Raw genomic sequence first — 453989 nt, 5'->3', positions numbered from 1 at the left:
GGCCGATGCGGTGGCGCAAGCGCCCCAAAGTGCCGATGCGCTCAATTCCGATTGCTGGTTCCGCGGGTTGTGGAACGTTGGACTGGAGGATGCGCTGGACGTGTGCACGCGCTCTATCGAGCGTGCGAGCAACGCTGCCGCCGCGCTGGATAGCCGGGCGCTGATCCGCTTCCGCCAGGGTGACTACGAAGGCGCGATTGCCGATCTGGACGGGGCGCTGGCGATATCGCCCGGCCTTTCCGAATCGCACTACCTGCGCGCCATGGCCAAGATGCACGCGGATGTTGATGGAGCCCAGGAAGACCTGACCATCGCCCTTCGCATGGCGCCGCACCTGGAGGCATTCTATACCCGGCACGGGATAACCGCGCCGCAATAGGGATCAGATCAGCCCCTTGGCGCGCATGGAAACGTGCCCCTCGCGCCCCACGATCACGTGGTCGTGCACTGTCAGTCCCAGCGGTCTGCCCGCATCGGCAATACGCCGGGTGATCTGGATATCGGCCCGGCTCGGCTCCGGATTGCCGCTGGGGTGGTTGTGCACCAGGATCATGGCCGATGCGCCCAGGTCGAGCCCGCGCTTGATGACCTCGCGCGGATGGATCGCCGCCTCATCCACCGTGCCATCGCCAAAGTGGTGGTCCAGCAGCAGGCGGTTGCGCGCATTGAGATAGAGCACGCGCACGCGTTCCGTGGTCAGGTGCGCCATGTCGATGGCGAGGTAATCCAGCAGTGCCTGCCAGCTTCCCAGCACAGGCGTATCCTGCACCTGGCTACGCGCCATGCGCCGGGCCACCAGTGCGGCGATCTTGATCTGGCCGACACTGGCGTCGCTCACCCCCTTCACCTGTTTCAGGGCGGCAGCTTCTGCGTTCAGCACGCCTGCAAGGGTGCCAAAACGTGCGAGCAATGCCTTTGCCTGCGGCTTGGTATCGCCCCGCGCAAGCGCGCCGAACAGCAGGTATTCCAGCACCTCATAGTCGGCCAGCGCCTCCGCACCGCCGCCCAGCAATCGCTCCCGCAACCGGGCGCGATGGCCCGCGGCAGATGATTTTGCTGAATTTTGAATATCCTGCGACACGAAAGGCTTTCACTCCCTTACGCGGTGCATTGCCTTTGTCGCCGCTCTCGCGCAAGTGTGGCGGTGCAATGTCGCAGCCCCCGCAAGAGACCGGAAACGATCGCCCACGGGGGCGCAAGCGGCGCGCCTTGCGGGCGGGTTTCCGCGTGACGATCGTCACCTTGCTGGTCGCCGCAGTGCTGGGTTGGTTGCAGCGCGAGGAAATCGCCGACGATTTCATTGCCGATACGTTTGCCGACCAGGGCGTGCCCGCCATCTACGACATCGTGCAAATCTCCCCGCGCAAGCAGGTGTTCGCCAATATCGTGATCGGCGATCCCGAACTGCCGGACCTGACTGTTGAGCGCGTCGAGGTGCTGATCACCCCCAGGCTGGGATTGCCGGACATCACCGAAGTCCGCCTGATCCGTCCGCGCCTGTTCGGCACTTTGCAGAATGGGCGGGTGAGTTTCGGGGCGCTTGACCCGTTCATTTATGGCGGCGAGGACGGTCCTTTCGAATTTCCCAGCTTGCGTCTGGCAATCGACGACGGGCGTGCCCTGCTGGACAGCGAATATGGCCGGGTCGGGCTGAAACTTTCGGGCAGCGGCCATCTGCGGGGCGGTTTCACTGGTGAACTGGCGGCGGTAGCGCCCTCGCTCGCCTCGGGCGACTGTGCGGCGCAGGACGTGACGCTCTATGGACGGGTGGCAATCGATGCCGAACGGCCCGTGCTGCGCGGTCCCTTGCGCATTGCTGCGCTGGATTGCGAGAGTAGCGGGCTGGAACTGCGCGATGCCAGCGTGAACTTGAACCTGAAAGCCGAACGCAACCTTGTCGACTTCGCCAGCGATATAGCTTTCGATGTCGATTCGGTCGCCCTTGCCGATATTCGCGCGGGCCTTCGCGGTGACGGTCGCTTCATCTGGCGCGATGGCGACCTTAACGTTCGCTACGATCTTGCCGCCGTCGATGCCGACACGCCTTTCGCTGCCTTCGGCGACCTGGCTGTCGAAGGCAGGGTGAGGGCGCTGGAAAACTTCGGCCAGCTCGAAGTGGAAGGCGAAATCGCAGGCGAAGACGTTCGCATGGGGCCCGATATCGATGGCGCCATAGCCGCCGCTGCCGAGGCGACCGGCGGAACCTTGCTCCAGCCCTTGCTCAATCGCATCGGCCTGAACCTGGCGCGGGATCTGCGCGGCAGCCAGTTGCAAGCCAGCTTTACCGCGCGGCAGCGCGATGGGCGATCCACCATCTCCATACCGGAGGCTCGCCTGCGCGGCGGCAGTGGTGAAACCCTGCTCGCGCTTTCACGCGGGCAAGTGGACATGGGGGAGGGCGGACTGCCGCTCTTTTCGGGCAATTTCCAGACAGGCGGAGCGGGACTGCCCCGTATCTCGGGACGCATGGAGCAAACGCCCGGCGGCGCGCTGGAACTGCGCATGGCAATGCGGGAATACACGGCGGGCAACGCATCCCTTGCCCTGTCCGACGTGCGCCTGTTGCAAGGGCGCGGCGGAGAGATTGCCGTGAATGGCCGCGCCTACGCCGACGGAGCTATACCGGGCGGCATGGTATCCGGGCTCGAGCTACCGCTTGATGCCATCATGGCAGCCAATGGCAGCTTCAGCATGTGGCGCGGCTGCCGCGACGTGCGGTTCGACCGGCTGACGATTGCCAACCTTCAACTCGGGCGCGAATCGCTGACGCTGTGCCCGCCCTCCGGCAAGCCGATCCTGCGCTATGGCACCGGCGGTCTGCAATTTGCCGCGGGCGCCAACGCGCTCGATCTGACAGGACGACTGGCCGAAACACCAATCTCCGTGCGCTCGGGTCCGGTTGGTGTTGCCTGGCCAGGCACCCTTGCGGCGAGCGATCTCGACATCCGTCTCGGTCCGGCGGACAGTGGGCAGCGCTTTACCATCACCGATCTTCGCGCAAACCTCTCCGCAGACACCATCGTCGGTGCTTTCCAGGGGGCCGACGTGTTCCTCGCCTCCGTGCCGCTCGATATATTCGACGCTGCGGGCAGCTGGCGCTATGACGACAATCGCCTGACGATAACCGATGCCGCGCTGCGGGTTGAGGACCGTCAGGAGAACAACCGGTTCGAGCCGCTGATCGCCCGCGATGCCAGCCTTTGGCTGTTCGACAACCGTATCACCGCCGATGCCATATTGCGCGAGCCGGTGCTGGACCGCGAAATCACGCAGGTGCAAATCGTCCACGATCTGGCGACCGGCACCGGCCATGCGGATCTGAACGTCGACAACCTCGTGTTCGACGATTCGCTGCAGCCTGCTCCTACCTACAGCCAATGTCTGGAGGAGGCAGGCACGCAGCAGCGCCCGCGTGGCCTCACCTGCCTGGCGCTGGGCGTTGTTAGCGACGTACAGGGCAGTGTCCGGGGCACCGGCAGGATCGACTGGAACGCGGACGCCGTTACCTCCAGCGGAAGTTTCACCACCGACGGTATCGATCTCGCGGCGGCATTCGGCCCGGTTTATGGCGCGCGAGGTACGATCCGGTTCACCGACCTGCTCGCCCTCACGACGGCGCCGAACCAGCGCATCACCATCGACCGGGTCAATCCCGGGATCGAAGTCTACGACGGCGTCGTCACATTCCAGCTGAGCAACGGGGAACTTCTGCAGCTGCAGGGCGGTACCTGGCCGTTCATGGGCGGAACGCTGACGATGCGCCCGGTCGATATCCGCTTCGGGGTGGAGGAAGTGCGCAGCTACGTGCTGGTGATAGAGGGGCTGGAAGCCTCGCAATTCGTGCAGCAGATGGAACTGGGCAACCTTGCCGCCACCGGCGTGTTCGACGGGGTGGTGCCGATCATCTTCGACGAAAACGGTAACGGCAGGCTGGAAAATGGCGTGCTGACATCGCGCCCGCCGGGCGGGAACGTCGCCTATATCGGCGAACTAACCTACGAAGATATGGGGTTCTTCGCCAATTACGCCTTCAGCGCACTGCGCGATCTCAGTTATGATGAGATGCAGATCCTGATGGACGGTCCGCTTACCGGCGAACTGGTGACGCGGGTGCGATTCGAGGGCATCGGGCAGGGCGAGACCGCGAAGAGCAACCTGATCACCCGTGCCATCGACGACCTGCCCATCGAACTGCGCATCAATATCCGCGCTCCGTTCTACCAACTGATTACGTCGCTGCGCAGCCTCTACGATCCGTCGGCCGTGCGCGATCCCCGTAGCCTTGGCCTGATCAACGACGATGGCGTGCGACTGCAGGAATCGGTGGACCAGCAAGCCGTAGACGAACGTGATGCCGCCGAAGCCGCGGAAGACGAGCGTCGCCTGCGCGAAGCTCTCGAAAACGATGAAACCGATATTCAGCCCCAGGAAAGCGAGCCTGTGCCATGACCATGCCGAAATTGACGAATTCCGACTGTGCTGTGCATAGTCCCTCCATGAAAGGGGCAGGGCACAGGCTGGTCGCAGTGGTGGCGATGGCGGCAACGATCTCGCTCGGTGGGTGCATCACGTTGGAAGCACCTGACGAGCCGATCGTGATCGAACTGAACATCAACATTACGCAGGAAGTGATCTACCGCCTGGCAGACGATGCCGAGCAGACAATAGAAGACAATTCCTCGATCTTCTGATCGGGGCATCCCGCAGGGAGCGACGAAAATGATGATTGGGAAGACACTCTTGAAGATCGCCGGGGCAACCGCGATGCTGGGCATGCTCGCGTCCCCCGCCGCCGCGCAGCGCGACCCGGCCTACCAGGCGGCCCGCGAAAGCGGCCAGGTTGGCGAGAAGATGGACGGCTATCTCGGTATCGTGGGCGCTGCCTCGCCTGCCTTGCAGGCCATGGTCAACGACATCAACAATCGCCGCCGCGCGGTTTATGCCGAGCAGGCGCAGGCGAACAACGCCACGCTGGAGGAATATGCCTTTACCGCGGGCTGCCTCGCCATCTCGCGTACCTCGCCCGGCGAAATGTACCAGGCGCCCGACGGCACGTGGCAGCAGCGCGGAAACGGTCCGCCCCGGCGTGATCCGCGCTGCCCCTGACACCTTCGAGACTCTGAATGGGGCCTATTGTGCCAGCACCAGCGCAGGCTCCAGCACGCGCACGATCGCGCGCTGCAATGCTACTCCGGGTTCGGTGAGAGCCAGTCCAAGCATAGCAATTTCGAATGACAGCGCGACCGCCAGGCCGATCTTGTAGGTACGGTGCACCTTGCCGGTGATGGCCTTGTCTCCGACAGCAGCCGCGACGATGAACAGGTTGGTGGCAAGGATCCCGAGCACCGTAACGGTGTCGGAAAATCCGAAGTTCACCATGAAGATGCGGAAGATCGCAGCGCCGCTGCCGGTAGCGGCCGCAATTACGATCAGCCGGCGATGCTCCGAAGGCCTGTTCCGCCGCAGCAAAGCCAGCACGTAATAGGCGCCGAACAGCAAGAGGCCCGAAAGTATCGCAAGGCTGAAGCTTGCCCAGAAAGGCTCGCTGCCGCCGAGACCTGCGCGCATCCGCACGCCCAGCACCAGCATGCCCGAACCAACCATCACGATGACAAGCGCGATGCTTGCATAGCCCAGCAACCGATGGAGTTTCATCGAACGGGCCATCGCCAGCGAAGCCTGTACGAAAAGCAGTGCGTACCACGCGAGGAAGCTGACCCCGTGAACATGGACGGCCAGCGACAATTCTTGTGCCGGACCTGCTGCAATCCAGGGGCCGATATAGGTGTAGAAGAAACCCCAATAGACGCAGCCCGAGATAAATACCGCCAGTGCGAAATGGAGCCATCGCTCTCTGGCAATTCTGGTCATGCGTGCTTCCCCCAAAGCCTGGTCGATATGCTATCACTCTATGAGAGAGGAGCAAGACGCACTGTTGGCCAGTGAAGCATGGGGCGCCGCTTCCTCGCCGCGACCATGCTGCAATCGCGAAGATATCGGCAAAACCGACCCCTCCACCGGTTGACTCGACCATACCCCCCCATCTAAGGGGGCGGCGCCCTCGGCGGGTAGCGCGTTGCGCGTGTCATTTCCTTCACCTACAGGAGGCGGCATGAGTGACGACAAACCTGCACGGGAACCCAACGGCGAAGATGCGCGGATCGATGCGCTCGAAGGGCGGTTGAAAGCCGCACGCGAGCGAGAAGAGAAGCGCAACGCGCCGCAGGTCAAAGGCTCCGATGCCAGCTACAGGGCTGGTAACAAGGTGCTGGCAGACCTGTTAGGTGGGATTCTCGGTGGAGCGGTCGTCGGTTATGCCATCGGATGGCTTACCGACACCAATCCCTGGGCTCTGTTGATCGGCCTTTTCCTCGGGATCGTGGTCGCCTTCAGGAACATCATCCGGTCTTCCAGCCAGCCGCCTTCGGGCGACTGAACGGACTAGAAACGCAAGGGTTTACAGAGACGTGGCAGCCGAAACCGCCAAGGTTGATCCGATGCACCAGTTCACCATCGAGCCGCTGCTCGGTGCGAACATGGATGTGGCCGGATTCAATATCGCCTTCACGAATTCCGCCTTGTGGATGCTGATCACGGCCGTCGTGCTGTGGGTCTTCATGCTGGGCGGCATGAAGCGCGAGCTGGTGCCCGGTCGCTGGCAGATGACGGTGGAAACCTTCACCGGCTTCATCGACGACATGCTGGAAGCCAACGTCGGCAAGGAAGGGCGCAAGTACGTGCCCTATATCTTCAGCCTCTTCATGTTCATCCTGTTCGCGAACCTTCTCGGCCTGCTCCCGCTGGGTATCGTGGGTCTGCACCCGTTCACCTTCACCAGCCACTTCACCGTCACAGGCGTGCTGGCGATCCTTTCCTTCTCGATCGTGCTGATCGTGGGTTTCTGGAAGCATGGCTTCCACTTCTTCAGCCTGTTCGTGCCCCACGGCACGCCGCTGCCGATGATCCCGATCATCTTCCCGATCGAGCTTATCTCGTTCCTCGTGCGCCCCTTCAGCCTCGGCCTGCGACTGTTCGTCGCCATGATGGCCGGTCACGTGCTGCTGGAAGTGCTGTCCAGCTTCGTGATCGACGGCTGGAACGCCGGCGCCGGTTTCGGGCTTCTGGTTGGTGTTCCCAGCTTCCTGCTGATGATCGGCATCTGCGCGCTGGAACTTCTGGTTGCCGCAATCCAGGCATACGTTTTTGCACTTCTCTCGTCGCTCTACATCAACGACGCCGAGAACCTGCACTAATCTCGCAATCACTCTAAGTAACGAATTCTCTTGAAAGGATAATCTCATGGATATGGAAGCTGCCAAGCTGATCGGTGCCGGTCTTGCTGCAATCGGTGCCGGTATGGCCGCCATCGGTGTGGGTAACGTGTTCGGTTCGTTCCTCGAATCCGCCCTGCGCAACCCCGGTGCCGCTGACGGCCAGCAGGGTCGCCTGTTCATCGGCTTCGCCGCTGCCGAACTTCTCGGCCTGCTGGCGTTCGTCGTGGCGATGATCCTGATCTTCGTCGCCTGATCGACTTCGATCATCGGCTGGCCGGGTGTAGTTGCGCCCGGCTGGCCTGTAATTTGTAATCTCGCGCAGATAGGCGGAATCCGTCCATGCCCCAGATAGCCCAATTGGCCGAAACCTATGCCAGCCAGATCTTCTGGCTGCTGGTGATCTTCGGCTTCGTCTATTTCGTCGTCGGCCGCGGCATGGTGCCCAAGGTGATGGACACCGTGGGCCTGCGCGACAAGCAGATTGCCGACGATCTTTCCGCTGCCCAGGCAGCCCGCGATGCGGCGGACGAGGCCGAGGAAGCCTGGCGCAAGCGTGAGAACGCCAACCGCGAGGCAGCGCAGGCGCTGGTGAGCAAAGCCAAGGGCAAGGCCCAGGTTTCAACCGAAGGCAAGCTGGCCGAAGTGCAAGCTCGCATCGATGCTCAGCTGGCCGACGCCGAAGCCCGTATCGAGGAAAGCCGTGCAGCGGCTGCGGCGGAGATCGAAAGCGTTGCGGCAGAGGCTGCGCAGGACATCACCGCTCGCCTTGCCAACGTGACCGTGACCGAGACTGAAGCCCGCTCGGCAGTGCAGAAGGCGATGGCCCATGGGTAATGCGACCACTATCCCTGAGACGACCGAGCAGATGCCCGAAGTTTTCTCCACGCAAGAGGCGATGATCGAGGTTTCGGACGAACACGGCGCTGCGACCCATGCCGAGCCCGAACTGCTGGGTCTGGTACCCTTTCAGTGGGTCTCGATCGCGATGGCCGTGCTGCTGCTGATCGCCTTTGCCGGCGCCAAGGTGCACAAGTCGATCACCGGCGGTCTGGACGCCAAGATCAAGGCCATTCGCGACAATCTGGATGAAGCCAAGCAGCTTCGCGCCGAAGCCGAGGGCCTGCGCGAGAAATACGCCGCCAAGATCGCTGGTGCCGAGAAGGACGCTGAAGCCATGCTCGACAATGCCCGCCGCGAGGCCGACGGCATTGTCGCAAAGGCCGAGGAAGACACCGCCGCGATGATCGCACGCCGCGAACGCATGGCGCAGGACAAGATCGCTGCCGCAGAACGGCAGGCCCTTGCTGACCTGCGTGCCAAGGCCGCCGACGCCTCCACCGCAGCTTCCGCGCAGCTGATCCGCGCCAAGCATAACGCCGCTGCCGACAAGGCGCTGGCCGACGAGGTAATCGCGGGGCTCTGAGCCTGCGCAAGTCAACCGACAGCTACAGAATAAGAAAACGCCGCGCCTTCACGGGTTGCGGCGTTTTTACGTTCAGCGTCTTCTCAACGCCTCACGTTCGCACCGATCAATGAAACTGGCCTTAGCGCGTTGGTAATCGTCGCGCGTCACCGCTTCGCCAGTGACAATCGCGCTCTTCAGCGCTGCGTATTGCGCCGCAGTCGATGGGTCTGTGCGTAACAGGTCGCGAAAGGCCAAGTGGCGCGTGATGTGCGGCGAACCCTCCTGGTAGCCATGCAGGTGATGCGTGCTTTCTCCACCGGTGCCCCGCTTCACGAAGTACTGCCGCCCCGCGATGCCGTATTCGCCGCGTGCTTCGTAGCCGAGCCTGGCCAATGTCGGCGCGCGCTTTTCTATCGCTTCGGGACTGCGAAAAACGAACAGCATGTCGATCAGCGGTTTGGCAAGCAGGCCGGGTACGCTGGTACTGCCGATGTGATGAATTGCCAGCAGTGCCTCGCCAAGGGCGCCTCGAACCAGGCACGCTTCCCGTTCGAACTGCAACTTCCACTCTGCGTCATAGGGAAGAAGAGTGACGGCGCCGGTCAAAAGTTGTCTTTCGCCTCTCGCAAGGTGGCAAACGTCTCGTGCGGGGCGTCACCACCCCACCGTGCCTGCATGTCCGGATCGTCGGCGCGCAGGAAGGGATTGGTCTTCAACTCGCGCGCGAGCGGGAAAGGAACGGTGGGTTTGTCTGCCGCCCGCTTCTCGTCAATCTCCCTCGCATAATCCTTCAATGCCTTGTTCTCCGGATCGGCATGCAGGGCGAACTTCGCATTGGCCTGCGTGTATTCGTGCGCGCAGTAAAGGGTCGTGTCGCTCGGCAGTCGCCTGATGCGCGAGAGGCTGTCCCAGAACTGCGGAGCCGTGCCTTCGAACATGCGGCCGCAGCCCAGCGCGAACACGCTGTCACCCACGAAGGCCATGCCGCTGTCAGGCAGGTGATAGGCGATGTGACCCATGGTGTGACCGCTTACGTCGATCACCCAGGCGCTGTGCTCGCCCAGTTTCACGAAATCTCCGTCGCGCACGGTACGGTCGACAGCCGGGATTTTCTCAGCATCGACCAAGGGAGCGATCACGGTGCACCCCGTGGCCGCCTTGATCGCCTCGTTCCCTCCGGCGTGGTCCGGATGCCAGTGGGTGTTCCAGATCTGCGTAATGGTCCAGCCCATGGCTTTCGCCTCGCGCAGGTACGCCTCGCCATCGGGCGTATCGATGCAGGCGGTCTCTCCGCTGACAGGATCGTGCAGCAGGAAGCCGTAGTTGTCGGACAGGCAGGGGAACTGGTGAACCTTGAGCATGGGCGCCATTCTACACGACCACCAGATGTAGGAAAGGCCCGCCCAGATCGCTCCGGACGGGCCTTTTCCAAATTCCCTCGCAGGGAACGAAGAGCTTAGTCGTTCTTCTTCAGGGCTTCGCCCAGGATGTCGCCCAGCGAGGCGCCGGAGTCGGCGGAGCCGAACTGTGCCACGGCTTCCTTCTCTTCGGCGATCTGGTAGGCCTTGATCGAGAAGTTCGGCTTCTTCGAACGGTCGAAGCCGGTGACCATGGCATCCACCTTCTGGCCGGTCTGGAAACGGTCGGGACGCTGTTCGTCACGGTCGCGGCCCAGGTCCGAACGCTTGATGAAGCCGGTTGCGCCGTCGTCGCCAACCTGAACTTCGAGGCCGCCATCGCGGACTTCCAGCACGGTAACGGTGACGACTTCGCCGCGACGCAGCGAACCAGCGCCAGCAGCGCCTTCAGCCGAGGGAGCACCCTTTTCAAGCTGCTTCATGCCGAGGCTGATGCGTTCCTTGTCGACGTCGACATCGAGAACCACGGCTTCGACTTCCTCGCCCTTGCGGTGCAGGGCCAGCGCGTCTTCACCCGAGATGCCCCAGGCGATGTCGGACATGTGAACCATGCCGTCCACGTCGCCGGGCAGGCCGATGAACAGGCCGAACTCGGTAGCGTTCTTGACTTCGCCCTGGACGGTGGAGCCGACCGGGAACTTCTCTGCGAAGTCGTCCCACGGGTTCGACTGGGCCTGCTTGAGGCCGAGCGAAATGCGACGCTTCTCGGAATCCACTTCCAGCACCATGACTTCCACTTCCTGCGAGGTGGAGACGATCTTGCCGGGGTGCACGTTCTTCTTGGTCCAGGACATTTCGGAAACGTGGACCAGGCCTTCGATGCCAGGCTCCAGTTCCACGAACGCACCGTATTCGGTGATGTTGGTGACCTGGCCGGTAACCTTCGCGCCCACCGGGTACTTGGCGCCGACGCCTTCCCAGGGATCGCTTTCCAGCTGCTTCATGCCCAGCGAGATGCGCTGCGTATCGGCATTGATGCGGATGATCTGCACGGTCACGGTCTGGCCGATCTCGATCACTTCGCTGGGGTGATTGACGCGCTTGTAGCTCATGTCGGTCACGTGCAGCAGGCCGTCGATACCGCCCAGGTCCACGAAGGCACCGTAGTCGGTGATGTTCTTCACCACGCCATCGGTGATTTCGCCTTCGGCCAGCTTGTCGATCAGTTCGCTGCGCTGTTCCGCGCGGGTTTCTTCCAGCACGGCACGGCGCGAGACGACGATGTTGCCGCGGCGACGGTCCATCTTCAGGATCTGGAAGGGCTGCGGCACGTCCATCAGCGGGGTCACGTCACGCACGGGGCGGATGTCGACCTGGCTGCCGGGCAGGAAGGCCACGGCGCCGTCGAGGTCGACGGTGAAGCCGCCCTTCACACGGCCGAAGATACGGCCTTCCACGCGCTTGCCTTCGCCGAACTCGCTTTCCAGCTTGTCCCAGGCAGCTTCGCGGCGGGCGCGGTCGCGGCTCAGCATGGCTTCGCCGTCGGCATTTTCGACGCGGTCGACGAAGACTTCGACTTCGCTGCCGACGCTCAGGCCGTGCTCGCCATCGACGCGGCTGAATTCCTTGAGGTTGACGCGGCCTTCGCTCTTCAGACCAACGTCGATAACGGCCATGCCGTTTTCGATTGCGGTAACGGTGCCCTTGACGACGCGGCCTTCGAAGCCGCCCTCGGCGCCGCCGAGCTGTTCATCAAGGAGAGCCGCGAAATCGTCGCGGCTGGGATTGGCAGATGTTGCCATGTTTCTAAGTTCCTACTTCACGTTTTTTCCGGCCACCCGGTTGATCCGGGGGTCTTGTCTCCGCGCCTCGCGGGATTGCGAGAGGCGGGCAAAAGGGCCGAACTGCCCATGCGGCCGGATGCCGACACGGGCGCTCTTCGAATGGCATGAGAGCGGGCGTGAAATGCAGCAGGCAAAGGCGTCGTTGCGCCCCGGTGGAAAGCCGACCATGCTGGTTTGCACGCTCGCGGACATGTGATCCGTCCGTCGAACGAGCGGGCGCCTATGCGAAAATGCGCAGTTTGGCAAGGTTAAAGCGACTCCGCGAGGGGGCAGGGAAGCGCTAACCTGGAACACCTGGAACACTGTTCTGAAGGGGAAAACCTTACCGGCCATCCCGGCCAATCCATTCCCTGCATATCGCCAGTCGGTTTGCGTGGGTCGTCATACCCATTTTGTGCCGTTTGAAATCCGGTGTAGGGAAGGGGGATGACACCCGACAATTCCCTCGCCCGGCAACTCGCGAAATACCGCGATTATCACCATGACCATCGCAATGTGCTGACGCACGTGGTGGGCATTCCGCTGATCGTCTTGTCGATCATGACGCTGCTTGCCCGGCCCGCGGTGGAAATCGCCGTATCGGGATGGGCGGACATTACCCTGACGCCGGCGATCCTCCTCTCTGCCCTGGCTGCCGTGTTCTACCTGCGCCTGAACCTTGCCATCGGCGCGTTGATGGCGCTGTTGCTCGCGGTTTTCGTCGCCGTGGGCCATGCCGTCGCCTGGATGTCGCAGGCTGCATGGCTGGGCGGAGGCATCGGGCTGTTCGTCGTGGGGTGGATATTCCAGTTGGTGGGTCATAAGTTCGAAGGGCGCAAACCGGCCTTCGTAGACGATCTGCGCAGCTTCCTTGTCGGCCCGCTGTTCCTGGTGGTGGAGGGGCTTTTCGCGCTGGGCCTGATGAGCGACCTGCGACGCGAGGTCGAAGGCTAGAGCCGCGACAATTGCCGGTCATGCAGGGGCGAGAGGGCCAGTAGGGCCAGAGCCGCGCCGATCAGGCACATCAGCATGTCCCACTGCGTATCCCACGGGTCGCCCTGCGTACCCAGAAACTCCTCCGCGCCCTGGCCCAGCGCCATGGCGGCACCGAATTCGATCAGTTCGTAACTGGCGCTGACGGCAAGGCAGCATGCCAGCAGCAAGACGGTCAGCAGCAATCCGGGACGCAGCACGGATAGACGCAGCAACATCTCGCGAAACACGATGGCGGGCACGAAGCCCTGCATGAGATGGCCGAACCGGTCATACGGATTGCGCGCGAGACCCAGCCATTCCTGCACTTCGAAACCGATGGGCACGCGGGCATAGGTGTAGGCGCCGCCCAGCATCAGCACGATGCCGTGAAGGCCGGTCAGCACCAGTGCCAGCGGCGTTAGCGGGAATGCCTTTCGCGTCAGCCACAGGACCGGCAAGGCGATCAGGACTGGCGCCACCTCCATCAGCCATGTCGCGCGGTCGAAAGGGGCCCAGCCGGACCATGCCAGCATCACCGCCCAGATTGCCGACAGCAAGGCCAGGGCGCGCGTGTAGTTCAAGGGCAGGGCTTCTGCCCGGTCGCTTCCAGCACTGCATCGATTGCAGCGGCAATGCTGGCGTCCTTGTCCAGCGCGGTGGTGTCGAGCACGAAGGCGTCGTCCGGCACGACGAGCGGAGCCGTTGCGCGGGTGCGGTCGCGCTCGTCGCGGCGGCGCAGGTCGTCCTCGATCTCCAGCAGGGTGTGGCTCTCGCCCCGGTCGCGCATTTCCTGCCAGCGCCGCTGCGCGCGCGCTTCCACGCTGGCGGTGACGAACAGCTTCACATCGGCATTTGGCGCAATGACCGTGCCGATATCGCGACCGTCCAGCACTGCGCCGCCGGGCTGGCCGGCAAAGGCCTGCTGCCGTTCCAGCAAAGCCTTGCGCACGCCGGGATGGACCGAGACACGGCTGGCCAGACCACCGGTCGCCTCGCTGCGCAGTTCGGGGTGGCCCAGCAATTCGTCGGCGAAGCGCGTCGCAGCCAGCGCCTCTGCCGGATCGTCCGGATCACCATCGTAGAGCGAGACCTGATAACCCACGGCGCGATAAAGCAGGCCGGTATCGAGATGCGGCAGACCGAAATGCCGTGCCAGCGCCTTCGCAATGGTGCCCTTGCCGGAAGCAGTGGGTCCGTCGACCGCGATGATCATGCCTCACGCGCTCCTTCTTCGGTGCGCCTGCGTCCGCGCAGTGCCTTGGTCAGGCCCCAGATGGCGATGGCGGCCCAGAACCCTTCAAGGATCAGGCTGGGCCAGTTGGTGTGCACCAGCAGCGACGTAAAAAGCAGCGCCGCGCCGATAAGGTTCGTGCCGTGGAGCAGCCACGGGTTCGGCTTGTCGACCGCCGTCAGGTAGAAGTAGGCGCCGATGATACAGGCAGTGCCGATGAAGCCGATGAAGGCGAATATGTCGAGATCCGGACCCATGCGAAGTTCAGATCACTCGTAGCTTGCGAAGATGGACAGGCCCGCATCGCCGAACGCGATCACCTGATAGGGCTGCGTGCGGTCACCCATCTCCATGCCGGGTGAACCGACGGGCATTCCCGGCACGGCAAGACCGCGCACACCCTCGGGCCGCTCTGCCAGCAGGCGTTCGATATCGGCGGCGGGCACGTGGCCCTCGATCACGTAGACATCGACGATCATGGTGTGACAGGAGCGAAGCCGGGCGGGCACGCCGTGTTCGTCCTTCACTGCCAGCATGTCGGTGCTCTGGGTTACGGCGACCTCGGTATCCATGCCTTCGCGAACGTGGTCGGCCCAGTGGTCGCAGCAGCCGCAGTTCGGGTCCTTGAACATCGTATACGTTGCGGCCTGGGCAGCGCCGGAGCAGGCAGCCAGCGCGAGCAGCGCAGGTGCCACGAAGCGGCGGAAGGATCGGGTGGTCATGAGCTGTAGTCTCCGGTTCGGCACAGCCTAGCTGGTGCCTGACGCCGAGGCCAGCAAGGTCTCGAATGTGGGAAAGCTGGTGGCGATGGGCGCGGTGTCGTCCACCGTCACGCCATTGTGGCTGGCGAGCCCTGCCACCGCCATGGCCATGGCGATGCGGTGGTCGAGGTGCGTCGTGACCTCTGCGTCTTCGGGCGTGCCGGGCAGCGGATCGCCACCGGTGCCGTGAATGACAAGGCCATCCTCGCGCTCTTCCACCCGCGCGCCCGCCAGCGTCAGGGCCTCGGCCATGGCGGTGATGCGGTCGGATTCCTTGACGCGCAGTTCTTCAAGGCCGGTGGTGGTGGTCGTGCCCTGCGCGAACGAGGCGGCGACGAACAGTACGGGAAATTCGTCCACCATGGCTGGCACGACGGCAGGGTCCACCTCTACGCCGCTCAGCGCCGAATGCCGCACGCGCAGGTCCGCCACCGGCTCCCCGCCGATTTCGCGCCGATCCAGTTCCTCGATGTTACCGCCCATGTCGCGCAGCACGTCGAACAGCGCGGCGCGGGTCGGATTGAGGCCCACGTTCTCGATCACGAGGTCGCTGCCCGGCACCAGCAGCGCCGCCACGACGAAGAAGGCGGCAGAGGACGGATCGCCGGGCACGACGATACCCTGCGGCTTCAGTTCGGCTTCGCCCTGAATGGCAATCACCCGCTCCCCGTTCTCCTCGCTCACCTCCAGCGAGGCGCCGAAACCGCGCAGCATCCGCTCGGAATGGTCGCGGGTGGGCACCGGCTCGATCACCGTGGTGGTCCCGGCGGTGTTCAGGCCAGCGAGCAGCACGGCGCTTTTCACCTGCGCTGAGGCCACAGGAAGGCGATAGGTGATCGGCACCGCCGGAGAGATGCCGCGCAGCATCAGCGGCAGGCGCCCACCGGGACTTGCCTCGAACGAGGCGCCCATTTGCGAGAGCGGCTCGATCACGCGGCCCATCGGGCGTTTCGACAGGCTGGCATCACCAGTGAACATCGCGGTGATCGGGTGGCTGGCGACCAGCCCCATCAGCAGCCGCGTGCTGGTGCCCGAATTGCCCATGTCCAGCGCCTGCTGCGGTTGCAGCAGCGAACCGACACCCACGCCGTTGATCCGCCAGGTGCCATCCTCGCCGCGCTCCACCTGGGCGCCCATTGCCCGCATGGCGGCGGCGGTGGCCAGCACATCCTCGCCTTCCAACAGGCCCGTGACCCGCGTCTCGCCCACGGCCAGCGCGCCCAGCATGATGGAGCGGTGGCTGATCGATTTGTCGCCCGGCACGCGGATACGACCGGTCAGCGGGCCGGGCCTCTCGAAACGTTTGGGGGAGGGCGGGTTGGAATGACTCAAGGGACTGCCTATCTGATCGTCTAACGGCGCGGTGCTTTGACAGCGGCATGGCCCTATGGCAAGGCGCGCCCGCTCGCGATTCCGGGTCAACTCTGAAACGCAACAAACGCTATTTACCCGGTTCACCCGATCATGGGCGGGCCGGATGAGACAAGGATATACTTATGGCGAAGGCAGAATGGGGCACCAAGCGCACCTGCCCCAAATGCGGTGAACGCTTCTATGACCTGGGCAAGGAAGACCCGGTTACCTGCATCGAATGCGGCAACGAGTGGACGCCCGAACCGGTGCTGAAGACGAAGCAGCCGATCCCGTTCGAGGAAGAGAAGAAGGACGAGAAGAAGGAAGCCGATTCGGATCTGGCCGATGACGATCTGGATATCGACGTCGATGACGACGACGATTCGCCCGATAACGATGTCGACCTTGGCGGCGACGACGATCTGGGCGTCCAGACGGCGGACGACGAGAAGGAAGACGATAGTTGATTTTCCTAGCCCCGCTCGCCGTTAAAGGGGAGCGGGGCTAGAAAAAACCCTTGCGAAAGGAATACTCCTCTCATAAAGGGCCACCTCCCGACGCCGATGGGGTTCCACTGGCAGAGGGAAACGGCATCTGATACAGATCCGGACATCGATGGAACGGGGCCTTAGCTCAGCTGGGAGAGCGCAACACTGGCAGTGTTGAGGTCAGCGGTTCGATCCCGCTAGGCTCCACCATCGAAGCAATTACAAACCGCCCGGCTCCGGTCTGGTGGTAAGACATAACGGGCCGCCATTCACGTTTTGGGGCTCACGCTGGCCGACGAGTTTTCGTCCGCCGGCGTTTTTCGCGTTTGGGAGTATCCCAGGAAAAGTGGGCTTCATTTTTCCGGTTCGGGATGCGACCTGACAATCAGGCGGGCTTCCGCCGCAATGGAGTTGAAGTAGCGCATGTTCGATACGCTGTCCGATCGCCTGAACAATGTCTTCGACCGCCTACGCGGTCGCGGGGCGCTGGGCGAGAAGGATGTGCGCGATGCCATGCGCGAGGTGCGCATCGCACTGCTCGAAGCCGACGTGGCGCTGCCAGTTGCGCGCGATTTCATTGCCCGTGTCACCGAACGTGCCATCGGCCAGGAAGTCCTGAAGTCGGTCACCCCCGGCCAGCAGGTCATCAAGATCGTCAACGACGAGCTGATCACCATGCTCGGCGGCGAGGACGCGAACGCGGGCGAAGCATCGCCCATCAATCTCGACGTTCGTCCGCCCGCCGTGGTGATGATGGTCGGCCTGCAGGGCTCCGGTAAAACCACCAGCACTGCCAAGATCGCGAAGCTGCTGAAGGAAAAGCAGGGCAAGAAGGCCATGATGGCCTCGCTCGACGTCAATCGTCCTGCCGCGCAGGAACAGCTGGCCGTGCTGGGCGAACAGGCCGGTGTCGCCACCTTGCCGATCGTGCCCGGCCAGCAGCCGGTGGATATCGCCAAGCGCGCGCTGGAAAGCGCGAAGCTGCAGAACGTCGATGTCTTGCTGCTCGATACTGCGGGTCGCCTGCATGTCGACGAAGCCCTGATGGCCGAAATGAAGGCCGTCGCCAGCGTTTCCACCCCTGCCGAAGTGCTGCTGGTGGTGGATGCGCTGACCGGTCAGGACGCGGTCAACGTTGCGCAGAGCTTTACCGACGAAGTCCCTCTCACTGGCGTGGTGCTGACCCGCATGGATGGCGACGCGCGCGGCGGTGCGGCGCTTTCGATGCGCGCTGTCACGGGCAAGCCGATCAAGTTTGCCGGTACCGGCGAGAAGCTTGACGCGATCGAGCGGTTCCACCCCTCGCGCGTCGCCGACCGCATCCTCGGCATGGGCGACGTTGTCAGCCTGGTCGAGAAGGCCGCCGAGAGCATCAAGGCGGAAGAGGCCGAGGAACTCGCCAACCGCATGATGAAGGGCAAGTTCGACCTGAACGACCTTCGCAAGCAGTTGCAGCAGATGCAGAACATGGGCGGCCTCGGCATGCTGGCGGGCATGATGCCGGGTATGAAGAAGGCGAAGGCCGCGATGGCCAATGCCGACATGGACGACAAGGTTCTGGTGCACATGGATGCCATCATCGGCTCCATGACCGCCAAGGAACGTGCGAACCCGGCGCTGCTGAACGCCAAGCGCAAGAAGCGCGTGGCGGCGGGCAGCGGTACCTCGGTGCAGGAGGTCAACAAGATCCTCAAGATGCATCAGGAGATGGGCCGCGCCATGAAGCAGATCCGCAAGATGGGCGGGCTGAAGGGCCTTGCCGCGATGTTCGGTGGCGGCGGAATTGGCGGCGGTTCGCCCAGCGGTGCGCCGGGCCTTCCCGGCGGCGGAATGCCCGGATTACCCGGCGGGCAACTGCCCCCCGAAATGCAGGATTTTCTCAAGAAGAAATAAGTTTATCCAAAGATTTGGACTGGAAAGGTAAGTTACAATGGCAATTTCACTTCGTCTCGCCCGTGGCGGCGCCAAGAAGCGTCCGTACTACCGCATCGTGGCTGCTGACAGCCGCCGTGCGCGTGACGGCAAGTACCTGGAGCAGCTGGGCACCTACAACCCGATGCTGCCCAAGGATTCCGAAGATCGCGTGAAGCTGATCGAGGACCGCGTGCGTTACTGGCTGAGCGTCGGCGCCCAGCCGAGCGACCGCGTGCACCGTTTCCTCGATGCTGCCGGCATCCTGGAGCGTGCTCCGAAGAACAACCCCAAGAAGGGCGAGCCCGGCGAAGCTGCCAAGGAACGCGCCGAGGAAAAGGCCACCAAGGCTGCTGAAGCCGAAGAAGCCAAGAAGGCCGCCGAAGAAGAAGCCAAGGCTGCTGCCGAAGCTCCGGCTGAGGAAGAAGCACCCGCTGAAGAAGCTGCCGCCGATGAAGGTGCTGCTGCCGAAGCTGCGGATACCGCTGAAGAAGCCAAGGAAGATGCTCCCGCAGAGGAAGCTGCCGAAGAGAAGTCGGAAGGCTGATCTTGGCCGGTTCCAAGCCCGTCACGCTTGCTGCTGTCATCGGCGCGCACGGCGTGACGGGCGAGGTCCGCCTGAAACTGTTTGGCGAAGGGTTCGCCTCGCTGAAAGGGCACAAGTCCTTCAACGACGGTGCCCTGACGCTGACCAAGGTTCGCGACGACAACAAGGGCGGCGCCATCGCCCGCTTCGCCGAAGTCGAGAACCGTACCGCCGCAGAGAAACTGCGCGGCACCCCGCTCACCGTTCCGCGCGAAACCCTTCCCGCGCTGGAAGAGGGTGAGTACTACCATACCGACCTGATCGGCCTGAACGCCGTATCGACCAGCGGAGAAGCGCTGGGCGAAGTGATCGACGTACAGAATTTCGGCGCAGGCGACGTGGTGGAAATCCGCCGGCCCGGTGAAGACGGCAAGGCCGGCAAGACTTTCATGGTCCCCATGCGCGTAGAGGCCGTGCCCGGCTGGGACGATGCGACCCTCACCGTCACCGACGCGTTCGCTGATCAATAAGCCACTGGAAATCTCTCGGCCTTGCGGCAAGCGTCTTGCTTCGCTAACACACCTGGCGGGACGCAAGTTTGAGGATAGAACACCATGTGGCTCTTGTGGGTATTGCTCACCATTTTCCTGATCGCGGGCATGTCCGGCGGTCTTGCCTTGGGGATGCACCTGCTGTTTCCGCGCATGGCAGAACGGGCGCGCATTATCTGGGCTGCCGGCATTGCCACTTTCTTGCCGATGAGCCTCGCCTTCGGCGGGTTCTTCCTCGAGGCAGAGGTCGCGGACGATGAATTCCTGCTCAGCGTGGTGGCGCTCGTGCTGCTTACTCTCGTGATCCTTTCCGTCTGCTGCCTGCCGCCCGCCTGGTGGGCCACCACCCGGCTGGGGCGTGGCAAGGACGAGGCTCCGCAATTGGGGAACGACGAGCCGGAACTCATCGAGGGCTAATCGGGAACTCTTCCGCCTGCGGATGTTGAGTCCTGCATGAGGAAAATCTTTGCCAGCACCGCTGCCATCGTCCCCATGATTGTCCTGGCCGCCTGCTCTGGTGGCGGGGGCGAGGCACCCACACCATCGCAAGGCTCCGATCCCGCCGCCACGCGTCCCGCTGGCCAGCCCGGCTTCGTTGCGCTGGAGGGGCGATTGGAAGAAGGCACGGAATGCATGGTGCTGGTGACGCCCGATGGGGAGCGCTGGTCCATATCGGGCGAAGCCGAAAACGTGAGCGTTGGCGATTACGTGGAGCTCGTTGGCGAACAGGCGGATGCCAGCTTCTGCATGGAAGGGGAGGGCACGATCATCCCCGAAAGCATCGCCCCGATGCAGCCCCCGGCCCGCGACCGCGATCCCGCACGCGCGGGAGGCGTTGCACTTAACCGCGACTACGTCACCGGCAGCTGGGCGGCGAAGGGTGTAGACGCCGACTGCGACCGTCCCGATTTCCAGATCACCTCCAGCCCCGGCGAAACACTGGTGATCGAAGCCAGCGTGAACGGCACGCCCGAGACGGGCCGCGTCGTGCTGGGCAACTATCCTGTCATCGACTGGGACGATCCGCTGCCGGACATGCCTCTGGAAAGCCGGGGCCCGGATTCCCTGGCCGTGCTGCGTCCCGCCACCGATGCGCGCTATGACCCAGTGGATGTTGGAGGTGCAACAATCGAAGGCGACGGAGTGGAATTCGTAAAATGTGCCTGATAATCTCGGGCCATGGATGCACTCACATCGCAGAAGGTTGAGCACGACGCGCTGCGGGCGCGGCTGTTCACCTATTCGATAGGACCGGATACCGCCGTCCTTTCCTTCCGCGATCGCCTGGCGAGGGAAAACCGCTGGTCGCCCGCTTACGCAAAACGCGTGATCCGCGAATACTACCGCTTCTGCTTTCTCGCCATGACGGCAGGGCACGAAGTCACCCCGTCGGACCAGGTGGACCAGACATGGCACCTGCATCTCACCTACACGCGCGATTACTGGCAACGCTTCTGCCCCGATGTGCTGGGCGCGCCGCTACATCACGGGCCCACGGCCGGCGGGCAGGCCGAGCGGGCGCGTTACTATGATCAGTATGCCGAGACGCTGAAAAGCTACCAGGAGGCTTTTGGCGAAGCGCCGCCGCCCGATATCTGGTCACCCGCGGCGGACCGGTTCGGGGAGCATCCGCGGGCCTTCCGTGTCTTTCCATCGCAGGTTATATTCCTGAAAGATGTGGTTGGTATCGTCAGCCTGACGGCATTGATCGCAGTGGTTCTGGGTATTGGCGTGGCATTAGGCGTCGCATGGGAAGGGTAGGCGCGTGGAGATTGGCTTTTCCAGTTACAGCGGGGCGGACTTCCTGCTGTTCTATGGCCTGCTGATTGTTGCAGCGGTGTTTGCGGGATTGTGGATCCCGGCATTCCTGCGTCCCGACGGCAAGCTTGCCAAGGTCGAGGATCCGGAACTTCTCGCCTTTCTTGCCGGTGGCCAGCCGCGTTTTGCCGAAAGTGTCGTGGCCGCGCTGTTCGGCAGGCGCGATCTGCGCGTGGAGAAGAAGCGGATCATCAAATCCGTTCATGCGCAAGGTCAGATCCGCGCCGAGCAGGCCCTGCTGCGCGTTGTGGGTGACATCAGCTGGAATGCCGCAAAAAGCAGCCTCGATGGCCACGCCGAAGCTGCCGAGAGGTCGCTGGTACACAAGGGCCTGCTGATACCGCCGAACGAGCGGTTGGCCTTCCGCCTCATACCAACGCTGCCCTATGCTTTCCTGCTCCTGCTGGGCATATTCCGCTGGCAGGCTGGCTCTGCGGAGGGGGAGCCCGGGGGCTACCTCACGATGATGATGATCCTTGTCGCGGTGCTGGGCATCATCAGGATGGCAAAGTTCAATCCGCGCACCCGGGCTGGAGAGGACGTGCTTTCGCGCGCGCAGGGCGATGCCCAGCGCCTCCGCAGCGCCACGACCCCAGGCGAGACTGGGCTGGCCGTCAGCCTGTTCGGCACCGGGATCCTGGTGGGAACACCCTACGCCCCGCTTCATGCCATGCGGCAGCAGAACTCCGGCGCTGGTGCCGATGGCGGTGGCTCTGATGGAGGAGGCGACGGCGGCTGCGGCGGTGGAGGCTGCGGCGGCTGCGGGGGTTAAGTCCCGCTAGGCACGGGGCATCAATCGAATTGCGCGCCGGTGCTTTCCTGCCTAACGCTGGCCCCATGACCTCCCAGTTTCTGATATTCCTTGCCGTCGTGCTGGTGCCGTTTCCCATTGGGTACGTGCTCGCCCACCATCATCCCGAAAGCCGCAGCCTGAAGAACGCCGCCATAGCTGCGCTGCCCGTTAGCCTGCCGTGCTTCGCCTATGCGCTGTGGATCACCTTCACGCAGGACATGAGCTGTACCACCGAGCCTTGCGAGAACATGGCCCCCCTCTGGGCGATGGCGTTCTACGTTATCGGTGTGCTGACCGCTGTTACAGGCTTCGGCGTGGGCCTGCTGGGCGACGCCTATGCGCGCAACCGGGCGAAGAACCGCTCGGAATGACCTTCGCCGCCACGGTCCTCACGCTTTACCCGGAGATGTTTCCCGGTCCGCTTGGCCTGTCGCTGGCGGGGCGGGCGATGGAGCGGGGCGACTGGTCGTGCGAGACCGTGCAGATCCGCGACTTCGCCACCGACAAGCATCGCACGGTGGACGATACGCCCGCAGGGGGCGGGGCGGGCATGGTGCTGAAGCCCGATGTGCTCGCGAGTGCGCTCGATAGCGTGGCGGACAGCCGACCGGTCCTCGCCATGACGCCGCGCGGCAAGCCGATCAATCAGGCGCGCATCCGCGAGATTGCGGCAGGGCCGGGTGTCACCTTCATCTGTGGCCGGTTCGAGGGGTTCGACGAGCGTTTTTTCGAGGCGCGACCGCAGATCGAGCAGGTGAGCCTTGCCGACATCGTGCTTTCGGGCGGAGAACCTGCCGCGCTGGCCATACTCGACGCTTGCATTCGCCTGCTTCCCGGCGTAATGGGCGCGGCTTCTAGCGGGCACGAGGAATCGTTCGAGGACGGTTTGCTCGAATACCCGCAGTACACCCGACCTGCTGAATGGGAAGGGCGCACGATCCCTGAAGTGCTGCGATCGGGGGATCATGCGAAGATAGCCGCGTGGAGGAAAGCCCGCGCGGAAGACGATACACGGTTACGCAGGCCGGATTTATGGGAGCGCCATAGTGGCACTCCGGTCCAGCCTGCCTCTGGCGAGCAGCATGAAAACTGTAAAGGAACGACCAATGGGTCTGATCCAGGAACTTGAGGCCGAAGCAATCCAGGGCCTCACCGATGGCAAGGAGATCCCCGATTTCCGCGCCGGTGATACGGTTCGCGTCGGTGTGCGCGTTGTCGAAGGCCAGCGCACGCGTGTGCAGAACTTCGAAGGCGTCGTGATCGCGCGCTCGAACCGCTCCATCAATTCGAATTTCACCGTTCGCAAGATCAGCTTCGGCGAAGGCGTGGAACGCGTGTTCCCGCTGTACTCGCCCAACATCGACAGCATCACCGTGGTTCGCCGCGGCATCGTGCGTCGTGCGAAGCTGTATTACCTGCGCGGCCGCACCGGCAAGCGCGCTCGTATCGCCGAACGTCGCGAGAACCAGCCGAAGTAAGCTTCGCGCTGATCCGGAACAAACAAAGGGCGGCCTGCGAATGGCCGCCCTTTTCGTTTGCGCGCGGCCTGCGGGCGTGAGAGAGTTGGCAATGTTCGCTGCGCTGCGCCTCTCCATGCTCGCAATAATGCTGGCCCTCGTCGCCAGCCCATCCGGCGCCACGCTGCTCGTTCCGAAGGTCGACGGTCTCGTGATGGAGTTTCCGCCGGAGCAGCAGCAACGGCGCACCATGCCCGACGGCACGGAATATTTCGGCTTGTCCGGCACCATCCGCAACGACAGCGCACAGGAAGTGGTCGTGCCCGACCTGTTGATCGTGCTGAGAGACGAGCAGGAGCGCACTGTTTACGAAGCGATCATCTCCCCGCCACGGCGCCGGATCGAGGCCGGAGCGAGCATCACGGTGTCGCAGGGGTTTGCCGATGTTCCGGCAAGCGCCCGCTATGTCGAGATCGGGTGGGTCAGTTGAGTGTATCGCTAAACGACAAGGGGCGGCTTCTCAGAAGGTGAACGTCGGCCCTTTATCGTGTGTGGCGACATCCCGAAGTTAAGCACAGCGCACCGGCGCGCGGAGTTTGACGGGCGAAAGCGAAACGCGCTTTATCCTGCCAAAAGATGAACAGGAATGGGCATGTGAAAGAAGGCAAGCTGGGCTTCGCCGCGGTTTGGGCCATCGCCGTTGGCGGCATGGTGGGCGGCGGCATATTTTCGACGCTGGGGGTCGTCATCTCCTCTGCCGGGAAGTGGGCCGCGCTCAGTTTCGTGCTGGGCGGTCTGGTGGCATATGCGACCGGCCACAGCCTTGCCGCGCTGACGGTGGAGAAGGACGAGCCGGGCGGCATCTACAGCTTCCTGCGCGATGCAGGTGCAGGCAAGGTGGCGAGAGTGTCGGCGTGGGTGCTGTTGCTTGGCTACGTGCTCACCTGCGCGGTCTATGCCTACACCTTCGGCGCCTACGTGGGCAACGCGCTTGGCGGACCTGCGTGGTTGCCACAGGCGATGGCTGCGTTGGCGATCATAGTAATGGCAGCGCTCAACCTGCGCGGGGCAGGACAGGCGGCAGGCGTGGAAATCGCCATTGTCGTCGCCAAGCTGGTGATCCTTGCGGGGCTTGCCGCGTTCGGCCTGTCACAGTTCGACGAAGCAAAGCTTGCCATCGATACCTCCCCCGGCCTGATGGGCGTGATCGTGGGGGCGGCTAGCGTATTCATGGCTTACGAAGGCTTCGAATTGCTCGCTTACGACTATGACGAGATGGAGGACCGCAAGGCCCTGATGGGGCGGATCATGCCATGGGCGATTGGCAGCGCCGCGCTGATATATGTGCTGGTGGCGCTGGCCGTTCCGATGCTGACTGGCACACAGGCGGTGATCGAGGATGGCGAGATCGCGCTTGCCAATGCAGGGCAGGCGGCGCTGGGCACGCCCGGCTTGCTGCTGGTGACGCTGGCGGCCGCGCTCTCCACCGGATCCGCCATCAACGCGACATTGTTCTCCTCCGCCCGGCTGGCGCGCGAAGTGGCCGAGGACGGCGATCTGCCGCAGCGCTTTGCCAAGCGCAATGCGGGGGGATCGCCCGCGCTCGCCGTGACCGTGATCGCCGCGCTGGCCCTGCTGCTGGCGCTGGTGGGCGGGCTGGACGGGCTGGTGAGCGGCGCCAGCCTCGTCTTCCTGCTGGTGTTCGCCACCCTGAACGCGATGGCCTGGCGCGAGGGCGTGGGGCGCAAGTGGATTACCGCGCCCGGCATGGTTGGCGGGTTTGCGGCGTTCTTCGTGCTCGCCGCACACCTCCTCGGTCTGGTTTAGCGAGCAGCGCCTGAAAGCCGGTATCGGCTGAAACCGCAATTACGGTTGCATGCGCGAAAAGGAACGCTAGCTAGCGCGCGACTGTTATTGGAGTGAGATGAGATGGGTTATCGGGTTGCCGTAGTCGGAGCGACGGGAAATGTCGGGCGCGAGATGCTCGCCATTCTGGCCGAGCGCGAGTTTCCGATGGACGAGGTGGCGGCTGTCGCCTCCTCGCGTTCTACCGGCAGCGAGATTGAGCTGGGCGACACCGGCAAGATGCTGAAGTGCAAGAATATCGAGCATTTCGACTTCACCGGCTGGGACATCGCCCTGTTCGCATGCGGCAGCGGACCGACCAAGGAATATGCGCCCAAGGCCGCGGCTGCGGGCTGCGTGGTGATCGACAATTCCAGCCTGTTCCGCATGGACCCGGACGTGCCGCTGATCGTGCCCGAAGTGAACCCAGACGCCATCGACGGCTACAAGAAGAAGAACATCATCGCCAACCCCAACTGCTCCACGGCGCAGCTGGTGGTGGCGCTGAAGCCGCTGCACGATGCCGCCAAGATAAAGCGCGTGGTCGTCTCCACCTACCAGTCGGTTTCCGGCGCCGGCAAGCAGGGCATGGACGAGCTGTTCGAACAGAGCCGCGCCATCTTCGTTGGCGACCAGGTGGAGCCGCGCAAGTTCACCAAGCAGATCGCCTTCAACGTCATCCCGCACATCGACGTGTTCATGGATGACGGTTCCACCAAGGAGGAGTGGAAGATGGTGGTCGAAACCAAGAAGATTCTCGACCCCAAGGTGAAGATTGCCGCCACCTGCGTGCGCGTTCCGGTTTTCGTGGGCCACTCCGAAGCGGTCAGCATCGAGTTCGAGAACGAGATTTCGGCCACCGAAGCCCAGGATATCCTGCGCGAGGCGCCGGGCATCATGCTGGTCGACAAGCGCGAGGACGGTGGATACGTGACCCCGGTGGAAGCTGCCGGCGACAGCGCCACCTACATCAGCCGCGTGCGCGAGGATTCGACTGTCGACAACGGCCTGATCCTGTGGTGCGTCAGCGACAATTTGCGTAAGGGTGCGGCATTGAACGCCGTGCAGATCGCCGAGCTTCTCGGTCGTCGGCACCTGAAGAAGGGATAATTCCGATGCCCCAAGGTCGCCTGTCCATTGCCCTGATAGCCCTGCCTTTCATGCTCGCTGCCTGCGGCGGAGATGCGCCGGGGGAAGACGGGCAGGGCACCACTGCCGAGGATGCAGAACTGGCGGAAGCCATGGCGAATGCCATGCTGGACCTGCAGGGCACCGGCATCGTGATCCCCGCACAGTCCGGGTTCGAGGAACTGGCCGTGCCGTTCGGATCAGCCCGCGCGCCGACAGAGGCGACGCTGGGCAACGTCGTGGGCCGGGCGATCGACGAAAGCGCCGAGCCTGACGACTGCGGCCTTACCTTCACTCGCTACGAAGGGCTGAACCTAACCTTCCGCGACGGCCAGTTCGTGGGTTATTACGCGGAAAGCCCCTATGTGCCGGAAACCACGCGCGGCGAAATGCTGGCAGACGCGAACATTTCGATGGTCGAAGAGAGCACCTTGGGCGAGGAATTCGTGATCGGTGCGGGCGAGGGGCCGGATATCGCGGGCCTGTTCAGCGGCGAGGGTGACGATGCCACCGTCCGCGCGCTGTGGGCGGGCGAGAACTGCATCGCGCGTTAGGTGCCGCGCGGTTTTCTGAGCAGCAGCACGAGCGGCACGCTGGCCAGGCACAGCAGCGCCATTATCCGGAAATCGTCGAGATAGGCCATCATGGCCGCTTGCCGGGTCACCTCTCCATTGACCACCGCAAGAGCAGCATCACCATATTGCTGATAGCGATCGAGCGAGGACGGATCGACGAGGTGGCCCATTTCCGGCGTGATATGCTCGGCCAGTTCCGCGTGGTGGCGCTGGGTGTTGTTGCTCGCCAGCGTGATGACCGCCGAAATGCCCAGCGATGATCCGACAGAGCGCGAAAGGTTCAGCAGGCTGGCCCCGTCCGTGCGAAGGTGCGGCTCCAGCGTCTGGAACGCGATGGAGTTGAGCGGGATGAAGACAAACCCGATACCCAGGCCTTGCAGGAAGCCCGTGTAGATGAAGTGAAAGCGATCCACGTCGAGCGACCATCCGGCCATCAGGTAAAGTGACCAAGCGGCGGTCAGGAACCCCAGGGCGACGAGCCATCTTCCATCGACGCCCCGCCGCAGCAACTGTGCGGAAAGTTGCATCGTCACCAGCACACCGACCCCGCGCGGCATCAGCACAAGCCCGGTATCGATGACGTCGTACGAGAACAGGCTTTGCAGCATCGGCGGCAGCAGCGCGAGCGTGGCGAACATGGTTGCACCCACGATTAACAGGAAGATCACCGATACAACGAAATTGATATCGGCAAACAGGTGCCGGTCGAACAGCGGGTTGCGCGCGGTGGTGAAATGAATCGCCGCGATCCACACGCAGCTGCCGAAAATCACGGCATAGATCCAGGTCTCCACCGCGCTGAACCAGTCGAGCATGTTCCCGCGATCCAGCAGCAGTTGCAGCGCGGCCAGTGCCAGCCCGATCATCGCGAACCCGAACAGATCGAAGCGGCGATGCCGCAACGGGCGGGAGGGCAGTTCGACCAGAAGGATCGCCAGGCACACGATGCCGATGGGTACGTTGACGAAGAAGACCCAGCGCCAGTCCAGCATTTCGGTAAGGTAGCCGCCCAGCACCGGGCCGATGATCGGGCCGATGATCACTCCCATGCCCCACAGCGCGATGATCTGAGGCTGGCGGCTGGGCCGGGTCGTGTCGAGCAGGTTGCTCTGGCTGAGCGGAGCGATGAAGGCGCCGCCAACGCCCTGCAGCGCACGGAACAGGACCATTTCGGTGAGATTCTGCGCCAGTCCGCAAAGGATCGAAGCAATTACGAACAGCGACACCGAGAGCACGAACAGGCGCCGTGAACCGATCTGGTCTGCCAGCCAGCCGGTGATCGGCATCGCCACGGCACTGGCGATAATGTAACTCGTCAACACCCAGCTGATGGTATCGGGCGTCGCGCCCAGCGTGGCCTGCATGTGCGGGATGGCGACATTGGCGATGGTAACGTCAAGGACCTGCATCAGCGATGCAGTCATGACCCCGATGATCAGCAGGGCGTGATTGCGGACCGGCAGCTGGGCCACGTCCTCGGCCGGCGTCGCAGCGGAGGCGGAGCGCCCGGCGCTGGCGGCGTCCGGTTCCTGGCCCGCTGCGCTTGCCACCGGCTTACTTGCCTTCGTCTGTGAAGACGGTGACTTCCGTGGAAAGCCCTGCGATGAGATCGCGCGGCGCCTCTTCGTCAAGCGCGATGCGCACCGGCACGCGCTGCGTCACCTTTACCCAGTTGCCGGTGGCATTTTGCGCCGGCAGGATCGAGAATTCGGAACCGGTACCCGCGCCGATGAAAGCCACGTGACCGCGCACGACCATGTCGGGGTAGGCATCGAAACGCACCTCCGCCCGCTGGCCGGGGCGCATTTCCGCAAGCTCGGTTTCCTTGAAGTTCGCCTCCACATATGTGCTGTCAACCTGCACCAGCGTCAGCACCGGCAGGTTGGGCAGGACCTGGCCCCCCATCTGCAAACGCTCCGCCTGGGCCACGCGACCGGCGGATGGAGCGTGCACTTCCGTGCGGCGCAGGTTCAACCGGGCATTCTCGCGGCGCACCTCTGCGGCTGCGACCTGCGGATTCTGGCCCGGCAACGCAGAGCCATGGGCCAATCGTGCCCTCGCTTCCGCCTGCCGCGCCTGCGCCTGGTGCAGTTGTTCCTCGGCCTGCGCGACCGCGTGCTGGGCAGCATCGTAATCGGCGCGCGTGGTGAAACCGCGGTCCCACAGCGCCTGCTGCCGTTCCAGCTTGCTGCGTGCGAATGCGATATCCTCTCGCGCGGCGGCGATATCGACACCCGTCAGGGCACTGTCGTTTTCCAGGGAAGTGACATTGGCCTGAGCACCCGCGATCGCGGCGTCGGCTTCGGACAGTTGCAGGCGGTAGGGTTCCGGATCGAGACGGAACAGCAGTTCCCCGGGCTCGACACGATCACCCTCTGCCACCATCACGTCCACGATGCGTCCGCCCACTTCCGCACTGATAGCGACCATGTCCTGCTTCACATAGGCATTGTCGGTCGATACCTTTCCCTGCAGGCTCAGCCAGTAGAAGATGCCGCCCGCCACCAGTGCAATAGGCACGATGGCCATGAGCAGCACACGCCCCCAGCGGCGACGCCGAGGGGTCTTGCCCTGGTCTTGCACGGGAATTTCTTGGTCGTTCGGGTCGGAAATAGAGGGATCGGCTTGCGCCATCGGCATTCACTCACGTGGGTTCGACGCGTCACATAGGTCGATGCGTTTTGTATCGCAACGGGTTTTGCGGGTCTTGCGCAAAGGCGCGGCCCCTGTCAGGCGAGCCATATGAATGTGACGACCGATATCATGACCGCCGCCGATGGCACGAGGATTGCGCTCAAACGCATGGGGCCTGCCGCCGGAGGGAACCGCACCGTGCTGATGCTGCACGGCCTGTTTTCCAGCGCTCAGATGAACTGGGTGAAATTCGGCCACGCCGCCCTGTTGGCGGAGCATGGTTTCGAATGCATCATGCCCGACTGGCGGGTGCACGGCGACAGCGAAGGCCCGACTGACCCCGCGCTGTATTCGCCCGGCGTGCTGGTGCGCGATGCGTTGCAGATCGTGGAGGTGCTGGGACTGGACGACTACGACCTCGTCGGCTTCTCGCTGGGCGCTCGCACGGCTGCCAGCGCAGTAATCGCAGGGCTTTCGCCGCGCCGGCTAGTGCTGGGCGGCATGGGCATAGAGGGACTGTCGAACTGGCAGGAACGCAGCGCCTTCTTCGTCGACATGATCGACCGGTTCGATAGCATCGAGCGCGGCGATCCTGCTTTCATGGCCAAGAGCTTTATGAAAGGGCAGGGCATCGACCCCGTCGCCGCCCGCCTGCTGCTGACGCAGGGCGTGGAAGATATCGCGATGGACGACCTGGCGAAGATCACCATGCCCACGCTGGTGCTGATCGGCGATGATGACCGTGACAACGGCTCTCCCGAGAAACTGCGCGATGCGCTGCCCGATGCGACGCTGGCCGTCGTGCCCGGCAACCACATGGGTTCGGTCACCAAGAAGGACATGGGCCGCGCCATTTTGGAATTCCTTTCCTGAGCCCCCCTCCAAGCCGGGCTCGCAAACCCGATCTCGCAAACTGGTAATTCTCGCGTCGCGCGCTAGGCTGATTGCCTTGCCTTTGGAGAGAACGCGATGAGAACCGCGACAGTTGCCGCAGCCCTGCTGCTGTCATCGGGGTGCAGTGCCACGTCCGATGCCGAGATTCCCGGCCCGGTGATGTTCGAGTACAGCAGCCAGGGCACACTGTTCGTTGCCAACAAGCGCGGGGCCAGCGTCTCGCGCATCGACCTTGCCAATGGCGAGGAGCTGCAGCGGGTGGACACCTGCGAGAACCCGCACGAGCTTTCGATTTCGCCCGACGGGGAGCGATTGGTCGTCGCCTGCTATTCGGGCCATTCGGCAGAAGTCTACTCCACGGCGGACCTTGCGCCCGTCGAAGTCCTCGACCTTGGCGAAGGGGCCCGTGCGCATGTCGCCCTGTGGCTGGCGAATGACCGCGTGCTGGCAGGGGCGGAGGGGCGCGGCTCCATCGTGCAACTGCTCGATGTCGGCGGGCGGTTGATGGGCACGTTCGAGCATGACAGCGGTGAATACGGCCCGCACCTGCTTGTCGTGGACGTCGCGGCCAACCGGGCCTGGGGCACTTTGATACCGTCAGGCGAAGTCGTTCTGTGGGATATAACGCCCGGCGCGATCCGCGAACTGGCCCGCGCCCGCATCGGCAATGCGATAGAGGCGATTGCCCTTGCGCCGGATGCCAGCAGCCTGTGGGTCTCCTCCAACGAGGACAATATGGCTTATCGTCTCGATCCGACGACGCTGGAGGTGAAAGCCGAAGTGCCGACTGGCGAGGTACCCATTCGCCTTGCCATGCACCCGTCAGGCGATTTCGTCGTCAGCAGCAACTTCGGCAGCGGTGATCTTACCGTGATCGACACGGCCACGAACGAAGTCGTGCGTACCATTCCCGTCTCTGGCAGCAGCGACGCAGTGCAGGTGACGCTGGTGTTCAGTGAGGACGGGGGACGCCTCTACGCGGCCGAAACCGCGACGGACACGATTGCGGAAATCGACTTCGCCAGCGGCGAAGTGCTGCGCCGCCTGCCCACCGGACCGGGCGGAGACGGGCTGGCGGTGCTGGATTGACGGCAGGATTGACGGCAAGCGAGGGCAAGCGCGTCCTGCTGTTCGGGGCGAGCGGCACGATAGGTCGCGCCGTTGCCCGCGCGCTGCTTGCCGATGGGCACGTCGTCACCTCTTTCCTGCGCCATGAACGGGCCGCTGACGCGGAAACGGGCGAATTGGTGCAGGCGGGGGTGGCGTGCCGTTTCGGCGAAGTCACCGATCCCGCCTCCATCATGCGCGATGCCTTTGCCGGGGAGCCTTTCGACGCGGTGATTTCCTGCCTCGCCTCGCGCAGCGGCGTGCCAGCGGATGCGAAGGCGATCGATTACCAGGCCAATTTCGACATTCTGAAAACGGCAATGGCGAACGTCGTGCCGCACATGGTCCTGCTCTCCGCCATATGCGTGCAGAAGCCCAGGCTGGCGTTCCAGCACGCCAAGCTGGCGTTCGAGAAGGAATTGCAGGCGTCGGGCGTGACCTGGACGATCATCCGCCCCACGGCCTTCTTCAAGTCGCTTTCGGGGCAGGTCGACAGGGTCATGCGCGGCAAGCCGTTCATGCTGTTCGGCGACGGGGAGCTGACCCGCTGCAAGCCCATCAGCGACGCCGACCTTGCCCGCTACATCGTTTCGGCCCTGTCCGACCCCGGCAAGCGTGATCGTATCCTGCCTATCGGAGGACCGGGACCGGCGATCACGCCGCGTGAACAAGGTGAGATGCTGTTCCGCCTGGCCGGGAAGGAGGCGCGTTTCCGTCACGTTTCCGTCGCGTCGATGGATCGCATTATCGCGCTGCTCGATAGCGCTGCGCGGTTCTCGAAACGCGCATCGGAGAAGGCGGAGTATGCCCGGATAGGCCGCTACTACGCGACCGAATCGATGCTGGTGCTAAATCCGGCAACGGGTGAGTACGACGCCGAGGCCACGCCCGAATTCGGCGAGGACACCCTGGAAGAGCACTATCGGAGACTGATCCTGGAACGCGGAGACTGCTGACAAAGAAAAAGGGCGCCGCCATCGCTGGCAGCGCCCCTTGTTCTGTCAGACCGGAAGGCCTCAGGCGTTCTCGTCGCCTTCTTCGGCTTCTTCAGCCTGCGCGTCTTCGGCGAGGACTTCGGCACCTTCTTCGGCGCTGGGCAGGTCGCCCAGTTCGCGGTCGGGGTCGAGTTCTTCCTGGAAGCCTTCACCGGCAATTGCCTTGGCTTCGTCTTCGGCAGCCTGCTTGAGGATGTCGACGCCTTGGCTCTGCAGTTCGGCTTCGTCTTCGGAGCGGGCCACGTTCGCCTTGATCGTCACTTCGACTTCGGCGTGCAGCGCGATGGTCACGTCGAACATGCCGATGGTCTTGATCGGCGCGCCCATGATGACCTGCTTCTTGTCGATGTCGTGACCCTTGGCCACGAGACCGGCAGCAACGTCACGCACGTTGACGGAGCCATAGAGCTGGCCAGCGTTGGACGCGGCGCGGATCAGGACGATCTCGGTGCCTTCGACCTTTTCGCCCTGCTTTTCGGCTTCGGTACGCTTTTCGGCGTTCTCGGCTTCCAGGCGTTCCCGGTTGGCTTCGAAGACCTTCTTGTTCGCATCGTTGGCGCGAAGGGCCTTCTTCTGCGGCAGCAGGAAGTTGCGGGCATAGCCGTCCTTCACGGAGACGATGTCACCGATCTGGCCGAGATTGCCGATGCGTTCGAGGAGGATGATATCCATGATGTATGCTCCTCTTACTTAACGATGTAGGGCAGCAGGCCCAGGTGACGGGCGCGCTTGATGGCCTTGGCCAGCTCACGCTGCTTCTTGGCAGAAACGGCGGTGATGCGGCTGGGCACGATCTTGCCACGCTCGGACATGAAACCCTGCAGCAGGCGCACGTCCTTGTAATCGATTGCGGGGGCGTCCTTGGCCGCGAACGGGCAGGACTTGCGACGACGGTAGAACGGACGGGCCATCAGTTACGCTCCTCACGGTCGGAACGGCGCTTCTTGTCGCGGTCGTTCTTGCGCATCATGACAGACGGGCCGTCTTCATGCTCTTCCACGGCGATCGTCAGCCAGCGGATCACATCTTCGTTGATGCGGTTCTGGCGCTCGAGCTCGGCCACCAGAGAGCCGGGGCCCTCGATGTTGAGCATCACGAAATGCGCCTTGCGGTTGCGGTCGATCTTGTATGCGAGGGACTTCAGGCCCCAGGTCTCGGTCTTCACGACCTTGCCGCCCTGCGCTTCCACGATTTCCGTGGCGCTGGCAGCAAGCGCATCAACCTGAGCCTGGCTCAAGTCCTGACGCGCGAGGAAAACATGCTCATACTGAGCCATGCGTGCTTCCTTTCACTTCATGCCGATCGCTGACATTGGCACGGCGAATTCCGTACGCGTCCCTCCGGCTTTCTTCGATTTTCCGCGTAAAGGCACTCTTGCCCGTGATACTGCGGAAGGCGCGCACATAGCGGGACTGGCGCAGAATGCAAGCGTGGATACAGGGTTGCGGCAGGCAGATCGGGGGTTAAGGAACGGGGATGGAAATGAAATGGGCCCTTGCCATAGTTGGCGCTGTAGCTGCGTTCGCATTGTTTTCGAACGTGTTCGAAAGGAACACCGATAACGGCGTCTCTTCCAGCTTGAGTTTTGCCTTGTCCGACATGAAGCAGGCCGACCGCGACGAATGGCGCGCTCTGATCGAAACTTGCGAGTCCGCGCCGGACGACGATCAGCATTTCCAGTACTTCGGCTCGTCAACGCGAGACTTCTATTTCAACGGTAGCGAACGCCTGCTCTGCCAGTTCTCGGACGACGATCCGGTCAATGCCTATCTCGCCTTCTCGGAACTCCCGCGCACGCACAGGCTTGTAGTGGCATCCCGTGGGAATCAAACGCAGTGGACGTTCGGACCCATTCCAGCACAGGAGCGTAACTGATGCCCGGTGGCCTTGTAGCCCTGCTTGACGACGTATCGATCATCGCCCGCACCGCCTCTGCCAGTGTGGACGACATTGCCGCTGCCGCGGGACGCGCAGGGTCCAAGACAGCAGGCGTGGTGATCGACGATGCGGCGGTGACGCCCAGCTACGTCACCGGCCTGTCGCCAGCGCGCGAACTGCCGATCATCTGGAAAATCACCAAGGGCAGCTTGTTCAACAAGCTGGTTATCCTGTTGCCGGGCGCGCTGCTGCTCAGCGAATTCCTGCCGCAGGCGATCGTGTTCATCCTGATGCTCGGCGGTTCCTACCTCTCGTACGAAGGCGCGGAGAAGGTTATCGAGAAGCTGGGCGGTGCGAAGCACGGCAAGACAGTGGACGACACAATCGAAGATCCCGCCGCGTTCGAGAAACAGCGGGTTGCCGGTGCCATACGTACCGACCTGATCCTGTCTGCGGAAATCATGGCGATCACACTGAACGAAGTTGCCGCCGAAGATCTGATTACCCGCGCCGGAGTGCTGGCCATCGTCGGCGTGGCGGTTACGGTCGGCGTCTATGGCGTGGTCGGCATGATCGTGAAGATGGACGATGTCGGTCTCCACCTTGCCAAGGAAGGCGCGACCAGCGCCGGGCGCAAGTTCGGCGAGCTGCTGGTGCGCGCCATGCCCCACCTGCTGACCTTGCTTTCCTTCGTCGGCACGATTGCCATGCTGTGGGTCGGCGGCGGGATCATCCTGCACGGGCTGGCAGAAATCGGCATTTCCGGGCCTGAGCACTGGGTCGAAGGGATCGAGCACGGCGTGTCCGCTATCGCCGGTGGCCTGTTCGGCTGGCTTACCTTTGCCGGGCTTTCAGCCGTGACCGGACTGGTGCTGGGAGCGGTAATCGTCTTTGTGCTGCACAAGGTGCTGGGCATCGGCGGCGGGGCCGAAGCGCACTAGGCGATCAGGCCGCACTGCGCCGCAGCTGACGCTCGTCCTGTAACCAGGCTTCCTGCGTGGGCCAGTTGCGCCCGTCCTCGGCCTCCACGCGGCCGTCGGGGTGGATGATGACCCACCCGTCCTCGTCCACTGCGCGCGGATCCAGCACCAGGGGCGTCAGGTGCCTGTCCTGCATAACCTGCCAGCCGATCACGGTACACTTCACCAGATCGACCTGATTGTCATCGAAGTAGGCGTGGACCATGTAGGTGCCGGGTGCCGCATCCAGCATGCCGACGCCGCTTTGGCGATAATTCTTCTGCATTTTCAGGCCCGTGCTCTTCGTTCGATTGGTTGCGAAACAGGGACCATGCCCTACAATCGTTGCAAAAGACTTAGTCGGGCTGCGGGGTGTGCAAGAGGTTCGTCCCGCAATATCCGCACGTTCGCCTGGGCCGGGATGGGCGGAACATGAAAATGCTGAAGCCTGACCCGTACTCGGGCTCGTTCACTGGATGCAGGCAATGCTGGCACTTGGGAAATTTGCTGGCCAGAACGCCGACAACGATAACCAACCCGAAGGCGATCGCACGGCCAACTTCGGGAGTTACGGGCAGCGGAAGCGGTTCGATGAAGGACCATAGCAGCACGGCAAAGGTGGCCGTGAGCAGCAATGATGTGATCCACGACTTGGCGTAAGTACTCACAGACGCTTGAGCAGGCCCTGCGCGAATGTGGTCAGCGTGTCGTCGCGTGCGCCCATCACTGCCACGCGGTCACCCGGCCGTGCCAATTCAACGATGCGATCACCGCAGTCCTCGCGCGTTGCGATGTATTCTGCGTTCCCACCTGCCTCGTTGATCAGCGTGACGATCCGCTCACTGCCCTCGCTGCGATCCACCGTGCCGCCGAAATAGACTGGCTCGCACATGATCGCGATATCGTCCGGCCCAAGTTCCTCGGCGAAGGTCTCCGCAAGTTCGGTGCCCATTTGCCGAAGAGGGCCGTATCCGTGGGGCTGAAAGAAGGCGATGACGCGCCCTTCCTGCGCCTTCAGCGTGCGAAGGGTAGCTCGCGCCTTTTCCGGGTTATGACCAAAATCGTCGATCACGGTCACGCCGCTCTCGCTCGTGCCGATGACGTCGAAACGGCGCGCGAGGCCACTGAACTTGGTAAGCGCGATTGCCGCGTCGTGCACGGAAATGCCAACCGCCACGGCTGCCGCGATGGCCGCGAGGGCATTTTGGAGATTGTGCCGCCCGGGCATGGGTAGGCGCAACGAATGCCCCACGTCCTCGCGCCGGTCGACAAGGATGGCTTCCGTCTGCGTCTCGCTTTCCTGGATCGTGCCCGGTTCGATCCCCAGCGTGGCCTCCCGGTTGTCGATGGCGAAGGAGAGGACATTCTTGCACTTGCGCGCAAGGAATTCGGCGTCGTCGTCATCCAGATTGACCACGGCCTTGTCGGCCCGGCGCAGGAAGTCGCCGAACAGGTGTCGCAGTTCCTCCATGCTCTTGTGGTCGAGGCTGATGTTCAGCAGCACGGCAACGGTGGGATTGTAGAGGGCAATGGACCCATCGCTCTCGTCCACCTCGCTGACAAAAACATCGCTGCGGCCGACAACTGCGCTGGCGAACGGATTATCCGGTGCCGTGAAGTTCTTCATCACCGCGCCGTTCATGATGGTGGGTGACCGGCCGGTATGTTCCAGAATCCATCCCAGCATGGCGGTGGTGGTGGACTTGCCACTGGTACCGCCCACAGCGAGCGATACCGGCGCTGCGTTGAACAGCTTCGACAGCAGTTCGGCACGGGTCAGGCGCGGGCAGCCCAGGGATCGCGCGCGGATAACCTCGGGCACGGTATCCTCTATCGCGGCGCTGGCCACCAGCACCTGCTCTCCGCTTGTCAGTCCGCTGCCGTCCTGCGGAAAGAGCCTGAAGCCCTGGCGTTCCAGCCAGGCGAACTTCTCCGGCGTGCGCCCTTGGTCGTGGCTGCGATCCGATCCGCCGACTTCGGCGCCAAGGCCTTTGACGATCTGCGCAAGGGGCAGCATGCCCGATCCGCCAATACCGCAGAAGAAATAGGACGGGGGAGGGGAATGCTCGTTCATTGGCCCACTCCTAGACAGGTTGCCGGGGGTAGCGAAAGTGCGTTTTATGAAATGCTGCGGAAATGCCATGAATGCGCGCTGCGGAAGGGGTGACGCGCGTTTCCAGTCAGGCTAGGCGAAGAGGATGACCACGCGCATAACCTGTGTCTGTCCGGGCAAGCCGATCCGCCGGGCGAGGGCCGAGGCCGTACAGGCGCTGGCAGCAGCGGAGTTTCCGCACGTCGCCCTCAATTTCGCCGAACAGTGCTTTGAAGAACAGGGGCATTTCGCGGGTGACGATGCGCAGCGGCTCGACGCCTTCCTGGCCGCTGCCAACGATCCCGACATCGATGCCGTGTGGTTCGCCATGGGCGGCTATGGCGCGGGGCGCATCGCGGCACCTGCCATGGCCGGACTGACGCAGGCAGCGCGTGAGAAGACTTACCTCGGCTATTCCGATGCGGGCACATTGCTGGCGGCGCTTTACCGTGCCGGTATCGGCAAGCCGGTACACGGCCCGCTCGCGGGAGACATCCGCCGCGAGGGCGGGGAAGATGCCGTGCGCCGCGTGCTCCGCTACCTTTCCGGCGAAACCGTGCCACTGGAGGCCGGGCTGGACGAACGGCCTGTGGCCGCCTTCAATCTGATGACGCTGGCAATGCTGTGCGGCACCGAACTGATGCCCGACCTCACCGGCCACGTCGTGCTGGTGGAGGAAGTGGCCGAGCATCTTTATGCGGTGGACCGGCTGTTCTTCCACATCACCCAGCATCTTCGCGGCGTGGCAGGCCTGCGCTTGGGACGCATCAGCGACGTGCCGGAAAACGACCGTGATTTCGGCATGACCGAGGTGCAGATCGCGCAATACTGGTGCGAGCGAACGGGCATTCCCTACCTGGGCCGCGCCGATATCGGTCACGATGCGGCAAACGCTATCGTGCCCTTCGGTGTTGCGCGAAGCGCCGCCGGGGCATAGGCCCGCGCGCAAGAAAGGAATTAACATGATTGCATTCGTTTTCCCCGGCCAGGGGAGCCAGAAGATCGGCATGGGCGTAGAGCTTGCCGAGGCCAGCAGTGTCGCGCGCGAGGTATTCCAGGAGGTCGACGACGCGCTGAACCAGAAACTGGCGCGCCTGATGGCCGAGGGGCCCGAATCCGAACTGACCATGACTGCCAACGCGCAGCCCGCCATCATGGCCAACGCCATCGCGGTCGCGCGCGTGCTGGAAGACGGGGGTTTCTCGCTGACGGAAAAGGGCGACTGCGTTGCCGGGCATTCGCTGGGCGAATATTCGGCGCTGGCTTCGGTCGGGGCCTTTACCCTGTCCGACACCGCCCGGCTGCTGCGTACCCGCGGCATCGCCATGCAGGATGCCGTTCCCATCGGCCTTGGCGCAATGTGCGCGCTGCTGGGGGCGGATCTCGAGAAAGCGCAGGCTTTGGCGGAGGCTGCTGCCGAGGGGCAGGTATGCGAAGTCGCCAATGACAACGATCCCACGCAGGTTGTCCTTTCCGGCCACATGCAAGCGATCGACCGCGCCGTGGAACTGGCCAAGGAACACGGCATCAAGCGCGCCGTGAAGCTCCCGGTTTCTGCGCCCTTCCATTGCTCGCTGATGCAACCTGCCGCCCAGCGCATGAAGTTTGCGCTGAAGGATACGCCGCCCACGGCATTCCGCCTGCCGCTTTACGCCAACGTGACCGCAGCCGAAGTGACCGATGCCGCTACCGAGAAGGACCTGCTGGTGGAACAGATCACCGGCCGCGTGCGCTGGCGCGAAAGCGTACTGGCCATGGAAGCGGCCGGCGTCACCCATTTCATCGAACTGGGCGGCAAGGTGCTGGGCCCGATGATCCGCAAGATCGCGCCCGACGTCACGGTCACCAGTGTGGTGAGCATGGAAGATATCGAAGCATTGGCAAAGGAAGTCTGACGATGTTCGACCTCAAGGGAATGACCGCTCTCGTGACCGGTGCCAGCGGTGGCATCGGTTCTGCCATCGCCTACGCACTGGCGCGCCAGGGTGCGCGCCTCGCACTGTCCGGTTCGAATGGTGACAAGTTGCGCGCGTTCCGCGAGCAGCTGAACACCGAGGTTCCCCACCACGACAACGACGGGCACGTGGAGATCACCTGCAACCTGTCGAATGCCACGCAGGTGGAAGAGCTCGTGCCCGCTGCTCTCGATACGCTGGGCAAGGTCGATATCCTGGTGAACAATGCTGGCATCACCCGCGACAATCTGGCCATGCGAATGAAGGACGAAGAGTGGGACGAGGTGATCAGGATCAACCTTGAATCCACCTTCCGCCTGATGCGCGCCAGCGCCCGCCCGATGATGAAGGCCCGCTTTGGCCGGATCGTCAACATTACCAGCGTGGTAGGAGCAACGGGCAATCCGGGGCAGATGAACTATTGCGCGGCAAAGGCCGGTGTCGTGGGTATGAGCCGCAGCCTGGCGCAGGAACTGGCGACCCGCGGCATCACCGTAAACTGCGTTGCGCCCGGCTTCATCCGGTCAGCCATGACCGACGCGCTGGACGACAAGCAGAAGGACGCGATCAACGGCCGCATCCCGATGGCCAAGATGGGCGAGGGCGACGATATCGGCGCTGCCGTGGCTTACCTCGCTTCGAAGGAAGCGGGCTACGTGACGGGACAGGTGCTGCACGTGAACGGCGGCATGGCGATGCTGGGGTAGTTTTCCCCAAGGAATCCGCCATGGCGCCCGCGAATCCTTGCCCGAGCCTATGCCTGCGCTAAGGATGAACGAGCAATTTTACCGGCGCAGCCATGCGAATCCGGGCTTGTCCCGGCCACGCAGCGTCAGAGTTTGAGGAAAGATCTGCGATGAAGGCCACCATCGAACGCGCGAAGCTGCTGCGTTGTCTCTCTCACGTGCAGTCCGTGGTGGAGCGGCGGAACACCATCCCCATCCTCTCGAACGTTCTGATCGAGGCGGACGAGGGCGGCCATGTGAAGGTTATGGCGACCGACCTCGACTTGCAGGTGATCGAGAGCCTGGAAGCAAACAGCGTTTCCAGCGGGGGCGCGATTACCGTTTCGGCGCACCTGCTGTTCGATATTGCGCGCAAGCTGCCCGATGGCAGCGAAGTCTCGCTCGAAACCGCGGAAAACCGCATGACGGTGAAGGCCGGGCGCAGCCGTTTCTCGCTGCCAACCCTGCCGCGCGACGATTTTCCGGTGATCGTGGAAGGCGACCTGCCGACCAGTTTCGAAATGCCGGCAGCCACGCTGGCCGAACTGATCGACCGCACGCGCTTCGCTATCTCCACCGAGGAGACGCGGTACTATCTCAACGGCATTTTCTTCCACGTCGCGGACGAGGATGGTGGCGTCCTCAAGGCTGCGGCTACCGATGGCCACCGCCTGGCGCGCTATACCCTGTCGCGTCCTGCCGGTGCCGAAGGCATGCCCGACGTCATCGTGCCGCGAAAGGCCGTGGGCGAACTGCGCAAGCTGCTGGAGGAGGCCATGGAGGGTAACGTCCAGGTCGATCTCAGCCCGTCGAAGATCCGCTTTACCCTGGGCGGGGAGGGCGGGGTCGTCCTCACCAGCAAGCTGATCGACGGCACGTTCCCGGACTATTCCCGCGTCATTCCAACGGGTAACGACAAGCTGCTGAAAGTCGATCCCAAGTCGCTTTTCGCTGGCGTCGACCGCGTGGCCACCATCGCGACAGAGAAGACCCGCGCAGTGAAAATGGGGCTGGAGGGCGACAAGGTCACTCTCAGCGTCACCAGCCCGGACAACGGCAATGCGACCGAGGAAGTTCCCGGCCAGTATGGCTCCGACGTCATGGAAATCGGCTTCAACGCCGGTTACCTGAAGGACATCCTCCACCAGATCGACAGCGACACCGTGGAAATGCACTTCGCCGATGCCGGAGCCCCGACGCTGATCCGCAAGGACGAAGGCAGCCCCGCGCTATATGTGCTGATGCCGATGCGAGTGTAGTTTAGGGGGTGGCGCTTGGCGCGGCGCCGGCTTGTCTAGTCGGCCGCCCTTATCATCGCATCAATATCGATAAACTTCTCGCGCGGGGATCCCTCGCGGGCGGCCTTGGCTTCGGCCTCTTCGATCTTCTTCCAGTCGCGGAATGTAACCACGTCGAGGCCCTTCTCGGCGGCGAAAGCGTCGAACCCCTCACGCCCCCTCTTCTCCCCGCGCCCCAGGGTGCCGGCGGCAATGTCTTCGGCGATGTGATCGACAATGCCAAAGCCGTCAGGCTTGTTGGTACCGATCGTGCCTGACGGGCCGCGTCTGGCCCATCCCACGCAATAGAGGCCGGGAAGTATGCGGCCATCGTCGTTGGCGAACCGGCCCTGACGCTCGTCGAACGGAACGCCCGGAATGGGCGCCGTGCGATAGCCGATACAACTGACGACAAGGTCGGCGGGAATGCGTTCGATCTCGCCTGTCCCGACGGCGCGGCCCTTTACCAGTTCGGTGCGCTCCACTTCTATGGCTTCGACCTTGCCATCACCCAGGAAGGCGCGGGGCTGGGCGAAAAAGGCGAACTCCACGGCAATGCGCTTTTCCGCGCGGATATGCTCGGGCGTGGCGGCGAATTCGCGCAGCACGGCGACGGACTTGCGCAGGCCGGGTTCCAGGATGGCATCCTCCGCTTCTGCGGGCAGGTCGCCCCGGTCGACGTGCGCCGCCGCGTGCTCGAGGCTGGCCAGTTCGCCCAGTTCCTTTGGCGTCATCATTATCTGGTGAGCGCCGCGCCTGCCCAGCAGGATCACCCGCTCTATGGTGCTGGCGCCCAGCGCCTCCAAAGCGTGGCCCACAATGTCGGACCCGTCGAACTCGCCGTCCTTCTTCGAGAGCATGCGCGCCACATCCAGCGCCACGTTGCCCATGCCGATCACGACGGCGGTGCTGCCGGAAAGATCGGGGTCGAGGCCGGCGAACTGCGGGTGTCCATTGTACCAACCGACAAACGCCGCGCTGCCGAAGCAGTTGTCCAGATATTCACCGGGGATGCCAAGATCGCGATCCTGCGGGGCACCTGTCGCGAGCACGACGGCGTCGTACAGTTCCTGCAACTGCGCGACGGAAATGTCCGAACCGACGGCGACATTGCCCACGAAGCGAACGTTTTGCGTCAGCGCGGTCTTCTCGTAACGGCGCGAGACGCCTTTTATGGACTGGTGATCGGGCGCAACGCCGCTGCGGATCAGTCCGTAGGGAACCGGCAACCGGTCGAAGATGTCGACTTTGACATCGTCGCCGAACCGTTTCTGCGCGGCTTCCGCCGTATAGTAACCCGCTGGGCCGGAACCTATTATCGCAATATGCCGCATTTCGCGGTTCTCCCGAACGAACAGAGTGTGTGATCCGAAACTTAGCGAATTAACCGCATCCGGCAATGCAGCTCTACGGCTCATGCCCGGTGAAACTGCTGCCTGTACGGTTGTTGCCATTAACCGTTCTTCAAAGGGCTTTCTGGCATGCGACTGAAATGGACCGTTCCGCCGGCAACGCCTTAAAGAGGATCAAGCGCACCGCTGCCACCGAGCGCCAGCGTGGCGGAAGTCCTGTGCGCCTCGAGATGGTCCCCCAGAAAACGGCAGAGGACCTGGTCAACGAACAGCCTGCTATGGCCACGGAAAATGACCGTCGCAGCAAGGACAGGCGTAAGCGGGGCCGCGGCACGCCAAGCCTGCCGCCTCAGCATGTGCTGTCGGCGCGGCAGTTGTTCCCGCGTACCATGCCGTTCCTGCCGCTGACGATCTTCCTGTGCGCGGCCAGTTGCACCTTCGTCGCCACCGCGCCGATCCCGTTGGCGTCGGCACTGGCCTTTGTCGCCTCGATCGTCATCCTGCTCCTGGGGCGCTTCGTTTACGACGCGGTGATTGCCCGGGAAATGGCGTCCCAGATTGCCGGTCTCTTCGCCGCGGCTTTTCTGCCTCTGCTGCTGGTCGGGATCGGTTTGACCGTGTGGGGTGCGGAACGAACCCTGCCGGGCATCTACATCGGATCCAGCGCCGCGGCGATCTTCGCCATTTCCGCGATTTACATGCGGCGGCATCCGATGACGATCGCCGGTGCGCAAATCGCGCTTTATGGCCCGATGTTCTTCAACAACAGCATCGAGCACGGCCTGTTCGGCCTCGTACTGGCTATCACGCTGGGCCTGATCCTCAGCCGCCAGGAAATGGTCGACCAGGCCCAACTGGAAGAAAACCGTGCGGCGCAGGAGAGGATCAACACCCGCGCACAGGATATCCTCACCGATTACGAGCAGACGGGGCAGGGCTGGTTCTGGGAAACCGACCGCCGATCGCTGCTGACTTACGTTTCCCCGCCGGTCGCGGAAGCGCTTCGCTTGAAACCGCACAAGCTGATCGGGCAACCGCTTACCCGCCTCTTCGACCTCGCCGATACGGGCGAGGAGGGTGAGCGGACGCTGATGTTCCATCTGTCCGCCAGGTCCGCCTTTTCAGAGCTTTCGGTGCGCGCGGCGATTGTGGACGAGGAACGCTGGTGGTCGGTTTCCGGCAGGCCGCTGTACGATCATTTCGACAACTTCATCGGCTTCCGTGGATCGGGCACGGACCTGACCGAGCGCAAGCGCAGCCAGGAAAACGCCACCCGGCTGGCTCGTTACGACTCGCTCACCGGCCTCGCCAACCGCTTCACCATGAGCCAGTCGTTGGAAAAGATCCTGTCGGCACCGCAGGCTTCCAACCGCAGCTGCTCGGTCTTCCTGCTCGATCTGGATCGGTTCAAGCAGGTCAACGACACCATGGGGCATCCTGCCGGTGACGTGTTGCTGAAACAGGTATCGACCCGTCTGCAGCGTACCGTGGGCAAGATGGGGCAGGTCGGTCGCCTGGGGGGCGATGAATTCAAGGTCATCGTTCCCGGGCGCGTGGAGCGCGACAAACTGGCCGAGCTGGGCCGCGAAATCATCAATTCGCTGTCGCAGCCCTACACCATCGAGGGACAGCGCGTGGTAATCGGCGCATCCGTCGGCATCGCCATCGCGCCCGACGATGGCGAGAGCAGCGACGATATCATCCGTAACGCCGATCTCGCCCTTTACGCGGCGAAGGATGGCGGACGTGGCCGCTATCATTTCTACTCCGAAGATCTGCATGCGGACGCCGAGGCGCGCTCGCAGATGGAGGAAGACCTGCGCGACGCCCTGGCCAAGGGCCAGCTCGAGATGTTCTACCAGCCGGTGGTATCCACCAGCACGGAGAACATCACCGGGTTCGAGGCCCTGATGCGCTGGCATCATCCGGTGAAAGGCTGGATCTCGCCGCACCGGTTCATCGAGTCGGCTGAAGATACCGGCATGATCCAGCAACTGGGGGAATGGGCACTGCGCCAGGCGTGCGAGCAACTGGCCGAGTGGCCGGGTGAAATCCGCATGGCCGTGAATGTCTCGCCGCTGCAATTTGCCAATCCGCAGCTGCCCAGCATCGTCGCCAACGCAATCGCCAGCGCCGGTATCAAGCCTTCACAGCTCGAACTGGAAATAACCGAGACGGTATTCCTGCAGGACAGCGCCGCGACCGATGCCATGTTTGCCGCCCTCAAGAACCTTGGCGTGCGCCTTGCTCTCGACGATTTCGGAACCGGCTATTCGTCGCTCGGCTACCTGAAAAAAGCTCCTTTCGACAAGATCAAGATCGACAAGAGCTTCGTGCGCGGCATTACCGAGGCAGGCAGCCGCAATGCCGCCATTATCGCGTCGATCACCAGCCTTGCGCATTCGCTGGGCATGGAAACCACCGCCGAAGGCGTGGAGACCATGGACGAACTCGATCTGGTGCGCGTGCACGGATGCAGCCACGTGCAGGGCTTCATCTACGAACGGCCGCTGGATGCCCAGCAGGCGAGCGAGCGGCTTGCCTCGGGGCTTGCTGCCGTGGCTCGTGGACCGCGTTGCAGCCGGGCACCGCGCCAGACGATGCTGCGCAAGGTTGTGCTGGATCACAACGGGCATCTCTACAACGGCACCATCCGCAACATCTCGACCACGGGCGCGATGATCGAAGGTCTCTGGAGCGTGCCGGTTGGGACTCTGTTCAAGGTGCAGCTGTCGCAATCCTATGCGGTAACCTGCACCACCCGCTGGAGTGAGGACGATCGCATGGGCGTGGAATTCGCCAACGCTCTGGAACGTGATCCGTCAGGGCGCATCGCGGCAATCCAGGCGGCGGCGCCTGCGCCGATCAGGAAGATTGTAATAGGGGAGTCTGTCTGAATCTGCATCGAGTAGAGCACTGTCGGACAAACGAAAAGGTAACGCATGGGTGTACGAGGCATTTGGAAAGGGTTTGGCGGCAACGAAGCCGAACCCGTCCGCGTGCCCGACGCAGAAGCCGCGGCATCCCGCACTGCAATGGTCAGCAAGGGCGAGCGGCTTGAGATATTCGACAGTTTCGAGAACAGCGACCTTGCCTGGTTCTGGGCTACCGACGCGCAGGGAAGGGTGCGCTATTTATCTCAGAAGGCGATGGACCAGTTCGATCCGTGCCGCCCCGTAATTGGTGAACCGCTGGCGAACCTTCTCCAGACCGCCCGCGAGGACGATGACCAGAGCGAAGCCAAGCCGATTTCCTACCTGTTGAGCGCCCATTCCAGCTTCACGGAACTTGTGGTGTGCCTGAAAAAGGAAGCAAGCAGCGGCAATTGCCACAAGTGGTGGCAACTTACCGGCCGGCCGCAATTCGACGATCGCAACGATTTTACCGGTTATCGGGGCATCGTGAAGGATATCACCGCATCGTACGAGGAGAAGCGCAAGACCAGCCGCATGGCCGAATTCGATGCGTTGACGGGCCTCTCCAATCGTCACCGCATGGCCCAACGACTGACGACAGCGCTCATCGCCTACAAGATCGAGAAGCGCAGCTGCGCGCTCATTATGCTCGATCTGGACAGGTTCAAGCAGGTTAACGATACACTCGGCCACCCCGCAGGCGACGAGTTGCTGCGACAGGTTTCTCAACGGCTACAGCGAGTGGCCCCCGCGGGTGCTGAAATCGGCAGGCTTGGCGGTGACGAGTTTCAGCTGATCGTCCCGGATCTGGATGATCGCGGCAAACTGGGCGATGCAGCGAACCGCATGATCCAGATGATCTCGCAGCCCTATTCCATCGAGGGCAGTCGCGCCATCATCGGCACCTCGGTGGGTATCGCGGTTGCGCCATACGACGGGGTGGAGTCCGCCGAATTGGTCAAGGCCGCAGACCTGGCGCTTTACGCGGCCAAGGGCGGTGGGCGCGGGCAGTTCCGTTTCTATTCCAACGATTTGAAGGAAACGGCAGAAGACCGCCGCGAGATCGAGGAAGAGCTTCGCGATGCGATGGCGCGTGAACAGCTTGCGATGCACTACCAGCCGCAGGTCGATGCAAGAAATCACATGGTGCGCGGTTTCGAGGCACTGCTGCGCTGGAATCACCCGGAACACGGGCCGATCTCTCCAACAATATTCATTCCCGTAGCAGAGGACTCCGGCCTGATAGACGGGCTGGGTGCGTGGGCCTTGCAGCAGGCCTGCCGCGATGCTGCCGAATGGCCCGGCAACTTCCCGGTTTCCGTGAACGTATCGGCGCGCCAGTTTCTGGCTGAAGACCTTCCCGATATCGTCGACAGGGCCTTGCGCGATTCGGGCCTTCCTCCCTCACGGCTGGAACTGGAAATAACCGAGAGCGTCTTCATGGGCGATATCGGCAACGCGGCGATCATGTTCGAAAAGCTCGCCAAGCTTGGCGTAAAGCTGGCGCTCGACGATTTCGGCACCGGCTATTCCTCGCTGTCCTATTTGCGCAAGGCGCCCTTCAACAAACTGAAGATCGATCAGAGCTTCGTGCGCGGTTGCGCGCAGGACGGCGACAAGGGCAACGCCATCATCCATGCGATTGCCGATCTGGCCAAGGCGATGGACATGGTCACCACCGCCGAAGGCGTGGAAGCCATGGACGAACTGGAGACCATCGCCAGGCTGGAAGTGGACTATGTTCAGGGGTTCATCTTCTCGCGCGCGGTGCCGCAGTCCGAAGTGCTGGAGAAGCTGGCCTCCGGTGAATTGCGCTACGAGCCATCCGGGCCTGCGAAGTTCCGGTCGGAGCGGCGCACGCTGTTCCGCCGTATCGGTGTCGTGCACGAGGATCATCACTACGTCGCCATGCTGCGCGACCTGTCTCGCACCGGTGCGCGCATAGAGGGGCTGCTGGACGTACCCATCGGCACCGAACTGGTGCTTGACCTTGGCGAGGGACAGATAGTGGTGGGCAAGGTTCGCCGATCGCAGGACGCGACCCAGGGAATCGAATTCGAGACAGCCCTGGTTTCGGACGGGGCAGGGGGGCTGTGCACGCGCCACCGTGTCTCGCCCTACATGCTCGCCGCCATTGGTGCGCCGCTGCAGGCCCTGCGCGGGGGAAATCACCTGGCAGCCGTGGCTGGCGGAAGAAGCACGCCGGGCACGCGGCCACGCTTCATGCAAGTGGATGTGGGCGGCGGGGCGTCGCGGGCGGGATAGTGAACCCCCGCATATTCCGGCTGACAGTCTTGCAGTGCAAGGCTAAAGGCGCGGCATGACCGAACTGTCGCATATCCGAAATTTCTCGATCATCGCCCATATCGACCATGGCAAGTCCACGCTGGCGGATCGCCTGATCCAGCATTGCGGCGGCCTGACCGAGCGCGAGATGAGCGAGCAAGTCCTTGATAACATGGACATCGAGCGCGAGCGCGGCATCACCATCAAGGCCCAGACCGTGCGCCTCAGCTACACCGCGAAGGATGGCGAGACCTACGAGCTCAACCTGATGGACACGCCGGGCCACGTCGACTTCGCCTACGAAGTGTCGCGCTCGCTGGCGGCCTGCGAGGGCGCGCTGCTGGTGGTGGACGCGGCGCAGGGCGTGGAAGCGCAGACGCTCGCCAACGTCTACCAGTCGATCGAGCATGACCACGAGATCGTGCCCGTCATCAACAAGATCGACCTGCCCGCCGCCGAACCCGACAAGGTAAAGGCCGAGATCGAGGATATCATCGGCCTCGACGCCAGCGACGCGGTGCTGACCAGCGCCAAGTCCGGCATCGGGATCGAGGACGTGCTGGAAGCCCTCGTCAAGCGCATCCCCGCCCCCACGGGCGACCGCGACGCGCCGCTGAAGGCCATGCTGGTCGACTCATGGTACGACCCCTACCTCGGCGTCGTCATCCTGGTGCGCGTGATGGACGGCGTCATCAAGAAGGGCCTCGAGGTCAAGTTCATGCAAGGGGGCACCCAGCACCTGATCGACCGCGTCGGCTGCTTCAAGCCCAAGCGCACCGACCTGCCGGAGATCGGGCCGGGCGAAATCGGCTTCATCACCGCGCAGATCAAGGAAGTCGAACAGGCCCGCGTGGGTGACACCATCACCACGGTGAAGAACGGCTCTCCCACCGCGCTGAAGGGCTACAAGGAAGTGCAGCCGGTGGTGTTCTGCGGCCTGTTCCCGGTGGACGCGGCGGATTTCGAGAAGCTTCGCGATTCCATCGGCAAGCTGCGCCTCAACGATGCCTCCTTCTCCTACGAGATGGAATCGAGCGCCGCGCTGGGCTTCGGCTTCCGCGCCGGCTTCCTTGGCCTGCTGCACCTGGAAATCATCCAGGAACGCCTCAGCCGCGAATACGACCTCGACCTCATCACCACCGCGCCCAGCGTGGTCTACCGCGTGCACCTGGGCCACACGAAGAACGAGGACGCCAAGGTCATCGACATTCACAACCCCGCCGACTGGCCGGACGTGAACCGCATCGACATGATCGAGGAACCGTGGATCAAGGCGGTGATCTACACGCCCGACGAATACCTCGGCTCCATCCTCAAGCTGTGCCAGGACCGGCGCGGCATCCAGACCGACCTGACCTACGTCGGCGGGCGCGCGCAGGTGAGCTACGAATTGCCGCTGAACGAAGTGGTGTTCGACTTCTACGACCGCCTGAAAAGCATCAGCCGCGGCTATGCCAGCTTCGATTACGAGCAGATCGGCCTTCGCGAAGGCGACCTGGTGAAGATGAACATCATGGTGAATAACGAGCCGGTCGACGCGCTATCGCTGATCGTCCACCGCTCCGTTGCCGAGGAACGCGGCCGCGGCATGTGCGAGCGGCTGAAAGACCTGATCCCGCGCCACCTGTTCAAGATCCCGATCCAGGCCGCCATCGGCGGCAAGATCATCGCCCGCGAAACCATCGCCGCCCTGCGCAAGGACGTGACCGCCAAATGCTACGGCGGCGACATTACGCGCAAGAAGAAGCTGCTGGAAAAACAGAAGAAGGGGAAGGCCCGGATGCGCGAGTATGGCAATGTGAGCATCCCGCAGGAGGCGTTTATCGCGGCGCTGCGGATGGGGGAGGAGTAGCCTAGAGGTTGAGTTGCGCATCCTGCATTAATTCAGGATCATCTAAATTTTGACTTATTGTCTTTGTTACAAGGTCCTCACCTCTAGCGTCGGGGGCAGATTCGGGTAATTTAACCTCGGCCGCTTTTCGCTTTATCGCGCCCCAAGTGTTTGTGAGATGATGTCGATCTTGTAAGCGCCCCTTTTTAATCGCTAAATCGATCCGGTCCGAAATCCCTTTTATGCATTCTTGCGATATTAATCCATTAACCATCTCACATCGTAGCCAGAACATTGCAGAGTTCACGATAAGGTCATTGGATCTATGTTGACGAGCAGTCTTTGCGGCCGCCTCGTAAGCTTCCCGACCTGTCAAAAAGTCACCGCGCGCAAATGCATAGAAACCCTCTGCAGCTTGAACAAATGCTCGTGAAGCCCCTTGTGGTGTTTCGCGTCTCAACTTGATCAAGACATCATGAGCAGCGTTCAATTCGCCAGCCTCGACTAACAGCAAGAGAGCAGCATTCAGTACATGCCAACTCTCGTTGAATATCTTAGCGGCCCTTCGAGCAAAGCTTATCGAACGCTGATCGGGGCCGGTATGAACTGCGAGCAAGTTTAAATATCGAATGATCGCGTCTTGACTGAAGGGCTGATCCTCCACCCAAAGTTCTGCGAACCCAGCCGCGGCTTGAAAATCATTTGCTGCAAGCGCCAGCTTTAGTTTAGCTTCGTATGCTTCGGACGAAGGTTTGCTTTCCGGAAAGCGGTCCAAAAATTCTCTGGAGCTATGGTTGCTAAGCCATATTGCTTGCGCAAAGCCGTTTTCTGTACTCTTGGGAAGCGCTTGGCGAACCAGCTTAAAGATCTTTCGCTCAGTGACCCCATGCGCCTTTTCCAAAGTTGCAATAGCCATTGCTAACTCAGTAGAGTCGCGCGTTACCGAACCATCCTTCAACTGGTGAACTAACTTCCGGTTGTGAAACCGGCTCGTTGTTTGCAATGCGTTAGATGTCGCAACTTCCGCGCTTTGGATCCAAGGGTCGAATCTTATTCGGTCTGACCTTCGAAGAATACCTAGGCCGGTCTTCAGATCTGAAATTATATGGTAGAATTTTAACGTCGAACGAAGAATTACGCGATTTTCAGGGGCAAGGGAGCGGGCGATGTCGAGTTGCTCTTCCGCTTTCTCGAAATGGCCGCATATCGTATAAAGTCGGGCAAGTTCTAAATACGCGAGCGCGTCCCTCGGGTATTCAGAGATACGTCGTTTTTGGACTGCGATGGTTTTCCAAACGTAGTTTTTGTCGGTTTCCCTATACGCTATTGACCTCCTGAGTTCTAAGGTGTCATTCGCGGGCTCATGAGCAGACTCGATAGCAAATCGAAGTCGTGGCGGTATTTCATCCGCATGCTTTTCAAAGATTGAGTTAGCTAATCGCAGGAGATTGCTATCACCGGTGATTAGATAGGTGTCGAAGATATCTGATGCGGCTTCCAGCGAACCTTCTTGGCACCAGATCGATATCTGATCTGTGAAATCCTCAGTTCGATGCAAAGGTGCTACGTCTTTGAAGCGACCCAATGAAGCTAGGTCTCGCTTTTCGATGGCGACAATTGGCCGCCATCGCGGGATCACATTTCGATCTTGCTCCTCTTGATCAAGCACGCGAAGTCACAATCACCTTCGTCCTAAGCAGGTCCATTTTGGAAATAATGCGTTGGAGACCATATTTCGAGAGGGTAACGTTAGAATCTTTGAGGTCCCCTCTGAGGCAATAATCGGGTTCACACAGATGCATTATCACCGTTCTCACATCATCCAGAGCAAACCTAAACTTATCTAGCCATTCCTCTGGCAGGTCATCGTAAAATTCGGTGAGGACCGTGTCTTGGGCGGAACGCCAATAAGGTAATACCCCTTCATAGCTATCATACCATCCCCCACCCGGAATTGCCGGACGAAAGCAGGGGTCCAATCTCGAGATGACCTCAGGAGTAAGCTGCCGTTTCGTAATCAGGAAATGCATGATGCTTCCGAGATTGTAGAGATCGCCGGCTTTCGATTTTACGTACCTGTCGAGGTCCAAAGATGTGTTCTGATTGTGGTAGAGTTGTTCTGGAGGGGCAAAACGGCGATCGCCCGCGCACAGTAGTCGATCATGCGAGACTGGAAATTCTGGCGAAGAAGCGCGACCAAGGTCGGCGACTTTTTCAGTCTCCTCAAATATGAGTGTGTTCCCGGGCTTCAAATCGTTGTGATAAACATCAATCCCGTGGATTTGGGCCATTGCCACAGCAATGTTATGTATCGCGGAAATTACCCAGATAAGATCGTTGCCCTCTTTGACTTTGACGATCTTCCGCAAATCACTTTTTGCAAGTTCGAATATGATGTAAAAAACATATTCGCGCGTCCCTTGGTATTCCAAAGAAGCTGTTCCGGAATCGAGGGCGGTTACTACCTTATCAAGCCTATTGCCCCTACAACGATCAAGTATGGTTCGCTCGAACTCGTGCCCACTTGCCATCTCGCGAAGGGCTTTGATCGGGTCATCTTTGTCGAACGCCATGCTAAGGTCAGAGGCCTTCATGAAGCCTTCGAGTCCGTCTTCGCGTATCACCCTGTAGCCGACTGAAAACTGCCCGGGAGTCCAGTCCGCTTCCATCTTTAGTCTCTCAACGACCGTCCACTTTTGACCACTTCGGTCGCCGTGCAGCTCTATCCCATCGAGTTCTTTTGCAATGCCCATGATTTTGTTTCGTATGAATTGGGACGAGCATCAAGGATTCTTAATCTCTTTTGCACGACTTATGGCAGCCTCGCTCGGGGGTGCTCTTACCCCCTCCGGCCACAAGTCCCACCGCCCTTGCGCCTTCAAGAACCCTCGGTGCACCCGGATCTGACCGGGCCGCTCACGCTCCGCCATCGGCGTGCTCCTCCGGGTCGATGATCTCCCAGCCGTCGTCTGGTTCATCCCGCGCGGGGCGGTCCAGCCAGGCCTGCATTTCGGGGGAGGGCGTGGCGCGGGCGGTCCATTCGGCTTCGTCCTCGTCCACGCCATCGGGAGCGGGGGCGGGGGTGTTGTCCCACCAGAACGGCTGGTCCGCGTCGCGGCGGGCGGCTTCCTCGTAGGCTTCCTTCAGGCGGCGGGTTTCGGGGCTCAGCAGCGTGTCCTTGCGGGTGCGCATCGCGTCGATCTTCGCGTTGAGGGAGGCGAGCACCTCGGCCTTCTCGCGCTTGCCGGTGGCGAGGCGTTCGCGCTCCCATTCCTTGCGCCATTCCTTCTTCATCTGCGCCAGGCGGTGCTTGTCGAGCGCGTTCATGCCCTTCGCGCCATCGGCGGCAAAGCGCCTGGGGGCGCGGTTCCTCAGCATGAACATCAGCAGCCTGTCATTATAGACCGTGCGGGTGCCCACCAGCTTGCCATAGGAATAGACGGGCACTTCCACGCCGTTCAGCGCGCGCTCCATCGCCACGTCCTCGATCCGCTGCATGCCGATATCCAGCGCGGCCTCCCACGCCTTGCGGAACTCCTGCGCCTGCGGGTGGCGGCGCAGCAGGTAGGCGCCTTCGGGCGCGCGGTTCACGCGGCGCGCGGCGGCGGCGACGCTGCCGGTTTCGGCCAGCGCCTCTATGAAGGCGCGCTGGACTTCGGGCTTCCAGCCGTTGGAACGGTCCATCTTGCGCGGGACGGGGGTGAAGGCGGGCAGGGTCGTCTTGTTGGCCATGCGCGCGCCTGTGCGGGGCTCGCGCGGCTGTAGGAAAGCCCCGGGTCAGTCCAGTGCGAGCTAGTCCTGCGCGGCGGCGTACTGTTCCTCGATGTGGCCGTACATGGCGAACACCTCGGCACGCAGTTCCTGGAACGCGCCGACAAGGGCCATCGCGATCAGCGAGATGATAAGGCCGTATTCGATCCCGGTCGCGCCGGTCTCGTCCGTGCAAAGGGCCTTGGGCAAGGTCATGGTTCAGTCTCCGATACGTAACGCGGCGGTCCCCACTGCCACGCCTGCAGGATGGGCATGCGGGGTTAGCGCGGGCCTGCGGAACGGGGTTGCCGAACGTCGTTACCTGCGGGTTAATACCGTTCAGCCGCCGGTGCCCAGAATTGTCTCATAAATGTCACACGAAAAGCTATCGTGTGAAACCTGTTCACAGGGTGATTGTATGGCGCGGCGCAATCGTGTTTGAGGCGAGATCAGGAAGGAAGAAATCGGACAACTGCGACCGATCCGGCAGCAAATCCGGGCAGTCGAGGTGGTTTGCCTTCCACTGAATTCTCCCTCTTACCAGGAGCAATCGAATGACTACCATTAACAAGAAGGCCTCGCTGCTTGCGGGCACCGTGATCTTCGGATCGCTGCTCGCGACCCCGGCGTTCGCCCAGGAAGACCCGACCCTGCAGTCGGCTGCGGCCGAGCAGGACACGATCATCGTTACCGGCTCGCGCATTCAGCGCCGCGACACCGATACGGCCGCTCCGGTTGCCGTCGTGGACAGCGAAGAATTCCAGCTGAGCGGCGCGGTCAACGTCGAAAACGTTGTCAACACGCTGCCGCAGGTTGTTCCGGGTATCACGTCTTTCTCGAACAACCCCGGTAACGGCACCGCCTCGCTGAACCTGCGTGGCCTTGGCGCGAACCGCACCATGCTGCTGGTCAACGGCCGCCGCTGGATGTTCTACGATACCAACCAGGTTACCGACCTCAACACGATCCCGCAGTTCCTGCTGGAATCCGTCGACGTCGTGACCGGCGGTGCTTCGGCCGTGTACGGTTCGGACGCTCTTGCCGGCGTCGTGAACTTCCGCCTGAAGGAACTCGACGGTGTGGAACTTGGCGGTCAGTACGCCATCACCGACCGCGGCGATGGTGACCGCTGGCAGGTCCACGCTGCCGTTGGTTCCGATTTCGCCGACGGCCGCGGCAACGTCACCGTTTTCGGTGAATACTACAACCGCGAATCGATCTTCCAGGGCGAGCGCGAGTTCTCCGAGTTCAACCTCGGCGGCGATCCGCTGGTCCAGGGCGGTTCGTCCTTCGTTCCGGAAAGCCGCCTTGCCTACCAGGGCAACGCACCGACCGCCGCACGTGCGGGTACGGCGTTCGGAGCAAATGCTGCCGGTACGCTGGGCAACGGCTTCTTCGGTTCGCCGGGCGATATCCGCCGCTACGACGGTGCCACGGACTTCTACAACTTTGCTCCGGTGAACTACCTGCAGCTTCCGCAGGAACGTTACCTGCTTGGCGGTTACGGCAGCTTCGAAGTTGTCCCGGCGCTCGAGATCTACGGCGAAGTGACCTACGTCAACAACCGCGTGGACTCCGAACTGGCTCCGACGCCGGTGCAGCTGAACAACGTTGCCCTGCCGTACGAAGACCTGCTGGCCGCCGGTTTCATCAACCAGGCCACGCGTGACCAGTTTGCCCAGCTCGACGCTGCGGAAACCGGCGCACAGGCGAACGACGATACCGTCCTCGTCCAGTTCAACCGTCGTCTGCTCGAAGGTGGCAACCGCGCCAACCTCGACGAGCGCAACGCTTTCCGCGTTCTGGGCGGCCTGCGCGGCGACATCACCGATTACCTGCAGTACGATGCGTACTACATGTATTCGCGTACGCGTAACGCCAACATCCAGCAGGGTAACGCATCGCTTTCGCGCCTGCGTGCCGGCCTCGAGGGCACTGGTGACATCCTCATCAACCCCTACGGCCTGAACACGCTGACCCCGGAGATGGCCGATTCGTTCATCATCCAGGCACAGAACGGCGATATCTCCGACCTGCAGGTGGCCTCGGCCGCCATCTCCGGTACCTTTGGCGACTTCGCCCTGGGTGTCGCAGAGCCGGTCGGCTTCGCATTCGGTGGTGAATACCGTGAAGTGAACTCGCGCTTCATCCCTGACGAGTTCCTCGCTTCGGGTGACGTCGCTGGCTTCAACGCCGGTGAACCGACCGAAGGCGGTTACAACGTGAACGAGGTCTTCGCCGAGCTCAACATTCCGTTCGAAACCGAAAGCGGCATGCGCTTCGACCTGTCCGGTGCGGCCCGTTACTCCGACTACTCGCTCGAAGCGGTAGGCGGCGTGTGGACCTACGCTGGCGGTATCGAGTTCTCGCCGATCCCCGACATCACCTTCCGTGGTCAGTACCAGCGTGCGGTGCGTGCACCGAACGTCGGCGAACTGTTCCAGGGTTCGGCTGTCGGCTTCCCCGGCGTGGCTGACCCCTGCGCGGGTAACGGTACACCGGCTGGTGGCCCGACCCCGACTGGTGCTCTGCTGGCGTTCTGTCAGGAAGCTGGCGTTCCGCTTGGCAACATCGGTATCGTTCCCGGCAGCGGCAACGGTCTGAACCCGGTCATCCAGCCGGATCCGCAGATCCAGGGCCTGTTCGGCGGTAACCCGAACCTGTTCGAAGAAACGTCTGACAGCTATACCTTCGGTATCGTTCTGCAGCCGACCTTCGTTCCGGGTCTGACGATCACTGCCGACTATTTCGACATCACGATCGACGATGCGATCATCACCGTGCCTCCGCAGACGGCTATCGACCTCTGCTTCACCGAGGTTCAGGATTTCACTGATCCGCGGTGTGCCGGCTTCGTCAACACCCGTGATGCGAACGGTGCCTTCACTCGTGACAACCCGCCGCAGTTCGGCGTCGCGAACGTTGCCCGTCTCGAAACCAGCGGTATCGACCTTCAGATCAGCTACGGCATGGATCTCGGTTTCTCGCTGCTTGGCAACGGTGGTTCGGACCTGAACTTCTCGTTCCTGGGCACCTGGACCGAATCCAACGCACTGGCACCTGACCAGAGCGATCCCAGCAATGTGATCGAGTGCGCCGGTGAATTCGGCCTCGAGTGCGGTGAACCGCAGGCTGCGTTCAAGTGGACGGCCCGTACCAGCTATGTCGACGGTCCGCTGACCTTCTCGACCCGCTGGCGTCACCTTGCAGCCGTCAACGACGACGATCCGACCTTCGACTACCTCGTGGAGCGGATCGCGGCTTACGATCTCATCGACCTTACCCTGTCGTATGATTTCAACGAGACGCTGACGCTGACCGTGGGTGTGAACAACCTGTTCGACACCCTGCCGACCTCGCCGGTGTTCGATGCCAACGGCGTCGTGACCAACGACACGAACACCCTTCTCCTGGGTGACCGTAACAACGGTGAGCAGGCCAACACCTATCCGTCGACCTACGACGTGCTGGGTCGCGACTTCTTCGCTTCGTTCCTGGTTCGCTTCTAAGCGTCCACCGAGCGAATATTCGCCAGACAAAGGGGCGGGGGGTCTTCGGACCTCCCGCCCTTTTGTTATCTGGTGATGATGAGAACGCCCGCGCTTTATCCGGCGGCGGGGTTCAGGCCTTGCGGAAGGTCCGGAAGTCGGCAAACGGCGCAGCCGATATGCCGTCCAGCAACTGGCGATCTTCGACCAGTTCCAGTCCTGCGTCAGCCATGGCCGTAATGATCGGCGCGCCATCCCCAGCGGCTGTGGCCGCAGCTTCGAGCGAGGCGATGCGCCCCAGTTCGTTCTCGGCCTGCGCCTCTATCTCTGTCAGGATTGCCTTCACGTTCGCAGGGCTGTCCTGCCGCCCGTGATGCAGGGTCTGGCGGATAGCTTCGGCGATCTCCCACGCGGCCGAGGCAGGGCCGTGCAGGGCAGCGCCTTTCTCCGGTGCCTCGATCACTTGCCGGGGCAGGGCGGCGATCCCCGCGCTGCGCAGGCCCAGGCTGCCACGCGCCGCTTTCAGCAGTTGCTGATCCTCCAAGGCCCACGCGATCTGCGCACGCCGCTTTCGGTTGTGGGCGACGATGGGACCATCCAGCCGGTGCGTCATCAACGCGGCCATGCCCCCCGGTTTCAGCACGCGCGCAACCTCCACGGCGGCGCTCGGCAGGTCCCCGTATTCGAAGGCGAACTGGCTGGTGACGGCGGCGAAACGCCCGTCCGGCAGCGGCAGGTCTTCCATCATGACCCCGCCGCGCACCTTTGCGCCGCGCGGCGGATCGGGGAGGGCGCCCGCCCGGTCTATGCCGAGCAGCTTCAGGTCTCGTCTCGCCCTAAGGAGATGGGCCATCACGTGCCCGTCGCCGGTGCCAAGATCCAGGATACGCGCACCCTTGGGCAAAGTTCGCGCGAAGTCTTTCCACACGCGTTCCCGCTGGCGTTCGATGCGGTTCCAGCTCTCCGGCATGCCGCGCCCCGCGTCGGTGCGCGCAGCCTTGGTGCCCTTACGGCGCTCCCGTTCCCAGAACGTATCCCACGCCTGGTTTATATCCCCGTTGCCCATCCTCCATTCATCGCAGGCTGAACGTCGAATGCAACCGTCATCCGGCGGCTTTGGCTGAAGGGAACGGTGCCATGGTAAAGCGTGCTGGGGAACAGCGCGAGGTGCCCTTCGCGCGGGCGCAGGGTGTAAAGCGGGTCGAGGTCGAGACCGAGATCGGGGGGCGGGCGGTCCAGCTCCAGCCAGCCCGCTTTCGTGTCGTCCGCATCGTTCATCGGCGGCAGGACAAGATAGAGGGCGGAAGAAAGAATACCCTGCGGGTGGACATGCGGCGCGTGATAGTCCCCCCCGCCCGAAAGGCGCACCGACCACGATCCCTTGATCGCCCAGGGGTTATCGCGATGCCGCAGCAGAGGATGGCTCTCGTCTGCCGGTGGCAGTCCCTCGCGATAGCGTTCCAGCGTCGCCTCTATCGCCTGGCCCAAGGCGATGATGGCGGGCTCTGTCCGGTCGAACAGGCGTCCGCGCGTCTGCGTGCCGCCGCGCAGCGACTGGCCGAGCGGGAAGGGGCTGTTCTCGTGGATTTGCTCCAGGACGGCGATGGCCGGGGGCAGGACCTTGTCCGCATCCTCCAGCTCCATCAGCCGCACCAGCCCTTCCTGGCCGTGCAGCCAGTGCGCGCGTTCGTTCCCGGTCAGGCGCCAGACGAAATCGCGACCGGCCCAGGCGGAAATGCTGCCCGGATTGTGCGCGATCGCCTTTGCCAGCGCTTCTTCCGCGCGATCAAGCTCGCCCTGGCGCAGGGCATGGCGCCCCTCGTGCACCCAGCGTTCCTCGGTATCGTCGGAAAGCGACGCGAACAGCGCCTCTGCCGCTGCATTCTCCCCCGCGGCCCCGGCGTAGAATGCCTCCACCAGCGCAAGCCGCGCGGCATCGGGAAACGTGCGGCGGGCCTGCCGGATCACTTCCAATGCCTTGCCCGGTTCGCCCAGTCCGTAATACTGGTGCGCCCACTCGGTGAAGATGGCCGTATCGCCCGGTGCTTTTTTCGCCGCCTCGCCGTAGTGAGAGGCGAAGTCAGGCTCGGCTGCCGCCAGCCGCAACTGCGCCAGGAATTTCAGCGCAGCCTGCCAGCGCGGAATACGGTCGACCAGCATCTGCGCCAGCTCGCGCGCCTCTTCCACGCGGCCTTCCGCATCGAGCGCCTGGGCCTTGCCCAGCCATGCTTCCGGATCGCTCTGCAATACCGCCAGCGCCCGGTCGAACCGCGCCGCTGCGCCCGTCTCGCCGCGTTCCAGCGCCACGGCGGCGCGCCCGTGCAGCGCCTTGGGCCGTGCAGGTTCGATGGCCAGCGCCTTGTCGTAATACTCGGCTGAAAGCGCCATCTTGCCTGCGCCCCGCGCCGCGTTGCCGCGCGTGGACCAGTAATGCGCGTGCGACCGTGCCTGCCGCTCGATCTTCGCGAGCACGTCCAGCGCTTCCTCGTTGCGCCCCGCGGCGCTCAGCGCGATGGCGTGGTCGATGGCCCAGTCGAAATTGGCGGGCACCAACGCGCTCGCCTTGCCGAAATGCTCGGCCGCACCTGCCGGATCGCCCGATTGCAGACGCAGGCTGGCGGAATAGTGCCATAGCTGCCCGTCCTTCGGGTGCGCCGCAGTGCCCTGCGCGAGGGTCGCGAGTGCCGAGACACGGTCGCCCCGCTGCGCCGCCGCCATGGCCTGTGCGGCATAGTCCTGCGCGGAAAGGCCGATCATCACCGGTCGCGCAGCCATCCGCTGATGGCATAGCGCCCGCGCGGCGCGTAGGGCGGCACATAGGTTACCGCGTGCGCTTGGGGGACCTTGAACAGGTTCAGCGTGTTGAAGCGCGGCATGAAGCCGGTCTCGATATTGCCCTCGTCATCATAGAACACCAGGTAGCCGCCCCAGTCGGGATGCCAGTCATCGATGGTCAGGTTCAGCACATAGGCAATGCGCCATCCCTCGGCCACGTGGCTGTCGATGTGCCTGCCAAGGAAGTGGTTGGGGCCAAAGCAGCTGGCGTGGCCATCGGCCTTGGCCAGGTCCGCCATGCCGGTGATGTCGCGCATCAGGCCGAGGAAATCGGGCGCGTTCAGGTATTCCAGCAGCAATTCGTGTGGGCCGCCCGGGGCCCAGCCTTTCTGCAACCCCTCGACGAGAGAATAGCGGTGCGAACGGAAGGCGTAGTCGCCTGCTGCGGCGGCACGGTCCGTCGCCTTGACCAGTTCCACCACCTCTCGGCTGGTGTCCGGATCGCGCAGGTCGCGCCCGCGCCACGACCGCGGCTGCGCGTCGGCGCCCGCCTGGATGGCGACGCCCCATTCGGTGCCTGACACCATGATCTCGCGCAGTTCGCGGGCGGTTTCGTCCGTCAGGATGTTCTCCACCTGCAGGCGGGTGTCGGCGGCGAAACGCTGCGCCAGTCCGGCGCGGTCGAGATCGGGATTGAGTTCGAAAAGGGCCTTTGCCATGCCTGCAGGCTATAGGAATGCCTGCGGGATTAGGCCAGCCCCGGCACGCCGGATCCGGCCAAAAGAAGACCCGCCGGGCGGCCTCCCTGAAGAGCCGCAGCGGCGGGTCAGACCGATACCTGTTATCTGCGCCGGCTGGCTGTCGCCACCGGCAGGCCGTGTCCGCCGCGCATCTTACCCTGCGCTAGAGAGACGGCCCGGTACCGTTTGCGGGAAGTCTCAGCCGCGCTGCTGCGCTTCGGCGCGGAGGGCGATTTCCTGGTCGAAGTTCAAGATGGTCTCGCGATAGCAGCGGCGTGCTTCGGAACTGGGCAGTGCCGCGCCCGATGTGCGGCGATCGATGCCGCAGACTTCCTCCGCAGCACGGTGCAGGCGGCGTTCGAGAGCGGCCTGGCCCGCCTGGGTGGACAGATCGAGATCGCTGTAGCGCACTGCAACCGACTCGGCTTCGGCGGCGCTGACGGGGGCGGCCAGCACGGCGCTGGCAGCGAGAGCGGCGGCCAGGCCGGTCTTGATGGAAATGGTCTTCATGGTCTTCCTCCTCTTTCCTCTGTTGCTCCGGCCCGCTTTTCGTTGGGGGGATGGGCCGGAGCGGTGACTGTGATCTAGGCAAAGGAGCGGCGCACATCATGCAATGCTCGACCGGAACAGGGCTGGAATCGACGGAATTCCAACAGTCCCGACAACTGCGTGACTGCAACCGACGAACGTCGATTTCCTTGCACGTGCAACAATGCTTCGTGACGAGAGGGCGCTTCGCAAGCATCGCAAAGGCACGCCACGCGAAAGCGGGAAGGGAAGAGAAAGCGGCAAAGCCTTGCGCACTTCACTTGGCGTTCAGCGCGAGGCTAGTTATAGGCGAGCCATGACTGTGAAGCTTTCCATCCGTAGCGCGCTGCTGGGCGCCGCCTGTGCAACGATGCTGACCGGCTGCGGCGGCGGCCCGGATACGGGCGCGACCGACCTTGCCTATGTCGCACGCGACGTCGAATCGCTCTACACCGCGGCCCGTTCACGGCTTGAGCGCGGCGACCTGAAACTGGCCGCCGGCCTGTTCGACGAGGTGGAACGCCAGCACCCCTATTCGCCATGGGCCCGCCGGGCGCAGCTGATGAGCGCGTTTTCCTATTACGCGGCGCGCGATTATACCAAGGCCATCCAGTCGGCCTCACGCTTCCTGTCGATCCACCCCGGCAACCGCGATGCGCCCTATGCCTATTACCTGATCGCCATGAGCTATTACGAGCAGATCAGCGATATCGAGCGCGACCAGGCGATTACCGAACGCGCGTTGCAGGCCATGAACGAAATCGTCCGTCGTTTTCCCGAAAGCGCCTATGCCGACGATGCGCGCCTGAAGATCGACCTGCTGAACGATCACCTTGCGGGTAAGGAAATGGAAATCGGCCGGTTCTACCAGCGCACCGGCCAGTGGCTGGCCTCGCAGCTGCGTTTCCAGAACGTGGTGGAAGATTACCAGACCACCAGCCACACGCCCGAGGCGCTGTACCGCCTGACCGAGTCCAGCCTGGCGCTGGGCATTCCCGAAGAGGCGCAGCGGTATTCCGCGGTGCTGGGGGCCAACTATCCCGGCAACGAGTGGTATGAAAAGGCGTTCGAGCTGATGCAGGAGCACGCGCCCGCGCGCGTCGGCGGCTGATCGGCAGGCCTTTCAGGTGCCGTAGCGGCGGTCCATATCGCCCTGTTCGCGGCGATTGAGTTCCAGCAGGTCACGCATTTCCGGCAGGTGCAACGGGCAGCACAGGCGTACACCGGCCAGCCCGTCGTGCGCCCAGCGGATCGTGCCTTCGATTTCCAGATCGGTGCTGGTGACGATCGTGACACTGTCGCCCACCTCATAGGTGCTGCGTCCCAGGTTGCTGATACGCGCCCCCTGCTGCGACAGTTCGATCAGCAGTCCGGATGCGGCCTTGCGCCCGTCGCGCCGCAGCCTGACCGGCAGTCGGGTGGCGTAACGCCTGTATGCCCTGATCGTGAGCACGGACATCCGTGTCGCCCCTCCTGAATTGCCAAGACCCTGAAATTACCAAGCCAGTGTGACCGGAACTGGTTAAGAAAACGTCGCCGTCCACCCTTTTGGGGTGTCCCGGTCGTTGCGCTGATGCTGGCGTGGCCGTAAAGCCTGACGGCCTATGCTCACCGCGCTTTCTATCCGGAACATCGTGCTGATCGACGCGCTCGACCTGTCATTCGGGCCGGGGCTTGGCGTGCTGACGGGCGAAACCGGGGCGGGCAAGTCGATCCTGCTGGATGCGTTGGGCCTGGTGCTGGGCAACCGTGCCGACACCGCGCTGGTTCGCGCTGGAGAGGACCAGGCGAGCGTTACCGCGACATTCGAATTCGGCACGCTGCCGGCGCTCCTGCAAGATGCGCTGGAGGAAGCGGAAGTGGAGATCGAGCCGGGCGAACCGCTGATCATCCGCCGCCGCCTGAAGGCCGATGGCGGGTCCAAGGCCTTCGTCAACGACCAGCCCGTAGGCGTGGCCCTGCTGCGCACGCTGGCGGGCGCGCTGGTGGAACTGCACGGCCAGCACGACGACCGCGGGCTGGTAAACCCGCGCGGCCACCGCATGCTGCTGGATCGCTATGCCGATGCGGATGTGGCGGGCGTGGCTGCCGCATGGGAAGACTGGCGCAAGGCGCGCAGCAAGCTGGCTGCCGAGCGAGAAGCGATCGAACAGGCCAGGGCCGACCAGGACCTGTTGCTGGCGCACCTTTCCGAACTCACCAATATCGAACCGCAGGAGGGGGAGGAGGAGACGCTCGCCAATTCGCGCACCGACATGCAGAAGGGCGAAAAGCTGGCGGGCGACCTGGAAGACCTGCGCACGGTCTGGGACGGATCCGATTCCCCGCTCGCCGCCCTGCGCGTGGCAGCGCGCAAGCTGGACCGGATTGCGCCCGAACATCCCCTGCTGGCAGAGGCGCTGGCCGCGCTCGACCGCGCCGTGATCGAGGCGGGAGAGGCGGAAGAGAAATTGCAGGCGGCGGGCGAGGCCCTGCAGCACGACCCGCTGGAACTGGACCGTATCGAGCAGCGCCTGTTCGAACTGCGCGCACTGGCCCGCAAACACAATTGCCAGGTGGACGACCTGCCCGAGGTAATGCGCGGCCTGCGCGCCAAGCTGGACGCCATCGAACAGGGCGATGCCGACCTCGCCGACCTGGAAAAGGCGGAACGCACTGCGCACGAAGTCTATCGTGCGCGGGCAGAGGCGCTTCACGGCACGCGCGTGGGCGCTGCCATGCAACTGGACGAGGCCGTTGCCGCCGAGTTGGCGCCGCTCAAGCTCGATTCCGCCCGTTTCAAGACGGCAGTTGCCGAGCAGCCCGAGGAGAAGTGGAGCGCGCACGGCATGGACTCGGTCGAATTCCTGATCGCCACCAATCCGGGCGCGGACTTTGCCCCGCTGGGCAAGATCGCATCAGGCGGCGAACTTTCCCGCTTCATCCTGGCGCTGAAAGTGGCGCTGGCGGAGCAGGGCGGCGCGGCGACGGTGATCTTCGACGAGATCGACCGCGGCGTGGGCGGGGCGGTGGCATCTGCCATCGGCGAACGGCTAGCGCGGCTTGCCAATGGCAACAAGGGTGAGGGTGGGCAGTTGCTGGCCGTGACGCACTCACCCCAGGTCGCCGCGCGTGGGCGCACGCATTACATGATCGCCAAGTCGAACGAGGGCACGGTAACAAAGACCTCGGTCGCGCTGCTGGACGCTGAAGGGCGGCAGGAGGAAATCGCCCGCATGCTTTCCGGTGCGGAAGTCACCGACGAAGCGCGGGCCCAGGCAGACAGGTTGCTGGAGGGCGCTTAGTGCGCACAAGCGCGTTGAGGGCTTGAAAACACAGGCCAGTCGGCGGATGAGGCGTCATGCGTATCATTCCCCTTACCCTGTCGCTGCTCCTGCTCTCGGCCTGCGTGACCGAAGCGGGGGAGACCGTCGCCAACCCCGATCCGCTGCCCGCGCTTGCCTTGCAGCAGGATAATCCGCGCCTTGCCCTGCTGGAACACATGCTGGCCGGATATTTCGAATCCGATGTCATCAACCGGCCCACGGTCTGCGCCGCGTGGTATGGCGATGACGGTCAGCTTGGCGGGCCTTCCGCTGGGGAGGAGACCGCGCTGATCGCCCGTTTCCCGCAGCTTGCCCCCATGGCGCGGTGCACGAACACCGCGCAGGGCTGGCAGGATAGCGAAACCGGGGAAGCCGCGATGGTCTTCACGATCCACGAATTCGCCTGTGCCAGCGATACGAGTTGCAGCGCCTGGGGCGGCTATCGCTCGAACGGCGGAAATTCGATGAGCTACCTCTACAACGGCGAGTGGGATGGCGCGCGCTGGCAGTTCACCCGCGACATGAGGATCATTGCCGAGTGAGCGAGACCATTTCCGAAGCCGAAGCCGCGAACGAACTGATGCGGCTGGCCAGGCAGATCGCGCATCACAACCGGCTCTACCACGCGGAGGACGATCCGGAGATTTCCGACGCCGAGTACGACGCGCTGGTACGGCGCAATGCCGAACTGGAAGAGCAGTTTCCGCACCTTGTCCGTGAGGATTCGCCCAGCAAAGCGGTGGGCCACGAAATTGCCGCATCGCCCCTGTCCAAGGTGAGTCACGAGGTTCGCATGATGAGCCTCGACAACGCCTTTTCCGACGAGGAGGTGGAGGACTTCGTTGCCCGCGTGCGGCGGTTCCTGTCGCTGGGAGAAGACGAGCCCGTTGCCTTCACGGCGGAGGACAAGATCGACGGGCTTTCCTGCTCGCTGCGTTACGAGAGCGGCAAGCTGGTGCTGGCCGCCACACGCGGCGATGGGCAGGTGGGCGAGAACGTTACGCCGAACGTCGCCCACATCGCCGATATTCCCCAGCAGCTTGTCGGTGACAAGGTGCCCGACGTGTTCGAGGTGCGCGGCGAAGTTTACATGGCGAAACAGGATTTTGCTGCGCTCAATGCTGCGCAGGAAGAGGCGGGCGAAAAGCTATTCGCCAACCCCCGCAATGCCGCCGCCGGGTCGCTGCGGCAGAAGGACGCCAGCGTCACCGCCCGCCGCCCCTTGCGCTTCTGGGCGCACGGCTGGGGCGCGGCCAGCCACGTTCCCGGCGATACCCAGCTCGAAGTGATGCGGCAGATCGAGAGGTGGGGGCTGCCCATTTCTCCCGACCTGAAATTGTGCAGTGATGTGAAGGCTATGCTGCACCATTATCGCAGCATTTCCGAAGGGCGTGTTGGCCTGCCTTACGAGATCGACGGCGTTGTCTACAAGGTCGACCGGCTCGACTGGCAGAAGCGGCTCGGCTTCGTGGCGAAGGCGCCGCGCTGGGCGCTGGCGCACAAGTTCCCTGCCGAGCAGGCCGAGACGACGCTGGAGTCCATCGACATCCAGGTTGGCCGCACGGGCAAGCTGACTCCGGTCGGGCGACTGGCCCCGGTGCTGGTGGGCGGGGTGACCGTCACCAATGTGACCTTGCACAACCGTGACGAGATCGAGCGGCTTGGCGTGCGTCCGGGCGACCGCGTGGTGATCCAGCGCGCGGGCGATGTCATCCCGCAGGTGGTGGAGAACCTGACCCGCGACGCGGAGCGGCCTGCCTTCCACTTTCCCGCCGAGTGCCCCGTGTGCGGTTCCGAAGCGGTGAGCGAGGAAGGCGAGGTCGACGTGCGCTGCACCGGTGGCCTCATCTGCAAGGCGCAGCAGTACGAGCGGCTGAAGCACTTCGTCAGCCGCGCCGCGCTGGATATCGAGGGGATGGGCGAGAAGACCATCGCCGAATTCATGGAGCGCGGCTGGCTGGACAACGGCCCTGCCGACATCTTCCGCCTGCACCGCAAGCGCGACGAGATCCTGGCGCTGGAAGGCTGGAAGGAGAAGTCGGTCGACAACCTCATCGCCAGCATCGAGGCCAAGCGCGAGCCCGATGCCGCGCGCCTGCTGTTCGGCCTCGGCATTCGCCACGTCGGGGCGGTGACGGCGCGCGACCTGATGAAGAACTTCCACGAACTGCCGGCCCTGCGGGAAACGGCGCAGCACGCGCGGGCGGGCGACGAGGAGGCGGCGGCCTCGCTCACGAGCATCGACGGCATTGGCGGGGCCGTGGTGGAAGCGCTGGGCGACTTCTTCCACGAGGAGCACAACCGCACCGTGTGGGACGACCTGCTCTCCGAAGTCTCCCCGCCGCGATACGAGGTGGAAACGCTGGACAGCCCCGTCGCGGGCAAGACCGTGGTGTTCACCGGCAAGCTGGAGACCATGAGCCGCGACGAAGCCAAGGCGCAGGCCGAGCGCCTGGGGGCCAAGGCCAGCGGATCGGTCAGCGCCAAGACCGACCTGCTTGTGGCAGGTCCGGGCGCGGGATCGAAGCTGAAGAAGGCCGCCGAACTGGGGATCGAGGTGATCGACGAAGCAGGCTGGGCCGAAATCGTGGCGGCGGCGGGCTAGCCTAGTCGTTCGGCATCAGGTGGATTTCGCGCACGCATGACGTGTCGCGCTGTCCGAGGGCGAAGACGACGGCATCGGCGATGTCGCGCGGTTGCAGCTTGGTTGGCTTGGCCTCGTCGAAGAAGGCTGTGTCCACCATGCCGGGCGTGATGACGGTGCAGCGACCGCCCCATTCGCGCATCTCCTCCGCCAGGTTGCCGGCGAAGCCTTGCACGAACCACTTGGTAGCGCTGTAGATGGAACCCTGCATGTGGTCGCGCCCGGCCTTGGACCCGGTGACGACGAACGTCCCCTTGGTCTTGCGCAGGTGCGGAATGGCGGCGTGGGCGGTGTAGAGCACGGCGAGGATGTTGAGATGGATCATGTCGTGCCATTCTTCCGGGTCGCCTTTTTCCACGCCGGGATTGTCCACGCCCTTTCCGGCGTTGGCGAAAACCGCATCCAGCCCGCCAAAATGATCGACCGCCTTCGCAATCGCCGCGTTCAGCGCATCGCGATCGGTGACGTCGCACGGCAGTGCCAGCGCGGCATCGCCGATATCGCCTGCCAGCGTGTTCAGCTTGTCTTCGGAACGGGCCAGCAGGGCCACGTTCCAGCCGTTTTCGGCGGCAGCGCGGGCGGTTGCCTCGCCGATCCCGCTGGAGGCGCCGGTGATGAGCAGGGTCTTGGTCATGGAAACTTCTCTTGCATCGTAGGGATGATGCAAGGGTAATGGCCGGCGGGGCGGGGAGGTTCCTGCCAGCTCGGCGTCAGGTCAGCCCGGCGTTCCGCCTGGATTGTCGATGTTACCCCTGCCCAGATCGCGCAGGTCGAAATGGGTGCGGATATGATCCAACACCGCGGGATAGAGCGGGTTGTTGAAGCGGATGCCGGCATAGGGCCGGTCCTGCCAGCGCACCGTGGCATCTACCGGTCCGACGGGGCCGATCTTGATGGTAACCCCCAGATCGGGCGAGAGAAAGCCCATGCGATCCAGGATACGGCAGCCGCGTTCCGACAGGTCCACGATCGTCACCTCGCGCTTGCCGGTTCCGGTGCGCAGCGTGCCCATGATGGAAATATCATGCCGCTCGACACTGCGTTCGCCCATGCAATTGCCCCATCTCGTGCTGTGTATCGCGAAAGTAACCATACAGGATATGCTGCACTGCGACAATGCAAGTTTGCCCAGGTGTTACTGCGCTAATAACCCTGATGTTTAACCATGATCGGGCGGCTTAATCGGGCGGGGCAGGCTCCGGTATCCATTCCATCACCCCGCCGGCAAACGGGGTCCACAGTCCCATTTCGATGCCCGCTTCGGCCAGCGTGTTACCGACCCATGTGTTGCAGGTGTTGGCGAGTGAGTAGCTGCCCTTCGCCTCGTAATAGGCATCGTCGACGTAAGTGCCGGTCAGGACCGGGCGGTCCTCTCCCTCGGCAACTTCGGGCAGCGCGCGTTCGATGGCGGCGACGAGGCGCGCGTACTGCGCCTGTGTGATGGTAACCGGGCGATGGTTCGGGCTGGGGGCGGGGCGCACGTAATGGCTTACCCGCATCAGCGCATCGCCGCCTGTCGTCGCAATGCGCAGCGCGGTACTGGCTTTCAGGTCGCCCCAGGTCGGCACGTTCAGGAAGACCTCGCGCTCGCCCCAGCCAAGTGAAAGGTGCGTCGGATATCGACCGTAGGCATCGCGCCGCGCAGCGCTGGGCAAGCTCTCGCGCCAGTCTTTCGTCGCGGTGACGATGGGCACGATGATGCCGGTGTGGGTACCGTTGGTCTCCACCATGATCTGAACCGTTTCCGACGTTTCCCCCGTCGCTGCGACCGTTTCGTGGCGGGGGATCGAACTGCCGATCCAGGCTGCCAGCGGATAGCCGACGGCCAGCGCTACCAGCACGGCCAGTATCGCCAGCCCCGCGCGCAGCAGGCGGCGAACCACTGGCGATCGCGTTACCTCAGAAACCGACGCCGCAGCCACAGGATGCTCCAGTCGCCATTGACGATGCGCCGGTGCACGCGAAAACCGGCCTTGAGATAAGCGGCCCGCACCGTTCTTTCCTGCCTTTCCAGCAGCCCCGCCAGCAGCACGCTGCCGCGCGGCGAGACAGCATCCGCGAAATCGTGCGCCATCGCGATCAGCGGTCCGGCCAGGATGTTCGCGATCAGCAGGTCGTAAGGCGCGCGCGCCTGCAACGAGGGATCGTCCATGCCATCGGCGATAACCATGGCCAGTTCGCCGCGCTCCGTGCCCAGCGGAATGTCATTCATGTCGCAGTTGCCGATCACCGCGGGCTCGCACACCGGATCGATATCGCTGGCAACGGCATGGGCCAGCGGCCACAGGTCCATGGCGGCAAAGGCCAGCAGGCCGGTACCGGTGCCGATATCCGCCACGCTTCGCGGCGTGAGACCCTGGCGCTTCATGATGTCGAGCATTTCCAGGCAGCCCGCCGTGGTTTCGTGTTGACCGGTGCCAAAGGCCTGCGCGGCAGGAATCACGAATTCGGTCAGCGAGGGGTCGCCCAGCGGCTTGTGATCGGGGGTGCGTACGCGGAACCGACCGGCACGGATCGGGTTCACGCCCTTCTGGCTTTCGCTCACCCAGTCGGTGTCCGGCAGCTTTTCCGCCAGGATCGGCGGCACGGGCTCGTCGAAAAGCTCGTGCAGGGCGGCACGCTCGGCATCGTTCGGCTCACCGGGAGTATAGGCCTCCAACCGCCACACCTCGGGCTGCTTGGGATCGACCTCGTAGGCGGTAAGGACGATATTCTCGTCCCAACCGATGATTTCTTCGCGCCTGTCCAGCGCTTCCTCGACTCGCTCTTTCGTAGCAAGGGCGGATAGCTTCCAGCTCATTGCGTCCCCTCTCGGGCCAGCCGATCATCCAGCCTTGCCCCCCTGTCGGCGGCATAACTGGCGCAATTCGCGCCACTTTGCCAGTCGCTTGCCAGCAATTTGTCACGCATGCCGCTGGCCGAGGGGTGGGGGGTGAGCAGGATGTCGCAGTCCAGGGCGGCCAGGCGGGCCAGTCCATCGCGATAGGCCTGCACGTATTCGGCATGGTCGGAAAACCTGTAATTGTCGGCGCTGACGGCGGAAAGGCTGTCGGCATAGACGATGGTCTTGCACTCGCCCGCCTCGCAGCTTTCCCACTGCCATGTCAGCGCGCCCGGCGTGTGGCCGGGAGTGGCAATCGGCATGAAGCGCAGGCCGGCGATCTCCACCGCCTGTCCAGGCGTTACCGCGGATACGGCCCGGCCTGGAACCGGGGTCATCGGATCGTGCATGCCGTATTGCGGATCGTTCGCTGCGGCCATGCCGGTTTCCAGCACCGGCAGCGCCTGCGGGGATGTAAGAATGCGCGCGCCGCTGTTCTGGTGCACCCACCACAGGCCGCCGACATGATCGAAGTGTTCGTGGCTGGTCAGCACGGCGCGCAGGTTTTCCGGCTGGAAGCCAAGCGTGCGAATGTTGCTCAGCACCACGCGTGCGCCGTTGCGGGTGCCGCTGTCGATCAGCACGTGGCCTGCCGGTCCTGCAATCAGTATCGCGGATATGCCGCAGGTGCCGACGTGGTAGGTGTCTCCGTAAACGTGGAACGGGCGGGCGCGCTTGTCCCAGTCGTCCCAGTCGGTGCAGTCCTGCGCCCATGCCGTGCCGCTGTCCGCACCGGCGCGGGCGGCATCGAGCGTGGCCATGCTGGCGGAAGGGACAGGCGGCTGCGGGGCGACGCAGGCGGCCAGCAACAGGCTCGCCAGCGCGGCGGCCCATTTACCGCACATAACTGGCGCCGTTGGCATCGATTACCGCGCCGGTCATGCTGGGTGGCGCGTCGAGGCTGCAGAACACGGCGATGTCTGCAATCTCCTCCGGCTCTGCCACGCGGCCCAGCGGGATATCGGCCAGCAGTCCTTCGCCCCCGCGACTGTCGAGGTAGTCGCCTGCCATCGATGTGTCGGTGAACCCCGGCGTGATGGCGAAGGAAAGGATGCCTTCGGCGGCATAGCCGCGCGCGATGGTCTTGTGCATGGCCACCATGCCGCCCTTGGCCGCGGCATAATGCCAGTGCGCGGGCGAGTCCCCGCGATAGGCAGCGCGGCTGGCGATATGGACGATGCGCCCGCCGCAGCCGCGATCCTGCCAGTGGCGCACGGCAAAGCGGCTGAGCTGCGCTGCGGCAGTCAGGTTGATGCGCAGCGTATCCTCCCACCGGTCCAGCCATTCGATGTCGCTGGCGTGCAGCGGGATCTGCTCGAACAGGCCGGCATTGTTGACAAGCACGTCGATACGGCCATCCAGCCGGTCCAGCGCCTCTTCCCACAGCATCTGCGGGGCAGGGGGATCGGCGAAGTCCGCGGCGATCGTGCGCGAATCGATTTCGCGGGTGGCGTGTCCCATGACGTTGCAGCCCCGCTCCGCCAGCTGGTCTGCAATCGCCTGTCCGATACCTCGGCTGCTGCCGGTGACGAGAATGTTGGTCATGGATCAGGGTCATAGCGGGGGGAACCCTGCGGGGAAAGTCCGCGCGAGCGCGCCGTCGGCGTTGGGACCGATATCGGGAGAAATCTGCCCGATATGGCCGAAGGGCCGCTTGTCACGCGCGCCACAATCGCTAGAGGGAGGGCACGAACTTTGGGCTCTAACTCACGCAATGGGACGCTAAATGGCCAACCGCCCGCTATCACCGCACCTGCAAATCTGGAAATGGGGACCGCACATGGCGGTATCCATCCTGCACCGCGTATCGGGGGATGGCATGGCCATCGTCGGGCTGGGCGTGCTGCTGTGGTGGCTGGGGGCGCTGGCTGGCGGGCCGGAAGCTTACGAGACGTTCCACACCCATGCCTCCGCCTGGTATGGCAAGGTGGTGCTGATCGGCCTGACCTGGGCCTTCTTCACCCACATGTGCTCTGGCCTGCGCCACTTCGTGCTGGACCTTGGCGCGGGCTACGAACTGGATACCAACCGCACCTGGTCGGTCATTTCGATGGTCGGCGGCGTCGTGCTGACGGCGGTCTTCTGGGCCCTGATCCTGCTGGCTTGATAGGGACGAAACACCATGGGTAACGGAACTTCCATCGGCCGCGTGCGCGGCCTCGGCGCAGCCCACCAGGGTCCGCATCACTGGCTGATGCAGCGCTTCACCGCGGTCGGTAACCTCGTGACGGTGCTGTTCCTCGGCGTGTCGCTGGCGTTACTGGGCGACTATTCGTACGCCAGCGTTGCGGGCTGGCTGTCCGCCCCGCTGCCTGCCTTCATGGTGGCGCTGCTGGTGGTGTCCACCTTCTGGCACGCGCGGCTGGGCTTGCAGGTCCTTATCGAGGATTACCTGCACGAATCCGGCACAAAGTTCGCCGCCATTCTCGCCTTGAACATCGCCAGCTTTGCAGGCGCCGCATTCGGCCTGTTCTGCATCGCTCGCCTCGCCTTCTCCGCAGGAGCTGCCTGACATGGCACATAAAGCCACCTTCGAAATCAACGGCAAAGCCTACCCGATCATCGACCACACCTATGACGTGGTCGTGGTGGGCGCGGGCGGCTCGGGCCTGCGCGCGACCATGGGCGCGGCAGAAGCGGGCCTGAAGACGGCCAACATTTCCAAGGTCTTCCCCACCCGTTCGCACACGGTGGCAGCGCAGGGCGGCATCGCCGCTTCGCTGGGCAACAATACGCCCGATCACTGGCAGTGGCACATGTACGACACCGTGAAGGGTGCCGACTGGCTGGGCGACCAGGACGCCATCGAATACCTTGCACGCGAAGCCCCGCAGGCGGTTTACGAGCTGGAGCACGCGGGCGTGCCGTTCAGCCGTAACGAGGACGGCACGATCTACCAGCGCCCCTTTGGCGGGCACATGCAGAACATGGGCGAAGGCCCGCCGGTGCAGCGCACCTGCGCCGCGGCTGACCGCACCGGCCACGCCATGCTGCACGCGCTCTACCAGCAGAGCCTGAAGTATAGCGCAGATTTCTATATCGAATACTTCGCCATCGACCTGATCATGAAGGACGGCGCCTGCGTCGGCGTGCTCGCCATGTGCCTGGACGATGGTTCGATCCACCGTTTCCGCAGCCACGGCGTGGTGCTGGCAACGGGCGGCTATGGCCGCTGTTACTTCACCGCCACCAGCGCCCACACCTGCACGGGTGACGGCGGCGGCATGGTGCTGCGCGCCGGCCTGCCATTGCAGGACATGGAATTCGTGCAGTTCCACCCCACCGGCATCTACGGCGCGGGCGTGCTGATTACAGAGGGCGCACGCGGGGAGGGCGGCTACCTCACCAATTCCGAGGGCGAGCGGTTCATGGAACGCTATGCCCCCAGTGCGAAGGACCTCGCCAGCCGCGATGTCGTATCGCGCTCGATGGCGCTGGAAATGCGCGAAGGGCGCGGCGTGGGGCCGGACAAGGATCACATTCACCTGCACCTCGATCACATCGATCCCAAGGTGCTGGCCGAACGCCTTCCCGGCATCACCGAAAGCGGCAAGATCTTTGCCGGCGTCGACCTGACGCGCCAGCCGCTGCCGGTCACCCCGACGGTGCATTACAACATGGGCGGCATCCCCTGTAACTACCACGGCGAAGTCGTGACCATTGGCGCAGACGGCAATCCCGATACCGTGGTGCCCGGCCTGTTCGCCGTGGGCGAGGCGGCCTGCGTTTCGGTGCACGGGGCGAACCGCCTGGGTTCGAACTCGCTGATCGACCTCGTGGTGTTCGGCCGCGCGACCGGCTTCCGCCTGAAGGAACTGATCACGCCGGGCCAGAGCCACGACGAACTCGCACCCGACAGCGCCGATTTCGCGCTTGGCCGTCTCGACCACTTCCGCCACGCCGATGGCGGATCGCCCACCGCAGCGGTGCGTGCCGAGATGCAGAAGACGATGCAGAAGCACGCCGCCGTGTTCCGCGACAGCGAGCTGATGGCAGCGGGCGTCAAGTCGCTGGCCGAGACCAACAAGCGCATGCAGGACATCAAGGTCAGCGACCGCTCGCTGATCTGGAACAGCGATCTGATCGAGACGCTGGAACTCGACAACCTGATGGCGCAGGCCGTGGTGACGATGTCCAGCGCGGAAAACCGCAAGGAAAGCCGCGGCGCTCACGCGCACGAGGATTTCCCCGATCGCAACGATGCCGAGTGGATGAAGCACACCGCAGCTTGGTTCGAAGGCTGGGGCGGCAAGGGCGGTGACGTGAAGATCGACTACCGCCCGGTCCACGAATACACGCTGACCGACGACATCAAGTACATCGAGCCGAAGAAACGGGTGTATTGATGGACAACCGCCGCCTTCGCCGCTTCGTCCGCGAAGAGTTGGCGGAGGCTGGCCGGTTGGAACGCGAAGGACGGGTGAACGATGCGTTCGCTCGGCTGGAGCGGGCGCATATCCTCAGCCAGTATTCTACCCGCGATCATGTGGCGGTGCATGTGGCGATGCTGTGCTGGGCATGGCGGCAAGGTAGCGGGCGCGAAATGTTCGGACAGGTCGTTCGCATTATCGGTGCAGCTACCAAGACCGCGGTCGGCTGGATTCCCGAAGGCAACACGGGCGGTGCCGAGGTCAGCCCATTTCGCCCGATGCCGGTGCCGGATGATCTGGCGGCGATTATTGCTCGATCGCGGGACTGACTGCGCACTTGCCGACAGCCGGGGCTCGGCTAACCTTCACGGATGTCTTCTCGAATCGCCAGCGGGCTGCTTGTCGGCTCCGCCATCGCCCTTTCTGCCCCCGCACACGCGCAGATCACCCCTGCCGAACAGGTGATGATCCAGAGCGTGGAAGCGAGTTTCGAGAACGATGTCGCCCTTCTCGAAGCCATAACCAACGTCAATTCCGGCACCTACAACCATGACGGCGTGCGCGAAGTCGGGCAGATGCTCATGCCCGAATTCGAGGCGCTGGGCTTCGATGTGGAGTGGATCGACCAGAGCCATGTCGACCGCGCCGGACACCTCTTTGCGCGCCGCGAGGGGGATCCGGATAGCACCCGCATCCTGATGATCGGCCATATTGACACCGTGTTCGAACCGGACTCGCCATTCCAGCAATTCGTCCGCGACGGGGACACTGCCACCGGGCCGGGGGTGGTCGATGACAAGGGCGGTATCGTCGTGATCCTTTCCTCCCTGCGCGCCATGCAGGCGGCGGGCACGCTTGACGGTGCCAACATCGTCGTCGCGCTGACGGGGGACGAGGAGGATGCGGGCGATCCGATCGCACAATCGCGTCAGCACCTGATCGAGGCGGGCCAGTGGGCCGACGTGGCGCTGGGGTTCGAGGGGCTCTCGGTGGTGGATGGGCGCGACATGGGCGTGGTCGCGCGGCGTTCGTCGAACAGCTGGACGCTGACGACCACGGGCCGCACCGGCCATTCCTCGCGCGTGTTCAGCGAAGGGTCGGGATACGGCGCGATTTACGAGATGGCGCGCATCCTCGATGGCTTCCGCACGCAGTTGCCGGAAGAGAACCTGACCTACAATGTGGGTTTCATGGCCGGCGGCACCCCCGCCGCGCTGGGGGATGACAACCTCTCGGCCGCGGGCAGCGGCAAGACCAACATCATCCCCTCCGACGCCGTGGCGCGCGGCGATCTGCGTACCTTGACCCAGGAACAGACCGATCGCGCGGTTGCCGCGATGCAGGCCATTGTCGATGCCAACCTGCCCGGCACCGATGCGACGATAGAGTTCGAGTTCAGTTACCCGCCGATGTCGCCGACCGAGGGAAGCAGCGCGCTGCTGGCCCGGCTGAACGCGATCAACGCGGACATGGGGCTGGGTGAAATGGGCATCTATCCGCCCGCCCTGCGCGGGGCCGCCGATATCAGCTTCGTCGCGCCCTATGCCGACGGGCTGGCGGGCATGGGCCCGGATGGATCGGGCAGCCATGCGGTGGGCGAGAGCGCGGACCTGCGCAGTTTCACGCGGCAGGCGCAGCGGGCCGCGATCCTGATGAGCAGGCTGGCGGCAGAAACCCCGGCGCGGGACTGAACCCTATTCGGCTTGCGCGCTTTCGGTAACGACGCGCGCTTCCACGATTTCCACCGGCTCTGCCAGCATCTGGCCCTTCATCCAGCCTTCGCCCTTGTCCGGATCGACCGGCGCGGCATGGATCGCTTCCACTACGTCCATCCCGTCGATGACGTAGCCGAACACGGCATAGCCGTTGCGCCAAACAGGGTCATCGGCATCTGGCTTGGCGTCCAGGCCGGTCTGGTCGCCCAGCATGATCGAGAAGTCGCCGTTGGCAGTGCCCGGCTCCCCCATCGCCATCGATAACGCGCCGCGCGTGTGGCTCAGGCCGGTCAGCGTCGTTGGCTCGTGCTCGATGCCCGGCAGCACCCTGTCGGGTTCCCACTGCGTACCGCCCTGGATCAGGCCGTTGGGCTGGTCTCCCCAGTCGAGCGGCATCGCGCGGTAGAACACCGTGCCGTCGAAGCGGTCCTCCTCCACGTAGCGCAGGAAATTGCCCGCTGTGATTGGCGCGCGCTCTGTCTCCAGCGCGATCACGATGTCGCCCATGGTGGTTTCCAGCACCACGTTCGTGGTTTCGTACTGCGGCTCTGGCGGCGTTTCAGGCGCGTCCTGGGCAGACAGCGGCGCGGCGAGCAAGGCGAGGGCAACGGCGAATCGTTTCAGCATGCCGGGCACCCTGCAACGCCATGCGTGCGGCGGCAACAGACGAGCCCTCGCGGGCGCGCGCGAGTTCACCAGACATTCAGTTCGTCGCTACCAGAGAACGGTTCACCGCAATTATCGGATGGAGACGAAGCGATGAGACGTGAACGAAGCCCCGGAACGAAACTGATGCTGGCGGGCCTTGCCGCAGCGGTGCTGATCGTGCCGCTGCTGATGGTCTATGCGCTGGTGTACGACCGGGAGAACCGGTCCGAGCAGGCGCAGGCGCAGATCGCGCAGGGGTGGGGCGGTCCGCAGACCGTCACCGGTCCGCTGCTGGTCATCCCCTACCTCACCCAGGTCGTGCAGGCAGAGACGGTGGACGGCGTTGTACGCGAACGGCGGCAGCAAGTGCGGCGTGAGCTGTTCGTTTCCCCGCAGCGTCAGACCATCGCCACCCGGCTCGATCCCGATCGCAAGGGCTACGCCATCTATCAGAGCGTCGTCTATTCCGGCGCGTTGGAGGGCACGGCTCGCTATGCCCTCACCAGCGAGCTGGACCGGTTCGATATAACGCAGGAGGACCTGCTGTTTGACGAGGCCGAACTGCGCTTCGGCATTTCCGACACGCGCGGCCTGTCGGACGGTGCCAGCGTTTCCGCCGACGGCGAATCGCTGGACCTGCGCCCGGGCAATGGCCCGGCGGCCACCGGCGGATCGGGCTTCTCCGCGCCGGTTTCCGGCTGGGACGGTGAAGGCGCGCTGGATGCCAGCTGGAGCTATGGCCTGCGTGGCACGCGCGCTATCTCGCTGGTCCCGCGTGGCGGCGATACCGAGTGGCGGGTTACCTCGCCATGGCCGCATCCCAGCTTCACCGGCGGCTACCTGCCCGAACCATCGCAGTCCGAAACGGGAGAGGATGGCTTTACCGCGGTCTATCCCGGCATCACCAACCTGGCGCTGGGTCAGGGCCTGCTCGCCGTGACGGACCAGCCCGCCAGCCCCGCACCGGGCCAGTTTGGGGAGGCGGAAGCCAGCGCCGATCGCCCCGCCACAATCGGCCTGGTCGAGCCGGTCGATCTTTACAGCCAGGTGGACCGCGCGGTGAAGTACGGCTTCCTGTTCATCGGCTTCACCTTTGCCGCGCTGCTGATGTTCGACATCGTGGGCGGCGCCCGCGTGGCGACGGCGGAATACCTGCTGACAGGTGCGGGATTGGTGCTGTTCTTCGTGATGTTGTTGGCCTTTGCCGAGGTGATCGGCTTCGCGCTCGCCTACCTGGTGGCGGCAACCGCCATCATAGGACTGCTGACCGCTTACAGCGCGGCAATTCTGGGCACGTGGAAACGGGCAGGCTTCATCGGCGCAATGCTGGCCGGGCTCTACAGCGTGCTCTACGTGCTGCTGAACGAGGAGACCTACTCACTGGTAATCGGATCGCTGCTGCTGTTCGCTGCGCTGGCGGGCGTGATGTTCGCCACCCGCAAGGTCGACTGGTCCGCCGTGGGCCGGAATGAAGAAGACGCGCTCGCTTAGATCGCGGTCCGGGTAAACCGGGCGAAGGGCCGGGTCAGATCACTTCGGCGATCAGGCCCAGGTCCTTCGCCTCTTCGCAGCCGATATACCAGTTCTCCGGCGCGCGGTCGCGAACGTCCTCGAACGAAACGTTGCTGCCTTCCACGATGTCGCGGAAACCGGCTTCCTCGATTTCGATGGAATGTTCGATCTCGTTCAGCGCGCCTTTCAGTTGGTCGATACAGCTTTTCAGCGGGCCGGAGAGGTTGATCGTCTTGGCGATCTGCCGCTCGTGGATCAGCAGGCTGGAATCCTTGGTCATGAAACGATGGCTGACGGGGAACCCGGCCATGAAGGTCGCTCCGGCGGAATAGACCGCCGACTTGCCGAGGAAATAGATCTCGCGGCCCGGTTCGCGCAACAGGCGCACGTCGTCGGCCATGGTGCGGGCGACTTCCGGGTTACCGCCCAGCGTGGTGATGGCGACGACAAGCGGACCTTCCTTTGGCGCATTGGCCAGCTGGTCGCGAAATTCGGCGTACATCGCCTCGTCGACGCTGCCGATCAGGCGGAGCTGCGGGCTGGTGAGGACGGTCTTGCGCTTGCTTTCATCATTCATGCCCTTGCAACTGGCGCGGGGCAGGGGTGTTCCAGTCAGCGACTGCGCAAGTTGTCGCGCGAAAGCTCTGCCGGGCAGGTCTTGCCCATCAGTTTCATGGCGCGCTGGATTTCATCGGAGAGGATCGTGACCGCACGCTCCACGCCTTCCTCGCCCGCAGCGGCCAGCGCATAAAGGTAAAGCCGCCCGCCGCTCGCCGCCTTCGCGCCCATGCTCAGCGCCTTCACCACGTGGTTGCCCCGCGTCACGCCGCCGTCTAGGATCACTTCGACCCGGTCCCCCACGGCATCGACAATTTCGGCGAGCTGGTCGAACGGGGCGCGGCCGCCATCCATTTGCCGCCCGCCGTGGTTCGAGACCATGATGGCATCCACGCCCATGTCCGCCGCGCGCCGCGCATCGCCAACAGACATGATGCCCTTCAGGCAGAACATTCCGCCCCAGTCATTGCGCAGCCGCTCCGCCGCCTGCCAGTTGAGGCCGGGGTCGAGCATGGTGTTGAAATAGTCCTGTATCGAGATCGCCTTGCCGCTGCCCGCTTCCACGTAGGTGGAGAGGTTGGGCAGGTCGAACTTCTCGCGAAACAGGAAGTTCAGCGCCCATTTCGGGTGCCGGGCATAGCTGAGCACATTGGCCGGCGTGAAGCGGGGCGGGGTGGTGAAGCCGGTGCGCTTGCAGCGTTCGCGGTTGCCCGAAACGATGGTGTCCACCGTCAGCGCGATGGCATCGAACTTCGCCGCCTTTGCCCGCTCCACCAGTGCCGCGTTCAGGCCGCGATCCTTGTGGTAGTAGTATTGCAGCATCTTGGGGCCGCGCCAGCGCTCGCCCACTTCCTCTATACTGACGGTGGAGAGGCTGGAGATGCCGAACCAGAGCCCGTGCCGTTCGGCGACGGCGGCCACCGCGCGCTCCCCCTGCCAGTGAAAGATGCGCTGCAACGCCGTGGGGCTGAGCATCAGCGGCAGCGCAGTTTCGCGGCCCATGATCGTGGTGGCAAGGTCCAGCCTGTCCGCGCCCACCAGCACGTCCGGCACCAGGTCCACATCGGCAAATGCAGCGGTGTTACGCCGCCGCGTGGCCTCGTCATCGGCAGCGCCGTCGATGTAGTTGAAAACGGGAAAGGGCAGCCGCCGCCGCGCCAGTTCGCGAAAGTCCGCGATCTTGTGGCAATCGGAAAGCCGTCGCACGCGGTAATCGTCACGGTCTTTCACGAAATCTTCCCCATACCCGCGAGTGTGGCCCCGGCCAGCAGCCAGCCCTGCCATGGCCGGGATAGGCAGGCAATAGGACATGGCCGGGCCGGCGGCGGGGAAACGCGGGGCCACACCTTGCATTCACAGGCCATTCAGATTACAGGTGTAATCGTAGTGGCTACAAACGTAGTCGATCGCTTGAATCGTTCGGGGAGGACGAACATGACGACCAGAGTCGAAGACCAGCAGGGCGAAGCCGGCGGCGAGCGCATCAGCGACGCCGAACACGCGGTGATGGAAGCCCTGTGGAAACACAGCCCGCAGACCGCCGCCGAAGTGTGCGAGACCGTGTGCAAGGATCGCGGATGGTCCATGCCCACGGTCAAAACGCTGCTGTCCCGCCTTGTCCAGAAAGGCGCGCTGGCTACCCAGCCAGACGGTCGCCGTTTCCTCTATACGCCGCTGATAGCCCGTTCCGCCTACGTCGGCGGCGAATCGCGGCGGCTGGTCGATCGCCTGTTCGGTGGGCGTGCCGCGCCCCTGCTGGCGCACCTGGCGCAGGAGGAAGCGCTGAGCCAGGATGACATCGCCGAGATCGAACGGCTCCTGCGGGAGATGAAGAAATGACCGATCTTCTCGAGATGGGCTGGGCCGACTGGATGGTCGACACCTTCATTTACACCAGCCTGCTGATCGCGCTGGTCCTGCTGCTGCGCCGCCCGGTCTCGCGCTGGTGCGGTCCGCAGGTGGCCTATGCCCTGTGGGCGCTGCCTTTTCTGCGCTTCATCATGCCGCCGATCATTCTGCCTGCATGGATGGCCCCCGCAGAACCGGAAGCCGTCGCTGAGAGCGCCGCGCAGCCACTGATGGTGATCATTTCCGATCCGGCGCAGGCTGCTACCTCCACCCAGTCCGCCGCCACTGCACCGATGGTGGGCATCGCCGTTGCCGACCTGCTGCTGCCCTTGTGGATCGGCGGCGCGCTAATCTTCATCGGCTGGCGCGTGCGCGAATACGTGCTGATGCGCCGCGAACTGCTGGCGCAGGCGCGCCCGGTGGGCGATGCGGGCAAGGTGCGTCTGGTGGAAACGCCGGCGGTCTCCAGCCCGGTCGCCTTCGGTATTGCCGACAAGGTGGTGGCCCTGCCTCCTGCCTTCATGGCGCATTACGACATACAGGCCCGCGACATGGCCATCGCGCACGAGCTTGCGCACCATCGCGGCTACGATCTCGTTGCCAACATCGCGGCGCAGCCGCTGTTGGCCTTGCACTGGTTCAATCCGCTCGCCTGGTGGGGCTGGCGAGCGATGCGCAGGGACCAGGAGGCAGCATGCGATGCGCGCGTTGTCGCTGGCCGTGCGCGGTCCGAACGGGCGGCCTATGCCCAGGTGATTGCCGGTTTCGCGACCGGCGACCATCACCTGGCCCTGGCTGCTCCCATGGCTTGTCCGGTGCTTGGCGAGAAATCGATCATCCACCGATTGAGGAGCCTCACCATGTCCGAAATATCGTCCGGCCGTCGCCGCCTTGGCATCGCCGCCATCACCACCACCGCGCTGGCCCTGCCGCTGACGGCATCGATCAGCTACGCCGCCAGCGAAATGCCGCAGCCGCCCGCACCGCCAGAGGCGCCGCTGCCGCCGGAAGCACCGCTTCCCCCGCAGCCGCCGCTTCCGCCGCAGGCTCCCGATGCGCCCGAAGCGCCGTCTGTCGAGCATATGGATTCCGGCGAACATGTGATCGTACATATCGACGAAGATACCGGCGAACGCCGCGTGATCCGCCATCGCATCACTCGCAACGGCGATCCCGCATCCGAGGCCGAGTTCGAAGCGCAGATGGTAGCGCTGGAGCGCGAACTGGAAGCGCGCGGCGAGGAGATCGAGGCGCTCGTCGAACGCAGCCAGGACCGCGCCCGCCATGCGCGGGACCGGGCGGAACTGGCCCGCGAACGCAGCGAACACGCCCGCGCGCTGGCACTCGAGCTTGGCGAGGGCATCGATTGCGAAGGGGCAGAGGGCCGCCGCGTGATCGAACGTGAGCTAGCCGACGGTCGGAAAGCGACGATCGTGTGCGATACCAGCAGTTACGAACGCATGGCCAACAGCAGTGCCAAAGCCGGGCTGGAAGCTGCCATCATAGGCATTCGCGCAGGCCTTAGCGCCATTCGCGGCAATCCGGATATTCCCGCCGCCGACCGGGCCGAAGCCGAGCGCGGAATGCGCGAGGCCATCGAGGAAATCGAGCGCGAACTGCGCGATCTGCGCACCGAGGTAAGCCACAGCGGCGACGCATCCGCCGTGGCGCTGCGCTGGCAGGGCCGGATGGTCTCACCGGTGCAGGTGCGCGTGGAGCCGGCGTCGATCTCCTACGAAACCGACGAGGAATGCGACGAGGATCGACTGGACACCGTGCGGCTGACCAGCGCCTGAACGCTGATTAATCGACCGGCTGAACGACGGGGCGCGAGACATATTGCGTCCCGTCTTCGCCAACCGTGATCGTGAAATCGGGTTCCTCCGCCCGCGCAGCGTCAGCCTGCATTGCGGCCAGCATTTCCGATGGCATCGGGCGCGCCGGATAGGGGCAGCCGCGCGCTTCGCCCAGTCCCTTCAGGTAGGCGCGGCGCATCAGCCCGGCGGCAATTGCCTGGCGAAACTGGTATTCGTGCGCATTGGCGCCCGAAATCTCACGGATGATACCGCGAAAGGGGATGAACATGCCCACGGCCCGCTGCGCCACGCCGGTCACGGTCAGGCGGCGTTCTTCCTCGGTTTCCGTGTCGGCATCGTCGCCCAGCACCGCGTCGAGGTCGGCAATGCCGGTGCGGATGTTCTCGCAATCACCCAGCCCCTCGTTGGCGTAGGGGTTCTCGCGCGACCACAGCAGGATCGGCGGGATGGGGTCGCGCGTCAGGTTGAGGTCCGACAGCGGAGTCATGGCGACATCCATCGCGTCGGGATTGCGATCCGTCACGTCGTCTTGCGCCATGGCCGGGGCGGCGAGGGCAAGGATGGGCAGGGCAAGGATGGGCGGGGCGAGGAATCGTGCGACCGTTTTCATGTGTTGTTACGCCTGTAGATAAGCTGCATCGCAGCGGTTGTCGTCGGCGCTTTCCATACCGAGGCGCAAGGCTTCCATGCGCTGGCGGCTGGTGCCGTGGGTGAAGTTTTCGCTTGAGACGCGCCCGCTTGTCAGCGTGTCGTCGCCAATGGCTGCGGCGGCGTTCATGCCTTCCTCGAAATCGCCGCTCTCGATCAGGTTGCGGTTCCGGCCCGCCCAGACGCCTGCATAGCAATCGGCGTGCAGTTCCATGCGCACCTGCAGCTGGTTCTGTGCGCGGGGGTTCTGCGACTGGAGGCTGCGGATCTTGTCGGAAATGCCGGTGATGGTCTGCACGTGGTGGGCATATTCGTGCGCCACGACATAAAGCCGCGCGAAATCGCCGCCGTCGCCCGCCATCTGCGCCAGCTGGTCGTAGAAGCCGACGTCGATGTACATCGTCTCGTCCGCCGGGCAGTAGAACGGCCCCATGCCGACCGAGGCCGCGCCACAATCGGTGTTGAACTGCTGCGCCGTTGCAAAGCGCAGCGTAGGCTCGCGAAACTCTTCAGCAAAGCCTGCCTCTGCAAAGCGCTGCTGCCAGGTTTCGTTGAGCGAGGTGAGGGCGGCGCAGCTTTCCTGCGCATATTCGTTCGACGTACAGATCGCCTGCTCGTCTTCTCCCTGCGGTGCGGTCTGTTGCTGCTGGCCCTGCTGCATGCCTTCCACCGTCCCGGCGGTCTGCATCGGGTCTAGCCCGAACACGAAATAGCCCAGCGCGGCGATGATGATGGTGCCGCAACCCAGTCCCCCGGCCTTGCCCATGCCACCGCGACCGCCAGTGGTGCCGACCTTGATCTTGCTGGTATCGAAGGGATTGAGTCTCATGCTGCGGTTGCTCCCCGAATATCTCAATTATGGCTGGACCATAGCCGCCACATGGCTACGACCCTAGCGCGAAAACGAATTACATGGAGACTTCAATGTTCCTCGAAGGAAAGCGTGCCCTCGTCACCGGTTCTACCTCGGGTATCGGCCTCGCCATCGCTCGCGCCCTGCATGCCGAAGGGGCGCAGATCGTGCTGAACGGCTTTGGCGACGAAGCCGAGATCGCCAGGCTGTGCGAGGAACTGGGCGCGACGCATTCGGGCGCGGACCTGACAGACGTCGCCGCCATCGAGCAGATGATGGCGGATGCGGGCGGCATCGATATCCTGGTGAACAATGCAGGCATGCAGCACGTTGCCCCGGTGGATGAATTCCCGGTCGACAAGTGGAACACGATCATCGCGTTGAACCTCTCCGCCGCCTTCCACACCTGCCGCCTTGCGGTGCCGCACATGAAGAAGGCAGGCTGGGGCCGCATCATCAACACCGCGAGCGCGCACTCGACCACGGCCAGCCCCTACAAGGCGGCCTACGTCGCCGCGAAACACGGCATTGCGGGGCTGACCAAGACCGTGGCGCTGGAACTGGCGGAGCAGAACATCACCGCCAACTGCATCAGCCCTGGCTACGTCTGGACCCCGCTGGTGGAAAGCCAGATCCCCGACACGATGAAAAGCCGCGGCATGACGCGCGAGCAGGTGATAAACGACGTGCTGCTGGAACGCCAGCCGACCAAGAAATTCGCCCAGCCCGAGGACGTGGGCGCACTGGCCGTGTTCCTGTGCCGCGACGTGGCGCAGAACATGACCGGCGCGAATTACGAGATCGATGGTGGGTGGACGGCGCAGTAGTGCGCGGACCGGGCAACCGCAAAGCTAACGTAACGCTAGGAATCTTCCTGTTTGGAACTGCCGCTCTCTTTGCTGGAACGCTCTGGCTACGCACCACAGGCCCAGCCGAGGCTGAGCGAGCTTCGGTCATTTCGCTGAGAAATTCGCCTGGTTCAGAGGGTCAGAGTGCTGTTGTCGTAGTCGAGACAGACAACGGCGAAACGAGAAGCTTCAAGGCGCCTCGGCGGCTGCTGGTGCGCTGTGAGGTTGGTGACGATATCGAACTTGTTCGTCGCCGTTTCGCCACGGAAATTGGGCCGCGCGGCTGCTCGTTCCGAGAATAGACCCCCGCCCCCTACCAAACGCCACACGGTGCGCTTACGTCGGCCGCCACGAATTACCGAGACTCAGAACCAGCCCGAGGACGTAGGCGCGCTCGCCGCGTTCCTGTGCCGCGACGTGGCGCAGAACATCACCGGCGCGAATTACGAGATCGATGGGGGGGTTGGACGGCGCAGTAGGGGAAGTCTAATCAATTAGCAGCTTGCGGTCGTTCGGGGGACAGTCAATATGGTTGTCGATGCGTTTTAGTTGGATAATCTCGATTGCCTCTTTGATGTCGCTGAATGCTTGCGCTGATAAGTCTAGTCAGGGTTATCAATATTCGAACGATGATCCACAAGTTCAGTTCGCCTTACGTGATGCGAAAGAGAACTATCCTGAATATTTCAATATCCTGGAGGAGACATCCTCAACAGAACACTTCCGCGCAAGGGTCGTGTATGGCAAGGATGTTGAATGCGTAGCGTTTGAGAACAATTCGTCGGTCCTCATTCATATCGACTTGCCGCTGTACTGCTTCCGCAAGGGTTCTGAAGAACTTGTTCGAAAACTTTGAGTGAGCGCCCGCTGGGATGACGGTAGGGAGTGGCTGGTCGATCCGCTTTTCCCACTCCACCCCCTACCAAATGCCAGACGGTGCGTTTACATGGGCCGCCACGAATCACCCGAGACACAGAAGTGGCATCCCCAATGGAAATCCGCACCGGCCTTACTTTCGATGACGTGCTGCTACAGCCGGCCGAAAGCAACATCCTCCCCTCGCAGGCCAGCACCAAGACGCAGCTGACGAAGGAAATCGGGCTCAACATCCCGATCATCTCGTCCGCGATGGACACGGTGACGGAAGCCGAGATGGCCATCGTGCTGGCGCAGCTGGGCGGGCTGGGCGTGCTCCACCGCAATCTGACGATCGACGAGCAGTGCGATGCGGTGCGCCGGGTGAAGCGTTTCGAAAGCGGCATGGTGGTGAACCCCATCACCATCACGCCCGATGCGACGCTGGGCGATGCGCAAACGCTGATGGACAAGCACCGGATCAGCGGCATCCCGGTGGTTGCGCCCGATGGCAAGCTGGTGGGCATCCTCACCAACCGCGACGTGCGCTTCGCCGACAACCCCGGCCAGCCGGTGAAGGAATTGATGACGAGCGAGAACCTCGCCACCGTCAGCGAACAGGTCACCCAGCAGGAAGCGCGCAAGATCCTGCACCAGCGCCGCATCGAGAAGCTGCTGGTGGTGGACGACAACTATCACTGCGTCGGCCTGATTACCGTCAAGGATATCGAGAAAGCCGTGCTGCACCCCGATGCCACCAAGGATACCGGCGGCCGCCTGCGCGTGGCTGCGGCGACGACCGTGGGCGACAAGGGGTTCGAGCGGACCGAGGCGCTGGTGGATGCCGAGTGCGACGTCATCATCATCGACACCGCCCACGGCCACAACAAGGCCGTTGGCGAAGCGGTGGACCGGGTGAAGAAGCTCTCCAACTCGGTGCAGGTGATCGCGGGCAACATCGCCACGGCAGAGGCGGCGAAGGCGCTGATCGGCGCGGGCGCGGATGCGGTGAAGGTGGGTATCGGCCCCGGCTCCATCTGCACCACGCGCATTGTCGCCGGTGTCGGCGTGCCGCAGCTTACCGCCATCATGGATGCCGCGGGCGCGGCGGGCGATGTGCCGGTAATTGCCGATGGGGGCCTGCGCACCAGCGGCGATGCGGCCAAGGCACTGGCAGCGGGCGCGAGCACGGTGATGGTCGGCAGCCTGCTGGCCGGCACGGAGGAGGCTCCGGGCGAGACCTTCCTTTACCAGGGCCGCAGCTACAAGGCCTATCGCGGCATGGGCAGCGTCAGCGCCATGGCGCGCGGCAGTGCGGACCGCTATTTCCAGCAGGACATCAAGGATCAGATGAAGCTGGTGCCCGAAGGCATCGAGGGACAGGTTCCCTACAAGGGCCCGGCGCGCGACATCATCCACCAGCTGGTAGGCGGCATCAAGGCGGCGATGGGTTACACCGGCAGCGCCACGATCAAGGACCTGCAGAAGAACGCCGAGTTCGTGCGTATCACCAATGCGGGCTTGAGCGAAAGCCACGTGCACGACGTAAGCATCACGCGAGAGGCACCGAACTACCCGACGCGGTGAGGTGTCAGGCGGGCAGGTTTCCTACCGTTGCCGTCGGGCCTAGCTTGCCCGGCATGACACATCTTCTCGTCCCGACCGCACCGTTTTGCGCAAAGGTCACAAGTCCAACACGCAATTCTCTCGCAAGCGCTTGTCTTGCAAGGGAAAAGAAGCTGATTCACGTTTTTCAAATGGGGGCGGTATGCGTTCCAGGATGGTAAGCCAATGACCCCTTCGGCCCGTATTCAGGCAGCGATCGAGATCCTCGACCAGGTGATTGCCGCCGCGCGCGACAATGGCCCCCCGGCAGACCGGCTGGTGGCCGACTGGTTCAGGGGCCATCGCTTCGCCGGTTCGAAGGACAAGCGCGCCATCCGCGAGCACGTGTATGACGCGATCCGCGCCTGCGGTCCGATGCCTGCCACGGGTCGACGCGCCATGCTGGGACTGGTGGAAGAGCAGCCCGAACTGCGCGCCCTGTTCACCGGCGAAGGCTACGGCCCGCCGGCAATCGGCAGGAACGAGAAACCAGCCGAGGGCGGCATTGCTCCCGAATGGCTGGAGAACCGCCTGATCGCCTCGGGCGTGGGGCAGGACGAGGCGGAGGCGCTGCTGTCGCGCGCGCCGCTCGACATGCGGATCAACCGGCTGAAGGTTGCAGCAGGCGTGCCCGACCTGCCGGAGGAGGGCGAGACGCTCGCCTTGCCGGGGGCCGTCCGGTTCCCTTCGGGCACGCAGGTGAATGCGTGGGAAGCTTACGACACCGGCGTGATCGAGGTGCAGGACCTCGGCAGCCAGCTCGCGTGCTCTGCCGTGGGCGCGCAGCCGGGAGAGACAGTGATAGACCTGTGCGCGGGGGCAGGGGGCAAGACCCTCGCGCTCGCTGCCGCGATGAGCAACGAGGGGACGCTGGTCGCTGCCGATACGGACCGCCGACGCCTGTCGCAGATGGCCCCCCGCGCCGAACGCGCCGGGGCACAGATCGCGCGCGAAGTGCTGCTCGACCCCGGCAAGGAGCTGGATGCCCTGCAGGAATGGCTGGGCGAGGCGGACCGGGTGCTGGTGGATGCCCCATGCTCGGGCACCGGCACCTGGCGGCGCAATCCGGAGGCGCGCTGGCGTCTGTCCGAGGCCGAGTTGGGGCGCCTCACCGCCCTGCAGGCGCGACTGCTGGAGGTTGCCGCGCAGCTGGTGAAGCCGGGCGGCAGCCTGACCTATGTCACCTGTTCGCTGCTGGACGAGGAAGGGGCAGGGCAGGTCGATGCTTTCCTGAAAGCCAATCCTGGCTGGCGGGCGGACCTGCCGGACCTGCCGCTGGGAACGCCGCGCGGCGCCGGAACGCGCCTCTCCCCGGCGCGCGACGGGACCGACGGATTTTTCATCGCACGTATAACTAAGGCGTGATAACGGGGGCCATGGACGCAAAAACACATTCTTACCCGTCCATGCTCAAGGAGTACGCCATGCGTTTCGCACCCGTAGCCGCCGCCCTGTCTCTCGTGCTCGCCCTGCAGGCCAGCATAGGACAAGCCGGAGACTACCAGGCCGATCCACGGGCAGAGGCGCTGGTGGCACAGGGCCAGACGGCGCTGGAAATGGGCGAGACGCAGACCGCCATCGACGCGTTCGAGGCGGCGCTGGCGGTCGATCCCGGCTATACCGATGTCTATCTGGCGCTGGCCGGTGCCGCGCGTGTCGAGGGCTTGCAGGGCAAGGCGATCCACTTCTACCGCGAAGCGCAGGAGCGCGATCCGGAAAACCTGGCCGCCATCACCGGCGAGGGTGAGGCCCTGGTGGAAAAAGGCGCGCTCAGCGCCGCGCGCGAGAACCTGTCACGGCTCGAAACCCTGTGCGGTGAAACCTGTGTGGAGACCGTGCAACTGGCCGCCGCTATTGATCGTGGCCCGCCCGTAATGACTGCCGAAGCGATTTCCGTGGAAGACGACGTCGCGCAGAACTGAGCGGCGTCGTGCCTACAGGTGCGGCTTGAAGCCGGTCACCACGGTCTCGTAAACTCCGCGCTTGAACGGCACGATCAGCTCCGGCAGCAGGTCCGGATCGACCCATTTCCATTCGCAGAACTCGGGGTGCTTGAAAGCCTCGAGATCGATGTCGCTATCCTCGCCGGTGAAGCGCACCAGGTACCACGCCTGGCGCTGCCCCTTGTACTTGCCGCCCCATAGCTTGCCGTGCAGTTCTGGCGGCAGGTCGTAATAGAGCTCTTCCTCCAGCCGGTGGACGATCTGCAGGTGGCGGGTGGTGACGCCCGTCTCCTCGCCAAGTTCACGGAACATGGCTTCGTCCAGGTCCTCGCCATCGTCGACGCCGCCCTGCGGCATCTGCCACCAGTCGCCTTCCTTGTTGTCGATCCGCTTGCCGACAAAGGCCTCACCACGGGAATTGATCATCATGGTGCCCACGCACGGGCGGTATTGCAGCTTGTCCGGTCTGGTCATGGCGAACGATCTAGGATGGTGGAGAGGGGAATGCCAGCTATTGCCGCCGAAACAGAAAAACTTGATTGTCTTGGCAGCGGTAGGAACCTAGGTCGCCCGCATACGCTGGGGCCACAAGCCTCGACGCGGCAGGAAGAACATACAATGGCAACACAGACGGCTGAAGCACAGCCCGACACTCAGGTTCAGGACTCGATGGTTGTCCGTTTCGCTGGCGACAGCGGCGACGGGATGCAACTGACGGGCGGACAGTTCACCCTGTCCACCGCGCTGGCGGGCAACGACCTGGCGACTTTCCCCGATTTCCCCGCCGAAATCCGCGCGCCGCAAGGCACGCTGTTCGGCGTGTCAGCGTTCCAGATCAATTTCGGCAGCCGCCAGATCAACACCGCTGGCGACGCGCCCGATGTGCTGGTGGCGATGAACCCCGCGGCGCTGAAGGTGAACCTTGCTTCGTTGAAGCCGGGCGGACTCATCATCGCGGACAGCGGCGCCTTCACGAAGCGAAACCTGGAAAAGGCGCATTACGACGCAAACCCGCTGGAAGATGGCAGCCTCGCCAAGTTCGACCTGCTGGCTTTCGACATTTCGGAGCGCACGATCGAGGCGGTGAAGCCCTTCGGCCTCGGCAACAAGGACGCGCTCAGGTCCAAGAACATGTGGACGCTGGGCCTTGCCCTGTGGATGTTCGATCGTCCGCGAGAGCCGCTGCACGAGTGGCTGAAGGACAAGTTCAAGAAAAAGCCCGATATTGCCGATGCGAACATCGCCGCGCTCGATGCTGGCCATGCCTATGGCGAGACGGCGGAGCTTTCCGGTCCGCTGAAGCAGGTGCACATGCCAGCACGTCCGGTGGAGCCGGGCCTCTACCGCACCATCACCGGTGCGGAGAGCGTATCGCTCGGTCTCGTCGCCGGCGCACAGCTGGCAGAGCTGCCGATGTTCTTCGGCGGTTACCCGATTACCCCGGCATCGGCGATCCTGCACCACCTCGCGCGGCTCAAGGAGTTCGACGTCACCACCTTCCAGGCGGAAGACGAGATTGCCGCGATCTGCGCCGCCATCGGCGCAAGCTACGCCGGGCAGCTGGGTGTCACCAGTTCATCCGGCCCCGGCATTGCCCTGAAGACCGAGGCCATGGGCCTTGGTATCATGGTGGAACTGCCGCTGGTGATCGTGAACAGCCAGCGTGGCGGCCCCTCCACTGGTCTGCCGACGAAGACCGAGCAGAGCGATCTCTACCAGGCCGTCTACGGTCGCAACGGCGATGCGCCTCTGCCGGTAATCGCCGCGCGCAGCCCGGCCGATGCTTTCGATGTCGCGATCGAGGCCTGCCGCATCGCCACGCAGTACATGACACCCGTCATGCTGCTGACCGATGGCTACATCGCCAATGCCGCCGAGCCGTGGAAAGTGCCCGATCCCAGCGCCTACGAGCCGTTCCCCGCGACCTTCCTGGAAGGCCTGCCCGAGGGCGAGGAATTCCTTCCCTACAAGCGCGATGCCAAGGGCGCACGCCCGTGGGTGAAGCCCGGCACGCCCGGCCTGATGCACCGGGTGGGTGGTATCGAGAAGCACGAGACCACCGGCAATATCGACTATTCCCCCGCCAACCACCAGCGCATGACCGAACTGCGCCGCGACAAGATTGCGGGCATCGACGTGCCCGATCAGGAAGTGTCGTGGGGCGAAGACACCGGTGATCTGGTCGTCGTGGGCTGGGGCAGCACCTATGGCCCGATCAAGCAGGCCGTGAACCGCTGGATCGAGAAGGGCGCGAAAGTCTCCCACGTCCATGTGCGCCACATCTGGCCGCTGCCGAAGAACCTTGGCGAGTTGCTTTCCGGCTTCAAGCACGTGCTGATGCCGGAAATGAACACCGGCCAGTTCAAGACCCTGCTGCGCGACCAGTACCTGATCGACGCGGAAAGCCTGACCAAGACAAGCGGCCAGCCGTTCCAGATCGCCGAACTGGAAGAAGCTATCGGACGCTGCCTCGACGAGAAATGTGGCGGCCGCATCCGCACCAATGACGACCAGCTTCCCAACCCCGTGGGAGTCGAGCAATGAACGAAATGAGCAAGATCGAAACCACGCTGAAGGACTGGGAAACCGACCAGGAAGTGCGCTGGTGCCCGGGCTGCGGGGACTATGCCATCCTCAAGGCCGTGCAGCGCACGCTGCCGCAGCTCGGCGCCGATCCGAAGAACACCGTGTTCGTGTCCGGCATCGGCTGCTCCAGCCGCTTTCCCTATTACATGGAAAGCTATGGTTTCCACACCATCCATGGCCGCGCCCCGGCCTTTGCCACTGGCATCAAGCTGGCCAATCCCGACCTCGACGTGTGGCTGGTGACCGGTGACGGCGACGGCCTGTCCATCGGCGGCAATCACATGATGCACGTGCTGCGCCGCAACGTGAACATGCAGATCATGCTGTTCAACAACGAGATTTATGGTCTCACCAAGGGCCAGTACTCGCCCACCAGTCGCGAGCACACGCGCACGCCGTCGACCCCGCTGGGTTCTGTCGATCACCCCGCCAACCCTTGCGCCTTTGCGCTGGGCAGCGGTGCCCGCTTCGTTGGACGCGGGATCGATGTGTCCAAGAACCTGCCCGACGTGCTGACTGCGGCCCATGCTCACCAGGGCGCGGCCTTCATCGAGATCTTCCAGAACTGCATCGTTTACAACAAGGACGTGTTCGACGACTTCGCGAAGCCGAAAGGCGCAGAACAGCAGCAGCTCTGGCTGGCGCACGGCGAGCCGATGTTGTTCGGCAGCGAGAAGACGGGCGGCGTAAAGGGGCTGAGGCTCAACACCCAGGCCTTCGCCTTCGAGGTGGTCGACGTGGCCGATGGCGACTGGCAGGCTGCCGGTGTGCAGGTGCACGATGCCACCAACAGGATGATCGCGCATATGCTGGTGGAATTGCCTTTCGGCGAATTTCCCATGCCGCTGGGCGTGATCTACGACGATCCGGCACCGACTTACGAAGCAGCCGTCCATGCCGAGAAGGAGCGCGCGAGCGCGGGCAAGGATACCAGCCTGGCGCACCTGCTGGCCAAGGGGCAGACGTGGACTGTGAGCGGCACCGCCTCCGATCCCGTGTAGTCCACGTACTTGTTCAATCCAGAATCTGCGCCTAAGGCAATCTTTTGCGGGAACCGCTAATCGCGCCATACGTTCCGGCAAGTCATTGTTATAGATAAAATTATGAGGTGCGGGGGTGATGCTAATGGCAGCTCCTTCAGAGCTGGTCCATGGGGGGCGCAGCATATATCGTTCGTTCGTGGTGCAGGTGCTTGCCTGCATTATGTTCGGCACGGTGCTGCCGCCGTTCCTCTATTTTGAAGCGAACCTGTCCGCTTTCAGGAATCCGACATTCCAGAACAGTGTCATCGCTTCCATCATCGCGCTGGTGGCGGGGATATTCTTCGCCAGGCGCGTAAACATCTACCCCGGCGTAAAGCAGCTTGGCGCGGTTTTGCCGACCTTCATTGCCAGTTTTGGCGCGGTGGCGCTCGGCATCCTCGCCTTCCGTTTCGACTATTCCAACCAGGTGCTGCTGCTCAACTTCATTGCCTGCGTCGCGGTGTATATCGGCGTCATGAGCATGGCGACGAAGGCGGACCGGTCTATCTTCTACGCCGTTCCTGGCGGACGCATCCGGCGATTGTCGAACGTCGGCCTGATCGTGCAGCCGCTCAGTGTCCCGACATTGCCAGCGCACGAAGGCGCGATCATCGTGGCAGACCTCCATGCCGAGCTCGATGACGACTGGGAGCGCCTGCTGGCCACTGCCGCGCTAGAAGGCGTGCCGGTCTTCCATTTCAAGCAGGTTTACGAGGCCGCCACGGGCAAGGTCTGGGTTGAACACCTCTCGGAGAACAGCTTCGGATCGCTGCTGCCCAACATGAGCTTCATGGGACTGAAGCGACTGTTCGATATTGTTCTGGTGCTGGTGCTGCTGCCGCTGCTGATTGTGCCGCTGGCCATCGTGGCGCTGCTGGTAAAGCTGGATTCGCCGGGGCCGGTGCTGTTCCGGCAACAGCGGGTGGGCTTTCGCGGTCGTCCCTTCGCAGTCTGCAAGTTCCGTACGATGCGTTGCGAAAGATTGTCGGAAGACATGAAAGAGCGCCGCGCCAAGGCGATGACTGGCGAGAACGATCCGCGCATCACCCGGCTGGGGGCTTTCCTGCGCCGCACACGGATCGACGAATTGCCGCAGATGCTCAACATCCTGCTCGGCCACATGAGCTGGATCGGTCCCCGGCCCGAAGCGCTGGACCTGGGCACCTGGTACCAGAAGGAAATCCCCTTCTACGACTATCGCCATATTGTCCGGCCCGGCATTACTGGCTGGGCGCAGGTCAACCAGGGCCATGTTACGGAACTGGTCGATATTGATCGCAAGCTGCAGTACGACTTCTATTACATCAAGAACTTCTCGTACTGGCTCGATTTCCTGATCCTGATGCGCACCGTGCAAGTGGTATTTACGGGCCACGGCGCGAAATAGCGCCGCCAGTTACTCCCGCAACGTCAGTAAACATGCCGCCTGCGCCGCACGTCGAGCGCGATCAGTAGTGCGCTCAGTAACACCGCCATTCCTGCCGCGATGCCGATCAGCAAGCGCCAGTCCGGCACGACCGGCCTCACGGGTGGCACGGCACTGGCGATAACCCTGGCGGTGGTCGCAAAATCCCCGCTGGCCGATGTGGCGAGGCGAGCCAGCAGCAGGCTGTAGAGTTCGCGCTTTTCCAGCACGTCCTTCTGTACGTCGGTCAGGCCGAGTCCGGCGGTGCCGCGGGAGGCGACCTCGTATCCCAGCGCCTCCAGTTGGGCGCGCAGGTCCGATTCCTGTATGCGCAGCTGCGCGGCTTCCGCAGCACGATCTTCCGCCTGGCGAATGGCCTCGCGCGATAGAGTGGCGTCGATGACGTCGATCCGCTCGCGCAGGTCCAGGGCGGCGGGATAGTCGGCGCGGAATTGCGCAGTGATACGGCTGTATTCCTCCTCGAGGTCTTCCCGGCTGTCGCGCAACTGCTTGATGGTCGGATCGCTGCTGTCCACTTCCCCGCTGGCGATGGCGGCTTCCACGCCGTCGAGCCGGGCGCGAACCTGCGCCAGCTGCGACTGCAGGGCATCGCGGGTCTGCGCTGTCAGTGCGTCATCCCCGCTCACCAGGTCCGCTTCCTCGGTGGGGAGGGCAACGATATCCGCCTCCGACATGCCATCGGCCAGACTGCGCTCGGCTGTTTCCAGCTCGGCGCGGATCTCCTCCACCAGAGCCTCCAGCCTCGCCCGTTCGTCGCTGGCGGCACCGGCCAGCCGCTCCGCATCGGCGGGGATGAACGCAGTGGCCAGTGCGTTGACGATGTCGGCGGCCAGCGCCGGATTGGCGGAGCGATAGGTGATGCTGGCAAAGTTGCTGTCATCGTCGATCTGCGTGCCGGTATTCTTCAGCACGATGGCCGCCGCCCGAACGCGCCGCTCGCCTATGTCCATTGTGCTATCGTCCAAGGCCGGATGGGCGGCAAGGAAGCGGGGGTCCTCCAGCAGGTCCAGTTCGGCAACCGCCTGCGCCGCCACCGCGCTGGAGCGTGCCGTCGTGATCCGCTCTGCCGGTACGGGAATACGGGCATCGTCCGCCAGGCCGGCAGGGGTGATCAGTTCCACCTCGGCATTCGCCTCGTAGAGCTCCTGCGTGCCGAACCCGATTGCTGCGGCGATGGCACCTGCAACGAGGAAAATTCCCGCTATCGGCAGTACCAGGCGCAGCCACACCGATCGCGTGCGCGCCCGGCGCGGCGCGGTGGAAAGATAGTCCGCCTCGTCGTAAGTGCCCGTCATGCCGCCTGACTAGCCGCAAGGCGGCTGGCGATAAAGCGCTTGTTGGGGCTAGTGCTTTGACGGGCGTGCAGTAAGACTGGCGGGCGATGGACAATCTCACCCACTCGCTTACCGGCGCGCTGATCGGGCAGGCGGGTCTCAAGAAAAAGACCGGCCTTGCGATGCCCGCGCTCATCATCGGCGCGAACCTGCCCGATGTCGATGCAGCCTGCTTTTTCTGGCTGGACGGCGTGGAACCTCTCGCTTTTCGCCGGGGAATCACCCACGGGCCGATTGCGCTGATCCTGTTGCCGCTGGTGCTGGCGCTACTGCTGTGGGGCTGGGACCGGTGGCAAGCGTCGCGGGGCCGAAGGCCCGATGCGCGCCTGCCGGTGCATTTTGGGTGGCTCTACGGCGTCGCCCTGATCGGCTGCCTCTCGCACCCTGCGCTCGACTGGTTGAACGTCTACGGTATCCGCCTGCTGGAGCCGTTTTCCAGCCGTTGGTTCTATGGCGACGTGCTGTTCATCATCGACGTGTGGCTGTGGGCGATCATGATCGGCGGGGTGTGGCTGTCGCGGCGGCGGGAGAAGCGCGGACAGGACTGGCGCGCGGCGGCGCGCATGGCGCTGATCCTGTGCGGCATCTACTTGCTGGCGAACTTCGCCATTTCGCGGGCCGACAGCATGGCGAACACCTCTTTTGCCGAGACGATTTCCTCGCCCCCGCCACTGGCGTTCTGGCAGCGCGAAAGCATCGGCGTGAGCGGCAGCGGGAGTTTCTTCGTCGATGGCGAAAAGGTCGGCAATACGCCGCTTTCCGCCTGCGATCTGGAAGCGGCCAAGGCGCAGAGCGAGCAGGTGGCGGCGTTCCTGTTCTGGAGCCGCGCGCCGGTCATCACCCGGCAGGACGATGGCTCCTACCTGCTTGGCGATGCGCGTTATTACGGCGTGGAGGAAGGAAGCTTCAGCGTGACCCTGCCCGATGGTCTGTGTTCGGAACCTGCGGGAAGTTGATACCGTTGCCCGCCTGAAGGGGAACACGAATTGTCCGAACCACAGATAGTCTGGCTGCGCCGCGACCTGCGGCTGTGCGACCATGCCGCATTCACCGCCGCCGCGCAGGCGGGGCCGGTGATCCCGGTGTACATTCTCGACGACGAAACGCCCGGAGAGCGCAAGCTGGGCGGTGCCAGCCGCTGGTGGCTGCACCACGCGCTCGAAGCGCTGGAGAAAGACCTTGGTCGTCATTCCTCCAAGCTGATCCTGCGGCGCGGCAGCGTGTGCGACGTGCTGCCCGCGCTAGCGGAGGAAACAGGGGCGACAACCGTCCACGCCATGCGCCATTACGAGCCGTGGTGGCGCCGCGCGCAGGGCAAGCTGAAGGACAAGCTCGACCTGCAATTGCACGACGGCAATTACCTGATGCCGCCCGGCAGCGTTACCACGGGATCGGGCAGCCCGTACAAGATATTCACGCCGTTCAAGGATTCGATGTTCGCGGCGATCCACGGGTTCGAGGTGCTTCCCGAACCGAGCCTGTCCGCTCCCGATAGCTGGCCAGAAAGCGACACCCTGGCCGATCTGGACCTGTTGCCGACAAAACCCGACTGGGCTGGCGGCATGCGCGAGTTCTGGCACGGCCAGCACGGCACCAGCGCGGCGATGGACCGGTTCGAGCAGTTCCTGGATGTCAGCAAGGACTACACCGACGATCGCAACCTGCCGGGCGAAGATGCGACCAGCCGGATGTCTCCGCACCTGCATCACGGCGAGGTGTCGCCGCGCATGTTGTGGGACGCCATGAGCCCCTACACCAGCGACGGCGCGCATACGTTCCGGTCCGAGCTGATCTGGCGCGACTTTGCGCAGAACCTGATTTGCCAGTTCCCCAACTACGCGGAAGAGCCCTACCGCGACGGGTACGACGACAATTTCTGGCGTAATCCGAATCGCGGGCACCTGATCGAGGAGGAGCTGGAAGCCTGGCAGATGGGCCGCACCGGCTATCCGATCGTGGATGCGGGTATGCGCCAGCTCTGGGCCACCGGGTGGATGCACAACCGGGTGCGCATGATCACCGCCAGCTTCCTCGTCAAACACCTGCTGATTGACTGGCGGCACGGCGAGAAATGGTTCTGGGATACGCTGGTGGACGCCGACTACGGCAGCAACGGCACCAACTGGCAGTGGGTCAGCGGCACGGGCGTGGACAGCAACATGTTCGTGCGCATCATGGCCCCGCTCAGCCAGAGCGAGAAGTTCAACGCGGGCGAATATATCCGGGAATGGGTACCCGAGCTGGCGGACCTTGCCGACGAGGACATCCATGACCCGTCGGAAAAGCGCCGTCCGAAAGACTATCCGGCCAAGCTGATCGGGCACAAGGAAGCGCGCGAACGGGCACTGGAAACCTACCGCGCCATGAAGGACTGAACATTGCGGTAAACACGGCTTGAGAAGCGGGCGGACCCTCGTCATAAGGCGCGGCCATGAAAGCGGGTCACGCACGCGGAGAGGGGTTGCTGGAGAGCGGGCAGAGGTTCGGGCGCATGCCGGGCCTCGCCGCGCGACTGTTCGCGCCTGCCGTTTCCCGCATTGTCGAAAAGATCGACGCAGGGCTGGCCAGCGGGGCGATCCATGCGACCTTGCCCGACGGCACGAAATGCACGCTGGGTGGCAACGCGCCCGGCTTCGAATGCGATGTAACGCTGCACGACTGGCGCGCCCTGCTGCGGCTGGCGACGGGCGGTTCGGTCGGCTGGTACCAGGCATGGGAAGCAGGCGAGTGGTCCAGCCCCGATCCGGTGCCGCTGTTCGCGCTGTTCATGGCGAACGCCGTGACGCTGGGCGATGCCGCGCGGGCAAAGGGGCCATGGCGGCTGGCGGCCCGCGCGATGCACGCGCTGAAGCGCAACACGCGCTCGGGCGCGGAAAAGAACATCCACGCGCATTACGATCTCGGCAACGATTTCTACGCCTGCTGGCTGGACCCGACGATGACCTATTCCAGCGGCAAGTGGTTTGCGGAGGAAGGCGGGCTGGAGGCTTCGCAGCGGCGCAAGTGGCAAGCGCTTTCCAAGCGCATCGGCAAGGCCGACAGTGTGCTGGAAATCGGCTGCGGCTGGGGTTCTCTCGCCGGGCACCTGGCAGGGGAGGGGCGCGACGTGACCGCCATTTCGCTGTCCGACAGCCAGCTGGAATGGGCGCGCGAACACAACGTCGGGCCGGATTACCGCAAGTGCGACTATCGCGACATGACAGGACAGTTCGATGCCATCGTCAGTGTCGAGATGGTGGAAGCGCTGGGCCGCGAATACTGGCCTACTTTCATGGACTGCGTGGCGCGCAACCTGAGACCGGGCGGGCGCGCGGCGATCCAGTACATCTCCATCGCCGATCCGATTTACGATTCCTACGCCGCCAGCGCCGACTTCATACAGGCCTACGTCTTCCCCGGCGGCATGTTGATCCGCACCAGCGAGTTCCGCCGCCTGGCACTGGAGCGCGGCCTGCGGTGGAGCGACCAGCGCGACTTCGGCCAGGACTATGCAGAGACGCTGAAAAGCTGGCGGCAGCGGTTCGACGCGGCCCATGCGCAGGGCCGCCTGCCCGATGATTTCGACAAGCGTTTCAGGGACCTGTGGCGCTATTACCTGATGTATTGCGAAGGTGGATTCCGCGGTGGCGGCATCGACGTGCATCAGGTCACGCTGGTGAAGGACGCATGATGAAAAAGTGGATTGTCGGCATTCTCGCGCTGCTGGTTGTGGCAGGCGGCGCGTTCTGGTTCTCGCTGGACAAGGACCAGCGCGGCGTGCTCGCCAACATGCCTACCGACCGCGACGTGCTGTTCTGGCCCGAGGACACGCGCAACGCCGCTTTCCGCGCGCTGGATGCTTTCCCCGCCCTGGCAGAGGCCCGCGTGATCGAGGCAGGAGAAGCAACCCATCCGTTGCACGAGGGCGAGGCGCTGGACCTCCCCGGCTTCGACATGGATGCCTTCATGCAGGGCCAGAACGCTGCGGCCGTGGTGGTCGTGCACGATGGAAAGGTCGTGCTGGAACGATATGGCCTGGACTTCAGCGCCGATGGCAAGTGGACCAGCTTCTCGGTCGCCAAGAGCTTCACCTCGACGCTGGTGGGCGCGGCTCTGGCCGACGGGTATATCGACAGTCTAGAGGATCCCGTCAGCAAGTACCTGCCCGACATGCGCGGCTCTGCCTACGACGATGTGACCATCCGCCAGCTCCTCACCATGAGCAGCGGCGTGAAGTGGAGCGAGGACTATTCCGATCCGCAAAGCGATGTCGCCGTTTTCGCCGAGCACGAATCGAGCGAAGAAGGTGTCGATTCGTTGGTCGACTACATGCGCCGGCTGCCGCGCGAAGTGGAGCCGGGCACGCGCTGGCAGTACAACACCGGGGAAACCAACCTCATCGGCGTACTGGTGCGGGAAGCGACGGGCAAGAACCTGGCCGATTACCTTTCCGAGAAGGTCTGGAAGCCTTTCGGCATGGAGCAGGATGCCACCTGGCTGCTCTCCAATTCCGGCAGCGAGATTTCGGGCTGCTGCATCCAGGCCAGCACACGCGATTTCGCCCGCTTCGGCCTTTTCGCCATGGGCGGCGGCATGGCAGGCGGAGAGCGCGTGGTGCCCGAAGGGTGGTTCGCGGAAGCCACGACGCCAGCCTTCGAAACCGGACGTTTCGGACGCGGTTATGCCTACCAGTGGTGGACCTATCCGGGCGGTGCTTACGCCGCGAGCGGCCTGTTCGGGCAGGGTATCTTCATCGACCCCGCACGCAACCTCGTCATCGCCACCAATTCCAACTGGCGGCAATCCACCGGTAACGACGGGGCAGGGGAGGAGCGCAACCGCTTCTACGAAGCCGTGCAGGCCGCCGTCGACGCTCGCCGGGGCGCAGAGGGCGAACGCGTGGGCGCGCCCGCCGAACCCATGGTGGGCGGCGCGGACTGAACGTCCCCACGGTAAACGATGCGGCAACGATATTTTTACGCGGGCGCGCTAGGCCTCGCGCGTGGATAAACTGTCTCCCGAACCTCTTGTCGGCGCGCATGGTGTGGCGCCTGTCCTGCTCGTGATCGGCACCCGACCGGAAGCGATCAAGATGTTGCCCGTGGTGCGCGCACTGCGGCAGGTGCCCGAAGTCGACCTGAAAGTGGTCACCACTGGACAGCATCGGCAGATGCTGGACCAGGTTTTCGCCGTATTCGGCGAAACGGCCGATATCGATCTTGACCTGATGACGCCGGGCCAGACCCTGTCGGATATCACCGCCCGCGTGATGCGTGAGATGGACGCGCTGATTGCCGAGCATCAGCCGGGCCTCATGCTGGTCCACGGGGATACCACGAGCGCGATGGCGGCGGGCCTCGCCGCCTTTTACGCCAAGGTTCCGGTGGGTCACGTCGAGGCGGGGTTGCGCAGCCATGACATCATGCGGCCATGGCCCGAGGAATATAACCGTGTCTCCATCGACGCCGTAGCGCAGTTGCTGTGGGCACCGACTGAAGGCGCGGCGCAGAACCTGCGCGACGAGCGCCCTACGGAGCGGCATATCGAAGTCACCGGTAACACCGGCATCGATGCGCTGCTGCATGTCGCAGGGCGGTTGACCGGCGAAGAACTTGCTTCGCTGCCCGTCACGCTCGACCCGGCAAAAAAGTTGGTCCTCGTCACCGGCCACCGGCGCGAAAGTTTCGGCGATGGCTTTGCCCGCATCTGCGATGCGCTGTCCGCCATTGCCGCGCGCGGCGATGCGCAGATCGTCTATCCCGTCCACCTCAACCCGCAGGTGAAGGATGTGGTGGAAGCGCGGCTATGCAATTGCGCAGACGTGCACCTGATCCCACCGGTCGACTACGTGCAGATGGTGGCGCTGATGAAAGCCGCACACCTCGTACTCACCGACAGCGGCGGCATCCAGGAAGAGGCGCCGGCGCTGGGCAAGCCAGTGCTGGTGATGCGCGACGTTACCGAGCGCCCCGAAGCCATTGAAACAGGTGTTGCCAGTCTGGTCGGCACCGATGTGGGTGCCATTACCCAGGCAGTCGGACGCCTGCTCGATGACGAAATCTACTACGCCAGCCGCGCCCGCGCGGTATTCCCCTATGGTGACGGCACGGCGGCGGCAAAGATCGCCGCCAGCGTCGCCGCCTTCGTGAAAGCTTCTGCCTGATGAAAGTCTGCACCGTCGGCCTTGGCTATATCGGCCTGCCCACCGCCGCCATGTTGGCGAGCCGGGGACACGAGGTGATTGGCCTCGATGTGAACGAAGCGGTGGTTGCCGCGGTGAACGAAGGGCGCGCCCATTTCCAGGAGCCGGACCTGCAGATGCTGTTGTCAGCGTCGGTCGATACCGGTCGCCTGCGCGCCACGACCTCGCCGGAGCCTGCCGAATTCTTCCTGATCGCCGTGCCCACGCCGATGGTGAACGAAGGGCCGGACATGACCTATGTCGAGGCCGCGGCGCGCACCATCGCGCCGGTGCTGGAAAAGGGGAACGTGGTCATCCTCGAATCCACGTCTCCCGTTGGCTCTACCGAGCGGCTGGCGGAGATTTTTGCCGAGGTACGTCCGGACCTGACATTCCCGCGCTACCGCGACGAGGACCGCGAGGCGGACGTGGCGCTGTGCCATTGCCCAGAACGCATCCTGCCCGGCCAGATGCTGCGTGAACTCGTATCGAACGATCGCATTATCGGCGGCATGACCATTGCCTGCGCGAACAAGGCCGCGCGCCTCTACCAGAGCTTCGTCATGGGCACCTGCTACGTCACCGACAGCCGCGTGGCGGAACTGTGCAAGCTGTCCGAAAACGCATACCGCGATGTCAACATCGCCTTTGCCAACGAGCTTTCGATCATCTGCGACAAGCTCGGCACCGATATCTGGCAGGTGCGCGAACTGGCCAACCAGCATCCTCGGGTGAATATCCTGATGCCCGGCGCTGGCGTGGGCGGGCACTGTATTGCGGTGGACCCGTGGTTCATCGTCTCCAGCGCTCCGGAAGAGGCCCGCCTGATCCGCACCGCGCGCATCGTGAACGACGACAAGCCGCACCGCGTGGTTGCGCAGGTTCGCGCCCTGGCGGACCGATTCAAGGTGCCGACCGTCGCCTGCTACGGCATCACCTACAAGCCGGACGTGGACGACGTGCGCGAAAGCCCGGCACTGGAAATCGTCGAAGAGATCGCGAAGATCGAAGGCGCTCAGGTACTGGTGGTGGAGCCCAATCTCGATGCGCTGCCGGCGTCGCTGGCAAATTGCGCTAACGTGCGGCTGGTGACATCGGACGAAGCGCGCGAGCAGGCCGATATCGTCGCTTTCCTCGTCGGTCACCGCCAGTTCAAGCGGCTGGAGGGTGACAGCTTCCTTTCGAAAGCCGTGGTCGACACGACCGGAATGTTCTCCACCCGCAAGGCGAAAGCGGTCGAGCGGGACTAGCCCACAGGCCGGACGCGGGTGGAACGGACCGCGCGGGGCGGCGTTCGCAGTTCATGGCTACCCTTCCATCACGAAAATCCAGCGCCTTCGAACGCAGCGCCATCCAACGCGCAGCAGTGCTGCTGGCCGTCATATTCCAGATCGGTGCGACCTTCCTGCCGGCCTTTGGCATCGGCGAGGAGATCGGGAGCAGGTCTGACGCTACCCGCACGCTCGTAACCCCGGCTGGCTGGGCGTTCGCGATCTGGGGGCCGCTGTTCTTCGGGACGGCGCTTTTCGCCATTTACCAAGCCCTGCCTGCGCAGCGCCGGGACGAGCTGCTACATTCCATCGCCTGGCCCGCCACGGGTGCCTTTGTCGGCAACGGCCTGTGGGCAATCTATACGCAGCTTCACGCGCTCACCGCGATATCGGTCGCGATCATCGTTTTCGCGCTTGCCTGCATGCTGACCATCTATCGCCGGCTCGTTGCGCTGAAGCGGGATTTCATCAGGGACGAACGCTGGCTGGTAATGCTGCCGCTGAGCGCGTTGGCGGCATGGCTGACAGTCGCGACGATCGTCAACATCGCCGCCACGCTCACCTACTACGGCGTGGGGGCAGGGCAGGAAAATGCCCTGCTCGCGGCCATCATCGTGTTTGCCGGCGGAGTGATCGCCTCGATTGCCATCGCCCGGGGCAGGGGCAATCCCGTCTATGCAGGCGTATTCCTGTGGGCCTTGTGCGCCATCTACGCCGCTGGAGGACAGTCAGCGACGGAGGTCGCCTATGCTGTCATCATCTCGGCGGTTCTGGTGATCGTCACGACCCTGTTCAAGCTGCGCGAAGTCGGCAATCGCCGGCACTGGTTCGGCTAGCTCAGCCGCGGTAGGTCCCGTCTCCGCGATAGCGCGCCAGGATGTTGTCGTGCACGATGGGGGAGAGCAGGTTTACGAAGGCGCAACCCGCCATGCCGTTTTCCCACCAGACCACTTCGGCCTGGAGCGATTCGAGACCCGGAAGCGTCAGCCAGCAGACAGAGCCCGGATGCATCCGGTTCAGTGCCGTTGCGGAAAAGCCGGACAGCGATAGGTCGTTCACCACCGTCTGGAACGCGCGCATGCCCGAACCGCGCAATTGGGCGGGGATCATGATCTTGGTGCGCGGCGCGCTGCGATCTTCCTGCGCAGCGATGTCGTAGCGTCCCACCGTGTTCTGCATGGTCATGGCGGCCAGTTCCCGTAATTCGCGTGATACCCAAAGCTCCCTCGGAGGCCTTGCTTCACACAGCATGTCGGACCAGCGTTAAGCAGGAACTAAGACGCGTGGTTAACGCGAACTTTCCACTCTTTCGCGGTGCAGATTGGGGAAATCTTCCACCAGCATCTGCACGATGCGTTCTGCCACATCTTCCGGCGGCTTGACCGTTTCGGGGTCTTCACCCGGATAGGCGCGGGCGCGCATGTCGGTGCGGGTCGCTCCCGGATCGAGAATGGCCAGCCGGGTCTCGGAAATCCGCTCGACTTCCTTGGCGTGGCTTTCCAGCAGGTTGTCGAACGCCGCCTTGGTCGCGCCGTAGGCACCCCAGAAAGGGCGCGGTTCCGCACCGACGGAACTGGTCAGGCCGATGATCCGTCCAGCCTCTGCCCGCTTCAGCAGCGGATCGAACGCGGCCAGCAGGGCCTGTGTGGCCAATACGTTAAGCGTCATGGCCTGGTTGAACTGCTTGCCGTCGATCTGGGTGACGGGGGTAAGCGTTGGCAACTGGGCGGCACATATCACCAGGAAATCCAGCTTTTCCCACCGCTCTGCAATGGCCTGCGCCAAGCGGCCGATGCTCTCGCCATCGGTCAGGTCGAGCGGGGCGATGGTGGAGGTGCCGCCAGCATCGTGGATCGCATCCTCTACGCCTTCCAGGTCCTTCACCTTGCGTGCCACCAGCACGACGTGGGCGCCCCTTGCTGCCAGAGCCTTTGCCGAGGCTGCCCCGATGCCGCGGCTGGCGCCCGTGACAAGCGCAATCTTGCCCGCAAGGGGTTTGTCGGCGGCGGTATCTGTCATGTCAGGCGTCCTCGTTGACCGGGAGGCTCAGTTGCGCTTCCCGGTCCTTGCGATTGGCAAGGTCGGTGAGCGGGGTGGGATACTCCCCTGTGAAGCAGGCATCGCAATACTGCGGGCAGGCCTTGTCCCGGCCTGCCAATCCGACCGCGCGATAAAGCCCGTCTATCGAAACGAAGGCAAGGCTGTCGGCTTGGATGAATTCGCGCATCGCGGCCAGGTCCATCCGGCCTGCCAGCAGCTTGGAACGTTCGGGCGTGTCGACGCCGTAATAGCAGCCGTGCCCGGTGGGCGGGCTGGCAACGCGGAAGTGCACTTCCTTCGCGCCGGCATCCCGCATCATCTGCACGATCTTCAGGCTGGTGGTGCCGCGCACGATGGAATCGTCGATCAGCACGATGCGCTTGCCTTCCACGATCTTGCGGTTGGCATTGTGCTTACGCTTCACACCGGCATGGCGCGCGCTGTCACTCGGCTGGATGAACGTACGCCCGACATAGTGCGAGCGGATGATGCCCAGTTCGAACGGCAGACCGCTTTCCTGTGCATAGCCGATGGCGGCAGGTACGCCGCTGTCGGGAACGGGCACGACAAGGTCGGCATCGCAGGGCATTTCGCGCGCCAGTTCCATGCCGATGTTCTTGCGGCTTTCGTAGACGCTGCGCTTGTTGAAGATCGAATCCGGGCGGCTGAAATAGACATGCTCGAAAATGCATGGACGCGCAGGCGTATCGCCGAACGGGCGGTGCGAGCGGATGGTGCCATCGAAATCGACCTCGACGAATTCACCGGGATCGACCTGGCGGGTGAATTCCGCGCCGATGACGTCCAGCGCCACTGTCTCGCTGGCGAACACCACGGCATCGCCCAGCCTGCCCATCACCAGCGGGCGAATGCCCATGGGATCGCGGCAGGCGGCCATGCCGCGCGGCGTCATCACGACCAGCGCATAGGCACCCTCGACCATGCGCAGCGCGTCGGTCAGCTTGTCGAGCATGGTCGGATAGCGACTGGTGGCGACGAGGTGGATGATCACCTCCGTATCGCTGGTCGACTGGAAGATCGCGCCCTTGCTGACCAGTTCCTGCTTCAGCCGCATGGCGTTGGAAATGTTGCCATTGTGCGCCACCGCAAAGCCGCCGCTGGCAAGGTCGGCATACAGCGGCTGCACGTTGCGCATGCCCGATCCACCGGTGGTGGAATAGCGAACGTGCCCGCCCGCCATGTGGCCGGGCAGTTCGGCTATCGATTCGGCGCTGGAGAAGTTGTCGGCCACGTGGCCAAGGCCGCGGCGGGTGTAGAACTCCGCCCCGTCGAAACTGGTGATGCCCACGGCTTCCTGCCCGCGGTGCTGCAGGGCGTGAAGCCCCAGCGCGCAGGCGGCCGCCGCATCGGGCGCGCCGATGATGCCGAACACGCCGCACTCTTCATGCAGCTTGTCGTCACCGTCACCGTTCAAAAAGGGATTGGTGAAATTCATCGATTTCCGTTTGTAACGAGCAGCGCTGCCCCAATGGCGATGTTGCGGTTCGATTACAAGGGGGAGGTGTCTTCGCCGCGCGCGTCTTCGGTGGTTTCGTGCGCCTGTTCGATAGTATGTTCGCGCTGCAGGCGCTTGGCGACGAGTGAACACGCAGCACTGAAAGCCGCGCCCACAGACCATCCGGCCAGCACGTCGGTAGGCCAGTGGACACCGAGGTAGACGCGCGTGCAACCGATAAGCAGGGCCAGCGCGATGGCCACGGTGATCAGGTAGATCTGCACGCGGCGGCTTTCCTGGGAGCGCGCCAGCAGCACGGCCAGCGTGAGGTACACGATGGATGAATTCATGGCATGCCCACTGGGAAAACTTGCCGAGGTGACTTCCACCAGGTGCGGCACGATCTCGGGCCGCGCGCGGTCGAATATGGCCTTGATTGCCACGCTCAGCAGGGCGCCGCCTGCGATTGCCACAGCGACGAAGCCTGCCATCCTGAACTTTTGCAGCGACGCGAGCAGCCCGACAACGACAACCGTGATCAGGGTAAGCACGGGAGCCCCGCCAAGTGCGGTGAAGTCGATCATCCATCCCTGCAGCCAGTGCGGCCCGATGGGCACCCCGGGATCCGCCGCCGTGCGCAAGCCGGTGACGATGGCCTTGTCCATTGCGAAGGTGTCGCCCTCGGCAATCTCTGATGCGAGATGCCCGAATGCGAGCAACCCCGCGACCAGCGCGAGGAAAGTGACAAGAATGCGCGAGTCGGCCCGGTGCGGACTGAAGAAGCGCTTCAATGTATCAAGAGCATTTGCGGATCGCACGGCCATCACGCCATCCAACGCCCCCGAGGAAGCTTGGTTTCATGCACGGGGCAGAGGTGGGTCGCGGCGCGACCCCTCGCTCAAGGCGATCTGTGGGGGATGAAAATTGGTCGGGGAGAGAGGATTCGAACCTCCGGCCCCTGCCTCCCGAAGACAGTGCTCTACCAGGCTGAGCTACTCCCCGACCGGTGCGTTGCGAGGCGAACCCCGCGAGGCAGAGGCGGCCCTATAGGGGGAGTGGTTCGTGCTGGCAAGCCTGTCTTGAGCAAAGTCGAAAGGCCTGCCTCGAGCAAAGTCTGAAGGCAGGCATTGCCGTCTCTCTGGCACACCCGGATCGATGCTGTTAGCGATGTCCGCATGACCGCAAACACCGACCGCCACCCCGAATGGCAATACCTCGACCTGATGCGCCAGATCTGGGAGCACGGGGACCAGCGCATGGACCGTACCGGTGTCGGCACGCGATCCATCTTCGGCACCATGCTGCGGTTCGACTTGGGGCAAGACCGCGTGCCGCTTCTCACCACCAAGCGCGTATACTGGAAGGCCGCCGCAAAGGAGATGCTGTGGTTCTTGACCGGCAGCACCAACATTCGTCCGCTGCTGCAACAGGGCGTGACGATCTGGAGCGACTGGCCGCTAAAGAAATACAGGCAGGCAAGCGGCGAGGACATCGGCCAGGAGGAATTCGAGGCGCGGATCGTCGCGGACGAGGCCTTTGCGAAGAACTGGGGCGATCTTGGCCCGGTCTATGGCAAGCAGTGGGTCGACTGGCCGACCTATGAATACGGGCCGGATGGCCGATACCAACGCGGGCCGGGCATCAATCAGGTGGCGCAGGTGGTGGAGAGCCTGAAGAACAGTCCGGGCAGCCGCCGCCACATTATCGAAGGCTGGAACGTGGCCGAGCTGGATCGCATGGCACTGCCGCCGTGCCACAAGACCTACCAGTTCCATGTCGCCGGGGAAGGGGAGGCGGCACGGCTCAACTGCATGCTGTACCAGCGCAGTTGCGACGTGGCGCTAGGCCTGCCGTTCAATCTGTTCGGCGCGGCCCTGCTGACCCGCATGATGGCGGCGCAGACGAATCTGCTGCCGGGGGAGCTGGTTTGGTCCGGCGGTGATACCCACCTTTATCTCAACCACACCGAACTGGTGGAAGCCCAGCTCAAGCGGGAACCGGCGGGCGCGCCAAAACTTGTTCTGAAGAGGGTGCCGCCGACAATTTTCGACTACTCGTTCGACGATTTTGAGGTGGTTGATTACGAACCGCAAGGAGTGTTGCGTGCCCCTGTGGCGGTCTGAGAATTCCTGTGGTACCCCGGATTGACCGTTACAGAGATAGGTAATATAATTCCGCAAAACTGGAATAATATTATGCCAAAAACCGGGAGAGCAGGCGATGGCGGATCAGCGCGACGATAAGGGCACGAACCGCCCTAAGCTCGCCTTGCACGTGCCGGAGCCGAAGTATCGCCCCGGTGACAAGGTCGATTACAGCCACCTCAATATACCTGAAGCGGGCGAGCAATCGCGCCCGGATGAAGCGTGCGAAGCCAAGGACACTTTCGCGCTTTGCAATGACCTTGTCCGCGTGCTGGGTGATGACAATCAGGCGCACGGTCCATGGGATCCGCGTCTCGACGCCGATACGCTGCGGCAGATGCTGCGCGAAATGGCCTTGGTGCGGGCTTTCGACAATCGCATGTACCGTGCCCAGCGGCAGGGCAAGACCAGCTTCTACATGAAGTGTACCGGTGAAGAGGCGACGAGCGTCTGCGCCACTCACGCCCTGGCGGGCGATGACATGATCTTCCCCAGCTATCGCCAGCAGGGCTGCCTGATCGCGCGGGGCTACGAGCTGACCGAGATGATCAACCAGATCTACTCGAACAAGGCGGACAAGCTGAAGGGGCGCCAGCTCCCGATCATGTACTGTTCGAAGCGGCTGAACTTCTTCTCCATTTCCGGCAACCTCGCCACGCAGCTGCCGCAGGCGACCGGGTTCGCCATGGCCAGCGCCAGCAAGGGCGATTCGCGCATCGCGGCAACCTGGGTGGGCGAGGGCAGCACGGCGGAGGGTGACTTCCACTCCGCGCTGACCTTTGCGACAGTCTACAACGCGCCGGTCATCTTCAACGTCATCAATAACCAGTGGGCGATTTCGTCGTTTTCGGGCTTTGCCGGATCGGAGCGCGCCACCTTCGCCGCTCGGGCCATTGGCTATGGCATGGCGGGCCTGCGCGTGGACGGCAATGATCCGCTCGCCGTGTTTGCGGCAGAGCGCTGGGCCGCGGACCGCGCCCGTGCCAATGCCGGCCCGACGCTGATCGAGCACTTTACCTACCGCGCCGAGGGGCACTCCACCTCCGACGATCCCAGCGCCTATCGCAGCGCGGAAGAACGCGAGGAGTGGCCGCTTGGCGATCCCATCATGCGGCTCGCCCGCCACCTGATCGCATTGGGCGAATGGAGCGACGAACAGCAGGAAGACATGGATACCGAGCTGGATGCCATAGTCCGCAAGGCCATGAAGGAGGCTGAAAAGAACGGCATCCTCGGTCACGGCCTGCACCATCCCTTCCACACCATGTTCGAGGACGTGTTCGAGGAACTGCCCTGGCACCTGGAAGAACAGGCCGAACAGGCGATCCGCGAGCGACGAATCAAGTTTCCGGGGGACCCGGCGGAATGAACGACATGACCACCGAAACCGCCCCTGCCGCAGATGCGGGTGAAACGCGCGAAATGAACATGATCGAGGCGATCAATTCCGCTCTCGACATCATGCTGGATCGCGATGACAACGTGACCCTGCTGGGCGAGGATATCGGCTATTTTGGCGGCGTGTTCCGCTGCACCGCCGGCCTGCAGGAGAAGTACGGCAAGACCCGCGTGTTCGATACGCCGATCTCCGAATGCGGGATCATCGGCGTTGCGGTGGGGATGGGGGCTTACGGTCTGCGCCCCGTGCCGGAAATCCAGTTCGCAGATTACATCTATCCCGGCCTGGACCAGCTTATCAGCGAGGCCGCGCGCCTGCGTTATCGCTCTGCGGCCGAGTTCATCGCGCCCATGACCGTGCGCAGCCCTTTCGGCGGCGGCATCTTCGGCGGGCAGACGCACTCGCAAAGTCCTGAGAGCATTTTCACCCACGTCAGCGGGCTGAAGACGGTAATCCCGTCCACGCCCTACGACGCGAAGGGCCTGCTCATCAGCTGTATCGAGGACAATGACCCCGTCATCTTCTTCGAGCCCAAGCGCATCTACAACGGCCCGTTCGACGGTTATTACGACAAGCCCGCGAAAAGCTGGAAAGGCTTCGAAGCGGCGCAGGTGCCCACGGACTATTACAAGATCCCGCTCGGCAAGGCGCGCACGGTGCGTGAGGGCGATGCCCTGACCATCCTCGCCTACGGCACGATGGTCCACGTTGTAGAAAGCGTCGCACGCGACAAGGGCGTGAATGCCGAAATCCTCGACCTGCGCACGCTTGTGCCGCTGGATATCGAGGCGATCGAGGCGTCGGTCGAGAAGACCGGCAGGTGCCTGATCGTCCACGAAGCGACGCGCACTTCCGGCTTCGGCTCGGAACTTTCCGCGCTGGTGCAGGAACGTTGTTTTTACCACCTCGAAGCCCCGATCGAACGCGTGACCGGTTTCGACACTCCCTATCCCCACAGCCTCGAATGGGCCTATTTCCCAGGCCCTGTCCGCATCGGCGAGGCCATCGACAAATTGCTGGAGGCCTGAGGCCATGGCCAAGTTTACCTTCAACCTGCCCGACATCGGCGAAGGCATTGCCGAGGCCGAAATCGTCGCCTGGCACGTCGCGGTCGGTGATACGATCGAGGAAGACGGCCAGCTGGCCGACATGATGACCGACAAGGCGACGGTCGAGATGGAAAGCCCGGTAGCGGGCAAGGTTCTCGAAGTCGCGGGCGAAGTCGGCGACACCGTGGCCATTGGCGGGATGCTGGTGGTGATCGAGGTCGAAGGCGAAGTGCCCGACGACGTGCTGGAAGAGAACGAAGCGGCGGCCGATGCAGCCGAGGACGCTCCTGCGCCCAAGGACGATGCGGTCGAGAAGCGTATCGAGGTCGAGAACCCCGACCCTTCCGACCAGGAAGACGCGGCGCAGGCGGCTGAAGAGGAAAGGCCGCTTCCGAAGCCCACACCCGCACCGGCACTCGTTCCGAAGGATTCGAAAGTCCTTGCTAGCCCGGCGGTGCGCAAGCGCGCGAAAGACCTCGGCATAGACCTTTCGCAGGTCAAGCCGCATGAGGATGGCCGCGTACGCCACGCCGATCTGGACGCCTACATTTCCTACACCGGCGGCTTTTCCGGTGCAGCGCCTGCGCGCGCGGACGAGCAAATCAAGGTTATCGGCCTGCGCAAGCGGATTGCCGAGAACATGGCTGCGGCCAAGCGCAACATCCCGCATTTCACCTACGTGGAAGAATGCGACGTTACCGAGCTGGAAAACACCCGGGCGCAATTGAACCAGGATCGCGGTGACCGGCCCAAGCTCACCATGCTGCCGCTGCTGATCACGGCGATCTGCAAGACGCTGCCCGATTTCCCGATGATCAACGCACGCTACGATGACGAGGCGAGGGTGGTGACGCGCCACGGCGCGGTGCATCTGGGCATGGCCACCATGACCGATAACGGCCTGATGGTGCCCGTAATTCGCGATGCGCAGGGCAAGAACCTGTACCAGCTGGCGAACGAGATTACCCGCCTTGCCGAGGCAGCGCGCGATGGCAGCGCAAAGTCGGATGAACTGTCCGGCTCCACGCTTACCGTTACCTCCCTCGGCCCGCTTGGGGGCGTTGCCACCACGCCGGTCATCAATCGACCCGAGGTCGCCATCATCGGGCCGAATCGCATCATCGAACGACCGATGTTCGTGACCGGAGCGGACGGTCAGGAACGGATCGAAAAGCGCAAGCTGATGAACATATCGATCAGCTGCGATCACCGCGTGGTGGATGGCTACGATGCCGCCGCTTTCGTGCAGGAATTGAAGAAGCTGATCGAGGCCCCGGCGCGGATTCTGGCGGGGTAATCGAACGATTTCAAATATGTTTCAAAAAGCCGCTTCTGGTGTGTTGACAGGGTGAGGACCCTCCACTAGATGCGCGGCTCCCAAGAGGCGCTAGCCGCTTAAATGCGCGGGTGTAGCTCAGTTGGTTAGAGTATCGGCCTGTCACGCCGAGGGTCGCGGGTTCAAGTCCCGTCACTCGCGCCACTTGGGACCTTTTCCTTCAGATAGCTAAGCCTGCTGGTGGCTGTCGCAGTGAAACGCGCTGCGTCCGGCGACCTTGCTTTTCACGATGCTGCCATCGCAGCGCGGACAGTCTGCGCCCGCCCTGCGATCCGCGATCAGCCAGGTGCGCGGCAACTGCGAATAGTCCGCCCCGGTCTCGCAAACCCCGGTCAGCACATCGCGCATTGTTGCGAACATTTGCGATAGTTGGCTGTCCGTAAGGTCGCTGGCGGTTGTTTCAGGGTGCACGCCGGTCTGGAACAGGATCTCGTCGGACCAGAGGTTGCCGATACCCGCCAGCTTCTTCTGGGCCATCAGCGCGCCCTTGATCGTACCATTGGTGGTGCCAATCACTCCGGCGAATTTCTCTTCCGAAATTTCCAGTGCATCCGGGCCGAAACCGATGCGTTCGATCTCTTCATCTGGCGAATCGATCACCCGCACCCATCCCAGCTTGCGCGGGCAGCGGAAGGCGAGGCGGCGATCGCCTTCGAAGCGGATCAGGAACTTGGTGTGATCGGGCGGCTCGTCCGGCGAATCGAACGGCAGCAACTTGCCTGTCATGCCCAGATGCACGCAGATCCACGGTCCGCTTTGCGAGCCTGCGAAGATCAGCTTGCCGTGTCGGTGCGTCTCGGTGAATTGCCTGCCGACCAGCCGCCCGCGTTCGTTGTCGCCGGGCAGCTCGATGTAGGTGACGTTATCGCCGAGGGCCGCGTCCTCTATGGTGCGGTTCAGGCACTGGCCCTTTATGCGGCGGCGGTTGGCTTCGGCTTCGGGCAGTTCGGGCATGTTCCTGAAACGGGCAGTGCCGGATCACGGTTCCGCGAACAGCCTGGGGTCCGGGGTCAGTCCTGCGGTCGCACGCCCCAGTGGCCGGTTTCCATCCAGATCAGGAAATTGCGCAGCGGCCTGATCCAGATGACGCCCAGCGTCAGGTAGACCAGCGTCTGCGCCCACGTGGGCCAGTCGCCAATGATGGCAGGGGCATAGCGCGCGATGATGAAGCCATAGAGCAACAGCGCTGCAATCAGGCCAAGGATGCCGATGGGGATCCGCCAGGTGGGTTCGGTGCGCATCAGAACGGTCCGTATATGCGGGTTGGGGTGATGACCAGGGACAGCGCCATGTCGTGGTCTGCCGTGGGCAGGCTATCGACCCGTTGCACGTCCCACGCAAGACCGATGGCGAGAGTGTCGGGGTGCGCCGCCAGCCAGCGGTCGTAGAACCCGCCGCCTTGACCGATGCGGTCGCCGCGCTCCGTAAAGCCGACCAGCGGAACGAACAGAACATCCGGCTCCACCACCCTGGCAGCGGCAGCAGGCTGCATCAGGCCCATCCGCCCCTGGGTGAGGTCGCTCTCGCCATAGGGATCGGTATGTTCGTGAAACTGCATCGGCTCATCCAGCGATGCGATCCGGGGCAGGGCGATGGTGTGGCCCGCTTCCATGAAATAGCGGGCATAGCCGCCGGCGGGCGCTTCGCCCTTGCCGGCACGGTAAAGGCCGATGGTGGCGCCTGCGGGAATGATTTCGCGCACCGGAGCGGGCGGCGCACGGAACACCAGCGCGCTTACCGCGGATGGCAGGGCGGCAGCATGTTCCTGCCGCGCCTTGCGCAGCGTTTTGCGAATGGCGGTTTTCTGTTCGGAAATATCGGTCACGCGAACCAAGCTAGTGAGTGCGGACCCCGCCCTCAAGTAGCGCAATGGTATGGCGGCTAATACCGCGCTCAAGTAGCGAAGCGGTAGGGCACCCAAGTGGTGAGTGGCGGAACCACCATGGGTCGTTTTCCGGGAAATCCTCTGACGCCTTTACGTCAGGTGGGCGCCGTATATCCAGGACCGCCAGGACGAACCCGTGGCCCCGGTAGGGACAGCTCCCTTGGATTGCTTATAGCCTCAGGGATATCTCAAGCGGCTCGTACCGGGCAGTCCCGCCACGTCCTATTTAGGCGCTCGCGGTGTCACTCTCAAGACGCTGCGCGAGAGCTTCGAGCCGATCGGCCATTTTTTCGAGCGTTTCGGCCTGTTCGGCGGCGGGTGGGGCCGTCTCGGCGGGAACATTGGCCTGTGCCTCGTGCAGCTCGTCGGCCAGCAGCAGCGAGGCGTAAAGCAGCACGCGTTCGGCCGATTGGCCCTTCAGGCTGTCGAGCTGGGCCAGCTTTTCGCTGATCGAGGTTCCCAGCCCCTCGATATGGGCTTCCTCCCCCGGCGCGCAGGCGATGGTGTAGCGGCGGCCGACGATCTCGAGCGTGACATTGCTGGTGCTCATGCGGTCAGCGCCTCGATCAGCGCTTCCACTTCTTCCAGTGCGCTCGCGGTCTCGCCTCGCAGCCGGTCGTAGCGGGCCTGCAAAAGCGGGTCGTGCGCAGGACGGCGCAAGGCGGCCGCCTCGATCCGGGCAGAGGCCGCTTCGATGCGGGCCAGCGCCTGTGCTATGCGGTCACCGTCCATGCCGGGCAAATTACTCGCAAATCGCAGCGCGGCAAAGGCTTGGGGCGGCAACCTGTGAATAACTATCGACGAGCGAATTGACGCTTGTGCTTTCGCATCGGGCTCTTGCTTGACCTATCGGCCTGCCCCCACCACACAGCCCACAACCGAATCGCTGCCATTGCGCAGCGCTGCCCATTCTGGAGGCTCAAACGCATGAGCGACGACACCGCCCGTTTCACCAACATGGCCAATGCCATCCGCGCCCTTTCGATGGACGCGGTGCAGGCGGCCAATTCCGGCCACCCGGGCATGCCGATGGGTATGGCGGACGTCGCCGCGGTGCTGTGGAGCGACTATCTGAAGTTCGATCCCAAGGCGCCCGACTGGGCCGACCGCGACCGGTTCGTGCTGTCGGCAGGCCATGGCTCGATGCTGATCTATTCGCTGCTGCACCTCAGCGGTTACGATCAGCCGACGCTGGAGGATATCAGGAACTTCCGCCAGCTTGGCAGCCCCTGTGCCGGACACCCGGAAAACTTCCTGCTGCCGGGCGTGGAGGCGACCACCGGTCCGCTGGGGCAGGGCGTGGCAATGGCCGTGGGCATGGCCATGGCGGAACGGCATCTCAACGCGCAGTTCGGCGACGACCTCGTCGATCACCGCACCTGGGCGATCGCGGGCGACGGGTGCCTGATGGAAGGCATCAACCACGAGGCCATCGGCATTGCGGGGCACCTGAGGCTGGGCCGCCTGACGGTGCTGTGGGACGACAACGACATTACCATCGATGGCAAGGTTTCGCTGTCCTCCTCCGAAGACATTCCCGCCCGCTACCGCGCCACCGGCTGGCACGTGGTAAAGTGCGACGGGCACGATCCCGCCGACATCCGTCGCGCGCTGGACGAGGCGGTGGCCGAGACCGATCGCCCCTCGTTGGTGCAGTGCACCACCATCATCGGCAAGGGCGCGCCCAACAAGCAGGGCACTAGCGCCACCCACGGCGCACCGCTGGGTGAGGACGAGATCGCCGCCGCGCGCAAGGAACTGGGTTGGGATCACGGTCCGTTCGAAGTGCCTGAAGACATTCGCGCCGACTGGCTGGCCACTGCCAAGCGCGGCACCGCCGCGCATGCCGAGTGGCAGGATCGCCTGAGCGGATCGAAGGACAAGGCCGAGTTCACGCGCCGTATGTCGGGCGAACTCCCGGCAGGAGACAAGGCGGCAAGAGCTTTCTCCAAGTGGCTGGAAAGCGCGGAAAAAGTTGCCACCCGCAAGGCCAGCGAGAACGCGCTCGACGTGCTCAATCCGCTGGTACCCGAACTTGTCGGCGGCAGCGCCGACCTGACCGGGTCCAACAACACCAAGGCGGGCGGCATCGGTCCGTTCACGGCGGACGACTATTCCGGTCGCTATGTCTACTACGGCATCCGCGAGTTCGGCATGTCGGCGGCGATGAACGGCATGGCGCTGCACGGTGGCATCATCCCCTACGGCGGCACGTTCCTGATCTTCACCGATTACTGCCGCGGCGCGATCCGCCTGTCCGCCTTGCAGGAATGTCGCGTGGTCTACGTGATGACGCACGATTCCATCGGCCTTGGCGAGGACGGCCCGACGCACCAGCCGATCGAGCACCTCCAGTCCCTGCGCGCCATGCCCAACCTGCTTGTGATGCGTCCGGCAGACCGCGTGGAAACCGCCGAGTGCTGGCAGATTGCCATCGCCCAGAAGAACCGTCCCAGCGTGATCGCATTGAGCCGCCAGGGCCTGCCGCAGGTGCGCAATTCGCCGGAAGAGACGGACATGTGTTCCAAGGGCGGCTATCGCCTGAAACGTGCGGGCAACAAGCGCCGGGTGATCCTAATTGCTACCGGCTCCGAAGTGTCGCTGGCGCTGGAATGTGCCGACCAGCTGGAAAAGCAGGGCGTAGGCGCGGATGTCGTTTCCATGGTCTGCACCGAACTGTTCGACGAGCAGGACGCGGCCTACAAGGAAGATATCCTGCCCAATGTCGGGCCGGACCAGATCTTGCGCGTCAGCATAGAGGCGGGCACCACGTTCGGGTGGGAACGCTATACCATGGCGAACGGTCTCAACATCGGTATCGACCGTTTCGGCGCGTCGGCCCCGGCGGGCGACCTGTTCAAGAAGTTCGGCCTCACCGCCGATGCCATCGTACCGAAAATCATCAGCAAATTGAACGACTAAGCAGGAGTTTTTGACAATGGCGACCAAGGTTTCGATTAACGGTTTCGGACGCATCGGGCGGCTTGTCGCGCGCGCCCTACTGGAGCGTGACGACCACGATTTCGAACTCGTTGCGATCAACGACCTGGCGGATACGAACGCCAACGCCCTGCTGTTCGGTTTCGACAGCACGCATGGCCGCTTCCCCGGCACGGTAGAAGTCGACGGCAGCAACCTGGTAGTGAACGGCAAGACCATCGCCGTCACCAGCGAGCGCGATCCGGGCAACCTGCCGCACAAGGACATGGGCGTGGAAATCGTGCTGGAATGCACCGGCTTTTTCCAGAGCCACGATGCCGCCAAGCCGCACCTTGATGCAGGTGCCAAGCGCGTGCTGATCTCCGCTCCTGCCAAGGGCGTCTCGGCCACGGTTGTCTATGGCGTCAATCACGACGTGCTGACGGCGGACGACGTGATCGTTTCCAACGCCAGCTGCACCACCAACTGCCTGTCGCCGGTGGCCAAGGTGCTGCACGACACGGTGGGTATCGAGCGTGGTTTCATGACCACGATCCACTCCTACACCAACGATCAGCGGATGCTGGACCAGATGCACAGCGATATGCGCCGTGCGCGCGGCGGGGCGCAGAACATGATCCCCACCACCACCGGCGCTGCCCGCGCGGTGGGCCTGGTGCTGCCCGAACTGGCCGGCAAGCTGGACGGTTCGTCGGTGCGCGTGCCGACCCCCAACGTATCGCTGATCGACCTTGTCTTTACCCCCGGCCGCGACACCACGGCAGAGGAGCTGAACGAAGCGCTGATGGCTGCGGCCACCGGCCCGATGAAGGGCGTGCTCGACTACACGGACAAGCCGCTCGTCTCGCAGGATTTCAACCACCACCCGGCCTCGTCCACTGTGGACTCGCTGGAAACCGCGGTGCTGGAAGGCAAGCTGGCCCGCGTGGTAAGCTGGTACGACAACGAGTGGGGCTTCTCCAACCGCATGATCGACACCGCGGGCGTGATGGCGAAATTCCTGTAATCAAATACCGTCCGTGCTGAGCTTGTCGAAGCACTGTCTTTTCTTCGACCGGTACGACTGCACTTCAAGAAAAGCAGCCCTTCGACAGGCTCAGGGCGAACGGAGTAATATTTGTGAGTAATTTCAAGACCCTCGACGACCTTCCTGACGATCTTTCCGGCCAGCGCGCGCTCGTGCGCGTGGACCTGAACCTGCCGATGAAGGAAGGCCGCGCCACCGACCTGACGCGTGCCCGCGCAGTCGCCCCGACGATCCTCGAACTCAGCCAGCGCGGTGCGAAGGTGCTGCTGCTGGCGCACTATGGGCGGCCCAAGGGCGAACGCCACTCCACCATGAGCCTGAGCGAGATCGTGGGCGAACTGGAGCGGGTGATCGACAAGGAAGTGATGTTCATTCCGGAGGTCGCCGGGCCGGTTGTGGAACAGTCCGTCGGTATTCTGAACGCGGGCGACATCGGCCTGCTGGAAAACACCCGGTTCTGGCCGGGTGAGGAAGCGAACGACACGAGTTTTGCAAAGAGCATCGCCGCCAACGGCGACTTCTACGTCAACGATGCTTTCTCCGCCGCGCACCGCGCCCATGCGACCACGGAAGGCCTTGCACACCTGCTGCCGTCCTACGCCGGGCGCGCGATGGAGAAGGAACTGAAGGCGCTGGATGCCGCATTGGGCAACCCCACGCCGCCCGTCGCCGCTGTGGTCGGCGGGGCCAAGGTTTCCACCAAGCTGGCGGTGCTGGAAAACCTCAGCCGCCGCGTACAGCACCTGATCATCGGCGGGGGCATGGCCAACACCTTCCTCGCCGCCAATGGCGTGGACGTGGGCAAGAGCCTGTGCGAGCACGACCTGACCGATACCGCCCGCGCCATCATGGATGCAGCGGACGAGGCGGGCTGCACGATCCACCTGCCGTACGACGTGGTGGTGGCGAAGGAATTCGCCGCCAATCCGCCGTCCCTGCGCACCTGCAACGTGCACGAGGTGGCCGCAGACGAGATGATCCTCGACATCGGCCCGCAGGCGACAGAGGCGCTGGGCGACGTGCTGAAAACCTGCGCGACGCTGGTGTGGAACGGCCCGCTCGGCGCGTTCGAAACGCCGCCGTTCGACGAGGCGACCGTGGCTCTCGCCAAGACCGCCGCTGCGCTGACGCAGGACGGCTCGCTCACTTCGGTCGCGGGCGGGGGTGACACAGTCGCCGCGCTGGCCCATGCGGGCGTGACCGACGACGTCACCTATGTCTCGACCGCGGGCGGTGCTTTCCTCGAATGGATGGAGGGCAAGGAATTGCCCGGCGTCGCGGCGCTGTCTGCCTAACCCTCGAACCCGTGCCGAACCGTAAACGAAGAGGCGCATAGGTATATCGACTTCTCCTGTACTCGCACTATCATCAGCGGGTCATGGGGCAGGCGCATCATCTCTTCACCACACCCTTCGTGGTCGATACGCTGCAAAGCGAGGCCGGGATTGCCATGCTGCGCGAGGCGATCGAGGCGGAGATGGCGCGTGATCCCAAGGGGCTGGAAATCTCCAATCTGGGCGGATGGCATTCCAACACCAGGATGCTGGAATGGGGCGGAGAGGCGGCCAAGGCGCTGGTTTACAAGGCAATGACCCTGGCCGATACGGCCACGTTGGATGCAAAGTCACCCGACGACAGCCGCTTTGGCTGGATTCCCGAACTGTGGGCCAATGTGAACGGCAAGGGCAGCGCCAACCAGTACCACACCCATCCGGGCAGTTACTGGTCGGTCGTCGCCTATGTCGACGATGGCTATGACGGCAGCGACGATCCCGAACTTGGCGGTGAACTGCAACTGCTCGACCCGCGCGCACCCACGCCGCAGATGGCCGTGCCCGACCTGCGCCTGCTGGGGGCAGATAGGAAGCCGCAGCCATGCGAAATCACCATCCGCCCGAGGACGGGTATGGTGGTGATGTTCCCAAGCTGGCTACCACACGCGGTGTGCATGTATCGCGGGGAGGGAACCCGCATCTCCGTCGCCATCAACCTGACGGCTGCGCTCAAGCCAAACAGGTAATCCCCGCCGCGCTCAGCGATGTTCCGGGTTGGGCCAGCCGGGCTTGTTCCCGTCGCCCAAGTCGTCCTTCACATTGCCGCAGGCAGGGTAGCCACCGTTGTCCTTCAGCATGCGCGCAGCGTGCAGCAGGTTGAAGGCCATGAAAGTGGTGTTGCGCTGGGTGAATTCGTTGTCGAACCCCGCGCGACTGCCATCGTCCTGCTCGTCACCATAGGATGGGCCGGGTCCCGCTTCCCCGATCCAGCCGCAATCGGCTTGCGGAGGGATCGTGAAGCCGACGTGCTGCAACGCGTACAGCACTCCGCTGCCCACGTGCTTTATGCCGTCCTCGTTGCCCGTCACCACGCAGCCGCCCACCTTGCCGTAAAAGGCATACTGGCCTTGCTCGTTGGTTTCGCCCGAATGGGCGTAGAGCTTTTCGATGAAGGACTGGGCGATGGAGGACTTTTCCCCCAGCCAGATCGGCGTGCCGAGAATGACGATATCGGCATCGAACACATCCGGTGACAACTTGGGCCAGTCGTCATGCGGCCATCCGTGCTCGGTCATGTCGGGGTATACGCCCGGGGCGAGCCGGTAGGCGGACAGGCGGTGGCGCTTTACCGCAACGGACTGGCTGGTGAAAATCTCCTCCACCACGTCCAGCAGGGTGTCGGTGTGCGAATCCTGTTCGGGCGGTTTCAGCGTGGCGTTGAAAATCACCGCCTTGAGATCGGAGAAATCGGTTTCGCAAGTGTCGCAGATTTCCTGCTGCCTGGTGCTGAGTGCCATGGCCTGTCCTTTTCTTCGTGCTACCCCATGGCAAAGCCCGGCACGCTCAGCCGTTCCGTATACTGGCGTTACAAAAAGGCTCTCCTACGGCGCGCGTTCCATGCTGGCGGGGCGATGGTTGAAACACGGTGACCAACATGTGTTTCATCAACTTGCCTTAGTACAAAGCGCAGCATAGAGCCTCCGCCAAGTCCAATCCGGAACTGAGGAGCTTCCGCATGAACACCAGGGAAATGACCGACAAGATCGCCGCAGGCCAGGGCTTTATCGCCGCGCTGGACCAGTCCGGCGGCTCGACGCCAAAGGCGCTGGCCGGCTACGGCGTCGGTGAAGACGAATGGAGCGGCGACGATGAGATGTTCGCCCGGATCCACGAAATGCGCAGCCGCGTGATCACCTCGCCCAGCTTTGCCAATGGCAAGGTCATCGGCGCGATCCTGTTCGAGAAGACCATGGATGGCGAAGTCGACGGCAAGCCTACCGCCGAAGCGTTGAAGGAACGCGGCGTGGTGCCCTTCATCAAGATCGACCAGGGCCTGGCGGACGAGGAAAACGGCGTCCAGCTGATGAAGCCGCTGACCAAGCTCGATCCGCTGCTCGAAAAATCCGTCGCCCAGGGCATGTTCGGAACCAAGGAGCGCTCGCTCATCAAGTCGGCCAACGCCGAAGGCATCGCCGCCATTGTCGCGCAGCAGTTCGAGGTGGGTAACCGGGTGATCGACGCAGGCCTGATGCCGATCCTGGAACCGGAATACGACATCACTGCCGACGACCGTGCAGAGGGCGAGGAAATTCTCAAGTCAGAGATCCTCAAGCACCTCGAGACCCTGCCCGACGACCGCCAGGTGATGCTGAAACTGTCGATCCCGAAGACTGCGAACCTTTACCGGGACCTTATCGACCATCCCAAGGTGCTGGCCGTGGTCGCGCTGTCGGGTGGGTATTCGACCGAGGAAGCCTGCGCCGAACTGGAGAAGAACAACGGCATGATCGCCAGCTTCAGCCGCGGCCTGCTGCAGGACCTGCGGGCGCAGCAGAGCGACGATGAATTCGACGCTACGCTGGGCAAGGCGATCGATTCGATCTGCGCGGCCTCTGTCGCCTGATCTATTCGCCGCCCACGTAGGTGAAGCGATAGTCGGCGGAGCGGATGTCCTCACCGGTCATCCGCTCCGGCGAGACGCTGGCGAGGGTGAGGGTGGTGCCGTGCGTGGCGTGCGGTTCTCCGGGTTTGAGATACACGCTCTCGCGCCAGCCCGCGCCATCGATCCGGGTCAGAACAACCACCTGGCCGACCCAGACACATTGCGCGTTGGCGGGGCAGCGGCTGTCTTCGTGCACCTCCATCGGCGTGGCGACGATCCTTCCGGTCCATACCGGCTTGCCGATTCCCACCGAGGTTCCGGCAGGCGCTGCGGGACCGTTGGACACGATCGGCGCATCGGGAATCGTGGTGCACGCTGCTATCGGGAAGGCGGCCAGCGCGAAGCAGGCGACTCGCAGGAGGGAATGTGTTTTCATGGCCGCCAGCTACGCTTTAGGGGGCTGTCGCAAACGTGAACATCGACGAACCGCCATGCAGAGGATACGAGCGTTTTCATGACCCAGGCCCCCACTTGTCAGCTGTACCTGATTTCTCCCCTCGATGTCGGCGGGAACTTCCCCGAACGGTTGGACCGTGCGCTGTCCGCCGGGGAGGGGCTGGCAACGGCGTTCCAGTTCCGCGTGAAGGACCTTGACCAGCACGAGGCGGCACGCCTGGCCGCGCCGTTGCAGGAAATCTGCGCAGCGCGCGAGGTCGGGTTCATCGTCAACGATTCCGTCCCCCTTGCCAAACGCCTGAAGGCGGACGGAGTGCACCTTGGCCAGTCCGATGGCGACCTTCGCGAAGCGCGCGAGGAACTGGGCCGCGACATGCAGATCGGAATAACTTGCCACGCCAGCCGTCATCTGGCGATGGAAGCGGGCGAGGGCGGCGCCGACTATGTCGCGTTCGGTGCTTTTTTCTCCAGCGAGACCAAGGCGAGCGAACATCGTCCGGAAACCGACCTGCTGGAGTGGTGGAGCGGATTGTTCGAAATCCCCTGCGTCGCCATCGGCGGGATCACGCCTGACAATTGTGCACCGCTGGTAAAGGCCGGGGCAGACTTCCTGGCGGTTTCGCACGCCGTATGGGGCGGGGACGAAGTCGCTGCCGTGAAAGCTTTCGCAAGGGCAATGGATTGAAGCTGCGCCGCGCGATCATTCCAGCAATCCTGGGCTGGCTGGGCGCGGTCGGTTTCTGGATCGCTGTCGGCCCTGACGAAGAGCCGGGCGCGCGAGCCGATGCGGCCATTGTGCTTGGAGCAGGCGTAGAGGGGGACACTCCCTCGCCGGTCTTTCGCGAGCGTATCGACCATGGCATCGACCTTCTCAGAACTGGTCGGGTGGAACGGTTGATCTTCACCGGTGCGCAAGGCGAGGGCGCCACGATTGCCGAAAGCGCCGCCGCGCGTTCCGTTGCGCTGGAAAAGGGCGTTCCGGCAAACGCCATCCTGACCGAAGCCGAATCCGCTTCCACGATGCACAACCTGGTCGAAGCGCAGCTTTTGATGCGGGACGAGGGGCTGGAGACCGCGCTGATCGTTTCTGACCCGCTGCATATGCGGCGCGCCATGGAGATGGCGGAAGCCCTGGGGATCGAGGCGCATCCCAGTGCGACACCCACTTCGCGCTACCGATCGTTCCAGACGCAGCTGCCCTTTCTTCTGCGCGAGATCTATTTCATCCATCATTTCTGGCTGTTCGGCGAATAGTCATTACACCGCCGGCTTTGGCTCAGCAGGCAGCTTGAGGTATATTCCCCCACCATGGCTTCACCATTCGTAGAAAAACTCCAGGTCGCAGCCGTTACGGCCACGCTAGTTTCGGCAGGCTGGATCGTGGCCGGCGCCTTCGTGCTCGACCGAGCGGAAACAGCCGAGATCGAGCAGGAAATTGCTGCGAAGCAGACGCCGACGCCCGACTCTTCTCCAACGTCTGCACCTTCGGACAACGGCCAGGAGGAGGAGGCGGCGGGTGGCCTGTCCGCGTCGACTCCGCCCGAGAGCGAAATGGCGAACCTGATGATACCGGTCATAAACGTTTCTGCAGTGGACCTGATCGACAACTATTCCGACGAACGGGGCGGAGGTACGCGGCTGCACCAAGGCATCGATATTGCTGCCCCTGCAGGCACATCGGTCAGGGCTTCGGCGCCCGGCACCATAGAACGCCTGTTCCGCTCCGATGCAGGGGGCAACACTGTCTATGTCCGGTCGGAAAATCGCGAGACGATTTATTACTACGCGCATCTCGAGGACTACGCGCCTGGCCTGAACGAAGGACAGCAAGTGCGCCGCGGGCAACGGCTGGGTACTGTCGGATCGAGCGGGAATGCCGAGCGCGAAGCACCGCATCTGCATTTCGAGGTGATGCGCACCACGCCGGACGCGGAATGGTGGGAGCCGGCGGCTTCGGTCAATCCCTATCCGCTGCTGGTTGGGCAGCGGCGCTAGAGTCGCCTACTCTCCCTGCCGTACGCAGCGCAGGCGGCCGGGCTGACCGTCTACGATCTTGCGAAGAAAACCGCGCGCAATCATCTGGTAGGCGGTGCCATTGCGCGGGCCGCTAGTCATGATGATCTGATTGTCCCGGCGCAGGTAGGTGCCACTCCCTTGAGGCGAGGAGTAGCGCGAGGCGCTTTCGATAACGAAGCTTTCCTCCGGTTGCTCTACCCCGACTGCGCCGGCAGCATCGCCCGGCAGTTCGCAGATATAGGCGCCACGTTCGACGGTGCCGATCTGGCCTTGCGACAGCGCAGGCGCAGAAATGGCGCCGACGATCAGAGCTGCATAAAGTGAGAACCTGTTCATGCGATCGCCCATAGCACCGCAGGCTGAGCCCGTCATGAACATCTGACCAAGACCTGTCTTGGCTTGCCGCCGCGCCTGCCCTCGGGTAGTGGGCGCCAACTCCTGAAAAACGCAAGGCAAGCGATCATGAAAATCAGCGGCGTGGACATCCGTCCCGGCAATATCATCGAATATGAAGGCGGCATCTGGAAAGTTGCCAAGATTCAGCACACCCAGCCGGGCAAGGGCGGTGCCTACATGCAGGTCGAGATGAAGAACCTGATCGATGGCCGCAAGACCAACGTCCGCTTCCGCAGCGCCGACACGGTGGAAAAGGTCCGCCTCGATACGAAGGACTACCAGTTCCTGTACGAAGATGGCGACATGCTGGTGTTCATGGACACCGATACCTACGAACAGATCAATCTGCCAAGCGACCTGCTGGGCGATGCCCGCCCCTTCCTGCAGGACGGCATGCAGGTATCGCTGGAACTGTGGGAAGAACGCCCGATCAGCGTTCAGCTGCCGAGCCAGATCGAAGCCGAGATTGTCGAGGCTGATGCCGTGGTGAAGGGGCAGACCGCATCTTCGAGCTACAAGCCCGCTATCCTGGATAACGGCGTGCGCATCATGGTGCCGCCGCACATCGGAAGCGGCACGCGCATCATCGTCGATGTGTACGAACAGGCTTACGTCGGAAAGGCGGGCTGATCCGCCATGGCTGCAATTTCGGGTCTAATCCGTGTGATGGAAAAGGCTGCCCGCAAGGCGGGTGGCCGGTTGCGCCGCGATTTCGGTGAAGTCGAGCATTTGCAGGTCAGCCGCAAGGGACCTTCGGATTTTGTATCCAAGGCAGACCAGGCGGCGGAACGCATCCTGTGGGACGAACTGAAGGTGGCGCGTCCCGGTTGGGGATTCCTGCTGGAAGAAGGTGGCGAAATCGAAGCGGAAGACGGTCAGCCGCGTTTCATCATCGATCCGCTGGATGGCACCAGCAATTTCCTGCATGGCATCCCGCATTTCGCCGTCAGCATCGCCGTTCAGGAACGCAAGCTGGGCAGTGACGACTGGGGCGATGTGACCGCCGCTGTGATTTACCAACCGATCACCGACGAAACTTTCTGGGCTGAAAAAACTCGCGGCGCATGGCTGCACGACGGGCGCCTGCGCGTGTCGGGGCGTCGCCATCTGGACGAGGCGCTTATTGCCACGGGAACGCCGTACCAGGGGCACGGTGACTTTGCCGAATGGGCCCGCATTTTCGGCGCCGTCGGCCCCAAGGTGGCGGGCATCCGTCGCTTCGGTTCCGCCGCGCTCGATCTCGCATGGGTGGCAGCCGGCCGCTACGACGGTTTCTGGGAAAGCGACCTTTCGCCCTGGGACACCGCTGCGGGCTGTCTGCTGGTGCGCGAGGCGGGCGGCTTTGTCTCCGACTATCGGGGCCGTTCGTTGCCGATCTGCGACAAGCAGGTGATTGCCGGAAACGACCAGATGCATTCCCGTCTGCACAAGCAGATTGCCGCGGCGCTGAAATAGCAGATCTGCCTCGCCGATAAGCGATTGCCGCGGCGACAAAGTAACGCTAAGCGCCCTCATCCTGCCCGGTTCGCCTCTGTGGCGGAATTGGTAGACGCGCTCGACTCAAAATCGAGTTTCTTCGGAAGTGCCGGTTCGAGTCCGGCCAGAGGTACCAGGCAGGATTTTCCGACATCTCCGCGCCATTTCCGGCGAATTCACTTGATCTTGTTGCGGGGCTTTGGGAATTGTCGTGGCGACCGTGATCGAAGCCCCATCCTTCCATGCCATCGCCGCAATGGTGCTGACGCTGGGCGTGTTCATCGCTTTCGCACGTGGACGCGTCTCGATCGAAATCATCAGCCTGCTGACCATCGCGCTGATCGCGGTGGGGCTGTATTTCTACCCTCTTCCGCATACGCAGCCAACCGACGGGCTGGTGCTCGCCTTCGGGGGGTTCGGTCATTATGCGCTGATCACGATCTGCGCCTTGATGATCATGGGGCGAGGGCTGGTTGTCACCGGCGCGCTGGAGCCTGCTGCGCGGATGCTCGAACGGGTCTGGAAAGTGAACCTGCAACTGGGTTTGCTGGTATCGCTCGTGCTGGCGATGAGCCTGTCGATGATCGTGAACGACACGCCGGTGCTGGTCCTGCTTCTTCCCATCTTCGTGGCGCTGGCGCAGCGAGGGGCAATGCCGGCTTCGAAGACGCTGATCCCCCTCAATGCCGCCGTGCTGATTGGCGGTATGGCGACCACCATCGGCACCTCCACAAACCTTCTGGTGGTGGGCATCGCGCGCGATCTCGGCATGCCGCAGATGTCGGTGTTCCACTATACCCCCATCGTGATGATGGCCGCGCTGGTGGCTTTTCCGTATCTCTGGCTCGTCATGCCGCGCTTGCTGCCGGACAATTCTACCGAGGAGCAGCAGGCGGAGCGGCGTTTCCATACCCGCCTTCGCGTAACCCCGCACAGCGAACTGGCGGGCAAGCATTTCGATGAAATCATCGATCGTCTGCCCGCCGATTTCAGGTTCGAGGAAAGGCCTGACGGACAGTTCGAGGTAGGGCAGCGGCTGCTGATTTCCGGTACCCATCAGGGCCTCGAAGATGCGATGCGCATCCTGCGCGGAGAGGTTGCGCCGAACTGGGTAGTCGATCGCATATCCCGCCGCTCACGCTCCCAGGGCGAGGACATCCAAGTGGTGGAGATGGTGGTTACGGCCGACAGCCGCATCCTCAACCGCACCCTTTCGAGTTCCGGGATTGCTGACCATTACGGCGTCGCCGTGCTCGGCATCCATCGCCCAGAGCGCCTGATCGGCATGCAATCTCCAGGCTCTGCAGAAATTCGCTTCGCGGAAGGCGACGTGCTGCTCGTGACGGGATTGCCCGATGGTCTGGCTTCCTTCGCCTCTGGCGACAGCCTGCTGCAACTCGAAGGTGGCAAGGTGGTGCCGCGCCGTTCCAAGGCCACACTGGCTGCCGTCATCATGTTCGGCGCCGTCGCGCTTGCCTCCGTCGGCATTCCATGGATCGGCAGCGATGGGCTATACCTCCTCAAGATGCCGATCGCGATTTCCGCCCTTGCCGGGGCGATCCTGATGTTCGTCACCGGCTGCGTGAAGTTCGACCGGGTGGGCAGGGCGCTTTCGGGCAAGGTGATTGTTCTTGTCGCCGCCAGCATTGCGATAGGCCGCATCATTCTCGACAGCGGCGCTGCAGCATGGCTGGGCGAGTTGATGGCTCTCGGGTTGCAGCATCTTCCCCCGGAAGGGGTTCTGGCTGCGATCATGCTGTTCGTGACCCTGCTCACCAATTTTGCTTCCAACGCCACGGCTGCGACTGTCGGCACGCCGATCGCGTTCAACATCGCCACGCAGCTTGATCTCCCGCAGGAGCCGCTGATTCTGGCTGTGCTGTTCGGTTGCAACCTTTGTTACGCAACGCCGATCGCTTACCAGACGAACATGCTGATCATGGCAGAGGGGAACTATTCATTCGGGGACTATCTGCGCACCGGCTTGCCACTAGTGCTCATCATGGTCGCCACGCTCAGTTTTCTCCTGGTCGTGTCCTACGGAATGTAGATCATCCCCGTTGATCAGGAGTCGCTACCACCGTGGCCCATGCGCCGGGCCGAGGCAGCTTCTACCGAACTCATCTGGGCGCTGCGATCTACGTCTTCTATTGCGCCGGCAGCTGCGTAGAGCGCCCGCAAGCGTTCGTATTCCTCTTCCGACAGCGCGGCGACCTCTTCCGATGTCATGTTGGGCAGGATTTGCCGGTTGGAATTGACTGCTCTGCGCGCGATCGAAGACCGGTTTCCGCCGCCCCCGGGAGTCATCATGGGGGCACCGAAGCTGCCGCCTTCGCTTCCAAAGGAGCCGGATGCACCTTCCTCGGCACGGGTCAGGCGGGCTTCCCCATAGGCCGGAGTGTTGTGCGGCGCCGGTTCGCTGGACGTAGATCGGCTCTGGGCCTGCTCGGCCGCGGCCCGCTGGTCCTCGTCTGCAAACATGGCGATCGTGGCGGTCAGCAGGATCGTGACTGCCGCGAAATGCTTGTACAGCTTGGCCGGTACGGGAGGCTTCGAGATCTTCGCCATGACGGGCGCTTTAACGCATATCCGTTAACCCCTCGGACGAGGACATGGTTAAATCCCGGTTATCCGTAAATCGGCTGTCTCACCGGAACCGTTTTGGCTCATCGCGGATTTATCGCCGAAATACCGGAGATTTGGCATGACTGAAGAACGCATCACTACGACCGAAACGCCCAGCGGCAATACCCACACCACGACTACGGTGGTGCATGACGAGCCCCGCTCTGGTGGTGGCACCAAGTGGGGTCTGCTGCTTGGGCTACTGGTTCTTGCAGTCGTTGCATTCGTCGTCTTTTCGCAAATGAGCGATGCGGAAATCGCCAAGGACAACGCCGTCGCCGATGCGGCCGGCAGCGTGGGCGATGCGGCAGGCCAGATCGGCGATGCCGCGCAAGATGCGGGACAGGCCGCACAGGACGCTGCCGAGGGCGTTTCCGAATAATTCCGCAGATGAAATGACGGTACTGTAAAGTTTACCGACATTTCATACCTCGCGGTTAACCGAACCATTGACCGAAAATTCTTTCGGCATCTGGTTCGGTGAGGCGATGGTTCGTCTGTTCAAACACTATATTCCGCACGCCGTTCTGCTGCTGGGCGCGCTGGACTTTGTCCTGCTCATTGTCGCCGCAGATATGGCCTGGATACTGCGGGCGAGCCAGATAGACACAGACGCGGGTTCGTGGCTTTCGCGCCTTGGTCCGCTGCTGGGTTATTGCGTAACGACGCAGGCTGCGATGATCGCTGTCGGAGTGTACGGACCGGAAGCCCTGCGCTCCCTCCGGTTCGCCTGCGCCCGCCTGCTGGTGGCCATCAGCCTTGCGATCCTTGCGCTCGCGTTGCTCGACTTCCTGATCCCGGGGCACACCTATTGGCGCTCCACCCTGCTCTACGCCATGGTTCTGGCCGTGGCGTTCCTGGTTCTCAACCGGGCCATCGTCGGCAATGTGCTGGGCACATCCGCCTTTCGCCGCCGCATCCTGGTACTGGGGGCGGGCGCGCGCGCACACCGGTTAAAGGAACTGTCCGAAAGGGACGGCAGCGGTTTCGTTATCGTTGGCTACGTCAGCATGACACAGGCGCGTGAATTGGTGCCGGGCGCGGTGCCACGGTCATCCATTGCCGATCTTTCCGCCCATGTCGCCGGGCTGGGTGCCAGCGAAGTGGTTCTGGCGCTGGAAGAGCGGCGCAATTCGCTGCCCTTGAAAGACCTCTTGCGGGTCAAGACGGCAGGCGTCCACGTCAACGAATTCTCCAGCTTCATGGAGCGGGAGACGGGCCGCGTCGACCTCGACACTCTCAATCCCAGCTGGCTGATCTTCTCCGACGGGTTCTCGTCGGGCAGGGCAATCTCTTCAGCTGCGAAGCGCGTATTCGACATTCTTGCCAGCGGCCTGCTGCTGCTTGTGACCTTTCCCGTCATCGCGCTGTTCGCCCTGATCGTTAAGCTGGACAGCAAGGGGCCGGCATTCTTTCGCCAGCAGCGCGTTGGCCTCTACGGACAGACCTTCGAGATCGTGAAGCTGCGCTCCATGCGTACCGACGCCGAGAAGGACGGAGCGAAATGGGCCGAGAAAAACGACAGCAGGATCACCCGCGTCGGGGCTTTCATCCGCAAGGTACGGATTGATGAACTCCCCCAGGTCTGGACGGTACTGACCGGCAGGATGAGCTTCGTCGGCCCGCGCCCCGAAGTGCCTGCCTTCGTCGATGATCTCGACGATAAACTGCCGTTCTATGCCGAACGTCACATGGTGAAACCCGGTATCACGGGTTGGGCGCAGATCAATTATCCTTACGGCGCCAGTATCGAGGATGCCCGGCACAAGCTGGAATACGACCTATACTACGCCAAGAACTACACGCCGTTTCTGGACCTGCTGATTATGCTGCAGACCCTTCGCGTCGTGCTGTGGCCGGAAGGTGCCCGCTGATGCCGCCGCTGTGGGACATCGCCACGCAGTTCGCCTACCTGCTGACGGCCTGTTCCGCTGTCGCGCTGGCAATGTGGCTGGCCACCAGCCAGCGTGCGCACGGTCCGGCGATCAGCGCCTGTTCGGCCGCTCTTTTCTGCGCTGCGATGTGGGCCTTTGCCATGATCGGTCTCGGCATGGCCAACGTTGCCACGGCCTGCCTGTCGATTGCCAGCAACCTCGCCTGGTTGTGGATGCTCTATCGCCTGTTTGGCCATAGCGACCGGGAGAGCGGTCTCGGACTGGTGAGGCCCGTGGTCTTTTCGCTGGGGCTGGTGGAACTGTTGCAGGTTGCCCTGCTGGTCCTGGCCACGCAATACGCTGGCACCCTGGAAGTGGAATTGCTCGTGATGCGCTTTGCCATCACGTTCCGCCTCCTGTTCTGCATCGGCGCGCTGGTCCTCGTACACAATCTCTATGCCGGCGCATCCGCAGAGGCGCGACAAGGGCTGCGCTGGCCGGCCGCCGCGCTGGGTGTGCTGTGGCTTTACGACCTGAATTTCTACACCATCGCCTATCTCGATAACGCCATGCCGACGCTGCTGGCGGAACTGCGAAGCCTGGCCCTGGCTGTTGCCGTAGTATTGCTGGCCATGGGCACACTGCGCAGCAAGGGGGAACTGCTGTTCCGGCCTTCGCGCAGCGTGACCTTCCAGTCGTTTTCGCTGCTTCTGATTGGCGCCTACCTGGGGGTGATGGTGGTGATCGCCCAAGGGCTGGCGTATCTGGGCAGCGATTATGGCGGCATCCTGCAATCCGGGTTCGTCCTGCTCGCAAGCGCGGTGGCTTTGACCCTGCTACCCTCGAAGAAATTGCGTAGCTGGCTGCGGGTCACCCTGTCCAAGAACCTGTTTCAGCATCGGTATGATTACCGCGCGGAATGGTTGCGCTTTACGGACACGATTGGCCGCGCTGGCCCCCAGGCCGCCCCGTTGCCCGAGCGTGTCGTTCAGGCCGTGGCGGATATTACCGACAGCCAGTCGGGCCTGCTGCTGACGCCGCGAGAGGAAGGCGGACTGGCGCTGGAAGCACGATGGCAGTGGCCCGATATTCACGTGCCCGCCGTCGCTCTCGATACGCTGGGGGCCCGCTTCCTGGCCGAGAACCAGTTCATCGTCGATCTGGACGACGTGCGCACGGGCGACGAAACCGGCGTGCCATTGGTCGCCGCGCCCGACTGGTTGATCGAGGACGAACTGTCGTGGGCGCTGGTGCCGCTGCTGCATTACGAGCGACTGGTGGGCGTCGTGGTACTGGCTCGCCCCGCAGTCGCCCGGCGACTGGACTGGGAGGATTTCGACCTGCTTCGCGTTGTCGGACGGCAGTTGGCGAGCTATCTTGCCGAGCGCAACAGCCAGGATGCGCTGGGCGAGGCGCAACGGTTCGATGAATTCAACCGCCGTATCGCGTTCGTCATGCACGATATAAAGAACCTCGCCAGCCAGCTCTCGCTGCTTGCCGGCAATGCCGAGAAGCATGCCGACAATCCGGCGTTTCGTGCCGACATGATCCTGACCCTGCGCAATTCCACTGACAAGTTGCAGGCGCTTCTGGCGCGCCTCAGCCGCTATGGCAGCCACGGTGGGAAGGAGAGGGAAGCGGTCCGCCTCGATGTGCTCCTGCGCCGTGTCGAAGATCAATACGCCGGCAAGCACCGGGTCGTGGTTTCGCCCCGCGCGCCTTGTACGGTGAAGGCCGATGCTGAGGCGCTGGAGCAGGCGCTGGCACACCTTGTCCAGAATGGCATCGAGGCCAGCGATGGAACATCGCCCGTTACCCTCGAGCTTCGCCGCGAAGGCGCGAGCGCGATCATCGAAGTGGTGGATTCGGGCGAGGGGATGACCCCGGAATTCATGCGCACGAAGCTGTTCAAGCCGTTCCATTCGTCCAAGCCTGGCGGTTTCGGCATCGGCGCGTTCGAAGCGCGGGAACTCGTACGCGCGATGGGCGGCCAACTGGACGTAGAATCGCGTGAAGGGCTGGGCACCCGGTTCATTGTCCGCCTGCCACTCAACGAAACGGCAGACCTGATCCGAACCATGAACGAACAAGAAAAGACCAACGAGGTTGCATGATGGCCGATACCAAACCCAAGCTGCTGATCGTCGAGGACGATGCCGGACTGCAGGCGCAGCTCAAGTGGGCGTACGAGGATTTCGAGGTTATCATCGCCGGTGACCGGGAAAGTGCCATCGCCGCTCTGCGTTCGGAAGAACCGCCGGTTGTCACGCTCGATCTGGGGTTGCCGCCCGATCCCGACGGCACCAGCGAAGGGTTCGCCGTGCTCGATGCAATCATGGCGCTGAAACCGGATACGAAGGTCATCGTCGCCTCCGGCCACGGAGCGCGGGAAAGCGCCCTGGGCGCCATCGAGCGCGGGGCCTACGACTTCTACCAGAAGCCCGTTGATATAGACCAGCTTGGCCTGATCGTACGCAGGGCACTGAATCTGCACCGCATCGAAGAGGAAAACCGTCGCCTTGCCGCAAAGTCGGGGGAGGGGAACACGGTGCTGGGCAGCCTCATCACTTCCGCTCCGGAGATGGTGAAGGTCGCACGTACGATCGAGCGTGTCGCGAACACCAACGTTTCCGTGATGTTGCTGGGTGCCAGCGGTACCGGCAAGGAATTGCTGGCGCGCGGCGTGCACGATGCAAGCGGTCGCAGAGACGGAAATTTCGTCGCCATCAATTGCGCGGCAATCCCGGAGAACCTGCTAGAAAGCGAACTGTTCGGCCACGAAAAGGGTGCCTTCACCGGCGCTGTCAAGACGACCGAAGGCAAGATCGAGCTCGCCAACGGTGGCACGCTGTTCCTCGACGAGGTTGGCGACATTCCCTTGCCGTTGCAGGTCAAGCTGCTGCGCTTCCTGCAGGAACGGACCATCGAACGGATCGGCGGGCGCAAGTCCATTCCGGTCGACACGAGGATCGTCTGCGCCACCCACCAGGATCTCGAAGGCATGATCACCGATGGGCGCTTTCGCGAAGATCTGTTCTATCGCCTTGCCGAAGTGGTCGTGAAGATCCCTTCGCTGGCTGAGCGTCCGGGCGATGCAACCTTGTTGGCCAAGGTGTTCCTCAAGCGCTTTGCCGAGGAAATGAATCCCTCCATCAATGGGTTTGCGCCCGATGCACTCGCCGCGATCGACGGCTGGGCGTGGCCCGGCAACGTGCGCGAACTGGAAAACCGGGTAAAACGCGCCGTAATCATGGCCGATGGCAAGCTGGTGAAAGCCGACGATCTCGACTTAGGCGACGCGGACGAGGAGGATGCGCAAGTCCTCAATCTTAAGAGCGCGCGGGAGAAGTCGGACCGCAGGATGATCCGCCACGCTCTGGCCCGCAGCGAAGGGAATATTTCCAGCACGGCCAAGATGCTGGGGATCAGTCGCCCGACCCTCTATGACCTGATCAAGCAATACGACTTGCAGACCTGACATCGCAGCGGCACAGCGCGTGGCGATGATCGCGCGCGTGAAGAACCTCTTCGATCCCCTGGTCCGGTTACTGCTGCTGGCGATCGCGCTCGCCAGTGTGGCACCGGTCACCGGGGAGGGGCGCGACGTGGCCCGTGTGATCTCAGATGCCGCCATTTTCTTCCTGTTCCTGCTGAATGGCCTGCGCCTGCCAAGAGAGCAGGTGCTGAAGGGCGTGCGCAACGCGCGCTTCCTTCTGCCGCTGATCGTCTGGGTCTTTGGCGTCATGGGGCTGGCCGGTTGGGGGCTATCGCAGATTGGTGCGAGTGTGCTGCCCCCGACTGTTGCCTTGGGCCTGCTGTTTCTCGGCCTGCTACCATCCACGGTCCAGTCGGCAACGGCCTATTGCTCGATCGCGGGCGGCAATGTGGCGGCTTCTGTCGTCGCCGCGGGTGTCATCAACATTCTCGGCGTGTTTGTCACCGCGCCACTGCTGTCTCTGGCGGCAGGCAGCGATGTGGGGATCGATCTGGACGGGTTGCAGCGGATTGGCCTCATCCTGCTGTTGCCGTTCGCCCTTGGACAGATTTTCCAGAAGCAGGCCGGCCATTTCGTGGCAGAAAATCGCACGCTGCTGAGTTGGGCGGATCGCAGCGCCATTGCGATAGCCGTCTATGTCGCGTTTTCGGCAGCCGTGGAGCAGGGGCTCTGGACACTGGTCAGCCTGTCGGCCTGGGCGTGGCTCGCGCTGCTGATCGGCGCGTTCCTGTTACTGGGCTTCGCAGGATCATGGCTGGCGGGGGGAGCCCTGGCACTCACCCGCGGAGACCGCATCGCCTTCCTGTTTGCGGGCGCGCAGAAAAGCATCGCGCTTGGTGCGCCGCTGGCGAGCGTGCTGTTTCCGCCTGCGACGGCTGGTCTCGTCCTGCTTCCGGTTCTTGCCTATCACCTTGTCCAGATGATCATTTCCGCCCCGGTGGCCGCGCGGCTCAGTCGGGGGTCAGCGCATCCTTGACCTCTGTCGCCTCGCGCCGGTTATGGCGCAGGGACCACCAGAACGACAGGCCGATCAGGGCGCCACCGATAAGCCCGGTGATGGTCTCCGGAATGTGCAGCACGGCGGAGGTTAGCATGATCGCACCCAGGACGATGATCGCCCAGAAAGCGCCATGCTCCAGAAAGCGGTATTCCGAGAGCGTACCCTTGCGCACCAGGTGGATGGTCATCGAGCGCACGAACATGGCGCCGATGGAGAGGCCCAGTGCGATGATGATCATGTTGTTGGACAGGGCGAACGCGCCGATAACCCCGTCGAAGCTGAACGAAGCGTCCAGCACTTCAAGGTAGAGGAAGCCGCCCAGGCCCGAGCGCATCACTTCGCCGGACGCGTTCTTGCGCGTCTCCTCGCGCATGTTGAGATATTCGCCGAGCGCGTCGACAGCGATGTAGGTGACCAGGCCCAGCACGCCGGCGGTGAGGAAGGTCAGCGATTCCGCATCGGGTAATTGGAGGGAGATCACCCACAAGACCAGCAGCAAGGCGCCGATTTCGATGGCGGGAAGCACGGCAACCTTCGAAAGGTTGCGTTCGATTACGCCAATCCAGTGCACGTCCTTGTCGGCATCGAAAAAGAATTTCAGACCCACCATCGCAAGGAACGCGCCGCCAAAGCCGGCAATGCCGATGTGCGCGCCGGATACGATCTCTTCGTATCTTTCGGGATCGTTCAGCGACAGGTCTATGGCCTCGATCGGGCCGATACCGGCGGCAATCGCCACGATGGCCAGCGGAAACACGATGCGCGTGCCGAACACGGCGATCGCGATACCCCAGACCAGGAAACGCTGCTGCCACTTCTCATCCATCTCTTTCAGGATGGATGCGTTCACCACTGCGTTATCGAAGCTGAGCGATATTTCCAGGATCGACAGGATGAGGATGATCCACAGTATCTCCAGCACGCCCGCAAGGGTTCCAGTGCTGGAAATGCCGTACCATAGCCCCAGCGCGAAACAGGCCGCGGTGAAGACCAGGGAAAATGTGTAATAGCGTAGCAGGGTCGCCATGCGAGTGGATGATCCGTTGCTAGAGAAGTTGGAAAGGGAACGTCTTCGGCGGGCGAAGGGTCCGATGTCTATTTGGGCTGGTAGAGCTGGTCCGGACCGGGAAAGCTTCGATCGCGAACCTCTGCGGCATATCTGGCGGCTGTTTCGGAAATGGTCGTCGCTACGTCCTCGTACTTCTTCACGAAGCGCGGCACGCGTTCGAACATGCCGAGCATATCGTCGGTCACCAGCACCTGGCCATCGCACTTGGGAGAAGCGCCGATGCCGATGGTCGGGCACGACACTGCCTGCGTCACGGCAATGGCGATGGGTTCGATCACACCTTCTACCACGATGGCGAATGCACCCGCTTCGTCCAACGCCTTAGCGTCGCCGACAATCTTCTCGGCCTCTGCATCGCTGCGGCCGCGCGCGCCATATCCGCCCAGTACGTTCACGGCCTGGGGTGTCAGTCCAACGTGACCCATCACCGGAATCCCGCGTTTCACGAGGAAAGCGACGGTTTCCGCCATCGCTTCCCCGCCTTCCAGCTTGACTGCGGCCGCGCCGCTTTCCTTCAGCAGCCGCGCTGCACTTTCGAAAGCAAGCTCGGGCGAAGCCTCGTAAGAACCGAAAGGCATGTCGACCACGACAACGGAGTGATAGCTTCCGCGCACCACCGCGGCCGCGTGGTTGCCCATCATCTCCATCGTGACGGGAATGGTGGAGGGCAGGCCGTAGATGACCTGTCCCAGCGAATCCCCCACCAGCAGCAGGTCGCAATGGGGATCGAGCAACTGGGCCTGGCGTGCGGTATAGGCGGTCAGCATCACCAAAGGTTCTTGGGTGACGCCATCGGCCTTGCGCGCCCGTATTTTCGGCACGGTCAGCCGTTTCATCGGCTGCGGCGTGGGGTTGGCGCGGCTGGTGGAGGTGTCGAGCTGAAAAGTCGTGGACATGGGTAACCTTGGATTCGCGCCTGAGGACGGGTGTTGCAGGCGCGATAGCGCGTCGTAGTAGGGCAATGCAACGTGTGCACCCGTGGAGCGGCGGGACTACCCCCCTCGACGCGGGCGGAAAATAATTGCATGACGCAACCACTTCGGGCCGAGAGGACAAAAAAATATGGCACTTACGCAATCGGGACCGGCACGGGATGGCTGGTCGTCGCGCACCGCATTCATCCTTGCAGCGATCGGTTCTGCGGTCGGTCTCGGCAATCTGGTGCGCTTCCCTGCCGAGGCGGGGGCGAACGGCGGCGGTGCCTTTGTCCTGTTCTACATTTTTTGCGTCATCCTGATCGGCCTGCCCGTACTGCTTTCAGAAACCCTTATCGGGCGGCACGGACAGGCTGCTGCGCCCGAAAGTTTCCGCAAGATGGCCGAGCAATCGCGCCGCTCCACTGCCTGGGAACATGTAGCCAGCCTGGGGGTGTTCTCGGCCTTCGTAGTGCTCAGCTTCTACTGCGTCCTTGGCGGCTGGGTGCTTTATTACATCGGCACTTTCCTAGGCGATCTGTTCACCACCGGGATAACCGGCGGTGCGTTTGCAGGTTCTAGCGTGGAGGAAGTGGAAGGGATTTTCCCGGCCATGATCGCCAATGGCGGGATGACTGTGACGCTCGATCTCGTCTTCCTCGCCATTACCATCTTTTTCGTGGCGCGCGGTGTTTCCGGCGGGATCGAGAAGGTGGCGGTTTACCTGATGCCTGCCTTCTTCCTGCTGCTGGTGGGAATCACGATCTACGGGATGTTCGGCGGCGCCATGGGGCAGACGCTGGATTATCTCTTCACGTTCGAGCCGGACAAGCTGACGGGTCCCGTCATGCTGGCGGCTGTGGGACAGGCGTTCTTTTCCCTGTCGCTGGGCGTCGCCGGAATGATCACCTACGGGTCCTATGTCGGGCGCAACGTGAACCTCGGTGTCACATCGGGGATCATCGCGACGGCTGATACCACCGTGGCGCTGCTGGCAGGCCTTTGCATCTTCCCCATCGTCTTTGCTGCAGGCCTCGCTCCGAATGGCGGCCTTGGCCTGATGTTCCAGACCCTGCCGCATGCATTCCAGGAAATTCCCGGCGGCTCGCTGCTGGGGCTGGCCTTCTTCATCATGGTCGGATTTGCCGCCCTGACGAGTTCTGTCGCTTTGATGGAAGTGCCGACAGCCTGGGTCATCGACCGGTTCCGTTTTACCCGTCCGATCGCGGCGGGCATGGTGACGTTCTTTGCAGCCATCATCGGCATCCTTTCGGCGCTTTCCACCGGCTCGCTGGCCTGGTTTCACCCGTTGGGTTTCCTGCCAATGTTCGAAGGAATGGGCGTTCTCGACACGCTGGACACGTTTACCGGAAAAATCACCTTGCCGGTTGGTGCGCTTCTCACGTCGATCTTCGTCGGATGGATCGCCAACAAGCGACTGGTGGATAGCGAGAACGGCCTTGGGGGCGGGTTGCACCTGTTCTGGCGGTTTTTGGTTTGCTGGCTGTGTCCGATAGCGCTGATCGCCATCCTGCTCGTGGGGATATTCCCTAGCATCCTCGGCCAATAAATTCATTTCCGTACGAAAAAGGGCCGCCACTCCTTGGGAGCGGCGGCCCTTTTTTGTTTCCGGGTGCTGGCTTACAGCACGGTCTGGGCATGTTCCTCTCGTGCATCTTCGCGCACGTCGAAGCCGAACAGCATCTTGGCATTGTCCACGAAGCCAAGATCACTGTTCCAGATTTCCGCTTCGCCAAGGTCCATGCGCAGCATCAGCAGGTTGGGATCGTCCTTGCCACCCGGGAACCAGGCTTCAACCGTCTTGCTCCACTGCTTGTCGAGGCGTTCCTTGCTGGTTTCCTCACTCAGTACGCCGCTGAAGCGCGAGAACATGTCGTGCCCCTTGCCAGCGAAGGTCGCGGTAGCGGGGCCGCCCTGGGCGAAGGTGTGATCCTTGGTGGTGAAGAACCAGATCGTACCGTTGGCATCCTTGTCCAGTTGCGCGGTCATGGGCACGGCGGTCTTGGGATCCGCATCCAGTTCCAGGAAAATGAACGGGCTGTCCGCCAGTGATTTCCAGAATTTCTGCTTGAGGTCGTGATTCGAGGTCATGAGTGTCTCCTTTATCCGTTCAACGTGACGGGTGCGGCAGTGGTTCCGACCTTGCCCCAAGGGCGGTAGTGGAACATAATAGGAACATAGGAGTCGATTCGTCATGGACACCAGCACACTGCCCAAAGCGGCGGAGCTGGCCACCCGTGCTGCCCGCAATCCGCGATGGCAGCCGGATGCGGCCTTGCCTCTGCACAGCGAGATATTCGCCCCCGCCACGCAAGGCGTCGGGGTAGGGGCAGCGCTTGCCTTTGCCCGGCAGGCGCTGAAAGGGGGCGAGGTATCTGCCCTGGAAGAGCGGAGCGTGCTGTGGGTGCAGGATGCCCGTGCCATCAAGCTGGGCGGCCGCCCCTACCGCGCAGGGCTTCCCGAAAACTTGCGCCACCGTCTGATCCACGTCGCTGCGAAAACGCCAGAGGATGCGCTGTTCGCCATGGAGGAGGGGCTGCGCTGCCGCGATCTCGCCGTGGTCGTGGGCGAAGTGGCGGGCAATCCGCGCGCGCTGGATTTCACCGCCTCGCGACGCCTTACTCTCACAGCGGAGAAACACGGCGTGCCGCTGCTGCTGGTGCGGTTGGAGGCCGAGGCCGATCTCAGCTCTGCCCGCATGCGCTGGCGCCTCACCAGCGCGCCCTCCGCCCCGCCGCGCTGGAACGTGGCTGCGCCCGGTCGCCCGGCCTGGCATGCCGAACTGTTCCGCGCCCGTGCCCACCCACCCGGAGAATGGATACTGCGCGATGAGCCAGAACGTCTCGCCGCAGAGAGAGCCCCAGAGACCGCATCCGAAACCGCCACGCCGGATCATGGCGATCTGGTGCGCGGACCTGGCGCTCGATCGCTGGCGGCACTCTGAAGGCTGCCAGCGCGGGGAAGGGCCGGATGCCGCCCCGCTGGCGCTGATCACCGAAACCGCCCACGGCCCGCGCATCGATGCTGCGAACCCTGCCGCACGCGCAGCGGGCGCGGCGCGGGGCATGATGCTGGCCGATGCCCGCACCCTGTGCCCGGCCATCGAAGTGCGGCCCAGCGATCCCGCGGGCGACCTCGCTTTCCTCGAACGCCTGGCCCTGTGGGCGATGCGCTGGGGTCCGTGGAGCGCGATGGACGCGCCCGATGGCGTGCTGGTCGACGTGACCGCCGTTGCCCACCTGTTCGGCGGGGAGCGTCGCCTGCTGGCCGATGTCGACGCACGCTGCACGGCTCGTGGCCTTGCTACCCGCGCGGCCATTGCTCCCACGGCGGGCGCGGCATGGGCGCTGGCGCACTTCGCCGGACGCGTGGGTGAAAGGGGCGCGATCCTCTCTCCCGACGAGGACATGCAGGCCCGTCTCGCCGACCTGCCCGTGGCCGCATTGCGGCTCGACAACGATGTGCTCCTTGTTCTCAAGCGCCTGGGTCTGAAGCGGCTGGGCGATCTGGCAGGCATAGAGGAGGGGCGCGACCGCACTGGCCATAACGACATTCGGGGACGCGATGCCATCCAGCGCCGCTTCCGCAACCGCAAGTCGCCTGCCGCCAACCCGCTTGTTCGCATGGACCAGTTGCTGGGCCGCGTGCCAGAGCCGCTGCTGCCCGTCGTCCCCGTCACCGCCCCGATGGTGCAGCGCCGCCTGATGGAACCTATCCGCCATCGCCAGTTGCTCGATACCGTGGTGAGCGATCTGGCGCAGGACATGGCCCGCACGCTGGAAGCGAAGGGTGAGGGCGCGCGCCGCCTGCAACTGGGCCTGTGGCGCGTGGATGGGCAAGTGCTGGTGCGCGAACTGGAAATGGCCGCGGCCACCCGCGATCCCGATCACATGGTCCGCCTGTTTGCCGAGCGGCTCGACGATATCGACGCCGGCTTCGGCATAGAGATGCTGCGCCTCCGCGCCGCTTGGTCGCAGCCACTGGGACTGGACCAGTCGGACCTGGAAGCCGCCGCGGAACAGCACGGCACCTCGCTCGCCGCTTGCATGGATCGCCTCACCACGCGGCTGGGCAGGGGCGCGGTGCAGCGCCCGGTGCCGCGCGCCAGCCATATCCCGGAACGCGCGCAAGGCTGGCAGCCGCCGCTGGAACCGGAACCTGCCGAACAGCACCAGCTCGCTTTCCATACCCGGCCCCTCAAGCTGCTCGACCGGCCGGAGCGGATTTCCGTGCTCTACGCCGCGCCCGAAGGCTATCCTCGCCGCTTCAGCTGGCGCGGGGAGGTGTGCGAAGTGGCCCGCGTCGAAGGCCCGGAACGCATCGCGCCTGAGTGGTGGCGCGAAAAAGGCTCCACCCGCCTGCGCGACTATTACCGCGTCGAAGACGAACAGGGGCGCCGTTACTGGATCTACCGCAATGGCCTGGCAACAGACGGGCGCGGCGGTATGCCCGACTGGTATCTGCAAGGTCTGTTCGCCTGAGGCGAGGCAATATTCTCAGGGCTGCTCTGTCCCTAACCGACGAAGCGGGTCGGCGGACGCCTCTTGCTCTCACCTTCGTCGCCCGGTGCGGAATGGACCAGACGCGGCCCGGCGCCTGATGCTTCTACCAGTTCGTCGATCACACGCTGGGGGACGGGCTTATCGAACTCCACGCCGCACATGCCCGGCTTTGTCCATATGACGTGGCAATAGGCTTCGTGCAGGTTCCAGTCGAGAATGGCGGACACGCCCTTCGCCGGGGGATCCTGCGTCACCACGCGCGCACCGTTGGTGGAGATGTCGAACACGCGCCCGAAGCGATTGCCGCTGGGCATCAGCAGAGTGGCAAGGCAGTCCACGCGCACTCGCGGGCCGCTGCGCCGCTCCGGAGCAGACACAGGTTTCGTGCGCGCGAACAGTTTCATGGCGGGGCCCCTTTTTGTTATCGGATCCTGCGTGGGGCCGCGTTGGTTAAGCCTGCCCGAAGATGCGTGGTTAATTCGCGATTTCTTCGCAACCCGCCCGGCTGCAACTCATCGCGTAATTCTTGCTGTCTGGCAGCAATGCCTTGGCGAATCACGAGTTAGAACATATAAAGAACAAATGACCGCGCTCGACACCATGCAAAAGCTGGAAATCCTTGCGGATGCAGCGAAATACGATGCCTCCTGCGCGTCGTCTGGCACGGCCAAGCGTAACTCTACGGGCGGCAAGGGTGTCGGCTCGACCGAGGGGATGGGCATCTGTCACGCCTATGCGCCCGATGGCCGATGCATTTCGCTGCTGAAGATACTGCTGACCAATCACTGCATCTTCGATTGCCACTATTGCATCAACCGCAAGAGCAGCAACGTGCGCCGCGCGCGCTTCACTCCGCGCGAAGTGGCGGACCTGACGCTGACTTTCTATCGCCGCAATTATATCGAAGGGCTGTTCCTGTCCTCCGGCATCATCAAGAGCTCCAATCACACGATGGAACTGCTGGTGGAAACCGCGCGCATCCTGCGCGAGGAGCATGACTTTCGCGGTTACATTCACCTGAAGACCATTCCCGAAGCGGATCCGGAACTGGCGCACCAGGCGGGCCTTTACGCGGACCGGGTGTCGATCAACGTGGAACTGCCCACCGACAGCGGGCTCACCCGCCTCGCGCCAGACAAGAACAGCCGCCAGATCGAAGGTGCGATGGGCGGTATGAAGATGGCGATCCGCCAGTCGAAGGATGAGCGCAAGCGGTTCAAGCACGCCCCCCGGTTTGCGCCGGGCGGTCAATCGACGCAGATGATCGTGGGCGCCGATGCCGCGACGGATAGCGACATCGTGGGCAAGGCCAGCCGCCTCTACGGCAATTTCAAGCTGCGCCGCGTCTATTACAGCGCTTTCTCGCCCATTCCGGATGCCAGCGCCGTGCTGCCGCTGAAGCGTCCGCCGCTGATGCGCGAGCACCGGCTCTATCAGTCCGACTGGCTGATGCGGTTCTACGGCTTTGCCCCGCAAGAGGTGATGCAGGCGACAGAGGCGGACGGGAACCTGCCGCTCGATATCGATCCCAAGCTGGCCTGGGCGCTGAAATTCCGAGACCGTTTTCCGGTGGACGTGAACCGCGCGAGCCGGGAAGATCTGCTGCGGGTGCCTGGGCTTGGCACGCGGGCGGTGGGGCAGATACTGGCGTCGCGCCGCCATCGCACCTTGCGGCTGGATGACGTGGGCAAGCTCACCGTCTCTGTGGCGAAAGTGCGCCCGTTTATCTGCACGGCCGACTGGCGCCCCACGCTGCTGACTGACCGGGCAGACCTGCGCAGCCTGCTCGCACCGAAGCAGGAGCAGCTGGAGCTGTTCGCGGCATGACGGCGCTCCAGCACGTGAAACTTGGCACCTATTACGTGGTGCACATGCCGGAGCCGGACGACTTCGCTTTCTGGCGGGAGCGGGCGCGGCAGCTTGTCCAGTGCGACGTGCCGCCAGACCGTGTTGCTTGGGTAGAGCCGGGTGGCAATGGTTCGCTGTTCAGCCACGGCGACAAGCGATTGCCGGTGCCGGAAGATGACAAGATCATACGCGCCAGCAAGCGGTTCCTTTCGATTGCGAAGAATGTCTGCCATCACTCTGACCCGGAACGATTTTCCCTGCTCTATGCCATGCTGTGGCGCTTGCAGTCGAACCCGCGGCTGATGGAAGACAAGGCCGACAGCCAGGTGCGCCGGCTGGAGGATATGGACAAGTCCGTGCGCCGCGATGCGCACAAGATGCACGCCTTCGTCCGCTTTCGCATGGTGGAGGACGATGAGGGAAACGAGCACTATGTCGCCTGGTTCGAGCCCGATCACCATATCGTGCGGCGCGAAGCGGGCTTCTTCGTGCGCCGTTTTGCCAACATGCACTGGTCCATCCTGACACCGCGCGGCTGCATCCACTGGGATGGTGAGACGCTGCGGGAAAGCGGGCCTGCGCAGAAGTCCGACGCTCCGCAGGGCGATCCGGCCGAGGATCTCTGGCGCAAGTACTATGCATCCATCTTCAACCCCGCGCGTTTGAAGATCGGGGCCATGCTGAAGGAAATGCCTCGCAAGTACTGGAAGAACATGCCCGAAGCCGCGCTCATTCCGGAGCTGGTGGCGGGCGCGCAGAGGCGGGAGAGTGAGATGGTGGATGCAGGCGCGCTTGAATTCGAGGACCGGCCCGAAACACTGGCGGCCATCGACAAGGCCATTCACGCCTGCCGTAAATGCCCCATCGGCAATCTCGATAACCAGGCGGTGATGGGGGAAGGGCCGGATGATGCCGCTCTGATGATCGTGGGCGAACAGCCGGGCGACCAGGAGGACCAGGCCGGAAAGCCCTTCGTCGGTCCTGCCGGGCAAGTGCTGGACGCCGCGCTGGAGCAAGCCGGTATCGAGCGACGCGAAACCTATGTCACCAACGCGGTGAAGCATTTCAAATATGTCCAGCGCGGCAAACGCCGTCTGCACCAGTCGCCCACGGCCAAGGAAATCGACGTGTGCCGCTGGTGGCACGAGGCAGAGCGCGCCATCGTGAAGCCGAAAGTGGTGCTGGCGCTGGGTGCCAGCGCGGCGCGCGCAATGCTGGGCAAGACGGTCAGCATCTCGAAAGTGCGTGGTGAACCACTCGCTCTCGACGATGGTAGTGAGCTGTGGGTGACGGCGCACCCGTCCTACCTCCTGCGCCTGGATGGTGACGCCAAGGCGGAGCAGGAACGCCTGTTCGCCGCCGACCTTGCGGCGCTGAAGGATCGGCTCGCGCAGCTGGCGCAGTGATCCGATAGCGTGACGTGCCCGATAGCGACGTTCTTCCCAAGCGCACGATCGAGCTTGATCCCGATGGCATAGACGCGCCGCCGCGCGCGGCCTTTGTCGAACTCGGTCTCGTCAGTTGTTTCAGCTTCCTGCGCGGTGCGTCCGATGCGGTGGATCTCGTGCTGACCGCGCGCAGCCTGGGTTACGATGCTATCGGGATTGCCGATGCCAATTCCCTGGCCGGCGTGGTGCGCGTGCATACGGAGGCGAAGACGCTGAAGATGCGTCCCGTCATCGGTTGCCGCATCGAAACCGTCGAGGGGCTTGCCTTCCTCGCCTATCCGCAGGACCGGGCCGCCTATGGCCGTCTTACCACGCTGATCTCTGCAGGCCGCATGGGCAAGCTGGATGGCAGCTGGCAGGACAAGGGTGTGTGCGACATCAGCCTCGCCATGCTGGCCGAGCACGGTGAGGGCGTGCAACTCGTCCTCATCCCCCCGTGCGATCTGCGTGAAGAGTTCACCGTGCCCGGGTGGGCGAGCAACGTCATCGCGCTCGACGGCAGCGTGAGGGATGGGGCCGTGACAGGCACCTTGTTCGATATCCTGCCGCATCTCGCCGCTGGCTTGCCTGCGCTGCGCCACCTTGCTGCCAGCTACCTTTACATCGGTGACGATATTGCCCGGATCGACCGGCTTGATGCTCTCGCCCGCGCCAATGGCCTTTGCCTGCTGGCAACCAACGACGTGCATTACCACGCGCCCGACCGCCGCCCGTTGCAGGACGTGATGACCGCCATCCGCCACAAGACCACCGTGGCGCGCGCCGGGCACCTGCTGCATGCCAATGCGGAACGGCATCTGAAAAGCCCGGAGCAGATGCTGACGATGTTCGCGCGCTGGCCCCACGCCATCACGGCGGCGCGCACGGTGGCCGATGCCTGCGAGTTCAGCCTCGACGAGCTGAAATACGAATATCCGGAAGAGATCTACCCTGAGGGCATGAGCCCGCAGGATTATCTGGAAAGCGAGACCTGGAAAGGTGCAAAACGGCGGTATCCCAGTGGCTTGCCTGATACGGTGAAGAAAACGCTCGAACGCGAGCTGGCGTTGATCGGCAAGCTCGAACTTGCCCGCTACTTCCTCACCATCAAGGATATCGTCGATTTCGCCCGCTCGGTCGATCCGCCGATCCTGTGTCAGGGCAGGGGCAGCGCGGCGAACTCGGCGGTCTGCTATTGCCTCGAGATCACCAGTGTCGACCCCGCCAAGCACCAGCTCCTGTTCGACCGCTTCATTTCCGAAGAGCGCAAGGAGCCACCCGATATCGACGTCGATTTCGAGCACGAACGGCGCGAGGAGGTGATCCAGCACATCTACAAGAAGTATGGTCGCCACCGGGCGGGTCTCACCGCAACTGTCATCCATTACCGCCCGCGTATGGCGATCCGCGAGGTGGGCAAGGCGATGGGTCTGTCCGAGGACGTGACCAGCGCCCTTGCGCGAACCGTGTGGGGCGGGTGGGGCAAGGAAGTGAGCGAGAAGCACGCTGCGGAAACCGGGATGGATATCAGCGACCCGCATCTGCGCCGTGTTCTGAAACTTACCGAACAAATGGTTGGTATGCCACGCCATTTGTCCCAGCACGTCGGCGGCTTTATCCTTACGGACGGCCCGCTTACTGAAACCGTGCCGATCGGCAACGGCGCCATGCCCGATCGCAGTTTCATCGAATGGGACAAGGACGATATCGAGGCGCTGGGTATCCTGAAGGTCGACGTGCTGGCCCTGGGCATGCTCACCTGCATCAAGAAATGCCTCGACCTGCTGGAGACCCATCACGACCGTCCGCTGACGCTGGCCAGTGTTCCGCGCGAGGATCCGGAAACCTACGAGATGCTGCGCAAGGGGGATTCGCTGGGCGTGTTCCAGGTAGAGAGCCGCGCGCAGATGAACATGCTGCCACGCCTGCGCCCGCGCGAGTTCTATGATCTGGTGATCCAGGTCGCCATCGTGCGGCCCGGCCCGATCCAAGGGGACATGGTGCACCCCTACCTCAAGCGCCGCCGGGGGGCGGAGCAGGTGCAGATCCCCGCGCCGTCGCCCGATCATGGCCCGCCCGATGAGCTTTCCAGCATTCTGGAGCGTACGCTGGGCGTGCCGATCTTCCAGGAACAGGCGATGAAAATCGCGCTGGATGCGGCCAGGTTCTCTTCAGCCGAGGCGAACCGGCTGCGCAAGGCGATGGCCACATTCCGCAGCCGCGGCATGGTGGACGAGCTTCAGGACATGATGGTGGAGCGCATGGTGACGCGCGGCTACGACCGCGACTTCGCCCAGCGCTGCTTCAACCAGATTCGCGGCTTTGGCGAATACGGCTTTCCTGAAAGCCACGCTGCCAGCTTTGCGCATCTTGTCTACGTATCCAGCTGGCTGAAATGCCATTTCCCCGCCGCGTTCGCCTGTGGCCTGCTCAATTCCCAGCCGATGGGCTTCTATGCGCCTGCCCAGATCGTGCGTGACGCGAGGGAGCACGGCGTACGGGTGTTGCCCGTGGACGTGAACCGCAGCGATTGGGACTGCACGCTGGAGGTAATCGGCAAGGGAGACGATGCGAAGGGAGGCCGCCTCGATCGCCACATCGCCCTGCGCTTGGGTCTCAGGCAAATAGACGGCCTGCCCGAACATGTCGCTGCAGCGCTTGTCACTGCGCGCGAAGAGGGCGGACCTTATGCCGATGTTGTCGAATTGCGCGACCGCGCGCGTATTCCTGTCGGACACGTCGAACGCCTTGCCAGCGCCGATGCCTTCGGCTCGATGGACATGTCGCGCAGGCAGGCCTTGTGGGATGCGCGCAGCCTTGTTGGCGGGGTGGACCTGCCGCTGTTCGCCCATGCTGACGAGCGCGACGAGGGCGCGGAGCAGGGCAGGGCGATCCTGCCGAGGATGCCGCTATCGGAGGAGGTGGTGGCCGATTACCAGACAACACGCCTCAGCCTGAAGGCACATCCGATGTCGTTCCTGCGCGCCAGCCTGGCAGAGCGCGGCTTCGTGCGCGCCTGCGATCTGCGCGACCGCAAGTTCCGTTCCATGGTGCAGGTCGCGGGCGTGGTGCTGATCCGTCAGCGACCGGGCAGCGCCAAGGGTGTGTGCTTCATTACGCTGGAGGACGAGACCGGCGTGATCAACCTCGTCGTCTGGCCCGATCTCAAGGAAAAGCAGCGCACCGTGGTAATGGGCGCGCGCCTGATGGAAGTGCGTGGCCGGGTGGAATACGATGACGAGGTCATCCACGTCATCGCCCAGCATATGACCGATGCGACGCAGGACCTGCATCGCCTCTCGGACGACCTGCTCAACGCGCCGGTTGCGCGCGCCGACCACGTTAACAGCCCCCTCACCAGCAAGGTCAATCCACGCGACGATCTGCGCAGCGGCGCCGAGGATCCTGCCAACCAGGCAATCCGTCCGCGCGACCTGATCGACCAGTTACCGAATACGAGAGGGCATCCGCGCAATCTCCGGATCATTCCCAAGTCCCGCGACTTTCATTGATAATGGCGCGCAAACGCAAATGGCCCCGGCCTCCCGTAGATGATCGCAAGCTGGCCTTCGCGCTGGTAGTGCTGGCGCTGCTGGTGGCAGGGCGGACCTTCATGGCAGAAAACCCCCAGCACAACCCGTGGGCGCCACTGGACCTGCGAGACGAGCGCGGATGGGCAACGCAGACCAAGCTGTCCGCCCTCCGGGGTGATATCGGGCAGTGCCACACAGTTCTGGAGCGTAGCGAGGTGACCTTCTCGCCGCTGGAGGAAACAGGCGAGGGCGCGTGCCGCCGCGAAGACCGGCTGACGCTCGGCAGCGTACCATTCGCGCCGCGGTTCCCGCAGATGACCTGCCCGGTGGCCGCCGGCATGGTACTGTGGCTGGAAAAGGACGTGCAGACGCTGGCCGAGGAGATGCTCGGAACAAGGGTCGAGCGCTTAGAGCAACTGGGCACATACAGCTGCCGCCGCATGTACGGCGATGCCGATGCGCAATGGAGTGAGCACGCCACCGGCAATGCCATCGACATCGCCGGTTTTCGCCTTGCCGACGGCCGCACTGTCAGCGTGCTGCGAGACTGGAATAACGGACAGGCCGAAGGGCAATTCCTCGCGGCGGTACGCGATGCCGCCTGTAACAGCTTCGGGACGGTGCTCTCACCGGATTACAACGCCGCCCATGCTGATCACTTTCACCTCGATCAGGGACGCAATCCGGCGATGGGGGCCTGCCGCTGACGGAGAAGGACAAACGCGACTACCCCAAGGTAGGAGCTATCGACCCGGACATCAGACAACAAAAAACCCCCGCCGAAGCGAGGGTTTTCGTAACCGTTTGAAACGGATAATCAGACGCTGACAGGAACGTCTTCGTCTTCGTTGTCCTCGATCAGGAACACCACGCCGGCAGCTGCGGCTGCGCCCAGCAGAACGATCAGGAAAGTGCCAGCACCGCCCTCTTCATCGTCGCCACCCAGACGCTCGGTCTGAGCCATGGTAGCGGCGTCGCGCACGACCGGGTTGGCCGCCGCTGTAAGTGTGGTACCAGCCACCAGACCGGCGGCGATGGTGCTTGCAATAATCTTCTTCATTTGTGTTCCTCTTAATTCGGAGGCGCTCTGCGTTAATTTGGCCCTACTGCGAAAGCTCCCCGATGTGAAGCCGAAACAGGGTTTTTCTGCGTTGACCGTGCCCCGATTGCGCCGAACCGTTGCAATATTGACACGCGACCTATCTGAAAACGCGCGGTTTTTGATCTCGTTCCCGATATAGCCTGCATTATCACCGTAGGCTAAAACGGCACCTGCGCAACATTACCTATACGCCGTTCAGACAGGCTCAAGTGCGTAGCCCGCAGAGCGTACGGTACGGATCGGATCGCGAGCGTTCTCCACGGTGATCGCCTTGCGCAAGCGGCGAATATGCACGTCCACGGTACGCTCCTCGATCTCGCTACCTGTGCCCCAGACGGCATCCAGCAGTTGTCCACGCGAAAATACGCGGCGCGGATGTTCCATGAAAAACTTGATCAGGCGATATTCCGTCGGCCCGATCTGCAAGGTGTGGCCGCGCCGTTCGACCCGGTGCGCAACCGGATCGAGACGAAGGTCGCCCGCTTCGATCGTCTCCCCGGCCAGGGCAGGGCGTACGCGCCGAAGGACGGCTGCGACACGGGCCAGCAATTCGCGCGGTGAGAAGGGTTTGGTCAGGTAATCGTCGGCACCGGTTTCCAGCCCGCGCACCCGGTCATCCTCGGCCTCGCGCGCGGTGAGCATGATGATGGGGACGTGTGCGGTAGCCTTGTCGCGGCGCAACCGACGGCACACCTCGATCCCGCTGGTGCCCTCGATCATCCAGTCGAGGATCACGAGATCGGGCGTATCCTCTGCGGCCATGATGAGCGCATCGTCGCCATCGGCCGTCACGCGAACATCGTAGCCCTCGCTTTCGAAACGGTATTCTAGCAATTCGGCAAGCGCGGTGTCGTCTTCGACAAGCAGCAGTTTCGGCGCAGACATCGTATTCAGGCCCCTTGGATCGCGGCGTCAGGCAGAATGCCGTCGGAACCCTGTTATTTCAATTCTGTGTCAGATTTGTTGCAAGAGGCCGGGTTGCGCGCGACCGCAGCATTTTTACCGTTCGATATCGTCGGGATAGCTGCCGGTCGCCGAATAGTGGACCATTTCCGCGACATTGGTGGCGTGGTCGCCGATCCGTTCCAGATTGCGCGCGATGAACAGGAGCTGCGCCGCGCTGCTGATGGTTGCGGGATTTTCCACCATGTGGCTGACGAGGTTGCGGAAGATGCTGTCGTAGAACGCGTCCACCTTGTCATCGCGCTGGATCACTTCGCGTGCCATTACCGGATCGCGCGCGGCGTAAGCGGTGAGAACGTCGTGCACCATTTCCGCCGCTACCTCTCCCATCGCGGGCAGCAGTGTGAGCGGTTCGAACTTGGTGCGGCCTTCGATGCGGCCCACGCGTTTGGCGATGTTCTTGGCGTAATCACCGATGCGTTCCACCACGCCGCCGATTTTCAGGGCGGCGACGATCTCGCGCAGGTCGTCCGCCATGGGCGCGCGCAGGGCGAGCACGCGCACGGCCATCGCGTCGACTTCGGTTTCCAGCGCGTCGAGCTTGGCGTCGCGCTCCACCACTTCGGCGGCCAGCGTCTCGTCACCGTTCACCAGCGCCTGCAGCGCCTGCTGGATCGCGACCTCCGCCAGTCCGCCCATCTCCGCGATCAGGCCGCGCAGGCGCGTGATGTCTTCGTCGAATGCCTTGACTGTATGTTCGACCATCAACCGTACCGTCCTGTGATGTAGTCCTGCGTGCGCTTCTCGACAGGATTAGTGAATATGTCTGAGGTGTGTCCATATTCCACCAGGTTTCCGAGGTGGAAAAAGGCAGTGCGCTGCGAAACGCGGGCAGCCTGCTGCATGGAGTGGGTCACGATCACGATGCCGTAACGACCGCGCAGTTCGTCGATCAATTCCTCGATCTTGGCGGTAGCGATAGGGTCCAGTGCGGAGCATGGCTCGTCCATCAGGATCACTTCAGGATCCACCGCAATAGCGCGGGCAATGCACAGGCGCTGCTGCTGGCCGCCGGAAAGCGCGGTGCCGGAATCTGCCAGGCGGTCCTTCACCTCTTCCCAAAGGCCGGCGCGGCGCAGGCTCTTCTCCACGATGTTGTCGAGGTCGGGCTTGGCTTCGGCAAGACCATGGATCTTGGGACCGTAGGCAATGTTGTCGTAAATCGATTTCGGGAAGGGATTGGGCTTCTGGAACACCATGCCCACGCGGGCGCGCAGTTGCACCACGTCCATGCCGCTGGCGTAGATATCCTCGCCGTCCAGCTCGATCGTGCCGGTGACGCGGGCGGAGGGAATGGTATCGTTCATGCGGTTGAGGGCGCGCAGGAAGGTGGACTTGCCGCAGCCCGACGGGCCGATGAACGCTGTCACGAACTCGGTGTAAACGTCGATATCCACGCTATCGATGGCTTTCTTCTGGCCATAGTACACATCGACATCGCGGGCGCGCATCTTGGGTTCGCCGGTCTCGATGTTCTCGTGCTCGAGCGACTTCTTCGCCTGATTTGCCAGCGGGCTGTCAGCTATTTCGGCCATCACCACTTCTTCTCGAATCGATTGCGCAGATAGATGGCGAGGCCATTCATCAGCAGGAGGAATATCAATAGCACGATGATCGCCGCGCTGGTGCGTTCCACGAACCCGCGGTCGATTTCATCGGACCACAGGAAGATCTGCATCGGCAGCACGGTCGCATTGTCGGTAAAGCCATCGGGCGGACTGGCGACGAAGGCGCGCATCCCGATCAGCAGCAGCGGGGCGGTTTCACCAAGCGCGCGGGCCATGCCGATGATGGTGCCGGTCAGGATACCGGGCAGGGCGAGCGGGAGAACATGATGGAACACCACCTGTACCGGTGATGCACCGATAGCGAGCGCCCCGTCACGGATCGACGGCGGCACGGCCTTGATGGCGTTGCGACCCGCGATAACGATCACCGGCATCGTCATCAGCGCCAGCGTCATGCCGCCGATCAGCGGGGCGGAGCGATAGCTGGGGAATATCCACAGGAACACCGCGAGACCGAGCAGGCCGAAGATAATCGACGGAACCGCGGCAAGGTTGTTGATCGACACCTCGATCAGGTCGGTCCAGCGGTTCTTCGGCGCGTATTCTTCAAGGTAGAGAGCTGCCAGCACGCCAATGGGAAACGCGAGCAGCAGGGTAACGATCATCGTCAGTATCGATCCCTTCAGCGAGCCCCAGATGCCGACAAGCTGGGGATCGGTAGCATCCGACCGAGAGAGGAAGCCGCTATCGAAATTGTCGGATAGGTGGCCTTCTTCCGCCAGGCGCCGGGCCAGGGGTTGCAGGTCCGCACTGCCATCGCCGGCGTAGGCACTGGCGAGGTCCTCGTCCGTGGGCAGCCAGAATTCCTGTTGCCCGCGTGCGAGGCTGGGATCGGCGGCGATTTCCTGTGCCACGAGCCGCCATGCTTCGCTGTTCACATGGGCCGCGCCCTCTTCGCCCAGCGCCTGTTCGGCGCTGAAGATGATGATGTCGCGCATGCCCTGTCGTTCCAGCGACTGCACGACGGCGCGCTCGTCGTCGGGATTGGCCGGAATGGTGACCGGCGCATTTACGAAGTCTACCGGCACGCGCAGTTCGGTGCGCTGGAAACCGCCAAGGCCGTTCAGTGCCATGGTGACAAGCAGGAAGATCAGCACGGCGATGGAGAAGACGATCGCGCCAAGGCCGATGGCCTTGAATCGCCGTTCCGCTGCATAACGCTTCTTCAGCCGCGCTTCGAAGGCGGCCGTGCGCGTGGGACGGACTTTTTCGGCCCCGGAGGTTGCGACGTTACTCATATGCTTCGCGGAACCTCTTCACGATGCGCAGGGCAATGATGTTGAGAACCAGCGTCACCAGGAACAGCACGAACCCCAGCGCAAAGGCGGCAAGGGTGGACGCGGAATCCATGCTCGCTTCGCCCGTAAGGTTGGCCACGATCTGATAGGTCACGGTGGTCATCGCCTCCAGCGGATTGGCCGAAAGGCGCGCGGTGGCGCTGGCGGCCATTACCACGATCATGGTTTCACCGATGGCCCGGCTGATTGCCAGCATGATCCCGGCAACGATTCCGGGCAGGGCGGCGGGCACTAGCACGCGCTTGATCGTTTCGTTCTGCGTCGCGCCCATGGCGAGCGAGCCGTCCTTCATGGCCTGCGGGACGGCGGCAATCGAATCGTCCGCCATGGAGGAGACGAACGGGATGATCATCACGCCCATCACAAGGCCCGCAGCCAGCGCGCTTTCGCTGGACGGGTTCTGCACCCCCAGCGACATGGCGATGTCACGGATGGCGGGTGCGATGGTGAGCGCGGCGAAATAGCCATAGACCACGGTCGGCACCCCGGCGAGAACCTCCAGCGCGGGCTTTAGCCAGGTGCGCACGCGCGGGGCGGCATACTGGTTGAGGTAGATCGCGCTCATCATGCCCATTGGGATTGCCACGATCATCGCGATGACCACGCCGATGAAGAATGTGCCCCAGAACAGCGGCACCGCGCCGTAGCGTTCGGGATCGGGGTTCGAACCGTCGGTCATCGGATTTGGCGACCAGTTTACACCGGTCAGGAAGTCGATCGGGTTGACCATGCCGAAGAAACGGACGGTCTCGAACACCAGGCTGGCAACGATGCCCAGCGTGGTGAGAATGGCGACGAGCGATGCGATCAGCAGGAGACTGAGCACCGCCCGTTCAACCCTGGTATGGGCGCGGAAATCGGGTTTCAGCCGCAGGAACGCCCAGGCCCCGCCTGCAAGCGCGATCAGCAGCGTCACCACCATGCCGATGATGTTGTAGCGGGTGAGCGCTTCTTCGAACGGTTCGACGAGGTCGGCGGCTGCCGGATTGAAGACGCCCGAGGCCGCGCCGGTGGCGACCGCGCGGGCCTCTGCCAGCATCGTCTGGCGCTGCATCCCGAAAGCGGGCAGGTCTGCCGCCGCAGGGCTGGCAAGAACGTGTTGAATCACGAGATTATCGGCAATCTGCGACCAGACGAGCGCGAAGAGCAACGTCGGCACGACGATCCACAGCGCGGCGTACCACGCGTGGTAGTTCGGCAGCGAAGCAATCCGCTTGCCGTCGTTCGCGCGCCGGAACATCGCGGCACGCGAACGCGCGACCAGCCAGCCGGCCAGCCCGAGTCCAAGGACTAATAGGATCAGGGTGCTGGCCGACATGGGTCTCTGGTCAGGTCCTACTGAAGGTCAGATGCGGCGAGCGGAGTAAACTCGGTCGCGGCGGAGTTCTGGCGTGCCATAACGTCTTCGGGATTGGGCACAAGCCCCACCTCGGCCAGAGGACCGCCCGCTCCCCAGGACTCTACCCACGTCGCGATGAAATCACGTAGGCCCGGAATGGCATCCAGGTGCGCGTTCTTCACATAGATGAACAGCGGACGCGCGCCGACGTAGTTGAAGCTGGAGATGTTCTCGTAGGTCGGCTCCACCCCGTTCACGGTCAGGCCGTGGATGCGGTCGAGATTTTCTTCGAGGTAGGAATAGCCGAACACGCCGATGGCATCGGCATTGCCTTCGATCTTCTGCACGATCAGGTTGTCCTGCTCGCCCTGTTCGACATAGGCGCCGTCGCTGCGCACTTCGGTGCAGACCGCCTCGAACCGGTCTTCGTCCTGCTCTTCCAGTTCGGCCATGCCGTCACCGGATTCGCAGCCGGGCATCAGCACCAGCTCGACCAGCGCATCGCGCGTGCCGGATGTGGCCGGCGGGCCGTAGACCAGGATCGGCTTGTTGGGCAGCGACGGGTCGATGTCGCTCCACATCTCGTTGGTCTGCTCTTCGCCGTAAGGGTTCGCGGCAATGGCGCGGTAGACGATTTCCGGAGTCAGGTCGAAATCGATGCCGCCGTTCGCTGAGGCGAAGGCAATGCCGTCCATACCAACCTGGATTTCGGTGATGTTTTCCACACCATTAGCCTGGCAAGTCTCGAATTCGCTCGCCTTCATGCGGCGTGAGGCGTTGACGATGTCGGGCGTGTTCGCGCCGACGCCTTCACAGAACAGGCCCATACCGCCGCCCGTGCCGGTCGATTCGATCAACGGCGAGGAATTGCCGGTGTTGCGGGTGAATGCTTCTGCCACGCGGGTGGCGAAAGGATAGACGGTGGACGAGCCCACGGCGTGGATGGAATCGCGGGCTTCGCCGCCGCCACCAGCGTTGTTACAGGCAGCCAGGGCAACCAGGGCGAGAGCCGATGCGGCAGTGCGGAAATTCAGGGTCATGATGTCCTCGTTTCGGTTCAGATGGCAGACCGCTAGGTCTACTGTATGACGGCTTTGCGACAAACCGGCGTTCGGTTCGTGACCGGACGCCATATTCTTCGCCGCGCGTTTGCGGATGGTGATTAGAAGTCGATCTGCGCCCGCATCCCCAGCACATCGACGGAGTAATCGCGGTTCCCGCCGGCTGCCGCGTAGATGGCATCATCATAGTCGAGGCGGGCGTAGTTGATCAGGAAACGGGTGTAATCGGTGGGCACCCATACCAGGCTGGCCATGTACCCGTTCTGCGTGCCACCGATGATGCCGGCGCCGGTGTCCGTCAGGTCGAGATAGTCGTAGCGCGCAACAATCTGGAACGCGCCGATACCGCCTTCGTCAACGGGATTGGCCGGACGCGTACGGTTGAACGTGCCGCCCCGATAGCCGCGGCTGTCACCGCTGGTGAGGAAGAAGCCCGCCTCGGCATAGCCGCCGAAGAAGTTGGCATCATCCGTTCCGCCGATCATGTTGCTGCTCTGCCAGAAACCCTCGGCGACGGCGTGGAACGGGCCGGAAATGAAGGCCGCCTCCAGGCCTGCACCCAGTTCGCTCGTGGCGGGCATGTTGCCGGTGTTGATGAACCGTTCGTTGGTAAAATGGACAAGCGGGCGCTGGCGATAGCGCACGGTATCACCTTGCGGCACATCGGTGTAATGGACGCTGGCGCCAAGATGCAGCTGGCTGTCGCCGATTTCGGGCATGAAGACCACGCGGCCATCGGCGCTCATCGCCTTGCCGGGAAGGTCGCCGATATTGTCGGAGAAGAGGCCGGCCTGGAGCAGGACGGTGTCTGTCGGCTCGACCTCGACAGAGACACCAAGCCGCCGCTCGAAACCGAAGGCATCGGTGAAGGCAGCGCGCTCGATGAAGGATGACCAGCGGCTGCTGGTAAGCTCTTCCAACGACTGGAAGGTGTTGTGCTGGCCGACGTTGACGGTCAGCGGGCCGTCTTCGTAGGTGAGGATGGCGTCGGTCACTTCGGCGGCGTTGCCCGCGAAGTCGATTTCGAACTTGTAGCCAAAGCCGCCGGGGATGTCGCCTTCGACACCCAAGCGCGCGCGCCGCAACTCGCTGTTGAAACCGTCTGCACGACCTGTCGAATCGGGGGCATCGATCGAACCTGCGTCGATGTTCAGGCGACCGCGCGGCTTGAAGGACCAGCCGCCTTCACCCTCGATCTCGGGCGCTCCGGCCCAAGTGATCTGTGCCGGAGCACTGGTGGCGGGGGAGGGCGCGACGGTTTCCTGCAGGGCGGCAACCTGGGTCGCCATTTCCGCCTGCCGCGCGGCAGCCTGCGCCTCGACCTGGTCCTGCTCGGCCTCGAGCTCGGCGACACGCTGGTTCAGGCGCGCCACTTCCGCGACGAGCGCAGCGACCTGGTCTTCCAGGGAAGGGTTTTCCTGTGCGACAGCAATGCTCGGCGAGAGCGCGGTACCTGCGAGGAAAGCGGCAGCGACAAGCTTTTTCATGACAGTCAGGTTTCACTTTTGTTGCGAAAGTGTGTGCCCGCTATGACTACAATGTGACGGCATTGTTACAAAGGGCGCGCAAGCCTTTCCCCGCTGGGGATAAGCTTTCGAAAACTTCGAATCGGTTGGGGTTCTAGGGCTCGTCGTGAACAAGTGGCAGCCGCACCGTCACCGTGGTGCCGTCGCCCAGCTTGCTGTCGATATCGAGGCGGCCACGATGGCGCTCCACGATATGCTTGCAGATCGCCAGGCCAAGGCCGGTACCGCCCTGCGCGCGGCTGCGACCGGGGTCGGTACGATAGAACCGGCGGGTGAGATGCGGCAGGTGTTCTGACGCAATGCCTTCGCCGTGGTCCCTCACGGTCAGCACGGCCATCTCGCGCTCGCCGCTCGTCAGGCTCACGTCGACCGGTTCGCTGTCTCCGCCGTATTTCAGGGCATTGTCGACCAGGTTGCGGACCAGTTGTTCCAGCTGCCGATGGTCGCCACGCACTTTCAGTTTGTCGTCCGCGATGTCGAACTGAACGCGATCGAATCGCTCGTGCCCGGCGCCATCGCGCGAGGCCTGTTGCACCAGCGGCGCCAGCGCCAGCGGTTCGCGCGGGGTATCGTGCTTTTCCGCTTCGACCCGGCTGAGAGACATCAGGTCGTCGACCAGCGTCTGCAACCGCCGCGCCTCGCGCAAGACGGTGGAGTAGAACTTGCTGGCCTGCTTCGGAGCAATGTCCTCGCCCTCATCCTCCAGCGTTTCCATGTAGCCGATGATGGAGGCGAGCGGCGTGCGCAGTTCGTGGCTGGCATTGGCGACGAAATCGGTATGCGCCCGGCTGACGTCCGCTTCTGAGGTACGGTTGATCAGTTCGATCAGCGAATAGCGCTCATCGATCTGCTGGCGGGTCATCTGCCAGTTGCTGCGCGGGCCGGTGAGACCCTGCACCGTAATGCTGCCGCCACCGGGGCGGGAAAGCAGGTCGACCGCCGCGGGGTGGCGCAAGGCGACGCGTGCGTCTTGCCCCAGGATATGCTTGCCGATCGCCTCCCGCGCGTGGGCGTTGGCGATGACGATGCGGTTACGGTCTATAAGCAACAACGGCAGGCCCGAGTGCTCAATCAGATCGCGCATGCCGGAACGGGTGATGTTGAGCGATTCCTGCGCCGCAGCGCGGGGCTCGGGCGGGGCAGGGGGGACCAGCCAGAACGACAGGATCCACACGCCGATGAAACCGAGAGATACGCCGACGCCCGCACCCGAAAAGATCAGCACGCCGCCGCACGCGATGGCCAGCACGATTGCAGCAACGGGTACGCGAGACGCCTGCATGGCAAGCCTCATGGGGGAGATTTGTGACAGTTTCTACCGCTAAGGTGGAAAGTTCCACGTATCGCTGCCCGTGCAGCGTGACCGTGGTGACCCCTACGGGAATCGAACCCGTGTTTCAGCCGTGAAAGGGCCGCGTCCTAACCGCTAGACGAAGGGGCCATAGCCGATCCTTCGGCCAGGTTAGCGGCCCGAATTGTCGGAAGGCAAATCCATCGCTGGTGACCCCTACGGGAATCGAACCCGTGTTTCAGCCGTGAAAGGGCCGCGTCCTAACCGCTAGACGAAGGGGCCACTCGCGATGGAGCGGCGCAATTAGGGGGATGGCGGCGCGTGGTCAAGTCCCACTTTCAACAATCTCGCACGGCGCGCGATCAGTCGGCCCAGGCAGCGTCTTCCAGGTGCAGTTCGGCGGCGGGCCTGGCGCCCCAGTCATCGATCTTCGCACGCCCCGCCAGCCACAGCCTGCGCCCCTTCGATCCGTGCAGGATGGACTGGCCCATCTCGCTGTCCGCCGCGCGGAAGGCGATGGCCTTCAGGCTGCGCCCGTCCTGCCCGGCGGCGATCAGGCGCAGGTGATCGTTACCGACGATATCCGCCTTCACGATATGGACAGGCCCCACCGCCACGCGCGGTCCGGGCCAGCCCATGCCGTAGGGTCCGGCAGTCTCCAGCGTTTCAACCAGATCGGGCGTCAGACCGCCGGGCGCGACCGAAAGATCGAGCAGCATGGTCTGGTGTTCGGTGGCCCCGGCAACCTTGTCGGCGAGCTTTTCGTCAAGCCATTCGGCAAAGGCATCCAGGTTGTGCCCGTCGACGGTCAGTCCCGCTGCCATGGCATGACCGCCGCCAGCCACCAGCAACCCCGCCTCACGCGCGGCGATGATCGCCGCGCCAAGGTCCACGCCCGCAATAGAACGGCCCGATCCCTTGCCTTGCCCGCTCACCGGATCCAGCGCGATGACCAGGCTGGGCTTGCCGGTCTTTTCCTTGATCCGGCCGGCCACGATGCCAATCACCCCAGGGTGCCAACCCTTCGCAGCGACACAAATCACCGCGCGGTTATGCTGCGCGGCGAGCTGAGCCTCCGCCTCTTCCTGTACGGCTGCCTCGATCGCGCGGCGTTCCTCGTTCAGTTGCGAGAGCTGGGCCGCGATTTCACGCGCCTCTTCCGGATCCTCGGTAGTGAGCAGGCGCACGCCGAGCGTTGCTTCGCCCACGCGCCCTCCGGCATTAATGCGCGGTCCGAGGGCGAACCCGCAATCGCTGCACTTGGGCGCGGCCTTCAGCCGACTGGCGTCGATCAGCGCGGCCATGCCGACGTTGGCGCGCTTGCCCATCACCTTCAGTCCTTGCGCAACGAAAGCGCGGTTGAGACCGCGAATCGCGGCGACATCGGCCACGGTGCCCAGCGCCACAAGATCGAGCAGCGCCATGAGGTTGGGTTCGGCGCGTCCGGCAAAGTAATCGCGTTCCCGCAAGGTCCGCACCACACCGATGGCGAGGAGGAAAGCGACGCCAACGGCGGCGAGGTGTCCGTGGGACGCCGCCAGGTCGTTCTCGTCCAGCCGGTTCGGGTTGACCAGCGCATAGGTACGGGGAAGGTCCGGCGAGCACTTGTGGTGATCCACGACGATAACGTCGATCCCCGCATCGTGCGCCATTCCCAGCGCCTCGTGCGCCATGGCGCCGCAATCCACGGTAACGATCAAGCTGGAGCCATCCTGCCCGATTTTCAGCAGTGCCTCCCCGCTGGGCCCATAACCTTCCAGCAGCCGGTCGGGAATGTAGTGGCCGGCATCGTGCCCAAGCATGCGCAGCAGGCGGATCATCAGGGCCGAACTGGTGGCACCATCTACGTCATAATCGCCGTATATGGTTATGCGCTCACGTGCGATAACCGCTTCGGCGATGCGTTCTGCCGCACGATCCATGTCATTGAATTGCGATGGATCCGGCAAGAATTCACGCAGGGAAGGCTGGCGGTGCCGATCGAGGTCTTCGATCGTTACTCCGCGAGACAGCAGTAACTGCGTGGTGATATCGTTGCCCAGCGAATGGATATCGCCTTCGACCTGCATGTTGCCGCCACGCCATTGCCAGACCTTGCCGGAAAGGGAACGTTCGACACCAAGAATCGCGGATCGTGTAGCCATCGCGTGGACCTAGCCTTTTTGGCCCACAACTCCAATCGCGGTGCCCGGTAAGCCGCCATCGACGCAACTTGAAAATATTTCGAGCCGCATCGATTGTTAGGAACGGCATGGCGGCTGCGCGCTTATGACTCGACCTTCAAGAAATATTCGTAGAAATAAACCAATCGGAACAACGGGATTAAGTCGATAGCAACCGCTGAATGCCTTGATCGCAACAGGACAATTTCGGCAGTCTCGCTGTTGTTCGCGCTGGGAAACCGGCCACGCGCCGCTGATCTGCGTCGGCTTGCGCGCGAATGCGACCGGTTTTCCCTCAGTCTCGATCCATCGCTTGAGGGCGGACAGGAAGAAGGCTGGGTGGAACTGCTGGCCAACGGCCTGACGTTCGATTGCACGGGCCTCGCCCCGCAAATGGGCAGCGACCTACCGGATATCAGGCATTCCTACGGTCTGCCTGCGACGTTCGACCAACCCGCACACCAGGCGGTGACGGTCTGTCCCGGACCAAACCTTGCGGGCGGCGGCACGATGTTCCCGGTGGTGCGGACATTGGCGATGATCGCGGCGAACCTGGCGCAGCTCGATGGCGTTGAGGCGGTCGCCTGGCATCCGGCCCGCGCGCTGTGCGAAGCGGATTATTTCCGGCGCAGCGTCACGCGCTGGATCGAAGGCGGGACTTTCCCGGGCCTTGGCCTGACCGCTCTGGTGCCGTGTGAAGACGGTGGCCTCGTCAGCGAAGGCCTGTCGCTCTTCACCGGTCAGGAACTGCGTATGCGGCCCGAGGTGGTGAGCGACAATGCCGAGGCTTCGAAGATCGCCCTGCGTTTGCTCGACTGGCTGGTAGAGAACGGCCAGATCACGGAAAGTTTTGATTTTACTGGACCTTCCGGCGAAACTTTTCGGCTTGAACCTGTGGGTAACCTCGGCTCAGTCGAAGTGTGGAGAGGGTCGCACTAAACCACCTTGCCCGGCGGGCAGAGGTGTCGCGCGTTGTCGTGCGACGCCCGCGTTTGCCTTTTCGATCGGTGAATGTGCGGGGCCAGCCCGGTTTTCAGCCCGACATGCAGCGTCATCATCTGCTGCCGTGTCAGCTGCTGGGGATTACCGGCCTGTCGCATATGCTTCGCCAGTTGGGCCGCGAGCAGATCGGTTTTGATGATTTTCGCCGTAACGGGATGCTTTTGCCCACGACAGAGTCCGCCGCCCTACGCGTTGCGATGCCCCTGCATCGCGGCCCGCACGCGGACTACAATGCGATGGTGACAGAGCGCGTCGGCCAGATCGAAAGTGACTGGTCCGACCGAAGGGCTTCGTGCCAGCAGGCTGCACGGGTGGAGGCGCTGTTCCGGATCCAATTGCTGCAACGCGCGCTGCGAATGCGCCTGCTGCAGGCGGGAAGGCGCCGGCTGCGGCTCAATCGCAACGATCCATTCCGTGCAGGGCAGGATTTTGCCGAACTGGATGCGATGGTCGACCAGCTGTGGGCTGCCACATCTTCACCCCTGAATTGAGCAAACCGCGCGTATCAAAAGCGCGGCGTGCCCGGACCATGCGCTGCCCCGTTCGCTGCGGACAGGATGGCGCGCACGCTGGCAGTTGCCACGTCCTCGTCGATCCCCACGCCCCAGCCGCTGCGGCCATCGGGCAGAGCCCATTCGATGTAGGCCGCTGCGCGGGCATCTACGCCGGTGCCCATCGCATGCTCGGAATAGTCACATACCTCGAATTCAAGGCCGTAGGTCTTGCCGATGGTCGACAGCACGGAAGAGATCAGGCCCTTGCCCCGGCCCGAAACGCGCTGCGCTTCGCCGTCCACCTCGATCGTGCCGCTGAATACGCGGTCCCCATCGGCGGCGCGCGCTTCCTCGTAATCGACAAGGCGGAACTTCCGCTTCTCCACCTTGAGATAATAGGTCTGCTTGAAGCATTCCCAGATGTCGGCGGCGTTCAGTTCGCGGCCGGTATCGTCGGCCATGTACTGCACGTGCTTGGAGAAATCTGCCTGCAGCTTCTTGGGCAGCTTCAGCCCCTGCGTCTGTTGCAGCACCCAGGCAAACCCGCCCTTGCCGGACTGCGAATTGACGCGGATCACCGCCTCGTAATCGCGGCCGAGATCGGCCGGATCGATAGGCAGGTAGGGTACGCGCCACTGCTCGTCGTTCTGCTGCTCGTTCGCTTCGAAACCCTTCTTGATGGCATCCTGGTGGCTGCCGGAGAAGGCCGTGAACACCAGTTCGCCGCCATAGGGGTGGCGCTGGTGGACGGGCAGTTCGTTGCAGTATTCGACCGTCTCGATCACCTTGTCGATGTCCGAGAAATCAAGGCCGGGATCGACACCCTGCGTGTACATGTTCAGCGCAACGGTAACGAGGCAACAATTGCCGGTGCGTTCGCCATTGCCGAAAAGGCACCCTTCCACGCGATCCGCGCCTGCCATCATGCCCAGTTCGGCGGCGGCCACGCCGGTGCCACGGTCGTTATGGGTGTGCAGCGAAATCACAGCCGCCTCGCGGTTAGGCAAATTGCGGCAGAAGTATTCAATCTGGTCGGCGTAGATGTTGGGAGTTGCCGCCTCGACAGTAGCGGGCAGATTAAGAATGATCGGCCAGTCCTTCGTGGGGCCGACGACGCTCATCACCGCCTCGCAAACCTCCAGACTGAAATCCAGTTCGGCGGTGGAGAAGGTTTCGGGCGAATACTGGAAATGCCACTTGGTGCCGGGGCGCTTTGCCGCCTCTTCAACCAGCTGCTGTGCGCCGCGCACGGCGATCTGTTTCACTTCCTCGCGGCTCATCCGGAACACGATGTCGCGCCATGCCGGGCTGACTGCGTTATAGAGGTGCACGATGGCCGAGTGCGCGCCTTCCAGGCTTTCAAAGCTGCGGGCGATCAGGTCTTCGCGCGACTGGGTGAGCACCTGCACCACCACGTCTTCGGGCACCTTGCCGGACTGAACCAGCCAGCTGATGAAATCGAATTCAGTTTGCCCGGCGGCGGGGAAGCCGACCTCGATCTCCTTCACGCCCACTTCCACCAGCAGGTCGAAGAAGCGCGTTTTCTTCACCTTATCCATCGGATCGATGATCGACTGGTTGCCATCGCGCAGGTCTGTTGAGAGCCAGCGGGGCGGGGAGGTAATCGTGCGGGTGGGCCATTGCCGGTCGGGCAGGTTGACCTGCGGGAACGGGCGGTACTTGGCCGAGGGATCGGACAACATGGGCATTTGCAGACAGCTCTCTTCGATTTTGCAGCACGCGGGTAGGCCCCGGTGCGAAATGATCAACCTGTGGTGGATTGGCCCTTAGGCGAACCCTGCCAGGCGGGCAGGGTAAATGGCACGCCTAAGGGCGTGTTAGTCGAAGCAGCAGCAGGCTGTAAGCTGTCGTCATGCCAATGTGTGTAAGGATGATCTGTTAACAGGTCCAGACACAAATCGGGGTGCGAGGCCAATTAACTGACCCGCACCCCGTGAAATACTTACAAATGAAATCAGTTCTTTTCGAAGGCGACCGTAATGTCCAGCGTCACTTCATCGCCAAGGCCCATTGGCACACCATAATCCAGGCCCCAGTCGGAGCGGGAGATAGTGGTGGTGCCGTGGAAACCGACGGTGGCTTTCTCGCTCATCGGATTGGTGCCCATGCCCGAAAGCTCTGCCTCGATCGCGACCTGGCTGGTCTGGCCGTTCAGAGTGAGATCGCCGATAATATGGGCGGTCGTCGCACCGGTCTGGTGGACGGCGGTGGAAACGAACCGCGCATCATCGGGATCGGGGCCGAAGAAGTCCGGTTCCGCACCGTCCGCGCCGGGACGCAGCATGTGATCGCGCAACCGCTCGCTCACCACGGCGAGCGAGGTGATGGGGATCCGCACATCGACAGAGGAATTGGCAAGGTTTTCGGTATCGAGTTCCAGCGTGCCTTCCGCGTTACCGAACAGGCCGAAGTAATCGTTGAAGCCAAAATGATCGAGCCGCCATTCGACGAGCGAATGGGCAGGGTCGATCGTATAGCTGCCGGATTCGATGGCGCTCGTGTCCATCTCCCCGCTTTCGTGCTGATCGGCATTGGCAGCGGTGAAGCCAACGGCGGAAAGCGAGGTTGCAGCGGCGAGGGCCAGAATCGTCTTGCGCATGGAATTCTCCTGAAAAGGATTGTGTCCTGCGCAAGATGGGAAGGGCCTTCCGCCAAGTCCAGCGCTGAAAACGTGGACTTTGGGCCAGTGGTAAGCACGCCACCTGAAATCATGGTGTTGCCCGAAGTCCCAAGGCTCCGGGCAACACCGCGTGTCCATCTAAGCGGAAATCGCCTCAGTTCTTGTCCTTGTCCACCAGCTTGTTGGCGGAAATCCACGGCATCATGGCGCGAAGCTGGGCACCGGTCTGCTCGATCGGGTGAGCCTCGGCACGCTTGCGGGCGGCCTTCAGTTCGGGCTGACCGGCGCGGTTGTCGAGCACGAAGTTCTTCACGAAGCGGCCCGACTGAATATCGTCCAGCACGCGCTTCATCTCGGCCTTGGTTTCATCGGTGATGATGCGCGGGCCAGTGGTGATGTCGCCGTATTCGGCGGTATTGCTGATCGAATAGCGCATGTTGGCGATGCCGCCTTCGTACAGCAGGTCCACGATCAGCTTGGTCTCGTGCAGGCACTCGAAATAGGCCATTTCAGGGGCATAACCGGCCTCGGTCAGGGTTTCGAAACCGGCCTGGATCAGGTGGGTGATACCGCCGCACAGCACGGCCTGCTCGCCGAACAGGTCGGTCTCGCATTCCTCGCGGAAATTGGTCTCGATGATGCCCGAACGACCGCCGCCCACGCCGCTGGCATATGCAAGAGCGATGTCGTGCGCATTGCCGCTGGCGTCCTGGTGGATGGCGATCAGGCAGGGCACGCCGCCGCCGCGCTGGTATTCGCTGCGCACGGTGTGGCCGGGTCCCTTGGGCGCGATCATGATAACGTCGATATCGGCAGGCGGCTCGATCAGGCCGAAGTGAACATTGAGGCCGTGAGCGAAGGCGAGTGCGGCACCAGGCTTCATGTTGCCCTTCAGGTCGTCCTCCCAGATCGCGGCCTGGTGCTCGTCCGGCGCGAGGATCATTAGGATATCGGCCTGCTCGGCAGCCTGTTTGTTGGTCAGCACTTCGAACCCGGCAGCCTCGGCCTTCTTCGCGGTGGCAGAGCCTTCGCGCAGGGCGATGGCAACATTCTTCACGCCCGAATCCCGCAGGTTCTGGGCGTGGGCATGGCCTTGGCTGCCGTAGCCCAGCACGACGATTTTCTTGTCGGTGATCAGGTTGAGATCGGCGTCAGCGTCGTAATAAACTTTCATGGGTCGTCCTGTTTTCTCGGTAAGTTCGATTGGCGGTGGCCTTAGGCCTCCGGGTGTGTGATTGGAAAGAGGGTCAGGCTGCTTCGCTGCCGCGCATCATGCCCACGATACCGCTGCGGCCAACCTCGACAAGGCCGAGGCCGCGCATCAGCGTGATGAAACTGTCAATCTTGTCCTTCGCGCCGGTCAGCTCGAAGACGAAGCTCTCTGTCGTCGTATCGACCACGCTGGCGCGGAACACGTCGGCGATGCGCAGGGCTTCGACCCGGTGTTCGCCCGTGCCCTTGACCTTCACCAGTGCCAGCTCGCGCTCCACGTGCGGGCCTTCTTCGGTCAGGTCGGTTACGCGGTGGACTGGCACCAGCCGCTCCAGCTGCGCCATGATTTGGTCGATCACCTGCGGCGGGCCACCGGTGACGATAGTGATCCGGCTGATGGCGTGGTCTTCGGAGATGTCCGCCACGGTCAGACTGTCGATGTTGTAGCCGCGCGCGGTGAAAAGGCCGGTGATCTTGGCCAGGATGCCCGGCTCGTTGTCCACCACCACGGTCAGCACGTGGCGCTCGGCTGCGCGATGTTCGATTTTCATATGGCCAGTCCTTAAACCAGAGCCTTGGCTTCGTCGGCCATGGTGCCGCCGTGCTGGTCGCCATAGAGCAGCATCTCGGTATGCGCCGCTCCCGATGGGATCATCGGGAAGCAGTTCGCGTCCTTCGACACGTGGCAATCGACGAACACCGGGCCATCGTGCTCCAGCATCGCACGAATGCCGTCTTCCAGCTCTGCTTCCGACGTAATGCGGATGCCTTTCCAGCCGTAACTCTCGGCCAGCTTCACGAAATCGGGCAGGCTGTCGGAGTAGCTGTTGGAATAGCGGCTTTCGTAAGTCAGTTCCTGCCACTGGCGGACCATGCCCATGTATTCGTTGTTCAGCACGAACACCTTCACCGGCAGGCGGAACTGGCTAGCGGTGCCCAGCTCCTGGATATTCATCTGGATGCTGGCCTCACCGGCAATGTCGATCACCAGATCGTCCGGATTGCCCAGCTGCGCGCCGATGGCGGCGGGAAGGCCATAGCCCATGGTGCCAAGTCCGCCGCTGGTCAGCCATTTGTTCGGCCCCATGAAGCCGAAATACTGTGCCGCCCACATCTGGTGCTGGCCCACTTCGGTGGTGATGATGGGGTCGCGGTCCTTGGTCATGGCGAACAGCGTCTCGACCGCCTTTTGCGGCATCAGGGCTTCGCTGCGTTCGGGATAGGCCAGGCTGTCACGCGCGCGCCAGCCGGTAACGCGGGCCTTCCACTCGCCAAGGTCGGCGCCTTTCCGGGTGCCCCAGCACTCGATCATCTGTTCCAGCACCGTGCCGCAATCGCCCACGATGCCCAGATCGACGGGCACCACCTTGTTGATGCTGGACCGGTCGATATCGATGTGGATCTTCTTGCTGCCCGGTGAAAACGCGTCGAGGCGGCCCGTCACGCGGTCGTCGAACCGCGCGCCGATGCACACCATCACGTCGCACTGGTTCATCGCCATGTTCGCTTCGTAGGTGCCGTGCATGCCCAGCATGCCCAGCCAGTTAGGATGGTCGGCGGCGAAGGCGCCAAGGCCCATCAGCGTGCTGGTTACGGGGGCGCCGGTCAGCTTTTGAAGGTTACGCAGAGCCTGTGTTGCCGCCGGTCCGGAATTGATCACACCGCCACCGGTATAAAGCACCGGACGCTCTGCATTGGCGATCATTTCGACAGCCTCGGCAATTTCCTCGGCAGAGCCGACGGTGCGCGGCTGGTAGCGTTTCTTCCTCTCCGCCGTGCCGGCAGGCATGTCGGCGGTCGCGATCTGCACGTTCTTGGGAATGTCGATGACGACCGGACCGGGACGGCCCGTCGAAGCGATCTCGAACGCTTCTTCGATCGTGGCGGCAAGTTCTGCCGGGTCTTTCACCAGATAATTGTGCTTGGAGCAGTGGCGGGTGATGCCCACCGTGTCCGCTTCCTGGAAGGCATCGGTACCGATCAGGTTCGTGGGCACCTGTCCGGTGATAACAACCAGCGGAATGGAATCGAGGAAAGCGTCGGCAATGCCGGTGATGGCATTGGTCGCGCCGGGGCCGGAGGTGACGAGTACCACGCCGGGCTTGCCGGTGGAGCGCGCATAGCCTTCCGCCGCATGCGCCGCACCGGCCTCGTGCCGCACCAGGATGTGGCGAATGCGCTGATCCGAAAACAGTTCGTCATAGATGGGCAGCACCGCGCCGCCGGGATAGCCGAACACGAATTCGACACCCTGCCGCACCAGACTTTCGACCAGTATCGCAGCACCGCTGCGTTCATCCGACACGTTACTCTCCTTACGCGACCAAATCCGGGTTTCCGGAAAAGATTGACCCGGCACAATCGCTTGCGCCGGGTCATCCTCTCCTACTCACCGAGGGGCTCACTATGGAGAATATTCTGTCTTGTCAACCGCTACTTGGAAAACATTATTTCAAAATGTGCGCGTAAATCGACATCTTCAGGCGCAGCACGTGTCCAATGTTCCGGTGGCTGGTGGCGTAACCAGGTGAATTGCCGCTTTGCGTAATTGCGCGTGGCCTGCTGCCCCAGTGCGATCGCCTCCTCTCGCGAATGTTCGCCGCGAAGGTATCCGGCGATTTCCGGCACACCGATGGCGCGCATGGCAGGAAGGTCGTCGGGCAGGTCGCGGGCAAGCAGACGTTCCACTTCCTGCGCCGCGCCTGTATCCATCATCTGTACGAAGCGGCGCTCGCACCGTTCGTAAAGCCAGTCGCGATCCGGCATCAGCACCAGCGGCGAGAGAGCGACCGAGCCGGCAATCCCGCCAGTCTTTTCAAGCTGCCACTGGTGCAACGGCTTTCCCGTTGCGCGGACCACTTCCAGCGCGCGGGCCAGGCGCTGGGTATCGCCCGCGTTCAGCTTTCCTGCGGCGACCGGGTCTTCCTGCTGAACGGCTGCATGGAGGCGCTCTGCTCCCAGCGAGCGGACTTCTGCGCGAACATCGCTGTCGATGGCCGGGATAGGGGCGATCCCTTCCAGCAGCGTGCGGATATACATGCCGGTTCCGCCCACCAGGATCGGCACCGAACCTGCAAGGTGTGCATTCTCGATCTCTCGCTTGGCGGCGGCCGCCCAGTCGGCGGCAGAGCAAGCCTCGGTCGCATCCCAGGAACCGAACAGGCGATGCGGCACGCCGCGCATTTCTTCCTCGGTTGGCCTTGCACTCAATATCTGCAAATCGGCATAGACCTGCGCGCTGTCGGCATTGATCACGACAGCCCGCTTGCCGTCGGCTCTCATCGCCAAAGCAAGCTGCACCGCCAGATCGCTCTTGCCGCTGGCTGTCGGCCCTGCGATGAGCGCGACCTTGTTAGATACTGGAGTTGCAGACTTGCTCATTGCCCGGCTGATAGCAGACCCGACCACGCTGGAAAGACAGCTCGACGCCATGACGGCTTCCCTGGCGAACACTTCGGTGCCGGTAGCCCATGCCGCTATGCTGGATTTCTGCGGCGAGGTCCTGCAGATCGAGACGCCGGGCGATGACATGGCAGCCTTGCGCAGCGCCATCGACAGCCATTTCGCGCCCAGCGACACGATCATCGCGCGCGACGCCTTCCGCGTGCCCGACCTGTTCGTTTCCGACATGGATTCGACCATGATCGGGCAGGAATGCATCGACGAGCTGGCCGACTTCGCAAACTTGAAGGATAAAGTCGCCGCCATTACCGAGCGGGCCATGCAGGGCGAGCTCGATTTCGAAAGCGCGCTGCGCGAACGCGTCGCCTTGCTGGAAGGGCTGGGCGAAGACGCGATTACGCGCTGCCTCGACGAACGCATCCGCCCGAACGATGGTGCGCGGGTGCTGGTCGAGACGCTGAAAGCGAAGGGTTGTCGCACCGTCCTGGTAACGGGCGGCTTCCATCACTTCGCGGATATCGTGGCCGAACTGATCGGGTTCGAGCGGGTCGTCGGCAATCGCCTGGAAGTATCGGGCGGCAAGCTGACCGGCGGACTGGTTGGCGGCATCACCGATAGTTCCACCAAGAAGGCTGTCCTTGATGAGGAATTGGCGAAGCTGGGCGACCGGGCCTGTGCGATGGCTGCTGGTGACGGGGCGAACGACATTCCCATGATCGAAGCCGCGACCTTCGGCATTGCCTACCGCGCGAAGCCCAAGGCACGCGCGGCGGCGAATGGCTGGGTGGATCGCGGCGATCTGACTGCGCTGCTAAAGCTGCTGGAAGTGCGCGAGGAGGAATGGGTGGCCTAGAGCCAGCTGGAAATCTGCTCCAGCGGCTTCTTTCGCAAGGCATGCTCTGGAACCGTTGCATCCGCTGCCGGATGCCCGGCCACCACGATCATCAGCGGTTTCTCGTTGTTCGGCCTGCCGCAAATCTCGCGCAGGAAGCCCATCGGTGATGGTGTGTGCGTAAGCGTTGCCAGCCCCGCTTCGTGCAAGGTGGCGATCAGCAGGCCGCAAGCGATACCGACGCTTTCGTTGACATAGTAGTTCTGCGTCTGCCCGTCTTCCTCGATGCCGCCGGTGCGCTGAGCAAAACAGGCGATGAGCCAGGGCGCGGTGTCCAGAAAAGGCTTGCTGGCGTCGGTACCGATTGGGGCGAGGGCGCCCAGCCATTCCTCGCTCGCGTTGGGCCTGTCGCCGTCCTCTCCATAAAAGCGCCGCTCTTCGGCCTCGGCAGCCTCGCGTATGGCGCGCTTCTTCTCGGGGGTGCCGATGACGGCAAAATGCCAAGGCTGGTGGTTTGCCCCGCTTGGTGCGGTGCCGGCGGCGCGGATCGCAAGTTCGATGACTTCGCGCGGTACCGGCTGATCGGTAAATGCGCGGCAGGAGTGGCGCGTTTTCAACCGATCGAATGCCATGCGGGCCACCGCGACCCGTTCTTCGTCAGTGAGTTCGGGCAGGCGGGGGAAGGGTTCGCTTCCCCCGTTCATCGCAAGTCCTTGCGGATCACCAGCTTCAGGCCCGACCAGACATCGTCGACCGCACAGACTTTCGTATCCACCAGTCCCAGGGGCAGGCCAAGCTCGCGGATCGTGTCCTCGGAAATATCGGTGTCCGCTCCGGCGGCCTTCTTGGGCCAACTGACCCAGATCTGTCCGTCACTTGCAATCGAGGCGCGCAAGGTTTCCAGCAGCGCGGCCAGCCGGTCCCGCTCGGTCACGAAGATATGGGCCGCGTCCACGCCCTCCTGCGGCGAGGCCACCAGCGTCAGGTCGAGCGCGTAGTCGGCAATCTCGTCCTCCACGCTTTCCGGCATGCGATCGAACCATACCCGCTGCCCGTCGCGCAGGTTCAGCTTCTTTGCGAGCGGGGTGTCCGAATAGCTGCTGGAGGGACCCTGGGGCATCAGCCCTCCATCCATTCCTTGAAGAAGCTGCGGTGCGCGGTGCGCATCTCGTCCAGCGATACGCCCAGCAGGTTGTCACCGCCGGTGGTGCCGATGCGGCGGAAGCCAACGCGGGCCTGGTCCTCGTCCTCGGTGCCTTTGGCCAGCGCTTCGTTCAGCGCCGCGGGATCGGGCACGGTCACGACGTAGCGGCCCTGGTCCTCGCCGAACCACCACTGCGCGGCGGTGAATTTCTCGTTTGGCTGGACGTCTGCGCCCATGCCGCCGGCCAGAGCCATCTCTGCCAGTGCGACGGCCAGTCCGCCATCGGACACGTCATGCACCGCGCTCACCAGGCCTTCGGCGATCAACTGCCGCACGATCTTGCCCGCACTCATTTCCAGCGCCAGGTCGACAGGCGGCGTGCGCCCCTCGTCGCGGCCGTGCACGACCTGCAGCCAGAGCGATTTGCCAAGGTGTGAACGTTCCGGGTCGGGCGTGGCCCATGCCTCCGCACCGATCAGGTAGATCGTCTCACCCTCGGCCTTGAAGTTCATGGTCATCATGGTGGCGTAGTCGTCGATGATGCCCACACCGCCGATTGCGGGTGTGGGCAGGATCGCGGAGCCGCCGCCGGTCGCCTTGCTCTCGTTGTAAAGCGATACGTTGCCCGAAACGATGGGGAAATCCAGCTCGCGGCAGGCCTCGCCCATGCCATCCAGCGCGTGAACGAACTGGGCCATGATCTCGGGCCGCTGCGGATTGGCGAAGTTCAGGCAGTTGGTCACCGCCAGCGGACGCGCGCCGACCGCGCACAGGTTGCGGTAGGCCTCAGCAATCGCCTGCTTCCCACCTTCATAAGGATTGGCATAGACATAGCGCGGCGTGCAGTCGGTGGTGATCGCCAGCGCCTTCTTCGTGCCGTGCACGCGCACCACGCCGGCATCGCCGCCGGTCTGCAAGGTATCGGCACCGACCTGGCTGTCGTACTGCTGCGAAATCCAGGCCTTCGATGCGAGGTTGGGGGAGGCCAGCAGTTCGAGCAGATCCTTGCCCGGATTGCCGCTGTCGGGCCGCGCAACCATCGGCTCGATCCCGGCCCACTTGGCGTATTCGTCCTTGGAAAGATAAGGCCGGTCGTATTCCGGCGCATCCTTCGCCAGCGGGCCGAGCGGAATGTCGCACACCACTTCGCCATCGAATTCCAGCACCATGTGGCGCGTGTCGGTGACTTCGCCGATCACGGCAAAGTCCAGCTCCCACTTCGCGAAGATGGCGGCGGCCATTTCTTCCTTGCCGGGCTTCAGCACCATGAGCATGCGCTCCTGGCTTTCGCTCAGCATCATTTCGTAAGGGGTCATGCCCTCTTCGCGGCAGGGCACCTTGTTCATGTCAAGGCGAATGCCCGCTTTGCCGTTGGTGGCCATTTCCACACTGGACGAGGTGAGACCGGCGGCACCCATGTCCTGGATGGCCACGATGGCATCGGTTGCCATCAGTTCCAGGCAGGCCTCGATCAGAAGTTTCTCGGTGAAGGGATCGCCCACCTGAACCGTGGGGCGTTTCTCCTCCGCATCTTCGCCGAAGTCCGCGCTGGCCATGGTCGCGCCGTGAATGCCGTCGCGCCCGGTCTTGGAACCGACATAGACAATCGGGTTACCCACACCCGTCGCGGCGGAGTAGAAGATCTTGTCGGCATCGGCCACGCCCACGGTCATCGCGTTTACGAGGATATTGCCGTCGTAGGCGGGGTGGAAGTTCGTTTCCCCCGCAATGGTGGGCACACCCACGCAGTTGCCATAGCCGCCGATACCCGCGACCACACCCTGGACAAGGTGCTTCATCTTCGGGTGGCTCGGCCGTCCGAACCGCAGCGCGTTGGCATTGGCAACGGGGCGAGCGCCCATTGTGAAGACGTCGCGCAGGATCCCGCCCACGCCGGTGGCCGCGCCCTGGTAAGGTTCGATGTAGCTGGGGTGGTTGTGGCTCTCCATCTTGAAGATCGCGGCCTGACCATCGCCGATGTCGATCACGCCCGCGTTCTCGCCGGGGCCGCAGATGACCCAGGGTGCCTCGGTCGGCAGCTTCTTCAGGTGCAGGCGGCTGGACTTGTACGAGCAGTGCTCGCTCCACATGACCGAAAAGATGCCCAGTTCCACAAGGTTGGGCTCGCGGCCAAGAGCGTGCAGGACGCGCTCGTATTCTTCCTCGGATAGCCCGTGCTGGGCGACGACTTCTGCGGTGATCTCTGACATGGCCAGCGCCTTAGCCCCGGCGTCCACGCTTCGCCAGTCCCCTGATCGCCAATTTTACCCAGATTAGCTTGCGAAACGAAGCGCCGCCCACGTCGCCACGCTGGCGGCGATGGCGGTGGCGAATGCGCCCCAGGCAATGTCGACAAGCGATAGCTGGGTCGACCAGACCTTCATCACTGCCTGGCTGGTAAGATCGAAAGTCGCGTAGCAAAGGCCGCCCAGCAGCGCCCCGTTCAGCAGGGCCGTTCCGACGCTGCCCGCCTCGATCCCCGGTTTCACCGCGAACCACACCATGCCTGCTATATAGATGAGGTAGAACGCGATCGCTGCGCCCATGCGAAACTCGTCCGCCAGGATGGAGCCGATGATGGGGCGATACAGATTATCCGTCGCCCAGCGCAGGTACACCGCATCCAGCGCGCCAAAGGCAACGGCTGCGGCGATATAGGCGATAATCCACTTCATATCCTGCTCTCCCGATACTGCACAGCTTGACCCTGCGCCCTGCCACCGTCAATGGTCCCGCGCATGGAACAGGACGGCCCCGACATTTGCGCAATGAGTTTCGAGGAAGCACTTCGCAGTCTCGAGGACGTCGTGCGCAGGCTGGAAGGCGGCGAAGTTCCGCTGGACGAGAGCATTGCGCTTTACGAACGCGGAGAGGCTCTGCGTCGCCACTGCCAGGCGCGGCTCGATGCAGCGCAGGAGCGGATCGAGAAGATCGTATCCGGCCCGGATGGCAAGCCAACGGGCACCGCGCCCTTCGACGCAGGGTGACTGCGGTGGGACTGGTAGTGGCGGACGATGTTCTCGGCAGGGGCCTCCAGCGCATCCAGCGCGAGGTGGATGCCTGCTTCGACCAGTTGCTGCCCGTTCCCGACGATGCGCGCGCTCCGCTGGTGGAGGCGATGCGCTATGCCGTGATCGACGGCGGCAAGCGAGTGCGACCGATGCTGCTTGTCACCGTGGCGGAGATGTACGGCGCCAGCCGCGACGCCGCCGTGCGCGCGGGCTGCGCGATCGAATCCATCCACGTCTATTCGCTAATCCACGACGACCTGCCGTGCATGGACGATGACGACCTGCGCCACGGCAAACCCACGCTGCACAAACAGTATGACGAGGCGACTGCCGTGCTCGCTGGTGATTCGCTGCATGCGCTGGCGTTCGAGATTCTGGGCGGCACTCTGGTAAGCAGCGATCCCTTTATTCGCGCCGAACTAGTCCACGCCCTTGCCAGCGCTAGCGGCCACAACGGAATGGCGGGCGGCCAGGTGATGGACATGGCGGCGGACCACGAGCAGTTCGACCTGCACGGCGTCACCCGCCTCCAGCAGCTCAAGACCGGTGCCCTGCTGGGCGCGGCGGTGGAGATGGGCGCGATCCTTGGCAAGGTCCCGGCGGACGGTCGCACGCACCTGCGCAACTACGCCCGCGACATCGGCCTCGCCTTCCAGATCGCCGACGATCTGCTGGACGAGGAAGGCGACGAGGAAAAGGCGGGCAAGGCGCTGCGCAAGGATGCGGAGCAGGGCAAGGCGACATTCGTCTCGCTGATGGGCGCGGAAGGCGCGCGGGCGCAGGCACATGCCCTGTCGGAACAGGCCATCGGGCACCTTTCGGGCCACGGCAAGGAAGCAGACCTGCTGCGCGCGCTGGCACGATTTATCGTTGAGCGGGATAGGTAATGAAAGAACGCATCGGCCTTTACCCCGGCACCTTCGACCCCTGCACGCGGGGTCATGCCGATATCATCCGGCGCGGGGCCAAGCTGGTGGATCGGCTGGTGATCGGGGTCACCACCAATCCCAGCAAGAATCCCATGTTCACGCCCGAAGAGCGCATGGACATGATGAAGTCCGAAATCGAGCGGCTCGGCCTTGATAATGTCGAGATCCGCGGGTTTGACGCCTTGCTGATGAAATTCGCCAGCCACGTGGGTGCCAGCGTGATCATTCGCGGGCTGCGCGCCGTGGCCGACTTCGAATACGAATACCAGATGGCCGGCATGAACCAGCAGATCGACGACTCGATCGAAACCGTTTTCCTCATGGCCGATATTTCGCTGCAGCCCATCGCATCCAAGCTGGTGAAGGAAATCGCCCTCTACGGCGGTGACATAACGCCATTCGTTAGCCCGCTGGTGAAAGATCAGGTGGAGACCCGCGTAGCAAAGATCGGCCGGCGCGGCGAGATCTGAGGCTGCGCAGCCACTATGTTCATTGAACTGTCAGGCCCCAACCGATAGGGCTTGCGGGCATTTTCACCTTTTAATCTTTCGGACGGGACCATGATCCGCCACATCGCGCTGTCGGCCATCGCTGCCGCATTCACCTTCTCCGCCACCCCTGCCGCCGCGCAGGACATGGGGCTTACCCCCGCTGTCGAGACGGTGGACTCCACCAACGCGCAAACGCGGCAGCTGCCCATTCGCGTGAATTTCGACGTGCAGGAAGATCGCGAGAATATCCTCCTGCTCGACCTGTCGACCGGAGAGCGTGTTGCCATCCGCCTGGTGCCCGAATGGGCGCCCAACCATGTCGAGCGGATAAAGATGCTGGCACGTGACGGGTTCTACAACGGCGTGCCGTTCCACCGCGTGATCGATGGCTTCATGGCGCAGACCGGCGACCCCACCGGCACCGGGCAGGGCGGATCGACGCTTCCCGACCTGGAGGAAGAGTTCAACATGCTGCCCCACGTGCGTGGCACCGTGTCCATGGCCCGCGCCGATTCCGAAGACAGCGCCAACAGCCAGTTCTTCATCGTGTTCTACCCGCGCTTCGCGCTGGATCGCCGCTACACCAATTTCGGCCGCGTGATTTCGAACATGGGTGCCGTGGATGCCATCCAGCGGGGCGAGCCGCCCAGCAATCCCACGCGCATCCTGCAGGCCAGCATCGCATCGGACAACGTGCCGCAGATGATGCCGAACGCGTCGACGCCGCCGTCAGAGATCATCACGGCAGATATGCTCAACGCCTCGAGCGGCGAGTAGCACTGCCTGACCCGGCAGGCCCTGCGACAGGGTCTGGGTGGTCGGCTTCTATCCGATGCGCGTTGATCTCTTCGATTTCGACCTGCCGCAGGAACTGATCGCGCTGCGCCCGGCGCGGCCGCGCGATGCTGCGCGCATGCTCGTTGTGCGCGGCAATGCGCCGTTCGCCGATTGCGGCGTGCTCGACCTGCCCGACATGCTGCGCGCAGGCGACGTGCTGGTGTTCAACGACACGCGCGTAATCCCGGCGCAACTCGAAGGCAGGCGCGGAGAGGCGCGTATCGGCGCCACGTTGCACAAGCGGTTGGACCTGCGCCGCTGGCAGGCGTTCATCCGCAATGCCAAGCGCCTGAAACCCGGCGACCGGGTCGAATTCGGGGCGGAGGTGTTCGCCATCGCTGAGGAGCGGCACGATGATGGCAGCTTCACCCTGGCATTCGAGGGTGACGAGCCGGTCGAAGTGCTGCTGGAGAGGGCAGGGCGCATGCCCCTGCCACCCTACATTGCAGGCAAACGCGAGACCGATGCGCAGGACCGCGAAGACTACCAGACCATGTTTGCGCAGAAGGACGGTGCCGTGGCTGCCCCCACGGCTGCACTCCATTTTACCGACCGGTTGATCGCTTCACTGGACGACGCCGGGATCGGGCGCGAAACGCTCACCCTGCATGTCGGCGCGGGCACGTTTCTTCCGGTGAAGGCAGAGGATACCGACGACCACCGCATGCACGCCGAGTTCGGCATTATCGACGCAGCCACGGCTGATCGCCTGAACACCGCGCGTGCGGCGGGCGGCAGGATCATTGCCGTCGGTACGACCAGCCTGCGCCTGCTGGAAAGCGCCGCGGACGAGGAGGGGGTGATCCACCCTTTCTCCGCCGATACCGACATCTTCATCACGCCCGGCTACCGCTTCCGCGCGGTAGAGGGCCTGATGACCAATTTCCACCTGCCCAAGTCCACGCTTATGATGCTGGTATCTGCTTTGATGGGGCGCGAACGGATGCAGGCCGTCTATGCCCACGCGATCGCGCAGGGGTATCGGTTCTACAGCTACGGCGATTCGTCACTGTTGCTACCCGAGGGTTAAACCCGCTACTGCGTTGCAAACAGCAACTGGAGACGGCGGATGGCATCGGTACTCGAACGCGCGGTGCGCAAGGCGATGGTGCCCGTTGTAACCCGCCTCGCCGAATTCAACCGCCAGCGTCTTCCCTCGCCCGACACCAATCCCTTCTACAACGGCGTGCACAAGCCGCTGGAGAGCGAGCAGACGTTTACCAACCTGATGGTGACGGGAACTGTGCCGCCAGAGCTGAATGGTCAGTACGTCCGCATCGGCCCCAACCCTTTCGGTAAGCCGGAGAAGGGGCATCACTGGTTCCTGGGCGACGGGATGGTTCATGGCGTGAAGCTGCAGGGCGGGCACGTGCAGTGGTACCGCAACCGCTTCATCCGCTCGCGCCACCTAGCCGGTCGCGGCGGACCGGAGGCGGCGCCCGGGCCGCGGCGCAACGCCAACGATACGGTGAACACGAACGTCCTGCGCATCGGCGGAGAGATCATGGCGCTGGTAGAGGCGGGCTCCTTCCCGGTGGCTCTGGACGATGACCTGGAAACGCGCGCCTATTCTAACCTTGGTGGCGGACTGACCGGGTCCTACACCGCCCATCCGCATGAAGACCCGAAGACCGGGGAGCTGCACGCCATCTGCTACGAAGCGACCAAGCCCGAGATGTTGCGCCACGTGGTGATCGACAAGACGGGCATGGTGCTGCGGGAGACGCCGATCCCGGTGCGGCACGGCCCCTCTGTCCACGATTGCGGGCTGACCGACCGTTTCGTGCTGATTTTCGATCTGCCCATGTGCTTTTCCATGCAATCCCTGATTGCCGGCGAGACGTTCCCCTATCGCTGGAAGCCCGATCACCGGGCGCGCGTCGGCCTGCTGCCGCGCAAAGGCACGGCAGAGGACATTGTATGGTGCGAGGTCGATCCTGCCTTCGTCTTCCACATCGGCAACAGTTTCGACCTCGCCGATGGCCGCGTTGCGCTGGATGTCTGCGCGTACGAGACAATGCACGACGGGCCGATGCCCGGTCCCTATGGCAGGGGTAGGGGGCTGGAGCGCTGGTATCTCGATCCCGATAGTGGCGCGTTCAGCCGGGAAACGCTGGATGGGCGCCCGCAGGAGTTTCCCCGGCCTGATGAGCGGTTTTTCTGCTCCGACTATCGTTACCTGTGGACTATCGGCATTCCCGAGACGGGAAATCTCGACATGACCGAAGGCCTGCCGCTCTTGCGACACGATCTGGAAACCGGCGAAACCGTTGTTCGCGACTTTGGCGATCACCGCGTGCCGGGCGAATTCGTCTTCGTTCCACGCAGCCCCGACGCGCCCGAGGGCGATGGCTGGGTGATGGGCTACGTGATCGACCCCGCAAGGGACGAGACCACGCTGGAGATTTGCGACGCCCTGACGCTTGACACCGTTGCGGCGGTCCACATACCGCAGCGCATCCCTCCCGGCTTTCACGGAAACTGGTTACCCGCTTGACCGACACTATCCTCGACATTCGTGGCCTCGAAAAAACCTACAAGGGCGGGGTAAAGGCGCTCGACGGCGTCGACCTGACGATCAAGCGCGGCGAGATATTCGCGCTGCTGGGGCCGAACGGGGCGGGCAAGACCACGCTCATCGGCTCAGTCTGCGGCATGGTGCGCCCCACCGGTGGCCGGATCGAGGTGTTCGGCAAGGACCTGGCGAAGCATTGGAAACAGGTGCGACGCGATATCGGGCTGGTGCCGCAGGAACTCAGCTTCGACATGTTCGACAAGGTCATCCGGCAGGTACGCTTTTCGCGCGGGATGTTCGGGTGCGAGCCCGACGATGCGCGGATCGAGGAAGTTTTGCGCAGCCTCAGCCTGTGGGACAAGCGCGATGCGCAAATCCGCGCGCTCTCGGGCGGGATGAAGCGGCGCGTGATGATTGCCAAGGCGCTGGCGCACGATCCGCAGTTGCTGTTCCTCGACGAGCCGACCGCTGGTGTGGACGTGGAACTGCGGCGCGACATGTGGCGCCAGATCGATGCCCTGCGTGAGAAGGGGACGACGATCATCCTCACCACCCACTACATCGAGGAAGCCGAGGAAATGGCCGATCGGGTAGGCGTGATCAGCAAGGGGCGTATCCTGCTGGTGGACGAGAAGGATGCGATCATGGCCAAGCTTGGCCGCACGGAAGCGCATTTCACCTTCGACGCGCCGCTGCCTGCAATACCCGCCTCGCTAGGCGAATACCCGCTGCACCTGGAGCAGGGCGGCACCTGCCTTGTCTATCGCGGCGGCGACGGGACCGGCAAGGGGAAGCGCGAGGTGGCCGAGATCGCGCAGGTCATGGCGCGCGAGGGTATCGTCTTCACCGGCATGGAAACCCGTGAAAGCACGCTGGAAGACATTTTCGTCGACCTGCTGCACGAGCCGGAGGTTACGGCATGAGCTTCAACCCGACTTTCAATGCCCGGGGTGCCTTCGCGATCTTCAAGAACGAGCTGATGCGCATGTTCCGCACCGCGTTCGGCTCCATCGCCTCCCCCGTCATCACCACTTCGCTTTACCTGGTGGTGTTCGGCGCTGCCATCGGCAGCCGGATGGAGCTGCCCGGCGATGTCAGTTACGGTTCCTTTATCGTGCCCGGGCTGCTGATGCTGACGCTGCTGTCCGAAAGCACGAGCAACGCCAGCTTCGGGATCTATATGCCCAAGTTCACCGGCGCGATTTACGAACTGTTATCGGCCCCGGTCGGCGTTGCGGAAACACTGATCGGTTTTGTGGGCGCGGCGGCGGTGAAGTCGATGATCCTGGCGGCAATCATCATGGGCACTGCGGCGCTGATCATCGATTACGAGGTCGTCCACCCGTTCCTGGCCTTTGGCTATATCCTGCTTGTCTCTGCCACGTTTTCGTTGCTGGGGTTCATCATCGGTCTGTGGGCCGACGGGTTCGAGAAACTGCAGGTCGTTCCGCTGCTGATCCTGATGCCGCTCACGTTTCTAGGCGGCACTTTCTATTCCATCGAAATGCTGCCCGAACCCTGGCGCAGCGTGACGCTGGTGAACCCGGTGGTCTATCTGGTGAACGGGCTGCGCTGGACGTTCCTTGGCCAGTCGGATTTCCCGATCTGGGTATCCTTCGGCGCGACCCTGCTGTTCCTGCTGGTATGCGTCGCCATCATCGGATGGATTTTCAAGACAGGCTGGCGATTGCGCGAATGACGCGCTAGCGGGGTCTGGTCATGACGAAACTGCCTCTCCTCGCCATTCCCGCCCTCCTGCTTTGCTCACCTGCCGCTGCCGAACTTCCCGAAGCCGCGCGCACCATGATCGATGCCGCGATCGCAAGTGGTGACGCCGCACAGGTCGAAGCCGTGGTTGCCGCCGCCCGCACCGCCTTTCCGGACGATGCGGCGGACATCGACGCAATCTGGACCGAATACCAGGCGCACCAGGCCGAGGTCGCCGCTGCCGAGGCCGCGCGTGAGCTTCAGGAAATGCGCCAGGCAAGCCTTTTTGACAACTGGGGCGGCGAAGGCCAGATCGGCGCCTTTCAATCCAGCGGCAACACGGACGAATTCGGCGTCACCGCCGCGCTCGCGCTCAAGCGGGAAGGGATCGACTGGGAGCACCGGCTGCGCCTTACCGCCGATTACCGCCGTCAGAACGGCGTGACATCGCGTGAGCAGTTCCTTGCCCGTTACGAGCCGCGCTTCCAGATCACCCCGCGCCTGTTCGCCTATGGCCTGGCGCAATACGAGGCCGATCGGCTGCAAGGCTATACCGCGCGTTATGCGGTTTCCGGCGGCATCGGCTACAAGGTGATCGACGAGGAGGACATGGAACTGTCGGTCAAGGCAGGCCCCGCCTACCGTGTTACCGACTTTACCAACGGAACCAGCGCCAGCCGCCTTGCTGGCCTGTTCGGCGCGGATTTCGAATGGAATATCTCTGACAGCCTCACGTTCACGCAGGATGCGAGTTCCACCATCGAGACAGGCGGAGAAGTGCTGCTGATCGTGGACAGCACCAACACCAGCCTTGCCGCGACGACTGGCCTCGAAGCAGGCCTGACCGACAAGCTGAGCGCGCGATTGTCATGGGCTATCGAGTACGACAGCAGCCCTCCGCCCGGAGCGGTGAGCACAGACACGATCTCGCGCTTCGCCCTCGTCTATGGCTTCTGATCGCCCGCGCTTCGCGTTCACCGTCCACGCAACGGACGGCAAGGCGCGCACCGGCGAAATCGCCATGCGTCGGGGCACCATTCGCACGCCCGCCTTCATGCCGGTTGGCACTGCCGCCACGGTAAAGGCGATGAAGCCGGAGGACGTGCGCGGCACCGGGGCTGACATCATCCTTGGCAATACCTACCACCTGATGCTGCGCCCGGGTGCGGAGCGGGTGGCAAGGCTGGGCGGTCTGCACAAGTTCATGCGCTGGGACCGCCCGATCCTGACCGACAGCGGCGGCTATCAGGTCATGAGCCTTTCGGACTTGCGCAAGCTGACCGAGGAAGGCGTGGAATTCCGCAGCCATATCGACGGCTCGAAACACATGCTCAGCCCGGAACGCAGCATGGAAATTCAGCGCCTGCTCGGCAGCGATATCGTAATGTGCTTCGACGAATGTCCGCGCGCCGATCGGCCGATGCAGGAGATCGAGGCGAGCATGGAGCTTTCCATGCGCTGGGCAAGACGCAGCCGAGAGGCCTTTGACGCTGGCGGGGAGCATGCCGCAAACAGCGCGCTGTTCGGCATCCAGCAGGGCGCACTGGATGAAACCCTGCGCGCCCGCTCTGCCGGTGCGCTGCGCGAGATCGGCTTCGACGGTTATGCGATCGGCGGCCTGGCCGTGGGCGAGGGGCAGGAGGCCATGTTCGGCGTGCTCGATTACGCCCCCGGCCAGTTACCCGAAGATGCGCCGCGCTACCTGATGGGGGTCGGCAAGCCCGACGACCTCGTCGGCGCGGTAGAGCGCGGGGTCGACATGTTCGACTGCGTGCTGCCCACGCGTTCGGGCCGCAATGGACAGGCATTTACCTGGAACGGTCCGCTGAACCTGCGCAATGCCCGCCATGCGGAGGATACCGGACCGCTGGACGAGCGGTGTTCGTGCCCCACCTGCGGCAGCTATTCGCGCGCCTATCTCCACCACCTGCACAAGTCGGGTGAGATCCTGGGTGCCATGCTCGTAACGGAGCACAACCTCAGCTTCTATCAGCAACTGATGCAGGCGATGCGCGATGCCATCGCGAAGGGAGGCTTTGCAGAGTTCGCCCGGACTTTCAGGCAGGACTATTCAGGCCCCGCGTGACGCCCGCGGCCACATCCGTCTGCACGGCGGCGGGCGGCCTGCTGCGCATTTCCAGCACGGTGCCGCGATAGGGCACGAATTGCCCAGTCGAATCCAGAAAACCGGCACCGATCCGTTCCGCGAAGAGCTGCGCGGCGGCAAGCGTGTCGTACCATTTGCCCCTGCGCTTGGGCGTGATGAACCGATACTGCGTCATAGCACGGAATGAAGCCGCGGAGTTGCGAACGGTTCCCGGCAAGGCGTTGAACCGAAACAAAAAAGGGCGGCCCCGAAGGACCGCCCCTTTTTAATGTTCTCTGGCAGGACGCCGGATCAGCGCGAGTAGAACTCGACGACCAGGTTCGGTTCCATCTGCACAGGGTAGGGCACCTCGTCCAGCGAAGGCACGCGGCTGAACGTGACCGCATCGTTGCCGTCCTGGGCAACGTAGTCGGGAACATCACGCTCGGGCAGGCTCTGGGCTTCGATGATCAGCGCCATTTCCTTGGCCTTGTCGCCCAGCGAGATCACGTCACCCACGTCGCAGCGACGCGATGCAACGTTGCACTTCACCCCGTTCACCTTGATGTGACCGTGCGAAACGATCTGGCGGGCGGCGAAGATCGTCGGCGCGAACTTGGCGCGGTAGACGATCATGTCCAGGCGACGCTCCAGCAGGCCGATCAGGTTCTGGCCGGTGTCACCCTTCATGCGGGTGGCATCCTTGTAAGTGGCGCGGAACTGCTTCTCGGTCACGTCGCCGTAGTAGCCCTTCAGCTTCTGCTTGGCGCGCAGCTGCAGACCGAAGTCCGACATCTTGCCTTTGCGACGCTGGCCGTGCTGGCCGGGGCCATAGGCGCGCTTGTTGACCGGGGAATTGGGACGACCCCAGATGTTTTCACCCATCCGGCGGTCGAGTTTATGCTTGGCGCGGGTGCGCTTCGACATGACATGCTTCCTTCATTTGCTGGACCATCCCATCGATGGCCATTCAACCCGGCATCGCACCGCCTGACCTGTTGCCAGACGTGGCCACCGCTTCACCGGGGTGCGGAGCCAATTTCAGCGAAGGCGCGCATTTAGCCTGTTGCGGCCCAAAGTCAAGACAGGTGCTTTCAGGCTCGACACGGAGCACCGGGCGGGGCAGGAGCCGTGGCATGAATCACGAGATACCCGACCCCGAATCCTGCAACGACATGGCCGACGTTCGCGTCGGTGTCGATGCTACCGACCGCGAGTTGATGGCCCTGCTGGCACGTCGCTATGGCTACATGCGCGCCGCCGCACGCATCAAGGCAGACCGCGATACCGTGCGAGACGAAGGGCGCAAGGCGCAGGTCATCCAGAATGCCCGCGCCGACGCCGAAAACCGCAAGCTACCCGGCACTGACATCGCGCAGATCTGGGATGCGCTGGTCGAAAGCTCGATTGCCTATGAACTGGAAGAGTGGGATCGGCTGAGAAGCTGACCGCTCGCTGCCGGTCAGCTAGCGCAGGTAGATATAGGCATTCGTCAGGGCGCGTTCCCGCGCCTGCACCGAATCCCGCTGGGCAGCATCCGCTTCGGCCAGTTCCAGCGTCGTATCCCATTCCGCGCGCGTCAGGCAGGCGCGGTCATGGCTGCTGGCGTCTTCGGGCAGGTCCATGCACAGGACCGTATCCGAGCCTGTCTCGATGGCCTCCACCGCATCGGGCGATATGATCGTGCCCTCATCCTGCAACCGCGTGTCATCGCCTGCGACGGGATAGAGAACCACGGTGGCGAGAGCGGCAAGAAGGATCATCGGATTTCTCCCTTGGCAGAGAGGCCTAACCTCGACCCGCCAGCGTGAACGCCAGATTAATTGCCGTCGGGCCGGGGTACGCGTTGCAGCGTGGTCAGAACGCCGCGCAGGGTGCGAACCTCCAGGTGGTTCCACCCCGGCTTGGTCAGCACACCGCGCAGGGTGCGGCGCGTTGCCTCGGCGCGCGCTTCGGGGAAGAAGTACCCCTTGGGCTCCAGCATCCGTTCGAGGTGCCCGATCAGGCCTTCCAGCTCGTCCTGCGGGGCAGGGGGCAGCAGGTCTTCGTGGGTGGGCATCGCCAGTTCGGCATGCTTGGACAGTTCATAGGCCACCAGGATCACGGCCTGAGCCAGGTTGAGTGACCCGAAGTCCGGATTGATCGGCGCGGTGATGATCGTGCGGGCCAGCGCGACATCCTCTGTTTCCAGGCCGGAGCGTTCCGGCCCGAACAGAATGGCGCTGCGGCCCTGCTGGCGCGGAATGTCACGCGCCGCCTGTTCGGGTGTCTGCACCGGCTTTGTCACGCCGCGCTTGCGCACCGTGGTGGCATAGACATGCGCGCAATCGGCCACTGCCTCGGCCGTGCTTTCGAACACCTTTGCCTTTTCCAGCACCACGTCCGCCCCCGCAGCGGCAGGACCGGCGGAGGGGTTGGGCCAGCCATCGCGCGGGCTGACCAGCCGCATTTCGGTGAGCCCGAAATTGAGCATCGCGCGCGCTGCCTTGCCGATATTCTCGCCCAGTTGCGGTCGGACGAGCACGATGACGGGGGTGCTTTCCTCAGGCGTCGGCATCGCCGCCGACCTGCTGCACGGTGCTGGCGAATTCCTGGAAATCGCGCGCTTCGGAGAAATCGCGGTAGACCGAGGCGAAGCGGATGTAGGCGACCGAGTCGAGCTGGCGCAGTCCTTCCATCACCATTTCGCCGATCCGGGCGGACGGTATTTCGCTGTCGCCTGCCGTTTCCACCTGCCGCTGGATACCGGACACGAGCTGGTCGATCCGTTCCTGTTCGATGCCCCGCTTGCGGCAAGCCAGTGCCACGGACTGTTCGATCTTGGACCGGTCGAAGCTCTCGCGGCGCGATGGCGATCCGTTGCCCGCGGATTTCACCACGACCACGTCGCGCAACTGCACCCGTTCGAACGTGGTGAACCGCGCGCCGCAGCCTTCGCACTGGCGGCGGCGGCGGATTGCCGTGTTGTCTTCAGTGGGGCGCGAATCCTTTACCTGGCTGTCTTCGTTCGCGCAGAAGGGGCATCGCATCGATCAGGGCCGGATCCGCTTGTAGATCATGTACCCGGCACCCGCGATCAGGCCCACCGGCCAGGTGACTACCGGCAGCAAACCGCCGGCCACCGCGCCGATTGCGGCACCGGTCAGCACCGGCTTCGACGAAGGATGCTCCAGGCCTTCCCGGCCCATGGCCTTCACCTCGTCTACGGCGTCCGCCAGGATGCGGTTGTCGATGGGCTTTTCGGGATCGGTCATGATTTACCTTCCGGGATAGACGGGGAATGCCGCGCACAGTTCGGCAACTTCGCGGCGCACGCGTTCTTCCACCTGGGCGTCACCTTCGTCGCCGTTGCGGGCCATGCCGTCCACGACGTCGGCAATCAGGGTGCCGATCTTGCGGAACTCTGCCGGGCCAAAGCCGCGTGTCGTGCCCGCCGGCGTGCCGAGGCGAACGCCGCTGGTGACGAAGGGAGAGCGCGTGTCGAAAGGAATACCGTTCTTGTTGCAGGTGATCAGCGCGCGATCGAGGCCCTTTTCGGCGGCCTTGCCGGTCACGTCCTTGGGCGTGAGGTCGGCCAGCATCAGGTGGTTGTCGGTGCCGCCCGAGACGATGGAAATGCCCGCTTCGGAAAGGCTGGCGGCCAGCGCCTTCGCATTTTCCGCGATGGCCTGCGCATAGACGCGGAATTCCGGGCGAAGCGCTTCGCCGAATGCCACGGCCTTGCCCGCGATGGTGTGCATCAGCGGCCCGCCCTGCATGCCGGGGAAAACCGCCATGTTGATCGGCTTCGTCAGTTCCTCGTCATTCCACAGGATGATGCCCGAACGCGGACCGCGCAAGCTCTTGTGCGTGGTGCTGGTGACGACGTGGGCGTGCGGGAACGGCGAGGGATGGGCACCGCCGACGACAAGACCGGAGAAGTGCGAGATGTCTGCGAGCAGATAGGCGCCGACCTCGTCCGCGATCTTGCGGAATTCGGCAAAGTCCCAGGTGCGCGGATAGGCGGTGCCGCCGCTGATGATCAGCTTCGGCTTGTGCTCGTGCGCCAGGCGGCGAACCTCGTCCATGTCGATCAGGCTGTCCTCGCGGCGCACGCCGTAGGGCACCACGTTGAACCACTTGCCGCTCATGTTGACGGGCGAACCGTGGGTCAGGTGACCGCCGCTGGCAAGGTCGAGGCCCATGAAGGTATCGCCGGGTTCGAGCAGGGCCAGGAACACCGCCTGGTTCATCTGGCTGCCCGAATTGGGCTGCACGTTGGCGAAGTTGCAGCCGAACAGCTTCTTCGCGCGTTCGATCGCCAGCGTTTCCACCTCGTCCGCGAATTCGCAGCCGCCGTAGTAACGCTTGCCCGGATAGCCTTCCGCATACTTGTTGGTGAACACGCTGCCGCAGGCTTCCAGTACGGCGGTGCTGGCGATGTTCTCGCTCGCGATCAGTTCGATACCGTCGCGCTGGCGGCCCAGTTCACGCCCGATGATGGCGGCCACATCGGGATCGGCGGTTTCTAGATCGTCGCTCCAGAAACGGTCCAGCCAGGTGGCCTTTTCAAGGGAATTCGTGGCGGCTTGCGTTGCAGTGGTCATGTCGATTCTTTCAGGACGGGTTGGACAGCTTGTCGACGCGGCGCTGGTGCCGACCGCCTTCAAACTCCGTTTTGAGGAATGCTTCAATACAGGCTTTCGCCATGTCCGGCCCGATCAGGCGGGCACCCATGGCGATGACATTCGCATCGTTGTGCTCGCGGCACAGGCGCGCGCTTGCCGGCTCCGACACCAGGGCGCAGCGCACGTCGGGATTGCGGTTGAGGGCCATGGAAATGCCAATGCCGGAACCGCACAAGCCGATGCCCCGCTCGACAGTGCCATCCGCCACAACGCCTGCAAGCATGTAGCCATAGTTGGGATAGTCGACCGACTCGGCGGTATCCGGGCCCAGGTCCGCGACTTCGTGGCCTTCTTCAATAAGCCATTCCCGCAGTTCGGCTTTCAGCGCGACTGCGGCGTGATCGGATGCGATGGCAATCTTCATGGGCGCCCACATAGTCGGGGGAGCCGATTTTCGCTACCCGAAAAGGGGCCGCGGCGGGCATTCTTCCCCGAAAGATCGGTGCGGGGAGGGGGAATTTGCGCGGGGGCGAACGCCCTCTACGGGGTGGCAGGCTATTTGCCGGCTTTCTCGATGCGTTCGAATGCGGCGGTGATGGCGTCCATGTTGTATGGCTTGGCCACGGTTTCCACCTGCGCCAGGTCGTCGGGCAAGGGTTCCACGCCGTAACCGGTGGCGAAAACGACTGCGGACCCTTTGCCAAGCAGCTTGCGCGCCAGCGGATAGCTTTCGCGGCCATGCAGGTTCACATCCAGAACCGCACCATCGAAAGCCATGGAATCGGCCAGTGCCAGCCCTGCGTCCAGGGAAGACGCGCACTGCGTCTGCGCACCGGCATCCATCATCATGTCTTCTAGCGCGAAGCTGATGATCGGCTCGTCCTCCACCAGCAGAAAGGTGTTTCCGGCGATTTTCACAGGGCAGGCGCCAGGTGGGCCTTGATGGTGCACACGAGACCTTCCGGTTGGAAATCCATGCTCACTTCACCCGACTCCGTCGACATTCCGCTGGTGATCAGCCGCGTGCCGAAACCCTTGCGGGATGGCGGCTCTACGTGCGGGCCACCGCTTTCTCGCCAGACGAGCCGCAAGTGTTCCTCACCCTCGTGGTGCTCTACCTCCCAGGTAACGGACACCCTGCCTTCCGGCATCGAAAGTGCGCCGTACTTGATGGCGTTGGTGCAAAGTTCATGGATGATCATGGCCAGCGAGACCGAAGTCTGCGGATGCAGGGTCATCAGGGGGCCGGCGATCTCGAAACGCTCGATCAGGTCGCCTGCTGTCGCTTCTGCCGAACCGGTGACGATTTCGACCAGTTCAGCCGAGCCCCAGCTCCTCTGCGTCAACAGGGTGTGGGCCGATGCCAGCGCCTGCAACCTGCCATTGAATATGGCCCTGGCATTCTGCGAACCTTCGACCGAGCCGAACGACTGCCCCGCCAGACCCTGGACGATGGCCAGCGTGTTCTTCACCCGGTGGTTCAATTCGTCGATCAGCAGGCGCTGGCGCTGTTCGTAGGCGATTTCCTCGGTAACGTCGTAACCTTGCACGATGATGCCCGTCACGACATCGTCGTTGTCGAAAATCGGCTGGAAGATGAAGTTGAGGAATCGGTCGGACGGCGCGTCGTCGCCCTCCTTTGCCAGTATCACCTTCTCGCGGTGGCCGACGTAAGGCTCTGCGCTGGTGCGGACCTGGTTCAGGATATCGACGAACCCCTGGTCAACGACTTCGGGAAGGGCTTCGCGCACCGGCATGCCCAGGATGTCGGTACGGCCCACAAGATCGAGATAGGCCTCGTTCGTCATACGGAATCGATGGTCCTCGCCTTCCAGTACGGCAACGAACCCGGGGGCCTGCTCGAACATGTCGGTCATCCGGCGGCATTCGGCCATCAGGTCCTGATTGCGGGCCTCCACGGCGTTGGCGCGGCGAACCACATCCACTTCGTCCCGCATCTGCCGCAGGTTGTGCAGTTCGGTCACGTCGACGGTGTGTTGCAGGATGTACTCGACCTCGCCGTTGTCATCGCAGACGGGTGTGTGGGTGGCGCTCCAGTAACGCACGTCATATCCGCCGTCGGGACGTTCGATATCGTAGCGGATCAGGGCCAGTTCGTCGGTCTTCCCACTGTCGCGCGCACGGCGCAGCGAATCGTAAAGCTTGCTGAAACTTTCGGATTTGGGATCACTGGGGAAGGCATCGAACATGTGGCGCCCGATGATGTCTTCGCGCGAGCGCATCGTCGTGCGCAGGTAAGCGTCGTTCATCCAGACGAGGACAAACTTCGTATCGAGAATAACATATGGATTGGGAGAGCGGCCCAGGAGCGCTTTGAAATCAATGGCCAAGTGTACTGCTCACTAGAAATTTCCCTCGTCCCCGAACCTCTTCAATCGCCTCGTTGCCAAGGTGGTTCCCGCAGAAAGCCGGAAATTCCGAAATATATCAGCCCAGTTCAGCCGAGTGTCTTCCTGACCCATTTCCAAAGGGCTTCCACCTCCAGTGCCGCCTTGCCCGCAGCGTCGATCTCGCTGGCGACTTCGCCGCTGGACGAGGAGCGATGGAAGTCGGCGCGTTCGCCGAAGGTGACCGGGCAGGTCTTCAGGCCCATCCTGTCTGCCGCCTCATGCGCCTCTGCCACCATCTTCGTGGCGCGGGCAGGCACGCCGTTCAGGACCACGTGGGCGGGAGTGCCGGTGAAGGTCACCATGTCGGCAATGCCTTCCAGCGCATGCAGGTCGAACGCACGGGGCCGGGTGGGGATGAGCACGAGATCTGCGGCCTTTATGGCCTCTCGCATGGCAGCTTCGGCATGGGGAGGGGTGTCGATCACCACCAGTTCCAGCCCCTCGCGGCCCGCGTTTGCGATCGTCCGCGCAAGGCGGGCGGGCGGGCTGGTGACCACGGCGGGAAGGAAATCGCCGCGCCAGTCTCCCCACGCGGCAGCCGTGGCCTGGGGATCGGTATCGATCACGCAGGCAGGCATCTTCTTCTGCACGGCAATGGTTGCCAGATGCAGGGCGAGCGTGGTCTTGCCCGAGCCGCCCTTCTGGCTGACGATGGCGATAACCCTGGGACTGGAAACTGGCACGAAGAGCGCTCCTGCAATGGAAAGTATTGCTCTCCTCTCTCGGCACGGGGTTATGTCAGGGGATCAAGGCGCCGTCCATCACTTGTGTGCTGCATCGCACCATTTTCCGGGTTCGACACCCGAAAGGTTCCATTCGCCAATGCTCCAGCGCACCAGCCGCAGGGTGGGATGCCCCACGGCTGCTGTCATACGGCGCACCTGCCGGTTGCGCCCTTCACGTATGGTCAGGCGCAGCCACGTATCGGGCACGGACTTGCGGAAACGCACCGGCGGGTCGCGCGGCCAAAGTTGCGGATCGGCGATGATCTCGGCGCGGGCAGGGCGGGTCGGCCCGTCCTTCAGTTCGACGCCTGAGCAAAGCTGCCGGATGGCGGCCTCGTCCGGAACGCCCTCTACCTGGACAAGGTAGGTCTTGGGCAGCTTGAACCTCGGATCGGCGATGCGGGCCTGCAATTTGCCGTCGTCGGTCAGCAGAAGCAGTCCTTCGCTGTCGCGGTCTAGCCGGCCAGCAGGATAGACGCCGGGAACGTCGATGTAGTCCGAAAGGGTGGCGCGCTGCGTCGGGCTGCCCCGGTCGGTAAACTGGGACAACACGTTCATCGGTTTGTTGAAGAGGATCAGGCGCGACATTGCCGGCGGCCCGTCCGGCTTACTGCGCCTCGGCGATTTCCGACAAACCCCTAATCAGGTCCGGCATGCGATCCTGCATCAGTGCCATCGATTCGTCTATGTAGGCCTGGTTTGCGCTGGCGAAAGCCGGATCGCTGATGACGTCGGTGGATTTCATCAAGAAAGTCCTGCCCGTGTCGGTCTGCACAAATGTCAGGATGTCGCGCAACTCATTTTCGCTAAAGATATTGGCGTAGGATTCGGCCCATGCCTGCATTATAGCCGGTATGTGGCGGCGCAGGATGTCCCTCTGCTGACTCGTCACCGTTGCCTGCCAGTCATGGAGGACCTTGCGCGCGCCCGCTGGCAGGTCACCCATCTGCTGAATGACCGAGGCCATGACCTGCTGCTCCATCTGCTCGCTGACGGCCATGAACATCGGTTCGCGAGTGTCCTGAGGGTAGGCGGTATCGATGATCTCGCTCGCCAGTTGCAGCTCTACAGAGCTGATGGATGCGGCAGGGCTCTCCTGGGCCTGCGCGACCGAGGGCACGGCAAGGGACATTGCCGCGATGGCACAAACACAGGCGAACTTCATGGCGATCCCTTCGGTAACTGCCGAACCTACTGGTCGAGGAACGAGCGCATCTTGCGGCTGCGACTCGGGTGCTTGAGCTTGCGCAGCGCCTTTGCCTCGATCTGGCGGATACGTTCGCGGGTCACCGAGAACTGCTGCCCGACTTCCTCAAGCGTGTGATCGGTGTTCATGCCGATGCCGAACCGCATGCGCAGCACGCGTTCCTCACGCGGGGTGAGCGAGGCCAGCACGCGGGTGACGGTTTCCTTGAGGTTCGCCTGGATCGCGGCATCGACCGGGATGATGGCGTTCTTGTCCTCGATGAAATCACCCAGGTGCGAATCTTCCTCGTCGCCGATCGGCGTTTCGAGGCTGATCGGTTCCTTGGCGATCTTCATCACCTTGCGGACCTTTTCCAGCGGCATGGAAAGGCGCTCTGCCATTTCCTCCGGCGTGGGTTCGCGGCCCTGCTCGTGCAGGAACTGGCGACTGGTGCGCACCAGCTTGTTGATCGTCTCGATCATGTGGACCGGGATACGGATCGTGCGCGCCTGGTCCGCGATAGAGCGGGTAATCGCCTGCCGGATCCACCAGGTGGCATAGGTGCTGAATTTGTACCCGCGGCGGTACTCGAACTTGTCGACCGCCTTCATCAGGCCGATGTTGCCTTCCTGGATCAGGTCCAGGAATTGCAGTCCGCGGTTGGTGTATTTCTTGGCGATGGAGATAACCAGGCGCAGGTTCGCCTCGACCATTTCCTTCTTGGCGATACGCGCCTCGCGCTCGCCCTTCTGCACCATGTTCACGATGCGGCGGAATTCATCGAGGCTCATGCCCGTCTGGCTGGCAATGTCGGCGATTTCTGCGCGAATGCGCTCAACCGCGTCGGCTTCCTTCTCGGCGAAGGCGGCCCACTTCTTGTCCTTCTTCGACTTGTCGGCCAGCCAGTTCTCGTCCAGCTCGTTACCGACGTAGCTGTTGAGAAAATCAATCCGCTTCACCTTGTGCCGTTCGGCAAGGCGCAGCATCTGGCCTCCCAGCGCCGTCAGGCGGCGGTTGAAGGCGTAGAGGTTGTCGACCAGGTACTCGATCTTGGTCGCGTGGAACTGCACGGACTCGACCTCTGCCGTCAGCTCTTCGCGCAGCGATTCGTAGCGGTTTTCCTTGGCCTTGGGGAACTCATCCCCTGCGGCCAGCACGTCGACACGCTCGGCCTGCAGCTTTTCGAACTTCTTGAACAGGTCGGTGATACGGGCGAACCGCTCCAGCGCGTCCGGCTTCAGCGCGGCTTCCATCTGGGCGAGAGACATGGTGTTGTCTTCCTCGTCGTCATCCTCGCGCTTGCGGGAAGAGCCTTCGCCGTCCTCGTCGTCGCCATCCTCGCTGTTGTCGTCGTCATCGTCATCATCGTCGTCGCGGATGGTGGGACCGGCGGTCTCCTCGGAAATCTCGCCATCGTCGTCGTCCTCACCCTCTTCCATCTTGTCGACGGGCGGTTCCTTCGACAGCATGGCATCGAGATCGAGGATCTCGCGCAGCTGCATTTCCTCGGAATTGAGCGCTTCGGACCACATGATGATTGCGTGGAAAGTGATCGGGCTTTCGCACAGGCCCATGATCATGGTGTCGCGACCGGCCTCGATGCGCTTGGCAATGGCGATCTCACCCTCGCGGCTGAGCAGTTCCACCGCGCCCATTTCGCGCAGGTACATGCGCACCGGATCGTCCGTGCGGCCTTCACCGGCGGTGGACTTCTTCTTTTCCGGGACATTCTGCTTGGCGTTAGAATCCTGCGATTCCGATCCGGTGGGCGCGATTTCCTCCGGACCGTCGTCATCATCCTCGTCGTCGGCCTCTTCGGCGTTCTCGACGATCTGCACGCCCATGTCGGAAAGCGCGGTCTGGATGTCCTCGATCTGGTCGGCGCTCATCTGGTCGCTGGGCAGCGCGTCGTTCAGCTCATCATAGGTGATGTAGCCCTTGCGCTTTGCCTTCGCGATCATCTTCTTGATCGACGCCTCGTTCAGGTCGATCAGCGGAGCATCGTCGTTCTGCTTCTTCTTGGCCTTGGACGCCATAGGAGTTGTTAATCCGTTTCCTGTTCGGTGGCCGGCAGTTCACCGGCCTCCTCATCTTGTGTTTCCAGCGCCTGCGACGCGGCGCGCTTTCGTGCCATTTGCCCGAGTCGCGAATCGATTTCCAGCTTTCGTTTACGCAGGCGCTGCTGCTCTGCAAACGCACCCTCTGGATCTGAATCGAAACGACGGGTGGCCTCTACAATTGCCGCCTCTAGTGCTGGCCTTTCGACCAACAGGGCAACGGCTTCGGCCAGATCCTCTCGCGCCTCGTCCGGATCTGGGCCCTCCATCAGGAAGGAAAAACGGGTGTTATCCGGTGCAGGCGGCAGGCTGTCATTCACCGATATGGGCGAATTTCCGGAGGCTTCAAGCTCTTGCGCGTGATCGAGCAGAAAATTCACCGCCTGCGCCAATTTCGCATCACCCGTGGAGAGGCCCAGCAAGGCATCGGCGTGGCGGTGGATCTCCCCCGGATGGCGGGCCAGCCCGTTCAGGACTGCGGAGGTCAGCATGTCGCGGAAAGCGCCGGTTGTCGCTCTTCGCAGGCGCTGGGTGACATGCGGCGGGGTGCGCTGCGGGGCGTTGCGGTCGAACGGGCGGTTGCCGCGAAAGCCGCCCTTCTGGAACTCGCCCCGCTTCTGAAAATCCCTGGGCGGGTAGGCAAAGGTGCCATACCGGTCCAGCAGCTCGCGGCGGTAGAGGGAGCGGATATCGGGATGCTGGATAGCCTCGGTATGCTCGATCAGGCGCGCCTTCAGGCCGGCCTTGTCCTCGGGAGAGGCGAGGGGCGATGCGTCGCGCTCGTGCTCCCACACAAGGTCCAGCAGCGACTTGGGCTCTTCCAACAGCTTGTCCATGCCCTTGCGCCCGTCGCTCTTGATCAGATCGTCCGGGTCAAGGCCCGAGGGCAATTGCACCACACGCAGTGAATGGCCGGGGCGCAGCAGGGGCAGGGCGCGTTCCGCAGCCCGCATGGCGGCGCGGGTGCCCGCCTTGTCGCCATCGAAACACAGCACCGGCTTGTCCGCCATGCGCCAGAGCAGTTCGATCTGCTGTTCGGTAAGCGCGGTGCCCATCGGGGCGACGGCATCCTCGATACCGGCAGCGGCCAGCGCGATCACGTCCATGTATCCCTCGGCCACGATCACGCGGTCAGTCTTGCGAGAAGCGGTGGCGGCGCGGTGCAAGTTGTAGAGCGTGCGGCCCTTGTCGAACAACGGCGTGTCCGGGCTGTTGAGATATTTCGCAACGCCGTCCCGGTCCTGCAAGATACGCCCGCCGAACGCGATCACCCGCTCCCGCGCATCCTGGATCGGTAGCATCACGCGGCCGCGAAAGCGCGAGTAGGGCACCTTGTCCTCGACCTCGATCAGCAGTCCCGCCTCGATCAGCAGCCGCTCGTCGAACGTCTCCAGCGCTTTCCTGATCGCCTGCTTGTCGTCCGGCGCCCAGCCAAAGCCGAAGCGGCGGATGGTGTGTTCGCTGAACCCCCGCCGTTCGAGATAGGCCCGCGCCTGTTGCCCCGCGGGGGAGGCAAGCTGGCTGACGAACCATTCCTGCGCCGCAGCCATCACGTCATGTAATGTCGCGCGCTGCTCTGCCCGCTGCGCCGCGCGCGGATCGGGGGCGGGCACTTCCATCCCGGCTTCGGAGGCAAGCTCCTTCACCGCATCCATGAACGGGAGGCCGTGCTGCTCCATCATCCAGTCGATCGCGCCGCCGTGCTGCTGGCAGCCGAAGCAGTGGTAGAACCCCTTCTGGTCGTTGACGTAGAAGCTGGGCGTGTTTTCCGAATGGAACGGGCAGCACGCCTTCCACTCGCGCCCGGCGCGCTGCAACTTCACCGTCCGCTGGATCAGCGTGGACAGCGTGATCCTGCCTTTCAGTTCATCCAGCCATTGGGGAGAGAGCGCCATGGCTGCATCCTAACCAAGCGGGCGATTCGCCGCGAGGGGGCGAGACACAATCTGTGGAGGGCGGGGGATAAACCCTAGCTGAGCGATTCCTTCACCCAGCCGCTGGCCCGGCCCATGTCGAGCTGGGTGCCATGGCGGGCCTTCAGTTCGCCCATCACCTTGCCCATGTCCTTCATGCCCTCGGCTCCGGTCTCGGACTTGATCTGCTCGATGGCGGCTTTGGTCTCTGCCTCGCTCATCTGCTGGGGCAGGAATTCCTCGATCACGGTTAGTTCGCCCCGTTCCTGGGCTGCCAGCTCCTCGCGCCCGCCATCCTCGTACATCTGGATCGATTCGCGGCGCTGCTTGGCCATCTTCTGCAGCACGTCGATCACCAGCGCGTCATCATCGGCAACGTCCTTGCCGCGCATCTCGATGTCGCGGTCCTTAATCTTGGCGGAGATCAGACGAAGGGCGGCGGTGCGTTCCTTGTCCTTGGCCTTCATGGCGGTGACGGTTTCGGCCTTGATGGTATCGCGGATCATGATGTTCTCTTGTGCAGGGAATGGAAGTTTCGAGGCCCCATGTAGGGCCGGGAAAAATAAAGCCAAGCCTCGCGCTTGACGCATGACCGGCTGGCCTCTAGCGGCTGGGACTTAGCACACATCGTCGGTCCACTGATTCAACGGGAGCCACCCATGGCCTTTCTCGCCTCTTCGTCTGCGCCCAAGGGAGCAACGGGTGTTCTTGTTCTTGCCGACGGCACCATCGTGTGGGGCAAGGGTTTCGGCGCCACCGGCAGCGCGGTGGGCGAAGTCTGCTTCAACACCGCGATGACGGGCTACCAGGAAGTGATGACGGACCCGAGCTACGCGGCCCAGATCGTCAACTTTACTTTCCCCCACATCGGCAACGTCGGCACGAATGACGAGGATTACGAAAGCCGCGTCGAGGGCGCGGTCGGCTGCATCGTGCGCGAGGAAGTGACGCGCCAGTCCAACTTCCGCTCCGAAGGCGAGTTCGTGGAATGGATGGCGAAGATGGGCAAAATCGGCCTTGCCGGCGTCGACACCCGCGCGCTGACCCGCCGCATCCGCCTGTCGGGCGCGCCCAATGCGGTGATCGCGCACGATCCGAAGGGCAATTTCGATATCGACGCCCTGCTGCAGCGCGCGCAGGAATGGCCGGGGCTGGAGGGCATGGACCTCGCCCAGCGCGTTTCTCGCGAGCACCAGGAGGACTGGGAAGGCGGCTACTGGCGGCTGGGCCACGGCTATGGCCGCGCATCCCGGGACGCGAAGCCGCATGTCGTTGCCATCGACTATGGCAGCAAGGACAACATCTTCCGTAACCTCGTGAAAGCGGGCGCGCGGGTCACGGTGGTTCCGGCGAGGACTTCGCTGGAAGACATCACGGCGCTGAAGCCAGACGGCGTGTTTCTCTCCAACGGCCCCGGCGACCCGGCGGCGACGGGCGAATACGCGGTGCCGGTAATCAAGGCGCTGCTGGATGCGGACATGCCGCTGTTCGGCATATGCCTCGGCCACCAGATGCTGGCGCTGGCAGCGGGCGCGAAGACGGTGAAGATGCACCAGGGCCACCGCGGCGCGAACCACCCGGTTCAGCGCGTGGGCGAAAGCTGGGGCGAAACCCGCGACCTCGTCGAAATCACCTCGATGAACCACGGCTTTGCGGTGGATGGCGACACCCTGCCCGCAGGCGTGGAGCAGACGCACGTCTCGCTGTTCGACGGCAGCAACTGCGGCATCGCGATCAGCGGCAAGAAGGCGTTCGGGGTGCAGTACCACCCCGAGGCATCGCCAGGACCGCAGGACAGCTTCTACCTGTTCGAGAAGTTTGTGGGGATGTTGGGCTAGGAGATTTGGAATGGCTGTAGTTCGAGAATTTGAACGCAAAGACTTGGATCGCAACTCTAAGCACTCCGAAGTCGACGCTACGATTAGCTTGGTCGAGGACGAGACTGGCGAGAAGTTTATTCAGATCGATACCTACGGCTCGAAAACACGAGCTATTCCTGGGAAAGTTTCCCAAAGTCTACGCCTCTCGAAATCGGCGTATGATCAACTTGTAAGCGAAGGTGGCAAGCACTTCTAATGCCCAAACGCACTGACATCTCCTCCATCCTCGTCATTGGCGCTGGTCCGATCATCATCGGGCAGGCCTGCGAGTTCGACTATTCCGGCACCCAGGCGATCAAGGCGCTGAAGGAGGACGGCTACCGCGTCATCCTGGTCAATTCCAATCCAGCCACCATCATGACCGACCCGGAATTTGCCGACGCGACCTATATCGAGCCGATCACGCCGGAAATCGTCGCCAAGATCATCTCCAAGGAAAAGCCCGATGCGGTGCTGCCCACGATGGGCGGGCAGACGGCACTGAACTGCGCGCTGAAGCTGGAGGAGATGGGCGTCCTCAAGCAGCACGGCGTGGAGATGATTGGGGCGAGGGCGGATGCCATCGACAAGGCCGAGAACCGCCAGCGCTTCCGCGAGGCGATGGACAAGATCGGCCTCGAGAGCGCACGCAGCGGCGTGGCGCACACGCTGGCCGAGGCATACGAGGTGCTGGAGCGCACCGGCCTGCCATCCATCATCCGTCCCAGCTTCACGATGGGCGGCACCGGCGGCGGCGTGGCTTACAACAAGGCGGAGTTCGAGCGGATCGTGAAAAGCGGCCTCGACGCCAGTCCCACGACAGAGGTGCTGATCGAGGAAAGCCTGCTCGGCTGGAAAGAATACGAGATGGAGGTCGTCCGCGACAGGAACGACAACTGCATCATCGTCTGCTCCATCGAGAACGTCGACCCGATGGGGGTCCACACGGGCGATTCCATCACCGTCGCGCCAGCCCTGACGCTGACGGACAAGGAATACCAGATCATGCGCAACGCCAGCATCAATGTGCTGCGCGAAATCGGCGTGGAAACAGGGGGTTCGAACGTACAGTTCGCAGTCAATCCCGCTGATGGCCGCCTGATCGTGATCGAGATGAACCCGCGTGTCTCGCGCTCATCCGCGCTGGCATCCAAGGCGACCGGCTTTCCCATCGCCCGCGTCGCGGCGAAGCTGGCCGTGGGCTACACGCTGGACGAGATCACCAACGAAATCACCGGCGCAACGCCCGCCAGTTTCGAGCCGACGATCGACTACGTCGTCACCAAGATCCCGCGCTTTGCGTTCGAGAAGTTCAAGGGTGCGGACAACCACCTTTCCACCGCGATGAAGTCCGTCGGCGAAGTCATGGCCATCGGCCGCAACTTCAAGGAATCGATGCAGAAGGCGTTGCGCGGCCTGGAAACCGGGCTGGACGGGTTCAACCGCGTGGTGGAACTGGAAGGCAAAAGCCGCGACGTGATTACCGCCGCGCTCAGCCAGGCGACGCCCGACCGCATCCTCCACATCGCGCAGGCCTTCCGCGAAGGCTTCACCGTGGAAGAGGTGCAGGCGATCACCTTCTACGATCCGTGGTTCCTACGCCATATCGAGGAGATCATCTACGAAGAGAAGATGATCGGGGCAGAGGGCCTGCCCAACAATGCTGCCGAACTGCGCCGCCTGAAAGCCATGGGCTTTTCCGACAAGCGGTTGGCGACGCTGGCCGTGCGCTCCGTTGGTGTGGCGGGTGGCCTGGGGGAAACGCAGGCCAAGCGTTCGGGCCTGCTGCACGACGCGCTGCGCGCCATGGCCGGTGCCACCAGCGAGGACGAGGTGCGCAAGCTGCGCCAGAAGCTGGGCGTGCTGCCGGTGTTCAAGCGCATCGACAGCTGCGCCGCCGAGTTCGAGGCGATCACGCCGTACATGTACTCGACCTACGAAGCGCCGTCGTTCGGTGAGCCTGAAAACGAGGCCTGGCCCAGCGATCGCGAGAAAATCGTTATCCTGGGCGGCGGGCCGAACCGGATCGGGCAGGGTATCGAGTTCGACTATTGCTGCGTTCACGCCTGCTTCGCGCTCTCCGAAGCGGGTTACGAGACCATCATGGTCAACTGCAACCCGGAGACGGTTTCGACCGACTACGATACGTCCGACCGCCTCTATTTCGAGCCGCTGACGGCTGAAGACGTGCTGGAAATCCTGCGCGTCGAGCATTCCAAGGGCACGCTGAAAGGCGTGATCGTGCAGTTCGGCGGGCAGACCCCGCTGAAGCTGGCCAGCGCGCTGGAGAAGGCAGGCATCCCGATCCTGGGCACTAGCCCCGATGCCATCGACCTTGCCGAAGACCGCGAACGCTTCGCGCGCCTCGTCAACAAGCTGAAGCTGAAGCAGCCCGAGAACGGCATTGCCTATTCGGAGCAGGAGGCGCTCGCCGTGGCGCACCGCATCGGATACCCCGTGCTGCTGCGCCCCAGCTACGTGTTGGGCGGCCGCGCGATGGAAATCGTGGATGGCGATGCGCAGCTCATCAACTACATCAACACCGCCGTCGAAGTGTCCGGCGACAGCCCCGTGCTGGTCGACCAGTACCTGCGCGATGCCGTGGAATGCGATGTCGACGCCCTGTGCGATGGCGACGACGTGGTGATCGCGGGCGTCATGCAGCACATCGAGGAAGCGGGCGTCCACTCGGGCGACAGTGCCTGCTCCCTGCCGCCCTACAGCCTGCCGCAGGACATTATCGACGAGATGGAACGCCAGGCCGATGCGCTCGCCCGCGCCTTGCAGGTGCGCGGCCTGATGAACGTGCAGTTCGCGGTGAAGGACGGCGAGGTCTACCTGATCGAGGTGAACCCGCGCGCCAGTCGCACCGTGCCCTTCGTCGCCAAGGCCAGCGGATCGCAGATCGCCAAGATCGCCGCCCGTGTAATGGCCGGCGAGATGCTGGCCGACCTGCCGAAGATCAAGCGCGACCTTGATTACGTGGCCGTGAAGGAAGCCGTGTTCCCCTTCGCCCGCTTCCCCGGATCGGACCCGGTCCTCACCCCGGAAATGAAGTCCACCGGCGAAGTGATGGGCATCGACCGCGATTTCGCCACCGCCTACGCCAAGTCGCAGATTGCAGAGGGCAGCGTGCTGCCGACCGAGGGCACGGTGTTCGTTTCCGTGAAGGACAGCGACAAGGCGAGCATCGTCGGCCCCGTGCAGCAACTGGTCGATTTCGGCTTCAAGGTGATCGCGACCGGCGGAACCGCCAGCTACCTGAAGGAACAGGGCCTGCCCGTCGAACGCGTCAACAAGGTGGCAGAGGGCCGCCCGCATATCGTGGACAAGCTGAGCGACGGCGAAGTGGCGCTGGTGTTCAACACCACCGAGGGCTGGCAGAGCCACAAGGACAGCCAGTCCATTCGCGCATCGGCGCTGGAAATGAAGGTGCCCTACTACACCACTGCCGCCGCATCGGCTGCCGCTGCGAACGCGATCGTGTCGGTAAATGCAGACGAACTTGAAGTGCGTTCGCTGCAGGACTATTATGGGTAGCGACTAGACACTCATTCTCCCGCATTCCGGCCTTTGCAGCCGCCCCAAGGGGCGGGGCAGGGCCGTTTTGACGGGAGCGCCCAAATCGGCGAGACAGGAAAGCAGGGAATACGATGCAGAAAGTGCCGATGCTGGCGGAAGGCTACGAGAAGCTGACCGCGGACCTGAAGGCATTGCGCGAAGAGCGCCCCCGGATCGTGGACGCGATCGAGGAAGCGCGCGCGCATGGCGACCTTTCGGAAAACGCCGAATATCACGCGGCGAAGGAACGCCAGGGCCAGGTCGAGGCGCAGATTGCAGATCTCGAGGACAAGACCAGCCGCGCCCAGATCATCGATCCCGCCACGCTGTCGGGTGACAAGGTGGTGTTCGGCGCCACCGTCACCCTGCTGGACGAGGATGACAAGCCGCTGACGTACCAGATCGTGGGCCAGGCAGAGAGCGATGCCAAGCGTGGCCGCGTCTCATACGAAAGCCCGCTGGCACGCGCCATCATCGGAAAGAGCGTGGGCGACGAGGTGGAAGTGACCGTGCCCAGCGGCGAAAAGTTCTACCTGATCGACAAGATCGAGTTCAAGTAAGCCGCGATACGACGTCGGATACGAAAAGCCCCGCATGATGCGGGGCTTTTTTGTTGGGGCCGATCACTTGCCGGGCAAGTCGGGCTCCAGCAGCTTGTGCAGATGGACGATCACGTATTTCATCTCCGCATCATCCACGGTGCGCTGCGCCCAGCCGCGCCAGGCTTCTTCCGCGCTTTCGAAATCGGGGAAGAAACCGACCACGTGAATATCTTTCAGGTCCTGGAATTCTGCCCCGCGCGGATCGACCACGCGGCCTCCTATCACCATATGGAGAAGCTGCTGTTCGTGCTCTTCGGACATTGGCCGCGCCTTTCGTTGCTGTTGAAAGTAAAAGTCCCCTTGGCTCTAGGCGATAGGCACCAGAGCGCAAGGGGACTTGTATCCCTGTTTCAGCCTTCGGCCGGGATTAGTGGCGGCTGAAGGCGCGAGCGATGCGCTTGCCCGTTTCGCGACCGGCGATACGCACGGCATCGCTGGCGCGGTCGGCCTGATAGTTGGCATTGCGGCGGATCGACCGTGCGCGGTCACCGATGGCATCACCGGCATCTTCTGCGCGCCGCGCGCCCGAACGGCCGACGTCTTTCGCGTCATCCAGCAGTTCGCTGGCGAATGCGGAAGCGATTTCAGCACCGATGGCGGCCAGGCCAACGGCCTTGGTACCACCGCGTACCGCTGCTTCGCGCGGGCGCTTGAACATGCCAGCGACCACGATGCCGAGCACGAGGCCACCAGCGGTCGCGGCAATCGGGTGTTCCTTCACGAAGCCGGTGAAAGCGTCACCTGCCTCGGAAGCCTTCGTGGCCACTCTCTGCGTGGTCGATTGCTCGGCCTTTTCCTGTTCGCGTGCCTGTGCGGCAGCGATGCGAGCCTTGATTTCGGCGCGTTTCGGGTCGTTCATGTCGGGTTCTCCGGAAATATTTGGTTCAATCTATGAAAGAACGGGCGTCTTCGGCCAATTGTTCCGCTTTATCAGCGGCCTTTTCGAAGAGACCCTTTTCATGGAACAGACCGTAGACAGCGTCTGACAGCCGATCGCGGAAAATCCAGCCGAGGAACGCGGCAATTCCGATAGCTAGGCCGGCGCCAACCTTGACGCGGTTCTCGTCGGCATATTCGGCGGTGTTCTCGGCAATGCCGGCAGCGCCTTCCTTCGCACGGCCCGCAATGCGGCTGCCAAGGCCCTTGTCGGCCATGTCGCCCTTCAGGAAGCCGAGATCGGCTTTTACCAGGCGCTTTGCAGCATTTCGCAGGGCGCGGTCTTCGCGCAACTGGTGTTGAAGGTCAGCCATGATCTGCCGGATCCTCGTTCTCTTTCATTGCGCCCATCATGGAATTCCACGCGGCAGCTGCCTTGCGTACCAGCAGGTAAGCAATCAGCAGGATGCCGAGGACCACTACGGCTGTAGCGCCCCATGCGGTTATCAGCGGGGTGAGGGCAATGATGAGGCCCACTGTGAGGCCGATCAGCGCCAGCACGGCGAGGAAAGCCGCAACCGCGCCGAACGCGACGGTCTTTTTCAGCCTGTCGGCTACGAAACCGGCGCGGGTCTTCTGGTAGGACAGCTCCGCATCGACATAGATGCGCGCATCTTCGACGAGCGCTTCCAGATCGTCTGCAAGTGAGCGTGTACCCGCAGTCTGCCCTGCGCCTGGCGCCGGGTCATCCTGCGGGTATTCGTGGCTCAGCGGTTCGCCACTGGCATGCAGCGGCTCAGCGCCGATGTTTTCGTCCCTGGCTTGCACCGCGACTTAGCGGAACAGGCGGGCAAAGAAGAAGCCGACGAGGGCGGCAAGGCCCACGGCGGTCGCCGGGCTGCGGCGGATCGCTTCACGCGATTCGTCCGCCAGTTCGTCCAGGCTCTTCTCGTCCAGCTTGCGGGCGTTGTCCTGCAGCGACTTCGATGCCGAGCGCGCATAGTCGCCATATTTCGGGCCAACCTTTTCATCCAGCGTGGCGGCGTTTTCGTCGATCACGCGGGACAGGCCGGTCAGCGCTTCGCTGGCCTTACGCTTGCCGTCGTTGGCAAGATCGCGCGACTTCACCTTCGCGTCGGACGACCAGTTGTCACCGCTGGTCTTGGCCTTGTTGCGATACTCGCTCGCGCGCAGCTTGGCTTCGTCGCCAAGAGCGGCGGCACCGGCCTTCGCTTCGTCAAGCGCAGCGTTGAAGCGCGACTTGGCTTCGGTGGTGTGCGGCGAAGCTGTCTTGGTGGTATCCGCGGTGGTTGTACCCACTGTATCGGTCGTGGTGGTTTCTACGACGGGCGTCGTCGTGGCGGTGGCGGGTTTCTTGGCAGCCATTGTCTGTTCCCTTCCTGAGATCTCGGGGTTTGTGGCCCTGTATCGTGTTATGGGGCTAAGACACCCCGGTTCAAGGCATTAACGCGTGTTGCAGTGCTAAGTTCCGGGCGATAGGAGGCATGCAAACACGATCCCCAGGAGACCATTTTTCATGACCGCCATCATCGACATCCATGCGCGCGAAATTCTCGATTCCCGGGGTAACCCCACGGTGGAAGTGGATATTCTGCTGGAGGATGGCAGCTTTGGCCGGGCCGCCGTGCCTTCCGGCGCATCCACCGGCGCGCACGAGGCGGTGGAACTGCGCGATGGCGACAAGGATCGCTATTTCGGCAAGGGCGTGAAGAAGGCCGTGAATGCCGTGAACGGCCCGATTTCCGATCTGCTGGTGCTTGGCCCCGATGCGGAAAACCAGCGCGATATCGACATGGCCCTGATCGACCTCGACGGCACTGACAACAAGAGCAAGCTGGGCGCGAATGCCATCCTGGGCGTGAGCCTGGCCGTGGCAAAGGCCGCCGCCAATTCGCGCGGTCTGCCGCTGTGGGCCTACACCGGGGGTGTGTCCGCCCACATGCTGCCGGTGCCGATGATGAACATCGTCAACGGCGGCGAGCATGCCGACAACCCCATCGACGTGCAGGAATTCATGGTGATGCCGGTGGGCGCCGATACGATTGCCGAAGCGGTGCGCTGGGGCAGCCAGATATTCCATACCCTGAAGAAGGGGCTGGGCGAAAAGGGCCTGGCGACCAGCGTGGGTGACGAGGGCGGCTTTGCACCCAACCTTGCCAGTACGCGCGATGCGCTGGACTTCATCATGACCAGCATCGAGAAGGCCGGGTTCACGCCGGGCGACGATGTGGTGCTGGCACTGGATTGCGCCTCCACAGAATTCTACCGCGACGGCAAGTACGAGATTTCGGGCGAAAAGCTCTCGCTCTCGGGCGACGAAATGGCCGCCTACCTTGCCAAGCTGTGCGAGGATTACCCGATCATGTCGATCGAGGACGGCATGGCCGAAGATGATTTCGACGGCTGGAAAGCGCTGACCGACATGATCGGCGACAAGGTTCAGCTGGTGGGGGACGACCTGTTCGTGACCAACCCCGAACGGCTGAAAATGGGCATCGAAAAGGGCCTCGCCAATTCACTGCTGGTGAAGGTCAACCAGATCGGCACGCTCACCGAAACGCTGACCGCCGTCGACATGGCGCACCGCGCCGGCTTCACCTCGGTGATGAGCCACCGTTCGGGCGAAACCGAGGACGCGACCATCGCCGACCTCGCGGTTGCCACCAACTGCGGCCAGATCAAGACCGGCTCGCTCGCGCGTTCGGACAGGCTCGCGAAATACAACCAGTTGATCCGCATCGAGGAAGAACTGGGCGACAGCGCGAAATACGCCGGGCGAGGCTGTTTCGGCAAGCTGGGGTGAAACCCGGCCCAGCGTCGATCGACGATCGCGCAGAGGCCTGGTCGGTGCTGGCAGACCTGTTCCTCGATACCTCGTTCGACGAAGCAGATCGCGATAGGATGGCAGCGCAGTTGCGTGCGCTGCCGTTCAGCGTAAACGAACTTGACGAGATGCTGCGCCGCGAAGTCGCCCCCGCATTTGCGGGGAACCTGTTCAGCATGGCAGGCGAGTGGACGGGCTGGCCGCCCGAATCTGCCGCTGAAATCGTACTAAGGGCGAAGCGGCCTCGCATCGGGCGTAATCTGCGCAACGGCGTCAAGGCAGCCTATGGCATGAGTATGGTGGCCGGAGAATGGCGGCGTATTTCCGCAAGGATCTGAGCCGCGTCCCTAGCTGTCGCTGTTCTTCGGGTGGAGCCAGTATTGCCAGACGCCCCAGGCATTGATCAGCAGCAGCACGAAATTCATCGCAGCAATCGGCATCGATCCGCCGGTCAGCCCGGAAACGATCCACGTTACCGAAACGAGGCAAAACAGGACGAAGCCCCATGCGGTAGCGCGGCGGCCCAGATCGAAAGCGATCAGGGACGCCGCCAGCATCGTGCCGATTGCGGCAATCCATTCGAGTGGTCCGTTCATATCAGCATGCACAATCGCCAGAACTCTGGTGGGTTCCGCATGCCGCTGATTTTCCTACATATCGTGACGATGAAAAGACCGCTGCAAATCCAACATGGTCACATTGCGGTGTGATCGAATGTGATCCATCGGCATCGCGCCAAGTGTATGCAGCGACCAGCCGCATTAGCGGTGCAGGCTGTTAGCCTCATGCCATGAAGGGTGCGCCGCCGGTTCACCCGCAGCGCGCATGGGTTCACTTGCCGCTCGTATCGTCCAGCGACTGTGTAAGCCGCGAAACCTGTTCGTCAGACAGCTCAAGACTGGTGAATTCAAGCAGCTGATCCAGCTGTTCCGCGTTGCGGGCGCTGGCGATCGGGGCGGGAATGCCGGGCTGGCGTACCAGCCAGGCCAGCGCGATGGCGGCAAGGCTCGCGCCGGTCTCGGCGGAAATGGCATCCATGACGGAAAGCACCGGCGGCCCGCTTTCGGCATAGTCCTTCGTCCGGTAGACACGCGCGCCGTCTTCGAAATCCTCCGGCTTGCGATACTTGCCGGTCAGGTAGCCCGCGGCCAGGCCGTAGAACGGCAGCATGGCGATCCCGCGCGACGTGCAGAGTTCTTGCAGGTCATCGCCATAGGAACCGCGCGAAACAAGATTGTACTGGTTTTGCAAGGCGGTAAACGGCGTCTTTCCGTTCGTTTCTGCGTAGGCGAGGGCGGCGCCGAGGCGCTCTGCATCGAAATTGGAAGCGCCCAGTGCGCGGACCTTACCCGTAGCCACCGCGCCCTCGAAAGCGTCGACGATCTGGCCGACTTCCATCTCCTCGAAATCGCGGTGGGCGTAATAAAGGTCCACGTAATCGGTTTGCAGCCGCTCGAGCGATGCATCGAGGTGAGCGAGGACTTCTTCCGGCCGGTAGAGATCGGGATCGCCCATCGACCCGGGATCGGACGGCGGCTTGCTGCTCAGCATGCCTGTCTTGGTGTGGATGCGCATGTCCTTGCGAACCCCGCGCGAGGACAGCCATTGGCCCAGGAACTTCTCGGACTCGCCGCCTTCGTGCCCGTCGATCCAGGCCGAATAGACATCGGCAGTATCGATCATGCGGCCCCCGGCTTCGTAGAACGCGTCGAGCACGGCAAGGCCCTGGTCTCCCTTCGCCGTCCAGCCGAAGACATTTCCGCCAAGCACGAGGGGCAGCCCGGCGAGGAAGCCGTGCGCACTCATGCGAACTTCTCGCGCAGCTCAAGCAGACGGATGGCAGCCTGCGCCGCTTCGCCGCCCTTGTTCTTCTGCGCAGGATCGGCCCGCACCAGCGCCTGCTGTTCGTTCTCGGTAGTTAGGATGCCGTTCCCGATGGCAATGCCGTCCATCGTAAGCGCCATGATTGCGCGGGCGCTTTCCCCGGCGACGATCTCGAAATGGTAGGTCTCGCCCCGGATCACCACGCCTATGGCGACGAAGCCGTCGTACTGGCCGCTCTCGGCTGCCATGGCGATCGCTCCGGGCAGTTCGAGGGCGCCGGGCACGGTAATCACGTCCACCTCGTGACCGGCATCCTTCAGCGCGCCCTTTGCACCTTCGATAAGCATGTCATTGAGATGCTCGTAAAACCGAGCTTCGACGATCAAAAAGCGGGCCATCAGGCGGTCTCCTCAAGGGTAATCGGGCGCTCGCCTACGATGGAGAGGCCATAGCCGTCCAGCCCGACAAGCGAGTGACTGGTGTTGGTGAGCAGGATCATGTCGCGCACGCCAAGCTCGGTCAGGATCTGCGCGCCCACGCCGTAGTCGCGCTGTTCTTCTGCCACATAAGGTTCCGCCTTGGCAGAGAGCCTGTGGACAGCGCGCGTGGCATAATCGGTAACCGGACGATTGATAAGGACCACCACGCCCGACCCTTCATCCGCGATCAGCCGCATCGCCCCTTCCAGCAGGTCGCGGCGTTCAGACTTGTTGGCAAAAACGTCGTCAAAAATGGATAGTGCGTGCATCCTCACGAGCGTAGGCTTCTCGCTGTCGATATGCCCTTTCACCAGGGTCAGGGTCTCCCCCTGTGTCGCCTTGTTGTAGAAGCTGATGGCGCGCCAGTCGCCACCCCATTCGCTGGTGAAACGCTCTTCCGCGCGCTTCTCCACGAGATGGTCGTTCTGGCGGCGATAGGCGATCAGGTCGCGGATGGTGCCGATCTTCAGGCCATGTTTCCGGGCGAAGCCGACCAGGTCTTCCAGCCGAGCCATCGAACCGTCGTCATTCATGATTTCGCAAATCACGCCGCTGGGGTTGAGTCCGGCAAGGCGTGAAATGTCGACTGCAGCCTCCGTATGGCCGGCGCGGACCAGCACTCCGCCTTCGCGGGCGACAAGCGGAAACACGTGGCCGGGGGTGACGATGTCATCGGCGCTCTTGCTCGCGTCGATGGCGACGGAAACGGTGCGCGCCCGGTCGCCCGCGCTGATGCCGGTGGTCACACCCTCACGTGCCTCGATGGAAACGGTGAAGGCGGTCTCGTGCCGCGTGCGATTCTTGCGGCTCATCAATTCAAGGCCCAGCGCATCGACCCGCTGGCGCGTCATGGCGAGGCAGATCAGGCCCCGGCCATAGGTCGCCATGAAGTTCACCGCGTCGGGCGTGGCCATTTGCGCCGGAATGATAAGGTCGCCCTCGTTCTCGCGGTCCTCGTCATCCACCAGAATGTACATGCGTCCGTTGCGCGCTTCCTCGATGATCTCCTCGATGCCGACCAAGACGGGCGAGTCATCGTTCTCGGTCAGGAAGCGATCGAGCTTGTTCAGCGTATCGGAGGTCGGGTTCCACCCATCCTCGTTGCAATCGCGCAGGGTGTTGGCATGCAGACCGGCGGCGCGGGCGAGCCCGGCGCGGGTCATTTTTCCGCCCGCAATGATCTCGCGGACTCGGGCAATAATAATGTCGCTCATTCCGGGCCTCTATCACACTGCAATGTGATCGCAAGTCTTGTGCATCACATTCATGAATGACTTGCGCTGCGACACGCTAATCCGCAAAGAGCGACCATGAGCGATGTAGGACAGACCCACGCCGAACTGGTCGACGCCTTTCGCAATTCCATGCGCCACGTGGCCGCCACGGTTTATGCAGTCACAACGCTGGATAATTCAAATCGTTACGGAATTCTCGCGACAGCGGTAAGCTCGCTGAGTTTCGAACCGCCATCCTTGCTGGTTTGCGTCAACCGCTCCGCCTCCTTGCACGACCCGCTTGAACGTGCCGAGCGATTTTGCGTGAACGTGCTGGGTCTGGGCAATCGCGACGTCGCAGAACATTTCATGCTGCCCCATGTCGATCGGTTCGCAGTCGGTGACTGGGTCGATGACAATGGCGTTCCTGTCCTCAGCACCGCGCAGTCGAGCCTGGTGTGCCGGACCGTGCATCGCCACCTGTTTGGGACACACACAGTTTTCATCGGGGAGCTTTTAGCTGCAAAGCATCGGAACGATGCAACCCCGCTGACCTATTTCGACCGTAATTACATCGATATCAGCGAAGCGCCTTCTCGATCGGGGCAGGGCGACTAGTCCCCCGACAGTGGTCGGTCGCGCTGCTCGATCAGGTGTCCGGGCCACGTGGGTCCCTGGCGCCGAGGCAGATACATCGCGATTTCGCGCGAAACGATATCGGCCCGCGCGCTTTGCGAGGGATAGACCCAGCTCGGCATCGAGCCTCCGCCAGCCCTGATGCCTTCCGGCGAACGCCAGAACTGTGCGATTATCGCGGGATCGAAACCGGCATTGGCCATCAGATGGACCGAAAGCCTGTCCGCTTCCACTTCGGCCTTGCGATTGACCTGCTGGTTCCGGCCAACATGGCGCATGATACTGCCGTTATCGATTCCCTCGGCCTCCTTGCGGCGACGGTGCTCCAATACCGAGTGGGCAAGCTCATGGGCCAGCGCGACGGCTATTTGCTGATCGCTGAGGCTGGCGGCGAAATCATACTGCAACTGAATGATACGCCCGTTCGATTGCGCGTCCGGACCATCCGCGACCCTAATCTCGACGAGCGAGCGACATCCGCGCGGTGCGCTGAATGAGACCGTCTGCGACTGTCCTGCGCGCGCAATCTGAAGCGCAATCGGTTCGCCCGCAGGCTGCTCTGCAAGCACGAAGAAAGCCGTCTCGCGCAGGTGATTGTCCCCCTCTGGAACGAGCGCATCGACCGGTGTTTCATTGATGACGGTAATGACCTCGCCACCGACTAGGCCTGCTCGCGCGGCGGGAGACCCGGGAACCACCGCAGATATCGCGAGAGGACCGCTCTCGAACAGAGACTGCGCTTCCGCGCCATACTGGTCCGCGCTGTGGAGGATCATTCCCGTCACCGGCATGGTGTCGCGGCACAGGGGCGCATTGGCCTCAAGCATGGCATCGGAAATGGCCGCAAGCCGCAGGTCCTGCGCGGTCAGCTCTTCGGAAGTCTGTGCGCGAAGAGTGGCGGGCAGGGCCAGCGAGACAAGCCCGAGGACGGAGTAAAGCCAAGGTTTCATGCGAAGAGTTCTAGCAGCTTTGGCCAACGCTTCGACCCGGGAATTGGCCTACGCGGGGATCATCCCGACACGAGTAGGGCTGACGCCGCTAATCGAGGCGCGCCAATTGCGCCGCACCAATAACGTCACTGGGTAACGCATGGGGCGCTGCCGCAGGCTGCTCTAGCGAGATCGCCAAGGTGCCGCCTGCTATCGCGATCTGACGTTGTTCGGCAGATAGGACGATCTCAGAGCTTGATCCGCGAGTAGCAAAACCAAGTGAGCGCGGATTCCCCGTCGAATCGAGCAACCAGAGCTGGGGGACGCGCTGGGGATCAGGGATATCGGATAGCTTTACATAGAGCGTCCCGGTGTCGTTGTCGTAAAGGGCAGAGACCAGGGATGTCGCATTGCCGGAACTGATCTGAGCTATGCTGAGACTATCTCGCTCATTGGGTAGAACGGGCGCTTCGGCGATTGCGGGTGCGTTGGTGGGCGAGGAAGGCCGGTCGAACAGCCATAGACCGGCGAATACGATGGCAGCAAAGGAAGCCGCCAGCGCGGAGTATTGCCAGAAGCGGGACGCGGGAGCGGGCGGGGAAAGATCCCTCTTCGCCGATACATCCAATGCTGCCGATCGCTGCAATCCCAATCCGCGAGAAATGCGCTCGTAGGCTTCTGGAGATGGTCCCTCAGTAGCATCTTCATCGGTCCAGCCGGAGCTTTCAAACAACCAACGCTCCACTTCACGCGTGAAGGCGGGGTCGATCATGTAAAGCCGCTCTGCGGCGACATGGTCGGGCCCTTCAAGCAGACCGAGGGCATACTCGGCTGCAATCAGATTGCGTTCCGCTTCCGTGAGAGGGTTGCTGCTCATGATTGCATCTTCGACTTCAAATGCCGGATGCCGCGCCGGATCCGGCTCTTGACCGTGCCGAGGGGAAGATTTTCCCGCTTGGCGATCTCCGAATACGTAAGTCCTTCGTAGAATGCAGCGCGGATGCATTGGGTGCAGGCACTGTCGTACTGGCCTACTTCCTCCATGGCGCGCTCGCCCTCTACTTGTGTAGCCACCGCGTCGTCCAGAAGGTCATCTTCGTCCTCCTCGATTGCGATAAGATACTTCTCTCCATCAAGGTTATCTCGCCGACCGCGAGCCCGGACCCGATCAATGGCGGTGTGGCGCGCCATCATCATCAGCCAGGGAATGGCCTTGCCGCGCTCACGATCGAAACCCTCCGCTCGGTTCAGAACCTTGATGTAGAGTTCCTGTAATACGTCTTCCGCAGCTTCGCGGTTCTTCACGATGCCAAGAATTATCGCGTAAAGTTTCCCGGAGGTCGCTTCATAAAATTGCGGGAATACCGACAGATCACGGCGGGCAATGCGCTCCAGATGCCCTGCAACAAGGCTTTCTGACGTGTTTTCGGCCACGACCTTCAACCCTCTTTCATCGGCAGGGTTCCCTGGCTCAACCTGTTTTTTCTAAAAAAAAAGTGCCTGCTCGAAATCCAAATGCCCGAACACCTCGTATTTGTCAGAGGGCGGCAACGATCGTTTCCGCCCCCCAGGCGCGAATGCGCGCACTGATAAGGGGAGTTCATTAATGAGAAGGAATGCCAAACTGATGGCGGGGGCAGCCGGGCTGGTTCTGGCCGTCGGCGCCACCCAGGTACTGCCGGGTCTTGGCCTGAATGCAGCCGATCACCTCGATCCGCCGGGCCGGACGGATCCCAGCGTCGACAGCACGCCCGATCGCGCGGCCGATATTGCCGACCTCTATGCCTGGCATACCGACGACAAGTTCAACGTCATCCTGACATTCTCCGGCCCGCAGGCAACGGACCAACCGGCAAATTACGATCCCGACGTCCTTTACGAGATCAACATATCCAATGCAGGCAACCGCGCCAGCACCGAAATTCCCATTCGTGTCCGCTTCGGCAGGGGCTCGATGACCGACGAGTTCGGCGTGCAGGTGACGAATCTGCCAGGCGTCAGCGACGCTTTGGTCGGGCCGGTGGAAACCGACATCACGAAAGATGGCGTCATGGTGCATGCGGGCCTGTTTGACGACCCGTTCTTCTTCGACCTTCAGGGGTTCATGGAAACCACTGATACCGGCGACCTCAGCTTCATGGCCGATCGCGATTTCTTCGCCGGGCAGAATCTTACCGCCATCGTCATCTCGATCCCGCGGGATCGCATCGAAAACGGCGACAACCTGATCGATGTCTGGGCCAGCACTGCACGCTTCGGAGGACAACTCTAATGACCTATCGCAACCGAAAGGCCATCCGCCTCCTGAGCGTGGCTCCCGCATTGATGGCTCTTACTCTGCTCCCGGCGTGTTTCGACGACGACGATGATGGCGACATAATCGCGGCACCCGCGCCCACACCCACGCCGACCCCTACACCGACGCCGACGCCAAGCCAGGCGTCATTCGACGTGACGCCCTGCCTGACGCAGGAAATCCCCGGAACAGGAGGGTTCACCGTGGCCGATGCCGTGGTGCCCGATACGTTGACCCTCAATCTTGCCGCCGATGCGGGCTTCCCCAATGGCCGTTTGCTGCCCGACCCGGTAATCGATGCGACGCTTGCGGTGATCTTCCTCGATCTCACCCAGCACAGCCCGTTTACCTTTGCGAATATCCCGCTCAACCCGCCGGAAAACGACGTGGCTTTCCAAAGTGGCTTCCCCTTCCTGGCACCGCCGCAGGGTTCACCGCCAATCGCCTCATCAGGAGGATCGAACTTCTCGTTCCGCTCCGATCCGCCGGGCAGCTATGTCCGCGTGGATCGCATGGGCATGCCGGCAGTGGCGACCGTGCTTATCGGTTCGGACCAGAAAATCCCGTACAACGACGCGCGGCCGCAGGATGACGTCACTGGCGAGTTCGTGCCCGAACTGACCGAACAGCTCACGGGACTGACGCAGGCGCTCGCCGATGACTTGACCAACGCTGGTCTTACACCCTGCGCGATGCCGAGCTGATGCCCGGCGGCGTTGTGACAAGGGAGCAATCCGCCGCCGACCAGAAAGGTAACCGGCGCAAGCGAAGGATGCTGCGTATCCTGGCGCTTTCGTCGGCTGCCGTTCTAACGGTTGCCGGAGTGGAGTACATGTGGGGCGGGGGTGAAACTGCCACCGCCGCCACATCCCTTCCACCCGCTGGATTCGGTCCCGGCACGTTCCAGGAAGAGCTGGCCGCCGCCGACCGCCAGCTGTCGCTGGCGCGCGAGCGCGTGGAGAATGCACCGAACCAATGGCTGCCCCATGATGGATTGGCGCGGGCCAGCCTGGCCCGCTTCAAGCTGACCGCAGATCCAGCAGAGCTGGCGGGCGCCTTGGAAAGCCTGCAGCGGTCACAGGCGCTGGCCCCGGAAGGTTCCGGTCCACTCCTTTCCACCGCCGAGATCGCCATGGCAGGCCACGACCTCGAAACAGCGGAACGCTATCTCGATGCGCTCGATGGGATTGCCGTGGCGCCGACTCCCACCATGCGGGCAGAGGCTGCCGCACTGCGCGGCGACATCGCCTTCTATCGCGGTGACATGGTTGCAGCAGAACAAGACTACGCCCGGTCAGAGGCTATCGTGCCGACTTCCGGTACAGCCATCAGGCGCGCCTTGCTCGCGCGGTCGCAGGGCCGTTTCGACGATGCCATCGAACTGGTGAACGAAGCGGCTCGGCGCGACAGCCTGCGCACGCCGCGCGGAATGGCGTCCTACGCCCTCCAGATCGGGATGATTGAAAGCGCCCGCGGCAATTTCGAGAAAGCCGCCGAGCGTTACGCCCAAGCCGATGAACTGTTTCCCGGCCACTGGCTAACGCAGCTTTATATCGCCGAAATGCAGGGCGTGATGGGCGATTTCGCGCCCGCCATTGCCACGCAGAAAAGGATCGGGTTCTCGATCAGCGAGCCGCAGGCACTGGATGCGGCCGCGTCCCTTTATCTTGCGCAGAGCGAGGAAGCGGAGGCGCTCGCGCTTACCAGCCGTTCGGCCGCGATCTGGCGAGAACGAGCCGAAAGAATGCCGCTGGCGTATACAGCCCATACCTTCGAGAACGAACTGGCCTTCGGTGACCCGCAACGCGCGCTGACCCTGGCGCTGGAGAACCTTTCGCACCGCCCTTACGGCGATGCGCATATCCTGGTGGCCGAGGCTCTGTTGGCAACGGACCGACCGGGCGAAGCACGTTCCCACCTGCTCGAGGCTGAAGCACAAGGATGGCGAAGCGCCCCGCTCTATGCTCGTCTGTCAGAAGCTGAAGCCCTACTTGGCAACGAGGATGCAGCGGACGAAGCGGCCGAGAAGGCACGCGATCTCAACCCGCGTATCTTCGATCCGGTCATGGGAAGGCTTTGGTTCGGCCACGGTTAGTGACAAGGGCTAGGGTAAGGGGCGCGTCTTCTTAATTGCCCGAGTAGAGGGTGCTAGTTTGCGCTAATCCGGGTCTCGCGCGTCACTGCCCGCTCTAGCGGCTGAAGCTCAACGTTCGCATTTCGCTCACTGAAGGGGCATTCACGCCTAGCCCGCCATAACCTGAAACCGGGCTGGCAGCTTTGCTGGCAGTTAAGCTGAAACCGACATGTCAGTTAACGACCCGATTGCGGACGTGAGAGAAGTGCGTATAACCGCAGGGAGTGAGAGAAGAATTTCCACTGCATGACGCCACCTTTGATGGAATTGTCATCATGGAGAAAGTTGCCACGCTTTATTTCCGTGCGACTGACGGGCGAGGATGCGAAGCCCGGCTATCCGGGATCGACGCGTTGCATATGGACGACTTTCAGCAAGGTAATATTGTCGTTCTCTTCGAGACCACGACTGGTGAACCTCCGAGGAAGACAGTGGGTTTGGAGCGGCTTTACGGATCGCCTCATCCCTCCGCCGCAAAACAATATCACGAGAAGTCCGAGGCTTTTCTAGCTAGGAAACATCGAGCAATTGAAGCGGGCGAACTCACCGTAGTTGAGATGGTACCAGCAATCGGTGCAGACTTGCTAGCGACATGCGAGCGGGTGGAATTTAACTATCATGGTCATGGCAGCTAACCACCCGGTCTCCGTCATTGGCGCCGAAATTTATCAATCCTCAAGCCGCCATTCGGCGTACAAACGACGGAAAAACAGAAACCGGGCCGTTTGCAATATGTCCGTCATTGGCAAGCCAGAAGTCCAGAACTGACATCGATCGAGCCTGTTTAATTCGCCATCGAGCTCCCCATCAACATCATCGTCAGACATCGCAGGCCGCCCTCGAATTCGAACGCACTGTACGATCGGCAAAGCCTTTATGCGGTTTGGCATAGGCTTTCATACTGCGTTACTGCGCTCGGTGCGCCATAACAGGGCATGGATACAGATTTGCCTGCCGATACGGTCGCGATTTCCGGGGGAATGGTGCGGGGACGGTGCTCCGAAACCATCAGGACCTTTCTCGGCGTGCCTTATGCCAATCCGCCACGACGGTTCGAACTTCCAGAAGCCCGAACGCCATGGCAGGGCGTGCTCGACGCAACCGATCCCGGCCCCAGCGCGCCGCACCGGATCAGGTCGTTTCCGGCCATCGACGTTGAGCCGCTTGTCGGGACGGGAAGCGATGGCAGTGACGGTGATTATCTCAGGCTGAATATCTGGGCTCCTCGCGAAGCCGAAAATGCGCCGGTCATGGTCTGGGTGCACGGCGGCGGTTTCGTGGTGGGCAGCAAGGACGCCGCGATCAGCGATGGCAGCGCCTTCGCCGAAAGCGGCGTAATCTGCATCGCGATCAATTACCGCATGGGGATCGACGGTTTTCTCCCCGTGCCGGGTGCGCCGACCAATCTGGGGCTACGAGATATCCTTTTCGCACTGCGATGGGTGCAGGACAATGTCGCAGCCTTCGGCGGCGATCCCAGCAACGTTACCCTGTTCGGAGAGAGCGCAGGGGCGATGGCGATTGCCGACCTGATCACCTCTCCCATGGCCACAGGGCTTTTCCGCAGGGCCATCGTGCAAAGCGGGCATGGAGCAATGGTGCGCGACATCGGTGTCGCGCAAAGACTCGTCAAGATTCTCGCGGCAAAACTGAAGGTGACGCCGGACGTGGAGGGATTCCGAGCGGTAAGCCATGATGCCGCGGCAGACGCTATCGACGCGTTGTCGAAGCCCAATGCAATCGACCTTCGCGATGCCGATGGCTTCGAACCGGTGTTCGGCATCAGTCGGTTCATCCCCGTCTATGGCGACGACGTGCTTCCGGTAAAGCCCGTCGATGCCCTGCGGCAGGGGGCCGGTGCCGAAATCGACCTCCTGATCGGCACCAATGCGGACGAGATGAACCTCTATTTCGTGCCCACGGGCGTGCGATCGAAACTGCCAGGCCTGATGGCATGGTGGCTGCTTTCCCGCTCGCTCCCCAAATCGCGCAAGGCACTCAAGGCATACGGCTTGGGAAAGAAGGGAAAGCGCGCGGGCGAAGCCTTTACCGAGGCGACGACCGATCTGGTCTTCCGCTTTCCAGCCCGGCAGTTTGCCGAGGCGCATCAGGGCAACACCTGGATGTATGAAATGGAATGGCAGTCACCCGCTTGCGACGGCGGACTCGGCGCGTGTCACGGGATCGAGATGCCGTTCGTATTCGATACGCTTCACACGGTAACCGGGCCGCGCGGTCTGGCGGGTGAGGACCCGCCGAAGGCGTTGGCGAGGCGCGTCCACGAATTATGGGCAGGGTTCGGGCGCGATGGCACGCTCCCCTGGCCCGAGTGGAATGGCGAGAAGCTGGTTTACCAACTGGAAGCCGGCAAGGCGATTGTCGAACCGACGATGCCTGCCGCGGCATTCCTCCCGCACTGAAGGATCAGACATGTACCTGGAAAAGTTGCGCCTCGATGGGCGGACGGCGTTCGTGACTGGTGGAGCTCAGGGCATTGGCCTTGCCTGTGCGGAAGCGTTGGGAGAAGCGGGCGCGCATGTCGTCATCGCAGATCGGGATATTGATGGACTCGAGAAAGGCATCGCCCGGCTGCGCGGCAAGGATATGTCCTGCCGCGGCCAGCTGCTCGACGTTACCGACTCCGCTGCTGTCACCGAAGCTGCCGGCGCCATGATGAGGGAAGAAGGCCGCATCGACATTCTCGTCAACAATGCCGGGATCGCGCGTAGCGAAACCGCTGCTGAGGATGTGGACGACGAACTGTGGCTCAACGTTCTCGATGTCAATCTCAACGGCAGTTTCTGGTGCGCCCGCGCGTTCGGCAAACACATGTTGGCCGCACGGCAAGGTGCCATCGTGAACATCGGATCGATGAGCGGTTTTATCGTCAACCGGCCGCAGGCCCAGAGTTATTACAACGCATCAAAGGCGGCGGTGCACCAGTTGACGAAGAGCCTCGCCGCCGAATGGGCGGATCGCGGCGTGCGCGTCAACGCTGTCGCCCCGACCTATATCGCTACGCCTCTCAATGCTTTTGCCGACCAGGAGGGTGAAATGTATCGGCGCTGGATCGACGGAACGCCGCAGGGCCGACTGGGCGAGCCGGAAGAAGTTGCGTCGATCGCGCTTTTCCTCGCATCTGACATGGCATCACTGATGACGGGCAGCATTGTCCTCGCAGACGGCGGATATACCTGCTGGTAAGCCGTTCGGCACAAAATTCCTGACATTCGGCAAAGCCTCCAACCTTTCAGATAGGTCAAGAAGCTATAAGACAGGTCATCCAAGAATTATAAAATGACCTTTGGAGAGGCCAATGAAACTGACCCCCTGCCACATGCTGTTCGCCAGCGCAGCCGTGCTTGCCATTTCACCCGTTTACGCGGTTGCGCAAACATCGCTCGGTGACGATGCTGCTGCCTCTTCGGGCGAGGTGACCGATAATCCCGTGACAGCGCAGGATACCGGCGGCAACACCATCGTGGTAACCGCCCGCAAACGTGAGGAGACGCTGCAGGACGTACCGATTGCGGCCACCGCAATCGATGGCGACGTATTGTCGGCGCGTGGCATCAATTCGGTGCGCGAGGCAGCTTCATTGGCGCCCGGCCTCAACATAAACAGCGACGGCGGTGGGCGCGCGTTCGTGGCCATCCGCGGCGTGGGGGTCACGCTGGTCCAATCGGTCCAGCCGGGCGTCGGGCTGTTTGTCGATGGCATTTACCGGCCCAACACCGGCTATCTCAACAACCCGCTGCTGGACGTCGAGCGCATCGAGGTTCTGCGCGGGCCGCAGGGGACGCTGTACGGCAAGAACACCCTTGGCGGCGCGATCAACGTCATCACGCGCCAGCCAGGCAACGACTTCGAAGCGCGTGCGAGCGCCAGCTACGCTGGGCCCGACGATCAATTTGTCCTCGCCGGTTCGGTTTCTGCGCCCCTGGTGGACGATCTTCTCGCGGTTCGCGTCGCCGCATCCCATCTGCAGCAGGATGGTTTCATCCGTAACACGCTGCTCGACATCGACGGTAATCCGCTCAATTCCGATTCCGTCAATGCATCGATCCGCTTCACGCCGGAGCCGTTCACGCTGACGGTCAACGGATATTACGACTGGATCGACACGGTGAATACGCCCTATTCGTCCGTGGCCAACCCGGACGATTACTCCCGCGAAATCAGGTTCAATGCGCCCGGCCGCGTCGAATACGAATATCGCGGCATCAATGCCAAGCTGGAGGCACCACTTGATGGCATCGACAGCACGCTGACACTGATCGGTGCGCTCGATGCGCGCGACAGTGATAGCCCGGATGCCGATGCCGACTTCGGATCTGGCGATTTCGTCCGCTCTACCGGCGGGGACGATCTACGAACGCGCACTGCCGAATTGCGGCTCGACAGCCAGATCACCGACAACATCTCCACGCTGCTGGGTCTGTTCTACAGCAACGAGAAGGTTTCGGCGCGCGACGTCTCGCTGATCAAGGGCGCTTTTTCCGGTCTGCCGTTCGACATCGAGCGCACCTCCACGAGCGAAACCCGCGCCAACACCTACGCGGTGTTCGGCACGATCTTTTGGGAGCCCACGCCCGATCTGGAAGTGGCGCTGGGTCTTCGTTATGATCACGAGGATCGCACCGCCAACGGAACGGTGATCACGGTTCTGGGTCCGCTCGGCGCGTCGGGTGGCCCCTTGCCTGAGGCGCAAATCAAGTCCGACGAATTCCAGCCTAAACTGACTATCACGCGCAACTGGTCGCCCGACGTCATGACTTACGCCTCGGTCGCGCGCGGTTATCGCGGAGGTGGTTTCAACGCACCCACGGCGCCTTTCCGCACTTATCAAGGCGACAGCGCGTGGACATACGAGGTCGGCGCCAAAGTCGCGTCCCCCTCCAATGATTTCAACCTGGCGGCGGCCATCTTCTACAACGACTATTCCGACTATATCGGCCTGAACTCGATTGCCCCTGCTGCTGGTGGCGGGCTGGTGACGGTCGATCTGAATAGCGGCGATGTCGAATCATACGGCCTGGAGTTGGAAGGCCTGTTTCGACCCACCCCGGCATGGTCGATTTCCGGCGGGCTGACCCTGCTGCATGCACGCCTCACCAATTCGGACGCCTATACGCAGACGACCGGGCGCACGCTCTCTTCCGACCGGCTGACGTTCCAGCCCGACTGGATGGCCAATCTCGCGACCGATTATGTCTTCGAACTTTCGGGTGACAGCGAGTTCGTGCTGAGCGCGAATGTGACCGGCAAGGGCAGGCGCCTGGCCGCCACGCTTAACGAGACCACGCCGACGTTCCTCGACAGCTACTGGCTCGTCGGCGCGTCCGCCACCTATCGCAACGGGCCGTTCGAAATAGCCGCCTTCGTGCGTAATGCGTTCCAGGAAGACTACTGGGAAAGCTATATCGAGAAGACCACGCTGCTTCTCGCCGGACTTCCGGGGACCGATCTTGGCATCATGGGCGATGGCCGCCGCTACGGTATTCGCGCCAGTTTCCGGTACTGATCCCATGTCGCAGGACAATGCAAAAGATCACACCGGGGCCGGTCCGCCGCCGTTACCCGACGGCTTTCTGGACACCTTGCACAGCCAGTTCGGCAACAAGGTGGAGAGCGGGCAGGCGATCCGCGAAGAGCATGGATCGAGCGAGGCGCATTACAAGTCGATGTTGCCGGATGCCGTCGTCTTTGCCGAGGACACCGACGATGTCGTGAAGCTTATGCAGCTGTGCGTCGAACACGGCGTGCCACTGATACCTTTCGGCGCAGGCACTTCGATCGAAGGCAATGCCGCAGCGGTCCGTGGCGGCGTGTCGCTCAACATGACGCGGATGGATAAAATCGTCGCCGTGCATGCGGAGGATTTCGATTGCGTAGTGCAGCCGGGCGTGCGGCGCGAGGAACTGAACCAGCACCTGCGCGACCAGGGCCTGTTCTTCCCGATTGATCCGGGCGCAAATGCCACCATCGGCGGAATGGCATCGACGCGGGCCAGCGGGACCAATGCCGTGCGTTACGGGACGATGCGCGATGCGGTGCTTAGCCTCAAGGTGGTGACACCGCAGGGTAAGGTCATCCGCACGGCGCGAAGGGCGCGCAAATCGGCCGCAGGCTATGATCTGACACGGCTTTACGTCGGATCGGAAGGCACACTCGGTATCATCGTCGAGATCACGCTGCGCCTGCATCCCATTCCCGAAGCGATTTCCTCTGCCGTGTGCAGCTTCGAGACGCTCGATGGCGCGGTGGATACCGTCGTGCAGTCGATACAGTGCGGGGTTCCCTTGGCGCGGGTCGAAATCCTCGACGCGTTGCAGATGAAGGCGGTTAACGCCTGGTCCAAGATGTACTACCGCGAAGCGCCGACCTTGTTCTTCGAATTCCATGGTAGCGAAAGCTTCGTCGCAGAGCAGGTCGAGACGGTGAAAGCCCTGGCGCAGGACAACGGCGGCGGTGAATTCGCATGGTCGAACCTGCCAGAAGAGCGCAACAGGCTCTGGCGCGCGCGGCACGAGGCCTATTACGCGGCGGTCAACCTGCGCAAGGGCGCGATTGGATGGGCCACCGATGTCTGCGTCCCGATGAGCCGGCTCGCCGAGTGCATCCGCGAAACGCATGCAGATCTGGAGCAGAGCGCAATACCCGCGACGATCCTGGGGCATGTGGGTGATGGAAATTTTCACGTCGTTTTCTCCATCGACCCCGACGCGCCGGAAGAGATGGAAGAGGTTGCCGCGATCAACCAGAAGATGGTCGAACGTGCGCTGGCAATGGACGGCACCTGCACCGGCGAGCACGGCGTGGGGCTGGGCAAACAGAACTCGCTGGTCGCCGAACTGGGCGACGCGGTCGAACAGATGCGGATGATCAAGCGGGTGTTCGATCCGCAGAACATCCTCAACCCGGGAAAGATCTTCGCGCTATGACCAGCGTTCAGGCGGTGCATACGCGACAGCCGGAGCCAGGCGGGGAGACACTTCCGGCGCCGTGGAAGGCATGGGTAGTCCTGATCATACTCGCCGTTGCGATGGCAGCAGGTAATATCCTGCTCGGCGTTTTCAGCGCGGTACAGGAGCAGGCGAAGGCAGAACTCGGCTTCAGCGATTTCCAGATGAGCCTGCTGAATGGTTTGGCGGTGTCCATTCCCCTGGCTTCGTTTGCCATTCCAGTCGGACTGCTTGTCGATCGCAGCGTACGCGTGCGTCTGCTGTTCTGGACTGCAGTCGCCTGGACCATCGGCACGCTGCTGACCGCCTTTGCATACAGCATGCCGCTGCTTTTCGTAGCCCGTATGCTGGGCGGTGTCGGCGCGAATATTTCCACGACGATTGCCATCTCGCTCGCCGCAGACCTGTGCCTGCCCGAAAAGCGTGGCCGGTCACTACTGTTGCTGACAATCGGGAAATATGCAGGCGCTGGCCTCGCCTTCGCGCTCGGTGGTTGGCTGCTGGGATACTTCATCGATAGCGGCGGTCTGATTGGACTGGCACCGTGGCGCAGCATCCATCTCGTGCTCGGGCTGGCGAGCTTGTTGATCGTGGCGGTGCTGGCGTTCCTGCGAGAGCCCGCGCGCATGGAGACTCGCGTCGGGCCGCAGGCACCGCTGGGCGAGGTATTCCGCGAATTGCTCAGCTATTGGCGCTTCCTGGTGCCGCTGTTCATGGGGCAGATCGGGGTGTTGATGGCGGACGCCGCGGCAACGGTGTGGGCAGCCCCCGTTCTGGCGCGGTCTTATGGCGTCACGCCGCAGGAATTCGCCGGATGGATGGGAGCGGTTATATTCGGTGCTGGCATTCTGGGAGCGATAATCGGTGGTATTGCGGCAGACGCCGGGCATCGAACGGGTAAGCGCGGGGGAATTCTCATCGCGGCGATCATCGGGTCGATCATCGCGCTACCAGCCGTGCTGTTCCCGCTCGCACCCGACACAACCCTGTTCGGAATAGCGCTGTTCGTGTTGCTGGCGGGCGGCACGGTTACCGGGCTTGTTACGGCAACCGCGCTGGCGGTGCTGTTACCGAACGAGCTTCGTGGCCTTTCGATCGGCACCTTCCTTGCCGTGGGCGGACTGATAGCTTTTGGATTGGCTCCGACGCTGGTGACTCTGGTCAGCGGATGGCTTGGCGGAGAAGACCAGCTTCCCATGGCACTCGCGCTGGTGGGCGGTGTCGTTAGCACCCTGGGATGCGTCGGCTTTATCATCGCCCATCGCACGGCACCGCATCCTATAAGATAGGTATTGCCGACCTATCTTATAGGTGATATTTCTCCGTTCGGAGGAGAGATCGGCAATGAAGATCGAGATTCGCGTGTCGGAGGATATGGTCAGCTACATCGGCGAAGGGGCCTTTCCTCACACTCAAGCCCCGAAGGACGCCGTCTTATTCGCTTTCTTCGTGACCGGGCAGCAGGGGTTGCCATGGGTGGCCTATCGCGATGCGCCAGAACTGGATGGTCTCGAAGACAGCCAGCTCGTCTTTCTGGTGCGCGCTGAAGCATGCCAGCGGGTTTTCGCCCGTTCGCGCGGCCCGTCCGCGAACTGGCACCTTCCCGAAGCCTTGCACCGAGTCGCGCTGTCGATCACAGAGTGCGAGGGGCAGGGCGAAGCGAGAAAGACGCTTCGCCTTGCACGCAGCATCGAATTGCTGTGCCAACTTCATGCGCACCTGGACGCGGACGATCTGGTGGCTATCGATTACGATACCGATATCACGGCGCGCGAGATCGAAAGCATCGTGCGCGCCCGGCAGATCATCGATCAGCGCTGGCGCGAAAAGCTGACCATTCCCCTGTTGGCCAGGGAAGTGGGCGTGAACCGTGACAAGCTGGTCCGCCGTTTCCGTGAACTTTATGGAGAGACGATCCACGCTGCGCTCAGCGAAAGACGCCTGGATGAAGCGCGGACCTTGCTTCTGTCGAGCGACCTGCCTGTATCCAGCGTGGCGCACCGATGCTCTTACATGAGCAACGCCAGCTTCACCCGCGCCTTCAGCCGCCGATTCGGACTCGCGCCCACAGCTTTGCGCCATAGGGTGATCGCGGCATGAACAATCCGCAGATACGCGCCGAAAAAGGCGGCCTGGTCGCATCTGCCACCGCTGCCGTGCGGGACTATATTAGCGAACATGGTTTGAAGGTCGGCGATAACCTGCCCAGCGAAGGCAGTTTCGCGAGCGAGTTCGGCGTTAGCAGACCTGTGATGCGAGAGGCGTTCCATGCGCTGTCGGCACTGAAGGTAATCGACGTTGGCAATGGGCGCCGCGCACGCGTGGCGGCGATCGACGGTTCGGTGATGGGGTCGTCCATCAGCCACGCGGTCAGCACGTCGCAAGTTACACTCTCCGATGTATGGGAAGTGCGCCGCACGTTGGAATTGCGCACCGCCGAGCTTGCGGCCAAGCGCCGGAGCGAGGAACAGGCCGATCTCATCCTGTCCTCGGCGCATGCTCTCTCGCTCAGCAGGGACGACCAATCGCGCACCGCCTCGGACACTCAGTTCCACCAGACAATCGCGTTGGCGAGCGGCAACCAGCTTTTTTACCAGATCGTGCGCTCGTTCGAGCAGATGATGGAAGTGGCGATCCCGAAAGCCTGGGCGGGCCGCAAGACCGAAGAGGAACACGCCGAGACGTTGAGGCTCCACATGGCAGTTGCCGAAGCGATAGCGGATCAGAAGCCTGAAACAGCGAGACACGCGATGGAGGCGCACTTCGCGCGCTCGATCGGCGATGTGTTTTCCAGGGACGGGTAGGGTGCCATGACCTTGGACGAACCGGCTCGCAAATCAGCAAAGCACGCCCGCCACAGTTTGGTGCGCGATTAATGGCTGCTGGCGTGGATGCCCACACGCTGCTGGGTGCAATAGAAGCGGGCGGCACGAAGTTCGTGCTCGCAACAGGTACGGCTGACGGCACGATCCTAAGCCGACACAGCATCGCGACCTCCAGCCCCGAGGCGACCTTGACCGAAGCCCGCGACTGGTTCGCCAACCAGCCCAGGATTTCGGCCCTGGGGATCGCTTCTTTCGGCCCGGTCGAACTAGAGCGCGGGTCGCCGCGATGGGGGCACATTACCGAAACTCCAAAGGCCGGGTGGAGCGATTGCGATCTCGCCGGATACTTCGCGCGCGAGCTGAACGTGCCCATCGGCTTTGATACCGATGTGAACGCTGCGGCGCTGGGTGAATTCCGCCATGGCGCCGGGCGCGGCCTGAGCGGAATGGCTTACATCACCGTGGGTACCGGAATTGGCGGTGGACTGATCGTAAACGGCAAACTTGCTCGCGGCGCGGGGCATCCGGAGATGGGGCACCATTATCCGCGCAGGTCCCCACAGGACCGAGATTTTAACGGGAATTGCCCGTTTCACGGCGATTGTCTGGAAGGGTTGGCGAGCGGTCCTGCAATCCTTGCGCGCTGGGGCAAAACGCTGTCGGACCTGCCGCAAGATCATGAAGCGCACGAGCTGGTTGCGGGGTATCTGGCGCAAGCCTGTCATACCTTGTTCGCATGTTGCGCGATCGAGCGCGTGGTGCTCGGCGGCGGAGTTATGAAATCATCAGGACTGCTCGAACGGATTATGAGCGCAACCGGCGAGGTCGGTGCGAATTATCTTCCGGGGCGCGACCAGCAGACGGTTGTATCGCCGTTTCTTGGCGACGACGCGGGCATTACAGGCGCCTTGCTTCTCGCGGACGATGCGGCAAGCTAACTTATCTGGAAGGAAGTGTTCGGAGAGGTGGTGGACGCACTAGGGCTCGAACCTAGGACCCGCTGATTAAGAGTCAGCTGCTCTACCAACTGAGCTATGCGTCCATACCGGCGGTGATCGCTGGTGGCCGGTGATTCGCCAGTGCGATCCGCCGGGAGGCGTTCAAATAGCGATTGTTGCAGGCGTGTAAAGAGGTTGCGTCACAAACCTGCCGAAGTCGACTGGCGGTTCCAGCGTTCGACCATCATGAGGGCGCCCACACACAGCATGTTCGTCATCATCGAGGACCCGCCATGGCTCATGAAAGGCAGCGGAATGCCGACAACCGGTGCCAGCCCCATCACCATCATGAGGTTCACGGCGACATAGAAGAAAATCGTCGCGGTCATGCCACCTGCCAGTAGCCGCGAAAAGCGGGTCTTGGCATCGCGAGCGGTCAGCAGGCCCCAGCGCAGCACGATTCCGAAGACGAGCAGGACGAAGAGACCACCGATCAACCCCCATTCTTCGGCCATAGTGGCAAACACGAAGTCGGTATGAGGCTCCGGCAGGTAGTTCAGCTGGCTTTGCGACCCCTCGCCAAAGCCTTTGCCGGACAGCCCGCCGGACCCGATCGCGATCTTGGACTGGATGATATGGTAGCCGCTTCCCTGCGGGTCGCTAGCCGGATCCAGGAAGGTGAGCACACGCTGCTGCTGATAGGGTTGAAGCCCGAAGAAGTACGCAAGCGGCGCTGCACACACGGCGGCCAGGCCGCCACCTATGAACCATTTCTGCGGAATGCCGGCGAGGAACATCACCACAACGCCGCCGAAGGCTATGGCGAGCGACGTACCGAGGTCGGGTTGCAGCAACACCAGCCCCATGGGCACGGCGAGCAGCCCTGCCGGAACGAGCAGAGCCCGCCAGCTGCCGATCATGCCCACCGGCAGGGAGTGATAGAACGCCGCAAGAATGAGGACGATACCGGGTTTCATCAATTCCGAGGGTTGCAGGCGAATGAAGCCAAGCTCCAGCCAGCGCTGGCTGCCGCCACCCAGTTGTCCGACCGCTTCGACCGCCATGAGCAGCAGCAGGATCGCGATATAACCGGGGATCGCAACGAACCGCGCCCAGTCCTCTGGAAAGTAGGACATCACCAGGGCCACGATCAGGAACACACCGAAACGCAGCAGGTGTGATCCAGCGTAGGGACTGAAGGAGCCGCCCGCAGCAGAGTGCAACACCGCAGCGCCAAAGGCGACAAGCATGGTGAGGGGAATAACCACCCGCCACGGGAACTGTGCGATCGGGGCAGGAAGGCTTACCGCGCCCCTCATGTCGTCGTATCCTCGGCCCGCGGGTTTGCTTCGTCACGTGGGCTGAACACGGTGCTGTCGGCCTGTTCCGGTCCCGAATAGGCGGCGCGCGCCTCTGCATCTACCTGCTCCGATAGCGTGACCGGCGGGGGGGCGGGGGGCAAGTCCACACCGGCTGCTGAAGCATAGGCCTGGTACTGGCGATCCAGTCTCTCCTGGGCGGTGCCGCCCCACTGCTCCTCCAGCGCGTGCAGGGCTTCCAGCCCTTTTTGCGGATCGAGCAGGAAGGTCATGACATCGCGGGCAACCGGGTAGGCGGCGCCCGAACCGCCGCCGTGCTCGATGACCACGGCACCGGCATAGCGGGGCTTGTCGAACGGGGCGAAGAACACGAACAGGCCGTGATCGCGGTAGCGCCAGGGGCCGGAGCGGCCATCCGAAACGCTGAGGCTGACGACCTGCGCCGTGCCGGTCTTGCCTGCCAGAAGAACGTCCTCGAGCGGCAAGCGGGCGCGCCCGGCGGTGCCGGGGCCGTTGACAACGTCACTCATCGCCTGCCGGATGTAGGCGATCTCGTCGGGACGGTAGTTCATGGAGGCAAATTTCGGGGCCGTGTCAGGCTTGATCAGCGAGGGCGTCACGGCAAAGCCGGTGGCGATGCGCGCGCTCATGACGGCAAGCTGCAAGGGGCTGGCGAGATAATAGCCTTGGCCAATCGATGCGTTCACCGTGTCGTATGGCTGCCATTCCGAGCCGTACTTTTCCAGCTTCCATTCGGGATCCGGAACAGTCCCGTAGAATTGGCTGGCAACAGGAAGATCGAATTCCTCGCCCAGTCCGAACTGGTGAGCGAAGCGGGCCACCTTGTCGAAGCCGACCTGCTGGGCGAAGTGATAGAAATAGCTGTCGCAGCTCTGGTAGACGGCCTTGGCCATATCGACCCGGCCATGATTGCTCCAGCAATTGAAGAACCGGTTGCCAATGCGCCTGCCGCCATTGCACATGATTGCTTCGTCGGGCGAAACCCCTTCGTGCATGAAAGCCATTGCGTGCATCGGCTTTACCGTGGAGCCCGGCGGGTAAAGACCCTTCAATGTCTTGTTGCGCAATGGCACACGATCGTTGTCGCGCAGCATTGCGAATTCCACGCGGCCAATACCGTCTGAGAAGCTGTTGGGATCGAAGCTGGGCATGGAGGCCATGCACAGGAGTTCGCCCGTTTCGCAATCCATGACCACGACGGAGCCCGATTCCAGTCCGATGCGACGGGCAGCGTAATCCTGCAGGGGACCGTCGATGGTCAATTGCACCGCGTTACCCTGAACGTCCTCGCGCGTTTCGAGGTCTCGCACGATCCGTCCCGATGCGGTCACTTCCACCCGGCGTGCGCCCGGCTCCCCGCGCAACTGCTGCTCGAACTGCTTCTCGATCCCGTCCTTGCCCAGTTTGAAACCGGGCGTCAGCAGCAGCGGTTTGGGATCCTCGTCGTATTCCTCGCGACTGGGTGTGCCGACATAGCCGATAAGGTGCCCGACCGAGGCCCCCGTGGGGTAGAACCGCGAATAACCGCGCTGAGGTATTACGCCGGGCAATTCCGGAATGCGCACGCTGACTGCGGCGAATTTCTCGTAATCGAGACCATTGGCGACGGGCACGGCTGCAAACCCGCGCGATTCTTCCAGCCGGTCACGCAGGTCGGCCTTTTCCGGCTCGCTGAATTCGAGCAGGTCGCCCAGCAGTTCCACCGTCGCGTCAGCATTCTCCAGCCGCTCGGGGATGATGTCGACGCGGAAATCCGCCCGGTTGGAGGCGAGCGGGGAGCCGTTGCGATCGAGAATCCAGCCACGGCGCGGCGGGATCAGGGTGAGGTTCACCCGGTTGCTCTCCGCCTCCATCTCGTACTTCTCGTTCTCGGCAACCGCGATGTAGCCCATGCGCGCCGCCAGCAGCAGGCCGATGCCGCCCTGGATAGAGCCGACAACGAAACTGCGCCTGTCAAAAGTCTGCTTGAGGGAATTCGACGTAAGCTTGCGATCCATGGCCTAGCCGATCCGCCTCACGCGCGTCAGCCTAAACCTGTCGAGAAGTGCAACCATCTTTGCAACAATGGGAAACACCACCACCGATAGCAAGAGTTGGGGGATGAGCAGCGGCAGGTTGGCAATTCCCAGCGAAGTGCCTGAAAACAGTGCGCTTGCCAGAAGGAAGACCGGAATGAACAGGGCTGCGACCAGCCAGTCCTGCCAGAAACTGCGCCAGGGAAAGCGGAGCTCGAGAAGCTCCAGCGCGATCATCGTTATGGAAAAAAGGAATATGCCACTGCCGATAGGCTGGCCGGAATAGAGATCGTTGAAAAAGCCCAGCGGCAGGCCAGCCCACATCGGCAGGAGACCCGGGCGCAGCAGTCGCCATGCGAGCAGCAGCAGGTATCCCATCGGAGGAAGAATAGGCGCAGGCGCGATTACCGGCAGCAATGGCGTAAGCGAGCCGAGCATGATCGTGATCCACGGAACGCCGTAGGCGAGCACCGGCGAGTGGTCGCGGTTGATCTTGCTGCCATAAGCGTCACGCCGGGCGCGGGTGGCCAGCCGTTCCATTACTCTTCGTCCTGCGACGAGCTTGACTCATCACCTTCGGAATCGACGGAACCGAGCGGAGCGTCCATGTCTGTCACGACATTGCCTTGCCAGATCGGTTTGACGATCACGACGTCGGTTGCGGCTGGATTGCTGAGCAGTTGCCCGATCGCGCCGTCGTCTGTCACCTCTGTCACCATGGCCACCGCCGTGCCGGGATGGAACAGTCCCCCTGCACCCGACGTCACGAAAATGTCGCCTTCCTTCAGTGGGTTGATGCCAAGGTTTATCAGCCTGATGCGGAGCGAACCGTCGGCGCGCCCTTCGGCGAAGGCGACCGTGTTGTCCGTCGCACGCCGAACGGGAACCACGCTATCGGTATCGGTCAGCAACAGGACGCGAGACGTATTGGCGCCGACTTCGAGAACGCGGCCCACCAGGCCAAGAGGCGATGTGACCGGCATGCCGGGTGCCACGCCGTCACGCCTTCCTGCGGAAAGGAAGGCAAAGCGCCGCGCGCTGCTGGAAGTCGATCCGATCAGGCGGGCGGTGGTAACCGGCTCCACGTCGCCTTCGACAAGTTGCAGAACGGCGCGCAGCCGTTCGTTCTCTTGCTCCAGCGCCCGGGCCTCGGCCAGCCGAACGCGGGCGATGCGGATTTCTTCCTCCAGCTCGGCATTCTTGCTTCCGGCGTTGTAATAGCCTGCAATCGCCTCGAAGAAATTGCGCGATCCCACGCGGCCGGCGGCGCCTACCTCACCGACAGGTGCTGCAGCATCGCTGGCCATGGAGCGAAGCCCGTTGAAGGTTTCCGGACGCCAGAGGGAGATTGCCAGCAGGAGCAAGCCAAGGGTCGCCCCGAGACCCGCAGCAAGATATCCGGCGAACAGCCCTAGCTGCGCCTTCTTGTTTGAACCTGATCGCTTAGCCGATGGCGGCGCCATAACCGCCGGTACCTCCAGAAACTTCCACTGCTTATGCGGTCATCAAGACGCCACGATAAATGGGGTCTTCCATCGCCTTGCCGGTACCAATGGCCACGCAGGTCAATGGATCCTCGGCAATGCTGACCGGTAGCCCGGTCTCTTCCTTGATGTGATCGTCAAGTCCGGCAATCAGCGCCCCGCCGCCGGTGAGCACGATCCCCTGGTCGACGATGTCCGCCGCCAGTTCGGGCGCAGTGTTTTCAAGGGCGATGCGAACCCCTTCGACGATCGCGCCGATCGGTTCGGAAAGCGCTTCGGCGATGTGCGCCTGGTTGATCGTGATTTCCTTGGGAACGCCGTTCACCAGGTCACGGCCCTTGATGATGATGCTTTCGCCAACACCATCTTCCGGCACGGTTGCGATGCCGTATTCCTTCTTGATCCGCTCTGCCGTGGCATCGCCGATCAGCAGGTTGTGATGGCGGCGCACGTAGGAGACGATGGCCTCGTCCATCTTGTCACCTCCGGTGCGAACCGACGTGGTGTAGGCAAGGCCCCGCAGCGAGAGCACGGCAACTTCGGTGGTGCCGCCGCCGATATCGACGACCATCGAGCCGACCGGTTCGGTCACGGGCATGTCGGCACCGATGGCGGCAGCCATGGGCTCGAGGATCAGGAAAACTTCGGAAGCGCCGGCATTGCTGGCCGCGTCGCGAATGGCGCGGCGCTCGACCGAGGTCGAGCCCGAGGGCACGCAGATCACGATTTCCGGATACCGCAGCAAAGTGCGCTTGTTGTGCACCTTGCGGATGAAGTGCTTGATCATCTCCTCGGCGATTTCGATGTCGGCGATCACGCCATCGCGCAGCGGGCGGATCGCCTCGATGCTGTCGGGGGTCTTGCCCATCATCATCTTGGCATCTTCACCCACGGCCTTGACGCGCTTCACACCGTTCAGCGTCTCGATGGCCACGACGGAAGGTTCATTCAGAACGATGCCGCGATCCTGGACGTAGACGAGAGTGTTCGCCGTGCCGAGGTCGATGGCCATGTTCTGCGAACCGAACTTGAAGAGATTGGAGAAGAAAGAACTCATCGAGAAATCCGTATTTTAGGTGAGCTTCGTCACGGAGAGACTCCGTGCATCCGCCGCAGGTGTTCAGGAATTGGCGGGTCTTTAACGCCTGATTGCGGTAAAGGCCAAAAAATTTGTCGACAAACATGCAGTTTTGTCGCGGTTCGCCTCGAAAATGCGGCGAGTGGCCGATAGGATGGCTGGATGCCGCAAATTCGTCGCCTTCCGGAAACGCTCGTCAACCGCATCGCCGCTGGCGAGGTGGTGGAGCGTCCGGCGTCTGCATTGAAGGAACTGGTGGAGAACGCCATCGACGCTGGCGCCTCGCGCATTGCTGTCTCGATTGTCGAGGGCGGCCTGGGTTCTATCGAGATTACCGACGATGGCTGCGGCATGTCCAGCGACGAGATGGCGCTGGCGCTCGAACGGCACGCCACGTCCAAACTGCCCGATGAAGCGATCGAACAGGTCGGCACACTTGGCTTTCGCGGGGAGGCCTTGCCTTCGATTGGCAGCGTGTCCCGGCTAACCCTGGAAAGCCGGGTGCGCGGGGCCGATCAGGGGTGGAGGCGGGTCGTCGACCATGGGGCCCTGGTAGAGGAAGGCCCTGCCGCCTTGCCCCCCGGCACCCGGGTGCGGGTGGAGAACCTGTTCGGCAAGGTACCGGCACGGCGCAAGTTCCTGCGGACTTCGCGCAGTGAATACGCCGCCTGCCAGGATGTGGTGAAGCGCCTTGCAATGGCGCGGCCCGACATCGGCTTTACGTTCGAGCATGGTAGACGCCGCATCTTCCAGGTGCAGGGCGGGGAGGGGACCGAGTCGCGTGTCGCGCAGATCGTGGCGCGGGAACTGGCGGATAACGCGGTCTCGCTGGACCTTGAGCGGCCTTCCGGTGAAGGCACGATGCGACTGACCGGCATCGCCGGCCTGCCGACCTACAATCGCGGCATTGCCGATCACCAGTACCTGTTCGTGAACGGTCGCCCGGTGAAGGATCGCCTGCTCACCGGCGCGGTGCGCGGTGCCTATGCCGACATGCTGGCACGCGATCGCCATGCGGTGCTGGCCTTGTTTCTCGAAATTCCTTACGCCGATGTCGACGTCAACGTCCATCCCGCCAAGACAGAGGTTCGTTTCCGCGATTCTGCGGCAGTGCGCGGTTTCATCGTTTCCGGCTTGCGGCAGGCCCTTTCGACCGGAGATCGCCGTTCCGCACAGTCACCCGACTCCGGCGCGATGAGTCGCTGGCAGCAGGAGCCGGTGCGCGACGAGCCGGCTGCTGCGTTGCGATCGATCTTTGCCGGGCGCGACTGGTCCGCCTCGCGGTCATCGACTTCGCACGTTGCCGAGCCGCGGATGGACTGGGCGAGCGAGGCAGATGTCCTCGCCGCGCCGCAGGGGAGGGCGGAAACCGCAGAGGTGCTGCCGGAAAACGCCGAGCAATATCCGCTTGGCATTGCCCGGGGGCAGGTTGCCAAGACCTACATCGTGGCGGAGGCATCCGACGGGCTGGTGCTGGTGGACCAGCACGCCGCGCATGAACGCATCGTGCTGGAACGGTTGCGCGCCGCGGGTGCTGGCGACCGGGTAGCTGCCAGCCAGGCGCTGCTGATGCCCGAGGTTGTCGAGATGGACGAGCCCGCCTGCGACCGCCTGGAAGAGCAGATCGATCATTTCGCGACGCTTGGACTGGTGATCGAGCGCTTCGGTCCCAACGCGATGCTAGTGCGCGCCTTACCCGGAACGCTTAAGAAAGCCGATCCGGCGAAATTGCTTGTCGATCTGGCAGACGATCTGGCCAAGCACGGCGCTTCGCTGCTGCTGGGCGAGAAGATCGAGCATGTCCTCGCGACCATGGCCTGTCACGGATCGGTTCGCGCCGGCCGTACGTTGAACGTTGCCGAGATGAATGCACTCCTGCGCGAGATGGAAGCCACGCCGCGTTCAGGGCAGTGCAACCATGGTCGCCCGACATGGGTGAAACTGTCCATGGATGATGTAGAAAAACTGTTCGGGAGGCATTGATGCGCTGGGCTGTAATCCTTTGCCTGGGTGCTGCGCTTGCGTCGTGCGGCGATGAATTGACCGATGCCGAGCGCGCGGAGCAGGATCGCGAACTGGCGGAACGCGTGCGCGAGGCGAATGACCAGGCACCTCCGCTGATTGAAGTCGTGCCCGAACCGCTGCTCTATCCTGACATGGAAGCCAACGACCTGTTCGGCCTTGCCTGTTCGTACGCTCCCGGCACCAGCATGGGTGCCCGCGTGATTGCGCGTGAGGCCGATGCGTTCGTGAAGATAGACGGAGATGTTATCCGGTTTGCCGCCGATCCCGGCTCGCGCGAACTGCCTGCCAACAGCCGATCGCTTTACAACGGCCGCGAATATTCGCTGCGACTGCAAATTGACGGCAAGCGGACAGACGACACAAACGGGAGTGCCTTTTACGAAGGGACTGTCTGGCTGCGGGACCGGTGGGACCGGGTCATATACCAGGGGGCTGGCACCGTATCCTGCGGCGCGTGATGCCTATATCAGGGCGGGGCGCACCAGCATCCAGATGCCCATGCCGATCATGGCAAGGTTTTCCGTCAGCGAGACGAAGCCAAGCGGGACATTTGCGCTACCCCCCACGCAGGCGCACTTAATCTCGCGCTTCTGGATATAGACGGCGTAGAATACGCTGACCGCGCCGATCGTACCGATAACCAGTGCGACGGGTATGGATATCCACGGCAGCACCCGGCCTGCCATCAGGATGGCGGCTCCCGCTTCCAGGAACGGGTAGAGGTAGGCATAGGGCACCCATCGCTTCGCCAGCAGGTCGTAGCCGAGGAACATGGTGGAGAACTGCTCCACATCCTGCAGCTTCAGCATGGCGAGCATCGCCATCGAGAAAGCGACGAACCATTCGCCCGCGCGGATCGTCAGCGGCGTGCCAAAGCTCCACCAGCTGAGCGCCAGCGCCAGTCCAAGACCCACTGCGAATACCGCGATGACCGGGGTGTAGCTGGTCTCGCTATCGTCCTTTGGCGGATTGCCGAAGTGCTTGCGCAGCGCATCGTATCCCCCGATCCGTTCATCGTCGATGAAAACCTGCGGGGTAGTCTTCACGCCATGCTTTTCCTTGAACGCGTCGGTTTCCTCGCGATTGGTGAGGTAGTGGTCTTCGACTGTGTAACCTTTACGCTCCAGCAGCCATTTTGCCTTCAGGCCATAGGGACAGACGTGCTTTTCCATCACCATGCGATGGAGGCGCGCGGTCTTTTGACCGCGCGCCCCTGAACTGGCCTGGGTATCGGGTGTGTTGCTCATGTCGCTCATGCGCGGAAATGGGGGACCTTTCCATCGGGGCCCATTTCCGGAATGATCCGGTAGCGGGCGAGTATCAGCGACAGGATGCCAAAGGCGATCAGGCCGATAGCGACCAGAGTGAAGATGAAGCCATCATCGGCAAGGCTCGCGACAGCGTCGCCAAGCGTCTTAACCTGTTCGCCGCCGGCCGACATGAAGCCAGCCTGGAACAGCGACCAGCCGATCACCACGAACACAACGGCGCGGGCCGCGTAGCCAATCGCTCCGATCGTGCGGGTATGATCTGGTGCCTGTGCGGAAATGCGGTTCATGAATTCACCAGTGACTGCCTTTTTGCCTTGGGCAAATGCGGCGATAAAGAAGGCAATCCCAAGCAGGCCGAGGATGATGCCGCCAAATTCCATGGACAGTACGCCGGAAGCCGCTTCCTGCGCGCCGCCACCGCCGGAGCCGCCATCACCCGATCCACTGCCTTCGCTGCTGGCGAACTTGTAGGCCGAGAATGCCAGCGCAAAGTGGCCGATGGCACTGCCGAGGTGGCCGAGGCGCTTACCCCAGCCCTTCGCGTCGGAGCCTTCGTTTTCGATGTCGAAAAGAGGCGAACACAGGCGGAAGAGGCCATACGCGGTGAGGCCGACTACCATGATCCACAGGATCGCGGTGCCGGCGGGGAAGTCCTCGATGGCGAGGAATACGCCGTTCGTCCCGTTTGCAATCTTGCCAGCGCTGGTGAGGGCGATGAGGCCGACGACCGAATAGAGGATGGCGCGGCTGAAGTAGCCCACCCGTACCAACCAATTGAACTTCTCGGACTTGTCGACCATGCGGGGTTACTCCTCTGAACCGTTTCCCCAGCAACGGGCGAAGCGCATGTTTGTGCCGAGATGCGCAGGCAGGCAGTTAATCTGGAACACCTGGAACACCGTTCAGGGGAGAATGTCGCCGCCGGGCGTTTACGCCAGCAAACCATTGGCTTGCCTGGCGATCGGCGCAGTTCGAGGTGGGTGGGGCAGGGCAAGACCATCGCCCGCCACATGACCTGATAGCCAGACTTGTAGGAAAGCGCGCGGAAGGCGCTGTCAGCGCAGTCGCTTCACGTAAAGCTGCTTGTCGTCGCGACGTTCCATCTTGAAGTTCTCACCCGCCGCTTGCATCAGGTCCGACAGCCGCTTGAACCCATGGTTACGCACGTCGAAGCTGGAACGGTTACCGGCGATCTGGCCCACCTCGTGCAGGCGGGCGAACCCTTCGTCATCGCGGCTGGCAGCTTTCCACGCGGCACCGAGCAGCTCGATCAATTCGGAGTCGATCGCGCCGCCGCTACCGGGCTTGGTGTCATCCGAAGAGGTGCGGATAAGCTGGTCAACATCGATGTAGCGGGTACAGGCCGTCTTGAAAGCGTTGGGCGCCTTCTCGCTGCCGAAGCCATAGACAATAAGGCCGTCCTGCCGCAGACGGGTAACCAGCGGCGTGAAGTCGCTGTCGCTGCTCATGATACCGAAACCGTCCACCTTGCCTGCATTCAGCAGGTCGATGGCATCGATGGTCATGGCAATATCGGTGGCGTTCTTGCCCTTGGTCAGGTCGAACTGCTGCACCGGCTGGAGGCCGTAGCGGTGCGAAATCTGATTCCAGTTGGAGAGGGCGGGCTTGGCCCAGTTGCCATAGGCCCTGCGGATATTAACCTGCCCCAGCTCTGCCAGAACGGTCAGCACCGGGTCGATACCGTGATGGCTGGCATTGTCTGCATCGATGAGCAGGGCGATGTTCTTTAGATTGGCTTCAGGCATGGGCGATGAAATGGCGGCACCGCTCGCGGAAAGCAAGTGCGGGCAAGGCCGCAATCCTTCGCGGGATTTTCATGTCACAGATTGCGGCAGAAAAGTGTCGCGCCCTAGGTTGCAGGCACTCGGTCTATCGCAAGGGGCGCTCTTGCGGTCCCTCGATTTGCCAGTCTTTCACCCGCGTTCATTTTCGCGACAGGGAAATCTTAACAGGAGCCACGTTTGAAGCGCGGTCCGGTCGAAAGCCCTGATGCGCATCAACGTGAATATATGGAGACCGCACAAGTTCTTGCGGGCCAGCAGCAGTGCATCACGCGCCGTGCCGGCCTGATCGTTTCGAAGGAGTTTCAAGATGAAGATCAATTCCCACAAGCCTCTGGGCCTTGCCCTTGTCGCCGCCATGGCGCTCCCCGCTTCCGGCTCGCTTTCCGCGCAGGAGCTTCGTCCCGCCAGCGCCCAGGCGAACGTCCAGACCGACCGGATCGATGTCTACGGTACGCTGCCAAGCGATCTTTCCGGGCTGGAAGATGGGCCGGAGATCGACGGTTTCATCTCGCAGCGTCGCGGCCGTGAAATGCAGGTGACGGCAGAGAACGGGCAGAGCACCACGGTCTTCGTTGCCGACACGACCGACATTCGTGCGCGCGGTGGCTTCCTGGGCCTTGGCCGGACCGAACTGGGCCGTGACTCGCTGCTCAACGGCCTGCCGGTGACTGTCGAGACCGTGCAATGGGAAGGCGGGCTGGTGGCCAGCCGTGTCCGCTTCAAGGACGATGACCTCGAGACCGCAGCCATGATCCGCGGCGCGACGAACCAGCGTTTCACCGAGAACGAGATGGCGATCGAGGAAAACGCGGTTGCTACCGAAGCGCTGCGCGGCCGCGTTGCCAATATCGACCAGTATAACGTTCGCGGAACGGCCAATGTCTATTTCGACACCGGCAAATGGAACCTCACTCCCGCTTCGCAGCGCGAGCTGTGCGACACCGCGCGTGAAGCTGGCGGCATGGATAATGCCCTGCTGCTCGTGGTCGGCTATACCGACGATGTCGGGGACTATGACTACAACCAGACGCTGAGCGAACGCCGCGCGGGCCGTGTGGTCAACTATCTCCAGCAGCAGTGTGACTGGCAGCCGTGGCGCATGCTGACGCCGACCGGCATGGCCGAGGCAGATCCGCTGGCCGACAACACCACGCCGGCCGGGCGGGCACAGAACCGCCGCGTTTCAGTGAACATCCTCGTCAGCAAGGCTGTCGACAACATGTAAGCCAACTGGCTGGCTGAGAAAAAAGCCCCCGCGTCAGCAATGGCGCGGGGGATTTCTTATGCCGGTCGGAATTCTCCGCTTTCCTCGTCCAGCAAATGCAGGATGCCATCGGAAATGGCGAAGTAAGCACCGCGCAGGCCCAGTTCTCCAGCGGCTTCCTTTTCCTGCACGCACGGGAAAGTGCGCAGGTTGGCAAGGCTGACTTTCACGGCTGCCAGTTCCATGGCGCGTTCCGCCTCGCGGCCGGTGGTGCCGAGCTTTTCAGCAATGGGCCCACGCGTTTCGTCCAGCATGTCGATCCAGTGAGCAACGAACCCCCCGGCACCAAGTTCATTGCCGTGCAAGTCTTGCGTCAGCGCGGCCTGGCAGCCGCCGCACATGCCGTGGCCCATGACCACGACTTCCTTCACCTTCAGGAACTGCACCGCAAATTCAAGCGCCGCGGACACACCGTGGCGGCCTGGCGTGGTTTCGAACGGGGGCACGAGGGCAGCGACATTGCGCACGACGAACAGCTCACCGGGAGCTACGTCGAAAATCTGTGCAGGGTCCACCCGGCTATCGGAACAGGATATCACCATAACCTGCGGCGACTGGCCTTCCTTCAGCTCCTCCCAGCGCTCACGCTGCTGTTCCCAATCGGTCTCGCGAAAGCGGCTGTAGCCGCCGATCATTTGGTCAAATGTCTTCATGCGACTATCGCTGCCGTGATTTTCCAGATTCGGCAAGTGGGCTGAAGGTCATGCGGGTTGCCCAGTCGAGGGTAGGGCACTAAGTGGGCAGCCAATGAACGACCTCTCATCTGCACCCGCCCCGGAAGAAGAACGCCCGGCCCGTCAGCGCAAGCCGGACTGGATTCGCGTGAAAGCGCCGACCAGCAAGGGTTTTCAGGAAACGCGCAAGCTGATGCGCGACCTCAACCTGAACACCGTCTGCGAAGAGGCGGCATGTCCGAATATCGGGGAATGCTGGGAGAAAAAGCACGCCACGGTGATGATCCTTGGCGATGTCTGCACTAGGGCCTGCGCGTTCTGCAACGTGAAAACGGGCATGCCCCGCATGGTCGATCCGATGGAGCCGGAGAACACCGCCATCGCCGCGGCCAAGATGGGCCTCGAACACATCGTCATCACCAGCGTCGACCGCGACGACCTGCCCGATGGCGGCGCGAACCAGTTTGTGAAAGTGATCAAGGCGCTGCGACGCGAGACACCCGACACGACCATCGAGATCCTCACGCCCGATTTCCGGGGCAAGATGCGTGCGGCGGTCGAAGCGATTTGTGAAGCCGGGCCAGATGTTTACAACCACAACCTCGAAACGGTGCCGCGTCTCTATCCCACCATCCGGCCCGGGGCGCGCTATTATGCTTCGCTACGGCTGCTGGAAGAGGTGAAGAGCCACAACCCGCTGATCTTCACCAAGTCCGGTATCATGCTGGGCCTAGGCGAACAGCGTCTGGAAGTGCACCAGGTAATGGACGACATGCGCAGCGCGGATGTCGATTTCATCACCATGGGCCAGTACCTTCAGCCCACGCCAAAACACGCCAAGGTCGAAGATTTCGTGACGCCAAAGGCGTTCGACGCGTTCGGCTCCATCGCCCGTGCGAAAGGTTTCCTTCAGGTGGCCGCCACGCCGCTGACCCGTTCCAGCTACCACGCCGGCGATGATTTCGCCGAAATGCGCGCCGCACGGGAAGCCCGGCTGGAAAAGCAGAGGGCGAAGGAAGGGAAGGGCGCCTGATGCCCTCCATCCGCGAAACCCACCGCCTGCCCTACACGGCAGAGCAGATGTTCGACCTTGTCGCCGACGTCGACAGGTATCCCGAGTTCCTGCCATGGGTGGTCGCCACCCGCGTGCGGCAGGATAGCGAGACGGAAATGACCGCAGACATGCTGGTCGGGTTCAAGGCGCTGCGCGAGAAGTTCACTTCGAAAGTGGTGAAGGAGCGCCCCAGCAGCATCCATGTTCACTACGTCGACGGACCCCTGCGCGACCTCGACAACAACTGGACTTTCCGCGACCTGCCCGACGGTGGTTGCGAGATCGACTTCTGCGTGGACTTCAGTTTCAAGAACATCATGTTCGAAACGCTGGCCGGGCAGTACATCGACCGCGCCTTCCGCAAGATGGTGACTGCGTTCGAGGCCCGCGCGGCGGAACTTTACGGCAGCAGCAGCTCCAGCGCACAAAGCGTGGCCTGACGGCGCACGCCGGAACGACCGGTATTCTCGAATAGCCGATCTTCTGCCTCGGGCTCTTCCTGTCCCTTCTCCAGCCGCGCGAACACGACGGTGCCAACCGGCTTTGTGTCGCTGCCGCCTCCTGGCCCCGCTACACCGCTGATTGCAACTGCAACGTCGGCGTCGCTGTTCTCCAGCGCGCCGCGGGCCATGGCGTAGACGCAGGCGATCGACACCGCGCCGAACGCTTCGATGATGTCGCTAGCCACGCCAAGTTCGCCCTGCTTGGCCTCGTTCGAATAGGTGACGAAGGACCTGTCCAGCACGGCAGAGCTGCCGGGGATCTCGGTGAGGGCAGCGGCGACCAGTCCGCCGGTGCAGCTTTCCGCCAGAACGATCTTGCGCCCGGCCGCAGCGTTCTCTTCCACCACGCGGCGGGCGAGGGTCACGATGTCGTCGGGAAGCAGGAAATCGCTCATGTTTTCGCCACCATGGTTGCCACGGCCTGGGCCGCGATGCCCTCGCCGCGGCCGGTAAAGCCCAGTTTCTCTGTTGTGGTAGCCTTCACGCTAACCGAACCGGCGGCAGTGCCCAGCAGTTCCGCCAGCCTTGCCTGCATTGCATCGCGGTGAGGGCCGATCTTGGGCGCTTCGCAGATCAGCGTCAGGTCCACATTGCCGACGACATAGCCCGCATCGCCCGCAAGTTTCACCGCATGTTCGACGAACTGCGCCGAACGCGCGCCCTTCCACTGTGGATCGCTGGGCGGAAAATGCTGGCCGATATCCCCCATCGCCATCGCGCCCAGAATGGCATCCACCACGGCATGAAGGCCAACATCCGCGTCGGAATGGCCTGCGAGCCCCTTGTCATGCGGGATTTGCAGCCCGCACAGCCACAGTTCCTCGCCTGCTGCCAGCCGGTGGACATCGTATCCCATGCCGACACGCACGGGCAGGGCAGGGGCAGTCTGGGACACGAAATCCTCCGCAAAGGTGAGTTTCTTCAGTCGCTCGTCGCCGTCGACCATTGCTACCTCGCCTCCTGCTGCGCGCAAGACCTGGGCATCGTCGCCCGCCACAGGTTCACCCGGCCAGGTGCGGTGGGCCGCAAGTATCTCGGCATAGCGGAAGGCCTGCGGGGTCTGCACGCGCCGCAGGGTGTCGCGTTTGGCGTCTGCGGCCATCAGCTCGCCATCGGCGACGACAATCGAATCCACTACCGGAAGGACGGGAATTGCGCCCGCGCGGATTTCGAGGGCGGACAGCAAGCGCCGGATTACCTCGCCGGGCACGTCTGGACGCGCCGCATCGTGGATCAGCACGCGCTCGAAACCGATGTCGGCAAGCGCTTCCAGCCCCGCGGCAACCGATTGCTGGCGTGTAGCCCCGCCGTCGATCACACTCAGGCCTTTGGTAACACCTGCCGCATCGCGCGCCATCTGGTGCATTCCGGCAGGAGCAACAATAACGATGTGGGCGCAACCCGCCTTGCGCAGGGCGTCTATCGAATGGCGCAGGACCGGCTTCCCGCGCCACGGTGCGAACTGTTTTGGCAGCGTCTGTCCCGACCGCGTACCTTTTCCAGCTGCGACGACGATCGCTGCGAAAGGCGGTTCGGGCGAATTGGATTGGGTCATCGACACAGGGCAGCGAGCTAGCCGCTTGAGACTGTCCTCGCAATCCACTATGCGCCTGCCTATATTTTAGGCATCAGATTCATGAGCGCAAACGCAATCCCTTCTCCCCCGGCGATTACGCCTGTCGATATCGGCCCCGTGCGGATCGATTGCCCGGTCGTGCTCGCGCCGATGACTGGGGTGACGGACCTGCCGTTCCGCACGCTGGTGCGCCGCTATGGCTCGGGCCTCAACGTGACCGAAATGATTGCCAGCGAGGCAGCCATCCGCGAAACGCGCCAGTCCATCCAGAAGGCGGAGTGGCATCCGACCGAGGAACCGGTGTCCATGCAGCTGGTGGGCTGCGACCCCGTTTCCATGGGCGAGGCGGCCAAGCTGCAGGAAGACAACGGCGCTGCGGTGATCGACATCAACTTCGGTTGCCCCGTGCGCAAAGTGGTGGGCCAGCTAGCCGGCAGCGCGCTGATGCGCGAAGTCGGCTTGGCGACCAAGCTGATGGAAGCGACGGTAAAGGCCGTGTCCGTCCCGGTTACGGTGAAGATGCGCATGGGCTGGGATCATGCCAGCCTCAACGCACCCGAACTCAGCCGGATTGCCGAGGACCTTGGTGTGAAGATGATCACAGTCCACGGCCGCACGCGCAACCAGATGTACAAGGGCAGCGCCGACTGGTCGTTTATACGCAAGGTAAAGGATGCGGTTTCGATCCCCGTCATCGTCAACGGCGACATCTGCTCCATCCCCGATGCCGCGCAGGCGCTGGAGCAGTCGGGTGCCGACGGCCTGATGATCGGGCGCGGCGCCTACGGCAGGCCTTGGCTGTTGGGGCAGGTCATGCATTGGTGGCACACCGGCGAAATGCTTGAGAGCCCCAGTTTCGACGAACAGTACGAAACCGTCGCCGAACATTACGACGCCATGCTGGAACATTACGGCGAGGACGTTGGCGTGAAGATCGCCCGCAAGCACCTTGGCTGGTACACCAAGGGGATGCACGGCAGCGCCGACTTCCGCAACAAGGTGAACTTCATCGAGGACCCGGCACAGGTGAAGGGCGAGCTCGAGCGGTTCTACGCACCTTTCCTCAGGCGCCGGGCTGCGTGAGCGAGGAGGATACCGCGCTGCCCGCCGCGCGCGAGCAGCTTCACGGCCTGTCATTCGGATTGCTGTTGCTCGATCCCGCACAGGTTATCCGGGAGGCCAATCCCGCTGCCGAAAGCCTGCTGGGGCTTAGCCTGAAGCGGATGAAGGGCAAGTCGTTCCTCGAAGTACTCGCCTTCGATCAGCCCGGCATCGTCGACCGACTGCGCGATGTGGAGCGTCAACTGGTCGCCCGGGGCGTGGATGCCCGTATCGGCAATCGCGACCTGCGCCTGAATATCACCGTTTCAACCCTTTCCGATCATCCGGGATGGCGCATGGCAACCTTGTCCGATGCGAGCCAGGGCGAGCGGTTCGAGGAGCACGAGCGGCGCGGACAGTTGCGCGGCCCCGCCGTTCTGGCGCACGAAATCAAGAACCCGCTGGCAGCCATTCGTGGGGCATCCCAGCTGCTGGCACGAAAGGTTGGCGACACGGAAAAGGCGCTGACGAACCTGATTGCCGACGAGGTCGATCGCATTGCCCAACTGATAGATCGCATGCAGCGACTAGGCCGCGAACGCGCGGAACCGGTGGGGCCTGTTATCCTTCATCAGGCGATCCGGCGGGCTTACGAAACCGTACGGATCTCCAGCGCATCGACGGTCGCCTGGCGCGAGGAATTTGATCCGTCGCTCCCGCCAGTCCTCGCCAACGAAGGCGCGCTGGTGCAGGTGCTGGTGAACCTGATGGCCAACGCCTGCGATGCCTGCGGCGACAGCGTAGCCCCGCAGGTGACGGTCCGCACGCGGTTCGTCAGCGGCATGGTGATGAACGTCATCCGCCTGGGCAGACCGGTCAAATTACCGATCGAGATTACCATCAGCGACAACGGACCCGGCGTTGACCCAGCGATCCGCGATGACATTTTCGAGCCCTTCGTCTCCAGCAAGACGAACGGGCAGGGGCTGGGGCTGGCCCTGGTGCAGAAACTGGTGCGCGACATGGACGGCCGTGTAAGCCACGAACGCGACGATGCCCGGGGGTGGACGCATTTCCGTATTCACCTGCCCGTGGCGCGCTGATTCAGGAGGGGAAAGGCATGGCTCACCACGCCTTGCTGGTAGAAGACGACAACGCAATCGCCACGGTCATTCGCGTAGCGCTGGAGGACGAGGGGTTCGAAGTCGATACCTGCGACACCGTGGCTGGTCGAGATGCCTCTCTCGAGCAGCGCGATTACGGGGTCATGCTGACCGATGTCATGCTGCTGGACGGAGACGGTATCGAGACGCTGGGCGCCGTGCGCGAGCGGTATCCGGAAATGCCGGTGATCATCCTGTCCGCGCAGAATACGCTCGATACCGCGGTGCGCGCCACGGAACGCGGTGCTTTCGAATATTTTCCCAAGCCTTTCGACCTCAACGAACTGGTGCGGGCGACGCGCCAGGCCGTCGATAGCCGCAAGACCGGCATGATAGGCGAGGAGGCTGGGGCCCAGGGGCTGCCGCTGATCGGGCGCAGTCAGGCCATGCAGGAGGTCTATCGTCTGATCACCCGCGTTCTTGGCAACGACCTTACCGTGCTGGTGCTGGGTGAGAGCGGAACGGGCAAGGAACTGGTGGCCGAAGCCATCCACGAACTCGGTGCCCGCAAGCAAGGCCCCTTCGTCGCGGTCAATACCGCCGCAATTCCGCGCGAACTGATAGAGAGCGAGTTGTTCGGGCACGAGAAGGGCGCTTTCACAGGGGCCACCGCCCGCCATATCGGCAAGTTCGAGCAGGCGCATGGCGGCACGCTGTTCCTGGACGAAATCGGCGACATGCCGGCAGAAGCGCAGACCCGTCTGCTTCGTGCGCTGCAATCGGGTCGCATCCGCAGGGTGGGCGGCAGCGAGGAGATCGCGGTGAACGTCCGTATCGTCGCGGCGACCAACCGCGATCTGTTGCCTCTCATAGCAGCAGGCGATTTTCGCGAGGATCTCTATTACCGGCTCAACGTGGTGCCGATCAAACTCCCGCCGCTGCGCGACCGTACCACCGACATCGCTCCGCTTGCACTGCACTTCCTGTCCCGCGCGGCCAACGAGGGGCTGCCGCGGCGATCGCTGGCAGAGGATGCGGCGCAGTTGCTGGCGCAGCAACCGTGGCGAGGGAACGTGCGCGAACTGCAGAACCTCGTCTATCGCGCGGCACTGCTATCGCGAGAGGATGTGATCGACGCGGCAACGGTGCGCTCTTTGCTCGATACGGCTCCTGCGAGCGGCGGCCAGGCGTCGCAGCAAGATATCGGGTCTGCCGTCGACAGCTGGCTGGATGAGATCCAATTCTCGCCGGGGAATCTCTATCATGAAGCCCTGGCAGAACTGGAACGGCCGATATTCCGCCATGCCCTTTCGCGCACCGGAGGCAACCAGCTGAAGGCTGCCCAGTTGCTGGGCATTAACCGCAATACCCTGCGCAAACGGCTGTCCGAACTGGAGATCGACCCGGACAGTTTCTCTCGCAATTAGGGGATTACAGCGCTTTTAACTTGCAAAGCTGCAACAGCGTTGTTGTAAGCCTGCAACGTGACAGAAGCGCCACACTCCGAAGCGGCGGAAACTGCCTCCAAACGCTCGCGCTTCCTGCGCCGCGCGGCTGTGGCTTCACGCAAGCTGAACCTATTTTTCTGGCTCGAAGTGCTTTGCTACGTGGCGCTGGCGCTGATGGTCCTGACCGTGTGGTTCACGCTGGCAGGGCGGCCAAGCGATGGCGAGCCGATCCCATCCTGGCAGGCGGCGACGCTGCTGGTGGGCACCTTGCTGCCAGCCCTTGGCCTGATTGTGCTGTGGGGCCGCCGCATTGCGATCCGCAGGGCCGGCAGCACCACTGCCCGCCTGCATGTGAACCTGGTGTTCTTTTTCTCTCTCCTCGCCGCAATTCCCACGCTGATCGTGGCCGTGTTCGCATCGATCCTTTTCCAGTCTGGGGTGCAGTTCTGGTTCAGTGACGATTCGCGCGGCATCCTGGAGAATGCGAACAACCTTGCGGAAGGTTACTACGACGAGAACCTGCGCGGCGTGGGCAACAATGCCGTCGCCATGGCAGGCGACATGCGGTTCGTGATGCAGAACGTGCCGGTCGCCAGCGTGGAATTTATCGACCAGCTCTATAATCAGGCGTACTCGCGCGAGCTGAGCGAGGCGGCGATCATACGCCTGACCGGCGACGGCGAATACCGGCTGATCGCCCTTGCTGACCCGGAGGACGACCGCGAACGCCAGCGCATCAACAACTCCGTGGTGGAGCCTTTGCGCGAAGGTCAGCCGTTCACCGTGTCGTCCTCTCCCGAACGGACCGAAGCCACGGCCATGCTGGACCGCGAGCTGGACCTGTATGTCTACGTCGCCCGCGACGCGCGGCCCGAGGCGGCGCGGCTCTACCGCCAGGCGCAGAACGTCGCGGGTGCCTATGACGACCTGACAGAGCGCGCCCGGGTGCTGCAGTTGCAGTTCAACTTCGCCCTGTTTGGCGTGTCCCTGGCGCTGGTCGCTCTGGCAGTCTGGGCCGCTTTGCGCTTTGCCGACCGCCAGGTGAAACCACTCGCGGAACTGGCCGAGGTGGCGCAGGAAATCGGCGCGGGCAACTATGCCATGCGCGTATCCGGGCGCACAGGGCAGGACGAGATCGGTCTGCTCAACCGTGCGTTCAACCGGATGAGCGCGCAGATCGAGCGCCAGACCGATGCACTGCTGGGCGCCAACAGGCAGCTCGACGAGCGGCGCGCATTTATCGAGGCGGTTCTGCAATCGATCACGGCCGGCATCGTCTCCATCAACGGGGAAGGGCGCATTCAGCTGATGAACAATTCTGCGCAGCGCCTCCTGCTCGATCGCGAAGGCCCCGTCCCGGTCAACGTGCCGCTGGAGGAGGTTGCCCCGCCGCTCGCCAAACTGGTCAGCGAAGGCTCGATGGGCGAGATCATCCAGTTCAGCCGTCGCGGGGAATTGCTTACGCTGGCGGTACAGCTGGCCCCTGACGCCGGTGGATATGTGATCACTTTCGAGGATATCACCCGCCAGTTGCTCGACCAGCGACAGGCGGCCTGGTCCGACGTGGCGCGCCGCATCGCGCACGAGATCAAGAACCCCCTCACGCCGATCCAGCTGGCGACCGAGAGATTGAAGCGGCGCTATTCCAAGCAGATCGACAAGGATGTCGAACTCTTCGACGAGCTGACCGGCACGATTATCCGGCAGGTGGGTGACCTGCGCAAGATGGTGGACGAGTTCTCCAGCTTCGCCCGCTTGCCCAAACCCGTCTTCCGCAGCGAGGACGCCGTCGACCTGGTGCGCCAGGCGCTGTTCCTGCAGGAAGTCGCGCACCCCGAGATCACCTACGGCTTTTCCGCCGGAAGCGACATTCCGCCGATAGAATGCGATCGGCACCAGGTTGGCCAGGCAATGACCAACGTGCTGAAAAACGCTGCCGAGGCGGTGGATGCACGCGGTCCCGATGCGCCAGTCGACTGGCGCGGGCGCATTACCGTGACGATGGAACGCGACGGTGACCATATCGAGATCGCCGTTACCGACAACGGCATCGGGCTGCCACAGGGCGGCGAAAACGTGATCGAGCCATACGTCACCACGCGCGAGAAGGGCACCGGGCTCGGCCTCGCCATCGTGAAGAAGATCGTCGAAGAACACGCCGGCGATCTCGAATTCGCTGCCCTTCCAGAGGGCGGCACCAAGGCAACACTGCGCTTCGCAGTGCATCCGGGTGACCTGGATGAGAACAGCGAAGCGGCCGAATGATTTTTGCAGGAGAGCACTGAATGGCACTCGATATCCTGGTCGTCGATGACGAACGCGACATTCGCGATCTCGTTGCCGGCGTCCTCAGCGACGAAGGCTATGACTGCCGCACCGCGGGTGATAGCGCCAGCGCGCTGGCCATGATCGATGAACGTCGGCCCAGCCTCGTCCTGCTCGACGTATGGCTTCACGGCAGCCCGATGGACGGATTGGAAGTGCTGGATGCCGTCAAGCAGCGCGAGCCCAACCTGCCGGTCATCATCTTCTCCGGCCACGGCAATGTCGATACCGCCGTATCCGCGGTCAGCCGCGGGGCGATGGACTTCATCGAAAAGCCGTTCGAGGCGGAAAAACTGCTGCACCTCGTCGCGCGTGCAACGGAAACCGAGCGGCTGCGCCGCGAAAACGAGCGTCTGCGTGAAGGGATGGCAAGCACCGACGAGTTTACCGGCAACTCCAGCGCCATCAACGCCGTGCGCGCCACTTTGAAGCGCGTGGCAAATACCGGCAGCCGCGTGCTGGTGAGCGGCCCGGCAGGGGCGGGCAAGGAAGTGGCTGCAAGGCTTCTTCACGCATGGAGCCCGCGTGCGGACAAGGCTTTCGTCACGGTCAATTCCGCCCGCATCACGCCGGAGCGGTTCGAGCACGAGCTGTTCGGGGAGGAGGCCGATGGCAAGCTCGTCCGCCCCGGACTGCTGGAAATGGCCGACGGCGGCACGCTGTATCTCGACGAAGTGGCCGATATGCCAGAGAGCACGCAAGCGCGCATACTGCGCGTGCTGACCGACCAGAGCTTCGTGCGTGTAGGCGGCAGCCGGCAGGTGGGCGTGGACGTTCGGGTCGTATCCTCCACTGCGCGGGACCTGTTGGGCGAAATCGAGGAGAAACGTTTCCGCGAAGACCTGTTCTACCGCCTCAATGTGGTGCCCATTGAAATTCCGGCCCTGTCGGAGCGCCGGGACGACATACCGGCCCTGGCCGATCATTTCTTCACCCGCTACGCGCGCGAGCAGGGGCTGGAGCCGCCCACGGTCGCACCGGAGGCACTGGCGGCGATGCAGGCCTATGACTGGCCGGGGAATGTCCGCCAGTTGCGCAACGTGATCGAACGCACGGTGATTCTTGCCCCGCGCGAGGATTTCAGCGCCATTACGCCCGATATGTTGCCTCCTGAAATCACCGGCAGCTCCGACGAGGGTGGTGGGGGCATATCGTCGCTGATGGGCGTGCCCTTGCGCGAGGCACGGGAAAGTTTCGAGCGCGAGTACCTGCGCATCCAGATCCGACGCTTTTCGGGAAATATCTCCAAGACTGCAGGCTTCATCGGGATGGAGCGGTCGGCGCTGCATCGCAAGTTGAAGCTGCTGGGGATGAACGAACGCAACAGCAACGGCGACGAAGACTAGGCTCCTCAGCCGGAACTTTTGGTCAGGCAAGGAACCAATTGCTGCCGGAAAGTTTTTTGTATTATACGCTGCATTGCACAAAAGTGCGGCCGGGGGATCCTGAAACTGTTTCACGGATTTGCCAGATTGCGGGCTTACACCTGCCAAAAACGATGGAGTCAGAAGAATGGCCAAGGGCACCCTTTCGGCACGGCCACGACCGGTGGCAGAACCCGAATCGCGCGCCGCGAAACCTGCCGGGAATGGCAAGAATGCCAATTTGCAGGATATTTTCCTGAATCACGTCCGCCGCGAAAAGATTCCCGTCACGATGTTTCTCGTGAAAGGAGTGAAGCTGCAGGGTATCGTGACTTGGTTCGACAATTTTTCGATCCTGCTGCGGCGGGACGGGCAATCGCAGCTTGTCTACAAGCACGCGATTTCCACCATCATGCCCGGGCAGCCCGTCGATGCCGAACAGTTCGGCAGCGGGCCCGACGGTAACCGCAAGCTTCGCCTGTTGCAGGACATCTTCCTCACCCGCGTTCGCGATGCGGACGTGCAGGTGACGATGTTCCTGGTGAACGGTGTGATGCTGCAGGGACGGATCGCCAGTTTCGACCTTTTCTGCATGTTGTTGGAACGTGATGGCTATGTGCAGCTTGCATACAAGCATGCTGTATCCACGATCCAGCCCGATCGGCCGGTCGACCTGACCGACGACGATCTGGAAGATGACGAAGGCGAAAGCGACTGATTGTCGACGACGATATTGAAGGTGAAGTCACCCGCGGGGCGCGGGCGCTTGTCGTCTGCCCGGACATCCGCGCACAGCGCCGCGAGGATGATCCCGAAGCACGTCTGGAAGAGGCAAAGGGGCTCGCGCTAGCGATCGGCATCGTCGTGGCCGAGGCTTTCATCATTCCTGTGCGCGAAGTGCGTCCCAATACCCTGTTCGGGGAAGGGCAGGTGCAACGCATCGCCTCCGACTGCGAACTGCACGAGGCGGAACTCGTCATTGTCGACGGTGCGCTATCGCCCATCCAGCAACGCAATCTGGAAGAGAAGATCGGCCGCAAGGTCATCGATCGCACCGGCCTGATCCTGGAAATTTTCGGAGAACGTGCAGCCACTGCCGAAGGCCGGCTGCAGGTAGAACTCGCTCACCTGGATTATCAGGCAAGCCGCCTCGTGCGCAGCTGGACCCACCTTGAGCGTCAGCGTGGCGGCTTCGGCTTCCTCGGCGGTCCGGGCGAAACCCAGATCGAGGCCGACCGTCGCCTGATCCGCGACCGCATGGCCAAGCTGCGCCGCGAGCTGGAACAGGTCCGCAAAACCCGCGAACTCCACCGCAAGCGGCGGGGCAGGGCACCGTGGCCCGTCATCGCACTGGTCGGATACACGAATGCCGGAAAATCCACGCTTTTCAATCGCATGACCGGTGCGGATGTGATGGCGGAAGACCTGCTGTTCGCAACGCTCGACCCGACCATGCGCGCTGTAACTCTGCCGGGCATAGAGAAAGCGATCCTGTCCGATACGGTGGGCTTTATCTCGGACCTGCCGACACAGCTTGTCGCAGCGTTTCGAGCGACCCTGGAAGAGGTCACGGCAGCCGACATCGTCCTGCACGTGCGTGACATCGCCAATCCAGACACGGCATCCCAGAAAAAGCAGGTGTTACAGGTGCTGGCGGATCTGGGAGTGACCGATGAAGAGGGGGAAGGGGAGCCGACCACAATCCTCGAAGTCTGGAACAAGTGGGACCTTCTCGACCCTGAAATGCGCGAGGAACTGGCGGGCATTGCGGAAAACGACGACACGGTCATGCCAATCTCGGCCATAACGGGTGAGGGCGTGGACGCGCTACGCGAAAAGCTGGGAGCGAAATTGACAGAAGGCGCCCGGCGCCATTCGCTCATGTTGCCGGCCAGGGACGGCGCGCGTATCGCCTGGCTGCACGCCCACGGTGAAGTTTTGTCGGACAATGATGGCGGAGAGGGTTCCGACGGCCCGATGCGCCATATCGAGGTCCGCCTGACGGAAAAGGAATGGGGCCGCTTCGAGACGCTCTAACCTTCGCGTTCCTGGCGTTTTACTTCCTGCCACAGCTCTTCCTGACCATGCAGATCGCGGCTTGCAAAGTTGCCATCAGCCAACTCTTCCATCGCGCGATAGCGACGCTCGAACTTCGCGTTGGCGGCCTTAAGGGCATCCTCTGCCCCGATCCCGTATGATCGCACCAGATTGACTGCCGCAAACAGCAGGTCTCCGGCTTCTTCCTGGCGGGTTGCATCGTCTGCCTCGTGCAGCTCGCGAATTTCCTCCGCCAGTTTCTCCGTCGGGCCATCGTGGTCAGGCCAGTCAAAGCCGTCTCGTGCGGCGCGTTTCTGCAACTTTTCTGCGCGCATCAGGGCTGGCAAGGCGCGCGCCACGCCGTCCATAGTGCTGGTCGAACCTTGCACGGCGCGTTCCGCTGCCTTGATATCCTCCCAGCGCTTGCCGTCCATTACGCCGCCTTCGTCGCCGAAGATATGCGGGTGCCGGGCCTCCATCTTGTCCGCAATGGAACGCGCGACATCGTCGAAATCGAAGCAACCGGCTTCCTCGGCCATGCGGGCGTGAAAAACTACCTGCAAAAGCAAGTCGCCAAGTTCACCACGCAGGTCGGCCATGTCGGCGCGTTCGATAGCGTCGGCAACCTCGTAGGCTTCCTCGATCGTGTACGGTGCAATGGTTTCGAACGTTTGCGCAACGTCCCATTCGCAACCGCGCTGCGGATCGCGAAGGCGGGCCATGATCGAAAGGAGGCGGGCTAGTTGTTCGGACATCGGCGGCTCCGGCACAGGACCAACTAAAGGATGATAATATATATTATGTTAAATGCGAGGGCGGCTCATCGGGGTTTGATTTCGGTCGTGCCCTCAGATTACCAGCGTGAAAAAGAACGTAAGGCCTGCAAAGATGCATCCCCAGATCAGCGCCATGCGTATCGTCTTCGACATGTTTACCTGATGAGACCGGTACGTACCGATCGCCAGGACCAGCCAGCCGAGCAGCGCCAGGATGGAAACGAGCGACGTTTCGTTCATGCGACCAGCTCCATCCCGTCGTATCCGACGAGCACATTGTCTGGCACCTCGGCGCTGAGCGTTGCGTAATCCATGCTCTTGTCGAGATGCGACAAGACAGCCCGGCGCGCGTCGCAGCGTTCAGCAAATTCCAGCGCCATTCCCAGATGCGCATGGGTGGGATGCGGTTCACGGCGCAGGCAATCGGTAACGAGAATATCGACGCCGTCGAACAGGTCGATCATGTCATTGGTAATTTCGCTGAAGTCCGTTGCGTAACCAATTGATTTACCGTCAGCTTCAAAGCGATAGGCCGTGGTGGTGATCGGTCCGTGCGGCATCTCCACGCTCTCTACGCCGAACCCCGCGTGGATACGCAGTGTGTCCAGCGAACTGAGTTCCACAATAGTGTGATAGCCGTACTGGCCGGAGAAAACGTAACCAAACCGGTTCCGCAGCCGGCGGCAGCATTCGGTCGAGGCAAATCCGGCGATCGGTCCGCCGCGGCCATAACGCATGGGGCGCAAATCATCGATGCCGTGGCAATGGTCCGCGTGGTCGTGGGTCCAGAACACTCCGTCCAGCTTGTCTATGTTGTTCGTCAACAGTTGCTGACGCAGATCGGTGGACGTGTCCACGAGGATCCGCTTGCCCTCATTGCTCTCCACGATGATGGATACGCGGCTACGACGGTTCTTCGGCTCGTTCGGGTCGCAATCGCCCCAGTCGTTACCGATGCGTGGTACACCGGTGGACGTACCACTCCCAAGAACCAGCAGCTTCACGAAGTGGCCTTTGCTTTCGTGAACAAATTGAAGAAGTTGCGCGACGTGGTTGCAGCAAGATCTTCGACATTCTCGCCACGCAGTTCCGCCACGAATGCAGCCGTATGGCGGACGAAGGCGGGTTCACAGGTCTTTCCGCGATGCGGCACGGGTGCCAGGAACGGGCTGTCGGTTTCAACCAACAGTCTATCCTCCGGAATTTCCCTGGCGAACTCCTGCAATTCCCTGGCGTTCTTGAACGTGACGATACCCGAAAGCGAAACCGTGAGGCCGAGGTCCAGCACCCTGCGCCCGAAATCGGCGCTGGCGGTGAAACAGTGAATCAGCGCGGGAAAGGCCCCCTTCCCCATTTCTTCGGTCAGGATATCGGCCGTGTCGTCCTCCGCGTCGCGGGTGTGAATGACCAGCGGAAGGCCGGTTTCGCGGGCCACATAGATGTGCATGCGGAACAGATCGCGCTGCACCGCGCGGTCGGACTTGTCGTAATAGTAGTCGAGCCCGCTTTCGCCGATGCCGATTACGCGCGGGTGATCGGTAGCGCGGCGCAGGACCTGCCTGCCAAGGTCGGCATGTTGGTCCGCCTCATGCGGGTGGATGCCCACGGTCGCCCATACGTCGCTCTCGCGCTCTGCCGTGGCGACGACATCACGCCATTCCCGCTCTCGAGTGGAAATGTTGAGGAACCCGGTCACGCCTGCCGCACGGGCATTGGCGAGAACCTCATCCTGCCGTTCGGCGAGCCCTTCGTAATTCAGGTGGCAATGGCTGTCGATCAGCGGGGCGGCGAGCGTCATCAGGCGCTCTCCACCGCGGGCACATCAAGCCTAGGGAAAACGGGCTTCGGGCTATCGATGATGATCGTCCCCATACTCGGGTCGGTTGAGCTGAGCGCGGCATAATCGCGCTCATTGGCGGGGATCGAGAGCGCGTCGAGGATCTTTAACGAAGCTGTTGGAATGACTGGCATAACAGCGACGGCGAGATCGCGGATACAGCCGCAAAGCGTGGCGAGCACGCGCTTCATTCGCTCCGGATCGGTCTTGCGCAAGGCCCAAGGGGCCTGCTCGTCGACGTAGGCATTGCAGGCATAGACAGCCTGCATCCATGCCTCCAGCCCGGCGGCGAATGCCAGTTGCTCGAACTGTGCGGGAAGTTCTACAGCGCAGGCCTGGCGCACACGGGCCCGCAGGGCTTCGTCCACCGCTTCTACCGGAGCTTCTGCCGCGACAGTGCCGTCGCAGTTCTTGGCGATGAAACTCATCACGCGCTGGGCCAGGTTGCCAAAACTGTTGGCCAGTTCTGAATTCGCCCTGTTTACAATGGCCTCTGCCGAATAGCTGCCATCCTGACCGAAGGAAAACTCGCGCAGCAGGAAATAGCGCAATACGTCCACCCCATAGGCCTCCACGAGGGCTGCGGGATCCGTGACGTTCCCAGCGGACTTGCTTTCCTTCTTGCCATCGCGGCTGAGGAGGAAACCGTGCGCGTAGACTTGTTTGGGCAGAGCAATGTTCGCGCTCATGAGGAAGGCGGGCCAGTACACCGTGTGGAAACGGGTTATATCCTTGCCGACCAGGTGGAGATCTGCCGGCCAGAACCTTGCCATGTTTTCGGTATCGTCGGGAAAGCCGAGGCCGGTGAGGTAGTTGGTTAGAGCGTCGACCCACACGTACATCACATGGCCTTCGCTGCCGGGCACCGGCACACCCCAGTCGAAACTGGTGCGGCTGACGGAAAGGTCGCGCAGGCCGCCCTCCACGAACCGCATCACTTCGTTGCGGCGGCTTTCGGGTCTGATGAAGTCCGGATTGTCGTTGTAGAGCGCCAGCAGCTTGTCACCGTAGGCAGAGAGCCGGAAGAACCAGGTTTCCTCCGCGGTCCATTCAACCGGTGTGCCTTGCGGTGACAGCTTCTCGCCGCCCTCGCCTTCTTCCAGCTCGCTTTCGTCATAGTAGGCTTCGTCGCGAACCGAATACCATCCCTCGTAGCGATCAAGGTAAAGGTCGCCGTTGGCTTCCATGGCTTTCCAGATTGCCTGGCTGGCGCGGTAGTGATCTTCATCCGTGGTTCGGATGAAGCGATCATAGGAGATATCAAGGGTCTCGAACAATGACTTGAAATGTCCGGACATTTCATCTGCCAGTTCACGCGGGGTCATGCCCAAGTCACGCGCCTTCTGCGCCATTTTCAGGCCGTGCTCGTCGGTGCCGGTCTGGAAACGTACGTCGCGTCCCATCTGGCGATGGAATCGGGCGAGGACATCGGCCGCGATCGTCTCGTAAGCGTGGCCGATATGCGGCTTGCCGTTGGGATAATGAATCGCGGTGGTCAGATAGAAGGTTTCAGCCATTTGCGGGCGTCCTAGAACCCGCCAGACCTGCAAGCAAGGTGCCGATTTCCATCACCAGCAGGCCGGGATCGAAATTGTAGGTCGGTGCCTGCCCGGCGAGGCGCACCAGTTCGCTGTGGGTTTCCACCATCGCAGGGATCTGCGCATGGGGGATGGTGCGCATCTGGTCCGCCACCACGGCGCGGGCAAGTTCGATGGCGGCGAGCTGCTTCTCGCGGCTTGGCCGCTGCCCCATGGCACCCGCCAGGCGGCCACGCAGGACGAAGTCCGGATCGCCCCGTTCGACCACCTGCTGCATCAGCGTGTGAATCTTGCCGAGGTCGAGTTCGACGAAATCGATTGCCGCGCCCGGCGAACCGCTGGCAGCGGCGATGGCCGCGGTGCGCTCTTCGCTGCTTGCCTGCGGGCTCTCCCGCGCGAGCACCGCGTCCATGTCGAGATCGGACACGCGGGGGAAGTTCAGCACCCGGCAGCGCGAGCGGATGGTAGGCAGCAATCGCCCGATGCGGTGGGCGATAAGCAGGAAATAAGTGCCCGCCGGCGGCTCCTCCAGGCTCTTCAGCAATGCGTTGGCCGCGCTCGTTTCCATGTCGTCAGCCGGATCGATGATGACAGCGCGGCGGCTGCCCAGCGTGGGCCGGGTATTCAGTCGGCGCTGCAATTCGCGGATTTGGTCCACCTTGATATTGCGCGCGAGTTCATAAGGCTTGCCTTCGTCCCGCTTTTTCGCCTCGGTATCGTTTCGCGGGGGATGGCTGAGATAGCGGATATCGGGATGTTCGCCCGGTGGCTGCGGTATCCCGTCTTCCGCCACCAGTTCACGCGCGGCGGCCATGGCGAATGCGGACTTGCCCACCCCCTTGCGACCTGAAAGAATCCAGCCGTGATGCATGCGCGCGCCGGAGAGCGCGCGGTGCCACGCATCCCACGCTTGCTCATGCCCGATATAGGTCAACCGCCTTCCCCGATGGAGGGCGCCATGGCGCGCATCACGCGCAGGTGTACATCGGCAGGAGTGCCGCTGGCATCGATCAGCACGAACCGTTCGGGATCCGTGACTGCAAGCTGGCGGAAATGTTCGGCCACCCGCGCATGGTAGGCGGCGGGCTTGCCACCGATACGGTCAGCATCGTTACCGTCGCGTTCGTGCAAGCGCTGGGCGATCTCGTCCGTCGGTGCCTGAAGCAGGAAGGTGATGTCGGGCATCAGGGCATGAGAGCCCAGCGTATGGAGCGAGAGCACGGCATCGTCCGACCACTCTCCTCCCCCGGCCTGATAGGCCCGCGAGGAATCGATAAACCGGTCGCATACCACCCACTCGCCACGGTCGAGCGCGGGTCCGATGAGGTGCGATACGTGATCGGATCGGGCAGCGGCAAACAGCAGGGCCTCGGCGCGGGTGTCCCAGGCGAAACGCTTGTCCAGCAGCAGGTCGCGAATAGCTTCTGCACCGGGGGTGCCTCCCGGTTCGCGCGTCTGCACGACCTCCAGGCCGCGCCCGCGCAGGGCATCGACAAGTAGGTGCGCCTGCGTGGACTTGCCCACGCCTTCGCCGCCCTCGAAGGTGATGAACCGTCCACTCGTCATGCCAGCCATTTCCTCCAGGCGTTGAAGACCCGCTGGGCAGCGTTTGCCTGGCCGACGGATTGCGCGGCCTCCAGCGGCGCTTCCAGAACCTGCTCGCCATTCACGCTAAGGCGCAAGCGGGCAATGCGGTCTCCGGCAGCAATCGGGGCCTGGATCGGTCCGCGATAGACAACTTCCATCGACCAGCTTGCAGCGTCCGCCCCGCGCGGGATTGCAGCGAGAACCGCCTCGGGTGTGCGCAAGGGGACGCTGGCACTGGTACCGTCCTGCACCCGCGCCTGCCCCACCTCTGTTTGCGCGGCCAGAACGACTTCCGTATCGAAAGCGTCGAAGCCCCATTCAAGGAAGTCGCGCGCGGTTTGATCGCGCAACCTGCTTTCGGGCGATCCGGCCAGCACCATCACCAGCCGCCGACCGCGACGCTGTGCCGAGCCAAGAAAGGTGTAACCGGCCTCACGCGTATAGCCGGTCTTCATACCGTCCGCCCCCTTCACACGCCCCGTGACGGGGTCATGGTTGGCCTGGGCGATATCGCCCCAGCGCAGCGAACGGTGGCCGAAATAGCGGGCATAGAGATCGGGATACCGCTTGACCATGGCTTCTCCCAATCGGGCCAGGTCGCGCGCGGACGTATAGGTCTGCCCGCCATCGGGATAGCCGTTGGGAGATCCGAAATGCGTATCGCGCATTCCCAGCTCGGCTGCATTCGCATTCATCAGTGCCAGCCAGCTATCCTGCGATCCCGTGGCAGCCACGGCCAGAGCCACGCTCGCATCGTTGCCGGAAACCGTGGTTATGCCCAGCAGCAGTTGACCGATGGTGGGCTGGTCGCCAGCGCGCAGGAACATGTTGGAGCCTTCGGCATACCATGCATCTTCCAGTTCCTGAGAATATTCGAACCGCATGCCAAGGCGCAGGGCGCCTTCGTCGATGAGTTTGAAGGCGGTGTAGGCGGTCATCACCTTGGTGACCGACGCGGGCATGAAGCGCCGCCCCTCCTCGCGCGAGAACAGCGTCTGCCCGGTGGTGACGTCCACCATGAGAGCCACGGGTATTTCCGCAGGCACCGGTGCAGGAATAGTGGCCGAAGTCGCAGGACTGGCGGCAAGGCACAGGGCTGCCGTTGCCATCGCCAAAGCCTTCAATCGATGCACGCGCTCTCCACCGCTTGTCGCGGCAGGAACAGGTCTCAGCCGCTGGTCAGGATTCGCGCATCGCTATAGCCCGCCCGCCGCACGTTGGCGAGCGAGGCCTCGGCTTCTCCACGGGTGGCGAAGGGACCGGTACGGACGCGGTAGTACTCGCCCGACTGCGTGACATTCCCACCCAGCACATTGGCTGCCCGGCGCGCATTGTCCGGGTTGGAGAAAGCGGCGGCCTGCACCACAAAGCCCTGCTCTATCGCAGGAGTGGCAACCTCTGCGGGCGGCGAAGCCGGTTCTGCTTCGACCTCCTCTTGAATTGCCTCGACGCTGGCCAAGGTCTGTTCGTCAGGTTCTGGAGCTGGATGGCTGGCTGGTTGTTCCTCTTTAGGCTCAAGCGGTTCCACAACCGGAAGCGCCGGTGTTGCCTCGGCAAACTCGACCGGCGGCGTATCCGCTGCGGGTACTGCGGAGGACGCAGCCAGATCTACCGTTTCCAGCGCGCGCGGTGTCTCTGCGCTTGTTGCAAGAGACACCGATCCGCTCTCCGGCAAACGACGCTGCAGCACGGTGACCAGGGAAGACGGCGTATCCATGCGCAAGGGCGCGGCGTCGCCGCGGCGAAGTATGGCGCGTTGCTCCTCCGGCGGGTTGACCCGGCGCACCCGCACCGGTGTTTCCACGTTTCCACCCAGTTGGGCCATGGCAGCGGGAGAAAGCGCGACAATGTGGTTCGTCGTCATCGGACCGCGCCGCTCGAGGCGGACGAGAACGGTACGACCAGTCTCTAGCGACGTAATCTCGACATAGCTGGGTACGGGCAACGTATGGTGGGCACCGGAATAGCCCATCGTATCCGCGTCCAATGCGAGGTAGCCCACCTCGTCATAATTAAGCACATCCGCCGGCGTGTAGGTCGTGCCTGCCACCTGGTACGGGTCACCTATCAGGATAGGGTAATCCGCCTGCGGACCATAGTCCGGCAGGGCCGAAACCGGCGCAATGTTTTCTTGATACGAAGCCCCGCAGCCAGCGAGGCCAGCGGCAACAAAAATGGTTACCAGCGCACACGCGTGGAACCGGGTCTTGGGGTTATCTACTGATCTCATCTGCAAGCAATCCCACACTCATCGCGTAGTAATTCGAGCAGTTATATTCGAGGATAACCCTATAATTCTGGGTTAAGAGGTAGCCAGGTTCTGCCGGACCGTCCGGTTCGAAGAGTGCAGCCATCACGTCATCACTAATGGGAGCGCGGGGCTCAATGCCCCTTTCGCGCCATTCGCGAACGGTCAGCCAGCGACTGTGGCGTTCATGCACACGCGGACAAACCGGGGAATTCACGCGGTTCTCGAGACCGCTGCGGTCGGCCGAATTGGGCACGTAGGCGCGTACGGCCCACGGTTCTCCCGTGCGCCACCCCGCATCGCGGAAATAGTTCGCAATCGAATGCATGGTGTCCGCGTCGGAGTTCCACAGATCGCGATCACCGTCACCATCCCCGTCCTTTGCGAGCCGCAGATAGACGCTTGGGAGGAACTGCCCGTTGCCGAATGCTCCGGCCCAGCTTCCGACAAGGCGAGAGCGCGGTACGCCCTGGTCCACCATTTTGAGAACATCGATCAGTTCGCGCTCGAACAGTTCGCGGCGACGACCTTCCCACGCCAGCGTTGCGAGTGAGCGCGGCAGATCGAAACTGCCCATCACGGCACCATAGGCTGTCTCATGACCCCAGATTGAAACGACGATTTCGGCCGGGACGCCATACTGGCGCTCCACCTCGTTACCGAGCGAACGCACCTCGGAAAGCTTGCGCACTCCGCCGTTGATCCGTGAAGCCGTATTATGGCGGGCGAGATAGCCGGCCATGGAGGGAAAGCCGGTGCTGGTGCCAGACCCGCTGGAAGATACGTTCTCGCGATCCAATGCCAGTACCCTGTTGTTAGGCTCCAGGCCGGTGAACACCGCATCGATGGTGGACTGGCGCACGCCCTCGGCCCGAGCGTGCTGGGCCACGATGTCGAGATATTGGTCAAAAGTCTCGCTCTGCGCCCTGGCGGGAGCGGTCGAGGCGGCTAGGATGGCGGCGAAAGCGCCGATGTGGCGCAGGGATTTCAGGAGCATGGGACACAGCCTACCCCACCGACCTGCCCGTGTGAATCCCTGTTTGTCCATTTGCGACGAATTGCCGCTCGCGCGCGCCCGCTATCACCCTCAGCCACCCCCAGGGGCATCTGGCGATTTTGATGGGTGACAACGGCGCGACTTGCCGTTAGCCAGCGCCTGCTCCGCGCGGACAGGTGGCAGAGCGGTTGAATGCACCGGTCTTGAAAACCGGCAAGGGTGCAAGCCCTTCGTGGGTTCGAATCCCACCCTGTCCGCCAGCGAGGCACTAGGACATTTGCTCGTCGTCTTGCAGCGGCATGTCGCGACGTTCGGGGGACACCCCGTCGATAGCGACGCGTTCGGGGCGACAGCCTTCCTGCGGTTGATCAGAAATCTCGTATTCCATCACATTCACCTCTCGCCCTTAAAACGCGCAAGAGGTGAATGTTTTCCGGTATTTGCGACCAACCGTTCGTCGCTGTTTTCGCCCTAGATATGGATCGCGCGGCCGTAGGCCGCCAGCACGCTTTCGTGCATCGACTCAGAGATCGTGGGGTGCGGGAATACCGTTTGCATTAGTTCGGCCTCGGTCGTTTCCAGCGTCTTGCCCACGACGTAACCCTGGATCATTTCGGTCACTTCCGCGCCTACCATGTGCGCGCCCAGAAGCTCGCCGGTCTTGGCATCGAACACCGTCTTGGTGAACCCCTCCGCTTCTCCGAGCGCGATGGCCTTGCCGTTGCCGATGAAGGGGAACATGCCGACTTTCACCTCGTGGCCCGCTTCCTTCGCCTTGGCCTCCGTAAGGCCGACAGAGGCGATTTGCGGGTGACAGTAGGTACAACCGGGAATGGCATCGCGGTTGAGCGGGTGCGGGTGCACGTCCTTGTTGCCCAGTTCCTGCGCGATGGCCTCTGCCGTGGTCACGCCCTCATGGCTCGCCTTGTGCGCCAGCCACGGCCCTGGCGTGCAGTCACCGATGGCCCAAAGGCCCTTGGACTTCGTGCGGCCATAGTCGTCGATCTGGATGAAGCCGCGATCCATTTCTGCCAGCTTGTCGAGCCCGACATTCTCGGTATTCGGCATGATGCCAATGGCGACGATGCAGTGCGAGAACTCGTGGTCGGCAACCTTGCCGTCCTTGCCCTTGATCTTGGCTTTCACGCCCTTCCCGTCGGTCTTGATGTCCTCGACACCAGCGCCGGTCATGATCGTCATTCCCTGCTTGGAGAGGCTCTTTTCCAAGAACGCGGATACTTCGGCATCTTCCACCGGCACGATCCGGTCTAGCATCTCGACCACGGTAACATCGGCGCCCATATCGTTGTAGAAGCTGGCGAACTCGATACCGATCGCGCCGCTACCGATGACCAGCAGCTTCTTCGGCATTTCCTTGGGCGTCATGGCGTGGCGATAGGTCCAGATGCGCTCTCCATCGGCCTTGGCAAACGGCAGGTCGCGCGCACGCGCACCGGTGGCGACGATCACGTGCTTGGCGGTGAGCTTCTCTTCGCCCTTCTCGCCTTTCACCGTGAGCGAAGTCGGGCCGGTCAGCGTGCCCTCCCCCATGTGGACGGTGATCTTGTTCTTCTTCATCAGGTGCGTCACGCCCTGGTTCAGCTGCTTGGCAACGCCGCGGCTGCGCTTCACCACGGCCTCGAGGTCGGCCTCGATCTCGCCTGCGATTTTGAGGCCATAGTCCTTGGCATGCTGGGCGTAGTGCAGGATCTCAGCCGAGCGCAGCAGCGCCTTGGTCGGGATGCAGCCCCAGTTGAGGCAGATACCACCCAGGTTCTCGCGCTCCACGATAGCGGTCTTGAGGCCCAGCTGCGCGCAGCGGATCGCCGCGACATAGCCGCCGGGCCCGGAACCGAGAACGATAACATCGTATGAGTTTTCAGCCATTTAACTTGTCCACTTGGCAAAGATTGAAAGGGTCGCAAGCGCGCACGGAACGATGGCCCATAGCTGGGCGAAGCGATAGAGGACGGCAGGCGGCTCGTGGCGCCGCATCGGGATGCCGAGGGAAAGCGCGATGGCACCCCATATTGCCACCGCTGCGCTCGCTGCGCGGGGGATCTCATCCACGTCGAAGAAAAGAAAAGTGCCGCCGATCAACGCCGGCAGTCCTAGCCAGAACAGGACAAGGCCGAGCGCGGCGTGCCGCGAACCGAAGTATTCGATGGTCCTCTGATCGAACAGACCGAACATCAGTCACCCACCGCACGGGGCTTTCCGTGGTTATCCACGGCGACAAAGGTGAAGGTGGCAGAGGTGACAAGCTCCTCATCCTCCGAGTGCCTGTCGCGCCGCCATGCCTGTGTATCTATCGCCATGCTCGTGCGGCCAACCCGGGTTATTTCCGCATAGACAGAAACTTCGTCACCCACCTTGACCGGCTTGTGAAACTCCATCCCGTCCATGGCGATGGTGACCGCCCTGCCCTTCGCCCGCCGTGCTGCCACGAGGCCCGCGCCCGAATCCATCAGGCTCATCAGCCAGCCACCGAAGATGTCGCCGTAGACATTGGCATCGGCGGGCATTGCGGTGACGCGCATGGCGGGGTTGCGCTCCATCACCGGGCGCGCCGCATATCCAGTTCGACCCCGTCGAACCAGCGGATGGTGAAAGCATCATCGCCGTCGAACTCGATGTTGGGCGCCTCGGCTGATCCCGGGCCGAAAGACTCGCCCCCCTCGCAGAGCAACACCAGTTCATCGCCCGACGGCGCTGCGTCAGGTTCCGGCTGCTCGCACGTTTCGGTGAAACTGGAATATGCAGACAAATCGCCTTCCAGCGCGGCGCCTTGCCAGCGGGCAGCGCCCCGGTCGATCGTCAGCGACAGCTGTTCCAGCGCGGATAGCTGCTTATCGCCGTAGGCCTGCGCGCCGCCTTGCGGATAGCTGAGCCTGGCGGACGTGGCATTCCACGTCCCGAAGATCGCAGCGCTCACTGGTTCACCGGCGGGAGGAAGCGGAGAAGGCTCTGCCGTTGCAACGCTTTCGGTCGAAGGCTCTGTTGGTTCGCTGTCGACCACATCCTCTTCGGCAGCGCTGCAAGCTGCCAGCATGGTGCCGAGGCACAGGACGACGATCGCTGATACGTGCAACCTTGCCAACGGTCAGGCCACCAGACCCAGTGGCGATTCGACCAGTTCCTTGAACACTTTCATCAACTGCGCGCCATCGGCGCCGTCGATCGCGCGGTGATCGAAGCTGCCGGTGGCGCTCATTACCGTGGCGACCTGCAGGCTGTCGTCGATAACATAGGGCCGCTTTTCACCCGCGCCGATAGCCATGATCATGGCCTGGGGCGGGTTGATGACGGCTTCGAACTGCTTGATGCCGAACATGCCCATGTTGGAAAGGCTGGCGGTGCCACCCTGAAACTCTTCCGGTGCCAGTTTGCCGTCCTTGGCGCGTGTGGCGAGATCCTTCATTTCGGTGCTAATCTTGCTCATCGCCTTGGACCCTGCATCCTTCACGATCGGAGTGATAAGGCCGTTGGGGATCGACACGGCGACGGAGATATCGGCGCGGCTGAATTTCAGCATGGTATCGCCAGCGAACTGCACGTTGCAGGCTGGCACCTGCTCCAGTGATTTCGCCAGCGCCTTGATAAGCATGTCGTTCACCGACAGCTTTATCTCCTGCGGCTCCAGCGCCTTGTTCAGCTCGCCGCGCAGTTTCAGCAACGCATCGAGGCGGATGTCCACTGTCAGGTAGATATGCGGGACTTGCTGCTTGCTCTCGGTCAGGCGGCGCGCGATGGTCTTACGCATCGAGGAAAGCTTCTCGACCTCGTGCGGGATGCCGTAATCCTGCGCCTTGGCTGGCTTCTGCTCGACAGCCGGAGCCATTTCCTTCTCTGTCGCGGTGGACGCGGGCGCGGCTGCCTCCGGCTTCGCATTTTCCACGTCAGCCTTCACGATACGGCCGTTCGGGCCGGAGCCCTTAATGGTTGTCAGGTCGAGGCCCTTCTGCTCGGCAATCCTGCGCGCGAGCGGGGAGGCAAGAATGCGCTCGCCATCCTTTGTGGGTGCTGGCCCGGCTTCGACATCGTCGCTCACCGGAGCGCGGGCGGGCTCGGCATTTTCGCGAGGTTTGGCCTTGGCCGGCTCGGCGGGCGCTTCCGGTGCGGGTTTTTCTTCCTTCGCCGCTGGAGCGGGGGCAGCGCTGCCGCCATCCACCGGCTCGACCTCGCCCACATCCTCGCCTTCCTCTGCCAGGGTAGCGATGACGGTGCCGACCTTCACACCCTCGGTGCCTTCCTCAACCTGGATATGGGCGATGGTACCCTCGTCCACCGCTTCGAATTCCATCGTGGCCTTGTCGGTCTCGATCTCGGCCATGATGTCGCCAGAGGAGACCTTGTCACCCACTTTCACGAGCCATTTGGCAAGCGTGCCTTCCTCCATGGTCGGCGAAAGGGCGGGCATCTGGATGGCAATCGGCATAGGGGCGACAGGCTCCGTCAATTCGTTGGTTTGCTTGCCTGCTCTCTGGCCAATTTGGCCGCGCGGGGCAAGGCATCTTGCGGAAATCGCGCTTTCGCGTGATACCGCGCGAGCGGGAGAACAAAAAATGCGCGTCTATCTCACCATTGTCGACGAGACCGAGGAAGCGCGCACGGCGCTTCGCTTCGCGGCGCGCCGCGCGGCAAGGACCGGCGGCGTTGTCCACCTGCTGGCGCTGGTTCCGCGCCAGTCCTTCAATGCCTTCGGCGGGGTGCAGGCGACCATCGAGGCGGAGGCGCACGATCGGGCGGAAGTCCTCGCGAATTCGGCTGCGGGTGAACTGATGTTTGAATCGGGCAAGATGCCGCAGATCGCCGTGCGCATCGGCGATGCCAAGACGGTGGTGGCGGAATACCTGAAAGAGCATACGGAAGTGGCGGCCTTGGTGCTGGGCGCGGCTGCAGAAGGCGCGCCGGGCCCGCTGGTGACCCATTTTTCCACCAACGTCGGCAAGCTGCACTGCCCACTTTTCATCGTGCCGGGCAGCCTTTCGAACGAGGAAATCGACGCGCTATCCTGATGTGTGAGAACCTTCCTAAAGGTTCAGGACTTCGTTCCGCGCGTCGGATAATGCTTGTCGCTCAGGAAATCGATGCCCTCGACCAGCTCGTCCAATGACGGGCGTGTGATCGGCATGTTCTGCGTAATCGCGAGATAGACCGAACGGTCGGGCTTGAGCAGGAAAAGGCCGGGCTCGCTGAACACGTCCGGTTCCTCGCTCCCTTCGCGCTTCTCGCTGATGTAGAGGCCCCATTCGCGAGCCTGTTCTTCGGTCATGGAATGGACAAGCGGCAGGTTGCCGGTTTTCCATTCACTGTCGACCACCATCGCGCGATCCTCGCTGTCCATCGATATGGCGAAGACGTTGATACCGCGACTGGTGAAATCCTCCAGGCGTCCGCCCAGTTCTTCCAGGTATCGCTTGCAGATCGGGCAGTGCTTCCCGCGATAGAACACCAGCATGGTGTAGGCGTCGGGGGTCTGGTCCGACAGTACGAAGCGTGCATCGATGGTGAGCGGTAGGTCGATGTCGGGGGCGGTAGAACCGGGCTTGAGCATGAAAGTCTCCTTTGCCCGATCAATGACCGCGCCCCCTGCGTCGTTCCGTTATTTCTTTTTCTTGCCGCGCCCCTGGTGACGGATGTTGCCGGGCCTGCCGCGCTTGCCGACCGCGTGTTTCCCCTGCTTGTCCTTGCCTGTCTTGTTCTGGCGGGACCCACCCTTGCGGGGGCCGCCCTTGTCCGATTTCTTCTCGGGACGCCTTCCGCGCGGTTCTACCTTCTGGCCACCGTCGCCATCGGGAACCTCGAACTTCAATGCGCCGGTAAGCGGATTAGCCTCGCCCAGCCGCAGATCCAGCACATCACCCACGGTGTAGGTGGTGCCGCTGTTCTCGCCGGTCAGCTTGTGCGCTCCCTCGTCGTAGTGGAAATATTCGCGGCCCAGCGTCGATACAGGCACCAGACCGTCCCCGCCCATGCCTACGATGGTCGCGAAGAAGCCGAACTTCTGAACTCCGGTGATGCGGGTCTGGAACACCTCACCCACGCGGGCCGAAAGCCACGCGGCAACGTAGCGGTCCACGGTATCGCGTTCCGCTTCCATCGCGCGGCGTTCGGTGATCGAAATGGCGTCGGTGATCTTGCCAAGGTCCGCCCGATCCTTTTCCGCGAGACCCGAATGTGCGGGGATCGTGTTCCCCTTCGGCTTGGGCTGCTCCAGCTTGAAACTGTCCACCAGCGCGCGGTGGACCAGCAGGTCGGCATAGCGACGGATGGGCGAGGTGAAGTGGGCATAGCTGCCGAGTGCGAGGCCGAAGTGGCCGGCGTTCTGCGGGCCATAATAGGCCTGCGTCTGGCTGCGCAGCACGGCTTCCATCACGAGCGCCTTCTCGCCAGGATCGTCGCCTACATCTTTGATCATACGGTTGAACAGGCCGGGCGTGATGACTTGCCCCAGCGCCAGGTTCTTGCCGATGGATTCGAAATATTCGCGCAGCGCGATCAGCTTTTCGCGCGTGGGCGGTTCGTGGATACGATAGACTACCGGACTGGCCTTGCTTTCCAGCGCCTTGGCCGCTGCGACATTGGCCGCGATCATGAAGTCTTCGACAACCCGGTGAGCATCCAGCCGTTCGCGGACCTTGATACCCTTGATCTTGCCATCCTCTCCCAGTTCCACGCGGCGTTCGGGTAGATCTAGGTCCAGCGGATCGCGGTCGTCGCGGGCGGAGTTGAGCGCTTTCCAGCAAGCCCACAGCGCGTTGATCGGGCCGGTGGCATTGCCTTCGTCGATTTGTGCCTGCGCGTCCTCGTAAGCGATCACCTGCTCGATGCGGACCAAGGCGCGGGTGAAGCGCCAGTCGGTTACGCGGCCCTCGGCGTCGATCGTCAGGTGGCAGGCCATCGCGGCGCGGTCCCTACCCTCGCCCAGTGAGCAGACATCGGCGGACAACACCTCGGGTAGCATGGGAACCACGCGGTCGGGGAAGTATACCGAATTGCCGCGCCTGCGCGCTTCCTTGTCGATGTTGGAGCCGGGCCGCACGTAGAACGACACGTCGGCAATGGCGACCAGCGCGCGGAAGCCGCCCTCGCCATCGCTTTCGGCCCAGATCGCGTCATCGTGGTCGCGCGCATCGGCGGGATCGATGGCAATGATCGGCAGGTGGCGAAGGTCTTCGCGGTGGTCTTCGCTGAGCGGCAGCTTTGCCGCTATCTCAGCCTCGTCCAGCACTTCCTGCGGGAAGCGGTTGGGGATGCCGTACTTGTGGATGGCAATGAGGCTGAAGCTCTTCGGCGCCAGCGGGTCGCCCAATACTTCGGTGACCTTTACCGAGGAATTCCGCCCACGCCCCACCGGTTCGGCAACCACCAGCTGACCCTTCTCGGCATTGCCAAGATCGGAGACAGGGGACGAATTTCGGATGCGCTTGTCGACCGGAGCGAGCCATGCCTTGCCGCCGCCATCGATCTCGATCACGCCCAGCATCTGGTCTTCGGCCACGGCCAGCTTCTTCATCGGATGCGCCAGCCAGCCGCTGCCCTTTTCTTCGGTACGGGCCAGGATGCGATCGCCGGTGCGCAGCGCGGCCTGCTTCTTTTTCTCGATCACCCGCAGGCGCGGCGGGGCGCTGCCATCGTCGGGGTTCCAGCTTTCGGGCACGGCGATGGGTTCGCCATCGTCGATCTCGACAATCTTCAGCACTGTGACGCGCGGCACGCCGCCCATCTTGTGAAAAGCGCTCTTGCTGGAGTCGATCAGGCCTTCCTCGGCCATGTCTTTCAACAGCGACTTGAGGGCGATCTTTTCCTGCCCTTTCAGACGGAAATGCTTGGCGATCTCGCGCTTGCCGACACGCGTGTCGGAACCGCGGATGAATTCCATGACCTGGTCCTTGCTGGGCAGGCCTTCAAATTTCTTCGTGTTTTTCGGTTTGTTCATATGCCCCTGCATATGGGGGCGCTACTCCCCGCTGTCGACGGGTAGCGGATAGAATTGTCCGCCGGGCACCGCGCTGGAGACCGGGCTTTCCGCCCCGTCCGCCGCGACGGAGCTGACGCCGAAGATCCAGTCGTCGCCGCGATCGGGTGCAAGAACGATGGAATTGGTATCGGCGTCCACCGTTTCGCGCAGGGTCCAGTCCCGTTCGTCGGTCCGCCTGCGCCAGATGTTGTAACGCACTGCGCCGGTCGCAGGCTCCCATTCCAGCAGCACGTCCGGTCGCACAATGCCATCGGCCGTGACCGCCGGCGGCATGGGCGTGCGCGCCAGAAGGTCTGCCGCGCGCACGTTCAGGCGCGTAACATCGGCGAGGAAATCGAAGTCCATCTCGTCCACGGTATCGCCGTAGGTCACGCCGTCCTCGACGCGCAGGTCCTGGTGCTGGTGCTCGTAATCCTCGATGGCGACGGAGAAGCGGATCGCGGGATAGCCGCGGTCGAGGAAGGGCAGGTGGTCCCCGCCCCGGCCCATGCGGTCGCTGCGCCAAGTCTGGCGCACGTCGAGGCCCGTGGGGTTGGCCTCCGCCAGTTGGTCGAGGAAGCGCGAGAGGTTGCGGCTGGGGCTGTCGTTCGCCCCGCCCCGGCTGCGCATGGCGGCGCGGGTGTCATCGTCGGCATCGGCCCGCACAGCTTCGGAGAAAACGCGCACGTGTTCTGCATCGCAAATGCCGTCACTGCCGCACGATCCGCCCACAACATCGTTGTTCAGCACGGCCTTTACCGTCCACCCCTGCTCGGTCGCGTAGTCCGCCAGCAAGTTGCCCCCATACAGCCCCTGCTCCTCGCCCATAAGGAGGGCATAGACGATGGTGGTGGGATATTCGCGCTGGCTGAGTGCCCGCGCGGCTTCCAGCACCAGCGCGCTGCCGCTGGCGTTATCGTTCGCACCGGGCGCATCGCTGGTCGCATCCATCACGTCGGACACGCGGCTGTCGATGTGTCCCTGGATGATGACGACCTCGTTCGGACGCTCGGTTCCGCGCTGGATGGCCACGGCGTTGCGGATCAGCACGGGCTCGGGAATGCGCCGCCCCTCCATCTCCCGCTCCACGAACTGGACGTCCAGACATCCGCCGCAGGCCGCGCTGGCTTCCTCGAACTCTGCCCGGCCCCAGTCGAGCGCGGCGCCGATGCCGCGTTCCGGATCGTCGAGGCTCGACAGCGTATGGCGGGTGCCGAAGGAGACCATGGTCTCGACATCGGATTGCAAACGCTCGGCGGAAACCGTCGCGGCAGGATCGCCATCGGTATCGTTAGCAAGGACAGGCAGGGCGGAGGCGGCGATGATTGCCGCTGGCAGGATCAAATAGCGCATTTGTCGAGAAGTCGCCCATCCGGCAACGTAATGCAAGATGGGCGATTGCAGGTGCAACCAGTTCGATCTAGCAATGTGCCACCGCACGTTCGGGCTAGAAGGGGAAATACGCATGTTGAACAAGTTCGCCCTGGCGCTCTTCGCCACCACCGCACTTGCCACCCCGGCACAGGCCGCAGACGTCTATCGCCTGCTCGGCCCGGTCATGACCGATCCCTCGGTCGAACAGATCGAGGATCGCTGCGATTTCTACGCCAGCCAGATCGATCTCTACCGCGATGCCATGCTGGGGGATGCCGATGCGGCTACCGTTGCCAACACGCTGGAACGGTTCGACGATATCTCCGCCCTGCTGTTTTCCGCAACGTCCGAAGCCGGCCTCTACCAGCAGGTCCTGCTGACACCGGAGCAGCGCAACGCGGGCGGTGCCTGCGCGGCGCGGCTGGCCGGCCTTTCCAGCGAGATCAGCCTGTCTCGCCCGATCTACGATCGGCTCGCCACACTGGACGTGAGCGAGGCCGACCCGGTGATCCAGCGCTTCTACGGCAATACGATGGATGCCTTCCGCCGTTCCGGCGTAGCACTGAACGATGAACAGCGCGCCCGGGTGCAGGAAATCAATGACGAGCTGGCCACGCTCAGCACCGAATTTGCCCGCAACATTGCCGAGGATACGAGCACCATCGAGGTGTCGCCCGAAGAACTGGCCGGGCTGCCGCAGGACTATATCGACGCACGTGAAGTCGGCGCAAACGGCATGATCACGCTCACCACCGCGACGCCGGACTATTTCCCGGTGATGACCTATGCCGAAAGCGACGACCTGCGGCGCCGGTATTCCGAACTGTATGGCCAGCGCGCCTGGCCGGAAAACGACGCAGTGCTGAAGCAGATCTTCACCCTTCGCGATGAACTGGCGAAGCTGACGGGTTTCGAGAATTACGCCGCCCTGCAATTCGCCAATCGCATGCTCGACACCACCGACAAGGTGGAAGACCTGATCGAGCAGACGAACGTGGTGGCCCGCCCCGTGGCCCAGGCGGACTATGACCAGGCGCTGGCAGTGTTGCAGCAGCTTCGTCCCGGTGCGGAACGCATCGAATCCTACCAGCTATCCTGGCTTTCGCCCAAGGTGCAGCAGGCGAACTACAACTACGATCCGCAGGAAGCGCGCCAGTATTTCGAGCACGACCGGGTTCGCGACGGCATCTTCGGCCTGACCGAGCAGCTTTTCGGCGTAGAAGTGCGGCCGTGGAATACCCGCGTCTGGCACGAGAGCGTGGGAGCCTACGAACTGGTCGAGGATGGCGAGGTGATCGGCCGCTTCTACCTCGATTCCCACCCGCGACCCGGCAAGTACACTCACGCCAATGTCGTGCCGCTCTACGCGGGCTCTCCGGCGGACGGAGAGGTGCCTGTTGCAGCCCTGGTGCAGAACATGCCGGAAGGATTGATGGAGCACGGGCAGGTGACCACCTTCCTGCACGAATTCGGTCACGTGCTGCACTTCATCTTCGGCAGCCGCAACGCGCTTGCCGGGGCCAGCATGGCCGCAGTGGAGTGGGACTTTATCGAAGCTCCGTCGCAGATCCTGGAAAACTGGGTCTACGACTACGACACGCTGGCGGGCTTCGCCGTGAATGCCGAGGGTGAGACTATTCCGCGCGACCTGGTGGAGCGGATGAACGCGGTACGGCATTTCAACCAGGGCATGATGGAGATGCGCCAGCTCGGGCTGACCGCGACTTCGTATAACTTCTACACCCAGCCCATTCCCGATGACCTGGGCGAGGCGGCCCGCGAATGGCAGCAGGCCTATTCGCTGGTGCCGATCTCCCCGACCTCCGAAATGCAGGCGGCATTCGGCCACCTCGATGGCTATGGCGCGGCCTATTACACCTATGGCTGGTCTCGCGTGATCGCTGCGGACATGTTCAGCCGGTTCCTTGCCGAAGGGCTGACCAATCCCGAGACGGCGAACGACTATCGGCGGCTGGTACTGGAACCTGGCGGCACGAAACCGGCAGCCGAGCTCGTGAAGGATTTCGTCGGGCGCGAGATTTCGTTCGACGCTTTCCGCGAAGACCTGGAGCGGGGATTGCCGGAAGAGTGAGGCCGTCCGGCCTCGCCCTTCCCGATAACTAGTAGGCGCGCGCGACGAAGACCCGCTCCACCGCGGGTTCGCCAGTAAAGATGCAGGGGCCGTCTGCGGGCGGCGCGTGCATCGGCACGTTGCGCAGCGTGAGACGAAGCTCCTTCAGGCGCTCGACCACCTTTTCCAGTGCCTCTCCGGTGGGCTTGGCCCACTGCACTTCCACCCAGCCCGGGTACTTGGCCTCACGGCTGAAGTGCTCGGCAAGGGTATCTATGTCGGACACGTCGCGCCGGATGTTGGCTTCACGGCGTTCGCGCGCCTCGACCAGCAGGCCGTTCTGCATGTCGGCAAGGATCGTCGGAATCGTTTGCGCGCAAAGGTCGCGGTCGGGATTCTGGAAGGCGGGCTTGCCGCTTTCGGTATTCCACAGCGCATCGCGGCGCAGCAGGCTGACAACGCCGTTCTCCATGTCGCGGCCGCCGACCTCGATGATGACGGGCGCACCCTTGCGCACCCAATCCCAGCGCTTGGCCGCTGCCTTGCCAGGGCGATTGTCCAGCAGCACGCGCACAGGCTCGCCCAGGGCGGATTGACCCGAGATTGCAGCACGCAAGGTGTCGCAATAGGCGAGCAGCGCCTCGTCTTCCGGCTTGTCGCGCAGCATGGGCAAAATCACGACCTGGAAGGGCGCCAGCGCGGGGGGAACGCGCAAGCCGTCGTCATCGCCGTGCACCATGATGAGGCCACCCACCATGCGCGTCGACACGCCCCAGCTGACGGTATGCGCCAGCGTCTCTCGCCCGGCATCGCTCTGGTACTTGATGTTCGCGGCATGGGCGAAATTGGTGCCGAGGTAATGGCTGGTGCCTGCCTGGAGCGCCTTGCCATCCTGCATCATGGCCTCGATCGACCATGTCTCCACCGCGCCGGGGAAACGCTCGTTCTCCGGCTTCTCTCCCGCGATCACGGGCAGAGCCACGTCTTCCTCGGCAAAGGCGCGGTACATTTCCAGCGCCATCATGGTTTCTTCCTGCGCCTCTTCGGCGGTGGCGTGGGCGGAATGGCCTTCCTGCCACAGGAACTCGCTGGTGCGCAGGAACATGCGCGTGCGCATTTCCCAGCGGACCACATTGGCCCACTGGTTCAGGCGCAGCGGCAGGTCACGCCATGACTGGATCCAGCGGCTCATCGCGTCGCCGATGATCGTTTCGGACGTGGGCCGCACCACCAGCGGCTCTTCCAGCTTCGCCTCGGGATCGGGGATCAGGCCCCCTTCCCCGTCGGCGATCAGGCGATGGTGGGTGACGACCGCCATTTCCTTGGCAAAGCCGTCTACATGCTCTGCCTCGCGCTCGAAATTCTTGAGGGGGATGAAGAGGGGGAAGTAGGCGTTCTGCACGCCTGCCGCCTTGATCCGGTCGTCGAGCAGGCGCTGCATGCGCTCCCAGATGCCATAGCCCCACGGCTTGATGATCATGCAGCCGCGCACGCCCGATTCCTCTGCCATGTCGGCAGCGGCGATGACTTCCTGGTACCAGGCGGCGAAATCGTCGTCGCGCTTGGTATTGAGGGCGTGGCGAATGGCGGACATCGGCGAATCTCGAACTATCAGTTGGACAGGTCCGCCCCCATGGCGCTGTGCAGACGCCCTGTCGAGGTTTGCGTGCGCGGGGACCGCCCTGAGCGGTCTGTCTTATCTGTCCAGTTCGTCCAGCTTGCGCTGCATCGCGGCCATCTGGGCCTTGAGCGCGCCGATATCGTCCGACTGCGACGCGGCAGGCGTCGGCGCGGCAGATGCGCCGGTCTTGGGCATGAACGCACCGGCAGCCGCCTGGAACATGGCCATGTTCTGTTCGGCCATCTTGGAGAAGGCATCCGGACCCATGCTGGTCTTGAAGGCTTCCTGCAGCTTGCTCTGGTTCGACTGGAAATTCGCCATCGTCGCTTCCAGATACGGCGGCATCATCGCCTGCATGGAATTGCCGTACATGGAGATCAGCTGGCGCAGGAAGCTTACCGGCAGCATGTGTTCGCCGTTCGCCTCTTCCTCCATGATGATCTGCGTCAGGATCGCGTGCGTGATGTCACTGCCCGTCTTGGCGTCCAGAACCTGGAATTCGACACCGGTACGCACCATTCGCGCAAGGTCCTCAAGCGTGATGTAGCTGGAGGACTGGGTATTGTAGAGGCGACGGTTGGCGTATTTCTTGATGATGATGGTATCACCATCAGCGGTGTTCTTGGCGGCCATAATGCGTATTCCTGCGCTTTTGTTTTGGCAGCCTTAGCACCTGCAACATGGAATTACCATCATTTCCCACTAGCCAGACCGGTCGAAGCGCTGCCCCAAGTTGGTGAGCAACTCATATTGAGAAAGCCCCGAAATCTGCGACGCCTGCGGCAAATCATAGGAAAGTAAGCAGAAATCGCCTTCCCGCACATCCGATTGGCCGCAGTCGACGATGATCATGTCCATCGAGATGCGGCCAATGATCGGCAGCGTCGATTCGCCATGCTGCAACGCACCGCCTTCGCCCCACGAACGCAGGATACCATCGGCGTAACCGATTGAAATCGTCGCTACGCGCATGGGCCGCGGCGCACGGTAGATCGCATTGTAGCCGACCAGGTCGCCCGCCTGCAGGTCCCTGACCTGCAGAACGGCCGCCTCGACCGACACCACCTGCCTGATGGACGTTGCCAGTTCTTCGCGCGGGACGCCGCCGTAAAGAGCAAGGCCGGGCCGCGTCAGGTCGAAATGGTAATCCGCGCCAAGGGCGATACCGGCGCTGTTGGCCAGACTGAGCTCGCGCGCGGAGACTTGCGATACTGCCTGCCGGAAGATGGCAAGCTGCGCCGGGTTCTGATCGCTGTCCTCGTCCGCCGAAGCGAGATGCGACAGCAGCGTGTGAACCTGCAGCGCGCCAATCGCCGGGTCGCCCAGCTTGCCCGGCTCCAGCCCCAGCCGGTTCATCCCGCTGTCCACCATCAGGTGGCACGGTCCCCCGCCGCTTTCATGCCAGATGCGGGCTTGGTGCAGCGAATTGATGACCGGCAGGACGCCGCAGGCGCGCGCGAAGGCGGCGTCCTGCGCGCTGCTCACACCGTGCAGCACGGCGATCTTTGCGCCGCTGGTGTGTTCCAGCACACCGGGCACTTCGCTCCAGTGGGCGACGAAGAACTGCCTCGCGCCAGCACCGAGCAGGGTCGGCATGACAGTGTCGATACCGAGGCCATAGCCGTCGGCCTTCACCGCCGCCCCGGCCCTCGCCTGTCCCGACAAGCGGTCGAGAGTGCGCCAGTTATCGGCCAGCGCGTCGGCATCGATCCGCAGGCGGAGAGTGGCAGGAGGCGGTTCAGGAATGTTCATCGGAAAATTCGCGCGGAGGGCCGCCCTTGATACCCCACCAGGCGACGACGGCGCCGAAAGCGACCACGGCCCAGGTGTACCAGAGCCCGGCGTAGACATCGCCGCTGCGCGCCTGGATGTAACCGGCAATCAGGGGCAGGAAGCCGCCAAGATAGCCCGCGCCGATGTGGTAGGGAATGGAGAGCGAGGAATAGCGGATTTGCGGTGGAAACATCTCGGCCAGCAATGCTGCGACCGAGCCGTAGGTGAGCGCGGACAGCACGCCGAAGCAGAGCAGCAGTGCGATAATGCCAAGGACATTGGGCAGCGGCGGCGTCTGGACAGAGAAATCGTATCCCTGGTTTTCGAGCGCCGACTGGATCTCGCTCCGGCGGTTTTCGTCTGACAGGTTGCCGTATTCGATGCTGGATTCACCGATGTCGATGGTCTGTTCGTCCCATTCGCCGCGCAGATCGTAGGGAACGCCCAGTGCGGTAAGATCCTGCAACACGCGGCCACAGCCGGTCGCCTGCACTTCCGCGAACGGGTCGAAGCTGCAATCCGCGCCGTTTACCAGCACAGGCGCGTTCTGCGCCATGCGATGAAGGCCGGGGTTTGCCAGTTGGCCCATCCCCCAGAACAGCGGAAAGATCAGCACCAGCGTCAGCAGTGCGCCGACAATGATCGGCTTCTTGCGGCCAACCCTGTCGGACCAGCGGCCAACTACGATGTAAAAGCTCATCGCGATTCCGCCCGATATCAGCATGACCAGTTCGACGAGCCCCTCTTCCATGCGCATCGGCCCGCGCAGGAAAGACAGGCTGGAGAAGAAGGCGGTGTACCAGATGGTAGTCAGGACGCCCGTGATGCCGAACAGGGCAACGAAAATGCGCTTCTTGTTGCCGGGGTAAGTGAAGCTTTCGATGAACGGATTCCCCGCCGTCTCGCCCGCTTCCTTCATTGCCTGGAAAACCGGGCTTTCCGACAGTTTGAAGCGCATCCACAGCGAAATGGCGAGCAGGATCAGGGAAAGCAGGAAGGGCACGCGCCATCCCCACTCCACGAACTCGTCCGGTGGTATCAGCGCCCGGCAGGCGAGCACGACGATGATCGAGAGAACGAACCCGCCCACGACGCTGGCCTGGATGAAACTGGTGTAGAAGCCGCGCTTCTCAGGCGGAGCATGTTCGGCCACGTAGATCGCGGCGCCGCCGTATTCGCCGCCAAGGGCCAGTCCCTGCAGGATGCGGAACAGGATGACGATGATGGGTGCGGCGATGCCGATGGTGGCCGCTGTCGGGATCAGGCCGACACCCGCTGTCGCAACGCCCATCAGCGTTACCGTTACGAGGAATGTGTATTTCCGGCCCAGCTTGTCCCCCAGGAACCCGAACAGGATCGCACCCAGCGGGCGAAACCCGAAACCGACGGCAAAGCCTGCCCAAACCAGCAGTATCTGCAGCGTCTCGTTATCGCTGGGAAAGAAGGCTGCACCGATCAGCGCGGCGAGCGTGCCGTAGATGAAGAAATCGTACCACTCGAAAACCGTGCCCGCCGAACTCGCGGCGATGACCAGTCGGATTTCCTTGGCGCTGGGTTCGTGATGGGTGGTTGCAGCTGCCGTCGCCATGTTGTCCCCCGTAATCCGTCGATGCGAGCGTTAGCCCGCCTCGGCAGCGGTGGAAAGGGCCGCCACGGCCGCCTTCCACGGCAGCAGCATTGCCCCATGACGACCGGCATAGTCCTTCGCGGGGGCGATCAGGGTCACGTCTGGCCAGTCTGGCTGCGATCCGTCGTTTTCAAGCCAGGCAGTGAGGGCTTCCAGCGCGGCCGTCATCTCGTCGCGCCCTTTGCCCACGGCGTGGCGCGCGAAAATCGCGGCCGCGGCCTGGCCAACGGCGCACGCGCGCACTTTCATGCCAAGTCTGGTGATATGTCCGGTATCATCGAGCGAAAGGTCCATCTCGAGTGTCGATCCACAGGCGGCCGAGCGTGCGGAGCCGACGAACTGCGCGTCTTCGAGCGGGGGAAACCCGGCAAGTTCTACAGCGGCGGCCAGCATTTGCGGAGTGTAAAGCCGTTCGGCACTCATTCCGTATCATCAACCTGCAGGCGTGCACGGCGTTCGGCGATGATCTGGACCATGGCCCGCGATCCGGCATCCACGAGCTGGTAGGTGCGGGCCTCCGCAATCCAGAGCGGCCTGCCTTTGCTGCCCCAGACGGTATCGTATCCCAGCACCAGCAGGGAGAACCCGATCACAACGATGATCACCCCCTTCAGCGCGCCGAAGCCGAAACCCAGAACGCGGTCAATCGGGCCGAGCACCGATTTGCGGGTCGAGCGCCCGGCGATGCGGGCGATCAGTTTCATCCCGGCGTAGGGGATCAGCAGCAGCAGCGCGAACGCCAGGATGGAGGCGGTGATCGGCGAACCCATGAATTCAAGGATCGCCGCCGTCAGGTCGGTGTGCATGAAATGAATCGCGAGGATCGCCAGAATCCAGGCAGCAATGGACAGGACTTCCTGCACGAAACCGCGCAGGAACCCTCCGATGGCGCCGACCCCGACGATCAGCAGCACGATAAGATCAAATCCCGTCATCCGCTGAACGACTTATGCCGATGCCATAATCCGGTCAACGAGAGAGGCTGCGGCGCGAACATCCGTATATCGCAAACCTGCCACGTTCTGCCCGCCGTCTCCCGGACCGAAAGCAGTCTTGAAGCCGAGCTTCGCCGCTTCCTTCTGCCGCACGCTGCCGTGCGCAACCGGCCGGACCTCGCCCGAAAGAGCGAGTTCGCCGAACCACACTGCATCGGCGGGCAGAGGCTTGTCTGCCAGCGCGCTAACCAGTGCCGCGGCAACAGCAACATCGGCAGCCGGGTCCGTAAGGCGGTATCCTCCTGCCACGTTCAGGTAGACCTCGGCGGTGGAGAAACTGAGCCCGCACCGCGATTCCAGCACTGCCAGCAGCATGGCCAGCCGTCCGCTGTCCCACCCCACGACCGCGCGCCGGGGCGTAGCACCCGATTGCAACCGCACGATCAGCGCCTGGATTTCCACCAGCACGGGGCGCGTCCCTTCCAGCGCGGGGAAAACCGCCGCGCCAGCAATCGGTTCGTCCCTGCCGGACAGGAACAGGGAAGAGGGATTGCCCACCTCGTCCAGCCCGTGCCCTTCCATCGCAAATACGCCGATCTCGTCGACTGCACCGAAGCGATTCTTCAGACAGCGCAGGATCCGGTACTGGTGACTGCGCTCCCCCTCGAAGCTCATCACCGTATCCACCATGTGTTCCAGCACACGCGGCCCGGCGATGTTGCCGTCCTTGGTCACGTGGCCGACCAGAACCAGGGCGGTGCCGCGTTCCTTGGCAAAGCGAATCAGCTCGAACGCGCTGGCGCGCACCTGGCTGACCGTGCCGGGCGCACCCTCGATCATGTCGGAATGCATGGTCTGGATCGAATCGACCACGAGAAGCTCCGGTGGCTCGTCCTGGCCAAGCGTGGTGAGGATATCGCGTACCGACGTTGCAGCCGCCAGCTTCAACGGCGCCTGCGACAACCCCAATCGTGCCGCCCGCATTCGCACCTGGCCGGTCGCCTCTTCCCCGCTCACATAGACGACGCTCCCGCCCTTCTGCGCAATTTTCGCCGCTGCCTGTAGCAATAGGGTGGACTTGCCGATCCCCGGTTCACCGCCCATCAGGATGGCGCCCCCCGGTACCAGCCCGCCACCCAAAGCACGGTCGAATTCGGCGATGCCGGTGGATTGACGGGTCAGCGGCTTAGTCGGCTCATCCAGCGCTTCGAAGACGATCGCCCTGCCCCCGCTCGAAAGATCGTGCTTTGCGGTAAACTTCGTGTCAGGCGCCTCTTCTACCAGCGAATTCCACTGCGAGCAGTCGGGGCACTGCCCCTGCCAGCGATGGGACAAGCTGCCACATTCCGTGCAGACGTAACGCTTCTTGGGCTTTGCCATGGGATGGTAGCTAACCGGAACGAAAGCGGAACGCAAGCGCGCAGAACACCGATCTGGTAACCGGCTTTCGCTTCTGCCATCTAGGGGCCAATGCGGCAGAAAGAACTCAGGATTGCGCTGGTTTGTTACGGGGGTGTCAGCCTGGCGGTTTACATGCACGGCGTCACCAAGGAAGTGTGGAAACTGGCGCGTGCCAGCCGTGCCTTTCATGCAGCGGAGGAGGAGCAGGCCTCGGGCGTAGAGGCGGTCTATCTCTCGCTGCTGCGCCAGATCCAGAAAGAGCGCACTCTTCGCCTGCGTGTGCTGCCCGATATCATCACGGGCGCCAGCGCCGGCGGCATCAATGCCGTGTTTCTCGCACAGGCCATTCATTCCGGCCACAGCCTGGAGCCCCTTACCGAACTCTGGCTGAAGAATGCCGATGTCGAAAGGCTGGTCGAACCGGAGGCGAGACCGTGGTCGCCGGCGGCGCGCGTCTACATGCGGCCCATAGTCTGGTACCTTACCCGCGCACCTGGGAACACGGTGACCGAAACCGTGGCGGCGGAAACCCGCAACGAGGTGCGGCAGAAGATCTCCAGCCTGGTGCGCGGGCGTTGGTTCGAGCCGCCCTTTTCCGGCGAGGGTTTCTCGCACCTGTTGCACAACGCCTTGCAGGCCATGGGCGATACTCCGGCAGAGGCACCACTGCTGCCGACGCGCCATCCGTTGGACCTGCTGGTTACTGCGACCGATTTTCGCGGCAGGCTGGAAACCCTTCGGCTCAATAGTCCGCCAAGGGTGGAAGAGGCTGAGCACCGCATGCCCATCCGCTTTCGCGCAAACACGCCGACTGTCGGCGGGGAAAACCTGGCGCAGCTGTGCGAGTTGACACTGGCAGCGCGCGCGACGGCCAGCTTTCCGGGCGCTTTCCCTCCGCTGCGTCTTGCGGAGATCGACGAGGTATGCGGAGACGACTGGGAGGGCCGCGACCTTTTCCTGCGCCGCGTGATGCCCACGCATGTGGATCGCGGCACTGTCGACCATGTCTCGCTGGTGGATGGATCGGTTCTCAACAACGCTCCGTTCGAAGGGGCTATCGCCGCCCTCACCGTGCGGCCCGCCCAACGCGAGGTTGATCGGCGCTTCGTATATATCGATCCGTCGCCCAAGCATGCGCGTGTCGAAGCGGGCGATGCCGTGAAACCCGTGGGGTTCTTTGCCGCCATAGCGGGTTCGCTGTCCGCAATCCCGCGCGAGCAGCCCATCCGTGACAACCTGGAGGTGCTTGAGAAGCAGACGCGCGAGGCGGAGAAATTGCGCAGGATGGTGGCCGCGCTTCGCCCCGAGGTGGAAGCGGCGGTAGACAAGCTGTTCGGGCGCACGCTGTTTCTCGACCGGCCCAACCGCAAGCGCCTGGCGAACTGGCGCAGCCGCGCGCAGCAGGCCGCCGCCGAGAAGGCAGGCTACGCATTCCATTCCTACGCCCAGGCCAAACTGGGCGGCATCCTCGATCGCCTCGCCGACCTTGCGCGGCGTGCGGCCAACACCCCCGACATGCCGAGCGTGCCGGAAATTGCCGAGCGCTTGCGGCAGGAGATCGACGCGCACGAACTCGGCAGTCTCAGCGCGGAAACGGGCATCGGTGCCAGCTCGGCTGCGATCGCATTCTTTCGCGACCATGACCTTGCCTTTCGCATCCGCCGCCTGCGCTTGCTGGCGCGGCGCCTGTCACGCGACTGGGAGCTCGATCCGGACATCGCCGACGAAGGGCTGGAGGACGCAAGGAGCGCGGTCTATTCCGCACTGACGCTCTATTTCGCCAAGGAAGATCACGGCAACCTCGGCCCCGATTTCGAGGGCATTGCCGCCGACGTGATGGAAAACCCCGGCCTTTTCCTCAGCGAATTGGCCGAGAGGCGCGCCCTGCGTTCGGCGGACGAGGCGGCGGAGGAGGCGCTGTGCGAGGCGCTGGACGCAATGCCCAGGGACCTGCGGCGGCGGGTCCTTCTCGCTTACCTCGGTTTCCCGTTTTACGACGTCGCCACCCTGCCCCTGCTGCGCAACGAGGGGCTGACCGAATTCGATCCGGTGAAAGTGGATCGCATCAGCCCGGAAGATGCGACGGCAATTCGCGAAGGGGGCACGGCGGCCACGCTGCGCGGCACCGAGTTCTTCAACTTCGGTGCATTTTTCAGCCGGACCTATCGGGAAAACGATTACCTCTGGGGCCGCCTGCACGGAGCCGAGCGGATGATCGACCTGGTCTGTTCCACGGTTCCTGGCGGGTATGACCAGGCCGAATGCCTTGCCGTCAAGCGGGAAGCCTTCCTCGCCATCTGCGACGAGGAAGAAGCCCGCGACAACTGTAGCGCGGCGTTGCTGGCTGCGTTGCGGCAGGAGATTGCCGCAAAGCTGGGTTAGGAATTGGTACGGACAGTCTGAGGGGTGAACATGCAGGCCCGCTGCTGCCAGAGGCGATAGTTGACCCGCGCGTGGGCCGTGTCCAGCACCCCCCACACATCGGCAATCGTCGTGTTGGGATCGTTGTTGAAGTCGCGCAAGCGGTGTGCGTAATCGCGGTCATGCACCGCGTCCTGCACGGCGATCCTTGCCTCCTGCAGGGCCGCCCGCCGATGGTTGTAAGTGCCCGTGACATCGACTGACGCAAAACGCAGCGCGCAAAACAGGCTGATGCGCGGCTGGGCACGGTCGCAGTTCCGATCGTCCTGCCGGTTCCACATATCTTCGGAGACCAGCATGGCACGCGCGCTTTCGATGATCGAAACATCGAGCGGGTCGACCACGCGATCACGGCTGTCGAGCATTGCAGAGCTTTCTTGCAGCAGGGCGAGATCTGCCTGCGTACGATCGCTATCCGGAACGGTGGCCGCGATACGCTCGCCCTGTTCGATCAGAGTGAGTTCTTGCGCCTGGATAGCGGCGTAATCGAATTCGCAGCCGTTCTGGTCGGCCTTAGGAGAAGTGGCGCATCCCTGCAGGATGGCCAGCAGGCCCGCCGCCGCAGCGACGCGCCCTGCCCTTTCACCCACCGAGAGCATCTTTCAGCTTGTTGAAGAAGCCGCGGCTTTCCGGGCATTCGTCGCCAGTCTCGGTCTCACGGAATTCGCGCAGCAATTCCTTCTGGCGACTGGAAAGTTTGGTGGGTGTTTCTACCATCACCTCCACGACCATGTCGCCCCGCCCGCGCCCTTGCAGAACAGGCATGCCCGCGCCTCTCTTGCGCAACTGCTTGCCAGACTGGATTCCCGCCGGGATCTCGATGCTGTGCGTCTCGCCGTCGAGACCCGGGATTTCAATGGTATCGCCCAATGCGGCCACTGTGAAACTCACCGGAACGCGGGTGAACAGCGACGTGCCCTCGCGGGCAAAGACGGCGTGTTCCTTGATGTGAACAAAGATATAGAGGTCGCCCGCCGGTGCACCCATCGGTCCTGCCTCGCCTCTGCCCGACAGGCGGATGCGGGTGCCGTTATCGACACCGGGCGGAACCTCGACTTCGAGCACCTGTTCCTGGTCCACCCGGCCCTCGCCGCGGCAGGAATGACAGTGCTGTTCCAGCACTTCCCCGCGACCGCTGCAGTTGGGGCACGGACGTTCGATCACGAACAAACCCTGCTGCGCGCGCACCTTGCCATGGCCGTGGCACAGTTCGCAGCGGCGCTTGCCAGTGCCGGGCTCGGCCCCAGAACCCTCACAGGTATCGCAGGTTGCTGCGACTTCCACGGTGATCTCGGTGCTTTTACCGTGGAAAGCTTCCTCCAGTGAAACCTGCATGTCATAGCGCAGGTCCGCGCCGCGACGCGGGCGAGCGCGGCCTGATGCGCCGCCGCCGAAGGCACTGCCGAAAATCGTTTCGAAGATATCGCCGATGTCGCCAAAGTCAGCGCCGGGATGGCCGCCGCCACCGCCCATGCCCTGCTGGAAGGCTTCGTGGCCGTACCGATCATAGGCCGCACGCTTTTGCGGGTCTTTCAATACTTCGTAGGCAGCGCTGCACGCCTTGAACCGGGCCTCGGCCTCGGCATCGCCTGGATTGCGATCCGGGTGATACTTCATAGCCATCTTGCGATAGGCGCTTTTCACCGTGGCGCCGTCCGCATCGCGCGAGACGCCCAGCAGCTCGTAGAAATCGACTTCAGTCGCAGACATTCAAGAACCCCCAAACCGCACCGCCACCGGCGCGGGCTGCGTCGGTGGCGGTTGGTTTGTCATCATTAATACCGATCAGGACTTGCCGTTATCTTCGTCCACCTCGGTGAACTCGGCATCGACAACCTCTTCTTCCTCGCTGGGGGAAGAGGCATCGTCGGACGCCGCGGCATCGGCAGCGGCATCAGCACCGGCAGCCTGTTCCTTCTCGTAGATGGCCTGGCCCATCTTCATGGCGACCTGCGTGAGGGCCTCGCTCTTGGCCTTCATGGCATCGACTTCGCCACCTTCCAGCGCTTCCTTGGCTTCGGAAACGGCGGTTTCGATTTCGCCCTTCAGGCCGCTATCGATCTTGTCGCCATTTTCCTCGAGTTGCTTTTCGGTGGCATGCACCAGGCTGTCGAGGTTGTTGCGAACCTCGGCAGATTCGCGACGCTTCTTGTCTTCTTCGGCGAACTTCTCTGCGTCCTGCACCATCTGGTCGATATCGCTGTCCGAGAGACCGCCCGAGGCCTGGATGCGGATCTGCTGTTCCTTGCCCGTGCCCTTGTCCTTTGCAGACACGTTCACGATACCGTTCGCGTCGATGTCGAAGGTGACTTCGATCTGCGGCACACCGCGCGGTGCGGGCGGAATGCCCACAAGGTCGAACTGGCCGAGCAGCTTGTTGTCCGCTGCCATTTCACGCTCGCCCTGGAACACACGGATCGTCACAGCGCCCTGGTTATCCTCGGCGGTGGAATAGACCTGCGTCTTCTTGGTCGGGATCGTGGTGTTGCGGTCAATCATGCGGGTGAACACGCCGCCCAGCGTTTCGATACCCAGCGAAAGCGGGGTGACGTCGAGAAGCAGCACATCCTTCACGTCGCCCTGCAGCACGCCGGCCTGGATAGCGGCACCCATGGCCACGACCTCATCGGGGTTCACGCCGGTGTGCGGCTTGGAACCGAAGAATTCTTCCACCACTTCGCGAACCTTGGGCATGCGGGTCATGCCGCCCACCAAGATCACTTCGTCGATGCCGTCCTTGGAAACACCGGCGTCGGCCAGCGCCTTCTTGCACGGCTCCAGCGTGCGCTTGATCAGGTCGCCTACCAGCTGCTCTAGCTTGGAACGGCTGATGGTTTCGACCAGGTGCAGCGGGGTGGACGATCCACCTTCCATGCGCGCGGTGATGAAGGGCAGGTTCACTTCCGTGGTCTGCGAGCTGGAAAGCTCGATCTTGGCCTTTTCGGCAGCTTCCTTCAGGCGCTGAAGGGCGAGCTTGTCGCTCTTCAGATCCATGTTTTCCTTCGATTTGAACTGCTCGGCAAGGTAATCGACGATCACGTTGTCGAAATCTTCGCCGCCCAGGAAGGTGTCGCCGTTGGTCGACTTCACTTCGAACACGCCGTCACCGATTTCGAGGACGGAGACGTCGAACGTACCGCCGCCAAGGTCATAGACGGCGATGGTCTTGCCGTCGTCCTTGTCCATGCCATAGGCCAGCGCGGCCGCGGTCGGCTCGTTGATGATACGCTCTACTTCAAGCCCTGCGATCTGGCCGGCGTCCTTGGTCGCCTGGCGCTGTGCATCGTTGAAGTAGGCGGGAACGGTGATGACCGCCTTGGTCACGGTCTCGCCAAGATAGCTCTCGGCGGTTTCCTTCATCTTCTGCAGGATGAAGGCGGAAATCTGGCTGGGCGAATATTCTTCGCCGCCCGCTTCCACCCAGGCATCGCCGTTCTTGCCCTTGACGATGTCATAGGGAACAATGTCCATGTCCTTCTTGGTGGTCGGATCGTCGAACCGGCGACCGATCAGGCGCTTGATGGCGAACAGGGTGTTGTCGGGGTTGGTAACGGCTTGGCGCTTGGCAGGCTGGCCGATCAGGCGCTCGTCATCCTTGGTGAAGGCGACGATCGAAGGCGTCGTGCGCGCACCTTCGGAATTCTCGATAACCTTGGGCTTGCCGCCTTCCATCACGGAGACGCAGCTGTTGGTGGTGCCAAGGTCGATACCGATAATCTTGCTCATAATTTCCCATCTCTTTCAGTGTTGGACGCTGCGCGCTCGGCCCCCCGATCCCGCAGGGATGCTGTTGGCAAGGCCACTCGGCAGCTCGATAAAAGCTGTGTATCGAAGCCGGATATAGGAGCGGTTTTGCTTGGCACAAGGGAACGTGGCGACTAGAAATCGGCGCATCTTCTGAGAGGGGAATTTGATGAATATGAAGAGCATTCTGGCATCGGCGGCCGCACTTGGCCTGGTCATGGGTACGGCAGCCTGCGGTGGCGAGACCGAAGAGCCCGTGGCCGAGGGTGCGCCCGATGCGCCCGCAGGAATTACCGTTACCGATGGCTGGATGGCTCTGCCGGCAGTGGCCGGAAACCCTGCCGCGGTCTATTTCAATATCGAGAATTCGGGCGAGCGCAATCGCATGATCCGTTCCGCCTATGTCGAGGGCGCGGGCAGCGCGGTGCTGCACCAGATGGGCGAATGGAACCTCGAGCCGTCGATGGACGAACTGATGCAACTGGACCTTCCGGCAGGCGAAAGCATCGCTTTCGAGCCGGAGAGTTATCACGTCATGGCCATGGACGTGGCCGACACGCTGCAGGCCGGCGGCGAGACCGAAGTCACGCTGACATTCGTGGGCGGCGACAAGGTCAGCTTCCCGGTTGAAATCCGCGCAGCGGGTGACGCGCCGGGTGGCGACGCTTCGGATAGCGACACGGAATAATGGATGCAGGCAGCGCGGCATCCTGTCCGATCGGCGGCGAAAGGCCGCTGAGCGAAGGGGAAGTCGCGCTTGCCCGCACCATGTTCGGTAGCGCCATCGATTATGCGAAGGTGCGCATAAGGCGCAGGAAATGGGCTTTTTTCCAGCCCAAACGTATCACGATGGCCCCGCGCGGGCACATTCACTTCCACCCTCTGGGCGATACCTATTGCGACGATTTCGCGAGCGCGCCCGTCAGGCGGCAGGCCCTGTTCATTCACGAAATGACCCATGTCTGGCAAACCCAGACACGCGGCGACTGGTACTTGGTACTGAACCGGATGCCGTGGGCGAGCTACGACTACACACTGAAGCCCGGATGCGCACTGACGAAATACGGCATAGAGCAACAGGCCCGCATCGTGGAGCACGCGTTCCTGCTCCGCAACGGATACAAGCTGGCGGGGGTCGCAGACCCTGCGGCCTACGACGTGTTGGTGAACTTTCCGGGAGCCGGTAAGTGACCGATTTCGAATTCATCTTTGTTCTTTATGCCCTGCTGCTTGGTCTTTCGCTGGTCGAGTTGCTGTCAGGGCTCGGACGGGCGCTCGAACTCGAATTCGCATACGATGCCAAGGGGCAGGAGGCGAAGTTTGCCATTGGCTGGCTGACGCCGCTGATGGCGATTTTCGTCATGGTAGACCTGATGAGTTTCTGGATGTTCGCCTGGACGGTCCGCCCGCTCATTACGGTGACGGCACCGATGCTGCTGGGTGTGATGACCTTTGCCAGTTCCTATTACCTGGCAGCGCGGTTGGTATTTCCAGGCGACCCGGACCGCTTTCGCGATCTGGACACGCATTACTTTCGCGTCTCGCGCACGATATTCGGCATCCTGATCGCGCTGGTCGCCGCGCAATGGGCCTACTTGTTGTCGATCGAGGCAATTCGCTCCAGCCTCTTGACCCCTGTTTCCGTTGGTCTGACGGTGCTCTTCGTGGGTCTGATGGTCGCAGCGATGATCTTTCGCGATCGTCGTGTACAGGCGATATTGCTGGTCGCCCTGATCACGAGATATCTCGTGTTGTACCTGTTCATTTGAGGCTTCCCGGCGAGTTCTGCGAGCAGGCTGTGGCGCGACGTGCGGCCCCATAACAAGAAAGGGCCACTGCGTCGCGCAGCGGCCCTCTTAATTCGCGATGTGTCAGCGATCACCAGTAGCGCTGGTAACCGTCATATCCGCGGCAATCGTCGTCGACGTAGCGACCATCGCCGTAGTAGCCATCGCACTCATCGTTCTTGTCGGACGCATAGCCGATGACGCCGCCGATGGCGGCACCCGCCAGGGCATAGGTCTCGATATCACCGCCCAGGAGAGCAGCACCAGCAGCGCCGGCAGCCGCACCGGCCAGTCCGCCCTCTACCGCGTAGTTATCCGCACAGGCACCCAGGCCCATGGTGGATGCAACCAGCGCGGGGGCGAGCAACAGTTTCGTATTCATGGCAAATCTCCGTATATCCCCCGTATCGGAGAGATTACGGTCGACCCTGCCCTCAGGTTCCGAAAATCGCCCTATTCGGGCTTTTTTGCGACGCCCACCATGCTGGCCCGCAGCAGCCGGTCCTTGATCATGTAACCTGCCTGCATTTCCTGCACCACGGTACCGGGCTCGGCATCGTCGGTGGGGATTTCCATCATCGCCTGGTGCTGGTTCGGGTCCAGCGGCAGGCCCACGGCGGCAATGCGTGTGATGCCGTTGTTGGTGAACACCTTGTCCAGTTCGCGCTGGGTGGCCTGGATACCGGCGACGAGGCCCTTGAACTTGCTGTCTTCGCGCAAGTCTTCCGGAATGGCATCGATGGCGCGGGCAAGGTTGTCGGCCACGCTGAGGATATCGCGGGCGAAACCGGTCGCGGCATAGGCGCGCGCATCCTGCACTTCCTTTTCCAGGCGGCGTCGCTGGTTCTGGGCCTCGGCCTTGGCGTAGAGCGTTTCCTGCTTGGCAGCCTCCAGATCCGAACGAAGCTGCGCCAGTTCCTCTTCGAAACTGCCCTGCTCGTCCTCCGCCGGTTCGTCCGAAAGGAATTCCTCCGGCACGCCTTCCAGTTCCTTTTCAACCGCTTCGTCGCGGTTCTTGTCATTCTCGCTCATCTGTCTCGCTAACCAAATCTCTTGCCCAGGGAATGGGCGGTGAAGTCCACCATGGGTACGACGCGGGCGTAATTCAACCGCGTCGGACCGATGACACCCAGCACGCCAACCACCTTGCCCTCGCGGTCGCGATAGGGGGCGGCGATGACGGACGAGCCGGACAATGCGAACAGGCGATTCTCGGCCCCGATGAAAATCCGGGTCGATTCTGCCTGCCGCGCGCTATCGAGCAATTGTGCCACCGATTGCTTGTTTTCAAGGTCGTCCAGCAATTGCCGCACACGTTCGAGATCGGTGGCCGCGTTTTCGTCGATCAGATTGGAGGCACCGCGCACGATCAGGACAGGACGTTTCGCCGCATCCTCGCTCCACGTGGCGATACCCGCCTCCACCAGGCGCTGGCTGGCTTCGTCAAGCGCGCTTCTGCCCGAGGCGAGCTCTGTCTGCATGGCCCTGGCGGCCTCGGCAAGCGTGCGCCCGCGCAGCCGGGTGGAAATGTAATTGCTGGCTTCCTGAAGGGCGGAGGGGGAGACGGGGCCGTCCAGTTCCACCAGTCGGTTTTCCACGTGCCCGTCTTCCCCGACCAGCACGGCGAGAGCGCGCTTCTGGTCCAGCGGCACGAGGTTCAACTGCGACAGACGCGCTTCCCTTTGCGGCACCATCACCATGCCCGCCGCGCCCGACAGGTTGGAGAGCAGCGCACTGGTGGTCTCCAGCGCCTCCTCAATCGGGCCGGGCGTGGCAAGCTGCTGCTCGATAGCCGCGCGTTCGGCCCGGGTAGGTTCGGCAACCTGCATGATGCCGTCGACAAACAGCCGCAGGCCAAGGTCTGTCGGCATCCGCCCCGCGCTGGTGTGCGGCGCCGCCAGCAGGCCGAACCCCTCCAGTTCGCTCAGCACCGAACGGATCGAGGCTGGCGACAGGTTCACTTCCCCGCGCTGCGCCAGCGTCTTGGAGCCGACAGGCTGGCCACTGGCGAGGTAATCTTCTACCACCAGGCGGAAGATCTCCTTTGCGCGTGCTGTCAGTTCGGTGATCGGTGGAGAAGCCATGACAGCGCCCTATCTAACCGCTAGGGCGCTTCTCGCAAACGCTTCAATCGGAGAAATCAATGCGACCTTCCGGCCGTGCGCCTGACGAAATGCGCGCCATCACCATCGAAACCGGCTTTACCAAGCATGCCGAGGGTTCGTGCCTCATCAGCTTTGGCGACACCCGCGTGCTGTGCACCGCATCTGTCGAAGAACGCATCCCGCCGTGGCTGCGCGGCAAGGGCCAGGGCTGGGTCACCGGCGAGTATTCGATGCTGCCCCGCGCCACGCACACCCGCGGCTCGCGCGAGGCGGCCAAGGGCAAGCAGAGCGGTCGTACGCAGGAAATTCAGCGGCTTATCGGTCGTTCCTTGCGCGCAGTCTGCGATATGGAGAAGCTGGGTGAGCGGCAGATCACGCTCGATTGCGACGTAATCCAGGCCGACGGCGGCACCCGCACTGCCTCGATCAGTGGCGCATGGGTGGCCCTGCGCATGGCGGTAAACAAGCTGATGGAAGCAGGCGCGATCAAGGAAGACCCCCTTACCGCCAAGATCGCCGCCATTTCCTGCGGCATCCATCAGGGCACCCCGGTGCTGGACCTGGACTATGTCGAGGATTCCAACGCCGATGCCGACGCCAACTTTGTACTGATCGAAGGCGGCCAGATTGCCGAAGTGCAGGCCACTGCCGAAGGCGCAACCTACGACGAGGAAGGCCTGCTGCGCCTGCTGCGTCTTGCCCAGATGGGCTGCGCGGAAATCTTCAAGGCACAGGACGCGGCTACGAAATGAGCCGGAAGCTGGGGCCGGGAAAGCTGGTGATTGCCACGCATAACGCGGGCAAGCTGAAGGAGATCGCCAAGTTGCTGGAGCCTCATGGTCTCGACTGCATCTCGGCGGGTTCGCTTGGCCTGCCGGAACCTCCCGAAACCGGCACCACCTTCGTCGAGAATGCCCTGATCAAGGCGCGCGCGGCGGCGGAGGCTTCGGGCCTTCCCGCCCTCGCCGACGACAGCGGCCTGTCGGTTGCGGCGCTGGACGGTCGCCCCGGCGTCTATACCGCAGACTGGGCGGAGCGGCAGTTCTTCGAAGGTGAACCGGGCCGCGACTGGTACATGGCCATGGGCAAGGTGGAGGGTCTGTTGCAGGCCAAGGGCCCGGATACACCGCGCGACTGCTGGTTTTCATGCGTGCTCGCAATTTCCTGGCCCGATGGGGAGCATGTGGTTTACGAAGGCCGGGCCGATGGCACGCTGACCTGGCCTCCGCGCGGCACCATGGGGTTCGGTTACGATCCGGTGTTTGTACCGCAAGGGCGGCAGCAGACTTTTGCCGAGCTGGAACCGGAAGAAAAGCACGCGATCAGCCACCGCGCGGATGCCTTCGCGAAACTGAAGGCAGACCAGTTCGCCGCCTAGAAAACGCGCTGGTTGTAAACGTTTCCGGCGGGGTAGTAGCGGCAGACGAGGAAATCGTTCGTGCCGCCGCGGGCCACGGCACAACCGACTTCGCGGGTGCCGCGCCAGATAACCTGGGTGTAGTGCCCAACATCGCGCCAGTTGCCAGTGGAGGAGACCTGCGGAAAGGTGCCGTTGCGAAAGTGCTGCCGCTCCGCCAGGAAACCGCCCACCATCACATCAGGCCCGTAGTATCCTGCATAACCCATCCACAGATTCTCGCCCGATCCGTTCCGCTGCTCGCGATTGGCGTGGATCATCCTGCCTTGCCGAGCTATGTGCTGCGCCCAGTCATGAGCCTCGCGCGCCAGGCGATTGCTCCATTCCAGGCGCGGCACACCCACCTCGGCCCGGGCGCGGTTGTGTTCTTCCAGCAGGCTGATGGCAAAGGGGTTGATACGGCCCTTGTCCTGCGCCGAAAGCGGAGCGGAAACCGTGCCAAGCGAAGCGACAGCCGCCAGTGCGGCAAGAAAGACCCGTCCTTTTCCCATCCGCCCACCTTGGCTATTGCGGGTTAACGGAGACTGAAAACAACCACATGGCCCGCGCCCTCTACATCCACTGGCCCTTTTGCCTGGCGAAATGCCCGTACTGCGACTTCAACTCGCACGTGCGAGACAGCGTTGACGTGGCCGCGTGGCAGGCGGCGTTGCTGGCAGACTTGCGCCATGAAGCCGAGATCGCGGGCGGTGAGCCGCTGCATTCCATTTTCTTCGGAGGCGGCACGCCTTCGCTGATGCCCCCTGCCTTGGTCGAGGCATTGTTGGCCGAGGCCGAGAAACTCTGGGGCTTTGCACCGGATGTCGAAATAACGCTGGAAGCCAATCCCTCCTCGGTCGAGGCTGCCAATTTCGCTGCCCTGTCATCGGCAGGCGTCAATCGGGTGTCGCTGGGCCTGCAGTCGCTGGACGACAGCGCTCTGCGGTTCCTGGGCCGCTTGCACGATGCCTCCGAGGGTCTGACAGCGCTGGAGACCGCGCAATCGGTGTTCGCGCGGGTTTCGTTCGACCTGATCTATGCTCTGCCCGACCAGACGGAAGACCATTGGCGCGAGCAGCTTTCCCGCGCCCTTGGTTTTGGCACCGGCCACCTGTCGCTGTACCAGCTTACCATCGAGCCGGGCACGCGTTTTGCCACGGATGTCCGTCGCGGAGGTTTCATGCCTCTCGATGATGACCGGGCAGCGGACCTTTTCGCCATCACCCGCGAATTGACGACGGACGCGGGCCTGCCGCCTTACGAGATCAGCAATCACGCCCGCCCCGGCGAAGAGAGCCGGCACAACCTAACCTATTGGCGCTACGACGACTACGCAGGCATCGGCCCCGGCGCGCACGGGCGTCGCGGTGGGCTAGCCACCATGCGTCACAAAAAGCCGGAGAACTGGATCGACGCCGTATCGCGAAACGGCCACGGCCTGAAAGAAGAGCGGGCACTTGGTGTCGCCGAACAGGCGTCTGAAGCGCTGCTGATGGGACTGCGCCTTGCAGAGGGCGTCGATCTCGAAGCGCTGGGTAAAAGGTTGGCACTTGCCCCGGCCAGCCTGATCCAGCCGGACAAGCTGATACATTATGCGCGGCTCGGTCTTGCCTGGGAGGAAGGTTCACGGGTGGGCGTCACTTCTGAGGGCATGCCCTTATTGGACGCCCTTCTCGCAGAGCTGGTGACAGACGAGCTGGCGCTGGCATGAGCGTATCCGCGCTTCTCGATCAGTGGCGCGACCATCTGGCTACCGGAAGGCGCCGCAGTCCCCATACCGTTCGCGCCTATGTGGCGACAGCCGAACGCCTGATGCTGGCGCTGGGGCTGTCGGATTGGCAGGCGGTGGCCAATGTTTCTACCCGCGACTTGCGCTCCCATCTCGCCACGCGCCGCGGAGAGGGAATCGGCAATGTCTCTGCCGCGCGCGAGCTGTCCGCGCTCAAGGGGTTCGTGGCACACGCGCGAGAGCAGGTGGGCGCCGAACCCGGCACCGCGCCGCGCCTTCGCGGGCCGCGTATCAAGAAGGGGCTGCCCCGCCCCGTCACGCCGGACGAGGCGGTGGGCCTTACCGACATGGTCGAGCAAACCTCCAGCGCCGACTGGACCGGGAAACGCGATGCTGCAGTCCTCTTGCTGATGTACGGCGCAGGGCTGCGCATTGCGGAAGCGCTTTCGCTGAAAGCGGGTGACCTGCCATTGAGCGAGACACTGGTGGTGACCGGCAAGGGCAACAAGCAGCGCGTTGTTCCCCTGATCCCGGTCGTGCGCGAAGCGGTGCAAGCCTACGTCGAAATCTGTCCGCATCCGTTCGACAGCGCAGATGCCCTGTTTAAGGGGGCGCGCGGCGGGCCCCTGTCACAGGGTACGGTCCAGAAGGCGATGGCGCGGGCGCGGAAAGGCCTGGGTTTGCCCGCAACAGCAACCCCCCACGCCCTGCGCCACAGCTTCGCGACGCACCTGCTCGGTTCGGGGGCGGATCTGCGCAGCCTGCAGGAACTGCTCGGCCATGCCAGCCTCGGTTCGACGCAAATCTATACGAAAGTGGATGCAGCCAGGATGCTCGAAGCATACCGCTCGGCTCATCCGCGCGAGAGCGACTAGTCCTCCTCGCGCTCGGCCCGCGGCGTCCAGGTGAACAGGCGCCAGACGTAACCGATCACTGTCAGCGCGATCAGGCCGAGGATGATATATGCGAGGATGTGCTGCGAATCCTCCAGCCAGTGACCGATCCACTGGCCGCCCTTGATCAGCAGCGCATTCCAGATCAGCGACCCTGCAAAGGTGAAGAGCAGGAATTTCATCTTAGGCATGTGCGCCAGACCGGCAGGCAGGGAGATGATCGTGCGCAAGAAGGGAGAGAAGCGCAGGAAGAACACTACCCAGTGCCCGCGCCGGGTGAAGAACAGCTGCGCTTCGGCAATATGCTCCCAGTCGATCGTCAGCCAGCGGCCCCAGCGATCGACCAGCGGTTCCAGCCTTTTGTAGCCGTAGGTGTCGCCAAGCCAGTACCAGCAATAGTTGCCTGCAACGGTGCCGAGCGTCCCGATCAGCAGCAGTGGCCAGAACTCCATCGAACCGCGCTGCACCAGCAGTCCGCCCACGCCCATGATGACTTCACTGGGCACCGGCGGAATGATGTTTTCCAGCGCCATCAGCATGAAGATGCCGAGATATCCGCCGCGCTCGATCAGGTCGATGATGAGGGTTTCCATGGCTCAATAACCCGCAGCGGCGCGGATCGGTCCTGTCACATTGCTGCTCACATGGAAGAGTGGCGCCGCTCCAGTGCATCCCAGATCATGCCGGCGGTGTTGGTCCCGTTGTACCTGTCGATCGCGACAATCCCAGTCGGGCTGGTGACGTTGATCTCGGTCAGCCATTCGCCGCCGATCACGTCGATGCCGACAAATGTCAGCCCCCGGCGCTTCAGTTCCGGACCCATGGCGGCGCAAATCTCTTCTTCGCGCGCGGTAAGCTGACTGGCCTCTGCGGAGCCGCCCTGCGCCAGGTTGGAGCGGAATTCGCCCTGCCCCGGCTTGCGGTTGATGGCACCTGCAACCTCGCCGTCCACTAGCACGATGCGCTTGTCGCCCTGGGATACGCTGGGAAGGAAGGGCTGCACCATATGCGGTTCGGGCCAGGTCTGGTTGAACACCTCGAACAGGGCGGAGGTGTTGGTCCCCTCGGCATCGATCTTGAAGATGGCCTTGCCGCCATTGCCGTGAAGGGGCTTCACCACCACGGCACCGTGCTTCTTCTGGAATTCGAGCACGTCCTCCAGCTTTCGTGCGATCAGCGTGGGCGGCATGAAACGCGCATAATCCAGCACGAACATCTTTTCAGGGGCGTTGATGACTTCGCGCGGATCGTTGCTGACCAGCGTCCTGCCCTTCAGCCGGTCTAGCAGCAGGGCCGCGCTGATATAGCCGAGGTGGAACGGCGGGTCCTGCCGCATCAGGACGACATCGATATCTTCTGCCAGGTCGATCTTGCGCAAGGTCCCCGCCGTGTAATGGTCACCCTCCACACGCTGGACCGTCACCGGCCTTGCCCAGGCCGATATCCTGCCTTCTTCCCATGAAAGCGTGGTGACATCATAGTGCCAGAGGGCATGGCCGCGAGCCTGTGCTTCCAGCATCAGGGCGAAACTGGAATCGCCGGCGATCTTGATCGATTCCATCGGATCCATCTGGACGGCGACACGAAGGCTCATGGTGTTTTTCCTCATCTTCCGGTTGCTCAGGGCATCCAGGCGTTCTCGATGTGGCGAGGCGGCGTGCCGGGTGCAAGCAGGATCACGTCGATCCGCATATCCTCGCCCTGCATGGCATATTCATGAGCCACGCTTGTCGCGGCAGCGGCAACGCGCGCAAGGCGGTGTTCGTCTATCGCAAGGTCCAGATCGCTGAGACGCTGGCGCCATTTCACTTCCACGAAAGCGATCAGGCCAGCGCGCCTGGCCACGAGATCTATCTCGCCAACCTTGGTCTTGCGCCGCCGTGCAATGATCTCCCAGCCCTGCCCCTCCAGCCAGCAGGCGGCTTCGTCCTCCGCCTTGCGGCCGCGCTGTTCGGCAAGCTGGCGCTTCATTGCGCTTTCAGTTCCATTGCACGGGCATACAGCATCTTGCGATCGAGGCCGGTGGCTTTGGCAACCTGCGCGGCTGCTTGGGAGGGTTTCTCCGTCTCCAGCAATTCGCGCAGCATGGCGTCGGCATCGTCGCTGTCGTGTTCCTGCTCAGGCGCGGGACCGACCAGCAGCACGATTTCACCCTTCGGCGGATGCGCTTCATAGTGCGCCAGCACGTCCTCGGGCGTTCCGCTGCGGCATTCCTCGAACATCTTGGTCAGTTCGCGGGCCACGGCCACCTCCCGCCCCGGCAGGACGGTGGCGATGGCAGCAAGGCTTTTGGCAAGGCGCGGCGCGGTTTCGAAGAAGATCAGAGTGGAACGGACGCGGCCCAGCTCCTCCAGCACGTCGGCCCGGGCCTTCTCCTTCGGAGGGAGAAAACCGGCAAAAAGGAAGCGGTCGTTGGGCAACCCGGACAGGGCAAGTGCTGTCAGCGGGGCATTGGCGCCGGGCAACGCGGTAATCGGAATTCCGGCTTCCCTCGCTTCTCTCACCAGACGAAACCCGGGGTCGGAGATCAAAGGCATGCCGGCATCGCTTACCAGTGCCACGGCGCGGTCGCGCATGGACTGGATAAGCCGCGCCCGGTCGTTCGGCGCGGAATGATCGTCATACCGCCAAAGCGGCTTGGAAACGCCCAAGTGTCTGATAAGCTTCTGCGTAACGCGCGTGTCCTCGCACGCGATACCATCACAGCGCGCCAGGATGTCTGCTGCCCGCATGGTGATGTCGCCAAGATTGCCAATCGGCGTCGCGACTATATAGAGGCCGGGAGATAAGGATGGTTCGCTCACGGATGCGGCCATGGACCAAGTTCAGCGGAGCAAGCAAGCATGTTGGGTAATTTCAAACGCATTCTGGCCATGGCCACGGGCAGCCTGTTGCTGGCGGCCTGTCAGGTAATTCCGGGTGCGGAGGCTCCTCGCCCCGACGCAGGCGGACCGGTGGTGGAACAGCCACGGGTACCCGACCAGGCCGTGCTTCCCGATGACGAGGGGCGGCACCGCGTCGCCCTGCTGGTGCCGATGAGCGGAAGCAATGCCGACGTCGGCCAGTCCATCGCCAATGCCACGACAATGGCGCTGCTGGATACCGGCGCCGAAAATCTGCGCATCACCACGTATGACACCAGCGCCGGGGCAGGTGCTGCTGCCAGCCGCGCGATCAACGACGGCAACCGCCTGATCCTCGGCCCGCTACAGCGCGACAATGTGGGCCCCGTTCTCGCCCAGGCGCGGCCCGACGATGTGCCGCTGATCACATTCTCCAACGATACGACGGTTGCACGGTCCGACGTGTTCGTGATGGGTCACATTCCCGAACAGTCCGTGGTGCGCACGATCAATTTCGCTATCGATCAAGGGGCCAGCCGGTTCGCCATCCTCGCCCCGCGCGGTGACTATGGCAACCGGACCACTGCCGCTGCGGAGCAGGTTATCATGGCGCGCGGAGGCACCGTGGTGGATGTTCAGCGCTACGACCGTGGCAATACCTCCATCATCAGCGCGGCCGACCGGCTTTCCACCGCGGGCGGCTTCGACACGGTGCTGATTGCCGACAATGCCCGCCTCGCAGCCATGGCGGCGCCGCGCCTGAAGAATGCAGGCGACTCCCTGCCCTCGATCATCGGCACCGAACTGTGGAGCCGTCAGGACACCCTTCTGAGTGCCGGTGCAATGCGCGGCGCGTGGTTCTCCGCCGTGCCGGATGATCGCTACCGCCAGTTTGCCAACAGCTACGAATCCCGGTTCGGGGAGCAGCCGTACCGGATCGCAACGCTGGGCTATGATGCCGTACTGCTGACCCTAAGGCTGACGCGCGACTGGCGCCCCGGCACCGATCTCCCTGCCGGGCTGCTGACCACGGACGGCGGCTTCCTCGGTCTCGACGGCCCGATCCGGTTCCAGACCAACGGCGTTGGCGAGCGTGCCATGGAGGTCCGCCAGATCGGCAACGGTGCCTTTACCGTCGTCGATCCGGCACCTTCCGGCTTCTAACCGACGGATAAGTCCCCCCTGCCCGCTTGTAGGCGTGGAATCCCCATGCCTATATCGTGCGCATGAGTGATGACCTGTTCGAAAACGCGCCGCAGGGCAGCGGAGATTATGATTCCTCCTCCATCGAGGTGCTGGAGGGGCTGGAGCCTGTTCGGCGCCGGCCCGGCATGTACATCGGCGGCACCGACGACCGCGCGTTGCACCACCTCGCCGCCGAAGTCCTCGACAACTCGATGGACGAGGCGGTGGCGGGCCATGCCAACCGCATCGAGATGGTGCTGGAAGAAGGCAACCGGCTGACCATTACCGACAACGGTCGCGGCATGCCGGTGGATGAGCACCCGAAGTTTCCCGGCAAGTCGACGCTCGAAGTCATCATGACCACGCTGCACTCGGGCGGTAAGTTCTCCGGCAAAGCCTATGCCACCAGCGGCGGCCTGCACGGGGTCGGCGTTTCGGTGGTGAACGCATTGTCCAGCTTCACCCGCGTGGAAGTGGCGCGCAACAAGCAGGTGTACGCGCAGGAGTTCTCGCAAGGTCTGCCGCAAGGCAAGATCGCGAAGATCGGCGATACCCCCAACCGGCGCGGCACGAGCGTCACTTTCGTGCCCGACACGGAAATCTTCGGGGACCGCAAGTTCAATCCGAAGCGCCTGTTCAAGCTGGCCCGCTCGAAAGCCTACCTGTTCGCAGGGGTCGAAATTCGTTGGAAATGCGTCCCCTCCCTCGCCAGCGAAGATGTGCCGGCCGAGGCGACTTTCCAGTTTCCCGGCGGCCTGGCCGACCACCTGAAGGAGCAGGTGGGCGAGCGTGAGTGCGTCACCGCAGATTTCTTCACCGGCAAGCAGGATTTCCCCGTCAACGATGATGACGTCCAGCAAGGCAGCGTGGAATGGGCGATTGCCTGGCCGCTATGGTCCGACGGATCGACCAGCTGGTATTGCAACACCGTGCCCACGCCCGATGGCGGAACGCACGAGGCGGGCCTGCGCGCCGCGCTGACGAAAGGGCTGCGCGCCTTTGGCGACCTGACCGGTACGAAAAAGGCGAAGGACATCACCGCGGATGACGTGATGACCGGATCCGAGATCATGCTGTCGGTCTTCATCCGCGATCCGCAGTTCCAGAGCCAGACCAAGGATCGCCTGACTTCCCCCGAAGCGGCGCGCCTGGTCGAGAACGCGGTGCGCGACCATTTCGACCATTTCCTGTCCGACAACATGGAACGCGGCAAGGCGCTGCTCGGCTCCGTCATGGAAAGGATGGAGGAACGCCTCAAGCGCAAGCAGGAACGCGAGATCAAGCGCAAGACGGCCACCAATGCAAAGAAGCTGCGCCTGCCGGGCAAGCTGACCGATTGCAGCGGGGAGACCGATGGCGAGACCGAACTGTTCATCGTCGAGGGCGATTCCGCAGGCGGCAGCGCCAAGCAGGCGCGCAATCGCAAGACGCAGGCGATCCTTCCTATCCGCGGCAAGATCCTAAACGTCGCCAGCGCCAGCCCCGACAAGATCCGCGCCAACAGCGAAATCGCCGATCTCGCCCTCGCGCTGGGCTGCGGAATGCGCAAGGATTGCGATGCGGAAAACCTGCGTTACGACCGTATCGTCATCATGACCGATGCCGATGTCGACGGTGCGCATATCGCCACGCTGCTGATGACGTTCTTTTTCCAGGAAATGCCGGACCTTGTTCGCAAGGGGCACCTCTATCTCGCCCAGCCGCCGCTCTATCGACTCACTGCCGGCAAGGAGAGCCGCTACGCCCGCGATGACGAACATCGCGCCGAGCTGGAGGCGACCGTGTTCAAAGGCAAGAAGGTCGATGTCGGCCGGTTCAAGGGGCTTGGCGAAATGAACCCCGGCCAGCTTCGCGAGACCACGATGGACCCGGAAACCCGCTCACTTATCCGCATCACCCTGCCCGAGCAGCACGAGCAACGCTTTGCCGTAAAGGAACTGGTCGACCAGTTAATGGGCCGCAATCCGGAACATCGCTTCAATTTCATCCAGAACCGCGCGGGCGAACTGGATCGGGATTTGATCGACGCCTGAGGATTTTTTTGGGCTGTCGCGTAAGAAGCCGGATCACACGCAGACTATCCTCACGTTCGCGAGGCGTATAGCAATCCAGCTGGCGCACTCATCAAGCGTACCTGTGTGGAGAGTTAAGTCATGATCCGTAACGCAATACTCGCCGTTCTCATCGTCGCTTCGCCGGCCGCTGCCCTGGCGCAGGATGCCGAGGAAACGGCGCGACTGGAGCAGCGCGCGGAAGACATCGTGGCCGCCATGCGCGGCGAAGCGGTTTACGACGAGGTCTTCGCGGACAATTTCGCCTCCGCAGTGCCGGAGGCCCAGTTCGAGGCCATCCAGGGTCAGATCGAGGCGCAGTTCGGCCCGCTGATCGGGGTGGAGACCGTGGAAGCTGTCGCTCCTGCCGGTGCGCGTATCGCGATCCGGTTCGAGCGCGGCAGGGCCAGCGGTTCCTTCGCGCTGGAGGCAGACGCCCCGTACGAGGTGACCGGGTTCCGGCTCAGCGAAATGACCCCCATCGGCGACACGGTGGCGCAGTTCCTCGAAGATGTAGACGCCTTGCCCGGCGAAGTCGGCCTGCTGGTGTCGCGCCTTGGCGAAACGAACCCGCTGGCAGCGCGCAATGCCGACCAGCAATACGCGATCGGATCCACCTTCAAGCTCTACGTGCTCTCTGCCCTCGCCCACTCCATCGCAAATGGTGAGCGGGGCTGGAGCGACGTAGTGACACTGACCGAGCGCAGCTTTCCCAGCGGCGAGTTGCAGCGCTGGCCGCAAGGCGCGCCCATCACCCTGCAGACCCTGGCCACATTGATGATTTCCAACAGTGACAACACCGCGACCGACCAGCTTATCTTAGAACTGGGTCGCGACGTGGTGGAAGCCGAGGTGGTGGCGTCGGGTCATGCCAATCCCGAAGCGACATTCCCGTTCATGACGACCCGCGAAATGTTCGTGCTGAAATCGGGGGACGAGGTTGATGCTGGCCAGTACCTCGGCTCCGACATCGCCTCGCGGCGACAGGCGCTGGCTTCCTTGCGCGGTGTGGAGCGCGACATGGACGCCGTGCTCGCGGCCTTCACGGGCGGTCCGAACATGATCGAGGTCGAATGGCTGGCGTCTCCCGACGATCTTGCCAGCCTGCTTCAGCGGTTGGTTGCGCTGGGCGACGAAACCGCATTCCAGATCATGGGAGTGAACACCGCGCTTACCCCTGCCATGCAGGATGAATGGGACTACGTGGGATACAAGGGCGGTTCGGAACCGGGCGTTCTCAACCTCAGCTGGCTGCTGCGCGATGAGGCGGGCGACTGGACGGTGGCCACCTTCAGCTGGAACAATCCGGAGGAAGAAGTCGACCAGTCGACGCTGGAGATGCTGGCAATGCGCGCGGTCGCCCTGGCACGCGAAAACTAGGTTCACCTTGTCATGTTGCGACGCAATATCTAGCTTGGAGGCACACCAAGGCAATTCAGGCAAACACATGACCCAGCGCTTCACCGGCACCGAGAACTACGTCGCGACCGACGATCTGAAAGTAGCGGTGAACGCCGCAGTCACCCTGCGACGCCCCCTGCTGGTCAAAGGTGAGCCCGGTACGGGCAAGACGGTGCTGGCGCACGAGATTGCCAAGGCCATCGGCGCACCGCTTATCGAATGGGGTGTGAAAAGCACCACCAAGGCGCAACAGGGCTTGTACGAATACGACGCCGTCGCGCGTCTGCGCGACGGTCAGCTTGGTGACGAGCGCGTTCACGACATTTCCAATTACATTCGCAAGGGCAAGCTGTGGGAAGCTTTCACCAGCCCCGAGTTGCCCGTGCTGCTGATCGACGAGATCGACAAGGCCGATATCGAGTTCCCCAATGACCTGTTGCAGGAACTCGACCGGATGGAGTTCGACGTTTACGAGACGGGCGAACGCATCGCGGCGAAAGAACGCCCGATTGTCGTCATCACCTCCAACAACGAGAAGGAACTGCCCGACGCCTTCCTGCGTCGCTGTTTCTTCCACTACATCAAGTTTCCGGATGACCAGACGATGCGCGAGATTATCGACGTGCATTTCCCCGACATCCAGAAGCGGCTCGTCACCCAGGCGCTGGAGGTGTTCTACGAACTGCGCGAAGTGCCCGGCCTGAAGAAGAAGCCTTCCACCTCCGAATTGCTCGACTGGCTCAAGCTGCTGCTGGTCGAGGACATGCCGGTGGACGTGCTGCAGAACCGCGACCCCACCAAGGCGATCCCGCCGCTCCACGGCGCTCTGCTCAAGAACGAGGCTGACGTCATGCTGCTGGAACGCCTTGCCTTCATGGCCCGCCGCGAGAACCGCTGAGCGACCTCGGTACGTGCTGCTAAACTTTCTCGAGGAACTTCGCGGTGCTGGCATTCGTGCCAGCCTGAAAGAGCACCTGACTCTGCTGGAAGCGCTGGATTCCGACGTGATCGAGCGTCGTCCGGAGGAATTCTACTACCTCGCCCGCGCTACTTACGTGAAGGACGAGGGGCTGCTCGACCGGTTCGACCAGGTGTTTCACAAGGTCTTCCACGGTGTTTTTTCGGAGTCCGGCGAGCAGGAATATTCGATCCCCGAAGAATGGCTGCGTGCCGTCACCGAGAAATTTCTCACCGAAGAAGAACGCGCCGCGATCGAGCAACTGGGCGATTGGGACGAGATCATGGAGACGCTGAAGAAGCGTCTGGAGGAGCAGGACGAGGAACACCACGGCGGTAACAAGTGGATCGGCACCGGTGGCACCAGCCCATTCGGTCATTCGGGCTACAATCCCGCCGGCGTGCGCATTGGTGGCAAGAGCAAGAATCGCCGAGCCATCAAGGTCTGGGAAAAGCGCGAGTTCGCGAACCTCGATTCGAGCAAGGACTTGGGCACACGCAATATCAAGGTGGCGCTTCGTCGCCTGCGTCGTTTCGCCCGCGAAGGCGCGGCGGACGAGCTGGACCTCGATGCGACGATCCGCGGCACGGCCAAGCAGGGCTGGCTCGATATTCGCATGCGGCCGGAGCGGCACAACGCGGTGAAGCTGCTGCTATTCCTGGATGTCGGCGGTTCGATGGACGATCACGTGAAGGCGACGGAGGAATTGTTCAGCGCCGCCACCAGCGAATTCAAGAACATGGAGTTCTTCTACTTTCACAACTGCCTGTACGAAAGCGTATGGAAGGACAATTCGCGGCGCTGGAGCGAGCGTATTCCGACCTGGGATATCCTCCACAAGTTCGGGCACGACTACAAGATCGTGTTCGTGGGCGACGCCGCGATGAGCCCCTACGAGATCGCCTGGCCCGGCGGCAGCGTGGAGCACATGAACGAAGAGCCCGGCGAGACTTGGCTGAAGCGTGTGGTGGACACCTATCCGGCGGTCGCCTGGCTCAATCCCAATTCGCAGCGTTCGTGGGAATACACCCAGTCGACACACATGATCCGCCAGATCATGAATGACCGAATGTTCCCCCTGACACTGGACGGTCTCGACGATGCCATGCGGGAACTCAGCCGCAAGCACGGCTGACCGCCGCATGAATGGTGGCGATTTTGAGCAACGCAGCGACCTGTGATACCTTTCGGGGCAGAAAGGATAGAGCCGTGTTGAAATTTGCCCTGCCAACCCTTCTGCTTGCCGGCGCCAATCCGGCGGCAAGCGAGGATATCGTACGCTCGACCCAGCAGTCTTCCGCACAGGACGATGCAAGCCTGTCATTCGGCGAGGAAGAGCAGGCCGCAAGATGTGAGAACGACCCCGCGCTCGTACGAGGCGCGGAAGGCGATGCGCAGCTTTTTCGCGATCCCGCCAGCCCCAACGCCGTGGAGCCGATGCACGCCGTGGGCTACGAAGTGAACGGTTGCGAACTGCTGGTGATGACCGACGGCACCCTTTCCCTACCCCAGAACGACGAAGGGCCGGTGCAGGTACTCCCCGCTCAGTAGAGCAGCAGGTCCGCCACGTCTTCGCGCCATGCCGCTTCGTCCGCAGATGCCGCGTCGTCCAGATCGCCGGGGCTTGACGAGCGGTCGTCGACCCACTCCCGCAGACCGGGCCCGCCATTGATGACATCTATGGCGAGGTGGCCTTCGGTATACTCATACTTGAAGTCGGTGCCCCGCCAGATCGGATATTCCGGGTAGAGAATGCGAATCGCCTTGAAAGCAAGGGCTTGCAACCGCCACGGGCGGAACGCGGCGTGATCGTAGAACCCGCCCTCGGCATGGATCATCAGCGCGTTGCACAGTTCGCCCGCATGCTTGTGAAAGGTTGGTTCGAACCAGCATTCGCGCAGGGCGCAACCCGATAGCCACTCCGGAGCGACGCGTTCCATTTCGGTAAGGACGGCCTTGGCGTCCACATCGGGCGCGCCGAACAGCACTTCCAGCGGCCGTGTGGTGCCGCGACCTTCACTGAGCGTCGCGCCCTCGATCATGACCGTGCCGGCATAGGCCCGCGCCATGTTGAGGCTGGCGGCATTGGGACTGGGATTGATCCAGATACGATCGGTGGGCCAGCCAAGACCCGGCCCCTCCGGCAGCCAGTGGTGCATGGTAATGACGCGGTAATCGACATCCAGGTTGAAGTGGCGGATGAACCAGTGGCCCATTTCGCCCATCGTCAGCCCGTGGCGCATCGGCATGGCCGCGGCGCCGACAAAGCTTTCGTAGCCTTCCTGCAGTTTCGTGCCCTCCACCGGGCGACCGGCGGGATTGGGCCGGTCCAGCACCCACACCGTCTTGCCGTGCCTTGCGGCCTCTTCCAGCAGGTAGAGCAAGGTCGTGACGAAGGTGTAGATGCGGCAGCCCAGATCCTGCAGGTCGAACAGGAACACGTCCGCGCTCGACATCATCTGGCCGGTGGGGCGGCGAACCTCGCCATAGAGAGAGAACACGGGGATGCCGTAGACCGGATCGGTCTCGTCCGCCGTCTCCACCATGTTATCCTGCTTGTCGCCCTTCAGCCCGTGCTGCGGGCCGAAGGCGCTCGTAACGTTCACACCAGCGGCGATCAGCGCATCGAGGCTGTGCGTCAGATCCGCCGTGACGGAGGCAGGGTGCGCAACCAGTGCCACCCGCTTTCCTTCGAGCGGTTTGCGCAGGTCAGGTTCGGCAAGCAGCCGGTCTATTCCGAATTTCATGCAGCGCGGGTTCGCGCAAGTGAGCCCCGGAAGCAAGCAGGATCGTGAAAATCCGGCTGTTCCTTGTGGTGCGAAATCGCCCAGTAACTCTTCACCCCGCCCTCTTCCTCGATCACGGCAGAAAGACCGATGGAGGCAGGGGGCTCGGGCATCTGGGAGCGAGGCAGGGAGGCGTCGAAGATCGCCATCGCGGTGCCCGTGCGCATGGTGCAGTCAGGCTCGCGCGGGAACGGGCGCTCGCTCATGCCCTCGCGGTACTCGGTGAAGTCGTAGGCGGCCCAGCGCTCGGATGGAGACAGGTTGAACTCCGAATAGGAATTCGTTCCGTCCTTCTCCATCATGAACAGCTCGAAACACGTTGTTTTCCAGAGCCCGTCAGCCCTGCCGCGCCCTGCAAAGGCCGGCAGCACCAGCTTGCTCGGCCCGTCGATGCGCCAGCGAACCCGCACCCAGTTATCGGTAAGAGATAGAACACGCGCCTCCACCCGCCGGACTGCGAGTGGCGGATGCGCGGCATGTGCGACCAGTTCATGCGTTTGCAACTAAGATTCCTCGTGCTAGGCGCCCCCTTCAAACCATACCAGCAAGGCGCCAGATCCCCCGAAATGACGACTTACAACTCCGAATTGCTGCAACTGCTTTCAGAGCGGGGCTATGTCCATCAGGTTACCGACGCTGTGGGACTGGATGCCCTAGCTGTGCGGCAGGCCGTTCCCGGTTATATCGGTTTCGATGCGACTGCGCCATCGCTACACGTGGGATCGCTGGTGCAGATCATGATGCTGCGCCGACTCCAGCAGACCGGGCACAAGCCCATCGTGGTCATGGGCGGGGCCACCACGCGCATCGGCGACCCGACGGGCCGCGACGAAAGCCGCAAGATGCTGTCGGAAGAGGACATCAGTCGCAACATCGCATCGATCCGTACGGTGTTCGAGCGGCTGCTGACGTTCGGCGACGGTCGGACCGATGCGGTGATGGTCGACAATTTCGATTGGCTGGGCGACATCGGTTACATCGAGATGCTGCGCAAGGTCGGCACGCATTTCACCATCAACCGGATGCTGGCATTCGATTCGGTCAAGCTGCGGCTCGATCGCGAACAGCCAATGACCTTCCTCGAATTCAACTACATGATCCTGCAGGGTTATGATTTCCGCCACCTGGCGCAGGAGATGGGCGTGCGCCTGCAAATGGGCGGCAGCGACCAGTGGGGCAACATCGTGAACGGCATGGAACTGGGCCGCCGGATGGACGGGACCGAACTGTTCGGCCTCACTACGCCGCTGCTAACCACCGCCGATGGCGGCAAGATGGGCAAGACCGCCTCCGGCGCCGTATGGCTGAACGAGGAGCAACTGCCCGCCTACGATTTCTGGCAATACTGGCGCAATACCGACGACCGCGACGTGGGCCGTTTCCTGAAACTGTTCACGGACCTGCCGCTGGACGAGATCGCCCGCCTGGAAGCGCTGGAAGGCAGCGAGATCAACGCCGCCAAAGTCGTGCTGGCAGACGAAGTGACGAAGCTGGTGCGCGGTGAAGAGGCTGCCGCATCGGCCCGCGCGACGGCAGAGCAGACCTTTGCCGGTGGCGGCAAGGGAGAGGACCTGCCTACCCTTCCCGTCCCTCCGGAAGGTATCCGCATCGGTGCCGCACTGACGGAACTGGGGTTCACCCAATCCAACAAGGAAGCCAAGCGCAAGATCGCCGAAGGAGCGGTCAAGCTGGAGGAGGAGACGGTTTCCGATCCGGGCTATCTGATTGAATTGGCTGAAGGTACCGAGGCTCGTCTCAGCCTTGGCAAAAAGCGCCACGCGATCCTGAGAGGCTCCTAGCTTTACCAAACGTCCATCATTTCCTGACATTACCTTTCGCGGGTCTACACGCTAGAAAGGAAACAAGGCGAAATGGCAGGCGGAGCACAGCTTTCCGTTACCGATATGCGGCGCTCGACGCGGCATCCGGTCGACTATTCGGTCATCGCCGAGCACTTGCAGCACGGCGATCTGACCCTGCACATCTCCAACATATCCGCCCACGGCTTCATGATCGACAAGGTCGATGGTATCCAGCGCGGCGATCGGATGATCATTCGCCTTCCCGGCGTTGGCAGGATCGAGGCCTATTGCATCTGGGTGACCGACGACCGCGCCGGTTTCCAGTTCGAGCGTATCATCCGTTTCGATGCTTTCGAGGCGATGATCGCGGAAATGCAGCCGAACCCGGCGCTTCGCCGCCGCAGCTAGCACGGCAAGCAGGAGCTTTTACCGGCCCAATTTCGATTAGCTTGGCAAGCCGGTTTCCCGCTGCCATGGCGCGCGGGTGAGCACGCAGACTTCACCCTTTCGCATAGCCAACTTCCGCGCGTTCTGGTTCGCCCGTCTGGCGACCACGCTGGCGCAATACGCGATGATGCTGATCATCGGTTGGCAGACCTACAACCTCGCTCGCGATGGCGGGATGAGCGTGGGCGAGGCTTCGGGCCAGTTGGCGCTGATCGGGCTGCTTCAGTTCGTGCCGCTGTTCCTGCTGACGCCGTTCACGGGTCTCGCCGCTGACCGGTTCGACAGGCGCCTGCTGGGCCAGCTGACTGCGCTGTTGCAACTGGTCTGCGCAGGAGTGCTGGCGGCGTTCACCTGGCAGGACACGATAAGCCTTTGGGTGCTTTACGTGGTCGCCGTGGTACTGGGCGTGGTGCGCGCCTTTGCAGGACCGGCTCTTTCCGCGCTTGCCCCCAACCTCGTGCCGAAGGAAATCCTGCCCAGCGCCATCGCGCTCTCGTCCATCTCGTGGCAGGTGGGCATGATCGTCGGCCCGGCGGTGGGCGGTGTGCTTTACGAAATTGTGCCTGCCCTGCCCTATGCGGTGGGCGGGGTCCTCTTTCTGGTCGCAGCGGTGTGCCTCGCTTTCATTCGTGACCTGCCCAGGCAAAAGCCGCGTGCGCCGGCGCACCCCATCCAGCAAATCCGCGAGGGCATGGTCTATGTCTGGCGCAACAAGATGGTGCTGGGTTCGATTACACTGGACCTTTTCGCAGTATTCCTTGCAGGCGCGACCGCGCTGTTCCCGGTTTACGCGCGCGACATCCTGCAAGTGGGTGCGACGGGTCTCTCGCAGCTCGCCATGGCCCCGGCGATCGGGGCTGCGCTCACCGCGCTGTGGTTCTCCTTCCGTCCGCTGAAAAACCATGTCGGCCCGCTTATGCTGCTTTCCGTTGCCGCTTTCGGGGCGGCGACAATCGTGTTTGCCTTCTCCACCTCGATGGTGCTGAGCCTGGCGATGCTGTTCATCGTCGGCAGCGCCGACATGTTCAGCGTCTACATCCGGCAGTCGCTAATCCAGTTGCACACGCCGGATGAGAAGCGCGGCCGGGTGTCCGCCGTTTCGCAGCTGACGATCAGCGCCTCCAACGAATTCGGCGACTTCTTTTCCGGCAGTCTCGCGTTCCTGATCGGGCCGGTAGCGGCTGTGGCCCTTGGCGGCGTAGGCGCCATCGTGACGGTGGGACTGTGGGCGGTGCTGTTCCCGGTTTTGCGAACGACCCGGACCTTCGAGCCGCCTGAGGAATTGTTAGAGACAGATGAGGATTCGGACGGCAATACTGCGTCCGATCCGGCCAGGAAGGGAGCTTGACCCATGAAATTCGACAACGTCCTGCAATCCATCGGCAACACGCCGCACATTCGCCTTTCGCGCCTGTTTCCCGATCACGAGGTCTGGGTGAAGAGCGAGCGCGCCAACCCCGGCGGCTCGATCAAGGATCGCATCGCGCTCGCCATGGTGGAAGATGCCGAGAAAAGCGGCGCACTGAAACCGGGCGGCACGATCATAGAGCCCACCAGCGGCAACACCGGGGTCGGTCTGGCCATGGTGGCAGCGGTCAAGGGCTACAAGCTTGTGCTGGTCATGCCCGAGAGCATGAGCATCGAGCGCCGCCGTCTGATGCTCGCCTATGGTGCCAGCTTTGACCTGACGCCCAAGGAAAAGGGCATGAAGGGCGCGCTGGAACGCGCTGCCGAACTCGTCGGCCAGACCGACAATGCCTGGATGCCGCAGCAGTTCGAAAACCCCGCCAATGTCGAGGTTCATGCCCGCACCACCGCTGCCGAAATCCTTGCCGATTTCAGGGATGCCCCGCCCGACTACATGATCACGGGCGTAGGGACCGGCGGCCATCTTACCGGCTGCGCGGAAGCGCTGAAGAAAGAATGGCCGTCGCTAAAGGCCTATGCGGTGGAGCCCGAACAGTCTCCGGTAATTTCGGGCGGCCAGCCCGGCCCGCATCCGATCCAGGGGATCGGCGCGGGGTTCATTCCCGGCAACCTGCACACCAACGCGATCGACGGCGCGATCAAGGTGGATGCGGAAAAGGCGAAGGAAATGGCGCGCCGCTGCGCCCGTGAAGAAGGCCTGCTGGTGGGCATTAGCTCGGGCGCGACGCTCGCCGCCATAGACAGCAAGCTTGCCGAACTCGATGCCGGAACCCGCGTGCTTGGGTTTAACTACGACACTGGTGAGCGGTACTTCTCCGTGTCTGGCTTCTGGCCGGACGAATAGGTTCGCGCAAAATAGCGCACCGCATGGTGTTAGCCTTCGATATTCGTAGCGGCCGCGACCCCTTTGTGGCGGAGCGAGGCCCGTAGGGCGCGTAGCCTCAATCCTCGCCGTCTATGCGTTCGAGCCGGTCTCCCGTCAGCTTGCGGTAGAAACAACTGCGCGCCCCCGTATGGCACGCGGGGCCGGCAGGGCGCGCCTTCAATATGACCGCATCCTGATCGCAGTCGACCAGGATTGTTTCGACCTGCAAGGTGTTGCCGGAGGTTTCGCCCTTCATCCAGAGCTTGCCCCTGCTGCGCGAGTAGAAATGGGCGATGCCGGTTTTCCGCGTTGCTGCCAAGGCTTCGCTGTCCATGAAAGCCAGCATCAGGATTTCGCCGGTATCGACATGCTGGACAACCGCGCTCAGCAGTCCGGCCGCATCGAACTTGGGCATGAACGAACGGCCTGTCTCCCGCTCTGTATCGTTATCGGAAATCGCTCTCATCCTTTCGCAATCGCACAGTAGGTTGCACTCTCTGTACTCATTTGTTGCAAGATAAACACAGGCCCTCGGTAAAAACTAACAAGTGCTGACATCGCTGTTTGCTCGGGAACCTTTCTTTGAGATGAATGCTGCGCGGCTTGACGGGCCGCCTGCCATTCCGGCCAGGGAATGGGGGGTCTCGGCGCTACACTGAACGAACAGGGGCACCGGGTTCATGAGGGTTTGAAACTGGCGCGCTTGCTGGGGGGTATGCGCGACTGTTTCAGCGATATCGTCACGCGAACGCCCGGGTACCTGTACCCGGGCGTTTTGCGTTTCTCCCCTTGGCACTGCCCTATCGCCCTTCGATTACGCGGGAAAAACACGCCACGTGGACCCGCCGCACACCCGCTGCCCGAAGCGCAGCGATACAGGCATTGCTCGTCGCGCCGCTCGTCAGCACGTCGTCTACCAAGAGCACCTGCGCGCCGCCGAGTCGCTCGATTCGCGCGGGATTTGCCGCGATGGCTCCTGTCAGCACCTTCGCCCGCTCCTGCCGGCCAAGCCCGCCAAGGCTCGGCGTGCGCTTGCGGCGGACCAGCCCGTCGACCAGCAGGTCCACGTCGCGCAGCTTGCACAATTCCCGGGCGATAAGGGCAGACTGGTTGTACCCGCGCTGCCACAAGCGGATCCGGTGAAGCGGAACCGGCACGACAAGCCACGGCCCGCCCAGTTCGGGAAGCCGCGTTGCAATCTGCCGCGCCATCATTCCGGCGAGCGCGATCTTGCGGCCGTGCTTGAAATTGAGCACCAGCTGGCGGGCGGTATCGTTGTAGAGCGTGGCGGCCGTGACCCCGTCCTCTCCGGCGACATCGGGGATTTCCAGCGTCGCCCAGCATGCGGCGCAGAGCCCTTTCTGCGAGGCGATTGCCTCCCCGCAAAGCGGGCATCGCGGCGGGTAGATCAGGTCTACAATCGGGGCGAATGCGTCTTTCACGGACATGCGGGCTATGCTGCCCGCGCCGTGACCGGTAAGCAAGCGCACATGAATTCAACTCCTCCGCTGATATTCTCCGAAGCGCGCCGCGCCGCGGTCCGTTCACGCATGCTGGCCCTGCAAACCCGTGAAGCGGACCCTGCCCGCTTCATCCTGGACGACATGGTGGATGATATCGCCGAACGGCTCGCTTTCGTGCGGCACGAATCGGCAAAAGCGCTGGTGGTCGGGGATTACACAGATCGCCTGGCCTCACAGGTGCTGACCGCAACACCCGATATCCACCAGGCCGACATCGTAGGCGATCACGCCATCGATCTTGCCCGGCCCTTTCCGCGTTCGGGATTCGATTTCATTGCCGTTCTCGGCCTGCTGGACACCGTGAACGACCTGCCGGGCGCGCTGATCCACTTAAGACAGGCCCTGGCACCCGGTGGCCTGGTTATCGCGATGTTTCCGGGGGCGGGTTCTCTGCCGCGGTTGCGACAGGCGATCTATGCGGCCGAGCCGGACAGGCCAGCGGCTCGCATGCACCCCCTCGTCGACACGCGGGCTGGCGCCGAACTGTTGCAGCGCGCAGGCTGGAAAGACCCGGTCGTCGATTCGCACAATCTCAAGGTCCGCTATCGCTCGCTCGACCGACTGGTTGCGGACTTGCGCCAGCAGGGCCTGGGCAGGAGCCTGGCCTCTGCCGTCCCGCCGCTGACCCGCACGGGGTACGAACGAGCGCGGCAGGTGTTCATGCAACAGGCGGACGAGGATGGCCGCGTGACCGAGACCTTCGCCATCCTCACGCTGTCGGGCAGGCGCTCCCTAGCGGGAACGTAGCGCCGCCTGCGCCGCCGCAAGCCTCGCAATCGGTACACGGTAGGGGGAGGCGGATACGTAATCGAGACCGACTTTCTCGCAAAATGCGATGCTCTCCGGATCGCCGCCGTGTTCGCCGCAGATACCCAGCTTCAGATCGGCACGCGTCGCCCTGCCCCGTTCGGCGGCGATTTCCACTAACTGGCCTACCCCGTCGACATCCAGCGTCACAAAGGGATCGCGGGCATAGATGCCCTTGTCGACATAGGGTGACAGGAACCGCCCGGCATCGTCGCGGGACACACCCAGCGCAGTCTGCGTAAGGTCGTTGGTGCCGAAGCTGAAGAACAGCGCTTCCTCGGCAATCTCGCCTGCCATCAGAGCGGCGCGCGGCAGTTCGATCATGGTGCCGACCAGGTATTCGACTTCGGCGCCCTTCTCGGCAAAGACCTGCGCAGCCGTATCGTTCACCAGTTTGCGCAGGATCTGCAGTTCCTTGCGCGTCGCGACCAGAGGAATCATGACTTCTGGTACGACGGGGTCGCCACCTTCCGCCGTGACTTCGCAGGCTGCCTCGAAGATGGCGCGGGCCTGCATCTCGTAGATTTCGGGGAACGTGATCCCCAGGCGGCAGCCACGGTGGCCCAGCATGGGGTTGAACTCGTGCAGTTCCCCGGCACGCCGCTTTAGGTGCTCGACATCCACATCGAGGCTGGCCGAAAGCTCCTCGAACTCCTCGTCGCGCGAGGGCATGAATTCGTGCAACGGCGGATCGAGCAGGCGGATCGTGCAGGGAAGACCGTGCATCGTGCGGAAGATCTCCGCAAAGTCGCTGCGTTGTTCCGGCAGCAGCTTTTCCAGCGCCTTGCGTCGGCCCGCCTCGTCATCGGCCAGGATCATCTGGCGCACGGCCAGAATACGGCCCGCATCGAAGAACATGTGCTCCGTGCGGCACAGGCCGATACCTTCCGCGCCAAAGCCGCGCGCGGTCTTGCAGTCCTCCGGTGTCTCGGCGTTGGTGCGCACGCCCATGCGGCGATGTTTGTCCGCCCATTCCATCAGGACCCCGAAATCGCCCGCCAGTTCGGGCTCTATCGTGGGCACGCGGCCCGCCATGATCTGTCCTGTTGCGCCGTCCAGCGTGATGACGTCGCCTTCCTTCAACTCGCGCTTGCCGATGCGCAGCGTGCGCTCTTTCAGGTTGATCGACACGGCCGAAGCGCCGGAGACGCAGGGGCGGCCCATGCCGCGCGCCACCACGGCTGCGTGGCTCGTCATGCCGCCGCGCGCGGTCAGGATGCCGCGGGCAGCGTGCATGCCGTGGATGTCCTCGGGCGAGGTTTCCACCCGCACAAGGACGACATCTTCCTCGCGGTTCGCCCACAGTTCGGCGGTATCGGCGTCCAGGACGATCTTGCCCGATGCAGCGCCGGGCGATGCCGGGAGTCCGCTAGCGAGTTCGTCACGCGGGGCGTCGGGGTCTAGCGTGGGGTGCAAAAGCTGGTCGAGCGCCATGGGGTCGACGCGCAGGATCGCGGTCTTCTCGTCGATCAGGCCCTCGTCTACCATGTCCACCGCCATCTTCAGCGCCGCCTTGGCGGTACGCTTGCCGGTGCGGGTCTGCAGCATCCACAGCTTGCCCTCCTGCACGGTGAACTCGATGTCCTGCATGTCCTTGTAATGCTTTTCCAGCAGGTCGAAGACGCGCGCCAGTTCCTCGTAGGCAGCGGGCATGGCTTCTTCCATGCTCGGCTTTTCCGCCCCTGCCGCTTCGCGCCGCGCCTTCGTCAAGTATTGCGGCGTGCGAATGCCCGCCACCACGTCCTCACCCTGGGCGTTGACCAGCCATTCGCCGTAGTAGGATCGTTCGCCGGTGGACGGATCGCGGGTGAAGGCAACGCCGGTGGCGCTGGTATCGCCCATGTTGCCGAACACCATGGCCTGCACGTTCACCGCAGTGCCCATGTCGTGCGGGATGGAATTGAGGCGGCGGTAGATTTTCGCGCGCTCGGTGTCCCAGCTGGCGAATACGGCGCCGATCGCGCCCCATAGCTGCTCGTGAACATCCTGCGGGAAGGGTTCGCCGCCCCGCTCCGCCTTCACGATCTGCTTGAATTCGTCGACGATGGCGCGCCAGTTCTCGGCCGTTATCTCGGTGTCGGTGAAATAGCCGTTGTCTTCCTTGGCGATCTCCACCGCTTCCTCGAACAGGCCATGATCCAAGCCGAGGACGACGTCGGAGTACATCTGCACGAAGCGGCGATAGCTGTCCCAGGCGAAGCGATCGTCGCCGCTGACCCTGGCCAGCCCCTCTACCGTCTCGTCATTCAGGCCCAGGTTCAGCACGGTGTCCATCATGCCGGGCATGGATACCGCCGCGCCCGAGCGGACCGACACCAGCATGGGATCCGCCGCATCGCCGAACGACTTGCCCACGGCGCGTTCGATATGCGCCAGGGCATCGGCAACGTGGGCGCGCAGTTCGTCGGAGAACGCGGCGCCGTGTTCCAGATAGCGCACCGATTCCTCGGTGGTGATGGTGAAGCCGGGAGGGACCGGCAGCCCGATGCTGGCCATCTCGGCAAGGTTGGCGCCCTTGCCGCCGGTAACGGTCTTGTCGCGCTGGCGGGGATCGTTGTGCGGAGCATCGCCGCCGAATGTGTAGACCGTTTGCGTCATTACCTCACCTTTGACCTGGAACGGTGAAACGGTGCATTTGCAAAAGCCCGCTTTCGCCCCAAACATCTGTTATTACGCGTTATTCCCTCAAATCCGGCGCAGGACATGTGACCTTTGCCCTACCCCTCGATCTTCGAGAAATCGGCGACGTTGTGCACTGCAGCACGGAAACGTGCAAGCAAGTCGAGACGCGATGCACGCTTGTCCTCGTCGGGGTCATTCACCGTAACCTCTTCAAAAAAGGCGTCGATCGGTGCGCGAAGGCTGGCAAGCGCAGACATCGCTGTTGCGAAATCTTCCTTTTCAATGGCTTGGCTCGCCCGCGGTTCCGCCGCATCCAGCGCCTCGATCAGGGCCTTCTCGGCAGGTTCGGGCGTGTAGGACAGTTCGCGCGCGTGACGCTCGCTCATCTTGGCGTCGATCACGGCCTTCATGTCGGGATCGTCGACCAAGGCCAGCGGGTCTTCCTCACCGGTGCGGGCAATCTCGCCCTCGATGCCGCGCCAGTCTTCCTTTTTGAGGATGTTGGCGGCGCGCTTGTATCCGGCGAGCAGGTTGGTGCCGTTGTCCGTACTCAAAAATTCGGCAAGAGCTCGAGCGCGCGCTTCGATCCTGTCGGTCCTCGCATCGGTATGCCCCTGCCACTCTCTTGATGCGGCGATGTAGTCGTGGCGGACACCTTCCTCGCGCATCTGCACGGCAAGACGGTCAGACAGGAATTCGGCAACCCGCGTGCCGAGTTTGGCCTGCCCCAAACCGCCCCACGCCTGTGCCGCTTGTTCCAGCGATAGTTCCAATCCGTTCGCCTGCACCAGTCGAAGATAGCCCAATGCCGCACGGCGCAGGGCAAAGGGATCTTTCGATCCGGTGGGCAGGATATCGATGTTGAAGAAACTGAAAAGGTTATCCAGCTTGTCGGCAAGGCTGACGGCGACGGTCAGGGGTGCCGTCGGCACTTCGTCGTCCTGCCCCACAGGCTTGTAATGGTCTCGGATGGCATCGGCCACTTCCTGCGGCAGCCCTTCCTTCTCGGCATAATAGCCGCCCATCAGGCCCTGCAATTCCGGGAATTCGCCGACCATTTCCGTGACGAGATCGGATTTAGACAGTTCAGCCGCCTGCCGCGCCATATTGTGATCGCCGTTCGGAGCGCGAGCGTCTGAAGTGAGCCATGCGGCCAGCTTCGCCACCCGGTCCACCTTGTCGGCGACGGTGCCCAGCTTCTCGTGGAAGGTAATCCGTTCCAGCTTCTTCGCATGTTCGCGAAGCGGGGTTTTCTGGTCCAGCTCCCAGAAGAAGCGGGCGTCGCTCAGCCTTGCAGCCAGCACTTTGCGGTTGCCGTCGACGATGGCCGCGCCGCCGTCTGCCGCTTCGATATTGGCGGTGCAGACGAAGGCGTTGGCCAGCTTGCCCGCGCTATCCTCGCATACGAAATATTTTTGGTTCACCCGCGCGGTGAGCTGGATGACCTCGGGCGGCACGTCGAGGAAGTCTTCGTCGAAGCGGCCCAGCAGCGGCACCGGCCATTCGGTCAGGCCAGCGTTCTCGATCACCAGCCCCTCGTCCTCGACAAGCTTGAGGCCAGCATCGGCGGCAACCTTGGCCGCGGCAGAACGCACGATGTCCTGCCGCTCTTCGTGGTCCACGATCACGTGGCAGGCGCGCAGTTTCTCGGCGTAGTCGTCGGCGCTGCCGATGGTGATGTCACCAGAGTGGTGGAAGCGGTGGCCCAGCGTGACCCACCCTGAGGTGACGCCGTGCACTTCGCATTCGACCAGTTCCTCGCCCAGCAGCGCAACGATGCCCGACAGCGGGCGCACCCAGCGCAAGGATTCGGTCGAAAGCGATGCCTCGCCCCAGCGCATGGACTTGGGCCAGGAGAAATCGCGGATGATTGCGGGGATCGCCTCGGCCAGCAGGTCCTTCGTGGCGCGTCCGGGAATGTTCTTCACTGCGAAATAGGTTTCGCGGCCCTTCACATCGCGCACTTCGAGGTCGTCGCGTGAAACGCCCTGCTTGCGGCAGAACCCGTCGACAGCCTGATCGGGCGCGCCAACGGGCGGGCCCTTCTCTTCGCTGCTGACCGGCTGCGTCGCATCGGGAAGGCCGCGTGTGATCAGGGCAAGGCGGCGCGGGGTGGACCAGATGGTGATATCGCCGAAGTCGACGCCAGCGGCCTCCATCTCGCGGCGGAACAGCTTTTCCAGTTCCGCGCGCGCGCCAGCCTGCATCCGGGCAGGAATTTCCTCGGAGCGCAGTTCGAGGAGGAAATCACTCATAGCGACCACTCCGGATATTTCTCTTTCCAGGCAGGCGCCATTTTCTCCGCGTATTTCTCACAGGAACCGCGCGCCAGGTCGCGCACGCGGGCCATGTAGCTGGCGCGTTCCTGCACGCTGATCACGCCGCGCGCTTGCAGCAGGTTGAACAGGTGGCTGGCCTCCACCGCCTGTTCGTAGGCGGCGATGGGAACGTCGGCGTCGAGCGCGTTCCTGCACTCCGCCTCCGCCTTGTTGAACAGGTCGAACAGGGGATCGGTCTCGGCAACCTCGAAGTTCCACTTCGACATCTGCTTCTCGTTCTCGAGGAAGACTTCGCCATACGAAACTCCGCGACCGTTGAAGTCGAGATCGTACACGTTGTCCACGCCTTGGATGTACATGGCGAGGCGCTCGAGGCCGTAGGTCAATTCACCCGCAACCGGCTTGCAGTCGAAACCGCCCATCTGCTGGAAATAGGTGAACTGGGTGACTTCCATCCCGTCGCACCACACTTCCCAGCCAAGGCCCCATGCACCCAGCGTCGGGCTTTCCCAGTCGTCCTCCACGAAGCGGATATCATGCTTCAGCGGGTCGATGCCGATGACGCGCAGGCTTTCGAGGTACAGGTCCTGAATGTTTGCCGGGCTCGGCTTCAGGATGACCTGGTACTGGTAGTAGTGCTGCAACCGGTTCGGGTTCTCGCCATAGCGACCATCGGTCGGGCGGCGGCACGGCTGCACGAAGGCGGCGTTCCACGGCTCCGGCCCCAGCGCGCGCAGCGTGGTGGCGGTGTGGAAGGTGCCTGCGCCCATGCGCATGTCGTAGGGTTGCAGGATCAGGCAGCCCTGCGCGCTCCAGAAATCGTGCAGGGCCAGGATCATGTCCTGGAAGCTGGCCTTGGGGTCTCTTGCCGGATTGTTGTCCATAGGTGCGGCGCAATGGCTCAAGCCCTGCAAGCCGTCAATGCCGCAGGCGCGAAGCGTGCTTGACACGAGGGGTGATGCAGGTGTGTGTTGCCGCCATGACGAGCCGTGTTCTCAAGGCCTTGGGCGCTGTGGCTGCCACGCTGGCCGCCACCCTCCCCCTACCGCTGCTGGCGCAGGAGGATGGCCGCTATGCCTTCACCCAGGATTACGATCCCGCGCCCGCCATGTGGGAACTGTCGGACGAGGATACGACAATCTACATGCTGGGCACGATCCACCTGCTGCCCGAGGGGTTTCGCTGGCGCAATCCGCAGCTCGACACCATCATCGAGGAGGCGGACGTGCTGGTGGTGGAGACCAGCGATGCCGACAGCGAAGGGGCGGTGGAATCGATCAGCCCCAAGATCGTGCGGGTGCTGGCGAACCGGCAACCCACCTCCGCCCAGCTATCCCCCCAGTCGCGCCCCCGCTGGCGCCAGCTCGTCGCGATGAGCGGGCTTCCGTTCGAGTATGTCGACAACGTTCCGGTCATGGTGGCGCTTTTGGGTTTCGGGCAGGCCGGGCTGGCGGGTGATCCGTCAAGCTACGATCATGGAGTGGAAACCGTGCTTCAGCGGGAGTTTACCGAGCGTGGCAAGCCGATCGAGTCGATCGAGGATTTCGGACGCGTGATGTACTCGCTTTTCCGCACCGATGACGAGGCCGTGGTGAGCGAGCTGGACGTGCAGCTTCGGCAATGGGGCGGCAAGACGCTGGACGGGCTCTACAGCGCCGAAACGCAGGCTCTGGTCGGCAACGACTACTGGGCGATGGAGCACGCCTGGGCGCGCGGCGAGGTTGCCGAGGAATTCGACTTGGGCTTTGGCGGTGGCAAGATCGGCGATGCCTTCAACGAGGTTTTGCTCGACCGGCGCAACGCCCAGTGGGCCGCTTGGCTGGAAAACCGGCTGGAGCAACCTGGTACGGTACTGCTGGCGGTGGGCGCAGGACACTTCGAGGGACCCGAGTCGGTCCTCGCATACCTCGAGGGCCGTGGTTTGCGGGCCCGTCGCATCAACTGATCTCTGGGATGGTTATGCTTGCATATCAGCAGTTTGCTGAACCTATGGTCATGCCTGCGTGTCTTTTTGTCAGGTCTTGTTGACATAGTCAGCGAATCGCGACATAAAGTCAGGACAACCTGACATAACGGAAGGTTGACCTAACCACTGGACCCAATATCCAAGCTGGAGACCTGAGATGTTCAAGATCGCCACCACCACCCTGTTCGCCCTTTCCGCTATCACCCTCGCCGTTCCTGCGGCTGCGCAGCCGGAGCAGAACGATGTTACCGTCGAAATCCGTCTCGACGGACTCGACCTTACCCGTGCGGAAGACCGGGATCGTCTGGACGACCGTGTCGAATACGCCATCCGCCGCGCCTGCCGCGTCAACGGGATGGACTCCCATTCGCGCAAGACCCAGCGCGCCTGCCAGGAAAGCATGACCGATCTGCTGGCCCCGCAGGTCGAACTCGCCATCGCCGAAGCGCGCGGCCCCTCCCTTGCCGCTATCGAAGCCAATCCCGGCGCGTGAAGCCAACCGGGTTCGGGGTCGGCACCAGCCCGCCGACCCCGATATATTCCTCTCTGCACAGGACCTGCTCAAACATGACGTCAGCAAAGCCACGCAAAAACCGTGCGCCGCTCAACCTGTTAATGGGCATTATCGGCCTGTTGGCGATAATGGCTGTCGTTCCGGCACGGATAATGGACGCGCCGCCCTACACGGCCGCCCCGTTCGTGCTGGCACTGATCGTCAGCCTGTCGGTGATGTTTGCGACCCGCAAGAGCGACGAATATACGCTGGGGCTGTGGGGCGCTGGCGCGAACGCCGCGTTTGCAGTGATCGTGGCATGGATGCTGATCGCGCCTTTCTTCGAGGGGTTCTATGACGGACTGACAGGCAACGAGGCCGGAATGAACTTTCCGGCGGAGGGGGGCAGCATCGCTGCCATCCTGGCCTTCTACCTGGTATTCAACACAAAACGCCTGACAGGAGCCCTGTGATGCAAGCGACCAAGACCGATCGCGGATTGTATCGCTGGTACTACCGGCTGATGAACCTTTGCCTGCTGGCAGGTGTCGTCCTCATAGCCGATGCCGCGCTGAGCGTTGCCCCCCTTGTCTATGCCGACGGGAGCTATCCCGCTTGGTACCTTGCCCTCGGCTATATCGGGATATTCCTGGCGTCCTTCGTCGCTCCGGTCCTGGTTGTGGCGCGTTTCATGCGCGACGAATATGCCGAGCAGTTGTTCCATCGCACTACGGACGTGATGATCTACGTTGCGGTGGCCGTACCGTTTGTGATCTTTGCCGCAGCGGTCGTGGTTTACGCGATAACCTCGGCACCGGAAGCGCCCTACCCCTTCAACCTTTTCATGGAAGAAATTACCGTGTGGAAAGCGATGTGGGAGGCATACGAGTACTTCTGCCTCCTGTTCGTCTTCATTTTCCAGTTCCTGCGCTGGAAGGACAGTCGATGAACAACCGCCTCAAGGTCTTGCGCGCCGAACGCGACTGGAGCCAGGCGGAACTGGCAGGGAGGCTCGAGGTATCGCGCCAGGCCGTGAACGCCATCGAGACCGGCAAGCACGACCCCTCGCTGCCGCTCGCATTTCGCATCGCGCGCCTGTTTGACATGCCTATCGAGGAGATCTTCGATGACGGACAAGACTGATACCTTCTCGGGCGAGGCCCGGCTCAAATCCCGCCGCAACAGTCTCTGGCGTTTCTGCGCGATTGGCACAGGGATTGCCGCTGGCGTGGGCCTGGTCGCCGGATATGCAGGTGGTCTTTACGCGGACGGAACCCTGCCCGCATGGGCTCTGTTCGCAACCTGGGTCGTAGCCGTCATGAGTTTCGCCTGGTTTAGCTGGGAATATTTCCGCCGGGTCGACGAACTGGACATGCTCGACAACCTCTGGTGCTGCCTGTTCGGCCTGTATTTCTACATCGTTGCCTTCCCCAGCTGGTGGCTGTTCCACGACCTCGGCCTCGCGCCGGAAATCAATCACGTGGCGATCTATCTTGCCACTCTGGGTATCGGCGCAGTCGTCTACATCGCCCGCAAGCTGGGCTTGCGCTGACCTTTCCTTCCTTCCAATCAATGACCAACCCCCAAGGAGCCGAATTATGTTTCGCAAACTGACTCTCACCGCCTCTGCCATTGCCCTCTCGCTTGGCGCATTCGCATCGCCCGCAATGGCAGACGATCACGCCGAAACCAGCGGCCCTGCCCTGTGGAGCCTGTCCGACGAGGACACGACGATTTACCTGTTCGGCACCATCCACGTGCTGCCCGAAGGCGAGACCTGGTATGACGAGCGTATCGCCAGCGCCTTCGATTCCTCAGAAGAACTCGTTTTCGAAATCGCGATGGACGATATGGAAGGCGCCGCACAGGCCATGGCCGGCCTCGCCATGCTTCCCGAAGGCCAGACGCTGCGCAGCCTGATGACCGACGAAAACCGCGCCGAATACGAGGCTGCGATGGAAGGCCTTGGCCTGCCCGCCGGCGCGCTCGACCCGGTCGAGCCCTGGGCCGCGACGCTCAACCTTTCGATGCTGCCTTTGCTGCAAGCAGGCTGGCAGCCGAACTCCGGTGTCGAAATGGTGCTGCGCCAGCGCGGCGAGAACAAGCAGCGCGGCGCGCTGGAAACGATGGAAGAGCAGGTCGCCCTGTTCGACACCCTGCCGATGGACGCCCAGCTCGAATTGCTCGATGCCACGGTAGAGAACCTTGATCGCGTGGTGTCTTCGCTTGACCTGATGAAGGCCGAATGGCTGGAAGGCGATGCCGACGCGCTGGGCGAGATCATGAACGCCGAGATGGACGATCCCGAACTGCGCGAGCGCCTGCTGGTGAACCGCAATCGCAACTGGGTCGACTGGCTCGAAACCCGCCTCGATACACCGGGCACGGTCTTCGTCGCCGTGGGTGCCGGGCACCTTGCCGGCGAAGGCAGCGTGCAGAGCCTGCTGGCAGAGCGCGGCCTGACGGTGGAGCGTATCGGCAATTGATCGCAAGCCTGCTCAAGTCCTTCGTGATCGCGGGGTCGCTGTGGCTTTCGGGCTGCGGCGAACCTTTCGTGCCGGAAAGCGACTGGCCCGAGGCTTCTCCGCCGCTTTGGGAAGTGACTTCCCCTGCAGGAGACGTTGGCTGGGTTTTCGGCACGGTCCACGCGCTGCCCGACGACCTGTACTGGGGCACGCCGCTGATCGACGAGACGTTCGAACGGTCCGGCGTGCTGGTGGTGGAGGTCGCCAATCTCGACGATCCCGCCGGCATGGGCCTGTTTGCCGACCTTTCGGAAACGCCCGGTCTGCCGCCCTTGCTTGAGCGGGTCGAGCCGTCGCAGCGCCCTGCCCTGCGTAACCTCTTGGAGGAAGCAGACATGACAGGCACGGATTTCGGACGGGTGGAAAGCTGGGCCGCAGCGATGATGCTCTCCGGAGAGGTGCGGACCGGTGATCCGGCCAACGGGGTCGACCGGGTGCTGATCCACAATGCCAAGGACGTGATCGGCCTAGAAAGCTTTGGCTTCCAGCTTGGCATGTTCGACAAGCTTTCGGTCGCTGCCCAAAGCGATCTGCTTTACGGTGTCGCACGTTCGCACCAGGCAAATTCGGACCAGGAAATGCTGCTCGCCTGGTTGACCGGCGATGAGGATGCGCTGGCGGATCACGTGAACAATTCGCTCGAATTCTCGCCCGAACTCAGGCGCGTTTTGCTGACCGAAAGAAACGGTCGCTGGGTTCCGCGCATCGCCGAGTTGATCGATACCGGGCGAAAGCCGTTCGTCGCGGTGGGTGCCGGTCACGTGATCGGCGATGCAGGCGTCGTGGCCCTGCTGGAGCAGCGCGGATATGCAACGCGCCGTATCCAGTAGTTGCTTTCGCAGCGTTTCCTGCTAGACGCGCGGCCTGCTGCCGATGTCATCCCTGGAGGCGTGGCAGCAGATATATATGCAATCGAAAGGCAATACTTATGAGCGACGCTCTGACTCTGCCGGCCGAGATGCGTGAACGGGCTGGCAAGGGAGCCTCCCGTGCGCTGCGTCGCGATGGCCGCGTACCCGCCGTTATTTATGGCGGCAAGGAAGAACCCACGACTATCCACGTGGAAGAAAAGGTGCTGGTCAAGCTGTTGATGACCGGTCACTTCATGAACTCCATCGTCGAAGTCACCGTTGACGGCAAGAAGACCAACACCCTGCCCAAGGATGTGGCCTTGCACCCCGTTACCGATCGCCCGATCCATGTCGATTTCCTGCGCCTTGCCAAGGGTGCCAAGATCGACGTGAACGTACCGGTCGTCTTCACCAACGAAGAAGCCAGCCCCGGCCTCAAGAAGGGCGGCGTTCTGAACGTGGTTCGTCATGAACTGGAACTGGTCTGCGAAGCGGACAAGATCCCCAGCGAGATCGAAATCGACGTGGCCGGCCTCGAAGTCGGCGATTCCGTGCACATTTCTGCACTGACGCTGCCCGAAGGTTCGGAAAGCGCGATCACCGACCGCGACTTCACCATTGCCACTGTCGTGGCTCCCTCGGCTCTCAAGCGCTCCGAAGGCGAAGAGGGTGAAGAGGAAGAAGACGTGCCTGCAGATGGCGTTGCCGCCACCGAGCAGGGTCCGGATGCGGACGCTGAAGAAGAGCAGGAAGAAAAGAGCGAATGATGCGCTTACGCGCACTCGCTACTACCCTTGCACTGGGTGTGGGACTGGCGCTTTCGCCAGTCCCCGCTCCTACCCCCGCCCTGGCGCAGCAAGGCACCCTTCCTGCCAATCCGCAGGATTTCCAGTGCTTCGTGCTGATGCAGCAGCGGCGTACGCAATTGCTGAACACGGCCTCGATGCCGCCCGAACAGCGGGTGGACATCCTGAACAACCTCACCATCATCTCGGCCTTCTACGCCGGCCGATTGAGCCACTATTCCTCGGCCGAGGCAGTGGGCCAGTTCCGCGAGGCTTCCACCCTGATCGCCAATTCCAACCGGCAGCAGCTGGATAACTTCGCCAACACCTGCGCGAATTTCTACCTCTCGGTGATGGAAGTGCTGGGCAATACCAATGTGCAGGCCAATGCCACGCAGCAGACGCCGCAGCTTGGCGTGCCGCAACAGGGCCAGCGTTAAGGGGAGAAAGACCCCATGCAACTGTGGGTAGGCCTGGGCAATCCCGGCCCCAAACACGCGCTTCAGCGGCATAATGTCGGCTTCATGGCCTGCGATGTGCTGGCCGACATGTACGACTTCGGTCCGATACAGAAGAAGTTCCAGGGCTGGCTGCAGGAAGGCCGGATCGGGACCGAGAAGGTTCTGCTCCTGAAACCCGCAACCTACATGAACGAAAGCGGCCGCAGCGTGGGCGAAGCCATGCGCTTCTACAAGCTGCCTGTCGAAGCCCTAACGGTGTTCCATGACGAGCTGGACCTCGCACCGTTCAAGGTGAAGGTGAAGCAGGGCGGCGGCCATGCCGGGCACAACGGGCTGCGATCCATCGACCAGCACCTTGGCCCCGATTTTCGCAGAGTGCGGATCGGCATCGGCCATCCCGGTCACAAGGACCGGGTGCATGGCCATGTGCTGGGCAATTTCGCCAAGGCGGAAATGGATGACCTCGTGCAGATGCTGGGCGCCATCGGTGGCTGCGCGGACTGGCTCGCCGCGGGCGACGACCCGCGCTTTATGAGCGAATACGCGCTGAGAATGCAGGACTAGCTGGCAGCCTCGATGGCAGCCTGCAACCGAACGGCGGCCGGATCGTCCGCGCGCCGCGCCACGATGGGTGCGGCAATCGCCCGCGCAGTCTCAACCTGACCCAGTTGCAGGAGTGCCTCTGCATAAAGCAGGCGGGCCGGATCGTGTTCGGCGAGTTCCGTTTCATGCGCCTGCAGGCGTTCGCGCACCGTTTGCCAATTGCCGTCCCACGCGTCGACCCTCGCCTGCTGGTAGACAAATTCCGTATCGAGGGGGCGCGTCGCCGCCCCGTAGGCGATCAGGTGGCGGGTGATGCGCGGCAGTTCGGCCTGTTCCGAGGTCGCAATGGCAGCGAGCAGCGCCGGCCGGTCCATCGGCACGATTTCGACAATCCGGAGGTAGTTCGACAGCGCCAGGACCGGGTTGCCCTGCGCCTCTGCCAGGCGCGCAGATACAAACAGCGTTTCCACACGGTCGGGCGCCACGTCCTGCGCCAGTGCGACGGCCTGCTCTGCTGCACCAAGGTCGCCGCGACCCAGGTGGAACGTCGCTTCCGATGCGAACAGCTTGCCCCTCGGCCCCTCGGCGCGGCGACCGCGGGCATAGGCCTGCTCCGCACGCTCCGCCTCGCCCTGAGCAATGGCCACCAGCGCGCGCAGGCGCCAGGCCTCGGCAGTGGGATCGTCACCGATCAGTTCCATCGCGGCAACGGGGTCGCCGGTCTGTAGTTTCCCTTCCGCGGCGAGCAGGTTGGCATCGGCAGGTGGCGTGCCGCTCTGCCCAAGCCGATCAAGGGTAACGAGGGCATCTCCGCCCTGCCCCATTGCCAGCAGGGTGCGCGCCAGCAGTTCCAGCGCGCGGGTGTCAGCGGCATCGTGCGCCAAGGCGGTTTGCACATGGTCTCGCGCTGTCAGGTAGTCCTGCGCGTCGAACGCGGCCTGCGCCTCGTCCGTCGGATCGCTGGGCAGCAGCGAACACGCGGCAAGGCTGGCCGCAAGAGACATGGCGAAGATGGCGCGATAACCGAGCATGGGCATCGCTCTATCCGCAAAGCACAAATTTTCCGTGAAACGTCGGGATTTTTGACATCTTAAGGCCGGCAATCGGCCCGTTAACCATCAGGATGCGCAGAAAACGTAGCTTGGCATGCCGATTGCAATGCATCTCGGCAACCACACTTGTTCGGGGTAATCTGCGATGAAGAAGCTTGTATCTGGTCTTGCGGCCACCGCCGCGCTTGCGCTGGCCACTCCGGCTCTGGCTGATCCGATCACTCTGGACAGCACCGATGTCGGGACTTCTTTCACGATCGATTTCGACGGGTTTGCCGGTGATTCGACGAATACCGTCGATGATCTCACCAGTTCGATCACGTTCACGCTCGTGGATGTGACCGGCAGCAGCTACACCTTCGGCTATGCCGTGAACAACACCACGAGCGGCGACTTGACGTCGAACATTTCCAGTTTCGCATTCAACGTCGACCCGGATATCTCGGGCGCTGCGGTGGATGGGGCGTACAGTTATTCTTTCGTCACCGATGGCCGGGCAAGCGATCCTCGGTATCCCAATCAGATCGGCGCGGTCGATGTCTGCTTCAAGGCCGCCAATAGCGGCTCCTGCTCGAACGGCGGCGGCGTGTCGGAGGGTTCGACCGGCACGGGCACGCTGTCGCTGTTTTTCGATCCCGATGCTGCCGAGATCACGCTGAGCGATTTCTTCGTCCGCTATCAGGGCATCACCGGCGCAGGCGGGGTCACCTCGGCAAGTGGCCAGTCGATCAGCTCCACCGGTTCCACTTCTGGCGGCACGCCGGTTCCGGCACCGGGCATGATCGGACTGCTCGCACTTGGACTGGTTGGCGTCGGCCTGACGCGTCGCCGCCGCCGCGATGGCGAACCCGCGATGGGGCAGCCTGCCTACGCATAGGTTCGAAAACCGGATCTAGCGACAAGGGCGTCGCTTCCTTCGCGGGAAGCGGCGCCTTTGTCTTTATCCGCGCTTCGCCTGTTCGAGATGCTCGGCGATGGTGGCATTTTCCGGCGCCAGACGGGCCGCGCGTTCGAGCAATTCGATACCCCGCGCCCGGTTCCCGCCGCCCTGCACCATCAGCCAGCCCGCCGTATCGAGCACATTGGGATGGTCCGGCGCGAGCGCCATTGCTGCCTCCGCATGTTCCATCGCTTCCGCCGTGCGGCCCGTGCGGCTTTTGGCATAGGCCAGGTTGTTCAGCACCATGGCATTGGAATCGCCGGTCCATATGCGCAGTTGTTCGTAGGCGTTGATCGCTGCTGACCAGCGCTCTGCCCGCAGGTGCGCGTCGGCTTGCGCCAGCAGGTTCGCCACGCGTTCGGCGGGCGGCGTCTGTGCCAAAGCTTGCCCCACCTCATCCGTTCGGCCCGATTGCCGCGCTGCCTGTGCATAGATCGCGAGGTCGGTCGGCATGCCTTCGGGACTGGTGGCAAGCGGCCTGATCGTATCGAATGCCGCAGCGGCATCTCCTAGGTCCAGCTGCACACGGGCAAGGACCCGCCGGGGCTCTGCTGCCTGCGGCATTTGCCGAACCAGGCCGGTCAGCCGCGGCAGCGCCTGCTCGGCCAGTCCTATTTCCGCCAGCGACCGCGCGTAAAGCAGTTGCTGGCGCGCGCTGTCGTTGTCCTCGATAGGCTGCAACAGGTCGCGAACGGCGTTCCAGTCCCCTTCTTCGGCGGCCAAACGGGCCTGCAGGTAGATGACGTCGACGTCGCCCGGCATCCGGCGCGCGGCCTGCGCAATCAATTCGCTCGCCTGGTCGATCTGGCCCATGTCGTCCATGCCCCCGATCTTGCCGAGCAAGGCCGAGCGCGATTCCGGCCAGTGGGTAAGCGCCTCCGTAAAATAGGTTAGTGCACGAGAAAGCTCGCCCGATTGTTGTTCTATCGATGCGCTGACCAATAGGGGATCGAGCCCGTCCGGATCGGCATTCCGCGCCATCTCTGCAAGTTCGCGCGCCTTCTGCCCGTCTCCTGCGCCCTGCGCGAACCGGGCAAAATCGGCATAGAGGCGAGAGCGCTCGCCCTTAGCCGTCATGCCCTGCTCGAAAGCTTCGAGAGCATCTTCGTTGTTGCCCAGGCCGATATGCGCGAGGGCCGCGATACGCATGCCCTCCGCCGTTCCCAGTGCCTGCGCCACGACGAGGGCGCGTTCGAAATCGGCTTGAAGGATAATCGCTTCGGCCAACAACTGCTGGTGATCGGGTGGCGAATTGCCGATCTCGCGCAGCCGCCTGAGCGTAGCTTCCGCACCGATACCGTCCCCCAGGGCAAGCTGCGTGCGGGCAAGCAGGTCCAGCGCCTGCGGATTGTCGGCATCGTCTTGCAGCAGAGTGCCGAGGTCGAGCCTTGCTTCGCTGAACCTGTGCTCTTCGAAAGACTGCGCGGCGCGGTCCATGCGCTCTTCTGGCGAGATGCCGCACGCGGCCAGCGCCAGCGCCATCGCACCAACCGTGACGAACCTGAGCTTCTTTTTCATGGCGTGCCATTAGCGAACCAGAGTTTAGAAGCGGTTTACCGGCTATGGGGGCCCCTGCCCGCGCTGGCTTTCCGCATCACACCCGTCTAAGGCGCGGCGCAACACCAGTTTCATTCGCTAGAAGGCACGCAAATTATGGGATTCCGCTGTGGGATCGTGGGTCTGCCCAATGTCGGCAAGTCTACCCTTTTCAACGCCCTTACCGAAACGCAGGCCGCACAGGCCGCGAACTATCCGTTCTGCACTATCGAGCCCAATGTCGGCCAGGTCGCCGTGCCGGACGACCGGTTGGACAAGATCGCCAAGATCGCCGGGAGCGCGAAGATCATCCACACGCAGCTCTCGTTCGTGGATATCGCAGGATTGGTGAAAGGCGCCAGTTCGGGCGAAGGGCTCGGCAACCAGTTCCTGGGCAACATTCGCGAAGTCGACGCCATTGTTCACGTGCTGCGCTGCTTCGAGGATGACGACATCCAGCACGTCGCCAACAAGGTCGATCCCATTGCCGATGCCGAGGTGGTAGAGACCGAACTGATGCTGTCCGACCTCGAAAGCCTGGAAAAGCGCGTCGACAACGCCGCCAAGCGAGCCACTGCGGGAGACAAGGAAGCAAAGGCGCTGGCCAGCGTGCTGGGCCAGGCGCTGCAACTGTTGCGCGACGGCAAGCCCGCACGCCTGGTAGAGCCGAACGACGACGAAGAGGCGCGCCTGTTCCGCCAGGCGCAGCTGCTGACGGCGAAGCCCGTGCTCTACGTCTGCAATGTCGCGGAGGAAGACGCGGCGAGCGGCAACGCGCTGTCCGAAAAGGTGTTCGCAAAAGCCAAGGCCGAAGGGGCCCAGGCCGTTGTCGTTTCCGCAGCCATCGAATCCGAACTGGTCGGCATGGAGCCTGAAGAGCGCAAGGAATTCCTCGCCGAACTGGGTCTGGAAGAGAGCGGCCTCGCCCGCGTGATCCGCGCAGGCTACCAGTTACTCGACCTGAAGACCTTCTTCACCGCCGGCCCGAAGGAAGCGCGCGCGTGGACCACGCCCGGCACCGCCAAGGCACCGCAGGCCGCCGGTGAAATCCACACCGATTTCGAAAAGGGCTTCATCCGCGCCGAAACCATCGCCTTCGATGATTACGTTTCGCTGGGCGGCGAAGGGCCGGCGCGCGAGGCCGGCAAGCTGCGCCAGGAAGGCAAGGAATACCTGGTGAAGGATGGCGACGTCCTGCTGTTCAAGTTCAACGTCTGACACAAAAAAGGGGAGGACAGCCCTGCTATCCTCCCCTTTTTCCTGATCGCGGCGATGCCCGTCAGGCTCTTGGCGGTTCAGGCTCCTGCTCGATGCCAGCGGGTACCGCGCCTTCGTATGCCATCGGCTGCTCCGCATAGCCGTCCGCAGCGTAGTCTTCCTCGTAGTACTCTTCGTGTGGTTCTTCTCCCACGAAGAACCGCTTGATGCGCCCGGCGAAGGCTCCGAACAGCACGACCGCTCCGAGGAGGATCGGCTTGATGAACTTCAGCAGCACCGCCAGCACGCCGGCCTTCTTCGCCACGGCGAGGCCGGCACCGCCAGCCACAAGGCCGGCAATGCCATATCCCGCGCGCGGATCGCCTTCCTGATAGTCGGAATACCGCGCACCCGGATTGAAAGCGGCGTGGCTGGCGAAGTCATTCGCCGCGGTCTGGATCTCCGCCAGGTTCGGCATGCTCGAAATCAGGTTGATACTCAGCACACCGCTGCGCCCCAGCGTGCGCAGGTCATAGTTGAGCGTATTCACGTCGGTATCGTCGAAATCGAGTTCACGCGCCCAGATCACCGAATGGGTGCCTGCATCGTATGCGGGAGACTGCGCCCAGCCCAGAATATCGACGCCAGGATACCCCTGCGCGCGGCGCTCCTCGTTCAGTTCGACCGAGCCTTCGCGCATGGCATCCATCAGTTCGTTGTAGTCGGCATCGGCGGCATCTTCGTCCGACACGAAGCCGGTCGCTTCATAGGTGACGACCGCGCCCCAGGCGTCGGAAAGGGGTGACGCGCCTGCTGGCATGACCAGCCCCAGCACCCCGGTCGCCTCGTCCGGATGGTTGCCCCACAGATTGACCAGGATCGTGCGCGCATCGTCTGCCGCGTAGAAATCGTACTGGTCGCCAAGGTCTAGCGTGGCATCGGCCGCCGCGATCTCCACCGTGCCGCGCTGCGGTTGCAGACTATCCAGCATCTGCTGGACTTCCGGTGGCAGCTCCATTTCCTGTGCCAAGGCAGGGCGTGCAAGCACCCCGAACAGAACCATAAGCGCAAGCAAGAATCTTCGCATCGAGAACCCCCCTGAATTTCCTCTCCCGATGAAGATGCTAAACCAAGTTTCGGCCGGCGCAAGGCACAAAAAAAGGGCGCGGAAACCGAAATTTCCGCGCCCTTTTCAAACTTGTATTGTGAAGATGGTCTTACATCATCGAAGCAGCATAGGCGGCCCACATGCGGGCGATCGGAGCGCGGGCGCCGTCGACCGTACCGAAGGTTTCCAGAGCAGCGGCGTAGTTGCCCTGCTCTGCCTGGGCAATCCCGATCCGGGTGTTTGCCGTGGCGGCATCGGCACCCTTTTCAAGCGCCATGCGATACATGCCTTCCGCGCGGGAGAAATCGCCGAGCGAGTAAAGCACATCACCTGCACTCATCGCGTCGAGCGAATCGCCGGTCTCACCATCGCGCACGATACGGTCGATACCGTTGCGATCCTGCGGCGCGCGGGTGTCGGCAATGCCCTTCACCTCGACGTAATACGGATCGTCAGACGAGAACACGCCAGCGGCGGTGCCCGCAGCAAGGACATCCTGCACTTCGTTCGACATCACGCGCGGATCGAGGTCTTCGATGTAGCGAATGAATTCCTGCCGCTGCGAAAGCGCATCGGTGACGCGCATCAGGCGGTAGAGGTCCACGCGCGCTTCGGGATCGAATTCATTGAGCGCGTTCACAACCTGCAGGCTGTTCTTCCAGTTCGTTGCCGTGGGGTATTCCGCAAGCAGCATTTCCGAAACGTTCAGAGCCTGGTCGCTGAGTTCCTCGTCGTAGGATTTCTGCAGGCCCACCAGCAGCCACTGTTCCGGGATGGCCTGGCCAGCAGCCTTACGCGCGGTTGCCACTTCGTTCAGATGTTCAAGGCCAGCAGCCACGTTCCCTTCGGCAAGGTAGGACTGAAGGATGATGTATGCCGGATCGTTGCGGTCGTCGCTATCGTTGTCGACATAGCCGCCAGCCAGCGCTGCATTCATCGCCGCGCGTGCAGCGGCGTAATCCTGCGCGTTGTAGGCAAAGCTGCCGACGTAGTAGTTGAACTGGCCAACCTGCTCGGCAGGGGTCAGTCCGCTTTCCAGCATCATCTCGAGGCCCTGGCGCTGCAACGCCGGATCGGAGAGGTTGGTACCGATGTTAAGGATGAGGTTACCGGCAACCTGGCGGTCCTTCTGGTTCTCGATCGCGGCGATCACTGTCGGAATGGCCGCTTTCGCGCCCTCAAAGTTGGCGGTTTCAGGCTGCACCATGTTGGCGACGGGCTGGTATGCTTCGCCAAAACCTTGCGAATTGCGCTGTTCCTCCTGGGCGAATGCCGCGTCGGACGTGACCGCAGCCGAACCCATCGACACGCCGCCAGCAATGGCGACGGCAAGGGCGAAACCGGCAACGGTACCGCGAATGGAGGTATTGCGAGTGGGGCGGAAGGCGCGAAGCATATTGGTACTCTCTCCTGGTAATTCTATGGCAGGCATCCAATCCTTGTCGGCTGCCTGTCGTTCCCGGCTGTGGCCTCATGCACACTAAGGCCGGGATTGCAAACATGTCCTACAGATTGCGCGCTGAACGGCGTTTTAACGGGGTAAGACGGTAAAATTCAGAAAAGGCGCGGTGAGGTGTGGAAAACGGCCCGTTTTACCGGGCGTTTCGCCCTGCTGCTATGGTGCCTGTCGCCCCCCTTCCCTACATTAACAGGCAACCAGAACCATAATGGAATGACAGTTTAGTGAGCGACCAGAACGAAACGCCTGGCGCCCCGGAAGGTCCGGGCGAATTTGAACGCATCGACATCGTCGATGAGATGAAGACGAGCTATCTCGATTACGCGATGAGCGTGATCGTCAGCCGTGCGCTCCCCGACGTTCGCGACGGGTTGAAGCCCGTGCACCGCCGCATCCTCTACGCCGCCCAGGTCGGCGGCTACACCTCCACCCGTCCGTATCGCAAATCGGCCAAGATCGTCGGTGAAGTGATGGGTTCGTACCACCCGCACGGCGACAGCGCGATCTACGATGCGCTGGCCCGGATGGTGCAGCCATGGTCGATGCGCCTGCCGCTGATCGATGGCCAGGGCAACTTCGGCTCGATGGACCCCGATCCCCCGGCGGCCATGCGTTACACCGAAAGCCGTCTGGCCAAGGCGGCGGACCCGCTGCTGAGCGATCTCGACAAGGACACCGTCGATTTCGTCGACAACTACGATGGTTCGGAGAAAGAGCCGTCTGTCCTGCCCGCGCGCTATCCCAACCTGCTGGTGAACGGCGCAGGCGGTATCGCGGTGGGCATGGCCACCAACATTCCGCCGCACAACCTGGGCGAAGTGATCGACGGCTGCTTTGCCTACATGGACGATCCGGGCATCACGGCAGAGCAGCTGCACGAGATCATTCCGGGTCCTGACTTTCCCACCGGCCCGCTGATCCTCGGCAAGAGCGGCGCGCGGTCTGCCTATACCACCGGGCGCGGTTCGATCCTGCAGCGCAGCCGTCACGAGATCGAGACGGGCAAGAACGACCGCCAGTCGATCGTGCTGACCTCCATCCCCTACCAGGTGGGCAAGGCCGGCCTCGTCGAGAAGATTGCCGATGCCGCGAAGGAAAAGCGGATCGAGGGCATCTCCGACATTCGCGACGAATCCTCTCGCGCCGGTGTGCGCGTGGTGATCGAGCTGAAGCGCGACGCCACGCCGGAAGTGGTGCTGAACCAGCTTTGGCGGCACACGCCCGCGCAATCCAGCTTCCCCGCCAACATGCTGGCCATTCGCGGCGGCAGGCCGGAAACGCTGGACCTGCGCGAGTTCATCTCCAGCTTCATCAGCTTTCGCGAGCAGGTCATCACGCGGCGCACGAAGTATGAATTGAACAAGGCGCGTGACCGGGCGCACATCTTGCTTGGCCTGGTGGTCGCGGTGTCCAACCTCGACGAGGTTGTGGCCATGATCCGCGGTTCTTCCAACCCGCAGATCGCGCGTGCCAAGCTGCTCGCCAAGGAATGGCCGATCGGCGACATCGCGCAGTATATCCGCCTTGTCGAAGCCATCGAACCCACGACGGACGAGGCCGAGGGAACCTACCAGCTTTCCGAGCGGCAGGTGAAAGCCATTCTCGACCTCCGCCTGCATCGCCTGACGGCCTTGGGCCGTGACGAGATCGGCGACGAGTTGCAGGAACTGGCCGACAAGATCGAATACTACCTCTCGCTGCTGGCCGACCGCGCCAAGCTGTACGGCGTGATGCGTGAGGAACTGCAGGAAGTGCGCGACCAGTTCGCCACGCCGCGCGTTTCCGAAATCGCGCCCGCCTGGGATGGGATCGATGACGAGGACCTGATCGAGCGGGAGGAGATGGTCGTGACCGTCACCCACTCCGGCTACATCAAGCGCACCCCGCTGGAAGCCTTCCGCGCCCAGCGCCACGGCGGCAAGGGCCGCAGCGGCATGGCGACGAAGGAAGAGGATGCGGTGGTCGAGATGTTCGTCACCTCGACCCACAACCCCGTGCTGTTCTTCACCAATACGGGCCGCGTCTATCGCCTGAAGGTGTGGAAGCTGCCCGAAGGTGGTCCGCAGACGAAGGGCCGTCCGATGGTCAACCTGCTGCCCCTGGGCGACGAGGAGCGCGTTACGAACGTGCTGCCCCTGCCTGAGGACGAAAACGACTGGGAAGCACTCAACATCGTCTTCGCGACCGAGCAGGGCATGGTGCGCCGCAATTCCATGGATGCCTTCACCAACGTGCCCACCGGGGGCAAGTATGCGATGGGCTTCGTCGAAGGCAGCGGCGACCGGCTGATCGGCGTGCGCCTGCTGAACGAAGAACAGGAAATCTTCCTCGCTTCCGACGCTGGCAAGGCCATCCGCTTCGCCGCCACCGATGCGCGCGAGACCAAGAGCCGCACCGGCATCGGTGTGCGCGGGATGACGCTGAAGGACGATGCGAAGGTCGTCTCGCTGGCCATTCTCGATTCGCACGATGCGGACCCGGAAATGCGCGAGGCCTACCTGCGTGCAGCAGCCTGGAAGAACAACGATACCGAACACACGCTTCCTGCCGAAAAGGCGGAATCCATGACGGAGCGCGAGGAGTTCATCCTCACCATCACCGCCAACGGATACGGCAAGATCTCCAGCGCCTACGAATATCGCACCACCGGGCGTGGCGGACAGGGGATTACCAACATCGGTACGCCCAGCCAGGAGGACCGCAACGGCCCCGTCGTCGCCAGCTTCCCCGTGCGCCACGGGATGCAGCTGATGCTGGTGACCGATCAGGCCAAGCTGATCCGCCTGCCGATCATGTTCCGCCATCTGGTCGAGGGCGGTTTTGAAAACCACGAAGGCTTCTCGATCATCGGACGCGGATCCTCGGGCGTGCGTATCTTCAACGTTTCCAAGGGCGAACACATCGTCGGCGCGGCGCGCATCGACGAGGATGAGAGCCCGGAGAACGAGGCCGAAGAGGCGATCGTCGAGGAGATACTCGAACGCCGCGGCGGTGGGGACGAGACCCAGCCCCACACGACCCTGGACCGGGACGACAATATCGAAAGTGACGGCAACGAGAATTGAGTCGCTACTTTCCCCCGATGACGTAGGATCGCTCCCTACGTCTTGGGGGAAAGATAATGTCGATCAAATCCGATGCACTGGCGTTCTTCGACGCATGCGAAACCGGCAAGGGCTGGGAAGTCTGCAAGGAATGGTGTCAGCCCGATGCCGTTTTCACCGCGCAGGCTGATGCACTGACGGATGTAACGACGATCGAAGGCTATACCGAATGGATGGCTCATCTCCTCGAGCCATTGCCGAACATGAGCTACGAGATGCTTGCCTGCGGAGCGGACGAAGAGGCGGGGACCTTCGTGGGCGCGGCTGTCTTCAAGGCGACCCATTCCGATGAAGGCGGGCCGGTTCCGCCAACCGGCAAAACCATCGCTTCGGACTATTGCTATGTCTTCCGGTTCAGGAACGGCAAAATCGCGCACATGACCAAGATCTGGAATGACGGCTACGCCATGCGCGAAGCAGGCTGGGCCTGAAGGCTAGTCCTCCCGCCGCCATGCCACCCGCAGTTCGGGGTTCCGCTTCCGCAAGGTCGTGACGACGCCCACGGTAATCAGGAACTGGCCCAGGTAGTAGATCGGCCAGACAAGGTATTCCGGCACCTCGCTGCCCGATAGCGGGCCCAGGCGGGCGAATATCAGCATGTCCGACAGCACGAACAGCAATGCGCCGGTCGCCACTCGCATACGTGGAAAGTCGCTCATCCAAGCACTCGCCGCCATCAGGCTGAGCGCCACGCCATAGATCGCGACAACCCATCCAATGGTTCGGTCGTACGGCAGGAAATAGCCGATAACCGGCGGCAGGATGAGAATGGCGAGGAAGGCCCACTGGTCCGCACCGTGCAGCTTGCCGCGCGAATGCCGCATGAAAAGCGACACCGCCAGCATGTGGAACACAAAGAACACCGCCGCGCCCACGCGCAGGTCGAACTCGATGGCCATGTCGGCCACCGCGGCCACGGCCAAGGCAAGCGCGAGGCGGTGCGAATCCCCGCTCTGGTGACGCAGGTAGGCGTAGATCGCCAGGAAACCGACGCCAAAGCCCTTGATGGGAATAAGGTACAATTCCGGCAGATCGGTCGCCTGCAGGTAATAGTAGGATAGCGCGGCAACGACGCTGAGCAGCAGGAACGGGCGTTTCTGCGCCAATGCGGGATGGGGCTGCTTGGGAGGCATGGGGTTTCACTAGCCGCGCCTCTTTGTTTGCGCCAGCGCCCGTGAACGCTTATCTGCCGCGCCATGGCACATCAGGTACATATTATCGGCGGCGGTCTCGCAGGCAGCGAAGCGGCATGGCAACTCGCGCAGCGGGGCGTGAAAGTGCGCCTTTCCGAAATGCGGGGAAGCGGCGAAATGACCGCTGCGCACCAGACCAATGGCCTGGCGGAACTGGTGTGCTCCAACTCCTTCCGCAGTGACGACGATGAGAAGAATGCGGTCGGCCTGCTGCATCACGAGATGCGGCGACTCGATTCCATCATCATGGCCGCTGGCGAAGTCGCCCGCGTGCCCGCAGGCAGCGCCATGGCAGTCGATCGTGACGTGTTCAGCGCAGAGGTGCAGAAGCGGCTCGAGCAGCATCCGAATATCGAAGTCGTGCGCGAAAAGGTGGACCGGTTGCCCGCCGAGGGCCTGACCGTCGTTGCCACCGGCCCGCTCACCGCCGCAAGCCTTGCGGAGAGCATCGTCAGTGCCACCGGCGAGGACCGGCTCGCCTTTTTCGATGCCATTGCGCCCATCGTCTATCGCGACAGCATCGACATGAGCAAGGCGTGGATCCAGTCGCGCTGGAACAAGACGACGGCGGCCTCGAACGAGGATGGCGACTACATCAACTGTCCGATGGACAAGGCGCAGTACGAGGCTTTCGTGCAAGGCTTGCTTGAAGCCGAAAAGGGCGAGTTCAAGGAATGGGAGGCCAACACCCCCTATTTCGATGGCTGCATGCCCATCGAGGTGATGGCAGAGCGCGGTATCGAAACCCTGCGATATGGCCCGATGAAAGGCGTCGGCCTCGACAACCCGCACGACCGCACGGAAGAGCACCCGCAAGGCCGCTGGCCCTATGCGGTGGTGCAATTGCGGCAGGATAACAAGCTGGGCACCTTGTGGAACATGGTCGGCTTCCAGACCAAAATGAAATACGGCGCGCAGGTAGAGCTGTTCCGCACAATTCCCGGCCTGGAAAATGCGGAGTTCGCGCGGCTTGGCGGATTGCACCGCAACACCTTCATCAACTCACCCGAACTGCTGGATCGCCAGCTGCGCCTGAAAAGCGCGCCCCACATCCGGTTCGCCGGGCAGGTTACCGGGTGCGAGGGCTATGTCGAAAGCAGCGCCGTGGGCCTGATGGCGGGCATGATGGCGGCGAGCGAGCTTGTGGGAGAGGCGTGGTCCCCTCCCCCTGCAACCAGCGCGATGGGCGCACTGCTGAGCCACATCACAGGCGATGCGGATGCCGCGCACTTCCAGCCGATGAACGTGAATTTCGGCCTCTTCCCGCCGCTGCACGAGGTGAAGAAGAAGCAGCGCAAGGAAGCCTACACAACCCGCGCCAAGGCCGATTTCGGTGAATGGCTGGCGGGCATGAAGGTGCCTGCCTGACGCATCAGCAATTGCAGCTTGGGCGCGATGTCCTGCGCGGTGCCGGCGCGCTGGTGGCGAATTCGGCCTGGGTCAGTTCCTTGTCTCCGTTCGCGTCCATCTCGGCAAAGCGCGTACCGGTGGTGATCGCCCACTCCTCGAAAGTCAGCAGGTTGTTGCCGTCGGTATCGAGGCGCCGGAACCCGTCGGTACGGGTAGAGAGCATCTCGTTGCGGGTTATCTTCAGGTCGCGGTTCCGGTCATAGCGGAAAAACCGGCGCTGCTCGCGGGTCAGTTCGCTGGCTTCGGGCGGTGCGGGTCCGGTCAGATCGGCCACATCGGCGCTGGGCAGAGCATCGGGATCGACAGCCTGCTCGGCACTTTCGGCTTCGGGCGGCGGAGCCCCTTCTTCGACCTGCGCCCTTCCCTGTACCCAGAACAGGCCGAGAGCCACCAGAAGCAGCGCCGCGAATGCGCCGAGAATAACGCGGTTCATAAGTAATTCCCCTTGGATTCGGGGAACTTACGTTATCTGCCCAGGATTCCAAGGCGCAAAACGGCAGCCATTGCACCGGGACCGTCCAGCAGTTCTTCCGCACCGCGCTGAAGCGCGCGGCGGGACAAGCCGTGCAGGATTGCCAGCGGGCGCAAGGGTGCCGGCAAGCGGGACCGTTGCCATTTCTGCGCATTGGCCAGATCGCGTGCCGTCCCGGCCTCCTCCCTCGTACCGAGATTGAGGGCGAGGTCGGTCATGGCCTGTTCCCGCGCCGCCTGAGCGACATCTGCGCTACTGCCGCCGTGGGCCGCGGCAAGGGTTTGCCACAGGGCCGTGCGCCCCGCCGCGAACGCCTCAACCACGGTCTCGTCCAGAGCGTCCGCCAGCAGGGCTTCCCAGCCATCGACGAGCGGCTGCAAGGCCGTGGTATCCAGCTTTCCCGCGCGCAGCAGCGCAAGCAGCGGCTCTCCCAGCGGCCAGTCCTGCGGATCCTGCGCCAGCCGTTCCCGCCACCAGGCCAGTTTCATCTGCGCGATGATTGGCTCTCCATCGCCGCGCACGATACCGGCAAGCCGCGCGTCGAGCGCCAGCAGCGCGAGCACGTCCTCGCGGCATGTGCGCGGGGCATACGAGAGCGCCAGCCGGTTTGCGAGGGGCAGGGTTTCGACCAGATCGGAAGACATGGAGCGCCCCTTCGCCCGAAATGCCTGCCAGAGTCAAAGCCGCACATCGGGGGGCTTGCGCAGGCCGCCCTCAGCGCCGAACCCAGTGGCCAATAGCGCGAGCGCCCCGGGTTGTTGCGGTGCGCCAGCCGAATACCTGCGGAAGATCAGGGCAAACATCTTGTTAACCCCACCGCGTTACCTCCGCGAAACCACGCTCGACGTAACTACGCGATCTTAGATGGTTTCATTCGTAGGTGTACCCAATGATCCGCAAGTTCATCCGCAATGCACTAGGCGAAATTGCAAGCTGTCGAAGCGGCAATGCGACCTTGCTCGTCGCACTCGGCATGCCGGTTCTCATTGGCGGCGCAGGCCTGGGGGTCGACGTTACCCAGTGGTACATGTGGAAACGCGAATTGCAGTTCGCGGTGGATCAGGCCGCAGTCGCAGGGGCCTGGGCAGCGGCGGAATCGGAAACCGAGGGAACATACCAGCTGCGCGCGCAGCAGGAATTCGCGGCCAACCTCTCCGTGGTGGAAGGGTTCAGTTCCGACCCCGAGGTGCGACTGGCAGACTTTGCAGGCGGCTCCAACAATTCCGTCGCCGTTTCGGCCACCGCATCGAAAGAGCTTCCTTTCTCCAGCTTCCTCACCGGCAGCTCCTCCTCCGTCTATGCCTACGCACAGGCCAGTTTCGAGGAAGGCGTGACCTTCACCAGCTGCCTGATCGCGACCGACCTCGACGATACCGGTGCCATCACCATCGGCGGTAACGCGGTTTTGACCGCTAGCTGCGGCATGGCTGCACTCTCGACCGACGAACTTTCGATCAAGGTGAACGGTAACCCGGAAATCCAGGCGGGATGGATCCTTTCGGCCGGGGGGATCGACGAATGGCTGAAGAACAACACCGACGACGTGATCATGGAATACATGACCGGGCTCTACGATCCGTTCGCCGAGCTTGATCCGCCCAACCCTACCGAATCCCGGATTTCGCGGACCTATACCTGCTCTGGCGAAAGCGACACGACCTTTGCCGATGTCGATATTCGCACCGTTACGGAATATTCGTACTGGCAGGGTCCAAACCAGAATAATCTCGAACCGTGGGAGAATCCCGAGGGCCTGCAGAGCTCCGATGTATCGAGCAGCGATGACGACGTGCTGGTGGCCAACGGAACCGTTGCGGGCACCGAGGTTGTCGACGAAGTCGTGTGGCGCGATCTGGGCGGAAAAGGCCAGAACAAGAAGTGGCAGCGCCGCGAAAACCACAAGACGACCACCTATTCCGACGTGCGCGTCGTCGAAGGCGGGGAAGCCGGCAACGTCCGTCCCGGCACTTACACGAACATCCATGTCGGCTGTGACACTGCATTCGCGCCGGGCGTTTACAACATCGATGGCGGTTCGCTGCAGATCAACGGGCAGCACGAAGTAAGCGGCGCGGGCGTAATGTTCGTGCTCTACAACGGTGCCTCTATCGTGATCAACGGCGGCGCCGATGTGAACCTTACTGCCATGACCGCATCCGATCTGATGGGTGTCGGGGTAACTCCCGATGACGCCAATGCCCTTGCCGGCATGCTGGTTTTCGAGGACCGCGACGGGCCTGGTGCGGGCAACAATGGCCAGAGGATCAACGGCAATGCCAATACCATCCTGAACGGCACGATGTATTTCCCGGCCAGCGAGGTGTTCTTTGCCGGCACGGCGGGCGTGACAAGCCAGTGCCTGATGATTGCCGCGAGGAATATCACCCTGACCGGCACGACCGACATGCAGACGTTCTGCCCAGCCGGATCGAACGAAGACACCACGGTGGTGAGCACCGCATCCAAAGTTAGGCTCGTTGCATGATGAACGCCCTTGCCCGTCCCTTTCGCCGGATGTCATGCATCGGGCGCGACGAAACAGGCTCGATGGCAATCGAGATGGCCTTCGTCGCGCCGGTGCTGCTGATCATGGCATTGGGCGGGTTCGAAGTGGCCACGATGGTCGCCCGTCAGACAGACCTGCAAAGCGCGGCTGCCGAAGCTGCGTCGATCGTGCGCGCCGTGATCCCCGAAACCGAAGCGCAACGCACTACGGTGCGCGATGTCCTGGCAACCTCGAGTGGACTGACCACGGACCAGATCACCGTGACCGAGATCTATCGTTGCGGCACGACCACAGACTACGTCACCGTGGCCGACAGCTGCGGCGGCGGGGTGCAGTACAAGTTCATCCGTGTCGACCTGACCGACAGCTACGCCCCGATCTGGACCAAATGGGGTGTTGGCGAGGGCTTTACCTACAATGTCAGCCGCACGGTGCAGATCGGATGATTGCGATGAAGATCAAATGCCTGCTTTCCCGTATTCGCCATGACGAAAAAGGCGCGAGCGCGATCGAGTTCGCCCTGCTTTCCCCGGCTTTGATCCTGATGATGGTCGGTGTGCTGCAGGTCGGCATTGCCTTCCAGAACTACAACGCGCTGCGCGGGCTTTCGTCCGACGTCGCGCGCTATGCCATGGTCCAATACCAGACCGGCAACACGATCTCGAATTCGCAGATCGAGACCTGGGCCGAAAACCACGCCCTCGGCGCGCCCTATCTGCTGGAACAATCGCGGGTCAATGCGGTCGTCACGACGCCCGGTACACAGCGCGTGGACGGGGCTACCGAAATCCAGCTGGTGGTTTCCTACCAGATCGAGAGCTTCCTGGGCTTTGCGGGTATCGAGTTTCCTTTCATCACCTACACCCGCCCGATCTTCCTGGTGTAGCTCAACGGGCCATCTGGCTGGACCCATGCCGGTGCCTGCCGCCCCCTTTTCGAATTCATGAATTTCTTAACCCTGATCCTAAACGATCAAATCAGGGTTGGTCGGTATTGGGGGATGCTGTGATAGCACCTCGCCCATCCCGCCGCGCCCATGGCGCAGGCTTCCTCCGCCGCCTCTTGCGGGATCGCTCGGGCAATGTGGCTGCCATGCTGGCCGCTGCCCTTTTCCCGCTCCTGGGCCTGATCGGCGGCGCGATCGACATGGGCCGGGGCTATCTTTCACAGGTTCAGTTGCAGCAGGCCTGCGATGCCGGTGTGCTGGCGGCCCGCCAAAGGCTGGGTGCGACCGTGGTGGTGGATGGCGAGGTTCCCGGCGATGTGGCCTCTACCGGCCAGCGCTTCTTCAACATCAATTTCCGTGACGGCGTATACGGCACCAGCAACCGCGCGTTCGCGATGCAGCTGGAGAACGACTACGCCATTTCCGGTTTTGCCTCTGTCGACGTGCCGACCACGCTGATGCGCATTTTCGGACAGGAGAACCTCGACATCTCGGTAGAGTGCGAAGCGATCCTCAACTTCAGCAATCTCGACGTGATGATGGTGATCGATACCACGGGTTCGATGCGCCACAGCAATCCGGGTGACAGCTTGTCGCGCATCGAGACGCTCAAGCAGACGATCCGCGACTTTTACGCCGTCGTCGAGGGCGGTAAGGCACCAGGCACTGAAATCCGTTACGGGTTCGTGCCCTACGCCACCAATGTGAATGTGGGCAACCTGTTGCTGGACGAGTGGGTTGTCAGCACGTGGCATTACCAGGGCCGCACCGATACTGGTCAGCGTTTGCCCAACGAGAATATCGGACGTACCTTCAACCGTAATTGGACCTACGTGTCTGGCAGTCGCAGCAACTGGCAGGAGATATCCACCTACGCCGCGACGTGGAACGAACCGGCGAACGCCGACCAGTCCGGCTGGTGGAGCTGCAACGGTTCGCGCCCTGCGAACTCGTGGAGTTACACGGACACCCAGAACGGTGCCGGTTACGTCCAGACACAAGCTGAGCCTGCCGCAGTCCTGCAAGTCCAGCCGATGCAGCGCATCCAGAATGGCACGCGTTACACGACATGGCGCAGTGGCCAGACATGCCGCGTGATGAAGAGCACGGACGTCAATTACATCGAGCGTTACGAGCGTGTACGCGAGGTGCCCAGTTTCGATCGCATCGTCTGGGAATACGACGAGATTACTCGCGACGTCAGCAACTGGCGCACCGAGACCGGCGGATGCATCGAAGAGCGCGATACTTACGAAATCACCGACTATGACAATGTCGATTTCGATCAGGCGCTGGACCTGAATATCGACCTGGTGCCCACGCCGGGCGATCCGGCTACCCAGTGGCGCCCGCGCTATCCTGAAGAAATCTACGTGCGCCGGATCGAAGCGAACGGCAGTGGCAACTTCGATACGCGCAAGCACCGCACGACCAACGAATATGTCGACAGCGGCACCTGGTGGTTCTCGGACTGTCCGGCAGCAGCGAAGAAGCTGGACGTGATGTCGGCGGACCAGCTGGATACCTATCTTGCCACACTGGTGCCTTATGGCGCGACCTACCACGATATCGGCATGATCTGGGGCGGCCGCCTGATCTCACCCACCGGCATCTTCGCCGCGGAAAACGCCGATACCGAAGGTCGCCAGCGCAGCCGCCACATGATCTGGCTGACGGACGGACAGACGGAGCCCTACGACCTGGCTTACGGCGTATACGGCGTGGACGGGCTGGACCAGCGCCGCTGGGATCCGGACTCCTCCAGCGAAACATTGCCCCAGGTGATCGAGAACCGGTTCGGCGTCGCCTGCGAACAGGTGAAGAACCGCAACGTCACCGTTTGGGTGGTCGCGTTCGGCACCGGCCTTACCGACCTGATGACCGAATGTGCCGGGCCGGGCCGCTCTTTCCAGGCATCCAATGCCGAGCAGCTCAACGACGCCTTCGAGGCCATCGCCCGCGCCATGAGCGAACTGAGGATCACCGACTGATGGGCGGCGTGCTGCGCTTCCTCGCCCGCGATGAGCGCGGTGTCACCGTCACGGAATTCGGCCTGATTGCCCCCGTGCTGGTCATGACGCTGATGGGCCTGTTCGACATGTCGTACAATTTCTACGCCGATACGATGGTCGAGGGCGCGGTGCAGAACGCCGCGCGCGATTCCACCATCGAGCGTTTTACGAACAATCCCGCCGCGCTGGATGCCGAGGTGACCCGCGCGGTACAGGGCGTGGTGCCTAGCGCGGTCGTAACGTTCGAGCGCGCGGCTTACACCAACTACTCCGATGTCGGCATGGCAGAGGAATACAATGACACCAACAACGACGGCACCTGCAACAACAACGAGGTGTTCGAGGATATCAATGGCAACGGCGTGTGGGATGCGGACCGTTCACTGGATGCCACCAGCGGCGCGCGCGATGCCGTGGTCTATACCGTCACGGCCACCTACGAACGCATGTTTCCGATCGCCCGTCTGATCAACCTTGACGAGAACGTAACGGTGCGCGCGCGCACCATCCTGCGAAACCAGCCCTTCAACCTGCAGGAAATCAACACCGGCACGGGGAACTGCACGTGAGGCTGCCCCTGTTCTCTCGTCTGCTGCGCAACACTGCGGGCGTTGCGATGACGGAATTCGCGCTGACGTTTCCGCTGATCCTGGGTGTCGGCCTGATGGGCGTGGAAGTGGCAAACCGCGTCCTGGTGCAGATGAAGGTGTCCCAGCTCGCCAATCTTATCGCGGACAATGCCTCTCGCATCGGTGACCAGTCGATGATCGAGGATCGCAGGATCTACGAAGGCGATATCAACGACCTGTTCTACGGCGCACAGTTGCAGGGCGGCGCGACGATCGACCTCTATGCCCATGGCCGCGTGATACTCAGCAGCCTGGAGGTATTGCCGGACACGGACGATCAGCAGTTCATCAACTGGCAGCGCTGTGTCGGCCTCAAGAACCACACCAGCTCCTATGGCCAGGATGGAGACGGCGCCCTGGCAGACGATTTCCCCGGCATGGGGCCTGCCGGAGAGGAAGTGATTGCGTTCGAAGACGAGGCCGTGATGTTCGTGGAAATCAGCTACGACTATCAGCCGATCATCGGTGAGCCCTTCACCTTCGATGACAGCGAAATCTCTGCAGTCGCCAGCTACACCGTGCGCGCAGACCGGGACCTGAGCGGGATCTACCAGCGAAACGCCAGTGATCCCGATCCGGTTGCCAACTGCGATACCTTCGAAGATATCACCTACGCCTATGTTAACTAGGCCGCGCGTGCGGCGCCGGTTCAGTCCTTGTAGGTGACCTTGCGGCAGGCCGCGATCACACGGTCCTTGTCGATCAGCGCCATCTTCTCGAGGTTGGCAGCATAGGGCAACGGCACATCCTCGTTGCACACCCTGAGAACGGGCGCATCGAGATGGTCGAAGCCCTGCTCCATGCAGACGGCCACCACTTCGGACGCGATCGAACAGGTGGGCCAGCCCTCTTCGGCAATGACCAACCGGTTCGTCTTGGCGAGGCTTTCCAGGATCGTATCGGTATCCAGCGGGCGCAGCGTGCGCAGGTCGATCACCTCGGCCTCGATACCCTGCTCTGCCAGTTCGGCCGCCGCTTCCAGCGCAACGCCCACGGCGATGGAGTAGGATACGATCGTCACGTCGCTGCCCTCGCGCATGATCCGCGCCTTGCCGATAGGCAGCACGTGATCGTCGAGCTGGGCAACCTCGAAGCTCTGGCCGTAGACCAGCTCGTTTTCGAGGAAGACAACCGGATCGTCGCTGCGGATGGCGGCTTTCAGCAGGCCTTTCGCATCGGATGCGTCATAAGGCGCGATCACGATCAGGCCCGGCACGCTGGCGTACCACGGGCCATAGTTCTGGCTGTGCTGCGCACCCACGCGGCTGGCCGCGCCGTTGGGGCCGCGGAACACCACAGGGCAACGCATCTGGCCGCCGGACATGTAGTTCGTTTTCGCCGCCGAATTGATGATGTGATCGATCGCCTGCATGGCGAAGTTGAAGGTCATGAACTCCACCACCGGGCGCAGACCGCCCATGGCAGCGCCCGTACCGATACCGGCAAAGCCGTATTCGGTGATCGGCGTGTCGATCACGCGCTTCGGCCCGAATTCGTCCAGCAGGCCCTGCGTCACCTTGTAGGCGCCCTGGTACTCGGCGACTTCCTCGCCCATCACGAACACGCGGTCGTCGAGGCGCATTTCCTCGGCCATGGCATCGCGAAGGGCTTCACGCACCGTCAGCTTCACCATGTTGGTGCCTTCGGGCACTTCCGGATCGCTGGCGCGCGGCTTGGAGGCGGGCTTGTCCACATCCAGCGGATCGCCATCGCGGCCCACGTCCTTGCCCTCGCCCGGCACGTCCTTCACTTCGTCCGACGATTCCTCTGCGGCGGGCACTTCGATGTCCGAGGCATCCTCGTCCTCGCCCGCCAGGATTGCGATCACGGTGCCGACCTTCACGCCTTCGGTACCTTCGGCAATCACGATCTTCCCCACGGTGCCCTCGTCGATGGATTCGAATTCCATCGTGGCCTTGTCGGTCTCGATCTCGGCCAGCACGTCACCGGCGGATACGGTATCGCCTTCCTTCACCAGCCACTTGGCCAGCGTGCCTTCTTCCATGGTGGGCGAAAGGGCGGGCATCTTCAGTTCGATTGCCATGGCTCAGTACTCCCCCACCAGCACATCGGTGTAGAGTTCGTTTGCCTCCGGTTCGGGTGACTTCTCGGCAAAATCGGCTGCTTCGCCAACCGTGGCGCGAATGCCCTTGTCGATTTCTTTCAACTTGTCCTCTTCAACGCCTGCCGCGGCGAGATCCTTTTTCACCCGCTCGATGGGGTCGTGATGTTCGCGCTGCTCCTGCACTTCCTCCCGCGTACGATATTTCGCCGGGTCGGACATGGAATGGCCGCGATAACGGTAGGTGTTGCATTCCATCAGCACCGGGCCGTTACCCTCGCGCACGTGCTTGAACGCGATTTCGGCGGCCTGGCGCACTTCCAGCACGTCCATGCCATTCACGTCCATGCCGGGAATGCGGAATGCCGTGCCGCGGCGGTAGAACTCGGTCTCAGCGCTGGAGCGCCGCACTGCCGTGCCCATGGCGTACTGGTTGTTCTCCACCACGAACACGATGGGCAGGTTCCACAGGGCGGCCATGTTCATGGTTTCGTAGACCTGGCCCTGGTTGGCCGCGCCGTCGCCGAAATAGGCGAGGCACAGGCCGCCATCCTCGTTGTACTTGTGCGCGAAGGCTAGACCTCCGCCCAGCGATACCTGCGCGCCCACGATGCCGTGGCCGCCGTAGAATTTGTGCTCGGTGCTGAACATGTGCATCGAGCCGCCCTTCCCTTTGGAGATACCGGCTGCGCGGCCGGTCAGCTCGGCCATGATGACCTTGGGATCGATGCCGTAGGCCAGCATGTGGCCGTGATCGCGATAGCCGGTGATCACGCTGTCGCGATCGTTGTCGAGCGCGCTCTGCAGGCCGATGGCGACCGCTTCCTGACCGATGTAGAGATGGCAGAACCCGCCGATCAGGCCGAGGCCATAGAGTTGGCCCGCCTTCTCCTCGAACCGCCGGATGAGCAGCATCTGCTCATAAAAATGCATCAGCTGTTCGTCGCTGGGTTTGAAGCGCTTTTCCTTCTCCAGTGCATCCTGCAGCGAATGAAGGGGAAAGGCTCCCTCTTCGGTGGCAGGCTGCGTGCTTTCAGAGCTTTTGGAGGTGGAGGTTTTGGCCAAGATGCAATCCCCTTCGTCGCGCCAGAATTGGCGTCTTCGTGTGATCAGGTCGCCTATAGGCGCGCAATTTGCGCAGTGGCAACGACGCGCTACCCGCATTTACCAGAACGGTGAAAATTGTTTGCATCGCACGCCAGGCTGGCATGGATGAAGCGCGACTTCAGTCGATCGGTTCCAGTTCGACGACATATTCGTCCGGATGGATGACGTTCAGGTTCCCGCGAACGAGCTCTGCCGCGTAGTCCGGATCGACATTGTTGGGGTCGAGCAAGGCCACGCGGTTCGCCAGTTCCGCCTTGCGCTCCTCCAGCAATGCGATGCGCTGCTTGTGCTCGCCCAGCCTCGCGGCATTCTCGCCCCACGCCAGCACGCCGCTGGGGCCGATAAGCGCCAGGCCGCCGATCAGCATGAGGACCAGCAGAGCGATCGCGTTGACCATCCTCTCCCGGACGATCTGCTTGCGGTGGACGAGTGCATTCATAGACCGCCTTGAATCACAAACAGTTCACCGATTCAAGCGGCATTCGCGGGGATCGTCAGATTGTCCGGTGGATTGATTGGCAGTTGCGCCAGGACGACAAAAAGGTTACATATGAAACCATGACTGATCTCTTCGAAAATCCCATCGGCCTCGACGGCTTCGAATTTGTTGAATTCTGCGCGCCGGAAAAGGGCTTTGTCGAACCCGTGTTCAAGGCGATGGGCTTCCAGCACGTCGCTTCGCACCGTTCGAAGGATGTGCAGCTCTGGCGTCAGGGCCAGATCAATCTCATCCTCAACTACGAGCCGCGCAGCGCTGCCTGGTATTTCGCACGGGAACACGGGCCCTCTGCCTGCGGGATGGGCTTTCGCGTCAAGGACGCGGCCAAGGCCTATCGTGAACTGCTGGAGCGCGGCGCCGAACCGGTCGAGGTCGAGACCGGTCCGATGGAACTGCGCATTCCTGCCATTCGCGGTATCGGCGGTGCGATTGTCTACCTGATCGACCGCTACCACGACGAGGACGGCAACGGTTTGTCGATCTACGACATCGATTTCGAGTATCTCGACGGTGTGGAACAGCACCCGGAAGGCGCCGGCTTCAACGTGATCGATCACCTGACGCACAACGTCTACGGCGGCCGGATGAAGTACTGGGCAGACTATTACGAGACGCTGTTCAACTTCCGCGAAATCCGCTTCTTCGATATCAAGGGCGAATACACAGGCCTCACGTCCAAGGCGCTGACGGCTCCCGATGGCAAGATCCGCATCCCCCTCAACGAAGAGGGTGAAGGCGGCAAGGGCCAGATCGAGGAGTTCCTGCGCGAATTCAACGGCGAAGGTATCCAGCACATCGCCCTGATCTGCGACGATCTCGTCGCCGCTTGGGACAAGCTCAAGGAATTCGGCGTTCCGTTCATGACGGCTCCGCCCGAAACCTATTACGAGATGCTGCCCGAACGCCTGCCCGACCACGGTGAAGACGTTGACCAGTTGAAGGCCCGCGGCATCCTGCTCGACGGGACGACCGAAGGCGGCTCCCCTCGCCTCCTCCTGCAGATCTTTGCAGAAGCGCAGGTTGGCCCGGTGTTCTTCGAGTTCATCCAGCGCAAGGGCGACGAAGGCTTTGGCGAAGGCAACTTCAAGGCCCTGTTCGAAAGCATGGAACGCGACCAGATCCGGCGCGGCGTGCTCGATGCGAAGGACGCAAAGACCGTCGACGCCTGACGACATAGATCATAACAATGCAAAAAAGGGCAGCATCCTCACCGGGTGCTGCCCTTTTTGGTGCGCCCGACAGGATTACTTCGCGGCTGCGCCGCTCCGTCGTCTGTGGCCCTGCGGGCCTTCGACTCCGAACGAGGATGAATCTGACAGGGTCAAACCATTGGGCAACACCCCTTGCGGGGCATTGACCACTGGTGCGCCCGACAGGATTCGAACCTGTGGCCCCCGGATTAGGAATCCGATGCTCTATCCGACTGAGCTACGGGCGCGCGAGTCACCCCCTAATGCGCCATGGCGCGGGAGGCAATCAGTTCAGGTCTTCGGGGGGTGCGACCGGCAATGGCAGGGGTGCGACCGGCACACCTTCGTCCAGCAATTCGCGCGCTTCCTGCACGGTTGCCTCGCCGTGGATGGCGGCATGGTCCCGCTCGCCATAGTGCATGGCGCGCGACTGCTCGACGAAATCCTTGCCCACCCAGGTGCTGTTCTTCAGCGCCTGTGCCTGCGCCTTTGCAAGCTTTTCGATGGCATGGGCAACTTCGGGAGTCATCGGCGTGTTCGACAGGCCCTTTCCGGCCCTGTCCGATGCGGATTGCGGAACACCGCCCGCCTGCTGCTGGTTTCCCTTCCTGCCAACGGACGGAGCCATCGGGGCCTTGCTTACATCTTCAGAGCCGCAGGTTGGACAGGACACAAGCCCGCGCTCACATTGCGACGCGAAGTCTTCGGACGAGCCGAACCATCCCTCGAATCGATGGCCCTGGTCGCAGGAAAGGTCGAATACGATCATTGCGCGCTGGATTTAGGGATATCGCGCTTGTTGGCAAGGCTGGGCAACTGTTTGCGCACTTCTGAAATGCGGCCAAGATCGATATCGCACAGCTGCATTCCTGCCCTGTCCCCGCCCATGTCCAGCACCACTTCGCCCCATGGATCGATGGCCAGCGAGTGCCCGTAGGTCTCGCGCCCGTCCTCGTGCCGGCCAACCTGCGCCGCGGCCACGACGAAGGCGCTCGCCTCCACCGCACGCGCCCGCTGAAGCATGTGCCAGTGGGCCTTCCCCGTGGGCACGGTAAAGGCTGCGGGAATTGCGATGGTGTCGCAGGTCCGGCGTCCAAGTTCCTCGAACAAGGCGGGAAACCTGATATCGTAACAGATGGTAAGCCCGAGTCTGCCGACCGGCGTATCGTCTACCGTGACAACCTGCTGCCCGGGGGCGTAGGCAGCGGATTCGCGCCAGCTTTCGCCCGAGGCCAGCTCCACATCGAACATGTGGATCTTGTCGTATCTCCCGGCCACGGCGCCCTTATCATCGAACACCAGCGCCCTGTTCGCCCAGCGCCCATCCTCGCGCAGGACGGGAAGGCCGAGCGATATCCAGATGCCAGCGTCCTCCGCAGCGCGCGATACACGTTCGACAACCGGGCTCTCGCGCTCTGGCACGATGTTCTGCGAGGCGCGCTTGCGGTCACGGTCCAGCAGGCCAGCCATTTCGGGCGTGAACAGCATCTGCCCGCCCTCGCCCGCCGCGCGGCTGGCGGCATCGGCGATGGTGTCGGCGTTGGCAACGGGATCGATACCCGTCGTCATCTGCAAGATAGCGATTCTGGGCATGGTGCTGGCCTAAAGCCCCAGCATCGCGTCCAGCTTGCCGTCGCGCTCCAGCGCGGCGAGGTCGTCCGATCCGCCGATCGCCTTGTCGTCGATGAAAATCTGCGGGACGGTGGATGCGCCGGGGCGACGATCCATCATTTCGGCGCGCTTGGGGCCGCCCAGGGTGATGTCGTATTCCTCGTATTCCACGCCCTTCTCGTCCAGCAGGCGCTTGGCCCGGTGGCAGAAGCCGCAATACATCTTGGTATAGATTTCGACCTTTGGCGTACTCACGAAATTCCCCTGAAAAGCGGTGAAGCGACAGTTCTTGAAAGCGGTTTTCCGCCTTCCTATCTCAATCCTGCGGATGCCGAAAGCGGGTCCGCACATAGTGTCAAATTGCTCAGAAGAGGATTTGTTTCAAATGAACCGTATGGACTTTACCCCTTATCGCCGTTCCACCGTCGGGTTCGACCGTCTGTTCGACCTGCTGGAGAACAACGCCCGCAACAGCGGCGACAACTACCCCCCTTTCAATATCGAGCGCCGCGATGAAGATGCCTATCGCATTACCATCGCCGTGGCCGGTTTCCGGTCGGAAGATCTCGATATCACTGCGCAGCAGAACCTGCTGACCGTTCAGGGTCGCAAGCGCGACGAAGCCTCCGAAGGCGAGATGCTGCACATCGGCATCGCCAATCGCGGGTTCGAACGCCGCTTCGAACTGGCCGACTACGTGCGCGTATCGGCTGCCGACCTTGCCGATGGCCTGCTGGTGATCGACCTGGTGCGCGAAGTGCCCGAAGCGATGAAGCCCAAGAAAATCTCTATCGGCGGCAATTCGCTGAAGGTTGTCGAAAACAAGAAGAAGGATGGCGACCAGGCCGACGCGGCCTGAGCCATTAACCCCGATCATCAAGGTTGAACGGGTTGGGGGCGAGGCCCGCTAAAGCCTCGCCCCCTCGACGTCTAGCGCCGACTCGCCTTTGGAAATGGCTGTCCGGGTCGCAAGAGACAGCCGCTCCCTACAGGCAAGACCGAACCGACAAGATCTGGAAACCCCCGTTGCCATCACTGGGTCGGCTTGAACCGGTAGTCATGAGATGAGGGTCCGCATACCAACTCCGGTTGGTGATATCGACCCCCTTACCCTTGCAAGGGCGTTACGCGCTGATGGGCGTTCTATGCAAGGATATTCTCGGCAATCGGAGCATGCCGCAATAACCATCTCCCGCAAGTTTGCGGAAACTATACCAGTCGCGATTGCGCCAGCGCGGCGGCGATGAAGCCGCTGAACAGGGGGTGCGGGTCGAACGGGCGGCTTTTCAACTCCGGATGGAACTGCACGCCGACGAACCACGGGTGGTCGGGCCGCTCCACGATTTCGGGCAGCAGTCCATCGGGCGACATGCCCGAGAAAATCAGCCCGCCAGCTTCCAGAGCCTCGATATAATGCGAGTTCACTTCGTAGCGGTGGCGATGGCGTTCGAAGATCGAACTTGCCCCGCCGTAGATGCCGGAAACATGGCTGTTACCGGCCAGCTTCGCCTCATAGGCGCCAAGCCGCATCGTGCCGCCAAGGTCGGTTTCCTCGGAGCGCTTCTGCAGGCCTTCCTTGCTCATCCATTCGGTGATGATGCCGACAACCGGTTCCGGCGTTTCGCCGAATTCGGTGGACGATGCCGCACCGATGCCCGCCGTATTGCGAGCAGCCTCGATGCAGGCCATCTGCATGCCAAGGCAGATCCCGAAGAACGGCACCTTGCGTTCGCGCGCGAAGCGGACCGAGGCGATCTTTCCTTCGGAACCGCGCTCGCCAAAACCGCCGGGCACGAGGATGCCGTGCATCGGTTCAAGCGCAGCGGCGATTTCGGCATCGTCCTGCTCGAATATCTCCGCGTCGATCCACTTGATCTTGACCTTGGTGCGGTTGGCCATGCCGCCGTGCACCAGTGCCTCGTTCAGCGATTTATAGGCGTCGGGCAGGCCGACGTACTTGCCCACCACACCGATCGTGACTTCACCCTCGGGATTTTCGTAGCGATCGACCACGTCGGCCCAGCGCGCCATGTCCGGCGGGTTCGACGTGCCAAGCATGCCGAAATGGCGCAGCACTTCGCTATCCAGTCCGACCCCGTGATACTGCTGCGGCACGGCATAGATGCTAGTGGCGTCCAGCGCCGGGATAACCGATTCCATGCGCACGTTGCAGAAGTTGGCGATCTTTCGCCGTTCGCTGTCGGGCAGCGGATGTTCGCAGCGGCACAGCAGCACGTCGGGCTTGATGCCGAGCGATGCCAGTTCGCGCACGGAGTGCTGCGTGGGTTTCGTCTTCAGTTCGCCGGCAGCGGCGATATAGGGCACCAGCGTGACGTGGACCGAAAGGGTCTGGTCGGGTTCCAGCTCGTTACGCAGCTGGCGGATGGCTTCCATGAACGGCAGGCTCTCGATGTCGCCCACGGTACCGCCGATCTCGCACAGGATGAAATCATGGTCGCCCTGGTCGGCCAGCGCGAATTCCTTGATCGCGTCCGTCACGTGGGGGATCACCTGGACGGTTGCGCCCAGGTAGTCGCCGCGGCGTTCCTTCGCGATGATGTCGCGATAGACCCGGCCCGACGTGATGTTGTCGTTCTGGTGGGCGGATACCCCGGTGAAGCGTTCATAGTGACCGAGGTCGAGATCGGTCTCTGCCCCATCGTCCGTCACATAGACTTCGCCATGCTGGTAGGGGCTCATCGTCCCCGGATCCACGTTGAGATAGGGGTCGAACTTACGAATGCGGACCTTGTAGCCACGCGCCTGGAGAAGGGCAGCAAGCGATGCTGCCATGAGACCTTTGCCAAGCGAGGAGACCACGCCGCCGGTTATGAAAATGTACCGCGCCATGGGAGTCGGGCCTTAAGCTCACACGCGGATTCGGCGCAAGCGCTTTGGTATCAATTTTTACCAATTCGGGGTTTTATCCCCGTTCGAACTCTATTCGGCGATATCGGCCAGCGGGTCTTCCACGGGGGCCGGTTCCTGCACCGGAGCGGCTTCGCTCGGTACCGCGGCACCGGAGGACGTGGTGGAGCGATCCAGCGTGTCGTCGAACTCGCGCTGGCCCGATACGTCGACAGCCAGCGCAGCCAGCACGATCGACAGGGACACGAATAGGATGGCCGACCACTTGGTTGCGCGCGTCAGGAAATCCGCCGCACCGCGGGCCGACATCAGGCCGCCTGGGCTGCCCCCGCCGCCAATTCCAAGACCGCCGCCTTCAGAACGCTGCATGAGCACGAGGATGACGAGCGTGGCGGCGACGATGGCCTGCAGAACGGTAACGAAAATGAACATGACGAAATTGTAAGCCTATTCCTGGCTGAAACGGGAGTGGTTGCCCACATAGTCGCACAGGCGCCTGCCCACAAGGGCGAGAGCGCCGGGCGCGTTCATGGCATCAGGACTTGTCGTCCTGGTCTTCTGCCGCCGCAATGATAATGCCCAGAAAGCTCTCGGCCGTCAGGCTGGCCCCGCCAACCAGTGCGCCGCCAACCTCGTCGGCGGAAAGCAGTTCGGCTGCATTGTCCGGCTTCACCGATCCGCCGTAGAGGATGCGAACCGTTTCACCTTCTTCGCCGAAGGTCGAGACGAGCTTTTCGCGGATGAACCGGTGCATGGCGCCGATATCGTCCACCGTCGGCGTGCGCCCAGTGCCGATGGCCCATACCGGTTCGTAGGCGACGGTCACCTTTTCGGCGACGCCCTCACCCTGCGGCATGGAGCCAGTAAGCTGCTTTGCAACGACCGCTTCGGCCTTGCCCGCGTCGCGCTCTTCCTCGGTTTCCCCAACGCAGACGATCACGTTCATCCCGGCGGCAATGGCGGCTTCCGCCTTTTCCTTCACCAGCGCGTTGGTTTCCTTGTGGTCCGCACGGCGTTCGGAATGCCCGACAATGGTGAAACCAGCACCGGCATCCTTTACCATCGCGGCAGAGACATCGCCGGTGTGGGCACCACCATCAGCGGCGTGCACATCCTGCGCACCGATTCCGATTAGGTTGGCTTCCTTGCGCGTGGCGTGAATCAGCGTGAACGGCGGCGCGATGGCGACTTCGACCTTCAGCAGCCGCTCCGCAGCGCGATCGATGGCGCGCGCCTCGGCCAGCATGGCCCGCGTACCGTGCATCTTCCAGTTGCCAACGATGTAGGGTCGTGTGGTCATTTTCTGTAACATTTCCGTGACGTTGAAAGCAGTCGAGTGGCGCGGCGCGCCTTCAACCCGCAAATATGTCCCTGTCCGCTAGTCGGCCGCCACCGGCTTGTCAAAGCAGGTTTTCCACTTTGTCGGAAAGGTGAGTCTTGCTGTTGCGGCAGAGTATCAGGGCGGATAAGGCGGCCCGCGAAAAGAGGCGCGCTTTCCCGCGCCGCTGCCAGCAACAGAAAACGAAACATCGATGATCACCTTCTTCCGCAAGTTCTTCCAGTCCAAGATCGGCATTGGCGTTACCCTCGCGTTTCTGGGGCTCATCGCTCTCGCCTTCGCCAGTTCGGACGTGGCCAATACCGGTATGTTCGGCAGCGTGACCGGTGGAGACCGCGTGGCAGTCGTCGGCGATCGCCGCATCGCCACCTCGGACCTGCAGACCGCGGCGAACAACGCGCTGCAGCAGGAACGTGCCGAAAACCCGACATTGACGATGGAAGCCTTCGTCGAGCAGGGTGGGCTGGACCAGGTGCTGGACCAGCTGATCAGCCGCTATTCGGTTGCCGAATTCGGCCGCTCCCTCGGTCTGCGCGCCAGCGACAGGCTGGTGGACAGCGAAATCACCTCTATCCCCGCTTTTCAGGGACTGGACGGCAATTTCAGCGCCGAAACCTTCCGCGCCGTACTGCGCCAGCGCAACCTCAACGAGAACGTGGTGCGCGAGGACTTCGCCACGGGCCTTTATGCCCGCCAGCTGGTCATGCCGCTGGGTTACGGGGCGCAGCTGCCCGAAAGTTTCAACCGCCGCTATGCGCAGCTTATCAACGACACCCGCCGGGGCAGCGCCGCAGCCATCCCCGCCGGCGCGTTCGCACCGCAGGGCGCACCGTCGCAGCAGCAGCTTCAGGAATATTACGAGGCCAACCGGGCCAGTTACATCCGGCCCGAACGCCGCGTGCTGCGTTATGTGACTTTCGATATCGATGCGGTTGGTAACCTTCCTCCTATCACGCAGCAGCAGATTGCGCGCCGTTACGAGCGCGACAGCAGCGTCTACGCTGCCAGCGAGCAACGCAGCTTCACCCAGCTTGTCGTGCCGACGCAGGCCGCCGCTCAGGCGGTAATCGACGAAGTCGAGGGCGGCGTATCGCTTGAGGCTTCGGCCCGCTCGAAGGGGCTCAGCACCATCGCCCTTACCGACCTGGAGCGTGACGCACTCACCTCCGAGGCATCCGCTGCCGTTGCGCAGGCCGGGTTCTCGGGTGCCGAAGGGGCCGTGGTCGGCCCGGCGCGCGGCGAACTGGGCTGGTACGTGCTGCGCGTGGATGACGTAACGCAGATCAGCGGCCGGACGCTTGCACAGGCGAGCGATTCGATCCGCGAGGAACTGCTCGCCGAACAGCGTACCCTCGCGCTCAACGAACTGACCGAGCGCCTCGAAGATGAACTAGCGGACGGACGCAGCCTGTCGGAAGCCGCCGACGAGCTTGGCCTCGAAATCCAGACCACGCGGCCGCTGACCGCGGACGGCGCTATCTACGGAACGCCCGAGCGCGCTGCGCAGGAACTGCAGCAGGTGGTCGGGTTTGCGTTCGAGATGGCGGAAGGCGACCCCGAACTGGCCGAAATCGTACCCGGCCAGCAGTTCATGCTGTTCGAAGTCTCCGATGTAACACCCAGTGCCGCAGCGCCGCTGGCTGAAATCCGCGAACAGGTAACGCTGGCATGGCGCCGCGATCGCGGGATGGCCGCCGCCGCCGCTGCCGCCGCGCGCATCGTCGAACGCGTGCGCGAAGGCTCCTCGCTTGCCGAAGCGGTTGCCGCCGAAGACGTCGATCTGCCCGCGCCCGAGCCGCTGGAACTTAACCGTCGCCAACTGGCCGAGAGCGGGCAGCTTTCGCGCGCCAGCCTGCTGTTTTTCTCCATGGCAGAAGACAGCGTGAAGCGGGTGCGCCTGGATCAGGCGAACGTCTGGTACGTCATGAAGCTGGACGAAATTTCTTCTGCCGAGCTGGCCGAGAACGATCCGGTCCTCACCGGAACGCAACGCCAGCTGGGTCAGGCTGCTTCGGAAGAATATCTCGCGCAGTTCCTGGCCGCGGCTGAGCGTTCGTTCGATGTCGAGACCAATGCTGCCGCCGTCGACGCGGTTCGCGCCTCGCTGACCGGCGCGGGCCAGTAGGCCACGGCCATTGGTCGCAGCGCCGCACAATGCACAAGCCGCGCGAGAGGCTCTGGCGGAAGGGCGTAACACGCTCGTCTGGCGCCGGGTGGTGGCCGATACGGAAACGCCGATCGGTGCAGCGCTGAAGCTGATCGAGCCGGGCCGCGGCGATTTCCTGCTGGAGTCGGTCGAAGGTGGTGAAATCCGCGGTCGCTACAGCCTGCTGGGGCTCGACCCCGACCTGATGTTCCGGGCGACGGGGGCGACGGCGGAAATCAACCGCGACTGGCGGCACGACCGCGCGGCCTTCGCGCCCCTTCCCGGCGACGCCATGACGCAGTTGCGCGCGCTGGCGAACACCTGCCGCATTGCCGTGCCCGACGGCCTGCCGCCCGCTCTTTCCTGCCTGGTGGGCTATTTCGGTTACGAGACCATCGGCCTTGTCGAGACCCTGCCGCGCGCGCCGCAAAGCGACCTGGCCCTGCCCGACATGCTGTTTGCGCGCCCGGCCCTTGTCCTGGTGTTCGACCGACTGACAGACGCGCTCTATGTCATCACGCCGCTGTGGGCGAGCGGAGGTGAAACCGATGCGATGATAGAGCGCGCCGGTGAACGCATCGATGAAGCCCTGCGCAAGCTGGGCGAGAAAATTCCGCGCGCAGATCGCCTTGCCGAGATGCCTGATCTGGCTCTGGAAGCGGTAACCGATCCGGAAGATTACGAGAGCATGGTGCTGCGGGCGAAGGATTACATCACCGCGGGCGACGTTTTCCAGGTTGTGCTGGCCCAGCGCTTTACCTGCCCCTTCCCGCTGCCGCCCATCGCGCTCTACCGCGCATTGCGCCGGGTGAACCCCTCGCCGTTTCTCTACTTCCTCGACCTGCCCGGCTTCGCGGTCGTCGGCTCCAGTCCCGAAATCCTGGTGCGTGTGCGCGATGGAGAGATCACCATACGCCCTATCGCCGGCACCCGCCCGCGCGGCGCGACGGAGAGCGAGGACAAGGCCAATGCGGAAAGCCTGCTAGCCGATCCGAAGGAATGCGCCGAACACCTGATGCTGCTCGACCTTGGCCGCAATGACGTGGGCCGCGTGGCGGGGGCGGACAGCGTGAGCGTGACAGACAGCTTCACCATCGAGCGGTACAGCCACGTGATGCACATCGTCAGCAACGTGGTGGGGCGCCTTGCCGACGGGAAGGATGCGCTCGACGCACTGTTCGCGGGCTTCCCGGCAGGCACAGTCAGCGGCGCGCCCAAAATCCGTGCCTGCGAAATCATCGCCGAGCTGGAGCCGGAAACGCGCGGTGCCTATGCCGGGGGCGTGGGCTATTTCGCGCCGGACGGGTCTGTAGACAGCTGCATCGTCCTGCGCACTGCCGTGGTCAAGGATGGTACCATGCACGTGCAGGCGGGCGCGGGCATCGTGGCCGACAGCGATCCAGCGTACGAAGCCGCCGAATGCCGTCACAAGGCAGGTGCCCTCATCGCCGCTGCGCGGGAGGCCGTGGCAGTCGCCAGCGAACCGGGCTTCGGCCAGTGAACGGCGGCGTGAAGCGCGCCTTTGCCAGCTTCACGCTGCTTGCCCTCGCCGCCTGCTCGATCCGCACGGAAGGCAGCGAAGAACAGCCGCGCGCCTCGATCTGCGAACCGCTGGTGTTCGAGGATTCGCCTTTCACCCATTGCACGGCCGAACCCGCAAGACACGCGATAGCGTTGGACCTTTCGCCAGAGGATTCAGACCAACCCTATCGATCTTTCGAAAAGCTGGCCGACGAACTCGGCGGCGAAACCTCCCAAATCGCCATGGTCATGAATGGCGGCATGTTCGATGCCGAGGGTCGGCCTATCGGCTATTACGTGGAAGACGGGCTGCGCCTGACGGTGCTGAACCAGAACGAAGGACCCGGCAATTTCCACCTGCTGCCGAATGGGGTCTTTTTCGGCGAGGCGGCGGAAGGGCCGTGGCGGGTCTGGGACACCGACCGTTTCGCCCGGGAGATCGAAGGCCGCCCGCATTTCGCCACCCAGTCCGGCCCGATGCTGGTCATCAACGGCGAACTGCATCCAGCCTTCGATCCCGATGGCACCAGTCACAAGACGCGCAACGCCGTGGGCGTGGATGCGGCGGGACGCGCGCATTTCATCATCAGCGAGGCACCGGTCAGTTTCGGCAAGCTGGCCCGCCTCTACCGCGACGTTTTGCGCGTGAACAATGCCCTTTTCCTGGATGGCAGCGTTTCCCAGATGTGGGACCCGGCAAAGGGGCGCATGGATGGCGGGCCGTCCATCGGCCCCATGATCATCGTGCGCGAGAGGAACACCGAACAATGACGCAATACCGCGACCTTTATCCGATCACCGAACCTTTCGATTCCGGCATGCTGGATGTCGGCGAAGGCCACTCGCTCTACTGGGAACGGGTGGGAACGAAGGGTGCGAAACCGGCGGTGATGCTCCACGGCGGCCCCGGCGGGGGCATCGGCCCCGACCATCGCGGCCAGTGGAACCCCGAACTCTACGATGTCCTGCTGTTCGACCAGCGCGGATGCGGCAAGTCGCTGCCCTTTGCAGAGATAGAGCATAACGACACCTGGCGGATCGTTGCCGACATGGAGAGGCTGCGCGAAATGTGCGGGTTCGACAAATGGCAGGTGTTCGGCGGCAGTTGGGGAGCCACCCTCGCCCTTGCCTACGCCCAGAAACATGCCGAGCGGGTAAGCGAACTGGTGCTGCGCGGCGTATTCCTCGCGCGCCAGAAGGAGAAGGACTGGCTCTACCAGTACGGTGCTAGCGAGATCATGGCCGAGGCGTGGGAAGATTTCATCAGCATCATCCCCGAAAGCGAACGCGGCGATATTGTCAGCGCATTCCACCAGCGGCTTGTCAGCGACGACGAGGCGGTTCGCCTCGAGGCCGCCCGCGCCTGGGCCTTGTGGGAGGGCAACGTCGCGACTTTGCTGCCCAAGCCTGCATTGCTCGAACACTATTCCGATGCCGCCACCGCTCTGCCGATGGCGCGGATCGCGGCGCGCTTCTTCCTCGACGACTTCTACCTGGAGGACGGGCAGCTTCTCGCCAATGCCGACAAGCTGAAGGGTATTCCCGGCATCATCGTGCAGGGCCGTCACGATATCTGCACGCCGCCAACGTCCGCCCACGCGCTCAGCAAGGTATGGCCGGAGGGCGAGCTGAGGATCGTCCACGATGCCGGGCACAGCGCCTCCGAACCTGGCATCATCGACGGTCTGGTGCGCGCGACCGACGAGTTTGCGGGCAAATCCGCTTGATCACGCGCCGCTGACAGGCAAAAGGCAGCCGCATGAGCCAGCACCCCGACATTCTTGTCGTCGACAATTACGACAGCTTCACATTCAACCTTGTCCATTACCTGATGGAACTGGGCGCGAAGGTGGACGTGGTGCGCAACGACGCGCTGACCGCCAGCGAGGCGCTGGCAACGGGCGCGAAGGGCATTTTGCTCTCACCCGGCCCGTGCACGCCCAACGAGGCTGGCATCAGCCTCGACGTGGTTGCCGCATGTGCCGACGCGCAGCGCCCGCTGCTGGGGGTATGCCTGGGACACCAGTCCATCGGCCAGCATTTCGGCGGCACCGTGGCGCGGGGCGGACTGATGCACGGCAAGACTTCGCCGGTCGATCACGATTCCAGCGGAGTGTTCGCGAGCCTGCCCTCGCCCTTTATCGCCACCCGCTATCACTCGCTGATCGTCGAGGATATTCCTGCCTCCCTGCGCGTCAACGCCACCAGCGAAACGCCGGGGCTGGACGGGACGGCCGTGATGGGCTTTCGCCACGCAGAGCTTCCGATCCACGGCGTCCAGTTCCATCCCGAAAGCATCGCCACCCAGCACGGCCATAAATTGCTCGCCAATTTCTGCCGGATCTGCGGGATCGATGCGAAACTGCCGGAAAGGCTGGCGGCATGAACGTGCTGCCGCCCGTCGATCATCCGCTGACAGAGGACGAGGCCGAGCGCGCCTTTGCCGACATGCTGGATGGCAAGCCTTCGGAAGAGGAAATCGCCGACTTCCTCTCGGTCATGTCCGACCGCGGCGAACATGCCGAGGAGATCACCGGGGCGGCGCGCGCCATGCGCGAGCGGCTGATCCCCATCGAGGCCCCCGCCAACGCCATCGACGTGTGCGGCACCGGCGGTGACGGTCATCACACGCTCAACGTCTCCACCGCCGTGTCTTTGGTGGTCGCCGCCTGCGGCGTGCCGGTGGCAAAGCACGGCAACCGGGCTGCCAGCAGCAAGGCCGGTGCTGCCGATACGCTAGAGGCGCTGGGCCTCGACATGGACGCGGCCGGACGCACGGCGGAACATACCCTGCGCGAGATCGGGATCTGTTTCCTGTTCGCCAAGAACCATCATCCGGCCATGGCCCGCATCCAGCCTATCCGGCAGAAGCTGGGCAAGCGCACGATCTTCAACCTGATGGGCCCGCTTTCGAACCCGGCCCGCGTCAGGCGGCAACTGATCGGTATCGCCCGCCCCGCCTATGTTCCCATCTATGCCAATGCCATGGCCCGCCTTGGCACCGAGCGGACCTTCATCGTTTCGGGTGACGAAGGGCTGGACGAGCTGAGTCTGGACGAAGGCAACGAACTTGCCGACGTGCAGGGCCGCGAAGTGCTGATGAGGCGCGTTCGCGCCGAGGACGGCGGATTGCCGCACGCGCCGGTAGAGGCAATCCGCGGCGGCGATGCGGTTCACAATGCAAGAGCGCTGGAAGCCCTGCTGATGGGCGCACCCGGCCCCTACCGGGATGCCGTGCTGTTCAACTCCGCAGCGTCGCTGATCGTCGCAGGCGAAGTGGAAAGCTGGGAAGACGGGGTCGAGGAAGCTGCCGAAGCGCTCGACAAGGGGCTGGCCAAGGCCCTGCTGGACTGCTGGATTGCGGCCGCGAAATGAACAAGCTCGACGAAATCTGCGCCACGAAGCGCGAGGAAGTGCGTGTCCGCAAGGGCCTGAACACGCTTTCGGATCTCGAACGCCTCGCTGCGCAAGCAAGCGCGCCGCGCGGGTTCCGCGATGCCTTGGAGGCGAAAGCGGCAGACGGGTTCGGGCTGGTGGCAGAGATCAAGAAGGCCTCTCCATCCAAGGGGCTGATCCGCGAGGATTTCCGCCCGCACCAACATGCAATGGACTACGCGGCGGGCGGCGCTGCGTGCCTGTCGGTGCTCACTGACGCGCCCTATTTTCAGGGACACGAGGATTATCTGCTGGAAGCCCGCGCCTCCTGCGCGCTGCCGGTCTTGCGCAAGGATTTCATGGTCGACCCGTGGCAGGTGGCGGAAAGCCGTGCGCTGGGTGCCGATGCCATTCTCATCATCGTTGCCGCGCTGGACGATGCCCTGATGACCGAGATCGAGGCGGCAGCGCTGGATCACGGGATGGACGTGCTGGTGGAAGTGCACGACGAAACCGAGATGGAGCGCGCCGCAACCCGGCTCACCTCCCGGCTGATCGGCGTCAACAACCGGGACCTCAAGACCTTCACTACCGATCTCGCCACGACCGAACGGCTTGCCGCTCTGGCGCCTGAGGGATCGCTGCTTGTGGGCGAAAGCGGCATCAACACGCATGCCGATTGCCTCCGGCTGGAGCAATCCGGCGTCCGGTGCTTTTTGGTCGGGGAAAGTCTGATGCGGCAGGCCGATGTCGAAGCCGCCACGCGCACCCTGCTGAACGGATAGGTTCACCTAAACGGCGATAAGGTTCACCAGAACTGCGGGCCAAGGGCATTGCTCCCATCGGGCGATCTGCGATAGGTCGGCGCCATGAGCGGACTGACCCATCTCGACGATACCGGCGCGGCGCGCATGGTAGATGTCGGCAACAAGCCGGAAACCATGCGTAGCGCCACCGCTGCGGGCAAGATCCGTATGTCGCCACCCACCCGGGAAGCGGTTCGCAATGGCAGCGGCCCCAAGGGTGACGTCCTTGCGGCAGCGCGAATTGCCGGGATCATGGCTGCCAAGAAGACCGGTGACCTCATTCCTCTATGCCACCCGCTGGCCCTGGATACCGTCAGCATCGACTTCGATTATGAAGAGGACGGCGTGACCGTCACTGCGCGCGCCGCGCTCACCGGCAGGACCGGCGTAGAAATGGAAGCCCTCATTGCGGCGACCGTCGCGCTCCTTACCCTGTACGACATGGCCAAGGCGCTGGAGAAGGGCATGGTGATCGAAAACGTCCGCTTGCTGGAAAAGTCGGGCGGCAAGAGCGGCGACTGGCGCGCGGAGTGAGTGCCGGGCCGCCGATTCCGCTGGAGGAAGCGCAAACCCGGCTATGCGCGTTTGCCTCGCCCCTGCCCGCGGTAAGCGTGGAGACCGGGAACGCCGCGGGCTACTACCTCGCAGAAGACCTGATAGCTCGCCGCACCCAGCCCGGTTCGGATCTTTCCGCCATGGATGGCTATGCCGTGCGCGCAGACGACCTTGCCGGGCCGTGGACTGTGGTGGGCGAAAGTGCCGCAGGGCATCCCTTCGGCAAGGCGCTGAAAGCAGGAGAGGCGGTCCGCATCTCGACCGGTGCCATCATGCCGCAAGGCGCAGGCGCGGTGTTGTTGCAGGAAAACGCGGCGCGCCACGGCAATACCGTTTCCTGCAACGGCGAAGGCGAACCCGGCGCAGAGCATATCCGCCGCAAGGGTTTCGATTTTTCGGAAGGCGACCTGCTGTTGCAAGCGCGAACCTGCGTAGGTCCGGCCCAATTGGCGCTAGCCTTGGCAGGCGGCAATGCGACCCTCCCGGTGCATGGACGACCTTCTCTCGCCGTAATCGACAGCGGGGACGAACTGAGCACCGATCCTGCGAATTGCGACGCCCACCAGATACCCGCCAGCAACGGGGCGGCGATTGCGGCAATGGCAGCTTCGCTCGTGTCGCAAATACACCGCATCGGGCCGGTACGCGATCGAATCGAGGCCCTACTCGAAAGCCTTCAGGCGGCCTCCGACGCTGATGTCATCGTGACCAGCGGGGGCGCTTCGGTGGGAGACCACGATCTCGTGAGACCCGCGCTGGAGAAATGGGGCGCCACGATCGAATTCTGGCGCGTGGCCATCAAGCCGGGGAAGCCGCTGCTGGTCGCAACACGCGGAAAGCAGATCGTGCTGGGGTTGCCGGGCAATCCCGTGTCCAGTTTCGTGACCGCCTATTTCTTCCTCCTTCCCCTGCTGCGCAAGATGGCCGGGGCCCGCCATTTCCTGCCGTTACCCATGCCGATGGCCTGCAACACGCCTTTGCCTGCTGGGGGCCCTCGCGCCGAGTTCTTGCGAGGACGGATTGTCGGAGGCGCGGTCGAGTTGATCGAGGAAAGGGATAGCAGCGCCTTGCGCGCCCTGGCCGGTGCCGACGTGCTGATTGGCAGAGACATCGACGCCCCTTCGTCGAAAGTGGGCGACGTGGTGCCGACCTATCGCATCCAGAATGGTGGTATCGCTTGACTTGCGCGAATCTGTTTCTTAATTGTTCCTTATTCGTTCCAAAGTGGAACATTGATGAGGGGCTTGCCCATGTTGACTGCCAAGCAACACGAATTGCTGCTGTTCATTCACCGTCGACTTGAAGAAAGCGGTATTTCGCCCAGCTTCGAGGAGATGAAGGAAGCGCTCGACCTGAAGAGCAAGTCAGGTGTTCACCGCCTGATTTCTGCTTTGGAGGAGCGTGGCTTCATTCGCCGCCTGCCGAACCGTGCCCGCGCGCTCGAAGTGGTCAAGATGCCGGAAAACCTGGGAAGCAAGGCGTCCGACGTCGTGGCGAAGGTCGCCACTCCGCCCGCTCGGCAGCCCGAACCGGCCAACGACGTGATCGAAATTCCGCTGCACGGCAGGATTGCTGCAGGTGTGCCGATAGAGGCTTTGGAAGACAGCCAGACGCTTCCCGTGCCCGCTGCCCTGCTAGGCGCTGGCGAACACTACGCGCTGGAAGTTTCGGGCGATTCCATGATCGAGGCCGGCATCTTCGATGGCGACTACGCCCTCGTGAAAAAGGCAGACACCGCACGCGACGGCGATATCGTGGTGGCTCTCGTCAATGACGAGGAAGCGACCCTGAAGTACCTGTTCCACGATGGCGGCAAGATCCGCCTGGACCCGGCCAATGCTTCCTACGATCCGCAGGTCTACGAAGACCGGCAGGTAAAGGTGCAGGGAAAGCTTGCAGGGCTCCTGCGCCGCTACCACTAGGGCTGGTACTACCAAGCGAAATTGCAGGAGGCGGTACCCGAGGCAGGGTGCCGCCTCTTTTGCGTCAGACGGCTCTGCAACACCTTGGTGTTCAGCGAATATCCTCTCGCCCGCGCCACCAGCCATGCTCGCCCTGCGTGTCTGCGACCGAGCGAATTTCTGGCTCTTGGCCGAGCACCACTGCCAGCCCGCCCGACTGGGACAACATGCGCGCGTCGGCCTTGAGCCATTTGGGCTCGCAGCTATGCGGCAGCCAGCGCTCGGAAACCACGATATCCGCCCGCTCGCAGGCGGCTGCCAGGGCGCGCTCGCCGACGATGTTCCGGCTGCGGCTCATCAGCACGTGCCATTCGCGCCCGCCCCGATCCAGCGTGACCACACAGAAGTCGGCGCTGCAATCTGCACCGGGCCAATCCGCCATGGCAATCGGCTCTCCTTCTACGCCTGCGAGTTCCAGCAGGTTGTCCCGCGTGTAATCGCTGCGCGTGTCGCGGAGGATCAGCAGCCGGTCGTCCTCTCCGGTGATCCCGACATGGCGGCCATCGCTGGAAATCAGCACGTCGGGTATGGGCGTCGTCAACAGCATGGCCGTGGCAAGAACGGCGGGCGCAAATCCCCACAGACGTGCCCTTCCCCGCCACAGGGCGAGCCACAGGCCACCGAACACGTAAAGCGCGAACGTCAGGCCGGTGATCTGGGGTATCAGCTTGACCGCGCCGGGCTGGCTGGCGGTGAAATGGGCTATACCCACCAGCAGGTCCAGCGAAAGACCGGCCAGCCACCAGGCTGGCGCGCCGAGGCCCACGAGGTCCAGTGCCAGTGCAAGGGCAATCAGCGGCATTGAAATGAAAGTCACCAGCGGTATGGCGATGACATTGGCAAAAGCGCCGTAGACGCCCGCCCGGTGAAAATGAAAAAGCACGATCGGCATCAGCGCGATCTCGATCACCATGCCGGTTGCCATCAACATCAGTGTCTGGCGACCCAGCAATCCGGCGCGCCCCTCTTCCCGCGGGGCCAGGAAGCGCTTCACCGGCTCGGCGTTATGCAGCGCGACAATGGCAATCACGGCCGCAAAGCTCATCTGGAAGCTGGGGCCAACCAGGCTTTCGGGCCATAGCAACAGGACAGCTACGGCAGCGACGGCAACCATGCGCAGCGAAAGGGGCTCTCGCCCCATCGCAAGGGCTCCCAGCACCAGCAGCGCGGCAATGCAGCTGCGCACGGTGGGCACCTGTGCTCCCGTCAGCAGGGTATAGCCGATACCCGCCAGCGCAGCGATGCCCGCCGCAGCCACCGGCAGGCGTACCCGCAACACCAGCGCGGGCCAGAGCGCCAGCAGCCTGATTGCCAGCAAATAGGTGCCTGCAATAACGGCGCTGACATGCAATCCGCTGATGGAGAGCAGGTGCGTGAGACCCGCATCCCGCATCGCGTCCTCGTCAGCTTCGCTGATCGCACCCCGGTCCCCGCTGGCGAAGGCGGCAGCGATGCTTCCGGCGGAGCCATCCAGGTTTTCGCGAACATGGCCCGATAGGCGCCTTTGCAACCCTGCGATGAAATCGCCATCCGGCGCCCCTGGCTCCAGCACGCGAATGTCGCCCTGCACGCTGCCCGTGGCCGCCAATCCTTCGAACCAGGCGGTTCGCGCAAAGTCATATCCCCCGGGCAGCATGGGCGGCGCGGGCGGCATCAGGCGGGCCTGCACCTCGATCATGGCGCCCTCTGCGATAGCGGGGGTGGCAACATCCAGCGGCACGTTCACGCGTATCTTGATCGGCTCGGCGCTCTCCGGATGCCGCGTGGCCATGACAACCCTTATGCGGTCCTGAGCGGGTTGCTCGATCCGCTCCAGCACGCGGCCGCGAAACGTGTCGTAAATGGGCCTTTCCAGGGCCTCGGCCCCCACAAGGTCGGAGCGCGCCCACGCCAGACCGGTGCCGAATGCCAGCAGGAGGCCGCAGGCGACCAGCGCATGCACCAGGTGGACACGGTCATCTCGCGCCTTCCATGCGGCAACTGCGCCAAGGGCGAGGACCAGTCCGCCCGCGATCGTGAGCACCCATGTCGCCGGCCCCGGCAATGCGAACCATGCACCTATCCCGGCAGCCAGGGCCACGGCCAACCACGGCCCCCTGTCAAAGCCCGAACTTGCCAGGAATTGTTCTGCGCGATCAGCTACTCTGGACAAATCCCGCAGCTTTCGCCAAGGCGTGTGCTGCGTCGCACCATCGCCAGCGTCCTCGCCCAGCGGTACCAGGGGCTGATAATCGGTGGCCATGAAAATATAGGACAGGAAACAAGCGGTTATGGCAAGTTCGATTGGCAATGGTTCGCAGCAGCGTCCGGTAGTGACGCGCTTCGCACCCAGTCCAACCGGCTTCCTGCATATCGGCAATGCCCGGACCGGCCTGTTCTCCTGGCTCTATGCCCGCCACCATGGCGGCACCGCCCTGCTGCGGATCGAGGATACCGACAAGAAGCGCTCCACCCAGGAAGCAATCGATGTCATCATCGAAGGACTGGACTGGCTGGGCCTCGAATTCGACGGTGATGTCGTCTACCAGAGCGAGCGCGCCGAAAGGCACGCCGAAGTGGCTTTGAAATTGCTGGAGGCCGGGCACGCTTACAAGTGTTTCGCCTCGCCCGAGGAACTCGCGGAGATGCGCGAACAGCAGAAGGCCGCGAAGCAGCCGCTGCGTTATGACGGGCGCTGGCGCGACCGCGACCCCTCCGAAGCGCCCGCAGGCGCGCCCTTTACCATCCGGATCAAGACCCCCGAAGGCGGCGAGACGGTGATCGAGGATGCCGTGCAGGGCCGCGTTAAGGTCGACAACCGCGAGATCGACGACTTCATCCTGCTGCGCGCCGACGGCACGCCCACCTACATGCTGGCCGTGGTGGTGGACGACATGGACATGGGCTGCACCCATATCATCCGCGGCGACGACCACCTGAACAATGCCTTCCGGCAGATACAGGTTATTCGCGCGATGCAGGGTATCGAGGATGGCTGGGAAGAGCCGACATATGCCCATGTTCCGCTGATTCACGGCAATGACGGGGCCAAGCTTTCAAAGCGCCACGGCGCCCTGGGCGTGCGCGACTATCGCGACATGGGTATCCTGCCCGAAACGCTGTTCAATTACCTCCTTCGCCTTGGCTGGGGCCACGGCGACCAGGAAGAATTCACGCGCCAGGAAGCCATCTCGCTGTTCGATATCGATGCCGTGGGCAAGGGCCCGAGCCGCTTCGACATGAAGAAGCTGCTGAGCATGAACGGCAATTACATTCGCCAGGCAGACGATGCGCGGCTTGCCAGGCTGGTCGCGCCGCTGATCGACCCCGATGCCGATGTGGAACTGCTGACCCGGGCCATGCCCGAGCTGAAGACCCGCGCCCGTGACCTCAACGAACTGGCAGACGGTGCGTCTTTCCTGTTCAAGCAGCGTCCGCTGGAATTGACCGAGAAAGCCGCAGGGTTGCTGGATGATGAAGCTCGCGCCCGCCTTCGTGCCATCGCGGATCGGTTGCGCGGCGAAACGGACTGGACAATCGACGCGCTGGAGGCCAATTTGAAGGCCTACGCGGAAGAGCTCGAACTGGGGCTCGGCAAACTGGCGCAGCCGCTCCGCGCTGCGCTTACGGGGCAAACAACCTCGCCCGGAATTTTCGACGTGCTCGTTCTCCTCGGTAAAGAAGAGAGCCTTGCGCGGATCGACGATCAAACCGACGGCTGAGATTATCTCTCACCTGTCGATAGCAAACATATGAAGGAGAACAGCTTTGGCTGACAAGCAGGCGGATTTGACGGTAGCAGGCGAAAGCTTCGATTTCCCTACCCTGGAAGGCAGCTGCGGCCCGGATGTCATCGATATCCGCAAGCTCTACGCCAAGACCGGACGGTTCACATTCGATCCCGGCTACAAGTCCACGGCATCGTGCGAGAGCGCGCTGACTTTCATCGACGGTGATGAGGGCGTCCTGCTGCACCGTGGCTATCCGATCGGCCAGCTGGCCGAACAGTCCAGCTTCATGGAAGTGGCCTACCTGCTGCTGAACGGCGAACTGCCCAGCCAGGATGAATACGCCGACTTCACCAACACGATCACCTATCACACCATGCTGCACGACCAGATGCGGCAGTTCTACCAGGGTTTCCGCCGCGATGCGCACCCCATGGCGATCATGTGCGGCGTGGTGGGCGCGCTGTCGGCGTTCTATCACGACAGCACCGACATCTCCGATCCGGAACATCGCAAGATTTCCAGCCACCGGTTGATTGCGAAGATGCCGACGATTGCGGCCTGGGCCTACAAGTATGCGGTAGGGCAGCCCTTCATGCAGCCGCAGAACTCGCTCAGCTACACGGGCAATTTCCTGCGCATGACCTTTGGCGTTCCGGCTGAAGAATACGAAGTGATCCCGGCGGTCGAAAAGGCCATGGATCGCATCTTCATCCTGCACGCAGACCACGAACAGAACGCCTCGACCTCCACCGTGCGGCTCGCCGGTTCGTCGGGCGCCAACCCGTTCGCCTGCATGTCTGCCGGCATCGCCTGCCTCTGGGGCCCGGCACACGGCGGCGCGAACGAAGCTGCGCTGAATATGCTGCGCGAGATCGGCACGCCCGATCGCATTCCGCACTACCTTGAGCGGGCGAAGGACAAGAACGATCCGTTCCGCCTGATGGGTTTTGGCCACCGCGTGTACAAGAACTACGATCCGCGCGCCACGGTGATGCAGAAGACCGTGCGCGAAGTGTTCGACGCGCTGAAGGTTACCGATCCCGTCTTCGAAACTGCCCTGCAGCTGGAAGAAATGGCGCTGAACGACGATTACTTCATCGAGAAGAAGCTGTTCCCCAACGTGGATTTCTACTCCGGTGTGATCCTGTCGGCCATCGGCTTCCCGACGACCATGTTCACCGCCCTGTTCGCTCTTGCCCGCACCGTGGGCTGGGTTGCGCAGTGGAACGAGATGATCTCCGATCCCGGCCAGGTCATCGGTCGCCCGCGCCAGCTCTACACCGGGCCGACGCAGCGCGATTACGTTCCGATCGGCGAGCGCTGATCGCCATCACAGTGTATTCACGGGATGCCCGGTCGAAAGGCCGGGCATTTTCGTATGCGCCGGCTGTCAGCGCGGCTCCTTGCGGCGCTCCTCGAAGCTGGGAAGCTCCAGGATGAACCGCGCGCCCTGCCCCTTCGCCGATTCCACCGTCAGCGAACCGCCCATGGCCTGGGCCAGACGGCGAGAGATATAAAGGCCGAGGCCCGAACCGCCATCGCCGCTGCGACCGAGCCGCTCGAACTTTGCAAAGACCTTGGCCTGTTCGTTTTCGTCCAGCCCTTCACCCTGATCGGCCACGGTGATGCGCGCCCGTTCACCTTGCTGTTCGGTCCGGATCCAGATTTCGCCGCCCTCGGGCGAATGGCGAATGGCATTCCCCACAAGGTTGAGCAGCACTTGGAGAACACGGCGAAATTCGCCGATCGCGGGCACGCTGTCGGCTGACTTTGGCGCGTCGAGCGTGATGCCACGTTCCGCGGCGCGCACCCCCAGAATTCCCACCGCACGCTGAGCCACGTCGGCCAGATCGATTGTGTCCGGCGCGGTCTCGAACTGTTCGTCCTCGACCAGTTCCAGCGTGGTGAGATCGTCGATCAGTGCGAGCAGGTGCTCCCCTGCCGAGGCGATATCCGCCGCGTAGTTGCTGTATTCCTCGGCCAGCGGCCCGGCCAGCTGCGTACGGATCGTTTCGGCATTGGCGATGATCCGGCTGACCGGCTGGCGCAGGACCGGGGCAATATCCCGTCCTATGCCGCTGGTGCGTTCCGGATCGCGCTCCGGCCTTTTCGGCTTCTCCGGCTCGGCCCGTTGGGGCGCGAGATAGAGTTCGAACCCCGCACTACCCGGCTGCGGCTTGCCAAGGGGTACCAGGTGGACATTCCACCGCCGTTCGGAACCGGGAATGTCGACCGATGCGCCGTCCAGCAAGCGCCAGTGCAACGGCTTGTGATGCGTTCCACCGCTCGGTGAGACGAACCTGGTCCAGGTCTCACCGATACCCTCGCGCATCTGCGCAGCCAGGTCTGAGAGGTCATGCGCATCGCTATCGACGCTGAGCAGTTCCTGCGACGGTCCCAGCCTTGCGCTGAGGCCTGCGACATGCCGGACAAGAGCAAGCTTATCGCTTGTGCCTGCGGCTTGCGAGAGGGGGCGCAACGGCTCTGCCTGCCAGTCCGCGATGACGATAGATGCGCCCTCACCTTCCGGCTTTACCTCGACCCAGGCTGTCACCTGCTCGCTTTCGTCCTGTGCGCGGATGACACGGGCCAGTCGCAGGCCGTAAACGCGCGCCTTGCGCACCAGTTCGATCAGCGCAGGCGTGACCAGCGCACCGGGGAATTCGCCTCCTGCACGCAGGTGAAATCCCGCGAGCGGCTCCTCCGCCTCGACAAGGCGATCCTGCGCGTCCGTACGTCCGCGCGCGATTATGGGCGAAGGAGAGGCCACGGCCTCAGTGCGCCGTTCCCGGCGCTGCCGCGCCCAGCAACTCTGCTGCCCGGTCGGCGCGCAGGGCATCGAAACCGTTGGGCAGCGTGATTTCGGGATGAAGGTAGAGGAACTGCTCCTCCACCGCACTCTGGTTCAATCCCGCAGCCCGTAGCGATATGGCGAGCCGCGCACACTGGTTCTCGCCCAGCGAGAGAACGACGATGTCGCGCTCCTGCTCGCACGCCATCGACAAGGCGGTAGAGAACAGCGACAGCCCTGCGTGATCGACGCTGAGCGCGCGCCGGGCAGTCTGGTTCATTGCCATGACCAGGCGCGTCATCTGCCCGATCCGGCGCTCGCTTTCGTCGAAATTCTTGCGCAGCCGGTTGCACACCGCCTTGGCTGCATCGGCGTGGTCGTCCTGCGATGTCTTGAGCAGCTTGGTGGCTGTGTGGAATAATTCTGCCGGCAATTCCGCCAGCGGCAATTCCATGCGGCGCTGCTTTTGCATGAAACGCGCCTGTGCGGCGAGGACGTGCATGGCAGCAGCGGCCAGCGCCTGGTCCGAAGAAGCTGCCAATTCCTGCATTAGCGGAGAGAGAACAGGGTCGATGCCGCTGCGTCCGTGCAGCCGTTCGGCCAGCTGGGCCTCGATCGTCAGGGCATGGGCGTGGCCGAGGAAGGCGGTATCCTCCAGCAACAGCGTGGCAAGTTCGTCCTGCCTGCCATCGACGAACTCGTCCCTGTCGGGGAAGGCCAGCTCCGCCGCCAGCTCGAACAGCATCTGCCGGGAAAGATGGACCATCATCCCGCGAATCTTGGCGATCACCTCGTCGCTGAACAGCGCGTGGTCGTCATTCGCCAGCAGATGGCGCAGGATCGGCCGGGCGGTGGACAGGATGACATCACCCTGCGCCAGTTCACCGCGCAGCATGTCCTCGACGGACTCGGCGGACGGCCCGGCTGTTGCTGTATCGTTCATGGGTTTCGGCATAGCGCAGCTTGGTTAAACCCGCGTTATCTGCGTGGCGAAATGGTATTGGCGGCCAGCACCAGCAGTCCCGCCAGCATGATGCCGAGTTCCGGCTTCGCGATTGCGGCCAGGATTGCCAAGAATCCGCCGATCACCATCCGGTCTTTCAGGGGTAACAGCCATCGAGGCAGGACGCGCTTGTCGAGCAGGAGAAGCCCGAAGGCGAGCACCGCAGGCGGAAAAATCGCCCGGTAAGGCAAGCTGTCGATCGCCAGCACGCCGAGCACGAACAGGGTGGCATCGACGGCGAAACATATCCACGGCCACCGTCGCAACTCTCCGAAGGGTGCCACGCCCAGCCTCGAAATCGCGAGGAACAGTTCCAGCACCGGGACGCTCAGGGCTGCGAGCGCGAAGCCGAAAGCAGGACGCTCGTAGATCCCTGCTGCCATGCTCGCCCCCATCAGGCAGAGCGCCAGTGTGAGTGCCGCAGCCCGCGCGTGGCGCATTTGTGCGAGTTTGCTGCCCGCGCCGGTAATGAATTTGCGCGCGAGCCAGCGAGACGGCGCCCCTGCCACCTCCCCGCCCAGCTGGTTGTGCAGCCACTCTGCCGTTCGGCTTTCGGCAACCTCGCGGGAGGAAACCTGTATCCATCGACCGTCGTCCAGTGACGAATCGGCCAGGCGAGCTTCCGGCAGGCGCTGCTGAAGCGCGATTCGCAGCAGCGCACCGTGCGGCGCTACGTCTTCGGGCAGACCTGCAAGGCCGCCTAGCAGGTGTCCCGGAATTGTCATGGCCCCAGCCCATGCGCGATCGAGATCGATCCTTTCGAAACCTGCCCTGGCACCCGGTCCGGCAGACACGACGAGTATCCGATCGCCCTCGGCGCGCAGGAGGTCCAGAGCGACGCGCGATTCGGGCAGGAGACCGGGGGTCAGTACCAACAGGCTGTCATCTTCGCGGATGATGCCGGGTAAGGCATGGGCGGTGGAAATCACACTGAATTTCACGCCTACGCGCTCTGCCGCGTGGCGCAGGTCGATCCCGTCGGGCGAAGCCCCGCTGCCGAACGCGATGACGCTTTCGCACCCAACCTCGCGCGCGAACAGCAGCTGCCGATGCGCGACAGACTTACCTGCAATAGCCGGCATTATGCCTTCGCCTGGATGCGGAATGGCAATCAGCGCTGCGCGCATAGGTGGACTTTGCTGTCTGGCATGGCGCCTAGCTAGGCCGCGCATCGCACGATGCCAAGATGGCGCGACCCCCTCCCCGATAAAACGCACGCTGGCTGCGCTGCCCGGTGGGTTTTAACCATTTGCGGTGGTCCCAAGGCTTTTACTGTGTGTTAAGGACGAGGCATGACCCGCAGACACAATCTTGTTTCGGAGCAGGACGATTCTGCTCGCGATGTGCCCGACGACACCCACGTTGCCGATACCTATGACACCTCCGATCAGGAGGTTTACGAGGAGCAGTATTGGGAAGAAGAACCGACACGGGCGAAGGCGACGTGGATCGTCCCCGCCGTCGTCATAATGGCGGCGCTCGGCTGGACGGCGTTCTTCGGCTGGGTCCACCAGCGGGAAATGATCTCTGGCGCCACCCCGGCCCAGTGGATCGACTGGATCGTGCAATGGTCGGTGCCGCTCGTATTGCTGAGCGCGCTTTACATCATCGCAATGCGCAACAGTCGGCGGGAAGCGAACCGCTTCACCGATGCTGCGCGCGCCCTTTCCGAGGAATCCGCTCGTCTTGAAAGCCGCCTGCTCGTGGTGAACCGCGAGCTGGCCCTCGCACGAGATTTCATCGAGTCCCAGTCGCGAGACCTGGAGAGCCTGGGCCGTGTCGCAGCGGAGCGACTGTCTACCAATGCCGATCACCTGCAGGGCCTGATCCGCGACAATTCCACGCAGATCGACAACATCGGTCACGTCAGCGATTCCGCGGTCGCCAACATGGAAAGGCTGCGCGACCAGTTGCCCGTCCTCACCAATGCCGCGCGGGACATGAACAACCAGGTCGGCAATGCCGGCAATTCGGCTCAACAACAGGTCGATGGCCTGCTCGCCTCCTTCGAGCGGTTGAACGACCTGCACCACACCGGCGAAGCGCATGTCGCGAAAATTGGCGAGAAGGTGGAAGCCACCCTCACCGCTTTCGAGGAACAGATTGCCGCCCTTGGTGACCTCACGGCGCAGCGGTTCGACCGCCTCCGCGCGAGCACCGACGAATTCCGGAAACAACTCGACGGTTCGGAAGAGCGTGTTTTCGATGCGATTGCCGCGCGTTCCGAAGCACTCGCCCGGCAGCTTCAAGACGATGCCGAAGCCTTGCAAGAGCGCGAAGCGGCAGCGACTGCCTCCATGCGGGACCGGCTGGCGTCATTGCGGGTCGAAGGTGAGAAGCTCGTCGAAGGGCTGGAAGGCGGCCAATCGACGGCGATCAAGCGCTGGTCTGATTCTATTACGGCTCTGGAAGACCGGATGAAGCAGGTGCTGGAAGGTATCATCAAGCTGGACGAAACGGCGATGACGAATGCCCGCATGCGCCTCGTCGCCCTGAACGACGAAGCTGGCAAGGTGGACCAGGGGCTTGCCGACGCTATGAACGCGTTCCAGCAGGATTTCGAGCAGCGGCGTGAAGCAAATGCTGCAGCCCAGCAGGAGACGCTGGCCGCGCTGGAGGCGCGCATTGCCGAATTCGACCAGCGTGTGCAGGAACGCCAGGAAGAACACCTTGCCCATGTCGCCGGGCTGGCAGAGCGTGGCGAGGCACTCGCCGGAAGGCTCTCCTCGCTCGATACAGACATGGTCCGGCTGGGATCCACGGCTGACGATACGCATGGACGCGTGGCAGAGGCCGCGGACATACTGTCCGATCGCCTGTCGCAAAGCCGCGCAGTGCTGGAGGAAAGCAATGCGTTCATCACCCGGCTTACCGACGACAGCGTACGCCTGCTCGAAATCGTCCGCTCCACAACGCACCATTCGCAGGGTCCGCTTTCAGATGCCGTCGCCAACGCCGAAAGTCGCCTTTCTTCCTTCGACAGCTCGGCGAGAGAATTGCATGGCCTGATCGAAGAGGCCGAAAACCGTGGTGGTCGCCTTGCCGAGCAACTCGACCAGGCACGTCAGACAGGCACGGCTTCGGTCGAACAGCTTGGCGAAATGGAGCGCCAGTTGGCCAAGGTCGGAAGCGAAGCAGACAAGCTGGCGGAGCGTACGTCCAAGGAACTGCGCGAAGCCATCGACATGTTGAGCGCCGCTTCGGCCGAGGTCCTCGAAAACCTGCGCGGAGAGCAGACCAACGCGGTAGCCGACCTCGCGGAAAAGATCGCCGAGGCAAGCCGCGAGCAACTGGCCGATGCCATGCGCCGCCATGCCGAGGAAACCATTGCCGAACTGGAAAAGGCAACCACCCGGGCCGACGATGCCGGTCGCAAGACCGCACAGGAACTTCGCGAACAATTGGCAAAGGTCAACGAACTGGCTGGTAACCTGGAAGCCCGCGTACAGTATGCGCGAGATCGCGCGGAAGAGCAGACAAACAGCGATTTCACACGTCGCATGGCCCTGATTACTGAGGCCCTGAATTCCAGTTCCATCGACATTGCCAAGGCGTTCGACAACGATGTGGGCGATACGCAGTGGGCCCATTACCTGCGCGGGGACCGCGGAATATTCACGCGCCGGGCGGTCAAGTTGCTGGACAAGCACGAAGCCCGGCAGATCAACGGCGTCTATGCCGAAGACGCGGAATTCCGCGAAACCGTCAACCGATACATCCACGATTTCGAGGCGATGCTGCGTGGCATCCTTTCCACCCGCGATGGCAATGCCCTGGCGGTGACGCTGCTATCCAGCGATATGGGCAAGCTCTACGTCGCGCTGGCGCAGGCGATCGACCGGCTGCGGGACTAGCGCCCCGGGCTATTGCGGCGGTGGGTTCAACTGACCGAGGATATCGATATCCTCCACGGTCACCCACCCCTGGGTATAGTTGGCGATGTAAAGCGCGGCGAGTACTGCGGCGAGCACGGACGCGCGCAGAGCCAGGCGCCCCGGGCGGAAGTTGGCCGGTGCGCTGTCGGCCTGCCCGGGGATCTTTTCCAGGCCCGCTTCGTCATGCGTCTTTACACCGAACGGCAGCAGCAGGAATGCGCTCATCACCCAGAACAGCGCATAGATCGCGATGATGGACGTGATCTTCATTGCTATTCGCCCGCGATGATCACGCGCGTCTGCGGTTTCTTGCCCGACCAGCGCTGGGCGGCGCGCCGGGCAGCAAGGCGGGCAGCCTCCAGCACTTCCTCACGATCTTCGCGGCGACGCCCTTTAAGCTTGCCGATGGCCGCGGTGACGTCGGCCTCCGCCTCCTCGACGAACTCGTCGTAATCCTCGTCCAGCGGCAGACCGATCCCTTCCACGTGTACGCCGCCCGCTTGGTCCAGCACGACGATCAGCATGCCATCGCGTGAAAGACGGCGGCGCATCGTGACCGCATCCCCGTCGGAAGGCACGATGATGTCACCGTCCAGCACAAGGCGTCCGGTGCGGACCTGAGCTATCTTGCCCGGTGCGCCGGGCGCGAGGCGCACGATATCGCCGTTCTTCTGGTAGATGCTGTGGGCAATACCGGATTCACGACCAAGCCGCGCCTGTTCCTGCATATGACGAATCTCGCCATGCACCGGCACAAGGATTTCGGGGCGCAGCCAACCATAAAGCGCCTCCAGTTCCGGGCGACCGGGGTGGCCGGAGACATGGATCTCGCTCTGGCGGTCGGTCACCATTACGATGCCACGCTCGGCAAGCTGGTTCTGAACGCGGCCGATGGCGATGTCGTTGCCGGGTATTACCCGGCTCGAGAAGAGGATCACGTCGCCTTCGTCTAGGCTGATGGGATGGCTGTCATCGGCGATCCTGGACAAGGCAGCGCGAGGCTCGCCCTGCCCGCCCGTGGCAATGACCATGATTTCGCCGCGGGGCACCCCCATGGCGGTATCGAAGTTCACGACGTCTGGAAAATCGTCGAGATATCCATTTGCCTTGCCGACCTCGATCATGCGGTCGAGCGAACGGCCGGCCACGCAAAGCTGGCGCCCGGTTCGCTGGGCCACCGCGCCAAGGGTCTTGAGGCGGGCGACATTGGACGCGAATGTGGTGACAAGTACGCGTTTTCCGCGGTGCTTCTGCACCTCTTCCAGCAGCCCGGTGTAGACCGCGCCTTCGCTGCCCGAAGGTACGGGATTGAAGACGTTGGTAGAATCGCACACCAGCGCCAGCACGCCGCCGTCGCCGATGGCGGTAAGCTCTTCTTCCGTCGCAGGGGTGCCGATCTGCGGATCGTCATCCAGCTTCCAGTCCCCGGTGTGGAAAATGCGACCGTAGGGCGTCTCGATAAGCAGCGCATTGCCCTCGGCAATCGAGTGAGCCAGCGGGATGTAGGTAATCGAGAACGGTCCAAGATCGAACTCGCCATGATCTTCCTCGATCACGTTCAACTCTACCTGCCGGGTCAGGCCGGCCTCATCCAGCTTACGCACGATCAGGTCTGCGGTGAACGGCGTTGCATAAAGCGGCACGCCCAGATCGGCGGCGAAATAGGGTATCGCGCCAATGTGGTCCTCGTGCGCGTGGGTCAGGACGATGCCGAGCAGGTCCTTCGCGCGCTCTTCGATGAACTCAGGGTCGGCGAACATCAGCTCTGTGCCGGGATATTCGTTGGAGCCGAAGCTCATCCCCAGGTCCACCATCAGCCACTTGCCCTGGCAGCCGTAGAGGTTAACGTTCATGCCGATCTCGCCCGATCCCCCGAGGGCCAGAAAAAGCAGTTCGTCTTGCGGGGTAAAATCTTTCTTCATGTCGCTCCAGCGCGCTGGGCCAGGATTTGCAGGCCGCGTATGGTAAGGTCGGCGTCAATCACGTCGAATATGTCAGTCTTCTGGTCGAACAGGATGGCGAGGCCGCCCGTGGCGACAACCTTTACGGGGCGGCCGATCTGCGCCTTCATCCGCCCTATCAGCCCCTCTATCATGGCCACATACCCCCAAAAGACCCCGATGAGCATCTGATCTTCGGTATTGCGACCGATGACGCTGCTGGTCTTGGGCGCCTCTATGGCGATGCGCGGCAGCTTGGCGGTCTTGCCCACTAGCGCATCCAGAGAAAGGTTGATTCCCGGCGCGATGATGCCGCCCTTGTAGGCGCCGTTGTAATCCACCGCCTCGAACTTGGTTGCCGTGCCGAAATCGACCACGATCATGTCGCCGCCAACAAGCTCATGAGCAGCAATGCAGTTCAGCGCGCGGTCCGCCCCGAGTGTTTGAGGCTGCTCCACATCGATCTCGAAATTCCACGCGGCCTTACCCTGGCCCGCGATAAGCGGTTCGATGCCGAAGTATTTCTGCGCCAGGACAGTGAGATTGTGATCAGCCCTCGGCACGACCGAGCCAAAGATGATGCTCGTCACATCGCTGCGGTCTAGCCCCTCGATGGAAAGCAGTTGGAGCAGCCAGGTGGCGTATTCATCGCCCGTCCGGCGCCCGTCGGTGGCAATGCGCCAGCGCGCACGGATGTCCTGCCCATCGAACAGGGCGAAAACGACATTGGTGTTGCCGACATCGACTGCGAGCAGCATCAGCTTTCCTCCAGCATTACATCGCCTGCGTGCACGATATGTGTGGTGCCATCGGGCAGGCGCAAGCGTAGCGCGCCATCTTCGGTCAGGCCATCGTACTTGCCCGAAAGCTGCGTGCCCCCGGCATCGTGGACTTGAAGCGGGGTTCCGGGGCGGTGGGCGGCGGCTTTCCAGCGGTTCGTGATAGGCTCAGCCCCATACTCCCGCCAGCGCTGCAACTCCACGGCGAATTGCGCGGCCAGCGCCTCTGCAAAAGCATCCCGCGCGGGGGCGGGACCGCTATCCGAGAGCGAGCGCACCTTGCGATCCGTGACTGTCGGGGCAGCGGCCAGATTCACGCCGATACCGATTACGACATGGCCGCGCTCAGCTTCCAGCAGAAGACCGCAGAACTTCGCACCCTCAAGCAGCACGTCGTTGGGCCACTTCAGCATCAGGCTCGCCGGATTCGCCAGAAAGGGAAGCACCGTTTCATAGACCGCAAGCGCAGCCACGAAACTGAGCGTTGCGGGCCGCGGATCGCGGTCCTGCAGACGCACAACCGTGGAGCCCATGAAGTTGCCCGGCGCGTCTATCCAGTTGCGCCCTTGCCGTCCTCGCCCCGCGCCCTGCCTGTCCGTGACGAGCCAGAACCCTTCGGGAACCAGCTCATTCGCTGCGAGGCGCGCCAGAAGGTCGGCATTGGTGCTGCCGGTTTCAGCGACGTAGTCTATCCGCGACGACACATCAGAACGCGACGGCGAGCGAGGCCGCAGCCATGTCCGCCAGGTTGCCAAGCGGCCCGATCAGCAGATAGCCGAGCGGCGAGATCAACAGCGCACAAATGGCCAGCAGGACCCAGTGCGGCGTATCGCTCTTGCCGGTAACCGTGTTCACCGCCTCATCGAAGAACATGACCTTCACGATCTTGATGTAGTAGAACGCGCCGATAACCGAGGCAGCGATACCGATCGCGGCCAGTGCGATGAGGTCTGCCTCCACCGCCGCCTGGAACACCACGAACTTGCCCCAGAAGCCGAACAGCGGCGGAATACCCGCAAGGCTGAACATCAGCGCCATCAGGCACCAGGCCAGCGCCGGGCGAGTGGTGGAAAGACCGGCGAGATCGGAAATGCTCTCAACCTGGTCTCCGTTGCCATCGCGCATCAGCAGAACGGCGACGAAGCTACCGATGGTCATGACCACATAAATCGCGAGATAGACCATCATCGCGCTCGCACCCGCCAGCGTACCGGTGGCGAGACCAATCAGAATGAAACCGACGTTGTTGATAGAGGAATAGGCAAGCAGCCGCTTCACATTCTGCTGGCCGATTGCGCCCAGGGCGCCGATCACGATCGACAGCAGCGCGGCAAAGATCACGATCTGCTGCCAGGCCAGCGACTGGCTGCCGAAGGCCTCCAGTGAAACGCGGGCCAGAAGGGCAATCGCGGCGACCTTGGGCGCGCTGGCGAAGAACATCGTTACCGGCGTGGGCGCGCCTTCGTACACGTCGGGCGTCCACATGTGGAACGGCGCGGCGCTGATCTTGAAGGCAAGGCCAGCCAGAACGAAGGTAAGGCCAAACAGCTGACCGGTTGAAAGACCATCCGCCACGGCGATGGCAATCCCGCCAAAGTTGGTCGTTCCGGCAAAGCCGTAGGTCAGGCTCATGCCGAACAACAGGATGCCAGATGCAAGGCCGCCCAGCACGAAGTACTTGAGGCCGGCTTCGGCGCTGCGTTCATCATCGCGCAGGATGGCGGCGAGCACGTAGGCGGAGAGCGAGTTGAGCTCCAGACCGATATAGAGCGTGATGAGATCCGCGGCGGAGACCATGATGCTCATGCCCAGCGCTGCGAACAGCACCAGGATCGGGAACTCGGCCCGCATCGCACCAGCCCGGCCAAAGAAACGCGGCGCGACGACCAGGGCAGCGCCCGACGCGGCGAAGATCATCAGCTTGGCCAGACCGGCGAAGGCGTCGGCGCGGAATTGTCCGCCGAACGCCACCGTGTCAGGCCCTGCGGCACCGGTGCAGACCGAGGGCGCAACAAGCGCGAATGCTCCGCCAAGAACCACGGCCGCGGCGATGGAGATGAAGCGGGCACTCTTGTCACCGCTCCACGCGGCAACCAGCAAGAGGACGAGACCCGATACGGATACGAGGATCTCGGGCGCAAGCAGCGCGAGGGAGGTCGAATATTCCATTAGTGTGCCCCCCCTTCGGCGTGCTCTTCTTCGGTAGGAGCACCCTCTCCGATGGAAAGCTGCGCATCGCCTTCGGGCGCGGCAGCGGCAAGGCGGGCGTCGAGCACTTCGATATCGGCACGCATGGGAGCAAGGAAACTTTCCGGGTAGATACCCATCCACAGAACCGCCGCGGCGATCGGGCCAAGCAGCAGGTACTCGCGAATCGTCAGGTCGGGCATGGCCGCAGCGTCGGCGTTCTTCTGCTCACCGAAGATGATACGACGGTAGAGGTAGAGCATGTATGCAGCGCCGAGGATGATGCCGGTGGTGCATACGAAGGCAACCCAGCTGTTGGCCTGGTAGATACCGGCCAGCGCGAGGAACTCGCCCACGAAGTTGCTGGTTCCGGGCAAGCCCACAGCCGCCATCGTGAACAGCATGAACAGAACCGCATAGGCGGGCATGTTGATCGCGAGCCCGCCGTACCGCGAGATTTCGCGCGTATGCAGGCGATCGTAGATAATGCCGACGCACAGGAACAGAGCGCCCGAAACCAGGCCGTGGCCCAGCATCACCATCATGGCGCCCTCAAGGCCTTGCACGTTGAACGCGAACAGGCCCACGGTCACGATGGCCATGTGCGCGACAGAGGAATAAGCAATCAGCTTCTTCATGTCGGCCTGCACCAGCGCGATCAGGCTGGTGACTACCACGGCAACCATCGACAGGCCCCAGACCAGCCAACCGAAATCGGCACTGGCATCCGGGAACATCGGCAGGCTGAAACGGATGAAGCCGTATCCGCCCAGTTTCAGCAGCACGCCTGCAAGGATCACGGAGCCTGCCGTGGGAGCCTGAACGTGGGCGTCGGGCAACCAGGTGTGAACGGGCCACATCGGCATCTTCACCGCGAAGCTGGCGAAGAATGCGAGCCATAGCCAGGTCTGCGCCTCCACCGGGAAGTCGTATTCCATCAGGTACGGAATGTACGTGGTGCCCGCAGCGTTCACCATCCACAGCATCGCGATCAGCATCAGCACCGAGCCGAGCAGCGTGTAGAGGAAGAACTTGTAGGCCGCGTAGATGCGGTTCTGCCCGCCCCACACGCCGATGATCAGGTACATCGGGATCAGGCCGGCTTCGAAGAAAATGTAGAACAGGAAGATATCCTGCGCGGCGAACACGCCGATCATCAGAACTTCCATCAGCAGGAAGGCGGCCATGTATTCGCCCACCCGCTTGGTGATGGCTTCCCAGCTCGCCCCGATACAGATCGGCATCAGGAACACGCTGAGCATGATGAGCATCAGGGCAATGCCATCGATGCCCAGTGCGTAGGCGAAGCCATCGAACAGCTCGCTGTATTCGGTGAACTGCCACTGCGCGCCGCCGATATCGTAATTCGCCCACAGAACAACGCCCAGTGCGAGGTTGATGAGCGTCGCCGCCAGTGCGACCATGCGCGCGGGCTTGGCATCCAGGAACAGGCAGGCAATGGCGCCGACCAGCGGCACCGCCAGCATGACGGAGAGGATAGGGAAGCCGCCCATCAGAACAGCACCCAGGTGATAGCGGCGACAAGGCCTAGCAGCATGATCAGGGCGTAACTCGTAAGATAACCGGACTGGACGCTCTTCGCGATGCCACTGCCACGCTCGACCACCCAGGCAATGCCGTTGGGGCCGAAGCGGTCAATCGTGCCCTCGTCGCCCTTCTTCCAGAAGAAGCGGCCGAGCCAGAAGGCGGGCTTCACGAAAATGAGATTGTAAAGCTCGTCGAAGTACCACTTGTTGAAGACGAAGTTGTAGATCGGGCCAAGCTGCTCGGTCGTCTGGCGCGGCAGGTCCGTACGACGGATATAAGCGAGCCAGGCAAGGAACAGGCCGATCAGCATCACGACAAGCGCAGTGTACTTCACCCACTTCGGAACCTCGTGCATCGCGTGCATCAGTTCGGTGTTGTAGGCGATCGAACCGTTCCAGAAATCGGCGCTTTCCAGGAACGAGCCGGCAAAGAACTGGCCAGCGAAAATCGCGCCCAGCGACAGCACGGCCAACGGCACGAGCATCGTCCACGGACTTTCATGCGGATGATAGCCGCCGGTTCCGTCACCGTGGGCCGGATCGGGAACGGCATGCGTCACATCGTGGCCGGAGTCTTCCTGCGCGGCGGGGTTGTGTTCGTGCGGCTCGTCATGTCCGTGGTGGACGGCATGCTGGATATGCTCGCTCTCGATCCAGCGCGGCTTGCCCCAGAACGTGAGGAACATCAGGCGCCAGCTGTAGAAGCTGGTGAGCAGCGCGGCAAAGGCACCCACCCAGAAGGCGCCTGTGCCATGTCCGCCTGCGGCATAGGACACTTCGAGGATCGCATCCTTCGACCAGAACCCGGCAAAGCCGACATGCAGGTCGTAGATACCAAGCCCGGTAATCGCGAGCGTGCCGAACATCATCGCCCAGAAGGTGAAAGGTATGCTCTTCCGCAGGCCGCCGTAGTAGCGCATGTCCTGCTCGTGGTGCATAGCGTGGATCACCGAGCCGGCACCAAGGAACAGCAGCGCCTTGAAAAAGGCGTGCGTGAACAGGTGGAACATGGCCGCGCCATAGGCGCCGACACCAGCGGCAAAGAACATGTACCCCAGCTGCGAACAGGTGGAATAGGCGATCACGCGCTTGATGTCCCACTGCGTCGTGCCGATGGTGGCAGCGAACAGGCAGGTGGCTGCGCCGACAATCGTGACCACGGCAAGCGCGGCGGGCGCAGCTTCGAACATCGGTGAAAGGCGGCAGACCATGAACACGCCCGCCGTCACCATGGTGGCGGCGTGGATCAGCGCGGAAACCGGCGTCGGCCCTTCCATCGCATCCGGCAGCCAGGTGTGCAGGCCGAGCTGCGCAGACTTGCCCATCGCGCCCACGAACAGCAGCAAACACAGGATCGTCATCGTATCCCAGCGCGCGCCCATGAAGGTGATGGTGCTGCCCTGCATGGCAGGTGCGGCTTCGAGGATTTCGGGGATGCTCGTGGTCTGGAACACGAGGAAAGTGCCGAAGATGCCGAGCATGAAACCAAGGTCGCCCACACGGTTTACGACGAAGGCCTTGATAGCAGCGGCGCTGGCGCTGGGTTTCTTGTACCAGAACCCGATCAGCAGGTAGCTGGCGAGGCCCACGCCTTCCCAGCCAAAGAACATCTGGACCAGGTTGTTCGCGGTCACCAGCATCAGCATGGCGAAGGTGAACAGCGAAAGGTAGGCGAAGAACCGGCTCTGGTCCGGATCTTCGTCCATGTAGCCCCAGCTGTAGAGGTGGACGAGCGCGGAGACGCTGGTGATCACTACCAGCATGACCGCCGTCAGCGTATCCACGCGCAGCGCCCAGTCGAAGGTCATTGCGCCCGACTGCACCCAGGTCATTACCGGGATAACGCCCGCCTCGGCAGTGCCGGCGATGAACGACAGGAAGATCGGCCAGCTCAGGCCGCACGCCAGGAACAGGCCAGCGGTGGTCACGAGCTTGGCAGCGGTGTGGCCCAGCCACTTGCCGCCCAGCCCTGCGATAATCGCGGCCAGCAGCGGCGCGAAGACGATGATCAGGATATAGTTCAAGGTCTATCCCTTCATCCGGTTGACGTCGTCCACCGCGATGGTGCCGCGCGAACGGAAGTAAACTACGAGAATGGCCAGCCCGATGGCAGCTTCCGCCGCCGCCACGGTGAGAACGAACATGGCGAAAACCTGCCCCGTCAGGTCACCCAGGTAAGCGCTGAAGGCCACCAGGTTCAGGTTCACCGACAGCAGGATCAGTTCGATCGCCATCAGGATGATGATGATGTTCTTCCGGTTGAGGAAGATACCGAGCACGCCGAGCACGAACAGGATCGAGCTCACCACGACATAATGTTCGATGCCGATCACAGCTCTACCCCCTTGCCCACTTCGGGGCTGACATTGTTCGTCGCTTCCTTCGGATTGCGCGCGTTCTGCTTGGCGATGTTCTGGTGACCGCGCGGATTCGTCGGCGCGCGGTGCGTCAGCACAATGGCGCCGATCATGGCGACCAGCAGGATGATGCCCGCGCTCTCGAACAGGAACAGGTAATTGCCGTAAAGGAGCGCGCCCAGGCTTTCGATATTGCTTTCACCCACCAGCGGCGCGGCGCTGCCATCTGGCGTGCCCAGGTCCAGCGCACCGGCGCGATAGGCACCCACGCCCAGCACCAGTTCCGCCAAGAGGATCACCGCAATGGCGACGCCCAGCGGCGCGTTTTTCATGAAGCCCGCGCGCATTTCGGCAAAATCGATGTTCAGCATCATCACGACGAACAGGAACAGCACCGCGACCGCGCCCACGTAGACGACGACCAGCAGCATCGCGAGGAATTCTGCCCCCACGATGACCATCAGGCCCGCCGCGTTGAAGAAGGCCAGGATCAGCCAGAGCACGGAGTGCACCGGGTTGCGCGCAAAGATGGTGAGCGCCCCGGAGGCGATCATCAGCGCGGCAAACAGATAGAAAGCGAAGACGGTCAAAGTCAGCCCCTGGGTTTAGCTCGTGGCGAGTCTTGCGGCGCGGTTAGCGGTAGGGCGCGTCGGCTTCAAGGTTCGCGGCAATCGCGCGCTCCCACTTGTCCCCGTTCGCCAGCAGTTTTGCCTTGTCATAAAGCAGTTCCTCGCGCGTTTCGGTCGCGTATTCGAAGTTCGGCCCTTCCACCACCGCATCCACCGGACAGGCTTCCTGGCAGAAACCGCAGTAGATGCACTTGGTCATGTCGATGTCGTAGCGCGTCGTGCGGCGGCTGCCGTCCGAACGCGGCTCGCTCTCGATGGTGATCGCCTGCGCCGGGCACACAGCCTCGCACAGCTTGCAGGCGATGCAGCGTTCTTCCCCGTTGGGATAGCGGCGCAGCGCATGCTCTCCGCGGAAGCGCGGCGAAAGCGGGTTCTTCTCGAACGGGTAGTTGATCGTCACCTTGGGCTTGAAGAAGTACTTCAGCGTGAGAGCGTGCGCTTTCACGAACTCCCACAGGGTGAACGACTTTATGAGGTGGGCGACGGTCATGGGAGATTTCCTTCAGGACCGCACAGGACGGTCCCATCGGTTGTGACGGTGCCTGCAGTCGATGCGGGCACGCAGTCGTATTCGGGCTCGTCATACCTCGTCAGCATCAGCCATCCGGAGATGAGGACGACGAAAATCAGGCTCATCGGCAGGAAAACTTTCCAGCCAAGCCGCATCAGCTGGTCGTAGCGGTAGCGCGGCACGGTCGCCATCACCCAGCTGAACATGAAGAAGAAGAAGAACGTCTTCAGCAGGAACCAGATGATGCCCGGGACCCAGTAGAGCGGAGCCCAGTCCACCGGCGGCAGCCAGCCACCGAAGAACAGCAGCGTGTTGAGGCTGCACATCAGCAAGATGTTGGCATATTCGCCCAGCCAGAACAGCGCGAAGGCCATGCTGGAATATTCGGTCTGGTATCCGGCGACGAGCTCGCTCTCCGCCTCGGTCAGGTCGAACGGCACGCGCTGCGTTTCCGCGAGGCTGGAGATGAAGAACACCACCCACATCGGGAACAGCAGCAGGTTGAAGTAATAGCCGTTCACGAAACCCAGGCCGTGGCCGCGCTGCGCCTCGACGATGGCCGAGAGGTTGAAGGTGCCCGCATAGAGCACAACGCAGACGAGGATGAAGCCGATCGAAACTTCGTACGAGATCATCTGTGCAGCGGCGCGCATGGCGGAGAAGAACGGATATTTCGAGTTCGACGCCCAGCCCGCCATCGTCACGCCGTAAACCGACAGCGACGAGATCGCGAGGATGTAGAGCAGGCCGACGTTGATGTCCGACAGCACCACGCCCGCGTCGAACGGAATCACCGCCCAGGCGAGCAACGCCACGGTGAAGGTGATGATTGGCGCAAGGATGAAAATTCCCTTGTTCGCCGCCGAGGGGATGATGGTTTCCTGCAGGAACACCTTCAGGCCGTCCGCAAAGCTTTGCAGGATGCCGAAGGGACCGACCACGTTCGGCCCGCGCCGCAGGTTGATCGCGGCCCAGATCTTGCGGTCGGTATAGATAATCAGCGCCACGGCCAGCATCAGCGGGAAGGCGATCAGCAGTACGCCGCAAAGCGAGGCGACGAAAAAAGCCCAGGTGGCATCCATACCGAGCGAGATGAAGAAGTCGGTCATTCCGCGGCCTCCATGATCTCGTCACCGTGGAGCAGTTCATCCGAACAGCGCTGCATAACCACGCTGGCGCGGGCGATTGCATTGGTGAGGTAGAAGTCCTTGATCGGGTAGCCGATCGTACCGCTCGCGCTGGAGCCATCGAACGATGCAGGCATCATGCCATAATCGGCCAGCCCTTCCTCGCCCAGCGCGGGTACTTCGGCGACCATCGCGGCGCGCAGTTCCTCGAAGTTGTCGAAACCGACTGTCACACCCAGCGCATCGGCCAGCGCGCGCAGGATCGTCCAGTCTTCGCGCGCATCGCCAGGAGCGAACACGGCCTTGTCGGACATCTGCACCCGGCCTTCCGTGTTGACGTAGGTACCGGCCTTCTCCGTGTAGGCAGCGGCAGGCAGGATAATGTCGGCCGCGTGCGCGCCCTTGTCACCGTGGTGCCCGATGAAGACCTTCAAGGCGCCATCGAACCGGCTCCAGTCCACTTCATCAGCGCCCAGCGCCAGCACCACCTTGGGCTTGGCGTCCGCGAGATCGGCAAGACCGCCCTTGCTGGCAAAGCCCAGCATCAGCGCACCCATGCGGGCCGCGGCGGTGTGGAGCGCGTTGAACGTCGCACCCAGCGAACTGGCAGCGGCCATGGCTGCACCATGGGCACCGGCAGCGAAACCGCCAGCGCCAAGAATTACCGCGCTGTTTTCGGCACCGTCGAAAGTATCGCGCACATGCTGCGGCAAGTTGCCCAGCACGCCTGCATCGTCGCCAAGGAACTCGGAAGGATAGGTGGTTTCCCACTCGGGACCGACAACGAACACCTTCGCCCCGCGCTTCACCGCCTTGCGCAGGCGCACGTTCACCAGCGGCGCTTCCCAGCGGATCTGGCTGCCGACGATCAGGATCGCCTGCGCTTCCTCGATACCGGCAAAGGTGCTGTTGAAATTCACCGCGGCGAGATTGGACACGTCGTAGTCCATCCCCGTCTGCCGGCTTTCCATCAGTGCCGAGCCACTGGCCTTCAGCAGCGCCTTGGCCGCGAACATCGTTTCGCAATCGACCAGGTCACCGGCAACGGCGGCAATGCTCTTGCCCGGCTTGGTCTTGGCGATTGTCTTGAAAGCCTCGTCCCAGTTCGCCTGCTCCAGCTTGCCTTTCCTGCGGATCCACACCTTGTCGAGACGGCGGCGAACCAGGCCGTCGACCTGATAGCGCGCCTTGTCGGAGATCCACTCTTCGTTCACGTCATCGTTGATGCGCGGAAGAACGCGCAAGACTTCGCGACCGCGGCTGTCGATACGGATGTTGGAGCCGACCGCATCGGACACGTCGATGCCCAGCGTCTTCTTCAGTTCCCACGGACGGCTTTCATAGGCATACGGACCACTCGTGAGCGCACCGACCGGGCACAGGTCGATCACGTTGGCGGAAAGCTCGTGCTTGGCTGCGTGCTCCAGATAGGTCGTGATCTGCATGTCCTCGCCGCGATAGAGCGCGCCGATTTCGTCCACCCCGGCGATCTCTTCGGAGAAGCGCACACAGCGGGTGCAGTGGATGCAGCGGGTCATGATCGTCTTGATCAGCGGGCCCATGTACTTCTCGGTAACCGCGCGCTTGTTCTCGTGATAGCGCGTGGCACCGCGGCCATAGGCCATGGCCTGGTCCTGCAGGTCGCATTCGCCGCCCTGGTCGCAGATCGGGCAATCCAGCGGGTGGTTGATCAGCAGGAATTCCATCACGCCTTCGCGCGCGGTTTTCACCATCTCGCTGTCCGTGCGGATTTCCTGCCCCTCGGTCGCGGGCAGCGCGCACGAAGCTTGCGGCTTGGGCGGCCCCGGCTTCACCTCGACGAGGCACATGCGGCAGTTGCCCGCAATGCTCAGGCGCTCATGATAGCAGAAACGCGGGATTTCCTTGCCAGCGAGCTCACAGGCTTGGAGGACGGTCGCGCCGTCCGGAACCTCGATTTCCTGTCCGTCTACTTTGACTTTGGGCATCAGCTTTCTTCCACTTGCGCAGCGCTGTAATGGCTGCGCGACCAGAGGCCATCCGCCACGATCTGGCGAATGAGCGACGTCTGGATGGTGAGTGTTTCATCGTCGGAATTGGCGCAGGCGGCAAGCACCGGGCCAAGTGCATCGACCGTCTCTGCCTCGGTGCCGCTACCGGGGCGGGCCTTCAGCATGGCATGAGCTTCTTCCGGAGCGTTATAGGTCAGGCAATCGGCAAGCCCGGCCATCGTGCTCACCTGCGGGTGAACGCGCATGCCGTCGAACCTGGCGGCCACGTCCTGCGGCGAAGCGCCCACTTGCGGCGGACCGTCGAAATCCTGCAGGTAAGCCTCTTCGGCAAGCAGGTTACGCAGGGTCGAATACTGGATCTGCATGTAGGTGTGGTAAGTGCGATTGTCGGCACCGCGCATCAGCCTGCCAATGCAGTAATTTACCTCGAGGTCATCGAAGAGGGTTTCGGGATCCTGGCCGAATTGCTCGAAATGGATCGAATAGAAATTGCTGTTCGCCAGAATCTCGCGGACCGCGTCCCTGTTCCGGTTGAATACGCAATTGGCCACGCGCTTCTGCATCCATCGCGCTTCTGCAGCGGTGGCGTTTTCAGGCGCACGTTCGAAACGGGTGCCGACCTGCATCCCGTTGTTGTTTTCCGCAGAGTCCTGCGCATGGGCGGGAAGCGCGAAAACGCCCGCCATGGTCGCAATCGTAAGGGTAAGAGTGCGGATCACTCGGCCGCCTCCGGCACGCTGTTCTCACGTTCGGCAATGCGGCGTTCGAGTTCGGGGCGGAAGTGGCGCAGCAGGCCCTGGATCGGCCATGCGGCCGCGTCGCCCAGCGCACAGATGGTATGACCCTCGACCTGCTTGGTGACTTCGTAAAGCATGTCGATTTCCCGCGGAGAGCTTTCGCCCACGCGCAGCCGCTCCATCACGCGCCACATCCAGCCCGTGCCTTCGCGGCATGGCGTGCACTGGCCGCAGCTTTCGTGCTTGTAGAAATAGCTGATGCGGCTGATGGCGCGCACGATGTCGGTGGACTTGTCCATCACGATCACGCCCGCTGTGCCGAGGCCGGAACCCAGTTCCTTCAGTCCGTCGAAGTCCATGTGCGCGTTGCGGATCTGCTCGCCGGGCACCAAAGGCACCGACGAACCGCCCGGTATCACCGCAAGCAGGTTGTCCCACCCGCCGCGAATACCGCCGCAGTGCTTCTCGATCAGCTCCTCGAAGGTGATGCTCATCGCTTCTTCGACGACACACGGATTGTTCACGTGGCCGCTGATCTGGAAGAGCTTGGTGCCCTTGTTGTTCTCGCGCCCGAAGCTGGCGAACCACGCGCCGCCGCGACGCAGGATGGTCGGCACCACGGCGATGCTCTCGACGTTGTTCACGGTGGTGGGGCAACCATAAAGACCCGCGCCTGCCGGGAACGGTGGCTTCAGGCGGGGTTGGCCCTTCTTGCCTTCGAGGCTCTCGATCATCGCGGTTTCTTCGCCGCAGATGTAGGCGCCCGCGCCGCGGTGCATGAACACGTCGAAATCGTAGCCGCTGCCACTGGCGTTCTTGCCGATCAGACCGGCGTCGTAAGCCTCATCGATGGCGGCCTGAAGCGTTTCCGCCTCACGGATGTATTCGCCGCGAATGTAGATGTAGGCCGCCCTCGCCCGCATGGCGAACCCGGCGACCAGCGCGCCTTCAATCAGCTTGTGCGGATCGTGGCGGATGATCTCGCGATCCTTGCACGAACCCGGCTCGGATTCGTCGGCATTGATGACGAGGAAGGACGGGCGACCGTCCTTGCTTTCCTTGGGCATGAAGGACCACTTCATCCCGGTGGGGAAGCCTGCACCACCGCGACCGCGCAGACCCGAGGCCTTGATCTCGTCGATGATCGAGTCGTGCCCCTTGGCAATCAGGTCCTTCGTATTGTCCCAGTCACCACGCTTTTGCGCGGCTTTCAGGCCCCAGTCCTGGAACCCGTAGACGTTCGTGAAGATGCGATCCTTGTCAGCCAGCATCTTTGTCTCCTGTCGGCGTTTTCGCCAGCAACAAGGCGAAGATCAGCAAGGACACTCCGCCAAAAATCATCAAACCGTCGCCCAGCCTGTCGATGCCGAGCCAGATCAGTACGCCGCCCACGATGAAGCCGAGGCTTCCTGCGGCAAGGCCCACGCGGGCAATCTGTCGAATGACGGGGTTGTCGATCATGCGCCCAACCCTCCGCCAAAGAAGACCCACGCCGCTACGGTCGCCAGGATCACCACCAGCGCAATGGTCTTGATGATGCCTTTCAGCACCTTCCAGGCAAAGGCGATCAGCACGACGGCGATCAGGATGGGGACGATCTGGTCGATCACCATTCGCTCCGGTAATCGTGGTTGGCGTCGACCATTTCCTTCAGCGTCGTCGGTCCACCGGCAGGCTCGCTGGTGTGGCGTCCCGGCTCCTGCGTGCCGGTCTTGGGCTGCTCGCCCGCAGCCAGCGCATCGAGGATCGTGTCGAGCCGTTCTGCAGTCAGGTCTTCGTAATTGTCGTCGTTGATCTGCACCATCGGCGCCGTGGCGCAGTTACCCATGCACTCGACTTCGGTGAACGACCACAGGCCATCGTCGGAAACATGGCCCTTCTTCATGCCGCGAGCCTTGCACGCCTCGATCAGGTCATCAGACCCGCGCAGCATGCACGGCGTGGTGCCACATACCTGTACGTGGAATTTGCCCACAGGTTCAAGGTTATACATCGTGTAGAAGGTGGCGACTTCCAGCACGCGGATCACCGGCATGTCGAGGTAGTCGGCGATGTACTCCATCACCGGCAGCGGCAGCCACCCTTGCGTCTGCGTTTCCTCGCCCACCTGGCGCTGAGCTAGGTCGAGCAATGGCATCACGGCGCTTTTCTGGCGGCCTTCGGGATATTTCCTGATGTGCCAGTCGGCCTTTTCACGGTTCGCATCCGTGAAAGTCCAGCCACCCCACCGCGCGCGCAGTTCGGGAGTGTCGGTTTCAATCTTACGAGCGGCCATGCGCCAGCCTCCGTTCCAGATAACGGCCCGCATAGAGACCGATCACCGCGGCAAAGGCGGTGGAAAGCACTTCCTTCAGCGATGCTTCGCCGTGAAACGCCGCAAGGTAGGCAGCGACCGCCGAAGCGAACGCCGCGAAAGCTGCGACAAAAATGAAGAGTTCGCGCAGGATCATAAGGCATCTCCCCGACCTGACGCCCCACTCGGCAAATTCGTCATACCTCGTTGATCGGCGCGCCAGATCGCGGCGTATGAGTAGATCGGATATGCGACAAACAGCAGGGGGATAACCAGCAATGCTAAAAGGGGGTTCGCATCCCTCAACGCATAAAACAGCCAAGGCAGGCCGTAGAACACCAAAGGCCCTGACGCTGCAATCACGCTGAAGATTACCAATCCAACAGCGAGAGGCTTCCAGTGAGCGCGGACGTTTTCCATTGTCACCGGTCGCACTCCCCGAACACCACGTCGATCGCGCCGAGGATGGCGGTTGCGTCGGGCAGCATGTGGCCCCGCGACATGAAATCCATCGCCTGCAGGTGACTGAACGCCGTCGGGCGGATCTTGCAACGATAGGGTTTATTGGTGCCGTCGCTGACCAGGTAGACGCCGAATTCGCCCTTGGGGCTTTCGGTCGCCACGTAGACCTCGCCCGCCGGGACGTGAAAGCCCTCGGTATAAAGCTTGAAGTGGTGGATCAGCGCTTCCATCGACTGCTTCATCTCGGCGCGCTTTGGCGGGGCCACCTTGCGGTCTTCTGTCGCGATCGGCCCTTCGGGCATTTCCGCCAGGCACTGCTTGATGATACGGGCCGACTGGTAGACTTCCTCGCAACGGACCATGAAACGGTCGTAACAATCGGAGTTGGTGCCGACAGGGATCTCGAAGTCCATCCGGTCATACACATCGTACGGCTGCGACTTGCGCAGGTCCCACGGGATGCCGGCAGCGCGGATCATCGGGCCGGAGAAGCCCCAGCGGATCGCATCTTCCTTGCTCACCACGGCGATATCGACGTTGCGCTGCTTGAAGATGCGGTTGTCCTGAACCAGGCTCATTGCGTCGCCGAACAGTTCGGGCAGGCGGGTGTCGACCCAGTCGCCGATATCAGTCAGCAGCTTAAGCGGCACGTCCTGGTGCACGCCGCCGGGACGGAAGTACGCGCTGTGCATGCGCGCGCCCGAAGCACGTTCGAAGAAGTTGAGGCAATCCTCGCGCAGTTCGAACACCCACAGGTTCGGCGTCATCGCGCCCACGTCCATCACGTGCGCGCCGATGTTGAGCATGTGGTTGCAGATGCGGGTCAGCTCCGCGAACAGAACGCGCAGGTACTGGGCGCGTTCGGGCACCTCGACATTCAGCAACTTCTCAATGGCGAGGACATACGAGTATTCCTGAGCCAGCGGCGAACAGTAATCGAGCCGGTCGAAATACGGCAGCGCCTGCAGGTAGGTCTTGTACTCGATCAGCTTCTCGGTGCCGCGGTGGAGCAGGCCGACGTGCGGATCGATACGTTCGATGATCTCGCCGTCCAGTTCCATCACCATGCGCAGCACGCCGTGCGCGGCAGGGTGCTGAGGGCCGAAGTTGATGGTGTAGTTGGAGATTTCCTCGCCGTCAGTCGTCGGCGATTGCTCGTATGTCAGGCCGCTCATACCGAACACTCCCAACGGCCCGGGCCGTAGACGACTTCGCTCATGCCTTCCTTGCGCAAGGTGAGCGTAGCTTCGTAGCTCAGGCTTTCCATCTGCGCTTCGGTTCCGGTTTCCGCACGGTCGATCTCGACAGTGTAGTCGTCACCATGCAGCATGGGGCCGACCGACAGGGCATCGGGGCCGCCCAGTTCGCCGGCCTGCAACCGCAGGTCCTGGCCATTCATTCGCACCACGCCAAGCCCGCTTGTGCCCTCTTCGCCTGTCGCGCCTGCAACCAGCAGCGTCTCGCCGTCTGCCTCGAAGGTGCAGATACCAAGGCTCGGCTCGAAATCGATGTCGACTTCGCTGGCGCTAACCGGTTCGAGCGTCGGAATCACGGCAACGTCTGGCGTTTCGCTCACCGTTTCGATGGCATCGTTGTCGTCCACCACTTGCTGCGCATCGCCACAAGCGACCAGCGCCAGTGACGCGGCGGAGATAAGAACTAGCTTGCGGATCATTCCTTGTCCTCCGGCTTTGTCGCGCCTTTGGTGTCGTGCACGTCACCCTTGCTGGCTTCGCGATCCGGCCGTTCCTCGGTGGTTTCCGGGGCATCCTGCTGGATGCCGGTATCCTCTTCGGCAGGCGCACCCGCGCTCACCTTTTCCTCGGCCTTTTCGTCAGCCTTCTTGCCAGCGCCGGTATCGCTTGGCTTTTCGGTGACCTTCGGATCATCGACTGGCGGAGCGTCCGCCTTCTCGTCGCCCGGCAGCACGTAGTCCGCGCCTTCCCAGGGGGAGGTGAAGTCGAAGCTACGGAAATCCTGCGCCAGTTCGACGGGTTCGTACACGACGCGCTTTTCCTCCTCGGAATAACGCAGTTCGGTGTAGCCAGTCAGCGGGAAATCCTTGCGGAAAGGATGTCCTTCGAAGCCGTAGTCGGTCAGGATGCGGCGAAGGTCGGTGTTGCCGTCGAACATCACGCCGTACATGTCGAACACTTCGCGCTCCAGCCAACCGGCCACAGGCCACAACGTGGTGACGGTGGGGACGGGCGTCGCCTCGTCGGTCGACACTTTCAGCATCACGCGGTGGTTCTTCGTCAGGCTCAGCAGCATGTAGACAACTTCGAACCGCTCCGGGCGGCTCGGATAGTCGGCACCGGCGATTTCCATCAGCTGCTGGTAAGCGTGTTCGTCACGCAGCAGGCGCAGGGCATCCTCGATGCTCTCGCGCTTTACCGTGATGACGATCTCGCCGAATTCCTCGATGCAGTCGACAACCATGCTGCCGAGCGCGGCGCACAGGGCATCGCGCACGCCTTCGTTCGTGGCGTAGCGTGGGGCGGGATGCAGGACTTTTGCCATCAGATCCGCTCCCTCAACGCTCGATCGTGCCGCTGCGGCGGATTTTCCGCTGCAACTGCATGACGCCGTAAAGCAATGCCTCTGCCGTCGGAGGGCACCCGGGGATATAGATGTCCACCGGCACGATGCGGTCGCAGCCGCGCACTACCGAATAACTGTAATGATAGTAGCCGCCGCCATTGGCGCAGCTGCCCATCGAGATCACGTACTTCGGTTCCGACATCTGGTCGTAAACGCGGCGCAGCGCGGGGGCCATCTTGTTGCAGAGGGTTCCGGCCACGATCATCACGTCAGACTGGCGCGGGCTGGCGCGCGGGGCGACGCCGAAACGCTCCATGTCATAGCGCGGCATGTTGACGTGGATCATCTCCACCGCGCAGCAGGCGAGACCAAAGGTCATCCACCACAGCGAGCCGGTGCGGGCCCACTGGAACAGGTCTTCCGTGCTGGTGACGAGGAAGCCCTTGTCGTTCACTTCTGTCTGCAGCGCGTTGAAATATTCCGCGTCCGGCTGCTTCACGTCGCCGCCCTTCGCGGTCGGCAGATCGTGCAAGGCAGGGTTGGCGGAATCGGCGATCCCGTCCTGGTACGGCGGATAGAGAGCGGGCTCGCCCGGCATCTCTTTCGTCTTGTCGTCGGTCACTCCCATTCCAGAGCTCCCTTCTTCCATGCATAGGCCAGGCCGATGGCGAGTTCTCCGAGGAAGATCATCATGGTGATCCAGCCCGGCCAGCCGGTGAGATCGAGACTGACGGCCCACGGAAACAGGAACGCCGCCTCAAGATCGAAAACGATGAACAGGATCGCTACCAGGTAGAAACGCACGTCGAACTGGCTGCGCGGATCCTCGAATGCGGGGAAACCGCATTCATACTCTATGAGCTTGTTGGCCTGCGGTTTGTGCGATCCGGTGAGCCTGGATACACCCATTGGCAGGAAAACAAAAGCTGCCGACAGCCCCGCCGCGATGACGAGGAAAAGCAGGATCGGAAAATATTGTTCGAGGTCGACCAAGACAGACTCGTCAGGTTGCTGCGGGGTTCGTGGGCGCGTCTAGGCAATGCGATGCTGCGATGCAAGGCAGTCGAACAGCCTATAAGCGGCTAATTCGCGGGATTCCCCGCCAAATCGCATCACCCGGTACCTGCCTCAAGCCCGGAGCCGAAGCGCACGGGTCCCGTGCATCGATCCCCTAGAGCATGGTGCAGCGCACAATCTTGCGCATGCCGCATTCTCTTTATACACAGCGCGCGAAACGACCAATCCAATCATGCTCACGAGAGGCAAGCACCCCATGGCAACCTTCAACGAATCCGATCCGATCGTCATCCTTTCCTATGCACGAACGCCGATGGGCTCGATGCAGGGTGCGCTGGCGGACGTTTCCGCGACCGATCTCGGGGCGACAGCGGTGAAAGCTGCGCTGGAGCGTTCCGGTGTGGCGGGCGAGGATATCGACCGCGTGTACATGGGCTGCGTGCTTCCCGCCGGTCTCGGCCAGGCGCCAGCCCGCCAGGTCGCGGTGAAATCGGGTCTGCCGCTGTCGGCACAGGCAACCACCGTGAACAAGGTTTGCGGCAGCGGCATGCAGACCGTCATCATGGGTGCAGAAGCGCTCGCGACGGGCAGCGTCGACTATATTGTGGCCGGCGGCATGGAGAGCATGACGAACGCCCCCTACCTGCTGAAAAAGCACCGCTCCGGCGCGCGTGCCGGTCACGATACCGCCTATGACCACATGTTCCTCGACGGGTTGGAAGATGCCTACGAAGAAGGCCGCGCCATGGGCACCTTTGCGCAGGACATGGCTGACAAGTACCAGCTGACGCGCGAGGAAATGGACGAGTATTCCATCGCTTCGCTCGACCGCGCCAACAAGGCCATCGAAAGCGGAGCCTTCGCCGACGAGGTCGTTCCGGTTACGGTCAAGACCCGCAAGGGAGACGTCGTGGTCGATACCGACGAAGCCCCCGGTCGCGGCAATCCCGGCAAGATCCCCACCCTGCGTCCTGCCTTCGCCAAGGATGGCACGATCACCGCTGCGACTTCATCCTCCATTTCCGACGGCGCAGCTGCGGTGGTGCTGTCGCGCAAGAGCGTGGCGGAGGCCAAGGGCCTGACCCCGGTGGCGACGATCCACGGTCTCACCGCTCACGCCCAGGCCCCGGCGGAGTTCACCATCGCCCCTGTCGGCGCGATCGAGAAGCTGCTGGAGCAGACCGGCTGGAGCGTCGACGACGTTGACCTGTGGGAAGTGAACGAGGCTTTCGCATGCGTCGCGATGTTCGCCATGCGCGACATCGGCATTTCGCACGACAAGATCAACGTGAACGGCGGCGGCACGGCTCTGGGCCACCCGATCGGCGCCAGCGGCACGCGCATCATCGTCACCCTGCTCAACGCGCTGAAGCAGCAGGGCAAGAAGCGCGGCATCGCCAGCCTCTGCATCGGCGGCGGCGAAGCGACTGCGGTGGCCGTCGAACTGGCCTGACGCATTAATTTAGAGGGCGGACCCGATCGGTCCGCCCTTCGCCAGTCACCAGCGGCAAGGTGAACTTGCCGCCCTCGTCCGGACCCGTTCGAAGATTTGTCCGTTCCGATGATTGACGAATTCGATCCAGATACAGGAATGTGAATATGAAGAAGCTGATTGCAGTCGCCGCTCTGGCCGCCCTTGCCGCGTGTGGCGGCGATGCCGATGAGCCGGTGGAGGATGCGAGTCTGGACCAGGCGGCAGCAGATGTAATTCCCGAAACGTCACCGGGCACCTATTCTTCTACCACGCCCGATGGCGCGGAAGTTTCCGTCATGCTAAACGACGATGGCACCTACGCCGTGATGCAGGACGGTGAACAGGTCGAGGCGGGATCGTGGGAAGACAATGTTCGGGGCACCTGCCTGACCGCCGAAGGTGGCGACACCCAGGATTGCTGGAACATCGAACCGGCGGGTGAAGATGGCATGATGAACATCACCGGCACCGACGGCCAGACCCTGAGCTACACCTTCGAGGGTTAATCCAAGCCAGCCTGAAGCGAAAAAGGCGGTCCGAAAGGCCGCCTTTTTCATTGCGAGAAGATTTTAAGGCTCGCCCGCTCCCCATAGACGGGTTTCCTCGATCCACCCTACGTGGCGCTCCACGTTCAGCTCGCACCAGCCCGAATCGCAATCGCCCAGTTCGCCAACCACGCCCGGCTCGACGTTCCAGCGAAGCGGAGCATCACGGCCCGGCGCTTCGCGCATGGCAGCTACACCGTCGCCAACAACGATGGCCGTGCGCTGGCGGCTGAGCAGGCTCGCGGAAATCCAGCCCGTGGTGCCATCCGGCTCCTCGACATAACGCCAGCCCTGCATCAGGCGGATCACTTTCACCGGCAGGCCTTCGCGCTTGTAGACCCACTGGATGGGAAACTGCTCTCCCGCCCCCACGCGCATATTGGCCTCGGGCGTGTCGATGCTGGCCCAGTATGGCAGCTCCGCCTCCTGCGCAGTGGCGGGCGCGGCGAAATATGCGATGGCTATTGCGGCAGTTGCGAGTCGGATAATGGGTGACATCTGTCTGGACTAGCCGTCCACCCCCGTCACCGGCAACTCGCAACAGCCCTCTTGCCCAATTGGAATATTCTGTCCTAACAGGCCCGCCGGACGCAATCCCGTCACAAGAACGGGTTTGAGGGATACATCTATGCTTCGTAAACTTGGTGCCGCCGCGGCCCTTTTCGCCTTGCCGCACGTGGCGCATGCGCAGGAACTGACCAACGTCGCCCAGAACGATAGCGGCGATACCGCGTGGATCCTGACGGCGTCAGCCCTCGTCCTGCTGATGACCCTGCCCGGCCTGGGCCTGTTCTACGGCGGCCTGGTTCGCGCTAGGAACTTCCTTTCCGTGCTGCTGCAGGTTGGCGCGGTCGCGGGAATTGCCTCGGTGTTGTGGATCATGGTCGGCTACACGCTGGCGTTCGGAAACAGCACGGGCGGCTGGATCGGCGATGGCAGCAAGTGGATGCTGATCGATCTTGGTATTCTTCGCGAAGGGCTTACCCTGCCGGAAAGCACATTTGCTCTTTTCCAGATGACCTTTGCTGCGATCACACCCGCGCTGATGGTGGGCGCATGGGTGGACCGCGCCCGGTTCGGCTGGGTCGTTGCCTTCACCGCTATCTGGGGGCTTCTCGTCTATGCGCCCGTGGCGCACTGGATCTGGGGCGGCGGCTGGCTGGGCCAGCTTGGCGTAACGGATTTTGCAGGCGGTCTCGTCGTGCATACCACAGCGGGTGCCTCTGCGCTCGTCGTGGCCTTGCTGCTGGGCAAGCGCCAGGGATTCCCCGGTTCTACCTTGCTGCCGCACGCGCCGGGCATGACCATGCTGGGAGCAATGCTGCTGTGGGTCGGCTGGTTCGGCTTCAACGGTGGCAGCGCGCTGACCGCGACCGACGATGCCGCCATGGCGATTATCAACACCCACGTCGCCGCAGCGACGGCAGCGCTGGTATGGCTGCTTATGGAAAAGATCGCTTTCGGAAAAGCGACCACCGTGGGCTTTGCCACGGGAGCCATCGCCGGTCTTGCAACGGTAACCCCGGCGGCAGGTTTCATCTCGCCCGGGGTGGCGATCCTGTTCGGCATTCTGGCATCGCTCGTCTGCTACTACGCCATCCAGCTTGTGAAGAACAAGCTGGGAATCGACGATTCGCTGGATGTCTTCGCGGTTCACGGTGTCGGCGGCATGCTGGGAACCCTGCTGCTGGGTGTCTTTCTTTCCGCAGATCTTGGCGGCATCGGCTATGCCGAAGGCACCGGCATGGTGGGCATGGTTGGCGTGCAGGCGCTGGGAATAGCGGTGACGGCGGTCTACTCCGCCGTCGTGGCAGCGGTGATCGCGATTGCCGTGTCGCTGTTCATCCCGATGCGCGTGACAGAGGAAGAAGAGGTCCAGGGCCTCGACCAGACCAGCCACGGCGAGCGCAGCTGGCAGTTCGACTGAGCCTCACATGGCTTGCGCGCCGCTGCCCATAGGCTAGGTGCATGGTGCTATGGATACCTTTGCCGCACGCCTCGAAACGCTTGAACACCAGTGGATGCGCGCGTGGATGCGCGGCGACCGCAAGCTGATGAAGGAAGTCGCCGCGCGCGACTTCGTGTTCCTGCTGGGCGGCAACAAGGCGACCATGCTCGACCGGGTAAGCTGGCTGGACGCGGCGACCACCCGGCTGCGGTGCCATTCCTACCGCTTTGGCGATATCTACGTCCGCCGCCACGGGTCCATCGGCGTGTTTGCCTGCCAGATCGAGCTCGAAGCCTCGTTGGGCGATCACGAGTGGAAAGGCACGGTCTGGGCGTCCGATATCTGGCGGCGCACCATGTCGCGGCGCAGCTGGAAACTGGTGGAGCGCGTGGTCTCTCGCCCGGAAGGCGACAATGGCCTGCGCGACGGGATAGAGGCCTTGCAATTGTGGCGCTAACGGCGCCGCCGACAGGTTCCGACCTGTGCACGCAGTGCGGTTTGTGCTGCAACGGCGCGCTTTTCGGCTTTGTGCCATTGACCACGGCGGAGCAGGCGCTGGCCCGACATCGGGGCCATGGTGCCAGGATGCCCCAACCCTGCGAATTCCTGCACAACCGCACCTGCGGCATCTATGCCGACGGTCCGCCGCACGTTTGCTCCGCCTTTCGCTGCAGCCTGCTGCGCCGGTTCGAGGCAGGCGACCTGGCGCTGGACGATGCCCTTGTCGAAGTTGCCGAAGGTCACCGGCTGCACGACGCCGCACGGGCCGAGCTTGAACCGGGCACCCGACTGGCCGACGTCTATCGCGAACTGGCAGAAGGCGCCGCAGCGCAGGACGGGGCTTTCGACATGAGCAAGGCGCGCCGGCAGGTCGCCCTGATCGCGCTGATGGTCTACGCCCAGGACCACTTCCGCGTGCCCGGCAATGCTGCGGACCAGCAGCGCACCAACTTCCCCGGCTAGGCTTCCATATCCGCCATCTTGGCGAGGATCTTCTCGATTGCCGAAGCAGAGGTGCCCAGCGCGAAATGCTGCGCGTCGATCCGCAGGGTTTCGTCCGCCTCGCCCTCGCGCCCACGGCTGCAATCGGGCGAGACGATGCCATCCTTGGCAGACCAGACCGCCAGGGTGGGCACGGGCGGCTTTGCGGCTACCTGTTCGGCGAAGGGAGGATTGTCGACCGTGTGATCGTTGATCGCCTCGTACAGCTTCCATGCCACGTTGGCGTGACGGTCGCCGGAAAACGGGCTGGCCACCGTGACTACCATGTCAACATGCTCCGGACAGCGATGCGCCAATACGCGGGCGTACAGGCCGCCCAGACTCCAGCCAATCAGTACCACCTTCTTGCCGGTCTGCCGATGCAGTTCGGAAAGGCGCGCTTCCAGCTCCTTCAGCTTGCCCGCATCTGCCCCGGTATTGAGGCCGCGCCGCCAGCCCTCCGGCTCGAACCCCCGCGCCTTCAGCGTTCGCCGCAGCAGCGTGGTGGAAACGTCGCCGGTCGCAAGTCCGGGAATGACGATGGCCGCCCTTCCCCGCCCGAAGCCGGCACCGCCCTTGGGCAGGCGAAAGGGATTGAGGAGGACGCGAGGAATAGCCAGCCCCTCGCGCAAGGTATTGCGCAGGGGTGGCGGCTGTTCGTGCTGCTCGCTCAGGATCAGTCCCCGGTCAGGATCCGCTCGACCAGTTCCTTCACCGTGGGGGTGTAGTTGTTCGAATAGAACGGGTCGGTCTTGAAACGGTAGGCCGCATGGCCGGCGAAGGCGAGATTCTCGTCCGGATCACCGCCGTGGGCGATGTCCTGCAAGGTCTTCTGAATGCAGAAGCTGCGCGGATCGGCCAGGCGGCCGGTGGTGTGCGTGTCGTGGTCCTTCCAGCTGGAGAACTGGCAGTGCGACAGGCAGCCCATGCAATTCGCCTGGTCGGTACGGATCTGGTCGGCGCTTTCAGGCGTCACGAACACCACGGTATCGTCGGGCGTCTTGAGAGCTTCGGTGAATCCTTCGTGCATCCACGCCTGCGCCTTGCGCTGGTCTCCTGGGTGGACGAAGAAATACTTGGCCTTGCCGTGATCCATCAGCGGGATCGTGCCCTCTTCCTGATCCCGCTTGAAGATGGGCACCTGCCGCTCGGAACGGTGCATCAGGTCATACAGGAACGGTGTCTTCACCGCGCTGGAGTAAAAGCCAGTAGGCGAGAACTTGTGCAACAGCACGTCGCCCGGTTCTACCGTGCGCAGCATTTCCTTCCACACGTTGGGGATCGGGCTCTCCTTGGTCAGCAGCGGACGCGTGCCGAACTGGAAGGCGATCTTGCCCAGCTCCGGGTTGTCGATCCAGTCTTCCCACTCGCGCAGGTACCAGACGCCGCCTGCCATCACGATAGCCGTTTCCTCCGACACGCCCTCAGCGCGCATCGTCTCGCGCAGAGCCTTCACGCGCGGATAGGGATCCTGCGGCTCGCGAGGATCCTCTGCATTGGAGAGACCATTGTGGCCGCCCGCCAGCCACGGGTCTTCGTAGACCACCGCCGCCATGAGGTCCGGCACCTTGGAATAGCTGCGCTTCCACAGTGCGCGGAATGCGCGCGCGGAGCTGATGATCGGCAGGTAGTAAACGTTGTAATGCTGGGCGATCTCGGCCAGCTTGTAGGGCATCCCGGCACCGCAGGTGACGCCGGTGACCATGCCCTTGCAGTTTTCCAGCACGCCTTCCAGCACGCGCTGCGCGCCGCCCATTTCCCACAAGACGTTGATGTTGATCGCGCCATTACCGCCTGCGATTTCATGCGCGCGCTTCACCTGTTCGGTAGCGCCGTCGATGGCATACTGGACCAGCTGCTCGAACCTTTCGGTTCGGGTTGCCTGAGGATAGACCTGCGGAATGGGGTTGCCGTCACTATCGTAGCTGTCGGCATTCACCGCGCTGACCGTGCCGATGCCGCCGGCCGCAGCCCAGGCGCCGGAACTGGCGTGGTTGGTGGCGGAAACGCCCTTGCCGCCCTCGATCAGCGGCCAGACTTCGCGGCCGCCATAGGAAATCGGCTTAAGACCCTTGAAACTCATCATTTTCCCCAGAAGTGTCCTCGTCCCTAAGGGAGAACTCGGTGTTGGTCTCGCCCGGCTGCAAGCAGGGCTCTATGTCGCGTGGATCGGGCCGGTCGCCCTCCACTTCGAACTGCGCGTAGTAGCCCGCTATCTGGGGCTTGCGCACGAACTCGACGAGCCGATAGCCGACGCGCTCGAATTCGCAAAACAGAAGTTGCGGGTTGATCCCGTGCTGGTCTGCCGGACGGTCGACATCCACGACGATAACCTGTCCACCTTCGCGCAGCGCCGGGCGCATGCGCCACAGCAAGGCGTAAGGCTCTGTAATCTCGTGATACATGTGGACCATGAAGATGCGATCGAAACTGTCGGGCGGCAGCTTGGGATCGTCCGAATCTCCAAGCGCGATGGAGACATTGTCCAGCCGCTCGCGCTCCACCCGGCTGCCAAGGCGGCGCAGCGCGTCCTCATCGATGTCCTGCGCCAGCACGCGGCCACTTTCGCCTACCCGGGCGGCAAGCCGGACGGTGTAATAACCCTCCCCCGCCCCGATGTCGGCGACGGTCATGCCCTGCGTGATTTTCGCCTGGTCCATCACCGTCTGCGCTTCCTGGCGATCGTCGCGGATCTGCTCGTTGGAGAACGCGTTCGAACCCGCTTCGGAAACAGGCCGGTAAGGGCGCGGGAAATCGCGCGCGGTGACCGGGCGATCCTCCTCCGCCACGTCGCAGGCGGCAAGCGAAAGGCAAGCTCCCAGCGCGGCCAGGACATTGATGGCAACCCGTCGTGTCATACAGGCGCTCTAGCCGCACAGAGCAAGGTTGGCAAAGCGCCATGTCGAAGGAGTTACGGTCAGGGTGACACCCTGCCAGTGAGGTCCAGCCTCCGCAGCACCTCGATCCGGTCATCCAGCGCGCGGCCTTCCACCAGTTCGGTGCCCATCAGCGCATAGACGCCGCGGCCAAGGAAGATCGGACGGGCATTGCCGTACCAGTCGATGCAGGAAACCTCGCACTCGTAACCCTGCGCCACGGTGTCCGATCCCGATGCGGGCTTGATATCGGAGAGATCCGCAAGGTCGCCTTCGGCAGTAAAACGCAGGAAAGAGATACCCGAATCGTCCGATCGCCAGGGCAGCTTGCCGGAATCCTCTTCCCGCCGCACCGTGGGGATGCCCATCAGACCGTCCATTTCGGGGTAGATCGTGGAATTGAAGGCATGGCTGCGGCTCTCGCTTTCGTAGCGGCCTTCCAGGAATGCCTGTCCCTTGACCCGCGCTGCCTCTTCCAGATCGAGGTAGCTGAGGTAGAGGCCTTCCTGATCGCGGTAACCCGTCAGCACGGCATCGCCCGCAAGCGCCTCTATCCGCGTAATCTCGTGGCCAAGCGGGATGCGCGTGGTGGCGGAAGGTTCGCCCAGCGGAACGGCGAACACGCCTCCCTGCGAAGCAGCGGCAAGCTCCTTGGCATCATAGGGCGGGCGGCCATAATTGCTCCTGACACCGTAAAGCAGCCAGTCGCCGACAAACCGGTTTTCGAATTCCCCCTCTCCGGGTGACGGAAGGCTGACGAAGCGGCGATCTGGGGCGGAGCGGTAGCGCTCTGAGAACGTCGCAATCGAACTGTCGATCAGCTCCGGGTTGGCGTGAAAAGCATCGTAATCGCGAGAGCCCTCACCACATTCGAAGTCCGGCCAGCTTTCCAGCATGCGAAAGCGAGAGCCCTGCTGGTCCATTGAGAACTGGTCGAACACCATTCCTCGTACTGGCAAAAGATCGACATCGGCACTGCGTCTCAGGGAGATGCGAAAGACGGCGCCGGGTGGAGAACCGTCGACACTCGGCACGCCCGCCCGCCGTGCCCGGCACACGTCGTATGGATCGAGATCGTCGTACGTGGCAGCAGAGGTCGCAAGGAAGATGTTGTCGGGAGAAACGAACATCTCGGCGACCGCGCCTGCGATGAACCCGGTCGATACGCAATCGAGGTTTTCCTCATCCAGCTTTCCCAGATCGCAGATCGAGATCGTGTGCACCATCGGTTCGTAAGAGCCGAATACCGGCCGGTAGATGTCCCTCGCCTCCAGGATCGGCGAACCGCGCGCGGTATCTTCGAACTCCTCTTCCGGAACCCAGCGCCGCACAACCGGGCGGTTCCGGCGATTGACGAGGTCTTCCGGTTCGAACGGCGTGTAGATTACCAGTTTGTCGCCCGCCACGCGCGTCGCGTAATTGTCGACGTCGTAATAATCTTCGGACGAAATGAGAAACACCCCGCGCCGCTCGATCTTTCCGGTCGCCCGGTCGAGCCGGAACACGGACAGCTCGCTAGCCTCGTCGTAATAGGAATAGGCGGTCACCAGGATGTTATCGCCCTGCACCAGCATCTCGTCATACCAGTCCGCGCCAATGGGATCGCCATCCTCGCCGCGGCGGTACACGTCGATGCGGTCGGTAAGCTGCATCGTGTGATAGTTGGCCGCGAAGATACGGCCGTCCTGCAATACCAGCAGGTAATCTCCGATCAGTTTTACGATGTCGCCTTCATCGACAGTCGCGGTCTGGTTGTTGGTGATGGAAGTGACGGCCATCGGGGATGACTGTGGTGATGATGCAACCCGCGAGCCGGTTACCACGACGACCCCGCCCTCATCTTCGCATTCGGCAAACAACGGATTGCACGGTTCCGCTTCCACCTCGACCTGGGCCTGCGCAACCACGATCTCCGGCGGCAGGGCTGCGCGCTGGTCGTCGGCTAGGCGCCGTCGCATACGGCGCACGTCGCGCACCCATTCGCGGTAGGCACGTTCGTCCTCGAAACGCTGCAGATCGGGCCAGGCAAGGTCTTCCACACGCGGGTGGTCCCACGTGCCTTGCGCCTGAACGGTGGCCGGCAGGGCGAGCGCCGCCAGCAAGAGCCCCATTGCAAGCCGCATACTGCCCTCCCCCGCTGTCTTCGATACGCTAGCTATGCCGCAAATCTCTGATCTCGCAAGCGTCTCGCGAGGCTATCCCCTCCCGCCGGGCAACGACGAAGCTGTAGAACAGCGCGCCGTCGGACAGGCGTAGCGCGTCTTCCAGTTTGCGGTTGCGGGTGAAACCCGATTCCAGCGGAATGTCCGTGCCGGACTTGTTGTAGAACTTGCGCTCGCACACCAAGCCGCCCGGACGGATCCCACGCGCCAGATCGGCCCACACGCGGCGTTGCACGGTGTCGTCGCAATATGAGGAATAGTCCGACAGCGATGCGCCGTCGAAGCTGCCTGGCTCCGCCTCGGCAATCGCCTGCTGCAAGCTGAGAGTGCGCAATTCGAGGCGGTCGACCCGCTGCGCTATCGCCGCGTGACCGGCTTCGGTGAGATAGGGTGGCAGCACTTCGGTATCGTATCCTCCGCTCAGCATCAGCCAAGCGAAGGGAAGATCGCGAAGGTGCAGGTCGCGGGCGGCATGGTTGAAGCAGTCATGCGTATATGCCGTCATGTCGAATTCACGGTCGATGAAGGCGATGCCCGGCTCGCGCATCACCCAGCGCCACAGCGAACGCGCAGTCATGGCGCGCACGAACAGCCGCCAGCGCCAGTCGTCCCACTCCTGCCGCCACAGGGCCCACTGGGTTTCGCGGTCCGGTGCGGCGAGCAGGCGATCGGCAAGCTTGCGCCGCCGTTTGCCAGCCCACCGGCGGATCTGGCGCAGAAACCCCTCCCAGCGTCCGCAGTAGAGAAGCCCCTCTGCAGCGATACCCCGGTTTCGTCGCCAGAATTCCCGCGATGGAGGCGAAAGCTGCGGCAGCAGTTTGTCGATCAGGTCAAGCCGCGCCGGTTCTTCCCGCAAGCCCACGAGACCGCTGAAACTTGCATAGTCGAAAGTGCGATAGGCGGCGGCAAACAGTTCGGCGAGCGCGGTCTGCGCCGGGTTCTGGTCTATCGAGACGATGTGCGCCGGATCCGCCAGCAGCAGGTCGAAAGCCCGCGACCCGCTGGCGGTGATGCACAGGAGGCGCTTGCCCTTCGGCTGCAAGGCAGCGATCTCGCTTGCGGTGTCCTCGTTACAGGCGGAATACCAGATGGCCGACTGGTCGAGGACGGCGGCGCTGGTGCTCTCGTTCTCCACCTGCGGGGGGCGCGGATTTACTCCACGTCCTCCACATCCACGGTCTCGCCGGTCACGCGCTGCGCCAGGGCGGCCGCGATGAAATCATCGATCTCGCCATCAAGCACGTCACCGGGAGCGGTCGACGTCGTCCCGGTGCGCAGGTCCTTCACCATCTGGTATGGCTGGAGGACGTAGCTGCGGATCTGGTGGCCCCAGCCAATCTCGGTCTTCTCCGCATATTCGCCTGCCGCCACCGCTTCGCGCGCGGCCAGTTCGCGCTCGTAGAGGCGCGCCTTGAGCATGTTCATGGCAGTTGCGCGGTTCTTGTGCTGGCTGCGGTCGTTCTGGCTGGCGACCACGACGCCGGTGGGCTTGTGCGTGATACGTACGGCGGAGTCGGTCGTGTTGACGTGCTGCCCGCCCGCTCCGCTCGCGCGGTAGGTGTCGATCTTCAGGTCGCCTTCGTTGATCTCGATATCGATATCGTCGTCGATCACCGGGTAGACCCAGACACTGGAAAAGCTGGTGTGGCGGCGTGCGGAACTGTCGTAGGGGCTGATGCGGACAAGGCGGTGAACACCGCTCTCTGTCTTGGCATAGCCGTAGGCGTTCTCGCCCTTTATCAGCAGCGTGGCGCTCTTGATGCCGGCCTGTTCGCCAGCGGCATATTCGACCGTCTCGACCTTGAAGCCGCGACGTTCGGCCCAGCGCGCATACATCCGCATCAGCATTTCGGCCCAATCCTGGCTCTCGGTGCCGCCTGCGCCCGCGTTGACCTGCAGGTAGGTGTCGTAGTTGTCCGCCTCCCCCGAAAGCAGCGCGTTCACCTTGTCGCGGTCCGCCCGCTTGGCAAGGGCTGCGAGACTGGCGAGGCCTTCGGCCACGACATCGTCATCACCTTCGGCCTCGCCCATCTCGACGAACTCCGAGGCATCGGCCATTTCCTGGCTGATCTCGTTCACCGTGCCCACGGCATCCTTCAGCTGCTTGTGTTCGCGGCTGATCGCCTGGGCCTGCTTGGGATCGTTCCACAGGTCCGGGTCCTGCACGCGCGCCTCCAGCTCATCCAGTCGGCGCAGCGCGTGTTCCCAGTCCAGCGACTTGCGCACCAGCGCCAGCGCGGCTTCGATCCGGTCGATATGGGCCTGCCCTTCGGCACGCATGGCAATGTCCTTTGCAAATGTGAGACGCGCGACTAGCGCAAGGTGAGACGCGGGGAAAGCCTTCGGGCTGGCGGATCAGTAGATGCCGCCCTGCTCCTCGGCGAAGTCTTCCGGCTCGCTGGTACGGCGACTGGCGCGCGGCCCCTGCTGCGCACGGCGCAACTGCGCCAGGATCGTCTCGCGCATGGCGTCGATTTCGTTCTGGCGCTGGTTCCGGCGCGGCTCGGTATCGGGCTTGAACGCCTCCCAGATCACCGCGGAAGTCGGCTCGTCGGTGGGCCAGGCGTCGAACACCCGGCGGCCCGTGCGTCGGTCGACGCGCACCATCCGCACACCGCTTGGCGCGACGAACGGCCTGCCGCTCCAGTGGTCGCGCGTTTCCTGCACGAACTGTTTGAAGATCGGCGCGGCGGTGTTCCCACCCTGGATCCATCCGCCCATGTTGCGCGGCTGGTCGAAACCCAGATAGGTCGCGCCGATGATGTCGGGCGAGCCACCGACGAACCAGGCGTTGGTCGGACCCGAACTCGTGCCCGTCTTGCCGAACAGCGGAAAGTCGAGATCGCGCAGGCGCGTGGCCGTGCCGCGCTGGACGACGCCGGTCAGCATGTTGACGATCTGGAACGCGGTGCGCGCATCCATTACCTGCCTGCCGGTACGCCCGAAACGCGGCATCGCTCCGCCGTCCCACTCAGCCATGTTGCAGCCGGTGCATTCGCGGTTGTCGGCGCGGTAGATCACTTTCCCGTCACGGTCCTGCACATAGTCGATTACCGTGGGGTCGTTCAGCCGCCCATGGTTCACCAGCGCGGCGTAGGCGGCGGCCATGCGCTCTACTGTGGTGTCTCCGGCGCCCAGGGCGAAGGCGGGATAAGGCTCGTAGGCACCTTCGTCGGCGATACCCAGGTTCTCGAACGTGTCGATCACGTTCTCCATGCCGGAATCCATCGCGATATGGACGGTCATGAGGTTCTTGGACTGCTCCAGCCCGTAGCGCATCGGATACTCGCCCCCACCGCGGCCACCGCCGAAGTTGGTGAAGCATTTCTCACCCAGGTTCGCGCCCTGGTAATAGCAATACTGGCTGTCCGGGATCATCGAGGCCGGCGTCATGCCGTTGTCGAGGCCGGTAGCGTAGACGAAGGGCTTGATCGTGGAGCCGGGCTGGCGATTGGCCTGGGTAGCCCGGTTGAAACTGCCGAGCCGCGAATCGAAGCCGCCCTGCATCGCCAGCACGCGGCCGCTGTCGGGCGCCATGGCCACGAACCCGCCGGAAACTTCCGGCACCGTTTCCAAGCGCCAGCCATTGCCACGCGGCGAGGCGACCACGACGTCGCCCACGCTCATCTCGCCTGCCGGGTTGGACAGTGGGAATTCTTCGCCATCGGCGAAACCGATGGTGGCCGAGCCGCTGCCGAGTGCCGTAATCACGCCAACCCGCCAGTCCTCGTAATTGATAGTGAGGTAAGAGCTGCGTAGTTGTGCGGTCAGATCGCCGTTATCGGGGTTGAGCGTGGCAACCGGACCTGCCCAGCCGCGATTGCCGTGGTAACGCAGCATCGCGTCGCGCAGGGAATTGCGCGCGGCATCCTGCAGCTCGGTATCCAGCGAGGTGCGAACCCAGAGGCCGCCTGCATAAACGCTGTTGCGGCCATCCTCCGCTTCCTCGCCAAAGCGTTCGATCAGCTCGCGGCGCACTTCTTCCAGGAAGTAGCCAGCATCGGCGGAACGCTCTGTCCGTTGCCCCTGGATAATGCCGAGCGGCTGCGCCTGCGCGGTCTGCATTTCCTGAGGGGTGATATAACCGTTGTCCTCCATCTGGGTGAGGACCCAGTTGCGGCGTTCCGTCGCCGTGCCGTAGTTTGCCTGGCGGCTATAGACCTCGGGGGCACGCGGCAGAATGGCGAGATAGGCCATCTCGTGCAGTTCCAGGTCTTCCACGTCCTTGTCGAAATAGGCACGCGCGGCTGCCTGCACACCAAAACTGCGGCGACCCAGCGGAATCTCGTTGAGATAAAGCGTGATGATCTGCTGCTTGGAAAGCACGCCTTCGATTCGCGTCGCCAGGATCATCTCCTTCAGCTTGCGCGTCACCGAATATTCGTTGCCGACGAGGATGTTCTTGGCCACCTGCTGCGTGATCGTGGAGCCGCCTACGGCGCGCTCGCCGGAACCGATCTTCGACACGTAATCGATCACCGCCCCGACGAAACCGCCCGCGTCAATGCCGCCGTGGGTCCAGAAGGTTTCGTCCTCGGCAGAGATGTAGGCGTTCATCAGCTGCTCGGGCAGATCGCGGAACTGCAGCTCCACGCGCCGTTCACGCTCGTAACGGTGCACGATCTCGCCATCGATACCGCGAACGACGCTGGGCAGGTTCGGCTCGTAATCCAGCAGCGTCTCTGCATCGGGAAGGTCGCGGGCAAGCCAGGCCCACCCTAGCAGCCAGGCCAGCATGCCGGCCAGCAGCAGGTAACCCGCAATGCGCACAAGGCGCCGTTCTCGCCAGGCGGACCGCAGGGGGGCGCCGATGCGCCGGGTAAATTCGCGAAAACGCTGCAGCGTGTCGCCGATGGCAGAAGAGGCAGAATTGGTCATAAGGCAGGCCAGCGCCTTACATGCCATTGCTTGATGGCGCCACAATGAATGCGCATCAGTTTATCGTGGATTGCCGTGCGAAATATATGCGGATCGCCCGCGCCATCACTTCTGCAAAGCGTTCCCGTCCCTCGACCGAAGCCAGCCTCTCGGCGTCTTCCAGGTTGGTGACGAACCCCGATTCGAACAGCACGGCAGGAACATCCGGCGCACGCAGCACGGCCAGCGCCGCGGCGCGGCGCGGCTGCGGATGGAAGACCAACCTGTCGGCCCCCTCGCGCTCAATCAGTTCGGCGAACAGGGCCGACTGCTCCGAGGTGCGCCGCTGCGAGAGTTCTACAAGGATGGCGTTCACTTCCTCGGCCTGCCCGGAAAGATCGACGCCGTTGATGATGTCGGCATCGTTCTCCCGCTCGGCAAAGCGAGCGGCCGCTTCCGATGATGCCGTGTCGGACAGGGTATAGATACTGGCACCCGACACCCCTTCCCGCTCACCGGCGGAATCGGCGTGGATCGACAGGAACAGGTCTGCCCCCAGCGCGCGGGCGATCTCCGCACGTTCCTGCAACACGATGAAACTGTCGTCGTCCCGCGTCATCGCAACGCGTATGCCGCCCTCTGCCAGCAGCCTGTCGCGAAGGGCCCTTGCCAGACCCAGCACGATGGTTTTCTCGCGGTATGCCTCGTTGACGGTGCCGGGGTCCGGTCCGCCGTGTCCGGCATCGATCACCACCAGCGGGCGGGCAGGGTCGGACGGGCCCAGTATCTCGGGAAGGTCGATGGGCGTGCTGCCGTCGGGCAAAGGCACGCGCACCACGTAGTCGCGCCCCAGCACCGGCACCGGTATGGCCGCGCCCAGTGCGTAAAGCATGCCCAGCAACAGCACCGGGAAGGCGAACAGCAGGCCGATCTGCAAACGATACGCCATGCGGGCGGCAAAACGTCCTATGAAACGCGCCTTGGCAGGGCGCAGGAATGGTTAAGGCGATACCAAGGGAAATTTGCGCAAATGCGCAACAAGGTTGCCGTATCTTTTCCCCGATGCTAGCTAACGCCTTGCCGGAGCAATATTGCAAACCGGCACCTCCGGACAGGCCCTGGCCACCGGGAATACTTACAGGTTGATGCCGCGATGCAAAGTAAAAGCCAGCAAGCCACATTGCGTTCTTACGAACGCGTGATGGCTGCAAGGCTTCAAGCGCAGACGCAAACCCTGCGCCTTCACACCGCGACAGACACGTTTCGCACGCTAACCCTGGAACCGGCACCTTGCCGGACGGGAAGCGTGCCGATTTCCAACACCCGCGACTATCGCGGGCCCCACACATATCGGCAATCCTCACCCCCCGGCCCGGCACCATGCCGTGTGACCGGGGCGGCAGCGATCGCCCGGAGAATACTAAATGGCAACCCGCATGCTTATCGATGCGCGCCACCCGGAAGAAACACGGGTGGCAGTGCTCAAGGGAAACCGGATTGAGGAATTCGACTTTGAATCTGCTGAACACAAGCAGATCAAGGGCAATATCTACCTGGCAAAAGTAACGCGTGTCGAACCGTCGCTGCAGGCGGCGTTCGTCGACTTTGGCGGCAATCGGCACGGGTTCCTCGCCTTCAGCGAAATCCACCCGGACTATTACCAGATCCCCGCTGCAGACCGCGAAGCGCTGCTTCAAGAAGAGCAGGCTGCTGCCGAGGAAGAGGCCAAACTTCGCGCCGAAGAGGACGAGGACGAGGACGGAGCCCCGCTCGACGAGGACGTCGATGGCGAGGACGATGACGAGGACGAGCCCGGAGTCGAGGAAATCGACACCAGCGAGAAGGACGACGTCTCCACGATCGAGGACGGTCATGTCGAGAACGGCGAAGATGAAGCGTCGGACGACGATGACGATTCCGACGACGAGGACGAGAATAACGGCAAGCCCCGCGGACGCGGTCGCGGTCGTGGCAAGGGTCGTCGCCCGCAGGGTCGCCGCCAGGGTGGCAGCCGCGCAAAGGAAATCGACGAGGCACGGGCCAAGCGCCAGGCGCTGCGTCGCCGTTACAAGATCCAGGACGTAATCCAGCGCCGCCAGGTGCTGCTGGTGCAGGTCGCCAAGGAAGAACGCGGTAACAAGGGCGCTGCCCTTACTACTTACCTCAGCCTTGCGGGCCGCTATTGCGTGCTGATGCCGAACAGCAGCCACGGCGGCGGCATTTCGCGCAAGATTTCCAGCGGTTCCGATCGCAAGCGTCTGAAGAGCATTGTCAGCGACCTCAAGCTGCCCCGGTCGATGGGCCTGATCGTGCGCACCGCCGGGCTTTCGCGCACCAAGACCGAGATCAAGCGCGACTTCGACTACCTCGCAAGGCTGTGGGACGAAATCCGCGAACGCACCATGTCGAGCAGCGCCCCTGCACAGATCCACTCCGATTCCGACCTGATCAAGCGCGCCATCCGCGACATCTACAACCGCGAGATCGAGGAAGTCGTCGTGGAAGGCGAGGCCGGCTACAAGGCCGCCAAGTCGTTCATGAAGCTGCTCATGCCCAGCCACGCGCGGCGGGTTAAAGCCTACAACGACCCAGTTCCGCTGTTTCAGCGATACGGCGCGGAAGACCAGCTTTCGGCGATGTACGACCCGATGGTGCAGCTGAAATCGGGGGGCTACCTGATCATCAACCCGACCGAGGCACTGGTGTCGATCGACATCAACTCGGGCAGGTCCACCAAGGAGCACGGTATCGAGCAGACCGCGCTCCACACCAACTTGGAAGCGGCGAAAGAAATCGCCCGCCAGTTGCGCCTGCGCGACATGGCCGGCCTGGTGGTGATCGACTTCATCGACATGGAGCGCACCGGCAACGTGCGCAAGGTCGAGCGGTGCATGAAGGATGCGCTGAAGAACGACCGCGCGCGCATCCAGGTGGGCCGTATTTCGGGCTTCGGTCTGATGGAAATGAGCCGCCAGCGCCTGCGCACCGGCGTGCTGGAGGCGACAACCCGCCAGTGCCCGCACTGCGACGGCACCGGCCTGGTCCGCACGGCCAGTTCCGCTGGTCTCTCCGCGCTGCGCCTGATCGAGGACGAGGCTGCCAAGGGCAAGGGAACGGTCATCACGCTGTTCGCCTCCACCGAAGCCGCCGTATACCTGCTCAACACCAAGCGCGCCGACCTTGCGGAAATCGAGCAGCGGTACGGCGTCACCGTCGAGGTGAAGCCGGAAGGCGAGGATGAAGGCGCGAAGATGCGTGTATCCTCGTCCGGTCCGCGCCCGTCGCAGGCTCCCAAGTTCGAGCCCATCGTGGACGACGAGGACGATGACGACGTAGCCGACGAGGACGAGGCAGACGACGACCGCGAAAACGACAGTGACGACGATGGCGGCCAGCAGAAGAAGCGTCGCCGCCGCCGCCGTGGCGGTCGCGGACGCAACAACCAGGATCGCCAGCAGGATCGCGACTCCGGCGATTCGCCCAGCGATGACGACGACGATTCCGACGACAGCGATGGCAGCGATTCCTCATCCGGTGAAGGTTCGGACGACGATGGTGACAACAAGCAGCGCCGACGCCGCGGTCGGCGCGGTGGCCGGGGTCGCAACCGCAAGCGTCGTGACGAGGATGGCAGCTCGAACGACAATGATACGTCGTCCGATGAAGCTCCTGCCCAGGCGGCGGAGAGCGATGCTGGCGAAACCGCCAAGGCCGAGGTAACCGAAGAGCCCGCTGCCGAAGAAAATCCCAAGCCCAAGCGCCGCACGCGCCGGAAAAAGGCTGACGAGGAAGCCCCCGCCGAAGCCGTGACGGAAGCTCCCGCTGCAAAGGCAGACGCCGAGACCGAGGCCGAGGAAAAGCCGAAGCCCAAACGCACCCGCCGCAAGAAGGCCGATGCACCTGTCGAAGGCCCCAAGGCCGAAGACGCCAAGGCTGATACCACCGAGGCTGAAGCGGAGGAAAAGCCGAAGCCCAAGCGCACCCGTCGCAAAAAGGCCGAACCGGCTGCATCCGAAGGCGAACCTGCCAAGGCTACCGAAACCGCCAAGGCAACCGAGACTGCCGAACCGCAGGCCGAGGCGCAGCAGAGCGGCGCAGACCAGGCCGAAGCGTCGGACCAGTCGGAAAATGACGATGGCGGAACCAACGAAGACGGTTCCCCGCGTCGTGGATGGTGGCAACGTACGTTCGGTAACTGATAGCGGTCAGTAAACGGAGGCCAGCGATGGATAGCCTGCCCGTCACCGTCATCGTGTTGGCGGCCCAGCGCACTGGCGTGGTGAACCCCCTAGCCAAGCGCGCGGGGGTCAGCCACAAGTGCCTGGCGCCGATCTGCGGCAGCCCCCTGATCGCGCATGTCATGGAAGCGCTCACCACGCTGCCTGACATCCGCGAGATCAGGGTGGTGCTGGAGCCCGAGGGCCAGGCCGAAGTTGACCCGGTGCTGGAAACCTTCCGTGATCGCGGCACCCCGATCACGCTGGTCGATAGCGACGCAAATATCGTCGAGAGCGTACTGGCCGCCTCTAAGGGCGAAGACGGACCGTTCGTGATTACGACGGCAGATAACGTCCTGCTCACCCATGACGGTTTCGAACAGGTGCGCAGCGCGATGCGGGATGCCGATGCGGTGATCGGGGTAACCACCAAAGAGCGCGTGCGCGCTGTGCACGAGCGCGGCCAGCGCGGTTTCTACGAATTCAAGGATGCGGGCTACGCCAACTGCAACATTTATGGCCTTGCCAACGACAAAGGCCTGAAAGCGGCCGAAATATTCCGCGAAGGTGGGCAATTCCAGTCCAATCCGGGCCGCATGGTCCGCGCTGCGGGCATTTTCAATATCGTGCTGATGCGCCTCGGACTCGTCACTTTCGCCCGCGGGCTGGACCGTGTCGGTAAGCGCTTCGGCGCGAAGCTGCGGCCGGTCGTGTTCGAAGACGGTGCGCTGGCCATCGATGTCGACAATGAACGCACCTATGCCATCTGCGAATGGGTGCTTGGCCAGCGCCTGGGAATGGACATTCCCAAACCGCAAATCGAGGACTGGAACTAGGGCTCGCCCTCAGGCTCCGGCCCGTCTGGCGATCCCCCACTCCATCCAGCCCGCCCACCGGGGAGCCTTTGCGAAATAAGCCTGTCCGATCGGGTCGATCTCGAACCCGGCGGCGCGGATGGAACCGCCGATCTCGCGGGTAAGGTGGCAATTGCCCGCCAGCCGCCTCCACACCGGCTCTATCCGGCGCTGCCACCTGGCCGGGCCGGCATCGGGAGCCTTCCCGTGTTCCAGGAACAGCAGCCTGCCGCCCGGTTTCAGGATACGGCGCATTTCCGAAAGAACACGGCCGGGATCGCTTACCGAGCAAAGCGTGAAAGTACACACGACGGTATCGAACGCGCCGTCGCCAAAGGGAATGTCCTCTCCCTCGGCTGCAACGATGTGGGCATCCCACCCCTTTTCGGCTGCGCGTTTCCGGGCGCCATTCAGAAGGCTGGCGTTGGGATCGATGCCGGAAAAACTGGTCACTGCGCTGGCGTCGTAGTGCGGCTGGTTGAAACCACCGCCGCAACCCAGTTCGAACACGGCGCCCTTGGCAAGGGGCACGACCTCGCGTCGCAATTCGGCGATTTCGGGCGCGCCGCAGCCGAGCGATATTACGCGGGGCAGCACGGTCTCGTCATACCACTTTCCGATCCCCATGGCTGCATCCCCTGGTTCGCCGCGAGAGAACGGAGTGTTTCACGGACCCGGTAATTTGCAAAGCCCATTCGCACTGCGATTGCACGCGGTGCGATTTGGGATTATCCGCCGCGGCCTTGCCAACGCCAGAAAAGGCCGAGTCCATGACGAGCGAAATTGCCCCCATTCGTATCACCGAAGATGCCAAGGAACGCGTGAAGATGCTGTTCATGGCCAAGCATGCGTTGTGGGGCGGCGGCATGCACCCGGAAGATGGCAATCACGCCATCTACCACCACGAGGTGCGCACGACGCTGGAAAACCTCGGCCTGAACCTGGAATTTGCCAACAGCTACGATGTGCTGTTCACTCCGCCGGAGGTGGATTTCGTGTTCCCGCTGCTCAACCGCGGCGGTTTCGTGAACAGCGAGATGCTGATTCCCATCCTGTGCAACATGCATCGCATTCCCTACCTTGGCGCCATGCCCTTCCTGCGGGGACTGGGCGATGACAAGTCGGTGTCCAAGCTGGTGTGCGAACATGCCGGCGTGCCCACCGCGCCGTGGTTCTGCTATCGCCGCGGCGCGCCCGTGCTGGAGAAAAACCTGCCGCCCTCCCCCGATGGCCGATGGGTCATCAAGCCCAACGCATCGTCCGCCAGCTGGGGCATTTCCGATGCCTTTGACTGGAACGGCGTGACCAATGCTCTGGCCGACATCCACGGACAGGGACACGATGCCATCGTGGAGCCCTACCTCGACGGCTACGACGTGCAGTGCGCCTTCATCACGCTTCACAACGAACCGACCGCCCTGCCCATGCTGTGGTACGAGCGGGAGAATACGCAGAAGCTGTGGACCTATTACGAAAAGCGCGACCTGGTGCCCAACACCGAAAAGGCTGCGCTGAAGCGTTTCGACCATCCCGAACTTGCTCCCAAGATCGAAGAAATGGCGAAGAAGGTCGCGAAAGAGCTGACCCCGTTCGATTATGGCCGGATCGAATTCCGCGTGGACCTGAAGACCGGCGATATCAATTTCATCGAGATCAACCTGAACTGCAACCTGTGGAGCGAAAAGGTCATGGCGAAGGCTGCCGCCCAGGCGGGCTTCAGCCATGCGGACCTGCTTGAAACGCTGCTGGCGGAATGCTGGCGGCGGCACGGCCTGATGAGCTAGGGCTCGACCGGCTCTCCCTTGTAATCGAAGACACCGCCACTGTCCTTCGGGCCCAGGTTGGCCAGCACATCCAGCAGATTGGCCGCGCTTTGTCCGGGCGCGGTCAACTGGCCTTCGGGCAGGTTGTTCTGGAACGGTTCCGACAGCGCGGTGTCCACCGTCCCCGGATGCAATCCCACGGCGATTGCCTGCCTGTGCGTGCGAGCAAGCTCAATGGCGAAGTTGCGGATCAGCATGTTCAGCGCGGCCTTGCTGGCGCGGTAGCTGTGCCAACCGCCGATCCGGTTGTCCCCGATGGAACCGACACGGGCAGAAATGGCTGCGAACGTCGCCGGCTCGTCTCGCGCAAACAAGGGCAGCACGTGCTTTGCCACCAGCGCCGGGCCGATGGTGTTGAGGCCAAACATGCGCGCCATGGCGTCAGCGTCGAGATGCTTGAAGCTGCGCTCCGGCCCCGTGCCGTCTTCCAGTGTCAGCACTCCGGTTGCAACGATCACCAGGTCTGGCGGATAGCCGCGCCATGATATGGCGGCCTCGGCAATGCTTGCCTCGTCCTTCAGGTCGAAGCGGAAGTTGCTCACGTTTGCGCGATCCGGTCCCCTCCCGCTGCGCGATCCTGCCAGCACATGCGCGCCGCTGGCGGCCAGCGCTTCCACCAAGGCCGCACCGATGCCGCCGCTGCTGCCGAACACTGCTGCGCGCTTCCAGCCCATCGCTATCCTTTCCTACATTTCCACTGGCGACATAGGCGTTGTCCATGCCCTCCAAAACACCCGCTCTCGCCCGTATTCCCGCCGTCCGCCCGCCCCTGTATGGCGAGAAGAAGGTTTTCGCTTCAGGACACTGTTCCAGGTGTTCCACATTACCAGCGGCAAGCGCTCGAATGCGGGGATTTCCCAAGCCTTCACTTGCCCTTGGCCGATGAATGAGTAGATAGGCACGCAGACGCGTTAGGGACAATCAGATCATGGCTACGTTCACTCTTCCCGCCAACAGCAAGATCCGCAACGACGGCGAAGTCCACAAGGCGGAGGGCGGCGGTAAAATCCGCAAGTTCAAGATCTATCGCTACGATCCGGACAGCGGGAAGAACCCCAGCTACGACACGTTCGAGATCGACCTGGACGAATGCGGCCCGATGGTCCTGGACGCACTGTTCAAGATCAAGAACGAGATCGATCCCACGCTCACCTTCCGCCGCTCCTGCCGGGAGGGTATCTGCGGTTCCTGCGCCATGAACATGAACGGCAAGAACGGCCTCGCCTGCACCACTGCGATCGAGGATGTGAAGGGCGACATTCGCATCACCCCGCTGCCGCACATGGAAGTGGTGAAGGACCTCGTGCCAGATTTCACGCACTTCTATGCCCAGTACGCAAGCATCCGCCCGTGGCTGCAAACCGTTTCCACCACGCCTTCGGGCAAGGAGCGGCTGCAATCGCCCGAACAGCGCGACAAGCTGGATGGCCTGTACGAGTGTATCCTGTGCGCCTGCTGCTCAACCGCTTGCCCGTCGTACTGGTGGAACAGCGACAAGTTCCTTGGCCCGGCCATCCTGCTGCAGGCCTATCGCTGGCTGGCAGACAGCCGCGATGAAATGACCGGAGAGCGGCTTGACGAGTTGGAAGATCCCTTCCGCCTCTATCGCTGTCACACCATCATGAACTGCGCCAACGTGTGCCCCAAGGGGCTTTCCCCGGCCAAGGCTATTGCCGAGATCAAGAAGATGCAGGTGGAGCGGCACGTCTGAGACCTGTGACAGAAGGCAAGTCGCCGGCCCTGCGCGAAGAGCATCCCGACCATCCCGGCTGGTGCGAATGGGGCGCAGCGGAGGGCACCCGGTACAACGAGGCCGTATTGGGCCTGATGCTGGCCAGGCTCGACGATCGCGAACACGCGCGCATCCGCGTTTTCCCGCGCGAGATGCTGACCAACCCGCACGGCGTCATCCACGGCGGTGCGATTCTCGGCCTGATCGATGTCGCGATGTTCGCAGGCAGCAGCATTCTTCTGGGTGAAAGGCTCGAAAGCGGGGTCACGGTAGACCTCAGCAACCAGTTCCTTGCTCCCGGCGATCCTACCCGTCCGCTCGATGCCGTAGTGGAAGTCGTGCGGGAAACCGGGCGGATGGTGTTCGTAAGGGGCCAGGTAGTGCAGGAAGACGATCTCATAGGCTCGTTTTCAGGAATACTGCGAAAGATCCCGCGCAAATGAACGTGCTGTCGCGCTACGAACGGTTGATTGCCGCAGGCGAACTTCGCCCCGATCCGGACCAGCGCCGTGCGGCGGAGCGGCTTGCCACTTTACAGAAGGAATTGGAGTCGGAACAGTCGGGTGGGCTTCTCGGCCAGCTGTTCAGCCGCAAGAAGGTGCGTCCGCAGGGCGTCTATATGGTGGGCGGTGTGGGCCGGGGTAAGTCCATGCTGATGGACCTGTTTCACAGCTCTCTCAATATCGGCGAAAAGCGGCGCGTCCACTTCCACGCCTTCATGCAGGAAGTCCATGCAGCCTTGCGGGAAGCGCGCAAGAGCGAGAGCGGTGACCCGATCCCGCCCGTGGCAGAAAAGCTGTCGAAGAACCTCAAGGTTCTCGCTTTCGACGAGATGGTGGTGAACAACTCCGCCGATGCCATGATAATGAGCCGGTTGTTCACCCAGCTGATTTGCCAGCACAATGTCACGGTCGTCACCACCAGCAACCGCCATCCGTCCGAACTGTACAAGGACGGCCTCAACCGGGAGCATTTCCTGCCCTTCATCGACCTGGTCCAGGCCGAGATGGACGTGGTGGAGCTCGACGGCCCCACCGATTACCGGATGGAGCGTATCGGCGGCCTTTCGACCTGGCACTGTCCGCTGGGCGACGAAGCCACCGCAAAGGTGCGTGAGGCGTTCTTTCGCCTGACGGACTATCCGCCCGAAGATGCCGAAAACGTGCCGTCGGAAGAGCTCGCCGTTGGCGGCGGCCGGTCCCTGCACGTGCCGAAAAGCCTTAAAGGCGTTGCTGTCTTTAGCTTCAAGCGCCTGTGCGCAGAGGCACGGGGCGCACCGGACTATCTCGCCATCGCGCAGGCTTATCACACGGTCATCATCGTCGGCATTCCGCAGATGGACAAGGACATGCGCAACGAGGCGAGCAGGTTCGTGACCTTGATCGATGCGCTCTACGAAAACCGTGTGAAGCTGTTTGCCACCGCCGCGACAGAGCCGGAAGATATCTATCCCTCAGGTGATGGCGCATTCGAATTCCAGCGGACCGTCAGCCGTCTGAAGGAAATGCAGAGCGAGGAATACATGGCTCAGGGCCACGGTGTGCAGGACTAGGCGATCCCCAACCGGGCCAGCGACCGGTCCAGCATGATGAGTTGCCACAGCAGCCGCGAATGGTCGGCACGGGCGGCGATGTGATCCTCTGCGATCGCGGCGATACGCGCATTGTCGAACCAGCCCGTTCGCGCCAGCATCGCGCTCTTGGCAATGCCGCGCGCCTTGCCCGCCAGCGGCCCGCGCAGCCAGTCCGCTATCGGAGTGACGAAGCCCTGCTTGGGCCGATACAGGATGTCGTCCGGAAGATAGCGCGTCATTGCCTTTTTCAGGAGCCACTTGCCCTGTCGCCCCTTCACACGGAGCCCTTCCGGCAGGCCCGCGGCAAATTCGACCAAGCGATGGTCGAGCAGCGGTTCCCGCGCCTCCAGACTGGTTGCCATGCTCGTCCTGTCGACCTTGGTGAGGATATCGCCCGGCAGCCAGAACTTCAGGTCCGCATACTGCGCCTGGTCCAACCCGCTGCGCATGGGTGCCTTTGCCATGAGGTCGTAAAGCGGCTGCTCGGCGCGGTAGCTGCCGAGATCGGCCGCCAGATCGGACGAGTAGTTTGCGAAACGCCCCTCGGGCGGTAGAAAGGAGAGCGCACGGGCGTACCCCTCCTCCCCCGAACCGGCGAGGGAGAGAAGCGTCGTTTTCGCCCGCAGCGGTCGGGGTGCCCAATCGGCCTTGGGATATATCCGCCCCAGTGAACCGAGCACATTGCGCCGCACCGGATCCGGTATCAGCGCGCGAAGGCGCTCCTCATGCGCGTGGAACACCTGCCGCCGGTAGCCCGCAAAGGCTTCGTCTGCGCCATCGCCCGATAGCGCGACGGTAACGGTCTCACGCGCAAGCTGGCACACGCGCCACGTCGGCAGGGCAGAGGCGTCGGCGAAAGGTTCGTCGAACATTCCGGCAATCGTATCGATGGCGTCGAACTGGTCGGCGCTGACCGTGCGGGCGTTGTGATCTGTGCCGAAAATGCGGGCGACCTGCTGCGCGTAACCCGTCTCGTCAGCGCTGGTGACGTCGAACCCGATGGAGCAGGTTTTCACCGGCTGCCGGCTCGCCTCGGCCATAAAGGCGACCACGCTGGAACTGTCGACCCCGCCCGACAGGAAAGCACCCAGCGGAACGTCGGACACCATGCGACTTGTCACCGCCTGCTGCAGATGGTGCAGCAGCTCCGCCTCCAGATCTTTCGCCTTGCCCTTGTGACGATCGGCAAAGCTGATGTCCCAGTACTGCTGCGGCTGCGGCAGGGGGCTGTCGTGTTTCAACAGCAGCGTGTGACCGGCCGGAAGCTTTTGCACGCCTTTCAGGATGGAGCGGTGATCGGGCACGTAGCCCCACGCCATGTAGTCCTCAACAGCGCGGGGATCGGCTTCACGACGCATGAGAGGATGCGCCAGCAAACCCTTGAGTTCCGATGCGAAAGCTATCGAGCCATCGGAAAGCTGTACGTAGAACAGAGGCTTCACGCCGAACCTGTCGCGCGCCAGGAACAGTTCGCGTCGCTTTTGATCGTAGATGGCGAATGCGAACATGCCGTTCAGGCGGGAGACGCATTCCGCTCCCCATTGTTCGTAGGCGGCGAGGATGACTTCGGTGTCGCCCTCGGTCCTGAACTTCACTCCGCGTGCCTCCAGTTCCTTGCGCAGGTCCCGGAAGTTGTAGATTTCACCGTTGAATGTGATGACCAGCCTCTCGCTGGCCGAGTGCATCGGCTGCGGAGATCCTGCCACGTCGATGATGGACAGGCGCCGATGGCCCAGCCCCACACCGGGCGCCGTCCACACCCCCGCCCCATCCGGTCCGCGATGGGCGAGGACATCGGTCATGCGCTCCACCCGCGACGGGTCGACCGGCTTGATGGTTCCACAATGAAAAAGGCCCGCGATGCCGCACATGAGCGCGAACTAGTCCAGCCGCGCTATATCGTCCATCCACTCCGGCAGGGGAGCGGTGGATTGCAGGAAATCGTGAAGTACAGCCCCGGCGTCCTGCGAAGCCGTCTCCTCTGCGGAGAGAATGAGCATGATGGTGGGCTGCGGGGTGCCAATTAGGCGGTCGCGCATGTTCGAAAGCTTGAGTTGCAGGCGGCTGCTGCCGGTCCACTCGCCATGGCGATACCAGGTGTAGGCGACCCGCTGCTGCGTTCCCAGCGCCTGCAGGCGGTCTCCTGCTCCGCCCGAAGGGGCATCCTGCGACTGCAGCCAGCGCCATTCCGTATCGAGCGGCAACGCGCCCTCGCCGTAGGCACCGGCCTCGCGCCCGTCCTCCTGAGCGCCGTAAATGGCGAAAACGACGTCGACTACCCTGCCTTGCCCATCCCGGTAGCTTGCGACCATGCGCCGGTCTGCCCCGCCCGTGCGTGGCTGCCAGCGATAGGTCTGGTCGAGCGCGGTGCGGGTCCAGCCGCTCACCTGAGGAAGGGCAACGTCCTGCGCAACCTGCGCATCCAGTCCGCGAGCATTGGCCGACCACGCCAGCATGACCAGCGCCGTGGCGGCGCAGGCTGCGAGCAAGGTCCAGCCGTTTCCGCCGAACCGCTCGAGCCGGGCGGGCCAGGCTGCCTCTGCGATCTTCTTTGCATCAATGAACGGATCGTCCACATGGCGATCGAAGAACTTCCAGCCGATTGCCAGCAGCGCAGCCATGACCAGCGCGAAAAATATCCAGCCATAGAAAATATGATCGAACCCGGCGGCAAAGCCGATGCCTTGCGACTGGGCGATGTAGATCGTGCCCCACGCCCGCACGCCGTTGGCAAGGATGGGAAGGATGATCGCCACCGCCATGAATCCCGCGCGCCGCCACGGGGAGCGGAAGCACACGTGCGAGACGAGCGTGCCGAGCGCCACCATGGCTATCAGGAACTTCACGCCCGAACAGGCCTCGGCAACTTCGAAGAGACCGGCCGGCGTGTCGATGAAAACACCCTCGATGATCGCGGGGATACCGCTGGCATGGGTCAGCGCGATGGTGATGTGCGCGGTGATCATTTGCAGCGCGGGCACCAGTTCCTCCCCTATCGGGACAAGGAACAGGGCGAAGCACAGCGGAAACAGCAAGGCCCATGCGATGCGCGGGCCAAGTATCGTGATGACAGCGCTCTGCAGCGCCAGGACAAGGCCGAAGTGGGAGATCGTCGCCGTTCCGGAGATGTCGCCCAGCAACCAGCCGAACAGCACTCCTGCGACAAGCACCACTCCCGGCCACCAGGCCCGCGGTGTCAGTTTTGCCAGTTCGGGCGCGCGTTGCACGACCAGCCAGCCTAGGATCAGCGGCACCAACAGGATGTGATTGTAGGTGGAACTGTTCCACCATTGTAGCATCATCGCGGCCCAGTCCGCAGCGAAGAGCGCGAATACAGCGAGCCATGCAAGCGCCAGCTGCATTAACGGCGCGCGCCAGGCTGGCGCGATCCGCTCGGCCAGCAATGCTCGGCGCGGAGAGATCGCCTCAAGCGGCATCGCGCGGGGCCACCTGTTCAAGTCCCAGCAAGCGCGGCAAATCGGAAAGCATCGCGGGCCAACTCATCGTATCGAGGACGAACTGCCGGGCGCTGTGCCCCAGCGCACGGGCGGTTCCGGAATCGTTCGACAGGCGAAGCAGCTCTTCCACGAACGCCGCATCGTTCGAGGCGACGATGAAATGCCGACCGCTTTTGGCCTCGATACCCGTAGCCGCATCGGGAGATACGATGACGGGCCGCGCCATGGCCATCGCCTCCAGCACCTTGTTCTGCACCCCGCGGGCAATCGTGAGCGGAGCCACCACGATATCTGCACCGGCCAGCCAAGGCCGGGTATCAGGAACTTCGCCCACAACGCGCGTGTTGTTGACCCCGTCCAGTGCCATCACTTCGCGGGTGGGGGCACGTCCCACGATATGGAACTGCGCCGATGGCAGCTTGCTCAGCACGCCGGGCATAATCGCATTCGTCATGCGGCGGACGGCATCGATATTGGGGGCGTAGTCCATCTGGCCGGTAAACACGTAGTGCGGGCCTCCGCTGGCCAGTGCCTGCTCCGGCTCGACCGCCTTGGGATCGAATGCGGCGCAATCTATCCCGTTGCGAAGCGCGCGGATACGATCCGGCGTCGGCACACGCTTGCGCAAAAGGTCGGCCTCGGCCTCGCTTACCAGCAAGGTGGCATCTGCGCGTTTGGCGAGTTCGGCCTCCACACCGCGCAGCAGCTTGCCCTCTCGTGCATCGATCCAGCTACGTGGCCCGCGTCCGGCCTCGGCAAACGCCTCGAACTTGGCGGAATCGACGTCGACCAGGTCGACCAGCAGCCGCCCCTGCCAGTCGCGCGGGACATATTGCCCCATCTGCCCAGAGAACACGTAGATCGCGCCAATGTCGCGCTCTGCCAGCAACTGGTTTACCCATTGCGAGAGCGCCTCGGACCGAAAGGCCGTCAGGCTCACGGGCTGGCCGCGCAGCAAGGCCTCTACGCCAGCCACCGGCAGCGGCTTTGATCGGCGGGACATGCACCAACTGGCAGCCACTTCGGCGAGTCTATGCTCGTTCGTGATATCAGTCGAGTTTTCAGCAAGGCAGCCCACATGAACCGGTGCGATTTCCGCCAGGGCTTTCAGGACGTGATGCGAACGTATCTTGTCCCCGCGGTCGGGCGGAAACGGCACGCGATGGGCAAGAAAGAGGATTTCGCCACGCACTCCAGCCCCCTAGCCAAGGCCACGCGCAATGAATGGTCCGACGAAGTTGGCGACCGGCAGGGGCAGCTTCTTCCACATGGCGATGCGCGACTGGTGGCGCTTGCTGGTCGGGTCCGCGTCGCGCGCCGCATGTCCCGGCGCGGTCCATCGCGCGTAGGACAGCGGCTGCGGTTCGAAACCCCAGTTCTTCTTGAAATGATAGGCACCGCTACCGGTCTTGCTACGTCCGAAGTCGAACCGGTCGCATCCGCGACGGCGGGCGTGCAGCATCAGTTCGTAATACATCCGGTCGTTCGCGCGCAGGCGGCGTGCATCCCAGGTGCCCCCGCCCCAGTAGGGCATGACGGCCCCCTGATGGTAGAGCGACAGCACGCTGGCTACCGCCTGGCCCTTGTCCCACACCGTAAGGATATCTGCGTCCAGTCTGTCGAGCACCGCATCGAACAGCGCCCGTGGAAATACCGGCGTCCCCAGATTGCGCACGCTTTCTGCATAGACGCGGTAATGCGCCGCCCGATTCAGCGGTGCCGTGCCAGTGGTAACCTTCAGATCGTTCTTCAGACCTTTGCGCACCTCGGCGCGCTGTTTTCGCGGAATGGCGGTAAGCTGCTTGTCGGCATCATCGGCCAGGGGGGCAACGAAACCGCAATGACTGTCCTGGCTGATTGCCCAACCCTGGCCGGATGCAGATCCGCGCAGTTCCACATCGGTGCAGGAAAGGCGCAGGGCATATTCCTGCACTGCATCGCACAAGTCCCGTGCCGTTTCCTCGCTTTCGCAGAGGACCCCGCCTTCCACGGCGAAGCCCGACGAGGCGAGCAACCTGCCGAAGATGGGTGAGTGAACTTGCGTCAGCGGCAGCCATCCGGTCAGGCGGCCAGCCTTCTCCGCCACTAGTCCGCAAGCCTGCTGGCCGGTGCCATGCTCTACGGCCTGCAGCCACGCGGGACGGTGGAAGACCGACCCGCCCTGTTCGGCCACGAACCCCTCGACAAGGGCAACCTCGTCGGGCTGTCGCAGATCGACCGCGCGAACGGTCTCCCGCGTCAGGGCGAATGGCGCATTCATCCGCCTATCGCACGCTCAAGCCGAAGCCGGAGGTTTTCCCGCTTGGCCACGCCATCCATACGCCCCCAGTGGAATTCGCGCACCAGCTGCTCAAGCTTACCCGCCATCTTGTCCAGGTTGGTATAATGCCTGAGGCGCGATCGCAGCGGTGCACCGGCCACGCGGGGCTGGCCGGGATCGATTTCCCAAGGGTGAAAATAGAATACGGCCGGGCGTTCATCGGTGCGGTTGACCTGGCGGATGGCCCAGCGGCTGAAGGCATAAGGCAGCACCCGGAAGAACCCGCCACCGCCCGCCGCCAGGCGCTTGCCCCGAAACACCGCCGTCGTGACCGGCAATTCCACGAAGTTGCTGCCTGCAACGGGCTTGAAAGCGAAACGCGGGGCTTCCCGCCAGCCATAATGATCGTGCGCCACAGGGGCGACGCTGGACGAATAGAGGTAGCCCGCCTCGGCCAGGACCTCGTGCGCCCAGGGCGTGCGGGCATCGATGGAGAAGCTGGGCGCACGGTAGCCCACTACGTGGGTGCCACTGGCGTCTTCCAGAACAGTCCGCGTGTGGGCGATGTCGGTCGCGAAACTCGCCGCGTTCATGCGAAACACACGCTGATGATCCCAGCCATGGCTGGCAATCTCATGCCCCCGATTGGCAATTTCGCGCAGCAGACCGCCGTGACGTTGTGCCACCCAGCCAAGCGTGAAGAAGGTGCCCCGTGCTCCCGCTTCATCGAACAGATCGAGGATCTGGCGAACATTGCGGTCCACCCGGTCATCCAGCCCGGCCCATTGGTCGCGCTCGATCACATCCTCGAACGCGCCCACCTGGAACCAGTCCTCGACATCGACCGACAGGCCGTTGACAATGGGGTTCGCCCTGGATGGCCTGTTGGCGAAGTTAAGCGCGTTCACGTGGGTCAAGCTCCTGGCGCATTTGCCGCGCGCGGGGTGGTTCAAGCGGCCTTGCTGGAATCCATTTCGCTTTCGATCCAGTCGATCAGCATCGTCAGGGTCTGGCGGATCGTGCGTTCCTGCTCGAAACACTTGGCCTCCACCCGGGCGAGCTGGGCGCGCAGGGTCTCGATTTCCGGATTCACCTTCTCTTCGATATCGGTCTCACGCTGCTCTGCCATTTCGACAATGGCCTGCTGCAATTCGGCAATCTGGGCATCGCGTTCGGCGAGGTATTCCTCGAGCATTTCCTTATCGACGCGCGGCGTGGTGGGCATAGCCTTTACCGGTTCGTAGCTCACCTCCGCCTTGGGCATGGGTGCAGGTGCGGCTTCCGGGAATGCGCGCTCGGCCTCCATTTCGGCCAGCACGTTCTGCAGCATGGCCGCGTCGATGCGGCTGCGCTCCTCGACGGCGCCCAGCAGCAGCAGGCGGTTGGCGACCTGGTTGACCCGGCGCGGAATGCCGCCGCTCGCTTCGTACAGTTCGGTGAACACGCGCTGGTCGAAAGCGGGATTGCCGTCCCAGCCAACCTTCTTCAGGCGGTGGATGATGTAAGGCTCGATCTCGCCCTTCTGCATCGGCTCCAGGTGGTGCGCGGCGATCACACGCTGACGTAGCTGCTCCAGTCCCGGATCGCTCTGGATCGTGGCGCGGAACTCGGGCTGACCCAGCAGCAGCGTCTGCAACAGTGGGTGGTTGCCCAGCTGGAAGTTCGATAGCATGCGCAGTTCTTCGAGGGCAGAGACGGAAAGGTTCTGCGATTCGTCCATTACCAGCAGGCAGCGGCGACCCTCGCGGGCTTCCTCGTGCAGGAAACTTTCGATCTCGGTCAGCGCGGTCGCCTTGTCGTGCCCCTCGATATCGAGGCCGAAGCTGCGAGCGACGACGTGGACGATCTCTTCGCCGTCCAGCTTGCTCGTCACGATCTGCGCCACGGTGACCTGGCTTTCGTCCAGGCTCTCCATCATGTGCGCGACAAGCGTCGACTTGCCGGATCCAACCTCGCCGGTGATCACGATGAAACCTTCGCCCTGCGCCAGGCCATAGCCAAGGTAGGACAAGGCTTTGCGATGCGTGATCGAACGGAAGTAGAATTCCGGATCGGGCGTCAGCTGGAAAGGCTTGCCGGTGAGGCCATAAAAGTTATCGAACATGGGTCTGGTCTCCTTGATGACCCTTCAGTCAAACGTGTAGCGAAGGCCCAGGAGGGCCGAAGCGGAAGAATAGTCGGTAAGATCGTCGTCGCGGCTGATGCCATCGATGCCGACGGCGGCAACGCCGGTCAGTCCACGCCAGATGTCGCGGTTGTAGGCGAGAGAAGCGGAGTAGCCGATGCCGTCACCCAGATCGCCTGCGCCTGCATCGAACCAGCTGGCATAGGCCCCGGCGGACAGGCCGGAATTGCGGTCCAGCTGGTGCGCGATATTGGCCGCGACGTAGTAGCTTTCGTCCACTACGCCATCGATGCTGGCCAGCACGGTATTCTCGCCGCCGATGAAACTGCGCCGATCGTAACCCGCACCCAGGCCGAAGCTGGTGCGCCCGGCGACGGCGGAATAGCTGGCCGAAACGCCGCGATTGCGGAAGACCGAGGACCGCAGCGAATTGAGCTGTGCCAGGGTACAGTTGTTGCCGGTCACGCCGATCACGCAGCCACCCAGATCGCCAGAGATCGGGTTACGCACCGCTTGGAAATCGGTGCCAAGCAGGTCGATTGCATCGGTCAGCTGTCCGCCGAAGCCGGTGATATTGTCGTACACCGCAACGCTGAGCCCCGAGTTCGCATTGGGCGAATAGGACAGCGAGCCGTAATAGGTGGTGGAGCCGTAGCGGCGGCCCACCGTGGCTGACAGCGATGTGCGGCGGCTGGGTCGCCACATGACGCCCACGTCCCAGATCAGGCCATCGGTCTGGTAAGCGATCTGGCGTGGCTGGCTGTCGTCGGTGACGAGGCGACCGTCCGGGCCGATTACGGGATTGTCGTTCTCGTCCAGCAATGCGTTGCGGCTGGAGACTTCAACATCCTCGAATCCCACACCGGCCACGAGGGCCACGTTGGGCGAGACTGGCAGGGTCACGTCGCCGCGAACATACTTGTCATCAATGCGCTGATCGAGGTTGGAGATATCCTGCCGGTTCCACCCGGCTCCTACTCCGACACCGACCGGAGCTACGGTGCCGGGTGCCAACCCGACGCGGAGCGCGGCGTTGTGGGTTACGCTGTCATCGAAGATATCAACCGCGTCCTCGCCCGGGGCGACGACCACAGCATCGGGCGATTCCACCCGGGTATAGCCGAGGCGGTACTGCCCGCTGATCTCGACCGGGCCGGACCGCGTCTGCACGGAGGGGCCGGCATAGACCGAATAGATCTGGCTGGTGGAATCCTCGTTCCCCCCGATCTGGCCGATAGAACTGAAACCGCTTGCATCGACGCTGGTGCGAGAAGCGAGACCACCCGCTTCCAGCGTGATCCCCTGGCGCACCAGGCCGACCGACGCGCGGGCGATGCCCGAAACCGTATCGCTATCCACTGCATCGCCGTAGCCGATATCCCGCTCGTACCGCAGGGAGGCCGAGGCGGCGCTGTTGCGACCGGCGATTGTCGCATCCACGCCCGCGGCAAGCTGCGTGTAGGTGAGCACGTCGTCGCCCGGCTGCAACTGCGCAGTAACGACCTGCGATGCCTCGATATAGGGCGCAATGTCGGCGCGCCGGGTACGTTCGTCGCGCCCGGCATCGGCGCCGTCCTGCGCGGCGGATGCAGCGGCCGGTTCCTGCTGCTGGGCCAGCGCCGAACCGGGCAAGAGCGCGAGCGCGAGCGCCAGGCTGGCGGTGGTGGTAAACTTGGCGAGCACGGCCATCAAACCTCCTCCCCGTAATAGGCGCCAAAGCGGCGCCCGCTGGGGCTGAAATGGGCTGCGTTCAGCAGCAGCTTGAGATCAGGACAGGACGAAAGCAGGGTCAGGGCATCTTCCAGCGCGTTCTGGCCCGTGCGATCCGCGCGGGCCACCACGATGGCCTGCCCCACATGGTTGGCCAGTTCGGCCGCCTGAGATGCGGCCAGGGCGGGCGGGCTGTCGAAAATGACGATGCGCCTGGGCGCGGCGCGGGTCAGGCGATCAAGCACTTCCGCCGTGCGATGGCTGGCAAGGTATTCGCTGTCCAAAGTGGTATGGTTGCCAGCAGGCAGGACATACAGGCCGGCGATATCGGTGTTGAGGACGCAGTCCTCTACCATCAAGTCGTCACGTGCCAGAACGTCCATGAAGCCCGGCCCCTTGGGCAGGCCCAGCATCTTGAGGACAGAGGGCTTGGCGAAATCGGCATCCACCAGCAGCACTTCGCAGTCCTTTTCCGCTGCCAGCGCCAGCGCCAGGTTCACCGCGCAATAGCTCTTGCCCTCGTCGGGGTGCGGCGAACAGACAAGCACGCGCTGCGCCAGCCCATCCGTGCGCTTGTCCTGCGCCTGGCGCACCGACTGCAGCACCTGCCGCTTCACGATGCGGAACTCCTCCAGCAGCTCCGACACCTGACCTTCGGGGTTGATCAGCCCATAGCGGAGCAGGCAATCGCGATCGATCGGGTGGACGGTGTCGCTGAACGTTACATCTTCGTAGACCGGAGCGGGCGATAGTGCCGCCTCCGGCGCTGGCGCAGCGACGGGCGCGGAAGCAGGCTGCGCCGGTTCAGCAGAGATCGCCTCAGGCGCTTTCGCCTTGGGCGTCGCCCGCTTGGGACGGCGGTTCACCGGCTTCTTCAGCTCGCGCGGAACCTTTGCAGGCTTGTACCCTGCCAGTCCGAACATGCTTTCGGCGCGTTCGAGCAGAGACTTCGGCGGCTCGGGCGTGTTGCTTTGATCGGTCATCGTCCGCTCTCCCTCATGCCACCATGCCGCGCTGGACGAATTCCACGCCCATCAGCACCACGAACAGCATGCCAAGGCCCCCTACCCCGGCGGCGAAGTACTTGAGGCGCTTGGCGCGTAATTCGCGGCCTGCCTCGGTGAAGGTGTGCGTGATCGTCCCGATCACCGGCAGTCCGAAGGCTCGCTCCAGCTGGTTTGCCGTGGCGAAGGTGGAGCCAAGCTTGCTCACCGCGAAGGCCGTGCCCCCACCCGCGCCCAGGCCCACGATCAGGACGCCCAGCAGCAGCAGCGGACGGTTGGGTGCCGCAGGCTTGCGCGGTGTCGTTGGTGGATCGACAACCTCGAACTGCACCGCGCTGCGCTCGTTTTCCACCTGGCCGCGCAGCCGCAACTCCTCGCGATCCTGCAAAAGCTGGTCATACTGCTGGCGCAGCACGTCATAATCGCGGCTGATGCGCTGGGCTTCGGCAGCGGCGCCGGGTTCCAGTGCCTGATTGGCCGTGATCGATGCGATTTCCGAACGCAGGGCAGCTGCCCGCGATTGCAGCGACTGCACGTTGGCCTGACGCTCCACGTACATCGACTGGAGAGTGCTGTAGGCAGGGTTCAGTGTGCCGCCGGAAGGCCCTGCGGCCTGCGCCTGCTCACGCAAGGATGCGACGGTGCGGCGGGCGGCAACCATGTCGGGGTGCTCGTCCGTCAAGCCGCGCGCTTCGAGGGCGGCAAGCTGCGCCTGGGCCTGGGCGAGCGATGCCTGCGGGCCGCCAGCACCCGGTGTGACGATGAAACGCGGCGTGCTCGATATCTGGCCCTCGAGCCCAGCCAACGCGCTTTGCGAAGCGGCAAGGTCGGCCTCGACCGCGCGCAGTTCGCCGCGCGTGGCATTCAACTGGGTAGCAATGGCCTGCGCCCCGCCGATCAATTCGGGATGGGCTGTCTCGAAGGCCAGGCGGCGTTCCTCGGCAGCGGCGAGTTCGGCTTCGCGAGCAGCCAGCTGCTGGTTCAGAAACTCGATAGATTCCTCCATGTCGCCCCGCGCCCCGCCGAGGTTCTCCTCGCGGAAAATGTCGATCATCCGCTGCGCGATAACCTGCGCCAGTTCGGCGTTATCGGAATCGGAGAGGTCGCTGCGAGCGCTGGAAGCGGTGATCTCGAAGATGTTCTCGCCTTCGCTCACCACCTCGATGTCCTTGGTCAGCCGCTCGATCGCGGCTTCCATCTCAGTGGGGGATGTCACGCCGTCCCCGATGCGCGTGGAGCGGACTACCGTCTCGAGGTTGACCGAGCTCACCAGGGTCTGGCGAATACGGTCGATATCGCGTGCCCGGCTGGCGGCGCCGATGCCGATCTGTTCGGCCAGCACGTCGTCCAATTGTACGAAGATGCGGGTCTCGCTCTCGTACCTGTTGGGTATCAGCGCAACGACCAGCCACCCCAGCAGGCAGACGCCCCAGGCGACCCCGAGGGCCAGCCAGCGACGGTTCCAGATCGCCCAGATGCCACCGCGCAGTTCTTCGAGAAGCTGGTGCAAAGCTTACATACCTTCCTTAGAACATGCTCTCTGGAATGATGATGACGTCGCCGGGGCGCAGCATCACGTTCGCATCGCTGTCGCCGCGGCGCAGCAGGTCGGACAGGCGCAGCGCGTATTCCTTCTGGCTGCCGGACTGACGATCGAAGCGGATCAGCGTGGCGCGATTGCCGGCCGCATATTCGGACAGGCCACCGACGGAGATCATCGCATCCAGCAGCGTCATGTTGGCGCGGTAGGGGATCGAGGCCGGCTGCGCCGTCGCGCCCACGATCCGCACCTGCTGGCTGAAGGTGCCGGCAAATTCGTTGACGATCACGGTCACCAGTGGCTCTTCGATGTATTGCGAAAGCTGGAGGCGGATGTCCTCCGCCAGCATGGTGGGCGTCTTGCCCACCGCAGGCATGTCCGCCACCAGCGGCGTGGTGATGCGGCCATCGGGCCGCACCTGGACCTCGGCGCCCAGTTCGTCGTTGCGCCAGACGTGGACGGTCAACTTGTCGAGCGGACCGATCACATATTCCTCGCCCGGCCCTTCCTGCATGGCGACAAACCGAGCCGGCTCCAGCTCCGGCCCGGAGGCAGCACCCGCGCAGCCGGACAGGCCGATAGCGAGGCTTGCCGAAGCAAACAGGAGAGTTGCGGACTTTGTCTTGCGCATCGATGCGTCCTTCGCGAACTTGAGTGGGCTGGCAGGCGCGGCCTTAGAAGCCACGCAGGCAGACAGCCCGGGATCCGGTCAGGGGTTGTCGCGAAAAAGGGTGAACATTGCGTTAGCCTTCACACCCAAAACCCCGCTGGAAGCGGATTTTGTGAAGGCCTGTACTATTCCGGGACGATTTTGCGCTCGTCCTTCAGACAAGCATCTCGCGTGCCGCACCCTGCCCCAGGAACGTCGCCGGACTGGCGCTGGCACCATAGGCTCCGGCGCAGAAAATCGCGACCAAGTCTCCCACCTCGGCACGCGGCAAGTGAGCCGCGTCGGCCAGGCGGTCCAGCGGCGTACACAGACAACCGACCACGTTGACGACCTCCTCCGGCTCGTCATCGAAGCGCGTGACTATTGCGGCGGGGTAATTGCGGCGCACCACGGTGCCGAAGTTGCCTGACGCGGCAAGCTGGTGGTGCAGGCCCCCGTCGGTGATCAGGTAGGTAGTGCCGTGGCTTTCCTTCCGGTCCACGATGCGCGTGAGATAGACGCCCGCTTCCCCGACCAGATAACGCCCGAGTTCGATGGCGAACTTCGTCTTTTCCAGCACTTCCGGAAGCGCGGCAAAGCGCTGCGCCAGAGCGGCACCGATGGCAGTAATATCCAGCGGCCTATCCTTGTCGAAATAGGGAATACCGAAACCGCCGCCCATGTTGAGGTGCGGCACTTCCACGCCCGCGTCCCTCGCCAGCTGCGCCGCGAGATCAAGGACATGGCCCTGCGCTTCTATCAGGGCCTCTGCATCAAGAGCCTGGCTGCCCGAATAGATATGAAACCCGCGCCAGTTTGCGCCGGCATCCACGATCCTGCGGGCAAGATCGGGCACGCGGTCAGCGTCGACGCCAAATGGCTTGGCACCCCCGCCCATTTTCATCCCCGAACCGCGCAATTCGAACGTGGGGTTCACGCGGATCGCCATCCTCGGGATGACGCCAAGCTCCTTCCCCATCTGCAAGGCGCGCTGTGCCTCGTTCTCCGATTCGATATTCAGGGTCACACCGGCGCGGATGGCCGCCCACAGTTCGCGGTCGCGCTTTCCCGGTCCGGCAAAGCTGATTTCCCGGGGTAAATATCCGGCCTCCCGCGCCTGCTCCAGTTCGCCGGACGAAGCGATGTCGAGGCCATCGACCAGATCTGCCAAGAATTCTAGCAATGGCCCATAAGGGTTTGCTTTCATGGCGTAATGAATGTTCAACCGTTCGGGCATTACCTTGCGCAGGCCCGCGATTTGGTGTTCGATGATCTCGCGCGAATAGACGAACAGGGGGGTGTCGCCGGCCTCCTTCACCAGCGCGCTGGCGCGTCGTCCACCAATGGCCAGTTCGCCATCTATCGCGGAGAATTCAGGAGGGATCGGACCGAGCGCCTTCATGCCGCGTCCCTCGCCAGCCTGGCCCTGTCGATCTTGCCGTTGGGATTGAGCGGCATCGCCTCCACCCAACGAACGACGGCAGGCTGCATGAAATTGGGGAGTTCGCTCCGCAAGGCGGCACGCAGGGCTTCCTCGTCGCCGGAACCCCGCACGACCAGATGGATGGCGTGCCCCAGTTTCTCATCGGGAACGCCAAGCGCCACCGCCTCGTCCGCCAGTCCTGTCGCGATAGCGACCTCCTCTATCTCCTGCGGGCTGATACGGTTGCCCGCGCTCTTGATCATGGCATCGTCACGGCCGACGAAATAGAGCAGACCATCGTCCGCCCGCCGCACGTTGTCGCCAGACCATACCGCCATCCCGCCGTATTCCGAGGCCGCTGGTGCAGGCTTGAATCGTTGCGCGGTGCGTTCTGGATCCTGCCAGTAGCCTTGCGCCACAAGTGGACCGCAGTGAACCAGTTCGCCCTCTTCGTGAACCTCTCCGCGACCGTTGACGACCAGTATTTCCGCAAAGGGAATGGCGCGGCCCATCGAGGTCGGGTGATCGTCCACCAGATCGGGATCGAGATAAGTCGAGCGAAAGGCTTCGGTCAGGCCGTACATGGGGAACAGGCGTGCATCGGGAAAAATCCGTCTCAGGTCGCGCACCAGGTCCACGGTGAGCGCGCCGCCGCTGTTGGTCAGACGCCGCATCCCCTCCACGGCCTCCTGTGGCCATTCCTGCCCCACCAGTTGCACCCAAAGCGGCGGCACGGCGGCCAGCGTCGTGATGCCATGGCGGGCGCATGCCTTGATGACGTCACGCGGAGTGAGGTAATCGAGCGGCACCGCGCTGCCACCGGCATACCAAGTGGAGAGCAGCTGGTTCTGGCCATAGTCGAAGCTTAGCGGCAGCACGGCCAGCGTCACGTCGTCTGCCGCCATGCCGAGGTAGTGCGCCACGCTGACCGCGCCCAGCCACATGTTCGCATGGCTCAGCATCACGCCCTTGGGCCTGCCAGTGGATCCGCTGGTGTAGAGGATGGCGCAAAGCTCGTCCGGATCGGCCTCGGAAAGCATCTCCAGCGGCTCCGCCCCCGCTGCCGCGTCGAGAGCGGACTTTTCCTCCATCTGCGAACAGGCAGCAGGCACATCGCCCTCCTCCAGCGAGGCGAGCCTGGCCGCGTTCGCGATCAGCAGGCTGGCGCCGCTATCGGAAAGGATATGGCCAACCTGGGCGCGCTTTAGCAGCGGGTTGATGGGCACGTGGACGAGCCCCGCACGCGCTGCGGCCAGCGGCATCAGGCAAGTGAGTTCCCCCTTCGCGGCCCATGTCGCCACCCGCGCTCCCTTTTCCGGCACCTGCCCCGCAAGCCAGCCCGCAAGGTGCGCGACACGGCTTCTTAAGCCATTCCAGCTAAGCGTTTCGCCGCGCAGGACCAGCGCCGCATCCGTACCAGCCCCGCGCATGGCGAGGTGATCGAGCGGATAGGGCGTGGGATCGGGCGCGCTGGACATTGCATTCCTGGAGGATGGACGATTCAGTGACGGCGATCAGCTATCACGACACGGTTAACGATCTGCAAGACCTTGATTGGTCCGATGCTGGCCCGTTCGCCCGGCTGCAATGGTTCGCGCTGCTGGAAGAGAGCGGCATCGCGCCGCTGTTCGCCACGGCGACCGCGCATGGCAACGGCATTATTCTTCCCCTCCACAGGTCGGCCAACGGGCTGGAGGCGCTGACCAACTGGTATGCCTTTACCTGGAGCGACCTGCGCGCCGGCGACATGGCAAGCGAGGCCATGCTGGAGGCACTCGCCCGCGACCTTCGCCAGCGCACGCACCGGCTGACGTTGCGAAAGGTGCCGGACGAGGACGGCACACTTGCCCGCCTGACCCGCGCGTTCCGGCAGGCGGGATGGGTTGTGCTCGCCGAAGCGTGCGATACCAACCACGTGTTGCCCGTGGCAGGGCGCAGCTATGCCGCCTTCCTGGCAGACCGCCCGGGGCGACTGCGAACGACCCTGAAGCGCAAGGCGAAGAAGGTGGACGTCTCGCTTTCCACCGAATTCGAACCTTCCAACTGGCAAGCCTACGAGGACATTTACGCCGAGAGCTGGAAGCCTGCTGAGGGAGATCCCGCCCTGCTGCGCGCCTTTGCCATGGCCGAAAGCGCCGCGGGAAGGTTTCGCTTCGCCCTCGCCCGGCACCAGGGAAAACCGGTCGCGGCCCAGTTCTGGACGGTGGACGGCGATACCGCCTACATCCACAAGCTGGCCCATCGCAGCGATGCAGACGCCCTCTCCCCCGGCACGACGCTGACGGCTGCCCTGTTCGAGCGCGTGATCGACACAGACGGCGTTGAATGGGTCGATTTCGGCACGGGGGACGATCCTTACAAGCGAGACTGGATGGAACAGGTGCGCACCCGCTGGCAGGTCACCTGTCTGCGCCCTGCAGCGCCCCGAAACTGGCCCTTTGTGGCCAAGCATTTGTTGCGCAAGCTTGTCTCGGGCGGCGCTGATGGCTAGTGCGCAAGAACTATGGCGACCAATCTCCCCGCCCCGACCGAGCAGGCCGAAGACATCGATCTCGTCCTGCGGCAGGTTCTCGCTGACGTTCTTGGCCTCTCGGCAGAACGCATCGCGGCCCTCGATTCCGATTCCGGTCTCTTCGGCGACCTGCCCGAACTCGATTCGATGGCCGTCGCCGGCCTGCTCACCGAACTGGAGGACAGGCTCGATATCATCATCGATGACGAAGACGTCGATGGCGAAATGCTGGAAACTTTCGGCGGCTTGCTCGCGTTCCTCCAGGCCAAGCGCGCTGACGGCTGAAACCGCGTGCTGACGGGTCTCTGGCCCACGCCTTCAGGCTCTGACGAATATGTGATCGGCTTCGATGCCGGGCGCGCGCCGCGCGTGCTGGTGGTTCGCGCCCTGTTCGACGAAGGCAGCAAACTGCGCCATTTCACGGTCGAAACGATGCGGCGACTGGATGCGGCCGGGGTCGACAGCTTCCTGCCAGACCTGCCCGGCACCAACGAGAGCCTCCTGCCGCTGGAACAGCAGACGCTGGATGGCTGGCGCGCGGCGATGCGTGCTGCGGCAAACCATTTCGGGGCGACGCACGTGCTGGCAATCAGGGGCGGCGCTCTGGTTGCGCCCGGCCACCTGCCCAATATTCACTACGCCCCCGCATCCGGGGCCAGCCTGCTGCGCGCCATGCTGCGGGCCCAGGTCATCGCGGCGCGCGAGGCCGGGGAAGCGCAGAGCCGCGAGGATCTTCTCGAACGCGGGCGGTCGGAGGGGTTGCGGCTTGCCGGTTACAACTTAGGCCCGGACATGGTCGCGGAACTCGAACAGGCTTCGCCGGGTGAGAGCGACGCCGTCGAAATTGCCCAAGGCGATGTGGGTGGTGGGGGACTATGGCTCCGCGCGGAACCTGCCCACGACCCGGTGCAGGCCGATCGGATTGCCGAACTGGCAATGGGGCACCTGCGATGACCCGGCGGCATCTGACCTTTCCGTGTGAGGGTGACACCCTTGTCGCCACTCTGGACGAGGCCGCCGGTACCACCGGTCTGCTGATCGTCAGTGGCGGCAACGAAACCCGCAGCGGTGCCTTTGCCGGGCACGCCCGGCTGGCGGCGCGAATTGCTGCAAAAGGTTATCCCGTCTTCCGCTTCGACCGCAGGGGCGTGGGGGACAGCACGGGTACGAACGCTGGCTTTCGCGAATCGGCACCCGAAATCGAGGGGGCCCTTACCACTTTCCGCCAGCAGTCACCGCACCTGCGCCATGTCGTGGCTTTCGGTAATTGCGACGCGGCGTCGGCGCTGATGTTGGGCCATGGTTTCGGCACGGACGCGCTGGTGCTGGCCAACCCGTGGACCTTCGATGACGACAATGCGCAGGAGACCACGCCCGATGCCATCCGCGCGCGTTACATGGAAAAGCTGCGCAACCCACGTGAATTGGCCCGGCTTCTGACCGGCAAGGTCTCTATCGGCGGCGTTGCCAGAAGCCTGAAGCGCGCAACGCTGGAAAAGGCCAATACGACGCAGTTGGGAGAGGCAATGGCCGCCTCGCTGGCCGAATACCGCGGCAAAGCCTGTATCCTGCTGGCCGGGCGGGACCGCACGGCACAGGCGTTTCGCAGCAATTATCCGATCGCGCATGAAGCCATCGAAAAGCGCCCCGATGCCGATCACGGCTTCAGCCGCGCGGACGACAGCGCCTGGCTGGAAGAACGGATCGTGGCAATGCTGGCAGCTCAGGCCTGACGCACGAACAGGCTGGCCAGTTCCACGTGGGTGGACCAGCGGAACTGCCCGACGGGGCGCAGCTCTTGCAGGCGATAGCCCGCCTCCTTCAGTTGCACGCAATCGCGCGCCCAGCTTGACGGATTGCAACTGATATAGACGATGCGGGATACCCCGCTCGCCGCCAGTTGCTCCACCTGCGTGCGCGCCCCCGCGCGGGGCGGATCGAGCACGACGCCGTCGAAACCTGCCAGCTCCTCCGCCCGCACCGGATTGCGGAACAGGTCGCGATGCGCACATTCCACCGACAGGCGGCTGCGGTTGGCGACAAGACGCAGCGCGTTGATGGCCGCGGCATCCGCTTCGGCCGCCATAACCTGCGAGGTATCCGCCAGCGCCAGCGCGAAAGTGCCCAGCCCTGCGAACAGGTCTGCCACGCGGCCGCATCCCGCCAGCCATTCCCGCGCCGCGCCAACCAGTGCGTCCTCGCCGTGCTGCGTGGCCTGCAGGAAGGCTCCCGGCGGGAAAGCGACGGGGTAGCCGCCAAGGGTAACGGTAACCGGTTCGGGCTCCCAGAAGCTTTCGGCACCAAAGCCATGATCCAGCGTCAGGCGGGCAAGACCCTGGTCGCGGCAGAAATCGAGCAGAGTTTCGGTCTGCTCCAGCCCTTCCGGCGCGAAGCCACCGAGGTTCAGATCGATCCCCTGATCGACCAGGGTCATTTCTATCGCGATGGCATAGCGCCCCTTCAACTGCGCCAGATAATGGCGCAGCGGCCGGACCAGTTCGAACAGGCGCGGATGGAGGACATGACACTCGCGCATGTCGACCACCTTGTGCGATCCGGCCTGGGTGAAGCCGATCAGCGGACGCCCGCCGCCGTTGATCGCGCGCAGGCTCGCCCGGCGGCGGCTGTGCGGGGGAGACATAGCCGGAGCGGCGACATGCGCGGGATCGAGCTCCTGCGACTGCGCGGCGAAGGCAACGCGGTTGTGCACGAATTCCGCCAGCGCGGCGTCATCGCAATGTTGCAACTGGCAGGCGCCGCAGGTGCCGAAATGCCGGCAAGGCGGGGCGGCGTGGTGCGGCCCATGCTCCAGCGAGCCGTCCGGCAGCAGCACATCGCCGGGTGCGGCCATGGCAACATGCCGGCCATCGGCTGTCACGCCGTCACCCTTGGCAGCGATGCGGATTATCGTGTTCGAATCGGTCACAGGAATTGCGCGTAAGCGGCTGGAATTGCGTTGACAAGTTCGACCGCAGAGAAGGCCGGACCTGCGATCCGCGCGGCCTCGGCATGGATCTGCACCGCCTCTTCTGCCGCGTGGAAGGCACTGCGGCCCCCGGCCATGCGGCTTGCCGCCAGCCCGGCCAGCACGTCGCCTGTCCCCGCTGCGGATAGCCAGGAGGATGTCGGCGGAAAGAAACGCGTGCCTTCGTTACCCACCAGCACGTTGTCCGGACCTTTTGCCAGAACCGTCATGCCGGTGCTTTCGTGCAGGGCGGCGGCCTTCGCCAATTTCCCCTCGGCCACGATGCCGAAGGCCTTGCACAACCGATCGAGTTCGCCCTCGTGCGGAGTGGCGAGCACCGTGCCGGGGAAGGCGATTTCCATCTCGGGGCGCAGCAGGGTGAGCGCGTCTGCGTCCAGCACCAGGGCGATGCCGGACTTGAGCACCTCGGTCAGCTTGCGCCGCGCCGTGTCTGTCTGGCCCAGCCCCGGCCCGATGAGCAGCGCGCCCATGCGCTCGTCAGACACCAGCGAGGCGATATCGCCGCTGTCGTCGTGAACCAGGTCCGCCGGTAGATCGGGATGCGAATGGGGAGAGGACAGTTTGACGTAACCTGCACCCCCGTGCTGCGCCGCCCTGGCCGCGAGAATGCCCGCACCCGCCATGTCGCCGCCCGCGATCCCTACGAGGCCGCGCGAATACTTGTGCGCGTCGGCGTCCGGCGGGGAGAGCCCGGGGCGCCTGGCAAGCTGGATCGCGTCTTCGACAGGTCCAACGCCGATGTCGAACAGCCTGCGCTCCCCCATCACGGCCATGGCTGGCATCAGCCAGTGCGCGCGCTTCCATGCCCCGAGGGCGATGGTGAGCGTGTATTCAGGCAGGTTGTCGTTCAGCAGCGCTCCGCTGTCGCTATCGACGCCGCTGGGCAGATCGACCGCGACGCGCAGGTTGTGGCTGGCGGCAAGAGTGCGCATGGTGCCGACCAATTCGTTCGACAGCGGGCGCGACTGGCCCGTGCCGAAGAGGCAGTCCACGAAAACCTCCCCGTGCGCCGTGTCGACCGGTTGGCCGCCCCATGTGTCACGCGCGGTTTTGGCCGCTTCGCTGCCGGGCTCCATCGGGGCGACGACCGAAATGCTCAGCCCGCGTTCCTGCAACACGCGCGCGATCACGTAGCCATCGCCGCCGTTGTTGCCGGGTCCGCAAAGGATCGTAACCGGGCGACCGGCGGCGAGGCGCCATATCCAGTCGGCCGCGCCCGCACCGGCGCGCTCCATCAGGCTCTCTACGGTCTCGCCATTGTCGATCAGCGCCTGCTCGGCGGCCTGCATCTGCGCGACGGTAAGTATTTGATCGGCTGCCTGGGTCATTCGGAAACCGGCAGGTGGTAACGGTCCGAATCCACCCGCACTTCCACGTAACCACCGCGATTGGTCACCTCGGCCTGCTGCGCGCCGTCTGCGGTTATGAGGCCGCGACCCGGTACACCGAGTTCGAAACGGCGGAACGCGCCATCGGGGTGGCGCACGATGATGAAGCTGTCGACATCCTGTTCGACCCGCTCCATCGTGCAGTCGCGCCCAAAGCCGCCAGCCCCGTTCAGCGAGCAATCTATCATCGTCGTGCCAAGGGCTGGCTCCGCGCTTGCCTGCTGAGCGTCGTCACATCCTGCAACCAGCAGAAAAAATGCCGATGCGATGAGGGCGTGTCTCACGCCTTGCCGCCCCGCAGCACCTGGCTGACATCGCGGATCGCGCCCTTGGAGGCGCTTGTCGTCATCGCGGCGTAGGCCTGCAAGGCGGGCGTTACGCGGCGTTCGCGTTCTTCGACCGGCTGCCATGCAGCATCGCCCTTGGCTTCCATCGCGGCGCGGCGGTGGGCCAGTTCATCCTCGCTGATGACAAGATTGATGGTGCGAGCGGGAATGTCGATCGCGATCGTGTCGCCCGTTTCCACCAGCGCGATGGCACCGCCCTCGCCCGCTTCGGGGCTGGCATGGCCAATCGAAAGGCCGCTGGTGCCGCCGGAGAAGCGCCCGTCGGTCAGCAGCGCGCATTTCGCGCCGAGGCCCTTCGACTTGAGGTAGCTGGTGGGGTAGAGCATTTCCTGCATGCCCGGCCCGCCCTTCGGCCCTTCGTAGCGGATAATCACCACGTCACCTTCTTTCACCTCGTCGGCCAGGATGGCAGCCACGGCAGAATCCTGGCTTTCGTAAACCTTCGCCGGGCCGATGAACTTCAGGATGGATTCGTCAACGCCCGCCGTCTTCACGATGCAGCCATCGCGGGCGATGTTGCCGAACAGAACGGCGAGACCGCCATCCTGCGAGAAGGCGTGTTCGGCGCTGCGGATCACACCGCCTTCGCGGTCCATGTCGAGCTCCGCCCAGCGGCGCGACTGGCTGAATGCGGTCTGCGTCGGCACGCCGCCCGGCCCGGCCTTGTAGAATTCGTGCGTCTTGGAATTGCCGGTGCGCACGATATCCCAGTCGTCCAGCGCATCGCCCATCGTCGGGCTGTGGACCGTGGGCAGCGCGGTATGCAGCAGTCCGGCCCGGTCAAGCTCGCCCAGGATTGACATGATACCCCCTGCGCGGTGCACGTCTTCCATGTGCACGTCGCTCTTGGCCGGAGCGACCTTGGACAGGCAGGGCACCTTGCGGCTCAGCCGGTCGATATCCTGCATGGTGAAATCGACGCCCGCCTCTGCCGCGGCGGCGAGCAGGTGCAGCACCGTATTGGTGGAGCCGCCCATGGCGATGTCGAGGCTCATGGCATTCTCGAACGCTTCGAACGTGGCGATGGAGCGGGGAAGCACGCTGTCATCGTCCTCCTCGTAATACCGCTTGGCCAGCGCCACGACGAGCCGCCCTGCTCGCTCGAACAGGCCCTTGCGGTCGGAATGGGTGGCAAGCTGCGAACCGTTGCCGGGCAGCGAAAGGCCCAGCGCCTCCGTCAGGCAGTTCATCGAGTTGGCGGTGAACATGCCGCTGCACGAACCGCAGGTCGGGCACGCCGACTGTTCGATGCTGAGGACTTCCTCGTCGGTGTAGCTGTCGTCCGCCGCGGCAACCATGGCGTCGACCAGGTCGAGCGCCACTTCCTTCCCCTTCAGCACGACCTTGCCCGCTTCCATCGGGCCGCCGCTGACGAACACCACGGGCACGTTCAGGCGCATGGCGGCCATCAGCATTCCGGGCGTGATCTTGTCGCAGTTGGAAATGCACACCATGGCATCGGCGCAGTGCGCGTTGACCATGTATTCGACGCTGTCGGCAATCAGGTCGCGGCTGGGCAGCGAATAGAGCATGCCGTCGTGACCCATGGCGATGCCATCGTCCACGGCGATGGTGTTGAATTCCTTGGCAACGCCGCCTGCTGCCTCGATCTCCCGCGCGACAAGCTGGCCCAGGTCCTTCAGGTGGACGTGGCCGGGCACGAACTGGGTGAATGAATTGACGACGGCGATGATGGGCTTGCCGAAGTCGCTATCCTTCATGCCGGTGGCGCGCCACAGGCCGCGGGCACCGGCCATGTTGCGGCCATGGGTCGTGGTTCGTGAACGGTATGCGGGCATCGTGTGTCCTGCCTGTTGGTCGTGCCTTGCGGGTCACGGCCTTCTCTAATGGATGGGGCGCCCTATCCGAAAGAGGAAAAGCTTGGAGCGCGACAAGCGCTTCTCAATCGAAAGTATCGAGCGCCAGTTTCACCCGGCCTGCCACATCGGCGATGATCGCTGCCCAGCGGGCCTGCCCGGTCTCGGTCGCGATCAGGTCGTTGCGGATCTCGATGGCGCAATAAGGGCGTCCGCGCGCCTCTGCATGGCGGTTCATCGTCGCGTTCAACTGCTTCCCCGAATAGGGCTCGTTGTCGCCGACTGTCGCGCCCAGTTCGCCAAAAAGACGGATGGCGTGCTTCGCGGCGCGCTCGTCCTGGTTGTAGAGCAGCCCGATTTCCCACGGGCGATCCTGGTTGGGATCGCTTTCCAGTTCGGGCGTGAAGCTGTGGATGGACAGGATCAGGCCGGGCTGAACCTCGTCGAACCAGCGCTCAATCTCGGCATGGTACGGCCGGTGATAGGCATCGAGACGCGCCTCGCGGTCTGCGCCGATATTGCCCGGCACCAGGATGCCGTCGGTATTGATAGGGATCAGCTTGTCGTGCTCTTCCTCGCGGTGCATGTCGATCACCAGGCGGCTGACATCGCTCAGCATAGCAGCGATGCCGTGACGCCGGGCCAGCCGGTCGCAAACGCCGCTCGCGCCGATATCCCAAGCGACGTGCTTTTCCAGCACATCCGCAGAGACGCCCAGCTCCAGGCCTTCCGGCACGCGATTGGAGGCATGGTCGCACACGGCGACGATGCCGCCCGGTCGGGCTTCGCCGATATGACGGAAGACCGTCTCGCTCATCGCAAAAATCCTTTCATCTGCCACCAGTCGGAATGATCCAACCCCAGCTTTTGTGCCGCGCTATCGCGGATTTCTGCGGATTCATACAGGGCAAAGCAGGTTGCGCCGGAACCGGACATCTCTTGCATCCACGGATCGGTGGCTTGCAGGGCATCGAGAACAGTCGCGATTTGCGGGCAGATTTCGATGGCCGGTGCGCGCAGGTCGTTACGCCCTTCGCGGGCGATCGTGCGCGCGGAACCATCCGGCAGCGGTCCTTGGTCGATGCCGTCCCACGCCTTGAAAACCGGCCCCGTCGGAACCGGAACAAGGGGATTGACCAGCAGCACGGCCATGCCGGCCATGTCGTTCTCCACCTCGATCCGCTGCGCGCCGGTGCCCAGCCCGATGTGCATGTCGCTATCGACACAGGCCGGCACGTCCGCACCCAGCCTTGCCGCCCGCTCGCGCCAGTCGCCTGGCAGGCCAAAGGCGTTGCGCACCATGCGGAACAGGGCGCCGGCATCGGCAGACCCTCCTCCCAGCCCGGCGGCGACGGGCAGGTTCTTCTCCAGCGTCACGTCCAGCCCGTCCGGCCTCGGGAGGGCAGAAAGCGCCTGCATCACGATGTTGTCGAACGGGTTATCGAGCGCAGTCGCGAACGGACCCACCGTGGTCAGCCTGTCCTCATCCGCCCTGCGCGCTGTCAGCACATCGCCGCAGTCGACGAAGGCGAACAGCGTCTCCAACTCGTGATAGCCATCCTCGCGCCGCTTGCGGACATGCAGCGCGAGGTTGATCTTGGCATAGGCGGTTTCGGTAAGGCGCAAGCCTGTGGCTCACATGTTGGGATAGTTCGGCCCGCCGCCGCCTTCGGGCGTGGTCCAGTTGATGTTCTGGTTTGGGTCCTTGATGTCGCAGGTCTTGCAGTGGACACAGTTCTGCGAATTGATGACGAACTTCGGCTCCGCGCCGTCTTCCTGCACCCATTCGTAGACCCCCGCCGGGCAATAGCGCGTGGAGGGCCCGCCATAGACTTCCAGCTCACTCTCGCGCTGCAGTTCCATGTCCTTCACCTTCAGGTGGTTGGGCTGGTCCTCGGCGTGGTTGGTGAAGCTGTAGGAGACGCTGGTGAGCCGGTCGAAGCTGATCTTGCCGTCGGGCTTGGGATAGTCGATCGGCTTGTGCAGGTCGGCCCGGTGCGTCGCTTCGTAATCGCGGTGGTGGCCCATGGAGCCGAGGCCCACTCCCAGCGTGCGCAGCCACATGTCCGCCCCGGCAAGCACGGTGCCGATGTCGCCACCGAACTTGGCAACCAGCGGCTGCGCGTTCTGCACCTTCTTCAATTCCTTGGCGATCCAGCTGTCGCGCAGGTTGGCGTCGTAATCGGCAAGCTCGGTATGTTCGTGCCCCTCGCCGATGGCGGCGGCCACGCTCTCGGCGGCCAGCATGCCGCTCTTCATGGCGGTGTGGCTGCCCTTGATGCGCGGTACGTTCACAAAGCCCGCCGCGCAGCCGATCAGCGCCCCACCGGGGAATGCCAGCTTCGGCACGGACTGCCAGCCACCCTCGTTGATGGCGCGCGCGCCGTAAGCGACGCGGGTGCCGCCTTCCAGGTATTCACGGATGGCGGGGTGGTGCTTCCACCGCTGGAATTCCTGGAACGGGGAGACGTAGGGGTTCTCGTAATCGAGCGCCGTCACGAATCCGAGCGCGACCTGGCCATTGGCCTGGTGATACAGGAAGCCGCCGCCCCAGGTGTCGCTTTCCGAAAGCGGCCAGCCCTGCGTGTGGATGACCCGGCCCGGCACGTGCTTTTCCGGGTCGATGTCCCACAGTTCCTTGACGCCGAGGCCGTAGACCTGCGGCTGGCAGTTCGCTTCCAGGTCGAACTTCGCCTTCATCTGCTTCGTCAGGTTGCCGCGGGCACCTTCTGCAAACAGCGTGTACTTGGCCTGGATTTCCATGCCCGGCTGGAAATCGGGCTTGTGGCTGCCATCGGCGGCAACGCCCATGTCCTGGGTAATTACGCCGGTGACAGCACCATCTTCGCCGAACATCACCTCGGCAGCGGGGAAGCCCGGGAAAACCATCACGCCCAGCGCCTCTGCCTGCTCGCCCAGCCAGCGGGTGAGGTTGCCCAGCGATCCGGTATAGCAACCCTTGTTGCTCATCAGCGGGGGCATCATCGCGTGCGGCATGTTCGTCTTGCCGCCCTTGCTGAGCAGCCAGTGCCAGTTGTCGGTAACGGGGGTTTCCGCCATCGGACAATCCATGTCGCGCCAGTCCGGCAGCAACTCGTCAAGCGCCTTGGGGTCGACCACGGCACCGGAAAGGATATGCGCACCGATCTCGGAGCCCTTTTCCAGCACGATCACTTCGAGCTCTTCGTTGAGCTGCTTCAACCGTATCGCCGCGGACAGGCCAGCAACGCCGCCGCCAACGATTACCACGTCCGCGGGCATTGATTCCCGTTCAACCATCATTTCGCCTCGTTTTGCCTAACAAACATCGGATTTGGCTTGATCGCTGGCTAGCGGGCCGTCAAGACCAGCCTTGGTCCAATCATGGAAAATCGAAGCGAAATCCCTCTTGGCGATCAGTTCGCTGCTACCATCGACTGGTGGCGCGACGCAGGCGTGGATTACGAGTTCTCGGACGAGATCGTGCCGCTCCTTGCCGACGAGGAAGAGCCGCAGGAAACGCGGCCCGTCGCTGCACAGAAGGCGGAGACGCTGGAAGAGCCGCCCGAGCCGAAGCTGAAGGCCGCGGACCTGCCGCAGGATCTTGCCGGGTTTCGCGACTGGTGGGTTGGACCGGACAATCCCTTTGCCAACGGTCACACCGCGCGCGTGGCTCCCATCGGCAAGGAAGGCGCACCGATGATGGTGCTTACCACGATGCCGGAACCGGACGACCGCGACAGCCTGCTGGGCGGCGCGCAGGGGCGGCTGGTGACAAATGTTCTTCGGGCAATAGGTCTCGATCCGAACCTCGCCTACCTCGCCAGCGCGCTGCCCTGCCACACCACACTGCCCGACTGGACCCAGCTTGGCGCGGACGGTCTTGGTACCGCCCTCGGCCATCATGTTGCGCTGGCAAGGCCGCAGCGCATCCTGCTGCTGGGCAGCAAGTTGCCCACGCTGTTCGGCCACGATCCCGCTGCTCCGCCAGAGGAATTCGTGGCCATCGGCCAAACCGCCACCCTCGTATCCTTCGCCCCCGATCGTCTGCTCGACCATGGCCGCCAGCGTGCGCGGTTGTGGAAGCGGCTTTGTCAATGGACCGCCTCTGCATGAAGCTTACCACCGCTATCGCGATTGCGATATCCGTTGTCACCGCGACACCCGTGCTCGCCCAGCAGCAGGATTCGCGCACCTATTTTACCGCCCGCCTCTACGATCGGCCCGCTCCGCAGCAGCTCGATGCACAGGATCGCCAGTATTACGACAGCCTGTTCGGCGCGATAGAGGCCGGCAACTGGAGCCGTGTGGAGGAGCTGTTCCAGCAGCGCCCCAGCGGACTCCTGCACGATGTTGCACGCGCGGAATACTACCTCGCGGCCAACTCGCCGCGGGTCGAGGCCGACCAGATCGCACAGTGGCTGCAGACCGGCGCGGACCTGCCGCAGGCTCCGCAGCTGGTAAGGCTGGGCCAGACGCGCGGCCTCTCAGGTGATCCGGGCCTGCCCTATGCGCGCGATCTCGTGTCGCAGGGATCTGTGCCACGCCGCACGCGGCCTCGCTCGGTCAACGACGGAACGATGCCCGCCGATATCGAGGCCGCGATCCTTGAACGCATCACCAACGACGATCCGACCGGCGCGCGAATGCTGCTGGACGGGGTCGATTCCTCGCTCAGCGCCGAAGCCCGCGCCGAATGGCGCCAGCGCGTCGCCTGGAGCTATTTCATCGAGAACCGCGACGCGCAGGCTCTGGCCATGGCGCAGACCGTTTCCGAAGGACGCGGTGCCTGGGTGGCAGAGGGCGAATGGACGGAGGGGCTTGCCGCATGGCGTCTCAACGACTGCGAGACCGCGAGCGGCGCCTTCCAGCGTGCGGCACAGCAGGCGATCTCGCCGCCATTGCGCGCTGCCTCGCTGTTCTGGGCATCGCGCGCCGCATTGCGGTGTCGCCAGCCTGCCCTGAGTGAAGACCTGCTGAGCGATGCCGCCATCATGGACGAGACCCTTTATGGCATGCTCGCCGCAGAACAACTCGGGCGGCAATTGCCGGACCGGGTGGAAAACGCGGACTTCTCGCAGGAAGACTGGCGCGCGATCGGCGGCAACCCGAACACCCGCATCGCCGTGGCGCTGGCGGAAATCGGCCGCGATGTGCTCGGTAGCCAGGTGCTGTTGCACCAGGCCCGCATCGGTAACCCGCGCGACTATGCGGCCTATTCACGCCTCGCCCGCGATCTCGGTTTTCCGCAAACCCAGCTTTACATGTCGCTGAATGCGCCAACGGGCGGAGAGCCGGACCCGGCGTCCCGCTACCCGGCACCCAAGGCTGCACCGGCGAACGGCTGGCAGGTCGACCCCGCGCTCGCCTTTGCGCATATCCTCCAGGAAAGCGCCTTTCGCGCCAACGCCGTCAGCCCCGCCAATGCGCAGGGCCTGATGCAGATCACGCCGATCACCGTGCGCCAGCACGCGCCGACGCTGGGACTGAATGCAGGCTCTATCGACATCTTCGATCCCGCCACGAACCTCGCCTTCGGACAGCAGAACCTGATCATGTTGCGCGACAGCCCCGTAACGCGCGGGCGCATGCCGGTAATCATGGCCGCATACAACGCGGGGATGACCCCGATTACCCGTTGGGAGAGCGAGATCAACGACCAGGACGATCCGCTCCTCTACATGGAAGCCATCCCTTACTGGGAAACGCGCGAATACGTCTCCATCGTGATGCGGCACTACTGGATGTACGAGCGGCAGGCGACCGACACCTCGCCAAGCCGCATGGCGCTTGCCCAGAACGGCTGGCCGCTGTTCCCCGATGGCACGGCGCCAAGCAACGGAAGGGTCTATATGTCGGCGGGCGGAAACTGATGGCGATCGACGAGAGCGCCGCCTTCATCCCGATCAATATCGCTGTTCTTACCGTCTCCGACACCCGCGCACCGGACGAGGATACCTCCGGCGACATTCTTGCCGGACGGATCGAGAATGCAGGTCACACGCTGGCCGCGCGCGCGATCGAGAAGGACGATGCCGACGCCATCGTCACCCGGCTTGCCCAGTGGATCGCCGACCCGGGTATCGATGCCATCGTTTCCACAGGGGGCACGGGCCTGACAGGGCGCGACGTGACGCCGGAAGCGCTTGATCGCATCAAGGACAAGGACATTCCCGGTTTCGGCGAACTGTTCCGCTGGATCAGCTACAAGATCCTCGGCACGTCGACCATCCAGTCGCGTGCGATGGCCGTCCTGGCCGGTGGCACCTACATTTTCGCCCTTCCCGGCTCCAACGGGGCGGTGAAAGATGGCTGGGACGGAATTCTTGCCGAACAGCTGGATAGCCGCAACCGGCCGTGCAACTTCGTGGAACTGATGCCGCGCCTGCGGGAAAAATAGGTTCAGCCGGGCTGGTAGACAGCCATCTGCAGCCCTTCGGGATCGGCGAAATGAAAACGCCGCCCGCCGGGGAAGGCGAAGATATCCACGGTGATGGTGCCGCCCGCTGCCTTTACCGCAGCATGGGCAGCGCCGATATCCTCCACCCGCACGACTGGCAGCGCAGCCTTGCCCTGGTGCTCACCAGTGCCATTCAGCGCGAACTGGCAAGGGCCATGTTCGTGCGCAGCATAGTCGTCTCCATAACTTTTGAACTCCCAGCCAAAAGCATCTGAATAAAAGTTCTTTTGTCGTTCGACCGATGCTGCCGGTACTTCAACGTAGTCCAGTGTCCCCACCATCGCCTCCTTGCTTGCCTTGCGCGCAGTATGTTCTATATATGTTCCATGGGCAAGACCTCTGTTCCCCATCACGGCCGCGGGGCCCAATCGGCAGCAGTGCCGCAGCGCTTCGGCCTTGCCCAGCGCAGCGCCGATGGCGACTGGCGCGACGCGGTCACCGAACTCGACGGACCGGTTCCGAAACTGCGCACCACGGTGACGGAGGAAGAGCCGAAGTCCATCCTGTCGTTCAACCAGTCGCCCGATATCGCCTTCGACAGGTCGGTAAACGCCTACAGGGGATGCGAGCATGGCTGCATCTACTGCTTTGCGCGCCCCACCCACGCCTACCACGATCTCTCGCCGGGCCTCGATTTCGAGACGAAGCTGTTCGCCAAGCCCAATGCGGCCGATCTGCTGCGCAAGACGCTTGCCCGCCCCAAGTACCGGCCCAGGCCGATCGCGATGGGCACGAACACGGACCCCTACCAACCGATCGAGGGGCGCTATCGCATCACCCGGCAATTGCTGGAGGTCTGCCTCGAAACCCGCCATCCCGTCACCATCACCACGAAGTCCGACCGGGTGCTTCGCGATCTGGACCTGCTGGTGGAACTGGCCAGTCACCACCTCGTTGCCGTCTCGATTTCAGTGACGAGCCTAGACCCCGTCCTTTCCGGTAATCTCGAACCGCGCGCAGCTTCCCCGGCCAAGCGGCTTGCAGCGCTGGAAAAACTCGTCGCTGCAGGAATCCCCGCCCACTGTTCGATAGCGCCGGTGATTCCCGCGATCACCGATTCGTTTCTGGAAGAGATCGTCGCGCGGGCGGCGGCGGGCGGCGTTCAAAACTGTGGATGGATTCCCCTGCGCCTGCCGCACGAGGTCGCACCTCTCTTTCGGGAATGGCTCGACGTTCACTTCCCCGAGCGCGCGGGCAAGGTGATGGGCATCGTGCAATCGATCCGGGGCGGCCGGGACAACGATCCGGATTTCTTCACCCGCCTCCGGCCACGGGGCGTCTGGGCCGACCTCTTCCGTGCCCGGTTCCGCCTGGCCTGCAAGCGCGCGGGCGTCACCAACCCGCCTTTCGACCTCGATACCGTTGCATTTAGACCACCACAAAACGCTAGACAGCTACAATTGCTATGAAAGGGTTCGCAATTCCGTGAGTTTGCGGTAACAAGCCTGGCAGCTTTGTCGCGGTTGCGAGATAATCGTGGTTGCGGCGTTGCGCGTCCCATTCGCGTTCCTTGATATTGGGGGAATACCTGATGAAGAAGTTCACAGTCGGTCTACTGACGGCCACGGCGTTTATCGCCACGCCGGCAATGGCCGGAGATGACGAGTTTTATATTGGCCTGGGTTCGGGCATCGGCGAAGCCGAGACGACCGTCCTGAGCGGCGCCGACGTTGGCGATGATGTGCTCCTCGAAACCGAGATGGGTTGGGAAGCAGAAGGCGTGATCGGTTACGATGCCGGTCCGTTGCGTTTCGAAGTCGAGGGTTCCTACAAGGACTTCGACATCAAGACGATCGATACCACTGGCACCTTCGTTCCCGGCTTCACGACTCCCAACGGTTTCGTTCAAGAAAGCGGCTTTTTTGATCCTGCCAACGGTGAAATGACCACCTGGAGCGGCATGTTCAACGCGCTGCTCGACTTTGGCGGCAACGATGGCATCGGCTTCTCCGCCGGTGGCGGCGTTGGCATCACCAACGTCAGCTTCAACGACGTTACGGCCTTCGACACCAGCCCGGGCTTCCTCGACGACGATGATACCCACTTCGCCTGGCAGGCCGTCGCACAGCTTCGCGCTCCGGTGACCCGGAACATCGATGCGTCGATCAAGTACAAGTATCACCGCGTGCCCGGCCTCGAGTTCGACGATAACATTGATCGTCCGTTCTCGGGCAATGCCGAGACGCACACCCTGCTCGGCACGTTCCTGTTCAACTTCGGTGGCGCTGAGCCGGCTCCGCCGCCTCCTCCGCCCCCGCCGCCGCCTCCTCCGCCGCCTCCTCCGCCCCCGCCGCCCCCGCCGCCGCCTCCTCCGGCAGCTGCAGTGTGTGAGCAGGGCCCCTACATCGTGTTCTTCGATTGGGATGAGTCGACCATCACTCCGGAAGCGGCCACCGTGCTCAACTCCGCCATCACCGCTTACGGCGATTGTGGCACCGCAGCCATCATGCTGGCAGGTCACACCGATACCTCGGGTACCGCGACCTACAACATGGGCCTGGCAGAGCGTCGCAACGCTTCGGTCCGTCAGTACCTGACGGGTCGCGGCATCCCCGGCGGCCGCATCTCCAGCGAAGCCTTCGGCGAGAACGACCTGCGCGTTCCCACCGCCGACGGTGTGCGCGAGCTGCAGAACCGCCGCGTGGAAATCACTTACGGTCCGGGTTCGGGCATGTAAGTCCACGACGGACACAATAACGAAAAGGGCCGGGAGCAATCCCGGCCCTTTTTGTTTG

The 453989-nt window shown here is 63.1% G+C and carries 449 protein-coding genes and 9 tRNA genes (1 of these 458 running past the window's edge); 219 read left to right on the top strand and 239 right to left on the bottom strand.

The window, feature by feature from the left end; translation table 11 throughout:
- On the top strand, positions 1-379 hold the end of the coding sequence (locus D2V07_RS02285; RefSeq protein ID WP_119584375.1) for a transglutaminase domain-containing protein. Its footprint begins 2414 nt before the window's first position; 379 of the gene's 2793 nt are visible here — the last part of the coding sequence; its start codon lies off the left edge, out of view; the stop codon is at positions 377-379.
- Positions 380-382: 3 nt separating this feature from the next.
- Here the strand turns inward: D2V07_RS02285 and radC are convergent, their stop codons facing one another.
- Entirely contained in the window at positions 383-1081 is a 699-nt protein-coding gene (radC, locus tag D2V07_RS02280) for a RadC family protein (protein WP_119584856.1), read from the bottom strand.
- Positions 1082-1227: 146 nt separating this feature from the next.
- Here radC and D2V07_RS02275 point away from each other — a divergent pair, with 146 nt between their 5' ends.
- Genes D2V07_RS02275 through D2V07_RS02265 form a run of 3 tightly spaced genes read left to right on the top strand, consistent with a single transcriptional unit; the run spans position 1228 to position 5106 of the window.
- Positions 1228-4449 carry an intermembrane phospholipid transport protein YdbH family protein gene (locus D2V07_RS02275; RefSeq protein ID WP_158586749.1) on the top strand — a complete coding sequence of 1074 codons (3222 nt, stop codon included), beginning with the start codon at positions 1228-1230 and terminating at the stop codon, positions 4447-4449.
- A 47-nt stretch (positions 4450-4496) separates the two neighbouring features.
- Positions 4497-4691 (top strand): YnbE family lipoprotein, encoded by a 195-nt coding sequence (locus D2V07_RS02270; protein ID WP_119584373.1) that lies wholly within the window; start codon positions 4497-4499, stop codon positions 4689-4691.
- Positions 4692-4722: 31 nt separating this feature from the next.
- The gene (locus D2V07_RS02265) at positions 4723-5106 is read left to right on the top strand and encodes a YdbL family protein (RefSeq protein ID WP_407641577.1); all 384 of its coding nucleotides are present in this window, start codon (positions 4723-4725) and stop codon (positions 5104-5106) included.
- Positions 5107-5130: 24 nt separating this feature from the next.
- Here D2V07_RS02265 and D2V07_RS02260 read toward each other — a convergent pair whose 3' ends face one another.
- Complete coding sequence (locus D2V07_RS02260; RefSeq protein ID WP_119584371.1) at positions 5131-5871, bottom strand: DUF2306 domain-containing protein; 741 nt, start codon at positions 5869-5871, stop codon at positions 5131-5133.
- Positions 5872-6112: 241 nt separating this feature from the next.
- Between D2V07_RS02260 and D2V07_RS02255 the strand changes: the two genes are divergently transcribed.
- The 5 genes from D2V07_RS02255 to D2V07_RS02235 all read left to right on the top strand — a co-directional run bounded on the left by D2V07_RS02255 (position 6113) and on the right by D2V07_RS02235 (position 8697).
- A complete protein-coding gene (locus D2V07_RS02255) occupies positions 6113-6436 on the top strand; it encodes an AtpZ/AtpI family protein (protein WP_119584370.1) in 324 nt (107 codons plus the stop codon).
- Positions 6437-6467: 31 nt separating this feature from the next.
- On the top strand, positions 6468-7253 hold the full coding sequence (locus D2V07_RS02250) for a F0F1 ATP synthase subunit A (protein WP_267899732.1): 786 nt from the start codon (positions 6468-6470) through the stop codon (positions 7251-7253).
- A gap of 46 nt (positions 7254-7299) precedes the next feature.
- Positions 7300-7527, top strand: coding sequence for a F0F1 ATP synthase subunit C (locus D2V07_RS02245; RefSeq protein ID WP_057884388.1), 228 nt, complete (start codon positions 7300-7302; stop codon positions 7525-7527).
- An 86-nt stretch (positions 7528-7613) separates the two neighbouring features.
- On the top strand, positions 7614-8108 hold the full coding sequence (locus D2V07_RS02240) for a F0F1 ATP synthase subunit B family protein (RefSeq protein WP_119584369.1): 495 nt from the start codon (positions 7614-7616) through the stop codon (positions 8106-8108).
- Complete coding sequence (locus D2V07_RS02235) at positions 8101-8697, top strand: F0F1 ATP synthase subunit B family protein (protein WP_119584368.1); 597 nt, start codon at positions 8101-8103, stop codon at positions 8695-8697. The genes D2V07_RS02240 and D2V07_RS02235 overlap by 8 nt, the downstream gene beginning before the upstream one ends.
- A 72-nt stretch (positions 8698-8769) precedes the next feature.
- Here the strand turns inward: D2V07_RS02235 and D2V07_RS02230 are convergent, their stop codons facing one another.
- The 3 genes from D2V07_RS02230 to rpsA form a co-directional block, all read right to left on the bottom strand.
- Positions 8770-9285 carry a GrpB family protein gene (locus D2V07_RS02230; RefSeq protein ID WP_119584367.1) on the bottom strand — a complete coding sequence of 172 codons (516 nt, stop codon included), beginning with the start codon at positions 9283-9285 and terminating at the stop codon, positions 8770-8772.
- A complete protein-coding gene (gene gloB, locus D2V07_RS02225; protein ID WP_119584852.1) occupies positions 9282-10040 on the bottom strand; it encodes a hydroxyacylglutathione hydrolase in 759 nt (252 codons plus the stop codon). The genes D2V07_RS02230 and gloB overlap by 4 nt, the downstream gene beginning before the upstream one ends.
- A 95-nt stretch (positions 10041-10135) precedes the next feature.
- Entirely contained in the window at positions 10136-11839 is a 1704-nt protein-coding gene (gene rpsA / locus D2V07_RS02220) for a 30S ribosomal protein S1 (protein ID WP_119584366.1), read from the bottom strand.
- 468 nt (positions 11840-12307) lie between these two features.
- On the opposite strand from rpsA, the gene D2V07_RS02215 reads away from it, so the two are divergent.
- Entirely contained in the window at positions 12308-12814 is a 507-nt protein-coding gene (locus D2V07_RS02215) for an Mpo1 family 2-hydroxy fatty acid dioxygenase (RefSeq protein ID WP_119584365.1), read from the top strand.
- Here the strand turns inward: D2V07_RS02215 and D2V07_RS02210 are convergent.
- Genes D2V07_RS02210 through aroA form a run of 5 tightly spaced genes read right to left on the bottom strand, consistent with a single transcriptional unit; the run spans position 12811 to position 16159 of the window.
- Positions 12811-13416, bottom strand: a complete 606-nt coding sequence (locus tag D2V07_RS02210) for a DUF2238 domain-containing protein (RefSeq protein WP_233548203.1) — start codon at positions 13414-13416, stop codon at positions 12811-12813. The two genes, D2V07_RS02215 and D2V07_RS02210, sit on opposite strands and share 4 nt — an antisense overlap.
- The gene (locus D2V07_RS02205; protein ID WP_119584364.1) at positions 13413-14048 is read right to left on the bottom strand and encodes a (d)CMP kinase; all 636 of its coding nucleotides are present in this window, start codon (positions 14046-14048) and stop codon (positions 13413-13415) included. Before D2V07_RS02205 ends, D2V07_RS02210 begins: the two co-directional genes overlap by 4 nt.
- The gene (locus D2V07_RS02200) at positions 14045-14323 is read right to left on the bottom strand and encodes a CBU_0592 family membrane protein (RefSeq protein WP_119584363.1); all 279 of its coding nucleotides are present in this window, start codon (positions 14321-14323) and stop codon (positions 14045-14047) included. Before D2V07_RS02200 ends, D2V07_RS02205 begins: the two co-directional genes overlap by 4 nt.
- Before the next feature lie 12 nt (positions 14324-14335).
- Positions 14336-14788 (bottom strand): DUF411 domain-containing protein, encoded by a 453-nt coding sequence (locus D2V07_RS02195; RefSeq protein ID WP_233548202.1) that lies wholly within the window; start codon positions 14786-14788, stop codon positions 14336-14338.
- 27 nt (positions 14789-14815) lie between these two features.
- Positions 14816-16159, bottom strand: a complete 1344-nt coding sequence (aroA, locus tag D2V07_RS02190) for a 3-phosphoshikimate 1-carboxyvinyltransferase (RefSeq protein ID WP_119584362.1) — start codon at positions 16157-16159, stop codon at positions 14816-14818.
- 164 nt (positions 16160-16323) lie between these two features.
- Between aroA and D2V07_RS02185 the strand changes: the two genes are divergently transcribed.
- The 16 genes from D2V07_RS02185 to D2V07_RS02110 all read left to right on the top strand — a co-directional run bounded on the left by D2V07_RS02185 (position 16324) and on the right by D2V07_RS02110 (position 27251).
- Positions 16324-16647: a TIGR02300 family protein gene (locus D2V07_RS02185; protein WP_119584361.1), complete on the top strand. Its 324-nt coding sequence runs from the start codon at positions 16324-16326 to the stop codon at positions 16645-16647.
- Positions 16648-16802: 155 nt separating this feature from the next.
- Positions 16803-16878: transfer RNA gene (locus D2V07_RS02180), tRNA-Ala, on the top strand.
- 213 nt (positions 16879-17091) lie between these two features.
- Complete coding sequence (gene ffh, locus D2V07_RS02175) at positions 17092-18561, top strand: signal recognition particle protein (protein ID WP_119584360.1); 1470 nt, start codon at positions 17092-17094, stop codon at positions 18559-18561.
- Between the two features lie 37 nt (positions 18562-18598).
- Positions 18599-19126 (top strand): 30S ribosomal protein S16, encoded by a 528-nt coding sequence (gene rpsP / locus D2V07_RS02170; protein ID WP_119584359.1) that lies wholly within the window; start codon positions 18599-18601, stop codon positions 19124-19126.
- A gap of 2 nt (positions 19127-19128) precedes the next feature.
- Positions 19129-19635, top strand: a complete 507-nt coding sequence (gene rimM, locus D2V07_RS02165; RefSeq protein ID WP_119584358.1) for a ribosome maturation factor RimM — start codon at positions 19129-19131, stop codon at positions 19633-19635.
- A gap of 84 nt (positions 19636-19719) precedes the next feature.
- A complete protein-coding gene (locus D2V07_RS02160; protein ID WP_119584357.1) occupies positions 19720-20073 on the top strand; it encodes a hypothetical protein in 354 nt (117 codons plus the stop codon).
- Positions 20074-20109: 36 nt separating this feature from the next.
- A complete protein-coding gene (locus tag D2V07_RS02155) occupies positions 20110-20823 on the top strand; it encodes a DUF5818 domain-containing protein (protein ID WP_119584356.1) in 714 nt (237 codons plus the stop codon).
- 12 nt (positions 20824-20835) lie between these two features.
- Positions 20836-21417, top strand: a complete 582-nt coding sequence (locus D2V07_RS02150) for a glycine-rich domain-containing protein (protein WP_119584355.1) — start codon at positions 20836-20838, stop codon at positions 21415-21417.
- A gap of 4 nt (positions 21418-21421) precedes the next feature.
- Entirely contained in the window at positions 21422-22246 is an 825-nt protein-coding gene (locus D2V07_RS18500; protein WP_158586748.1) for a TIGR04222 domain-containing membrane protein, read from the top strand.
- Positions 22247-22311: 65 nt separating this feature from the next.
- Positions 22312-22638, top strand: a complete 327-nt coding sequence (locus tag D2V07_RS02140; protein WP_119584354.1) for a hypothetical protein — start codon at positions 22312-22314, stop codon at positions 22636-22638.
- Positions 22635-23396 (top strand): tRNA (guanosine(37)-N1)-methyltransferase TrmD, encoded by a 762-nt coding sequence (gene trmD / locus D2V07_RS02135; protein WP_119584353.1) that lies wholly within the window; start codon positions 22635-22637, stop codon positions 23394-23396. Before D2V07_RS02140 ends, trmD begins: the two co-directional genes overlap by 4 nt.
- The gene (gene rplS / locus D2V07_RS02130; RefSeq protein ID WP_119584352.1) at positions 23374-23745 is read left to right on the top strand and encodes a 50S ribosomal protein L19; all 372 of its coding nucleotides are present in this window, start codon (positions 23374-23376) and stop codon (positions 23743-23745) included. The genes trmD and rplS overlap by 23 nt, the downstream gene beginning before the upstream one ends.
- Before the next feature lie 76 nt (positions 23746-23821).
- The gene (locus tag D2V07_RS02125) at positions 23822-24214 is read left to right on the top strand and encodes a hypothetical protein (RefSeq protein WP_158586747.1); all 393 of its coding nucleotides are present in this window, start codon (positions 23822-23824) and stop codon (positions 24212-24214) included.
- A gap of 164 nt (positions 24215-24378) precedes the next feature.
- Positions 24379-25551 carry an APC family permease gene (locus tag D2V07_RS02120; RefSeq protein WP_233548201.1) on the top strand — a complete coding sequence of 391 codons (1173 nt, stop codon included), beginning with the start codon at positions 24379-24381 and terminating at the stop codon, positions 25549-25551.
- Between the two features lie 102 nt (positions 25552-25653).
- On the top strand, positions 25654-26679 hold the full coding sequence (locus D2V07_RS02115) for an aspartate-semialdehyde dehydrogenase (protein WP_119584349.1): 1026 nt from the start codon (positions 25654-25656) through the stop codon (positions 26677-26679).
- A gap of 5 nt (positions 26680-26684) precedes the next feature.
- On the top strand, positions 26685-27251 hold the full coding sequence (locus D2V07_RS02110; protein ID WP_119584348.1) for a hypothetical protein: 567 nt from the start codon (positions 26685-26687) through the stop codon (positions 27249-27251).
- Here D2V07_RS02110 and D2V07_RS02105 read toward each other — a convergent pair.
- Both D2V07_RS02105 and D2V07_RS02100 read right to left on the bottom strand, forming a co-directional pair.
- A complete protein-coding gene (locus D2V07_RS02105) occupies positions 27248-28822 on the bottom strand; it encodes an MDR family MFS transporter (protein WP_119584347.1) in 1575 nt (524 codons plus the stop codon). The genes D2V07_RS02110 and D2V07_RS02105 overlap by 4 nt on opposite strands.
- A 4-nt stretch (positions 28823-28826) precedes the next feature.
- A complete protein-coding gene (locus D2V07_RS02100) occupies positions 28827-29912 on the bottom strand; it encodes an HlyD family secretion protein (protein WP_233548200.1) in 1086 nt (361 codons plus the stop codon).
- Between the two features lie 102 nt (positions 29913-30014).
- On the opposite strand from D2V07_RS02100, the gene D2V07_RS02095 reads away from it, so the two are divergent.
- From D2V07_RS02095 to D2V07_RS02085, 3 genes are all read left to right on the top strand, one after another.
- Complete coding sequence (locus tag D2V07_RS02095) at positions 30015-30779, top strand: alpha/beta fold hydrolase (RefSeq protein WP_119584345.1); 765 nt, start codon at positions 30015-30017, stop codon at positions 30777-30779.
- 96 nt (positions 30780-30875) lie between these two features.
- Positions 30876-31889 (top strand): YncE family protein, encoded by a 1014-nt coding sequence (locus D2V07_RS02090; protein ID WP_119584344.1) that lies wholly within the window; start codon positions 30876-30878, stop codon positions 31887-31889.
- Positions 31886-32863 carry an NAD(P)H-binding protein gene (locus D2V07_RS02085; protein ID WP_199698711.1) on the top strand — a complete coding sequence of 326 codons (978 nt, stop codon included), beginning with the start codon at positions 31886-31888 and terminating at the stop codon, positions 32861-32863. The genes D2V07_RS02090 and D2V07_RS02085 overlap by 4 nt, the downstream gene beginning before the upstream one ends.
- 60 nt (positions 32864-32923) lie before the next feature.
- Here the strand turns inward: D2V07_RS02085 and rplI are convergent, their stop codons facing one another.
- Genes rplI through rpsF form a run of 3 tightly spaced genes read right to left on the bottom strand, consistent with a single transcriptional unit; the run spans position 32924 to position 34178 of the window.
- Positions 32924-33574: a 50S ribosomal protein L9 gene (gene rplI, locus D2V07_RS02080; protein ID WP_119584343.1), complete on the bottom strand. Its 651-nt coding sequence runs from the start codon at positions 33572-33574 to the stop codon at positions 32924-32926.
- 14 nt (positions 33575-33588) lie between these two features.
- Entirely contained in the window at positions 33589-33813 is a 225-nt protein-coding gene (gene rpsR / locus D2V07_RS02075; protein WP_119584342.1) for a 30S ribosomal protein S18, read from the bottom strand.
- On the bottom strand, positions 33813-34178 hold the full coding sequence (gene rpsF, locus D2V07_RS02070; RefSeq protein ID WP_119584341.1) for a 30S ribosomal protein S6: 366 nt from the start codon (positions 34176-34178) through the stop codon (positions 33813-33815). The genes rpsR and rpsF overlap by 1 nt, the downstream gene beginning before the upstream one ends.
- 200 nt (positions 34179-34378) lie before the next feature.
- Between rpsF and D2V07_RS02065 the strand changes: the two genes are divergently transcribed.
- Together D2V07_RS02065 and D2V07_RS02060 are read left to right on the top strand one after the other, a co-directional pair.
- Positions 34379-34777, top strand: coding sequence for a hypothetical protein (locus D2V07_RS02065; RefSeq protein WP_119584340.1), 399 nt, complete (start codon positions 34379-34381; stop codon positions 34775-34777).
- Positions 34777-35721, top strand: coding sequence for a DUF808 domain-containing protein (locus D2V07_RS02060; RefSeq protein ID WP_119584339.1), 945 nt, complete (start codon positions 34777-34779; stop codon positions 35719-35721). Before D2V07_RS02065 ends, D2V07_RS02060 begins: the two co-directional genes overlap by 1 nt.
- Before the next feature lie 4 nt (positions 35722-35725).
- On the opposite strand, the gene D2V07_RS02055 is transcribed toward D2V07_RS02060, so the two are convergent.
- Positions 35726-36025, bottom strand: a complete 300-nt coding sequence (locus D2V07_RS02055) for a hypothetical protein (RefSeq protein ID WP_119584338.1) — start codon at positions 36023-36025, stop codon at positions 35726-35728.
- 378 nt (positions 36026-36403) lie between these two features.
- On the bottom strand, positions 36404-37813 hold the full coding sequence (locus tag D2V07_RS02045; RefSeq protein WP_119584336.1) for a Mur ligase family protein: 1410 nt from the start codon (positions 37811-37813) through the stop codon (positions 36404-36406).
- Between the two features lie 124 nt (positions 37814-37937).
- On the opposite strand from D2V07_RS02045, the gene D2V07_RS02040 reads away from it, so the two are divergent.
- From D2V07_RS02040 to dnaN, 4 genes are all read left to right on the top strand, one after another.
- Positions 37938-38768: an LD-carboxypeptidase gene (locus D2V07_RS02040; protein ID WP_119584335.1), complete on the top strand. Its 831-nt coding sequence runs from the start codon at positions 37938-37940 to the stop codon at positions 38766-38768.
- Between the two features lie 25 nt (positions 38769-38793).
- The gene (gene fabD, locus D2V07_RS02035; protein WP_119584844.1) at positions 38794-39726 is read left to right on the top strand and encodes an ACP S-malonyltransferase; all 933 of its coding nucleotides are present in this window, start codon (positions 38794-38796) and stop codon (positions 39724-39726) included.
- A 2-nt stretch (positions 39727-39728) separates the two neighbouring features.
- Positions 39729-40493: a 3-oxoacyl-[acyl-carrier-protein] reductase gene (fabG, locus tag D2V07_RS02030; RefSeq protein WP_119584334.1), complete on the top strand. Its 765-nt coding sequence runs from the start codon at positions 39729-39731 to the stop codon at positions 40491-40493.
- A gap of 149 nt (positions 40494-40642) precedes the next feature.
- The gene (gene dnaN / locus D2V07_RS02025; RefSeq protein WP_119584333.1) at positions 40643-41770 is read left to right on the top strand and encodes a DNA polymerase III subunit beta; all 1128 of its coding nucleotides are present in this window, start codon (positions 40643-40645) and stop codon (positions 41768-41770) included.
- Positions 41771-41805: 35 nt separating this feature from the next.
- Here the strand turns inward: dnaN and D2V07_RS02020 are convergent, their stop codons facing one another.
- Positions 41806-43122: an FAD-dependent oxidoreductase gene (locus D2V07_RS02020; RefSeq protein ID WP_119584842.1), complete on the bottom strand. Its 1317-nt coding sequence runs from the start codon at positions 43120-43122 to the stop codon at positions 41806-41808.
- Positions 43123-43280: 158 nt separating this feature from the next.
- Here D2V07_RS02020 and D2V07_RS02015 point away from each other — a divergent pair, with 158 nt between their 5' ends.
- Genes D2V07_RS02015 through lepA form a run of 3 tightly spaced genes read left to right on the top strand, consistent with a single transcriptional unit; the run spans position 43281 to position 50193 of the window.
- On the top strand, positions 43281-46037 hold the full coding sequence (locus D2V07_RS02015; protein WP_233548199.1) for an EAL domain-containing protein: 2757 nt from the start codon (positions 43281-43283) through the stop codon (positions 46035-46037).
- Between the two features lie 45 nt (positions 46038-46082).
- Positions 46083-48320 carry an EAL domain-containing protein gene (locus tag D2V07_RS02010; protein WP_233548198.1) on the top strand — a complete coding sequence of 746 codons (2238 nt, stop codon included), beginning with the start codon at positions 46083-46085 and terminating at the stop codon, positions 48318-48320.
- Positions 48321-48375: 55 nt separating this feature from the next.
- Positions 48376-50193: a translation elongation factor 4 gene (gene lepA / locus D2V07_RS02005; protein WP_119584332.1), complete on the top strand. Its 1818-nt coding sequence runs from the start codon at positions 48376-48378 to the stop codon at positions 50191-50193.
- Position 50194: 1 nt separating this feature from the next.
- Here the strand turns inward: lepA and D2V07_RS02000 are convergent, their stop codons facing one another.
- The 4 genes from D2V07_RS02000 to D2V07_RS01985 all read right to left on the bottom strand — a co-directional run bounded on the left by D2V07_RS02000 (position 50195) and on the right by D2V07_RS01985 (position 54138).
- Entirely contained in the window at positions 50195-51841 is a 1647-nt protein-coding gene (locus tag D2V07_RS02000; RefSeq protein ID WP_147366883.1) for a tetratricopeptide repeat protein, read from the bottom strand.
- Positions 51834-52925 carry a protein kinase domain-containing protein gene (locus D2V07_RS01995; protein ID WP_119584330.1) on the bottom strand — a complete coding sequence of 364 codons (1092 nt, stop codon included), beginning with the start codon at positions 52923-52925 and terminating at the stop codon, positions 51834-51836. The genes D2V07_RS02000 and D2V07_RS01995 overlap by 8 nt, the downstream gene beginning before the upstream one ends.
- A 163-nt stretch (positions 52926-53088) precedes the next feature.
- Complete coding sequence (locus tag D2V07_RS01990) at positions 53089-53904, bottom strand: hypothetical protein (protein ID WP_119584329.1); 816 nt, start codon at positions 53902-53904, stop codon at positions 53089-53091.
- A 60-nt stretch (positions 53905-53964) separates the two neighbouring features.
- Positions 53965-54138 carry a Flp family type IVb pilin gene (locus D2V07_RS01985; RefSeq protein WP_119584328.1) on the bottom strand — a complete coding sequence of 58 codons (174 nt, stop codon included), beginning with the start codon at positions 54136-54138 and terminating at the stop codon, positions 53965-53967.
- Positions 54139-54476: 338 nt separating this feature from the next.
- Between D2V07_RS01985 and D2V07_RS01980 the strand changes: the two genes are divergently transcribed.
- A complete protein-coding gene (locus D2V07_RS01980) occupies positions 54477-57431 on the top strand; it encodes a TonB-dependent receptor plug domain-containing protein (protein WP_119584327.1) in 2955 nt (984 codons plus the stop codon).
- 112 nt (positions 57432-57543) lie between these two features.
- Here D2V07_RS01980 and D2V07_RS01975 read toward each other — a convergent pair whose 3' ends face one another.
- From D2V07_RS01975 to D2V07_RS01960, 4 genes are all read right to left on the bottom strand, one after another.
- Positions 57544-58476 (bottom strand): class I SAM-dependent methyltransferase, encoded by a 933-nt coding sequence (locus tag D2V07_RS01975; RefSeq protein WP_119584326.1) that lies wholly within the window; start codon positions 58474-58476, stop codon positions 57544-57546.
- Entirely contained in the window at positions 58458-60185 is a 1728-nt protein-coding gene (locus tag D2V07_RS01970; protein WP_119584325.1) for a 2OG-Fe(II) oxygenase family protein, read from the bottom strand. The genes D2V07_RS01975 and D2V07_RS01970 overlap by 19 nt, the downstream gene beginning before the upstream one ends.
- A complete protein-coding gene (locus tag D2V07_RS01965; RefSeq protein ID WP_119584324.1) occupies positions 60167-60904 on the bottom strand; it encodes a 2OG-Fe(II) oxygenase in 738 nt (245 codons plus the stop codon). The genes D2V07_RS01970 and D2V07_RS01965 overlap by 19 nt, the downstream gene beginning before the upstream one ends.
- A gap of 219 nt (positions 60905-61123) precedes the next feature.
- Complete coding sequence (locus D2V07_RS01960) at positions 61124-61435, bottom strand: UrcA family protein (protein ID WP_119584323.1); 312 nt, start codon at positions 61433-61435, stop codon at positions 61124-61126.
- A gap of 334 nt (positions 61436-61769) precedes the next feature.
- Between D2V07_RS01960 and D2V07_RS01955 the strand changes: the two genes are divergently transcribed.
- Positions 61770-62564, top strand: coding sequence for an outer membrane protein assembly factor BamD (locus D2V07_RS01955; protein ID WP_119584322.1), 795 nt, complete (start codon positions 61770-61772; stop codon positions 62562-62564).
- Positions 62565-62576: 12 nt separating this feature from the next.
- On the opposite strand, the gene D2V07_RS01950 is transcribed toward D2V07_RS01955, so the two are convergent.
- Entirely contained in the window at positions 62577-62912 is a 336-nt protein-coding gene (locus D2V07_RS01950) for a PilZ domain-containing protein (protein ID WP_119584321.1), read from the bottom strand.
- 145 nt (positions 62913-63057) lie between these two features.
- Here D2V07_RS01950 and recN point away from each other — a divergent pair, with 145 nt between their 5' ends.
- Genes recN through ligA form a run of 3 tightly spaced genes read left to right on the top strand, consistent with a single transcriptional unit; the run spans position 63058 to position 67363 of the window.
- A complete protein-coding gene (recN, locus tag D2V07_RS01945; RefSeq protein WP_119584320.1) occupies positions 63058-64737 on the top strand; it encodes a DNA repair protein RecN in 1680 nt (559 codons plus the stop codon).
- A gap of 56 nt (positions 64738-64793) precedes the next feature.
- Positions 64794-65300: a hypothetical protein gene (locus D2V07_RS01940; RefSeq protein WP_119584319.1), complete on the top strand. Its 507-nt coding sequence runs from the start codon at positions 64794-64796 to the stop codon at positions 65298-65300.
- A 38-nt stretch (positions 65301-65338) separates the two neighbouring features.
- A complete protein-coding gene (gene ligA / locus D2V07_RS01935; RefSeq protein WP_119584836.1) occupies positions 65339-67363 on the top strand; it encodes an NAD-dependent DNA ligase LigA in 2025 nt (674 codons plus the stop codon).
- Position 67364: 1 nt separating this feature from the next.
- Here the strand turns inward: ligA and D2V07_RS01930 are convergent, their stop codons facing one another.
- From D2V07_RS01930 to D2V07_RS01905, 6 genes are all read right to left on the bottom strand, one after another.
- Entirely contained in the window at positions 67365-68036 is a 672-nt protein-coding gene (locus D2V07_RS01930) for an SDR family oxidoreductase (protein WP_119584318.1), read from the bottom strand.
- Positions 68037-68117: 81 nt separating this feature from the next.
- The gene (locus D2V07_RS01925; RefSeq protein WP_158586746.1) at positions 68118-68453 is read right to left on the bottom strand and encodes a PilZ domain-containing protein; all 336 of its coding nucleotides are present in this window, start codon (positions 68451-68453) and stop codon (positions 68118-68120) included.
- Positions 68454-68580: 127 nt separating this feature from the next.
- The gene (locus D2V07_RS01920; RefSeq protein WP_119584316.1) at positions 68581-69285 is read right to left on the bottom strand and encodes a DUF2459 domain-containing protein; all 705 of its coding nucleotides are present in this window, start codon (positions 69283-69285) and stop codon (positions 68581-68583) included.
- Positions 69286-69296: 11 nt separating this feature from the next.
- A complete protein-coding gene (locus D2V07_RS01915; protein ID WP_119584315.1) occupies positions 69297-70202 on the bottom strand; it encodes a 50S ribosomal protein L11 methyltransferase in 906 nt (301 codons plus the stop codon).
- Positions 70199-71128 carry a subclass B3 metallo-beta-lactamase gene (gene bla, locus D2V07_RS01910; RefSeq protein ID WP_199698710.1) on the bottom strand — a complete coding sequence of 310 codons (930 nt, stop codon included), beginning with the start codon at positions 71126-71128 and terminating at the stop codon, positions 70199-70201. The genes D2V07_RS01915 and bla overlap by 4 nt, the downstream gene beginning before the upstream one ends.
- Positions 71118-71828, bottom strand: coding sequence for an SDR family NAD(P)-dependent oxidoreductase (locus D2V07_RS01905; protein WP_119584314.1), 711 nt, complete (start codon positions 71826-71828; stop codon positions 71118-71120). The genes bla and D2V07_RS01905 overlap by 11 nt, the downstream gene beginning before the upstream one ends.
- A gap of 181 nt (positions 71829-72009) precedes the next feature.
- Here D2V07_RS01905 and sdhC point away from each other — a divergent pair, with 181 nt between their 5' ends.
- From sdhC to D2V07_RS01880, 5 genes are read left to right on the top strand one after another with little or no spacing between them, the layout of a single operon-like run.
- Entirely contained in the window at positions 72010-72390 is a 381-nt protein-coding gene (sdhC, locus tag D2V07_RS01900) for a succinate dehydrogenase, cytochrome b556 subunit (protein WP_119584313.1), read from the top strand.
- A gap of 15 nt (positions 72391-72405) precedes the next feature.
- Positions 72406-72795 (top strand): succinate dehydrogenase, hydrophobic membrane anchor protein, encoded by a 390-nt coding sequence (sdhD, locus tag D2V07_RS01895; RefSeq protein ID WP_119584312.1) that lies wholly within the window; start codon positions 72406-72408, stop codon positions 72793-72795.
- Position 72796: 1 nt separating this feature from the next.
- Positions 72797-74629, top strand: coding sequence for a succinate dehydrogenase flavoprotein subunit (sdhA, locus tag D2V07_RS01890; RefSeq protein WP_199698709.1), 1833 nt, complete (start codon positions 72797-72799; stop codon positions 74627-74629).
- Positions 74629-74982 carry a DUF3703 domain-containing protein gene (locus D2V07_RS01885; protein ID WP_119584311.1) on the top strand — a complete coding sequence of 118 codons (354 nt, stop codon included), beginning with the start codon at positions 74629-74631 and terminating at the stop codon, positions 74980-74982. The genes sdhA and D2V07_RS01885 overlap by 1 nt, the downstream gene beginning before the upstream one ends.
- 42 nt (positions 74983-75024) lie before the next feature.
- On the top strand, positions 75025-76344 hold the full coding sequence (locus D2V07_RS01880; RefSeq protein WP_119584310.1) for a M20/M25/M40 family metallo-hydrolase: 1320 nt from the start codon (positions 75025-75027) through the stop codon (positions 76342-76344).
- A 3-nt stretch (positions 76345-76347) separates the two neighbouring features.
- Here the strand turns inward: D2V07_RS01880 and D2V07_RS01875 are convergent, their stop codons facing one another.
- Positions 76348-76995 carry a peptidylprolyl isomerase gene (locus tag D2V07_RS01875; protein WP_119584309.1) on the bottom strand — a complete coding sequence of 216 codons (648 nt, stop codon included), beginning with the start codon at positions 76993-76995 and terminating at the stop codon, positions 76348-76350.
- Positions 76996-77127: 132 nt separating this feature from the next.
- Here D2V07_RS01875 and creD point away from each other — a divergent pair, with 132 nt between their 5' ends.
- Positions 77128-78507 (top strand): cell envelope integrity protein CreD, encoded by a 1380-nt coding sequence (gene creD / locus D2V07_RS01870; protein ID WP_119584308.1) that lies wholly within the window; start codon positions 77128-77130, stop codon positions 78505-78507.
- 34 nt (positions 78508-78541) lie between these two features.
- Here creD and D2V07_RS01865 read toward each other — a convergent pair whose 3' ends face one another.
- Positions 78542-79105: an ATP-dependent Clp protease proteolytic subunit gene (locus D2V07_RS01865; RefSeq protein ID WP_119584307.1), complete on the bottom strand. Its 564-nt coding sequence runs from the start codon at positions 79103-79105 to the stop codon at positions 78542-78544.
- A 35-nt stretch (positions 79106-79140) separates the two neighbouring features.
- A complete protein-coding gene (locus D2V07_RS01860; protein WP_233548197.1) occupies positions 79141-80430 on the bottom strand; it encodes an alpha-hydroxy acid oxidase in 1290 nt (429 codons plus the stop codon).
- A gap of 90 nt (positions 80431-80520) precedes the next feature.
- On the opposite strand from D2V07_RS01860, the gene D2V07_RS01855 reads away from it, so the two are divergent.
- Together D2V07_RS01855 and D2V07_RS01850 are read left to right on the top strand one after the other, a co-directional pair.
- Positions 80521-80925, top strand: a complete 405-nt coding sequence (locus tag D2V07_RS01855; RefSeq protein ID WP_119584306.1) for a BlaI/MecI/CopY family transcriptional regulator — start codon at positions 80521-80523, stop codon at positions 80923-80925.
- Positions 80922-82730, top strand: a complete 1809-nt coding sequence (locus D2V07_RS01850) for a M56 family metallopeptidase (protein WP_119584305.1) — start codon at positions 80922-80924, stop codon at positions 82728-82730. The genes D2V07_RS01855 and D2V07_RS01850 overlap by 4 nt, the downstream gene beginning before the upstream one ends.
- A gap of 7 nt (positions 82731-82737) precedes the next feature.
- On the opposite strand, the gene D2V07_RS01845 is transcribed toward D2V07_RS01850, so the two are convergent.
- Both D2V07_RS01845 and ypfJ read right to left on the bottom strand, forming a co-directional pair.
- A complete protein-coding gene (locus D2V07_RS01845) occupies positions 82738-83361 on the bottom strand; it encodes a hypothetical protein (protein WP_199698708.1) in 624 nt (207 codons plus the stop codon).
- A gap of 6 nt (positions 83362-83367) precedes the next feature.
- Positions 83368-84228, bottom strand: coding sequence for a KPN_02809 family neutral zinc metallopeptidase (gene ypfJ, locus D2V07_RS01840; RefSeq protein WP_119584304.1), 861 nt, complete (start codon positions 84226-84228; stop codon positions 83368-83370).
- A gap of 95 nt (positions 84229-84323) precedes the next feature.
- Here ypfJ and D2V07_RS01835 point away from each other — a divergent pair, with 95 nt between their 5' ends.
- The 5 genes from D2V07_RS01835 to D2V07_RS01810 all read left to right on the top strand — a co-directional run bounded on the left by D2V07_RS01835 (position 84324) and on the right by D2V07_RS01810 (position 89482).
- A complete protein-coding gene (locus D2V07_RS01835; RefSeq protein ID WP_119584828.1) occupies positions 84324-85079 on the top strand; it encodes a 3-hydroxybutyrate dehydrogenase in 756 nt (251 codons plus the stop codon).
- Between the two features lie 559 nt (positions 85080-85638).
- Positions 85639-85956, top strand: coding sequence for a hypothetical protein (locus tag D2V07_RS01825; protein WP_119584302.1), 318 nt, complete (start codon positions 85639-85641; stop codon positions 85954-85956).
- A gap of 134 nt (positions 85957-86090) precedes the next feature.
- Positions 86091-87542: an IMP dehydrogenase gene (gene guaB / locus D2V07_RS01820; RefSeq protein WP_119584301.1), complete on the top strand. Its 1452-nt coding sequence runs from the start codon at positions 86091-86093 to the stop codon at positions 87540-87542.
- Between the two features lie 204 nt (positions 87543-87746).
- Positions 87747-88925, top strand: a complete 1179-nt coding sequence (locus D2V07_RS01815; protein WP_119584300.1) for an RsmB/NOP family class I SAM-dependent RNA methyltransferase — start codon at positions 87747-87749, stop codon at positions 88923-88925.
- 59 nt (positions 88926-88984) lie between these two features.
- Positions 88985-89482, top strand: coding sequence for a tetratricopeptide repeat protein (locus tag D2V07_RS01810; protein WP_119584826.1), 498 nt, complete (start codon positions 88985-88987; stop codon positions 89480-89482).
- Positions 89483-89494: 12 nt separating this feature from the next.
- Here D2V07_RS01810 and D2V07_RS01805 read toward each other — a convergent pair whose 3' ends face one another.
- Positions 89495-89977, bottom strand: a complete 483-nt coding sequence (locus D2V07_RS01805; protein ID WP_119584299.1) for an RNA pyrophosphohydrolase — start codon at positions 89975-89977, stop codon at positions 89495-89497.
- A gap of 144 nt (positions 89978-90121) precedes the next feature.
- Between D2V07_RS01805 and D2V07_RS01800 the strand changes: the two genes are divergently transcribed.
- From D2V07_RS01800 to D2V07_RS01790, 3 genes are all read left to right on the top strand, one after another.
- Entirely contained in the window at positions 90122-92047 is a 1926-nt protein-coding gene (locus D2V07_RS01800; RefSeq protein ID WP_119584298.1) for a 2-oxoacid:acceptor oxidoreductase subunit alpha, read from the top strand.
- Positions 92044-93090, top strand: a complete 1047-nt coding sequence (locus tag D2V07_RS01795; protein ID WP_119584297.1) for a 2-oxoacid:ferredoxin oxidoreductase subunit beta — start codon at positions 92044-92046, stop codon at positions 93088-93090. Before D2V07_RS01800 ends, D2V07_RS01795 begins: the two co-directional genes overlap by 4 nt.
- Before the next feature lie 124 nt (positions 93091-93214).
- Entirely contained in the window at positions 93215-94498 is a 1284-nt protein-coding gene (locus tag D2V07_RS01790; RefSeq protein WP_158586745.1) for an exopolysaccharide biosynthesis polyprenyl glycosylphosphotransferase, read from the top strand.
- Positions 94499-94521: 23 nt separating this feature from the next.
- On the opposite strand, the gene D2V07_RS01785 is transcribed toward D2V07_RS01790, so the two are convergent.
- Positions 94522-95832 carry a GumC family protein gene (locus D2V07_RS01785; protein WP_119584295.1) on the bottom strand — a complete coding sequence of 437 codons (1311 nt, stop codon included), beginning with the start codon at positions 95830-95832 and terminating at the stop codon, positions 94522-94524.
- Between the two features lie 86 nt (positions 95833-95918).
- Between D2V07_RS01785 and D2V07_RS01780 the strand changes: the two genes are divergently transcribed.
- The 7 genes from D2V07_RS01780 to D2V07_RS01750 all read left to right on the top strand — a co-directional run bounded on the left by D2V07_RS01780 (position 95919) and on the right by D2V07_RS01750 (position 104138).
- Positions 95919-96827: a metal-dependent hydrolase gene (locus D2V07_RS01780; protein WP_119584294.1), complete on the top strand. Its 909-nt coding sequence runs from the start codon at positions 95919-95921 to the stop codon at positions 96825-96827.
- Positions 96828-96857: 30 nt separating this feature from the next.
- The gene (locus D2V07_RS01775) at positions 96858-98246 is read left to right on the top strand and encodes a cryptochrome/photolyase family protein (RefSeq protein WP_119584293.1); all 1389 of its coding nucleotides are present in this window, start codon (positions 96858-96860) and stop codon (positions 98244-98246) included.
- Between the two features lie 56 nt (positions 98247-98302).
- Positions 98303-99541, top strand: coding sequence for an SAM-dependent methyltransferase (locus tag D2V07_RS01770; RefSeq protein ID WP_119584292.1), 1239 nt, complete (start codon positions 98303-98305; stop codon positions 99539-99541).
- Positions 99541-100791, top strand: coding sequence for a serine hydrolase domain-containing protein (locus D2V07_RS01765; RefSeq protein WP_119584824.1), 1251 nt, complete (start codon positions 99541-99543; stop codon positions 100789-100791). The genes D2V07_RS01770 and D2V07_RS01765 overlap by 1 nt, the downstream gene beginning before the upstream one ends.
- Before the next feature lie 61 nt (positions 100792-100852).
- Positions 100853-102013 (top strand): non-hydrolyzing UDP-N-acetylglucosamine 2-epimerase, encoded by a 1161-nt coding sequence (wecB, locus tag D2V07_RS01760; RefSeq protein ID WP_325048996.1) that lies wholly within the window; start codon positions 100853-100855, stop codon positions 102011-102013.
- Positions 102013-103281 (top strand): UDP-N-acetyl-D-mannosamine dehydrogenase, encoded by a 1269-nt coding sequence (gene wecC, locus D2V07_RS01755; RefSeq protein ID WP_119584291.1) that lies wholly within the window; start codon positions 102013-102015, stop codon positions 103279-103281. The genes wecB and wecC overlap by 1 nt, the downstream gene beginning before the upstream one ends.
- Positions 103282-103334: 53 nt before the next feature.
- The gene (locus tag D2V07_RS01750; RefSeq protein WP_119584290.1) at positions 103335-104138 is read left to right on the top strand and encodes a hypothetical protein; all 804 of its coding nucleotides are present in this window, start codon (positions 103335-103337) and stop codon (positions 104136-104138) included.
- A gap of 1 nt (position 104139) precedes the next feature.
- Here D2V07_RS01750 and D2V07_RS01745 read toward each other — a convergent pair whose 3' ends face one another.
- The 5 genes from D2V07_RS01745 to D2V07_RS01725 all read right to left on the bottom strand — a co-directional run bounded on the left by D2V07_RS01745 (position 104140) and on the right by D2V07_RS01725 (position 107800).
- Positions 104140-104487 (bottom strand): PilZ domain-containing protein, encoded by a 348-nt coding sequence (locus D2V07_RS01745; protein WP_119584289.1) that lies wholly within the window; start codon positions 104485-104487, stop codon positions 104140-104142.
- Between the two features lie 102 nt (positions 104488-104589).
- Positions 104590-105321 (bottom strand): SDR family NAD(P)-dependent oxidoreductase, encoded by a 732-nt coding sequence (locus tag D2V07_RS01740; protein WP_119584288.1) that lies wholly within the window; start codon positions 105319-105321, stop codon positions 104590-104592.
- Position 105322: 1 nt separating this feature from the next.
- Positions 105323-106798 (bottom strand): amidophosphoribosyltransferase, encoded by a 1476-nt coding sequence (purF, locus tag D2V07_RS01735; protein WP_119584287.1) that lies wholly within the window; start codon positions 106796-106798, stop codon positions 105323-105325.
- 53 nt (positions 106799-106851) lie between these two features.
- On the bottom strand, positions 106852-107622 hold the full coding sequence (locus D2V07_RS01730; protein ID WP_119584286.1) for a phosphatase PAP2 family protein: 771 nt from the start codon (positions 107620-107622) through the stop codon (positions 106852-106854).
- A 101-nt stretch (positions 107623-107723) separates the two neighbouring features.
- A tRNA-Pro gene (locus tag D2V07_RS01725) sits at positions 107724-107800 on the bottom strand.
- 173 nt (positions 107801-107973) lie between these two features.
- Here D2V07_RS01725 and thyA point away from each other — a divergent pair.
- The 5 genes from thyA (at position 107974) to D2V07_RS01700 (ending at position 112870) form a co-directional block, all read left to right on the top strand.
- A complete protein-coding gene (thyA, locus tag D2V07_RS01720; RefSeq protein ID WP_233548196.1) occupies positions 107974-108921 on the top strand; it encodes a thymidylate synthase in 948 nt (315 codons plus the stop codon).
- 97 nt (positions 108922-109018) lie between these two features.
- A complete protein-coding gene (locus D2V07_RS01715) occupies positions 109019-110311 on the top strand; it encodes a 3-methyl-2-oxobutanoate dehydrogenase (2-methylpropanoyl-transferring) subunit alpha (protein ID WP_119584285.1) in 1293 nt (430 codons plus the stop codon).
- A 5-nt stretch (positions 110312-110316) separates the two neighbouring features.
- Positions 110317-111369, top strand: a complete 1053-nt coding sequence (locus D2V07_RS01710) for an alpha-ketoacid dehydrogenase subunit beta (protein WP_119584819.1) — start codon at positions 110317-110319, stop codon at positions 111367-111369.
- A gap of 4 nt (positions 111370-111373) precedes the next feature.
- On the top strand, positions 111374-112687 hold the full coding sequence (locus tag D2V07_RS01705) for a dihydrolipoamide acetyltransferase family protein (protein WP_119584284.1): 1314 nt from the start codon (positions 111374-111376) through the stop codon (positions 112685-112687).
- A 106-nt stretch (positions 112688-112793) separates the two neighbouring features.
- Positions 112794-112870: transfer RNA gene (locus D2V07_RS01700), tRNA-Asp, on the top strand.
- 24 nt (positions 112871-112894) lie between these two features.
- On the opposite strand, the gene D2V07_RS01695 is transcribed toward D2V07_RS01700, so the two are convergent.
- From D2V07_RS01695 to D2V07_RS01675, 5 genes are all read right to left on the bottom strand, one after another.
- On the bottom strand, positions 112895-113680 hold the full coding sequence (locus tag D2V07_RS01695; protein WP_119584283.1) for a DNA-formamidopyrimidine glycosylase family protein: 786 nt from the start codon (positions 113678-113680) through the stop codon (positions 112895-112897).
- A 56-nt stretch (positions 113681-113736) separates the two neighbouring features.
- On the bottom strand, positions 113737-113967 hold the full coding sequence (locus D2V07_RS01690; protein ID WP_119584282.1) for a DUF2842 domain-containing protein: 231 nt from the start codon (positions 113965-113967) through the stop codon (positions 113737-113739).
- Positions 113967-114551 carry a 5-formyltetrahydrofolate cyclo-ligase gene (locus D2V07_RS01685; RefSeq protein ID WP_199698707.1) on the bottom strand — a complete coding sequence of 195 codons (585 nt, stop codon included), beginning with the start codon at positions 114549-114551 and terminating at the stop codon, positions 113967-113969. Before D2V07_RS01685 ends, D2V07_RS01690 begins: the two co-directional genes overlap by 1 nt.
- Positions 114552-114837: 286 nt before the next feature.
- The gene (locus tag D2V07_RS01680; protein WP_119584280.1) at positions 114838-115161 is read right to left on the bottom strand and encodes a cell division protein ZapA; all 324 of its coding nucleotides are present in this window, start codon (positions 115159-115161) and stop codon (positions 114838-114840) included.
- Positions 115158-115343 carry a hypothetical protein gene (locus D2V07_RS01675; protein WP_119584279.1) on the bottom strand — a complete coding sequence of 62 codons (186 nt, stop codon included), beginning with the start codon at positions 115341-115343 and terminating at the stop codon, positions 115158-115160. Before D2V07_RS01675 ends, D2V07_RS01680 begins: the two co-directional genes overlap by 4 nt.
- Positions 115344-115538: 195 nt before the next feature.
- Between D2V07_RS01675 and tkt the strand changes: the two genes are divergently transcribed.
- The 4 genes from tkt (at position 115539) to D2V07_RS01655 (ending at position 120598) form a co-directional block, all read left to right on the top strand.
- On the top strand, positions 115539-117533 hold the full coding sequence (gene tkt, locus D2V07_RS01670; protein WP_119584278.1) for a transketolase: 1995 nt from the start codon (positions 115539-115541) through the stop codon (positions 117531-117533).
- A 16-nt stretch (positions 117534-117549) separates the two neighbouring features.
- Positions 117550-118557: a type I glyceraldehyde-3-phosphate dehydrogenase gene (gap, locus tag D2V07_RS01665; RefSeq protein WP_119584277.1), complete on the top strand. Its 1008-nt coding sequence runs from the start codon at positions 117550-117552 to the stop codon at positions 118555-118557.
- Between the two features lie 113 nt (positions 118558-118670).
- A complete protein-coding gene (locus tag D2V07_RS01660) occupies positions 118671-119873 on the top strand; it encodes a phosphoglycerate kinase (protein ID WP_119584276.1) in 1203 nt (400 codons plus the stop codon).
- 83 nt (positions 119874-119956) lie between these two features.
- Positions 119957-120598, top strand: coding sequence for a TIGR02466 family protein (locus tag D2V07_RS01655; RefSeq protein ID WP_119584275.1), 642 nt, complete (start codon positions 119957-119959; stop codon positions 120596-120598).
- A gap of 12 nt (positions 120599-120610) precedes the next feature.
- Here the strand turns inward: D2V07_RS01655 and D2V07_RS01650 are convergent, their stop codons facing one another.
- Complete coding sequence (locus tag D2V07_RS01650) at positions 120611-121369, bottom strand: flavodoxin family protein (protein WP_119584274.1); 759 nt, start codon at positions 121367-121369, stop codon at positions 120611-120613.
- A 218-nt stretch (positions 121370-121587) separates the two neighbouring features.
- Here D2V07_RS01650 and D2V07_RS01645 point away from each other — a divergent pair, with 218 nt between their 5' ends.
- Positions 121588-122475, top strand: coding sequence for a fructose bisphosphate aldolase (locus D2V07_RS01645; RefSeq protein WP_119584273.1), 888 nt, complete (start codon positions 121588-121590; stop codon positions 122473-122475).
- 1 nt (position 122476) lies between these two features.
- Here the strand turns inward: D2V07_RS01645 and D2V07_RS01640 are convergent, their stop codons facing one another.
- Positions 122477-122890: a hypothetical protein gene (locus D2V07_RS01640; RefSeq protein WP_119584272.1), complete on the bottom strand. Its 414-nt coding sequence runs from the start codon at positions 122888-122890 to the stop codon at positions 122477-122479.
- 78 nt (positions 122891-122968) lie between these two features.
- Between D2V07_RS01640 and thiE the strand changes: the two genes are divergently transcribed.
- The 3 genes from thiE to D2V07_RS01625 are packed head-to-tail and all read left to right on the top strand — an operon-like array spanning position 122969 to position 124905.
- Positions 122969-123595 (top strand): thiamine phosphate synthase, encoded by a 627-nt coding sequence (thiE, locus tag D2V07_RS01635; RefSeq protein ID WP_119584271.1) that lies wholly within the window; start codon positions 122969-122971, stop codon positions 123593-123595.
- On the top strand, positions 123592-124164 hold the full coding sequence (locus D2V07_RS01630; protein ID WP_199698706.1) for a YdcF family protein: 573 nt from the start codon (positions 123592-123594) through the stop codon (positions 124162-124164). The genes thiE and D2V07_RS01630 overlap by 4 nt, the downstream gene beginning before the upstream one ends.
- A 54-nt stretch (positions 124165-124218) precedes the next feature.
- Positions 124219-124905 (top strand): M23 family metallopeptidase, encoded by a 687-nt coding sequence (locus tag D2V07_RS01625; RefSeq protein ID WP_119584269.1) that lies wholly within the window; start codon positions 124219-124221, stop codon positions 124903-124905.
- Positions 124906-124911: 6 nt separating this feature from the next.
- On the opposite strand, the gene D2V07_RS01620 is transcribed toward D2V07_RS01625, so the two are convergent.
- Positions 124912-125262 carry a hypothetical protein gene (locus D2V07_RS01620; RefSeq protein ID WP_147366880.1) on the bottom strand — a complete coding sequence of 117 codons (351 nt, stop codon included), beginning with the start codon at positions 125260-125262 and terminating at the stop codon, positions 124912-124914.
- A gap of 126 nt (positions 125263-125388) precedes the next feature.
- On the opposite strand from D2V07_RS01620, the gene efp reads away from it, so the two are divergent.
- The 4 genes from efp to D2V07_RS01600 all read left to right on the top strand — a co-directional run bounded on the left by efp (position 125389) and on the right by D2V07_RS01600 (position 128848).
- Positions 125389-125952 (top strand): elongation factor P, encoded by a 564-nt coding sequence (gene efp / locus D2V07_RS01615; RefSeq protein WP_119584267.1) that lies wholly within the window; start codon positions 125389-125391, stop codon positions 125950-125952.
- Positions 125953-125958: 6 nt separating this feature from the next.
- The gene (locus D2V07_RS01610; protein WP_119584266.1) at positions 125959-126777 is read left to right on the top strand and encodes an inositol monophosphatase family protein; all 819 of its coding nucleotides are present in this window, start codon (positions 125959-125961) and stop codon (positions 126775-126777) included.
- 72 nt (positions 126778-126849) lie between these two features.
- A tRNA-Leu gene (locus tag D2V07_RS01605) sits at positions 126850-126934 on the top strand.
- 75 nt (positions 126935-127009) lie between these two features.
- Positions 127010-128848: an SLC13 family permease gene (locus D2V07_RS01600; protein ID WP_325048995.1), complete on the top strand. Its 1839-nt coding sequence runs from the start codon at positions 127010-127012 to the stop codon at positions 128846-128848.
- A gap of 14 nt (positions 128849-128862) precedes the next feature.
- Here D2V07_RS01600 and D2V07_RS01595 read toward each other — a convergent pair whose 3' ends face one another.
- On the bottom strand, positions 128863-129366 hold the full coding sequence (locus D2V07_RS01595) for a hypothetical protein (RefSeq protein WP_119584265.1): 504 nt from the start codon (positions 129364-129366) through the stop codon (positions 128863-128865).
- Between the two features lie 136 nt (positions 129367-129502).
- Between D2V07_RS01595 and D2V07_RS01590 the strand changes: the two genes are divergently transcribed.
- From D2V07_RS01590 to D2V07_RS01570, 5 genes are all read left to right on the top strand, one after another.
- Positions 129503-129805 carry a hypothetical protein gene (locus tag D2V07_RS01590; RefSeq protein WP_119584264.1) on the top strand — a complete coding sequence of 101 codons (303 nt, stop codon included), beginning with the start codon at positions 129503-129505 and terminating at the stop codon, positions 129803-129805.
- Positions 129806-129911: 106 nt separating this feature from the next.
- Positions 129912-131297, top strand: a complete 1386-nt coding sequence (locus D2V07_RS01585) for a TIGR03013 family XrtA/PEP-CTERM system glycosyltransferase (protein WP_119584815.1) — start codon at positions 129912-129914, stop codon at positions 131295-131297.
- Positions 131297-133411, top strand: coding sequence for an XrtA/PEP-CTERM system histidine kinase PrsK (gene prsK / locus D2V07_RS01580; protein ID WP_119584263.1), 2115 nt, complete (start codon positions 131297-131299; stop codon positions 133409-133411). The genes D2V07_RS01585 and prsK overlap by 1 nt, the downstream gene beginning before the upstream one ends.
- A complete protein-coding gene (gene prsR / locus D2V07_RS01575) occupies positions 133411-134775 on the top strand; it encodes a PEP-CTERM-box response regulator transcription factor (protein ID WP_119584262.1) in 1365 nt (454 codons plus the stop codon). Before prsK ends, prsR begins: the two co-directional genes overlap by 1 nt.
- 25 nt (positions 134776-134800) lie before the next feature.
- Positions 134801-135769: a bile acid:sodium symporter family protein gene (locus tag D2V07_RS01570; RefSeq protein WP_119584261.1), complete on the top strand. Its 969-nt coding sequence runs from the start codon at positions 134801-134803 to the stop codon at positions 135767-135769.
- Here the strand turns inward: D2V07_RS01570 and D2V07_RS01565 are convergent.
- Both D2V07_RS01565 and panB read right to left on the bottom strand, forming a co-directional pair.
- Positions 135744-136820, bottom strand: coding sequence for a DUF475 domain-containing protein (locus tag D2V07_RS01565; RefSeq protein ID WP_199698705.1), 1077 nt, complete (start codon positions 136818-136820; stop codon positions 135744-135746). The two genes, D2V07_RS01570 and D2V07_RS01565, sit on opposite strands and share 26 nt — an antisense overlap.
- A 68-nt stretch (positions 136821-136888) precedes the next feature.
- On the bottom strand, positions 136889-137758 hold the full coding sequence (gene panB, locus D2V07_RS01560) for a 3-methyl-2-oxobutanoate hydroxymethyltransferase (protein ID WP_119584260.1): 870 nt from the start codon (positions 137756-137758) through the stop codon (positions 136889-136891).
- Between the two features lie 166 nt (positions 137759-137924).
- On the opposite strand from panB, the gene D2V07_RS01555 reads away from it, so the two are divergent.
- Entirely contained in the window at positions 137925-139346 is a 1422-nt protein-coding gene (locus D2V07_RS01555) for a sodium-dependent transporter (RefSeq protein ID WP_119584259.1), read from the top strand.
- A gap of 71 nt (positions 139347-139417) precedes the next feature.
- Here D2V07_RS01555 and D2V07_RS01550 read toward each other — a convergent pair whose 3' ends face one another.
- On the bottom strand, positions 139418-139888 hold the full coding sequence (locus tag D2V07_RS01550; protein ID WP_119584258.1) for a pyridoxamine 5'-phosphate oxidase family protein: 471 nt from the start codon (positions 139886-139888) through the stop codon (positions 139418-139420).
- Positions 139889-139991: 103 nt separating this feature from the next.
- Between D2V07_RS01550 and D2V07_RS18660 the strand changes: the two genes are divergently transcribed.
- Both D2V07_RS18660 and D2V07_RS01540 read left to right on the top strand, forming a co-directional pair.
- Positions 139992-140741 carry an ImuA family protein gene (locus D2V07_RS18660; RefSeq protein ID WP_199698704.1) on the top strand — a complete coding sequence of 250 codons (750 nt, stop codon included), beginning with the start codon at positions 139992-139994 and terminating at the stop codon, positions 140739-140741.
- The gene (locus D2V07_RS01540) at positions 140692-142278 is read left to right on the top strand and encodes a DUF6504 family protein (RefSeq protein ID WP_119584257.1); all 1587 of its coding nucleotides are present in this window, start codon (positions 140692-140694) and stop codon (positions 142276-142278) included. The genes D2V07_RS18660 and D2V07_RS01540 overlap by 50 nt, the downstream gene beginning before the upstream one ends.
- A 32-nt stretch (positions 142279-142310) precedes the next feature.
- Here the strand turns inward: D2V07_RS01540 and D2V07_RS01535 are convergent, their stop codons facing one another.
- Positions 142311-142703: a PilZ domain-containing protein gene (locus D2V07_RS01535; protein ID WP_119584256.1), complete on the bottom strand. Its 393-nt coding sequence runs from the start codon at positions 142701-142703 to the stop codon at positions 142311-142313.
- A 178-nt stretch (positions 142704-142881) separates the two neighbouring features.
- On the opposite strand from D2V07_RS01535, the gene D2V07_RS01530 reads away from it, so the two are divergent.
- From D2V07_RS01530 to D2V07_RS01515, 4 genes are read left to right on the top strand one after another with little or no spacing between them, the layout of a single operon-like run.
- Complete coding sequence (locus tag D2V07_RS01530) at positions 142882-144126, top strand: putative DNA modification/repair radical SAM protein (protein ID WP_233548195.1); 1245 nt, start codon at positions 142882-142884, stop codon at positions 144124-144126.
- Complete coding sequence (locus D2V07_RS01525) at positions 144123-145553, top strand: UdgX family uracil-DNA binding protein (protein ID WP_119584255.1); 1431 nt, start codon at positions 144123-144125, stop codon at positions 145551-145553. Before D2V07_RS01530 ends, D2V07_RS01525 begins: the two co-directional genes overlap by 4 nt.
- Before the next feature lie 14 nt (positions 145554-145567).
- Complete coding sequence (locus tag D2V07_RS01520; protein ID WP_119584254.1) at positions 145568-149086, top strand: error-prone DNA polymerase; 3519 nt, start codon at positions 145568-145570, stop codon at positions 149084-149086.
- Between the two features lie 2 nt (positions 149087-149088).
- Positions 149089-149814, top strand: coding sequence for an extensin-like domain-containing protein (locus tag D2V07_RS01515; protein ID WP_119584253.1), 726 nt, complete (start codon positions 149089-149091; stop codon positions 149812-149814).
- A gap of 110 nt (positions 149815-149924) precedes the next feature.
- On the opposite strand, the gene D2V07_RS01510 is transcribed toward D2V07_RS01515, so the two are convergent.
- The 12 genes from D2V07_RS01510 to recJ form a co-directional block, all read right to left on the bottom strand.
- Positions 149925-150167: a hypothetical protein gene (locus D2V07_RS01510; RefSeq protein WP_119584252.1), complete on the bottom strand. Its 243-nt coding sequence runs from the start codon at positions 150165-150167 to the stop codon at positions 149925-149927.
- 237 nt (positions 150168-150404) lie between these two features.
- Positions 150405-151094, bottom strand: coding sequence for a phosphate regulon transcriptional regulator PhoB (gene phoB / locus D2V07_RS01505; RefSeq protein WP_119584251.1), 690 nt, complete (start codon positions 151092-151094; stop codon positions 150405-150407).
- 114 nt (positions 151095-151208) lie between these two features.
- A complete protein-coding gene (phoU, locus tag D2V07_RS01500; protein ID WP_199698703.1) occupies positions 151209-151877 on the bottom strand; it encodes a phosphate signaling complex protein PhoU in 669 nt (222 codons plus the stop codon).
- Positions 151877-152623 carry a phosphate ABC transporter ATP-binding protein PstB gene (pstB, locus tag D2V07_RS01495; protein WP_233548229.1) on the bottom strand — a complete coding sequence of 249 codons (747 nt, stop codon included), beginning with the start codon at positions 152621-152623 and terminating at the stop codon, positions 151877-151879. The genes phoU and pstB overlap by 1 nt, the downstream gene beginning before the upstream one ends.
- An 83-nt stretch (positions 152624-152706) precedes the next feature.
- On the bottom strand, positions 152707-153978 hold the full coding sequence (gene pstA / locus D2V07_RS01490; protein ID WP_119584248.1) for a phosphate ABC transporter permease PstA: 1272 nt from the start codon (positions 153976-153978) through the stop codon (positions 152707-152709).
- Positions 153971-155356: a phosphate ABC transporter permease subunit PstC gene (gene pstC / locus D2V07_RS01485; protein WP_119584247.1), complete on the bottom strand. Its 1386-nt coding sequence runs from the start codon at positions 155354-155356 to the stop codon at positions 153971-153973. Before pstC ends, pstA begins: the two co-directional genes overlap by 8 nt.
- Positions 155357-155373: 17 nt before the next feature.
- Positions 155374-156417, bottom strand: coding sequence for a substrate-binding domain-containing protein (locus D2V07_RS01480; protein ID WP_119584246.1), 1044 nt, complete (start codon positions 156415-156417; stop codon positions 155374-155376).
- A gap of 122 nt (positions 156418-156539) precedes the next feature.
- Positions 156540-157925 (bottom strand): OprO/OprP family phosphate-selective porin, encoded by a 1386-nt coding sequence (locus tag D2V07_RS01475; protein ID WP_119584245.1) that lies wholly within the window; start codon positions 157923-157925, stop codon positions 156540-156542.
- Between the two features lie 133 nt (positions 157926-158058).
- Positions 158059-159258 carry a sensor histidine kinase gene (locus D2V07_RS01470; RefSeq protein ID WP_233548194.1) on the bottom strand — a complete coding sequence of 400 codons (1200 nt, stop codon included), beginning with the start codon at positions 159256-159258 and terminating at the stop codon, positions 158059-158061.
- Between the two features lie 72 nt (positions 159259-159330).
- Positions 159331-159405: transfer RNA gene (locus D2V07_RS01465), tRNA-Glu, on the bottom strand.
- Positions 159406-159462: 57 nt separating this feature from the next.
- Positions 159463-159537: transfer RNA gene (locus D2V07_RS01460), tRNA-Glu, on the bottom strand.
- 80 nt (positions 159538-159617) lie between these two features.
- Positions 159618-161399 (bottom strand): single-stranded-DNA-specific exonuclease RecJ, encoded by a 1782-nt coding sequence (gene recJ / locus D2V07_RS01455; RefSeq protein ID WP_119584244.1) that lies wholly within the window; start codon positions 161397-161399, stop codon positions 159618-159620.
- A 240-nt stretch (positions 161400-161639) separates the two neighbouring features.
- Between recJ and D2V07_RS01450 the strand changes: the two genes are divergently transcribed.
- Together D2V07_RS01450 and D2V07_RS01445 are read left to right on the top strand one after the other, a co-directional pair.
- A complete protein-coding gene (locus D2V07_RS01450; protein ID WP_119584243.1) occupies positions 161640-162356 on the top strand; it encodes a hypothetical protein in 717 nt (238 codons plus the stop codon).
- A gap of 68 nt (positions 162357-162424) precedes the next feature.
- On the top strand, positions 162425-162910 hold the full coding sequence (locus D2V07_RS01445; RefSeq protein ID WP_233548193.1) for an AHH domain-containing protein: 486 nt from the start codon (positions 162425-162427) through the stop codon (positions 162908-162910).
- 14 nt (positions 162911-162924) lie between these two features.
- On the opposite strand, the gene leuA is transcribed toward D2V07_RS01445, so the two are convergent.
- The 6 genes from leuA to miaA form a co-directional block, all read right to left on the bottom strand.
- Complete coding sequence (gene leuA / locus D2V07_RS01440; RefSeq protein WP_119584242.1) at positions 162925-164622, bottom strand: 2-isopropylmalate synthase; 1698 nt, start codon at positions 164620-164622, stop codon at positions 162925-162927.
- A gap of 266 nt (positions 164623-164888) precedes the next feature.
- Positions 164889-165533, bottom strand: a complete 645-nt coding sequence (locus D2V07_RS01435; RefSeq protein WP_119584241.1) for a YceI family protein — start codon at positions 165531-165533, stop codon at positions 164889-164891.
- A 175-nt stretch (positions 165534-165708) separates the two neighbouring features.
- Complete coding sequence (gene ilvC / locus D2V07_RS01430) at positions 165709-166728, bottom strand: ketol-acid reductoisomerase (protein ID WP_119584240.1); 1020 nt, start codon at positions 166726-166728, stop codon at positions 165709-165711.
- A 73-nt stretch (positions 166729-166801) separates the two neighbouring features.
- A complete protein-coding gene (ilvN, locus tag D2V07_RS01425; protein WP_119584239.1) occupies positions 166802-167317 on the bottom strand; it encodes an acetolactate synthase small subunit in 516 nt (171 codons plus the stop codon).
- Between the two features lie 11 nt (positions 167318-167328).
- The gene (ilvB, locus tag D2V07_RS01420; protein WP_119584238.1) at positions 167329-169071 is read right to left on the bottom strand and encodes a biosynthetic-type acetolactate synthase large subunit; all 1743 of its coding nucleotides are present in this window, start codon (positions 169069-169071) and stop codon (positions 167329-167331) included.
- 128 nt (positions 169072-169199) lie between these two features.
- The gene (gene miaA, locus D2V07_RS01415) at positions 169200-170147 is read right to left on the bottom strand and encodes a tRNA (adenosine(37)-N6)-dimethylallyltransferase MiaA (RefSeq protein ID WP_119584237.1); all 948 of its coding nucleotides are present in this window, start codon (positions 170145-170147) and stop codon (positions 169200-169202) included.
- Positions 170148-170196: 49 nt separating this feature from the next.
- Between miaA and serB the strand changes: the two genes are divergently transcribed.
- Positions 170197-171021 carry a phosphoserine phosphatase SerB gene (gene serB / locus D2V07_RS01410; RefSeq protein ID WP_199698721.1) on the top strand — a complete coding sequence of 275 codons (825 nt, stop codon included), beginning with the start codon at positions 170197-170199 and terminating at the stop codon, positions 171019-171021.
- On the opposite strand, the gene D2V07_RS01405 is transcribed toward serB, so the two are convergent.
- The 4 genes from D2V07_RS01405 to D2V07_RS01390 all read right to left on the bottom strand — a co-directional run bounded on the left by D2V07_RS01405 (position 171018) and on the right by D2V07_RS01390 (position 174819).
- A complete protein-coding gene (locus D2V07_RS01405; protein ID WP_119584235.1) occupies positions 171018-171704 on the bottom strand; it encodes a nitroreductase family protein in 687 nt (228 codons plus the stop codon). The two genes, serB and D2V07_RS01405, sit on opposite strands and share 4 nt — an antisense overlap.
- On the bottom strand, positions 171701-172120 hold the full coding sequence (locus D2V07_RS01400; RefSeq protein WP_119584805.1) for a DUF3052 family protein: 420 nt from the start codon (positions 172118-172120) through the stop codon (positions 171701-171703). Before D2V07_RS01400 ends, D2V07_RS01405 begins: the two co-directional genes overlap by 4 nt.
- Complete coding sequence (gene purL / locus D2V07_RS01395; protein WP_119584803.1) at positions 172120-174354, bottom strand: phosphoribosylformylglycinamidine synthase subunit PurL; 2235 nt, start codon at positions 174352-174354, stop codon at positions 172120-172122. The genes D2V07_RS01400 and purL overlap by 1 nt, the downstream gene beginning before the upstream one ends.
- A 63-nt stretch (positions 174355-174417) precedes the next feature.
- A complete protein-coding gene (locus tag D2V07_RS01390) occupies positions 174418-174819 on the bottom strand; it encodes a DUF2177 family protein (RefSeq protein ID WP_119584234.1) in 402 nt (133 codons plus the stop codon).
- A gap of 63 nt (positions 174820-174882) precedes the next feature.
- On the opposite strand from D2V07_RS01390, the gene D2V07_RS01385 reads away from it, so the two are divergent.
- The 10 genes from D2V07_RS01385 (at position 174883) to tgt (ending at position 183720) form a co-directional block, all read left to right on the top strand.
- A complete protein-coding gene (locus D2V07_RS01385; protein WP_119584801.1) occupies positions 174883-175131 on the top strand; it encodes an exodeoxyribonuclease VII small subunit in 249 nt (82 codons plus the stop codon).
- A complete protein-coding gene (locus tag D2V07_RS01380; protein WP_407641572.1) occupies positions 175128-176042 on the top strand; it encodes a polyprenyl synthetase family protein in 915 nt (304 codons plus the stop codon). Before D2V07_RS01385 ends, D2V07_RS01380 begins: the two co-directional genes overlap by 4 nt.
- Positions 176042-176554: a pantetheine-phosphate adenylyltransferase gene (coaD, locus tag D2V07_RS01375; protein WP_119584233.1), complete on the top strand. Its 513-nt coding sequence runs from the start codon at positions 176042-176044 to the stop codon at positions 176552-176554. The genes D2V07_RS01380 and coaD overlap by 1 nt, the downstream gene beginning before the upstream one ends.
- Positions 176555-176644: 90 nt before the next feature.
- Complete coding sequence (locus tag D2V07_RS01370) at positions 176645-177352, top strand: peptidylprolyl isomerase (RefSeq protein ID WP_199698702.1); 708 nt, start codon at positions 176645-176647, stop codon at positions 177350-177352.
- A gap of 55 nt (positions 177353-177407) precedes the next feature.
- On the top strand, positions 177408-178442 hold the full coding sequence (queA, locus tag D2V07_RS01365) for a tRNA preQ1(34) S-adenosylmethionine ribosyltransferase-isomerase QueA (protein ID WP_119584795.1): 1035 nt from the start codon (positions 177408-177410) through the stop codon (positions 178440-178442).
- A gap of 39 nt (positions 178443-178481) precedes the next feature.
- A complete protein-coding gene (locus D2V07_RS01360) occupies positions 178482-179909 on the top strand; it encodes an 8'-apo-carotenoid 13,14-cleaving dioxygenase (protein WP_119584232.1) in 1428 nt (475 codons plus the stop codon).
- The gene (locus D2V07_RS01355; RefSeq protein WP_119584231.1) at positions 179906-180850 is read left to right on the top strand and encodes an ABC transporter ATP-binding protein; all 945 of its coding nucleotides are present in this window, start codon (positions 179906-179908) and stop codon (positions 180848-180850) included. The genes D2V07_RS01360 and D2V07_RS01355 overlap by 4 nt, the downstream gene beginning before the upstream one ends.
- Positions 180847-181626, top strand: a complete 780-nt coding sequence (locus D2V07_RS01350; RefSeq protein ID WP_119584230.1) for an ABC transporter permease — start codon at positions 180847-180849, stop codon at positions 181624-181626. The genes D2V07_RS01355 and D2V07_RS01350 overlap by 4 nt, the downstream gene beginning before the upstream one ends.
- Positions 181627-181646: 20 nt before the next feature.
- On the top strand, positions 181647-182591 hold the full coding sequence (locus D2V07_RS01345; protein WP_119584229.1) for a DUF481 domain-containing protein: 945 nt from the start codon (positions 181647-181649) through the stop codon (positions 182589-182591).
- Complete coding sequence (tgt, locus tag D2V07_RS01340) at positions 182581-183720, top strand: tRNA guanosine(34) transglycosylase Tgt (protein WP_119584228.1); 1140 nt, start codon at positions 182581-182583, stop codon at positions 183718-183720. The genes D2V07_RS01345 and tgt overlap by 11 nt, the downstream gene beginning before the upstream one ends.
- On the opposite strand, the gene D2V07_RS01335 is transcribed toward tgt, so the two are convergent.
- Together D2V07_RS01335 and rpsD are read right to left on the bottom strand one after the other, a co-directional pair.
- Positions 183692-183916 (bottom strand): hypothetical protein, encoded by a 225-nt coding sequence (locus D2V07_RS01335; RefSeq protein ID WP_119584227.1) that lies wholly within the window; start codon positions 183914-183916, stop codon positions 183692-183694. The two genes, tgt and D2V07_RS01335, sit on opposite strands and share 29 nt — an antisense overlap.
- Before the next feature lie 116 nt (positions 183917-184032).
- Complete coding sequence (gene rpsD / locus D2V07_RS01330; protein ID WP_119584226.1) at positions 184033-184647, bottom strand: 30S ribosomal protein S4; 615 nt, start codon at positions 184645-184647, stop codon at positions 184033-184035.
- Between the two features lie 209 nt (positions 184648-184856).
- Between rpsD and D2V07_RS01325 the strand changes: the two genes are divergently transcribed.
- The gene (locus D2V07_RS01325; protein ID WP_119584225.1) at positions 184857-185168 is read left to right on the top strand and encodes a chorismate mutase; all 312 of its coding nucleotides are present in this window, start codon (positions 184857-184859) and stop codon (positions 185166-185168) included.
- Between the two features lie 18 nt (positions 185169-185186).
- On the opposite strand, the gene D2V07_RS01320 is transcribed toward D2V07_RS01325, so the two are convergent.
- From D2V07_RS01320 to D2V07_RS01255, 14 genes are all read right to left on the bottom strand, one after another.
- The gene (locus tag D2V07_RS01320; protein ID WP_119584224.1) at positions 185187-185483 is read right to left on the bottom strand and encodes a hypothetical protein; all 297 of its coding nucleotides are present in this window, start codon (positions 185481-185483) and stop codon (positions 185187-185189) included.
- Between the two features lie 56 nt (positions 185484-185539).
- A complete protein-coding gene (locus D2V07_RS01315; RefSeq protein ID WP_119584223.1) occupies positions 185540-186277 on the bottom strand; it encodes an RNA methyltransferase in 738 nt (245 codons plus the stop codon).
- Positions 186264-186749 (bottom strand): transcriptional regulator NrdR, encoded by a 486-nt coding sequence (nrdR, locus tag D2V07_RS01310; RefSeq protein WP_119584222.1) that lies wholly within the window; start codon positions 186747-186749, stop codon positions 186264-186266. The genes D2V07_RS01315 and nrdR overlap by 14 nt, the downstream gene beginning before the upstream one ends.
- Positions 186750-186752: 3 nt before the next feature.
- Complete coding sequence (locus D2V07_RS01305; protein ID WP_119584221.1) at positions 186753-186974, bottom strand: hypothetical protein; 222 nt, start codon at positions 186972-186974, stop codon at positions 186753-186755.
- Positions 186975-186977: 3 nt separating this feature from the next.
- Entirely contained in the window at positions 186978-188306 is a 1329-nt protein-coding gene (glyA, locus tag D2V07_RS01300; protein WP_119584220.1) for a serine hydroxymethyltransferase, read from the bottom strand.
- Between the two features lie 10 nt (positions 188307-188316).
- A complete protein-coding gene (gene rpiB, locus D2V07_RS01295) occupies positions 188317-188751 on the bottom strand; it encodes a ribose 5-phosphate isomerase B (protein ID WP_119584793.1) in 435 nt (144 codons plus the stop codon).
- Between the two features lie 131 nt (positions 188752-188882).
- The gene (locus D2V07_RS01290; protein WP_119584219.1) at positions 188883-189245 is read right to left on the bottom strand and encodes a response regulator; all 363 of its coding nucleotides are present in this window, start codon (positions 189243-189245) and stop codon (positions 188883-188885) included.
- Positions 189242-190678 carry a sensor histidine kinase gene (locus tag D2V07_RS01285; RefSeq protein ID WP_233548192.1) on the bottom strand — a complete coding sequence of 479 codons (1437 nt, stop codon included), beginning with the start codon at positions 190676-190678 and terminating at the stop codon, positions 189242-189244. The genes D2V07_RS01290 and D2V07_RS01285 overlap by 4 nt, the downstream gene beginning before the upstream one ends.
- A 107-nt stretch (positions 190679-190785) precedes the next feature.
- Positions 190786-191421: a ParA family protein gene (locus tag D2V07_RS01280; RefSeq protein ID WP_119584218.1), complete on the bottom strand. Its 636-nt coding sequence runs from the start codon at positions 191419-191421 to the stop codon at positions 190786-190788.
- Between the two features lie 78 nt (positions 191422-191499).
- Positions 191500-192051, bottom strand: a complete 552-nt coding sequence (locus tag D2V07_RS01275) for a pseudouridine synthase (RefSeq protein ID WP_119584217.1) — start codon at positions 192049-192051, stop codon at positions 191500-191502.
- 19 nt (positions 192052-192070) lie between these two features.
- On the bottom strand, positions 192071-192595 hold the full coding sequence (locus D2V07_RS01270) for a DUF2059 domain-containing protein (RefSeq protein WP_119584216.1): 525 nt from the start codon (positions 192593-192595) through the stop codon (positions 192071-192073).
- 59 nt (positions 192596-192654) lie between these two features.
- Positions 192655-194685 (bottom strand): RNA polymerase sigma factor RpoD, encoded by a 2031-nt coding sequence (rpoD, locus tag D2V07_RS01265; protein WP_119584215.1) that lies wholly within the window; start codon positions 194683-194685, stop codon positions 192655-192657.
- Between the two features lie 8 nt (positions 194686-194693).
- On the bottom strand, positions 194694-196601 hold the full coding sequence (gene dnaG, locus D2V07_RS01260; protein WP_119584214.1) for a DNA primase: 1908 nt from the start codon (positions 196599-196601) through the stop codon (positions 194694-194696).
- A 74-nt stretch (positions 196602-196675) separates the two neighbouring features.
- Positions 196676-197125 (bottom strand): GatB/YqeY domain-containing protein, encoded by a 450-nt coding sequence (locus D2V07_RS01255; protein WP_119584213.1) that lies wholly within the window; start codon positions 197123-197125, stop codon positions 196676-196678.
- A gap of 153 nt (positions 197126-197278) precedes the next feature.
- Between D2V07_RS01255 and carA the strand changes: the two genes are divergently transcribed.
- The 4 genes from carA to greA all read left to right on the top strand — a co-directional run bounded on the left by carA (position 197279) and on the right by greA (position 202599).
- Positions 197279-198457 (top strand): glutamine-hydrolyzing carbamoyl-phosphate synthase small subunit, encoded by a 1179-nt coding sequence (gene carA, locus D2V07_RS01250; RefSeq protein WP_119584212.1) that lies wholly within the window; start codon positions 197279-197281, stop codon positions 198455-198457.
- Positions 198458-198467: 10 nt separating this feature from the next.
- A complete protein-coding gene (locus D2V07_RS18780; protein ID WP_119584211.1) occupies positions 198468-198695 on the top strand; it encodes a methionyl-tRNA formyltransferase in 228 nt (75 codons plus the stop codon).
- A complete protein-coding gene (carB, locus tag D2V07_RS01240; RefSeq protein ID WP_119584210.1) occupies positions 198695-202018 on the top strand; it encodes a carbamoyl-phosphate synthase large subunit in 3324 nt (1107 codons plus the stop codon). The genes D2V07_RS18780 and carB overlap by 1 nt, the downstream gene beginning before the upstream one ends.
- A gap of 113 nt (positions 202019-202131) precedes the next feature.
- Positions 202132-202599: a transcription elongation factor GreA gene (greA, locus tag D2V07_RS01235; protein ID WP_119584209.1), complete on the top strand. Its 468-nt coding sequence runs from the start codon at positions 202132-202134 to the stop codon at positions 202597-202599.
- Between the two features lie 63 nt (positions 202600-202662).
- Here greA and D2V07_RS01230 read toward each other — a convergent pair whose 3' ends face one another.
- The 5 genes from D2V07_RS01230 to D2V07_RS01210 all read right to left on the bottom strand — a co-directional run bounded on the left by D2V07_RS01230 (position 202663) and on the right by D2V07_RS01210 (position 204903).
- On the bottom strand, positions 202663-202902 hold the full coding sequence (locus D2V07_RS01230; RefSeq protein WP_119584208.1) for a DUF4170 domain-containing protein: 240 nt from the start codon (positions 202900-202902) through the stop codon (positions 202663-202665).
- A 106-nt stretch (positions 202903-203008) separates the two neighbouring features.
- Positions 203009-203500 (bottom strand): hypothetical protein, encoded by a 492-nt coding sequence (locus D2V07_RS01225; protein WP_119584207.1) that lies wholly within the window; start codon positions 203498-203500, stop codon positions 203009-203011.
- A 25-nt stretch (positions 203501-203525) separates the two neighbouring features.
- Positions 203526-203891 (bottom strand): hypothetical protein, encoded by a 366-nt coding sequence (locus tag D2V07_RS01220; protein WP_119584206.1) that lies wholly within the window; start codon positions 203889-203891, stop codon positions 203526-203528.
- Positions 203884-204345, bottom strand: coding sequence for a phage holin family protein (locus tag D2V07_RS01215; protein WP_119584205.1), 462 nt, complete (start codon positions 204343-204345; stop codon positions 203884-203886). Before D2V07_RS01215 ends, D2V07_RS01220 begins: the two co-directional genes overlap by 8 nt.
- Positions 204346-204351: 6 nt before the next feature.
- Positions 204352-204903: a hypothetical protein gene (locus D2V07_RS01210; RefSeq protein ID WP_233548191.1), complete on the bottom strand. Its 552-nt coding sequence runs from the start codon at positions 204901-204903 to the stop codon at positions 204352-204354.
- Between the two features lie 151 nt (positions 204904-205054).
- Between D2V07_RS01210 and eno the strand changes: the two genes are divergently transcribed.
- Both eno and D2V07_RS01200 read left to right on the top strand, forming a co-directional pair.
- Positions 205055-206341, top strand: a complete 1287-nt coding sequence (gene eno, locus D2V07_RS01205) for a phosphopyruvate hydratase (RefSeq protein ID WP_119584204.1) — start codon at positions 205055-205057, stop codon at positions 206339-206341.
- Complete coding sequence (locus D2V07_RS01200; protein WP_119584203.1) at positions 206338-206700, top strand: DUF7079 family protein; 363 nt, start codon at positions 206338-206340, stop codon at positions 206698-206700. The genes eno and D2V07_RS01200 overlap by 4 nt, the downstream gene beginning before the upstream one ends.
- Positions 206701-206709: 9 nt before the next feature.
- On the opposite strand, the gene D2V07_RS01195 is transcribed toward D2V07_RS01200, so the two are convergent.
- The 4 genes from D2V07_RS01195 to ribB form a co-directional block, all read right to left on the bottom strand.
- Positions 206710-206958, bottom strand: coding sequence for a hypothetical protein (locus D2V07_RS01195; protein ID WP_119584202.1), 249 nt, complete (start codon positions 206956-206958; stop codon positions 206710-206712).
- Between the two features lie 235 nt (positions 206959-207193).
- Positions 207194-208168 (bottom strand): aldo/keto reductase, encoded by a 975-nt coding sequence (locus D2V07_RS01190; RefSeq protein WP_119584201.1) that lies wholly within the window; start codon positions 208166-208168, stop codon positions 207194-207196.
- Positions 208165-208584, bottom strand: a complete 420-nt coding sequence (gene ribH / locus D2V07_RS01185; RefSeq protein ID WP_119584200.1) for a 6,7-dimethyl-8-ribityllumazine synthase — start codon at positions 208582-208584, stop codon at positions 208165-208167. The genes D2V07_RS01190 and ribH overlap by 4 nt, the downstream gene beginning before the upstream one ends.
- Entirely contained in the window at positions 208584-209879 is a 1296-nt protein-coding gene (gene ribB / locus D2V07_RS01180) for a 3,4-dihydroxy-2-butanone-4-phosphate synthase (protein ID WP_119584199.1), read from the bottom strand. Before ribB ends, ribH begins: the two co-directional genes overlap by 1 nt.
- A 96-nt stretch (positions 209880-209975) precedes the next feature.
- Between ribB and D2V07_RS01175 the strand changes: the two genes are divergently transcribed.
- Positions 209976-210497 (top strand): flavin reductase family protein, encoded by a 522-nt coding sequence (locus D2V07_RS01175; protein ID WP_119584198.1) that lies wholly within the window; start codon positions 209976-209978, stop codon positions 210495-210497.
- Here the strand turns inward: D2V07_RS01175 and D2V07_RS01170 are convergent.
- The 3 genes from D2V07_RS01170 to D2V07_RS01160 all read right to left on the bottom strand — a co-directional run bounded on the left by D2V07_RS01170 (position 210494) and on the right by D2V07_RS01160 (position 212878).
- Entirely contained in the window at positions 210494-211465 is a 972-nt protein-coding gene (locus tag D2V07_RS01170) for a M48 family metallopeptidase (protein ID WP_119584197.1), read from the bottom strand. The two genes, D2V07_RS01175 and D2V07_RS01170, sit on opposite strands and share 4 nt — an antisense overlap.
- An 88-nt stretch (positions 211466-211553) precedes the next feature.
- Positions 211554-212321, bottom strand: coding sequence for an anti-sigma factor (locus D2V07_RS01165; RefSeq protein ID WP_119584196.1), 768 nt, complete (start codon positions 212319-212321; stop codon positions 211554-211556).
- Positions 212318-212878, bottom strand: coding sequence for a sigma-70 family RNA polymerase sigma factor (locus D2V07_RS01160; protein ID WP_158586744.1), 561 nt, complete (start codon positions 212876-212878; stop codon positions 212318-212320). The genes D2V07_RS01165 and D2V07_RS01160 overlap by 4 nt, the downstream gene beginning before the upstream one ends.
- Before the next feature lie 172 nt (positions 212879-213050).
- On the opposite strand from D2V07_RS01160, the gene D2V07_RS01155 reads away from it, so the two are divergent.
- From D2V07_RS01155 to D2V07_RS01140, 4 genes are all read left to right on the top strand, one after another.
- Complete coding sequence (locus tag D2V07_RS01155; protein ID WP_119584194.1) at positions 213051-213716, top strand: DUF4331 family protein; 666 nt, start codon at positions 213051-213053, stop codon at positions 213714-213716.
- Positions 213716-214444 carry a DUF4331 family protein gene (locus D2V07_RS01150; protein ID WP_119584193.1) on the top strand — a complete coding sequence of 243 codons (729 nt, stop codon included), beginning with the start codon at positions 213716-213718 and terminating at the stop codon, positions 214442-214444. Before D2V07_RS01155 ends, D2V07_RS01150 begins: the two co-directional genes overlap by 1 nt.
- Before the next feature lie 68 nt (positions 214445-214512).
- Positions 214513-215835: a tetratricopeptide repeat protein gene (locus D2V07_RS01145; protein ID WP_147366879.1), complete on the top strand. Its 1323-nt coding sequence runs from the start codon at positions 214513-214515 to the stop codon at positions 215833-215835.
- A 263-nt stretch (positions 215836-216098) separates the two neighbouring features.
- The gene (locus tag D2V07_RS01140) at positions 216099-216509 is read left to right on the top strand and encodes a hypothetical protein (RefSeq protein WP_147366878.1); all 411 of its coding nucleotides are present in this window, start codon (positions 216099-216101) and stop codon (positions 216507-216509) included.
- 33 nt (positions 216510-216542) lie between these two features.
- Here D2V07_RS01140 and D2V07_RS18495 read toward each other — a convergent pair whose 3' ends face one another.
- Positions 216543-216701: a hypothetical protein gene (locus D2V07_RS18495; protein WP_158586743.1), complete on the bottom strand. Its 159-nt coding sequence runs from the start codon at positions 216699-216701 to the stop codon at positions 216543-216545.
- Positions 216702-216809: 108 nt separating this feature from the next.
- Here D2V07_RS18495 and D2V07_RS01135 point away from each other — a divergent pair, with 108 nt between their 5' ends.
- The 8 genes from D2V07_RS01135 to D2V07_RS01100 all read left to right on the top strand — a co-directional run bounded on the left by D2V07_RS01135 (position 216810) and on the right by D2V07_RS01100 (position 226602).
- A complete protein-coding gene (locus D2V07_RS01135; protein ID WP_119584190.1) occupies positions 216810-218294 on the top strand; it encodes a carboxylesterase/lipase family protein in 1485 nt (494 codons plus the stop codon).
- A 10-nt stretch (positions 218295-218304) separates the two neighbouring features.
- Positions 218305-219078, top strand: coding sequence for an SDR family NAD(P)-dependent oxidoreductase (locus D2V07_RS01130; protein WP_119584189.1), 774 nt, complete (start codon positions 218305-218307; stop codon positions 219076-219078).
- A 112-nt stretch (positions 219079-219190) separates the two neighbouring features.
- Positions 219191-221398, top strand: a complete 2208-nt coding sequence (locus D2V07_RS01125; protein ID WP_119584188.1) for a TonB-dependent receptor — start codon at positions 219191-219193, stop codon at positions 221396-221398.
- A 4-nt stretch (positions 221399-221402) separates the two neighbouring features.
- Positions 221403-222818, top strand: coding sequence for an FAD-binding oxidoreductase (locus D2V07_RS01120; protein WP_119584187.1), 1416 nt, complete (start codon positions 221403-221405; stop codon positions 222816-222818).
- Positions 222815-224128 (top strand): MFS transporter, encoded by a 1314-nt coding sequence (locus D2V07_RS01115; protein ID WP_119584186.1) that lies wholly within the window; start codon positions 222815-222817, stop codon positions 224126-224128. The genes D2V07_RS01120 and D2V07_RS01115 overlap by 4 nt, the downstream gene beginning before the upstream one ends.
- A gap of 55 nt (positions 224129-224183) precedes the next feature.
- Positions 224184-224939 (top strand): AraC family transcriptional regulator, encoded by a 756-nt coding sequence (locus D2V07_RS01110; RefSeq protein WP_119584185.1) that lies wholly within the window; start codon positions 224184-224186, stop codon positions 224937-224939.
- Entirely contained in the window at positions 224936-225643 is a 708-nt protein-coding gene (locus D2V07_RS01105; RefSeq protein WP_119584184.1) for a FadR/GntR family transcriptional regulator, read from the top strand. Before D2V07_RS01110 ends, D2V07_RS01105 begins: the two co-directional genes overlap by 4 nt.
- A gap of 71 nt (positions 225644-225714) precedes the next feature.
- Positions 225715-226602 carry an ROK family protein gene (locus tag D2V07_RS01100; RefSeq protein WP_119584183.1) on the top strand — a complete coding sequence of 296 codons (888 nt, stop codon included), beginning with the start codon at positions 225715-225717 and terminating at the stop codon, positions 226600-226602.
- A 28-nt stretch (positions 226603-226630) separates the two neighbouring features.
- Here the strand turns inward: D2V07_RS01100 and D2V07_RS01095 are convergent.
- The 6 genes from D2V07_RS01095 to D2V07_RS01070 form a co-directional block, all read right to left on the bottom strand.
- A tRNA-Lys gene (locus D2V07_RS01095) sits at positions 226631-226706 on the bottom strand.
- A 96-nt stretch (positions 226707-226802) separates the two neighbouring features.
- Positions 226803-227921 (bottom strand): rod shape-determining protein RodA, encoded by a 1119-nt coding sequence (rodA, locus tag D2V07_RS01090; RefSeq protein ID WP_119584182.1) that lies wholly within the window; start codon positions 227919-227921, stop codon positions 226803-226805.
- Positions 227918-229939 (bottom strand): penicillin-binding protein 2, encoded by a 2022-nt coding sequence (gene mrdA / locus D2V07_RS01085; RefSeq protein WP_119584181.1) that lies wholly within the window; start codon positions 229937-229939, stop codon positions 227918-227920. Before mrdA ends, rodA begins: the two co-directional genes overlap by 4 nt.
- Before the next feature lie 3 nt (positions 229940-229942).
- A complete protein-coding gene (mreD, locus tag D2V07_RS01080; protein WP_119584180.1) occupies positions 229943-230497 on the bottom strand; it encodes a rod shape-determining protein MreD in 555 nt (184 codons plus the stop codon).
- A complete protein-coding gene (gene mreC, locus D2V07_RS01075) occupies positions 230497-231321 on the bottom strand; it encodes a rod shape-determining protein MreC (RefSeq protein WP_325048994.1) in 825 nt (274 codons plus the stop codon). The genes mreD and mreC overlap by 1 nt, the downstream gene beginning before the upstream one ends.
- 130 nt (positions 231322-231451) lie before the next feature.
- On the bottom strand, positions 231452-232498 hold the full coding sequence (locus D2V07_RS01070; RefSeq protein WP_119584178.1) for a rod shape-determining protein: 1047 nt from the start codon (positions 232496-232498) through the stop codon (positions 231452-231454).
- Positions 232499-232681: 183 nt separating this feature from the next.
- On the opposite strand from D2V07_RS01070, the gene mutL reads away from it, so the two are divergent.
- Together mutL and D2V07_RS01060 are read left to right on the top strand one after the other, a co-directional pair.
- A complete protein-coding gene (mutL, locus tag D2V07_RS01065) occupies positions 232682-234502 on the top strand; it encodes a DNA mismatch repair endonuclease MutL (protein WP_119584177.1) in 1821 nt (606 codons plus the stop codon).
- Positions 234502-235002: a hypothetical protein gene (locus D2V07_RS01060; RefSeq protein ID WP_119584176.1), complete on the top strand. Its 501-nt coding sequence runs from the start codon at positions 234502-234504 to the stop codon at positions 235000-235002. Before mutL ends, D2V07_RS01060 begins: the two co-directional genes overlap by 1 nt.
- A gap of 3 nt (positions 235003-235005) precedes the next feature.
- Here the strand turns inward: D2V07_RS01060 and D2V07_RS01055 are convergent, their stop codons facing one another.
- From D2V07_RS01055 to D2V07_RS01045, 3 genes are all read right to left on the bottom strand, one after another.
- Positions 235006-235791 (bottom strand): glutaredoxin family protein, encoded by a 786-nt coding sequence (locus D2V07_RS01055; RefSeq protein WP_119584789.1) that lies wholly within the window; start codon positions 235789-235791, stop codon positions 235006-235008.
- Positions 235792-235796: 5 nt separating this feature from the next.
- Positions 235797-236615, bottom strand: coding sequence for a DUF1206 domain-containing protein (locus tag D2V07_RS01050; RefSeq protein ID WP_119584175.1), 819 nt, complete (start codon positions 236613-236615; stop codon positions 235797-235799).
- A 255-nt stretch (positions 236616-236870) separates the two neighbouring features.
- The gene (locus D2V07_RS01045; RefSeq protein WP_119584174.1) at positions 236871-237581 is read right to left on the bottom strand and encodes an NYN domain-containing protein; all 711 of its coding nucleotides are present in this window, start codon (positions 237579-237581) and stop codon (positions 236871-236873) included.
- 346 nt (positions 237582-237927) lie between these two features.
- Here D2V07_RS01045 and D2V07_RS01040 point away from each other — a divergent pair, with 346 nt between their 5' ends.
- Positions 237928-238845, top strand: a complete 918-nt coding sequence (locus D2V07_RS01040) for an OmpA family protein (RefSeq protein ID WP_119584173.1) — start codon at positions 237928-237930, stop codon at positions 238843-238845.
- Between the two features lie 56 nt (positions 238846-238901).
- Here D2V07_RS01040 and D2V07_RS01035 read toward each other — a convergent pair whose 3' ends face one another.
- The gene (locus D2V07_RS01035; RefSeq protein WP_119584172.1) at positions 238902-239537 is read right to left on the bottom strand and encodes a carbonic anhydrase; all 636 of its coding nucleotides are present in this window, start codon (positions 239535-239537) and stop codon (positions 238902-238904) included.
- A 94-nt stretch (positions 239538-239631) separates the two neighbouring features.
- On the opposite strand from D2V07_RS01035, the gene lipA reads away from it, so the two are divergent.
- Positions 239632-240591, top strand: a complete 960-nt coding sequence (gene lipA / locus D2V07_RS01030) for a lipoyl synthase (protein ID WP_119584171.1) — start codon at positions 239632-239634, stop codon at positions 240589-240591.
- Positions 240591-241052, top strand: a complete 462-nt coding sequence (locus tag D2V07_RS01025) for a type II toxin-antitoxin system RatA family toxin (RefSeq protein WP_119584170.1) — start codon at positions 240591-240593, stop codon at positions 241050-241052. Before lipA ends, D2V07_RS01025 begins: the two co-directional genes overlap by 1 nt.
- Here D2V07_RS01025 and D2V07_RS01020 read toward each other — a convergent pair.
- Positions 241013-241510, bottom strand: a complete 498-nt coding sequence (locus tag D2V07_RS01020) for a CinA family protein (protein ID WP_119584169.1) — start codon at positions 241508-241510, stop codon at positions 241013-241015. The two genes, D2V07_RS01025 and D2V07_RS01020, sit on opposite strands and share 40 nt — an antisense overlap.
- Positions 241507-242670: a bifunctional 2-C-methyl-D-erythritol 4-phosphate cytidylyltransferase/2-C-methyl-D-erythritol 2,4-cyclodiphosphate synthase gene (locus D2V07_RS01015; RefSeq protein WP_119584787.1), complete on the bottom strand. Its 1164-nt coding sequence runs from the start codon at positions 242668-242670 to the stop codon at positions 241507-241509. Before D2V07_RS01015 ends, D2V07_RS01020 begins: the two co-directional genes overlap by 4 nt.
- Before the next feature lie 81 nt (positions 242671-242751).
- Here D2V07_RS01015 and dusB point away from each other — a divergent pair, with 81 nt between their 5' ends.
- The 7 genes from dusB to hflX all read left to right on the top strand — a co-directional run bounded on the left by dusB (position 242752) and on the right by hflX (position 252009).
- Positions 242752-243774: a tRNA dihydrouridine synthase DusB gene (dusB, locus tag D2V07_RS01010; RefSeq protein ID WP_119584168.1), complete on the top strand. Its 1023-nt coding sequence runs from the start codon at positions 242752-242754 to the stop codon at positions 243772-243774.
- On the top strand, positions 243771-244835 hold the full coding sequence (locus D2V07_RS01005; protein ID WP_119584167.1) for a two-component system sensor histidine kinase NtrB: 1065 nt from the start codon (positions 243771-243773) through the stop codon (positions 244833-244835). The genes dusB and D2V07_RS01005 overlap by 4 nt, the downstream gene beginning before the upstream one ends.
- 17 nt (positions 244836-244852) lie before the next feature.
- Positions 244853-246262: a sigma-54-dependent transcriptional regulator gene (locus tag D2V07_RS01000; RefSeq protein WP_119584166.1), complete on the top strand. Its 1410-nt coding sequence runs from the start codon at positions 244853-244855 to the stop codon at positions 246260-246262.
- 57 nt (positions 246263-246319) lie between these two features.
- A complete protein-coding gene (locus tag D2V07_RS00995; protein ID WP_233548189.1) occupies positions 246320-248548 on the top strand; it encodes a sensor histidine kinase in 2229 nt (742 codons plus the stop codon).
- A gap of 20 nt (positions 248549-248568) precedes the next feature.
- Positions 248569-249954, top strand: a complete 1386-nt coding sequence (ntrX, locus tag D2V07_RS00990) for a nitrogen assimilation response regulator NtrX (RefSeq protein ID WP_119584165.1) — start codon at positions 248569-248571, stop codon at positions 249952-249954.
- A gap of 166 nt (positions 249955-250120) precedes the next feature.
- Positions 250121-250690, top strand: a complete 570-nt coding sequence (gene hfq, locus D2V07_RS00985; RefSeq protein WP_119584164.1) for an RNA chaperone Hfq — start codon at positions 250121-250123, stop codon at positions 250688-250690.
- Positions 250690-252009: a GTPase HflX gene (gene hflX, locus D2V07_RS00980; protein WP_199698719.1), complete on the top strand. Its 1320-nt coding sequence runs from the start codon at positions 250690-250692 to the stop codon at positions 252007-252009. The genes hfq and hflX overlap by 1 nt, the downstream gene beginning before the upstream one ends.
- Here the strand turns inward: hflX and mazG are convergent.
- The 10 genes from mazG to D2V07_RS00935 all read right to left on the bottom strand — a co-directional run bounded on the left by mazG (position 252006) and on the right by D2V07_RS00935 (position 260992).
- Positions 252006-252764 (bottom strand): nucleoside triphosphate pyrophosphohydrolase, encoded by a 759-nt coding sequence (mazG, locus tag D2V07_RS00975; RefSeq protein ID WP_119584162.1) that lies wholly within the window; start codon positions 252762-252764, stop codon positions 252006-252008. The two genes, hflX and mazG, sit on opposite strands and share 4 nt — an antisense overlap.
- Positions 252765-252857: 93 nt before the next feature.
- Complete coding sequence (locus D2V07_RS18655) at positions 252858-253025, bottom strand: hypothetical protein (protein ID WP_199698701.1); 168 nt, start codon at positions 253023-253025, stop codon at positions 252858-252860.
- A complete protein-coding gene (locus D2V07_RS00970; RefSeq protein ID WP_119584161.1) occupies positions 253022-253789 on the bottom strand; it encodes an MBL fold metallo-hydrolase in 768 nt (255 codons plus the stop codon). The genes D2V07_RS18655 and D2V07_RS00970 overlap by 4 nt, the downstream gene beginning before the upstream one ends.
- The gene (locus D2V07_RS00965; RefSeq protein WP_119584160.1) at positions 253786-254583 is read right to left on the bottom strand and encodes a TatD family hydrolase; all 798 of its coding nucleotides are present in this window, start codon (positions 254581-254583) and stop codon (positions 253786-253788) included. Before D2V07_RS00965 ends, D2V07_RS00970 begins: the two co-directional genes overlap by 4 nt.
- Positions 254583-256139, bottom strand: a complete 1557-nt coding sequence (gene metG / locus D2V07_RS00960) for a methionine--tRNA ligase (RefSeq protein ID WP_119584159.1) — start codon at positions 256137-256139, stop codon at positions 254583-254585. Before metG ends, D2V07_RS00965 begins: the two co-directional genes overlap by 1 nt.
- Positions 256132-257094 carry a DNA polymerase III subunit delta' gene (locus D2V07_RS00955; RefSeq protein ID WP_119584158.1) on the bottom strand — a complete coding sequence of 321 codons (963 nt, stop codon included), beginning with the start codon at positions 257092-257094 and terminating at the stop codon, positions 256132-256134. Before D2V07_RS00955 ends, metG begins: the two co-directional genes overlap by 8 nt.
- Positions 257091-257726: a dTMP kinase gene (tmk, locus tag D2V07_RS00950; RefSeq protein ID WP_119584157.1), complete on the bottom strand. Its 636-nt coding sequence runs from the start codon at positions 257724-257726 to the stop codon at positions 257091-257093. Before tmk ends, D2V07_RS00955 begins: the two co-directional genes overlap by 4 nt.
- Positions 257723-258856 (bottom strand): D-alanyl-D-alanine carboxypeptidase family protein, encoded by a 1134-nt coding sequence (locus D2V07_RS00945; RefSeq protein WP_119584156.1) that lies wholly within the window; start codon positions 258854-258856, stop codon positions 257723-257725. Before D2V07_RS00945 ends, tmk begins: the two co-directional genes overlap by 4 nt.
- A gap of 59 nt (positions 258857-258915) precedes the next feature.
- Complete coding sequence (locus tag D2V07_RS00940; RefSeq protein WP_119584155.1) at positions 258916-259977, bottom strand: SPOR domain-containing protein; 1062 nt, start codon at positions 259975-259977, stop codon at positions 258916-258918.
- Entirely contained in the window at positions 259961-260992 is a 1032-nt protein-coding gene (locus D2V07_RS00935) for a lytic murein transglycosylase (RefSeq protein WP_119584154.1), read from the bottom strand. Before D2V07_RS00935 ends, D2V07_RS00940 begins: the two co-directional genes overlap by 17 nt.
- A gap of 170 nt (positions 260993-261162) precedes the next feature.
- Between D2V07_RS00935 and D2V07_RS00930 the strand changes: the two genes are divergently transcribed.
- A tRNA-Ser gene (locus tag D2V07_RS00930) sits at positions 261163-261252 on the top strand.
- 211 nt (positions 261253-261463) lie between these two features.
- Here the strand turns inward: D2V07_RS00930 and lpdA are convergent.
- From lpdA to D2V07_RS00905, 5 genes are read right to left on the bottom strand one after another with little or no spacing between them, the layout of a single operon-like run.
- A complete protein-coding gene (gene lpdA / locus D2V07_RS00925) occupies positions 261464-262879 on the bottom strand; it encodes a dihydrolipoyl dehydrogenase (RefSeq protein WP_119584153.1) in 1416 nt (471 codons plus the stop codon).
- Positions 262880-263185, bottom strand: a complete 306-nt coding sequence (locus D2V07_RS00920) for a hypothetical protein (protein WP_119584152.1) — start codon at positions 263183-263185, stop codon at positions 262880-262882.
- Positions 263185-263550, bottom strand: a complete 366-nt coding sequence (locus tag D2V07_RS00915) for an acyl-CoA thioesterase (protein WP_119584151.1) — start codon at positions 263548-263550, stop codon at positions 263185-263187. Before D2V07_RS00915 ends, D2V07_RS00920 begins: the two co-directional genes overlap by 1 nt.
- Entirely contained in the window at positions 263550-264083 is a 534-nt protein-coding gene (locus D2V07_RS00910; protein WP_147366877.1) for a hypothetical protein, read from the bottom strand. Before D2V07_RS00910 ends, D2V07_RS00915 begins: the two co-directional genes overlap by 1 nt.
- Positions 264084-264095: 12 nt before the next feature.
- A complete protein-coding gene (locus D2V07_RS00905; RefSeq protein ID WP_119584149.1) occupies positions 264096-265430 on the bottom strand; it encodes a pyruvate dehydrogenase complex dihydrolipoamide acetyltransferase in 1335 nt (444 codons plus the stop codon).
- 127 nt (positions 265431-265557) lie between these two features.
- Between D2V07_RS00905 and D2V07_RS00900 the strand changes: the two genes are divergently transcribed.
- The gene (locus D2V07_RS00900; RefSeq protein WP_119584148.1) at positions 265558-266010 is read left to right on the top strand and encodes a universal stress protein; all 453 of its coding nucleotides are present in this window, start codon (positions 265558-265560) and stop codon (positions 266008-266010) included.
- A 23-nt stretch (positions 266011-266033) separates the two neighbouring features.
- Here D2V07_RS00900 and D2V07_RS00895 read toward each other — a convergent pair whose 3' ends face one another.
- The 3 genes from D2V07_RS00895 to D2V07_RS00885 are packed head-to-tail and all read right to left on the bottom strand — an operon-like array spanning position 266034 to position 270308.
- Entirely contained in the window at positions 266034-266549 is a 516-nt protein-coding gene (locus D2V07_RS00895) for a peroxiredoxin-like family protein (RefSeq protein WP_119584147.1), read from the bottom strand.
- A gap of 48 nt (positions 266550-266597) precedes the next feature.
- The gene (locus D2V07_RS00890; RefSeq protein ID WP_233548188.1) at positions 266598-268934 is read right to left on the bottom strand and encodes a ribonuclease R family protein; all 2337 of its coding nucleotides are present in this window, start codon (positions 268932-268934) and stop codon (positions 266598-266600) included.
- 21 nt (positions 268935-268955) lie between these two features.
- Positions 268956-270308 (bottom strand): M28 family peptidase, encoded by a 1353-nt coding sequence (locus tag D2V07_RS00885; RefSeq protein ID WP_119584145.1) that lies wholly within the window; start codon positions 270306-270308, stop codon positions 268956-268958.
- Positions 270309-270420: 112 nt separating this feature from the next.
- Here D2V07_RS00885 and D2V07_RS00880 point away from each other — a divergent pair, with 112 nt between their 5' ends.
- Complete coding sequence (locus tag D2V07_RS00880; protein WP_158586742.1) at positions 270421-272421, top strand: M3 family metallopeptidase; 2001 nt, start codon at positions 270421-270423, stop codon at positions 272419-272421.
- Positions 272422-272449: 28 nt separating this feature from the next.
- On the opposite strand, the gene D2V07_RS00875 is transcribed toward D2V07_RS00880, so the two are convergent.
- The 7 genes from D2V07_RS00875 to radA form a co-directional block, all read right to left on the bottom strand.
- Complete coding sequence (locus D2V07_RS00875; RefSeq protein ID WP_119584143.1) at positions 272450-273994, bottom strand: aminoacyl--tRNA ligase-related protein; 1545 nt, start codon at positions 273992-273994, stop codon at positions 272450-272452.
- 102 nt (positions 273995-274096) lie between these two features.
- Entirely contained in the window at positions 274097-274654 is a 558-nt protein-coding gene (gene phaR, locus D2V07_RS00870; protein WP_119584142.1) for a polyhydroxyalkanoate synthesis repressor PhaR, read from the bottom strand.
- 69 nt (positions 274655-274723) lie between these two features.
- Complete coding sequence (alr, locus tag D2V07_RS00865; protein ID WP_119584141.1) at positions 274724-275773, bottom strand: alanine racemase; 1050 nt, start codon at positions 275771-275773, stop codon at positions 274724-274726.
- Positions 275760-277382 (bottom strand): MFS transporter, encoded by a 1623-nt coding sequence (locus D2V07_RS00860; RefSeq protein ID WP_119584140.1) that lies wholly within the window; start codon positions 277380-277382, stop codon positions 275760-275762. The genes alr and D2V07_RS00860 overlap by 14 nt, the downstream gene beginning before the upstream one ends.
- Positions 277383-277412: 30 nt before the next feature.
- A complete protein-coding gene (locus tag D2V07_RS00855; protein WP_199698700.1) occupies positions 277413-277844 on the bottom strand; it encodes an iron-sulfur cluster assembly scaffold protein in 432 nt (143 codons plus the stop codon).
- Entirely contained in the window at positions 277841-278356 is a 516-nt protein-coding gene (locus D2V07_RS00850) for a CvpA family protein (RefSeq protein WP_119584138.1), read from the bottom strand. The genes D2V07_RS00855 and D2V07_RS00850 overlap by 4 nt, the downstream gene beginning before the upstream one ends.
- A gap of 12 nt (positions 278357-278368) precedes the next feature.
- Positions 278369-279736: a DNA repair protein RadA gene (gene radA / locus D2V07_RS00845; protein ID WP_119584137.1), complete on the bottom strand. Its 1368-nt coding sequence runs from the start codon at positions 279734-279736 to the stop codon at positions 278369-278371.
- A 90-nt stretch (positions 279737-279826) separates the two neighbouring features.
- Between radA and D2V07_RS00840 the strand changes: the two genes are divergently transcribed.
- Entirely contained in the window at positions 279827-282139 is a 2313-nt protein-coding gene (locus D2V07_RS00840) for a patatin-like protein (protein WP_119584136.1), read from the top strand.
- Here D2V07_RS00840 and D2V07_RS00835 read toward each other — a convergent pair.
- From D2V07_RS00835 to dnaK, 3 genes are all read right to left on the bottom strand, one after another.
- Complete coding sequence (locus D2V07_RS00835; protein WP_147366876.1) at positions 282136-282768, bottom strand: DUF6197 family protein; 633 nt, start codon at positions 282766-282768, stop codon at positions 282136-282138. The genes D2V07_RS00840 and D2V07_RS00835 overlap by 4 nt on opposite strands.
- Positions 282761-283888, bottom strand: coding sequence for a molecular chaperone DnaJ (gene dnaJ, locus D2V07_RS00830; RefSeq protein WP_119584134.1), 1128 nt, complete (start codon positions 283886-283888; stop codon positions 282761-282763). The genes D2V07_RS00835 and dnaJ overlap by 8 nt, the downstream gene beginning before the upstream one ends.
- 75 nt (positions 283889-283963) lie before the next feature.
- Entirely contained in the window at positions 283964-285904 is a 1941-nt protein-coding gene (dnaK, locus tag D2V07_RS00825; protein ID WP_119584133.1) for a molecular chaperone DnaK, read from the bottom strand.
- A gap of 187 nt (positions 285905-286091) precedes the next feature.
- Between dnaK and D2V07_RS00820 the strand changes: the two genes are divergently transcribed.
- The 3 genes from D2V07_RS00820 to D2V07_RS00810 are packed head-to-tail and all read left to right on the top strand — an operon-like array spanning position 286092 to position 287691.
- A complete protein-coding gene (locus D2V07_RS00820; RefSeq protein ID WP_119584132.1) occupies positions 286092-286610 on the top strand; it encodes a copper chaperone PCu(A)C in 519 nt (172 codons plus the stop codon).
- On the top strand, positions 286610-287113 hold the full coding sequence (locus tag D2V07_RS00815; protein WP_119584131.1) for a vgr related protein: 504 nt from the start codon (positions 286610-286612) through the stop codon (positions 287111-287113). The genes D2V07_RS00820 and D2V07_RS00815 overlap by 1 nt, the downstream gene beginning before the upstream one ends.
- Entirely contained in the window at positions 287110-287691 is a 582-nt protein-coding gene (locus tag D2V07_RS00810) for a hypothetical protein (RefSeq protein WP_119584130.1), read from the top strand. Before D2V07_RS00815 ends, D2V07_RS00810 begins: the two co-directional genes overlap by 4 nt.
- A gap of 109 nt (positions 287692-287800) precedes the next feature.
- Here D2V07_RS00810 and D2V07_RS00805 read toward each other — a convergent pair whose 3' ends face one another.
- The 3 genes from D2V07_RS00805 to hrcA form a co-directional block, all read right to left on the bottom strand.
- Positions 287801-288091 carry a glycine zipper domain-containing protein gene (locus tag D2V07_RS00805; protein ID WP_119584129.1) on the bottom strand — a complete coding sequence of 97 codons (291 nt, stop codon included), beginning with the start codon at positions 288089-288091 and terminating at the stop codon, positions 287801-287803.
- 71 nt (positions 288092-288162) lie between these two features.
- Positions 288163-288741 carry a nucleotide exchange factor GrpE gene (gene grpE, locus D2V07_RS00800; RefSeq protein WP_119584128.1) on the bottom strand — a complete coding sequence of 193 codons (579 nt, stop codon included), beginning with the start codon at positions 288739-288741 and terminating at the stop codon, positions 288163-288165.
- An 8-nt stretch (positions 288742-288749) separates the two neighbouring features.
- On the bottom strand, positions 288750-289793 hold the full coding sequence (hrcA, locus tag D2V07_RS00795; RefSeq protein WP_119584127.1) for a heat-inducible transcriptional repressor HrcA: 1044 nt from the start codon (positions 289791-289793) through the stop codon (positions 288750-288752).
- 59 nt (positions 289794-289852) lie between these two features.
- Here hrcA and rph point away from each other — a divergent pair, with 59 nt between their 5' ends.
- Positions 289853-290566: a ribonuclease PH gene (gene rph, locus D2V07_RS00790; RefSeq protein ID WP_119584126.1), complete on the top strand. Its 714-nt coding sequence runs from the start codon at positions 289853-289855 to the stop codon at positions 290564-290566.
- Positions 290563-291192: an RdgB/HAM1 family non-canonical purine NTP pyrophosphatase gene (gene rdgB, locus D2V07_RS00785; RefSeq protein WP_119584125.1), complete on the top strand. Its 630-nt coding sequence runs from the start codon at positions 290563-290565 to the stop codon at positions 291190-291192. The genes rph and rdgB overlap by 4 nt, the downstream gene beginning before the upstream one ends.
- On the opposite strand, the gene D2V07_RS00780 is transcribed toward rdgB, so the two are convergent.
- The gene (locus tag D2V07_RS00780) at positions 291189-291722 is read right to left on the bottom strand and encodes a CAP family protein (protein WP_119584124.1); all 534 of its coding nucleotides are present in this window, start codon (positions 291720-291722) and stop codon (positions 291189-291191) included. The genes rdgB and D2V07_RS00780 overlap by 4 nt on opposite strands.
- A 47-nt stretch (positions 291723-291769) precedes the next feature.
- Between D2V07_RS00780 and hemW the strand changes: the two genes are divergently transcribed.
- Positions 291770-292921 carry a radical SAM family heme chaperone HemW gene (hemW, locus tag D2V07_RS00775; RefSeq protein WP_119584123.1) on the top strand — a complete coding sequence of 384 codons (1152 nt, stop codon included), beginning with the start codon at positions 291770-291772 and terminating at the stop codon, positions 292919-292921.
- Positions 292918-293814 (top strand): tyrosine recombinase XerC, encoded by an 897-nt coding sequence (locus tag D2V07_RS00770; RefSeq protein WP_119584122.1) that lies wholly within the window; start codon positions 292918-292920, stop codon positions 293812-293814. Before hemW ends, D2V07_RS00770 begins: the two co-directional genes overlap by 4 nt.
- Here the strand turns inward: D2V07_RS00770 and D2V07_RS00765 are convergent.
- From D2V07_RS00765 to rsmI, 4 genes are read right to left on the bottom strand one after another with little or no spacing between them, the layout of a single operon-like run.
- Positions 293811-294425, bottom strand: a complete 615-nt coding sequence (locus D2V07_RS00765; RefSeq protein ID WP_119584121.1) for a DedA family protein — start codon at positions 294423-294425, stop codon at positions 293811-293813. The genes D2V07_RS00770 and D2V07_RS00765 overlap by 4 nt on opposite strands.
- A 47-nt stretch (positions 294426-294472) precedes the next feature.
- Positions 294473-295426, bottom strand: a complete 954-nt coding sequence (gene gshB / locus D2V07_RS00760) for a glutathione synthase (RefSeq protein ID WP_119584120.1) — start codon at positions 295424-295426, stop codon at positions 294473-294475.
- Between the two features lie 26 nt (positions 295427-295452).
- On the bottom strand, positions 295453-295803 hold the full coding sequence (locus tag D2V07_RS00755; RefSeq protein ID WP_119584119.1) for a YraN family protein: 351 nt from the start codon (positions 295801-295803) through the stop codon (positions 295453-295455).
- On the bottom strand, positions 295800-296648 hold the full coding sequence (rsmI, locus tag D2V07_RS00750) for a 16S rRNA (cytidine(1402)-2'-O)-methyltransferase (RefSeq protein ID WP_119584118.1): 849 nt from the start codon (positions 296646-296648) through the stop codon (positions 295800-295802). The genes D2V07_RS00755 and rsmI overlap by 4 nt, the downstream gene beginning before the upstream one ends.
- 27 nt (positions 296649-296675) lie before the next feature.
- On the opposite strand from rsmI, the gene D2V07_RS00745 reads away from it, so the two are divergent.
- The 6 genes from D2V07_RS00745 to D2V07_RS00720 all read left to right on the top strand — a co-directional run bounded on the left by D2V07_RS00745 (position 296676) and on the right by D2V07_RS00720 (position 303821).
- Positions 296676-297839 (top strand): penicillin-binding protein activator, encoded by a 1164-nt coding sequence (locus D2V07_RS00745; RefSeq protein ID WP_119584117.1) that lies wholly within the window; start codon positions 296676-296678, stop codon positions 297837-297839.
- 62 nt (positions 297840-297901) lie between these two features.
- Positions 297902-299893 (top strand): DNA topoisomerase IV subunit B, encoded by a 1992-nt coding sequence (parE, locus tag D2V07_RS00740; RefSeq protein ID WP_119584116.1) that lies wholly within the window; start codon positions 297902-297904, stop codon positions 299891-299893.
- A 120-nt stretch (positions 299894-300013) separates the two neighbouring features.
- Positions 300014-301291, top strand: a complete 1278-nt coding sequence (locus D2V07_RS00735) for a serine hydrolase (protein WP_119584115.1) — start codon at positions 300014-300016, stop codon at positions 301289-301291.
- 67 nt (positions 301292-301358) lie between these two features.
- Positions 301359-302210: an AAA family ATPase gene (locus D2V07_RS00730; protein ID WP_119584114.1), complete on the top strand. Its 852-nt coding sequence runs from the start codon at positions 301359-301361 to the stop codon at positions 302208-302210.
- Between the two features lie 13 nt (positions 302211-302223).
- Positions 302224-303405: a vWA domain-containing protein gene (locus D2V07_RS00725; RefSeq protein ID WP_119584113.1), complete on the top strand. Its 1182-nt coding sequence runs from the start codon at positions 302224-302226 to the stop codon at positions 303403-303405.
- A 74-nt stretch (positions 303406-303479) separates the two neighbouring features.
- A complete protein-coding gene (locus D2V07_RS00720; RefSeq protein WP_147366875.1) occupies positions 303480-303821 on the top strand; it encodes a hypothetical protein in 342 nt (113 codons plus the stop codon).
- On the opposite strand, the gene D2V07_RS00715 is transcribed toward D2V07_RS00720, so the two are convergent.
- Both D2V07_RS00715 and D2V07_RS00710 read right to left on the bottom strand, forming a co-directional pair.
- Complete coding sequence (locus D2V07_RS00715) at positions 303815-305017, bottom strand: exo-beta-N-acetylmuramidase NamZ family protein (RefSeq protein ID WP_119584111.1); 1203 nt, start codon at positions 305015-305017, stop codon at positions 303815-303817. The genes D2V07_RS00720 and D2V07_RS00715 overlap by 7 nt on opposite strands.
- Positions 305014-305559: a DOMON-like domain-containing protein gene (locus D2V07_RS00710; protein WP_199698699.1), complete on the bottom strand. Its 546-nt coding sequence runs from the start codon at positions 305557-305559 to the stop codon at positions 305014-305016. Before D2V07_RS00710 ends, D2V07_RS00715 begins: the two co-directional genes overlap by 4 nt.
- Positions 305560-305622: 63 nt before the next feature.
- On the opposite strand from D2V07_RS00710, the gene tyrS reads away from it, so the two are divergent.
- From tyrS to cysK, 4 genes are all read left to right on the top strand, one after another.
- Positions 305623-306855, top strand: a complete 1233-nt coding sequence (tyrS, locus tag D2V07_RS00705; protein ID WP_119584109.1) for a tyrosine--tRNA ligase — start codon at positions 305623-305625, stop codon at positions 306853-306855.
- A gap of 72 nt (positions 306856-306927) precedes the next feature.
- Positions 306928-307266 (top strand): PilZ domain-containing protein, encoded by a 339-nt coding sequence (locus D2V07_RS00700; protein ID WP_119584108.1) that lies wholly within the window; start codon positions 306928-306930, stop codon positions 307264-307266.
- Between the two features lie 76 nt (positions 307267-307342).
- Positions 307343-308653, top strand: a complete 1311-nt coding sequence (locus D2V07_RS00695) for an MFS transporter (protein ID WP_119584107.1) — start codon at positions 307343-307345, stop codon at positions 308651-308653.
- 3 nt (positions 308654-308656) lie between these two features.
- Positions 308657-309577 (top strand): cysteine synthase A, encoded by a 921-nt coding sequence (cysK, locus tag D2V07_RS00690; protein ID WP_119584106.1) that lies wholly within the window; start codon positions 308657-308659, stop codon positions 309575-309577.
- 97 nt (positions 309578-309674) lie between these two features.
- Here the strand turns inward: cysK and hisI are convergent, their stop codons facing one another.
- Positions 309675-310064: a phosphoribosyl-AMP cyclohydrolase gene (gene hisI, locus D2V07_RS00685; RefSeq protein WP_119584105.1), complete on the bottom strand. Its 390-nt coding sequence runs from the start codon at positions 310062-310064 to the stop codon at positions 309675-309677.
- A 334-nt stretch (positions 310065-310398) separates the two neighbouring features.
- Positions 310399-311046, bottom strand: coding sequence for a ComF family protein (locus tag D2V07_RS00680; RefSeq protein WP_119584104.1), 648 nt, complete (start codon positions 311044-311046; stop codon positions 310399-310401).
- A gap of 42 nt (positions 311047-311088) precedes the next feature.
- Here D2V07_RS00680 and D2V07_RS00675 point away from each other — a divergent pair, with 42 nt between their 5' ends.
- Positions 311089-311868, top strand: a complete 780-nt coding sequence (locus tag D2V07_RS00675; protein ID WP_119584103.1) for a methyltransferase domain-containing protein — start codon at positions 311089-311091, stop codon at positions 311866-311868.
- Here D2V07_RS00675 and ppdK read toward each other — a convergent pair.
- The 3 genes from ppdK to D2V07_RS00660 all read right to left on the bottom strand — a co-directional run bounded on the left by ppdK (position 311854) and on the right by D2V07_RS00660 (position 317713).
- Positions 311854-314526, bottom strand: coding sequence for a pyruvate, phosphate dikinase (gene ppdK, locus D2V07_RS00670; protein WP_119584102.1), 2673 nt, complete (start codon positions 314524-314526; stop codon positions 311854-311856). The genes D2V07_RS00675 and ppdK overlap by 15 nt on opposite strands.
- 119 nt (positions 314527-314645) lie before the next feature.
- Entirely contained in the window at positions 314646-316805 is a 2160-nt protein-coding gene (gene glyS, locus D2V07_RS00665; protein ID WP_119584101.1) for a glycine--tRNA ligase subunit beta, read from the bottom strand.
- Positions 316802-317713, bottom strand: a complete 912-nt coding sequence (locus D2V07_RS00660; RefSeq protein WP_119584100.1) for a glycine--tRNA ligase subunit alpha — start codon at positions 317711-317713, stop codon at positions 316802-316804. Before D2V07_RS00660 ends, glyS begins: the two co-directional genes overlap by 4 nt.
- Positions 317714-317808: 95 nt before the next feature.
- Between D2V07_RS00660 and D2V07_RS00655 the strand changes: the two genes are divergently transcribed.
- The 11 genes from D2V07_RS00655 (at position 317809) to pth (ending at position 324474) form a co-directional block, all read left to right on the top strand.
- Positions 317809-318774 (top strand): TraB/GumN family protein, encoded by a 966-nt coding sequence (locus D2V07_RS00655; protein ID WP_158586741.1) that lies wholly within the window; start codon positions 317809-317811, stop codon positions 318772-318774.
- A 178-nt stretch (positions 318775-318952) separates the two neighbouring features.
- Positions 318953-319288 carry a UrcA family protein gene (locus D2V07_RS00650; RefSeq protein WP_119584098.1) on the top strand — a complete coding sequence of 112 codons (336 nt, stop codon included), beginning with the start codon at positions 318953-318955 and terminating at the stop codon, positions 319286-319288.
- Positions 319289-319362: 74 nt separating this feature from the next.
- Positions 319363-319761: a hypothetical protein gene (locus D2V07_RS00645; RefSeq protein ID WP_147366873.1), complete on the top strand. Its 399-nt coding sequence runs from the start codon at positions 319363-319365 to the stop codon at positions 319759-319761.
- A complete protein-coding gene (locus D2V07_RS00640) occupies positions 319761-320237 on the top strand; it encodes a hypothetical protein (RefSeq protein ID WP_119584096.1) in 477 nt (158 codons plus the stop codon). Before D2V07_RS00645 ends, D2V07_RS00640 begins: the two co-directional genes overlap by 1 nt.
- Positions 320234-320431, top strand: a complete 198-nt coding sequence (locus D2V07_RS00635; protein ID WP_119584095.1) for a helix-turn-helix transcriptional regulator — start codon at positions 320234-320236, stop codon at positions 320429-320431. Before D2V07_RS00640 ends, D2V07_RS00635 begins: the two co-directional genes overlap by 4 nt.
- Positions 320415-320840: a hypothetical protein gene (locus tag D2V07_RS00630; protein ID WP_119584094.1), complete on the top strand. Its 426-nt coding sequence runs from the start codon at positions 320415-320417 to the stop codon at positions 320838-320840. The genes D2V07_RS00635 and D2V07_RS00630 overlap by 17 nt, the downstream gene beginning before the upstream one ends.
- Before the next feature lie 46 nt (positions 320841-320886).
- Positions 320887-321774, top strand: coding sequence for a TraB/GumN family protein (locus D2V07_RS00625; protein ID WP_119584093.1), 888 nt, complete (start codon positions 320887-320889; stop codon positions 321772-321774).
- On the top strand, positions 321771-322643 hold the full coding sequence (locus tag D2V07_RS00620; protein ID WP_119584092.1) for a TraB/GumN family protein: 873 nt from the start codon (positions 321771-321773) through the stop codon (positions 322641-322643). The genes D2V07_RS00625 and D2V07_RS00620 overlap by 4 nt, the downstream gene beginning before the upstream one ends.
- Before the next feature lie 98 nt (positions 322644-322741).
- A complete protein-coding gene (locus tag D2V07_RS00615) occupies positions 322742-323431 on the top strand; it encodes a 50S ribosomal protein L25/general stress protein Ctc (protein WP_119584091.1) in 690 nt (229 codons plus the stop codon).
- Positions 323428-323889 carry a hypothetical protein gene (locus D2V07_RS00610; RefSeq protein WP_119584090.1) on the top strand — a complete coding sequence of 154 codons (462 nt, stop codon included), beginning with the start codon at positions 323428-323430 and terminating at the stop codon, positions 323887-323889. Before D2V07_RS00615 ends, D2V07_RS00610 begins: the two co-directional genes overlap by 4 nt.
- 15 nt (positions 323890-323904) lie before the next feature.
- Positions 323905-324474, top strand: a complete 570-nt coding sequence (pth, locus tag D2V07_RS00605; protein WP_119584089.1) for an aminoacyl-tRNA hydrolase — start codon at positions 323905-323907, stop codon at positions 324472-324474.
- On the opposite strand, the gene D2V07_RS00600 is transcribed toward pth, so the two are convergent.
- The gene (locus D2V07_RS00600; protein WP_158586740.1) at positions 324471-325484 is read right to left on the bottom strand and encodes a tetratricopeptide repeat protein; all 1014 of its coding nucleotides are present in this window, start codon (positions 325482-325484) and stop codon (positions 324471-324473) included. The genes pth and D2V07_RS00600 overlap by 4 nt on opposite strands.
- Positions 325485-325650: 166 nt before the next feature.
- Here D2V07_RS00600 and D2V07_RS00595 point away from each other — a divergent pair, with 166 nt between their 5' ends.
- Positions 325651-326382: a cistern family PEP-CTERM protein gene (locus D2V07_RS00595; protein WP_119584087.1), complete on the top strand. Its 732-nt coding sequence runs from the start codon at positions 325651-325653 to the stop codon at positions 326380-326382.
- A 63-nt stretch (positions 326383-326445) separates the two neighbouring features.
- Here the strand turns inward: D2V07_RS00595 and D2V07_RS00590 are convergent, their stop codons facing one another.
- Complete coding sequence (locus D2V07_RS00590; protein ID WP_119584086.1) at positions 326446-327963, bottom strand: tetratricopeptide repeat protein; 1518 nt, start codon at positions 327961-327963, stop codon at positions 326446-326448.
- A 135-nt stretch (positions 327964-328098) separates the two neighbouring features.
- Here D2V07_RS00590 and ychF point away from each other — a divergent pair, with 135 nt between their 5' ends.
- Positions 328099-329199, top strand: a complete 1101-nt coding sequence (gene ychF, locus D2V07_RS00585) for a redox-regulated ATPase YchF (RefSeq protein ID WP_119584085.1) — start codon at positions 328099-328101, stop codon at positions 329197-329199.
- Positions 329200-329260: 61 nt separating this feature from the next.
- On the opposite strand, the gene D2V07_RS00580 is transcribed toward ychF, so the two are convergent.
- Both D2V07_RS00580 and D2V07_RS00575 read right to left on the bottom strand, forming a co-directional pair.
- Entirely contained in the window at positions 329261-330196 is a 936-nt protein-coding gene (locus D2V07_RS00580; RefSeq protein WP_158586739.1) for a DUF2167 domain-containing protein, read from the bottom strand.
- A 199-nt stretch (positions 330197-330395) separates the two neighbouring features.
- Positions 330396-331682, bottom strand: coding sequence for a tetratricopeptide repeat protein (locus D2V07_RS00575; protein WP_119584083.1), 1287 nt, complete (start codon positions 331680-331682; stop codon positions 330396-330398).
- Positions 331683-332044: 362 nt separating this feature from the next.
- On the opposite strand from D2V07_RS00575, the gene gyrA reads away from it, so the two are divergent.
- Together gyrA and D2V07_RS00565 are read left to right on the top strand one after the other, a co-directional pair.
- Positions 332045-334810 (top strand): DNA gyrase subunit A, encoded by a 2766-nt coding sequence (gene gyrA, locus D2V07_RS00570; protein ID WP_199698718.1) that lies wholly within the window; start codon positions 332045-332047, stop codon positions 334808-334810.
- 56 nt (positions 334811-334866) lie between these two features.
- A complete protein-coding gene (locus D2V07_RS00565) occupies positions 334867-335280 on the top strand; it encodes an ester cyclase (protein ID WP_119584081.1) in 414 nt (137 codons plus the stop codon).
- A 3-nt stretch (positions 335281-335283) separates the two neighbouring features.
- Here D2V07_RS00565 and D2V07_RS00560 read toward each other — a convergent pair whose 3' ends face one another.
- Entirely contained in the window at positions 335284-335982 is a 699-nt protein-coding gene (locus tag D2V07_RS00560) for a lysoplasmalogenase family protein (protein ID WP_119584080.1), read from the bottom strand.
- A gap of 63 nt (positions 335983-336045) precedes the next feature.
- On the opposite strand from D2V07_RS00560, the gene trmFO reads away from it, so the two are divergent.
- A complete protein-coding gene (trmFO, locus tag D2V07_RS00555; RefSeq protein WP_119584079.1) occupies positions 336046-337410 on the top strand; it encodes a methylenetetrahydrofolate--tRNA-(uracil(54)-C(5))-methyltransferase (FADH(2)-oxidizing) TrmFO in 1365 nt (454 codons plus the stop codon).
- Positions 337411-337414: 4 nt separating this feature from the next.
- Here the strand turns inward: trmFO and D2V07_RS00550 are convergent, their stop codons facing one another.
- Positions 337415-337885, bottom strand: coding sequence for an EF-hand domain-containing protein (locus D2V07_RS00550; protein ID WP_119584078.1), 471 nt, complete (start codon positions 337883-337885; stop codon positions 337415-337417).
- Positions 337886-337917: 32 nt separating this feature from the next.
- Positions 337918-338568 (bottom strand): squalene/phytoene synthase family protein, encoded by a 651-nt coding sequence (locus D2V07_RS00545; protein ID WP_119584077.1) that lies wholly within the window; start codon positions 338566-338568, stop codon positions 337918-337920.
- Between the two features lie 245 nt (positions 338569-338813).
- Here D2V07_RS00545 and D2V07_RS00540 point away from each other — a divergent pair, with 245 nt between their 5' ends.
- From D2V07_RS00540 to D2V07_RS00515, 6 genes are all read left to right on the top strand, one after another.
- The gene (locus D2V07_RS00540) at positions 338814-340409 is read left to right on the top strand and encodes a pilus assembly protein TadG-related protein (protein ID WP_119584076.1); all 1596 of its coding nucleotides are present in this window, start codon (positions 338814-338816) and stop codon (positions 340407-340409) included.
- Positions 340406-340876 (top strand): TadE/TadG family type IV pilus assembly protein, encoded by a 471-nt coding sequence (locus tag D2V07_RS00535; RefSeq protein WP_119584075.1) that lies wholly within the window; start codon positions 340406-340408, stop codon positions 340874-340876. The genes D2V07_RS00540 and D2V07_RS00535 overlap by 4 nt, the downstream gene beginning before the upstream one ends.
- Before the next feature lie 5 nt (positions 340877-340881).
- Positions 340882-341316 (top strand): TadE/TadG family type IV pilus assembly protein, encoded by a 435-nt coding sequence (locus D2V07_RS00530; RefSeq protein ID WP_233548186.1) that lies wholly within the window; start codon positions 340882-340884, stop codon positions 341314-341316.
- Between the two features lie 119 nt (positions 341317-341435).
- A complete protein-coding gene (locus tag D2V07_RS00525; RefSeq protein WP_147366872.1) occupies positions 341436-343367 on the top strand; it encodes a TadE/TadG family type IV pilus assembly protein in 1932 nt (643 codons plus the stop codon).
- Positions 343367-343957 carry a TadE/TadG family type IV pilus assembly protein gene (locus tag D2V07_RS00520; RefSeq protein ID WP_158586736.1) on the top strand — a complete coding sequence of 197 codons (591 nt, stop codon included), beginning with the start codon at positions 343367-343369 and terminating at the stop codon, positions 343955-343957. The genes D2V07_RS00525 and D2V07_RS00520 overlap by 1 nt, the downstream gene beginning before the upstream one ends.
- Positions 343954-344646, top strand: a complete 693-nt coding sequence (locus D2V07_RS00515) for a TadE/TadG family type IV pilus assembly protein (protein ID WP_119584071.1) — start codon at positions 343954-343956, stop codon at positions 344644-344646. Before D2V07_RS00520 ends, D2V07_RS00515 begins: the two co-directional genes overlap by 4 nt.
- A gap of 20 nt (positions 344647-344666) precedes the next feature.
- On the opposite strand, the gene D2V07_RS00510 is transcribed toward D2V07_RS00515, so the two are convergent.
- The 3 genes from D2V07_RS00510 to D2V07_RS00500 all read right to left on the bottom strand — a co-directional run bounded on the left by D2V07_RS00510 (position 344667) and on the right by D2V07_RS00500 (position 347625).
- The gene (locus tag D2V07_RS00510; RefSeq protein ID WP_119584070.1) at positions 344667-346061 is read right to left on the bottom strand and encodes a pyruvate dehydrogenase complex E1 component subunit beta; all 1395 of its coding nucleotides are present in this window, start codon (positions 346059-346061) and stop codon (positions 344667-344669) included.
- A gap of 3 nt (positions 346062-346064) precedes the next feature.
- Positions 346065-347144, bottom strand: coding sequence for a pyruvate dehydrogenase (acetyl-transferring) E1 component subunit alpha (pdhA, locus tag D2V07_RS00505; RefSeq protein ID WP_233548185.1), 1080 nt, complete (start codon positions 347142-347144; stop codon positions 346065-346067).
- Positions 347145-347304: 160 nt separating this feature from the next.
- Positions 347305-347625: an FtsB family cell division protein gene (locus D2V07_RS00500; protein ID WP_233548184.1), complete on the bottom strand. Its 321-nt coding sequence runs from the start codon at positions 347623-347625 to the stop codon at positions 347305-347307.
- A gap of 119 nt (positions 347626-347744) precedes the next feature.
- Here D2V07_RS00500 and hppD point away from each other — a divergent pair, with 119 nt between their 5' ends.
- Entirely contained in the window at positions 347745-348854 is a 1110-nt protein-coding gene (gene hppD, locus D2V07_RS00495; RefSeq protein ID WP_119584779.1) for a 4-hydroxyphenylpyruvate dioxygenase, read from the top strand.
- 192 nt (positions 348855-349046) lie between these two features.
- Here hppD and D2V07_RS00490 read toward each other — a convergent pair.
- The 4 genes from D2V07_RS00490 to grxC all read right to left on the bottom strand — a co-directional run bounded on the left by D2V07_RS00490 (position 349047) and on the right by grxC (position 350741).
- Positions 349047-349123, bottom strand: a tRNA-Arg gene (locus D2V07_RS00490).
- Positions 349124-349161: 38 nt separating this feature from the next.
- Positions 349162-349644 carry a DUF1178 family protein gene (locus D2V07_RS00485; protein WP_119584069.1) on the bottom strand — a complete coding sequence of 161 codons (483 nt, stop codon included), beginning with the start codon at positions 349642-349644 and terminating at the stop codon, positions 349162-349164.
- Positions 349641-350468 carry a carbon-nitrogen hydrolase family protein gene (locus tag D2V07_RS00480; RefSeq protein ID WP_119584068.1) on the bottom strand — a complete coding sequence of 276 codons (828 nt, stop codon included), beginning with the start codon at positions 350466-350468 and terminating at the stop codon, positions 349641-349643. Before D2V07_RS00480 ends, D2V07_RS00485 begins: the two co-directional genes overlap by 4 nt.
- A gap of 9 nt (positions 350469-350477) precedes the next feature.
- Complete coding sequence (gene grxC / locus D2V07_RS18775) at positions 350478-350741, bottom strand: glutaredoxin 3 (RefSeq protein WP_267899730.1); 264 nt, start codon at positions 350739-350741, stop codon at positions 350478-350480.
- 130 nt (positions 350742-350871) lie between these two features.
- Here grxC and D2V07_RS00470 point away from each other — a divergent pair, with 130 nt between their 5' ends.
- Positions 350872-351345, top strand: a complete 474-nt coding sequence (locus D2V07_RS00470; RefSeq protein WP_119584066.1) for an Hsp20 family protein — start codon at positions 350872-350874, stop codon at positions 351343-351345.
- Positions 351346-351695: 350 nt separating this feature from the next.
- Here D2V07_RS00470 and D2V07_RS00465 read toward each other — a convergent pair whose 3' ends face one another.
- The 3 genes from D2V07_RS00465 to tpiA form a co-directional block, all read right to left on the bottom strand.
- On the bottom strand, positions 351696-353336 hold the full coding sequence (locus D2V07_RS00465; RefSeq protein WP_119584065.1) for a CTP synthase: 1641 nt from the start codon (positions 353334-353336) through the stop codon (positions 351696-351698).
- Between the two features lie 90 nt (positions 353337-353426).
- Positions 353427-353786, bottom strand: a complete 360-nt coding sequence (gene secG, locus D2V07_RS00460) for a preprotein translocase subunit SecG (protein WP_119584064.1) — start codon at positions 353784-353786, stop codon at positions 353427-353429.
- A 103-nt stretch (positions 353787-353889) separates the two neighbouring features.
- A complete protein-coding gene (gene tpiA, locus D2V07_RS00455; protein ID WP_119584063.1) occupies positions 353890-354654 on the bottom strand; it encodes a triose-phosphate isomerase in 765 nt (254 codons plus the stop codon).
- Between the two features lie 232 nt (positions 354655-354886).
- Here tpiA and D2V07_RS00450 point away from each other — a divergent pair, with 232 nt between their 5' ends.
- The 10 genes from D2V07_RS00450 (at position 354887) to lexA (ending at position 365018) form a co-directional block, all read left to right on the top strand.
- Positions 354887-356818: a peptidylprolyl isomerase gene (locus tag D2V07_RS00450; protein ID WP_119584062.1), complete on the top strand. Its 1932-nt coding sequence runs from the start codon at positions 354887-354889 to the stop codon at positions 356816-356818.
- 10 nt (positions 356819-356828) lie between these two features.
- Complete coding sequence (gene trpE / locus D2V07_RS00445) at positions 356829-358340, top strand: anthranilate synthase component I (protein ID WP_119584061.1); 1512 nt, start codon at positions 356829-356831, stop codon at positions 358338-358340.
- Entirely contained in the window at positions 358337-359131 is a 795-nt protein-coding gene (locus tag D2V07_RS00440) for a phosphodiester glycosidase family protein (protein WP_233548183.1), read from the top strand. The genes trpE and D2V07_RS00440 overlap by 4 nt, the downstream gene beginning before the upstream one ends.
- Positions 359128-360087, top strand: coding sequence for a prolyl aminopeptidase (gene pip / locus D2V07_RS00435; protein WP_119584059.1), 960 nt, complete (start codon positions 359128-359130; stop codon positions 360085-360087). The genes D2V07_RS00440 and pip overlap by 4 nt, the downstream gene beginning before the upstream one ends.
- Before the next feature lie 32 nt (positions 360088-360119).
- Positions 360120-360746, top strand: a complete 627-nt coding sequence (locus D2V07_RS00430) for an anthranilate synthase component II (protein WP_119584058.1) — start codon at positions 360120-360122, stop codon at positions 360744-360746.
- Positions 360743-361735, top strand: coding sequence for an anthranilate phosphoribosyltransferase (gene trpD / locus D2V07_RS00425; protein ID WP_119584057.1), 993 nt, complete (start codon positions 360743-360745; stop codon positions 361733-361735). Before D2V07_RS00430 ends, trpD begins: the two co-directional genes overlap by 4 nt.
- Positions 361732-362520 (top strand): indole-3-glycerol phosphate synthase TrpC, encoded by a 789-nt coding sequence (gene trpC, locus D2V07_RS00420; protein WP_119584056.1) that lies wholly within the window; start codon positions 361732-361734, stop codon positions 362518-362520. Before trpD ends, trpC begins: the two co-directional genes overlap by 4 nt.
- An 84-nt stretch (positions 362521-362604) precedes the next feature.
- Positions 362605-363075, top strand: coding sequence for a cyclic pyranopterin monophosphate synthase MoaC (gene moaC, locus D2V07_RS00415; protein ID WP_119584055.1), 471 nt, complete (start codon positions 362605-362607; stop codon positions 363073-363075).
- On the top strand, positions 363072-364277 hold the full coding sequence (locus D2V07_RS00410; RefSeq protein WP_119584054.1) for a molybdopterin molybdotransferase MoeA: 1206 nt from the start codon (positions 363072-363074) through the stop codon (positions 364275-364277). Before moaC ends, D2V07_RS00410 begins: the two co-directional genes overlap by 4 nt.
- A 69-nt stretch (positions 364278-364346) precedes the next feature.
- The gene (gene lexA / locus D2V07_RS00405; RefSeq protein WP_119584053.1) at positions 364347-365018 is read left to right on the top strand and encodes a transcriptional repressor LexA; all 672 of its coding nucleotides are present in this window, start codon (positions 364347-364349) and stop codon (positions 365016-365018) included.
- 91 nt (positions 365019-365109) lie between these two features.
- Here the strand turns inward: lexA and D2V07_RS00400 are convergent, their stop codons facing one another.
- The gene (locus D2V07_RS00400; protein ID WP_119584052.1) at positions 365110-367299 is read right to left on the bottom strand and encodes a ComEC/Rec2 family competence protein; all 2190 of its coding nucleotides are present in this window, start codon (positions 367297-367299) and stop codon (positions 365110-365112) included.
- A 28-nt stretch (positions 367300-367327) separates the two neighbouring features.
- On the opposite strand from D2V07_RS00400, the gene gltX reads away from it, so the two are divergent.
- Both gltX and D2V07_RS00390 read left to right on the top strand, forming a co-directional pair.
- The gene (gltX, locus tag D2V07_RS00395) at positions 367328-368758 is read left to right on the top strand and encodes a glutamate--tRNA ligase (RefSeq protein WP_119584051.1); all 1431 of its coding nucleotides are present in this window, start codon (positions 367328-367330) and stop codon (positions 368756-368758) included.
- A gap of 46 nt (positions 368759-368804) precedes the next feature.
- Positions 368805-370091, top strand: coding sequence for a citrate synthase (locus D2V07_RS00390; protein WP_119584050.1), 1287 nt, complete (start codon positions 368805-368807; stop codon positions 370089-370091).
- A gap of 66 nt (positions 370092-370157) precedes the next feature.
- Here the strand turns inward: D2V07_RS00390 and D2V07_RS00385 are convergent, their stop codons facing one another.
- Genes D2V07_RS00385 through D2V07_RS00375 form a run of 3 tightly spaced genes read right to left on the bottom strand, consistent with a single transcriptional unit; the run spans position 370158 to position 373643 of the window.
- The gene (locus D2V07_RS00385; protein ID WP_233548182.1) at positions 370158-371537 is read right to left on the bottom strand and encodes a sensor histidine kinase; all 1380 of its coding nucleotides are present in this window, start codon (positions 371535-371537) and stop codon (positions 370158-370160) included.
- 4 nt (positions 371538-371541) lie between these two features.
- Positions 371542-372501, bottom strand: a complete 960-nt coding sequence (locus tag D2V07_RS00380) for a hypothetical protein (RefSeq protein WP_119584048.1) — start codon at positions 372499-372501, stop codon at positions 371542-371544.
- 35 nt (positions 372502-372536) lie between these two features.
- Positions 372537-373643, bottom strand: coding sequence for a hypothetical protein (locus D2V07_RS00375; protein WP_147366871.1), 1107 nt, complete (start codon positions 373641-373643; stop codon positions 372537-372539).
- A 210-nt stretch (positions 373644-373853) separates the two neighbouring features.
- Here D2V07_RS00375 and D2V07_RS00370 point away from each other — a divergent pair, with 210 nt between their 5' ends.
- A complete protein-coding gene (locus D2V07_RS00370) occupies positions 373854-376415 on the top strand; it encodes a coiled-coil domain-containing protein (RefSeq protein ID WP_119584046.1) in 2562 nt (853 codons plus the stop codon).
- A 9-nt stretch (positions 376416-376424) separates the two neighbouring features.
- Here the strand turns inward: D2V07_RS00370 and D2V07_RS00365 are convergent, their stop codons facing one another.
- The 23 genes from D2V07_RS00365 to ndhC form a co-directional block, all read right to left on the bottom strand.
- Entirely contained in the window at positions 376425-376706 is a 282-nt protein-coding gene (locus D2V07_RS00365; RefSeq protein ID WP_119584045.1) for a DUF1467 family protein, read from the bottom strand.
- Between the two features lie 2 nt (positions 376707-376708).
- Positions 376709-378358, bottom strand: coding sequence for a ribonuclease J (locus tag D2V07_RS00360; protein ID WP_119584044.1), 1650 nt, complete (start codon positions 378356-378358; stop codon positions 376709-376711).
- Complete coding sequence (locus tag D2V07_RS00355) at positions 378355-379134, bottom strand: type III pantothenate kinase (protein WP_119584043.1); 780 nt, start codon at positions 379132-379134, stop codon at positions 378355-378357. The genes D2V07_RS00360 and D2V07_RS00355 overlap by 4 nt, the downstream gene beginning before the upstream one ends.
- Positions 379134-379859 (bottom strand): biotin--[acetyl-CoA-carboxylase] ligase, encoded by a 726-nt coding sequence (locus D2V07_RS00350; RefSeq protein WP_233548181.1) that lies wholly within the window; start codon positions 379857-379859, stop codon positions 379134-379136. Before D2V07_RS00350 ends, D2V07_RS00355 begins: the two co-directional genes overlap by 1 nt.
- 1 nt (position 379860) lies before the next feature.
- Complete coding sequence (gene nuoN / locus D2V07_RS00345) at positions 379861-381324, bottom strand: NADH-quinone oxidoreductase subunit NuoN (protein WP_119584042.1); 1464 nt, start codon at positions 381322-381324, stop codon at positions 379861-379863.
- Positions 381324-382856 carry an NADH-quinone oxidoreductase subunit M gene (locus tag D2V07_RS00340; protein ID WP_119584041.1) on the bottom strand — a complete coding sequence of 511 codons (1533 nt, stop codon included), beginning with the start codon at positions 382854-382856 and terminating at the stop codon, positions 381324-381326. Before D2V07_RS00340 ends, nuoN begins: the two co-directional genes overlap by 1 nt.
- A complete protein-coding gene (nuoL, locus tag D2V07_RS00335) occupies positions 382856-384913 on the bottom strand; it encodes an NADH-quinone oxidoreductase subunit L (RefSeq protein ID WP_119584040.1) in 2058 nt (685 codons plus the stop codon). Before nuoL ends, D2V07_RS00340 begins: the two co-directional genes overlap by 1 nt.
- Positions 384914-384916: 3 nt before the next feature.
- Positions 384917-385222: an NADH-quinone oxidoreductase subunit NuoK gene (gene nuoK, locus D2V07_RS00330; RefSeq protein ID WP_119584039.1), complete on the bottom strand. Its 306-nt coding sequence runs from the start codon at positions 385220-385222 to the stop codon at positions 384917-384919.
- Positions 385219-385836, bottom strand: a complete 618-nt coding sequence (locus D2V07_RS00325) for an NADH-quinone oxidoreductase subunit J (RefSeq protein WP_267899729.1) — start codon at positions 385834-385836, stop codon at positions 385219-385221. Before D2V07_RS00325 ends, nuoK begins: the two co-directional genes overlap by 4 nt.
- A gap of 43 nt (positions 385837-385879) precedes the next feature.
- Positions 385880-386365 carry an NADH-quinone oxidoreductase subunit NuoI gene (nuoI, locus tag D2V07_RS00320; protein ID WP_119584038.1) on the bottom strand — a complete coding sequence of 162 codons (486 nt, stop codon included), beginning with the start codon at positions 386363-386365 and terminating at the stop codon, positions 385880-385882.
- Complete coding sequence (gene nuoH / locus D2V07_RS00315; protein WP_119584037.1) at positions 386362-387495, bottom strand: NADH-quinone oxidoreductase subunit NuoH; 1134 nt, start codon at positions 387493-387495, stop codon at positions 386362-386364. Before nuoH ends, nuoI begins: the two co-directional genes overlap by 4 nt.
- Entirely contained in the window at positions 387492-389480 is a 1989-nt protein-coding gene (nuoG, locus tag D2V07_RS00310; protein WP_119584036.1) for an NADH-quinone oxidoreductase subunit NuoG, read from the bottom strand. The genes nuoH and nuoG overlap by 4 nt, the downstream gene beginning before the upstream one ends.
- Positions 389480-390223 (bottom strand): hypothetical protein, encoded by a 744-nt coding sequence (locus tag D2V07_RS00305; protein ID WP_119584035.1) that lies wholly within the window; start codon positions 390221-390223, stop codon positions 389480-389482. Before D2V07_RS00305 ends, nuoG begins: the two co-directional genes overlap by 1 nt.
- Complete coding sequence (gene nuoF, locus D2V07_RS00300; protein ID WP_119584034.1) at positions 390220-391512, bottom strand: NADH-quinone oxidoreductase subunit NuoF; 1293 nt, start codon at positions 391510-391512, stop codon at positions 390220-390222. Before nuoF ends, D2V07_RS00305 begins: the two co-directional genes overlap by 4 nt.
- Positions 391502-391702, bottom strand: a complete 201-nt coding sequence (locus D2V07_RS00295; RefSeq protein WP_119584033.1) for a hypothetical protein — start codon at positions 391700-391702, stop codon at positions 391502-391504. The genes nuoF and D2V07_RS00295 overlap by 11 nt, the downstream gene beginning before the upstream one ends.
- Positions 391699-391851 carry a hypothetical protein gene (locus D2V07_RS18650; protein ID WP_199698726.1) on the bottom strand — a complete coding sequence of 51 codons (153 nt, stop codon included), beginning with the start codon at positions 391849-391851 and terminating at the stop codon, positions 391699-391701. The genes D2V07_RS00295 and D2V07_RS18650 overlap by 4 nt, the downstream gene beginning before the upstream one ends.
- On the bottom strand, positions 391848-392516 hold the full coding sequence (gene nuoE / locus D2V07_RS00290) for an NADH-quinone oxidoreductase subunit NuoE (RefSeq protein ID WP_119584032.1): 669 nt from the start codon (positions 392514-392516) through the stop codon (positions 391848-391850). Before nuoE ends, D2V07_RS18650 begins: the two co-directional genes overlap by 4 nt.
- Positions 392503-392691 (bottom strand): hypothetical protein, encoded by a 189-nt coding sequence (locus D2V07_RS00285; protein ID WP_119584031.1) that lies wholly within the window; start codon positions 392689-392691, stop codon positions 392503-392505. The genes nuoE and D2V07_RS00285 overlap by 14 nt, the downstream gene beginning before the upstream one ends.
- A 265-nt stretch (positions 392692-392956) precedes the next feature.
- Positions 392957-394171 carry an NADH-quinone oxidoreductase subunit D gene (locus D2V07_RS00280; protein ID WP_119584030.1) on the bottom strand — a complete coding sequence of 405 codons (1215 nt, stop codon included), beginning with the start codon at positions 394169-394171 and terminating at the stop codon, positions 392957-392959.
- Entirely contained in the window at positions 394168-394671 is a 504-nt protein-coding gene (locus tag D2V07_RS00275; RefSeq protein WP_119584029.1) for a hypothetical protein, read from the bottom strand. Before D2V07_RS00275 ends, D2V07_RS00280 begins: the two co-directional genes overlap by 4 nt.
- On the bottom strand, positions 394668-395516 hold the full coding sequence (locus tag D2V07_RS00270; RefSeq protein WP_119584028.1) for an NADH-quinone oxidoreductase subunit C: 849 nt from the start codon (positions 395514-395516) through the stop codon (positions 394668-394670). Before D2V07_RS00270 ends, D2V07_RS00275 begins: the two co-directional genes overlap by 4 nt.
- Before the next feature lie 13 nt (positions 395517-395529).
- Positions 395530-396165, bottom strand: a complete 636-nt coding sequence (locus D2V07_RS00265; RefSeq protein WP_233548180.1) for a NuoB/complex I 20 kDa subunit family protein — start codon at positions 396163-396165, stop codon at positions 395530-395532.
- A complete protein-coding gene (gene ndhC, locus D2V07_RS00260) occupies positions 396156-396530 on the bottom strand; it encodes an NADH-quinone oxidoreductase subunit A (protein WP_119584027.1) in 375 nt (124 codons plus the stop codon). Before ndhC ends, D2V07_RS00265 begins: the two co-directional genes overlap by 10 nt.
- A gap of 280 nt (positions 396531-396810) precedes the next feature.
- Here ndhC and D2V07_RS00255 point away from each other — a divergent pair, with 280 nt between their 5' ends.
- Positions 396811-398007, top strand: coding sequence for a thiolase family protein (locus tag D2V07_RS00255; RefSeq protein ID WP_119584026.1), 1197 nt, complete (start codon positions 396811-396813; stop codon positions 398005-398007).
- Between the two features lie 146 nt (positions 398008-398153).
- Positions 398154-398534 carry a hypothetical protein gene (locus D2V07_RS00250; protein WP_119584025.1) on the top strand — a complete coding sequence of 127 codons (381 nt, stop codon included), beginning with the start codon at positions 398154-398156 and terminating at the stop codon, positions 398532-398534.
- Positions 398535-398597: 63 nt separating this feature from the next.
- On the opposite strand, the gene D2V07_RS00245 is transcribed toward D2V07_RS00250, so the two are convergent.
- Positions 398598-399071, bottom strand: a complete 474-nt coding sequence (locus D2V07_RS00245; RefSeq protein WP_119584024.1) for an SH3 domain-containing protein — start codon at positions 399069-399071, stop codon at positions 398598-398600.
- 130 nt (positions 399072-399201) lie between these two features.
- Here D2V07_RS00245 and D2V07_RS00240 point away from each other — a divergent pair, with 130 nt between their 5' ends.
- The 3 genes from D2V07_RS00240 to D2V07_RS00230 all read left to right on the top strand — a co-directional run bounded on the left by D2V07_RS00240 (position 399202) and on the right by D2V07_RS00230 (position 401484).
- Positions 399202-400500, top strand: coding sequence for an ammonium transporter (locus tag D2V07_RS00240; protein ID WP_119584023.1), 1299 nt, complete (start codon positions 399202-399204; stop codon positions 400498-400500).
- Between the two features lie 49 nt (positions 400501-400549).
- Complete coding sequence (locus D2V07_RS00235) at positions 400550-400978, top strand: nuclear transport factor 2 family protein (RefSeq protein ID WP_119584022.1); 429 nt, start codon at positions 400550-400552, stop codon at positions 400976-400978.
- Positions 400979-401106: 128 nt separating this feature from the next.
- Positions 401107-401484, top strand: a complete 378-nt coding sequence (locus tag D2V07_RS00230) for an exodeoxyribonuclease VII small subunit (protein WP_147366870.1) — start codon at positions 401107-401109, stop codon at positions 401482-401484.
- On the opposite strand, the gene D2V07_RS00225 is transcribed toward D2V07_RS00230, so the two are convergent.
- The 8 genes from D2V07_RS00225 to D2V07_RS00190 all read right to left on the bottom strand — a co-directional run bounded on the left by D2V07_RS00225 (position 401481) and on the right by D2V07_RS00190 (position 412346).
- Positions 401481-402134, bottom strand: coding sequence for an alpha/beta fold hydrolase (locus D2V07_RS00225; RefSeq protein ID WP_119584020.1), 654 nt, complete (start codon positions 402132-402134; stop codon positions 401481-401483). The two genes, D2V07_RS00230 and D2V07_RS00225, sit on opposite strands and share 4 nt — an antisense overlap.
- 44 nt (positions 402135-402178) lie before the next feature.
- Entirely contained in the window at positions 402179-403585 is a 1407-nt protein-coding gene (locus D2V07_RS00220) for an NAD(P)H-dependent flavin oxidoreductase (protein ID WP_119584019.1), read from the bottom strand.
- The gene (locus D2V07_RS00215; protein ID WP_119584018.1) at positions 403566-404360 is read right to left on the bottom strand and encodes a class I SAM-dependent methyltransferase; all 795 of its coding nucleotides are present in this window, start codon (positions 404358-404360) and stop codon (positions 403566-403568) included. Before D2V07_RS00215 ends, D2V07_RS00220 begins: the two co-directional genes overlap by 20 nt.
- Positions 404361-404419: 59 nt before the next feature.
- A complete protein-coding gene (locus D2V07_RS00210; RefSeq protein WP_233548179.1) occupies positions 404420-406489 on the bottom strand; it encodes a beta-propeller domain-containing protein in 2070 nt (689 codons plus the stop codon).
- A gap of 40 nt (positions 406490-406529) precedes the next feature.
- A complete protein-coding gene (locus D2V07_RS00205; RefSeq protein WP_119584016.1) occupies positions 406530-407675 on the bottom strand; it encodes a DUF3419 family protein in 1146 nt (381 codons plus the stop codon).
- A gap of 17 nt (positions 407676-407692) precedes the next feature.
- Positions 407693-408820, bottom strand: coding sequence for a peptide chain release factor 2 (gene prfB / locus D2V07_RS00200; RefSeq protein ID WP_119584015.1), 1128 nt, complete (start codon positions 408818-408820; stop codon positions 407693-407695).
- 75 nt (positions 408821-408895) lie between these two features.
- On the bottom strand, positions 408896-411418 hold the full coding sequence (locus D2V07_RS00195) for a penicillin-binding protein 1A (RefSeq protein ID WP_119584771.1): 2523 nt from the start codon (positions 411416-411418) through the stop codon (positions 408896-408898).
- Positions 411419-411473: 55 nt separating this feature from the next.
- Positions 411474-412346, bottom strand: a complete 873-nt coding sequence (locus D2V07_RS00190) for an N-acetylmuramoyl-L-alanine amidase family protein (protein WP_119584014.1) — start codon at positions 412344-412346, stop codon at positions 411474-411476.
- Positions 412347-412821: 475 nt separating this feature from the next.
- Between D2V07_RS00190 and D2V07_RS00185 the strand changes: the two genes are divergently transcribed.
- Positions 412822-415596: an Rne/Rng family ribonuclease gene (locus D2V07_RS00185; RefSeq protein ID WP_119584013.1), complete on the top strand. Its 2775-nt coding sequence runs from the start codon at positions 412822-412824 to the stop codon at positions 415594-415596.
- 26 nt (positions 415597-415622) lie between these two features.
- Positions 415623-416450, top strand: coding sequence for an NTP transferase domain-containing protein (locus D2V07_RS00180; RefSeq protein WP_119584012.1), 828 nt, complete (start codon positions 415623-415625; stop codon positions 416448-416450).
- A gap of 9 nt (positions 416451-416459) precedes the next feature.
- Here the strand turns inward: D2V07_RS00180 and D2V07_RS00175 are convergent, their stop codons facing one another.
- A complete protein-coding gene (locus D2V07_RS00175; protein WP_119584011.1) occupies positions 416460-417095 on the bottom strand; it encodes a class I SAM-dependent methyltransferase in 636 nt (211 codons plus the stop codon).
- Positions 417096-417238: 143 nt separating this feature from the next.
- Here D2V07_RS00175 and D2V07_RS00170 point away from each other — a divergent pair, with 143 nt between their 5' ends.
- The gene (locus tag D2V07_RS00170; protein WP_119584010.1) at positions 417239-418252 is read left to right on the top strand and encodes a D-alanine--D-alanine ligase family protein; all 1014 of its coding nucleotides are present in this window, start codon (positions 417239-417241) and stop codon (positions 418250-418252) included.
- On the opposite strand, the gene D2V07_RS00165 is transcribed toward D2V07_RS00170, so the two are convergent.
- Positions 418249-418965 (bottom strand): SDR family NAD(P)-dependent oxidoreductase, encoded by a 717-nt coding sequence (locus D2V07_RS00165; protein WP_119584009.1) that lies wholly within the window; start codon positions 418963-418965, stop codon positions 418249-418251. The two genes, D2V07_RS00170 and D2V07_RS00165, sit on opposite strands and share 4 nt — an antisense overlap.
- 254 nt (positions 418966-419219) lie before the next feature.
- Here D2V07_RS00165 and D2V07_RS00160 point away from each other — a divergent pair, with 254 nt between their 5' ends.
- The 3 genes from D2V07_RS00160 to zapE are packed head-to-tail and all read left to right on the top strand — an operon-like array spanning position 419220 to position 421575.
- The gene (locus tag D2V07_RS00160; protein WP_119584008.1) at positions 419220-420002 is read left to right on the top strand and encodes a succinate dehydrogenase iron-sulfur subunit; all 783 of its coding nucleotides are present in this window, start codon (positions 419220-419222) and stop codon (positions 420000-420002) included.
- Between the two features lie 5 nt (positions 420003-420007).
- Entirely contained in the window at positions 420008-420466 is a 459-nt protein-coding gene (locus D2V07_RS00155; RefSeq protein WP_119584007.1) for a PaaI family thioesterase, read from the top strand.
- On the top strand, positions 420463-421575 hold the full coding sequence (gene zapE, locus D2V07_RS00150) for a cell division protein ZapE (protein WP_119584006.1): 1113 nt from the start codon (positions 420463-420465) through the stop codon (positions 421573-421575). The genes D2V07_RS00155 and zapE overlap by 4 nt, the downstream gene beginning before the upstream one ends.
- Here the strand turns inward: zapE and D2V07_RS00145 are convergent.
- The 12 genes from D2V07_RS00145 to D2V07_RS00090 form a co-directional block, all read right to left on the bottom strand.
- Entirely contained in the window at positions 421572-423467 is a 1896-nt protein-coding gene (locus tag D2V07_RS00145) for an XrtA/PEP-CTERM system amidotransferase (protein ID WP_119584005.1), read from the bottom strand. The two genes, zapE and D2V07_RS00145, sit on opposite strands and share 4 nt — an antisense overlap.
- Positions 423468-423476: 9 nt before the next feature.
- A complete protein-coding gene (gene xrtA / locus D2V07_RS00140; protein ID WP_233548178.1) occupies positions 423477-425054 on the bottom strand; it encodes an exosortase A in 1578 nt (525 codons plus the stop codon).
- Positions 425023-426246, bottom strand: a complete 1224-nt coding sequence (locus D2V07_RS00135) for a TIGR03087 family PEP-CTERM/XrtA system glycosyltransferase (protein ID WP_119584003.1) — start codon at positions 426244-426246, stop codon at positions 425023-425025. Before D2V07_RS00135 ends, xrtA begins: the two co-directional genes overlap by 32 nt.
- A 9-nt stretch (positions 426247-426255) precedes the next feature.
- The gene (locus D2V07_RS00130; RefSeq protein ID WP_119584002.1) at positions 426256-427314 is read right to left on the bottom strand and encodes a FemAB family XrtA/PEP-CTERM system-associated protein; all 1059 of its coding nucleotides are present in this window, start codon (positions 427312-427314) and stop codon (positions 426256-426258) included.
- Entirely contained in the window at positions 427311-428231 is a 921-nt protein-coding gene (locus D2V07_RS00125) for an XrtA system polysaccharide deacetylase (RefSeq protein ID WP_233548177.1), read from the bottom strand. The genes D2V07_RS00130 and D2V07_RS00125 overlap by 4 nt, the downstream gene beginning before the upstream one ends.
- Positions 428232-428263: 32 nt before the next feature.
- On the bottom strand, positions 428264-429418 hold the full coding sequence (locus tag D2V07_RS00120) for an XrtA/PEP-CTERM system-associated ATPase (RefSeq protein ID WP_119584000.1): 1155 nt from the start codon (positions 429416-429418) through the stop codon (positions 428264-428266).
- A gap of 24 nt (positions 429419-429442) precedes the next feature.
- Positions 429443-431128 (bottom strand): preprotein translocase subunit YajC, encoded by a 1686-nt coding sequence (locus tag D2V07_RS00115; protein WP_119583999.1) that lies wholly within the window; start codon positions 431126-431128, stop codon positions 429443-429445.
- Entirely contained in the window at positions 431128-432132 is a 1005-nt protein-coding gene (locus tag D2V07_RS00110; RefSeq protein ID WP_119583998.1) for a P-loop NTPase family protein, read from the bottom strand. The genes D2V07_RS00115 and D2V07_RS00110 overlap by 1 nt, the downstream gene beginning before the upstream one ends.
- A gap of 13 nt (positions 432133-432145) precedes the next feature.
- Positions 432146-433663: an XrtA system polysaccharide chain length determinant gene (locus D2V07_RS00105; RefSeq protein ID WP_119583997.1), complete on the bottom strand. Its 1518-nt coding sequence runs from the start codon at positions 433661-433663 to the stop codon at positions 432146-432148.
- 16 nt (positions 433664-433679) lie between these two features.
- Positions 433680-434324 (bottom strand): XrtA/PEP-CTERM system exopolysaccharide export protein, encoded by a 645-nt coding sequence (locus tag D2V07_RS00100; RefSeq protein ID WP_119583996.1) that lies wholly within the window; start codon positions 434322-434324, stop codon positions 433680-433682.
- A gap of 193 nt (positions 434325-434517) precedes the next feature.
- On the bottom strand, positions 434518-435744 hold the full coding sequence (locus tag D2V07_RS00095) for a pyridoxal-dependent decarboxylase, exosortase A system-associated (RefSeq protein ID WP_119583995.1): 1227 nt from the start codon (positions 435742-435744) through the stop codon (positions 434518-434520).
- Positions 435741-437243, bottom strand: coding sequence for an acyl-CoA ligase (AMP-forming), exosortase A system-associated (locus D2V07_RS00090; protein ID WP_119583994.1), 1503 nt, complete (start codon positions 437241-437243; stop codon positions 435741-435743). The genes D2V07_RS00095 and D2V07_RS00090 overlap by 4 nt, the downstream gene beginning before the upstream one ends.
- A gap of 14 nt (positions 437244-437257) precedes the next feature.
- Between D2V07_RS00090 and D2V07_RS00085 the strand changes: the two genes are divergently transcribed.
- The 4 genes from D2V07_RS00085 to D2V07_RS00070 are packed head-to-tail and all read left to right on the top strand — an operon-like array spanning position 437258 to position 440010.
- Entirely contained in the window at positions 437258-438256 is a 999-nt protein-coding gene (locus D2V07_RS00085; RefSeq protein WP_119583993.1) for a GNAT family N-acetyltransferase, read from the top strand.
- 12 nt (positions 438257-438268) lie between these two features.
- Positions 438269-438562 (top strand): phosphopantetheine-binding protein, encoded by a 294-nt coding sequence (locus D2V07_RS00080; protein WP_119583992.1) that lies wholly within the window; start codon positions 438269-438271, stop codon positions 438560-438562.
- Positions 438563-438568: 6 nt separating this feature from the next.
- On the top strand, positions 438569-439231 hold the full coding sequence (locus D2V07_RS00075; protein WP_119583991.1) for a hypothetical protein: 663 nt from the start codon (positions 438569-438571) through the stop codon (positions 439229-439231).
- On the top strand, positions 439228-440010 hold the full coding sequence (locus D2V07_RS00070) for a hydrolase 1, exosortase A system-associated (RefSeq protein ID WP_119583990.1): 783 nt from the start codon (positions 439228-439230) through the stop codon (positions 440008-440010). The genes D2V07_RS00075 and D2V07_RS00070 overlap by 4 nt, the downstream gene beginning before the upstream one ends.
- Here the strand turns inward: D2V07_RS00070 and D2V07_RS00065 are convergent.
- From D2V07_RS00065 to D2V07_RS00035, 7 genes are all read right to left on the bottom strand, one after another.
- Positions 440001-441203 carry a class I SAM-dependent RNA methyltransferase gene (locus tag D2V07_RS00065; protein WP_119583989.1) on the bottom strand — a complete coding sequence of 401 codons (1203 nt, stop codon included), beginning with the start codon at positions 441201-441203 and terminating at the stop codon, positions 440001-440003. The genes D2V07_RS00070 and D2V07_RS00065 overlap by 10 nt on opposite strands.
- Positions 441200-442591: an NAD(P)H-hydrate epimerase gene (locus tag D2V07_RS00060; protein ID WP_119583988.1), complete on the bottom strand. Its 1392-nt coding sequence runs from the start codon at positions 442589-442591 to the stop codon at positions 441200-441202. The genes D2V07_RS00065 and D2V07_RS00060 overlap by 4 nt, the downstream gene beginning before the upstream one ends.
- Positions 442588-442935 carry a hypothetical protein gene (locus tag D2V07_RS18355; protein WP_147366869.1) on the bottom strand — a complete coding sequence of 116 codons (348 nt, stop codon included), beginning with the start codon at positions 442933-442935 and terminating at the stop codon, positions 442588-442590. The genes D2V07_RS00060 and D2V07_RS18355 overlap by 4 nt, the downstream gene beginning before the upstream one ends.
- The gene (gene ilvD / locus D2V07_RS00050) at positions 442932-444797 is read right to left on the bottom strand and encodes a dihydroxy-acid dehydratase (protein WP_119583986.1); all 1866 of its coding nucleotides are present in this window, start codon (positions 444795-444797) and stop codon (positions 442932-442934) included. Before ilvD ends, D2V07_RS18355 begins: the two co-directional genes overlap by 4 nt.
- Before the next feature lie 103 nt (positions 444798-444900).
- On the bottom strand, positions 444901-445632 hold the full coding sequence (locus tag D2V07_RS00045; RefSeq protein ID WP_119583985.1) for an N-formylglutamate amidohydrolase: 732 nt from the start codon (positions 445630-445632) through the stop codon (positions 444901-444903).
- Entirely contained in the window at positions 445629-446441 is an 813-nt protein-coding gene (locus tag D2V07_RS00040) for a 4-(cytidine 5'-diphospho)-2-C-methyl-D-erythritol kinase (RefSeq protein ID WP_119583984.1), read from the bottom strand. The genes D2V07_RS00045 and D2V07_RS00040 overlap by 4 nt, the downstream gene beginning before the upstream one ends.
- A 9-nt stretch (positions 446442-446450) precedes the next feature.
- The gene (locus tag D2V07_RS00035; RefSeq protein WP_119584769.1) at positions 446451-448094 is read right to left on the bottom strand and encodes an electron transfer flavoprotein-ubiquinone oxidoreductase; all 1644 of its coding nucleotides are present in this window, start codon (positions 448092-448094) and stop codon (positions 446451-446453) included.
- 84 nt (positions 448095-448178) lie between these two features.
- On the opposite strand from D2V07_RS00035, the gene D2V07_RS00030 reads away from it, so the two are divergent.
- The 3 genes from D2V07_RS00030 to moaB are packed head-to-tail and all read left to right on the top strand — an operon-like array spanning position 448179 to position 451194.
- A complete protein-coding gene (locus tag D2V07_RS00030; RefSeq protein WP_119583983.1) occupies positions 448179-448910 on the top strand; it encodes a uracil-DNA glycosylase family protein in 732 nt (243 codons plus the stop codon).
- Positions 448907-450667 (top strand): lytic transglycosylase domain-containing protein, encoded by a 1761-nt coding sequence (locus tag D2V07_RS00025; protein ID WP_233548176.1) that lies wholly within the window; start codon positions 448907-448909, stop codon positions 450665-450667. The genes D2V07_RS00030 and D2V07_RS00025 overlap by 4 nt, the downstream gene beginning before the upstream one ends.
- Complete coding sequence (gene moaB, locus D2V07_RS00020) at positions 450667-451194, top strand: molybdenum cofactor biosynthesis protein B (protein WP_119583981.1); 528 nt, start codon at positions 450667-450669, stop codon at positions 451192-451194. Before D2V07_RS00025 ends, moaB begins: the two co-directional genes overlap by 1 nt.
- Positions 451195-451196: 2 nt before the next feature.
- Here moaB and D2V07_RS00015 read toward each other — a convergent pair whose 3' ends face one another.
- Positions 451197-451535 (bottom strand): VOC family protein, encoded by a 339-nt coding sequence (locus tag D2V07_RS00015; RefSeq protein WP_233548175.1) that lies wholly within the window; start codon positions 451533-451535, stop codon positions 451197-451199.
- 45 nt (positions 451536-451580) lie between these two features.
- On the opposite strand from D2V07_RS00015, the gene D2V07_RS00010 reads away from it, so the two are divergent.
- Positions 451581-452663: a PA0069 family radical SAM protein gene (locus D2V07_RS00010; RefSeq protein ID WP_119583980.1), complete on the top strand. Its 1083-nt coding sequence runs from the start codon at positions 451581-451583 to the stop codon at positions 452661-452663.
- 122 nt (positions 452664-452785) lie between these two features.
- Positions 452786-453931: an OmpA family protein gene (locus D2V07_RS00005; RefSeq protein WP_119583979.1), complete on the top strand. Its 1146-nt coding sequence runs from the start codon at positions 452786-452788 to the stop codon at positions 453929-453931.
- The last annotated feature ends 58 nt before the right edge of the window (positions 453932-453989 follow it).

Origin of the sequence: Aurantiacibacter zhengii, assembly GCF_003584125.1 — a bacterium.
Lineage (GTDB): Bacteria > Pseudomonadota > Alphaproteobacteria > Sphingomonadales > Sphingomonadaceae > Alteraurantiacibacter > Alteraurantiacibacter zhengii.
This window is presented reverse-complemented; position numbering and strand designations above follow the sequence as displayed.

Coding starts and splice junctions, on each gene's coding strand:
- D2V07_RS02270 (WP_119584373.1), top strand. CDS start 4,497: ATGAAAGGGGCAGGGCACAGGCTGGTCGCAGTGGTGGCGATGGCGGCA.
- D2V07_RS02265 (WP_407641577.1), top strand. CDS start 4,723: ATGATTGGGAAGACACTCTTGAAGATCGCCGGGGCAACCGCGATGCTG.
- D2V07_RS02260 (WP_119584371.1), bottom strand. CDS start 5,871: ATGACCAGAATTGCCAGAGAGCGATGGCTCCATTTCGCACTGGCGGTA.
- D2V07_RS02255 (WP_119584370.1), top strand. CDS start 6,113: ATGAGTGACGACAAACCTGCACGGGAACCCAACGGCGAAGATGCGCGG.
- D2V07_RS02245 (WP_057884388.1), top strand. CDS start 7,300: ATGGATATGGAAGCTGCCAAGCTGATCGGTGCCGGTCTTGCTGCAATC.
- D2V07_RS02240 (WP_119584369.1), top strand. CDS start 7,614: ATGCCCCAGATAGCCCAATTGGCCGAAACCTATGCCAGCCAGATCTTC.
- D2V07_RS02235 (WP_119584368.1), top strand. CDS start 8,101: ATGGGTAATGCGACCACTATCCCTGAGACGACCGAGCAGATGCCCGAA.
- gloB (WP_119584852.1), bottom strand. CDS start 10,040: ATGCTCAAGGTTCACCAGTTCCCCTGCCTGTCCGACAACTACGGCTTC.
- rpsA (WP_119584366.1), bottom strand. CDS start 11,839: ATGGCAACATCTGCCAATCCCAGCCGCGACGATTTCGCGGCTCTCCTT.
- D2V07_RS02215 (WP_119584365.1), top strand. CDS start 12,308: ATGACACCCGACAATTCCCTCGCCCGGCAACTCGCGAAATACCGCGAT.
- D2V07_RS02205 (WP_119584364.1), bottom strand. CDS start 14,048: ATGATCATCGCGGTCGACGGACCCACTGCTTCCGGCAAGGGCACCATT.
- D2V07_RS02200 (WP_119584363.1), bottom strand. CDS start 14,323: ATGGGTCCGGATCTCGACATATTCGCCTTCATCGGCTTCATCGGCACT.
- D2V07_RS02195 (WP_233548202.1), bottom strand. CDS start 14,788: ATGACCACCCGATCCTTCCGCCGCTTCGTGGCACCTGCGCTGCTCGCG.
- D2V07_RS02185 (WP_119584361.1), top strand. CDS start 16,324: ATGGCGAAGGCAGAATGGGGCACCAAGCGCACCTGCCCCAAATGCGGT.
- ffh (WP_119584360.1), top strand. CDS start 17,092: ATGTTCGATACGCTGTCCGATCGCCTGAACAATGTCTTCGACCGCCTA.
- rpsP (WP_119584359.1), top strand. CDS start 18,599: ATGGCAATTTCACTTCGTCTCGCCCGTGGCGGCGCCAAGAAGCGTCCG.
- D2V07_RS02160 (WP_119584357.1), top strand. CDS start 19,720: ATGTGGCTCTTGTGGGTATTGCTCACCATTTTCCTGATCGCGGGCATG.
- D2V07_RS02155 (WP_119584356.1), top strand. CDS start 20,110: ATGAGGAAAATCTTTGCCAGCACCGCTGCCATCGTCCCCATGATTGTC.
- D2V07_RS02150 (WP_119584355.1), top strand. CDS start 20,836: ATGGATGCACTCACATCGCAGAAGGTTGAGCACGACGCGCTGCGGGCG.
- D2V07_RS02140 (WP_119584354.1), top strand. CDS start 22,312: ATGACCTCCCAGTTTCTGATATTCCTTGCCGTCGTGCTGGTGCCGTTT.
- trmD (WP_119584353.1), top strand. CDS start 22,635: ATGACCTTCGCCGCCACGGTCCTCACGCTTTACCCGGAGATGTTTCCC.
- rplS (WP_119584352.1), top strand. CDS start 23,374: ATGGGTCTGATCCAGGAACTTGAGGCCGAAGCAATCCAGGGCCTCACC.
- D2V07_RS02115 (WP_119584349.1), top strand. CDS start 25,654: ATGGGTTATCGGGTTGCCGTAGTCGGAGCGACGGGAAATGTCGGGCGC.
- D2V07_RS02110 (WP_119584348.1), top strand. CDS start 26,685: ATGCCCCAAGGTCGCCTGTCCATTGCCCTGATAGCCCTGCCTTTCATG.
- D2V07_RS02100 (WP_233548200.1), bottom strand. CDS start 29,912: ATGCCGATGGCGCAAGCCGATCCCTCTATTTCCGACCCGAACGACCAA.
- D2V07_RS02095 (WP_119584345.1), top strand. CDS start 30,015: ATGAATGTGACGACCGATATCATGACCGCCGCCGATGGCACGAGGATT.
- D2V07_RS02090 (WP_119584344.1), top strand. CDS start 30,876: ATGAGAACCGCGACAGTTGCCGCAGCCCTGCTGCTGTCATCGGGGTGC.
- rplI (WP_119584343.1), bottom strand. CDS start 33,574: ATGGATATCATCCTCCTCGAACGCATCGGCAATCTCGGCCAGATCGGT.
- rpsR (WP_119584342.1), bottom strand. CDS start 33,813: ATGGCCCGTCCGTTCTACCGTCGTCGCAAGTCCTGCCCGTTCGCGGCC.
- rpsF (WP_119584341.1), bottom strand. CDS start 34,178: ATGGCTCAGTATGAGCATGTTTTCCTCGCGCGTCAGGACTTGAGCCAG.
- D2V07_RS02065 (WP_119584340.1), top strand. CDS start 34,379: ATGGAAATGAAATGGGCCCTTGCCATAGTTGGCGCTGTAGCTGCGTTC.
- D2V07_RS02060 (WP_119584339.1), top strand. CDS start 34,777: ATGCCCGGTGGCCTTGTAGCCCTGCTTGACGACGTATCGATCATCGCC.
- D2V07_RS02055 (WP_119584338.1), bottom strand. CDS start 36,025: ATGCAGAAGAATTATCGCCAAAGCGGCGTCGGCATGCTGGATGCGGCA.
- D2V07_RS02045 (WP_119584336.1), bottom strand. CDS start 37,813: ATGAACGAGCATTCCCCTCCCCCGTCCTATTTCTTCTGCGGTATTGGC.
- D2V07_RS02040 (WP_119584335.1), top strand. CDS start 37,938: ATGACCACGCGCATAACCTGTGTCTGTCCGGGCAAGCCGATCCGCCGG.
- fabD (WP_119584844.1), top strand. CDS start 38,794: ATGATTGCATTCGTTTTCCCCGGCCAGGGGAGCCAGAAGATCGGCATG.
- fabG (WP_119584334.1), top strand. CDS start 39,729: ATGTTCGACCTCAAGGGAATGACCGCTCTCGTGACCGGTGCCAGCGGT.
- dnaN (WP_119584333.1), top strand. CDS start 40,643: ATGAAGGCCACCATCGAACGCGCGAAGCTGCTGCGTTGTCTCTCTCAC.
- D2V07_RS02020 (WP_119584842.1), bottom strand. CDS start 43,122: ATGCGGCATATTGCGATAATAGGTTCCGGCCCAGCGGGTTACTATACG.
- D2V07_RS02015 (WP_233548199.1), top strand. CDS start 43,281: ATGGACCGTTCCGCCGGCAACGCCTTAAAGAGGATCAAGCGCACCGCT.
- D2V07_RS02010 (WP_233548198.1), top strand. CDS start 46,083: ATGGGTGTACGAGGCATTTGGAAAGGGTTTGGCGGCAACGAAGCCGAA.
- lepA (WP_119584332.1), top strand. CDS start 48,376: ATGACCGAACTGTCGCATATCCGAAATTTCTCGATCATCGCCCATATC.
- D2V07_RS01995 (WP_119584330.1), bottom strand. CDS start 52,925: ATGGGCATTGCAAAAGAACTCGATGGGATAGAGCTGCACGGCGACCGA.
- D2V07_RS01990 (WP_119584329.1), bottom strand. CDS start 53,904: ATGGCCAACAAGACGACCCTGCCCGCCTTCACCCCCGTCCCGCGCAAG.
- D2V07_RS01985 (WP_119584328.1), bottom strand. CDS start 54,138: ATGACCTTGCCCAAGGCCCTTTGCACGGACGAGACCGGCGCGACCGGG.
- D2V07_RS01980 (WP_119584327.1), top strand. CDS start 54,477: ATGACTACCATTAACAAGAAGGCCTCGCTGCTTGCGGGCACCGTGATC.
- D2V07_RS01975 (WP_119584326.1), bottom strand. CDS start 58,476: ATGGGCAACGGGGATATAAACCAGGCGTGGGATACGTTCTGGGAACGG.
- D2V07_RS01970 (WP_119584325.1), bottom strand. CDS start 60,185: ATGGCTGCGCGACCGGTGATGATCGGCCTTTCCGCGCAGGACTATGCC.
- D2V07_RS01965 (WP_119584324.1), bottom strand. CDS start 60,904: ATGGCAAAGGCCCTTTTCGAACTCAATCCCGATCTCGACCGCGCCGGA.
- D2V07_RS01960 (WP_119584323.1), bottom strand. CDS start 61,435: ATGAAGACCATTTCCATCAAGACCGGCCTGGCCGCCGCTCTCGCTGCC.
- D2V07_RS01955 (WP_119584322.1), top strand. CDS start 61,770: ATGACTGTGAAGCTTTCCATCCGTAGCGCGCTGCTGGGCGCCGCCTGT.
- D2V07_RS01950 (WP_119584321.1), bottom strand. CDS start 62,912: ATGTCCGTGCTCACGATCAGGGCATACAGGCGTTACGCCACCCGACTG.
- recN (WP_119584320.1), top strand. CDS start 63,058: ATGCTCACCGCGCTTTCTATCCGGAACATCGTGCTGATCGACGCGCTC.
- D2V07_RS01940 (WP_119584319.1), top strand. CDS start 64,794: ATGCGTATCATTCCCCTTACCCTGTCGCTGCTCCTGCTCTCGGCCTGC.
- ligA (WP_119584836.1), top strand. CDS start 65,339: ATGCGGCTGGCCAGGCAGATCGCGCATCACAACCGGCTCTACCACGCG.
- D2V07_RS01930 (WP_119584318.1), bottom strand. CDS start 68,036: ATGACCAAGACCCTGCTCATCACCGGCGCCTCCAGCGGGATCGGCGAG.
- D2V07_RS01925 (WP_158586746.1), bottom strand. CDS start 68,453: ATGGGCGAACGCAGTGTCGAGCGGCATGATATTTCCATCATGGGCACG.
- D2V07_RS01915 (WP_119584315.1), bottom strand. CDS start 70,202: ATGAGCTGGAAGCTATCCGCCCTTGCTACGAAAGAGCGAGTCGAGGAA.
- bla (WP_199698710.1), bottom strand. CDS start 71,128: ATGTGCGGTAAATGGGCCGCCGCGCTGGCGAGCCTGTTGCTGGCCGCC.
- D2V07_RS01905 (WP_119584314.1), bottom strand. CDS start 71,828: ATGACCAACATTCTCGTCACCGGCAGCAGCCGAGGTATCGGACAGGCG.
- sdhC (WP_119584313.1), top strand. CDS start 72,010: ATGGCCAACCGCCCGCTATCACCGCACCTGCAAATCTGGAAATGGGGA.
- sdhD (WP_119584312.1), top strand. CDS start 72,406: ATGGGTAACGGAACTTCCATCGGCCGCGTGCGCGGCCTCGGCGCAGCC.
- sdhA (WP_199698709.1), top strand. CDS start 72,797: ATGGCACATAAAGCCACCTTCGAAATCAACGGCAAAGCCTACCCGATC.
- D2V07_RS01885 (WP_119584311.1), top strand. CDS start 74,629: ATGGACAACCGCCGCCTTCGCCGCTTCGTCCGCGAAGAGTTGGCGGAG.
- D2V07_RS01880 (WP_119584310.1), top strand. CDS start 75,025: ATGTCTTCTCGAATCGCCAGCGGGCTGCTTGTCGGCTCCGCCATCGCC.
- D2V07_RS01875 (WP_119584309.1), bottom strand. CDS start 76,995: ATGCTGAAACGATTCGCCGTTGCCCTCGCCTTGCTCGCCGCGCCGCTG.
- creD (WP_119584308.1), top strand. CDS start 77,128: ATGAGACGTGAACGAAGCCCCGGAACGAAACTGATGCTGGCGGGCCTT.
- D2V07_RS01865 (WP_119584307.1), bottom strand. CDS start 79,105: ATGAATGATGAAAGCAAGCGCAAGACCGTCCTCACCAGCCCGCAGCTC.
- D2V07_RS01855 (WP_119584306.1), top strand. CDS start 80,521: ATGACGACCAGAGTCGAAGACCAGCAGGGCGAAGCCGGCGGCGAGCGC.
- D2V07_RS01850 (WP_119584305.1), top strand. CDS start 80,922: ATGACCGATCTTCTCGAGATGGGCTGGGCCGACTGGATGGTCGACACC.
- D2V07_RS01845 (WP_199698708.1), bottom strand. CDS start 83,361: ATGAAAACGGTCGCACGATTCCTCGCCCCGCCCATCCTTGCCCTGCCC.
- ypfJ (WP_119584304.1), bottom strand. CDS start 84,228: ATGAGACTCAATCCCTTCGATACCAGCAAGATCAAGGTCGGCACCACT.
- D2V07_RS01835 (WP_119584828.1), top strand. CDS start 84,324: ATGTTCCTCGAAGGAAAGCGTGCCCTCGTCACCGGTTCTACCTCGGGT.
- D2V07_RS01825 (WP_119584302.1), top strand. CDS start 85,639: ATGCGTTTTAGTTGGATAATCTCGATTGCCTCTTTGATGTCGCTGAAT.
- guaB (WP_119584301.1), top strand. CDS start 86,091: ATGGAAATCCGCACCGGCCTTACTTTCGATGACGTGCTGCTACAGCCG.
- D2V07_RS01815 (WP_119584300.1), top strand. CDS start 87,747: ATGACCCCTTCGGCCCGTATTCAGGCAGCGATCGAGATCCTCGACCAG.
- D2V07_RS01810 (WP_119584826.1), top strand. CDS start 88,985: ATGCGTTTCGCACCCGTAGCCGCCGCCCTGTCTCTCGTGCTCGCCCTG.
- D2V07_RS01805 (WP_119584299.1), bottom strand. CDS start 89,977: ATGACCAGACCGGACAAGCTGCAATACCGCCCGTGCGTGGGCACCATG.
- D2V07_RS01800 (WP_119584298.1), top strand. CDS start 90,122: ATGGCAACACAGACGGCTGAAGCACAGCCCGACACTCAGGTTCAGGAC.
- D2V07_RS01795 (WP_119584297.1), top strand. CDS start 92,044: ATGAACGAAATGAGCAAGATCGAAACCACGCTGAAGGACTGGGAAACC.
- D2V07_RS01790 (WP_158586745.1), top strand. CDS start 93,215: ATGGCAGCTCCTTCAGAGCTGGTCCATGGGGGGCGCAGCATATATCGT.
- D2V07_RS01785 (WP_119584295.1), bottom strand. CDS start 95,832: ATGACGGGCACTTACGACGAGGCGGACTATCTTTCCACCGCGCCGCGC.
- D2V07_RS01780 (WP_119584294.1), top strand. CDS start 95,919: ATGGACAATCTCACCCACTCGCTTACCGGCGCGCTGATCGGGCAGGCG.
- D2V07_RS01770 (WP_119584292.1), top strand. CDS start 98,303: ATGAAAGCGGGTCACGCACGCGGAGAGGGGTTGCTGGAGAGCGGGCAG.
- D2V07_RS01765 (WP_119584824.1), top strand. CDS start 99,541: ATGAAAAAGTGGATTGTCGGCATTCTCGCGCTGCTGGTTGTGGCAGGC.
- wecC (WP_119584291.1), top strand. CDS start 102,013: ATGAAAGTCTGCACCGTCGGCCTTGGCTATATCGGCCTGCCCACCGCC.
- D2V07_RS01750 (WP_119584290.1), top strand. CDS start 103,335: ATGGCTACCCTTCCATCACGAAAATCCAGCGCCTTCGAACGCAGCGCC.
- D2V07_RS01745 (WP_119584289.1), bottom strand. CDS start 104,487: ATGACCATGCAGAACACGGTGGGACGCTACGACATCGCTGCGCAGGAA.
- D2V07_RS01740 (WP_119584288.1), bottom strand. CDS start 105,321: ATGACAGATACCGCCGCCGACAAACCCCTTGCGGGCAAGATTGCGCTT.
- purF (WP_119584287.1), bottom strand. CDS start 106,798: ATGAATTTCACCAATCCCTTTTTGAACGGTGACGGTGACGACAAGCTG.
- D2V07_RS01730 (WP_119584286.1), bottom strand. CDS start 107,622: ATGGCCGTGCGATCCGCAAATGCTCTTGATACATTGAAGCGCTTCTTC.
- thyA (WP_233548196.1), top strand. CDS start 107,974: ATGACCGCAAACACCGACCGCCACCCCGAATGGCAATACCTCGACCTG.
- D2V07_RS01715 (WP_119584285.1), top strand. CDS start 109,019: ATGGCGGATCAGCGCGACGATAAGGGCACGAACCGCCCTAAGCTCGCC.
- D2V07_RS01710 (WP_119584819.1), top strand. CDS start 110,317: ATGACCACCGAAACCGCCCCTGCCGCAGATGCGGGTGAAACGCGCGAA.
- D2V07_RS01705 (WP_119584284.1), top strand. CDS start 111,374: ATGGCCAAGTTTACCTTCAACCTGCCCGACATCGGCGAAGGCATTGCC.
- D2V07_RS01695 (WP_119584283.1), bottom strand. CDS start 113,680: ATGCCCGAACTGCCCGAAGCCGAAGCCAACCGCCGCCGCATAAAGGGC.
- D2V07_RS01690 (WP_119584282.1), bottom strand. CDS start 113,967: ATGCGCACCGAACCCACCTGGCGGATCCCCATCGGCATCCTTGGCCTG.
- D2V07_RS01680 (WP_119584280.1), bottom strand. CDS start 115,161: ATGAGCACCAGCAATGTCACGCTCGAGATCGTCGGCCGCCGCTACACC.
- D2V07_RS01675 (WP_119584279.1), bottom strand. CDS start 115,343: ATGGACGGTGACCGCATAGCACAGGCGCTGGCCCGCATCGAAGCGGCC.
- tkt (WP_119584278.1), top strand. CDS start 115,539: ATGAGCGACGACACCGCCCGTTTCACCAACATGGCCAATGCCATCCGC.
- gap (WP_119584277.1), top strand. CDS start 117,550: ATGGCGACCAAGGTTTCGATTAACGGTTTCGGACGCATCGGGCGGCTT.
- D2V07_RS01655 (WP_119584275.1), top strand. CDS start 119,957: ATGGGGCAGGCGCATCATCTCTTCACCACACCCTTCGTGGTCGATACG.
- D2V07_RS01650 (WP_119584274.1), bottom strand. CDS start 121,369: ATGGCACTCAGCACCAGGCAGCAGGAAATCTGCGACACTTGCGAAACC.
- D2V07_RS01645 (WP_119584273.1), top strand. CDS start 121,588: ATGAACACCAGGGAAATGACCGACAAGATCGCCGCAGGCCAGGGCTTT.
- D2V07_RS01640 (WP_119584272.1), bottom strand. CDS start 122,890: ATGAAAACACATTCCCTCCTGCGAGTCGCCTGCTTCGCGCTGGCCGCC.
- thiE (WP_119584271.1), top strand. CDS start 122,969: ATGACCCAGGCCCCCACTTGTCAGCTGTACCTGATTTCTCCCCTCGAT.
- D2V07_RS01625 (WP_119584269.1), top strand. CDS start 124,219: ATGGCTTCACCATTCGTAGAAAAACTCCAGGTCGCAGCCGTTACGGCC.
- D2V07_RS01620 (WP_147366880.1), bottom strand. CDS start 125,262: ATGAACAGGTTCTCACTTTATGCAGCTCTGATCGTCGGCGCCATTTCT.
- efp (WP_119584267.1), top strand. CDS start 125,389: ATGAAAATCAGCGGCGTGGACATCCGTCCCGGCAATATCATCGAATAT.
- D2V07_RS01610 (WP_119584266.1), top strand. CDS start 125,959: ATGGCTGCAATTTCGGGTCTAATCCGTGTGATGGAAAAGGCTGCCCGC.
- D2V07_RS01595 (WP_119584265.1), bottom strand. CDS start 129,366: ATGGCGAAGATCTCGAAGCCTCCCGTACCGGCCAAGCTGTACAAGCAT.
- D2V07_RS01590 (WP_119584264.1), top strand. CDS start 129,503: ATGACTGAAGAACGCATCACTACGACCGAAACGCCCAGCGGCAATACC.
- D2V07_RS01585 (WP_119584815.1), top strand. CDS start 129,912: ATGGTTCGTCTGTTCAAACACTATATTCCGCACGCCGTTCTGCTGCTG.
- prsK (WP_119584263.1), top strand. CDS start 131,297: ATGCCGCCGCTGTGGGACATCGCCACGCAGTTCGCCTACCTGCTGACG.
- prsR (WP_119584262.1), top strand. CDS start 133,411: ATGGCCGATACCAAACCCAAGCTGCTGATCGTCGAGGACGATGCCGGA.
- D2V07_RS01570 (WP_119584261.1), top strand. CDS start 134,801: ATGATCGCGCGCGTGAAGAACCTCTTCGATCCCCTGGTCCGGTTACTG.
- D2V07_RS01565 (WP_199698705.1), bottom strand. CDS start 136,820: ATGGCGACCCTGCTACGCTATTACACATTTTCCCTGGTCTTCACCGCG.
- panB (WP_119584260.1), bottom strand. CDS start 137,758: ATGTCCACGACTTTTCAGCTCGACACCTCCACCAGCCGCGCCAACCCC.
- D2V07_RS01555 (WP_119584259.1), top strand. CDS start 137,925: ATGGCACTTACGCAATCGGGACCGGCACGGGATGGCTGGTCGTCGCGC.
- D2V07_RS01550 (WP_119584258.1), bottom strand. CDS start 139,888: ATGACCTCGAATCACGACCTCAAGCAGAAATTCTGGAAATCACTGGCG.
- D2V07_RS18660 (WP_199698704.1), top strand. CDS start 139,992: ATGGACACCAGCACACTGCCCAAAGCGGCGGAGCTGGCCACCCGTGCT.
- D2V07_RS01540 (WP_119584257.1), top strand. CDS start 140,692: ATGGCGATCTGGTGCGCGGACCTGGCGCTCGATCGCTGGCGGCACTCT.
- D2V07_RS01535 (WP_119584256.1), bottom strand. CDS start 142,703: ATGAAACTGTTCGCGCGCACGAAACCTGTGTCTGCTCCGGAGCGGCGC.
- D2V07_RS01530 (WP_233548195.1), top strand. CDS start 142,882: ATGACCGCGCTCGACACCATGCAAAAGCTGGAAATCCTTGCGGATGCA.
- D2V07_RS01525 (WP_119584255.1), top strand. CDS start 144,123: ATGACGGCGCTCCAGCACGTGAAACTTGGCACCTATTACGTGGTGCAC.
- D2V07_RS01515 (WP_119584253.1), top strand. CDS start 149,089: ATGGCGCGCAAACGCAAATGGCCCCGGCCTCCCGTAGATGATCGCAAG.
- D2V07_RS01510 (WP_119584252.1), bottom strand. CDS start 150,167: ATGAAGAAGATTATTGCAAGCACCATCGCCGCCGGTCTGGTGGCTGGT.
- phoB (WP_119584251.1), bottom strand. CDS start 151,094: ATGTCTGCGCCGAAACTGCTGCTTGTCGAAGACGACACCGCGCTTGCC.
- phoU (WP_199698703.1), bottom strand. CDS start 151,877: ATGGTCGAACATACAGTCAAGGCATTCGACGAAGACATCACGCGCCTG.
- pstB (WP_233548229.1), bottom strand. CDS start 152,623: ATGCGCGCCCGCGATGTCGATGTGTACTATGGCCAGAAGAAAGCCATC.
- pstA (WP_119584248.1), bottom strand. CDS start 153,978: ATGAGTAACGTCGCAACCTCCGGGGCCGAAAAAGTCCGTCCCACGCGC.
- pstC (WP_119584247.1), bottom strand. CDS start 155,356: ATGTCGGCCAGCACCCTGATCCTATTAGTCCTTGGACTCGGGCTGGCC.
- D2V07_RS01480 (WP_119584246.1), bottom strand. CDS start 156,417: ATGACCCTGAATTTCCGCACTGCCGCATCGGCTCTCGCCCTGGTTGCC.
- D2V07_RS01475 (WP_119584245.1), bottom strand. CDS start 157,925: ATGAAAAAGCTTGTCGCTGCCGCTTTCCTCGCAGGTACCGCGCTCTCG.
- D2V07_RS01470 (WP_233548194.1), bottom strand. CDS start 159,258: ATGAGGCTTGCCATGCAGGCGTCTCGCGTACCCGTTGCTGCAATCGTG.
- recJ (WP_119584244.1), bottom strand. CDS start 161,399: ATGGCTACACGATCCGCGATTCTTGGTGTCGAACGTTCCCTTTCCGGC.
- leuA (WP_119584242.1), bottom strand. CDS start 164,622: ATGCCCATGTTGTCCGATCCCTCGGCCAAGTACCGCCCGTTCCCGCAG.
- D2V07_RS01435 (WP_119584241.1), bottom strand. CDS start 165,533: ATGCGCAAGACGATTCTGGCCCTCGCCGCTGCAACCTCGCTTTCCGCC.
- ilvC (WP_119584240.1), bottom strand. CDS start 166,728: ATGAAAGTTTATTACGACGCTGACGCCGATCTCAACCTGATCACCGAC.
- ilvN (WP_119584239.1), bottom strand. CDS start 167,317: ATGAAAATCGAACATCGCGCAGCCGAGCGCCACGTGCTGACCGTGGTG.
- miaA (WP_119584237.1), bottom strand. CDS start 170,147: ATGAGCAAGTCTGCAACTCCAGTATCTAACAAGGTCGCGCTCATCGCA.
- serB (WP_199698721.1), top strand. CDS start 170,197: ATGACGGCTTCCCTGGCGAACACTTCGGTGCCGGTAGCCCATGCCGCT.
- D2V07_RS01405 (WP_119584235.1), bottom strand. CDS start 171,704: ATGAACGGGGGAAGCGAACCCTTCCCCCGCCTGCCCGAACTCACTGAC.
- D2V07_RS01400 (WP_119584805.1), bottom strand. CDS start 172,120: ATGCCCCAGGGTCCCTCCAGCAGCTATTCGGACACCCCGCTCGCAAAG.
- purL (WP_119584803.1), bottom strand. CDS start 174,354: ATGTCAGAGATCACCGCAGAAGTCGTCGCCCAGCACGGGCTATCCGAG.
- D2V07_RS01390 (WP_119584234.1), bottom strand. CDS start 174,819: ATGAAGTGGATTATCGCCTATATCGCCGCAGCCGTTGCCTTTGGCGCG.
- D2V07_RS01385 (WP_119584801.1), top strand. CDS start 174,883: ATGGAACAGGACGGCCCCGACATTTGCGCAATGAGTTTCGAGGAAGCA.
- coaD (WP_119584233.1), top strand. CDS start 176,042: ATGAAAGAACGCATCGGCCTTTACCCCGGCACCTTCGACCCCTGCACG.
- D2V07_RS01370 (WP_199698702.1), top strand. CDS start 176,645: ATGATCCGCCACATCGCGCTGTCGGCCATCGCTGCCGCATTCACCTTC.
- queA (WP_119584795.1), top strand. CDS start 177,408: ATGCGCGTTGATCTCTTCGATTTCGACCTGCCGCAGGAACTGATCGCG.
- D2V07_RS01360 (WP_119584232.1), top strand. CDS start 178,482: ATGGCATCGGTACTCGAACGCGCGGTGCGCAAGGCGATGGTGCCCGTT.
- D2V07_RS01350 (WP_119584230.1), top strand. CDS start 180,847: ATGAGCTTCAACCCGACTTTCAATGCCCGGGGTGCCTTCGCGATCTTC.
- D2V07_RS01345 (WP_119584229.1), top strand. CDS start 181,647: ATGACGAAACTGCCTCTCCTCGCCATTCCCGCCCTCCTGCTTTGCTCA.
- tgt (WP_119584228.1), top strand. CDS start 182,581: ATGGCTTCTGATCGCCCGCGCTTCGCGTTCACCGTCCACGCAACGGAC.
- D2V07_RS01335 (WP_119584227.1), bottom strand. CDS start 183,916: ATGACGCAGTATCGGTTCATCACGCCCAAGCGCAGGGGCAAATGGTAC.
- rpsD (WP_119584226.1), bottom strand. CDS start 184,647: ATGTCGAAGCGCACCCGCGCCAAGCATAAACTCGACCGCCGGATGGGT.
- D2V07_RS01325 (WP_119584225.1), top strand. CDS start 184,857: ATGAATCACGAGATACCCGACCCCGAATCCTGCAACGACATGGCCGAC.
- D2V07_RS01320 (WP_119584224.1), bottom strand. CDS start 185,483: ATGATCCTTCTTGCCGCTCTCGCCACCGTGGTTCTCTATCCCGTCGCA.
- D2V07_RS01315 (WP_119584223.1), bottom strand. CDS start 186,277: ATGCCGACGCCTGAGGAAAGCACCCCCGTCATCGTGCTCGTCCGACCG.
- nrdR (WP_119584222.1), bottom strand. CDS start 186,749: ATGCGATGCCCCTTCTGCGCGAACGAAGACAGCCAGGTAAAGGATTCG.
- D2V07_RS01305 (WP_119584221.1), bottom strand. CDS start 186,974: ATGACCGATCCCGAAAAGCCCATCGACAACCGCATCCTGGCGGACGCC.
- glyA (WP_119584220.1), bottom strand. CDS start 188,306: ATGACCACTGCAACGCAAGCCGCCACGAATTCCCTTGAAAAGGCCACC.
- rpiB (WP_119584793.1), bottom strand. CDS start 188,751: ATGAAGATTGCCATCGCATCCGATCACGCCGCAGTCGCGCTGAAAGCC.
- D2V07_RS01275 (WP_119584217.1), bottom strand. CDS start 192,051: ATGTCGCGCCTGATCCTCTTCAACAAACCGATGAACGTGTTGTCCCAG.
- D2V07_RS01270 (WP_119584216.1), bottom strand. CDS start 192,595: ATGTCCCTTGCCGTGCCCTCGGTCGCGCAGGCCCAGGAGAGCCCTGCC.
- rpoD (WP_119584215.1), bottom strand. CDS start 194,685: ATGGCGTCCAAGGCCAAGAAGAAGCAGAACGACGATGCTCCGCTGATC.
- dnaG (WP_119584214.1), bottom strand. CDS start 196,601: ATGGCGCTCTCTCCCCAATGGCTGGATGAACTGAAAGGCAGGATCACG.
- D2V07_RS01255 (WP_119584213.1), bottom strand. CDS start 197,125: ATGATCCGCGATACCATCAAGGCCGAAACCGTCACCGCCATGAAGGCC.
- carA (WP_119584212.1), top strand. CDS start 197,279: ATGGCCTTTCTCGCCTCTTCGTCTGCGCCCAAGGGAGCAACGGGTGTT.
- D2V07_RS18780 (WP_119584211.1), top strand. CDS start 198,468: ATGGCTGTAGTTCGAGAATTTGAACGCAAAGACTTGGATCGCAACTCT.
- carB (WP_119584210.1), top strand. CDS start 198,695: ATGCCCAAACGCACTGACATCTCCTCCATCCTCGTCATTGGCGCTGGT.
- greA (WP_119584209.1), top strand. CDS start 202,132: ATGCAGAAAGTGCCGATGCTGGCGGAAGGCTACGAGAAGCTGACCGCG.
- D2V07_RS01230 (WP_119584208.1), bottom strand. CDS start 202,902: ATGTCCGAAGAGCACGAACAGCAGCTTCTCCATATGGTGATAGGAGGC.
- D2V07_RS01225 (WP_119584207.1), bottom strand. CDS start 203,500: ATGAACGACCCGAAACGCGCCGAAATCAAGGCTCGCATCGCTGCCGCA.
- D2V07_RS01220 (WP_119584206.1), bottom strand. CDS start 203,891: ATGGCTGACCTTCAACACCAGTTGCGCGAAGACCGCGCCCTGCGAAAT.
- D2V07_RS01210 (WP_233548191.1), bottom strand. CDS start 204,903: ATGGCTGCCAAGAAACCCGCCACCGCCACGACGACGCCCGTCGTAGAA.
- eno (WP_119584204.1), top strand. CDS start 205,055: ATGACCGCCATCATCGACATCCATGCGCGCGAAATTCTCGATTCCCGG.
- D2V07_RS01195 (WP_119584202.1), bottom strand. CDS start 206,958: ATGAACGGACCACTCGAATGGATTGCCGCAATCGGCACGATGCTGGCG.
- D2V07_RS01190 (WP_119584201.1), bottom strand. CDS start 208,168: ATGAGTGCGCACGGCTTCCTCGCCGGGCTGCCCCTCGTGCTTGGCGGA.
- ribH (WP_119584200.1), bottom strand. CDS start 208,584: ATGGCCCGCTTTTTGATCGTCGAAGCTCGGTTTTACGAGCATCTCAAT.
- ribB (WP_119584199.1), bottom strand. CDS start 209,879: ATGAGCGACATTATTATTGCCCGAGTCCGCGAGATCATTGCGGGCGGA.
- D2V07_RS01175 (WP_119584198.1), top strand. CDS start 209,976: ATGAGCGATGTAGGACAGACCCACGCCGAACTGGTCGACGCCTTTCGC.
- D2V07_RS01170 (WP_119584197.1), bottom strand. CDS start 211,465: ATGAAACCTTGGCTTTACTCCGTCCTCGGGCTTGTCTCGCTGGCCCTG.
- D2V07_RS01165 (WP_119584196.1), bottom strand. CDS start 212,321: ATGAGCAGCAACCCTCTCACGGAAGCGGAACGCAATCTGATTGCAGCC.
- D2V07_RS01155 (WP_119584194.1), top strand. CDS start 213,051: ATGAGAAGGAATGCCAAACTGATGGCGGGGGCAGCCGGGCTGGTTCTG.
- D2V07_RS01150 (WP_119584193.1), top strand. CDS start 213,716: ATGACCTATCGCAACCGAAAGGCCATCCGCCTCCTGAGCGTGGCTCCC.
- D2V07_RS01145 (WP_147366879.1), top strand. CDS start 214,513: ATGCTGCGTATCCTGGCGCTTTCGTCGGCTGCCGTTCTAACGGTTGCC.
- D2V07_RS18495 (WP_158586743.1), bottom strand. CDS start 216,701: ATGTCTGACGATGATGTTGATGGGGAGCTCGATGGCGAATTAAACAGG.
- D2V07_RS01135 (WP_119584190.1), top strand. CDS start 216,810: ATGGATACAGATTTGCCTGCCGATACGGTCGCGATTTCCGGGGGAATG.
- D2V07_RS01130 (WP_119584189.1), top strand. CDS start 218,305: ATGTACCTGGAAAAGTTGCGCCTCGATGGGCGGACGGCGTTCGTGACT.
- D2V07_RS01125 (WP_119584188.1), top strand. CDS start 219,191: ATGAAACTGACCCCCTGCCACATGCTGTTCGCCAGCGCAGCCGTGCTT.
- D2V07_RS01120 (WP_119584187.1), top strand. CDS start 221,403: ATGTCGCAGGACAATGCAAAAGATCACACCGGGGCCGGTCCGCCGCCG.
- D2V07_RS01115 (WP_119584186.1), top strand. CDS start 222,815: ATGACCAGCGTTCAGGCGGTGCATACGCGACAGCCGGAGCCAGGCGGG.
- D2V07_RS01110 (WP_119584185.1), top strand. CDS start 224,184: ATGAAGATCGAGATTCGCGTGTCGGAGGATATGGTCAGCTACATCGGC.
- D2V07_RS01105 (WP_119584184.1), top strand. CDS start 224,936: ATGAACAATCCGCAGATACGCGCCGAAAAAGGCGGCCTGGTCGCATCT.
- D2V07_RS01100 (WP_119584183.1), top strand. CDS start 225,715: ATGGCTGCTGGCGTGGATGCCCACACGCTGCTGGGTGCAATAGAAGCG.
- rodA (WP_119584182.1), bottom strand. CDS start 227,921: ATGAGGGGCGCGGTAAGCCTTCCTGCCCCGATCGCACAGTTCCCGTGG.
- mrdA (WP_119584181.1), bottom strand. CDS start 229,939: ATGGATCGCAAGCTTACGTCGAATTCCCTCAAGCAGACTTTTGACAGG.
- mreD (WP_119584180.1), bottom strand. CDS start 230,497: ATGGAACGGCTGGCCACCCGCGCCCGGCGTGACGCTTATGGCAGCAAG.
- D2V07_RS01070 (WP_119584178.1), bottom strand. CDS start 232,498: ATGAGTTCTTTCTTCTCCAATCTCTTCAAGTTCGGTTCGCAGAACATG.
- mutL (WP_119584177.1), top strand. CDS start 232,682: ATGCCGCAAATTCGTCGCCTTCCGGAAACGCTCGTCAACCGCATCGCC.
- D2V07_RS01060 (WP_119584176.1), top strand. CDS start 234,502: ATGCGCTGGGCTGTAATCCTTTGCCTGGGTGCTGCGCTTGCGTCGTGC.
- D2V07_RS01055 (WP_119584789.1), bottom strand. CDS start 235,791: ATGAGCAACACACCCGATACCCAGGCCAGTTCAGGGGCGCGCGGTCAA.
- D2V07_RS01050 (WP_119584175.1), bottom strand. CDS start 236,615: ATGGTCGACAAGTCCGAGAAGTTCAATTGGTTGGTACGGGTGGGCTAC.
- D2V07_RS01045 (WP_119584174.1), bottom strand. CDS start 237,581: ATGCCTGAAGCCAATCTAAAGAACATCGCCCTGCTCATCGATGCAGAC.
- D2V07_RS01040 (WP_119584173.1), top strand. CDS start 237,928: ATGAAGATCAATTCCCACAAGCCTCTGGGCCTTGCCCTTGTCGCCGCC.
- D2V07_RS01035 (WP_119584172.1), bottom strand. CDS start 239,537: ATGAAGACATTTGACCAAATGATCGGCGGCTACAGCCGCTTTCGCGAG.
- lipA (WP_119584171.1), top strand. CDS start 239,632: ATGAACGACCTCTCATCTGCACCCGCCCCGGAAGAAGAACGCCCGGCC.
- D2V07_RS01025 (WP_119584170.1), top strand. CDS start 240,591: ATGCCCTCCATCCGCGAAACCCACCGCCTGCCCTACACGGCAGAGCAG.
- D2V07_RS01020 (WP_119584169.1), bottom strand. CDS start 241,510: ATGAGCGATTTCCTGCTTCCCGACGACATCGTGACCCTCGCCCGCCGC.
- D2V07_RS01015 (WP_119584787.1), bottom strand. CDS start 242,670: ATGACCCAATCCAATTCGCCCGAACCGCCTTTCGCAGCGATCGTCGTC.
- dusB (WP_119584168.1), top strand. CDS start 242,752: ATGAGCGCAAACGCAATCCCTTCTCCCCCGGCGATTACGCCTGTCGAT.
- D2V07_RS01000 (WP_119584166.1), top strand. CDS start 244,853: ATGGCTCACCACGCCTTGCTGGTAGAAGACGACAACGCAATCGCCACG.
- ntrX (WP_119584165.1), top strand. CDS start 248,569: ATGGCACTCGATATCCTGGTCGTCGATGACGAACGCGACATTCGCGAT.
- hfq (WP_119584164.1), top strand. CDS start 250,121: ATGGCCAAGGGCACCCTTTCGGCACGGCCACGACCGGTGGCAGAACCC.
- mazG (WP_119584162.1), bottom strand. CDS start 252,764: ATGTCCGAACAACTAGCCCGCCTCCTTTCGATCATGGCCCGCCTTCGC.
- D2V07_RS18655 (WP_199698701.1), bottom strand. CDS start 253,025: ATGAACGAAACGTCGCTCGTTTCCATCCTGGCGCTGCTCGGCTGGCTG.
- D2V07_RS00965 (WP_119584160.1), bottom strand. CDS start 254,583: ATGACGCTCGCCGCCCCGCTGATCGACAGCCATTGCCACCTGAATTAC.
- metG (WP_119584159.1), bottom strand. CDS start 256,139: ATGGCTGAAACCTTCTATCTGACCACCGCGATTCATTATCCCAACGGC.
- tmk (WP_119584157.1), bottom strand. CDS start 257,726: ATGACGAGTGGACGGTTCATCACCTTCGAGGGCGGCGAAGGCGTGGGC.
- D2V07_RS00945 (WP_119584156.1), bottom strand. CDS start 258,856: ATGGCAACGGCAGCCCTGTGCCTTGCCGCCAGTCCTGCGACTTCGGCC.
- D2V07_RS00940 (WP_119584155.1), bottom strand. CDS start 259,977: ATGAGATCAGTAGATAACCCCAAGACCCGGTTCCACGCGTGTGCGCTG.
- D2V07_RS00935 (WP_119584154.1), bottom strand. CDS start 260,992: ATGCTCCTGAAATCCCTGCGCCACATCGGCGCTTTCGCCGCCATCCTA.
- lpdA (WP_119584153.1), bottom strand. CDS start 262,879: ATGGCTGAAAACTCATACGATGTTATCGTTCTCGGTTCCGGGCCCGGC.
- D2V07_RS00920 (WP_119584152.1), bottom strand. CDS start 263,185: ATGTTCGGTCTGTTCGATCAGAGGACCATCGAATACTTCGGTTCGCGG.
- D2V07_RS00915 (WP_119584151.1), bottom strand. CDS start 263,550: ATGGAGCGCAACCCCGCCATGCGCGTCACCGCAATGCCCGCCGATGCC.
- D2V07_RS00905 (WP_119584149.1), bottom strand. CDS start 265,430: ATGCCGATTGCCATCCAGATGCCCGCCCTTTCGCCGACCATGGAGGAA.
- D2V07_RS00900 (WP_119584148.1), top strand. CDS start 265,558: ATGCGCGTCTATCTCACCATTGTCGACGAGACCGAGGAAGCGCGCACG.
- D2V07_RS00895 (WP_119584147.1), bottom strand. CDS start 266,549: ATGCTCAAGCCCGGTTCTACCGCCCCCGACATCGACCTACCGCTCACC.
- D2V07_RS00890 (WP_233548188.1), bottom strand. CDS start 268,934: ATGAACAAACCGAAAAACACGAAGAAATTTGAAGGCCTGCCCAGCAAG.
- D2V07_RS00885 (WP_119584145.1), bottom strand. CDS start 270,308: ATGCGCTATTTGATCCTGCCAGCGGCAATCATCGCCGCCTCCGCCCTG.
- D2V07_RS00880 (WP_158586742.1), top strand. CDS start 270,421: ATGTTGAACAAGTTCGCCCTGGCGCTCTTCGCCACCACCGCACTTGCC.
- D2V07_RS00875 (WP_119584143.1), bottom strand. CDS start 273,994: ATGTCCGCCATTCGCCACGCCCTCAATACCAAGCGCGACGACGATTTC.
- phaR (WP_119584142.1), bottom strand. CDS start 274,654: ATGGCCGCCAAGAACACCGCTGATGGTGATACCATCATCATCAAGAAA.
- alr (WP_119584141.1), bottom strand. CDS start 275,773: ATGAACATTCCTGAACCGCCTCCTGCCACTCTCCGCCTGCGGATCGAT.
- D2V07_RS00860 (WP_119584140.1), bottom strand. CDS start 277,382: ATGGCGACGGCAGCTGCAACCACCCATCACGAACCCAGCGCCAAGGAA.
- D2V07_RS00855 (WP_199698700.1), bottom strand. CDS start 277,844: ATGAGTGCCGAACGGCTTTACACTCCGCAAATGCTGGCCGCCGCTGTA.
- D2V07_RS00850 (WP_119584138.1), bottom strand. CDS start 278,356: ATGACGGGATTTGATCTTATCGTGCTGCTGATCGTCGGGGTCGGCGCC.
- radA (WP_119584137.1), bottom strand. CDS start 279,736: ATGGCAAAGCCCAAGAAGCGTTACGTCTGCACGGAATGTGGCAGCTTG.
- D2V07_RS00840 (WP_119584136.1), top strand. CDS start 279,827: ATGCGGCAGAAAGAACTCAGGATTGCGCTGGTTTGTTACGGGGGTGTC.
- dnaJ (WP_119584134.1), bottom strand. CDS start 283,888: ATGTCTGCGACTGAAGTCGATTTCTACGAGCTGCTGGGCGTCTCGCGC.
- dnaK (WP_119584133.1), bottom strand. CDS start 285,904: ATGAGCAAGATTATCGGTATCGACCTTGGCACCACCAACAGCTGCGTC.
- D2V07_RS00820 (WP_119584132.1), top strand. CDS start 286,092: ATGAATATGAAGAGCATTCTGGCATCGGCGGCCGCACTTGGCCTGGTC.
- D2V07_RS00815 (WP_119584131.1), top strand. CDS start 286,610: ATGGATGCAGGCAGCGCGGCATCCTGTCCGATCGGCGGCGAAAGGCCG.
- D2V07_RS00805 (WP_119584129.1), bottom strand. CDS start 288,091: ATGAATACGAAACTGTTGCTCGCCCCCGCGCTGGTTGCATCCACCATG.
- grpE (WP_119584128.1), bottom strand. CDS start 288,741: ATGAGCGAGAATGACAAGAACCGCGACGAAGCGGTTGAAAAGGAACTG.
- hrcA (WP_119584127.1), bottom strand. CDS start 289,793: ATGGCTTCTCCACCGATCACCGAACTGACAGCACGCGCAAAGGAGATC.
- rph (WP_119584126.1), top strand. CDS start 289,853: ATGCGACCTTCCGGCCGTGCGCCTGACGAAATGCGCGCCATCACCATC.
- rdgB (WP_119584125.1), top strand. CDS start 290,563: ATGAGCCGGAAGCTGGGGCCGGGAAAGCTGGTGATTGCCACGCATAAC.
- D2V07_RS00780 (WP_119584124.1), bottom strand. CDS start 291,722: ATGGGAAAAGGACGGGTCTTTCTTGCCGCACTGGCGGCTGTCGCTTCG.
- hemW (WP_119584123.1), top strand. CDS start 291,770: ATGGCCCGCGCCCTCTACATCCACTGGCCCTTTTGCCTGGCGAAATGC.
- D2V07_RS00770 (WP_119584122.1), top strand. CDS start 292,918: ATGAGCGTATCCGCGCTTCTCGATCAGTGGCGCGACCATCTGGCTACC.
- D2V07_RS00765 (WP_119584121.1), bottom strand. CDS start 294,425: ATGGAAACCCTCATCATCGACCTGATCGAGCGCGGCGGATATCTCGGC.
- gshB (WP_119584120.1), bottom strand. CDS start 295,426: ATGAGCCTTCGTGTCGCCGTCCAGATGGATCCGATGGAATCGATCAAG.
- D2V07_RS00755 (WP_119584119.1), bottom strand. CDS start 295,803: ATGAAGCGCCAGCTTGCCGAACAGCGCGGCCGCAAGGCGGAGGACGAA.
- rsmI (WP_119584118.1), bottom strand. CDS start 296,648: ATGGCCGCATCCGTGAGCGAACCATCCTTATCTCCCGGCCTCTATATA.
- D2V07_RS00745 (WP_119584117.1), top strand. CDS start 296,676: ATGTTGGGTAATTTCAAACGCATTCTGGCCATGGCCACGGGCAGCCTG.
- parE (WP_119584116.1), top strand. CDS start 297,902: ATGAGTGATGACCTGTTCGAAAACGCGCCGCAGGGCAGCGGAGATTAT.
- D2V07_RS00735 (WP_119584115.1), top strand. CDS start 300,014: ATGATCCGTAACGCAATACTCGCCGTTCTCATCGTCGCTTCGCCGGCC.
- D2V07_RS00730 (WP_119584114.1), top strand. CDS start 301,359: ATGACCCAGCGCTTCACCGGCACCGAGAACTACGTCGCGACCGACGAT.
- D2V07_RS00715 (WP_119584111.1), bottom strand. CDS start 305,017: ATGAAATTCGGAATAGACCGGCTGCTTGCCGAACCTGACCTGCGCAAA.
- tyrS (WP_119584109.1), top strand. CDS start 305,623: ATGACGACTTACAACTCCGAATTGCTGCAACTGCTTTCAGAGCGGGGC.
- D2V07_RS00700 (WP_119584108.1), top strand. CDS start 306,928: ATGGCAGGCGGAGCACAGCTTTCCGTTACCGATATGCGGCGCTCGACG.
- cysK (WP_119584106.1), top strand. CDS start 308,657: ATGAAATTCGACAACGTCCTGCAATCCATCGGCAACACGCCGCACATT.
- hisI (WP_119584105.1), bottom strand. CDS start 310,064: ATGAGAGCGATTTCCGATAACGATACAGAGCGGGAGACAGGCCGTTCG.
- D2V07_RS00680 (WP_119584104.1), bottom strand. CDS start 311,046: ATGTCCGTGAAAGACGCATTCGCCCCGATTGTAGACCTGATCTACCCG.
- D2V07_RS00675 (WP_119584103.1), top strand. CDS start 311,089: ATGAATTCAACTCCTCCGCTGATATTCTCCGAAGCGCGCCGCGCCGCG.
- ppdK (WP_119584102.1), bottom strand. CDS start 314,526: ATGACGCAAACGGTCTACACATTCGGCGGCGATGCTCCGCACAACGAT.
- glyS (WP_119584101.1), bottom strand. CDS start 316,805: ATGAGTGATTTCCTCCTCGAACTGCGCTCCGAGGAAATTCCTGCCCGG.
- D2V07_RS00660 (WP_119584100.1), bottom strand. CDS start 317,713: ATGGACAACAATCCGGCAAGAGACCCCAAGGCCAGCTTCCAGGACATG.
- D2V07_RS00655 (WP_158586741.1), top strand. CDS start 317,809: ATGACGAGCCGTGTTCTCAAGGCCTTGGGCGCTGTGGCTGCCACGCTG.
- D2V07_RS00650 (WP_119584098.1), top strand. CDS start 318,953: ATGTTCAAGATCGCCACCACCACCCTGTTCGCCCTTTCCGCTATCACC.
- D2V07_RS00645 (WP_147366873.1), top strand. CDS start 319,363: ATGACGTCAGCAAAGCCACGCAAAAACCGTGCGCCGCTCAACCTGTTA.
- D2V07_RS00640 (WP_119584096.1), top strand. CDS start 319,761: ATGCAAGCGACCAAGACCGATCGCGGATTGTATCGCTGGTACTACCGG.
- D2V07_RS00635 (WP_119584095.1), top strand. CDS start 320,234: ATGAACAACCGCCTCAAGGTCTTGCGCGCCGAACGCGACTGGAGCCAG.
- D2V07_RS00630 (WP_119584094.1), top strand. CDS start 320,415: ATGACGGACAAGACTGATACCTTCTCGGGCGAGGCCCGGCTCAAATCC.
- D2V07_RS00625 (WP_119584093.1), top strand. CDS start 320,887: ATGTTTCGCAAACTGACTCTCACCGCCTCTGCCATTGCCCTCTCGCTT.
- D2V07_RS00615 (WP_119584091.1), top strand. CDS start 322,742: ATGAGCGACGCTCTGACTCTGCCGGCCGAGATGCGTGAACGGGCTGGC.
- D2V07_RS00610 (WP_119584090.1), top strand. CDS start 323,428: ATGATGCGCTTACGCGCACTCGCTACTACCCTTGCACTGGGTGTGGGA.
- pth (WP_119584089.1), top strand. CDS start 323,905: ATGCAACTGTGGGTAGGCCTGGGCAATCCCGGCCCCAAACACGCGCTT.
- D2V07_RS00600 (WP_158586740.1), bottom strand. CDS start 325,484: ATGCTCGGTTATCGCGCCATCTTCGCCATGTCTCTTGCGGCCAGCCTT.
- D2V07_RS00595 (WP_119584087.1), top strand. CDS start 325,651: ATGAAGAAGCTTGTATCTGGTCTTGCGGCCACCGCCGCGCTTGCGCTG.
- D2V07_RS00590 (WP_119584086.1), bottom strand. CDS start 327,963: ATGAAAAAGAAGCTCAGGTTCGTCACGGTTGGTGCGATGGCGCTGGCG.
- ychF (WP_119584085.1), top strand. CDS start 328,099: ATGGGATTCCGCTGTGGGATCGTGGGTCTGCCCAATGTCGGCAAGTCT.
- D2V07_RS00580 (WP_158586739.1), bottom strand. CDS start 330,196: ATGGAGCTGCCACCGGAAGTCCAGCAGATGCTGGATAGTCTGCAACCG.
- D2V07_RS00575 (WP_119584083.1), bottom strand. CDS start 331,682: ATGCTTCGCGCCTTCCGCCCCACTCGCAATACCTCCATTCGCGGTACC.
- gyrA (WP_199698718.1), top strand. CDS start 332,045: ATGAAGACGAGCTATCTCGATTACGCGATGAGCGTGATCGTCAGCCGT.
- D2V07_RS00565 (WP_119584081.1), top strand. CDS start 334,867: ATGTCGATCAAATCCGATGCACTGGCGTTCTTCGACGCATGCGAAACC.
- D2V07_RS00560 (WP_119584080.1), bottom strand. CDS start 335,982: ATGCCTCCCAAGCAGCCCCATCCCGCATTGGCGCAGAAACGCCCGTTC.
- trmFO (WP_119584079.1), top strand. CDS start 336,046: ATGGCACATCAGGTACATATTATCGGCGGCGGTCTCGCAGGCAGCGAA.
- D2V07_RS00550 (WP_119584078.1), bottom strand. CDS start 337,885: ATGAACCGCGTTATTCTCGGCGCATTCGCGGCGCTGCTTCTGGTGGCT.
- D2V07_RS00545 (WP_119584077.1), bottom strand. CDS start 338,568: ATGTCTTCCGATCTGGTCGAAACCCTGCCCCTCGCAAACCGGCTGGCG.
- D2V07_RS00540 (WP_119584076.1), top strand. CDS start 338,814: ATGATCCGCAAGTTCATCCGCAATGCACTAGGCGAAATTGCAAGCTGT.
- D2V07_RS00535 (WP_119584075.1), top strand. CDS start 340,406: ATGATGAACGCCCTTGCCCGTCCCTTTCGCCGGATGTCATGCATCGGG.
- D2V07_RS00530 (WP_233548186.1), top strand. CDS start 340,882: ATGAAGATCAAATGCCTGCTTTCCCGTATTCGCCATGACGAAAAAGGC.
- D2V07_RS00520 (WP_158586736.1), top strand. CDS start 343,367: ATGGGCGGCGTGCTGCGCTTCCTCGCCCGCGATGAGCGCGGTGTCACC.
- D2V07_RS00510 (WP_119584070.1), bottom strand. CDS start 346,061: ATGGCAATCGAACTGAAGATGCCCGCCCTTTCGCCCACCATGGAAGAA.
- D2V07_RS00500 (WP_233548184.1), bottom strand. CDS start 347,625: ATGAATGCACTCGTCCACCGCAAGCAGATCGTCCGGGAGAGGATGGTC.
- hppD (WP_119584779.1), top strand. CDS start 347,745: ATGACTGATCTCTTCGAAAATCCCATCGGCCTCGACGGCTTCGAATTT.
- D2V07_RS00485 (WP_119584069.1), bottom strand. CDS start 349,644: ATGATCGTATTCGACCTTTCCTGCGACCAGGGCCATCGATTCGAGGGA.
- D2V07_RS00480 (WP_119584068.1), bottom strand. CDS start 350,468: ATGCCCAGAATCGCTATCTTGCAGATGACGACGGGTATCGATCCCGTT.
- D2V07_RS00470 (WP_119584066.1), top strand. CDS start 350,872: ATGAACCGTATGGACTTTACCCCTTATCGCCGTTCCACCGTCGGGTTC.
- D2V07_RS00465 (WP_119584065.1), bottom strand. CDS start 353,336: ATGGCGCGGTACATTTTCATAACCGGCGGCGTGGTCTCCTCGCTTGGC.
- secG (WP_119584064.1), bottom strand. CDS start 353,786: ATGTTCATTTTCGTTACCGTTCTGCAGGCCATCGTCGCCGCCACGCTC.
- tpiA (WP_119584063.1), bottom strand. CDS start 354,654: ATGACCACACGACCCTACATCGTTGGCAACTGGAAGATGCACGGTACG.
- D2V07_RS00450 (WP_119584062.1), top strand. CDS start 354,887: ATGATCACCTTCTTCCGCAAGTTCTTCCAGTCCAAGATCGGCATTGGC.
- pip (WP_119584059.1), top strand. CDS start 359,128: ATGACGCAATACCGCGACCTTTATCCGATCACCGAACCTTTCGATTCC.
- D2V07_RS00430 (WP_119584058.1), top strand. CDS start 360,120: ATGAGCCAGCACCCCGACATTCTTGTCGTCGACAATTACGACAGCTTC.
- trpD (WP_119584057.1), top strand. CDS start 360,743: ATGAACGTGCTGCCGCCCGTCGATCATCCGCTGACAGAGGACGAGGCC.
- trpC (WP_119584056.1), top strand. CDS start 361,732: ATGAACAAGCTCGACGAAATCTGCGCCACGAAGCGCGAGGAAGTGCGT.
- moaC (WP_119584055.1), top strand. CDS start 362,605: ATGAGCGGACTGACCCATCTCGACGATACCGGCGCGGCGCGCATGGTA.
- lexA (WP_119584053.1), top strand. CDS start 364,347: ATGTTGACTGCCAAGCAACACGAATTGCTGCTGTTCATTCACCGTCGA.
- D2V07_RS00400 (WP_119584052.1), bottom strand. CDS start 367,299: ATGGCCACCGATTATCAGCCCCTGGTACCGCTGGGCGAGGACGCTGGC.
- gltX (WP_119584051.1), top strand. CDS start 367,328: ATGGCAAGTTCGATTGGCAATGGTTCGCAGCAGCGTCCGGTAGTGACG.
- D2V07_RS00380 (WP_119584048.1), bottom strand. CDS start 372,501: ATGAACGATACAGCAACAGCCGGGCCGTCCGCCGAGTCCGTCGAGGAC.
- D2V07_RS00375 (WP_147366871.1), bottom strand. CDS start 373,643: ATGCCGGCTATTGCAGGTAAGTCTGTCGCGCATCGGCAGCTGCTGTTC.
- D2V07_RS00370 (WP_119584046.1), top strand. CDS start 373,854: ATGACCCGCAGACACAATCTTGTTTCGGAGCAGGACGATTCTGCTCGC.
- D2V07_RS00365 (WP_119584045.1), bottom strand. CDS start 376,706: ATGAAGATCACGTCCATCATCGCGATCTATGCGCTGTTCTGGGTGATG.
- D2V07_RS00360 (WP_119584044.1), bottom strand. CDS start 378,358: ATGAAGAAAGATTTTACCCCGCAAGACGAACTGCTTTTTCTGGCCCTC.
- D2V07_RS00355 (WP_119584043.1), bottom strand. CDS start 379,134: ATGCTGCTCGCAGTCGATGTCGGCAACACCAATGTCGTTTTCGCCCTG.
- nuoN (WP_119584042.1), bottom strand. CDS start 381,324: ATGGAATATTCGACCTCCCTCGCGCTGCTTGCGCCCGAGATCCTCGTA.
- D2V07_RS00340 (WP_119584041.1), bottom strand. CDS start 382,856: ATGGGCGGCTTCCCTATCCTCTCCGTCATGCTGGCGGTGCCGCTGGTC.
- nuoI (WP_119584038.1), bottom strand. CDS start 386,365: ATGACCGTCGCCCACCTCATAAAGTCGTTCACCCTGTGGGAGTTCGTG.
- nuoH (WP_119584037.1), bottom strand. CDS start 387,495: ATGACCGACTTCTTCATCTCGCTCGGTATGGATGCCACCTGGGCTTTT.
- nuoG (WP_119584036.1), bottom strand. CDS start 389,480: ATGCCCAAAGTCAAAGTAGACGGACAGGAAATCGAGGTTCCGGACGGC.
- nuoF (WP_119584034.1), bottom strand. CDS start 391,512: ATGCTGGCTGACAAGGATCGCATCTTCACGAACGTCTACGGGTTCCAG.
- D2V07_RS00295 (WP_119584033.1), bottom strand. CDS start 391,702: ATGATCGACAACCCCGTCATTCGACAGATTGCCCGCGTGGGCCTTGCC.
- nuoE (WP_119584032.1), bottom strand. CDS start 392,516: ATGGCCGCTCGTAAGATTGAAACCGACACTCCCGAACTGCGCGCGCGG.
- D2V07_RS00285 (WP_119584031.1), bottom strand. CDS start 392,691: ATGATCCTGCGCGAACTCTTCATTTTTGTCGCAGCTTTCGCGGCGTTC.
- D2V07_RS00280 (WP_119584030.1), bottom strand. CDS start 394,171: ATGAGCGGCCTGACATACGAGCAATCGCCGACGACTGACGGCGAGGAA.
- D2V07_RS00275 (WP_119584029.1), bottom strand. CDS start 394,671: ATGATCCGCAAGCTAGTTCTTATCTCCGCCGCGTCACTGGCGCTGGTC.
- D2V07_RS00270 (WP_119584028.1), bottom strand. CDS start 395,516: ATGGCAAAAGTCCTGCATCCCGCCCCACGCTACGCCACGAACGAAGGC.
- D2V07_RS00265 (WP_233548180.1), bottom strand. CDS start 396,165: ATGGGAGTGACCGACGACAAGACGAAAGAGATGCCGGGCGAGCCCGCT.
- D2V07_RS00255 (WP_119584026.1), top strand. CDS start 396,811: ATGGCAACCTTCAACGAATCCGATCCGATCGTCATCCTTTCCTATGCA.
- D2V07_RS00250 (WP_119584025.1), top strand. CDS start 398,154: ATGAAGAAGCTGATTGCAGTCGCCGCTCTGGCCGCCCTTGCCGCGTGT.
- D2V07_RS00245 (WP_119584024.1), bottom strand. CDS start 399,071: ATGTCACCCATTATCCGACTCGCAACTGCCGCAATAGCCATCGCATAT.
- D2V07_RS00240 (WP_119584023.1), top strand. CDS start 399,202: ATGCTTCGTAAACTTGGTGCCGCCGCGGCCCTTTTCGCCTTGCCGCAC.
- D2V07_RS00235 (WP_119584022.1), top strand. CDS start 400,550: ATGGATACCTTTGCCGCACGCCTCGAAACGCTTGAACACCAGTGGATG.
- D2V07_RS00230 (WP_147366870.1), top strand. CDS start 401,107: ATGCCCCAACCCTGCGAATTCCTGCACAACCGCACCTGCGGCATCTAT.
- D2V07_RS00220 (WP_119584019.1), bottom strand. CDS start 403,585: ATGAGTTTCAAGGGTCTTAAGCCGATTTCCTATGGCGGCCGCGAAGTC.
- D2V07_RS00215 (WP_119584018.1), bottom strand. CDS start 404,360: ATGACACGACGGGTTGCCATCAATGTCCTGGCCGCGCTGGGAGCTTGC.
- D2V07_RS00210 (WP_233548179.1), bottom strand. CDS start 406,489: ATGGGGCTCTTGCTGGCGGCGCTCGCCCTGCCGGCCACCGTTCAGGCG.
- prfB (WP_119584015.1), bottom strand. CDS start 408,820: ATGCGTGCCGAAGGGCAGGCCCATATCGACCGGATCGAAGCCGCGCTG.
- D2V07_RS00195 (WP_119584771.1), bottom strand. CDS start 411,418: ATGACCAATTCTGCCTCTTCTGCCATCGGCGACACGCTGCAGCGTTTT.
- D2V07_RS00190 (WP_119584014.1), bottom strand. CDS start 412,346: ATGGCGTATCGTTTGCAGATCGGCCTGCTGTTCGCCTTCCCGGTGCTG.
- D2V07_RS00185 (WP_119584013.1), top strand. CDS start 412,822: ATGGCAACCCGCATGCTTATCGATGCGCGCCACCCGGAAGAAACACGG.
- D2V07_RS00180 (WP_119584012.1), top strand. CDS start 415,623: ATGGATAGCCTGCCCGTCACCGTCATCGTGTTGGCGGCCCAGCGCACT.
- D2V07_RS00175 (WP_119584011.1), bottom strand. CDS start 417,095: ATGGGGATCGGAAAGTGGTATGACGAGACCGTGCTGCCCCGCGTAATA.
- D2V07_RS00170 (WP_119584010.1), top strand. CDS start 417,239: ATGACGAGCGAAATTGCCCCCATTCGTATCACCGAAGATGCCAAGGAA.
- D2V07_RS00165 (WP_119584009.1), bottom strand. CDS start 418,965: ATGGGCTGGAAGCGCGCAGCAGTGTTCGGCAGCAGCGGCGGCATCGGT.
- D2V07_RS00160 (WP_119584008.1), top strand. CDS start 419,220: ATGGCTACGTTCACTCTTCCCGCCAACAGCAAGATCCGCAACGACGGC.
- zapE (WP_119584006.1), top strand. CDS start 420,463: ATGAACGTGCTGTCGCGCTACGAACGGTTGATTGCCGCAGGCGAACTT.
- D2V07_RS00145 (WP_119584005.1), bottom strand. CDS start 423,467: ATGTGCGGCATCGCGGGCCTTTTTCATTGTGGAACCATCAAGCCGGTC.
- D2V07_RS00130 (WP_119584002.1), bottom strand. CDS start 427,314: ATGAATGCGCCATTCGCCCTGACGCGGGAGACCGTTCGCGCGGTCGAT.
- D2V07_RS00120 (WP_119584000.1), bottom strand. CDS start 429,418: ATGTTCGATAACTTTTATGGCCTCACCGGCAAGCCTTTCCAGCTGACG.
- D2V07_RS00115 (WP_119583999.1), bottom strand. CDS start 431,128: ATGGCCGTGCTCGCCAAGTTTACCACCACCGCCAGCCTGGCGCTCGCG.
- D2V07_RS00110 (WP_119583998.1), bottom strand. CDS start 432,132: ATGACCGATCAAAGCAACACGCCCGAGCCGCCGAAGTCTCTGCTCGAA.
- D2V07_RS00100 (WP_119583996.1), bottom strand. CDS start 434,324: ATGCGCAAGACAAAGTCCGCAACTCTCCTGTTTGCTTCGGCAAGCCTC.
- D2V07_RS00095 (WP_119583995.1), bottom strand. CDS start 435,744: ATGAAGGCGCTCGGTCCGATCCCTCCTGAATTCTCCGCGATAGATGGC.
- D2V07_RS00090 (WP_119583994.1), bottom strand. CDS start 437,243: ATGTCCAGCGCGCCCGATCCCACGCCCTATCCGCTCGATCACCTCGCC.
- D2V07_RS00085 (WP_119583993.1), top strand. CDS start 437,258: ATGGACGATTCAGTGACGGCGATCAGCTATCACGACACGGTTAACGAT.
- D2V07_RS00080 (WP_119583992.1), top strand. CDS start 438,269: ATGGCGACCAATCTCCCCGCCCCGACCGAGCAGGCCGAAGACATCGAT.
- D2V07_RS00070 (WP_119583990.1), top strand. CDS start 439,228: ATGACCCGGCGGCATCTGACCTTTCCGTGTGAGGGTGACACCCTTGTC.
- D2V07_RS00060 (WP_119583988.1), bottom strand. CDS start 442,591: ATGACCCAGGCAGCCGATCAAATACTTACCGTCGCGCAGATGCAGGCC.
- ilvD (WP_119583986.1), bottom strand. CDS start 444,797: ATGCCCGCATACCGTTCACGAACCACGACCCATGGCCGCAACATGGCC.
- D2V07_RS00045 (WP_119583985.1), bottom strand. CDS start 445,632: ATGAGCGAGACGGTCTTCCGTCATATCGGCGAAGCCCGACCGGGCGGC.
- D2V07_RS00035 (WP_119584769.1), bottom strand. CDS start 448,094: ATGGTTGAACGGGAATCAATGCCCGCGGACGTGGTAATCGTTGGCGGC.
- D2V07_RS00030 (WP_119583983.1), top strand. CDS start 448,179: ATGGAAAATCGAAGCGAAATCCCTCTTGGCGATCAGTTCGCTGCTACC.
- D2V07_RS00025 (WP_233548176.1), top strand. CDS start 448,907: ATGAAGCTTACCACCGCTATCGCGATTGCGATATCCGTTGTCACCGCG.
- moaB (WP_119583981.1), top strand. CDS start 450,667: ATGGCGATCGACGAGAGCGCCGCCTTCATCCCGATCAATATCGCTGTT.
- D2V07_RS00015 (WP_233548175.1), bottom strand. CDS start 451,535: ATGGTGGGGACACTGGACTACGTTGAAGTACCGGCAGCATCGGTCGAA.
- D2V07_RS00010 (WP_119583980.1), top strand. CDS start 451,581: ATGGGCAAGACCTCTGTTCCCCATCACGGCCGCGGGGCCCAATCGGCA.
- D2V07_RS00005 (WP_119583979.1), top strand. CDS start 452,786: ATGAAGAAGTTCACAGTCGGTCTACTGACGGCCACGGCGTTTATCGCC.